Source organism: Williamsia sp. z34, from assembly GCF_059553395.1.
This window is the reverse complement of the sequence record NZ_JCANWW010000002.1, coordinates 173015-634387: the sequence shown is the minus strand read 5'-3', so window position 1 is coordinate 634387 and position 461373 is coordinate 173015. Positions and strand designations below refer to the sequence as shown.

419 protein-coding genes, 7 tRNA genes, 8 pseudogenes and 2 riboswitches (1 of these 436 running past the window's edge) are annotated in these 461373 nt (G+C 65.5%); of the genes and pseudogenes, 155 read left to right on the top strand and 279 right to left on the bottom strand.

All coding sequences use genetic code 11. The annotated features are described in order from the left end of the window. Nucleotides 1–24: 24 nt before the first annotated feature. A complete protein-coding gene (locus AC51GT_RS07290) occupies nt 25–465 on the top strand; it encodes a VOC family protein (RefSeq protein ID WP_496328319.1) in 441 nt (146 codons plus the stop codon). A gap of 183 nt (nt 466–648) precedes the next feature. After that, nucleotides 649–2252: pseudogene (fadD5, locus tag AC51GT_RS07285) on the top strand (fatty-acid--CoA ligase FadD5). A 17-nt stretch (nt 2253–2269) separates the two neighbouring features. On the opposite strand, the gene AC51GT_RS07280 reads toward fadD5, so the two are convergent. Continuing rightward, nucleotides 2270–2869, bottom strand: a complete 600-nt coding sequence (locus AC51GT_RS07280; protein ID WP_496328318.1) for a TetR/AcrR family transcriptional regulator — start codon at nt 2867–2869, stop codon at nt 2270–2272. Nucleotides 2870–2919: 50 nt separating this feature from the next. Between AC51GT_RS07280 and AC51GT_RS07275 the strand changes: the two genes are divergently transcribed. From AC51GT_RS07275 to AC51GT_RS07265, 3 genes are read left to right on the top strand one after another with little or no spacing between them, the layout of a single operon-like run. Next, nucleotides 2920–4035, top strand: a complete 1116-nt coding sequence (locus tag AC51GT_RS07275) for an Rv3169 family protein (RefSeq protein ID WP_496328317.1) — start codon at nt 2920–2922, stop codon at nt 4033–4035. A gap of 10 nt (nt 4036–4045) precedes the next feature. Further along, nucleotides 4046–5050: a TIGR03617 family F420-dependent LLM class oxidoreductase gene (locus AC51GT_RS07270; protein ID WP_496325607.1), complete on the top strand. Its 1005-nt coding sequence runs from the start codon at nt 4046–4048 to the stop codon at nt 5048–5050. Then, nucleotides 5041–7419, top strand: a complete 2379-nt coding sequence (locus AC51GT_RS07265) for a PEP/pyruvate-binding domain-containing protein (protein ID WP_496328316.1) — start codon at nt 5041–5043, stop codon at nt 7417–7419. The genes AC51GT_RS07270 and AC51GT_RS07265 overlap by 10 nt, the downstream gene beginning before the upstream one ends. A gap of 82 nt (nt 7420–7501) precedes the next feature. On the opposite strand, the gene AC51GT_RS07260 is transcribed toward AC51GT_RS07265, so the two are convergent. Next, nucleotides 7502–8365, bottom strand: a complete 864-nt coding sequence (locus AC51GT_RS07260; RefSeq protein WP_496325605.1) for an alpha/beta fold hydrolase — start codon at nt 8363–8365, stop codon at nt 7502–7504. Between the two features lie 101 nt (nt 8366–8466). Continuing rightward, complete coding sequence (locus tag AC51GT_RS07255; RefSeq protein WP_496328315.1) at nt 8467–8757, bottom strand: DUF1330 domain-containing protein; 291 nt, start codon at nt 8755–8757, stop codon at nt 8467–8469. An 84-nt stretch (nt 8758–8841) separates the two neighbouring features. Here AC51GT_RS07255 and AC51GT_RS07250 point away from each other — a divergent pair, with 84 nt between their 5' ends. The 4 genes from AC51GT_RS07250 (at nt 8842) to AC51GT_RS07235 (ending at nt 11764) form a co-directional block, all read left to right on the top strand. Further along, on the top strand, nt 8842–9003 hold the full coding sequence (locus AC51GT_RS07250) for a hypothetical protein (protein WP_496325603.1): 162 nt from the start codon (nt 8842–8844) through the stop codon (nt 9001–9003). A 140-nt stretch (nt 9004–9143) separates the two neighbouring features. Then, nucleotides 9144–10031, top strand: a complete 888-nt coding sequence (locus AC51GT_RS07245) for a DUF5996 family protein (protein ID WP_496328314.1) — start codon at nt 9144–9146, stop codon at nt 10029–10031. Nucleotides 10032–10383: 352 nt separating this feature from the next. After that, nucleotides 10384–10842: a phosphatase PAP2 family protein gene (locus AC51GT_RS07240; RefSeq protein WP_496328313.1), complete on the top strand. Its 459-nt coding sequence runs from the start codon at nt 10384–10386 to the stop codon at nt 10840–10842. Between the two features lie 463 nt (nt 10843–11305). Beyond that, nucleotides 11306–11764 carry a cupin domain-containing protein gene (locus AC51GT_RS07235; RefSeq protein WP_496328312.1) on the top strand — a complete coding sequence of 153 codons (459 nt, stop codon included), beginning with the start codon at nt 11306–11308 and terminating at the stop codon, nt 11762–11764. Between the two features lie 514 nt (nt 11765–12278). Here AC51GT_RS07235 and AC51GT_RS07230 read toward each other — a convergent pair. Beyond that, on the bottom strand, nt 12279–13073 hold the full coding sequence (locus AC51GT_RS07230; RefSeq protein ID WP_496328311.1) for an NRDE family protein: 795 nt from the start codon (nt 13071–13073) through the stop codon (nt 12279–12281). A gap of 310 nt (nt 13074–13383) precedes the next feature. On the opposite strand from AC51GT_RS07230, the gene AC51GT_RS07225 reads away from it, so the two are divergent. Together AC51GT_RS07225 and AC51GT_RS07220 are read left to right on the top strand one after the other, a co-directional pair. Then, the gene (locus tag AC51GT_RS07225; RefSeq protein ID WP_496328310.1) at nt 13384–14796 is read left to right on the top strand and encodes a 3' terminal RNA ribose 2'-O-methyltransferase Hen1; all 1413 of its coding nucleotides are present in this window, start codon (nt 13384–13386) and stop codon (nt 14794–14796) included. Beyond that, on the top strand, nt 14793–17288 hold the full coding sequence (locus AC51GT_RS07220; protein WP_496328309.1) for a polynucleotide kinase-phosphatase: 2496 nt from the start codon (nt 14793–14795) through the stop codon (nt 17286–17288). Before AC51GT_RS07225 ends, AC51GT_RS07220 begins: the two co-directional genes overlap by 4 nt. A gap of 133 nt (nt 17289–17421) precedes the next feature. Here AC51GT_RS07220 and AC51GT_RS07215 read toward each other — a convergent pair whose 3' ends face one another. Both AC51GT_RS07215 and AC51GT_RS07210 read right to left on the bottom strand, forming a co-directional pair. Then, the gene (locus AC51GT_RS07215; protein ID WP_496325598.1) at nt 17422–18213 is read right to left on the bottom strand and encodes a TolB family protein; all 792 of its coding nucleotides are present in this window, start codon (nt 18211–18213) and stop codon (nt 17422–17424) included. 536 nt (nt 18214–18749) lie between these two features. Continuing rightward, nucleotides 18750–19073 (bottom strand): VapC50 family PIN domain-containing toxin, encoded by a 324-nt coding sequence (locus tag AC51GT_RS07210; RefSeq protein WP_496325881.1) that lies wholly within the window; start codon nt 19071–19073, stop codon nt 18750–18752. Between the two features lie 469 nt (nt 19074–19542). Here AC51GT_RS07210 and AC51GT_RS07205 point away from each other — a divergent pair, with 469 nt between their 5' ends. Next, on the top strand, nt 19543–20085 hold the full coding sequence (locus AC51GT_RS07205) for a hypothetical protein (RefSeq protein WP_496328308.1): 543 nt from the start codon (nt 19543–19545) through the stop codon (nt 20083–20085). A gap of 862 nt (nt 20086–20947) precedes the next feature. After that, on the top strand, nt 20948–22006 hold the full coding sequence (locus tag AC51GT_RS07200) for a tyrosine-type recombinase/integrase (RefSeq protein ID WP_496328307.1): 1059 nt from the start codon (nt 20948–20950) through the stop codon (nt 22004–22006). A 760-nt stretch (nt 22007–22766) separates the two neighbouring features. Here the strand turns inward: AC51GT_RS07200 and AC51GT_RS07195 are convergent. The 3 genes and pseudogenes from AC51GT_RS07195 to AC51GT_RS07185 form a co-directional block, all read right to left on the bottom strand. Then, nucleotides 22767–23474 carry a DUF6319 family protein gene (locus AC51GT_RS07195; protein ID WP_496328306.1) on the bottom strand — a complete coding sequence of 236 codons (708 nt, stop codon included), beginning with the start codon at nt 23472–23474 and terminating at the stop codon, nt 22767–22769. Nucleotides 23475–23517: 43 nt separating this feature from the next. Continuing rightward, nucleotides 23518–23634: pseudogene (locus AC51GT_RS07190) on the bottom strand (TetR/AcrR family transcriptional regulator); the annotation flags it as partial. A 51-nt stretch (nt 23635–23685) separates the two neighbouring features. Next, nucleotides 23686–25260 (bottom strand): FMN-binding glutamate synthase family protein, encoded by a 1575-nt coding sequence (locus tag AC51GT_RS07185; protein ID WP_496328305.1) that lies wholly within the window; start codon nt 25258–25260, stop codon nt 23686–23688. A gap of 153 nt (nt 25261–25413) precedes the next feature. Here AC51GT_RS07185 and AC51GT_RS07180 point away from each other — a divergent pair, with 153 nt between their 5' ends. The 6 genes and pseudogenes from AC51GT_RS07180 to AC51GT_RS07155 all read left to right on the top strand — a co-directional run bounded on the left by AC51GT_RS07180 (nt 25414) and on the right by AC51GT_RS07155 (nt 29061). Further along, on the top strand, nt 25414–25758 hold the full coding sequence (locus tag AC51GT_RS07180; protein WP_496328304.1) for a hypothetical protein: 345 nt from the start codon (nt 25414–25416) through the stop codon (nt 25756–25758). 169 nt (nt 25759–25927) lie between these two features. Beyond that, nucleotides 25928–26617: pseudogene (locus tag AC51GT_RS07175) on the top strand (energy-coupling factor ABC transporter permease); the annotation flags it as partial. 27 nt (nt 26618–26644) lie between these two features. Then, nucleotides 26645–27022 (top strand): PDGLE domain-containing protein, encoded by a 378-nt coding sequence (locus tag AC51GT_RS07170; RefSeq protein WP_496328487.1) that lies wholly within the window; start codon nt 26645–26647, stop codon nt 27020–27022. Nucleotides 27023–27024: 2 nt separating this feature from the next. Next, the gene (cbiQ, locus tag AC51GT_RS07165) at nt 27025–27783 is read left to right on the top strand and encodes a cobalt ECF transporter T component CbiQ (RefSeq protein WP_496328303.1); all 759 of its coding nucleotides are present in this window, start codon (nt 27025–27027) and stop codon (nt 27781–27783) included. Then, on the top strand, nt 27780–28508 hold the full coding sequence (locus tag AC51GT_RS07160; protein WP_496328302.1) for an energy-coupling factor ABC transporter ATP-binding protein: 729 nt from the start codon (nt 27780–27782) through the stop codon (nt 28506–28508). Before cbiQ ends, AC51GT_RS07160 begins: the two co-directional genes overlap by 4 nt. A gap of 91 nt (nt 28509–28599) precedes the next feature. Then, nucleotides 28600–29061: a Fur family transcriptional regulator gene (locus tag AC51GT_RS07155; RefSeq protein WP_496325590.1), complete on the top strand. Its 462-nt coding sequence runs from the start codon at nt 28600–28602 to the stop codon at nt 29059–29061. Between the two features lie 52 nt (nt 29062–29113). Here the strand turns inward: AC51GT_RS07155 and AC51GT_RS07150 are convergent, their stop codons facing one another. Continuing rightward, nucleotides 29114–30457 carry an ABC transporter substrate-binding protein gene (locus AC51GT_RS07150; RefSeq protein ID WP_496325879.1) on the bottom strand — a complete coding sequence of 448 codons (1344 nt, stop codon included), beginning with the start codon at nt 30455–30457 and terminating at the stop codon, nt 29114–29116. Nucleotides 30458–30698: 241 nt separating this feature from the next. Beyond that, nucleotides 30699–31238 carry a hypothetical protein gene (locus tag AC51GT_RS07145; protein ID WP_496325589.1) on the bottom strand — a complete coding sequence of 180 codons (540 nt, stop codon included), beginning with the start codon at nt 31236–31238 and terminating at the stop codon, nt 30699–30701. A gap of 113 nt (nt 31239–31351) precedes the next feature. Here AC51GT_RS07145 and AC51GT_RS07140 point away from each other — a divergent pair, with 113 nt between their 5' ends. Continuing rightward, nucleotides 31352–31954: a TetR/AcrR family transcriptional regulator gene (locus tag AC51GT_RS07140; protein ID WP_496328301.1), complete on the top strand. Its 603-nt coding sequence runs from the start codon at nt 31352–31354 to the stop codon at nt 31952–31954. A 34-nt stretch (nt 31955–31988) separates the two neighbouring features. Here AC51GT_RS07140 and AC51GT_RS07135 read toward each other — a convergent pair whose 3' ends face one another. Beyond that, entirely contained in the window at nt 31989–32996 is a 1008-nt protein-coding gene (locus AC51GT_RS07135; RefSeq protein ID WP_496328300.1) for a LacI family DNA-binding transcriptional regulator, read from the bottom strand. 132 nt (nt 32997–33128) lie between these two features. Between AC51GT_RS07135 and AC51GT_RS07130 the strand changes: the two genes are divergently transcribed. Together AC51GT_RS07130 and AC51GT_RS07125 are read left to right on the top strand one after the other, a co-directional pair. Then, nucleotides 33129–34505, top strand: a complete 1377-nt coding sequence (locus tag AC51GT_RS07130; protein ID WP_496328299.1) for a uracil-xanthine permease family protein — start codon at nt 33129–33131, stop codon at nt 34503–34505. 37 nt (nt 34506–34542) lie between these two features. Next, a complete protein-coding gene (locus AC51GT_RS07125; protein WP_496328298.1) occupies nt 34543–35130 on the top strand; it encodes a phosphoribosyltransferase family protein in 588 nt (195 codons plus the stop codon). Nucleotides 35131–35181: 51 nt separating this feature from the next. On the opposite strand, the pseudogene AC51GT_RS07120 reads toward AC51GT_RS07125, so the two are convergent. Then, nucleotides 35182–36329, bottom strand: a pseudogene (locus tag AC51GT_RS07120) (RNA polymerase sigma factor). Continuing rightward, nucleotides 36326–36733, bottom strand: coding sequence for a YciI family protein (locus tag AC51GT_RS07115; RefSeq protein WP_496325583.1), 408 nt, complete (start codon nt 36731–36733; stop codon nt 36326–36328). Before AC51GT_RS07115 ends, AC51GT_RS07120 begins: the two are co-directional and overlap by 4 nt. A gap of 258 nt (nt 36734–36991) precedes the next feature. Between AC51GT_RS07115 and AC51GT_RS07110 the strand changes: the two genes are divergently transcribed. From AC51GT_RS07110 to AC51GT_RS07090, 5 genes are all read left to right on the top strand, one after another. Beyond that, entirely contained in the window at nt 36992–37777 is a 786-nt protein-coding gene (locus AC51GT_RS07110; protein ID WP_496328486.1) for an SDR family NAD(P)-dependent oxidoreductase, read from the top strand. Nucleotides 37778–37802: 25 nt separating this feature from the next. Continuing rightward, entirely contained in the window at nt 37803–38606 is an 804-nt protein-coding gene (locus tag AC51GT_RS07105) for an alpha/beta hydrolase (RefSeq protein WP_496328297.1), read from the top strand. 165 nt (nt 38607–38771) lie between these two features. Continuing rightward, nucleotides 38772–39734: a helix-turn-helix domain-containing protein gene (locus AC51GT_RS07100; RefSeq protein ID WP_496328296.1), complete on the top strand. Its 963-nt coding sequence runs from the start codon at nt 38772–38774 to the stop codon at nt 39732–39734. Further along, nucleotides 39731–40723, top strand: coding sequence for a helix-turn-helix transcriptional regulator (locus AC51GT_RS07095; protein ID WP_496328295.1), 993 nt, complete (start codon nt 39731–39733; stop codon nt 40721–40723). Before AC51GT_RS07100 ends, AC51GT_RS07095 begins: the two co-directional genes overlap by 4 nt. A gap of 22 nt (nt 40724–40745) precedes the next feature. Continuing rightward, nucleotides 40746–41774 (top strand): oxygenase MpaB family protein, encoded by a 1029-nt coding sequence (locus AC51GT_RS07090; protein WP_496328294.1) that lies wholly within the window; start codon nt 40746–40748, stop codon nt 41772–41774. Between the two features lie 34 nt (nt 41775–41808). Here AC51GT_RS07090 and AC51GT_RS07085 read toward each other — a convergent pair whose 3' ends face one another. The 3 genes from AC51GT_RS07085 to AC51GT_RS07075 form a co-directional block, all read right to left on the bottom strand. Next, nucleotides 41809–43017, bottom strand: a complete 1209-nt coding sequence (locus tag AC51GT_RS07085; protein WP_496328293.1) for an alpha/beta hydrolase family protein — start codon at nt 43015–43017, stop codon at nt 41809–41811. Next, nucleotides 43014–44105, bottom strand: a complete 1092-nt coding sequence (locus AC51GT_RS07080; protein WP_496328292.1) for a homogentisate 1,2-dioxygenase — start codon at nt 44103–44105, stop codon at nt 43014–43016. The genes AC51GT_RS07085 and AC51GT_RS07080 overlap by 4 nt, the downstream gene beginning before the upstream one ends. 63 nt (nt 44106–44168) lie before the next feature. Next, nucleotides 44169–45521: a hydroxysqualene dehydroxylase gene (locus AC51GT_RS07075; RefSeq protein ID WP_496328291.1), complete on the bottom strand. Its 1353-nt coding sequence runs from the start codon at nt 45519–45521 to the stop codon at nt 44169–44171. 183 nt (nt 45522–45704) lie between these two features. Here AC51GT_RS07075 and AC51GT_RS07070 point away from each other — a divergent pair, with 183 nt between their 5' ends. The 4 genes from AC51GT_RS07070 (at nt 45705) to AC51GT_RS07055 (ending at nt 49053) form a co-directional block, all read left to right on the top strand. Then, the gene (locus tag AC51GT_RS07070) at nt 45705–46196 is read left to right on the top strand and encodes a hypothetical protein (protein ID WP_496328290.1); all 492 of its coding nucleotides are present in this window, start codon (nt 45705–45707) and stop codon (nt 46194–46196) included. A gap of 185 nt (nt 46197–46381) precedes the next feature. Next, nucleotides 46382–46990 carry a DUF6611 family protein gene (locus tag AC51GT_RS07065; RefSeq protein WP_496328289.1) on the top strand — a complete coding sequence of 203 codons (609 nt, stop codon included), beginning with the start codon at nt 46382–46384 and terminating at the stop codon, nt 46988–46990. A 41-nt stretch (nt 46991–47031) separates the two neighbouring features. Next, entirely contained in the window at nt 47032–48048 is a 1017-nt protein-coding gene (locus tag AC51GT_RS07060) for a magnesium and cobalt transport protein CorA (protein WP_496328288.1), read from the top strand. A gap of 168 nt (nt 48049–48216) precedes the next feature. Further along, a complete protein-coding gene (locus tag AC51GT_RS07055; protein WP_496328287.1) occupies nt 48217–49053 on the top strand; it encodes an alpha/beta hydrolase in 837 nt (278 codons plus the stop codon). Nucleotides 49054–49061: 8 nt separating this feature from the next. On the opposite strand, the gene malQ is transcribed toward AC51GT_RS07055, so the two are convergent. From malQ to AC51GT_RS07020, 7 genes are all read right to left on the bottom strand, one after another. Beyond that, entirely contained in the window at nt 49062–51188 is a 2127-nt protein-coding gene (gene malQ / locus AC51GT_RS07050) for a 4-alpha-glucanotransferase (RefSeq protein WP_496328485.1), read from the bottom strand. Between the two features lie 46 nt (nt 51189–51234). Beyond that, nucleotides 51235–51630 (bottom strand): VOC family protein, encoded by a 396-nt coding sequence (locus AC51GT_RS07045; protein WP_496325571.1) that lies wholly within the window; start codon nt 51628–51630, stop codon nt 51235–51237. A 367-nt stretch (nt 51631–51997) separates the two neighbouring features. After that, the gene (locus AC51GT_RS07040; protein WP_496328286.1) at nt 51998–54115 is read right to left on the bottom strand and encodes a xanthine dehydrogenase family protein molybdopterin-binding subunit; all 2118 of its coding nucleotides are present in this window, start codon (nt 54113–54115) and stop codon (nt 51998–52000) included. Next, the gene (locus AC51GT_RS07035; protein ID WP_496328285.1) at nt 54112–55110 is read right to left on the bottom strand and encodes an FAD binding domain-containing protein; all 999 of its coding nucleotides are present in this window, start codon (nt 55108–55110) and stop codon (nt 54112–54114) included. The genes AC51GT_RS07040 and AC51GT_RS07035 overlap by 4 nt, the downstream gene beginning before the upstream one ends. Then, nucleotides 55107–55682, bottom strand: coding sequence for a (2Fe-2S)-binding protein (locus AC51GT_RS07030; RefSeq protein WP_496328284.1), 576 nt, complete (start codon nt 55680–55682; stop codon nt 55107–55109). Before AC51GT_RS07030 ends, AC51GT_RS07035 begins: the two co-directional genes overlap by 4 nt. A 76-nt stretch (nt 55683–55758) precedes the next feature. Further along, entirely contained in the window at nt 55759–57141 is a 1383-nt protein-coding gene (locus AC51GT_RS07025; protein WP_496328283.1) for a bifunctional phosphatase PAP2/diacylglycerol kinase family protein, read from the bottom strand. Nucleotides 57142–57190: 49 nt separating this feature from the next. Next, nucleotides 57191–57610, bottom strand: coding sequence for a PaaI family thioesterase (locus AC51GT_RS07020; RefSeq protein WP_496325876.1), 420 nt, complete (start codon nt 57608–57610; stop codon nt 57191–57193). 181 nt (nt 57611–57791) lie between these two features. Between AC51GT_RS07020 and AC51GT_RS07015 the strand changes: the two genes are divergently transcribed. Continuing rightward, a complete protein-coding gene (locus AC51GT_RS07015; RefSeq protein WP_496328282.1) occupies nt 57792–58418 on the top strand; it encodes a TetR/AcrR family transcriptional regulator in 627 nt (208 codons plus the stop codon). Here AC51GT_RS07015 and AC51GT_RS07010 read toward each other — a convergent pair. From AC51GT_RS07010 to AC51GT_RS06990, 5 genes are all read right to left on the bottom strand, one after another. Continuing rightward, a complete protein-coding gene (locus tag AC51GT_RS07010; RefSeq protein WP_496325875.1) occupies nt 58391–59200 on the bottom strand; it encodes an adenylate/guanylate cyclase domain-containing protein in 810 nt (269 codons plus the stop codon). The genes AC51GT_RS07015 and AC51GT_RS07010 overlap by 28 nt on opposite strands. A gap of 1 nt (nt 59201) precedes the next feature. Beyond that, on the bottom strand, nt 59202–60440 hold the full coding sequence (locus AC51GT_RS07005; protein ID WP_496328281.1) for a fatty acid desaturase family protein: 1239 nt from the start codon (nt 60438–60440) through the stop codon (nt 59202–59204). Between the two features lie 45 nt (nt 60441–60485). Further along, a complete protein-coding gene (locus AC51GT_RS07000; RefSeq protein WP_496328280.1) occupies nt 60486–61595 on the bottom strand; it encodes a ferredoxin reductase in 1110 nt (369 codons plus the stop codon). Between the two features lie 134 nt (nt 61596–61729). After that, on the bottom strand, nt 61730–62848 hold the full coding sequence (locus AC51GT_RS06995) for a DUF475 domain-containing protein (RefSeq protein ID WP_496325563.1): 1119 nt from the start codon (nt 62846–62848) through the stop codon (nt 61730–61732). A 114-nt stretch (nt 62849–62962) separates the two neighbouring features. Then, nucleotides 62963–63538: a TerD family protein gene (locus tag AC51GT_RS06990; RefSeq protein WP_496325562.1), complete on the bottom strand. Its 576-nt coding sequence runs from the start codon at nt 63536–63538 to the stop codon at nt 62963–62965. Between the two features lie 241 nt (nt 63539–63779). On the opposite strand from AC51GT_RS06990, the gene AC51GT_RS06985 reads away from it, so the two are divergent. The 7 genes from AC51GT_RS06985 to AC51GT_RS06955 are packed head-to-tail and all read left to right on the top strand — an operon-like array spanning nt 63780 to nt 72567. Next, complete coding sequence (locus AC51GT_RS06985) at nt 63780–64985, top strand: hypothetical protein (protein WP_496328279.1); 1206 nt, start codon at nt 63780–63782, stop codon at nt 64983–64985. After that, complete coding sequence (locus AC51GT_RS06980) at nt 64985–66244, top strand: HpcH/HpaI aldolase/citrate lyase family protein (protein ID WP_496325560.1); 1260 nt, start codon at nt 64985–64987, stop codon at nt 66242–66244. Before AC51GT_RS06985 ends, AC51GT_RS06980 begins: the two co-directional genes overlap by 1 nt. Next, nucleotides 66241–67536, top strand: a complete 1296-nt coding sequence (locus AC51GT_RS06975) for a phosphoribosyltransferase family protein (protein ID WP_496328278.1) — start codon at nt 66241–66243, stop codon at nt 67534–67536. The genes AC51GT_RS06980 and AC51GT_RS06975 overlap by 4 nt, the downstream gene beginning before the upstream one ends. Beyond that, nucleotides 67533–68666, top strand: coding sequence for a cysteine protease StiP family protein (locus tag AC51GT_RS06970; RefSeq protein ID WP_496328277.1), 1134 nt, complete (start codon nt 67533–67535; stop codon nt 68664–68666). The genes AC51GT_RS06975 and AC51GT_RS06970 overlap by 4 nt, the downstream gene beginning before the upstream one ends. A gap of 17 nt (nt 68667–68683) precedes the next feature. Next, the gene (locus AC51GT_RS06965; RefSeq protein ID WP_496328276.1) at nt 68684–69613 is read left to right on the top strand and encodes an HAD family hydrolase; all 930 of its coding nucleotides are present in this window, start codon (nt 68684–68686) and stop codon (nt 69611–69613) included. Beyond that, entirely contained in the window at nt 69613–70890 is a 1278-nt protein-coding gene (locus AC51GT_RS06960; RefSeq protein WP_496328275.1) for a TerD family protein, read from the top strand. The genes AC51GT_RS06965 and AC51GT_RS06960 overlap by 1 nt, the downstream gene beginning before the upstream one ends. Nucleotides 70891–70929: 39 nt before the next feature. Continuing rightward, the gene (locus AC51GT_RS06955) at nt 70930–72567 is read left to right on the top strand and encodes a TerD family protein (protein ID WP_496328274.1); all 1638 of its coding nucleotides are present in this window, start codon (nt 70930–70932) and stop codon (nt 72565–72567) included. A gap of 11 nt (nt 72568–72578) precedes the next feature. Here AC51GT_RS06955 and AC51GT_RS06950 read toward each other — a convergent pair whose 3' ends face one another. After that, complete coding sequence (locus AC51GT_RS06950) at nt 72579–72929, bottom strand: hypothetical protein (RefSeq protein WP_496325554.1); 351 nt, start codon at nt 72927–72929, stop codon at nt 72579–72581. Nucleotides 72930–73075: 146 nt separating this feature from the next. Between AC51GT_RS06950 and AC51GT_RS06945 the strand changes: the two genes are divergently transcribed. After that, complete coding sequence (locus tag AC51GT_RS06945) at nt 73076–73420, top strand: RNA polymerase-binding protein RbpA (RefSeq protein WP_496325553.1); 345 nt, start codon at nt 73076–73078, stop codon at nt 73418–73420. A 109-nt stretch (nt 73421–73529) separates the two neighbouring features. On the opposite strand, the gene AC51GT_RS06940 is transcribed toward AC51GT_RS06945, so the two are convergent. The 5 genes from AC51GT_RS06940 to cobN all read right to left on the bottom strand — a co-directional run bounded on the left by AC51GT_RS06940 (nt 73530) and on the right by cobN (nt 81855). Beyond that, on the bottom strand, nt 73530–74321 hold the full coding sequence (locus tag AC51GT_RS06940) for a polyprenol monophosphomannose synthase (protein ID WP_496325552.1): 792 nt from the start codon (nt 74319–74321) through the stop codon (nt 73530–73532). Then, the gene (lnt, locus tag AC51GT_RS06935) at nt 74305–75942 is read right to left on the bottom strand and encodes an apolipoprotein N-acyltransferase (RefSeq protein WP_496328273.1); all 1638 of its coding nucleotides are present in this window, start codon (nt 75940–75942) and stop codon (nt 74305–74307) included. The genes AC51GT_RS06940 and lnt overlap by 17 nt, the downstream gene beginning before the upstream one ends. Further along, nucleotides 75939–77546: an amidohydrolase gene (locus tag AC51GT_RS06930; RefSeq protein ID WP_496328272.1), complete on the bottom strand. Its 1608-nt coding sequence runs from the start codon at nt 77544–77546 to the stop codon at nt 75939–75941. Before AC51GT_RS06930 ends, lnt begins: the two co-directional genes overlap by 4 nt. A gap of 68 nt (nt 77547–77614) precedes the next feature. Then, nucleotides 77615–78136: an FxsA family protein gene (locus AC51GT_RS06925; protein WP_496325549.1), complete on the bottom strand. Its 522-nt coding sequence runs from the start codon at nt 78134–78136 to the stop codon at nt 77615–77617. A 119-nt stretch (nt 78137–78255) separates the two neighbouring features. Further along, a complete protein-coding gene (gene cobN / locus AC51GT_RS06920; RefSeq protein ID WP_496328271.1) occupies nt 78256–81855 on the bottom strand; it encodes a cobaltochelatase subunit CobN in 3600 nt (1199 codons plus the stop codon). A 52-nt stretch (nt 81856–81907) separates the two neighbouring features. Next, a riboswitch (adenosylcobalamin (AdoCbl) riboswitch) is annotated at nt 81908–81983 on the bottom strand. An 80-nt stretch (nt 81984–82063) separates the two neighbouring features. Here cobN and AC51GT_RS06915 point away from each other — a divergent pair. From AC51GT_RS06915 to AC51GT_RS06900, 4 genes are all read left to right on the top strand, one after another. Further along, entirely contained in the window at nt 82064–82396 is a 333-nt protein-coding gene (locus AC51GT_RS06915) for an ArsR/SmtB family transcription factor (RefSeq protein WP_496325547.1), read from the top strand. A gap of 82 nt (nt 82397–82478) precedes the next feature. Then, a complete protein-coding gene (gene cobG / locus AC51GT_RS06910; protein WP_496328270.1) occupies nt 82479–83606 on the top strand; it encodes a precorrin-3B synthase in 1128 nt (375 codons plus the stop codon). 24 nt (nt 83607–83630) lie between these two features. Continuing rightward, a complete protein-coding gene (locus AC51GT_RS06905) occupies nt 83631–84254 on the top strand; it encodes a precorrin-8X methylmutase (RefSeq protein ID WP_496328484.1) in 624 nt (207 codons plus the stop codon). Beyond that, on the top strand, nt 84251–85759 hold the full coding sequence (locus AC51GT_RS06900) for a precorrin-2 C(20)-methyltransferase (protein WP_496328269.1): 1509 nt from the start codon (nt 84251–84253) through the stop codon (nt 85757–85759). The genes AC51GT_RS06905 and AC51GT_RS06900 overlap by 4 nt, the downstream gene beginning before the upstream one ends. Here the strand turns inward: AC51GT_RS06900 and AC51GT_RS06895 are convergent. From AC51GT_RS06895 to dprE2, 4 genes are read right to left on the bottom strand one after another with little or no spacing between them, the layout of a single operon-like run. After that, a complete protein-coding gene (locus tag AC51GT_RS06895; protein ID WP_496328268.1) occupies nt 85744–86502 on the bottom strand; it encodes a cobalt-precorrin-6A reductase in 759 nt (252 codons plus the stop codon). The two genes, AC51GT_RS06900 and AC51GT_RS06895, sit on opposite strands and share 16 nt — an antisense overlap. Then, nucleotides 86499–87266: a precorrin-4 C(11)-methyltransferase gene (cobM, locus tag AC51GT_RS06890; RefSeq protein WP_496328267.1), complete on the bottom strand. Its 768-nt coding sequence runs from the start codon at nt 87264–87266 to the stop codon at nt 86499–86501. Before cobM ends, AC51GT_RS06895 begins: the two co-directional genes overlap by 4 nt. Beyond that, nucleotides 87263–88474, bottom strand: a complete 1212-nt coding sequence (cbiE, locus tag AC51GT_RS06885) for a precorrin-6y C5,15-methyltransferase (decarboxylating) subunit CbiE (RefSeq protein WP_496328266.1) — start codon at nt 88472–88474, stop codon at nt 87263–87265. Before cbiE ends, cobM begins: the two co-directional genes overlap by 4 nt. Further along, nucleotides 88471–89229 (bottom strand): decaprenylphospho-beta-D-erythro-pentofuranosid-2-ulose 2-reductase, encoded by a 759-nt coding sequence (gene dprE2 / locus AC51GT_RS06880; RefSeq protein WP_496328265.1) that lies wholly within the window; start codon nt 89227–89229, stop codon nt 88471–88473. The genes cbiE and dprE2 overlap by 4 nt, the downstream gene beginning before the upstream one ends. A 60-nt stretch (nt 89230–89289) precedes the next feature. On the opposite strand from dprE2, the gene AC51GT_RS06875 reads away from it, so the two are divergent. Then, nucleotides 89290–89697 (top strand): PPOX class F420-dependent oxidoreductase, encoded by a 408-nt coding sequence (locus AC51GT_RS06875; RefSeq protein ID WP_496328264.1) that lies wholly within the window; start codon nt 89290–89292, stop codon nt 89695–89697. Between the two features lie 8 nt (nt 89698–89705). Here AC51GT_RS06875 and AC51GT_RS06870 read toward each other — a convergent pair whose 3' ends face one another. After that, nucleotides 89706–91277, bottom strand: coding sequence for an HNH endonuclease signature motif containing protein (locus tag AC51GT_RS06870; RefSeq protein WP_496328263.1), 1572 nt, complete (start codon nt 91275–91277; stop codon nt 89706–89708). Nucleotides 91278–91380: 103 nt separating this feature from the next. Beyond that, entirely contained in the window at nt 91381–92499 is a 1119-nt protein-coding gene (locus AC51GT_RS06865; RefSeq protein WP_496325537.1) for a M24 family metallopeptidase, read from the bottom strand. A gap of 193 nt (nt 92500–92692) precedes the next feature. On the opposite strand from AC51GT_RS06865, the gene AC51GT_RS06860 reads away from it, so the two are divergent. Then, complete coding sequence (locus AC51GT_RS06860) at nt 92693–93718, top strand: alpha/beta fold hydrolase (RefSeq protein ID WP_496325536.1); 1026 nt, start codon at nt 92693–92695, stop codon at nt 93716–93718. 59 nt (nt 93719–93777) lie between these two features. After that, nucleotides 93778–94710 carry a 5'-3' exonuclease gene (locus AC51GT_RS06855; RefSeq protein ID WP_496325873.1) on the top strand — a complete coding sequence of 311 codons (933 nt, stop codon included), beginning with the start codon at nt 93778–93780 and terminating at the stop codon, nt 94708–94710. Between the two features lie 25 nt (nt 94711–94735). Here AC51GT_RS06855 and AC51GT_RS06850 read toward each other — a convergent pair whose 3' ends face one another. From AC51GT_RS06850 to dop, 11 genes are all read right to left on the bottom strand, one after another. Next, nucleotides 94736–95512 carry a DUF4333 domain-containing protein gene (locus AC51GT_RS06850; RefSeq protein WP_496325535.1) on the bottom strand — a complete coding sequence of 259 codons (777 nt, stop codon included), beginning with the start codon at nt 95510–95512 and terminating at the stop codon, nt 94736–94738. Nucleotides 95513–95628: 116 nt separating this feature from the next. Continuing rightward, on the bottom strand, nt 95629–98421 hold the full coding sequence (locus AC51GT_RS06845; RefSeq protein WP_496325534.1) for a DEAD/DEAH box helicase: 2793 nt from the start codon (nt 98419–98421) through the stop codon (nt 95629–95631). Further along, nucleotides 98408–99379: a twin-arginine translocase subunit TatC gene (gene tatC / locus AC51GT_RS06840; protein WP_496325533.1), complete on the bottom strand. Its 972-nt coding sequence runs from the start codon at nt 99377–99379 to the stop codon at nt 98408–98410. The genes AC51GT_RS06845 and tatC overlap by 14 nt, the downstream gene beginning before the upstream one ends. Before the next feature lie 81 nt (nt 99380–99460). Continuing rightward, a complete protein-coding gene (gene tatA / locus AC51GT_RS06835) occupies nt 99461–99721 on the bottom strand; it encodes a Sec-independent protein translocase subunit TatA (protein ID WP_496325532.1) in 261 nt (86 codons plus the stop codon). 113 nt (nt 99722–99834) lie between these two features. Next, entirely contained in the window at nt 99835–100806 is a 972-nt protein-coding gene (locus tag AC51GT_RS06830; protein ID WP_496325531.1) for a helix-turn-helix transcriptional regulator, read from the bottom strand. After that, entirely contained in the window at nt 100803–101798 is a 996-nt protein-coding gene (locus AC51GT_RS06825; RefSeq protein ID WP_496325530.1) for a helix-turn-helix transcriptional regulator, read from the bottom strand. The genes AC51GT_RS06830 and AC51GT_RS06825 overlap by 4 nt, the downstream gene beginning before the upstream one ends. A gap of 24 nt (nt 101799–101822) precedes the next feature. After that, nucleotides 101823–103181 (bottom strand): Pup--protein ligase, encoded by a 1359-nt coding sequence (gene pafA / locus AC51GT_RS06820; protein ID WP_496325529.1) that lies wholly within the window; start codon nt 103179–103181, stop codon nt 101823–101825. 40 nt (nt 103182–103221) lie between these two features. Beyond that, nucleotides 103222–103974 (bottom strand): proteasome subunit alpha, encoded by a 753-nt coding sequence (gene prcA, locus AC51GT_RS06815; RefSeq protein ID WP_496325528.1) that lies wholly within the window; start codon nt 103972–103974, stop codon nt 103222–103224. Beyond that, a complete protein-coding gene (gene prcB, locus AC51GT_RS06810; protein ID WP_496325527.1) occupies nt 103971–104831 on the bottom strand; it encodes a proteasome subunit beta in 861 nt (286 codons plus the stop codon). Before prcB ends, prcA begins: the two co-directional genes overlap by 4 nt. Beyond that, nucleotides 104828–105019: a ubiquitin-like protein Pup gene (locus AC51GT_RS06805; RefSeq protein WP_331885465.1), complete on the bottom strand. Its 192-nt coding sequence runs from the start codon at nt 105017–105019 to the stop codon at nt 104828–104830. The genes prcB and AC51GT_RS06805 overlap by 4 nt, the downstream gene beginning before the upstream one ends. A gap of 124 nt (nt 105020–105143) precedes the next feature. Beyond that, on the bottom strand, nt 105144–106643 hold the full coding sequence (gene dop, locus AC51GT_RS06800) for a depupylase/deamidase Dop (RefSeq protein ID WP_496328262.1): 1500 nt from the start codon (nt 106641–106643) through the stop codon (nt 105144–105146). A 68-nt stretch (nt 106644–106711) separates the two neighbouring features. On the opposite strand from dop, the gene glgP reads away from it, so the two are divergent. Next, nucleotides 106712–109297 (top strand): alpha-glucan family phosphorylase, encoded by a 2586-nt coding sequence (glgP, locus tag AC51GT_RS06795; protein WP_496328261.1) that lies wholly within the window; start codon nt 106712–106714, stop codon nt 109295–109297. A gap of 75 nt (nt 109298–109372) precedes the next feature. Here the strand turns inward: glgP and arc are convergent, their stop codons facing one another. After that, nucleotides 109373–111154, bottom strand: a complete 1782-nt coding sequence (gene arc / locus AC51GT_RS06790; RefSeq protein WP_496328260.1) for a proteasome ATPase — start codon at nt 111152–111154, stop codon at nt 109373–109375. Between the two features lie 166 nt (nt 111155–111320). Further along, nucleotides 111321–112175 (bottom strand): tRNA (adenine-N1)-methyltransferase, encoded by an 855-nt coding sequence (locus tag AC51GT_RS06785; RefSeq protein WP_496328259.1) that lies wholly within the window; start codon nt 112173–112175, stop codon nt 111321–111323. Nucleotides 112176–112323: 148 nt separating this feature from the next. Here AC51GT_RS06785 and AC51GT_RS06780 point away from each other — a divergent pair, with 148 nt between their 5' ends. Further along, nucleotides 112324–113232: a RecB family exonuclease gene (locus AC51GT_RS06780; RefSeq protein WP_496325522.1), complete on the top strand. Its 909-nt coding sequence runs from the start codon at nt 112324–112326 to the stop codon at nt 113230–113232. Between the two features lie 104 nt (nt 113233–113336). Further along, nucleotides 113337–114110 carry a thioesterase family protein gene (locus tag AC51GT_RS06775; protein ID WP_496328258.1) on the top strand — a complete coding sequence of 258 codons (774 nt, stop codon included), beginning with the start codon at nt 113337–113339 and terminating at the stop codon, nt 114108–114110. 39 nt (nt 114111–114149) lie between these two features. On the opposite strand, the gene hisG is transcribed toward AC51GT_RS06775, so the two are convergent. From hisG to AC51GT_RS06760, 3 genes are all read right to left on the bottom strand, one after another. After that, nucleotides 114150–114995, bottom strand: coding sequence for an ATP phosphoribosyltransferase (hisG, locus tag AC51GT_RS06770; protein WP_496325520.1), 846 nt, complete (start codon nt 114993–114995; stop codon nt 114150–114152). Between the two features lie 68 nt (nt 114996–115063). Further along, entirely contained in the window at nt 115064–115345 is a 282-nt protein-coding gene (locus AC51GT_RS06765; protein WP_196809605.1) for a phosphoribosyl-ATP diphosphatase, read from the bottom strand. Further along, nucleotides 115311–116057 (bottom strand): HAD family hydrolase, encoded by a 747-nt coding sequence (locus tag AC51GT_RS06760; protein WP_496328257.1) that lies wholly within the window; start codon nt 116055–116057, stop codon nt 115311–115313. The genes AC51GT_RS06765 and AC51GT_RS06760 overlap by 35 nt, the downstream gene beginning before the upstream one ends. Nucleotides 116058–116176: 119 nt before the next feature. On the opposite strand from AC51GT_RS06760, the pseudogene AC51GT_RS06755 reads away from it, so the two are divergent. Then, nucleotides 116177–116695 (top strand): annotated as a pseudogene (locus tag AC51GT_RS06755) (AAA family ATPase); the annotation flags it as partial. A 42-nt stretch (nt 116696–116737) separates the two neighbouring features. Here AC51GT_RS06755 and AC51GT_RS06750 read toward each other — a convergent pair. The 3 genes and pseudogenes from AC51GT_RS06750 to metH all read right to left on the bottom strand — a co-directional run bounded on the left by AC51GT_RS06750 (nt 116738) and on the right by metH (nt 123473). Further along, entirely contained in the window at nt 116738–118573 is a 1836-nt protein-coding gene (locus tag AC51GT_RS06750; protein ID WP_496328256.1) for an HNH endonuclease signature motif containing protein, read from the bottom strand. A 46-nt stretch (nt 118574–118619) separates the two neighbouring features. Next, nucleotides 118620–119827 (bottom strand): annotated as a pseudogene (locus AC51GT_RS06745) (acyl-CoA dehydrogenase family protein). A gap of 67 nt (nt 119828–119894) precedes the next feature. Next, complete coding sequence (metH, locus tag AC51GT_RS06740) at nt 119895–123473, bottom strand: methionine synthase (RefSeq protein WP_496325516.1); 3579 nt, start codon at nt 123471–123473, stop codon at nt 119895–119897. A gap of 51 nt (nt 123474–123524) precedes the next feature. On the opposite strand from metH, the gene AC51GT_RS06735 reads away from it, so the two are divergent. The 4 genes from AC51GT_RS06735 (at nt 123525) to AC51GT_RS06720 (ending at nt 127682) form a co-directional block, all read left to right on the top strand. Next, nucleotides 123525–124406, top strand: a complete 882-nt coding sequence (locus AC51GT_RS06735; RefSeq protein ID WP_496328255.1) for a PAC2 family protein — start codon at nt 123525–123527, stop codon at nt 124404–124406. A 116-nt stretch (nt 124407–124522) separates the two neighbouring features. Next, nucleotides 124523–124870 (top strand): molybdopterin oxidoreductase, encoded by a 348-nt coding sequence (locus tag AC51GT_RS06730; protein ID WP_496325514.1) that lies wholly within the window; start codon nt 124523–124525, stop codon nt 124868–124870. Continuing rightward, complete coding sequence (gene nirB, locus AC51GT_RS06725) at nt 124870–127362, top strand: nitrite reductase large subunit NirB (RefSeq protein WP_496328254.1); 2493 nt, start codon at nt 124870–124872, stop codon at nt 127360–127362. Before AC51GT_RS06730 ends, nirB begins: the two co-directional genes overlap by 1 nt. Beyond that, a complete protein-coding gene (locus AC51GT_RS06720; protein ID WP_496328253.1) occupies nt 127359–127682 on the top strand; it encodes a Rieske (2Fe-2S) protein in 324 nt (107 codons plus the stop codon). The genes nirB and AC51GT_RS06720 overlap by 4 nt, the downstream gene beginning before the upstream one ends. 34 nt (nt 127683–127716) lie before the next feature. Here AC51GT_RS06720 and AC51GT_RS06715 read toward each other — a convergent pair whose 3' ends face one another. The 6 genes from AC51GT_RS06715 to AC51GT_RS06690 all read right to left on the bottom strand — a co-directional run bounded on the left by AC51GT_RS06715 (nt 127717) and on the right by AC51GT_RS06690 (nt 132582). Next, nucleotides 127717–128025, bottom strand: coding sequence for a hypothetical protein (locus AC51GT_RS06715; protein ID WP_496325511.1), 309 nt, complete (start codon nt 128023–128025; stop codon nt 127717–127719). 11 nt (nt 128026–128036) lie between these two features. Then, nucleotides 128037–129287 (bottom strand): cysteine--1-D-myo-inosityl 2-amino-2-deoxy-alpha-D-glucopyranoside ligase, encoded by a 1251-nt coding sequence (mshC, locus tag AC51GT_RS06710; RefSeq protein WP_496325510.1) that lies wholly within the window; start codon nt 129285–129287, stop codon nt 128037–128039. 57 nt (nt 129288–129344) lie between these two features. Next, complete coding sequence (locus AC51GT_RS06705) at nt 129345–130184, bottom strand: SCO1664 family protein (protein ID WP_496325509.1); 840 nt, start codon at nt 130182–130184, stop codon at nt 129345–129347. Then, a complete protein-coding gene (locus AC51GT_RS06700; RefSeq protein ID WP_496325508.1) occupies nt 130181–130855 on the bottom strand; it encodes a DUF3090 domain-containing protein in 675 nt (224 codons plus the stop codon). The genes AC51GT_RS06705 and AC51GT_RS06700 overlap by 4 nt, the downstream gene beginning before the upstream one ends. Nucleotides 130856–130951: 96 nt before the next feature. Beyond that, a complete protein-coding gene (locus AC51GT_RS06695) occupies nt 130952–131659 on the bottom strand; it encodes a histidine phosphatase family protein (RefSeq protein WP_496328252.1) in 708 nt (235 codons plus the stop codon). Nucleotides 131660–131739: 80 nt separating this feature from the next. Further along, a complete protein-coding gene (locus AC51GT_RS06690; protein WP_496328251.1) occupies nt 131740–132582 on the bottom strand; it encodes an undecaprenyl-diphosphate phosphatase in 843 nt (280 codons plus the stop codon). Nucleotides 132583–132680: 98 nt separating this feature from the next. Here AC51GT_RS06690 and AC51GT_RS06685 point away from each other — a divergent pair, with 98 nt between their 5' ends. Genes AC51GT_RS06685 through AC51GT_RS06675 form a run of 3 tightly spaced genes read left to right on the top strand, consistent with a single transcriptional unit; the run spans nt 132681 to nt 135078 of the window. Beyond that, complete coding sequence (locus tag AC51GT_RS06685; RefSeq protein ID WP_496325505.1) at nt 132681–133703, top strand: YncE family protein; 1023 nt, start codon at nt 132681–132683, stop codon at nt 133701–133703. A gap of 56 nt (nt 133704–133759) precedes the next feature. After that, nucleotides 133760–133975 (top strand): DUF5703 family protein, encoded by a 216-nt coding sequence (locus AC51GT_RS06680; RefSeq protein WP_496325872.1) that lies wholly within the window; start codon nt 133760–133762, stop codon nt 133973–133975. Between the two features lie 20 nt (nt 133976–133995). Beyond that, nucleotides 133996–135078 (top strand): quinone-dependent dihydroorotate dehydrogenase, encoded by a 1083-nt coding sequence (locus AC51GT_RS06675; protein WP_496325871.1) that lies wholly within the window; start codon nt 133996–133998, stop codon nt 135076–135078. A gap of 27 nt (nt 135079–135105) precedes the next feature. Here the strand turns inward: AC51GT_RS06675 and AC51GT_RS06670 are convergent, their stop codons facing one another. From AC51GT_RS06670 to AC51GT_RS06660, 3 genes are all read right to left on the bottom strand, one after another. After that, nucleotides 135106–135636, bottom strand: coding sequence for a YbhB/YbcL family Raf kinase inhibitor-like protein (locus tag AC51GT_RS06670; protein WP_496328250.1), 531 nt, complete (start codon nt 135634–135636; stop codon nt 135106–135108). A gap of 107 nt (nt 135637–135743) precedes the next feature. Beyond that, a complete protein-coding gene (locus tag AC51GT_RS06665) occupies nt 135744–137081 on the bottom strand; it encodes a M20/M25/M40 family metallo-hydrolase (RefSeq protein WP_496325503.1) in 1338 nt (445 codons plus the stop codon). A gap of 90 nt (nt 137082–137171) precedes the next feature. Beyond that, nucleotides 137172–137996 (bottom strand): MBL fold metallo-hydrolase, encoded by an 825-nt coding sequence (locus AC51GT_RS06660; protein ID WP_496328249.1) that lies wholly within the window; start codon nt 137994–137996, stop codon nt 137172–137174. A 120-nt stretch (nt 137997–138116) separates the two neighbouring features. Here AC51GT_RS06660 and AC51GT_RS06655 point away from each other — a divergent pair. The 3 genes from AC51GT_RS06655 to AC51GT_RS06645 all read left to right on the top strand — a co-directional run bounded on the left by AC51GT_RS06655 (nt 138117) and on the right by AC51GT_RS06645 (nt 140236). Beyond that, nucleotides 138117–138202, top strand: a tRNA-Leu gene (locus AC51GT_RS06655). Nucleotides 138203–138285: 83 nt separating this feature from the next. Further along, the gene (locus tag AC51GT_RS06650; RefSeq protein ID WP_496328248.1) at nt 138286–139749 is read left to right on the top strand and encodes an SDR family NAD(P)-dependent oxidoreductase; all 1464 of its coding nucleotides are present in this window, start codon (nt 138286–138288) and stop codon (nt 139747–139749) included. A gap of 10 nt (nt 139750–139759) precedes the next feature. After that, nucleotides 139760–140236 (top strand): DinB family protein, encoded by a 477-nt coding sequence (locus AC51GT_RS06645; RefSeq protein ID WP_496325870.1) that lies wholly within the window; start codon nt 139760–139762, stop codon nt 140234–140236. Here AC51GT_RS06645 and AC51GT_RS06640 read toward each other — a convergent pair. Continuing rightward, nucleotides 140227–141213 carry an oxygenase MpaB family protein gene (locus AC51GT_RS06640; RefSeq protein ID WP_496328247.1) on the bottom strand — a complete coding sequence of 329 codons (987 nt, stop codon included), beginning with the start codon at nt 141211–141213 and terminating at the stop codon, nt 140227–140229. The genes AC51GT_RS06645 and AC51GT_RS06640 overlap by 10 nt on opposite strands. Before the next feature lie 155 nt (nt 141214–141368). Here AC51GT_RS06640 and AC51GT_RS06635 point away from each other — a divergent pair, with 155 nt between their 5' ends. Both AC51GT_RS06635 and AC51GT_RS06630 read left to right on the top strand, forming a co-directional pair. Continuing rightward, nucleotides 141369–142409 (top strand): nucleoside hydrolase, encoded by a 1041-nt coding sequence (locus tag AC51GT_RS06635; protein ID WP_496328483.1) that lies wholly within the window; start codon nt 141369–141371, stop codon nt 142407–142409. Between the two features lie 9 nt (nt 142410–142418). After that, entirely contained in the window at nt 142419–142847 is a 429-nt protein-coding gene (locus AC51GT_RS06630; RefSeq protein WP_496325499.1) for a hypothetical protein, read from the top strand. On the opposite strand, the gene meaB is transcribed toward AC51GT_RS06630, so the two are convergent. The 3 genes from meaB to AC51GT_RS06615 are packed head-to-tail and all read right to left on the bottom strand — an operon-like array spanning nt 142844 to nt 147969. Then, complete coding sequence (gene meaB, locus AC51GT_RS06625; RefSeq protein ID WP_496328246.1) at nt 142844–143830, bottom strand: methylmalonyl Co-A mutase-associated GTPase MeaB; 987 nt, start codon at nt 143828–143830, stop codon at nt 142844–142846. The genes AC51GT_RS06630 and meaB overlap by 4 nt on opposite strands. 15 nt (nt 143831–143845) lie before the next feature. Continuing rightward, the gene (gene scpA, locus AC51GT_RS06620) at nt 143846–146086 is read right to left on the bottom strand and encodes a methylmalonyl-CoA mutase (protein ID WP_496328245.1); all 2241 of its coding nucleotides are present in this window, start codon (nt 146084–146086) and stop codon (nt 143846–143848) included. Then, nucleotides 146083–147969 carry a methylmalonyl-CoA mutase family protein gene (locus tag AC51GT_RS06615; RefSeq protein WP_496325496.1) on the bottom strand — a complete coding sequence of 629 codons (1887 nt, stop codon included), beginning with the start codon at nt 147967–147969 and terminating at the stop codon, nt 146083–146085. Before AC51GT_RS06615 ends, scpA begins: the two co-directional genes overlap by 4 nt. Nucleotides 147970–148135: 166 nt before the next feature. Here AC51GT_RS06615 and AC51GT_RS06610 point away from each other — a divergent pair, with 166 nt between their 5' ends. From AC51GT_RS06610 to AC51GT_RS06600, 3 genes are all read left to right on the top strand, one after another. After that, a complete protein-coding gene (locus AC51GT_RS06610) occupies nt 148136–148885 on the top strand; it encodes a TVP38/TMEM64 family protein (RefSeq protein WP_496328244.1) in 750 nt (249 codons plus the stop codon). A gap of 97 nt (nt 148886–148982) precedes the next feature. Then, nucleotides 148983–149564 carry a hypothetical protein gene (locus AC51GT_RS06605; protein ID WP_496328243.1) on the top strand — a complete coding sequence of 194 codons (582 nt, stop codon included), beginning with the start codon at nt 148983–148985 and terminating at the stop codon, nt 149562–149564. After that, nucleotides 149561–150121, top strand: a complete 561-nt coding sequence (locus AC51GT_RS06600; RefSeq protein ID WP_496325493.1) for a hypothetical protein — start codon at nt 149561–149563, stop codon at nt 150119–150121. The genes AC51GT_RS06605 and AC51GT_RS06600 overlap by 4 nt, the downstream gene beginning before the upstream one ends. Nucleotides 150122–150154: 33 nt before the next feature. On the opposite strand, the gene AC51GT_RS06595 is transcribed toward AC51GT_RS06600, so the two are convergent. The 3 genes from AC51GT_RS06595 to AC51GT_RS06585 are packed head-to-tail and all read right to left on the bottom strand — an operon-like array spanning nt 150155 to nt 152668. Continuing rightward, the gene (locus tag AC51GT_RS06595) at nt 150155–151363 is read right to left on the bottom strand and encodes an SPFH domain-containing protein (protein ID WP_496325492.1); all 1209 of its coding nucleotides are present in this window, start codon (nt 151361–151363) and stop codon (nt 150155–150157) included. Continuing rightward, a complete protein-coding gene (locus tag AC51GT_RS06590) occupies nt 151360–151788 on the bottom strand; it encodes an NfeD family protein (protein WP_496328242.1) in 429 nt (142 codons plus the stop codon). Before AC51GT_RS06590 ends, AC51GT_RS06595 begins: the two co-directional genes overlap by 4 nt. Nucleotides 151789–151828: 40 nt before the next feature. Continuing rightward, complete coding sequence (locus AC51GT_RS06585) at nt 151829–152668, bottom strand: DUF3097 domain-containing protein (protein ID WP_496328241.1); 840 nt, start codon at nt 152666–152668, stop codon at nt 151829–151831. Nucleotides 152669–152767: 99 nt separating this feature from the next. On the opposite strand from AC51GT_RS06585, the gene AC51GT_RS06580 reads away from it, so the two are divergent. Beyond that, nucleotides 152768–153595, top strand: coding sequence for an Rv1486c family protein (locus tag AC51GT_RS06580; protein WP_496328240.1), 828 nt, complete (start codon nt 152768–152770; stop codon nt 153593–153595). Between the two features lie 33 nt (nt 153596–153628). Here the strand turns inward: AC51GT_RS06580 and AC51GT_RS06575 are convergent, their stop codons facing one another. From AC51GT_RS06575 to AC51GT_RS06540, 8 genes are all read right to left on the bottom strand, one after another. Next, nucleotides 153629–154675 (bottom strand): ferrochelatase, encoded by a 1047-nt coding sequence (locus tag AC51GT_RS06575; protein ID WP_496328239.1) that lies wholly within the window; start codon nt 154673–154675, stop codon nt 153629–153631. Then, nucleotides 154675–155505 carry an NADH-dependent enoyl-ACP reductase InhA gene (gene inhA, locus AC51GT_RS06570; protein WP_496325487.1) on the bottom strand — a complete coding sequence of 277 codons (831 nt, stop codon included), beginning with the start codon at nt 155503–155505 and terminating at the stop codon, nt 154675–154677. Before inhA ends, AC51GT_RS06575 begins: the two co-directional genes overlap by 1 nt. Before the next feature lie 76 nt (nt 155506–155581). Further along, nucleotides 155582–156307, bottom strand: coding sequence for a 3-oxoacyl-ACP reductase FabG1 (fabG1, locus tag AC51GT_RS06565; RefSeq protein WP_496325486.1), 726 nt, complete (start codon nt 156305–156307; stop codon nt 155582–155584). Between the two features lie 48 nt (nt 156308–156355). After that, nucleotides 156356–157336 (bottom strand): VWA domain-containing protein, encoded by a 981-nt coding sequence (locus tag AC51GT_RS06560; RefSeq protein ID WP_496325485.1) that lies wholly within the window; start codon nt 157334–157336, stop codon nt 156356–156358. Then, complete coding sequence (locus tag AC51GT_RS06555) at nt 157333–158274, bottom strand: DUF58 domain-containing protein (RefSeq protein ID WP_496325484.1); 942 nt, start codon at nt 158272–158274, stop codon at nt 157333–157335. The genes AC51GT_RS06560 and AC51GT_RS06555 overlap by 4 nt, the downstream gene beginning before the upstream one ends. Further along, on the bottom strand, nt 158264–159406 hold the full coding sequence (locus AC51GT_RS06550) for an AAA family ATPase (RefSeq protein WP_496328482.1): 1143 nt from the start codon (nt 159404–159406) through the stop codon (nt 158264–158266). Before AC51GT_RS06550 ends, AC51GT_RS06555 begins: the two co-directional genes overlap by 11 nt. 164 nt (nt 159407–159570) lie before the next feature. After that, nucleotides 159571–160947 carry an NlpC/P60 family protein gene (locus tag AC51GT_RS06545; RefSeq protein ID WP_496328238.1) on the bottom strand — a complete coding sequence of 459 codons (1377 nt, stop codon included), beginning with the start codon at nt 160945–160947 and terminating at the stop codon, nt 159571–159573. Nucleotides 160948–161306: 359 nt separating this feature from the next. Continuing rightward, complete coding sequence (locus AC51GT_RS06540) at nt 161307–161864, bottom strand: Rv1476 family membrane protein (protein WP_496328237.1); 558 nt, start codon at nt 161862–161864, stop codon at nt 161307–161309. A 308-nt stretch (nt 161865–162172) separates the two neighbouring features. Here AC51GT_RS06540 and AC51GT_RS06535 point away from each other — a divergent pair, with 308 nt between their 5' ends. The 5 genes and pseudogenes from AC51GT_RS06535 (at nt 162173) to AC51GT_RS06515 (ending at nt 170230) form a co-directional block, all read left to right on the top strand. After that, nucleotides 162173–164971, top strand: coding sequence for an aconitate hydratase (locus AC51GT_RS06535; RefSeq protein ID WP_496328236.1), 2799 nt, complete (start codon nt 162173–162175; stop codon nt 164969–164971). A 15-nt stretch (nt 164972–164986) separates the two neighbouring features. Then, nucleotides 164987–165553: a TetR/AcrR family transcriptional regulator gene (locus tag AC51GT_RS06530; RefSeq protein WP_496328235.1), complete on the top strand. Its 567-nt coding sequence runs from the start codon at nt 164987–164989 to the stop codon at nt 165551–165553. A gap of 118 nt (nt 165554–165671) precedes the next feature. Next, complete coding sequence (locus AC51GT_RS06525) at nt 165672–167198, top strand: AMP-binding protein (RefSeq protein ID WP_496328234.1); 1527 nt, start codon at nt 165672–165674, stop codon at nt 167196–167198. Continuing rightward, nucleotides 167199–168482: pseudogene (locus tag AC51GT_RS06520) on the top strand (GMC oxidoreductase); the annotation flags it as partial. Between the two features lie 107 nt (nt 168483–168589). Continuing rightward, on the top strand, nt 168590–170230 hold the full coding sequence (locus tag AC51GT_RS06515; RefSeq protein WP_496325478.1) for a GMC oxidoreductase: 1641 nt from the start codon (nt 168590–168592) through the stop codon (nt 170228–170230). A 75-nt stretch (nt 170231–170305) separates the two neighbouring features. On the opposite strand, the gene AC51GT_RS06510 is transcribed toward AC51GT_RS06515, so the two are convergent. After that, the gene (locus tag AC51GT_RS06510; protein ID WP_496325073.1) at nt 170306–171937 is read right to left on the bottom strand and encodes an ABC-F family ATP-binding cassette domain-containing protein; all 1632 of its coding nucleotides are present in this window, start codon (nt 171935–171937) and stop codon (nt 170306–170308) included. Nucleotides 171938–171974: 37 nt separating this feature from the next. Here AC51GT_RS06510 and AC51GT_RS06505 point away from each other — a divergent pair, with 37 nt between their 5' ends. Beyond that, complete coding sequence (locus AC51GT_RS06505; RefSeq protein ID WP_496328233.1) at nt 171975–173117, top strand: lycopene cyclase family protein; 1143 nt, start codon at nt 171975–171977, stop codon at nt 173115–173117. Here the strand turns inward: AC51GT_RS06505 and AC51GT_RS06500 are convergent. From AC51GT_RS06500 to AC51GT_RS06480, 5 genes are read right to left on the bottom strand one after another with little or no spacing between them, the layout of a single operon-like run. After that, a complete protein-coding gene (locus AC51GT_RS06500) occupies nt 173111–173671 on the bottom strand; it encodes a hypothetical protein (protein WP_496328232.1) in 561 nt (186 codons plus the stop codon). The genes AC51GT_RS06505 and AC51GT_RS06500 overlap by 7 nt on opposite strands. Next, nucleotides 173668–174681, bottom strand: coding sequence for an Asp23/Gls24 family envelope stress response protein (locus AC51GT_RS06495; protein ID WP_496328231.1), 1014 nt, complete (start codon nt 174679–174681; stop codon nt 173668–173670). Before AC51GT_RS06495 ends, AC51GT_RS06500 begins: the two co-directional genes overlap by 4 nt. After that, nucleotides 174674–174853, bottom strand: coding sequence for a DUF2273 domain-containing protein (locus AC51GT_RS06490; RefSeq protein ID WP_496325077.1), 180 nt, complete (start codon nt 174851–174853; stop codon nt 174674–174676). Before AC51GT_RS06490 ends, AC51GT_RS06495 begins: the two co-directional genes overlap by 8 nt. Continuing rightward, a complete protein-coding gene (locus AC51GT_RS06485; RefSeq protein ID WP_496328230.1) occupies nt 174850–175257 on the bottom strand; it encodes a hypothetical protein in 408 nt (135 codons plus the stop codon). The genes AC51GT_RS06490 and AC51GT_RS06485 overlap by 4 nt, the downstream gene beginning before the upstream one ends. Next, nucleotides 175254–175715, bottom strand: coding sequence for an Asp23/Gls24 family envelope stress response protein (locus AC51GT_RS06480; RefSeq protein WP_496325079.1), 462 nt, complete (start codon nt 175713–175715; stop codon nt 175254–175256). The genes AC51GT_RS06485 and AC51GT_RS06480 overlap by 4 nt, the downstream gene beginning before the upstream one ends. Before the next feature lie 111 nt (nt 175716–175826). Between AC51GT_RS06480 and AC51GT_RS06475 the strand changes: the two genes are divergently transcribed. Both AC51GT_RS06475 and AC51GT_RS06470 read left to right on the top strand, forming a co-directional pair. Beyond that, nucleotides 175827–176441 (top strand): RNA polymerase sigma factor, encoded by a 615-nt coding sequence (locus AC51GT_RS06475; RefSeq protein ID WP_496328229.1) that lies wholly within the window; start codon nt 175827–175829, stop codon nt 176439–176441. Beyond that, entirely contained in the window at nt 176438–176893 is a 456-nt protein-coding gene (locus AC51GT_RS06470) for a hypothetical protein (protein ID WP_496328228.1), read from the top strand. Before AC51GT_RS06475 ends, AC51GT_RS06470 begins: the two co-directional genes overlap by 4 nt. Here AC51GT_RS06470 and AC51GT_RS06465 read toward each other — a convergent pair. Genes AC51GT_RS06465 through AC51GT_RS06435 form a run of 7 tightly spaced genes read right to left on the bottom strand, consistent with a single transcriptional unit; the run spans nt 176883 to nt 183323 of the window. Continuing rightward, a complete protein-coding gene (locus AC51GT_RS06465; protein WP_496325082.1) occupies nt 176883–177278 on the bottom strand; it encodes a metal-sulfur cluster assembly factor in 396 nt (131 codons plus the stop codon). The genes AC51GT_RS06470 and AC51GT_RS06465 overlap by 11 nt on opposite strands. Next, nucleotides 177275–177745 (bottom strand): Fe-S cluster assembly sulfur transfer protein SufU, encoded by a 471-nt coding sequence (gene sufU, locus AC51GT_RS06460; protein ID WP_496325083.1) that lies wholly within the window; start codon nt 177743–177745, stop codon nt 177275–177277. Before sufU ends, AC51GT_RS06465 begins: the two co-directional genes overlap by 4 nt. After that, on the bottom strand, nt 177745–179067 hold the full coding sequence (locus AC51GT_RS06455; protein WP_496328227.1) for a SufS family cysteine desulfurase: 1323 nt from the start codon (nt 179065–179067) through the stop codon (nt 177745–177747). The genes sufU and AC51GT_RS06455 overlap by 1 nt, the downstream gene beginning before the upstream one ends. Before the next feature lie 45 nt (nt 179068–179112). Further along, nucleotides 179113–179883 (bottom strand): Fe-S cluster assembly ATPase SufC, encoded by a 771-nt coding sequence (sufC, locus tag AC51GT_RS06450; protein WP_496325085.1) that lies wholly within the window; start codon nt 179881–179883, stop codon nt 179113–179115. 52 nt (nt 179884–179935) lie between these two features. Continuing rightward, nucleotides 179936–181126: a Fe-S cluster assembly protein SufD gene (gene sufD / locus AC51GT_RS06445; RefSeq protein ID WP_496325086.1), complete on the bottom strand. Its 1191-nt coding sequence runs from the start codon at nt 181124–181126 to the stop codon at nt 179936–179938. Beyond that, nucleotides 181123–182571: a Fe-S cluster assembly protein SufB gene (gene sufB, locus AC51GT_RS06440; protein WP_496325087.1), complete on the bottom strand. Its 1449-nt coding sequence runs from the start codon at nt 182569–182571 to the stop codon at nt 181123–181125. The genes sufD and sufB overlap by 4 nt, the downstream gene beginning before the upstream one ends. Further along, nucleotides 182568–183323, bottom strand: a complete 756-nt coding sequence (locus AC51GT_RS06435) for a helix-turn-helix transcriptional regulator (protein WP_496325088.1) — start codon at nt 183321–183323, stop codon at nt 182568–182570. Before AC51GT_RS06435 ends, sufB begins: the two co-directional genes overlap by 4 nt. A gap of 186 nt (nt 183324–183509) precedes the next feature. Between AC51GT_RS06435 and mptB the strand changes: the two genes are divergently transcribed. The 4 genes from mptB to AC51GT_RS06415 all read left to right on the top strand — a co-directional run bounded on the left by mptB (nt 183510) and on the right by AC51GT_RS06415 (nt 188250). Further along, entirely contained in the window at nt 183510–185396 is a 1887-nt protein-coding gene (gene mptB / locus AC51GT_RS06430) for a polyprenol phosphomannose-dependent alpha 1,6 mannosyltransferase MptB (RefSeq protein ID WP_496328226.1), read from the top strand. A gap of 69 nt (nt 185397–185465) precedes the next feature. After that, nucleotides 185466–186431, top strand: coding sequence for an ABC transporter ATP-binding protein (locus AC51GT_RS06425; RefSeq protein ID WP_496328225.1), 966 nt, complete (start codon nt 185466–185468; stop codon nt 186429–186431). After that, nucleotides 186428–187222, top strand: a complete 795-nt coding sequence (locus AC51GT_RS06420; RefSeq protein WP_496325090.1) for an ABC transporter permease — start codon at nt 186428–186430, stop codon at nt 187220–187222. Before AC51GT_RS06425 ends, AC51GT_RS06420 begins: the two co-directional genes overlap by 4 nt. A gap of 32 nt (nt 187223–187254) precedes the next feature. Beyond that, entirely contained in the window at nt 187255–188250 is a 996-nt protein-coding gene (locus tag AC51GT_RS06415) for a COX15/CtaA family protein (protein WP_496325453.1), read from the top strand. On the opposite strand, the gene AC51GT_RS06410 is transcribed toward AC51GT_RS06415, so the two are convergent. Further along, entirely contained in the window at nt 188247–188540 is a 294-nt protein-coding gene (locus AC51GT_RS06410) for a hypothetical protein (RefSeq protein WP_496325091.1), read from the bottom strand. The genes AC51GT_RS06415 and AC51GT_RS06410 overlap by 4 nt on opposite strands. 86 nt (nt 188541–188626) lie before the next feature. Between AC51GT_RS06410 and AC51GT_RS06405 the strand changes: the two genes are divergently transcribed. Further along, nucleotides 188627–189643, top strand: coding sequence for a quinone oxidoreductase family protein (locus AC51GT_RS06405; protein WP_496328481.1), 1017 nt, complete (start codon nt 188627–188629; stop codon nt 189641–189643). Here the strand turns inward: AC51GT_RS06405 and AC51GT_RS06400 are convergent. Together AC51GT_RS06400 and AC51GT_RS06395 are read right to left on the bottom strand one after the other, a co-directional pair. Beyond that, on the bottom strand, nt 189592–190785 hold the full coding sequence (locus AC51GT_RS06400) for an Rv0361 family membrane protein (RefSeq protein WP_496328224.1): 1194 nt from the start codon (nt 190783–190785) through the stop codon (nt 189592–189594). The two genes, AC51GT_RS06405 and AC51GT_RS06400, sit on opposite strands and share 52 nt — an antisense overlap. A 122-nt stretch (nt 190786–190907) precedes the next feature. Beyond that, nucleotides 190908–191885: a heme o synthase gene (locus AC51GT_RS06395; RefSeq protein WP_496325094.1), complete on the bottom strand. Its 978-nt coding sequence runs from the start codon at nt 191883–191885 to the stop codon at nt 190908–190910. A gap of 273 nt (nt 191886–192158) precedes the next feature. On the opposite strand from AC51GT_RS06395, the gene tkt reads away from it, so the two are divergent. Genes tkt through pgl form a run of 5 tightly spaced genes read left to right on the top strand, consistent with a single transcriptional unit; the run spans nt 192159 to nt 198681 of the window. After that, nucleotides 192159–194246: a transketolase gene (gene tkt, locus AC51GT_RS06390; protein WP_496325095.1), complete on the top strand. Its 2088-nt coding sequence runs from the start codon at nt 192159–192161 to the stop codon at nt 194244–194246. 30 nt (nt 194247–194276) lie between these two features. Next, nucleotides 194277–195401: a transaldolase gene (gene tal, locus AC51GT_RS06385; RefSeq protein WP_496328223.1), complete on the top strand. Its 1125-nt coding sequence runs from the start codon at nt 194277–194279 to the stop codon at nt 195399–195401. A 6-nt stretch (nt 195402–195407) separates the two neighbouring features. Then, nucleotides 195408–196949 (top strand): glucose-6-phosphate dehydrogenase, encoded by a 1542-nt coding sequence (zwf, locus tag AC51GT_RS06380; protein ID WP_496328222.1) that lies wholly within the window; start codon nt 195408–195410, stop codon nt 196947–196949. Between the two features lie 27 nt (nt 196950–196976). Next, nucleotides 196977–197900 carry a glucose-6-phosphate dehydrogenase assembly protein OpcA gene (locus AC51GT_RS06375; RefSeq protein WP_496325098.1) on the top strand — a complete coding sequence of 308 codons (924 nt, stop codon included), beginning with the start codon at nt 196977–196979 and terminating at the stop codon, nt 197898–197900. Between the two features lie 34 nt (nt 197901–197934). Then, entirely contained in the window at nt 197935–198681 is a 747-nt protein-coding gene (gene pgl / locus AC51GT_RS06370; protein WP_496328221.1) for a 6-phosphogluconolactonase, read from the top strand. Between the two features lie 8 nt (nt 198682–198689). Here the strand turns inward: pgl and AC51GT_RS06365 are convergent, their stop codons facing one another. Further along, nucleotides 198690–201170, bottom strand: a complete 2481-nt coding sequence (locus tag AC51GT_RS06365; RefSeq protein WP_496328220.1) for a LuxR C-terminal-related transcriptional regulator — start codon at nt 201168–201170, stop codon at nt 198690–198692. 334 nt (nt 201171–201504) lie between these two features. Here AC51GT_RS06365 and AC51GT_RS06360 point away from each other — a divergent pair, with 334 nt between their 5' ends. Then, a complete protein-coding gene (locus AC51GT_RS06360; protein WP_496325101.1) occupies nt 201505–201936 on the top strand; it encodes a DUF7144 family membrane protein in 432 nt (143 codons plus the stop codon). Nucleotides 201937–201943: 7 nt separating this feature from the next. On the opposite strand, the gene ppc is transcribed toward AC51GT_RS06360, so the two are convergent. The 23 genes from ppc to mihF form a co-directional block, all read right to left on the bottom strand. Next, on the bottom strand, nt 201944–204748 hold the full coding sequence (ppc, locus tag AC51GT_RS06355; RefSeq protein ID WP_496328219.1) for a phosphoenolpyruvate carboxylase: 2805 nt from the start codon (nt 204746–204748) through the stop codon (nt 201944–201946). A gap of 64 nt (nt 204749–204812) precedes the next feature. Continuing rightward, nucleotides 204813–205046 carry a preprotein translocase subunit SecG gene (gene secG, locus AC51GT_RS06350; RefSeq protein ID WP_482139353.1) on the bottom strand — a complete coding sequence of 78 codons (234 nt, stop codon included), beginning with the start codon at nt 205044–205046 and terminating at the stop codon, nt 204813–204815. Between the two features lie 138 nt (nt 205047–205184). Next, nucleotides 205185–205973 carry a triose-phosphate isomerase gene (gene tpiA, locus AC51GT_RS06345; RefSeq protein ID WP_496325103.1) on the bottom strand — a complete coding sequence of 263 codons (789 nt, stop codon included), beginning with the start codon at nt 205971–205973 and terminating at the stop codon, nt 205185–205187. 1 nt (nt 205974) lies between these two features. After that, nucleotides 205975–207186 carry a phosphoglycerate kinase gene (locus AC51GT_RS06340; RefSeq protein ID WP_496328480.1) on the bottom strand — a complete coding sequence of 404 codons (1212 nt, stop codon included), beginning with the start codon at nt 207184–207186 and terminating at the stop codon, nt 205975–205977. A gap of 99 nt (nt 207187–207285) precedes the next feature. After that, nucleotides 207286–208305: a type I glyceraldehyde-3-phosphate dehydrogenase gene (gene gap, locus AC51GT_RS06335; RefSeq protein ID WP_496325104.1), complete on the bottom strand. Its 1020-nt coding sequence runs from the start codon at nt 208303–208305 to the stop codon at nt 207286–207288. A 167-nt stretch (nt 208306–208472) separates the two neighbouring features. Next, complete coding sequence (whiA, locus tag AC51GT_RS06330) at nt 208473–209450, bottom strand: DNA-binding protein WhiA (protein WP_495516913.1); 978 nt, start codon at nt 209448–209450, stop codon at nt 208473–208475. Beyond that, nucleotides 209447–210487 carry a gluconeogenesis factor YvcK family protein gene (locus tag AC51GT_RS06325; RefSeq protein WP_496325105.1) on the bottom strand — a complete coding sequence of 347 codons (1041 nt, stop codon included), beginning with the start codon at nt 210485–210487 and terminating at the stop codon, nt 209447–209449. The genes whiA and AC51GT_RS06325 overlap by 4 nt, the downstream gene beginning before the upstream one ends. Continuing rightward, entirely contained in the window at nt 210484–211401 is a 918-nt protein-coding gene (rapZ, locus tag AC51GT_RS06320; RefSeq protein WP_496328218.1) for an RNase adapter RapZ, read from the bottom strand. Before rapZ ends, AC51GT_RS06325 begins: the two co-directional genes overlap by 4 nt. Next, nucleotides 211398–213443 (bottom strand): excinuclease ABC subunit UvrC, encoded by a 2046-nt coding sequence (gene uvrC / locus AC51GT_RS06315; protein WP_496328217.1) that lies wholly within the window; start codon nt 213441–213443, stop codon nt 211398–211400. The genes rapZ and uvrC overlap by 4 nt, the downstream gene beginning before the upstream one ends. Before the next feature lie 73 nt (nt 213444–213516). Further along, the gene (locus AC51GT_RS06310; protein WP_496325108.1) at nt 213517–214005 is read right to left on the bottom strand and encodes a PH domain-containing protein; all 489 of its coding nucleotides are present in this window, start codon (nt 214003–214005) and stop codon (nt 213517–213519) included. Beyond that, nucleotides 214005–214499 (bottom strand): 6,7-dimethyl-8-ribityllumazine synthase, encoded by a 495-nt coding sequence (gene ribH / locus AC51GT_RS06305; RefSeq protein WP_496328216.1) that lies wholly within the window; start codon nt 214497–214499, stop codon nt 214005–214007. The genes AC51GT_RS06310 and ribH overlap by 1 nt, the downstream gene beginning before the upstream one ends. Beyond that, entirely contained in the window at nt 214496–215803 is a 1308-nt protein-coding gene (locus AC51GT_RS06300; protein ID WP_496328215.1) for a bifunctional 3,4-dihydroxy-2-butanone-4-phosphate synthase/GTP cyclohydrolase II, read from the bottom strand. The genes ribH and AC51GT_RS06300 overlap by 4 nt, the downstream gene beginning before the upstream one ends. Beyond that, on the bottom strand, nt 215800–216402 hold the full coding sequence (locus AC51GT_RS06295) for a riboflavin synthase (protein ID WP_496325111.1): 603 nt from the start codon (nt 216400–216402) through the stop codon (nt 215800–215802). Before AC51GT_RS06295 ends, AC51GT_RS06300 begins: the two co-directional genes overlap by 4 nt. Nucleotides 216403–216471: 69 nt before the next feature. After that, a riboswitch (FMN riboswitch) is annotated at nt 216472–216631 on the bottom strand. 75 nt (nt 216632–216706) lie between these two features. Then, entirely contained in the window at nt 216707–217714 is a 1008-nt protein-coding gene (gene ribD, locus AC51GT_RS06290; RefSeq protein ID WP_496328214.1) for a bifunctional diaminohydroxyphosphoribosylaminopyrimidine deaminase/5-amino-6-(5-phosphoribosylamino)uracil reductase RibD, read from the bottom strand. Then, nucleotides 217711–218370, bottom strand: coding sequence for a ribulose-phosphate 3-epimerase (gene rpe / locus AC51GT_RS06285; protein ID WP_496328479.1), 660 nt, complete (start codon nt 218368–218370; stop codon nt 217711–217713). The genes ribD and rpe overlap by 4 nt, the downstream gene beginning before the upstream one ends. Nucleotides 218371–218480: 110 nt before the next feature. Then, nucleotides 218481–219878, bottom strand: a complete 1398-nt coding sequence (locus tag AC51GT_RS06280; protein WP_496328213.1) for an RsmB/NOP family class I SAM-dependent RNA methyltransferase — start codon at nt 219876–219878, stop codon at nt 218481–218483. Beyond that, nucleotides 219875–220807, bottom strand: a complete 933-nt coding sequence (fmt, locus tag AC51GT_RS06275; protein WP_496328212.1) for a methionyl-tRNA formyltransferase — start codon at nt 220805–220807, stop codon at nt 219875–219877. The genes AC51GT_RS06280 and fmt overlap by 4 nt, the downstream gene beginning before the upstream one ends. 76 nt (nt 220808–220883) lie before the next feature. Then, nucleotides 220884–222911, bottom strand: coding sequence for a primosomal protein N' (locus AC51GT_RS06270; RefSeq protein WP_496328478.1), 2028 nt, complete (start codon nt 222909–222911; stop codon nt 220884–220886). A 26-nt stretch (nt 222912–222937) separates the two neighbouring features. Beyond that, nucleotides 222938–224146, bottom strand: coding sequence for a methionine adenosyltransferase (metK, locus tag AC51GT_RS06265; protein WP_496328211.1), 1209 nt, complete (start codon nt 224144–224146; stop codon nt 222938–222940). A 72-nt stretch (nt 224147–224218) separates the two neighbouring features. Then, nucleotides 224219–225511: a bifunctional phosphopantothenoylcysteine decarboxylase/phosphopantothenate--cysteine ligase CoaBC gene (gene coaBC, locus AC51GT_RS06260; RefSeq protein WP_496325116.1), complete on the bottom strand. Its 1293-nt coding sequence runs from the start codon at nt 225509–225511 to the stop codon at nt 224219–224221. A gap of 104 nt (nt 225512–225615) precedes the next feature. Then, entirely contained in the window at nt 225616–225918 is a 303-nt protein-coding gene (gene rpoZ / locus AC51GT_RS06255) for a DNA-directed RNA polymerase subunit omega (RefSeq protein WP_020108885.1), read from the bottom strand. 7 nt (nt 225919–225925) lie between these two features. Next, nucleotides 225926–226483, bottom strand: coding sequence for a guanylate kinase (gmk, locus tag AC51GT_RS06250; RefSeq protein WP_496325457.1), 558 nt, complete (start codon nt 226481–226483; stop codon nt 225926–225928). Between the two features lie 45 nt (nt 226484–226528). Next, nucleotides 226529–226846: an integration host factor, actinobacterial type gene (gene mihF, locus AC51GT_RS06245; protein WP_023959453.1), complete on the bottom strand. Its 318-nt coding sequence runs from the start codon at nt 226844–226846 to the stop codon at nt 226529–226531. 412 nt (nt 226847–227258) lie between these two features. On the opposite strand from mihF, the gene AC51GT_RS06240 reads away from it, so the two are divergent. Then, on the top strand, nt 227259–228434 hold the full coding sequence (locus tag AC51GT_RS06240; RefSeq protein ID WP_496328210.1) for an alpha/beta hydrolase: 1176 nt from the start codon (nt 227259–227261) through the stop codon (nt 228432–228434). Here the strand turns inward: AC51GT_RS06240 and pyrF are convergent. The 10 genes from pyrF to AC51GT_RS06190 form a co-directional block, all read right to left on the bottom strand. After that, nucleotides 228359–229180, bottom strand: coding sequence for an orotidine-5'-phosphate decarboxylase (gene pyrF, locus AC51GT_RS06235; RefSeq protein ID WP_496328209.1), 822 nt, complete (start codon nt 229178–229180; stop codon nt 228359–228361). The two genes, AC51GT_RS06240 and pyrF, sit on opposite strands and share 76 nt — an antisense overlap. Continuing rightward, complete coding sequence (gene carB / locus AC51GT_RS06230) at nt 229181–232519, bottom strand: carbamoyl-phosphate synthase large subunit (RefSeq protein WP_496328208.1); 3339 nt, start codon at nt 232517–232519, stop codon at nt 229181–229183. Then, nucleotides 232519–233688 carry a glutamine-hydrolyzing carbamoyl-phosphate synthase small subunit gene (gene carA, locus AC51GT_RS06225; RefSeq protein ID WP_496325120.1) on the bottom strand — a complete coding sequence of 390 codons (1170 nt, stop codon included), beginning with the start codon at nt 233686–233688 and terminating at the stop codon, nt 232519–232521. Before carA ends, carB begins: the two co-directional genes overlap by 1 nt. Continuing rightward, nucleotides 233685–234185 (bottom strand): PH-like domain-containing protein, encoded by a 501-nt coding sequence (locus AC51GT_RS06220; RefSeq protein ID WP_496325121.1) that lies wholly within the window; start codon nt 234183–234185, stop codon nt 233685–233687. Before AC51GT_RS06220 ends, carA begins: the two co-directional genes overlap by 4 nt. Further along, complete coding sequence (locus AC51GT_RS06215; protein ID WP_496328207.1) at nt 234182–235483, bottom strand: dihydroorotase; 1302 nt, start codon at nt 235481–235483, stop codon at nt 234182–234184. Before AC51GT_RS06215 ends, AC51GT_RS06220 begins: the two co-directional genes overlap by 4 nt. Continuing rightward, the gene (locus AC51GT_RS06210) at nt 235480–236424 is read right to left on the bottom strand and encodes an aspartate carbamoyltransferase catalytic subunit (RefSeq protein WP_496325123.1); all 945 of its coding nucleotides are present in this window, start codon (nt 236422–236424) and stop codon (nt 235480–235482) included. Before AC51GT_RS06210 ends, AC51GT_RS06215 begins: the two co-directional genes overlap by 4 nt. After that, a complete protein-coding gene (pyrR, locus tag AC51GT_RS06205; RefSeq protein WP_496325124.1) occupies nt 236421–237002 on the bottom strand; it encodes a bifunctional pyr operon transcriptional regulator/uracil phosphoribosyltransferase PyrR in 582 nt (193 codons plus the stop codon). Before pyrR ends, AC51GT_RS06210 begins: the two co-directional genes overlap by 4 nt. Nucleotides 237003–237130: 128 nt before the next feature. Next, entirely contained in the window at nt 237131–237601 is a 471-nt protein-coding gene (nusB, locus tag AC51GT_RS06200; RefSeq protein WP_496325125.1) for a transcription antitermination factor NusB, read from the bottom strand. A 5-nt stretch (nt 237602–237606) separates the two neighbouring features. Continuing rightward, complete coding sequence (gene efp / locus AC51GT_RS06195; RefSeq protein ID WP_496325126.1) at nt 237607–238170, bottom strand: elongation factor P; 564 nt, start codon at nt 238168–238170, stop codon at nt 237607–237609. A 72-nt stretch (nt 238171–238242) separates the two neighbouring features. Continuing rightward, nucleotides 238243–239358, bottom strand: coding sequence for a M24 family metallopeptidase (locus AC51GT_RS06190; protein ID WP_496328206.1), 1116 nt, complete (start codon nt 239356–239358; stop codon nt 238243–238245). Between the two features lie 116 nt (nt 239359–239474). On the opposite strand from AC51GT_RS06190, the gene AC51GT_RS06185 reads away from it, so the two are divergent. After that, nucleotides 239475–239942 (top strand): B-4DMT family transporter, encoded by a 468-nt coding sequence (locus AC51GT_RS06185; protein WP_496328205.1) that lies wholly within the window; start codon nt 239475–239477, stop codon nt 239940–239942. A gap of 114 nt (nt 239943–240056) precedes the next feature. Here the strand turns inward: AC51GT_RS06185 and aroB are convergent, their stop codons facing one another. From aroB to AC51GT_RS06115, 14 genes are all read right to left on the bottom strand, one after another. Then, a complete protein-coding gene (aroB, locus tag AC51GT_RS06180; protein ID WP_496325129.1) occupies nt 240057–241172 on the bottom strand; it encodes a 3-dehydroquinate synthase in 1116 nt (371 codons plus the stop codon). Then, nucleotides 241169–241693, bottom strand: a complete 525-nt coding sequence (locus tag AC51GT_RS06175; RefSeq protein WP_496325130.1) for a shikimate kinase — start codon at nt 241691–241693, stop codon at nt 241169–241171. The genes aroB and AC51GT_RS06175 overlap by 4 nt, the downstream gene beginning before the upstream one ends. Continuing rightward, complete coding sequence (gene aroC, locus AC51GT_RS06170; protein WP_496328204.1) at nt 241690–242898, bottom strand: chorismate synthase; 1209 nt, start codon at nt 242896–242898, stop codon at nt 241690–241692. Before aroC ends, AC51GT_RS06175 begins: the two co-directional genes overlap by 4 nt. Nucleotides 242899–242935: 37 nt before the next feature. Then, a complete protein-coding gene (locus AC51GT_RS06165; RefSeq protein ID WP_496328203.1) occupies nt 242936–243337 on the bottom strand; it encodes a prepilin peptidase in 402 nt (133 codons plus the stop codon). Between the two features lie 80 nt (nt 243338–243417). Next, nucleotides 243418–244239 carry a shikimate dehydrogenase gene (locus tag AC51GT_RS06160; RefSeq protein ID WP_496328202.1) on the bottom strand — a complete coding sequence of 274 codons (822 nt, stop codon included), beginning with the start codon at nt 244237–244239 and terminating at the stop codon, nt 243418–243420. Beyond that, nucleotides 244239–246008, bottom strand: a complete 1770-nt coding sequence (gene mltG / locus AC51GT_RS06155; protein WP_496328201.1) for an endolytic transglycosylase MltG — start codon at nt 246006–246008, stop codon at nt 244239–244241. The genes AC51GT_RS06160 and mltG overlap by 1 nt, the downstream gene beginning before the upstream one ends. Then, nucleotides 246005–246457 carry a Holliday junction resolvase RuvX gene (gene ruvX / locus AC51GT_RS06150; RefSeq protein ID WP_496325135.1) on the bottom strand — a complete coding sequence of 151 codons (453 nt, stop codon included), beginning with the start codon at nt 246455–246457 and terminating at the stop codon, nt 246005–246007. The genes mltG and ruvX overlap by 4 nt, the downstream gene beginning before the upstream one ends. Beyond that, complete coding sequence (alaS, locus tag AC51GT_RS06145; protein ID WP_496328200.1) at nt 246454–249117, bottom strand: alanine--tRNA ligase; 2664 nt, start codon at nt 249115–249117, stop codon at nt 246454–246456. Before alaS ends, ruvX begins: the two co-directional genes overlap by 4 nt. Nucleotides 249118–249286: 169 nt before the next feature. Further along, a complete protein-coding gene (locus tag AC51GT_RS06140) occupies nt 249287–250678 on the bottom strand; it encodes a replication-associated recombination protein A (protein WP_496325137.1) in 1392 nt (463 codons plus the stop codon). Between the two features lie 12 nt (nt 250679–250690). Next, nucleotides 250691–251839 carry a phosphotransferase family protein gene (locus AC51GT_RS06135; RefSeq protein ID WP_496328199.1) on the bottom strand — a complete coding sequence of 383 codons (1149 nt, stop codon included), beginning with the start codon at nt 251837–251839 and terminating at the stop codon, nt 250691–250693. 55 nt (nt 251840–251894) lie between these two features. Beyond that, nucleotides 251895–252824 carry a transglutaminase family protein gene (locus tag AC51GT_RS06130; protein WP_496328198.1) on the bottom strand — a complete coding sequence of 310 codons (930 nt, stop codon included), beginning with the start codon at nt 252822–252824 and terminating at the stop codon, nt 251895–251897. Then, nucleotides 252825–255542 (bottom strand): circularly permuted type 2 ATP-grasp protein, encoded by a 2718-nt coding sequence (locus tag AC51GT_RS06125; protein WP_496328197.1) that lies wholly within the window; start codon nt 255540–255542, stop codon nt 252825–252827. It lies immediately after the preceding gene. Further along, the gene (locus AC51GT_RS06120) at nt 255539–259180 is read right to left on the bottom strand and encodes a transglutaminase family protein (protein WP_496328196.1); all 3642 of its coding nucleotides are present in this window, start codon (nt 259178–259180) and stop codon (nt 255539–255541) included. Before AC51GT_RS06120 ends, AC51GT_RS06125 begins: the two co-directional genes overlap by 4 nt. 45 nt (nt 259181–259225) lie before the next feature. Continuing rightward, entirely contained in the window at nt 259226–259396 is a 171-nt protein-coding gene (locus AC51GT_RS06115; protein ID WP_496328195.1) for a hypothetical protein, read from the bottom strand. A 200-nt stretch (nt 259397–259596) separates the two neighbouring features. Here AC51GT_RS06115 and AC51GT_RS06110 point away from each other — a divergent pair, with 200 nt between their 5' ends. After that, nucleotides 259597–260790: an HNH endonuclease signature motif containing protein gene (locus AC51GT_RS06110; protein WP_496328194.1), complete on the top strand. Its 1194-nt coding sequence runs from the start codon at nt 259597–259599 to the stop codon at nt 260788–260790. A 154-nt stretch (nt 260791–260944) separates the two neighbouring features. On the opposite strand, the gene aspS is transcribed toward AC51GT_RS06110, so the two are convergent. Beyond that, a complete protein-coding gene (gene aspS / locus AC51GT_RS06105) occupies nt 260945–262750 on the bottom strand; it encodes an aspartate--tRNA ligase (protein WP_496325143.1) in 1806 nt (601 codons plus the stop codon). A gap of 95 nt (nt 262751–262845) precedes the next feature. Here aspS and ypfJ point away from each other — a divergent pair, with 95 nt between their 5' ends. Further along, a complete protein-coding gene (gene ypfJ, locus AC51GT_RS06100; protein ID WP_496325144.1) occupies nt 262846–263709 on the top strand; it encodes a KPN_02809 family neutral zinc metallopeptidase in 864 nt (287 codons plus the stop codon). Beyond that, nucleotides 263706–265337, top strand: coding sequence for a DUF885 domain-containing protein (locus AC51GT_RS06095; RefSeq protein ID WP_496328193.1), 1632 nt, complete (start codon nt 263706–263708; stop codon nt 265335–265337). The genes ypfJ and AC51GT_RS06095 overlap by 4 nt, the downstream gene beginning before the upstream one ends. A 109-nt stretch (nt 265338–265446) precedes the next feature. Here AC51GT_RS06095 and AC51GT_RS06090 read toward each other — a convergent pair whose 3' ends face one another. From AC51GT_RS06090 to AC51GT_RS06080, 3 genes are read right to left on the bottom strand one after another with little or no spacing between them, the layout of a single operon-like run. Further along, complete coding sequence (locus AC51GT_RS06090) at nt 265447–265596, bottom strand: hypothetical protein (protein ID WP_496328192.1); 150 nt, start codon at nt 265594–265596, stop codon at nt 265447–265449. A 31-nt stretch (nt 265597–265627) separates the two neighbouring features. After that, complete coding sequence (gene hisS, locus AC51GT_RS06085; protein WP_496328191.1) at nt 265628–266899, bottom strand: histidine--tRNA ligase; 1272 nt, start codon at nt 266897–266899, stop codon at nt 265628–265630. Then, complete coding sequence (locus tag AC51GT_RS06080) at nt 266896–267612, bottom strand: MBL fold metallo-hydrolase (RefSeq protein WP_496328190.1); 717 nt, start codon at nt 267610–267612, stop codon at nt 266896–266898. The genes hisS and AC51GT_RS06080 overlap by 4 nt, the downstream gene beginning before the upstream one ends. Before the next feature lie 202 nt (nt 267613–267814). Here AC51GT_RS06080 and AC51GT_RS06075 point away from each other — a divergent pair, with 202 nt between their 5' ends. Next, entirely contained in the window at nt 267815–268717 is a 903-nt protein-coding gene (locus AC51GT_RS06075; RefSeq protein ID WP_496328189.1) for a peptidylprolyl isomerase, read from the top strand. 84 nt (nt 268718–268801) lie between these two features. Here AC51GT_RS06075 and AC51GT_RS06070 read toward each other — a convergent pair whose 3' ends face one another. From AC51GT_RS06070 to AC51GT_RS05950, 25 genes and pseudogenes are all read right to left on the bottom strand, one after another. Further along, nucleotides 268802–271144, bottom strand: coding sequence for a RelA/SpoT family protein (locus AC51GT_RS06070; protein ID WP_496328188.1), 2343 nt, complete (start codon nt 271142–271144; stop codon nt 268802–268804). Between the two features lie 36 nt (nt 271145–271180). Further along, the gene (locus tag AC51GT_RS06065; protein WP_496325151.1) at nt 271181–271741 is read right to left on the bottom strand and encodes an adenine phosphoribosyltransferase; all 561 of its coding nucleotides are present in this window, start codon (nt 271739–271741) and stop codon (nt 271181–271183) included. Between the two features lie 26 nt (nt 271742–271767). Continuing rightward, nucleotides 271768–273471 carry an ABC transporter substrate-binding protein gene (locus tag AC51GT_RS06060; protein ID WP_496328187.1) on the bottom strand — a complete coding sequence of 568 codons (1704 nt, stop codon included), beginning with the start codon at nt 273469–273471 and terminating at the stop codon, nt 271768–271770. Between the two features lie 11 nt (nt 273472–273482). Beyond that, complete coding sequence (gene secF / locus AC51GT_RS06055; protein ID WP_496325153.1) at nt 273483–274685, bottom strand: protein translocase subunit SecF; 1203 nt, start codon at nt 274683–274685, stop codon at nt 273483–273485. Beyond that, nucleotides 274678–276270: a protein translocase subunit SecD gene (gene secD / locus AC51GT_RS06050; RefSeq protein WP_496328477.1), complete on the bottom strand. Its 1593-nt coding sequence runs from the start codon at nt 276268–276270 to the stop codon at nt 274678–274680. The genes secF and secD overlap by 8 nt, the downstream gene beginning before the upstream one ends. Before the next feature lie 99 nt (nt 276271–276369). Beyond that, entirely contained in the window at nt 276370–276783 is a 414-nt protein-coding gene (gene yajC / locus AC51GT_RS06045) for a preprotein translocase subunit YajC (RefSeq protein ID WP_496325154.1), read from the bottom strand. Between the two features lie 113 nt (nt 276784–276896). Beyond that, nucleotides 276897–278072, bottom strand: coding sequence for a Holliday junction branch migration DNA helicase RuvB (gene ruvB, locus AC51GT_RS06040; RefSeq protein WP_496328186.1), 1176 nt, complete (start codon nt 278070–278072; stop codon nt 276897–276899). Between the two features lie 13 nt (nt 278073–278085). Beyond that, nucleotides 278086–278682, bottom strand: coding sequence for a Holliday junction branch migration protein RuvA (gene ruvA / locus AC51GT_RS06035; RefSeq protein WP_496325156.1), 597 nt, complete (start codon nt 278680–278682; stop codon nt 278086–278088). Further along, the gene (ruvC, locus tag AC51GT_RS06030; RefSeq protein ID WP_482139297.1) at nt 278679–279248 is read right to left on the bottom strand and encodes a crossover junction endodeoxyribonuclease RuvC; all 570 of its coding nucleotides are present in this window, start codon (nt 279246–279248) and stop codon (nt 278679–278681) included. The genes ruvA and ruvC overlap by 4 nt, the downstream gene beginning before the upstream one ends. A 93-nt stretch (nt 279249–279341) precedes the next feature. Next, nucleotides 279342–280100 (bottom strand): YebC/PmpR family DNA-binding transcriptional regulator, encoded by a 759-nt coding sequence (locus tag AC51GT_RS06025; protein ID WP_496325157.1) that lies wholly within the window; start codon nt 280098–280100, stop codon nt 279342–279344. Nucleotides 280101–280169: 69 nt separating this feature from the next. Next, on the bottom strand, nt 280170–280778 hold the full coding sequence (gene pdxT, locus AC51GT_RS06020) for a pyridoxal 5'-phosphate synthase glutaminase subunit PdxT (RefSeq protein WP_496325158.1): 609 nt from the start codon (nt 280776–280778) through the stop codon (nt 280170–280172). Next, nucleotides 280775–281626, bottom strand: a complete 852-nt coding sequence (locus AC51GT_RS06015) for an acyl-CoA thioesterase (protein ID WP_496325159.1) — start codon at nt 281624–281626, stop codon at nt 280775–280777. Before AC51GT_RS06015 ends, pdxT begins: the two co-directional genes overlap by 4 nt. A gap of 78 nt (nt 281627–281704) precedes the next feature. Further along, nucleotides 281705–282160 carry a response regulator transcription factor gene (locus tag AC51GT_RS06010; protein WP_496328185.1) on the bottom strand — a complete coding sequence of 152 codons (456 nt, stop codon included), beginning with the start codon at nt 282158–282160 and terminating at the stop codon, nt 281705–281707. 184 nt (nt 282161–282344) lie between these two features. Next, nucleotides 282345–283073 (bottom strand): FHA domain-containing protein, encoded by a 729-nt coding sequence (locus AC51GT_RS06005; protein WP_496328184.1) that lies wholly within the window; start codon nt 283071–283073, stop codon nt 282345–282347. Between the two features lie 8 nt (nt 283074–283081). Beyond that, nucleotides 283082–283891, bottom strand: a complete 810-nt coding sequence (locus tag AC51GT_RS06000; RefSeq protein ID WP_496328183.1) for a PP2C family protein-serine/threonine phosphatase — start codon at nt 283889–283891, stop codon at nt 283082–283084. Nucleotides 283892–284127: 236 nt separating this feature from the next. Continuing rightward, nucleotides 284128–285054 carry a pyridoxal 5'-phosphate synthase lyase subunit PdxS gene (gene pdxS, locus AC51GT_RS05995; RefSeq protein ID WP_496325163.1) on the bottom strand — a complete coding sequence of 309 codons (927 nt, stop codon included), beginning with the start codon at nt 285052–285054 and terminating at the stop codon, nt 284128–284130. A gap of 139 nt (nt 285055–285193) precedes the next feature. After that, nucleotides 285194–285688: pseudogene (locus tag AC51GT_RS05990) on the bottom strand (LemA family protein); the annotation flags it as partial. Then, nucleotides 285685–286809, bottom strand: coding sequence for a glycosyltransferase family 4 protein (locus AC51GT_RS05985; protein ID WP_496328182.1), 1125 nt, complete (start codon nt 286807–286809; stop codon nt 285685–285687). The pseudogene AC51GT_RS05990 and the gene AC51GT_RS05985, both read right to left, overlap by 4 nt. After that, nucleotides 286806–287726, bottom strand: coding sequence for a phosphatidylinositol mannoside acyltransferase (locus tag AC51GT_RS05980; protein ID WP_496328181.1), 921 nt, complete (start codon nt 287724–287726; stop codon nt 286806–286808). Before AC51GT_RS05980 ends, AC51GT_RS05985 begins: the two co-directional genes overlap by 4 nt. Continuing rightward, a complete protein-coding gene (pgsA, locus tag AC51GT_RS05975) occupies nt 287723–288385 on the bottom strand; it encodes a phosphatidylinositol phosphate synthase (protein ID WP_496328180.1) in 663 nt (220 codons plus the stop codon). The genes AC51GT_RS05980 and pgsA (AC51GT_RS05975) overlap by 4 nt, the downstream gene beginning before the upstream one ends. A gap of 49 nt (nt 288386–288434) precedes the next feature. Then, nucleotides 288435–288998: an ATP adenylyltransferase gene (locus AC51GT_RS05970; RefSeq protein ID WP_496325167.1), complete on the bottom strand. Its 564-nt coding sequence runs from the start codon at nt 288996–288998 to the stop codon at nt 288435–288437. Further along, complete coding sequence (thrS, locus tag AC51GT_RS05965) at nt 288995–291046, bottom strand: threonine--tRNA ligase (protein WP_496325168.1); 2052 nt, start codon at nt 291044–291046, stop codon at nt 288995–288997. Before thrS ends, AC51GT_RS05970 begins: the two co-directional genes overlap by 4 nt. 122 nt (nt 291047–291168) lie before the next feature. Continuing rightward, complete coding sequence (locus AC51GT_RS05960) at nt 291169–291609, bottom strand: TIGR02611 family protein (RefSeq protein WP_496328179.1); 441 nt, start codon at nt 291607–291609, stop codon at nt 291169–291171. Between the two features lie 36 nt (nt 291610–291645). Further along, nucleotides 291646–292932, bottom strand: a complete 1287-nt coding sequence (locus AC51GT_RS05955) for an acyl-CoA dehydrogenase family protein (RefSeq protein WP_496325170.1) — start codon at nt 292930–292932, stop codon at nt 291646–291648. Then, on the bottom strand, nt 292929–294068 hold the full coding sequence (locus tag AC51GT_RS05950; RefSeq protein ID WP_496328178.1) for an acyl-CoA dehydrogenase family protein: 1140 nt from the start codon (nt 294066–294068) through the stop codon (nt 292929–292931). The genes AC51GT_RS05955 and AC51GT_RS05950 overlap by 4 nt, the downstream gene beginning before the upstream one ends. A 154-nt stretch (nt 294069–294222) precedes the next feature. On the opposite strand from AC51GT_RS05950, the gene AC51GT_RS05945 reads away from it, so the two are divergent. Continuing rightward, on the top strand, nt 294223–294849 hold the full coding sequence (locus AC51GT_RS05945; protein WP_496325172.1) for a DUF2461 domain-containing protein: 627 nt from the start codon (nt 294223–294225) through the stop codon (nt 294847–294849). 95 nt (nt 294850–294944) lie between these two features. Here the strand turns inward: AC51GT_RS05945 and AC51GT_RS05940 are convergent. Further along, nucleotides 294945–295016, bottom strand: a tRNA-Val gene (locus AC51GT_RS05940). A 238-nt stretch (nt 295017–295254) separates the two neighbouring features. Between AC51GT_RS05940 and AC51GT_RS05935 the strand changes: the two genes are divergently transcribed. The 7 genes from AC51GT_RS05935 to AC51GT_RS05905 all read left to right on the top strand — a co-directional run bounded on the left by AC51GT_RS05935 (nt 295255) and on the right by AC51GT_RS05905 (nt 297870). Continuing rightward, nucleotides 295255–295327: transfer RNA gene (locus AC51GT_RS05935), tRNA-Gly, on the top strand. A gap of 20 nt (nt 295328–295347) precedes the next feature. Then, nucleotides 295348–295421: transfer RNA gene (locus AC51GT_RS05930), tRNA-Cys, on the top strand. Between the two features lie 34 nt (nt 295422–295455). After that, nucleotides 295456–295530: transfer RNA gene (locus AC51GT_RS05925), tRNA-Val, on the top strand. Nucleotides 295531–295574: 44 nt separating this feature from the next. Beyond that, nucleotides 295575–295650: transfer RNA gene (locus AC51GT_RS05920), tRNA-Gly, on the top strand. 24 nt (nt 295651–295674) lie between these two features. Further along, nucleotides 295675–295749 (top strand) — tRNA-Val (locus AC51GT_RS05915). 241 nt (nt 295750–295990) lie between these two features. Next, nucleotides 295991–296578 carry a TetR/AcrR family transcriptional regulator gene (locus AC51GT_RS05910; protein WP_496328177.1) on the top strand — a complete coding sequence of 196 codons (588 nt, stop codon included), beginning with the start codon at nt 295991–295993 and terminating at the stop codon, nt 296576–296578. Beyond that, entirely contained in the window at nt 296575–297870 is a 1296-nt protein-coding gene (locus AC51GT_RS05905) for a glycosyltransferase (protein WP_496328176.1), read from the top strand. The genes AC51GT_RS05910 and AC51GT_RS05905 overlap by 4 nt, the downstream gene beginning before the upstream one ends. On the opposite strand, the gene AC51GT_RS05900 is transcribed toward AC51GT_RS05905, so the two are convergent. Further along, nucleotides 297862–298644: a helix-turn-helix transcriptional regulator gene (locus tag AC51GT_RS05900; RefSeq protein ID WP_496328175.1), complete on the bottom strand. Its 783-nt coding sequence runs from the start codon at nt 298642–298644 to the stop codon at nt 297862–297864. The genes AC51GT_RS05905 and AC51GT_RS05900 overlap by 9 nt on opposite strands. A 96-nt stretch (nt 298645–298740) precedes the next feature. Here AC51GT_RS05900 and AC51GT_RS05895 point away from each other — a divergent pair, with 96 nt between their 5' ends. Then, nucleotides 298741–299556 carry an SDR family oxidoreductase gene (locus tag AC51GT_RS05895; RefSeq protein ID WP_496328174.1) on the top strand — a complete coding sequence of 272 codons (816 nt, stop codon included), beginning with the start codon at nt 298741–298743 and terminating at the stop codon, nt 299554–299556. A 160-nt stretch (nt 299557–299716) separates the two neighbouring features. Continuing rightward, complete coding sequence (locus AC51GT_RS05890) at nt 299717–300280, top strand: GNAT family N-acetyltransferase (protein WP_496325177.1); 564 nt, start codon at nt 299717–299719, stop codon at nt 300278–300280. Between the two features lie 11 nt (nt 300281–300291). Here the strand turns inward: AC51GT_RS05890 and AC51GT_RS05885 are convergent, their stop codons facing one another. Together AC51GT_RS05885 and zapE are read right to left on the bottom strand one after the other, a co-directional pair. Further along, the gene (locus AC51GT_RS05885; RefSeq protein WP_496328173.1) at nt 300292–300861 is read right to left on the bottom strand and encodes a YdeI/OmpD-associated family protein; all 570 of its coding nucleotides are present in this window, start codon (nt 300859–300861) and stop codon (nt 300292–300294) included. Nucleotides 300862–300916: 55 nt separating this feature from the next. Next, nucleotides 300917–301930 (bottom strand): cell division protein ZapE, encoded by a 1014-nt coding sequence (gene zapE / locus AC51GT_RS05880; RefSeq protein WP_496325179.1) that lies wholly within the window; start codon nt 301928–301930, stop codon nt 300917–300919. Nucleotides 301931–301964: 34 nt separating this feature from the next. Between zapE and AC51GT_RS05875 the strand changes: the two genes are divergently transcribed. Genes AC51GT_RS05875 through AC51GT_RS05865 form a run of 3 tightly spaced genes read left to right on the top strand, consistent with a single transcriptional unit; the run spans nt 301965 to nt 305657 of the window. Then, entirely contained in the window at nt 301965–302750 is a 786-nt protein-coding gene (locus tag AC51GT_RS05875; RefSeq protein WP_496328172.1) for a dihydrofolate reductase family protein, read from the top strand. Between the two features lie 26 nt (nt 302751–302776). Further along, entirely contained in the window at nt 302777–304354 is a 1578-nt protein-coding gene (locus tag AC51GT_RS05870) for an alpha/beta hydrolase (protein WP_496328171.1), read from the top strand. A 55-nt stretch (nt 304355–304409) separates the two neighbouring features. After that, the gene (locus AC51GT_RS05865) at nt 304410–305657 is read left to right on the top strand and encodes a glycosyltransferase family 87 protein (RefSeq protein WP_496328476.1); all 1248 of its coding nucleotides are present in this window, start codon (nt 304410–304412) and stop codon (nt 305655–305657) included. 98 nt (nt 305658–305755) lie between these two features. On the opposite strand, the gene hemQ is transcribed toward AC51GT_RS05865, so the two are convergent. The 3 genes from hemQ to hemE all read right to left on the bottom strand — a co-directional run bounded on the left by hemQ (nt 305756) and on the right by hemE (nt 308921). After that, nucleotides 305756–306451, bottom strand: coding sequence for a hydrogen peroxide-dependent heme synthase (hemQ, locus tag AC51GT_RS05860; RefSeq protein ID WP_496325182.1), 696 nt, complete (start codon nt 306449–306451; stop codon nt 305756–305758). A 62-nt stretch (nt 306452–306513) separates the two neighbouring features. Further along, nucleotides 306514–307875 (bottom strand): FAD-dependent oxidoreductase, encoded by a 1362-nt coding sequence (locus AC51GT_RS05855; protein ID WP_496328170.1) that lies wholly within the window; start codon nt 307873–307875, stop codon nt 306514–306516. Beyond that, nucleotides 307872–308921, bottom strand: coding sequence for a uroporphyrinogen decarboxylase (gene hemE / locus AC51GT_RS05850; RefSeq protein WP_496328169.1), 1050 nt, complete (start codon nt 308919–308921; stop codon nt 307872–307874). The genes AC51GT_RS05855 and hemE overlap by 4 nt, the downstream gene beginning before the upstream one ends. 74 nt (nt 308922–308995) lie before the next feature. Here hemE and AC51GT_RS05845 point away from each other — a divergent pair, with 74 nt between their 5' ends. Both AC51GT_RS05845 and AC51GT_RS05840 read left to right on the top strand, forming a co-directional pair. Beyond that, complete coding sequence (locus tag AC51GT_RS05845; protein ID WP_496325185.1) at nt 308996–309586, top strand: DUF3000 domain-containing protein; 591 nt, start codon at nt 308996–308998, stop codon at nt 309584–309586. Then, nucleotides 309583–310836, top strand: a complete 1254-nt coding sequence (locus tag AC51GT_RS05840) for an HRDC domain-containing protein (RefSeq protein ID WP_496325186.1) — start codon at nt 309583–309585, stop codon at nt 310834–310836. Before AC51GT_RS05845 ends, AC51GT_RS05840 begins: the two co-directional genes overlap by 4 nt. A 15-nt stretch (nt 310837–310851) precedes the next feature. Here the strand turns inward: AC51GT_RS05840 and dxs are convergent, their stop codons facing one another. The 3 genes from dxs to AC51GT_RS05825 form a co-directional block, all read right to left on the bottom strand. Next, a complete protein-coding gene (dxs, locus tag AC51GT_RS05835) occupies nt 310852–312777 on the bottom strand; it encodes a 1-deoxy-D-xylulose-5-phosphate synthase (protein WP_496328168.1) in 1926 nt (641 codons plus the stop codon). A 126-nt stretch (nt 312778–312903) separates the two neighbouring features. Then, nucleotides 312904–314268 (bottom strand): class I SAM-dependent RNA methyltransferase, encoded by a 1365-nt coding sequence (locus AC51GT_RS05830; RefSeq protein ID WP_496328167.1) that lies wholly within the window; start codon nt 314266–314268, stop codon nt 312904–312906. A gap of 11 nt (nt 314269–314279) precedes the next feature. Then, nucleotides 314280–316313: an APC family permease gene (locus tag AC51GT_RS05825; protein ID WP_496328166.1), complete on the bottom strand. Its 2034-nt coding sequence runs from the start codon at nt 316311–316313 to the stop codon at nt 314280–314282. 95 nt (nt 316314–316408) lie between these two features. On the opposite strand from AC51GT_RS05825, the gene AC51GT_RS05820 reads away from it, so the two are divergent. Beyond that, nucleotides 316409–317077: a potassium channel family protein gene (locus AC51GT_RS05820; RefSeq protein WP_496328165.1), complete on the top strand. Its 669-nt coding sequence runs from the start codon at nt 316409–316411 to the stop codon at nt 317075–317077. Between the two features lie 31 nt (nt 317078–317108). Then, nucleotides 317109–317783 carry a potassium channel family protein gene (locus AC51GT_RS05815; RefSeq protein ID WP_496325191.1) on the top strand — a complete coding sequence of 225 codons (675 nt, stop codon included), beginning with the start codon at nt 317109–317111 and terminating at the stop codon, nt 317781–317783. Here AC51GT_RS05815 and AC51GT_RS05810 read toward each other — a convergent pair. Both AC51GT_RS05810 and AC51GT_RS05805 read right to left on the bottom strand, forming a co-directional pair. After that, nucleotides 317755–318474 (bottom strand): DUF3159 domain-containing protein, encoded by a 720-nt coding sequence (locus AC51GT_RS05810; protein ID WP_496325192.1) that lies wholly within the window; start codon nt 318472–318474, stop codon nt 317755–317757. The two genes, AC51GT_RS05815 and AC51GT_RS05810, sit on opposite strands and share 29 nt — an antisense overlap. Next, nucleotides 318464–318835, bottom strand: coding sequence for an OB-fold nucleic acid binding domain-containing protein (locus AC51GT_RS05805; RefSeq protein WP_496325193.1), 372 nt, complete (start codon nt 318833–318835; stop codon nt 318464–318466). Before AC51GT_RS05805 ends, AC51GT_RS05810 begins: the two co-directional genes overlap by 11 nt. Nucleotides 318836–318966: 131 nt before the next feature. Between AC51GT_RS05805 and AC51GT_RS05800 the strand changes: the two genes are divergently transcribed. Beyond that, the gene (locus AC51GT_RS05800; RefSeq protein ID WP_496328164.1) at nt 318967–319686 is read left to right on the top strand and encodes an alpha/beta fold hydrolase; all 720 of its coding nucleotides are present in this window, start codon (nt 318967–318969) and stop codon (nt 319684–319686) included. 12 nt (nt 319687–319698) lie between these two features. On the opposite strand, the gene AC51GT_RS05795 is transcribed toward AC51GT_RS05800, so the two are convergent. Further along, complete coding sequence (locus tag AC51GT_RS05795) at nt 319699–320541, bottom strand: DUF3710 domain-containing protein (RefSeq protein ID WP_496325195.1); 843 nt, start codon at nt 320539–320541, stop codon at nt 319699–319701. 3 nt (nt 320542–320544) lie between these two features. Continuing rightward, entirely contained in the window at nt 320545–321000 is a 456-nt protein-coding gene (dut, locus tag AC51GT_RS05790) for a dUTP diphosphatase (RefSeq protein ID WP_496325460.1), read from the bottom strand. Between the two features lie 49 nt (nt 321001–321049). Here dut and AC51GT_RS05785 point away from each other — a divergent pair, with 49 nt between their 5' ends. Next, on the top strand, nt 321050–321637 hold the full coding sequence (locus tag AC51GT_RS05785; RefSeq protein ID WP_496328163.1) for a DUF3093 domain-containing protein: 588 nt from the start codon (nt 321050–321052) through the stop codon (nt 321635–321637). A gap of 132 nt (nt 321638–321769) precedes the next feature. On the opposite strand, the gene AC51GT_RS05780 is transcribed toward AC51GT_RS05785, so the two are convergent. After that, a complete protein-coding gene (locus AC51GT_RS05780) occupies nt 321770–322069 on the bottom strand; it encodes a DUF4193 domain-containing protein (protein ID WP_482139258.1) in 300 nt (99 codons plus the stop codon). A 368-nt stretch (nt 322070–322437) separates the two neighbouring features. On the opposite strand from AC51GT_RS05780, the gene cei reads away from it, so the two are divergent. After that, nucleotides 322438–323118, top strand: a complete 681-nt coding sequence (gene cei / locus AC51GT_RS05775) for an envelope integrity protein Cei (protein ID WP_496325197.1) — start codon at nt 322438–322440, stop codon at nt 323116–323118. Here the strand turns inward: cei and AC51GT_RS05770 are convergent. After that, a complete protein-coding gene (locus AC51GT_RS05770; RefSeq protein WP_496325198.1) occupies nt 323100–323975 on the bottom strand; it encodes an inositol monophosphatase family protein in 876 nt (291 codons plus the stop codon). The two genes, cei and AC51GT_RS05770, sit on opposite strands and share 19 nt — an antisense overlap. A gap of 171 nt (nt 323976–324146) precedes the next feature. On the opposite strand from AC51GT_RS05770, the gene ppgK reads away from it, so the two are divergent. Both ppgK and AC51GT_RS05760 read left to right on the top strand, forming a co-directional pair. Continuing rightward, on the top strand, nt 324147–324941 hold the full coding sequence (ppgK, locus tag AC51GT_RS05765) for a polyphosphate--glucose phosphotransferase (RefSeq protein WP_496325199.1): 795 nt from the start codon (nt 324147–324149) through the stop codon (nt 324939–324941). 141 nt (nt 324942–325082) lie between these two features. Beyond that, on the top strand, nt 325083–326462 hold the full coding sequence (locus AC51GT_RS05760) for an RNA polymerase sigma factor (protein WP_496325200.1): 1380 nt from the start codon (nt 325083–325085) through the stop codon (nt 326460–326462). Between the two features lie 54 nt (nt 326463–326516). Here AC51GT_RS05760 and AC51GT_RS05755 read toward each other — a convergent pair whose 3' ends face one another. The 3 genes from AC51GT_RS05755 to AC51GT_RS05745 all read right to left on the bottom strand — a co-directional run bounded on the left by AC51GT_RS05755 (nt 326517) and on the right by AC51GT_RS05745 (nt 329167). Then, nucleotides 326517–327392: an alpha/beta hydrolase gene (locus AC51GT_RS05755; RefSeq protein ID WP_496325201.1), complete on the bottom strand. Its 876-nt coding sequence runs from the start codon at nt 327390–327392 to the stop codon at nt 326517–326519. 351 nt (nt 327393–327743) lie between these two features. Continuing rightward, complete coding sequence (locus tag AC51GT_RS05750; protein WP_496328162.1) at nt 327744–328097, bottom strand: DUF952 domain-containing protein; 354 nt, start codon at nt 328095–328097, stop codon at nt 327744–327746. 17 nt (nt 328098–328114) lie between these two features. Further along, complete coding sequence (locus AC51GT_RS05745) at nt 328115–329167, bottom strand: EamA family transporter (RefSeq protein ID WP_496328161.1); 1053 nt, start codon at nt 329165–329167, stop codon at nt 328115–328117. 227 nt (nt 329168–329394) lie between these two features. On the opposite strand from AC51GT_RS05745, the gene AC51GT_RS05740 reads away from it, so the two are divergent. Then, nucleotides 329395–329598 (top strand): DUF7455 domain-containing protein, encoded by a 204-nt coding sequence (locus tag AC51GT_RS05740; RefSeq protein ID WP_482139250.1) that lies wholly within the window; start codon nt 329395–329397, stop codon nt 329596–329598. Nucleotides 329599–329700: 102 nt separating this feature from the next. On the opposite strand, the gene AC51GT_RS05735 is transcribed toward AC51GT_RS05740, so the two are convergent. Beyond that, nucleotides 329701–331443, bottom strand: a complete 1743-nt coding sequence (locus AC51GT_RS05735; protein WP_496328160.1) for a DEAD/DEAH box helicase — start codon at nt 331441–331443, stop codon at nt 329701–329703. Between the two features lie 314 nt (nt 331444–331757). Here AC51GT_RS05735 and AC51GT_RS05730 point away from each other — a divergent pair, with 314 nt between their 5' ends. Further along, nucleotides 331758–332774 (top strand): YihY/virulence factor BrkB family protein, encoded by a 1017-nt coding sequence (locus tag AC51GT_RS05730; RefSeq protein ID WP_496325205.1) that lies wholly within the window; start codon nt 331758–331760, stop codon nt 332772–332774. A 22-nt stretch (nt 332775–332796) separates the two neighbouring features. Here AC51GT_RS05730 and AC51GT_RS05725 read toward each other — a convergent pair whose 3' ends face one another. After that, complete coding sequence (locus AC51GT_RS05725; protein ID WP_496325206.1) at nt 332797–333033, bottom strand: DUF3039 domain-containing protein; 237 nt, start codon at nt 333031–333033, stop codon at nt 332797–332799. An 86-nt stretch (nt 333034–333119) separates the two neighbouring features. Here AC51GT_RS05725 and AC51GT_RS05720 point away from each other — a divergent pair, with 86 nt between their 5' ends. The 3 genes from AC51GT_RS05720 to AC51GT_RS05710 all read left to right on the top strand — a co-directional run bounded on the left by AC51GT_RS05720 (nt 333120) and on the right by AC51GT_RS05710 (nt 336094). Then, the gene (locus tag AC51GT_RS05720) at nt 333120–333464 is read left to right on the top strand and encodes a DUF3099 domain-containing protein (protein ID WP_496328159.1); all 345 of its coding nucleotides are present in this window, start codon (nt 333120–333122) and stop codon (nt 333462–333464) included. Beyond that, nucleotides 333461–334999 (top strand): DUF7782 domain-containing protein, encoded by a 1539-nt coding sequence (locus AC51GT_RS05715; RefSeq protein WP_496328158.1) that lies wholly within the window; start codon nt 333461–333463, stop codon nt 334997–334999. The genes AC51GT_RS05720 and AC51GT_RS05715 overlap by 4 nt, the downstream gene beginning before the upstream one ends. Before the next feature lie 123 nt (nt 335000–335122). Continuing rightward, nucleotides 335123–336094, top strand: a complete 972-nt coding sequence (locus tag AC51GT_RS05710) for a sigma-70 family RNA polymerase sigma factor (RefSeq protein ID WP_496325209.1) — start codon at nt 335123–335125, stop codon at nt 336092–336094. Nucleotides 336095–336203: 109 nt separating this feature from the next. On the opposite strand, the gene AC51GT_RS05705 is transcribed toward AC51GT_RS05710, so the two are convergent. Together AC51GT_RS05705 and AC51GT_RS05700 are read right to left on the bottom strand one after the other, a co-directional pair. Next, the gene (locus tag AC51GT_RS05705; protein ID WP_496325210.1) at nt 336204–338912 is read right to left on the bottom strand and encodes a bifunctional acetate--CoA ligase family protein/GNAT family N-acetyltransferase; all 2709 of its coding nucleotides are present in this window, start codon (nt 338910–338912) and stop codon (nt 336204–336206) included. Next, nucleotides 338905–340185: an acetoin utilization protein AcuC gene (locus tag AC51GT_RS05700; RefSeq protein WP_496325211.1), complete on the bottom strand. Its 1281-nt coding sequence runs from the start codon at nt 340183–340185 to the stop codon at nt 338905–338907. Before AC51GT_RS05700 ends, AC51GT_RS05705 begins: the two co-directional genes overlap by 8 nt. 120 nt (nt 340186–340305) lie before the next feature. Between AC51GT_RS05700 and AC51GT_RS05695 the strand changes: the two genes are divergently transcribed. After that, nucleotides 340306–340989 carry an iron-dependent transcriptional repressor DtxR gene (locus tag AC51GT_RS05695; RefSeq protein ID WP_496325212.1) on the top strand — a complete coding sequence of 228 codons (684 nt, stop codon included), beginning with the start codon at nt 340306–340308 and terminating at the stop codon, nt 340987–340989. A gap of 12 nt (nt 340990–341001) precedes the next feature. Then, a complete protein-coding gene (gene galE / locus AC51GT_RS05690) occupies nt 341002–341982 on the top strand; it encodes a UDP-glucose 4-epimerase GalE (protein WP_496325213.1) in 981 nt (326 codons plus the stop codon). Here the strand turns inward: galE and AC51GT_RS05685 are convergent, their stop codons facing one another. Then, on the bottom strand, nt 341983–343239 hold the full coding sequence (locus AC51GT_RS05685) for a DUF4192 domain-containing protein (RefSeq protein WP_496328157.1): 1257 nt from the start codon (nt 343237–343239) through the stop codon (nt 341983–341985). A gap of 112 nt (nt 343240–343351) precedes the next feature. Continuing rightward, the gene (locus AC51GT_RS05680) at nt 343352–344080 is read right to left on the bottom strand and encodes a DUF5642 family protein (protein WP_496328156.1); all 729 of its coding nucleotides are present in this window, start codon (nt 344078–344080) and stop codon (nt 343352–343354) included. Between the two features lie 92 nt (nt 344081–344172). Here AC51GT_RS05680 and AC51GT_RS05675 point away from each other — a divergent pair, with 92 nt between their 5' ends. From AC51GT_RS05675 to AC51GT_RS05665, 3 genes are read left to right on the top strand one after another with little or no spacing between them, the layout of a single operon-like run. Continuing rightward, on the top strand, nt 344173–345315 hold the full coding sequence (locus AC51GT_RS05675) for an SPFH domain-containing protein (protein WP_496328155.1): 1143 nt from the start codon (nt 344173–344175) through the stop codon (nt 345313–345315). A 4-nt stretch (nt 345316–345319) separates the two neighbouring features. Further along, nucleotides 345320–346546 (top strand): TFIIB-type zinc ribbon-containing protein, encoded by a 1227-nt coding sequence (locus AC51GT_RS05670; protein WP_496328154.1) that lies wholly within the window; start codon nt 345320–345322, stop codon nt 346544–346546. Next, a complete protein-coding gene (locus AC51GT_RS05665) occupies nt 346543–347019 on the top strand; it encodes a hypothetical protein (protein ID WP_496328153.1) in 477 nt (158 codons plus the stop codon). Before AC51GT_RS05670 ends, AC51GT_RS05665 begins: the two co-directional genes overlap by 4 nt. Before the next feature lie 8 nt (nt 347020–347027). Here AC51GT_RS05665 and AC51GT_RS05660 read toward each other — a convergent pair whose 3' ends face one another. Together AC51GT_RS05660 and AC51GT_RS05655 are read right to left on the bottom strand one after the other, a co-directional pair. Beyond that, nucleotides 347028–347657: an MBL fold metallo-hydrolase gene (locus tag AC51GT_RS05660; protein WP_496328152.1), complete on the bottom strand. Its 630-nt coding sequence runs from the start codon at nt 347655–347657 to the stop codon at nt 347028–347030. Beyond that, entirely contained in the window at nt 347654–348742 is a 1089-nt protein-coding gene (locus AC51GT_RS05655) for an S-(hydroxymethyl)mycothiol dehydrogenase (protein ID WP_496325220.1), read from the bottom strand. The genes AC51GT_RS05660 and AC51GT_RS05655 overlap by 4 nt, the downstream gene beginning before the upstream one ends. 358 nt (nt 348743–349100) lie before the next feature. On the opposite strand from AC51GT_RS05655, the gene AC51GT_RS05650 reads away from it, so the two are divergent. Next, nucleotides 349101–350081, top strand: a complete 981-nt coding sequence (locus tag AC51GT_RS05650) for a proteasome assembly chaperone family protein (RefSeq protein WP_496325221.1) — start codon at nt 349101–349103, stop codon at nt 350079–350081. Next, nucleotides 350078–352570: a DEAD/DEAH box helicase gene (locus AC51GT_RS05645; RefSeq protein WP_496328151.1), complete on the top strand. Its 2493-nt coding sequence runs from the start codon at nt 350078–350080 to the stop codon at nt 352568–352570. Before AC51GT_RS05650 ends, AC51GT_RS05645 begins: the two co-directional genes overlap by 4 nt. 133 nt (nt 352571–352703) lie before the next feature. Here the strand turns inward: AC51GT_RS05645 and AC51GT_RS05640 are convergent, their stop codons facing one another. Then, nucleotides 352704–353072, bottom strand: a complete 369-nt coding sequence (locus AC51GT_RS05640; protein WP_496328475.1) for a DUF2510 domain-containing protein — start codon at nt 353070–353072, stop codon at nt 352704–352706. A 232-nt stretch (nt 353073–353304) separates the two neighbouring features. On the opposite strand from AC51GT_RS05640, the gene AC51GT_RS05635 reads away from it, so the two are divergent. Both AC51GT_RS05635 and AC51GT_RS05630 read left to right on the top strand, forming a co-directional pair. Continuing rightward, nucleotides 353305–353949, top strand: a complete 645-nt coding sequence (locus AC51GT_RS05635; protein ID WP_496328150.1) for a DJ-1/PfpI family protein — start codon at nt 353305–353307, stop codon at nt 353947–353949. Beyond that, nucleotides 353946–354395, top strand: a complete 450-nt coding sequence (locus AC51GT_RS05630; protein WP_496328149.1) for a MarR family winged helix-turn-helix transcriptional regulator — start codon at nt 353946–353948, stop codon at nt 354393–354395. The genes AC51GT_RS05635 and AC51GT_RS05630 overlap by 4 nt, the downstream gene beginning before the upstream one ends. Nucleotides 354396–354402: 7 nt before the next feature. Here AC51GT_RS05630 and AC51GT_RS05625 read toward each other — a convergent pair whose 3' ends face one another. Continuing rightward, nucleotides 354403–355341, bottom strand: coding sequence for a hydrogen peroxide-inducible genes activator (locus AC51GT_RS05625; RefSeq protein ID WP_496325224.1), 939 nt, complete (start codon nt 355339–355341; stop codon nt 354403–354405). A gap of 96 nt (nt 355342–355437) precedes the next feature. On the opposite strand from AC51GT_RS05625, the gene AC51GT_RS05620 reads away from it, so the two are divergent. Then, a complete protein-coding gene (locus AC51GT_RS05620; protein WP_496325225.1) occupies nt 355438–356025 on the top strand; it encodes a peroxiredoxin in 588 nt (195 codons plus the stop codon). 57 nt (nt 356026–356082) lie between these two features. Beyond that, nucleotides 356083–356613: an alkyl hydroperoxide reductase gene (locus AC51GT_RS05615; RefSeq protein ID WP_496325226.1), complete on the top strand. Its 531-nt coding sequence runs from the start codon at nt 356083–356085 to the stop codon at nt 356611–356613. Nucleotides 356614–356700: 87 nt separating this feature from the next. Here the strand turns inward: AC51GT_RS05615 and AC51GT_RS05610 are convergent, their stop codons facing one another. Then, on the bottom strand, nt 356701–357939 hold the full coding sequence (locus AC51GT_RS05610; RefSeq protein ID WP_496328148.1) for an aminotransferase family protein: 1239 nt from the start codon (nt 357937–357939) through the stop codon (nt 356701–356703). A gap of 68 nt (nt 357940–358007) precedes the next feature. Here AC51GT_RS05610 and hrpA point away from each other — a divergent pair, with 68 nt between their 5' ends. Then, a complete protein-coding gene (gene hrpA / locus AC51GT_RS05605) occupies nt 358008–361892 on the top strand; it encodes an ATP-dependent RNA helicase HrpA (protein WP_496328147.1) in 3885 nt (1294 codons plus the stop codon). Between the two features lie 14 nt (nt 361893–361906). On the opposite strand, the gene nrdR is transcribed toward hrpA, so the two are convergent. Next, the gene (nrdR, locus tag AC51GT_RS05600; protein WP_496325229.1) at nt 361907–362356 is read right to left on the bottom strand and encodes a transcriptional regulator NrdR; all 450 of its coding nucleotides are present in this window, start codon (nt 362354–362356) and stop codon (nt 361907–361909) included. Between the two features lie 90 nt (nt 362357–362446). After that, nucleotides 362447–362953 carry a LysM peptidoglycan-binding domain-containing protein gene (locus tag AC51GT_RS05595; RefSeq protein ID WP_496325230.1) on the bottom strand — a complete coding sequence of 169 codons (507 nt, stop codon included), beginning with the start codon at nt 362951–362953 and terminating at the stop codon, nt 362447–362449. Between the two features lie 188 nt (nt 362954–363141). On the opposite strand from AC51GT_RS05595, the gene lexA reads away from it, so the two are divergent. After that, a complete protein-coding gene (gene lexA, locus AC51GT_RS05590; RefSeq protein ID WP_496325231.1) occupies nt 363142–363861 on the top strand; it encodes a transcriptional repressor LexA in 720 nt (239 codons plus the stop codon). A 113-nt stretch (nt 363862–363974) separates the two neighbouring features. Here lexA and AC51GT_RS05585 read toward each other — a convergent pair whose 3' ends face one another. The 5 genes from AC51GT_RS05585 to AC51GT_RS05565 all read right to left on the bottom strand — a co-directional run bounded on the left by AC51GT_RS05585 (nt 363975) and on the right by AC51GT_RS05565 (nt 369398). Further along, on the bottom strand, nt 363975–365117 hold the full coding sequence (locus AC51GT_RS05585) for an acyl-CoA dehydrogenase family protein (RefSeq protein WP_496328146.1): 1143 nt from the start codon (nt 365115–365117) through the stop codon (nt 363975–363977). Nucleotides 365118–365225: 108 nt separating this feature from the next. Next, nucleotides 365226–366782: a GTPase HflX gene (hflX, locus tag AC51GT_RS05580; RefSeq protein WP_496328145.1), complete on the bottom strand. Its 1557-nt coding sequence runs from the start codon at nt 366780–366782 to the stop codon at nt 365226–365228. A gap of 45 nt (nt 366783–366827) precedes the next feature. Further along, entirely contained in the window at nt 366828–367718 is an 891-nt protein-coding gene (gene dapF / locus AC51GT_RS05575; RefSeq protein WP_496325234.1) for a diaminopimelate epimerase, read from the bottom strand. A gap of 37 nt (nt 367719–367755) precedes the next feature. Next, a complete protein-coding gene (miaA, locus tag AC51GT_RS05570) occupies nt 367756–368658 on the bottom strand; it encodes a tRNA (adenosine(37)-N6)-dimethylallyltransferase MiaA (protein WP_496328144.1) in 903 nt (300 codons plus the stop codon). After that, nucleotides 368652–369398 carry a class III extradiol ring-cleavage dioxygenase family protein gene (locus AC51GT_RS05565; RefSeq protein WP_496328143.1) on the bottom strand — a complete coding sequence of 249 codons (747 nt, stop codon included), beginning with the start codon at nt 369396–369398 and terminating at the stop codon, nt 368652–368654. Before AC51GT_RS05565 ends, miaA begins: the two co-directional genes overlap by 7 nt. Before the next feature lie 195 nt (nt 369399–369593). Between AC51GT_RS05565 and AC51GT_RS05560 the strand changes: the two genes are divergently transcribed. Beyond that, nucleotides 369594–370967, top strand: coding sequence for a DUF349 domain-containing protein (locus AC51GT_RS05560; RefSeq protein ID WP_496328142.1), 1374 nt, complete (start codon nt 369594–369596; stop codon nt 370965–370967). A 74-nt stretch (nt 370968–371041) separates the two neighbouring features. On the opposite strand, the gene AC51GT_RS05555 is transcribed toward AC51GT_RS05560, so the two are convergent. Together AC51GT_RS05555 and miaB are read right to left on the bottom strand one after the other, a co-directional pair. After that, complete coding sequence (locus AC51GT_RS05555) at nt 371042–371650, bottom strand: Rv2732c family membrane protein (RefSeq protein ID WP_496325238.1); 609 nt, start codon at nt 371648–371650, stop codon at nt 371042–371044. Next, a complete protein-coding gene (gene miaB / locus AC51GT_RS05550; protein ID WP_496325239.1) occupies nt 371650–373218 on the bottom strand; it encodes a tRNA (N6-isopentenyl adenosine(37)-C2)-methylthiotransferase MiaB in 1569 nt (522 codons plus the stop codon). Before miaB ends, AC51GT_RS05555 begins: the two co-directional genes overlap by 1 nt. A gap of 206 nt (nt 373219–373424) precedes the next feature. Here miaB and AC51GT_RS05545 point away from each other — a divergent pair, with 206 nt between their 5' ends. Genes AC51GT_RS05545 through AC51GT_RS05530 form a run of 4 tightly spaced genes read left to right on the top strand, consistent with a single transcriptional unit; the run spans nt 373425 to nt 376745 of the window. Next, nucleotides 373425–374153 (top strand): amino acid ABC transporter ATP-binding protein, encoded by a 729-nt coding sequence (locus tag AC51GT_RS05545; RefSeq protein WP_496325462.1) that lies wholly within the window; start codon nt 373425–373427, stop codon nt 374151–374153. Further along, complete coding sequence (locus AC51GT_RS05540) at nt 374153–375196, top strand: glutamate ABC transporter substrate-binding protein (RefSeq protein WP_496328141.1); 1044 nt, start codon at nt 374153–374155, stop codon at nt 375194–375196. The genes AC51GT_RS05545 and AC51GT_RS05540 overlap by 1 nt, the downstream gene beginning before the upstream one ends. Continuing rightward, the gene (locus AC51GT_RS05535; protein WP_496325241.1) at nt 375193–375876 is read left to right on the top strand and encodes an amino acid ABC transporter permease; all 684 of its coding nucleotides are present in this window, start codon (nt 375193–375195) and stop codon (nt 375874–375876) included. Before AC51GT_RS05540 ends, AC51GT_RS05535 begins: the two co-directional genes overlap by 4 nt. Further along, the gene (locus AC51GT_RS05530) at nt 375873–376745 is read left to right on the top strand and encodes an amino acid ABC transporter permease (RefSeq protein ID WP_496325242.1); all 873 of its coding nucleotides are present in this window, start codon (nt 375873–375875) and stop codon (nt 376743–376745) included. The genes AC51GT_RS05535 and AC51GT_RS05530 overlap by 4 nt, the downstream gene beginning before the upstream one ends. Here AC51GT_RS05530 and AC51GT_RS05525 read toward each other — a convergent pair. The 9 genes from AC51GT_RS05525 to pgsA (AC51GT_RS05485) form a co-directional block, all read right to left on the bottom strand. Continuing rightward, nucleotides 376729–377304 (bottom strand): regulatory protein RecX, encoded by a 576-nt coding sequence (locus AC51GT_RS05525; RefSeq protein ID WP_496325463.1) that lies wholly within the window; start codon nt 377302–377304, stop codon nt 376729–376731. The two genes, AC51GT_RS05530 and AC51GT_RS05525, sit on opposite strands and share 17 nt — an antisense overlap. 101 nt (nt 377305–377405) lie before the next feature. After that, nucleotides 377406–378449, bottom strand: a complete 1044-nt coding sequence (recA, locus tag AC51GT_RS05520; protein ID WP_496325243.1) for a recombinase RecA — start codon at nt 378447–378449, stop codon at nt 377406–377408. Nucleotides 378450–378705: 256 nt separating this feature from the next. Further along, nucleotides 378706–378900: a DUF3046 domain-containing protein gene (locus tag AC51GT_RS05515; protein ID WP_496325244.1), complete on the bottom strand. Its 195-nt coding sequence runs from the start codon at nt 378898–378900 to the stop codon at nt 378706–378708. A 10-nt stretch (nt 378901–378910) separates the two neighbouring features. Next, nucleotides 378911–380086, bottom strand: coding sequence for a glycosyltransferase (locus AC51GT_RS05510; RefSeq protein ID WP_496328140.1), 1176 nt, complete (start codon nt 380084–380086; stop codon nt 378911–378913). 29 nt (nt 380087–380115) lie between these two features. Further along, a complete protein-coding gene (locus AC51GT_RS05505; protein ID WP_496325246.1) occupies nt 380116–380289 on the bottom strand; it encodes a hypothetical protein in 174 nt (57 codons plus the stop codon). Between the two features lie 114 nt (nt 380290–380403). Continuing rightward, complete coding sequence (locus AC51GT_RS05500; protein ID WP_496325247.1) at nt 380404–381213, bottom strand: PspA/IM30 family protein; 810 nt, start codon at nt 381211–381213, stop codon at nt 380404–380406. Nucleotides 381214–381297: 84 nt separating this feature from the next. Further along, a complete protein-coding gene (locus AC51GT_RS05495; protein WP_496325248.1) occupies nt 381298–381627 on the bottom strand; it encodes a helix-turn-helix domain-containing protein in 330 nt (109 codons plus the stop codon). Nucleotides 381628–381809: 182 nt separating this feature from the next. After that, nucleotides 381810–382277: a CinA family protein gene (locus AC51GT_RS05490; protein WP_496328139.1), complete on the bottom strand. Its 468-nt coding sequence runs from the start codon at nt 382275–382277 to the stop codon at nt 381810–381812. Further along, nucleotides 382274–382957: a CDP-diacylglycerol--glycerol-3-phosphate 3-phosphatidyltransferase gene (gene pgsA / locus AC51GT_RS05485; RefSeq protein ID WP_496328138.1), complete on the bottom strand. Its 684-nt coding sequence runs from the start codon at nt 382955–382957 to the stop codon at nt 382274–382276. Before pgsA (AC51GT_RS05485) ends, AC51GT_RS05490 begins: the two co-directional genes overlap by 4 nt. A gap of 110 nt (nt 382958–383067) precedes the next feature. Here pgsA (AC51GT_RS05485) and AC51GT_RS05480 point away from each other — a divergent pair, with 110 nt between their 5' ends. Then, nucleotides 383068–383616, top strand: a complete 549-nt coding sequence (locus tag AC51GT_RS05480; RefSeq protein ID WP_496325251.1) for an amino-acid N-acetyltransferase — start codon at nt 383068–383070, stop codon at nt 383614–383616. Nucleotides 383617–383660: 44 nt separating this feature from the next. Further along, on the top strand, nt 383661–383945 hold the full coding sequence (locus AC51GT_RS05475; RefSeq protein WP_496325252.1) for a YciI family protein: 285 nt from the start codon (nt 383661–383663) through the stop codon (nt 383943–383945). Here AC51GT_RS05475 and AC51GT_RS05470 read toward each other — a convergent pair. From AC51GT_RS05470 to AC51GT_RS05405, 14 genes are all read right to left on the bottom strand, one after another. Then, nucleotides 383942–384955 carry a TerC family protein gene (locus tag AC51GT_RS05470; protein WP_496325253.1) on the bottom strand — a complete coding sequence of 338 codons (1014 nt, stop codon included), beginning with the start codon at nt 384953–384955 and terminating at the stop codon, nt 383942–383944. The two genes, AC51GT_RS05475 and AC51GT_RS05470, sit on opposite strands and share 4 nt — an antisense overlap. A 99-nt stretch (nt 384956–385054) precedes the next feature. After that, on the bottom strand, nt 385055–387871 hold the full coding sequence (locus AC51GT_RS05465; RefSeq protein ID WP_496328137.1) for an FtsK/SpoIIIE family DNA translocase: 2817 nt from the start codon (nt 387869–387871) through the stop codon (nt 385055–385057). Nucleotides 387872–387955: 84 nt separating this feature from the next. Continuing rightward, the gene (locus AC51GT_RS05460) at nt 387956–388576 is read right to left on the bottom strand and encodes a TIGR03085 family metal-binding protein (protein ID WP_496328136.1); all 621 of its coding nucleotides are present in this window, start codon (nt 388574–388576) and stop codon (nt 387956–387958) included. A gap of 44 nt (nt 388577–388620) precedes the next feature. Further along, nucleotides 388621–390558 (bottom strand): ribonuclease J, encoded by a 1938-nt coding sequence (locus tag AC51GT_RS05455; RefSeq protein WP_496325256.1) that lies wholly within the window; start codon nt 390556–390558, stop codon nt 388621–388623. Continuing rightward, on the bottom strand, nt 390555–391460 hold the full coding sequence (dapA, locus tag AC51GT_RS05450; RefSeq protein WP_496325257.1) for a 4-hydroxy-tetrahydrodipicolinate synthase: 906 nt from the start codon (nt 391458–391460) through the stop codon (nt 390555–390557). Before dapA ends, AC51GT_RS05455 begins: the two co-directional genes overlap by 4 nt. Before the next feature lie 68 nt (nt 391461–391528). Next, nucleotides 391529–392281: an FAD-dependent thymidylate synthase gene (thyX, locus tag AC51GT_RS05445; RefSeq protein ID WP_496328135.1), complete on the bottom strand. Its 753-nt coding sequence runs from the start codon at nt 392279–392281 to the stop codon at nt 391529–391531. A 122-nt stretch (nt 392282–392403) separates the two neighbouring features. Further along, entirely contained in the window at nt 392404–393639 is a 1236-nt protein-coding gene (locus AC51GT_RS05440) for a winged helix-turn-helix domain-containing protein (protein WP_496328134.1), read from the bottom strand. Beyond that, entirely contained in the window at nt 393639–394139 is a 501-nt protein-coding gene (locus tag AC51GT_RS05435; RefSeq protein WP_496328133.1) for a dihydrofolate reductase, read from the bottom strand. Before AC51GT_RS05435 ends, AC51GT_RS05440 begins: the two co-directional genes overlap by 1 nt. Nucleotides 394140–394143: 4 nt before the next feature. Then, the gene (locus AC51GT_RS05430; RefSeq protein WP_496328474.1) at nt 394144–394944 is read right to left on the bottom strand and encodes a thymidylate synthase; all 801 of its coding nucleotides are present in this window, start codon (nt 394942–394944) and stop codon (nt 394144–394146) included. Nucleotides 394945–395149: 205 nt separating this feature from the next. Continuing rightward, complete coding sequence (locus AC51GT_RS05425) at nt 395150–396430, bottom strand: HNH endonuclease signature motif containing protein (RefSeq protein ID WP_496328132.1); 1281 nt, start codon at nt 396428–396430, stop codon at nt 395150–395152. Between the two features lie 145 nt (nt 396431–396575). Further along, nucleotides 396576–397028, bottom strand: coding sequence for a flavodoxin family protein (locus tag AC51GT_RS05420; RefSeq protein ID WP_496328131.1), 453 nt, complete (start codon nt 397026–397028; stop codon nt 396576–396578). A gap of 18 nt (nt 397029–397046) precedes the next feature. Then, nucleotides 397047–397520 (bottom strand): hypothetical protein, encoded by a 474-nt coding sequence (locus tag AC51GT_RS05415; protein ID WP_496328130.1) that lies wholly within the window; start codon nt 397518–397520, stop codon nt 397047–397049. Between the two features lie 14 nt (nt 397521–397534). Beyond that, nucleotides 397535–398287 carry a 4-hydroxy-tetrahydrodipicolinate reductase gene (gene dapB, locus AC51GT_RS05410; protein WP_496328129.1) on the bottom strand — a complete coding sequence of 251 codons (753 nt, stop codon included), beginning with the start codon at nt 398285–398287 and terminating at the stop codon, nt 397535–397537. A gap of 58 nt (nt 398288–398345) precedes the next feature. Continuing rightward, on the bottom strand, nt 398346–398834 hold the full coding sequence (locus AC51GT_RS05405) for an Lrp/AsnC family transcriptional regulator (RefSeq protein ID WP_496325267.1): 489 nt from the start codon (nt 398832–398834) through the stop codon (nt 398346–398348). Nucleotides 398835–398968: 134 nt separating this feature from the next. Between AC51GT_RS05405 and ald the strand changes: the two genes are divergently transcribed. Next, entirely contained in the window at nt 398969–400081 is a 1113-nt protein-coding gene (ald, locus tag AC51GT_RS05400; protein WP_496328128.1) for an alanine dehydrogenase, read from the top strand. Here the strand turns inward: ald and AC51GT_RS05395 are convergent. The 5 genes from AC51GT_RS05395 to AC51GT_RS05375 form a co-directional block, all read right to left on the bottom strand. Beyond that, nucleotides 400064–401935 (bottom strand): putative nucleotidyltransferase substrate binding domain-containing protein, encoded by a 1872-nt coding sequence (locus AC51GT_RS05395; protein WP_496325269.1) that lies wholly within the window; start codon nt 401933–401935, stop codon nt 400064–400066. The genes ald and AC51GT_RS05395 overlap by 18 nt on opposite strands. Before the next feature lie 43 nt (nt 401936–401978). Beyond that, nucleotides 401979–403277, bottom strand: coding sequence for a M16 family metallopeptidase (locus tag AC51GT_RS05390; RefSeq protein WP_496328127.1), 1299 nt, complete (start codon nt 403275–403277; stop codon nt 401979–401981). A 35-nt stretch (nt 403278–403312) separates the two neighbouring features. Further along, the gene (locus AC51GT_RS05385; protein WP_496325271.1) at nt 403313–405586 is read right to left on the bottom strand and encodes a polyribonucleotide nucleotidyltransferase; all 2274 of its coding nucleotides are present in this window, start codon (nt 405584–405586) and stop codon (nt 403313–403315) included. A 353-nt stretch (nt 405587–405939) separates the two neighbouring features. Further along, complete coding sequence (rpsO, locus tag AC51GT_RS05380; protein ID WP_496325272.1) at nt 405940–406209, bottom strand: 30S ribosomal protein S15; 270 nt, start codon at nt 406207–406209, stop codon at nt 405940–405942. A 151-nt stretch (nt 406210–406360) separates the two neighbouring features. Then, nucleotides 406361–407317: a bifunctional riboflavin kinase/FAD synthetase gene (locus tag AC51GT_RS05375; RefSeq protein WP_496328126.1), complete on the bottom strand. Its 957-nt coding sequence runs from the start codon at nt 407315–407317 to the stop codon at nt 406361–406363. Nucleotides 407318–407481: 164 nt separating this feature from the next. Here AC51GT_RS05375 and AC51GT_RS05370 point away from each other — a divergent pair, with 164 nt between their 5' ends. Continuing rightward, nucleotides 407482–408180, top strand: a complete 699-nt coding sequence (locus tag AC51GT_RS05370; protein WP_496325464.1) for a metal-dependent transcriptional regulator — start codon at nt 407482–407484, stop codon at nt 408178–408180. Here AC51GT_RS05370 and AC51GT_RS05365 read toward each other — a convergent pair. The 14 genes from AC51GT_RS05365 to rimP form a co-directional block, all read right to left on the bottom strand. Continuing rightward, nucleotides 408177–408716, bottom strand: a complete 540-nt coding sequence (locus AC51GT_RS05365; RefSeq protein WP_496328125.1) for a P-loop NTPase family protein — start codon at nt 408714–408716, stop codon at nt 408177–408179. The two genes, AC51GT_RS05370 and AC51GT_RS05365, sit on opposite strands and share 4 nt — an antisense overlap. A 29-nt stretch (nt 408717–408745) precedes the next feature. Continuing rightward, the gene (truB, locus tag AC51GT_RS05360; RefSeq protein WP_496328124.1) at nt 408746–409684 is read right to left on the bottom strand and encodes a tRNA pseudouridine(55) synthase TruB; all 939 of its coding nucleotides are present in this window, start codon (nt 409682–409684) and stop codon (nt 408746–408748) included. Continuing rightward, nucleotides 409681–410337: a 4'-phosphopantetheinyl transferase family protein gene (locus tag AC51GT_RS05355; RefSeq protein WP_496325276.1), complete on the bottom strand. Its 657-nt coding sequence runs from the start codon at nt 410335–410337 to the stop codon at nt 409681–409683. The genes truB and AC51GT_RS05355 overlap by 4 nt, the downstream gene beginning before the upstream one ends. Next, entirely contained in the window at nt 410334–411326 is a 993-nt protein-coding gene (locus tag AC51GT_RS05350; RefSeq protein WP_496328123.1) for a metallophosphoesterase family protein, read from the bottom strand. Before AC51GT_RS05350 ends, AC51GT_RS05355 begins: the two co-directional genes overlap by 4 nt. A 59-nt stretch (nt 411327–411385) precedes the next feature. Beyond that, entirely contained in the window at nt 411386–412555 is a 1170-nt protein-coding gene (locus AC51GT_RS05345; protein ID WP_496325278.1) for a T6SS phospholipase effector Tle1-like catalytic domain-containing protein, read from the bottom strand. Nucleotides 412556–412581: 26 nt separating this feature from the next. Further along, on the bottom strand, nt 412582–415179 hold the full coding sequence (locus AC51GT_RS05340) for a LuxR C-terminal-related transcriptional regulator (RefSeq protein ID WP_496328122.1): 2598 nt from the start codon (nt 415177–415179) through the stop codon (nt 412582–412584). A 36-nt stretch (nt 415180–415215) separates the two neighbouring features. Continuing rightward, complete coding sequence (locus tag AC51GT_RS05335) at nt 415216–416598, bottom strand: MATE family efflux transporter (RefSeq protein WP_496328121.1); 1383 nt, start codon at nt 416596–416598, stop codon at nt 415216–415218. Then, the gene (locus tag AC51GT_RS05330) at nt 416595–417569 is read right to left on the bottom strand and encodes a DHH family phosphoesterase (protein ID WP_496325280.1); all 975 of its coding nucleotides are present in this window, start codon (nt 417567–417569) and stop codon (nt 416595–416597) included. The genes AC51GT_RS05335 and AC51GT_RS05330 overlap by 4 nt, the downstream gene beginning before the upstream one ends. Further along, nucleotides 417566–418051: a 30S ribosome-binding factor RbfA gene (rbfA, locus tag AC51GT_RS05325; RefSeq protein ID WP_496325281.1), complete on the bottom strand. Its 486-nt coding sequence runs from the start codon at nt 418049–418051 to the stop codon at nt 417566–417568. Before rbfA ends, AC51GT_RS05330 begins: the two co-directional genes overlap by 4 nt. A gap of 168 nt (nt 418052–418219) precedes the next feature. Next, complete coding sequence (locus AC51GT_RS05320) at nt 418220–418510, bottom strand: DUF503 domain-containing protein (RefSeq protein ID WP_496328120.1); 291 nt, start codon at nt 418508–418510, stop codon at nt 418220–418222. Nucleotides 418511–418528: 18 nt separating this feature from the next. Beyond that, a complete protein-coding gene (infB, locus tag AC51GT_RS05315; RefSeq protein WP_496328119.1) occupies nt 418529–421516 on the bottom strand; it encodes a translation initiation factor IF-2 in 2988 nt (995 codons plus the stop codon). Nucleotides 421517–421596: 80 nt separating this feature from the next. Beyond that, nucleotides 421597–421917 (bottom strand): YlxR family protein, encoded by a 321-nt coding sequence (locus AC51GT_RS05310; protein ID WP_496328118.1) that lies wholly within the window; start codon nt 421915–421917, stop codon nt 421597–421599. Between the two features lie 104 nt (nt 421918–422021). Continuing rightward, entirely contained in the window at nt 422022–423047 is a 1026-nt protein-coding gene (gene nusA, locus AC51GT_RS05305; RefSeq protein WP_496325285.1) for a transcription termination factor NusA, read from the bottom strand. Then, nucleotides 423044–423628: a ribosome maturation factor RimP gene (gene rimP, locus AC51GT_RS05300; protein WP_496325286.1), complete on the bottom strand. Its 585-nt coding sequence runs from the start codon at nt 423626–423628 to the stop codon at nt 423044–423046. The genes nusA and rimP overlap by 4 nt, the downstream gene beginning before the upstream one ends. 179 nt (nt 423629–423807) lie before the next feature. Here rimP and AC51GT_RS05295 point away from each other — a divergent pair, with 179 nt between their 5' ends. Both AC51GT_RS05295 and AC51GT_RS05290 read left to right on the top strand, forming a co-directional pair. Next, nucleotides 423808–424335 carry a hypothetical protein gene (locus tag AC51GT_RS05295; RefSeq protein ID WP_496328117.1) on the top strand — a complete coding sequence of 176 codons (528 nt, stop codon included), beginning with the start codon at nt 423808–423810 and terminating at the stop codon, nt 424333–424335. Continuing rightward, entirely contained in the window at nt 424332–424769 is a 438-nt protein-coding gene (locus AC51GT_RS05290) for a ferritin-like domain-containing protein (protein ID WP_496328116.1), read from the top strand. Before AC51GT_RS05295 ends, AC51GT_RS05290 begins: the two co-directional genes overlap by 4 nt. A 46-nt stretch (nt 424770–424815) precedes the next feature. Here AC51GT_RS05290 and AC51GT_RS05285 read toward each other — a convergent pair whose 3' ends face one another. Next, entirely contained in the window at nt 424816–426555 is a 1740-nt protein-coding gene (locus AC51GT_RS05285) for a proline--tRNA ligase (RefSeq protein WP_496328115.1), read from the bottom strand. Between the two features lie 96 nt (nt 426556–426651). Here AC51GT_RS05285 and yaaA point away from each other — a divergent pair, with 96 nt between their 5' ends. Continuing rightward, on the top strand, nt 426652–427395 hold the full coding sequence (gene yaaA / locus AC51GT_RS05280; RefSeq protein WP_496328114.1) for a peroxide stress protein YaaA: 744 nt from the start codon (nt 426652–426654) through the stop codon (nt 427393–427395). Between the two features lie 17 nt (nt 427396–427412). Here the strand turns inward: yaaA and AC51GT_RS05275 are convergent, their stop codons facing one another. From AC51GT_RS05275 to AC51GT_RS05260, 4 genes are all read right to left on the bottom strand, one after another. Further along, the gene (locus AC51GT_RS05275) at nt 427413–428918 is read right to left on the bottom strand and encodes an MFS transporter (protein ID WP_496328113.1); all 1506 of its coding nucleotides are present in this window, start codon (nt 428916–428918) and stop codon (nt 427413–427415) included. Between the two features lie 75 nt (nt 428919–428993). Next, nucleotides 428994–430232, bottom strand: coding sequence for a uroporphyrinogen-III C-methyltransferase (gene cobA / locus AC51GT_RS05270; protein ID WP_496328112.1), 1239 nt, complete (start codon nt 430230–430232; stop codon nt 428994–428996). 57 nt (nt 430233–430289) lie between these two features. Beyond that, nucleotides 430290–430538: a hypothetical protein gene (locus AC51GT_RS05265; RefSeq protein ID WP_496328111.1), complete on the bottom strand. Its 249-nt coding sequence runs from the start codon at nt 430536–430538 to the stop codon at nt 430290–430292. Next, nucleotides 430535–431494: an acyl-ACP desaturase gene (locus AC51GT_RS05260; protein WP_496328110.1), complete on the bottom strand. Its 960-nt coding sequence runs from the start codon at nt 431492–431494 to the stop codon at nt 430535–430537. Before AC51GT_RS05260 ends, AC51GT_RS05265 begins: the two co-directional genes overlap by 4 nt. A gap of 99 nt (nt 431495–431593) precedes the next feature. Here AC51GT_RS05260 and AC51GT_RS05255 point away from each other — a divergent pair, with 99 nt between their 5' ends. Continuing rightward, on the top strand, nt 431594–432256 hold the full coding sequence (locus tag AC51GT_RS05255; RefSeq protein ID WP_496325295.1) for a response regulator transcription factor: 663 nt from the start codon (nt 431594–431596) through the stop codon (nt 432254–432256). 5 nt (nt 432257–432261) lie between these two features. Here AC51GT_RS05255 and AC51GT_RS05250 read toward each other — a convergent pair whose 3' ends face one another. From AC51GT_RS05250 to mqo, 6 genes are all read right to left on the bottom strand, one after another. Beyond that, on the bottom strand, nt 432262–433824 hold the full coding sequence (locus tag AC51GT_RS05250) for a GAF domain-containing sensor histidine kinase (protein ID WP_496325466.1): 1563 nt from the start codon (nt 433822–433824) through the stop codon (nt 432262–432264). 71 nt (nt 433825–433895) lie between these two features. Beyond that, a complete protein-coding gene (locus AC51GT_RS05245; RefSeq protein WP_496328109.1) occupies nt 433896–435320 on the bottom strand; it encodes a cobyrinic acid a,c-diamide synthase CobB in 1425 nt (474 codons plus the stop codon). Beyond that, the gene (gene cobO / locus AC51GT_RS05240) at nt 435314–435928 is read right to left on the bottom strand and encodes a cob(I)yrinic acid a,c-diamide adenosyltransferase (RefSeq protein WP_496328108.1); all 615 of its coding nucleotides are present in this window, start codon (nt 435926–435928) and stop codon (nt 435314–435316) included. Before cobO ends, AC51GT_RS05245 begins: the two co-directional genes overlap by 7 nt. A 50-nt stretch (nt 435929–435978) precedes the next feature. Continuing rightward, nucleotides 435979–437877: a VWA domain-containing protein gene (locus tag AC51GT_RS05235; RefSeq protein WP_496328107.1), complete on the bottom strand. Its 1899-nt coding sequence runs from the start codon at nt 437875–437877 to the stop codon at nt 435979–435981. Between the two features lie 4 nt (nt 437878–437881). Beyond that, nucleotides 437882–438337: a GNAT family N-acetyltransferase gene (locus tag AC51GT_RS05230; protein ID WP_496325299.1), complete on the bottom strand. Its 456-nt coding sequence runs from the start codon at nt 438335–438337 to the stop codon at nt 437882–437884. A 12-nt stretch (nt 438338–438349) separates the two neighbouring features. Continuing rightward, the gene (gene mqo, locus AC51GT_RS05225) at nt 438350–439834 is read right to left on the bottom strand and encodes a malate dehydrogenase (quinone) (protein ID WP_496325300.1); all 1485 of its coding nucleotides are present in this window, start codon (nt 439832–439834) and stop codon (nt 438350–438352) included. A 207-nt stretch (nt 439835–440041) separates the two neighbouring features. Between mqo and AC51GT_RS05220 the strand changes: the two genes are divergently transcribed. From AC51GT_RS05220 to AC51GT_RS05205, 4 genes are all read left to right on the top strand, one after another. Further along, nucleotides 440042–441058, top strand: a complete 1017-nt coding sequence (locus AC51GT_RS05220; protein ID WP_496328106.1) for an alpha/beta hydrolase — start codon at nt 440042–440044, stop codon at nt 441056–441058. Then, nucleotides 441051–442445, top strand: a complete 1395-nt coding sequence (locus AC51GT_RS05215; protein ID WP_496328105.1) for a mycothione reductase — start codon at nt 441051–441053, stop codon at nt 442443–442445. The genes AC51GT_RS05220 and AC51GT_RS05215 overlap by 8 nt, the downstream gene beginning before the upstream one ends. 73 nt (nt 442446–442518) lie before the next feature. Further along, entirely contained in the window at nt 442519–442662 is a 144-nt protein-coding gene (locus AC51GT_RS05210; RefSeq protein WP_496325303.1) for a hypothetical protein, read from the top strand. A gap of 240 nt (nt 442663–442902) precedes the next feature. Then, on the top strand, nt 442903–444708 hold the full coding sequence (locus tag AC51GT_RS05205; RefSeq protein ID WP_496328104.1) for an HNH endonuclease signature motif containing protein: 1806 nt from the start codon (nt 442903–442905) through the stop codon (nt 444706–444708). 4 nt (nt 444709–444712) lie between these two features. On the opposite strand, the gene AC51GT_RS05200 is transcribed toward AC51GT_RS05205, so the two are convergent. From AC51GT_RS05200 to map, 3 genes are all read right to left on the bottom strand, one after another. Next, nucleotides 444713–445534, bottom strand: a complete 822-nt coding sequence (locus AC51GT_RS05200) for an alpha/beta fold hydrolase (protein ID WP_496325305.1) — start codon at nt 445532–445534, stop codon at nt 444713–444715. 78 nt (nt 445535–445612) lie between these two features. Then, complete coding sequence (locus AC51GT_RS05195; RefSeq protein WP_496328473.1) at nt 445613–447130, bottom strand: cobyric acid synthase; 1518 nt, start codon at nt 447128–447130, stop codon at nt 445613–445615. A 21-nt stretch (nt 447131–447151) separates the two neighbouring features. Continuing rightward, nucleotides 447152–448015, bottom strand: a complete 864-nt coding sequence (map, locus tag AC51GT_RS05190) for a type I methionyl aminopeptidase (protein ID WP_496325306.1) — start codon at nt 448013–448015, stop codon at nt 447152–447154. 95 nt (nt 448016–448110) lie between these two features. Here map and AC51GT_RS05185 point away from each other — a divergent pair, with 95 nt between their 5' ends. From AC51GT_RS05185 to AC51GT_RS05175, 3 genes are all read left to right on the top strand, one after another. Beyond that, on the top strand, nt 448111–449163 hold the full coding sequence (locus AC51GT_RS05185; RefSeq protein WP_496328103.1) for a heme/hemin ABC transporter substrate-binding protein: 1053 nt from the start codon (nt 448111–448113) through the stop codon (nt 449161–449163). A gap of 80 nt (nt 449164–449243) precedes the next feature. Continuing rightward, nucleotides 449244–450242, top strand: a complete 999-nt coding sequence (locus AC51GT_RS05180; protein WP_496328472.1) for a FecCD family ABC transporter permease — start codon at nt 449244–449246, stop codon at nt 450240–450242. Continuing rightward, entirely contained in the window at nt 450239–451057 is an 819-nt protein-coding gene (locus tag AC51GT_RS05175; protein WP_496328102.1) for a heme ABC transporter ATP-binding protein, read from the top strand. Before AC51GT_RS05180 ends, AC51GT_RS05175 begins: the two co-directional genes overlap by 4 nt. 131 nt (nt 451058–451188) lie before the next feature. Here AC51GT_RS05175 and AC51GT_RS05170 read toward each other — a convergent pair whose 3' ends face one another. The 6 genes from AC51GT_RS05170 to AC51GT_RS05145 all read right to left on the bottom strand — a co-directional run bounded on the left by AC51GT_RS05170 (nt 451189) and on the right by AC51GT_RS05145 (nt 458499). Continuing rightward, on the bottom strand, nt 451189–453006 hold the full coding sequence (locus tag AC51GT_RS05170; protein WP_496328101.1) for a penicillin-binding transpeptidase domain-containing protein: 1818 nt from the start codon (nt 453004–453006) through the stop codon (nt 451189–451191). A 61-nt stretch (nt 453007–453067) separates the two neighbouring features. Continuing rightward, a complete protein-coding gene (locus AC51GT_RS05165; protein WP_496325310.1) occupies nt 453068–453904 on the bottom strand; it encodes a GNAT family N-acetyltransferase in 837 nt (278 codons plus the stop codon). 70 nt (nt 453905–453974) lie between these two features. Then, nucleotides 453975–455138, bottom strand: coding sequence for a flavodoxin-dependent (E)-4-hydroxy-3-methylbut-2-enyl-diphosphate synthase (gene ispG, locus AC51GT_RS05160; protein WP_496328100.1), 1164 nt, complete (start codon nt 455136–455138; stop codon nt 453975–453977). Nucleotides 455139–455196: 58 nt separating this feature from the next. Beyond that, nucleotides 455197–456402 carry a M50 family metallopeptidase gene (locus AC51GT_RS05155; RefSeq protein WP_496325312.1) on the bottom strand — a complete coding sequence of 402 codons (1206 nt, stop codon included), beginning with the start codon at nt 456400–456402 and terminating at the stop codon, nt 455197–455199. Nucleotides 456403–456428: 26 nt separating this feature from the next. Beyond that, nucleotides 456429–457595 (bottom strand): 1-deoxy-D-xylulose-5-phosphate reductoisomerase, encoded by a 1167-nt coding sequence (gene dxr, locus AC51GT_RS05150; RefSeq protein ID WP_496325313.1) that lies wholly within the window; start codon nt 457593–457595, stop codon nt 456429–456431. Nucleotides 457596–457629: 34 nt separating this feature from the next. After that, a complete protein-coding gene (locus tag AC51GT_RS05145; protein ID WP_496328099.1) occupies nt 457630–458499 on the bottom strand; it encodes a sigma-70 family RNA polymerase sigma factor in 870 nt (289 codons plus the stop codon). A gap of 132 nt (nt 458500–458631) precedes the next feature. Between AC51GT_RS05145 and AC51GT_RS05140 the strand changes: the two genes are divergently transcribed. Next, a complete protein-coding gene (locus AC51GT_RS05140; protein ID WP_496328098.1) occupies nt 458632–458991 on the top strand; it encodes a DoxX family protein in 360 nt (119 codons plus the stop codon). A 21-nt stretch (nt 458992–459012) separates the two neighbouring features. On the opposite strand, the gene puuE is transcribed toward AC51GT_RS05140, so the two are convergent. Next, nucleotides 459013–459954 carry an allantoinase PuuE gene (gene puuE / locus AC51GT_RS05135; RefSeq protein ID WP_496328097.1) on the bottom strand — a complete coding sequence of 314 codons (942 nt, stop codon included), beginning with the start codon at nt 459952–459954 and terminating at the stop codon, nt 459013–459015. A 152-nt stretch (nt 459955–460106) separates the two neighbouring features. Here puuE and AC51GT_RS05130 point away from each other — a divergent pair, with 152 nt between their 5' ends. Continuing rightward, on the top strand, nt 460107–460361 hold the full coding sequence (locus tag AC51GT_RS05130) for a DUF2631 domain-containing protein (protein WP_496325317.1): 255 nt from the start codon (nt 460107–460109) through the stop codon (nt 460359–460361). A gap of 45 nt (nt 460362–460406) precedes the next feature. Then, on the top strand, nt 460407–461373 hold the start of the coding sequence (locus AC51GT_RS05125; RefSeq protein ID WP_496328096.1) for an AfsR/SARP family transcriptional regulator. 1946 nt of this gene lie beyond the right edge of the window; the window shows 967 of its 2913 coding nt (coding positions 1–967); its start codon is at nt 460407–460409; its stop codon lies beyond the right edge, outside the window.

Below are 461373 nucleotides of genomic sequence, written 5' to 3'. Positions count from 1 at the left end.
CGGGCAACTGATGGAGGATGACCCATGGCGCATGTACTACGTTTCGACCACATCGGCGTCACCGTCGCAGACCTCGCCTCAGCCACGGCGTTCTTCGTCAAACTAGGTCTCGAGGTCGAGGGCACGGCGACGGTAGCGGGGGAGTTCGTGGAGACCGTGTGCGGTATCCCGGGCGCACACTGCGAGATCGCAATGCTGCGGCCACCCGATGGCGGGTCGCGGATCGAGCTTGCGGAGTTTGTGAGTCCCGACCCCGCACCCGGATTGCCCACGGCGATGGCCAACGAGCTCGGCCTGCGCAACGTGTCATTCGAGGTCGGTGACCTCGAGGCGGTCGTCGAGGAGCTGGCCAGGGACGGATACGGCCTCGTCGGTGGGATCGGCGAGTACAAGGAAAGCGTGCGCATGGCGTACGTGCGGGGCCCGGACGGGATCATCGTGTCCCTGTGCGAACAGATTGGCTGACGCGAAGATTGCGTAGGCCGACGGGAGTTTGCCACATACCGAGACACAGAGCCACCGAACGCAATTCACGGTCCGATTGAGATTTCTCGATGCATAATCGTCTCAGCCTCTAGAGTGTGACGCGGAGCACAGTGGTGCGCGGGAGGGCCGCACACCGCGCCCGACGACACCAGGGGAGTCGCCATGACAGACGCCGCAGCCTCGACCAGCGAGCTTCTCGGTGAACCGATGCGTTCCGGTCGCAATACCTGGAACAACCAGGTACGACGGCATGCGCTGATGACACCAGATCAGATTGCTGTGAAGTATCTCGACACCGCAACCACCTGGCATGAGCTCGACGACCGGTCGCGCCGATTTGCCGCGGCGCTGCAACGTCGCGGCGTCCAATTCGGTGATCGCATCCTGATCGCACTCCTCAATCGCACCGAATACGTCGAGGCCGTGCTCGGAGCGAATCTGCTTGGGGCGATCCCGGTTCCGGTCAACATTCGCATGAGTCCGGCCGAGGTCGGTTACCTGGTCCAGGACAGTGGCGCCACGATAGTTCTCACCGAAAGGCTGCTCGCGCCGGTGGCAGACGCGGTGCGAGCGTCCACCGGCGCCATCGACACCATCATCGTCGTCGACGCCGGCGACAGCGGCGATCACCTCGACTACGAAACGCTCCTCGCGCAAGATCCTGCGGATTTGGCAGAGGTCGACATCCCCGAAGACACCGTCGCCCTCATCATGTACACCTCGGGCACCACAGGTAAACCCAAGGGCGCCATGCTGACCCATGCGAACTTGCAATCCCAGGCGATGACCACGATCAATGCCTCCGACGGCCAGCCGGGCGACATCGGCTCCGTGGTTCCGCCGATCTTCCATATCGCCGGTATCGCGGCTTTCGCCCCGGTCTTCTATCGCGGCATCCAGGCGGTCATTCATCCGCTCGGCGCGTTTGATCCCGACGCCATGCTCGACACCTTGGAGCGTGAAGGCACGACGTCGGTCTTCATGGTGCCGGCCCAGTGGCAGGCGGTGTGCGCGGCGCAACGAGCCAAACCTCGCCACCTCAAACTGCGGACGATCAGTTGGGGAGCGGCCCCCGCCCCCGATACCGTGCTCCGCGCCATGAACGAGTTGTTCCCGGACGCCCTCAACATGACCGCGTTCGGGCAGACCGAGATGTCGCCGGTCACCTGCGTACTCCAAGGCCAAGACGCCATCCGGAAGATCGGGTCGATCGGCAAAGTGGTGCCGGCGGTGACTGCGCGCATCGTCGACCCGCTGATGGAGGACGTCAAACCCGGGGAAGTAGGTGAAATCGTCTATCGCGGGCCCAATTTGATGAAAGGCTACTGGCAGAACCCGGAGGCGACCGCAGAAGCTTTCCGCGGTGGGTGGTTCCACTCCGGGGATCTGGTCCGGCAAGACGACGAGGGCTTTCTCTACGTTGTCGACCGCGCCAAAGACATGATCATTTCCGGTGGCGAAAACATCTACTGCGCCGAGGTCGAGAACGTGCTCTACAGTCATCCCGCCATCGCCGAGGCTGCGATCATCGGTCGGGCAGACCCGAAGTGGGGTGAGGTGCCGGTCGCAGTTGTGGTCGTGATCGACGGTGCTGACTCGCTCACCCTCGACGATCTCGGACCTCATCTCGACGAGAACTTGGCACGCTTCAAACACCCCAAGATCTGATAGTGGTCGATGAACTACCACGCAATCCCGGTGGCAAGGTCGTCAAACCCAAACTCCGCGCAGCGTACGGCAGTAAGGATGCGGGATTGATTCACTGATACGGCGAGCAGTGCTGTCACGAGGAGGGCCAGCGGCCAGTGATCATCTCGGTCATCTCGTTCACCCAGGTGTCGTCGAGGGCGGCGTCCTGGCGAATGAGGATGCGGAAAATCGCGGTCCCCGCGACCACCTCGACGAGCATGGGCAATTGGTCATCGTCGCGGCGCTCCTGACCGAAGCGAGACTCGAAAGCGGTCAGATTCCCAGCCAATCGGGCGATCATCATCTTGTGCAATTCCGGATCGGCAACAGTGTCTGCGATCAGACCCGGCAACGCCGATCGCACCTCAGGCCGGTCGAAGATGACGCGGATCGTCTCGACCAGAACCCTGATTTCATTGCGGATATCTCCCGAATGGTCCGGCGTGGGAATCGTTTCGGCAGAAAGCACTGCCTCGTGGACAAGTTGCGCCTTGCCCGACCATCGCCGGTAGATGGCAGCCGTGGTGGTCCCGGCGCGAACGGCGATCGCCGACAATGACAACGCGGAATAGCCCGTCTCGAGAATCAATTCGCGGGTGGCGGCAATGATCGAGGCATCAATCCTGCTGTCGCGCGGCCGTCCCGGCGCCGACTGCGCAGACCTCTTGCCATCCTTCGGGCTTTCTGCTGTCATGACCTCATCATAATTCCAATACGGACTGCATCGTATTTGAGGGAGTGCTTGTGAACTTGAGCCCGCTCGACGAGTATCCGATTCATCAGGCGCCTGTGCCGTTGACGTGGCCGACCACGTCTGATCGAAACTTCTACGATCGGTCGTACTTCAACGTGCTCGATCGGGACGGCCGCTTCATGGCGCTCACCGGAGTCGGCTACTACCCGCGCCTCGGCGTGAAAGACGCCTACTTCGTCGTCCGCCGCGGGGACATGCAGACCGCGCTACACCTCAGCGACGCCATCGACGACGACCGCCTACACCAGAACGTCAACGGCTACTGTCTCGAAGTCATCGAGCCACTGCAGGAGTTGCACCTGACACTGGCTCAGACCGAGGGCATTTCCGCAGACCTCACCTGGCGTGGGCTGTTCCCTGCTGCTCTGGAGAAGCCGCACGAGATGCTCACCGAGCGGCGAGTGACGTTGCAGGCGTGCCGTTTCGCCCAGGTCGGATCCTGGGACGGGTGGATCGATGTCGACGGCGAACGGCTCGAAGTCAGTCATGACACCAGCGTGGCGAGCCGCGACCGATCGTGGGGGATCAGACCTGTCGGTGAGGCCGAGCCGGCCGGTCGGCCAGACGCTTCGTTTCGCGGAATGTGGTGGCTCTACCTACCCCTGGCCTTCGACGACTACCAACTGTTCTTGATCCTGCAAGAGGATTCCGATGGCCACCGCAGTCTCTACGACTGCACTCGCCGCTGGCGAGACGGCCGCGTCGAACAACTCGACGGAGTGCGTGCCACCATCGACTACAAGACCGGAACCAGGATTCCCCGGGGTGTCCATGTCGAGTTCATGAACCGGGCAGGGGACCGCATACAACTAGATGTCGAATCGAAACTGTTCGCTCCCATTGCTTTCGGGTCGGGCTACGGAGGCGACTCCTCGTGGGCACACGGCAGCTGGAAGGGCGGTCCCTTCGCCGAACGCGTCAGCTTTGACCTCACGGACCCGGAGGTGATGGCCCGAGCGCCCTTCAGCCTCATCGACCACGTCGGCAAAGCTGTGTGCACTGAGGCCGACGGGACGATCCGCGAGGGTGCGGGCCTGTTCGAGCACGGCGTGATCGGCCCGCACCACCCGTCGGGCTTCTCCGACTGGACAGACGTAGCGGACTAGGCGCCATTCAATGAAAATCGTGACAGCGCTGTTCGGGCCCACTGATGCGGTCGAACGCGCACAAGTGCTAAAGGAGGCCGGTGCGTCCGGCGTATTCACCTTCGAAGGACCGTTCGACGTGTTCACGCCTCTGGTGCTGGCATCGTCGGTCAAGGGTCTCGATGTGATGTCGAACGTCGCGATTGCGTTCCCCCGCAATCCGATTCAACTTGCCCACCAGGCCAACGATCTGCAACTGCTCAGCGAGGGGCGCTTCATCCTGGGTCTGGGGACACAGGTGAGGGCGCAGATCGAGAAGCGCTACGGCACGCAGTTCGATCATCCGGTCGCGCGGATGAAGGAAATGGTAGGGGCGTTGCGAGCGATCTTCACGACGTGGAATGAGGGTGAGCCGCTGGACTTCCGCGGTGAGTACTACCGCCACACCTTGATGACACCGACCTTCGTGCCCGGACCGAACCCGTTCGGTCCGCCGCCGATCTATCTCGGAGCGCTCGGGCCTCGGCTGACCAAGGCCACCGCAGAAGTGGCCGACGGTCTGTTGGTGATGCCTTTCGGGTCGAAGCGGTTCCTTCACGAGACGACGCTGCCGGCCGTTCGCGACGGACTGGCTGCAGCCGGCCGCAACGAGGACGACTTCGAGGTGGTGACTGAGATCATCGTGTCGGTAGGCACCGGACGAGACGACGACCATGCCTCGACTCGGATGCTGCTGGCGTTCTACGGTTCCACCCCGGCATACCGGCCGGTGCTGGACGCCCACGGCTGGGGCGATCTGCAACCCGAACTCAACGCGATGTCCAAGCAGGGCCGCTGGCAGGAGATGGCCTCATTGATCGACGACGACATGCTGCACACCATCGCCGCGTGCGGTACCCCGGCCGAGGTGGCCGCGCACATCAGTGATCGCGTCGACGGTGTGTCGGACCGGATCTGCCTGTATCAGCCGGGTCCCATCGAGGTCGAGGCGCTCGCCGAAATCGTCGACGCATTGGGAGGATCCTCATGCCCCTGACGGCGGTCGAATTCGACCAGGTCACCGACGACCGTTACGGCGGCAAAGCGGCCGGACTCGCGCAGTTGCGCCGCCTCGGACTTTCGGTACCCGTGGGATTCGTCCTTGCTGATGCTGCCGAGCGGGTCACCGTCGATGATGTGGGGGAATGGTTCTCCCGCATGGCCGCAGTCGGCGCGATCCCGGTGGCCGTCAGGTCCTCGGCAGTCGGGGAAGACGGCGACGACCAGTCATTCGCCGGGCAATACGACACCGTGCTGGGTGTGGACTCCGTCGATGGCTTCGCCGCGGCCGTGCAAACGTGCGCCGCCTCAGTGCATTCACGACGAGCCTCGGCTTACAGCGGGCAACCCACGGCGACCATGCATCTGGTGGTGCAGCACATGGTGGACGCGCGCGCCGCCGGCGTTGTGTTCACCGCGGATCCGGCAACCGGCCGACGCGATCTCACAGTGATCGACGCCATCGCCGGGCTCGGCGAAGCGCTGGTCGACGGTACGGCGTCCTCGGACCACATCGTCCTGGATTCTCACGGCAACCCCGCCATTCGCGACGTCGGGGAGGTGCCGGTCTTGTCGCCGGAGGAGGTCTCGGATATCAGGTCCGACGCCCTGCGCGCTGCGCAGCATTGGGGCAGACCAATGGATCTGGAGTGGGCGATCGACCAATCCGGCAAACTGTGGTGGCTGCAGGCCCGACCGATCACCACCTTGCCCGGTGATCTGGCCGAGATGGATACGCCTCTCGCGGGCGCAGACCACGTCTACACGCGTTGCAACATCGGCGAGATGATGCCAGGAGCATTCTGCCCGCTGACCGCATCGGTCTCCGGCTTTGCCATCGACTACGCGATGCAGATGACACAGGTGGTCGCGCGGGCACAGCAGAGCTACGAGAAGCCGTGGCTACAAGTCGGCTACTTCCAGGGCCATATGTTCTTGAACCTGACCGAGGGGACAGGTCTGAGCTCTGGACTCCTGGGCAATTCGCTGGAGCAGTTCTCCACCTCGATCTGCGGTCGGGTGGTCGACGAACTGAAGCCAAAACCACCAAAACCATTTGTTAGCAAGCTGATCAACACGGTTCGGCTCACCACGTACGCGTTGTCCGCCGGCCCCGCGATCAGGCGTCTGGAAGGCCAGATCACCGAGTTCCAGATCCCGACCAGCGACGACCCACGACTCGTGTTGCGCCAGTTGGACTCTGGTGTGCAGCAGTACTGCGAGATCACGCTGACACATGTTCGGTCATCATCGCGCGCGGCGGTTGCGGCCAACATTCTCGAAAGTGTCCTGATGAGACGAGCCGTCAAAAACGGACGTAGTGAGGACGAGGGTCGTGCCGAAGCAACCCGGCTCATGGCCGGTGCCACCGATGTCGAGAGCGCGCTCATGCTCGAGGAGCTCGACACGGTGGTACGCGCGATCGCTGCTGATGACGCGGCGGCCGAACCGTTCTTGGCGGGGGAGCCGGACGCCGCGGTCAACGAGCTGCGGGCCACGCGTAGCGCCGGCGGTACGGCGTTGAAGGAGTTCTTGACGCGTCACGGTCATCGTGGATACCGCGAGCTGTGCATGCGTGACCCCTCCTGGGCGGAGGATCCGGAAGGGCTGGGCGCGATGATGCAGGTGATGGTGCGCTCGGCGCTCGATCCGACTGGTCGGGGGCCGGCAAGCGCCCGCGTTGAAGTGCCCAGCTCTTCCACCATCAGATTTCTTGCCCGGTTGGCGCAGGGCGGCGCACGTGGGCGCGAGGAGACGAAATCAAAGATGGCGCTGATGGCGCACGCGCTCAAGCTGGGCTATCGCCACCTCGGTGAGGTGCTGGTCAAAATCGGTCGACTGCCTGACTCAGATCTGGTGTTCTTCTTCGACCGTGCGGAATTGAACCACGTCGTGGGTTCGGAAGACGTCACCGGTCTCGTGCAGAGCGCGGTGAAGCGTCGAGAAGCGCTGGCGTTCCAGAACTCCCTCGAGTTCGAGGACGTGTCTGTCGGCCGACCGACCCCGCTCATCGCCCGGCCTGCGCCAGGTGTCACCGGCGATGAGATCATCGGCCGACCCGCAAGTCGTGGAATCGTGGAAGGCGTTGTGCGCGTCGCGAAATCGATCGTCGATGCGCGTGAGCTGCAGCGGGGAGAAATCTTGGTGACGCCGGTCACCGATGTAGGGTGGACGCCGTACTTCACCGTCATCGCTGCGCTCGTCACCGATATTGGCAGCTCGGTTTCCCACGGCGCTGTGGTGGCGCGCGAATACGGTTTGCCCTGTGTCGTCAACACCTTGGTGGCCACCCAGGCGCTCAAGACCGGTGATCGAGTGCGCGTCGATGGAGATCGAGGCGTGGTCACCCGTCTCGACCAGTCCTGACTCCTACGCTGAGCGAGGACTGCCTGGAGAACGCCAATCGAACAGGACATGCGGCGTCACGAATGTTGTTGCATCGGGGCGGTCATAGGGTGAGCATGGCGGCGGCGACCTGGTCTGCCGCTGCGTGCGGCAGGGCGGTACCCATGTCGTCGAGGACGAGCAGTCGCGCCGTGGGGATCTCGGCGGCGAGCACCTCGCCGTTGCCGACCGGGAAGAACGGGTCGGCACGACCGTGCACCACGAGCGTGGACACGTCGAGCTCACCGAGCCGCTCCCGCCATCGTGGGGAGCAGTCGATCCGGGAGAACACCATCCCGAGTTGGTTCGCCTGGTGCACCGCGGGATTACTCGACGGCGTCCGGTCCCAGATTCGGGCCGACTTCGCCCGCGCCTCCTCCGGATCGTCACCCATCAGCTCGGCACTCTCGGCGGCGAACGCTGCGACAGCGTCCCGGTCGGTCCAGTCCGGCTGCGGGCGGGAGAACAGTGCACCCATGACCGCAGGGTCGTGGTCCGGCAGGTCCTCGTCGACCGGGCCCGGCGCCACCGGCCGGGTGCCGACGAGGGTCAGTGCGGAGAACACGTCCGGGCGGTCCAGCGCGGCGACTTGAGCAACCATCCCACCGACGCCGACCCCACCGAGATGGGCCGTTCCTGTGCCGAGCACCCCGGCCAGCGCGGCCGCGTCGGCAGCGAGGTCCCGCAGGTCGTACGCCGGATTCTCCGGGTCGAGGGTTGTCGATGCGCCGGAGTCACGAAGGTCGTAGCGGACGACGTGCCGCCCGCCCGACGCGAGCCGCTCGCACAGCGCGTCGGGCCAGGACAACATCGTTGTGCCGCCGACCAGCAGGACCATCGGATCGTGGTCGCGGCCAAACGCTTCGATGCCGAGGTCAACATCGTTCGCCCGTACCGAGGTCACGCCAGATCGAATCGGTCTCGTCATGGCTGAACTCTTTCTGTTGGTATACGCAGAGATTGACCACGGATTCACCCGGAAGTCATCGTCGGTGATGTCCCGACCCTGGTCGCGGATCGAGGCGAACTCTAGGGTGCGGCGGGCACGATCCGGATGTCGCGCTCGGCGCCATCGCCGAGCACGGCAAGAGCGCGCTGATACCGCTCGGACTCATAGGCTGCAACAGCCGCGGCGACGCTGGGGAATTCGATAATCGTCGTGCGTTCAACGATGCCGTGTTCGAATGCAGCGGCGGGCATTCCGCGAGCGAGGAACGTGCCTCCTCCCGCCAACATTGCCGGGCCCGCGAGCGCTGCGTAGCGTTCGAGGGCCTCGGCGTCGGAGACAGAGCGGAATGTGTTTACCCAGTACGCGGTCATCTCACGATCCTTCGCCGCCGTCTCCGCGGGCGCAAGCACGCGTCCGGGCGGGTTGAACACGGCCGTTTCGGGTACAGGGCTTTCATGACTGACAAGAAGCCTGACCCACACACCGAAGACGCCGGCACCGGACCGGAGGGCGCGAACTCCGACGTGCAGTCCGATCCAGCCGAAGGCGAGACGTCCGGCGACTGGTCCGGAGAAGGCGGCGCAACCCAGGACGGTCCCGCCACAGACACCGACTGACCGAGAGCACGCAAACCACGCTGGGTCCTGGTCAACGAATTGTGTGGTCATGACGGCGTCGCCGAGCCACCAAGCGCTGTCTCTGTGGACATTTGATCTTTAGTGCCCGCCGTCGTGTGGACGTGGGGGACCATGGGCTCATGGAAGCGCAACACAACGCCTGGCCTGCACTGCCGTTGGATTCGTGGATCGACACCAGGGACACGCTTCAGCTATGGACTCAGATCGTCGGCAAGACGCGCATGGCTCTTGGGCCGGAGATCAACCACTGGTGGGGAGTTCCGCTGTACGTGGACGCACGGGGACTCACCACCTCCCTGATGGTCGCCGGAAACCGCGGCCTTGAGATTCGCTTCGACTTTTTGGCGCACGATCTACTTTTCCTCGTCACCGACGGCAGCACTCGTCAAATGAAGCTTGAACCGCGGACCGTCGCCGACTTCTACGCCGAGTACACCGGCCACCTAACCGATCTCGGATTCGATATCGCGATGGTCGGAACCCCGGTCGAACTGCCCATTGCGACTCCGTTTGCCGAAGACACCGCCCATTCCTCGTACGACGCGGACGCCGTAAGTCGGTTCTGGAGGTCGCTCGTCTCTGCGCATGGTGTCTTTTCGAAGTTCCGTGGTGAGTTTCGAGGAAAATCCTCACCTGTTCATTTCTTTTGGGGCGCATTCGATTTGGCCGTCACGCGCTTCTCGGGACGGTCTGCACCCCGGCATCCCGGTGGTGTTCCGAACTGCCCCGACTGGGTCATGCATGAGGCTTACAGCGACGAGGTTTCGAGCGCAGGTTACTGGCCCGGTGGCGCCGAGGAAGGCGTCTTCTATGCGTATGCCTATCCTCAGCCGGACGGGTACGACACTCATCCGGCGGTCGAAGCCCCCGCTCATTGGGACACTGCGCTGGGGGAGTATGTGCTGCCGTACCACCTCGTACGGCAAGCATCCGATCCGGTCGCCATGCTTCTGAAGTTCCTCGAACAGACCCATCGCGCAGCGGTGGAGACGGCGGGCTGGGGCTAGCCCGTACGCGTTCAGGCGCTCAGCGCTCCTGCGGCGAAGTCAGCCGAGCCGAGTGACCCAATGCCGCAAGGAGCTCTAGCATGTACGACTTGGGTCGTAGACGAGTGGGGCCTCCGGGCGGATGTGCACGCATTCACCAGCTCATAGCGTTGCCAGACATGACTTCAGAACCTTCTCTGTCGACTTCACTGATACGGCGGCTGTTGATGGCGGCCGCCGCGCTCGCTTTGTTTGCTCTCGCTGCTGTTGCGGTGCGTGAGGGTCGTACCTCGCCATCGCCGTACCATCGGCGGACTCGAGCGCGCTTGGGGAATTGGCCGCCGCTGTTGGGTCTCGGGGATTGCTGCTCCTCGTGGCCCTTGCCGTCACGGTGGCGGTGTGGTCCTGGCTGCGGGATCGGGCCGCGTTCTGGCGGCTCGCCGCTGCAGGAATCGGAGTAGTGGGAGCCTACCTGCTTAGCGAAGTGATCAAGCTGATGGGGACCGAGGAGCGACCGTGCCGCGCCCTGGTCGTCGACACGGTCTTGGCATGCCCCGAAGCCGGCGACTGGTCCTGGCCATCCAACCATTCGGTCATCGCGGCCGCGTTCGCGACCGCCTGCATTATCGCGCTGCCGCCCACGGGCTGGTTCGCCGCCCCGGTGGCTATGCTCATCGCGTTCGCTCGGGTGGCTGCCGGCGTTCACTACGTCCACGATGTCGCCAGCGGACTCGCCTTGGGAACCGCGGTCGTGGCTCTGGCCACGGTCGCCCTCCAACCAGCCGTACGTCGGCTGCCTGCAGCGTTGGCGACGAGGTGTCCGCCTGAATGACAACCGATCTGCGAGTATCGCGTAAGTTTTGGCGGTGCCGGCCGCCTAGGAGTCCTCTGGCAACATCCCGACAGCCGCTCGGCGCAGTTGGTGTTCACATAGCGTCCTGACCCGCCGGAACACCATCCGCGCCGGTGCCGGCCGAATTCCTGTGACCGGTGAGCATGTCCCGCAGCCCAACATTTACGCCAACACTCCCGCCGCTGACACGGTTACGTCAACCCGTTAACGATCACTCGGGGTGACGCAATTATCGTGCACGCCTGCGTAGCAACTAACGACAGAATTGTGTGGCGGTCGCTGTGGAGCGGCACGAATCCTTAACGGTGTCGAGCGGCATCCACGCTGCAATGTGACGATTCTGCAACTATCGGGCCGTTCCTCGGAGGGCTCGCGGCGATCGGTCGACGATTTTGGTGGGTAGTTCGATCCGTTCGAATCGTCCGGCAGATTGGGGTCAATCATGCGGAGCCGACGTTTCGCCCGCGTGGCGATGTGCACTGTGGCCTGCGCGCTGGCCGGATCGGCGCTCGTGGCGCCAGCTCAGGCCACACCGCCACAAGGCGGGATAGTTCGCCAGGAAGTCGTGCGGTTCGATATCCCGTGGGGGATCACGCCTGGCTACGACGGTCCGAGCACGGTGATCGTGCAGCAACTCGTCATCCCTCCGGGAGCGAGTACCGGTTGGCACACACATCCGGGCCCGGAGTACTCCATCACCTCGGGCGGCAACTTGGTGCTGCGGACCTCCCGGAATTGCCAGGGCATCCCCTTTGCACTGGGTGGATTCATGACCCTTCCTTCGGACCTCGTCCACGAGGTGGTGAATATGTCGCCGGCGTTCGCGTGGGCGACCGTTACCTACACCGTTCGGCCCGGGGCTCCGGACCTGCTGGATGCGGCGAATCCTTGCGGAGGGTGACCTGGCTGTAACCGTGCGCGCCGTTGAGATTTCGCGCTGCGCAGTGGTCCTTACCTCAGAGAGGGTGTATCCGAATGCCTCGGTGAGGAACTGAAGGAAGCGCCGTCGCCCGTCTGCCAGCGTGCGCAGGTAGGCGTGGCCGCTGCGCCAGGCGTCTTTGGGCAGGTTCGTTTCGTGCTCGGCGCAGGTGAATTGCCGGGCGGTCATCTGGGACCACTCGGCCGGTGCTGGCTCCGTCGAGGGCTTGCCACGGGTCTGCTGCGAGCAGGTCAGCGGCGATGGTGCGGGGGTCGTAGTCCATCCTCGATCGGGTGTACAGGTCCGACTTACTCCACATGGTGCGGGCCAGGACTGCTGCGACCAGCCCAGCTTTGCCCTTGGGTAGCGTCTTTCGGCGACACTGGCAGGGAACCGTGCATCCGATGCAATGATGCCGGTTCTACGACGCCGAGATGTGACCAATTCTTGGCGTATGAGGCGCCTGGATGGGGACGGGAATAATAGCCCGGCTGTATCAGGTGGCGTCGCTCGGGAAGCGGACGATGCTCTCGCCGATGAGCCTTGAGCGCCAGTTGAAACGGCGTTCAACAAGTTCGGTGCCGGCGGGCGAGATCCGAAGCAGCGTGCTGCACCGGGTTCCGTAGACACCCAGCCGGACGAAGGTGCTGGACAGGCGCTTTTCCAAGCGTCGGCCAACACCGGTCTCTGGCAAGTCGGCCTGGTCTGCGCACTTTGTATCCGAGAGGAGCGAAAAGTACGGCTCGGCCGGATTCCCAGCTGTATCTTCCGCGAGTGCCGATAGGAAACGGTCATGTCCTCGAACCACTTTCGGCCATGGTTCGTCGATCCTCCCATTCGACAAGCCATGCGTAGTTGTGGACTCGAGGGTCACTGAACTGGGCGTGGGCCAGTTGGTGATGTAGAGACACTGGCTGCTGTCTCCGAGAATAAGATTGAACGCTCGATACTGAGCTGCGGTCGCCAGAGCAACCGAAGCGCGTTCCACAGCACTGTTGGTCGAAGTCAGATAGTCGGTGATGAGTAAGCCGCGGGAACGTTCGTTTCCGTCTGCGGCCTTCGCCCGGCGCGATAATCCCGTCCTCACATTGGTGACCAGGGCATAGCGGCCGGACTCGTCGACAGCAAGCCAACTGCCGCCGCCGGCCTGATCCCTTCCTCCAGCAAGGCGAGGCGCTGTCGGCCAGACCTGGGCGGGAAGTGAACGCCGCCAAAAAAACTCGTCTCGGTTCGAGACCAGTACAACACTATGAAAGGGATGCGTCTGTATAGCGAGAAAAGCTAGGCACACAGAAGAAGCCCCCCTTCACACCATCACTCATGCGCACACCGTACTGCGAGGTCGTCTCGCTGAGCCAGTCGCCAATCCGCCGACCATGCTGCCGTAGTCGAGCCTCGCCGATCTGAGGAACGCGCGGTGGCGGCTTCAGTGGGCGTGCAGCAGCAGGACAGGCTCACGCGATCCAGCCCGGTCCATAGATTTCACTAAAGCCCCTTGCGCCTTGCACCACGCAGCAAACAACGAGGTGCAGAAGTGCCTGGAACCCTACAGGTCGAAGTAATTGACTGGACGCAAACCGGATGTACGTCAGACTGTCCTGATGTTGTTGACCATCTCCGCCGAACGTTCACCGACTCTTGAGGTCCCGAGCGATTTCGGCTACCTGTTGCACAAGCATCCGGAGAGGGTTCAGCCGTTCGACGTGTACGGCGGGACGGCGCACGTCTTTTACCCTGAGGTCAGCGATGACCGTTGCACGGTCGCGATGGTGCTCGAGGTCGATCCGGTTGCGTTGGTGCGGGGACGATCTGGTGCGAATGACGGGTTCGCGCTGGGCCAGTACGTGAATGACCGGCCGTACGTCGCGTCGTCATTGCTGTCGGTGGCGATGGGGAAAGTGTTCCGGTCGGCACTGAACGGGCGATGCGCGAATAGGGGAGACCTGGTGGGTTCGGCGTTGGATCTGACGATCACTCTCCCTGCGGTCCCGGGCGATCCCGCGCTGGTGAGGGGTCTGTTCGAGCCGATGGGATGGGACGTCACCGCGTCGCCGATCGTGTTGGATACCACCAGGCCTGAGTGGGGTAATGCACTGCTGGTGTCCCTGACCCTCAAGGGGTCGATGCGCTTGACCGATGCACTGAGTCACCTGTACGTCCTGCTGCCGGTGCTCGACGACGCCAAGCACTATTGGGTCGGCGACGACGAGGTGGAGAAGCTGGTCAGGGCCGGATCGGGATGGTTGGCGACTCATCCGGACCGGGAGCTGATCACTCACCGCTACCTGGCCCACCGGCGTGGTTTGAAAGACGCTGCTACCCAACGGCTCATCGAGCTGGATGACCGCCCGATCGAGGACGCTGCGGACGATGCCGAACCCGATGCATCGCGCCCGCTGGTCCGGTTGCGCCACGACGCGGTGCTGGACGTCGTACGAGGGCTCCGGCCGGCATCGATCGTCGACCTCGGATGTGGGCCCGGCGCCCTGCTCGGGTCGTTGCTCGAACTGCAGGGTGTGGCAAGGGTTGTCGGCACGGAAGTTTCCGACTCGTCGCTGTCCAAAGCTGCCAAGCGGCTGCACGTCGACCGGATGACCGAGCGTCAATCCGAACGCCTGACGTTGCTGCTGTCGTCGTTGCAGTACGAGGACGATCGGCTCCAAGGTCTCGATCTCGCAATCCTCATGGAGGTCATCGAACACATCGACCCAGCACGACTACCGGCGGTCGTGGCCAATGTGTTCGGGACCATGCGGCCCCGCCACGTCGTGGTCACCACACCCAACAGCGAGTACAACGTCAGGTACCCGTCGCTGCCCGCCGGCCGGTTCCGTCACCCCGACCACCGTTTCGAGTGGTCGCGTGGGGAGTTCGCGAACTGGGCCGGCTCGGTGGGCCAGACCTACGGCTACGACGTCGAGCTGGAGTCGGTGGGCGATCGTGACGACGAGGTCGGGTCGCCGACGCAAATGGCAGTGTTCGTCCAGCGGACAACGAGAGGGGAAAGCGCATGAGCGAGCTGAGCATTCCCGAACTGTCTTTGGTCATCCTTGTCGGGACAAGCTGTTCCGGAAAGTCGACCTTCGCCGCGACCCACTTCCTTCCGACCGAGGTCGTATCCAGCGATGACTGCCGGGCCATGATCTCCGATGACCCGAACGATCAGGCTGCGACGACGGACGCCTTCGCCCTGCTGGAGTACATCGCCGGCAAGCGACTCGATCGTGGTCGGCTGACGGTGATCGACGCGACCAACGTGCAGGCGTCGTCGCGCAAGTCGCTGCTCGCCCTGGCCAAGGACCACGATGTGCTCCCGGTGGCGATTGTCCTGGATCTTCCGGTCGCACTGGCGTTGGAGCGCAATGCTTCTCGGCCGGACCGGGACTTCGGCGCCCATGTGGTCAAACGCCAACACGACCAGTTGCACCGTTCGCTGCGCAGTCTCAAACGCGAGGGTTTCCGCACGATCCATGTCTTGGACTCGGTGGAGGCCATCACCGAGGCGTCGATCGTGCGGACCCGCCTGTTCAACGACCGCCGGCACGAGCACGGTCCATTCGACGTGATCGGCGACGTGCACGGTTGCCGCGAGGAGCTCGAGATGTTGCTCGAACGCCTGGGATATGTGATCAGCCGGGACGATGCAGGGCGTTGCGTAGATGCCGCGCATCCGGATGACCGCCAGGCTGTGTTCGTCGGCGACCTGGTTGATCGTGGTCCGGACTCCCCAGGGGTGCTCCGCCTGGTCATGGGGATGGTTGCGAGCGGCAATGCACTGTGTGTGTCGGGCAACCACGAGGCGAAACTTGTTCGTGCGCTGGGCCGTAAGGATGTCAAACCCTCCCACGGTCTGCAGGAGACACTGGATCAGCTGGCAGCCGAGGACGATTCGTTCGTCGCCGAGGTGCGTCAGTTCTGCGACGGCCTTGTCGCCCACTACGTACTCGACGAAGGCAACCTCGTTGTCGCGCACGCAGGCTTGAAGGAGAAGTACCAGGGGCGGGCATCAGGCCGGGTCCGGGCGTTCGCTCTGTACGGGGACACCAGCGGCGAGACCGACGAGTTCGGGCTGCCGGTCCGGTACCCGTGGGCCGATGACTATCGGGGCTCAGCAACAGTTTTGTACGGGCACACCCCGGTGCCGGAGACCGAGTGGGTCAACAACACCATGTGCCTGGACACCGGGTGCGTCTTCGGCGGCAGCCTGACCGCGCTTCGGTACCCCGAGCGCGAGGTGGTGTCGGTGCCGGCACGGGCGACGTACTACGAACCCGTCCGGCCGTTGGCCCCGCCGCCGCGCGACCCCGAGGTGTTGACGCTGACCGACGTCCTCGGGCACCGCGTCATCGACACCGAACACATGGGACGGGTTTCGTTGCGGGAGGAGAACGCAGCCGGTGCGCTGGAAGTGATGAGCAGATTCGCCATCCCGCCGGCCGAGCTGCTCTACCTGCCACCGACCATGTCACCCGTCGACAGCTCGTCGCGTGAGGGCCTGCTCGAGCACCCCGATGAGGCGTTCGCTCATTATGCGAGACGATCCATCGATCGGGTGATCTGCGAAGAGAAGCACATGGGATCCCGCGCAATCGTGCGCGTGACGCGCGACGGATCCGGCGTCATCTACTCCCGCACCGGACGCGCGTTCTTCTCCGAAGACCAGCAGGCGGCCGTTCTGTCGCGAATCGCCGACGCCATCGCCACGGCAGGCGTCTGGGCAGACCTCGACGCGACCTGGCTACTCCTGGATACGGAGATACTGCCGTGGACCGCGAAGGCCGAGTCAATGGTGCGCAGTCAATACGCCAAGGTGGGCGCCGCCGCGACGACCGCGCTGCCGGCGACGATCGACGTGCTGTCGGCCGCCGCAGCGCGAGGGGCTGACGTCGCCGATCTACTCGGCAGGACGCGAACGCGAGCCGCCAACGCCGAGCTCTTCGTCGATTCGTACCGCCACTATGTGCAACCGATTGACAACCAGTTGGGGATCCAGGTGGCGCCCTTTCAGATCCTCGCGGGGGACACAGCCATGTACGAGACCCGTGATCACCACTGGCATCTCGAGATCGCTGACCGCCTGGTCACCGCCGAGCCGGAACTGTTCCGACCCACCCGCCGCCTTGTCGTCGAGACCACCGACAAATCGTCGTGTACCGCAGGCGCGGCGTGGTGGGAGGACCTCACTTCGGGCGGCGGCGAAGGCATGGTCGTCAAGCCGTTCGACAATCTCGTCCGAGGCCCGAAGGGCTTGGCGCAACCGGGTCTGAAGGTTCGAGGGCGCGAGTACCTGCGAATCATTTACGGAGCCGACTACACCAACCCGTCGGCACTGACCCGGCTCAAGCAGCGCAATCTCGGACAGAAGCGGTCGATGGCGTTGCGGGAGTACGCACTCGGGCTCGAGGCCGTCCGCCGAGCCGTTGCAGGCGAGCCGGTGTGGCGCATCCACCAGTGCGTGTTCGGTGTCCTCGCGATGGAGTCGGAGCCCGTGGACCCGCGACTGTGAATTGCACCGATGCAGCCAGGTGGCGGTGACGTCCGTGCCGCCACCGACCATCTGATGATCGCGGTGGTGTCCGTGGCCCGCACTGGATGCCTATCTGCGCGGATCGTCGGCAATACCAGACCTCAGGTCTCTTTCACTGTCCGCCCGCGACACTTGGCCGCTGAGCCGTGATGGATTGCGGCGTCAGCCGCTTCTGATCGGACCCGTCGGGGTTCATCGAAGCGAGCTCGGCGCGGCTCGAAGTGGCGGTGTCGGTGACAAGCTCACCGGATTCCGTGGTTGCCCTGGTGTAGACGATGCGCGATCCGTCAGGCGTGAATGCGGGATGTACTGCGTATGTGTCAGTGAGCCGGGTGATCTCACCACCTGCGGCAGGCATCGAATAGGTCTCCGATCCATTGTTCCCGCCGCGGTTGCTGGAGAAGACGAGGGTCGATCCGTCGGGGGAGTAGGCGGGATCTGCGTTCCAGAACTGGTCACGCAAGAGGACCTTCGATTCTCCGCCTGCGGTGGGTGCCTCGACGAGGTACCCGGAGACATTGAAGATCACGCGGGAGCCGTCCGGAGAAAACGTCGGTTCGGAGGCCGCTTGGTTCTGCGCGATGACACGCACATCGGAACCGTCGCTGTTCATGATGAGAATGGAGCCGTTGCTCACGAAAGCGATGATGGAACCGTCCGGCGAGAAGACCGGCTGATAGCCGCCGTCGCGAATCGTCTTCGACTCGCCTGACTCGAGGTCGACCAGTTCGATGAGCGTGCCGCCCCGGGTGTACGCGAGTTGTTCGCCGGAGGGAGACAGCGCGGGGAAGTTCGCATATCTCATGTCGGACGTGTCATCGCTCAGGGTCGGGGTGACCTGGCGCAGGCCACCGCCGTCCGCACCGACCACAAAGACCTGACCCCACCCGTCGTCGAAGGCCACGAGAATCGGCGTCGGGGCTGGCCGAGCGTCATCTGAGCATGCTGTCAGGACCACGAGAGCGGCGACGACAACGGACACTATCCGGGTGAACAGCATCGAGTGATGATGGCAGACGCAGAGCACCCGCGCGGGGCGAAGTCAAGACGTCGTTGATCTTGTCTGGTCGGGGATAGGCACTGCGGTACCGGCACGGCGAAGCGGTAGCGCCGCCGGAAGTTCGGCGAGTTATTGGTTGCAGACGGCCGGCCGGGCCAACGACGGCCTGTACGGTGACCGGATGGGAGACGTGTTGGCAGAGTCTGGCCTGTCAGAGTGCACCCACGCAGGTATTTGCGGAGGTCCTTCAGCAGCCTCCGTGGCATTCATTCTTGTTGGTTTTCTGGCACTTTCGGCTTCGGTTGCAGCCTCAATGGTAGCTACATACAGCATCCTCAACGCGCCGGATCCCGCATCACGACCGCGGTTGACTTGGATACTCGTCGTGTGGGTGGTTCCGCTGATTGGGGCCGGCCTGTTGTGGCTCCACACATGGTCCGTTAAGCGGACTTGAATGAACGTCCACTATCGACGCAATCGAATCGTAATCGCATGTACTGCAGTCTATTCCGTAAAGTTTCTGAAACATCTCCGAGCTTTCGTTCGAAGATCGTGCAGCGTGGATGTTCATAATCTGGCGGCTGTAGACGAGGAGTCCAGCCAGCGCCGCTGCATCGATCCCTCGGCTGAGGTCCGTATCGCCGTTTCAGTGCTTCGAGTATGTGCTCGAAAGTTTCCGGAGGATTGGTGCGTCGGCCGACCATTGTCCGCAGCGCGCGAACCGCAGCATCGGGCGACACCGCAACCGTGTCAGCAACAAACACAGCAGGTTTGATCACCTGGATCTGAGCGGTGCATCCGATGCAAGGATACTGATCCCACTGGATAAGGCTGTTATCACGCTTTGATTTATTCACCACTTAGTGCGAGCCCAGTCGGCGGCTGTTTTGTTTGTGTGGGCTTGCAAGGTGATCCATTGCCGAACGCGAGCGATTGCGTTCGGCAAACGCCGTTGATTCGGCAGCCCGTGCACAGCTAAGAGGTGCACTTTGATTGGGTAGAGCTAGTTGGCGGATCGGTGCGCGAAATTACTCGCGCGTTGGGGATCGAATCGGGCGATCCAGGATCGGCTGCGAGTGGGTCTGTACTCCACCTCATCTCGAACGAGCTCCAGCCTGGAGCACCCACGACTGATCCGCTGGGCGTGTCGCCACTCGGGTGTAGGTTTTTGCAATGGCTGGAGCAACCTGGGATGGACTGAGAGCGCGTAACGCCGCTGCTACAGAACTTAATATGTCGGGGTCGATGCGGGCGGCTGGTCCGACGGACACAGGCCGCGTCGACGATGTGTTCTTGTTTTGGCACGGCCGCGGTGGCAAGTGGTGGATCGAGCGTCCCGGCGAGGTCGTATTCGCTTCATCGACACCCGATGAAGAGGTGCCCGTCGCACGGATGGTCGGTGGTCAGATGGTGTACCAACGGACAACCGGCTCAATAGTAATCGGCCGCGTTTTCGGTCCGCGGAGCTTGTTTGGTCCGCGATCGGTGCTGGTGGAACGCGGTCGGGGACTGCGGGCGATCAAGTGTCCGCAGGAAGTCAATGTTGGCGGCCGCCTTTCGTGGTCGGTTATGACCGCCACTCCAGTTGGGACAGTGACCGAGCTGGTGTTCGACGACCGTACAGGCATTGTCGTGCGCGTCGCGAGCGATGACCACGACATGTCCCTGGAAGTGAGTGACCTCGTCGAGCACGATGAGCTGCCCGCATCTCGGTTTCAGTTCGTCGGCCCCGTCGTTGAACCCCACGAACGGATATCTTTCTCGATGAGTTGGTAGCCAGTCCGTCATCTCGTGAGCGACTAACGCATCTGTACCGCCGTCTATTGGATCAATCCCGGTAGCGGTAGCGGGTCTGACGGTTGCCTGGTCAAGTCACGGAAATGGTTTGCACCAGTGTTCGGTTGGTCGTCGCGGTTCGGCGGTCGGCGCCTTCATAGACGTCGATTGCAAATGGGTTACGTCGCAATTCGAGCAGGCCACCTGCGATCGCATCTGCCGGTAGCCAGAACGAGATGTGCGCCGTGGCAGCGGATGCTTGTGTCCCGCCGCCGATCTCGTTTACACGGTGTCGAGTTATTCGCGCGTCACGCGAATAACCAACCTACTACTTGACATAATGTTTCTTATCGGCGCGTCGATATAGCGAGTTCAAGAGGGGCATCGGCGGCGAAACCGGTCTGCGTCTGTTTGATCCAAAACGGATTCAGGGTATGCCCAAGAACGCGTGAGCGTTGTCCGACGTCGCGCAGATTCCACGTCGACAAGCGTACGAGCAATTCGGCTATCAGCCTTTTCTGCCACCAGAGCTCTCACTCATGTCCGATCGGTCGCTCGGGTTCCTGGGTGCGCCGGCGCGATGTCTACACATAATTGAAGGCGTCCGAATTATCAGAGGCCGTTTGTCATGCATCGGCGCCCTTATTTCGATGATGAACGAAGGTGTCGGGCGTAGCTTTAACTGCTCAAAACGTCACTGTGACAATACTTCTGCGTGCGGCTGGCTGTCGGTGAAATCTCTCAAATGGCCGCGGCAATACCTCGCATGCGCGGCTGGTTGCGGTATGTATACTGGTCAGATTGCTGCGTCCTAGCATTTGATGGATAACCAACATTATCCATCAAATGCTAAGATTTCTCTATGGCCTTTGGTGCGATTGATGACGACCGTTCCTCCGCGGATCACCATTCGGCCTATCCAATCTGGTTCTTGGAGTTCATAGATGACCGGCAAACCCTCAAGCTATCGCCGCATACGATTAAGGCCTACCGTCAAGACTTTCTGGCGATCGCATCGCGCCTGGTGCCGGTTCCATCTGAGATGTTGGTCAGCGACATAGAGAAATCGGGAATGCGTGTGGCGTTCGCAACTTACGCTGTTGATCACGAGGCTGCGTCGATCCGGCGATGTTGGTCCACTTGGAACGTGCTGTGTACGTTTCTGTTTACTTCAGAGCTGATCAATGCGAATCCTATGCCGCTGATAGGTCGACCGAAACTCGCGAAATCGTTACCGAAGGCGCTTCCGCCGTCGAGTGTTGAGGCGTTGGTAAAAAACGTTGGAAATCAGAAGGTTTCGCCTCGAAAGACTGATTGGAACGAACGAGACACGGCAATAATCTTGACGGCGGTACTTGCTGGTCTTCGCTCCGAGGAATTAAGGCTGCTGGACGTGAAGGATATTCGGACAATCTCAGATGGGAGCGCCGTGCTACACGTCCAAGGAAAAGGAAACATGGAACGGGCAGTACCAATTGAGGCGGGTCTGCTCGAAGTCATCAGGAAATATCTGGAAAGCCGGCGCGTGCGATTTCCGGATTCGGCCAGATCAGTCGCGCGCAAGGCGGCGGCGGACCCGCTTGCCGGTTGGAAGCGATCACTCCCCCTGTTCGTTGGTCACGATGGAGAACGAATCACCAGAGGCACTTTGCAGTCGCGACTGCGGCGCGCCTTCAACTTGGCCGGCCCTGACGCGCAACGGGTTCCAGGAGCTTTGCTGCACAGCCTTCGCCACACGTATGCGACGGAGCTCGCGAAATCTGATGTAAGCGTTTACACCTTGATGAAGCTCCTCGGTCACGAGTCGATGGCCACATCGCAACGGTACGTTACGGCAGCAGGAACGGAGACCCGAGAAGCCGCAGCGCAGAACCCGCTGTATCACCTGGCGGATGTGGAGGGCGAAACGAAACCATTATGAGTCCGATCACGAGCAAAGAATGTCGTATCGCCTACAGGTATCGGATCCATGCGCCCGTCACGAGGCCGATCCCAATGTAGCTCCCCTGACCGCAATCGACGGACGTAAAGCCTGTCTGGTCGGCCGGCCTACTGGTGCGGTGGTAAAAGATTCGCACACCCGCGGACTCGCCGGTATTGAGCCCGAGGCCAAAACAGTCGAGCTCCACGACGTAACGACCCCCGGATGAACAGTTGGCAGACACCCCATGGCGGTAGTCGTAGATTGAGCAACCCGCGGGCGCGGCATTTGCTTGTCCCGCAGTAACTGCACCCGCTCCTGCCATGAGCGCAAGCGCGAACGCTCCAGTCGCGATCCTTCTGCTGTTTTTCATCGCGCACCTATCGTTGAGGTTGTCATGTGATCTGCCAATCGGCGATTGGTCATCGCTTGTTACCGCGCTCCCCTTGAAACACTTACCCACTCATTAGCGTCACCATGACGATAATGCGGAGGGGCCGGTTCTTGGACTCCGTTGTGGCACGGGCGAGAACCGCGGCGGTCTAAGTCGAAAGGTTCAGCGCGACGGCGCCTTTGGTTGGCTCCGTGACTCCCCCACTGGCGATATCTATTCCTTCACCGGTGCAGCGACGACACTGCGATCGAAGAGACTGTCGCCGCGATGGCCGACTTGCACCGACGTCGTCGCCGCCCAACTTGCGATCGATGGCATCGACATGGAGCTGCTTGAAACCTTCTAGAACACGGCCTGGATTCGCTGTTAGCTGTCTGTGCCCTGCACGTCGAGGTGGGCCAGCACTGCTCGCGCCGCTTCGAGTTCATGGCTGAGCTCGTCGATTCTCTTCTGGGCCGCCGCGCGCGCCGATTCGATCATCGTGTCGACTGCCGTGATCGCGGCATCGTCGCCGAGCATGTGCATCGCTCGCGCCACCCGGTCCGAGGTCACCTCGGTGGGCTTGCCTTTCTTGGTGCCGTGCGACACCAACACCGTCCACGTGCTCTCGCCCACCGACGTGAGGGTGACGCTGACCGCGGTGGCAGGCTTGGCGCGTCGGGGCGCTTTCGGCGGGGCGGATTTCTGTTCCACTGGTCTGGCCTTCACGGGTTCGGGTTGCGTCTTGGGTTCCGGTGCAACGGTTCTGGGTGGTTTCGGGGGGCTTGCGGGTGCGGGCGTCGACGCCTTGACCGGCCGCTGACGCACCGGGGTCGTGGAAGTTGCGGGCGTACGGGTCTTCTGCAGTTCGTCGGCCTCGAACGGCAACTGATCGTTGACGCCCTTCGGGCTGACCATCACCGTTGACCCGGCGACGGAGATCACTCGCGCCGATGCTCCGGCGGCGAGGTCGAGCGACGGCATCGGATCACGGAGGTAGACGGTGACCCGCTTACCTGCGGCGAGTGCCGTGGACATCGTTTCCAGGTCGTCGGTGGTCAATCCGCTGTTTCTGCGCGCGTTCACGCCAACCATATTCGCACATGCGTGCGAAAGAAGTGTGATCGGTTGACTGGTGTTCGAGCAAGACTGTCTCGCGCGACTCGAAATACCGTAGGACGTTCGACTTGGCCAGGCCCACCCGCCGACTGAGCCCGTTGAGGCTCACCTCGGCCACGGGCATCTCGTCGAGCATCGCCGCCGCGCCGCCGCCACCGATCGGCAACCTGTTACGACGACCTGGTGTTCAACCCGTGGCGGACGGCGATGGCGGCGCCGAACCGCCCTGAGAGGACGACGTCATCAACCGGATGATCTCCTCGCGGTCCGCGAGGGAAGGAACACCCATATTCGGCGTGTACCCGTAGACCTTGTCCAAAGGTGTTGAACCGGTACGGCCCTCGATGATGTCGACGGAGGTCGTGTCGATGAGCCCGGGATGCTCGACGCCACACGCCTCGGCGACTTTGACCAAATCGCGGCGTAGCGTTTTGATGTAGTTCGCTGCCCGTTCGGCTTTGACCTCCGGCACCAAGCCGCGGGCCAACCAGCTGTTCTGGGTGGCCACACCGGTGGGACAGGTGTCGGTGTGGCACTTTTGGGCCTGGATGCATCCGATCGCGAGCATCGCTTCGCGGGCAATGTTGACCATGTCGCATCCGAGCGCGAACCCGACGATCGCGTTGTCGGGCAGACCGAGCTTGCCGCCGCCGATGAACGTCACGTCCTCATGGAGTCCATGTTCGGCGAAAATGCGGTACACCTGGGCGAAGCCGAGCTGGAACGGGAGCGACACACTGTCGGTGAAGATCAACGGTGCAGCTCCCGTTCCGCCCTCCCCGCCATCGATGGTCACGAAGTCCACTCCCCTCCCTGTCTGATTCATCAAGTCGGCGAGTTGATACCAGAAATCGAGATCACCGACTGCCGCCTTGATGCCCACCGGCAGTCCGGTTTCGGTGGCGAGCAGTTCGACCCAGTCGAGCAGGCTGTCGGTGTCGGAGAACTCCGCGTGCCGGGAAGGACTGATGCAGTCACGCCCCTGCGTAACGCCGCGCGCGGCCGCGATCTCGGCCGTCACCTTGGGGGCCGGGAGTACGCCACCCAGACTGGGTTTGGCACCCTGGCTGAGCTTGATTTCCAACGCACGTACCGGCGCGCCGCTGACCACGTCCTTCAATTTGTCCAGATCGAAGCGGCCGTCGTCGTCGCGGCAGCCGAAATAGGCGGTGCCGATCTGAAAGATCAGATCACCGCCATGGCGGTGATAACGGGAGATGCCGCCTTCCCCGGTGTTCTGCAGGCAGCCGGCCAGTGCAGCACCCCGGTTCAGGGACTCCACTGCGTTGCCGGAGAGCGACCCGAAGCTCATCGCCGAGATATTGACAACCGACGCGGGGCGAAATGCGGCACGTCGGTGTCGTGCCGCACCGATCACCTTTGCGCAGGGCACCTCGATCTCGTGCGCTGCAGCCGGTGCCGACGGCGGGACGGCGCGACCGAAGGTGCGGTGCTTGATCACCGGATAGCCGGCGGTGTACTCCATATCGTTGTCGGTGCCGAAGCCGAAATAATTGTTCTCCTTTTTCGACGAGGCGTACACCCATCGACGCTGGTCGCGGGTGAATGGACGCTCCTCGTTGTTCGCCGCGACGAGGTACTGCCGCATCTCCGGCCCGATGGCTTCGATGAGGTATCGGGCGTGTCCGACGAGGGGAAAGCTGCGCAACAGGGCGTGCTTTCGTTGGAAGAGATCGCGCACGACCACAGCGGCTGCCGCCGAAGCAGCAGCTGCTGTCACGACAGAAGAAGCCCGCTTCATGACGTCAGCGTAAACCGATCTCATCGCCAGATGTCCCCGTGTCGTCATCTTGATACCCGATCGACCCTGGGGCAACTCGTCTCGCAGGGTTCTCGATTGGAAGTCGCCGACGCGGATGGATGGGCGACCATATACTTCCGCTAGGCTCTCGGCGTGAAGCGGAAACCCGGAAAGACAACGACACCGCCCGCCGCGAATTTCCTTGGGGCCCTGTCTGCGTTCACCCTCGCAGGGTCCTTCTGGGCGCTCGTGCAGGCGGTGGACTGGTCGGGAAATGTGACGAGCCACCGCACTCCCGGGACCGCGCCGTACAAGGGGTACGAGAGCAAACACTGGGGAATGGGTGATCGACTGGTGGTGTTCTTCGGGTTCGATTCCGATTCAACAGCGGTCGTGTCTGACGCCCTGCTCTGGACGTCTCGCGTCGGCTTTGCGGTCACCGCGATACTCATCGTGCTGATTGCACGAATCATGATGGCGGCGAAGTCGACTGGATGATCTCGGTCCAGGAACTCATGGACGATCTTGCGTGTGAGTTCACAAGGGCGACAAGCACTCTCCCGTATGGTCGCCAAAACGGTCACCGAAAGGGACGAATCGGTCGTAGGAATGGAAAGCGGCCCGGACGGTCTTGCCAGTGACTTGCATCACGCGTAGCGTCCGGTGAATGAGCAGTACCACCACTGCGATGCATATGAGCGACGGCATAGTCGATGCGCCGACGTCGCTGCTCTTTGCCGGGATTGCAGTGTGTGGTCTTGTATTCGCGGTCTGGCGGGCGCGATCAGAGCTCGACGAGCGAACCGCGCCGATGGCGGGGCTGGTCGCCGCCTTCATCTTCGCGGTTCAGATGGTCAACTTTCCCATCCTGCCGGGCGTGAGCGGCCACCTCCTCGGTGGCGCGTTGGCCGCGATCCTGGTCGGGCCGTACGTCGGGGCGCTGTGTGTGGCAATCGTGCTCGTGGTGCAGGCATTGCTTTTCGCTGACGGTGGTCTCACCGCACTGGGTACCAACATCACGAATATGGCGCTGATCGGTGTAGCTGTCGGTTATGTCCTTGCGCGACTGCTCGCTCCCCCATTGGTTTCCCGTGGTGATGCGGGAATGGCCGGCATCGGATTCGTTGCGGCCTTGGTCGGTACCGTCGCTGCGGCGATGGGTTTCGTGCTCGAATACGCGATCGGCGGAGCGTCGGGGTCCACCGTCGGTGAGGTGTTCGGCTACATGTTGGCTACCCATCTCCTGATCGGGGTCGGCGAGGGCATCATCACCGCGATCACCGTTGTGGCGGTGGCCAAAGCGCGGCCGGATCTGGTGTATCTGTTGCGCGCCGTGCGCCGAACAGACAGCGCGCGAGGTACTTCGGCCCATACCGGCCGAAAGATGACCAGATTCTTGCTGGTTTTCGCCGCGGCAGCATTTCTGGTCGCCGGCCTCTTGTCTTACGTCGCCAGTTCACAGCCCGACGGTCTCGACGCAACGACGCAGCGGGGGTGCACCGTGGTCGAGGTCGACGGCACCGAACAACTCGACGGTCACTGCATTGCACAGAGCGCCGGTGAACACCATCGCTCCGAATCTTTTCTCGCCGACTACACCATCAACGGCAGCGAGACACTCACCGGCGCAGCGGGAATCGTGGGCGTGATTGCGGTCTTCGCGCTTCTGGTCGCGGTTGTCCGGCTGATCCGGCTGGGTAGACCACACCCGGCATTCGTTGCGCCCGCGAACACCTCCGACACTCGCAGCCAGGCACCATAACAGTGAGCGCGGGTAACTCGCTCTACCTCCCGGGCAACTCACCGGCGCACCGCGCCGCCGCCGAGGTGAAGATCGTTGCCGCGGTCATCGCGGTGTTCGCCGTCGTCGCCACGCCGCGAGAGTTGTTCTGGCCGTTCGGATGTTACGCCGCGATTCTCCTCGGAGTCTGGTGGTGGGCGCATATCCCGTTGCGCTGGATCCTGCCTCGGATGGTGATCGAACTGCCTTTCGTGATCCTTGCCGTGCTACTCCCCTTCGCTGACGGCGGACCACAGACCGAGGTTCTCGGTGTGTCACTGTCGACGCAGGGGCTCTATGCAGCATGGGGCATCGTGGCCAAAGGGACGCTCGGTGTCGGGGTTTCGCTGACCCTGGCTGCCACCACCAACGTCCGCGATCTGCCTGCCGGGCTGACCCGGCTACGGGTACCCGGAATCATCGTCACCATTGTCGTGCTGATGCTGCGGTACGTGGATCTGCTTGTCGCAGAGGCCATGCGGATGCGGATGGCTCGGATCTCGCGGGGCGACGATCCGCGCACCCTGCGCCAGGCCGGGGCCACCGCGCGTGGCGCCGGGGCCTTGTTCCTACGCTCCTATGAACGCGGAGAGCGCGTCCACCTCGCCATGCTCTCGCGGGGATTCAGCGGAACGGTCCCCCACTACGGGGCGATCCCGGCGACCGCGTCGACCTGGGTGGTGGCCCTGATCCCGACCACGGCTGCGGTGGCTGTCAGCGTCTGCGCCTGGTGGTGGCAATGACAGCGTTGTCGGCGGTCGCGGCGGGGACCGTGCGGGTGGTGAACCTCAGTTTCGCCTATCCGGACGGAACCGGCGCGCTGCATGATGTGAGCATCCACCTGCCCGCGGGTGAGCGGGTCGCTGTCCTCGGTCCCAACGGCGCCGGGAAGTCAACCCTCATGTTGCAGCTGAACGGCGTGTTGACCGCGGATTCCGGTGAGGTCCACATTGGTGACATCCGGCTGGGGCCGGACACCGTGCGCGAGGTCCGGCGACGTGTCGGTCTGGTTTTCCAGGATCCCGACGATCAGCTGTTCATGCCGACCGTCGCCCAGGATGTCGCCTTCGGACCCGCCAACTTCGGGGTCGCCGGTTCTGACCTCGACGACCGGGTCGCCGAGGCGCTCGCCGCGGTGGGTATGTCCGACCGCGCCGACCGGTCGCCCGCGCATCTGTCGGTCGGCGAGCGCCGACGCGCCGCCCTGGCCACCACGCTGGCCTGTCACCCTGATGTCCTGGTACTCGACGAGCCGGCGGCCAACCTTGATCCCGTCGCCCGCAGAGAGCTGGCCGAGGTTCTGACCCGTCTGCCGACCACGATTGTGATGGTCACCCATGACCTGCCGTACGCACAGCGGATCTGCACACGAGCCCTGATCCTCGACGGCGGTCGGATTGTCGCCGATGGCGACATTGCCGATATCCTCGGCGACCCGGACCTTCTCGAACGGCACCGCCTTGCCTGAACTGTTCCCGCACCATCTGGTGAGCACCCGCCGGTCGGTTGCCTGGACATGGATGGTTGGCAATGCGGGTATTCGGCGCGACACTGGACGTATGCCCGGTGCCGATATGACCAGCGACGTCGCGGTCGCCCAGGCGCGTGCGATCCTGCAACACCACAGATTGCGGTGTACTGCTCCCCGCGTGGCCGTGATGAGAATACTTGCGGCCGAACCCGCGGTCGGGCATCTGAGCGCACAGCAGATCGTTGAGCGCCTCACCGACCAAGGCGACCTCGTCGACCTGACGACGGTCTACCGCACGCTCACCACCATGGTCGAGGTCGGGATCCTGCACGCCCTCACCGTCGGCGACCGCGTCACCACCTACGGACTGGCCGAACAACCCCACCACCACGCGGTCTGTACCCGATGCGACGCCGTGATCGAAGTGCCCGCCGAGAACCTCTCCGAGGCCCTTGCCCGTGCCAGCGACGGCAGCCAATTCGTACTGCCGGCCACCGCGGGGCTGACCCTGCACGGACTGTGCCCGACCTGCCAGGACAAAGCGAAATAGGTATTCGGTGTCGACGAGTTGGCATCGACACCGAATATCCGTCTTGGGGAGCCTATTTCACGTCGGCCATGGTCTTCCCGACGTCGGCAAGGGTCATCGGCACCCCATAGTCCTGCGTGTACTTGTAAGGCGGAGTATCGCATCGGTATTGACCGTTGTCAGGCTGGAAGTCGGGGGTCTCCCAACCCGACGATGTCGCCTTTTGTGCGTTGAAACACGGGGACGGCGGCGTGGGTTCGGCAAGATTCTGCGGCGCCGTCAATCCGCCGCCCGTCCAGGCAGTCTCGGACTTACCGGCGTTGTAGAGACACGTCCGGGTCAGCTCGTCACCGCAACTCGCCGCCGACTTGGCGAACAGCAACCAGGACGATATCGCCCGGATTGCCGGCAGCGTGAGCTCCGCATCGGGAGCGTATTTGGCGTAGAGCGCGAGCAGTTCCTTCATCGCCGGCTCCGTGCTGTTGAACGGGCTCACCCCGCTGAGGTCGACGTAGTTGTTCTGGTAATCGGCCGACGAACCCAGCAGTTCGATGAACTGCTGTCCGTACGCGTTGTTGTTGGCATCGATCCAGTCGAGCTTGTACTCCATGGCGGTCAAGACACTCTCGAGCTTGGCCAACTGCGTGAACTGACCGTAGAAGATCAGACCCTTGACGCCCTTGTTCTTCATGGCCTGGGCGTAAGGGGTCCAGTCCGAAATGCCCATCGCCGGATACAGGTCGTTGTAGACAAACGTTCCGCCCGCGGCCTCGGTGGACTCGACAGCCTGTTGCCCGATCGACTTCGTCAGCGGCGAATCGCCGTTGATGATCCCCACCGCATTCACCGACTCCGGATATGCCTCGTTCATCAGCCAGCTACGGAAAGCGAAGAACGGATCGTAGCCGGCAGTTGTGGCCGGCGAAGCAGCGATCTGCAGGTCAGAGCCGGTCGCCGCCGGTTGCACCGACTGCGCTACGAAGTCTGGCAAGGTGCAACCGAGGCGTTCCTTGACACCCAGGCCGTCCAACCCACTGCCGCCACCGACCAGGGCGAAGTCCTCACGGCAGGCCGCGATCATCTGCTGACGGGATTCCATCAGCTTGGCGTCGCGGGTGTTGGCGACAATCTTGCGACCATTGATACCGCCGAGGTCATTGCACCACGAGGTGAAGACCTTCGCCGCATTCACAAACTCTTCATTCTTGGTGAAACCCACATCCGAGAACACCCCTACCCGGATTTCGGTGTCGGTAACACCCTGCGTAGGTGAACCTTTCGCAGATCCCGACTGGCAGACATCGGTCAGGTCGCCGAAAGAACTCGAGGCAGATTCCGACGATGCCGAGCCCGCCTCGTCTCCCCCATCCTCACCATCACCTCCTCGGGAACCACAGCCGGCAAGCAGCACCACCATCGCTATCAGAGCGACGAGCAAACGATGTAGCTTCACAATTCTCTTCCTTCTTTCAAGGACATCGGCAGCCCGAGGCGTGCGATGCGTCCAGTCTTTTCGGCATCCGAAATAGGCCTGTCGTGCAGGGATGGTCGGACCTGGATCACAACTGGTGTCCCACAACAGAAACGGGGTTGTCGAGGATTCGCCGGCCGGTCGCCACAGTGGGGCATGGCGACCGGCCGACGCCGTTGGCCACTACTCAGATGGTGACGTTTGCCTTGTCGAGGCAGCGATGCAGGGCATCGAGGTAGTCCGAGGTGCCCTGGAATGGACCGCTCACGCCGATCGCGACCTGGAGGAATGGACTGTATTCATCGTTGACGTGGGTCTCCCATCGCGTGACCTCACCATCGGCATTGGTGTTCACGAAACTGTATGAATAGAAGCCCATTCCGGTGCCGTCGGCGGTATGACCCTGCCACCTGGTCTTCATCACGAACCCGTCGGATGCCGGCCAGTACTTGAAGCTCGCCGGCTTCCAATCGGCGAAGGTCAACGAATACGCCTTGGCCTCCATGGTCGCGGCTTGTGCTGTGTCCGAGGGAAAGTCGCTCATCAGGAACTCTTGATCCCCGGTGAAATACGGTGAGGTGTACACCGCTTCGGGTGCGAATTTCCAGGCCTCGTGACCCTCGTCGTCGGTGTACTCTTCGCCTTCCTGCACGCCCTGACGAAGGTAGGCGTTGCTGTAGCTCTCCGCCATCCGGCCGTGATGAGCAATTCGTTCTTCGAGATTCATTCGGGTGTGCTCCGTTCATTCTCAGATGACAACCAATGTGCCGAGAGCCTCCGCAGTGACGGGGGTCACCTTCCGGCTGAAAGTGAAAGTAGCCGATCGGCTATCCTGGCGTGATGGTTTCAAAGAAACACGCATCCGAGGTGCACCTCGGATCGATCCCGCGCAGTGCGGCGCAGACGCGGATCATCACCGCTGCACTGGCGTTGTTCGCCGAACAGGGCGTCGGCGGAACGTCATTGCAGATGATCGCCGATTCCATCGGTGTGACCAAGGCGGCCGTCTATCACCAGTTCAAGTCCAGGGACGACATCGTCCGCGCGGTCGCCGAGACCGGCCTGGCTCGGCTCGAAGTCGGACTCGAGGCCGCGCAGGGTCAGGAGAGTCGCGAACTCGCGCGCACGTATCTGATCAACGATCTGATCGATATCGTTGTCGAGCGCCGAGCCATGATGGCCATCCTCCAGCACGACCCCGTGATGGCCCGATTCGTCTCAGAACATGAACCGTTTCGGCACCTGATAGAGGGCTTGTACGGGCTATTGGTCGATGACGATGCCGAGACAAATGCCGAGTCGCGGGTTCGCGTGGCGATGTTGTCGGCGGCCATCGGCGGCGCCCTCGCTCACCCGCTGGTCAAGGATCTTGATGACGAGATACTCAGATCCGAGCTTCGGCACCTCACCGGGCGACTTTTCGTTCGCCCCGAGTCGCCCTAGGCAACGCACGTATTCGGCAAATCTCTCGGCGTCTTCATCGGGTGGAGGCTCGCTCGACGAGTTGTGCAGGCACAATGCGTGTTACGGCCTCGTCGGGCTGTTGATCGGCGACCAGCATCTTCACCAATTCGTGGCCCAGTCGTTCGGGACCGAGGTCGAACGTTGTCAGCGGAATCGGACCGGTGCGTGAGACATTGCTGTCGCTGGAGGTGACCACCTGGATGTCTGCCGGGATCGACAGACCTGCGTCGTTGATCGCCTGCAACGCAGGTTGCACCAGCGCTTCGACGAGGATGTACAGCGCATCAATCCGATCGGGTCCCTCGCAGGCCTGCCGCACCAGTCGATGACACTCGTCCCAGGTGGTCGACGGATGCAATTCCAGGACCTGTCCGGCACCGGCTGTCAGGGCCCGGAACGCCTGTGCATTGTCATGCATGTAGGACTGACCGGTGTTGGCGGACAACAACATCGGACGATACGACCGCGTTCGCGTGAACAACTCGACGACCTGGCGGCACTGCTCGGTCTTGTCGTTGTCGGCCCATCGTCCGCGATCGGGGTGCGCAAGATCGCGTCCCATGGTGACCGCGGCGATCCCGCCGTCGTCGAGACGTGCGAGCAGCGGATCGGACGGAAGGGGGTCGATGAGTACCGCACCGTCGAAAGGCATTCCATCCACACGTAATTCGATCGAGTCGCTCGGTAGCAGGACGGGATACCGGTTGTGCTCCCAGGCTGCACTGCAGACCGAATGGACGAGTCGGACGACGAACTCGAGGTCGTCCCACCGCCAGGTGCTCTGCGGCGGGACGCGATCGATCACGGCGATCAGCCCGGTCTTTCCCGATCGTAGGTTGGCTGCGCCCGGATCCGGCCGGTAGCCGAGTTCGTCGGCGGCCTGCTTCACGCGAGTCCGCGTCGCTTCGCTGATGCGTCCGGTGCCGTTGAGTGCCAGGGACACCGTGCTCGCCGATACGCCCACATGCACCGCGACCTCACGGATGCCGACTCGTTTGGGTGATCGCCGAACGCTCGTCATTCACACCCCCTGCAGTCCGGAAGGCCACTTTACGGCACCCGTCGAGGCGCGAAACAAGGCCGTAACAGAACCGCTCTAACCTCCCCTTTCGTATTGGTAAATCGTTTGATCAACGTCCCGTTGGAGGGTTCGATGGAGCAGGTGCCGTTCAAGGCTGGTTTCGACGACCGTGTGCCGTGGCACCGTGCGTTCTTCTACGGCGGGCAGCACCTGTTGGCGCTCACCGGGCTGTGGGTGTTCCCGGCTTCACTGGGTGCCGCGCTCGCGCTGGAGCAACGGGACGTGGCGTATGTGATCCAGGGTTGCTTCTTGCTGGCCGGACTCGTCACGGCCCTGTCGTCGTCGCGGATCCTGAAGCTCCCGATCGTTCAAGGACCCACCGCCGCGATCTTGGTCGCGCTCATCTCGATCGGTGCGACAGACGGACTGGACGCCGCATTCGGCTCGATGTTTGTCGCCGGCCTGCTCTCATTGTTGTTGGCCATTCCCTTCAAGAGGCTCGGGATCTACGGGCACATAGCCAAATTCGTGGCAAATCCGATTGTGTTCGGAACCATGTTCCTCGTACTCGGCGCACAACTGGCCGGGATCGGGGTGGGCGGCTGGTTCGGTCAACAGGGTACGTCGAGCTACGGCTGGCCGAGCGTGTTCGTCGCGCTGGCCGGCCTCGTCACGGTCATTCTCTGTATGGCGCTCGGCGGTGGGACGATCATCAAACGCGGCGCCGTCGTTTGGGGTATCGCCGTCGGTACGGTCGTCGCCTGGATCACCGGTGTGTCCGATGTGCCCGACGTGTCCGGGTCGTCGATCATCGGAGCCCCTGAGCTCCTGCCCTTCGGGTTTTCTGTCTCGTGGGCCGGGGTGTTCCTGATGATGATCGGGTTCTTGCAGGCAGCGTCCGAATCCATGGGTGTCTACGGACTTCTCGGGCGATGGAGTGGCAAGCCCATCGACGTCGACCGCGCAAATCGTGGCCTCAGCGCCGAGTTCATCGGTTCGGCCGTCGGTGGCCTGTTCGGTGGTATCGGCACCACGTCGTATCCGGAGAACGCCGGAGTCCTGCGGATCACCGGCCTCGCGTCCCGAATGGTGACCGCCGCAGCCGGCGTCCTGTGCATCGTCCTAGCGTGTATCCCGAAGTTCGCGATGTTCCTCGCCGGCCTTCCCGGCCCCGCACTGTCCGCCGCGGCCACCATCCTGTTCGGTGTGATCGCGTTCTCGGGAGTCCAGCAACTCGCCTCGGTCGAGTGGGACGATCTGAACATCCTTGTCGGAGCGGTGTGTTTCATCGTTCCGCTCGGATTGCAGTTCATGCCCGAAGATCTCGTCGCCGAATTGCCGGACGCGGCCTCGAGTGTCCTCACCAGCCCGATGATGGTCAGCACGATCTTGCTTCTGACCGTCCATCCCCTTCTCAACGTCGGACTCCGGCGCTTCCTCGAACGCCGACGGGCGCCGATCGAGCACACAACGGACCTCGACCCGCAGAACGTCGGGGCGAACCGGTGACGACAACCATCGATCAGACAGAAATGGGTCATCCAGCATGAGCGCAACGTCCTACACCGCCCAGATCGGTAGTCAATCAGTCGATCTGCCGCTCATCGAGATCAACGACGAGCTGACCATCGCCCTGCTCATGACGATCGATCACGGTGTCGCCTTCAATGAGGTGGCCGGCCGTGAACTGGCAGATCTGCTTCGCGAGGCCAAGGTCGATCTGGTTGCATCCGCTGCGACACTGGGGATTCCGGTCGCGATCGAGGTCACCCGTGCCCTCGGGTTGGACGACTACCTCATCCTCCAGAAATCGAACAAGGTCCACCTGAGGGAAGCGCTCAGCGAACCGTTGAAGTCGATCACCAGTGACGGCCGCCAGCGCCTGCTTCTCGACCCCGCGCGGCTCGGTCAGCTCAACGGTGCCCGGGTGGCATTCGTCGACGACGTCATCTCGTCCGGCGCCTCGGTCCACGCAGCAATCACCTTGCTGGAGAGGGCCGGTGCCGAGGTGGCTGCGATCGGCGCACTGCTGACCGAGGGCGACCAATGGCGGGAGGTTCTGGGCCCGCGGGCAACCATGGTGCGGGCACTCGGCACGATTCCGACGTTTTCCGGCCCGGCCAACCCCACCTGAGCGCAGGTCATCGGACGTCGGCCGCTTCTCGTCTGGCGGTGTCCGAACTGATCAGGCTCGCAACAACTGTCGAACACGCGCGGCCTCGCGGGTCAGGTGGTCGCGTTCCGGCGCGCTTGTCGCGTGACGAGATGCCGCGGCATACAACTCCGCGGCAACCTCGAGGTCGCCTGCGCGTTCGTGCAGGTACGCCGATACCGCAGTGTGGCGAGGTAGTCCTGGATCGACCTCGGCGAGTGCAGCAAACCCGGCCTGGGGGCCATCGGACTCCCCCACCGCCACGGCCCGGTTGAGCCGGACCACCGGATTGTCGTTGATGTGCAGCAGTTCGTCATACCATTCGACGATCTGTACCCAGTCCGTCTCGGCGGTGCTTCGAGCATCGGCATGCAACGCGGTGATCGCGGCCTGGGCCTGGTATTCCCCGAGTCGGTCGCGTGAGAGAGCGTCTTCTGCAGTATCCAGACACCCTCGGTGATCATGGTTGTGTCCCAAAGATTTCGGTCCTGGTCAGTCAGAGGCACCAGACGGCCGCCGGGTCCGGTCCGGGATACGCGGCGAGCATGGTGGAGCAGCATGAGTGCAAGGAGCCCGGTGACCTCGGGTTCGTCGGTCAGGGCAACAACCTGTCGGGTGAGGCGAATGGCTTCGGTCGCAAGGTCGACGTCGCCGCTGTAGCCCTCGTTGAACACGAGGTAGAGCACCCGTAAGACGGTCCCGAGATCGCCGTGCTGGTCAAGCCGAAGACCGGTGATCCGCTTCTTGGCCCTGCTGATCCGTTGGGCCATGGTCGTTTCGGGCACCAGGTATGCCGACGCGATCTGGCGTGTGGTGAGGCCACCGACCGCTCGCAGCGTCAGGGCGACGGCCGCAGCCGCCGACAGCGAGGGGTGCGCACACAGGAAGTACAGCTGCAGCGTCTCGTCCGTTTCGGGTGCCGGACCGGGATCCGGCTCGATCTCGATGGCGAGTTCCCGGCCCCGCCGCGAACTCTCGGCGCGAGCAGCATCGAGAAACCTGCGCCACGCCACGGCCACCAGCCATGCCTTGGGGTCGCGCGGCGGGTCGTCCGGCCAGGATTCCAGAGCCCGGATCAATGCTTCCTGCACGGCATCCTCGGCCGACGCGAAGTCCGCCCCGCGTCGGACGAGGACACCGATCACCGCGGGCACCAGATCCCGCAGCAGGGATTCGTTCACTCGGTCACCGTGGGCGGGTGGCTCAGAAACGGCCGGACCTCGAGCCACTCGTGGATCGGTTTGCCACCGGCCCCGGGCGCCGCGGACAGTTCCCCGGCCAGTTCCACGGCGCGATCCCAGGAGGGAACATCGATGATCATCCAGCCGGCGATGAGGTCTTTGGTCTCGGCGAACGGACCATCGGTCACCGGTGGACGCCCCTCGCCGTCGGATCGCACGAACGCACCATCGGGCGCGAGTGCCTGTCCGTCCACATACTCACCAGATCCTTCCAGGCGGTCTGCGAAATCCTGCATGAACTTGATATGCGCGTCGACCTCATCCGGCGTCCACTGGTCCATCGGTACCGGGTCACCGACGGGAGTCGGGCCGCCTCGGTAGTGCTTCAGCAGCAGATATTTCATGGTGCTTCTCCTTCGTCGTCGCGGCACCTCCTGGCCGCTCGTATACCTGGGACGGTGCCACCACTCCATTCTCGACATCCGTCCGCCACGAAATGATCTGTTTCCATCAAGGGCTGCTCGTGCACGTCATCGGGTCTACCATTCGACGTGGATGTGGTCGTGCCGATATGGGTCGGGGTGCCCGGTCGATCGCCTGACGCCTCACCGCTGACGGTCCAGCGGGTTGCCTGCGGTGTCTGCGCCAACGATCGGATGCGGATGGATCTGGGTCTCTCAGGAAAGTTGGCGGTCGTCACCGGCGCCAGCAAAGGTATCGGGTTGGCGGTGACCACCGCGCTGACGGAGGAAGGCGCCCACGTAGTCGCTGGTTCACGGAGTCGGGGTCCCGATCTCGCCGGTCTGGAAGATGCGGGCCGCGTGACGTTCGTTCCGGTGGATCTGTCGACACCCGAAGGTCCGGTCGCGTTGATCGAGCAGGCCAAAGCACTTGGCGGTGTGGACATTCTCGTCAACAATGCCGGGGCGGTCACCCCGAGGCCGGCCGGGTTCGTGAGCGTGACCGACGACCAGTGGTACGAGTCCTGGGCGCTGGGACTCATGGCAACCGTCCGGACCACGAGAGCTGCGATTCCTGAACTGCTCCGACGTGGCGGAGGAACGATCGTGACTGTCAGCTCGGTCAACGCCTTTCTCCCCGATCCCGGAGTGGTGGACTACAGCGCGGTCAAGGCGGCCCTGACCAATGTGTGTAAATCACTCTCGAAAGAACTCGGTCCGCGGGGAATACGCGTCAACACGGTCAGCCCCGGACCGGTGTCCACCGGCCTGTGGCTCGGCGAGGGTGGCGTTGCGGAGACGATCGCCGCGGCCGGCGGCGGACAAGCCGATGAGGTGGCCAAAAGTGCAGCGGCGCAGTCGGTCACCGGGCGGTTCACCACACCCGACGAGGTAGCCCACCTGGTGGTCTTCCTGGCCGGAACGGCATCTGGCAATGTGACCGGATCCGATTTCACCATCGACGGCGGCCTGATCCAGACGCTGTGAACACCCTCGACCGAACGGAACCGCAATGGCTGCACCGCAGAACAATCCCGTCGTGTTCATCCATGGTTTGTGGATTCATTCGAGCGCGTGGACACCGTGGATGACCCTGTTCGCCGAACGCGGCTACACCACCAGTGCGCCGGGCTGGCCGGGTGACGGCGCCACCGTGCAGGAAACCCGCACGATGCCCGAGAAGATGAACAACGTTGGCATACAGGACATCTACGAGAACTACGTGGACGTGATCGCCGCGCTAGACACCAAACCGATCGTCATCGGACACTCTTTCGGCGGGCTGATCGCTCAAGAACTCCTCGCGACCGACGTCGCCGCCGCTGCCGTCGCGATCGATCCGGCGCCGATCAAAGGGGTCAAGGCACTCCCCTTCTCGCAGCTGCGGTCCGGATTCCCGGTCCTGTCGAACCCGGCGAACAAGAAGAAGACGGTGGCGTTGACGCCGAAACAGTTCAAGTACAGTTTCGGCAACACATTGACGCAAGAGGCTTCCGATGATCTGTTCGAGAAGTGGACGATTCCCGGGCCCGGCCGGCCACTGTTCGAAGATGCGACCGCCAACTTTCGACGGCACTCCCCGGCAGCAGTGGACACCCACAAAGCAGTGCGGGGGCCCTTGCTCTTGATCTCGGGCACCGAGGACCACACCGTCCCGGCGAAGGTGACCCGGGAAGTGCTCGCGCTGTACGCCGGTGGCGATTCGATCACCGAGTATCACGAGTTCGAAGGTCGCGGGCACTGCCTGACCATGGACGATGGCTGGGAAGAAGTCGCAGGCACGACACTGGCCTGGTTGAACGACAAAGGTTTCTGAGGCCCGGGTCGTCCGGTGATTCTCGGTCACGGATGGCCACTGAGCTCGGACAGCTGGGACCTCACAGCGCGGGAGGATCACAATCGGCGTACGGTGATTTCCAATCGTCGGTTCTGCGAGGTGATGCCCGTGGTCCCCGACTGTGTCGACCGAACGAGGTGAGGCATGCCGGTCATGTTTCGCTCATCCGAGCTTCCTGTGCACGAGCGAGCCGACGCCCTGAAGTCGATCTTTCTGGATCAGAGTTGGCCCCAGGATCTCGTGATCGGCGATCCGGCCGCTGCCGATGCCGTACTCGAGATGGCCGAGATCGGACAGACCAGTGTCTTCCAGGCGCACATCACCGGAATCACCCTGAGCCGCAAGCCAAAACAGATCCGGTCCGGACCCTCGGAGGTGCTGGCGCTGGCTCGACAGCGGCGGAGCGTTGGTCGACACGACCAGTTCGGTGTTCAGCGGGACGTGTATCCGGGTGAGTTGATGCTCATGGATATGAACGCGCCCTACTCATTCGGGTGGGACGGACCCGGTGCATCCCAGGCGCTGTACGTTCCGGTGGACCAACTCGGACTTCCGTACGAGGTGACCTCGGTGGCGGCCTCCCGCCTACCCGCCAGCCCGCTGTATGCACTGGTCGGCTCCCACATCTCCGAACTCGCCGCAGTTGGTGACGCACTGGCGGCCACTGCGGCGGCACCTGATGTCGACGAGTCCACCATCGAACTGACCCGCGCGATGCTGGCATCGGCCTACAACGCCGATTACGCGCGCGGCATGATGGCCGAGGTGCTGCTGCCGCGAATCCGCGGGTACATACGTCGACACCTCTCCGACTCGTCGCTCTGCCCGGACAAGATCGCGCGGGCCCACGACATCTCCACCCGAAAACTGTTCCGGCTCTGCGAAGACGCCGACTTCAGCCTCGAGCAGTGGATCATCACCAGCCGTCTCGAGGGCAGCCATGACGAACTGGCGCGTCCGGAAACCCGCAACGTCCCTGTTGCAACCATGGCCCGACGCTGGGGATTCACCAACCCGTCCTATTTCACCCGACGCTTCCGGGAAAAGTACGGCCTCACCCCACGCGCGTGGCGGGACATCGCCGCCTGTGACGACAAGAGCCGATGACACCCCCGCCGCATACGGTCACCGCGGACGGTTGTGGTGCCGCGCCACACCTCGTCGTGACCCGGACTCATCACGGTCGTGGCGACACCTCTGTGCAGAGTTGGGTCCTGGGCGACGGGGTCTGGTTGATGAACCTCCGCTTTTCCGGGCTTTCGGTGTCCTGTCCCCGTCGGCACCGCGCAGATCCACTGAGCCGAGTGCTCACCTTGGCCGTCCTCGAACCCGGTGGGTGGACCCTGTCCAGAGACCAGGCCGGTTCCGAGCAGCGATCCGGTCGACCCACACTGGTGGGTCTCGACCAGTCGAGCGCATTCGACTTCCGCGGACAAGGACCGGGGGCGGCGATCGCGGTTCACATCAACCATGCACGGTTGGCCCTCTCGATCGAGACCGTCCGACGCGGTCTCGACAACCTCCATTCCGGAGTCCCGCTGTATTCGCTCGTGTCGGACCACATCCGGCAACTCGGAGCCGTTGCGGCCAGTGATCCGCATCTGCTCGGCACACTGAACAACTCCACCGTCGGTATCGTCCGGTCCCTGCTGATCAGCGCAGCAGACCTCGTCCGAGCCAACTGTGCTGACGACGACCTGATCACCAGAATCGAGCGTCATATCGACGAACACCTCGACCACCGGGATCTCTGCGCCGACGCCATCGCCGCCGCTCACAACATCTCTGTGCGTCAGCTCTACAAGAACTGGCCGCAGACGCACGGCACCCTGGCCGGATACATCGCCTCACGCCGCCTGGAGCAAGCTCGGGCGTCGCTGCTGAGCCACCGGCATCTGACCATCACCGCGATCGCACGGAAGCACGGATTCACCCACGCCACGCACTTCGCCCAACTGTTCAGAGCGGCGTACGGAGTCACGCCGTCCGGATGGCGACGCGCCAACCGGCCACTGTCCGGGGCAACTCTGATCCCCCCCACTCGGGCTGCCGACGAGGATCAGTATCGGCGCGGGCGATCCTTGACTCTCGATTGAGACAAATCTACACTTTCGTCTCATGACAGACCTGCCGAACGCCCCTTCGGACGAGGCTGATGATTCAACCAGCGTCGACGCGACGGTTCTCCGTGCCGACGACTACGAGCCGCTCGGCCCGGACTCGCTCACCTGGCAGATCTGGGGCACATGGACGGGCATGTTCACCGGACTGTGGGCCGGTTCGATGCAGAACATGCACCCCAAGTTGGGCGCGGCGGTCTGGGAACACTCCGACTTCTTCGGCGAACGCTGGCAGCGCTTGATGCGCTCGCTCTACCCGATCAGCGGAGTGGTGTTCGACGGCGGAACGCAGACCGGACGCGAAGTTCGCGACTATCACCGAGACATCAAGGGCCGCATGGATGATGGCGGTCGCTATCACGCACTCGATCCCGATGTCTTCTACTGGGCGCACGCCACCTTCTGGTACGGCAACATCCGTTTGTGCGAGCGCTTCGGGCCGTGGCTGACAGAAGACCAGAAGCGGCAGCTCTTTGAAGAATCCAAGGCCTGGTACGCGATGTACGGCGTCTCGATGCGCCCCGTCCCCGATACGTACGAAGACTTTCTCGAGTATTGGGATCACATGTGCCGCAATGAACTCCGTGATCATCCGGCAGTAAGGACGGTGCTCGACATCGGACAGCTGCCGCCACCCCCCTTTCTCCGGTTCATCCCGGTCGCCTTCTGGGAGCGGTTCATCGCCCCGGGCAATCAGCGATTCTTCATGTGGATGACCACCGGCTTCTACGACGAGCCGATCCGCGAGATGCTCGGCCTGACATGGTCTGAGCGAGACGAGAAGCTCTTCACTCTCTTCGGCAAAGGGGTGAATCTGGTGATGCACCGATTGCTTCCCCAGCGACCCAGGCGTCATCCGCGTCCACGCGACGCCTGGGATCGGGTCAACGGCCGAGTCGCGAAGGACGCACCGCTGGTGGAGACACCCGAACGCAACTTGCCGTCTGCCTCAGAACGCGACAACCCCATGCACTACTGCCCGGTTCACGCCGCACGACGCGCGACCTATCCCCTACGCGTGAACTGATCGGCCGGACCGGGGTACGCCCGGGTCGGCGTCATCACGCAGGTCCGGACCGTGCTGTGCCGGTGGTTACCTCGGAAAGGTGGTCTGCCCATCCGTGCTCGGTCAGCCAGGTGGTGATCCGTCCGACGGCGTCGGCCAGGTGCGCCTTCATGTGCGGTCCCGAGTAGTAGTGCGTAGCCCCTTTCACCTCATAGATTTCGGCATCGGTGTTGACGAATGCTTCGTGGATGCGCCGGGTGTGACTCGGGGTGCAGGCATCATCGGCGGTGTTCCCGATGACCAGAACCGGCACGGTCACCGCGGGCGCGGAGGTGACCGCGTCGGCATGGGCGTCGTCCAGGCTCCACTGCGAGAGCCAGCTCCGTAAAGTACAGAACCGGGCCAGGCCAACAGGACTCATGTTCACCACCTGGGGATCGCCCAGGTAGCAGACCCCCGGTTCGCGATCATTCGGGTCGACCGTCGGGTCGAGCCAGCGGGGGTCGGCCATCGTGCCGTGGACAACGAACGAGAACTCGTCGACGTCGCGGCCGGCTTCGCGCAATTGATAGAGCTTGGCCTTGACCCAATGGGTGATTCGGCGATTCCTGGCCTCCTGTGCCGCGCGGTAACGAGACAGGAACTCCGAACTGTACGGCGGCTGATTCGGATTCGACGGGTTGTAGAGGTCGAGTTCGGGATCTCGGACCGACGGATCGTGCTCATCGAGGATGGACGCGTCGATCCACTCGGTCAGCGTCTGGTGACGGGACACGTGGGCGGCGAGCAGCATCAGGCCATCGGCCGGCGGCATCGTCAGTGACGTGAGATCGGGTCCATCCCCTGAGGGGGAGGTGGTCACCGTGGGATGTTCGGCCTGGGCCTGGTAGAACGTCGACAGCGATCCGCCCCCGCTCCACCCGGCCAGGACGACATTCCGATAACCCAGAACGTCTTTCGAGTGCCGTACACACGCGGCCAGATCTTCGGTGACCTTCTCCATCAGCAACGCCGTGTCGTTTCCCCGGTACCGGCTGTTGCAGTAGATGACATGGTGACCGGCGCGGGCCAGAGCGTTGATCATCGGCAGATACGCGCCACCACCGATCGGGTGCATGAACACCAGGACGGTGTCGGCGTCGGTGTCGTCGCGGAGCAGGTGGCTTTCCAGTGCGACGTTCTCGCCGGTCCCCCCGTAGATGTCCCGCGTGAGAGACGTTTCGGGAAACACGACCAGAAACGGGGTGCGGCTGTACGAGCTCATCGTTGCTCCTCGCCGACTGTCCGGATATCGGCGTTGACGGTGAGCGGCCGGTGGACGTCGATGGACATGATCGACCAGTTGACCCGGTCGTAGTCGTCCGACTTTCGGCGCGCCCGTGCCCGGGCGACCTCGGGTGGGCCATGGTGGATGCCCTGGGGCGCATGCGAAATGAGGCCGGTCGGCATGGGGATTCCGAACAGGTCGCCACTGTGGAAGAGGGCCACCTCGTCATAGTCGGCATTGCGGTGATACCACGGGAGACGTTCGGTTCCGGGACGCGATTCGGCCGGACGTGGCAGGAAGTTCAGAACCGCCACCCCCTCTGACTCGAGGAAGATCTGCGCGGTCGCCGGTAGATGCACGCTCTCGGACAAGATCGGGTTGTAGTGGCGGATGTTGAACTTGAACGGGAAGTAGTCGCCCTTCCAACCCTCCACGTCGCAAGGATTGTGGTCGTATTCGAGTTCTCCGGTGGCGTCCCGGCGGATCAGCCGGACGCGCCAGGTGGGTCCGCCGTCGGTCAGGACCTCGGGTTCGGGCACAAAGGCCATCGTCGGATCGAACGGGTGATGCCGTCCCAGGACCCCGGGAGCCGGGACCCGGAACTCCTCCACCGATTCGACGATGAGGATCGCGTGTTCACCGGCGGCGGGCACCTGCCGGTACGTCACCGCTTTGGGTAACAGCACCCAGTCCCCGGGCTCGTAGGGAATCTCACCGAACTCGGTCTGGAACACACCGGTACCCCGATGGACGAACATCAGCTCGTCACCACCGACGTTGCGGGTGAAGAAAGGCATCGGGGTGGTGCGCCGGCTCAGGAGGAAGCGGACATCCGGGTTCGAGAACAGGAGCAGCGGTGCGCCTTCGGCGTCGCGGAGATCAGTCGGTTCGAGATCGTCGACCATGACATCTGTGGGCGCGATGGTCCCCGTCGCCCGGTACTGGGTGGGGTCGTTGCGGCGATACAGCTGGGCCTGCCGGCCCACGAAACCATATCGACCGAGTTCGTCGTCTTTGAGGCCGTTGAGGTCGCGATGTACATGATCGGGTGTGGTTCCCTTGCGGAACTGGACAAACGACTCCATCTGCCGAACTCCTTTGCAGTTGCGCGTAGACGCCGCGGTCGGATGACGGCGCGATGGGCGTGATCAGGCCGGGTGGTTCGCGTAGTCCAGAATGACCTCGACCGCGCGCGCCGCACTCTGGCAGGCGCCCTCCATCGTGGTCGTCCAGTCGGTGCGGGTCCAGTCACCGGCCAGGGCCAATCCGCGCACCGCGGTCCGTTGATCCGGCCGGACGCCAGAGGTACCGGGCCGCTGCGCGAACGTGGATTTCGGCATCCGCACGACGTGGCTGTGAATCACCTCCGCATCGGCGGCGGCCGGGTAGTACCGCCGCAGCATCTCCATCTGGATCTCGGTGATCTCGGAATTGGACCTGTGCCTCAGCTCGTATGCCGCCGAGACGGTCGTGGAATAGAAGTGGTTGCGCGACGGATCCCGGCCGTGCATCCGCTGGCGATCCCAGACCTGTTCGAGAACTCCTTCTCCGCCATAGAGGATTTCGCCCCAGTCGGTCATTCCGATCGAACGATCGAGGTACAGATTGACGCTCACGATCGGGACCGGGGTCAAGTGCTCGGTGGCGGCGTAGATCTGCTCGTGACCAGGCACCCGGTCGAGGAGCCCCTTCACATTCCACACCGGGACCGCACAGATCACGGCGTCGGCGGCAATTCGCTCACCGTCGTTGAGGATGACGCCGGTAACGGTGTCGTCGACGACATCGACGGACGCGACGACGGCCCGGTTCCGCACCTGGACCCCGTTGTTGGCGAAGACCTTGTGAGCACCATCGATGAACAGGGTGCCGAGGTCGACGGTCGGGTACCCGATCGAGATGGGTGTCCTGGTCTGACGTGCCTGCCGGATCCCGGTGACGAGCAGATCGGCGGGTACCTTCGCCGACGAGATGTCGGGCTTGTCGCCGGTCAGTCCGATCACGATCCCGTCCCACAGGGCAGCGCGTGCCGACTGTGGCATTCCGATCCGCCGGAACCATTCGTCGGCGGTGATGTCGTCGAGCCATGCGGGCTGTCGTAGCGCCTGCCGGATCAAGGTGACCTGCGCACGTGCGGTCCGCAGCCGGTCCACACCGGTGACACCCGGCAGGTCGCCGAGCGCGGTCCGCAATCCGGCGATGCCACCGAACGCCGACCGACGACTGTCACCGCCGGGCATCCGGACGGTCATATGCCCTGGGAAGCAGACTTTCTCGCGGGTACCGACGCTGTCGAGGTACCGCATCAGATACACGTATCCGCTGGCGAAGACATGCTGCCCGTTGTCGGGTACGTCGTCGACGACCGGCAACGGCATCGGTGTTGTTCGACCACCGACCGACCCCCGGCGTTCCAACAGGGTGACCCGATGACCCGCCTCGGAAAGCCATATCGCCGATGCCAATCCGGCCAATCCCCCACCTATGACCACGCAGTGCATGGGGAGAGCGTAACCGTCACCGTTGACCGAAAAGGTGCGTTCAGATGTTCCGGCTCCGCGTGACCGAAATCGGGAGTGCGGCAGGCGAGATCGCATATCGGTTCCGCTGCGCGCACGTTTGGAATTCGTCAATTTTCGCTGCAGTACGGTGACGGGCCCGAGGCTGCGGCGTAATCGTTGACCATGATCACTTCTCGTCAGGTGAGTTCCGGACCGATTGCGTATTTCGGTCGCGACGACAGCCTCAAGCGTGCTTCGCAACGCTTCATGTCGACATCGCAGACACGGGCCGGTTCAACCCGGCCTGACCACGGCTTACCCGGTGTGGTGGTCGTCGACGTGGACCTGGTTGCATCGTCGAGAGTTGTCTTCGGCGTCGACTGGCCGCGCCGCGGCTCGGGGTCGATCGAGCGCGCGGTGGTCAACACCGTCATGCGATGGACCATCGAGCTCGGTGTGGAACGCGTCCTCGTGGCCAGCCTCAAGCGCGACACCATCACCCCCGATCGTCCGTTTCATCAGTGGGTCAGTTCCCTGTCCAAGGGGATCTGGTACGACCACGCGCTCAATGACCTGCCTGCGCCCTCCATTGCCTCGATACTTCTCCCGGCCACCGTCACACCCAGCAGCGCTGCGGAGATGATCAACGACTGGAGGGGTGACTCTGCGGGCTGAACACCTTCGATGATGACCGGGACAGGACCCGAATCGTTCGAAACCCTTGGGCGATAACCAAATTCGGCTGGTGACCGAGCGGTCCGGGCGCTTCCGTGCGGAACACGTCAAGATCTACCGTTTGATCGTCAAAGTTACGTCAGGATCGCAGCTCGGCAGCCTGCAGCAGGAGTACAGATGTGGTTATGAATGAAGATTCACGGGGTTCCGACGCACACGACCGATCCGGCGTCGGCCATCCCTCGCCGCTGGACGTTCTGGGACTGGCGCAGGGTTCCGGTCCGGACTGGTGGGCTCGATTGTGGGAGGGTTCCCACCTGTGGGGTGCGTGCGAGAACAGTTACCTCCGCCACGGGATATGGCGGGTGCGGATCACCGTGTATCCGCCCGGCGCATCAGCTGCGGATCGCCGGCGTATCCGGGTCTGGCGCGGCGCGGCGATGTGGAGCGCCGCGGCGTGGCTGCTGGGCTCGGTCGTGCTGCAGGCATCCGGGGTCTCGGCTGTTGTGGCGCTCGTGGTACCCATCGTTGCCGCGGTGGCGGCCGCGCTCGTGTGCAGGCGGTATGTGGGGTCACTACGTCATCGGATCAAGACTGTCGTGGTGCTGACGATGGCGGGATGCACACCAAAAACCGTCCTGAACCGGCGGGACGAACTCGTCGCCATGGCCACGACTATGATCGACGCAGATCGCGCGATGAAGGGCGGCGTCATCGACGCCGTTGAGCACGAACTTGTTTGGCAGCGCATATACGACGAGATCGGCTCGATGCAATGCGCCTTGGCGAAGTGACTGCCCGGTGATCCGGGCAGACGAACGAAATGGGTTTGGGTGTGGCGATCATTGACAATGCCGTCTACGTCGACGGAAAAAGAACCACCAACCCCGAAAGCCTCGATATCACCTATGACGTGACGCAGGCCCGTCACGGGATGTCATGGATCGGCTTGTATCGTCCGGACCGTGCCGAAATCGACTCGGTGGCAACAGAATTCGATTTACATCACCTGGCGGTGGACGATGCCATCGCGGCACATCAGCGTCCAAAACTCGAAGGTTACGGCGATCAACTGTTCGTGGTGCTCCGGCCGGCGCGATACGTCGGCCGCGCGGAGCGGGTCGAATTCGGTGAAGTCCACGTCTTCATCGGCCCGGACTTCGTGGTGACCGTCCGCCATGCCGAGTCGCCGGATCTCGCCCGCGTGCGGTTGCGGCTGGAATCGACGCCGGAGCTGTTGTGCCTGGGTACTGCGGCGGTGCTCTACGCAATCATCGATCAGGTTGTCGATGAATACCAGCCGGTTGTCGCCGAACTGCAGGCCGACATCGACGAGATCGAAGATCAGCTGTTCACCGGCCAACCCGAGGTCGCCCGCCGGATCTATGACCTGTCACGGGAAGTCATGGAATTCCAGCGGGCCACCGTTCCGCTGGTGACGATGATCGAGGCACTTCGCGAAGGCACGGAGGAAACCGGCGTCGACATCGAACTGCGCCGCAGGCTTCGTGATGTTCTGGACCACATACTGCGCATCACGGACCGTGCGGAAGCCTTTCGCGCGACCCTGCAGAACGCGCTCTCGGTCCACGGGAGCCTTGTGACACAGCAACAGAACGAAGAGATCCGCGCCATGACGCAGGTCAGCATCGAGCAGAACGAACAGGTCAAGCGCATCTCGTCATGGGGCGCGATCTTGTTCGCGCCGACACTGATCGCCGGGATCTACGGCATGAACTTCGAAGTCATGCCCGAATTGGCCTGGGCAGGAGGTTATCCCCTGGCAGTGGTGCTGATGGTGGCTGCATCAGTGGCGCTGTACGTGGTCTTCCGGCGTCAGAAGTGGCTGTGAAAGCCGAGCGGTTTTTCGTTGCAGAAACGATGAATTATGCGCTCTGGGAACAAAACCGTGCACGATCGGCCGGTTGACGTCTTCAACCGGACCGTACCTTTCTGGCAGGTCGGGCACAACGGCCGACTCGGCGCCGCGTGTGTCGACTTCGCGAGAAAGGACCCACCCATGATCGGCCCTGCCGCAACCCCGGACACCATCGTGTTGATCCATGGCCTCTGGATGACCCCACGTAGCTGGGAAGGCTGGGTCGCTCACTATCAGGCCCAGGGCTACAAGGTTCTGACGCCCGCCTACCCGGGGTTCGAGATCGAGGTCGAGGCGCTCCGGGAAAACCCCGATGTGATCGCCGGGCTGACCGTGCCGGAGACTGTGGATCACCTTGCCGCGGTGATCGAGTCGGTCGAAACGCCGCCGATACTCATCGGCCATTCGTTCGGCGGAACGCTCACTCAGCTACTGGTGGCCCGCGGCCTGGGAGCCGCGGCGGTGGTGGTGGACTCCGCACCCACAGAGGGGGTCCGGGTGAACCCGCCGTCCCAGATCAAATCCCTGTTCCCCATCCTGAAGAACCCGGCGAATCGGCACCGGGCGGCCGGCTTCACCCCGAAGCAGTTCCACTATGCCTTCACCAACACCCTGTCGGTGGCGGAGTCACAGGCGGTCTACGACCGCTATCACATTGCCGCACCGGGCAATTGGGTATGGGCGTACGGCCTCACCGCCAACTTCAAGCCGGGACACCAGGAAACCTGGGTCGACTACGGCAAGGATGATCGCGCGCCGCTGCTGTTCATCGCCGGTGGGGCCGACCACATCATGCCCGCCTCGGTGAACAAATCGAATGCCAAGCACTACCACAGGTCGTCGGCCGTGACGGACTTCTACGAGTTCGAAGGCCGCTCACACTGGACATGTGCCGAGCCCGGCTGGAAAGCGGTCGCCGACCATGCCCTCACCTGGGCACTGGAGAAGGCGACTGCTCCCCCGGTGGTGGCCGAATAGCAACCGGATCACCGGCCGAGCGCACGCACCAACCGGACGACGTGCGGGTTGTCGGCCAGGTCCTCGACCAGGACCGGTTTCCCATCCCCGTCGGCCAGGGGTATCGACCAGTTGGGGTATTGGGTTTCGTCTGTACCGGGCTGATTCTGGATGCGGACCTCTCCCACGGCATCGACAAGCGCGACGCCGAGGAGCATGGACGGGCTGCGGGCGATCAGGGCGTAAAGGCCGTCCACCACCGCCTCGGTGTCGGCGTCGTCGGCGATCAGTCCCCTGGCCCGGGCCATTTCGATGATGGCGTCCCGGTCGCGGGCATCGAGCGCGCGTTCGGTCGCCTCGTCCTGTTCGAGGAGTCCGAGCTCCGCGCGCAATCGGATATGTTCTCCGGCAAGGTATCCCGCGGTCGGTGGCAAGTCGTGGGTATTGACCGAGGTCAGGCACAACCGACGGTATGACTCTGGCGGTATCGGTGCGTGTTCGCCGTGTTCGAACCACAGGATCGACGTCCCCAGGATTCCACGTTCGCTGAGGTAATCCTGCACAAAAGGTTCGAAGACGCCGAGGTCTTCACCGATGACCACCGCCCCCGCGCGTTGTGCCTCGAGAACCAGGATCCCGATCAAGGCCTCGTGATCGAACCGCACATAGGTGCCGGCCGCAGGCGATGCGCCTGACGGGATCCACCAGAGCCGGAACAACCCCAGGATGTGATCGATCCGCAGCCCTCCGGCCCGCCTCAGGACCGTCCGGAGCATGTCCCGATAGGGCCGGTAACCCTGGTCGGCAAGACGCCAGGGGTGCCACGGTGGCTGATTCCACAGTTGTCCCTGTTGATTGAAGGCATCAGGCGGAGCGCCCACCGATACGCCGGCGGCGAGCGCATCACCGAGGACCCACGCGTCTGCACCACCCTGCTGCACACCGACTGCGAGATCGTGGATGATGCCGATCTCCATACCGGCGTCGAGAGCGACCTGTTGGGCAGTGGCCAACTGCTCGTCGCAAATCCACTGCAGCCAGCTGTAGAAGGCGATCCGGTCGGCGAACTTGATGCGGAGGTGTGCCACGCCTTCGGGATCACGAAGCGACTTGCGCCATTTCGGGCCGGCCGCACCGTATTTCTCCACCAGGGCACACCATGTCGCGAACTCGAGGAGGCCCCGACCCTCCTCGGCGAGATACTTGTCGAATTGCCCGCGGCGACGGGGGCTCAGTGGTACCCGGAACACGGATTCGAGGATCCGCAACTTGGCCCGGTAGACGGAATTCCGACGGATCCGGTGAGGGTCCGTGTTCAGCTTCGCGAACTTCGCGGCAAAGGACCGCATCTCGTGATGGGCGTCATCCGGCAACTGCGAGGCTTCCGGGATGTCCTCGACACGAATGTAGATGGGGTTGACGAAGCGTCTGGTGGTCGGAAGGTACGGAGACCTCTCCAACGGCGGCTGCGGCTCGGCGGCATGCAGTGGATTGACGAGAACGTAGTCGGCGCCGTGGACCGATCCGGCGATATGGGCGATGTCGGCGAGGTCGGAGAGATCACCGATCCCCCACGATCGGCGCGAGCGTACCGAATAGAGTTGCGTCGCCAGACCCCACAGCTGGTCATCTGAGAACCGGTCGGTGGTGGTCAGTCGCCGCGGTGTCACAGCGAGCGTGCACTGCGCGTTCGCCGATTCACGCGGGCCGTGATCGGCACCGACCGCAGCATGCAGCGTGTGCCATCCGGTCGGCAGTCCGGATGGGATGGCGAACGTGGCCCGGCCGACGAGTTGTCCGTCGACGTCTCTCGGATCGACCCAGATGTCGAGTTGAGCGACATCGACCCGATCGCCGTCCTCGGTCTGCACCCACACCCGCACCGGGTCACCATGCGGTACATGGACGCCGACGGTGGCGTCGGAACCTTCGGTCACCACCATCGCCGGTGGCAGCGTCCGCCGCCAGGGACCGAGTTCGAGGTCCGTCAGCGAGCGCTCGACCTCGTCCACCGACCCCGCCCGGACACCGAGCGCATCGAGGATGTGCTGCAAGGTCTCGGTGGAGACCTCACGGCGGGTCTTGTCCCACCCCTCATACGATGTGGCGACGCCGCACCGTTCGGCCAGATCTCTCAGTTGCTCGACATAGCCCACATTCATGATGCTGCCAGGTTCGGGAAGGTCGCGCTGATCGAGCAACCTACGGTTGACCCGATGTTCGCAGATCCTTACGCAAAGGATGGTCCGCAGGCACCTGGACCACGATGATCGTCGTACCGTCCGGGTCGGCGATGTGCATTTCGATCAGGCCCCATGGTTCGGTCCGCGCCTCGCGCCTGATCTGAACCCCGCGCTCTTCCAATTCGGCCTGCGTTGCGGCGAGATCACGCACCTGAAGCCACAGCACGGTGGTGCTCGGCACCGCGCCGCCCTCGGACAGATGGGCGGCGACCTCGATCAACGTGCCACCTGCGAAGAACACGGTGCCACCCGGATACTCACGAGAGATGGCGAGTCCCAGCTGATCCCGATAGAACGCCAGCGTGGTCTCGGGGTCGGCCGGGCGCAGGATGATTCGGCCACTGAGTACGTCCATACGTCTTGTCTACCGGACGACACGATCCCCGCCGAGCGGGCATCCTCGTCGACCGGGCGAGCAGATGGTAGTTGTGGAGATGTGGTTCCTGTGATGCAGGAACTCGTCACCGGGGATCCGATGGACGCCGAACGGCGCACAACGCGCCGACTTTGTTAGGAGTTCGACTGTGGGACAACCGATACCGGCACCAGAACCACCCCGGCCCGAACCGGGCACCGAGCCTCCGACACCGCCGCTGCCCGAACCCGAGCGGCCGGTACCGTCACCGGATCCGGTACCCAGCCCGCCCGGGCCCGACCCGGCAACCCCGGTCCCGGGACCGAAAGTGATCTGACGGTCTCACCCGGTTGCCGGTGCACCGGCATCACCTGCGCAATGACGGGTCGATGAGCTGTTGCAGTTTGTCGGCCCGCACCGGAAGGTCTCTGATGCGGACGCCGGTCGCATGGAAGACGGCGTTGACGATGGCGGCCGACGAGCCGACATTGCCGATCTCGCCGATCCCCTTACTGCCCATGGGGTTGAGGTTGTCGTCGTCCTCTTCGATCCACATCGCCTTGATGTCGCGGACATCGGCGTGCGATGGCACGTGGTAATCCGCCATGCTGTCGTTCAGGAATCCGCCGTAGCGGGCATCGGGTACGCCTTCCTCCATCAGTGCCATGCCCAGGCCGAAGGTCATGGCTCCGATGAATTGGGAACGGGCCAGCTGTGGATTCAGTACGCGGCCGACCGCGAACACCCCGAGCATCTCGTCCACCGCAACTTCACCGGTGTCCACGTCGACCGACACGCGTGCGAACTGAGCGCCGAACGCCTCCCGCGGCATCTTCTCACGGGCCTCGACGTCGTCGCTGGTGTCGGCCATGACCTCCAGCGACTCGCGCGGGGAGCCCACCTGGTGCAGGCGGTAGCGCAGCTCGGTGCACGCCTTGTGGACCGCAGATCCCCACGATGACGTGCCCGATGAACCACCTGCGCCGGGCGCGGTCGGAAGTGCGCTGTCGCCGAGGTGCAGACGCACCCGGGCGTAGGGCACTTCCAGGGCGTCGGCAGCGATCTGTGTGAGGACCGTACGGGCGCCTGTTCCGATGTCGGAGGCGGCCACCGAGACGTCGAAGGACCCGTCCGGTCGGGCACAGGCACGAGCGCTACTCGGCGTGGTCAGTGCGGGATAGGAGGCAAGCGCGACGCCGCTGCCGACGAGTTTGCGTCCCACCGATGTGGCCGCCGGCACCGGATTCCGTCGATCCCATCCGAACCGGTCGGCGCCGACTCTCAGCGCCCGCACGACACTGCGCGAGCTGAACGGGACGCCGGTTGCCGGGTCGGACTCGGGTTCGTTTCTGATCCTCAGCTCGATCGGGTCGACGCCGAGTTCGTACGCGAGCTCATCCATCGCACATTCCAGGGCGTGTACACCGGGGCACTCCCCCGGTGCCCGCATCCATCGCGGGGTCGAGACATCCAACGGGGCGACCCGGTGACTGGTGCGACTGTGTTCGGATCCGTACATGTGCCGGGTCGCCTCGGCTGTCTGTTCGACGAACTCGACAATTCGTGACGTCTGCTGAACTGTGTCGTGACAGACCGCTGAGAGTCGACCGTCGGCCTCAGCGGCCAACGCCACCCGGGAGAACGTCGGGGTCCGGTATCCGACAAACCGGTAGGTCGCCGAGCGGGGCAACACCACCCGTACCGTTCGCTGCACATGCAACGCGGCCATCGCGGCCAGCACCGCGTTCGGCCGGGTGCTTCCCTTGCCCCCGAAGCCGCCGCCGACATGCTCGGCGATCACGCGGACGTTGTCGGGATCGGTTCCGAAGAGCGTCGCCAGATCGTCGGCCACGCCCGACGGTGCCTGGGTCGAGTCCCAGATCGTCAGTGTTGCCTTGTCTCCGGTCTGTTGCCATCGAGCGATGCTGGCATGCGGTTCCATGGGATTGTTGTGCATCGCCGGTGTCGAGTACCAGTGATCCACCACATGTGCGGCGGCGGAGAGCGCGGTCTCTGGGTCGCCGCGGGTCGCTTCCGCGGGAAACCCTCCGTTGGCCTCCTCCGGGACATAGAGGTCGGGGTGTTCGGCGTGCAGGATGTTGTCGAAGTCGCCGGCCTCGTCGTACTCGATCACCAGCGCTTCGGCGGCGGCGTTGGCCGACTCGGCCGACGTGGCGATCACGGCGGCAACGATCTGGCCACGATAATGGACATCGGCGGACTGCAGGACATGCAGTTCGGCGTCCTCGATACTGCCCAGCCTCGGTGCGTTCTGGTGCCACAGTACGTCGATCACGCCGGGATGCCGCAGTGCGCTGCCGGAGTCCACGTTGATCACCCGTCCCCGGCCGATTGTCGCGCCGACGTGGCAACAATGCGCAATCGCGGTGTCATCCGGGCTGATTCGGTCCGCGGTGTACAGCGCGGCACCACGCACCTTGTCGGCGCCGTCTACCCGGTGGTGTCCCACTCCCAACGCGGTCATTGCGACACCTGGTCGGTGGGAGTCAGTTCGACGAGTGTCTGGGTGGCCACTGCAGTGATCATCGATACCTTGAATGCGTTGTCTGTCAGGGGTTCTGATGCCGCAAGCTCGGTTTCCATCGCCGCTGCGTATTCTGAGCGCACTGCCGGCCGTCCGATCAGCGCCCGCTCGGCGCTGTGAGCACGCCACGGCTTGTGGGCAACACCGCCGAGTGCGATACGCGCGGCGGTGACGTGACCATCTGCGACTTCGAGGACGGCGGCCACGGAGACCAGCGCGAAGGCAAAGGAGGCGCGGTCACGGACTTTTCGGTAGGTCGAGTTACGCGCTGCGGGTAACGGGGGTATCCGCACCGCGACCACGACGTCGTCGCGGTCCAACGTGTTGTCCCTCTCGGGGTGCTCGCCGGGTAGTCGATAGAAGTCTCCGAACGCGACCGAACGGGGTCCGCCGGGACCGACCACATCGAGGTGGGGGTCGAGCACGGCCATCGCGACCGCCATGTCGGAAGGATGTGTCGCCACACATTTGTCGGACGCACCGAGGATGGCCATCTCTCGGCCCTCTCCCTGCAGTGCCGAACACCCCGATCCGGGTTCGCGTTTGTTGCAGGCCTTATGCGCATCCATGAAGTAGGGACATCGCGTGCGCTGGAACAGGTTTCCGCCGGTGGTCGCCATATTCCGGAGCTGACCCGACGCGCCGGCGAGCAGTGCCCTGGACAACACCGGATAGCGCTCGCGAACAACCGGATGGGCGGCGAGTTCACTGTTCCGGGATGTGGCACCGATCCGTAAGAAGCCGGAATCGTCGAGTTCCACACCGTCGAGCGGTAACGCTGTCACGTCGATGAGCGTCGCCGGCGTGCTCACCCCGAGCTTCATCAGATCGACCAGATTGGTGCCACCGGCCAGCAGGCGCGCATCGGGATCGGCGCCGAGTTGTTCTACCGCCGAAGCCACGCTGTCGGGCACCACATACTCGAACGTCCTCATGACGCCGTTCCCGGCTCGCGGACCCCGTCGGCAACACTGCGTACCGCGGCCAGGATGTTCACATAGGCGCCGCAGCGACAGATGTTGCCACTGAGCCGTTCTCGTATGTCGTTGTCCTCGAGTTCGAGATCCTTGGCGGTGAGATCGTCGGTCGCCGCACTGGGCCAGCCCTTTTTGACCTCGTCCAACATACCCACTGCCGAGCAGATCTGGCCCGGCGTGCAGTATCCGCACTGGAGGGCATCGCAATCGACGAACGCCTTCTGCAGTTCACCGCCGACAGAGGAATCGGACATGCCCTCGATCGTGGTGACCCGGTGGCCCTGCGCCGCGACGGCGAAGACCAGGCAACTGACCACCCGACGATCATCGAGCAAAACGGTGCACGCACCGCACTGCCCGCGGTCGCAACCCTTCTTCGTGCCGGGTGACCCGACACGATCGCGCAACGCATCCAGCAGCGTCGTCCGCGGGTCACACTCGATCGAGGTTTCCGCTCCGTTGATCGTCAGGGTGATGCTCACACCAGGCGGGTCGGAGGAGACGAGATTCGATGGGGGCTGCTCGGCCATGTGTCCGGCATACCCGCGCCCGGACCGGCGCAAACCCCGGCTGCCGGCACCCGCACATCCAGATGGAGCCGATATCTCAGTGGTAGACGGTGAGCGCGCGGGGTTCGACGTCCATCCTGATGTCGTCCACAGGATCCTCGACCTCCCCGTCATGGGCAATGAGGATGGGGCCTGACCGCGATCGGATCTCGATCCGGTCCGACTGCACCGATCCCAACACCCGACTCCGCTCGACGGTGCCGAAGAGAGATGCGATCACGGCGGTGGTTCGGCCCCAGCGCTTGTCGGCGCGGAGGTACTGCAGATCGAGAATCCCGTCGGCGAGATCGGAACGCGTCCCCGGATTCAGTCCCCGAGGCCAGTAGGTGCCGTTGCCTACGAACACGGCCCAGACCGGATGTTCTGCACCGTTGATCTCGAGAACGATCGGTTTTGTGCCCTTCAGTGCGCGGAACAGCGAATAGGCCGCGGCCGGCCACTTTCCGATCTTGTGCTCCAGGCGCTCCCTGAGCCGGACCATGCCGGGGTAGCCGCCAAGACCGGCGGTGTTGAGGAAGATCGCCCCGTTGACCCGTCCGACATCGACTGTTCCGGCAGATCCGGAGGCGACAGCCGCCGCAGTCTCGGCGTAGGTTTCCAGGTCCAGTGTGCGAGCAAAGTGGTTGAGCGTCCCGGCCGGGAAGACGGCCAATGGCAGGCCACGGTCGAGGGCGAGCTGCGCAACCGCCGCGGCCGTGCCGTCACCCCCGGCCACCCCCAGTGCCCGGGCGTCTGCCGGGACCTGTTCGGACAACGGGCTGTCGGGATCCCAGTGGACGATGTGAGCCGATGGGAGTACGCCGAGGATGCGGTTCTCGGCACCATCGGAACTGCCGGCTCTGGAGTTGATCACCACGGTCAGGCCTTCTCCACCGGGTAGGGCCGGTGCCGTACCCGGAGCGGTCCGGGCCGGACCTGCCGGTGCCGCCGGCCACAGGCGATGCCCGGCCAGGGCCACGCCCGCCCCGACCGCGGCCCCCGCGAAAACGTCACTGCGGTAATGGACACCGAGATAGACCCGCGAGTACGCAACAGCGGTGGCCAGGGGCGCCAAGACGATCAACGTCCGTGGACGCTCCAGTGCGGCACCCACGGCGAAGGCGGCCGCGGAGGCGCTGTGTCCACTCGGGAACGAAGAGGTCCAGGGCATTTTGCGAAGCGCAGGCGGTAGCAGTGGATCAACTGGTGGTCGGCCTCGGCTGAACAGCGGCTTGAGCACCGCGTTGGAGAGCAGGCTCGCTCCGGCCAACGACCCGATCCCTCGCAAACCCGCACGCCGATAACGCTTTCCGCTACAGGACAGAACGCCCGCGACGCCGAACCACAGCTTGCCGTGATTGGCCGACAACGTCAGATGTCGCATGGCCGGTTCGACCAGGCCGGCGTCGAACCGGGCGGTGGATCTGCTGCTTCTGCTCACCCGTGCAGTCTAGGGACAGCGGTCGGGCCGGGGCGGCAACACGCCCCGATCAGCTGTGGATGATGCAGGTGGTTGTGCCGTGGGCGATCAGCTTGCCCGCTTCGTCGAAGATCTGTCCCTCCGCGGTGGCGGTGCGACGCCCGGCGTGGATCACCTTGCCATGACCGATGATTCGGCGTCCGTCGGTGGGAACCGATCGGATGTAGTTGACCTTGAGTTCCAGGGTTCCGTATCCGATGCCCGGTGCGAGTGTGGTGTGGACCGCGCACGCCATCACGGAGTCGAGGAGGGTGGCACAAATACCTCCGTGCAGCGATCCGATCGGGTTGGTCATATCCGGGCGGGCCCGCAGGCTGAACTGCACAACACCCTCTTCGAGGCTGTCGATCTCCATGCCCACCAGTTGCGAGATGTTCGGTGGCTGGTCCGGGAGTGAGGTCAGGAAGCGAAGGACCTCGAGCCCGTTCATCTCCTCGATGCGCGGCGCCGCCGGCTCCGAAGAAGCAGGGACTGACGACGGGTTGTCTGTCTGGGCGGTCATGGGCGATCCTCCTGTAGATTGTGGACCAGTCGGTCCACGTGGGTGTGAGCCTAACACCGTAGTGGACCGATCGGTCCATCGACTCTGACAGGAAAGTACGAGGCAACCCGTGAGCGGCGATCCGATGCAGCACTTCGACGACACGGCCGGGCCACGGGAGCGACTGGTCAATACCGCGATCGATCTCGTTCGCCGCCGAGGCGTCTTCGCGACGAGTGTCGCCGACCTACTCAAGCGCAGCGGTTCCGCCCGCAACTCCATCTATCAGCACTTCCCTGAAGGAAAGTCGGAGCTCATCGCCAACGCCACCGCCGCGGCCGGCGAGGAGATGACATCGTTCATCGCACATCTGGCCGCCACCCGGACCCCGACCGACGCCGTCGACGGTTTGATCAAGTGGTGGAAGCGGGAATTGGTCCGATCAGAGTTCGCACTGGGATGTCCGGTGTTGGCCGCGGCCATGTCTGCACCCGACGAGCCGCAGGTCGCAGCCACGGCCAACGTGGCGTTCGACAGGTGGCGAGATCTGGTGGCACAGGCGGCGATCGCCGACGGCGTGGACGCGAATGCTGCCCGGGACTATGGACTCTTTGTGGTGAACGCGATCGAGGGATCGATTGTGCAATGCCGCAGCCAGCGCGATGTCAGGTCACTCAATATCGCGGCCGACCAGTTGAAGGTGCTCTACCGCTCACTACCCAAAACTGATCAACGACCCTCCGCGACGTCGTCGTAGCGCGGTACGACGGCATACACGACGAGATCTCTGGGAGTACCCTTCGCGCGAAAGCGTCTGCGCCGCTTGAGGTATTTGGTCTGGTCGGTGGCGGCCAGGGTCGCTTCGGTTGCCAAGACCTCACCGGCTGACGCGGCGTCGGCCACGCGGGCGGCGATGTTGACATCGACACCGAGGAAGTCGTCACCGACGGGGCGTGGTCGGCCGGTGTGCAGACCCGCGCGCAGCGCCGGCCGGTAGCCGTCGAGTGTGATGGCGCTGACCGCGACCCCGGCTTCATGAGCGGCCTCGATGGCGTCGGTGCCATCGGGGAACACTGCCATCAATCCATCACCGAGGTACTTGGTCACCGTGCCGCCGCGCCTGCTGATGATCTCCTCACTGGCGCGATTGACCTCGCCGAGCAATTTCAGGACGGCGTCATCGCCCGCACCGAGGGCCCAGGTGGAAAACCCCACCAGGTCCGTGAACAGGATCGTGACCGGGCCGCCGTCGTCGGGCCCGGACCGGCCGCGACGCGACACGAATGCCTGCCACGATTCGACAGCGGCCAGACCGAGTTCTCGCACGGCACTGGGGTTTTCGCCCCGCGCCTGCGCGATCAGACCGGCGATCCGGTCTGATCCGCGCATCCGGTCCGCGGTCACCTCGGCGCCGGCGCCCGGGGTTCTGACCCGAACGGCACGCGCGATCCGCACCGCGGTCGCATTGCTGTCAGACCTGGACAGGAACTCTCCCGCCTGGCGGGCCCCGTGGCGTGTCCGGGCGAGGCGACCGGCGATGTCAGGCCACCTTCACTTTCGACTCGCGGAGTTCACGCAAGGCGGTGCGCAGCCCCCGGCGACGGCCGGTATCCGGGTCCGGGCCGAAGGTCGTCTGCATGCCCTGACGAACGTTGAAACGGAGCTCTGAAGCGGTCTCCGGTGCATCGTCGGCGGTTGCCGAGAGCAGGGCATTGGGCAACGCCAGCTTCGCGATGGTGCGGAAGGTCTGCAAGTACTGATGTGCCAACGACCCCGTGGTGTACGGCAGATCGTATTTGTCGCACAGTTCGCGGACACGTACCCCGATCTCCTCGTAGCGGTTGCTCGGCAGATCCGGAAAGAGATGATGCTCGATCTGGTGACTGAGATTGCCGGTCATGAATCGCATCAACCGTCCGGCCCGAATATTGGCCGACCCCAACATCTGTCGCAGGTACCAGCGGGCCTGGTCTTCGTTTTCGTACTCGGCCTTGGTGAACTTCTCGGCGCCGTCGGGAAAGTGTCCGCAGAAGATCACCGCGTACGTCCAGTAATTCCGGATGAAGTTCGCCGTGAGGTTCGCGGTCAGCGTGTGCTTGAAGTTGGGACCGGACAGCGCCGGGAAGATCAGATAGTCCTTGGCGGCCTGCTTGCCGACCTTACGGCCGATGATCTTGAGATCCTTGGCCACGTCGCGCATGCTCTTCTCGCCCTTGCGGACCTTCTCGGTCTCGACATGATGCAGCGCCACGCCGTATTCGAAGAAGGTGCCGAGCAGGAAGTTGTAGACCGGATTGCCCAGGTTCCACCACTCCCAGCGCTGGTCACGCGTGACCCGCAGGATCCCGTAACCCACGTCATCGTCGAGGCCGACGATGTTGGTGTACTTGTGATGGATGAAATTGTGGGAGTGCTTCCACTGAATGCTCGGGCACGTGGTGTCCCATTCCCAGGACGAGGAATGGATTTCGGGATCATTCATCCAGTCCCATTGCCCGTGCATCACGTTGTGCCCGAGTTCCATGTTCTCGATGATCTTGGCGACGCCGAGCATTGCCGCGCCGGCGACCCAGGCCGGCTTCTTGTTGCTCGCGAACAGCACCGCCCGTCCGCCGGCGGCCAGACCGCGTTGCAGCGCAATGGTTCTGCGGATGTAGCGGGCGTCGGAAGCGCCGCGGGATTCTTCGATGTCGCGGCGTATCGCGTCGAACTCTCGGCCGAGAGCCTCCACGTCCGCCTCGGACAGGTGTGCGTATCGATCGATGTCGGTGATGGCCATTGCAACTACCCCCTGTTTGTCTTGTCGGTTCGCACGTGTGCCGGCTCAGAGGTCCAGCGTGCATTCACCAGACGCGGTGCTGATACATGTCTGGATCCGGTCCCCTTCCCTGCGCTCGTCCCCCGAGCGCAGATCACGTACGTATCCGCCGTCCAGTGGGACCACGCACGATTGACAGATGCCCATTCGGCAGCCGAACGGCATCTGGATACCGAGTTCTTCGCCGGCCTCCAAAAGTGTTGTGGCCCCATCGATATGTGCTTCTTTACCGGACTTGGCAAAGGTGACCGTGCCACCCTCTCCGCCCTTGTCTGTCCGGGCGATGGCAAACCGTTCGATGTGGAGCCGTTCGCGGAGCCCATGGCGTTCCCACACCTCCTCGGCCACATCGAGCATCTGCACCGGGCCGCAGGCCCAACATTCGCGTTCCTGCCAATCGGGTACGACGGACGACAGGTCGTTGAGGTCGACTTTGCCATCCTGACGGGTCAGATGCATGTTCAACGCGTACCCGTCGCGACGGTCCTGCAATTCGACGAGTTCGTCGTGGAAGATGACACTGTCGCGATCGGGTGCCGAGTGAATGTGCACCACATCAGGCATCGGCCCCCGGCCGTCCAATGCGCGGAGCATTGCCATCACCGGCGTGATGCCCGATCCCGCAGTGATGAAGAGGATTTTCGCCGGCGGCGGATTCGGCAGAGAGAAATCGCCCTTGGGTGCAGCGAGTCGGATGACGGTGCCCGGCTCGGCGCCATCGACGAGGTGGCTGGACAGGAACCCGTCAGGATTGGCCTTGACCGTCACCGAGATGATTTTTCCGTCGCCTGCGATGGATGTCAGAGAATATGAGCGCCAGTGCCAGCGACCTTCGATCTGAAGACCGATTCCCACATATTGTCCGGGCCGGTACTCGTGGTCGAATCCCCATCCCGTCTTGATGTCGACGGTGGCGGTGTCACGGGTCTCTTTGCGGACCTCGACGATCTTGCCCCGCAACTCACGCGCCGACCACAGTGGGTTGAGCAGATGCAGGTAGTCGTCGGGCAACAAGGGTGTTGTCGCTCTGGCCACCAGTCCCCGTGCGACATTGACCTGCGGCCGCGTGGCCTGTACCTGCTCGGCCGGACGCTTGCTCCATTTCAGGAAGCCCACTACCCCCCCACTCCCTCGCTCATCGCCGCGGATGGAATCCGATGGCGGGTGTGTGCCGCCATCACCTGTAGGAGTTCGAGTGTACATGTGTACACCGGATGGGCGGGCCGATCAGCGTCCGGCCGACTCTGGAACTAGCTGGTTGTGGCCACATCCTTCTCGGGGCTGTCCGAGTCGGCACCGTTCGCGTCGTCGCGGCGGTTGGCGTAGATACTCGACAACGCCGCCGCCCCGATGAAGGCCACGCCTACCAGGCCGGTGATGATCTCGTTGATGTGCCACTTGATCGAGAAGAACAGGATCGCAGCGAGCGCGCCAATGGCCCAGTGAGCGCCGTGTTCGAGGTAGCGGTACTCCGAGAGCGTGCCGGCACGGACCAGGTACACCGTGATGGAACGGACGAACATCGCTCCGATGAAGCCCAGACCCAGGGCGATGATGATCGGGTCGGCAGTGATCGCGAACGCGCCGATGACACCGTCGAACGAGAACGACGCGTCGAGGACCTCGAGGTAGAGAAAGAGGAAGAAGCCGGCTTTACCGGTCGCCTTCGCCAGGTCGGTGGGACCGCCGGACTTCTCGGCCTGTTCGTGTTCGGCCGTGAGTTCATCGGTGTGGAACAACTCGCCGAGACTGTTGACCGCGATGTAGGTGATGATGCCCAGGACACCGGCGACCATCACCGTTGCCCGCTGGTCGTCGGGGGCGAGGAACTCCGCGATCAGTACCAGGCTGCCACCGGAGATGACGACGGCGAGCTGATCGAGCCTGCCGATTGTGGCCAGTGGCTTCTCGAGCCAGGTCAGCCACTTGATCTCGTTGTCCTCGAGGATGAAGTTGAGGAAGAGCATGAACAGGAACATGCCGCCGAACGCCGCGATCTGCGGATGCGCAGCGGTGAGGATCTCTTCATACGATTCCTTACCGGAGCCCTCCTCCGGCACGTTCATGGCCAGATCAAAGGCTTCAACCGGATTCAGACCGGCCGTGACCCAGACGATCAGCAGCGGGAACAGCAGGCGCATGCCGAAAACGGCGATGAGGATGCCGATGGTGAGGAAGATCTTCTGCCAGAACTCACTCATCTTCTCGAGCACGGTCGCATTGATGACCGCATTGTCGAATGACAGCGACACCTCGAGGATTCCGAGGATCAGGCAGAGGGCCAGTGCGGTCCAACCCCCGTAGAGGAATGCAACGCCCAACGAGACGATCGTGACGAGGATCGAAATCCCGAATGTGCGGATGACCACACCTGCTCCTTAATTCTTGCTCTTACGTGTCAACAGCACTATCGCGGAACCCCGGAAGGTTCCGCGATAGTGCTGAATCATACGACTTCAGTTATCTACTCGCCGGTCGGTCGATCAGACGTTGACGCCGTAGTCGCGAGCGATGCCCGCGAGTCCGGAGGCGTAGCCCTGGCCGATGGCGCGGAACTTCCACTCCGCACCGTTGCGGTACAGCTCGCCGAACACCATGGCGGTTTCGGTGGACGCGTCCTCGGACAAGTCGTAGCGGGCGAGTTCGGTGCCGTTGGAGCGGTCGGTCACGCGAATGTAAGCGTTGCGGACCTGCCCGAACGACTGCGAGCGCGAATCGGCGTCGTAGATCGAGACGGGGAAGACCACTGATTCGATGTTCGGCGGGACCGCCGACAGGTCGACGTTGATGACCTCGTCGTCGCCTTCGCCCTCACCGGTGGTGTTGTCACCGGTGTGCTCGATCGATCCATCCGGCGACCGCAGGTTGTTGAAGAAGATGAAGTGCTGATCGGAGATGACCTTCTTGTCGGCTCCGGCGGCGATGGCGCTGGCATCAAGGTCGAAGTCTGCGCCGGTGGTGGAACGGATGTCCCAGCCGAGTCCGACCGCCACTGCGGTCAGATTCGGTGCCTCTTTTGTCAAAGAGACGTTGCCGCCCTTGCTCAAGCTGACGCCCATGTCAGTACCTTCCTGAGGTTGATTCATAAGTTGAGTAGAGCCGGCTCCATGCCAAATGCTGGCGCGGAGCACGAGCCTTGTGGTCAACCGTACGTGAATGTGGACATGGTTGGGACAGTCCGCTCCCTTACCTGCACATTTTTGCGTGATCTATGCGCGAATCGAATGACAGCGGGCGCATTGACCGCCGAAGTCGACCGCAACAGGCGGCGATTGTCGCCGCTCCCAGTAGGATGCGCGTGTGGCCGGGCGCTGGTTTCGACGAGATAGCCGTGACGTCGGTGGCGGGTCCACCGACGTTCTGACCCGTGCCCGCAATGACATGGTTGCCGGGTTCCTGGAACTCGATCAGCGGCTGTCCATCTTGGCCGACGGTGTCGACGCCGCAGCCGCCCTGGGCCTGTCCCCCGAGCTGATCCGATCCTTCGCCCCGATCCGGGATGACTGCTACGAGACCATCAATCAGTATCTGGCGCTCAGCGATCCCGATGCCACTGCTTCGCTGGCCGACTACCAGCAGACGTCCGAGCGGATCACCAAATCCATCCAGCGGTTGGACCGCTTCTATGAGCAGAACTCGACCCAGGTCGAACACGCCAGGACGGCATACGCGGCCATTCCGGACGAGGCCATCCGGGTTCGCCGGGAGTCCGACCGTCTCGTGGACCAACTCGGTAACCTGACGGCCAACCAGCTGGGTTACGGTTCCGTCAAAACTGCTGTGGCACAGTTCGATCAAGCACAGGACCGGCTCGAGGCCGCGCAGCTCCAGGTGTCCCAGGGTGGTGATCGTGCCGAGTTGCAGGCGAGCACCGCCGCGATGACGGCGGCGATCGAGAAGTTGCAGCAGGCGATCGCCGAGGCGCCGGGCAAGGAGGGCCAGGCGCGCGCGGCGCTGGCATCGGTGCGGACGCGGCTGGCGGCGGTCCGCAATCGCAGCGCCCGTATGCCAGAGGCGTACTCGGCTCTCCTGAGGGAGTTCAGTGCGGCATGTTCGGCGGATCTGATCGGCGACGACCAGCGGAGCGCCGCGGATCTTCAGCGGGCCGAAGCTGAAATAGATACCGCGGCAATCGAACTCGCATCCGATCCGGAAGCGTCGCTGGCTGCGATCACGCGGGCCCGTGCGGTGCTCGCCGACGCCGAGCAACTGGTCGACGGGGTCACCGACCGATTGAATGAACTTCGGGTGGTCCAGCAGGACCCTTCGGCGGCCGCAGGTAGAGTTCGTTTTCAGATACGTGATGCACAACTGCTTGCAGTGAACCTGGGATTGGTCAAACAATGGGGTTCGGTGCTCGACGCGCAAGTGCTGCGCGTGGATCGCGCTGTTGCCGCATTGACCGGGCGGCACCCCGACTACTGGGGCTATCTGGTCGACCTGCGAGCCATCTCTGACTTCGTGACCGGAGTCGTGAACAAAATGAAGGATGAGGCACGGCGCTGATGATCGAACAGGCCATCTCCGGCGGCGACGGGGGCCGCACCGGGAAAGTGGATGAACAGAAGACGGACTCTGGTGGAACAGTGCACGGCGCCAATCGAATCCAGCACTTCGCCGCCCTGGATGACGTCGAACGCGAAAGACTGTTCCATTTGTTCCCCGAGACGATCGACGCGGACGCCGGGCCGGAATTGCTCAGCGTCGCGATCGGAGCGACCCTATACATTCCGGCGATTCGGGACCGGCTGGCCGAGCTGATCCTGCGACAGGGCCGTGACGGCTCGACGTCGATGGTCATAGACCTCGAAGACGCGGTCGCGGACCATCGGGTTCATGCCGCCATGACAAATCTGGTGGAGGCACTCGATCATCTCGCCGACCACGCGGCGAATGCGCCGTTGCTCTTCGTTCGGGTTCGCAACGCCGAACAGATCGATGAGCTGGTCAGCCGGCTCGGACGCGGAATCGATGCGCTCGCCGGATTCGTGTTGCCGAAGTTCACCGCCGTCACCGGGGCCGACTACCTGAGTCGGATCGACGGCGCGGCGGCCCAGGCGGGCCGGATGTTGTACGCGATGCCGATCATCGAGTCGACGTCGGTGCTGCACCTGGAAACCAGGATGTATGCGCTGAGCAGTATTCGGGACCTGCTGGCCAGGCACCGGGACAAGGTCCTCGCCGTCCGGATCGGTGGCACCGATATGTGTGGCGCGCTCGGGATCCGGCGCGATCCCGACCTGACCATCTATGATGTGCAACCGGTCGCCGAGGTGATCGGGGCAATCGTCAACGTCTTGGGACGGGCCGATGGCACCGGCTACACGATCACCGGACCGGTGTGGGAGTACTACAACACCCATGAGCGGATGTTCCGGCCGTTGTTGCGACACACCCCATTCGAGCAGATCGACGCCGTGAGGTTCCGCACCCATCTGGTCAGTCGAGACCTCGACGGACTGCTGCGGGAGCTGGTGCTCGACCATGCGAACGGCCTGCAGGGCAAGACCGTCATCCATCCGTCCCACGTCAACGTCGTGCATGCGATGAGTGCGGTCTCGCACGAGGAATACGTCGACGCGGTGGCGGTACTCGGTGTCGATGACTCCGGCGGAGTGGAACCCTCGATCTATCGGAACAAGATGAATGAGCGTCGCCCCCATCGTGCGTGGGCAGCGAAAACGCTTGTCCGGGCCCAGGCATTCGGCGTCCTGCAGCCGGAGATCGGCGTTGTGGACCTGTTGGCCTCGGTGGTGGAGCCGTGAGCGACACCGACAACCGGGCGGTCGTCACCCCCACCGTGCCGTACGCGACATCTGAGTTCGGTCTGCGTGCCGAACATGTCAGCGGCCATCGTGGCCGGCGGGTCGAGGATCTCGTCCGACCGGGCCTGCGCCGCAATCCCAAACGTGCTCATCTCTGGGTGTCGACGGTGCTGGGCAAACACATCCCGGTCTCACCGGAGGTGATCTTCGCCGCCGCCGGGGAACTCGGTGAGCTGGCGACCTCGGCGTTGCACGCGCGTGGTGCCGACGATGCGCTGGTATTCGGATTTGCCGAGACGGCAACCGGTTTGGGGCATGCGGTCGCTCACCGGATGCGTGCCGGACATTATCTGCAGTCCACGCGGCGCAGCGAATCACATGTGCCGGTCGTCGCCCGTTTCGAAGAAGGCCACTCACACGCGACCGACCATCTGGTCGTCCCGACCGATTCTCAGAGCCTGCTCACCGACCTTCCGGTGGTGCTCGTCGACGACGAGATCTCCACCGGGGCCACGGCGCTCGACGCCATCAGGTCGATGCAGGAAATCCATCATCGGTCGCTGTACGTCGTGGCGTCGCTGGTCGACATGCGCACCGATGGCGATGTGGCTCGGTGCCGGGAACGGGCCGAAGAGCTGGGCATCGACATCGACTTCATCAGTCTGGCGCAGGGTGTCACGAGCATTCCCGAGGACCTGCCCGCGCAGGTTGTGGCGCTCCCGCCCGGGCCGCTGCATCAGGCCGGGCGTCCGGGCCGGTTCGTGCGGCTGGACGTGTCGTGGCCGCAGCACATTCCCGATGGTGGGCGATATGGCTTCGACCACAGCGATTGGGTCGAGTTCGATCAGGCCGTGACCGTGCTGACCACACAGGTGGCCGCGGCGCTGGACGCGGCGCGCCCGGTGATCGTCATCGGGCATGAGGAATTGATGTATCTGCCTCAGCGGATCGCCGGTGAGCTGTCCTCGATACTGGACGGCCCCGTCCTGAGTCAGACCACCACCCGCTCCCCCGCACACGTCATCGATCACGGCGGCTATCCGTTGCGTCGTGGCTATCGCTTCGATGCACCCGAGTCCGATGTGGCAACGGATCGCTTCCTGTACAACGCAACCCGGGAGCACCCCGGGTCCCAGCTTGTCGTCGTGCTCGATTCCCCAGCGGACACACCCACACTGACCGCGGCGGGCGGGCTGGTCGAAACACTGCGTGCCGGTGGCGACGACGTCTTCGCGGTGATCGTTCCCGGCACCGATTACCGGGCTCTGCAGGCCAGGCGAGGGCAGCGATGAGCGTGCAACCAGAAGCCGGATTCGGTGTCCCACTGGTGGGGCCGGACTTCGGCAGCTACGCCCCCGACGAGGTGCGGTGGCTCCTCAAGGATCTGTCTCAGGTGGCTCTCGAAGCCGACGTCGCCTCCCGCGAACAGCGGATCCAGGCCGGGCTCGCGCACTACGCCGAAACGCTGCCGGTCGAGTTCCAGCCCGACGCGGCCTACCAGGAACTCTTCCATCGAGTTCTCGACGAGAGTGCGCATCGCCTGGCGGTCGCGGTGGGAGCGGTCACCGATCTGGTGCTCGCCGAGCGCGGAAACGACGTGGTGCTGGCCTCACTCGCCCGCGCCGGTACGCCGGTCGGTGTCCTGATGCGCCGATGGGCTCGCCATCATCACGGCGTGGAACTGCCGCACTATGCGGTCTCGATTGTCCGCGACCGTGGAATCGACGCCAACGCGATGAGATATCTGGCGGCACATCACGATCCGCAGAAGGTGGTCTTCGTCGACGGCTGGACCGGCAAAGGTGCGATCACCCGAGAGCTCGCCGCCGCGCTGGACGAACTCGCCCAGGCCGGCGGCCCCCGTTTCAACCCCGATCTGGCGGTGCTTGCCGATCCGGGTGCGTGCGTTCGTACATACGGGACCCGCGACGACTTCCTCATCGCCTCCGCCTGCCTGAATTCGACTGTGTCGGGCCTGGTTTCGCGAACTGTGTTGAACGATGAACTCATCGGACCCGATGATTTCCATGGGGCGAAATTCTACTCGGAACTGATCGGGCAGGACGTGTCGGCCGTGTTGCTGGATGCGGTCACTGCCCATTTCGACTCAGCTGCAACCGAAGCCGCGGCACGGCTCGCGGACATCGTGTCGTCGGACCGATCCCCGACCTGGTCGGGATGGCGCTCCGTCGAGGCCATTCGCGAGCAGTACGGGATCTCGTCGGTGAACTTCGTGAAACCCGGCGTCGGTGAGACCACCCGGGTTCTCCTGCGCCGGGTGCCATGGCGGGTCCTGGTCCAGGACGCCGATGATCCCGCGCACGAACACATCCGAGCACTCGCCGAGGCTCGATCGGTGCCCGTGGAGGTGGTCCCGGAGCTGGCGTACAGCGCCGTGGGCCTGGTGAAAGAGGTCATGTGAGCGGTTGTCTCCCGGCGGTGCCCACCTCACCGGCATTGGTGGCGTTGGACATGGATCGGACGCTGATCTATTCCGCGAACGCGATCACGCAGGGCGCCGCGGACCCCTCGCGCGCAGGGCAGCTGCTGGCTGCGGCGCGTTGTGTGGAGCTGTACCAGGGAAAGCCGCAGTCATACATGTCGGAGGCGTCGATCGCCTTGCTACTCGAACTGGACCGCATCGCGCAGGTGGTACCGACGACAACCAGGACCATCGAGCAGTTCCGGCGCATCGAACTACCCATGGGTACAACCGAGTTCGCGATCACGAGTAACGGTGGGAACATCCTGGTCGACGGGCGGCCCGACGCGGCCTGGGCTGCGCACGTCGCCGGGTTGCTGGGTCAGCTGGGTGCCGGGGTCGAGGATGTCCATGCGCGATTGAACGTCGATGCACACGGCTCCCCCTGGCTACGCACGCTCCGGATCGCCGATGGACTGTTTTGTTACGCGGTCGTCGAACTCGACCTGCTGCCACCGGATGTCGTGCCGGCGTGGGCGAGTTGGGCGGCCGAAGTGGGCTGGAATGTCTCACGGCAGGGCCGAAAGGTGTATGTCATGCCCAACCCGGTCACCAAGCACCTGGCTGTTCAGGAGGTGCGCAGACGGATGGCGGTGTGGCCTCACATCAGCTTGGCGGCCGGGGACGGCGTGTTGGATCAGCCGATCCTGGTCGGGGCCGACGCCGCGATCCGGCCTCGGCACGGTGAGCTGGAGGAACTCGGCTGGCAGCACCCGAATGTCGCGATCACCAGCGGACGGGGTCTGGCCGCTTCGGAGGAGATGCTGGACTGGCTGGTGGGGCGGGCAGGCACAATGGTGGGAGCCGTTAAACCGGACATGCCGTCCAACGCGCCGACAGGCGTGGACGGGGCCATCGAATCAATACCCAACGAAGGGCACAGGTGATGACAACAACACTGGTCAAGGGGCAGAACGGTCCGCTCAACGCATCGACGGTGGACATCGCCGTCGATCTTGCGGCGGCAGGTGACCTCTCGGCGTTGCTCGTCACCGACAGCGGCAAGGTCCGGACAGACGCCGATTTCGTGTTCTTCAACCAGCCCTCGGGTCCAGGTGTGACCCTGCAGACGGGTTCCGGTATCGGCACCCTGTCGATCGCGTTGGGTTCGATTCCGGCCGACATCGCCCAGGTCCGAGCGGTGATCACCCTCGAGAACGGGACGTTCGGTGCGATCGCTCCCCCCGTCGCGCGGGTGCTGTCCGGTGGGCAGCCGCTGTACGAATACCGCATCGAGGGTCTGGCCAGTGAGTCGATCGTGATCGCGCTCGAGGTCTATCGCCGCGGCGGCGACTGGAAGGTCCGCGCTGTCGGTCAGGGCTACGCCGGTGGTTTCGCGGCGTTGGTCACCGACCACGGTGTGTCCGTGGACGATGCGCCGGCACCGCCTGCCCCACCCGCTGCCGCTCCGGCACCCCCGGCCCCGGCCGCACCGGCGCCCAGCTACTCGCGGCCGCAGGCCGCCCCGGCGCCGAGTTATCCGTCCCAGCCATCGGCTCCGGCCGCGCCCTCCGCACCTCCTGCGCAGCCGGCAGCACCGGCCGGCCGGCCGGAGGTCAGCCTGAGGAAAGGCCACCCGGTCAGTTTGACCAAGGGCCAACGGGTTTCGCTGAACAAGGACGGCGGGGTTGCGCTCACCAACATCCAGATGGGCCTCGGTTGGGATCCCGTTGTGGTGAAGAAGCGGTTCGGTAACCGCAGCGCAGACATCGATCTGGACGCGTCGGTCGTCATGTTCGCCGATACGCAGGCTGCCGACGTTGTCTACTACGGTCAGCTGACGTCGAAAGACGGTTCGATCCGCCACCTCGGTGACAACCTCACCGGAGCAGGCGAAGGTGACGACGAAGTGGTCACCGTTGATCTGACCCGCGTACCGGTGCACGTGAATGCGCTCATCTTCATCGTCACGTCCTACCAGGGCCAGACGTTCGAGCAGGTCGACAACGCGTTCTGCCGTCTGCTGGACCAGACGACCAACTCCGAGTTGGCCCGGTACACGCTTGCCGGTGGAATGCCGTTCACGGGTGTGGTGATGGCCAAGGTGTTCCGTGAAGGCGGAACCTGGAAGCTTCAGGCCATCGGCGAGGGAATCACCGCGCGTCACGCCGGTGAGGCCTTGCCGCAGCTGCAGCGATTCCTGTCGAACGACTTCATGAAGTAGACCCACTCCGGGTGCGGGTCCGAGAGGAACTTTCGTCAGATGAACGAGCTGGTCGCCGGTCAGAACGCTCCGGCCGGTGGACACGCGCTGAGGTTTTCGGTAGCGGCGACGGGGTTCGAGGTCGATGTCGTCGGCCTCGTCGTCGACGACCGTCTCCAGGTGCTCGGCTCGGACGATGTCGTCTTCTACAACCAGCCGGCAACCCGCGGTGTCACGCTGGCGGACGGCCGGTTGGCGATCGACCTCGACGCACTGCGTCCGGGTGCCCGCGTGCTGTGCGCTGTCGGCTTCGATGACGTCCCCGCCGAGCTCGCGGGCACCGGGCTGCGCGCGGAACTGACCGCTGCTGGGCCGGGTCCGGGGTTCGGGTTCAACCTGCGACCGACCTATGGCGAAAACGCGATGCTTTGCTTTGAGTTGTATCTGCGAGCCGGTCAGTGGAAGGTTCGCGCGCTGGGCCAGGGGTACCAGGGTGGTCTTGCCGAATTGCTGTCCAGTCACGGCGTCGAGGTCGACGACGCCGCCCCGTCGGCATCAAAAACCACTGCAGTCCAGCCTGTTTCAGCGTTCGAATCGGACGATGTGCCGCCCGAGATGGTGCGGCTCGGAACCGACTACGGGGCCGCCATCGCCCGCGCCCACGCCATCTTCGAGGATGCTGCCCGCTCGGCTGCGGGCTTTGTCCAGTCTGAAGGATTTGCGCACGACCGTCTCGATCGCGAACTCGCCGAGACGTTGGCCGATCCGGCGCAGCGGAACTCGCCGGCGACGGCCCGCCTACGTGAAGCCGCACAGAAACGGTGCGATGACCTGGTGGCCGCAGCGCAGGAGCGGTTCGATTCCGATTCCCGGCTCCTGATGGCCGAACTCGCTGCCCTGGACCCCCAGCTTCCGCCGGCGATGGCGACGTGGCGGTCGAGTGCATGGTCACGAACCGATGCGCACACCGGCAGCGGGTTACGACTGGGTGAGCTCTCCGCGCCGGAGCGGGGCGAGCTGCGACTTCCCTTCTGTGTACCGACGCCGATCCCGAGCCCGCTGTGGGTGCTCGAGAACGGTCAATCGGTGGTGCCGGTGGTGACCTCCCTGACCTTGCGCCTGGTGACCGCCGCGCGCGCCTTCACCTCGGTGTCCCACGACGATGTGACCGTCGACATCGTCGACCTGACGGGCAAGCTGGTCGCGTTGACCGAGCTGCTCGCGCCGGTGATGCTCGCTCCGGCCGTCACCACACCCGACGCGGTCGGTGCGCGTCTGGACGTGCTCGAATCGGCCGTAGATCTGAATTTGATGTCGTTGCAGGCCGGGACCGATGCGCAGGGCGGCCACGACGACTTCGGTGTCCGGGTGGTGGTCATCGCGGACCTGCCGTTCGGTTGGGAACCGACCGACCTCGCCCGCCTCCTGCGCATTGTCGATCGCGGTACCCGTCTCGGATGGTCGTTCGTCTTTGCCGGATCACTCGACGAACACGACAGCGATCCACTGGTTGCCGCGATCGCCGACACCACCCTCGTGCTACCGGTGACCGAAGATGCGCGGGCGCACGACCCCTGGGTCGGCCTGGAGTGGACGCTCACGGCCGAACTGCTCGATCCGCAATCGGCGACAGCCCAACAGGTCGTGGAGAGCCTGCGCAGCGCCCAGTCACGGTCGATCACCGGACCGCCGAGCTGACCGGCCGGCAGCTACCGCCAGCGCTCGGCTTCCTTGGCCAGCGCCACCAGTTCAGCACCCAGTTCCGCCAACTCGCTGCGATCGGCATCTTCATCGACAGCGGTGGCGATGTCCTCGGCGGCGCACCGTAGCCGGAAGAGGCGTTCGATCAGATCCTCGGCCTCGCCGGCACTGAGAACCACCGAATCTGCGGGGATGGAACTTCCGGCGACCAAATTGCGTTGTTCATATGCGCGCTGACGACAGGATTGCTTGCAGTACTTGCGGCGGCGGCCGACCTCGGACTCGACGATCTCGCGTCCACACCACGCGCAATTGTTGCGTGCGGTCCCGCGACGAGACGCTGTGGCCTGGGGTTCCATAACCAGTGAGGTTACTCCGCACCGACGACCACACCGGGGGGCACCACCCACCAGATCTCCGTCTGCGGCACGACGGCGGGGAACTTAGCAGGACATCCGCACACACGCGTAAGATGGATAGGTAATCCAACGAAGGGATAGTAGTTATGGCAGATCGAGTTCTACGCGGCAGCCGCCTCGGAGCGGTGAGCTACGAGACCGATCGCGATCATGACCTCGCGCCGCGGCGCATGGTGAAGTACCGCACCGACAACGGCGAGATCTTCGATATTCCGTTTTCCGACGAAGCCGAGATCCCGTCGACATGGCCGTGCAAGAACGGTATGGAAGGCACAATTCTCGAAGGTACGGTCACCGAAGAGAAGAAGGTCAAGCCGCCGCGCACGCACTGGGACATGCTTCTCGAGCGTCGTAGCGAAGAAGAGCTCGAGGTGCTCCTGACCGAGCGTCTCGACCTCCTCAAGGCTCGCCGTCGCGGCACCAGCAGCTAGAGGTCTGACAGATCGGCTCAAACGCAAACGAGCCACATATACGAAGACGAGCCACAAATATGTGGCTCGTCTTCGTATATGTGGCTCGTTTGTTGTTGGGCGGGTGGGGTTACTTCTTCCGCAGCTTGTCGAGGCGATGGGTCAGGCCCCAGCGCGGCACCTTGAACGCGGCCTCCCGGACGATGCTTCCGCTCATCTTCGACTCCCCCAGCTCACGTTCGGTGAACGTGATGGGCACCTCGGCCACATCGAACCCGGCGCGGATCGTGCGCCAGCCCAGATCCACCTGGAAGCAGTAGCCGTGCGATTCGATGGCACCGAGATCGAGCGTCTCGAGGACGTGACGGCGATAGGCGCGGTAGCCGCCGGTGATGTCCTTGATCGACACACCGAGCGCGAGCCGTGAATAGATGTTGCCCCCGCGGGACAGGATCTCCCGGCGCCGGGGCCAGTTCACGACGGTGCCGCCCGGTACATAGCGCGAGCCGATGACCAGATCAGCGCCCTCGTTGACCCGGTCGAGCAGCCGGTGCAGCTGCTCCGGAGCGTGACTGCCGTCGGCGTCCATCTCGACCAGGACCGCGTAGTCGCGGGCCAGACCCCATTTGAAGCCCTCGATGTAGGCGGCGCCCAGACCGTTCTTCACAGTGCGGTGCAGGACGTGGATTCGTCCGTCACCGTCTGCGGCTGCCAGTTCGTCGGCGAGTTCACCGGTGCCGTCCGGGCTGCTGTCGTCCACGATGAGGACGTGCGCCGCGGGCTGAACCGCCTGGAGCCGCTTCACGATCAGCGGCAGATTCTCGATCTCGTTGAAGGTCGGAATGATCACCAGGGTTCCCGCACCGTCCACCCCCACGACCGGATCGGTAGTGCGTGAGTTGTCCTCAGGCCCCGTCACCATGCTCCTCCTTTGACCATCCCCGTAACCTAATGCCTTGTACCACCAGGACCAAAAATCCGCAGACCGTCAAGAGTACGGCCAGCCGCTCCGGCCACGGTCCGACCGTGGTGGCCACCGTCTCGTCGGTATGAAGCGGAATCGTCTCCACCAACATCGCCGGCTCGAAGAACCCGCTGCGTGCGGTGGTGTGGCCGTCCGGCGCGACGATGGCGCTGACACCGCTCGTCGCCGCGACAACCACCGCCCGCCCGTGCTCGATCGCCCGCAACTGTGACATTGCCAGCTGCTGGTAGGTCATCTGCGTGCGTCCGAAAGTGGCGTTGTTGGTCGGTACCGACAGGAACTCCGCACCCGAGAGGACCGCCTTACGTGCCGACCGGTCGAAGGCGATCTCCCAGCACGTCGACACACCGACCCGCACGGTTTTGCCGCTGTTGGTCTCGACGTCCACCACACCCGGTCCGGTGCCCGGCTTGAAGTTGCCGGCCGACTCCGCGTACGACGAGAAATGCGTGAAAAAGCTTCGCCAGGGCAGATATTCGCCGAAGGGCTGGATGATCTGCTTGTCGTAGCGACCCTGGATCTGGGTTCCGTCCGACGCCTCGCGCCCATCCCATACCAACACGGTGTTCGTGGGGCGGCCATCGGGATTTCGGATGAGCGTTCCGACGAGGATGGGGGCATCGACGGCGATGGACGCCATCGTGATCTGCTCGGCGGCGTCCTCATTGGTCGTGGGATCGATGTCGGAGGCGTTCTCGGGCCAGATCACGATGTCCGGCTGCGGTTGTTCACCCGCCTGGACCGCGGCGGCCAGTGCCATGGTCTCGCGCACGTGGTTGTCGAGGACGGCGCGTCGCTGGTCGTTGAAATCCAGACCGAGGCGCGGAACGTTGCCCTGGATGGCGGCCACGGTGATCTGATTGTCGGAACTGTTGCGCGCATCGACGGAAGGCCACAGGAACGCGGCCACGATCGGGGTGAGCAGAGTCATGATCAGTGCCGGAACCAGCCGATTCCACTGCCGCGGCGCGGTGGCGGCCCACAGCAGCACCGCCGCCAGGCCGGCACCGGTCAACGCCACGGAGAACGACACCAACGGCGCCCCGCCGAGCGAGGCCAGCGACACCATCGGACCACCGAGCTGACCGAAAGCAGCGCGGCCCCACGGGAAACCGCCGAAGGGGAACGACGACCGCGCCCATTCGACGGTGACCCACGCCAGCGCGAACCACAGCGGCCAGGCCGGCAGTGCGAGCAGACGGATGGCCAGGACCCCGAACACGCCGGTGTACAGCGACATCACCACGGCCAGGGCCACCCAGGGCAGCGGGCCGACGTAGACGCCGACCCACGGCAGCAACGGGAGGAAGAACCCCAGCCCATACGCGAACCCGTGCAAGAAGCCGTCGCGGTACCGGGTGACGTCCTTCAGCGACAGCGCCAACACCATCAGAGAGGCGATGCCCAGAAACCAGAGATCGCGCGGCGGGAACGCCGCCCACATCAACAGGCCACCGATTGCGGCGGCAACGGTCCGTAGGACCAGTGGCGTACGGACGAGAGCACCGACGCGGGCCGAGACTGCCGATCCGCGTGATTCAACCGTGCCAGAGGTCACCGGGTGGCCCGATCGTAGATCGTTCGTCCGCCGCGGACGGTCCGGACACAATCCGGGAGTTTGCGTCCGGGGCGCAGATCCGGCAGCGCCGGGACCCGCGATCGCGGATCGGTCGACCACCGGGCCACCTTGGGATCGGCCGAGCCCACGACCACCAGATCCTCGACCTCCCACACCGCGTAGTCGGCAGGCGCACCGGGAACCAGCGTCCCGGCAACACCGTCGCGGTGACCGCCGGCCCGCCAGGCACCGCGGGTGGAGGCGGCGAAGGCTGCACGTACCGAGATCGCGCTGGTGGGATTGTTGTGATCGGCGGCCGCAGCGATGGCGGCCCACGGGCGCATCGACGTCACCGGGGCATCCGAACTGAAGGACAGGCCCACGCCGGCTTTGGCGAGTTGCGCGAAGTTGTTGAGCGAACGACCACGTTCGGCACCCAGGCGCTGTTCGTAGAGCTGACCCGGGCCACCCCAGAGAGCGTCGAACATCGGTTGCATGCTGGCGATCATCCCGCCCGCGGCCAGCGTGGCGGCCTGCGCGGCGGTGACCATCTCGGCATGTTCGATGCGGTGGCCCAGCCGCGCCAGGGCCGGTCCCCCGACCTCGGCGGCCACATCGGCAACGGCCTGCGCGAGCACGTCCATCGCCCCATCTCCGATGACATGGAAGCCGGCTTGGATGCCGGCCTCGGTGCATGCGCGCAGATGGGTGGTCACGGTCTCGGCATCGAGATAGCCGACACCGCAGGTGTCGACATCGACGTACGGCTCGCGAAGCAACGCGGTGTGCGACCCGATCGCGCCATCGATGAACAGATCGCCGCCGAGCGCGTGGGCACCGGTGGCCTCCAGCAATGCCCTGGCCTCGTCGGAGCTCGTGACCGCAGCACCCCAGTAGCGGCGGATCTCGACATCGTGGGTCAGGTCGGCCAGGGCGAGGAAGTCGTCGAGTCCGCTGATGTCGGGTCCACCGTTTTCGTGGACGGCGACGATCCCGTTCGCGGCGGCATCGTCGAGTGCTGCCTGCTGGGCGCGACCACGTCCGGCGGTACTGAGCAGCGCCCGCGCCGCGCCGCGCACCCGATGGTGGGCGTCGGCGGTCACCGGGCCCTGCGGGTCGTATCCGAAGGCATCGGTCAGCGCGTCGGCGCGGACCCGCAAGGCGGTTGATGCGACAGCGGAATGTTCGTCGATCCGCGCCAGATAGACCGGCCGGTCGCCGACGACGGCATCGATGTCGGCCGTCGAGGGGTGGCCGTCGGGCCAGGTCGACTCGTCCCAGCCCAACCCCCAGATGAGGTCGGTATCGGTGTGTTCCGCGTGGTAGCGGCGCAGCCTCGCGAGGCAGTCGTCCCGGCTGACCGCGTCGCTGAGGTCGAGTCCGCGCAACGCGAGCCCCGTCGACGTGAGGTGGACGTGAGAATCGACGAACGCGGGTGCAACCAGCGCCCCGTCGAGTTCTATGACCTCTGCCTTGGGATGCAGCGCACGACCGACCGGATCAGAACCGACCCAGACGACCACACCATCTTCGATTGCAATAGCAGTTGCATCGGGGGCCACCGGCGAATAGATGTGCCCGCCGATCAGCAGTTGACTCTCCACGACCGTCCAGTCTGCCTGCCGAACGGTGGCGGGCTGTTGTCAGGGCTACCGACGGGGATGCCCGGGGTTCAGAAGTCGGGGTGCGACTTGGGCAGTTGGCGGCGGGTCGGGTCGTGGTCGCCCGGACGGTAGGTGGTGTCGACCACCTGTCCGTCGACAACCGTGACCCCGGCCATCCCGCGACCGTATCGGGCGTAACCCTCCATCGCGCCGACGACCTTACGGGTACCGACGGCGATCACCAATGGGCGCAGGATCAATCGAACCGGCTTGAGCAGCAACAGGATACCGATGACGGTGGTGACCAGGCCGGGCACGACCATGGCGATGGTCGCACCGGCCAGCAACGCGGTATCGGCGACCGGTGCTGCCGAACCGGCGGGGCCGGCCGGCGCTCCGGCGGCCGCGTTCTGTCCGGCGGCCCGGAGGTTGGCGAGAACTTTGCCACCCTGGCGGCGCAGCAACCAGAAGCCCAGGACCACCGTGGCGATCATCAGCAACACCGTCCACGCGAAACCGATCGCGAAACAGAGCCCCACGAAGGCGGCTATTTCGATCGCCACGTAGGTGAGAAAGAGTGCGAGCTTCATGAGTCCATCCCGATCATCGGCAGTGCGTACACAGGGTCAACGATCAGGACGCGCAGTTTTCTCCCGATCTCACGAAATTCAATCGCACCAGGCCGGATGGCGTCGAACGCGGGGGCGTTTCAGGCTCCCTCGATATCGCCCTCGGTCTCGAGGAAGACCCGCCGGAGCTCATCGAGCATCTGTGGTGGAGGTGCCGACCACATTTCCCGCTGCGCCGCCTCCAGCAGACGTTCGGCGATGCCGTGCAGGGCCCAGGGGTTCGATTTGTTCATGAACTCCTGGTTGGCCTCGTCGAGGACGTAGGACTCGGTGAGTTGCTCGTACATCCAGTCGGCCATCACGTTGGTGGTGGCGTCATAGCCGAAGAGGTAGTCGACTGTTGCGGCCATCTCGAACGCGCCCTTGTAGCCGTGGCGCTGCATCGCGGCGATCCAGCGCGGGTTGACCACCCGGGCCCGGAAGACGCGGGTGGTCTCCTCCGAGAGTGTGCGGGTGCGCACGTTGTCCGGACTGGTGCTGTCGCCGATATAGGCCTCTGGATCTTTGCCGGTCAACGCCCGGACGGTGGCAACCATGCCACCGTGGTACTGGAAGTAGTCGTCGGAATCAGCGATGTCGTGTTCGCGGGTGTCGGTGTTCTTCGCGGCGACGGCAATTCGTCGATACGCCGAACGCATGTCGTCGACCGCGGCGACACCTTCGCGTCCGCGGCCGTACGCGTAACCACCCCACGCCGTGTACACCTCGGCCAGATCGGCGTCGCTGCGCCAGTCCTTGGAGTCGATCAGCTGGAGTAGTCCGGCGCCGTAGGTTCCGGGTTTCGACCCGAAGATGCGACTGGTGGCGCGGTCGGTGTCGCCGTGCTCGGCGAGGTCGGTACGGGCGTGGGCGGCAACGTAGTTCGACTCATCGGGTTCGTCGAGCGCGGCGACCATCCGGACGGCGTCATCGAGGATCGTGATCACGTGGGGGAACGCGTCCCGGAAGAATCCGGAGATGCGTACCGTGACATCGATTCGGGGACGGCCGAGTTCGGCGAGGCCGATCAGGTCGAGTTCCGTCACCCGGCGAGATGCCTCATCCCAGATCGGCGTCACTCCGAGCAGTGCGAGAACCTCGGCGATGTCGTCACCGGATGTCCGCATTGCGCTGGTCCCCCACACCGACAAGCCGACGGACCTCGGATACTCGCCGTGGTCCGAGAGATACCGCGCCAGAAGCGAATCCGCCATCGCGCGGCCGGTCTCCCAGGCGAGTTTCGACGGCACGGCCTTGGGATCGACCGAATAGAAGTTGCGGCCGGTCGGCAAGACGTTGATCAGTCCACGTAGTGGTGATCCGCTCGGTCCGGCCGGGATGAACCCGCCGTCCAGCGCATGGAGGATCCGTGGGACCTCCTGGTCGGTCTGGCGGAGCCGAGGCACGATCTCGTTGCCGGCGAAGTCGAGGATCTCGCGGACGTCGGCCGGATGGCCTTCGGTGACGGCCGCGATGGTGGCGGGGTCCCAATCACCCTTGGCGCAATCCACCACCAGCTCCCGCGCGACGGCTTCGATGCTGTCGGTGGCGGTACGGCCGGCCGTGCCGTCTTCGGTAATTCCCAATGCTTCTCGCAGCCCCGGCAGGCTCTGCGTGCCGCCCCAGAGCTGCCGCGCCCGGAGCATCGCCAGCACCAGGTCGACCTCGACGTCACCGGCCGGTGGTTGTCCGAGGATGTGCAGGCCGTCGCGGATCTGCACGTCTTTGATCTCACACAGCCACCCGTCGACGTGCAGAAGCATGTCATCGAAGACGTCTTCTTCGGGACGCTCGGACAACCCGAGGTCGTGGTCCATCTTGGCCGCCTGCAGCAGGGTCCAGATCTGCTGGCGGATCGCCGGGAGTTTGTTCGGGTCGAGCGCGGAGATGTTGGCATGCTCGTCGAGCAGCTGCTCCAAACGTGAGATGTCGCCGTAACTTTCGGCCCGCGCCATCGGCGGGATCAGGTGATCGACCAGCGTGGCGTGCGCCCGCCGCTTCGCCTGTGTCCCTTCGCCGGGATCGTTGACCAGGAACGGATAGATCATCGGCAGGTCACCGATGGCGGCGTCGGTGCCGCACGAGGCCGACATACCCAGGGTCTTGCCCGGGAGCCACTCGAGGTTGCCGTGTTTACCGACGTGGACGACCGCGTCGGCGGCGAAGTGCTGCTGCGACGACAGCCAGCGATAACAGGCCAGGTAGTGGTGACTCGGCGGCAGATCGGGGTCGTGATAGATCGCCACCGGGTTCTCGCCGAAACCACGCGGCGGTTGGACCATCAACACGATGTTGCCGAATTGCATTGCCGCGATGACGATGTCGCCGTCCGAATTGGCCGAGTGGTCGACGAACAGCCGGCCGGGTGCCGGACCCCAATGCTCGATCATCGACGCGCGGAGGTCCTGCGGCAACGTGTCGAACCACTGCCGGTAGTCCGCGGCGGACAGCCGGATCGGGTTGGCGGCCAGGGCTTCTTCGGTCAGCCAGTCGGGGTCCTGTCCGCCGGCCGCGATCAGCGTGTGGATCAGCTTGTCCGAATCATCCTCGGCCAGGCCGGGAACCGAGCCGTCGCCCGACTCCGGCCCGATGTCGTATCCGGCGTCCCGCATGGCTTCGAGCAGCCGGAGCAGGCTCTGCGGGGTGTCGAGTCCCACCGCGTTCCCGATCCGCGCGTGTTTGGTCGGGTAGGCCGACAGCATCACGGCGATCCGGCGATCCGCCGGAGCGATATGCCGAAGTCGGCTGTGGCGCACGGCGATTCCGGCGACCCGGGCGCACCGTTCGGCATCGGGACGGTACCAGGGCAAACCGTCCTCACCGATCTCCTTGAACGAGAACGGAACCGTGATGATCCGTCCGTCGAATTCGGGGACCGCGACCTGTGTGGCGACATCCAGCGGCGACATGCCGTCGTCATTCGCGGCCCATCCGGCGCGGGAGGACGTCAGGCACAGGCCCTGCAGGATCGGGATGTCCAGCCGGGCGAGTTGTTCGATGTTCCAGTTCTCGTCATCGCCGCCGGCCGACGCGGTGGCCGGCGTCGTTCCACCGGCGGCAAGTACCGTGACGACGAGTGCGTCTGCCACCGCAAGCTGTTCGAGCAGGTCATCAGGTGCAGCCCGCAGCGACGCGCAGAAGATCGGCAGCGACCGGCCGCCCTTGTCCTCGATCGCGTCGCAGAGGGCGTGGATGTAGGCGGTGTTGCCTGCCAGATGCTGGGCTCGGTAGTAGAGCACCGCGATCGTCGGTCCGGTGGCCTCGACCTGGGATTTTCGATCCAGGATCCCCCACTGCGCGGTTGTTGCCGGAGCGCTGAAGCCGTGACCGGTGAGCAGCACGGTGTCGGACAAGAATGCGTGCAGGTTCGCGAGATTGTCGGGTCCGCCCTGGGCCAGGTAGTTGTGAGCATCGGCGGCCACACCGGGAGCCACCGTCGACATCGACATCAGGTCGGGATCGGGAAGCTGTTCACCGGAGAGCACCACAGTTGGCAACCCGTCGGCGATCACCGCGTCGAGACCCTGTTCCCACATCCGCCGGCCACCCAGAATTCGAACAACGACCAGGTCGGCGCCGTCCAGGAGTCCGGGCAGGTCTTCGTCGACGAGCAGGCGGGACGGGTTCGCAAGACGAAAGTCGGCGCCGCTGGCCTTGGCGGTCAGCAGATCTGTGTCCGAAGTGGACAGCAGCAAGATCACGAGGACCTCCTTGCCGGGAATGCGCGCCCGGCGGTTGGGGTGTAGCAGCGGAGCAACAAGGGTCTGACTTGGGGTTTACCCCATACAGTGGCGCGACCGTGCCGGACTCTCACCGGCTTCCTCGTTGCGGAATGGCATCAGCATATAAGAACGCATTTCTGCCTTGTATTCCTTGACCGATATATACCCAGGAGAGAAAATACTCGTTGTGAACGAACTGATCTGGCCGGCTCTGGCGGAACCGAATCGTCGACGAATGCTCGATGTCCTGCGGGTGCAGCCCTGCGCCGTGGGCGAGCTGGCCAGACGCGTCGGACTGGCGCAACCGCAGACGTCCAAACACCTGGGCGTTCTTCGTGCGGCCGGCCTCGTGACCGTTCACGCAGATGCACAACGTCGCGTCTACCAGGCCCAACCGTCTGCGCTGGCCGAGATCGACAGCTGGCTCGCGCCCTATCGCCCGATGTGGAACACCGGCCCGGATGCCCTGGGAACACACCTGGACAAGAACCCCCTGGCACCAGAAGAGGACCAGAAATGAGCAGCTCTGCCACAGATCTCGAACTCCACAAGTTCTCAACGGGGTCCCGGCCGGGCAATTGACCGCCAGTACCGTGGACCCCATGAGTCGACCGTCCGATCGTTGCCCTGGTGTGTTCTCGGCGCACCCGGCGGCAGATGGCCACCTCGCACGGATCCGGCTACCCGGCGGACTGATCACACCAAGCCAGATGAAATCCCTGGTAGGAGTGTCGGACGACTACGGAGACGGTCATCTCGAACTGACCTCGCGCGGCAACATCCAGCTGCGTGGGATCGGTGACGTGGACGGTGCCGGTCAGCGCATCCTCGAGGCCGGCCTGATCCCGTCCCCCAGTCACGAACGCGTCCGCAACCTGCAGCTCTCGGCATTGACCGGGCGGCGAGGAGGCCTGGTCGACGCGCGACCGATCCTGAAAGAATTCGACGCCGCATTGCAGTCCGATCCCACACTCGCGGAGCTTCCGGCCAGGATCCTGTTCGGCTTCGACGACGGTCGTGGCGACATCCTGACCCAGGGTCCCGACATCGGCGTTTTGGCGTTGGATGAGCGGGCGTTCGACGTGCTCATCGGCGGAATGCCCACCGGACGGCGGGTGTCGGCCGACGGCGCCGCGGACCTGATGATCGATCTGGCCCATGCGTTTCTCGCCGACCGGACCGACGAGTGGCGCGTCCAGGATGTCGCCGACCGCCCCGCGATCGACGAAGTGTTGGCGACCCTGCCGGAAACCGGCGAATATTCGAGGTCGAAGCCCACGTCGACACCGCAGGTGGGCTGGCTCGCGCAGGACACCGATGACCTCGTGGCACTCGGCTCGGTGGTCGCGCACGGCCGGATCCCGGCACGCGTCGGAGAGTTCCTGGCTGCCATCGAACGCGACATCTACCTGACACCACGGAAAGAGATCTTGATCGTCGACCTGTCAGAAGGCATGGCCGACACCGTACTTCGGGTGCTGGCGCCGATGGGCCTGATCTTCGACGAGAACTCACCGTGGACCAAGGTCACCGACTGCACCGGCTCGCCGGGCTGCGACAAGTCGCACGCCGATGTCCGCGGCGACCTCGAACTGCACCTGACCTCTGGTGGCGCTGCCGTCGACGACCGTCAGCACTGGGTCGGTTGTGAACGCGGGTGTGGTTCGCCGCCAGGGAACCATCTTCGGGTCGAGGCAACACCGTCGGGGTACAAGCGTCGCCGACTCTGATCGGCATCTATGGTGACGAGCACTATGTACACCTACATTCGAGACGGCGCCGAGATCTACCGGCAGTCATTCGCGACGATTCGTGCCGAATCCGACCTCTCCATGTTCGACGATGACCTCTCGCAGGTCGTAGTCCGGATGATCCACGCCTGCGGACAGGTCGATCTGACCACCGACGTCCGGGCCAGTGCAGGTCTGGTGACCGCAGCACGTACGGCACTCGAGGACGGTGCGCCGATCCTCTGTGATGCGAACATGGTCGCTTCCGGCGTCACCCGCAAGCGGCTGCCTGCGGGCAACGAGGTGCTCTGCCTGCTGGGTGACAATCGGCTCCCCGACCTGGCTGCCGAGCTGGAGACCACAAGAACCGCTGCGGCGGTGGAACTCTGGCGTCCCATGCTCGAGGGATCGGTGGTGGCGATCGGGAACGCACCGACCGCACTGTTCGCACTCCTCGAGCTGATCGATGCCGGCGGACCCCGGCCGGCCGCGGTCATCGGTGCGCCGGTCGGCTTCATCGGTGCCGCGGAATCGTGTGCAGCGCTTGCCGATCGGAACGACCTGGAGTACTTGACCGTACTCGGCCGTCGCGGCGGATCGGCGATCACTGCCGCCGCCCTCAACGCACTTGCCTCGAAGGTGGAATGACGATGACCAGCAGCGGAAAATTGTGGGGCGTGGGGTTGGGACCCGGGGACAGCGAGCTGGTCACCGTGAAGGCCGCGCGGGTCATCGGTGAGGTCGATGTGATCGCGTATCACTGTGCACGCCACGGCCGTTCGATCGCCCGGTCGGTTGCCGAACCCTATCTTCGGGATGGTCAGCTGGAGGAACGGCTGATGTATCCGGTGACCACCGAGACGACCGATCATCCCGGCGGCTATCGCGGAGCGCTCGACGACTTCTATGCCGCCTCCGCGGAGGTTCTTGCCGAACATCTGCGGGCAGGTCGCTCGGTGGCGTTGCTGGCCGAGGGTGATCCGCTCTTCTACAGCTCGTATATGCACATGCACAAGCGACTGACCGACCGGTTCGACACCGAGATCATCCCGGGCGTCACATCGGTCAGTGCTTCGGCAGCCGCCACCGGACTGCCGTTGGTCGAAGCCGACGAGACCCTGACCGTGTTGCCTGGCACGCTTCCGAAGGCCGAACTGGTTCGCCGACTGCGGGACAGTGATGCGGTGGCGATCATGAAACTGGGCCGCACCTTCCCGGAAGTGGTTGCAGCGTTGAGTGAGTCGGGTGTCCTCAGCCGGGCGTGGTATGTCGAACGAGCTTCGACGGGCGCACAGAAGGTGATGCCCGTCGTCGATGTCGACGCATCGACGGTGCCGTACTTCTCGATGGTCGTGATCCCGGGCGAGCTCAACAGTGCGCAACCACCGGCAGCGGATTCCGGTGCCATCGGCGAGGTCGTTGTCGTGGGCTTGGGACCAGGCGCCGACCGGTGGACGACTCCGGAAGTGCGCGCGGAGCTGGCCCAGGCCACCGACCTCGTGGGCTACAAGACCTATCTCGATCGGGTGACCCCCCGCCCCGGACAACGTATGCACGCCAGCGACAATCGGGTCGAGTCCGAACGGGCTTGCATGGCGCTGGATCTGGCGAAGAACGGCGCCCGGGTCGTTGTGGTGTCGTCCGGCGATCCCGGGGTCTTCGCGATGGCGGCTGCGGTGGTGGAAGAAGCGGCCGACCCGCAGTGGCGCAACGTCCCGGTGCGGGTCGTGCCCGGGGTGACCGCGGCGAACGCCGTTGCCAGTCTGGCGGGCGCGCCGCTTGGACACGACTATGCGGTGATCTCGTTGTCCGACCGGCTCAAGAGCTGGGACGTGATCACTGCGCGGGTGCGCGCCGCGCTGGCCGCGGATCTGGTGCTCGCGATTTATAACCCGGGATCGGTCAGCCGGAATTGGCAGGTCGCCGAACTCAAGGACCTCGTCCTGGGATCCAAGGACCCGTCGACACCGATCATCCTCGGGCGCGACGTCGGTGGCCCCGAGCAGTCGGTGGTGATCACCACCGTCGGGGAGTTCGATCCGGCCGTGGTCGACATGCGGACACTGTTGATCATCGGTTCGTCGACCACCACGGTCGTGGACCGCATCGGTGGTCCGGTGGCGTTCACCAACCGCCGCTACGAGAGCAACTGACGGACCCGGTCCGCGGCGGCCGAAGCCGTTTCGACGGTTTCGCCGCCGGGTGGGGACGGTCGCCGAACCATGACGACCGGTAGCGAAAGGTGCCGCGCTGCTTCAAGTTTCGCTTGAACCAGTGGACCTCCACTGTTCTTCGTGACGACCACGTCTATGCGGTGTTCGCGCATCAGGGCCAGTTCACCTTCGACGGTGTACGGGCCGCGGCTGCGGAGGATCTGATGCCGGGACGGCACCGACCGCTCGGGCGGGTCCACGAGACGGATCAGGAACCAGGCGTCGTCGATGTCGGCGAAAGCATCGACGTCTTGGCGACCGGTGGTGAGGAAGACTCGGATATCGCCCTTTTCATGGGCCGATTCCGCGACGCTTCTGGCTGCACCGGCGATGTCTGGGACATCGATCCAGTGGTCCCCCTGTTGCGCCGACCATTCGGGTCGTCGCAGTGTCAGCATCGGCACATCGAGACTCGCAGTTGCGGCTCCGGCATTGGCGGAGATCTGACGGGCGAACGGATGCGTCGCATCGACCACTGCCGTGCAGGTGTTGTCACGCAGCCACGTTCGCAGACCGTCGATGCCGCCGAACCCGCCGATCCGGACATCACCGACCGGTAGCGCCGGATTCTTGACCCGTCCGGCGAGTGAGGTGACAACCTGCACTCCGTCCCCGACGAGCTGCGCTGCCAGAGCGCGGGCTTCGGCGGTACCGCCCAGGATGAGGACCGTCCCCTCGCTCATGACAGATGGGGGTCGGTGCGCAGCTTGGTCATCCTGGCAGATGAATAGAGATAACTGTCCGGGAACTCTGCGGCGGCCAGGACGCGTCCGACGAAAATGACCGCCGTGCGCTGGATACCGTGTCGTTCCAGCTGGTTCGGGAGTTCGGTCAACGTGCACCGAACGATCTGCTGGTTGTCGCGGCCGGCGAAGGCGACCACCGCCGTCGGGCAGTCGCTGCCGTAATGCGGCGTCAATGCATCCACGATTTGTTGGGCCCGATGGGCTGCCAGGTGGATCGCCATCGTGACACCCGTGCGGGCGAGCTCTTCGAGTTGCTCCCCCTCGGGCATGTCGGTCGAGAGCGTGGACACTCGCGTAATCAGCAGCGACTGACCGACTCCCGGCACGGTGAGTTCCTGTCCCAATGCCGCAGCCGCCGCGGTGAAGGCCGGAACACCCGGGACGATCTCGTACGAGATTCCTTGCGGCTGCAGCAATCTGATCTGTTCGGCCACCGCCGAATACAGTCCGGGGTCGCCGGAATGCAAGCGCGCCACGTCATGGCCGGCACGGGTCGCGGTCACGATGTGCTCGATGATCTGCGGTAACGGCATCTTCGCGGTGTTGATCAATGTGGCGCCGGGGGGACAATGCTCGAGCATCTCAGCCGGGACCAGCGACCCGGCATAAAGGCAGGTGTTGCACCGCGAGAGCAGCTTTGCGCCCCGAAGGGTGATCAGGTCGGCGGCGCCGGGTCCGGCCCCGATGAAGTACACCGTCATGAGTTTGTCCTCGGCTTGTCGACGATCCACTGTGTCACCGGGAGCGCGGGGCGCCAGGTTGTCATCGATCCGAGTGGCTCGGCGTGGTCGATCTGGAATCGACGAAGCGTACCGCCCAGGGCAGCATGCCATTTCACCAAAACAGCCTCGGATTCGAGGGTGACGGCGTTCGCCACGATCCGTCCACCGTCGAGCAGGGCATCCCAGCACTCCTCCACGACCCCCGGGATTGTCACCCCTCCCCCGATGAAGATCGCGTCGGGATCGGGTGCATGACCCAGCTGATCGGGTGCCGCCCCGAGGACGGTCAATCCTGCGCTCACACCGAGCTGGGCCGCGTTGTGCGCAATGCGTCCCCGGCGTACGTCGTTCGATTCGAATGCGATTGCGGAGCAGGTCCGGTCGGTGCGCAGCCACTCGATGGCGACGCTACCCGCGCCCGCACCGACATCCCACAGCAGTTGGCGTGCGGCAGGCCGGAGGGCGGTGACGGTCAGCGCCCGCACCGCCTGTTTGGTCAGTTGCCCGTCGTGGCTGAAGTCGGTGTCCGGTAGACCTGCCTGGCTGCTGACGGCCGGACCAAGACAGTCAACGGCAACAATGTTGAGCTGGTCGCCGGCAGGTCCCGTCCAGGTTCGCGCGATACCGGTGACCTGGCGTTCCCGATCGGAACCGAGCTGTTCGAGAACTGTCATCTGCGACCAGCCGAACCCATGAGCGGTGAGCAGGTCGGCGACGGCTGCCGGAGTGGTGTTGTCGCGACTCAGGATCAGCAGGCGAACGCTATCGGAGACATCGGAGAGAATCGAGTCGATCGGTCGATCGACAACACTGCTGATACGGGTCGTGGCCAGGTCCCAGCCGAGGCGGGCCGAGGCCAGGCTGACACTCGAGACGGCCGGCAGGATGCGAACATGTTGGGCGCCGACCTGTTTGACGATCGAGGCCCCGACGCCGTGGAACATCGGATCGCCCGAGGCAAGGATGTGAACGGTCTGCGGGTGTGGCTCGGCCAATAGTCGCCGCAAGTGTTCGGACATCGGGCTGTCCCACCGGTGGCGTGCGGCTTCCAGAGGTGCAAGCAGATCCAGCTGGCGCGCGGAACCGTAAATATCGGTGGCAGAGCGCAATTCGTCCTGCGATTTCCCGGATAGGCCGTCCCAGCCGTCGGCGCCGATACCGACGACCACAAACCTCGGTTCACTCATCGCGGCATCCGCCGCCAGATGGCCTGGGGCAGGAGTTTCATCACGAAGAAGACCGGGCGCAGTTTTCCGGGCACCCACACCACACGCTTACCTTGGTGCAACGCTTTCACCACTGCGTCGGCAACCTGTGGTGCGGTGCTCGACATCGGGGCAGGTTTGGTACCGGAGGCCATCAAATCTCTTGTCATGCTGCCGATGACAAAACCGGAGCGCACCAGCAGGAGGTGTACCCCGCTGCCGTGCAAGGCATCTGACAATCCGCTGGCGAAGCCGTCCAGTCCGGCTTTGGTGGAGCCGTAGACGTAGTTGGCGCGGCGGACCCGGACGCCGGCCACAGAGGAGAAGACGATGATGTTGCCGCGCTTCGCGGCGCGCATCGCGACGGCCAACGGGGTCAGGACGCTGATCTGGGCGAGATAGTCGGTGTGTGCGATCTGCAGGGCGTGGGCACTGTCGACCTCTGCCCGCGCCTGATCGCCCAGGATGCCGAAGGCCACGATCGCATCGTCGATGGGTCCGTGCTCGGCAACGATCTGCTGGATGAGGCCCTCATGCGCCGAGGTGTCGTTCGCATCGAACTCGATTGTGTGGACTGCCGCCGCATTCTCGGATTGCAGCCGTTCACGCTGATCAGCGAGGTCCTCTGATCGGCGAGCCGCCAAGATCACCGTCGCCCCGGCAGCGATCCGGGCCGCCACCTCCAGCCCGATCTCACTGCGACCACCGAACAGCACAACCACTCGCCCATTACTCACCGGGCCAGTATCCCAAACGACTTCAGGAGGGGTGAAGGTTGCGTTGGCTAAAGTCGACTTGTGCCCAAAACAGCAGACGACCTCACCCCCGCAGCAATGGCCTTTCTCACCGAACGCCACCTCGGGAGTCTGACCACCGTCCGTGCGTCGGGGACCCCCCATGTTGTCGCTGTGGGATTCACCTACGACGCCGAGGCGAAGATCGCGCGAGTGATCACCTTCGAAGGCAGCCAGAAGGTAAAGAACGTCGACCGCTCCGGATACGCGGCGGTATTTCAGGTGAACGGTCCACAGTGGTTGACGTTGGAAGGCGAAGCATCAGTCCACCGTGACCCAGAGGCTGTCGCCGAAGGTGTTCGCCGCTACGCGGCTCGCTACAAAGAGCCCAAAGTGAACCCACGCCGCGTGGTCATCCAGATCAACGTAGAGCGTGTATTGGGCTCGCAGTCGCTGATGGTCACCGCCTGAGCAATAAGCTAGGCATCTTGGTGCGGGCTATCCGGTTCGGGATCGGGTTGGACCTCAGGTTCGCGGTCCGTCAGTTCCGCCAACTTTTCGGCCAACACCGCCCGGCGATCGGCCAGTACCTTCTCCCAGGCTGCTGCGAGGGTTTCGTTGACATGCTGGGCCCGGTTGACCCGCGGTTTTCGTTCCGGATCCACCGACGCCGGCGGTATCCACCCGACCCGACCCGTGTCGGGGCCTTCGGTGATCATGATCGTCTGCCACTGATGCGGTCCGTCACCGATGAGTTTGTGGTGCGGCGGGCACGCCGATCCCATCATGTCGATGTCGGTCAGACCACCATTGATCCAGGCAAGTAAGTGATGGGCCTCGACCCAGGTCGCCGGATTGGTACAACCAGGGTGTGAGCAGCCTCGATCCCGGACGAACAACGCCAACCGTTGACCTTTTTGGGCGGTCCGTTTGGTCCGGCCGAGATACAACACCTCAGCGGAGTGGTCAGCGAACACGGCCAGATATTTGTCCGACCGGGCCGCCAGATTCAGGGCCTCGTTGACCGGAATATCCACCCCCGACGCCGTTCGGGCGATCCCCGCACACTCGTCGAGCTGCTGCTTGGTCATCGTGACGATCAACTGCGCCGGCAAACCCCGATGAGACTTCCCCAGCAGGTTGCACTCCAAAATCGTTTTCAGGATCGCCTTGAGCGCGTCGTGACATTGTTGGCCTTTCGAGCGGGTATCCCGCTCAGCAGCAGCTCTGATCAGCTCTTTGTCTTGTTTCGGATCATCGGACGCACCGGTCGGCGAGTTGGGGTCGGCTGGATTGTTCATCCCCGGCGCCGCCCACACATCCATCACCGTCCTCAACAGGGCCAACGTTTCCGGGTCCAGGGTGCCGGTGATCTTGGCCATCAAATCCACCCCCTGATCCCCGATACCCATCGACCGTTTACGAGCCCGATCCGAATCATCGGTCAACCGGCCATCAGGGTCGACCCGGGCCAAGACCGCGCGACCGGCTGCGGTCAACTGGGTGGGATCTTGGCCGACGGCCTCTTCGGTCATCCAATGATCCACCACGTCATACACTGCCGGATCAGAGGCCGACGGGATCTGTTTGCGCACATCCAACATGACATCCATATGCGCCGCCCCGATCAAACCTTTCGACCACGCCTGCTCGGCCGCAGGGCATTTCGGCGCCAACACCTCACCCTGCAACGTATGAAACCGGCCCACCGCCTCCAGGGCCCGGATCCGGGACATGGTTTGCCCTTTGGTCAACCGCAACTCGCTACGGGTGAAACCGAACAGTGACGAATACCCGGCTTCGGTAAACGATGACCGATCCGAGACCCGCAACAGGTGACGCAACCCGGTGAACTCGACCTTACGGGCGATCCGTTCATGCACCCGCACAAGCTCATTGACTTCCGCGCCAGACATATCGGAATCAGCGCAGTCCGCGATATCGGCAACGAGCAACTCCAACTCGAGGTACTTGCGCACCAATACCGGAACCGGCGAGGAATCAACCGAAGAGTCAACCGAAGATTCAACAGGCGGATCGTCAGTCATCATGCCCCCCAGCACATCTGATCAGAACGCTTTCAATCAGTGTACCCTGGAGGGCTCAATAAGTCGAACATTTATCCGAACTGATCGAGCCGATCTGAGGCCTGGATCAGACCGACTTCAGCTCGTGTGGTCGGGAATTGAACGCTTCGCAGCCATCTTCGGTGACGACCACGATGTCTTCGATGCGTGCGCCCCAACTGTCGGGGAAATAGATGCCCGGCTCGATGCTGAATGCCATGCCCGGACGCAGCGGAATGTTGTTGCCCGCAACGATATACGGCTCTTCATGAACCGAGAGGCCGATGCCGTGACCGGTGCGGTGAACGAACTTGTCGGCGAGTCCGGCGGCTGCCAATACGTCCCGGGCCGCGGCGTCGACCTCCTCGGCGGTGACGCCGGGGCGCACTGTGGCCACAGCGGCCCGCTGGGCTTGTTGCAGCCACTCATACTGACGCGCGATGACATCGGAAGGTGTACCGACACAGTAGGTTCGGGTGCAATCGGAGTTGTATCCCGGCGCGACCGGTCCGCCGATATCCACGACAACCATGTCGCCGTCCTCGATCACCCGGTCCGACACCTCGTGATGGGGGTCGGCACCGTTGGGGCCGGATCCCACGATGATGAACTCGGCTCGGGTGTGCCCTTCGGCGAGAATGGCGGCGTCGATGTCCGCAGCGACCTCACGTTCGGTGCGACCGGCTTTGAGCCACTCCCCGACCCGCGCATGTACTCGGTCGATCGCGGCGCCGGCCCGGCGTAACGCGTCGATCTCGGCGTCGTCCTTGATCATCCGCAATTCACGCAGGACAGCAGTGGCGAGTTCTGGTGCGCCGCCCCATCGGCCTGCCAGTGGGACCGTGTGCAGCGCAGGCGTCGCGTCGGAGACGGCGTATCGGTCGCCTGCTCCTCCGGCAGCAACAACTGCGAGTGCATAGGCATCCTGGCCGTCAACCCAATCGTGGACGGTCAAGCCGAGTTCGCCGACGGCCGACTCGCGCAGCGCCGCCAACTCCAGCCGTGGCACAACTACTTCGGGAGCCCGGCCCGGACTGATCACCAGGGCGGTGAGCCGTTCGAATGTGCTGGCCCGAGAGCCCGTCAGATACCGCAGGTCGGGTCCGGGAGTGATGAACAGCGCTGACAGGCCCGCTTGCGCCGTGAGCTCCTGCGCCCGATCCAGACGTGACTTGTACACCGCTGCCGAGAATCGTTGATCTGCCATGGATTCAAGGCTATCGGTCGCACCGCTCGTGATGTGGCCGGCCGCCGGACGCGTGTCACAACGCGGCGGAGGTGTGTTCCAGTCGAATCACAACATGCAATGAGCGATCTCTAACCGGGCGAAAACACCGTTTTACGCGGAGAATGCAGGCAACGGAAGATATCAGTTCTGAACATACCCCCAGGAGGTCACCGTGGACCGCGAAGGCGTCCGACGTCGACTACGGGCTGTTCCTACCGATGATTCTCAGGTCCAGTTCGCAAACCTGCATGGATACAAGCGTGCCTATCGGATGGCCGGCTCGGGTCCGGCGTTGCTGTTGTTGCACGGAATCGGCGACAACTCCCTGGCCTGGGAACCTGTGTTCACGCAGCTCAGCGAGAAATACACGGTGATCGCACCCGACTTTCTCGGACACGGTTTCTCGGACCGTCCACGTGCCGACTACTCGGTACCCGCTTTTGCCAACGGAATGCGCGATCTGTTGACGTACCTCGACATCGAAAGGGTGACGATCGTCGGTCATTCACTCGGCGGTGGTGTGGCCGGGCAGTTCGCGTATCAGTTCCCCGAGATGGTCGAACGGTTGGTGCTGGTGGGCACCGGCGGTGTCACCAAGGATGTCAATCCGGTCCTGCGAGCGTTGTCACTGCCTTTCTCCGAGTACGCCCTGGGGGTGGTCTCGGTCCCGGGAGTGTTCTCCGCATTTGCAACGGCTTCGCGCACGTTGCGCGATCGTCTGCCGTTTGCACTGTTCCGTGACAACAACGAGATCGTCCGGGTGCTCGAACGGATGCCGGAAAAGGGATCGGCCGAGGTCTTCGCCCGGACCTTGCGATCAGCTGTCGACTGGCGCGGTCAGGTGGTCACCATGCTCGACCGCTGTTACCTGAGCGCCGGTATCCCGACCCTGATCGTGTGGGGCTCGGACGATCAGGTGATCCCGGTGCAGCACGCCCATATGCTCCACAGCGCGATGCCCGGCTCTCAGATGGTCATCTTCGACAAGGCCGGTCATTTTCCGTTCCGGGATGACCCGAACCGCTTCATCGACCTGCTCTTGTCCTTCGTGGCCTCGACGGCCCCGGCGAACATCAGTCGGGCCGACGTGAAAATCGCGTTGCGACAGGGTCCTTCGAGTCAGCCGCTCACCGGCGATGCCGAGTCGCAACTGGCCGTGCTCGATGTCCTGGGTTCGGACGAACGCAGCGCCACCTGACCGCAGTGCTCCGATGATCGGCGCCGATCTGGCATGGTTTAGGCATGACTGCCCCAGTGATGTTGCTCGATGGTGCCAGCCTCTGGTTTCGGGCCTTTCATGCCCTGCCCGAGAAGATGACGGCACCCGACGGGCGTCCGGTCAACGCAGTCCGCGGATTCGTCGACATGATCGCTTCTCTGGTCACCCGGGAGCATCCGCAACGACTGATCGTGTGCCTGGACCTCGACTGGCGGCCGGCCTTCCGCACCGATCTCATCCCGTCGTACAAGGCGCATCGCGTGGCCGCAGGTGCGAGCGACGGGTCTGAAGAGGTCCCGGACACCCTGACACCTCAGGTCGACATGATCATGAAAGTTCTGGCCGCTGCCGGGATCGCCACGGCGGGAGCGGAGGGCTGCGAAGCCGACGACGTGATCGGAACCCTCGCCGACTCCGAAGCCAAAGATCCGGTGGTGGTGGTCAGCGGTGATCGCGACCTGCTGCAGGTGGTTTCCGACGACCCGGTTCCGGTGCGCGTGCTGTACGTGGGACGCGGCCTGGCCAAGGCCGAGATGTTCGGGCCGGAGGAACTCGCCGAGAAGTACGACGTACCAACAGCGAATCCGGGTTCGGCCTACGCCGAGATGGCGATCCTGCGCGGAGATCCGTCGGACGGGTTGCCAGGGGTGACGGGCATCGGTGAGAAGACCGCGTCGAAGCTGCTTCACGAGTTCGGAAACCTGGACGAACTCGAACGCGCGGCATCGACAACGAGCGACAAGCGGATCTCACCGCGTCAACGCAAGTCGCTCGCCGAGGGCGCGGACTACCTGCGCGGGGCCCGCACCGTTGTGTTCGTCAAGACCGACGCGGAGATCATCGGCGACACCGAAGGTCGCCTCCCCGCCGCACCCGCCGACCCCGCAGCGCTTGCCGACCTGATCGAAGAACTCGGTATCGGCTCATCGATCGGCCGACTGGGCAAGGCACTCGGCTGGCAGATGGGCTGACGCGTCCACCGGCCGTCCGAACTGCCTACTGGGTGGTCGGCTGACCGACCTCGTACTTGCCCTCATCGTCGAGGAACGTGATCTTGACCTGCTGGTTCGCGCCGGCAACGGTCGCGGTGCAGGTGAAGCTGCTGCCCTTCTTGATCTCCTGATCGGCGGGGCACCGGACGTTCTCGACGTCTTTGGCCTGGTAGTCGTTCTCCAGAACCGACGCCACACCTTTCTGGGCCGCGTCTTGGCTGAGAACCTTCGTCACGGCGAATCCCGGAAGCCAGAATGCGGTGACCGCCAGGACGACGGCGGCGACACCGACCACTGCGGCACCGATGATCAGCGGCAGCCTCTTCGACTTCTTCGGTGGTGTCATACCCGCGAACTGGTCGCCACCGGGCTGCCCGAACTGCCCCGGCTGGCCGTACTGCCCGAACTGATCCGGCTGGCCGGGTTGGCCGTACTGGCCCGGTTGACCCTGGGGCGCACCGTATTGCGGCTGCTGGCCGTATTGCGGTGCACCTGGTTGTCCGTACTGAGGAGGCTGTCCCGGCTGGCCGTATTGACCGGGCTGACCGTACTGCTCCGGCTGACCGTATGGACCGGGCTGTTGCGGAGGCTGCTGGCCCCAACCATGCTGGGCGGGTTGACCTTGCGGCGGCTGGCCGCCGGCCGGGTAGCCGTAGGTCTGCTGGTTCCACGGGTCAGAACCCTGACCCGGTTGCCCTTGCCCTGGCTGCCCTTGTCCTGGTTGCCACTGCCCGGGTGCGGAACCGCCACCCTGGTTGTTCGGGTCGTTGGGCCCGCTCATGTATTTCCCTCCACCTGTTCGCGTCGCGCGATCGCAAGTCCAGGACTTCCGAACCCCGAACATACCGCACAACCTATTGCCGTTCGGGCAGGCGCTCAGCGAAAACTCGCGGGCGCTCAGCCGAGTTCGACAGCCACAACGCCGCGCCGAATCGCCGTGATCGCCGCTGCCGCCGAACGGGCCAGCTTCGAGCGATCCGATCCGCCGAGCCCGGCTGCGACCCGCATCTGCTCGAGGAGGTCGATGACCTGACGGCTCCAGCGAACGAAATCTCCGGCAGGCAGAGAGGTGCCCTGCTCGCCCGCTGCCGCGAGTACCTCGGTCAGGCCGCGACCGGTCGCCCACAGGTGAATGGCCGTGGCGAAACCGGCATCCGGCTCGCGGGTCGGTTCCACCATGTGACTCATCTCGACACGCGCCAGGTCTTTCCATGCTGCATGCGTGCGACTCAACGCTTCTCGCACACTGGAGACACCGGTCACCAGATCAGCGCCACCGTACGAGTCTCGGCGTGACTGGTACACCACCGCCGAGGCGACGGCCGCGAGTTCGGCTGCGCCGAGGTGGTCCCAGAGCCCGGTGCGGATGCACTCGCAGATGAGCAGATCGCTCTCGCTGTAGACCCGACTCAGGACTTCGCCGGCGGGCGTCACGGTCATGTCGCCGTTCGACTTGTGTTCGACCTGTTCGAGATAACCCAACTCGGTGAGAACCGCGACGACCCGATTGAAGTTGACGGCCAGTGTGGACGTGCGGGCCGACACCGATTCTTCGAGTGCCGCGATCTCCCGCGACACCCGGTTACGGCGTTCGGCGAGCCGGAACAACTCGTCGTGAGCGGGGATCTGATGCGCCGGGTGCTCACGCAACTCTGTGCGAAGACGGTTCAGGCCAGGGTCATCGGCGGCCCGGGTGCGCCTGGTCTGCTTGCCGCGGGGCATCTCGATGCCCGTGGAACGCAGCGCCGAGGCGAGGTCACGACGACCCCGGCCGGTACGGCGATCGACCTGCTTCGCCAGCCGCATGTGGCCGAGTACCTGTGGTGGGTTGAGGAAATCCCGCGGGCCGACCCGACCGGCCCAGCCGTCCTCACAGAGCACCAACGGTTTTGGGTCGCGCAAGTCGGTTGCGGGCTCCAACACCACCGCCAGCCCACGATGCCGACCACCGGCCAGGCCGATGACCTGACCACGCTTGAGCGCGGCGAGGTCTTCAACCGTGCTCTGCTGCACAGCCATTCGGTTCTCGAACTTCAGCGAACGTTCACGGGCCCGGATCTCTTCACGAAGACGGGTGTACCCGAGAAAGCCGTCGATGCCGGCGTCGAGGCCGCGGCCTTCGGCCCGCGCCTCCAGTTCCACCTCGATCTTGCGGAGTTGGCGGCGTGCGGTGTCGATCTGCCGGGCCTGTCCGACCACGGACCGGTCGGCCTGGAACTGTGCGAACGAGCGGTCGAGCAGGTTACGGGAACCGGCCAGTCCCAGACGGCCGATCAGGTTGACGGCCATGTTGTATTCCGGCGCAAAGGAACTGCGCAACGGGAACGTACGAGCACCGGCGAGTCCGGCGACCCGGGTGGGGTCGAGGTCCTCGGTCCAGACGACCACGGCATGGCCTTCGACGTCGATCCCACGCCGCCCGGCCCGGCCGGTCAGCTGGGTGTACTCCCCCGGCGTCAGGTCGTTGTGTGACTCGCCGTTGTACTTGATCAATCGCTCCAGCACCACGGAACGGGCGGGCATGTTGATGCCCAAAGCCAGTGTCTCGGTGGCGAATACAACCTTGACCAAACCTTTGACGAACAGCTCTTCAACCGCGTGCCGGAAGGCGGGCAGCAGTCCGGCATGGTGCGCGGCGAAACCGCGTGTCAATCCCTCCCGCCAGCTGTGAACACCGAGCACGTCCTGGTCCGAGGGGGTCAGCTCGGCGACATACTTGTCGACGATCAGATTCACCTGCTCGACCTGGTCCTGTTCGAGCAGCCGCAAACCCGAACGCAGGCACTGACTCAGCGCGCCCTCACAGCCGGCCCGCGAGAAGATGAAGCTGATGGCCGGAAGCAGGCCATCGCGATCCAGACGTGCGATGAGCTCGGGCCGCGACACCGGACGGACGCCGCTGCGACGGTGATCGCTTCGCTGACCACGTCCCCGTGGACCGCGGATGGAGAAGTCGTCATCGCGCCGCGCTGCCAGTTCCCGTTGGCGGATGTAGCGGGTCAGCTCCGGATTGACCGCCGGCTTCTTGTTCGGGTCCTTGGGGTCGCGATGATCGAACAGATCGAACAACCGGTTGCCGACCAGCATGTGCTGAGTGAGCGGGATGGGCCGGTGCTCGTCGACGATGACGGTCGTGTCGCCGCGAACGGTCTGGATCCAGGACCCGAATTCCTCGGCGTTGCTGACCGTGGCCGACAGACTCACCACCCGTACCGAGGGTTCGAGATGCAGGATGACCTCTTCCCAGACGGCTCCGCGGAACCGGTCGGCAAGAAAGTGGACCTCATCCATCACCACATGCGACAGGTTCTGCAGCGCGGGTGAGTTCGCGTAGATCATGTTGCGCAGCACTTCGGTGGTCATCACAACGACCGGGGCGTGGGAGTTGATCGACGAATCACCGGTCAGCAAACCGATGTTTTCGGCACCGTGCGCGCGAACCAGATCGGCGAACTTCTGGTTGCTCAGCGCCTTGATGGGTGTGGTGTAGAAGCATTTCGACCCACCGGCGAGCGCCAGGTGTACCGCGAACTCACCGACAATCGTCTTGCCGGCGCCGGTCGGCGCGCAGACGAGGACACCATGACCGTCTTCCAGCGCTATGCAGGCATCACGTTGGAATGGATCAAGGGCAAACGCCTGTCGCCCGGCGAACTTCTCGAGTTCGGTGCGTGTTTCAGAGAGTGTCATCGTAGAGATCGGCTCCACTGCCTCGGGACGTCGCCGACACCGGTTCTGGTGGTTGCACCGGATCAGGAACATGCCCGACCGGGCCTGCCGGATCGATCGGAGCGGCTTCGTCGTCGCTCACGTTGCCCCATTCCTGGGCCTCACGCTTCGCTTTACGGTAATCGTGCAGGTGAGCGACCTGGATGGCGATCTCGAGCAAGATCGAGAGCGCGCCGGCCAGTGCCAGCATGGTGAATGGATCCGAGCCCGGGGTGAAGAAGGCCGCGAAGACGAACATGCCGAAGATGAGGCCACGTCGCCACGCCTTCAATCGCGCATACGTCAGGACGCCAACCATGTTCAGCGCGACGATCAGCAACGGCAGTTCGAAACTGACACCGAAGATGATCAGCAGGTGGATGAGGAAGCTGAAGTACTGATCACCGGCCAGTGCCGTGATCTGCACGTTGTCGCCGATCGTCAACAAGACCTCGAACGCCTTCGCCATCACCAGGTAGGCCAGCGCCGTTCCGGCGAGGAACAGGGCTGCGGCGAAGGAGACGAACGTGACCGCGTACTTGCGTTCCTTCTCGACCATGCCGGGGGTGATGAACTGCCACAGTTGGTAGAACCAGATCGGGCAGGCCATGACGATGCCCGCGGTCAGAGCGACTTTGAGGCGCAGCATGAACTGGTCGAACGGGCCCGTCGCCAGGAGGCGACACGTGTCGTCGCCGGTGAGATTGGCACGGGACGACGCCGGCAGATCACAGTAGGGCTGGCGCAGCAGGTCGCCGAGGGACGAGAGGCCGAAAAACCCGTGCGAATACCAGACGAATCCGAGGATTGTGGTCAGGGCGATCGCCAGGACAGAGATCAACAGTCGGTTACGCAGCTCGCGAAGGTGGTCGACCAACGACATGGTGCCGTCAGGATTCACCTTGCGCTTACGGCGCCGAGGGTCAAAAGGTATGCGCACGTGGTCGACTACTCAGGGGTCGGTTGTAGGCGGGTCACCTGGACACAAGTGACCCACCCACCAGAACGGCGAGGACGAGGATCAGGCGGAACGACGTTCGGATTCGGGGGTATTCGTCGGTGTTCCGTCAAGACCCGAAGTGATCTGTGGCCGCGACTCGGGAGTCTGCGCCGATGCGGGCTTGTCCGAATTGTTCTCGTTCTGCATCTCCTTGACCTCACTCTTGAAGATGCGCATCGAACGTCCCAGACCGCGCGCGGCGTCCGGCAGCTTCTTCGATCCGAAAAGGATCAAGAACACGACCACCACAAGAATGATGTGCCATGGCTGTAATGCATTCATTGTGCAGTTACCTCTCCCGTTGAGTTCCTCCGCAATGCTACCGGACTCGGGCCAACCCTAACGGGTCGAACAACGGCCTCACAGCGAGCGGTCAGCGGATGGACAAGTCAGGTTCAGCGGTACATGGACAGCGCGGCAGTGGCCCGTGCCCGGACCTCGTCGGCCATCTCCGGATCACGGACCCTGATCTTGCCACCGAAGCCGAGGATGAATCGGATGAGCCAGTCGGCCGACCCGTACCTCATGGTGGCGACAACCGGCCCCTGCGAACCGGCCAGACCGTCCGGGTCCAAAGGCTCGATCAGGTAATAGTCGAGAACCCAGACCACGTCCTGATCGATCTCGACCACCGCTTCGGGCAGGTCGGAGTCACTGTCGAACAGGGCCAAGGCGCTGCCATCGGTCGTCGGCGGCGGCGAACTGGTCTCGTCGAGCACCGTTGCCGCTTCGATCCGGTCGAAGCGGAACAGCCGGATGCCCTCGCTGCTCCGGCACCAACCCTCGAGATACCCGCGACCCTGGATCGCCTGGATGCGGATCGGATCGACCACCCGCTCTCCGACGACGTCTCGGGTGGCCGAGTAATACCGCAACCGCACCGCCCGGTGGCCGCGGACCGCCTCACGAACCGCGGTCACCGCTTCGGAGTCACCGGTCTTGGACAGGTCGGCCGGTGTCTCGGTGACCGCCTCACCGAGACTCGATCCCATCGCGTTCTCGATCTTTGCGATGGCTCGCCTGGCCGCGGCGGGATCGACGACCCCGGACGCATCGATCAACGAACGTAGGGCCACGAGCAGCGGAGCGGCCTCGGACCCGGTCAGTTTCAACGGCCGGTCGATGCCGGCCGAGAAGGTCACCGCGACACCGTCCTCGACGCTGTCGGGGGTGAAGGACAAGTCGATCAGGTCGCCCGGCGTGTATCCGGGAAGGCCACACATCCACAGCTGCTGCAGGTCCTCGAGAACCTGCTTGGGTGTGGTGCCCAGGTCGACGGCCGCTTTGGCGGCATTGACGCCGGGATGGGCCAAGAAGTACGGGACCATGGCCAGCATGCGGTTGAGTCGATCGGTTCCCGCACTCATCGGGCCGCCTCGCTGAGTATGTCGAGTTCCTCGATGACGTTCTCACGCAGTTCCGGCGGATCGAGGACGAACGCGTCGGTGCCTGCGCCGAGCACCTGACGGGTCAGACCATCGGTCGACCTCATCGCGATGCTCAGGATGCTGCCGGCCCGCCCCTCGTGTTTCCCGGGCTGCGACGACGTCGCGATGCGGCGCAAACCGGCGGCCCGGTTCTCGGCCACCCAGACATGGGCCGTGACGGCCGGTCCGGATCGATCGACGGCTTCGGCGACGATCTGACGAAGATCGACATTGCTGGGCCGGGTCAGTTCGCCTGCCCTGCCGAATGGGGTCACCGACAGGATGCGGGTGAGCCGATAGGTACGGGTCTGTCCGCGGTCCCGGTCATGTCCGACGAGATACCAGCGCCCGAGATGGGTGACCACACCCCACGGTTCGACGGTCCGGGTCACATGGGGCGACGTCGGCCCCGGCCGGTGCTCGAAACGGACCGGGCGGTTCTCGTCGAGCGCGGCGAGCAATGCACCGAGCACCGCAGGCGACCCGATACCTTGCGGGGCACTCGAATGAATCGCCGTGGAGTTCTCGTCGAACGCCGATCCCGGATCCATCTGGACGCCGGCCGCACGCAACTTCATCAAGGCGCTGTGACTGGAGGCCGCGAGCTCCGGCGATTCCCACAGTGCCGCGGCAAGTGCCACCGCGGCAGCCTCGTCGGGGTCGAGCGAGATATCGGGCAGTTCGTACTCGGCCCGGTTGATCCGGTAGCCGTCGACTGACGAGAATCCCGACGAACGGCCGGTTTCCACCGGGATACCGAGGTCGCGCAGCTCGTTCTTGTCGCGCTCGAACATCCGGTTGAAGGCCTCATCGGACTTCGAATCCTGATATCCGATCACACTGTTGCGGATTTGATCGGCGGAAAGATACTGACTGGTGGACAGCAAGCAGATCACCAGGTTCATCAGCCGTTCAACCTTGTTGGTCGCCACGGGATCAGCCTAGGACACAGACCTTCACATAGATGCGATCAGGCGTTCGACGCGCTCATCGACGTTGCGGAACGGGTCTTTGCAGAGCACGGTGCGCTGGGCCTGGTCGTTCAGCTTGAGGTGCACCCAATCGACGGTGAAGTCACGACCAGCCTTCTGCGCGGCCGCGATGAAGTCTCCACGGAGCTTGGCCCTGGTGGTCTGCGGCGGCGTGTCCACCGCAGCCGCGATCGCCTCATCGGTGGTGACCCGCGCGGCCAGACCCTTGCGCTGCAACAGATCGAACACGCCGCGCCCGCGTTTGATGTCGTGGTAGGCCAGATCGAGCTGCGAGATCTTGGGATCGGACAGCTCCATCGAGTACCGGTCCTGGTAGCGCTGGAACAATTTGCGCTTGATCACCCAGTCGACCTCCGTGTCGACCTTCGCGAAATCCTGGGTCTCGACCGCGTCGAGCATCCGGCCCCACAGGTCGACCACCTGGGTCATCTGCTGATTCGGCTCACGCGTCTTGAGATGTTCGACCGCGCGTGAGTGGTATTCGCGCTGGATGTCGAGCGCGGTGGCCTGACGTCCGCCGGCGAGCCGGACCGGACGGCTGCCGGTGAGATCATGCGAGACCTCGCGGATGGCTCGGATCGGGTTGTCCAGAGCCAGATCGCGGAACGCGACCCCGGCCTCGATCATCTCCAGCACCAGCGCCGCCGACCCGACCTTGAGCATCGTGCTGGTCTCGGCCATGTTCGAATCCCCCACGATCACGTGCAGGCGCCGGTATTTCTCGGCGTCGGCATGGGGTTCGTCGCGGGTGTTGATGATCGGACGGCTACGGGTGGTCGCCGACGAGACACCTTCCCAGATGTGTTCGGCCCGCTGCGACAGGCAGAATGTCGCGGCCTTGGGCGTCTGCAGAACCTTGCCCGCACCACAGATCAACTGCCGCGTGACCAGGAACGGCAACAGGACGTCGGAGATCCGCGAGAACTCCCCGGCCCGGACCACCAGATAATTCTCGTGGCAGCCGTACGAATTGCCCGCGGAGTCGGTGTTGTTCTTGAACAGATAGATGTCGCCGCCGATGCCTTCGTCGGCCAGCCGTCGCTCGGCATCGATCAGCAGGTCTTCCAGGACCAACTCGCCCGCCCGGTCGTGCTCGATCAACTGTTGCAGGTTGTCGCATTCGGCGGTCGCGTACTCGGGGTGCGAGCCCACGTCGAGATAGAGGCGCGCCCCGTTCTGCAAGAACACATTGGACGACCGGCCCCACGACACCACGCGGCGGAACAGATACCGCGCCACCTCGTCGGGACTGAGCCGCCGATGTCCGTGAAAAGTGCACGTGACACCGAACTCGGTTTCGATACCCATGATTCGTCGCTGCACGTTTACAACCCTACTGCCGTGTGACCAGAGAAGAACTTCTTCAGTTGTTGGTTTCGCGGGCCGGAAGGAGGTCGACCAGGGTCGATCCCGTCAGACGCCGGAACGCGCGGCGCGGGCGACCGTGGTCGAGGATGGCCACTTCGAGGTCACCCGGCTGCAGTGTGCGAGGTTCGGGCGTCGACGAACTGCTCGACGAAGACGACGAACCATTGCCGGCCGGTGGTGTTTCCAAAGCCGTGACCGCCGATGCCAACGCAGCCCTCAGGTCTGCCTCCGGATCGTAAGAATCCTTCATCGAGGCCGTGATCGACTCGGTGGAACCGCCCATCACCAGGAAGCGGGTCTCGTCGACGATCGAGCCGTCGTAGGTGATCCGGTACAGCTGGGACGGACCGGGTTTGCCGGGACGGCTGACCTCGGCCACGCACAACTCGACCTCATAGGGCTTCGGTTGTTCGGTGAACACCGCCCCGAGCGTGCTGGCGTAGGCATTGGCCAGTGACAGTCCGCTGACGTCGGCGCGGTCGTAGTTGTATCCGCGCATGTCGGCATGCTGGATCCCGGCCTTGCGCAGGCTTTCGAACTCGTTGTATTTGCCGACCGCGGCGAATCCGATGCGGTCATAGATCTCGCTGACCTTGCGCAACGTGTTCGACGGGTTCTCCGCCACGAACAGGACCCCGTCGGCGTAGGTCAGTGCGACGACGCTGCGACCGCGGGCAATGCCCTTGCGGGCCAGCTCCGAACGATCGCGCATGATCTGTTCGGCACTGGCGTAATACGGGAAGGTCATGCGTCACCGCCCTTCTGGAAATCGCGGTTGGCGGTGTCGTCGTCGGTGCCGTGGTAATCCGCCGATCGCCTGCTGATGACACCGCGTGCCGACTGCTCGATCGTGGCGGCGGAGACCTCTGCGGCACCATCCGCGGTGACGGTCACGGCAGTGGGATACAGACCGCGCACCATGTCGGGGCCGCCGGTTGCCGAATCGTCATCGGCCGCGTCGTACAGCGACTCGATGGCGACTGCCAAGGCTTCGTCCGCGGTCAGATCGCTGCGGTAGAGCTTCTTGATGGCCGACTTGGCGAACACCGATCCGGAGCCGATGGCCTGATAGCCGCCGTGCTCCTCGTGGCGGTCGCCGGCGACGTCGAAGGAGAAGATCCGTCCCGGACGCGCCGGATCGACACCGTCGGGGTCGTACCCGACGAGCAGTGGGATCGCGGCCAGCCCGGCCATTGCGGCCTGCAGGTTCGACCGGACCATCGACGCGAGCCGGTTCACCTTGCCGTCGAGGGTGAGGGAAACGCCCTCGATCTTCTCGTAGTGCTCGAGTTCGACGGCGAACAGGCGGATCATCTCGATGGCCACACCTGCGGTACCGGCGATACCGGCAGCCGAGTACTCGTCGGTGATGAAGACCTTGCGCATGTCGCGGCTGGCGATCAGGTTGCCGGAGGTGGCGCGCCGGTCACCGGCCAGGACCACACCACCGGGATAGGCCACGGCGACGATGGTGGTGCCGTGCGGGATGTTTGCAGCCATATCCGGCGAAACCCTGTTCCTGGGCAACAGATCTGGTGCGTTGTTACGCAAATAGTCGGAGAAAGATGAGATGTCCTGGCCGAGGGACCGGATCCGATCGGTCACTGGCCGCCCTTCTGTACATAGGCGCGGACGAAGTCCTCTGCGTTCTCCTCCAACACGTCGTCGATCTCGTCCAGCAGGTCGTCGGTGTCGTCGGCCAGCTTCTCGCGGCGTTCCTGACCTGCACCCGAATCTGCACCGGCGCCGTCGTCGTCGTTACCGCCCGTGCGCTTGGTTTGTTCCTGCGCCATCGCTGCCTCCTTCAGACCACGGTCCCGCTGGGACCGTACGTTCTATCACCCTACCGGTCGAATGTGATCTGGCCACGGATATGCACGTGCGGAGGCGGCGATTTCGCTGCCCCCGTGCTCGGTTCTAGGTGGTGAGTTGGTTGACCAGATCGGCTGCGGAGTCGACCGAATCGAGCAACTCGCCCACGTGCGCGCGGCTCCCACGTAGTGGTTCGAGCGTCGGAATCCGCACCAGCGACTCCCCGCCTAGGTCGAAGATGACCGAATCCCAACTCGCGGCCGCGATGTCGGCACCGAAGCGGCGCAGGCACTCCCCCCGGAAGTACGCGCGGGTGTTCTCCGGCGGGCTGCCGATCGCATCCATCACCTGTTGCTCGGTGGTCAGCCGCTTCATCGATCCGCGGGCGACCAACCGGTTGTAGAGTCCCTTGTCCAGTCGGACGTCCGAGTACTGCAGGTCGACGAGGTGCAGTCGCGGCGCCGACCAGGCCAGGTTCTCGCGCTGCCGGAAACCCTCGAGCAGCCGGAGCTTCGCGGGCCAATCCAGGAGGTTTGCGCATTCCATCGGGTCGCGTTCGAGTTTGTCCAGCACGTCGGCCCAGGTGTCGATGACATCCTTGGCGCGCGCGTCGTCGCTGTGATTGGCATCGTGGAACGCACTGACGCGTTCGAGGTAAATCCGTTGGAGCGCAAGGGCGGTCATCTCGCGTCCGTCGGCGAGCGCAACCGTCGCCTGCAGGGTCGGGTCGTGGCTGATGACGTGCACGGCGTGAACCGGTCGGGCCAGTTCGAGATCCCGCAGTTCGATGCCCGCCTCGATCAGGTCGAGGACGAGCGAGGTGGTGCCGACCTTCAGGTAGGTGGCGGTCTCGGCGAGGTTGGCGTCACCGATGATCACGTGCAGCCGGCGGTACCGCTCGGGGTCCGCATGCGGCTCGTCGCGCGTGTTGATGATCCCGCGCTTGAGCGTGGTCTCCAGACCGACCTCGACCTCGATGTAGTCGGCGCGCTGGCTCAGCTGGAAGCCCGATTCGTCGCCGGACTGACCGATGCCGACCCGGCCTGAACCGGTGAAGACCTGCCGGGAGGCGAAGAACGGTGTGAGACCGGTGATCACCGCGTTGAACGGGGTCGACCGGGCCATCAGGTAGTTCTCATGCGTCCCGTACGACGCACCCTTGCCGTCGATGTTGTTCTTGTACAACTGCAGTTTCGGGGCTCCTGGAACGCTGGCCACGTGCCGGGCCGCGGCCTCCATGACCCGTTCGCCCGCCTTGTCCCAGATGACCGCGTCGAGCGGGTCGGTCACCTCCGGCGCCGAATACTCGGGGTGGGCGTGATCGACGTAGAGCCGGGCGCCGTTGGTCAGGATCATGTTGGCGGCACCGACCTCGTCCGCGTCGATGATCGGAGCCGGTCCGGACCCGCGCCCGAGGTCGAAACCGCGAGCGTCACGCAGGGGCGATTCGGGCTCGTAATCCCACCGCGTGCGCTTTGCACGAGGGACTCCGGCCGCGGCCGCGTACGCGAGCACGGCCTGCGTCGAGGTCATGATCGGGTTGGCACCTGGATCGTTCGGAGCCGAGATTCCGTATTCGACTTCGGTTCCGATTATGCGCTGCATGGGGTTGAGCGTAGCGGGGCATCATCTTCCGGTCGCGGACGAGCGTACGGATGGGTAGGGTTTGCGCGGTGAAAGCACTGCGCCGCTTCACCGTCCGCGCCCACCTGCCCTCGTCCCTCCAGCCCCTGGCAAAACTGTCGACCAACCTCCGTTGGTCGTGGCATCCGGCCACCCAGGAACTCTTCTCGTCCATGGATCCCGCCCTGTGGTCCACGCTCAAAGATCCCCTGCGACTTCTGGGCGACATCGGACCCGACCGGCTGGCCGAACTGGCCGCCGACAGCGACTTCCTCGCCCGTCTGGGCGCACTCTCTGCCGACCTCGACGAGTACCTGGCCGAGCCCCGGTGGTTCCAGGGACAGGTGGCCGCGGGCAACCGGTTCCCGACCGGCATCGCGTACTTCTCGATGGAGTTCGGCGTCTCGGAGGTCTTGCCGATCTACTCCGGCGGTCTGGGCATCCTGGCCGGCGACCACCTCAAGGCGGCGTCGGATCTCGGGCTGCCGCTGATCGGCGTCGGCCTGCTCTACCGGTGTGGCTACTTCCGGCAGTCGCTGACCGCCGACGGCTGGCAGACCGAGCGGTACCCCAACCTCGACCCGCAAGGGCTGCCGGTCCGAACGGTCAACGATGCCGGCGGCAACCCGGTGACGATCCGCGTGCCGATGCCCGACAACCGCGTCCTGCGGGCCCGACTGTGGATTGCCGAGGTCGGCCGAATCCCGTTGTTGCTGCTGGACTCGGACATACCCGACAACGACACCGACCTGCGCGGGGTGACCGACCGGCTCTACGGCGGCGACCAGGAACACCGGATCAAGCAGGAGATCCTGGCCGGCGTGGGTGGCGTGCGCGCGGTGCGCGAATACACGCGGATCCAGGGTCTTGCCGATCCCGAGGTCTTCCACATGAACGAGGGTCACGCCGGATTCATGGGCGCCGAACGTATTCGGGAGCTGGTCTCGCTCGACGGGGCCGCACTCGACTTCGATTCCGCCCTCTCCGCCGTCCGCGCGTCGACGGTCTTCACCACCCATACCCCGGTCCCCGCCGGTATCGACCGCTTCCCCGTCGACATGGTGCGGCGGTACTTCGGTGACGACCACGGGCAGTCGACTCTCCTGCCGGGTCTCGAGCTGTCCCAGATCCTGGCACTGGGCAGTGAAAGCGACCCCGGCGTGTTCAACATGGCCCACATGGGACTGCGTCTGGGACAACGGACCAACGGTGTCTCCAAACTCCACGGCGCGGTCAGCCGGGAGATGTTCGGCGCGTTGTGGCCCGGTTTCGACGCCTCACAGGTTCCGATCGGATCGGTCACCAACGGCGTTCACGCGCCGACCTGGTGCTCACCGCGCTGGACGGAACTCGCGGCAAACGGCGGCGACGATGTGCCCGACGAGTCCGCTACACTCGCCGCGATGAAAGACGTGCCGTCGACCGAACTCTGGGCGACGCGCAACACGCTGCGTACCGAACTGATCGCCGAAGTTCGGCGCCGACTCCGGCGATCCGGACTCGAACGTGGATTCTCCGCCGCCGAATTGGGTTGGACCGCAGGTGTTTTCTCGTCGCGCGTCCTGACCATCGGGTTCGCCCGGCGGGCGGCGACCTACAAGCGGTTGACACTGATGCTGCGTGACACCGACCGGCTCAAGGCGCTCCTGCTCGACAAGGATCGTCCGGTCCAGCTCGTGGTCGCGGGCAAGGCCCACCCAGCCGACGACGGCGGCAAGGCCCTCATCCAGCAGATCGTCCGGTTCGCCGACGCCAACGATGTCCGGCACCGGATCGTGTTCCTGCCCGACTACGACATGGCGATGGCGCGGTACCTGTACGGCGGATGCGATGTGTGGCTGAACAATCCGCTGCGCCCGATGGAAGCGTGTGGGACCTCGGGCATGAAGTCCGCACTCAACGGCGGCCTCAACCTGTCGATCATGGACGGCTGGTGGGACGAGATGTCCGACCACGCCAACGGTTGGGCGATACCCACTGCGGACGGCGTGACCGACGACGAGCGCCGCGACGACCTCGAGGCGGCCGCACTGTACGAGCTGCTCGAGAACGTGGTGGTCCCGAAGTTCTACGACTCCGGTTCCGATGGTGTCCCGGCTCGCTGGGTCGAGATGGTGCGGCACACCCTGCACACGCTCGGTCCGCAGGTGCTGGCCTCGCGCATGGTCCGCGATTACACCCAGAAATACTATGCGCCCGCCGCGATCTCGGGACAGGCCACGACGGAGAACCACTTCGAGGGCGCAAAAGACCTCGCCCACTTCCGCGCCCAGATCGACCGGTCGTGGCCGTCGGTCAAGATCCTCGACGTGGACAGCGCAGGTCTCGACGACACACCGTTGCTCGGTTCGACGATGACATTGACCGCCCACGTGGATCTGGCCGGTCTGCGCGCCGATCAGGTGGTCGTACAGGCCGTCATCGGGCGCGTCGACGAGGCCGAGAACCTGACGCACGTCGCCACGCCGGCGATGTCCCTGGTCACCGAACATGCAGAGCCGGGTGGAGAGGCGATCTTCGAGGTGTCGATTCCGCTGCCGATGACCGGTCCCGTCGGCTACACGGTGCGGGTGATGCCCTATCACCGATTGCTCACCAGCACAGCTGAACTCGGGGTCGTCAAGGTCGCCGGCTGACCGTCGGCCGAACAGAGCAACGCTCCGCATCATCAGATGCGGAGCGTTGTTCGGTGTTCGAACCTCGGGTACCGACTACAGGTACTGGCCGGTGTTGGTCTCGGTGTCGATGGCCCGGCTGGCGCCCGAGCTCTTTCCGGTGACCAGCGTGCGGATGTAGACGATCCGCTCACCCTTCTTGCCGGAGATACGAGCCCAGTCGTCGGGATTCGTGGTGTTCGGCAGGTCTTCGTTCTCGGCGAACTCGTCGAGGATGGAATCGAAGAGATGCTGGATGCGAAGACCCGACTGACCGGTCTCCAGCTGCGACTTGATCGCGTACTTCTTGGAGCGGTCCACCACGTTCTGGATCATCGCGCCGGAGTTGAAGTCCTTGAAGTACATGATCTCTTTGTCGCCGTTGGCGTAGGTGACCTCGAGGAAACGGTTGTCGTCGCTCTCGTCGTACATCCGCTCGACCACCCGCTCGATCATCGCCTTGACGCAGGCATTGCGGTCGCCGCCGAACTCGTTGATGTCGTCCGGGTGCACCGGCAGCGTCGGAACGAGGTACTTGGAGAAGATGTCCATCGCCGACTCGGCGTCGGGACGCTCGATCTTGATCTTCACGTCGAGACGGCCGGGTCGCAGGATCGCGGGATCGATCATGTCCTCACGGTTGGAGGCGCCGATCACGATCACGTTCTCGAGGCCTTCGACACCGTCGATCTCGCTGAGCAGCTGCGGCACCACGGTGGTCTCCACATCGGAGGACACACCCGAACCACGGGTCCGGAAGATCGAGTCCATCTCGTCGAAGAACACGATCACCGGGGTACCTTCGGACGCCTTCTCCCGGGCCCGCTGGAAGATCAGCCGGATGTGACGCTCGGTCTCACCGACGAACTTGTTGAGGAGCTCGGGACCCTTGATGTTGAGGAAGTACGACTTCGCCTCACGGGCGTCGTCGCCGCGGACCTCGGCGATCTTCTTGGCCAGCGAGTTGGCGACGGCCTTGGCGATCAGCGTCTTACCGCAACCGGGAGGACCGTAGAGCAGAACGCCCTTCGGGGGCCGGAGATCGTATTCGCGGAACAGGTCTTTGTGCAGGAACGGCAACTCGACGGCATCGCGGATCTGTTCGATCTGCCTGCCGAGACCACCGATGTCCTCATAACCGACATCGGGCACCTCTTCGAGGACCAGGTCCTCGACCTCGGCCTTGGGGACGCGCTCGAAGGCGAAGCCCGCCTTCGTGTCGATCAACAGCGAGTCTCCGGGCCGGAGCTTGCGGTTGCCCTCTTCTTCGGCCAGCACGGCAGCACTGAGCGGCTCGGCCAGCCAGACCACCCGCTCCTCGTCTGCGTGGCCGACCACCAGCGCACGGTTCCCGTCGTCGAGGACCTCGCGAAGCGTGCTGATCTCACCGATGGAGTCGAACTCGCCGGCCTCGACGATCGTCAGGGCCTCGTTGAGGCGGACGGACTGGCCGCGTTTGAGGGTTTCGACATCGATGTTCGGCGAGCAGGTCAGGCGCATCTTGCGTCCGGAGGTGAACACGTCCACCGTCGAATCCTCGAACACACCCAGCAGCACGCCGTATCCGCTCGGCGGCTGTCCGAGACGGTCGACTTCTTCACGTAGGGCGATCAGTTGCTGACGCGCTTCTTTGAGGGTGTCGAGCAACTTGGCGTTGCGGGTGGTCAGCGTTTCGATGCGGGCCTGCAGGTCGGTGTCGCTCGCGGCCCGTCCGAACGGGGGATCCGAGCGGGGCACGCTCGGCGGCCGGTGTGAGGGCGAACCCCACTCTCCTTCGGGCGTGACGTCCGCGTTCAGACCGTCGCCCCCCACGGGCTCGTTGCTGCCTGATTCCGTCATTTCTGACTCCTCTCCGGCGAGTCGACTCGGCGTCACCATCACCAGGCGAACGTACGGTCGATCCTGTAACCCGAGGCTACCGGCGAAACGTCCGCCGTGCCCCATGCCTCGCGGACCGTGATGTTGTCGATGTGTTAATTGTCTGTCGCCGCAAGGTTTTCCGACTTTACTCGGATTGCTCCGGGATCGGCTGGTTCTTACTCGGACGCCGGTGCGGGCGTGGTGCGACGGTCCCTTCGGCCAGGCGGCGAGCGGTCACCAGAAATGCGGTGTGACCTTGCATTTTGTGGCTCGGCCGAACGGCAAGGCCGACAACGTGCCAATCACGGACCAGCGATTCCCAGGCTCGGGGTTCGGTCCAGCAGGTCTGCTCGCGAAGGGCTTCGACGACCCGGGAGAGCTGGGTGGTGGTTGCCACATAAACGGCCAAGACCCCGCCTGGCTTCAATGCGCGTTTGACGGTTTCGAGTGTTTCCCAGGGCGCGAGCATGTCGAGGACGACCCGGTCGACGTCCGCGGTGCCCGGGTAGTCCGAGAGGTCCGCGATGGTCAGATCCCAGTTGGGCGGCGGTCCGCCGAAGAACTCTTCGACGTTGCGGACGGCGTGTTCGGCATGGTCGTCGCGGACCTCGTAGGAACGGACGGTCCCGTGCTCGCCGACGGCGCGGAGCAGTGAACAGGTCAGGGCGCCGGAGCCGGCCCCGGCCTCGAGCACGGTGCACCCGGGATGGATGTCCGCCTCCATGACGATCTGCGCCGCGTCCTTGGGATAGATGACCTGGGCGCCACGCGGCATCGACAGGACGTAGTCGACGAGCAGGGGCCGCAGGGCGAGGTACGGCGTGTTGGAGGTCGAGGTGACCACGATGCCCTCGTCGGCACCGATGAGGTCGTCATGGGCGATGCCGCCCTTATGGGTGTGGAAGCTCTTGCCGGCCTCGAGGCGCACGGTGAACTTGCGGCCTTTGGCATCGGTCAACTGGACACGATCCCCGATGGCAAACGGGCCTGTGGTGGACATTACGGGAGCGTGCCTTCCTGGCGAACAGCGGAAAACTTCCCTCACACGCAGCGCGAATACCGGGGATGTCAGAGCGTGATGACATCGCCTGCGGCTGGTCCGGCGCAAATGATGAGGGTTGTCGTTGGTCAGGCATACCCTGCCAGGTGTGAGCGTGAGTACCGAATCCCACCCCGAGAGTGAGTCGGAGACCACCCCGGGTGCGCACCCGATACGGGTCCCGGCGTTGTCTCCGAGCCGGGCCGGAGACTTCAAACAGTGCCCGCTGCTCTATCGATATCGAGCCATCGACAGGCTCCCCGAAACCCCGACGCAGGCCCAGGTGCGCGGCACGGTTGTGCATGCCGCCTTGGAGAACCTGTTCGACATGCCGGCCGGGCTGCGGGTGCCGGAATCCGCCGAACTGCTCGTCGACGGCGCGTGGGGCGCTCTCTGCGAGCAGTCGCCCGAATTGCATGACCTGGTCCCCGACGATCAGGTCGACAAGTTCTTGTCCGACGCGCACAAGCTGATCACCACCTACTACACACTCGAGAACCCCACCGCGTTCACGCCGGAGTCGTGCGAATTGCGGGTCGAGGTCGACCTGGCCGGTGACGGCGACGAGGACGGTGTCCTCCTGCGTGGGTTCGTCGACCGGATCGATGTGGCGCCCGACGGCCGGGTGCGGGTCGTCGATTACAAGACGGGCCGCTCGCCGGGTGAGAGTTTCGAATCGCGTGCGCTGTTCCAGATGAAGTTCTATGCGCTGGCCATCTTCCGCCTCCGCGGCATCGTGCCCGCACGGCTCCAGTTGCTCTATCTCGCCGACGGCCAGTCGCTGGTCTACACACCCGACGAAGCTGAGCTGGAACGCTTTGCCAAAACCTTGAAGGCGATCTGGAAGGCGATTCTGACCGCAGGCGAGACCGGGGATTTCCAGCCCAAGAAGAGCCGGATGTGCCAATGGTGCGACCACAAAGCGCACTGTCCCGAGTTCGGGGGCACCGTTCTCCCCTATCCCGGATGGCCGACGGTCCCGGGCGCGACCGGTATCGAACCCATCGCCGGCGGTTAGCCACTCCGGAGCGGTGAACCACTCGGATGGCAGGATCGACAACTGTGTCCGAACAAGCCGCTTACTATCTTCCGCTCGGTCGCAACGGCGATCACGAACATTTCATGCCCACCGAACACACGGTCAGTGTGTGGGGCGATGAACTGCAGCATGGCGGGCCGCCCATCGGGCTGCTGGCGCGATCACTACTGCGGCACCAGCCCGATCCTGCGCAGGAGTTCACCCGGATCACGGTCGACATCCTCGGTGCGATCGGGATGACGGAGAACCGGATTCAGACGACGGTACTGCGGCCCGGCAAGCAGATCAGCCTCCTGCAATCCGAGCTGTCCGTCCGTCAGACCGACGGCACGTACCGGATCGCCGCCCGCGCTCAGGGCTGGCGGATCGCGACAGCGCAGACGTCAGAGGTCGCACACATGCCGGTGCCACTGATCACTCCCGCGCCGGACGAGATCGAAGCAGTACCCGGAATGACCGGTATCGGGCCGCTGGTCGGCGAATGGGCGACCCGAGGATTTGTCGGAACCCTCGATTGTCGGCTGGCCTCGGGCGATGCGGACGCCGGACGCGAGGTGTGGGTGCGGCCGAAACTACCGCTGGTGGCCGGTGAGCAGACCACCGACATCGAGAAGTTCTTCACCGTGCTCGACATCGCCAACGGCGTCGGCTCGCGGCTCGCCTTCGGTGAGTGGACGTTCATGAACACTGACACCACCGTGCATCTCTACCGGCAGCCGCTCGGTGAATGGACCGGAATCAAAGCCCGGATGACCGTGGGCCCGCAGGGATATGGGTTGACCGGGGCCGAACTGTTCGACAGTTCGGGTGCGGTCGGACGATCAGCTCAAACCCTGCTCATCCGAGCGGTGGGATGAGCAGGGTTCACTGAAGCTGTGCCGGGTGAGAAGTAGGCCTCAGAAGCGGCAGGACCGGATGTCGGAGGCCAGGATGGCCTTCGCGCCGAGTTCGGACAGCTCGTCCATCAGGTTCTGGTGCTGCTTGCGTGGGACCAGCGACCGGACGGCCACCCAGTTGTCGTCGGCCATCGGTGCGATCGTCGGCGATTCGAGGCCCGGCGTCAGCGCCATGGCCTGGTCGAGGATGGCTCGGGGGCAGTCGTAGTCGAGCATCACGTACCGCTGTCCGTAGACGACGCCCTGCACCCGGGCGATGAAACGCTCGGCGGCCTTGCTGCGTTCGGCACCCTTGCGTTGCAACAGCACGCCTTCGGAATCGCACAGGGACTCGCCGAATGCGGTCAGCTGGTGCTGGCGCAACGTCCGACCGGATCCGACCACGTCGGCGATCGCGTCGGCCACACCGAGCTGGATCGAGATCTCGACAGCGCCGTCGAGACGGATGATCGTCGCCTCGATACCGCGGGCGGCCAGATCGGAACGCACCAGGTTCGGATAAGACGTGGCGATCCGTTTGCCGGCCAGGTCGGCGATCGTCCAGTTCGAATCGCTCGGTGCGGCGTAGCGGAATGTGGATGCGCCGAATCCGAGTCCCAGACACTCTTCGACGTCGGCGCCCGAGTCGAGCGCGAGGTCGCGACCGGTCAGCCCGAGGTCGAGTTCACCCGACCCCACGTAGATCGCGATGTCCGTCGGGCGAAGGAAGTAGAACTCCACCTCGTTGGCGGGATCGAGCACCGTGAGGTCTTTGGAGTCGGAGCGGCGACGGTAGCCCGCCTCGCTGAGGATTTCGGCGGCGGACTCGGACAGCGCCCCCTTGTTGGGAACGGCAACGCGCAGCATGTGAGTGGGGTCCTATCGGAAATGTGGTCGGGCAGGAGTTCGGCCGGTGTTCGCGGGATGGATCGAGCTCACAGATGCTTGTAGACGTCGTCGAGCGTCAGTCCACGATTGATCATCATCACCTGCAGCCAGTAGAGCAACTGAGATATTTCCTCGGACAGCGCCTCGGGAGACTCGTGCTCGGCCGCCAGCCAGACTTCGCCGGCCTCTTCGATGATCTTTTTCCCGAGGGTATGGACACCCTTGTCGAGTGCTGCGACGGTGCCGCTGCCCTCCGGCCGGGTGGTGGCCTTGTCGGTCAGTTCGGCAAACAGCTCATCGAAGGTCTTCACGGTGCTCAATTGTCCCATTGAATGCCTCCGCCACATCGTCGAGGGTCAGTCCGATCAGGTTCTGGCGTTGCGTCCGCCCCTCGCCGGCCGGGATCGGAGTGGCCGAGGGCACCACGAGGACCGGACAACCGGCCGCACGGGCCGCCTGCGTTCCGGTGGGTGAATCCTCCACGGCCAGGCAGTCGGCGGGGTCGATTCCGAGCAGTTGCGCTGCCCGCAGATAGGGGTCGGGCGCGGGCTTGCCGAACTCCACCTCATCACCACAGACGGTGACGGTGAAGCGGTCCCGGCCGAGGGTGCCGAGTGCTTCGTCGGCGAGTTCGCGCTCGGTGTTGGTCACCAACGCCATCGCAATGCCTTGCGCTGCAATCAGATCCAGCGTCTCCCGAGCGCCGGGCATCCACGGGATGCCGTCCTTGAACAGAGCGCTGACACGGGCTCGCAGCCAGGCGGAGCGGCCGGCGTAGTCGCGCTGCGCGACCGGTAGTCCGGCGGCGTCGAACACCTTGGTCAACGCGTTGGTCATCGAATTGCCCAGAGTCGACTCGCGAACCTCATGGGTCAGCTCGAAGCCCAGGTCGGTCGCCAGATCGGCGATGGCGATATCCCACAGCTTTTCGGAGTCGAGAAGGGTGCCGTCCATGTCCCACAGAATTGCTTTCGGAAGATCGCTCACCGGCCCATCATGGCGGACCTCAACAGGTGAATCGAAATCGCCAGATGTACACATGGCGCGGATCACTCCCTACCCCTTTCAAGATATAGCGCACCCCAGGGCTTGCGGCCAGGCCCGGGTGATGCCGCAGACTCGCTGAATCAACTCTTGTAACGGCACAAGGAGTCCTCACTATTTCCACCGCCGACAGCGTGTTCAACCTTCCCGACCGTCTCTTCCACAAGACCGATCCGGCCCTGATTGCACGCGACGAACAGCACCTCGCCGCCATTGCCGAGAACCTCACGCAAACGATTGCCGACCTGTCGCCCCGACGCCGCGCCGAACAGACGACCTACAGCAGTACCGGCCGCGATGCGATGGACCGGGACATGGAGATCCACCGTCTCGGTGCGCGTCTGCGATCGCTGAGTCGCTTCGGGCCGGACCTGTGCCTGGGGTACATGGCTTTCGCCGCCACACTTGCGAATCCGATGGGTTTGGCGAGCCGACGCAGATACCGCTGGTCGCGCGGGAAGATCACCGACTATTGGGATGAGGTGTTCGGTGCCGAGGGACTGGGCTCGGCTGCCGCACTCGATGACCAGTCGGTGTTCATCGCCGGTCTGGGAACTCATCGATCAGCAAGGATGCGAGATGTGCTCGGCGCCATCGCATCCGACCAGGACGCGATCATCCGCGGCGGCTCCCGACCCAGCGTTTGGTGATCCTCACGTATCCAGGCGACTGAACTGTCAGTAGGTCGGTGGCGGGCTGTTCCTTCCAACTTCTTCGCGGAGTTCGAGTGCGAGTTTCTCCTCTAGCGCACGTTGTCGGCGATTGGCCAGTCGTTCCTGTTGGCGGCGTGCGTGTTTGGCAGCGGTGCGCGGCTGCGTTCTTGGTGATGCGGTCGGTGGTGGTCGGCTGCGTGTGCCGCGTTGGTTGTCGAAGACGATCAACCTCAACGTCGGGAACAGATCGTCGCCGGTCCAACCCGGGCCGTGGTAGTTGCGGCGCTCGGGTGTGGTGAAGATCAGCCGGGTCCGCCCCGTCCGAGGGTCGGGGTACTGGTCATCGAGCCAGTCGCTGTACGTCTTGAGCAGGTGGTGAAAACGGCACAGCGTCTTCATCTCTGAGGGATGGGTGCATCCACCGGCCTCGGGATCGTTGTGGTTGTACTCGCAGGTGTGGTCCAGATCGGCATCCCAGGCCTTGTGCTCGCACCCGGGCCACATGCAATAGACATCCCGGATCCGGAGGTAGGTGTCCAGGACGACCGAGGGCCGGTACTGGTCACCGGGTTGGGTTGCCGGCAGCGGAATCACCTGCGGGAACGGTGCCGCGACGATCGCATTGTCGTCGCCGTCATCGGGGAGGTCTCCGGCTGGCGGGTTCTGCGGTCCGCGCATGTATATCTTCGGCCGCTTCGGATTCGGTGAATCATCCTGGGGCGCTCGTTCTGGCTGCACAGATTCTGGCTGCTCGGCTGCTGGTCGCGCCGGGTCTGTCTCCGGCTGCGGCTGTCCGGGCTCGGGCTGAGGCTCGGGCGGTGTGGATTCCTGTTGTGCAGATGCAGGAGCAGGCTCTGGCTGCGCGGGTGCAGGTTTGTTGCCCATCGGCCGCTGCACTGTCTCGGGGCGGGCAGCGATATCACGGACGTGATCGCCGGAGATGACACCGTGTCCGTCCATGAAGCCCGGATTCTCGGCGCGACCATCGACGGTGGCCTGATCAGCGATCACATGCAGCACGATCTTCACATCCACACCCGAAACCACCTGTCCGGCAGGAACGGTGACGATCTCGGCGGTGCACGGATGCTTCGGGTCATTCGGGCACTGGCAATAGAACTCGCGGGCCATCACCGTGGCGAACAACGCATCGGCCATCCGATCAGCCTTTTTCCGCGGGTCAGCCTTGCACGTGGCCATGGCCAGTTTTTCCAACCGCGCCATGATCAACGTCAATTCCTCAGCGGTGGAATGCGCATCCAAAACCGCCATGCCGTGGTCGGTGTTGTTGGCCCACACCCCACGATTGTTCTTCGCATCCTCCCGGTTCTTCCGGACCAGATCCGGGTCCCGGCGGAAGATGATCGCATCGACCATGTCTCGCATCCGACCCTTCGACCACGCCCCCGGACGGTTCAATCGTTCAGCGATCGCCGCATCGATATCGGCCATATGGGCTGAGCCTTCGATCAACTCGGTCCGCGCGATGATGTCAGGAATATGATGCGCGGCGATGCGCCCGGCTTTCAACAATTCATTGACCGCAGGCAGCCGATCGCGCAACGCCACCCCACGATTGATCTGCAACTCCGCAGTCCGCTGCGTCAAACCCTGTGCGGCAGACAATCTCGCCGCACACTGCGCGAACGGATCCAGCGCCCGCATCTCCGCCTCAGACCCGGCGGTCGGCTCGACCAGATGTCGGTGCAGCATCGCCGCAGCGGCATAGCGTTCCCACTCCATCCGCGACTGCTGGGCCATCGCGAGCTCGGTGTTGCGCAGCAACTCATTGACACCCGCTGATTCGACAGGACCGATTTCATCGTCCCCACCTGCATCTTCGATCTCCCCCTCGAACATACATTTGATTCTAGACCGGGGGTACGACAATCCATTTGGATGATCGCTAGCGGTTGCCGGCACTCCAGGCGTATGGGAGTTCGGTGCCGTTGAGGACGTGGTCGCCGATGGCGCGGGTCTTGAAGATCGTCGGATTGTGGAGCGCGATGGTACGGGCGTTTCGCCAATATCGGTCGAGCCGTAGCCGTTCCGAGGTGATCGACGCACCACCGACCTCGAAGAGCTCGTTGGTTGCCCGGAGCACGATGTCGACGGAGGTGACCTGCGCCTGCGACGCCGCGAGTTCGGCGCGATCGAGTTGCTCCGGGGTGACGGCGCTACCGGCAGCCAAGACCTCATCGAGGATGTCAGCCACGGCCAGAGCCGACGTCCGAGCGGTGAACGCGGCCGCGGACAGCTTGCCGATCACCTGCTGAACCAGTGGGTCCTCGCGGGGGAGGTCCGCTGCCGCATGGGTGTACGAGCGAGTGCGATTTCGGACCCATTCGGCAGTGCCGGACGTGGCGCGCTGGGCGATACCGGCGAGTCCGGCCAAGTGCACCAACTGTAGGTAGGAAGTCCCGTAGGTCTTGCCGGCGCCGCCGTAGCCCGGCCCCAGGATTCGTTCCGGGGCGACGACGACGTTGTCGAATTCTGTTGTTCCACTTGCGGTCAGACGCTGTCCGAAACCGTCCCAGTCGTCGTGCTGTGTGACACCCTCGGCGTTGGCGTCCACCAGGACCGATACCCGCTCGCCGTCATCGTCGGCCGCGACGAGGATGTAGTTCGAATACAGCGATCCGGTGCTGTAGTACTTGGTGCCGTTCAGGAGCCACGTGCCGTCCTGCTGGGTCAGTCGGGTCTGGTATCGGTCCACCGCACCGACCCCGGGTTCGGTGATGGCGTTGCCGACGAGGATGCCGCCGGCGACCGCGCGTAGCCAGGTGTCGCGCTCGGTGCTCGGCGGGCTCAGCAGCTGATCCTCGACAAAGCTGAAGTGCACCCGAAGGGCCTGCGGCAGATTCGATTCGCGGCGGCCAGGTCGATCAGCAGCCGGAATTGCTGCCGCACAGTGGCACCGAGTCCGCCGAACTCGACCGGAACCCGTAACGCGCCCAGCCCCGCCTCACGTAGTAGATGGACCTCATCGTGTGCCAGGCGCCGGTCGACCTCACGTGCCGTGGCCCCGGCCGCGATCGTCTCGAAAACCGGACCGAAACGCGCGTCGAGTTCGGCATCGGTGATGGCACCCGGGGCGGAAATTGTCGAAGTCATGCCCCGAGTGTCGAATACTTCGGATCCGAAGACACCGGTTGCACTCAGCCTGAGTGCAACCGGGTACTCACGTGTTGAAGTACTTCGCTTCCGGGTGATGTAGGACGAACGCGTCGGTCGACTGTTCCGGATGCAGCTGCAACTCCTCGGAGAGTTCCACGCCGATCCGCTCGGGTTCGAGCAGGTCGATCATCTTGACGCGATCCTCCAGCGACGGGCAGGCCCCGTACCCGAACGAGAAGCGGGCACCCCGATACTTGAGGTCGAAGAAGTCCTGGGTGTCTTCCGGATCTTCGGAGGCCACACTGGTGTCACCGAAACGCAGTTCCTCACGGATCCGCCGGTGCCAGAACTCGGCCAGTGCCTCGGTGAGCTGGACGCCGATGCCGTGGACTTCGAGGTAGTCGCGATAGGCGTCCTTCGCGAACAGTTCGTTCGCGAAGTCCGCGATCGGCTGACCCATCGTCACCAACTGGAACGGCAACACGTCGACCTGACCGGTCTCGATGGCCTCTTCCCGCGAACGGATGAAGTCGGCGATGCACAGGAACCGGCTGCGTTGCTGCCGCGGGAACTCGAAGCTGTGTCGGATGGGCGCGTCGGGACGCGGCTCGGTGAGCACGTGCACCACGTCGCCCTCGCTGACCGCCGGGAAGTACCCGTAGACCACCGCGGCATGCTGCAGGATGTTCTCCGTCGCCAACCGGTCGATCCAATAACGCAGGCGCGGTTTGCCATCGGATTCGACGAGGTCCTCGTAGCTCGGTCCCTCCCCGGCGCGTGCGCCGCGAAGTCCCCACTGTCCCAGGAACAATGCGCGTTCGTCGAGCAACGTCAGGTAATCGGCGACCGCAACACCCTTGACGATGCGGGTACCCCAGAACGGCGGTGTCGGGACCGGAAGTCCGGCCGCAACATCGGAACGTTCCGGGACGACGACCGGTTCGGCCTCGGCCTTTCGCTTTTCGGCGATGCGCTTGGAACGCTCGTGGCGCGCCTTGCGCTCCGCGGTCTTCTCCGCAGCCGCGATGGCCTCGGGGCTCTCCGGGTCGAGCCCGCCACCACGCTTGACCAGCATGATGTCGTCCATCAACCGCAGCCCCTCGAAAGCGTCCCGCGCATAGTGCACATCGCCGTCGTAGGTCTCGCTCAGATCGTTCTCCACGTAGGAACGGGTCAGCGCCGCACCACCGAGGAGCACCGGGTACTTCTCGGCGAGACCGCGGCTGTTGAGCTCCTTGAGGTTGTCCTTCATGACCACGGTCGACTTCACCAGCAGCCCGGACATCCCGATGACGTCGGCATTTTTGTCCTGGGCGACTTCAACGATGGTGGAGATCGGCTGCTTGATACCGATGTTGACCACTTCGTAGCCGTTGTTGGACAGGATGATGTCGACGAGGTTCTTGCCGATGTCGTGGACATCGCCCTTGACGGTCGCGAGGACAATCCGGCCCTTGCCGTCTTCCCCGGTCGCCTCCATGTGCGGTTCGAGGTGTGCCACGGCGGTTTTCATGACCTCGGCGGACTGAAGCACGAACGGCAGCTGCATCTGGCCGGATCCGAACAGCTCACCGACGGTTTTCATGCCCGACAGCAGCGTCACGTTGATGATCTCGAGCGGTGGCTTCTCGGTCATCGCCTCGTCGAGGTCGTCTTCGAGCCCGGCACGCTCACCGTCGACGATGCGACGCTCGAGTCGTTCGAACAGCGGCAGTCTGCCGAGTTCTTGCGCACGGCTCTCACGGGCCGACGCCGCCGAGACCCCTTCGAACAGGGCCATCAGCTTCTGCAGCGGGTCGTAACCCTCACGGCGACGGTCGTAGATCAGATCGAGCGCGACCTCGCGCTGCTCGTCGGGGATCTTCGACATCGGCAGGATCTTCGACGCGTGCACGATCGCGGTGTCCAGGCCCGCCTGCACACACTCGTGCAGGAACACCGAGTTGAGGACCTGGCGGGCAGCGGGGTTCAGGCCGAACGAGATGTTGGAGATACCGAGGGTGAAATGCACCTCCGGGTGGTTTTCCTTGAGGATCCGGATGGCCTCGATCGTCTCGATGCCGTCCTTGCGGACCTCTTCCTGGCCCGTGGAGATCGGGAAGGTGAGGGCATCGATGATGATGTCCTCCTCCTTGAGGCCCCAGTTCTCGGTGATGTCGGTGATCAGCCGTTCGGCGATGCGGACCTTCCACTCGGCGGTGCGGGCCTGTCCCTCTTCGTCGATGGTCAGGGCCACCACGGCAGCGCCGTGGGTCTTGACCAGCTTCATGATCTTGGTGAAGCGCGAATCGGGGCCGTCGCCGTCCTCGTAGTTGACCGAGTTGACCGCACACCGGCCGCCGAGGTGCTCGAGGCCGGCCTCGATGACCTCGGGTTCGGTCGAGTCGAGCATGATCGGCAGCGTCGACGACGTGGCGAGCCGGCTCGCGAGAGCCGACATGTCGGCGGTGCCGTCACGGCCCACGTAGTCGACGTTCAGGTCGAGCATGTGTGCGCCGTCGCGGGTCTGGTCCTTCGCGATGTCGAGGCACTTCTGGTAGTCCGCGGCCAGCATGGCGTCGCGGAAGGCCTTCGATCCGTTCGAGTTCGTGCGCTCACCGATCATCAGGATCGACGCGTCCTGCGAGAACGGGACGGCGCTGTAGAGCGACGAGACCTCGGCCTCGTGCTCGGGCTTGCGCTCCGCCTTCTGCACGCCGGCAACAGCGTCGGCCACCTGCCGGATGTGTTCGGGTGTGGTGCCGCAGCAACCACCGACGAAGGACAGTCCGAACTCCTTGACGAAACCACTGAGCGCGTCGGCGAGCTCTTCGGGTGTGAGCGGGTACTCCGCGCCATTCGGGCCGAGTTGGGGCAGCCCGGCGTTGGGCATGACCGAGATGGGTACCTGCGCGTGCTTGCTCAGGTACCGCAGATGCTCGCTCATCTCCGCGGGGCCGGTCGCGCAGTTGAGACCGATCATGTCGATGCCGAGCGGTTCGAGCGCGGCCAGCGCAGCACCGATCTCCGAACCGAGCAGCATCGTCCCGGTCGTCTCCACGGTGACGTGGGCGATGATCGGGATCCGTCGCTCGAGGTCGGCCATGGCCTGTTGTGATCCGAGGACCGCGGCCTTGACCTGGAGCAGGTCCTGCGAGGTCTCGATCAGGATGGCGTCTGCGCCGCCGTCGAGCATGCCTGCGGCACATTCGTAGTAGGCGTCGCGGATCGAGGCGAACGTGGTGTGGCCGAGGGTGGGCAGCTTGGTGCCCGGACCGATGGAACCCAGGACGAACCGGGGTGTGCCGTCGGCGCTGGGACCCACTTCGTCGGCGACCTCACGGGCCAGCTTCGTTCCCTTGAACGCGAGCTCCCGGATGCGGTCGCCGATGTCGTAGTCCCCCAGGTTCGACATGTTGCAGCCGAACGTGTTGGTCTCGACCGCATCGGCGCCGGCTTCGAAATAGGCACGGTGGATCTCGCGGAGCACGTCGGGCCGGGTGTCGTTGAGGATCTCATTACAGCCCTCGAGACCGAGGAAATCATCCAACGTCAGATCTGCGGCCTGCAACATGGTTCCCATGGCACCGTCACCGATCAAGACGCGTTTACCCATTGCGGTGAGCAATTCCGTATCAAAGGACGGCGATGTGGCACTGGACATGGTTATCAGGGTAGTTCGCTCTCAATTGGGGTTCGGTCGTAGGCTGGTTCGGTGAACGCCGAGCAGAGCGCAAGCCTCCCACAGTTGCGCCGCCCCACGCTGGTTGCTGCCTTTGAGGGTTGGAATGACGCCGGCGATGCGGCCAGTGGAGCCGTGGAGCACCTGGAACTGGTCTGGGACGCAGTACCGCTCGCCGAAATCGATTCAGACGACTACTACGACTTTCAGGTGAACAGACCCACGATCAAGCAGATCGACGGAGTCACCCGAAGGATCGATTGGCCGACCACCTCGATCTCGTACTGTACGCCGCCCGGTTCGGACAGAGATATCGTCCTGCTGCGCGGCATCGAGCCGAACATGCGATGGCGCGGTTTCTGTGTCGAAATCCTCGACATCGCGCGAGAACTCGAGGTCGAGACGGTGGTGATCCTGGCCGCACTTCTGGCCGACACGCCACATACCCGGCCGGTCCCGGTGACCGGCGCCGCGTACAGCGCCGAATCGGCCAAGCAGTTCAAGCTCGAGGAGAGCCGCTACGAGGGTCCGACCGGGATCACCGGTGTCCTGCAGGACGCCTGTGTCGCGGCGGGTATCCCGGCCATCTCGTTCTGGGCCGCGGTACCCCACTACGTCTCGACGCCACCCAACCCGAAGGCATCGGCGGCGTTGCTCAGCCAACTCGAAGAGGTCCTCGACGTGGAGGTCCCGCTCGGCGAGTTGCCGGAACAGGCCGAGGAGTGGGAGCGGGCGGTCACCGAGATGACCGAAGACGACGACGAGATCTCCGATTACGTGCGCGGACTCGAAGAACGCGGCGACGCCGAGGTCAGTGTCGACGAAACACTCTCGAAGATCGACGGCGACGCGCTGGCCGCAGAATTCGAGCGCTACCTGCGCAGACGTGGTCCCGGCGGGAGCTTCGGTGCATGACGGTTCGTTCCGCGAAGGCGTGATCACCGACCTGCTGTGAACGCGGTGAGATCCTGACAATGGACTCGTAACCCCGTCGAAAGTGCTGGTTCATCGAGTTCACGTTTAGTGACGGCATGTCCAGTACACCGAAGTTCCTGCAGGGTGTCTTTTCTTTCACCGGTAGCGGTCTGACCAAGACAGCCCCCTTGGATCCGTCACTGACCTACCAGGTTCCGGCCGGCATGACCGTCCAGCCGCTGTATTTCCGCGGCGGCAACAGCAGTGACGAACTCGTCTACGTGACACTGCTGCGTGATCAGCAACCCATGCGGTGGTTCCCGATGGGCGCCAAGGCGTCGGTGAACGTGCCGCTGCGCGTGGTCGAGGACGTCGACCCGGACAGTGTCCTGGAGTTGGTGTTCGCCGCGCCCGAAGGATGCACCGGGGAAATCGTCGTCGACTTCGGGTTCGTGCAGTTCTGATGTCGGCGACACAGCAGCGCCGTCGTCTGGTGGTGGTCGGCAACGGCATGGCCGGAGCCCGCACCGTCGAGGAAATCTTGCAGCGCGGCGGTGGGTCGCAGTTCGAGATCACCATGATCGGCGACGAACCGTACGGCAACTACAACCGGATCATGCTCTCGCACGTGCTGGCCGGGGAGAGTTCGATCGACGACGACGACCTGATGCTCAACCCGATGGCCTGGTACCGCGAGAACGACGTCCGGCTCTACGCCGGCGACCGTGCCGTCGCCGTCGACCGGTTCGCCAAGATCGTCACCTGCGAGAGCGGCCGCACCATCGGTTACGACGTGCTGGTGATCGCCACCGGCTCCAACACCTTCTTCCCGAACATGGACGGCCTGCGAGAGGCCGACGGCAGGCTGGCGCGCGGGGTGTTCGGGTTCCGCACCATCGAGGACACCAACGGCATGTTGCAGATGGCGCTGTCCCGCGACGGGATCCGCGCCGTCGTCATCGGCGGTGGCCTGCTCGGACTCGAGGCCGCGTACGGGTTGCGGACCCAGGGCATCGACGTCGATGTGGTGCACTCCCCCGGTCATCTGATGAACCAGCAACTCGACGAGCGCGGCGGGCGCGTTCTACGGAACAAGATCGAAGAACTCGGGGTGGGTGTTTACACCTCGAAGCGGACCACCGCGGTACTCCGTGCCGAAGACGGCGCGGTCGCCGGGGTCGGCTTCAACGATGGCACCAGTCTGCCCGGCGACATGATCATCGTGACCGCCGGAATCCGGCCCAACGTCGAGCTCGCCCGGGCCGCGGGTCTGGTCATCGAACGTGGAATCGTCGTCGACGACCAGATGCGGTGTGAAGACGAGGGTGCCATCTACGCGGTCGGCGAATGCTGCCAGCACCGGGGCGAGGTCTACGGCCTGGTGGCCCCGCTGTGGGAGCAGGCCGGTGTCCTGGCAGATGTCCTGACGGGGTCGAACCCGGATGCGGCGTACCACGGGTCGCGATTGACGACGAAGCTCAAGGTCGCCGGAGTCGACGTCGCGGCGATGGGCGTCAAGGGACCCGAGCGTGACACCGACGAGTTCGTCCAGTTCTACGAACCGCGCAGTGGCACCTACAAGTCGGTGGTCGTCCGCGACAACAAGCTGATCGGGGCGATGCTGCTCGGCGACATCAGCAAGGTCAACTTCCTGACGCAGGCCTTCGACGAGAAGGTGGCGCTCCCCGACGAGCGCATCAGCATGCTCTTCGACATGGGTACGCCCAGTGCGCAAACCGGTGCCGCCGAACTCGCCGACGATGTTCAGGTCTGCAACTGCAACGGAGTCACCAAGGGCGACATCGTCGCCTGTGTCCACGCCGGGGCCACGACCGTCGGAGAGGTCGTGGCGAAAACCAGGGCCGGCAAGGGCTGCGGTTCCTGCAAGGGATTGGTCGGCGACATCGTGGCCTGCGCTGCGGGCGGCGAACTCGCCTTGGACCCGTCCGCGGACTGGTACGTGCCGTCGATCCCGCTGGCCAAACCCGAACTGATCGCGCGGATTCGGGAGCTGAACCTGCGGTCGGTGTCGGCGGTGATCGGTGCGCTGTCTCCCGACGGTGACGAGGTGACCGCCAAGATGCCGCTGGCGTCGCTGCTCCGGATCATCTGGGACGCCGACTGGGAGGACGAACGCGGCGCACTGTTCATCAACGACCGCGTCCACGCCAATATCCAGCGCGACGGCACCTTCTCGGTGGTCCCCCAGATGAAGGGCGGCGTCACCAATCCCGCGCAATTGCGCCGGATCGCCGATGTGGCAGACAAATACAACATCCCGATGGTGAAGGTCACCGGGGGGCAACGGATCGATCTGCTCGGCATCCGCAAAGAAGATCTACCCAAGGTCTGGACAGATCTCGACATGCCGTCCGGGTACGCGTACGGCAAGAGTTTCCGGACGGTCAAAACCTGTGTGGGCCTCGACTTCTGTCGCTTCGGCCTGGACGACTCGACCGCCCTGGGCATCGCGATCGAGGAGAAATACCAGGGCCTGGAAACCCCGGCGAAACTGAAACTCGCGGTCACCGGATGTCCCCGGAACTGCGCCGAGGCACTGTGCAAGGACTTCGGGGTGGTCGCGGTCGGTGACGGCCGGTGGGAGATCTACGTCGGCGGTGCGGCCGGCGCCCACATCCGCAAGGGAGACCTGCTCACCACGGCGGTGGGCGTCGACGAGGTCCTCCGCATCTGCGGGGTGTTCATCCAGTACTACCGCGAACAGGCCAAGTGGCTCGAACGCACCTACGCCTGGGTGCCGCGCGTCGGCATCGAGGAGCTACGGGCCATTCTCATCGACGACCGGGATGGCTTGGTGGACGGATTGTTCGAACGCATCTGCGCCTCGGCGGCGGCCTACACCGATCCGTGGAAGGAACGGCTCGAACCGAAGTCGCCCGCACAATTCACGCCCTCGTTGCCGCTGATCGAGCTCCCCCTGGTGCCGGTCCGATGACGGAGACGAAGCCGGAGGCGACGCAGGTTGGTTCGATCACCGATCTGACGGTCGGTGAGGGGCGAACCTATGTGGTTGACGGACAACAGGTTGCGGTGTTCCTGATGTCCGACGGTTCCGTCCGCGCCCTGGGCGCCCGTTGCCCACACCGGGGTGGCCCGATCGCCGACGGTCAGACCGACGCCACCAAGGTGATGTGCCCGCTGCACCAGTACACGTTCTCTTTCGAGGACGGCAGTTGCACCAACGGCACCGACATCGATGCCCTACCGGTCTATCAAGCCGAGGTCCGCGACGGCGGGATCCATATCTGGACGTGACCAGGCCACGTGAATCCGGGCGGGGTCAGGGCGGTCAGGAGATCCGTTCGATCGACACGACAGGTGTTGTGATGCGCCAGGTTCGAACGTCGGGGTCCTCGGCGGCCCGGACCCAGAACTGCGCGGACTCGCCGACCCGGCATGCCTTCACGCCGAGCAAGGGGATGTCCTCGGAATCCCGGCGGAGCTGACTCACCGCCCAGGCCTCGTCACCGTCGCTGCCCACGCCCGGTGCGCGAAGCAGGGTCATCTCACCGAAATCGAGTAGGTAGGTCGACGTCCGCGTGGTCACTGCCCACACACCCACAGCTGTACCGGGATCGATCTCTTGAGCTTTGGCCACGATGTGGAACCTTACCCAAGCGGAGCGATGCGTACACCGAGGAGCGCGTCAACGGCATCGGCCACGTCGGCGGGCGCAGAAGGCACCTTGCCGAGTCCGCCCAATGTGTCGTGGGCCCAGGCGTCAATCGCGACAAGTGCTTTGGGGGTGTCGAGGTCGTCGGTCAGATGCTGACGCAGTCGCTCGATGGTCGGCTGGGCATCGGGGCCGGACTCGCAGGCGGCGGCGTTGCGCCAGAGTTCCAGCCGGGCCACCGCCTCGGCCAGTACCTCATCGGTCCAGGGCCGGTCGGTGCGGTAGTGCTCGGCGAACAGACCGAGGCGGATGGCACCGGGGTCGACATCGGCGGCCCGCAGCTTGGAGACGAAGACCAGGTTGCCCTTCGACTTCGACATCTTCTCGCCGTCGAGACCGATCATGCCGGTGTGGACGTAATGCTTGGCGAACCGGCGGGCTCCGGTCAGCGCCTCGCCGTGGGCAGCGGAGAACTCGTGGTGCGGAAAGATCAGATCGCTGCCGCCGCCCTGGACATCGAATCCGGCGCCGATCCGGTTCAAAGCGATTGCCGTGCACTCGATGTGCCAGCCGGGCCGACCGGGTCCGTGCGGCGAGTCCCACGACGGCTCACCTTCGCGCGCGGCCCGCCAGAGCAACGCGTCGAGCGGGTTGCGCTTGCCGGGCCGATCCGGGTCGCCGCCACGTTCGGCGAAGAACCGCTGCATGGTCGGCAGGTCGTAACCCGACTCGTATCCGAACTGCTCGGTGGCGTCGACGCGGAAGTAGACGTCGGGGTATTGCTCGTCGTCGACGATGTAGGCGGCGCCGGAGGCCAGGAGCTTGCCGACGACCTCGACCACCTCGTCGATCGATTCCACGGCACCGATGTAGTCGCGCGGTGGCAACACCCGCAGCGCCGCCATGTCCTCGCGGAACAGATCGGTCTCGCGCGATCCCAGGTCGACCCAGTCGATACCGTCGCGCTGCGCCCGTTCGAACAGCGGGTCGTCGACGTCGGTGATGTTCTGGACGTAGTGCACATCGTGTCCGAGATCGCGCCAGAGGCGATTGACCAGATCGAAGGTCAGGTAGGTGGCAGCGTGCCCGAGATGCGTTGCGTCGTAAGGCGTGATGCCACAGACATACATCGTCGCAGTCTTACCGGGCACCACCGGGCGGATCTGCCGGTCAGAGGTGTCAAAGAGCCTCAATGCCGGTCCTTGACCGGGAACAACGGGAACAACGGTTTCAGACCACGACTGCATGAGGTCCACCTTATGGGCGCAGCACGGGGCCGCGCTCTCGGGGCCGAGAAGAACGGGTCAGAAAGCGGGCCACGGGATGGGCCGCGACCGATCGGCCTGGGGCATCACGGGTCGTTCGACCATCTCGGCGGTGCGGTTGATGAGCGCTGCCACCTCGGCGGGTGTGATCAATTCGGCGAGCTGGTCGCGCAACGGCGAGTCCTCGCTGCGCAGCGTCTCGAGCAGGCCGACGACGTCCTCGAGCAGATGCGCCGGGATGGATTCGGCGGCCCATCCCCACAGGACGGTCCGGAGTTTGTCCTGGGTGTGCATGCAGATGCCGTGGTCGACGCCGTATACCTGGCCGTCGAGGCCCTCGAGGACGTGTCCGCCCTTGCGGTCGGCGTTGTTGATGAGGATGTCCAGGACCGCCATCCGCTGCAATCGCGGATCGTCGGCGTGGACCAGCACCACCTCTTCCCCGCGGGAGTCCACGGCGGACAGGATCAGCTTCCAGCCCTCGGGCACCAGGTCCGGTGAGCACAGGTCCACCAGATCGAGGCGGGTCGGCAACCCGTCGGCGGGTTCGGGCGTATCGATCCACCGCTGCACCATCCCCGGACCGAACGGTCCGTCGCGCAGCAGCGTCGTCGGGACCACCGACCAGCCGAGCGCGTCGGACACCAGATACGAGGCCACCTCGCGTCCGGCCAGGGTGCCGTCCGGGAAGTCCCAGAGCGGCTGTTCCCCACGGACCGGCTTGTACACACACCGGACCTGCTCGTCACCCAGGACGGCATCGCAGACAAGTGTGGCGTTGCTGGCGTTGCGGATCTGCCCGATCAGTTCGAGTTCACCGGTGGCCAGGATGTGCGCCACATCAACAGGCCGGTCACCGGTCGGCGTGCTTGCTGTCACCGGCCGGACTCGTCACCGGCATCCGGACCGGAGGGGTCATCGGGATCGTCCTCGTCGAGCAGGGTCGGATCGTTGAACAGATCGGGGTCGACGAACTCGAGCGACGGGCCGAACGTGGCCTCGCGGTGGTATCCGTTGGTCCGGACGCAGATGTGCCCGGTCGAATCGAGCGGATCGCCGCACAGCGGACACGGCTCACGACCGGCCGAGATGACGCGGCTGGAACGGGCGGCGAACTCCCGGGCCGCACCGGTGCTGAGGAACACCCGGACCGCGTCAGGTCCCTCTTCGGTGTCGTCGAGCACAACACTCTCGTCGAACTCACCCTCGGTGATGGCGAGCAACTCGACCACGACCGCCTCCGATTCGGAGTCCCAACCCAGGCCCATGGTGCCCACCCGGAACTCGGCGTCGACGGGCATCAGCAGCGGGCTGAGGTCTTCGACCCGGGCCAGCTCGGCAGGCAATGGTGTCCCGAACCGGCGGTGCACCTCTTCGAGCAGGGCACCGATTCGATCGGCGAGGATCTGGACCTGCTGCTTTTCGAGCATGACGCTGATGACCCGCGTCTCGTGGATGGCTTGCAGATAGAAGGTCCGGTCACCGGGCTGGCCGACCGTTCCGGCTATGAAACGGTCCGGGCTGCGGAAGACGTGTATCGCTCTGGCCATGGCACCTCCGTTCTCCTGAAATTGATTATCCCCAATCGGGGCGGGTTCGCCCAAGGCGTTGCCGGTTGGTGTCGCGACGGTGGCGACATCGCGCGCTCAGGTCCCGGTGGAACCGCCGACGACGGCATCGTCGGGGTGACTGTGCCCGGACTTCTCGGACTTCTCGGACTGCTTCGGCTGCGCCGGGATCGACGGGAGGGTCGAGGTGCAGTTGACCGCATGCACGTACGGTCGCGCCACGCTGTACCGGACCACGCTGGCGGACGCCGGTTCGACGACGATCCGCTGGAACGAGTCGAGGTGCATGCCCATCGCGTCGGCGAGGATCGCCTTGATGACATCACCGTGCGTGCACGCAATCCAGATGCCGGATCCGTCTTCACCGGAGAAGCGTGCGTCGAGTTCCCGGATCGCGGACACGGCCCTGGCCTGGACCTGAGCCAGCCCCTCCCCGTCGGGGAAGATGGCCGCGGACGGCTGCTGCTGCACCACCCGCCAGAGCGGTTCCGAGAGCAGTTCCTTGATCGATCGTCCGGTCCACTGGCCGTAGTCGACCTCTACCAGCCGCTCGTCGACGATCTCGGGGCAATCGAAATGGTCCACCAGCGGCGCCACGGTCTGCTCACAGCGCAGCAGCGGTGAGCGGACGACCGCCACCGGGCTCTGCAGGCCGCCGAACCGTTCGATCAGACCGGCGGATTGGGAGCGACCGTGATCATCGAGTCCCACCGATGCCGAGCGGCCGGCCAGCACACCCGAGGTGTTCGCCGTTGATCGTCCGTGTCGAAGCAATATGACCGTCACGTGTCATACCTTATGCGCCGGAGCGGTTACCCGACTCGGCGCGAGCGCGTCGTCGCACGTCACAGCCCTGCGCCGAAAAATCATGTTGCGCTGATCACGCCGCCGGCGAGCAACCCGAACACGAGCAGGCCCAGGATCACGCGGTAGCCGACGAACCAGTACAGCGAATGGTTCGCCACGAACTTCAGCAACCAGGCGATGGCGGCATAACCGACCACGAATGCGACCAGGGTGGCGACCAGCAGTTGCATGCCGGACGACTCCATGCCGTCGCCGGTGGGATTGAATGCGTCGGGCAGGCTGAACAGTCCCGATGCGGTCACCGCAGGAATTGCCAACAGGAATGAGAAACGCACCGCAGCTTCACGTTTGAGACCGAGGAACAGGCCCGCGCTGGCGGTGGCGCCGGAACGCGAGACTCCGGGGATCAGTGCCAGACACTGGGCCAGGCCCATGACGATCCCGTCACGGGTGGTGAGTTTTTCGATGGGACGTTCTTTCCGGCCCAACTTCTCCGCTGCGGCGATCACCACGGAGAAGATGATCAGCATGCTCGCCACCAGCCAGAGATTGCGGGCACCGGTACGGATCTCGTCTTTGAACAGCACGCCGAGGACACCGATCGGGATCGTGGCGATGATCACATACCAGCCCATCCGGTAGTCGAGGTCGCGGGCGTCCTTGTTGAACATCCCCCGGAACCACGCCGCGATGATGCGCACGATGTCCTTCGCGAAGAACACCAGCACGGCGGCTTCGGTACCCAGCTGCGTCACCGCGGTGAACGACGCACCGGCGTCTTCGCCGAACCAGATCTCGGAAACAATGCGCAGGTGACCGGAGGAAGAAATCGGCAGGAACTCGGTCAATCCCTGTACGGCCCCAAGGACTATCGATTGGGCCCATGTCATGGTGTCACTCACGGGGGCAGATGCTACGGGAAACCTCCGTCGCCTCCTCGAGTTGCGACACCGCCGCCCCCGTGGCATGGCGCGCCGGGCGAACAAGCAAGATGGGTGGCATGAATGTGCGCGGTAAATCTCTGTTCGTAGCGATGGCGGCCGCCGCGCTGGTGTTGTCGGGATGCTCAGATTCGGGTGACACCCCCGATGTTCCGACCATCGCTCCCCAGACCCCGATCGCCGCACCCGCAGCCGATCCGGCCACCCCGCCGGCGGGCACTGTGGTGCCGGTGCCGAACGCCGGTACCGCGATGGCCCTGTGCCCCGGGACCGACCAATTGGCGCTACTCGCCGACGACGGCCGCTCGGTCCTGTTCTACCCCACCGGTGGCCTGACTCCCGGAGCGCAGCCCTCACGCACAGTTGGGTTGAGCGACAAGGCAACCGGCTTCGGAACCTTCCAGGACGGCAAGCTCCAGGTGCTGATCCCGGGTGCTCTTCTGACCGTCGATTCGGCGACCGGTGACACGGTCCGCACAGACGTCCCCGGCAATCCGGTGTCCGCGATCGTGACCTCGGACGGCCAGACCCTCGTCGGTACCGACAAGGGCAGCCTGATGGTCGTCGATGCCGACGGCAAGGTAGTCGACACGATCACCGGATTCGTCCGGGTCGACGCGATCGCCGAACACGACGGGCAGGTCGTCGTCCTCGACCGCGCGCAGTCGTCGGTGACCGAGGTCGACGTCGACGACCGCGATCTGGGCGTGTCACTGCGCTCGGGCGACGGTGCGACGAACCTCACTGTCGACCACTACGGCCGGTTCCTGACCACCGACACCAAGGGTGGCGAGGTCCTCGGGTTCTACGGCGACCCGCTCGTGAACAAGTTCCGGCATCCCGTGGCTTTCGGGCCCTACGCCGTAGACTACGACGACACCCGCAACCTGGCGTGGGTGGCGACCACCGGAAACAACAAGGTCACGGCGTTCGAGCTCGCCACCGGAACCCCGGTCGAGGTCAAGCAGTTCGAGACCGTACCGCAGGCCAACTCGATGGTGGTCGACCCCGAGACCGGCACGGTGTATCTGCTGTCGGCCGATGGTGGTGGACTGCAGATCATCAACCCCGATCAGCAGTGAGGTGAGCTGAGACCTTGGCAGGCACGCGCAGCCGTGGATTTCCACGCGAATGGGATATGTCGACCGACGACTACGAATACGTCCCGTTGCGCCTCCCGCCAGATGTGACCCGGGTAACCGCCTCCATGCGCTTGTCGATCCAAGCCGAGTTCGGCGGTTGGGAACTGTCCCGGGTCCGGCTCTACCCCGATGGCAGCCGCAAGGTGCTGCTGCGCCGTCGCCGTCCGCGACCGGCAACCCCCGATGAACCCGATACTGGAATGAGCGCGTGATCGCTACTGTCTACCGCCGGCTGTACCGGTGGCTTCTGACCCTGATGTTCCTGATTCCGCCCGAGCGGATCCACACGATCGCGGCGAAGGCCATCTCGTGGACCGGCCGGTTCAAGCCGCTGCGCATCATCGCCCGGCGGATGCTCGTGACGGACGACCCGGTGCTGCGGTCGCAGGTCTTCGGGCTCGAGTTCCCCGCGCCGCTCGGACTCGCGGCCGGATTCGACAAGAATGCCGAGGCGATCGACGCCTGGGGCGCGCTGGGATTCGGGTTTGCCGAGATCGGCACCGTCACCGGGCAGGCCCAACCCGGCAACCCGGCTCCGCGGTTGTTCCGCCTGCCCGCCGACCGGGCGCTGATCAACCGGATGGGCTTCAACAACCATGGTGCCGGTGCCGCCGCCAACCAGTTGCGCCATCGCAAGGCGACGTCATCGCTGGTCCCGATCGGCGCCAACATCGGCAAGACCAAGGTGGTCGAACCGCAGGACGCGATCGAGGACTACCTGATCAGTGCCCGTCTGCTCGGTCCCCTGGCCGACTTCCTCGTGGTGAATGTGAGTTCGCCCAACACCCCCGGACTCCGCGATCTGCAGGCGGTCTCGTCGCTGCGCCCGTTGTTGTCCGCGGTGACCGAGGCCGTCGAGATTCCGGTCCTGGTGAAGATCGCCCCCGATCTGGCCGACGACGACATCGATCAGATCGCCGATCTCGCTGTCGAATTGGGGCTCGCCGGCATCGTCTGCACCAATACCACGATCAGCCGCGAAGGTCTGACCACGCCGGCATCCGAGATCGAGAGCATCGGTGCCGGCGGACTTTCCGGAGCACCGCTGGCCGATCGCTCCCTCGAGGTGCTGCGGCGCCTCTACGGTCGCGTCGGCGGACAGATCACCCTGATCAGCGTCGGCGGTATCGAAACCGTCGACCAGGCCTGGGAACGGATCTGCGCGGGCGCCTCGCTGATCCAGGCATACACGGGCTTCATCTACGGTGGCCCGTTGTGGGTCAAGCTGATTCATCAGGGACTGGCCCAGCGGGTGCGTGCCGCCGGTTATCACTCCATCGCCGAAGCGGTGGGCAGCGCCGCCCCCGGGCGCTGACCCGGGAACGGCGCGGCGGGTGCGCCGCTAGCGCTCGTAGGTGTTCGTGATGATCGCGCGTGCGATCGCGTGGCTGAACAGGTTGAACCCGAGGTACGCCGGGGTTGCGCCGTCGGGCAGTTCCAGGCTCTCCACGTCCACCGCGTGCACCACGGTGTAGTAGTAATGCGTGCCGTGCCCGGGAGGCGGTGCGGCACCGATGAATCGCGGCACGGACGCATCGTTGTTGAGGGCAACGGCCCCGGACGGCAACGAGCCCTCGGCACCATCGCCCACGCCGGCGGCGAGTGAGGTGACCGAGACCGGGATGTCGGCGACGGCCCAATGCCAGAAGCCCGATGCGGTGGGCGCCTCGGGATCGTAGACGGTGACGGCAAAGCTCTTGGTCTCCGGCGGGAAATCGGACCAGGTCAGCTGAGGTGAGATGTCCTCACCACCGGCTCCCATGATTCCCGACACCTGGGGATTCTCCAGGGCGGCTCCGTCGGTGATGCTCTCGGAGGTCAGGGTGAAGCCGGGAAGCTTCGGCAGTGCGTCGTACGGGTTGTACCTCGACATCGTTGTTCGCGTCCTTTCCGTAGGTGGCCCCACCATCATGCTCGAGGTGGACCGGGGATGTGGCCGGGACGTTCATCGTCGGCGCGCCGAAACCGCGCGCCGCGGTCTCAGCTGTGCATCAGGAAGTGCTCGAGCACCTCGGTCCCGAACAGCAACGACTCCACCGGTACCCGTTCGTCGATGCCGTGAAACAGTGCGGCGAAATCGAGTTCGGTCGGCAACTTCAGGGGCGCAAAGCCGAAGCAACGAATCCCCAAGCGGGCAAAGGCTTTTGCGTCGGTGCCGCCGGAGAGCATGTATGGGACGGTCCGGCCCTGTGGGTCGTGCGCGAGAATCGCATCGTTCATCGCATCGACGAGATGGCCGTCGAACGTCGTCTCGTACGAGTCGAGTTTGGTGATCCATTCACGGGTGACGTTGGGTCCGATCAATTCGTCCACCTCGGCCTCGAACGCGGCCTGGCGTCCGGGCAACACCCGGCAATCGACCACCGCGGTGGCGGTCTGCGGGATGACGTTCGCCTTGTAACCGGCCGAGAGCATGGTCGGGTTGGCGGTGTCGCGCAGCGTTGCCCCGATGATCCGGGCGATGGTGCCGATCTTGAACAGCGCGGTCTCCAGATCCGGCGTGTCCGGGTTCAGCGACAGTCCGCTCTCCTCGGAGACCGCTGCCAGGAACTGCGAGACCGACTCGGTCATCACCAGCGGGAACTGATGTCTGCCGAGTCTGGCCACGGCTTCGGCGAGGATCGTCACGGCATTGTCGTCATTGAGGAACGAGCCGTGCCCGGCGGTGGCCGTCGCCGTCAATCGCATCCACCCCAGCCCCTTCTCCGCGGTTTCCACCAGGTAGAGACGCTTCTGGCTGCCGTCCGGGCGATCGACGGTCAACGAGAATCCGCCCACCTCGCCGACGGCCTCGGTGACACCCTCGAACAGGTCGGGCCGGTGGTCGACGAGCCAGTGCGAACCCCACTTACCGCCGGCCTCCTCATCGGCGAGGAAAGCGAAGACGATGTCGCGCGGCGGCGTGGTGCCGGCCCGCTTGAACTGACGCGCCAGCGCCAGCGCCATGCCGACCATGTCCTTCATGTCGATCGCGCCGCGGCCCCAGACGTATCCGTCCTCGATGGCTCCGGAGAACGGGTGCACACTCCAGTCCTCGGCTTGGGCGGGCACGACGTCGAGATGCGAATGCAGGAGCAGCTTGCCCCGGCTGCGATCGGCCCCGGGCAATGTCGCGAACACGTTGCCACGGCCGGGTTGTCCGGACTCGACATACTCGGTCTCGTAGCCGGCCTCTTCCAGCTTCTGCTGCACCCACCGGGCGCACTCGGCCTCGCCCTTGGTGGTGGCCAGTTCACCGGTGTTGCTGGTGTCGAACTGGATGAGCCGGCTGACGAGGTCGACCACTTCTTCGGTGGCGGCAGGCGCGTTGGGGTTCACCTGCACATTCCTATCACCACCAGTGCCTGCCCCGATGTCCGGGCGAGACGGCCCGGCCCGCCGGGTCCGACCCGGTTTTCCGGGTCCGGTTCAGGTCAGATGGTCGAAATCGCCTCTCACCCAGCCGATGTGGCGGTCCGCCGACGACCGGACGATCGCCCGGGCGTCACTGTCGAGGTAGTCGGCGAAGTTTCCGTACAGCCGATCGAAATCGAACCGGCACAGCGAGGTGGTGATGCGCTCGACCACCGCGGCGGACAGTGGGATGCGGTTGGGGTAGCTGCGCATGAAGCCGACGCTGCGGCGATCGGGATTGGGCAGCACGGTGTCCCCGCTGAGCATCACTCCCCGACCACCGGCGCCGGCTTCCCAGTGAGCGACAGCGCTGCCCGGGAAATGACCGCCGGGCTGACTCAGGGTGACCCCGGGAAGGACCGTGAGGTCCCCGCTCCACGGTTCGATGACCGGATCGGGGCGGGTGACCCACTCGAGGTCGGATCGGGCCACCAGGACCGGTACGCCGCCCAGCGCCCGCGACCATTCCACCTGTACCCCGAACATGTGTGGATGACTGGCCGCGATGGCCGCCGGCGTTCCCGCGGCCCGGACCGCTTCGAGCGCCGCGTCGTCGATGAAGCCGATCGGATCCCAGAGCAGGGTGCCGGCATCGGTGCACACGAGTTTGCTGTGTTGACCGATGCCGACCCCGGGCGAGGTGGACAGCCCCAGCAAGCCGGGTTCCAGTTCGGTGACCACCACGCGTTGTCCTTCGGAGGCCAACTCGCCGATCGTGGTCCACTGCTGTCCGTGCGGCGGAACATATTGGCGTTCGTCCGCACAGATGCGGCAGATCTCGGGTAATTGCGCGGACTGTTCCACCGCACAGGTCCGGCATACGATGGTGGTGACATCCATGGATCCATTCGTAGCAAATCTGCGAACAAAACGGCTCTGTACAGGCGATTTGGGTTGCGGGCTCAGAGTCGGTTAATGTTGTCCAGCGCTGACAGAGAGGTTTCTGACAGAGCGAAACGAGTCCGAGTGGCGGAATGGCAGACGCGCTAGCTTGAGGTGCTAGTGTCCTATTAACGGACGTGGGGGTTCAAGTCCCCCCTCGGACACTCATAAGAAATCCCCGACCTTCTGGTCGGGGATTTTTTGTTGCTCGACGGACATGGGTGGTCGGTTGATGGTCCGAGGCACTATGACGCGGCCACTACACTGGCTAACCGTGCACGACGTACCCACCGAATCCATTGACGCCGCCGACATGGCGGTCTTCCGCCGCGTCCTCGATCAGGTCACCGAGCTCGATGCGCAGCATCCGGACTCGGTCGCGGTGCAGCGTGCGGTGGCGCAGATGTTCAAGCACGCCAAACGCAACCGTCGCCGGGAGCGGAATCAGATCCGTTCGGATGCGGACCGAAAAGTGTTGGCGGCCACGGCAACCGGATCGCCGGACCGGATCGACGACGAAACCGCGGGTCTGCCGCTGACCGGCGCTCCCGGAACGAGCGCCGGAACTCTGATCCGCCCGCAGAACTGTTACATCTGCAAAGTCGAATACACCCGGGTCGACGCCTTCCACCACCAGCTCTGCCCCGAATGTGCGACGTCGAATCGGCACAAGCGTGAGCAGCACGCCGACCTCACCGGTCGTCGGGCACTGCTCACCGGTGGACGCGCCAAGATCGGCATGTACATCGCCCTGATGTTGCTGCGTGACGGCGCAGAACTGACCATCACGACCCGTTTCCCCCGCGATGCCGCGCGACGGTTCGCCCGCCAACCCGACTCCGATCAGTGGCTGCACCGCCTCAACGTCGTCGGGATCGATCTGCGTGACCCGGCGCAGGTCGTTTCCCTGGCCGACTCGGTTGCCGCCGAGGGACCACTCGACATCCTGATCAACAACGCCGCGCAGACCGTCCGCCGCTCCCCTGGCGCGTACAGCTCCCTGGCCGACGCCGAGCTCGCCCCACTGACCGGTTCGGCTGCGACGGTGCCGCTGCTGACGATGGGCGACAGCAGCGAACTGCATCCACATGCGCTGGCCTCGGGCGGCGACAGTGACGCCGCCGCCCAGGCGCTCGCCGCACTGGCCATGACCGCAGGTTCTTCGGCTCCCGCGCGAATCGCGGACGGTACGGCGATCGACGCCGGCGGGCTGCTCCCCGACCTGGTCGACAGCAACAGTTGGGTCGAGACCGTCGACCAGGTGGACCCGCTGGAGTTGCTCGAGGTACAGCTCTGCAACAGTGTCGCGCCGTTCATCCTGCTGTCCCGGCTGACCCCGGCGCTGAAGGCGTCGCCGTTCCGGCGCAAATATGTGGTGAACGTGTCGGCGATGGAGGGCATCTTCTCCCGCGGATACAAGGGTCCGGGGCATCCCCACACCAACATGGCCAAGGCAGCCCTGAACATGCTGACCCGCACCAGTGCCGGCGAGCTCTATCAGGACGGCATCCTGGTGACCGCGGTCGACACCGGCTGGATCACCGACGAACGCCCGCACACGAGCAAGATGCGACTGGCCGAAGAAGGCTTCCGCGCGCCATTGGATCTGGTCGACGGCGCCGCCCGCGTCTACGACCCCATCGTGCAGGGCGAAGCCGGTGTGGATCTGTACGGCTGCTTCCTGAAGGACTTCGAACCGTATCCGTGGTAATTGGTTGACGGTGAAAACACCGGAGATCAATCCGCTCGGCGCGGCGATGTTGTCCGTCTGCGGCGAGACGCTGGAATCGATGGTGTCGATCCTGAAAGCGCTCGGTGACGATCGCGCCAACACCAGACCGGCGTTGCCGGGCGCGAACAGTCCATACGCCATCGTCTTTCACTGTGTCGGCGTCATCGAGTACTGGGCGGGTTCGGTCATCGCGGGTCTGAGGATCCCGCGCGATCGCGACGCCGAGTTCCTCGCCACCGGAGCGGTCGAAGAGTTGATCGAGCGGGTCGACGCAGTGCGTGCCCGGCTACCGGGATGGGTTGCGATCGCGATCGACGAAGGCATCCGCGATCGGTCTGCGGCGGGATCCACCCGCACCGAGGCCGCGACCGCATCCCCCGAGTGGGTTCTGCTGCATCTGCAACGCGAGTTGGCCCAACACCTGGGCCAACTCGAATTGACGAGGGATCTACTGAATCAGGACTGACGTGCGCGCACCTGGTAGGCCGCCCCGGCGTTTTCCCGCCTCTTCATGGCCTGGATCGAGGCATGGTGGCGGCGGGCGTGGTAGGCCAGCGGGAAGTAGGTCAGCCGTTCCGGGAGTACCTGGTAGGACCCCCGGATCACCTTGTGTATCCGCTCGAGGTCGCGTTGTTCCTTGTTACTCCAGGTCAGGCCGAGGATCTCCCGAACCCTGGGGTCCATCACACCAACGGTCGTCAGGTAGTTCAGGTCTTGCAGGGGCTTGCCGGCGAACTTCGCCAGTGCCCGGGTGGCCGGCCGCAGGCTTTTCGGTACAGAGTCCGGAAGGGGCGGCGCTTCGCGCATCTGCTTGATCAGTGTCAGTGCCACCTCGTGGGCGACGAGTTTGTTGTTGACGAAGTCGTCGAAGTATTCGTTGAACTCCCCGATCGTCTCGGGGTAGCCCCTCATCGGGACCTGCACGATCTTGGCGATCCGCCGGTTGTCCCGCAGGATCTCGAACTTCTCGTCCTCGGTGAAATCACGGCCGATCAGCAGAGGTCCGGCGGCGAGTGTTGTCGGGAACGCGGTGGCGATCACCCACTGGTAGGCCTCCGGGTTCAGCGCGCTGATGTGCTTGCCCTGGGCGTTTTTCATCCGCAGCGGCTGATGCATCTTGCGGAGGCGGTGACCCTCGGCGATCGCCTCTTCACCGCCGTAGACCCAGCGCAGAACCGAATCGATGGAACGGATCGCACGGCCTGCCGGATCGGTCCGGAACACCGAGTACTTGCCGACGACGTCCCCGATGACCGGGTGCATCACCTGCATCACAAAGGCGGCCCCGTTGATCGGGAGAAAGGTGAAGTGGCCGGTCTGCTCGGCGGTGATCGAGTCCGGCGGAACCAGTTCGATGTCGCTGTCGGCGTTGTTGATCAGCGAGTCTTCGCCCTCACCGGGCGGGACTGCGCGCACCTGGGGGCCGGATTCTGCGATGGTCATCGAACATCCTCTCGACGAGCAACAGGGACCCAAAGGGGAAACGTCCGTGATCAGATTAACAGTCTCGATGGGTCCTGAACAGGGCCGCGCCGGCGGGTTCCCGGTACCGCGGTCGGCTCGGCGTTCTCCCCAGCTAGGGTCGAACGGTGATTTCAGTGCCCCTCATCTTCGACTGCGACACCGGAATCGACGATTCCCTGGCCCTGCTCTATCTCCTTGCGCACCCGTCGGCAGATGTCCGGGCCGTGTTGTCCACCGGGGGCAATGTCCCGACCGATGTGGTCTGCGCCAACAATCTGGCCTGGCTGCAGCTCTGCGGCCGCGACGACATCGAGGTATGCGTGGGCGCCGACGGGCCACTCGAGGCGCCGTTGATGACCACCGAGGACACCCATGGCCCCATGGGCATCGGATACGCCGAACTGCCGGTCGCGACGTCCACGCAGTCCCACCGGGATGCCGCTGACGCCTGGATCGAACTGACGGCCCAGAGTCCCGGCGACTACGTGGGTCTGGTGACCGGCCCGCTGACCAATCTGGCCCTGGCCATCCGGCGGGATCCGTTGCTGCCGAGCAGGCTTCGACGCCTGGTCATCATGGGAGGGGTGTTCCACCAGAGCGGAAACACCACCCCGACCACCGAGTGGAACATCGCCGTGGACCCCGAAGCCGCCAAAGAGGTTTTCGCCGCCTTCGGTCAGGACGGGGCCCCGCGTCCGATCATCTGTCCTCTCGACCTGACCGAGACCATCCGGATGACACCCGACCATCTCGGACGATTGGCTGCGCTGGCCGAATCCAGCCCGGTCGAGCAGCCGGGGCCCGACGACGAACCCGGCACCCGATCCGTGGCCGACAACGTGATCGTCCGCCATCTCGTGGATGCGGTCAGGTTCTATTTCGAGTTCCATGAGGCGCAATCCGAGGGCTACATCGCGCACATGCACGATCCGTTCGCCGCAGCGGTCGCGCTTGATCCGTCGGTCACCGGTACCCGCCTGGCCTGTGTCGACGTCGAGATCGACGGAACACTGACCCGCGGCACCACGGTCGCCGACGAACGTGGCTTCTGGAATCGTCCGGTCAACGCCGAGATCGCGACAACCACCGATCCGGACCTGTTCTTCGACGATTTGATCGAACGGATTGCGGCCTTTGCGGTCGCCGTGCAGCATGGGACGGGTACCCGACGATAGGTGCGCCCAATGCCATCTGTGACAGATATTTCGAAAGAACTGTTGGCCATCGGGACAGGTGCGGCTCTGGCCACCAGCGTGAACCTGGCCATCGGCGATCGCCTCTCACCCCGAGCCCGCACCGTTGTCATCGGCGCAGGTTTACCGGTGGTCGCGGCCGTCTATCCGCTCACACGTTCGTGGCGTGGTGCGGATCCGGGCGCCGTGCGGCGCGAGGTCATCGCACTGGCCGCTGCCGGTGCGATCGCCACCGGCGCCGCACTGCTTCCGGCGGGCCCGGCCCGCACGGTTGCCGCAGCGGGATGGATCGCCCATGCCGGATTCGACTATCTGCACACCCAAGACCGTTCGTCGAAGCTGCCAGGTTGGTATCCCCCGGTCTGCGCAGGCTATGACGTCGTGGTCGCGGGCCTGGTGGCCTACGAAGCGGACCGTTAGCTGTCGAAGGCCTCGACGATCGCCGCCGCGGCCAGCGCCGGGGTGAGCGTGCCGGAACGCACCTCGTCTTCGACGCGGTGACGGATCGCCCGAACCTCGGGATCGGCGTCGAGCCGGCGCAGGAGCTGATCGGTCACCATCGCCCACATCCACTCGACCTGCTGACGGTTGCGGCGGGCCTCGAATTCTCCTGCCGCACTGAGGACTTCCTTGTGCTTGAGCACGGTCTGCCAGAACTCGGCGACGCCGGTCCCCTCCATGGCGCTCATCGTCAGCACCGGCGGACGCCAGATCGCCTCGTGCGGCGTCAGCAGGCGCAGCGCGCCCTGCAGTTCGCGAGCCGCGTTCTTGGCCTCGTTCAGGTACTTGCCGTCGGCCTTGTTCACGATCACGATGTCGGCCAGCTCCAGGACACCTTTTTTGATGCCCTGCAACGAATCCCCGGTGCGCGCGAGTGTCAGGAAGCAGAACACGTCGACCATGCCCGCGACCGTCACCTCGGACTGTCCGACACCCACGGTCTCGACCAGCACCACATCGAAACCGGCAGCTTCGAGCAGCACGATCGTCTCGCGGGTCGCCTTCGCGACACCGCCGAGCGTGCCCGAGGTCGGCGAGGGCCGGATGTAGGCGTTCGGATGCACCGACAGCTGACCCATCCGGGTCTTGTCACCGAGGATCGAACCCCCGGTGCGGGTCGACGACGGATCGACGGCCAGCACGGCAACCTTGTGGCCCTGCTCGATCAGGTACATGCCGAGCGCTTCGATGGTTGTCGATTTGCCGACGCCGGGCACGCCGGTGATACCGACCCGGTAGGACTTGCCCGAGTCGGTACCCAGGGACAACAGCAATTCCTGTGCCTGGGCGCGGTGATCCGCCCGCGTCGACTCGACCAGGGTGATGGCTCGCGCCAGATCAGGTCGTTTGTCGGCGCGGACGGCATCGGCCAGCGCAGCCAGATCCAATGGGGGTCTAGGCATGTGCTTGTCTCACACTCACGAAGTCAGCTCATGCCCCAACTCGGTGGCCAGCTTCTTGATCAGCTCCACCGCGGAGTCGGCGATGACCGTTCCCGGCGGGAAGATCGCGGCCGCGCCGGCCTCGTACAGCTCATCGAAGTCGCCGGGCGGGATGACCCCGCCGACCACGATCATGATGTCGCTGCGCCCGACCTTCGCGAGGGCATCGCGCAGTGCGGGCACCAGGGTGAGGTGACCTGCTGCCAACGACGACACACCGACGACATGCACGTCGTTGTCCGAGGCCTGCAGCGCCACCTCATCGGGGGTCTGGAACAGCGGACCGACGTCGACGTCGAAGCCGAGGTCGGCAAAGGCGGTCGCGATCACCTTCTGTCCGCGATCGTGGCCGTCCTGGCCCATCTTCGCGACCAGCACACGCGGGCGCCGACCTTCTGCTTCGGCGAACTTGTTGACCAGCTCGATGGCGTCGTCGATGTTCTGCACAGTCCCGGCCTCGTGTCGGTACACACCGCTGATGGTGCGGATTTCTGCCTGATGGCGACCGTAGACCTTCTCCAGTGCCTCGGAGATCTCGCCGACGGTCGCCTGATGGCGGGCCGCCTCGATCGCCAACGCCAGCAGGTTGTTGTCCAAACCGCCTTCATCGGAGGCCGCGGCCCGGGTCAGGTTGGCCAATGCGGCCTCGACCGCAGCCGGATCGCGGTTGGCGCGAAGCCTTTCGAGCTTCTCGATCTGCTCGCCGCGGACCTTCGAGTTCTCGACCTTGAGGACCTCGATCTCCTGGTCCTCGTCGACCTGGTACTTGTTGATGCCGATCACCGGCTGCTGGCCGGAGTCGATCCGGGCCTGCGTACGCGCCGCGGCCTCTTCGATCCGCAGCTTCGGGATGCCCTCGTTGATGGCCTGCGCCATGCCGCCGGCCTCTTCGACCTCGGCGATGTGCGCCCGCGCCTTGTTGGCCAGTTCGTGGGTCAGCCACTCGACGTAGTTGGATCCGGCCCACGGGTCGATCGGCCGGGTGGTGCCCGACTCCTGCTGCAGGAGCAGCTGGGTGTTGCGGGCGATCCGGGCCGAGAAATCGGTGGGCAGTGCCAGCGCCTCGTCGAGGGCGTTGGTGTGCAGCGACTGGGTGTGACCCTGGGTCGCGGCCATCGCCTCGATGCAGGTACGCGCAACGTTGTTGAACGGATCCTGTGCGGTCAGCGACCATCCCGAGGTCTGCGAATGTGTACGCAGCGACAACGATTTCGGGTTCTTGGCGTCGAACTTGGCAACGAGCTCACTCCAGATGAGCCGCGCCGCACGGAGCTTCGCGACCTCCATGAAGAAGTTCATGCCGATGGCCCAGAAGAACGAGAGCCGCGGTGCGAACTTGTCGATGTCCAGACCGACGTCGACGCCGGCCCGCAGGTACTCGATGCCGTCGGCGAGGGTGTACGCCAACTCGAGATCGGCTGTGGCACCGGCCTCTTGGATGTGGTAGCCGGAGATCGAGATCGAGTTGAACTTCGGCATCTTGAGGCTGGTGTACTCGAAGATGTTCGAGATGATCCGCATCGACGGCTTCGGCGGATAGATGTAGGTGTTGCGGACCATGAACTCTTTGAGGATGTCGTTCTGGATGGTCCCGGCGAGCTTCTCCGGAGGCACACCCTGCTCCTCGGCGGCAACCACGTACAGCGCGAGAATCGGCAGCACTGCACCGTTCATCGTCATCGAGACCGACACGTTGCCCAGATCGATACCGTCGAACAGCTGACGCATGTCGAGGATGGAATCGATTGCCACACCGGCCATACCGACGTCACCGGCCACCCGGGGATGGTCGGAGTCGTAGCCGCGGTGGGTGGCCAGGTCGAATGCCACCGACAGACCTTTCTGGCCGGCCGCGAGGTTGCGACGGTAGAAAGCGTTGGACTCGGCCGCGGTGGAGAAGCCGGCGTACTGCCGAATCGTCCACGGCTGGTTGACGTACATCGTCGGGTACGGACCGCGCAGGAACGGGACCGACCCCGGCACGGTGTCGAGCGGGTACGGGTGCTCGCCGTCCTTGGTCACCGCGTCACGGTCGGCGCGGGTGAAGATCGGCTTCACATCGATCTGCTCCGGTGTGCTCCAGGTGACCTGCTCGGTCGAATACCCGTGTGCCTGAGCCAGATCGGAGATCAGCTTCTCGCTGTCGCCGGTCGTCGCTGCCGCATCCGTCAGCGGCACGTCCGCAAAACTCGCGATCTTCTTCTGTGTACTGGTCATTGGTTCTGCGCCTCGATCTTGTCGAACAGTCCGGTCAACGTGGTGATGGCGTCGATACCGATCTGCAGGAATCCATCCGGGGTATCGGCGTCGTCGGCCCAGGCCTTGGGTGGACCGGCCAGCAGCACGGTCTCGACACCGGCGGCACGGGCAGCCGACAGGGCGGCGGCACCATCGGTCGCGTAGCGAGGATTTGCCGCACACAGTACGGCGACTGCGGGGTTGCCCGCCGCCGAGATCGCAGCGGCCACCGAATCACCGTCCAGCGGACCGGGATTGACGGCTTCGATACCCCCGGCGGCCAGCAGGTTGGCAACGAACGTGGTGCGTCCGTTGTGTTCGGCCACCGAGCCCAGCGGCAGCATGATCGCCGTGGGACGACGGCCGTGAGCGGCGAGGTAGGCATCGGATCGATCGCGCAGACGCTCGAACGGCCGCGCGATCCGGATCAGGTTGGGCGCGGAGGCGGGCAGGTCGGCGACATCGGCCGCACCTGCGGTACCGAGCGGCTTCTCCCCCAGGTTCGGGAACTCGTTGATACCGGTGAGCGCGGTGGTGCGGTGTGCCACCGCATTGTCGCGGGCCTCGACCGACTTGGCGATCTGCTCGCCGATCCAGCCGTCGGCCAACGCCTGACGGTAACCGCCCTTGCCCTCGATCTCCTGGAACAGCGCCCAGGCCGCGACGGCCAGGTTGTCGGTCAACGACTCGACGAACCAGGAGCCACCCGCGGGGTCGATGACCTTGGCGACGTTGGACTCTTCGAGCAGCAGCAACTGCGTGTTGCGGGCCATGCGGCGCGAGAAGCTCGGGTTGGTGGTGCGATCGGCGGGCGCCAGCGCCGCGTCGAACGGCAGCACCGTGATCTGGTCGGCGCCACCGACTCCGGCACCGAATGCCGCGGTGGTGACGCGCAGCATGTTCACCCAGGGATCGCGCTGACTCATCATGCCCAATGCGGTGACGCCGTGGGTGAGCGCTGCGCCCGCCGACGGTGCGCCGCTGACCTGCGCCACGCGGCCCCACAGTCGCCGGATCGCCCGGAACTTGGCCATCGTGCCGAACTGATCGTCGGTGGCCGAGAGCGCAAAGCTCAACTGCGCAAGCGCTTTCTCGGTCGACAGGCCGGCGGCGGCGAGCTCGCGCAGGTACTCGACGCCCGCGGCGATCACAAAGGCCAGCTCTTGGACGTCGGTGGCGCCGCCGAGTGCGAAGTCGGTGCCGTCGACACGGATGGCCCGGACACCGGCGCCGGATTCCGTGGCCACCGTGATCGCATCCGCGAGCTCGACGGTCGGCCGGCCGGACAGGGCCGCGGTCAGTGGCGCCAAGCCGTAGGAGGCGACCGTGCTCAGCGACGCGGTGTCGGGCAGCAGCCCCTGAAGAGCGCGGGCCGCGTCGATGCCGTGTGCGCCAGCGTCGACGGTGACGGGGACGAGGTCGAGGAACACCCCGTCCAGGACTGCCGCCAGTTGCTCGGGGGCGATCGCATGCTCGCCGACCGCCAACCACAGACCGCTCACGCCGTTGTCGAGTGCCTCCAGGATCGCGGCATTGAGCGCCTTCGGATCCTGGGGTTCTCCGGTCGGATCTCCGAAGCGTTCGGTGACGCGCCAACCCATGTTCACATCGCGGGTGGCGTCGCTGCCGCGGACGAACGGGTACGAACCCGGAAGGCCTGGCTCGTCGAGCTCGTCGCGTCGTGTGTACAGCGGCTTGATGACCAGTTCGTCCGGCGTGATGGTCGACAGCAACGCTTCGGGTTGCTCGGTCAGGTCCGCGGCGTCAATCCGCTTGGACTTGGCCAGCACCTGCGCGGCAGAGTCGGACCATCGCTGGTAACTGGCCTCCAGGTCTTGGAGGTCGGAATGGGTATCCGGCATTCGGGGTGAGCCCTTCGATCGGCTGGTGACGTCGTGATCTCGGTCGCATCAGAACGTGGAATCGACACTATCCGATCGATCACTCGCGCCAAAAGTCGAGGTGGGTGCTATCGCAGTGGTGTCGCGCACACCGGGGAGCCGGGCCGTCGGCCGTATGGTTGAGCCCGTGAAAACCTATGGTCGCGTCACCCGGCAGACTGCGGTGACCCGAGCTGTGATCGGACTCATAGCGGTGGTTGCGGTGCTGCTTGCCGCCTACCTGGCGCCCATCCCATCGGTTTCCCGACTCCGGGAGTGGGCGGATTCGTTCGGCCCGACCTTCGTCTGGTTCTTTTTCATCGGCTACACGATCATCGTGATCTTCCCGATCCCGCGGTCGGCGTTCACCGTTGCCTCGGGGTTGCTGTTCGGACCGGCTGTCGGCTTCGTCGGCGCGATGGTGGCCACCACCGTGGCGGCGATAGCCGCGTTCTTCCTGGTTCGCAGATTCGGCCGGGCCCGAATCCAGCCGTTTCTCCACCATCCGGTCGCCAGGGCGGTCGAGTTGCGGATGGAACGACGTGGCTGGCTCGCGGTCGGGTCATTACGCCTTATTGCGGCCTGCCCGTTCTCGGTGACCAACTACATCGCCGCGCTGTCATCGATCAAGTTCGTGCCTTTCCTGCTCGCGACCGTGGTCGGGGTCCTGCCCGGAACCGCGGCCGTGGTGCTGCTCGGTGACGCGCTCACCGGCGAGGGTGAGATCTGGTCGCTGGCATTGTCGGCCGGCCTGTTCAGTGCCGGGGTGATCGGGCTGGTCCTCGATGCGCGCCTGGGTGTCGACGCCTCGGCCGAAGACGAGTCCGCACCGCAACCCGCCGCCGACTGTGCCGGTACCTCTGACACCACCACCCCGGCATCAAGCTGGAAAGCTTGATTGCTTTCTATCAAGCCCATTAACTTGATAGTCTCTTATCCAGGTTCAATCCTTGATGAGCAATCGAGGTGTCCGGCCTACGTGCGTGGAGGCAGCGATGTATGTACTGACCGTCGATCAGCGACGCAGCCGGAGCGAACCGGACCGGGTCCCGGCTGCCCTGACCGCACTTGGCAACGTGCCGACCGTCCGGCCCTTCGACCGCACAGCCGGGGATGAATTCCAGGCGGTCCTGGACGATCCCGCGGCGGTCGCCGACGCGGTCACGATCCTGGCGGACGATGGCCACTGGAGCATCGGCGTCGGGATCGGCGCCGTCGAACTACCGCTGCCCGAACAAACCCGGGCCGGACGCGGTCAGGCCTTCGAACGCGCCCGAGATGCCGTGACCTCCGCCAAGAACACGCGGTACCACGTCAGTGTGGTCGGATCCGGGACCGCAGCCGACAGACATGCGCAAACCGCGCTCCGATTGCTCGTTCGGACCGCGGCCGGACGGAGCGCGGCCGGACGGGAAGCAGTGCGGCAGATGCGCCTGGGCCGCAGCCAGTCAGAGGCGGCTGTCACACTCGGGATCTCACCGCAGGCGATGTCCCAACGACTTCAGGCCGCGGATTGGCACATCGAGGAGGACACCCGCGTGCTCGCCACCCATCTACTAGAAGTCGCCCGCGCATGATCGTCGCGGCGATCGTGTTGCTGGCAGCAACCGCGGTCCTGCCCCTGGTCATCAGCCGGCTGCCCCTCGGCCATGGGCGCCGGACGAACATCGCCGCGGCGATGATCGCGCCGGCGGTACTCGGCCTTGTGGCGATCCTCGGGCTGATCGCCGATCCGGCCGCGGGCGCCGGAGAGGTGGTGATCCATTGCCTCACCGTTGCCGCTGCGGTCACCGGCGGCACCCTGATGGTGCGTGCCGGGCTGCTGCTGGGCGGAATCGAACCCTGGCAACTCGACACCCCCATTCGGCCCCCGAACCCGGGCGCCGATCCGGCGCCGATACCGACCCCGCTCCGTGGTGGCCGCGTCATCGGGTATCTCGAACGCATCGTGGTGGTCGCGGCGCTGGGTCTGCAATGGCCCGAGGCCATCGCCATCGTGCTGGCGGTCAAGGGGCTCGGTCGTTATCCCGAACTACGCGAACCAGGTGCGGCCGAACAGTTCATCATCGGGACGCTGGCCTCGGTCCTCTGGGCCGCGGCGACCGCCGGTGCGGCCTACCTGCTGGTGCACTGAGCGCGCCTGCATACTTCCGCCACCGCGGATGTCTCAGCCTTGTCCAGGTTTGTCCGGCCCGGACGCGCTGCCGGCCGGGGCCTGGTACTGAGCGGGGGCCGGGAGTGTGGGTTCCACCGGGCGGGCCGAGAGCGGAGGCTGATCGGCTATCGGTGTCCTGGCAACTGCTTCGGCCGCGGCCACCGCCTGCGCGACCACGGGATCGGTGGCCTTCTCGAACCAGTCCGCGATGTCGGAGTCGTCGACCGGCGCCGGACTGTCGTCGGCCGGGGCCTCGTAGCGGAAGACACCGTCATCGGACCGGATCCCGAACGATTTGGCAAAACCCTGCAGTGCCGAACCGAAGTCGGTCGGGACCACCCATACCTTGCTGGCTTCGCCCTTGGCCATCTCCGGGAGTTGCTGCAGATACTGGTAGGCCAGAAGTTCGGGCGTGGGCTTGGCGGCCTTGATCGCGGCAAAGACCTTTTCGATCGACTTGGCCTCACCCTGGGCGCGCAGGTATTGCGCAGCGCGGTCACCCTGCGCCTGAAGGATGAGCGATTGCCGGTCACCTTCGGCAGTGAGGATCGCCGCCTGCTTGGCGCCCTCCGCGTAGAGGATCTGGCTCTGCTTGTTGCCCTCGGCGGTCTTGATCGCCGATTCGCGCTGGCCCTCGGCGGCGAGGATCGTCGCGCGCTTCTCGCGGTCGGCCTTCATCTGCTTTTCCATCGATTCCTGGATGGAGGGCGGCGGCAGGATCGATTTCAGCTCCACTCGGGCCACCCGCAGACCCCAGCGACCGGTGGCCTCGTCCAGCACACCGCGCAGCTGCGCGTTGATGTATTCACGCGAGGTCAGGGTCTCTTCGAGGGTCATCCCGCCGACCACGTTGCGCAGCGTGGTCGTGGCCAGCTGTTCGACTCCCACGATGTAGTCGTTGATCTCGTAGACCGCGGCCTGCGGGGTGGTGACCTGGAAGTAGACGACGGTGTCGATGTTGACAGTGAGGTTGTCCTCGGTGATGACCGGCTGCGGTGCGAATGAGACCACCCGCTCCCGCAAATCGATGCGGGCGCGGATGCGGTCGACAAACGGAATCAGGAGTGTGAGCTGACCGGAGGTGGTTTTGATGTACCGGCCCAGTCTCTCGATCACCGCCGCCTCGGCCTGCGGGATCAACGCGACCGACTTCACCAGGATCACCGCCACAACCAAGACCAGAACCACGATCACCACCAGTCCGACCAGCATGGTGCTCATCCTTTCCACACCACGGCGGTGGCGCCTTCGATGTCGAGAACCGTCACCGATTCGCCTTCGGCAAACCGGTCAGCTGGATGCGCGGCCCGGGCCGACCACACGCTTCCGTCGAACTTCACCTGCCCGGAATCGCCGTCGATGGCGGCAACGACCACGCCGTGACGGCCGATCAGGCCTTCGGTGTTGGTGGCTAGTCGGGGCCGGTTGTACATGTGCCGTTTGGCAACCGGACGGACAGCGAACAGCAAGAGCAACGACGTCAGGGCGAAAACGGTGCCGTCGACCCATAGTGGGGTGTCGAAGACGGCGCTGACCCCGGCCGCGGTCAGGGCACCGCCGGCGAGCATGAGCAGGATCAGGTCGCCGCTGAGTACCTCAGCGCCGACCAGTATCAGTCCGGCCACGAGCCAGATGACTGCGCTCACACATCCACTGTGCCACGCAAAGCGGGCCCGGGTTGTCTCGTTATTCGACTGCGGTCACAAAATCGATCAGTTCCTCGACGGCCCGGATCAGCGGGACCTCGATGTCACGGAAACTCGACACGGACGAATTCACCTTCCGCCAGCCGTCTTGCGGTGTTCCCCAGTTCAACTCCTGGCAGATACCGGTCTTCCAGTCGGTGCCCCGTGGGATCTTCGGCCAGGCCTTGATCCCCACCGCGGCGGGCTTCACCGCTTCCCAGACGTCGATGTAGGGATGTCCGGTGACCAGGACGTGTTCGCCGACCCGTTCGGTGAGCCGGGATTCCTTCGATCCGGCCACCAGATGGTCCACCAGGACGCCGGCCCGGCGGGTGGGTCCGGGCTCGAACTCGGCAAGCGCCTCGTCGAGATTGTCGAGCCCGTCGAGACTGGAGACCACGATGCCCTCGACACGCAGATCGTCGCCCCAGATCCGCTCCATCAACGCCGCATCGTGAACGCCTTCGACGAACAGCCGACTCGCGCGGGCGACCCGGGCACGCTGCCGGGCCACCGTCCGCGACCCGGACGCGGTCCGCGCCGGTGCCGAGGGCGCCTTCACAATCGGCTTGGTCAAGGTCACCGGTTTGCCGTCGATCAGGAACGCGGCGGGCCGCATCGCGAAGATCCGGGTCAGTCCGCGACGGTCCTCCAACCGCACGAACTCGCCGTCGTAGCTGCGTTCGAAGCCGACCACGGCACCACAGAACCCGCTGGCCGCGTCCTCGACGACGAGGTCACGCTCGGCAGCGACCTCGGGAACGACCGGCCGGTTGCTCTTCCGCGGTCCCGACAGGACGTCTCGACCATAGCGATCAGAACCATTGCTGTTCACCGACACCACGTTAGGGCCCGGCGCAGGGCCACGGTGCTTGCCACGCCGGGCCGCGGCACCGGCAGTAAGATCGGTCCAGACGCAGGCGAGAAGTGAAGGGCAGTGATGACCGACAATGTTCTTGAGTACCCGAACGACACCGCGGGCATCGCAGGTGCCCTCGGTGCGTGGGGTGCGGCGTGGCAGTCAGGCCGCTGCTCCCCCGATGACCTGCTCGACGTGCTCGCCGGATGGAGTTCGCGCCACCGGGTGATCGCCGCGGATAATTCTGCCGCCCAAGAACTTTCGTTGAATCCGGAAGGCGAGGAGAGCGACGCGCTCCTGCGCCTGATCCGCGAGGGGTCCACTCACGGCCTGGCACTGCTGCTGGTCGCGCCCGGCGACATGCTCGGTCTGCCGCCGCGCGGTCCGGTCACCACCGCTGCGCTCGACGCCGGTGAACTCCTGGTGGTACCCGGACGTTTCGCGCTCATCCCCCGCCGGCTGGACCGCTACACCGTCGGCTGGGGTGTACACACCCTGATCGGCGCCCCCGCAATCCCCATCACTCATTCCCTCGGTGAGGTCGAATACGAACTCAGAGAAGGCATTCGGTCGGCGACGCAGATCCTGGCCGAGCTCCGGATGCCACGGACGGCCTCCGCGGAAGGACGTCCGGATCCGCGCGACGTCGTTGCGCGGATGACCCGGCTCGCCGCCCAGCAGCTGCCACCCGGGGTCAATCCACGAGCCGAGCGGATCCTCGAACAGGCCGCCCACGTGGCCGCCATCCTGTCGGTGGCCCGCGCTGCGGCGCCGGACTTCGGGGTCGTCGCGGACCAGCAGCACAGCGGTGACACCGCCCTGCGGGAGCTCGGTCGCACGGTCCGGATCGCCAGGATGAGTGCCACCAACGCCGTCATCGACGAATTGGTGTCCAGCAACCACGTCTGAGGCCGGCCGCGCCGGACGGCTTATGTGGGAGGGCTAAGTGGGACGCCGGACCGGTTCGCAGCACCCACGGGCGCAGGGTGCCCCGTTGTCCGTCATGCCGAGCCTGAACTCGACGTCGCCAGTGCGTTGTTCGGCGATCAGTTCGGTGATCATCGCGATGAATCGCGGATCGGTCCCCACCGTCGCCGCCCGGGCGTAGCCCAGGCCCAGTTCCTGCGCCTTGTCCAGCCCCTCGTTGTCGAGATCCCAGACGACTTCGAGATGGTCGGAGACGAAACCGATCGGGCACACGATGACCGCGCGGACGCCGCGGGCGGCGACGCTCTCGAGGTGATCGCAGATATCCGGTTCGAGCCATGGGATGCGAGCCGGCCCCGACCGCGATTGCCACACCTGATCGAACTCGGCGAAGCCCGCGGCCTCCGCGGCCAGCCGGGACGCCGCGGCCACCTGGCGGCTGTACAGGTGCCCACCGTCGGCGGGTGGGCCGGCCGCCCGGTCGGCCGAGAGCGGTATCGAATGGGCCGTGAACACCAGCCGGGCGTCGTCGCGAAGCTCTTCTGGCAGTTGGGCTTTGGCGGCCGCAATCGAATCAGCCCACGACGCCGTCATCGCCGGGTGCTGCCAGTATTGCGGCAGCTTGCGAACGAACATGTCCGCAGCGTCGGATCCGAGTGACCCCAGCGCCCGGGCGATGTCCTCGTCATACTGGCGACAACCCGAGTACCCGCCCCACGCAGAGGTCGGGAAGACCAGGACCCGCCGGTGCCCGTCGGCATGGATCTGCGCCAGCGTGTCCTCGACCATCGGGTGCCAGTTACGGTTTCCGAAATAAACCGGCAGGTCGATGCCGGCCCGGGCGAGCTCGGTTTCGACAGCGCCGATCATCGCCTTGTTCAGTGCGTTGATGGGCGACACCCCACCGAAGTGGTAATAGTGCTCGGCGACCTCATCGAGGCGTTCCGGCGGCACACCACGGCCCCGGGTGACGTTCTCGAGGAAGGGCCGGACGTCGTCCGGCTTGTCCGGTCCTCCGAAGGACAAGACCAGGACGGCGTCGAAACCGGTTGTCGCGCTCACTACGTCGCAAAGCCTTCGGGGAGCCAGGTGTTGTGGCTCGCGCCACCGTCGACGTAGACGATCGAGCCGGTGGTGCCGGGCAGCCAGTCCGAGAGCAGTGCGCAGACCGACTTGGCGACCACCGAGGGATCGTCGACGTTCCAGCCGATCGGCGAGGCGCCATCCCAATATTCGTTGAGCTGGTTGAGTTTTTGCGCGTCACCCGTTGCGGTGCCGGCAATAGCCTTGGCGGCAAGGGTTTTGATCGGTCCGGCAGCCACCAGGTTCGACCGGATCCTCTTGGCCTCGCCGACTTCCCGGGCCACGTAACGGTTCACCGATTCCAGCGCGGCCTTCGCCACGCCCATCCAGTTGTAGTACGGCATCGACGTCCGCGGATCGAAGTCCATGCCGACGATCGAGCCGCCCTCGTTCATCGCGGGCAGCACGGCGCGGGCCAGCGCCGCGTAACTCCACGCCGACACCTGGAACGACTGCGCCGCATCCGGACCCGGTCCCTCGAGGAACGGCAGCGCCTCCGGACCCATCAGGGTGCGGGGTGCGAACGCGATGGAATGCAGCACACCGTCGATGCCCTCGGGCGCGATCTCCTTCAGGCGATCGGCGAGGGTTCCGAGATGCTCCTCGTTGGTGATGTCCAGCTCGAGTGCCGGCGGTACTTCCTTCGGCAGACGCTGAGCGATCCGGTCGATCAACCGCAGGCGGTCGAATCCGGTGATGATCACGCGTGCGCCCTGTTCCTGCGCCATCGCGGCGGCGTGGAACGCGATCGAGGAATCAGTGATGATTCCGGTGATCAGTACTGTCTTGCCATCGAGTATTCCGCTCAATGTCTGCTCCCTCGAGGTGGTTTCGTGTGTCGGTGGTGGGTGGATGTTGATGAAACGCCGGGTGCGAACCCGCGCCTCAGTGACCCATTCCGAGGCCACCGTCGACGGGGATGACCGCGCCGGAGACGTAAGAGGAGTCGTCGGAGGCGAGCCAGCTGACAACTGCGGCGACCTCTTCGGGCTGCCCGATACGTGCCGCCGGGATCAGCTTGACGGCCTGCTCCTTGTACTCGGCGGGCAACTCGTCGGTCATGTCGGTCTCGATGAGTCCGGGTGCGACGACGTTGGCGGTGATCGAGCGCGACCCGAGTTCACGGGTCAGCGATCGCGCCATGCCGATCACGCCGGCCTTGGACGAGGCGTAGTTGATCTGGCCGGGCGTTCCCATCATCGCGACGGCGGAACCGAGGAAGATGAACCGGCCCCAGCGCTTGCGCAGCATCGACCGGCAGGCTGCCTTGGAGACCCGGAACGAGCCGGTGAGGTTGGCGTCGATGACCTTTTCGAACTGCTCCTCCGTCATCCGCATGAGCAGGGTGTCGTCGGTGATACCGGCGTTGGACACCAGGACCTCGACCGGTCCCTGATGCTCTTCGACCGCCTTGAACGCCGCGGTGATCGAGTCGTTGTCGGTGACGTCGCACTGGACCCCGAACAGTCCTTCCGGGGCTCCTGAGCCACGATGCGTGACGGCCACCTTGTGGCCATCCGCGGCGAGCCGTTGCGCGATCGCCAAACCGATTCCACGGTTGCCGCCGGTGACGAGAACCGAGCGGGATACCTTCGTTTTGCTGTCAGCCATGACGGTCAACCTATCGCTTTGCGGACTGTCGAGGTGTAACAGGCCCCGTCACGGGAGCCGCCGATTGATTGCTACCGCGCTCACCGCAGCCGCCAGCACCAGCAAGGTGCCGACGATCAGCCACGGCCGGGACGCATCGCCGCGCTGGGTCTCGTAACCGATCTGGTTCTGCAGATTCTCGTACACCTGGTTGAGCTCATCGAGACTCGACGCGGTGAAGAACTTGCCGCCGGACAACTGCGCGATCCGCTGGAGGGATTCGTCGTCCACCGGCACCGGGATCCGGTCGCCTTCGAGGTCGACGGTTCCGGTGGAGGTACCGAACGAGATGGTGTTGACCGGGATTCGCTCCTCTTTGGCCTTCCGGGCCGCGGTGAATGCGCCCCGGGGGTCATCGGGGTCGCTGGGGACGGTCTCCTTGCCGTCCGACAGCAACACGATCTGGGCGGGCGGTGCGCCCTCCTCGCCACCGAGGACGGCGTTGAGGGTCTTGATCTGTGTCATCGCGGCGAGGATGCCCTCGCCGGTCGCGGTCTTGTCGTCGAGCGTGAGCTTGTCGATGGCGTCTTTGGTGGCCTGGCGGTTCGGGGTCGGTGAGACCAAGGTGGTCGCCGTGCCCGCGTAGGAGATCAGGCCGAGGTTGATGCCCTCGGTGAGTTCGTCGGCGAACTTCTTGCCCGCCTCCTGGGCCGCCTCGAGTCGGGATGGCGAGACGTCGGTGGCATCCATCGACCGGGAGACGTCGATGACCAGGATCACCGTCGCCTTGTTCCGCGGCACCTTGCGGTCCGCCTGTGGCCCGGCCATCGCCACCACCAGCACCGCCAGCGCCAGGACCATCAGCACGATCGGGATGTGCTGGGCCCGGTTCTGCGTCTTGGGTGCCACGCGGTTGAGCAGATCCAGATTGGCGAACTTCAGGGCCCGGCTCTGGCGCCTGCGCTGCATGTAGATGTAACCGGCGATCAGGCCGGCGACGGCGAGCAGGACCAGCAACCACCACGGTGACGCGAGATCGAACCAGCTCATCGGGTCGACCCCGCGTTCATCCCCCGGCGCCGCTGCGCGATGAACCGGACCACATCGGCGATCCAGTCACGGTCGGTGCGCAATGCCAGTGTCGGTGCGCCACAACGCCTGAGCGTCCGCTGCACCTGCTGTCGATGGTCTTCGGCGGCGCGGGCGAAATCGGCGCGGACCTTGTCGGTGATGGTGATCTCGCGGATCTGACCCGATTCGGCGTCGCGCAGGACGACCTCACCGACGTCGGGCAGTTCCAGGTCGCGGGGATCGAGCACCTCCACTCCCAGGACATCGTGATGACCGGAGATCGCACGCAACGGCCGATCCCAGTCGATCGGGCCCAGGAAGTCGCTGACCACCACGGCCAGCCCCCGACGACGTTCGGGCCGGCGTAGGGCGTCGATTCCGGCGTGCAGGTCGCCGCGCACGCCCTCACTCGAACGCGTGGTGGTGGCGATGGTCTTGAGGGTGTCGAGGGCATGGGCACGACCGCTGCGGGCCGGGATCCGGACCACCTGGTCGCCGGTACAGACCACGGCGCCCATCCGGTTGCCGCCACCGAGTGTCAGATGCGCGATGGCGGCGCAGGCGGCCACCGCCAGATCACGCTTGGTGGTGTTGACGGTGCCGAAGTCCAGACTGGCGGACATGTCGACCACCAGCCACGTCTCCAGCTCGCGGTCGGCGACCATCTGCCGCACGTGTGGCTGCGTGGTGCGCGCGGTGACCGACCAGTCCATCCGCCGGACATCGTCGCCCGGCTGATACGGGCGGGCCTCCCCCGGTTCGGTGCCGGGTCCCGGGATCAATCCGAGGTGATCACCCTGGAGTACGCCATCGAGCTTGCGGCGGACAACGATCTCCAGCGTCTTCAGTGCTGCCGTCAATTTGGGATCTTCCAGCGTGCCCGCGCCAAATGACGGAAGTGCGCTGTTATCCGCCATAGTGCGACTGGTTGCCCTGTCCCGGGACACCCTGCGCTGCGGCCGGCTTGCTCAGCGGGTTGGGCTGCTGCCGATAGGCACCCTGCTGCTGCGGGTAGCCGGGTTGCCGGCCCACCGGCTGCTGCGGGGGCTGGTGGGGCTGATTGTTCGGGTGCTGCGGCCCCGCCTGCGTGGGCGCGGACGGCACGGTGTTCAACGGCTGTGCGCTGACCTGGGGTAGCCCGATCGTCTGGAGAACGCGGGTGATGACCATGTCGGCGTCCACCTCGTCGGCGAGCGCGTCATAGCTGAGGACCAGACGATGCCGCAACACGTCCGGGATGACCTCGACGACGTCCTGCGGGATGACATAGTCACGTCCGCGCACCAGCGCCAGGGCACGGGCCGCGGCGATGATGCCCAGGGTGGCGCGGGGCGACGCACCGTACGACAACCATCCGGCGACGTCCTTCAGACCCAGCTCGGACGGGAACCGCGTTGCGTGGATGACCCGCACGACATAGTCGATGAGCGCATGGTGGACGAAGACGTTGGCCGCCACGTTCTGCAGGCGGACCATGGTCTGCGGATCGAGGACCGGCGCGGCCTTGGGTGGCTTGTTGCCCATGCGGTAGACGATCTCGCGCTCTTCTTCGATCGCCGGATAGTCGACCAGGACCTTGAACAGGAACCGATCTCGCTGGGCCTCGGGCAGCGGGTAGACGCCCTCGTTCTCGATCGGGTTCTGCGTGGCCATCACCAGGAACGGATCGGGCATCGGGTACGTGGTGCCACCGATCGACACGTGCCGTTCGGCCATCACCTCGAGTAGCGCAGACTGCACCTTGGCGGGCGCCCGGTTGATCTCATCGGCCAGCAGGAAGTTGGCCACCACGGGTCCGAGCTCGGTGTCGAACTCTTCGCGACCCTGGCGGTAGATCCGGGTGCCGATGAGGTCGGTGGGAACGAGGTCAGGGGTGAACTGCACCCGCGAGAACGATCCACCGACCACCGTTGCGTAGGTCTCGACGGCCAGCGTCTTGGCCACGCCCGGAACACCTTCGAGGAGGATGTGCCCCCGCGCGAGCAGGCCGACGAGGATCCGCTCGACCAGCCGATCCTGCCCGACGATGACCCGCTTGACCTCGAACATGGCCTTTTCGAGCAAGGCGACGTCGGCCTGCGTGAGCTTGAATTCCTCCACTGAAACCTTGCTCTCGTCCTGCGCTGAGGTCACCGAAACCCTCCGGGGTTCTGATCGATCGTTGTCCTGACTGAACCGAGGGTACTGGAGGCACCCGGACGACCCCGCCGGTGTCAGGTCAGACGCACGACATAGGGCATCGCACCGCTGGTGCGCAGTGGCGAGATCTTCACGACGTCACCGGACTGCGGGGCCTCGACCATCTGGTTGCCGCCCAGATACAGCGCCACGTGCTGGCTGGCGTTCGGGCCGTAGAAGATCATGTCGCCGCGCTGCATCTGCGAGAGCGGGAACTGCGGGCCGGACGTGTACTGGTAACCGGTGTAGTGCGGCAAGGAGATTCCGATGCCGGCGAAGGCGTAGATCATCAGGCCCGAGCAGTCGAATCCGACCTTGTTGTAGTCGCCATATGAATCGGCCACGCCGCCGTCCCGGATACCGAGTGTCGGGCCGTTCGCATTTCCGCCGCCCCATGAGTAGGAGACACCGAGTTGCGAGAGCGCGCGGTTCACGACGATCTCGACCGCCGCCGGTCCGGAGGCGCCCGGCACGACCGGTGTCGTGGGGGTGGTCGGGACCGTCGGTGTGGGTACCTGCGGCACAGACGGGGTGGGCACGCTCGGCGCCGGGGTCCCGATGTCGGTGTGCGGCGGTGTCATCGAGCCGATGATGGCGGCGAGGACCTGCTGGGAGGTGTCCAGCGCCAGCCTGGCACTGGCCTCACCGGCGGCCCGGAGGGCGTCTTCGTGTGCCTTCTGCTCGATGGCGGCCTGCTGGTCCGGGAGGATCGCGGTCGGCGTGCCGGGATACGGGGCTGCGGGCTGGCCGCGGAGCTTGTCCAGTTCGACCTGTGCGGCGGCGCGGTCCTGCTCGAGCTTCGCGCGCCGCGCATATTCGGCCTTGACCGCTTCGGTGGCCGCGGCGATCGCGGTTTGTGCGTCCGCCTGCCGGGTCTCGGCCGAGGCCGTTGCGAATTTGGCCTGTTGCTCGGTGGCCTTGGCGGTGGCCGCGCGGTTCGCCTCTTCGTTGCGGGCCTGCTGCAGCCGGGCGATGGTGGCCTGCTGATCGCGACTGATCTGGTCGACGACCGATGCGCGGTCGAGCAGCGCGCCGGGGTCACCCGAGAGGTAGCCGAGCAGCGAACCCTGGCTGTTGCCCATGGCGTACAGGTCGCGAATGAACGCATCGAAGTCGTTCTGCGCGAAGGCGATGGCGCCGGAGGACTCTTTCAGGGCCTCCTGGGCACCGCGGACGGCGACGCCGGCGAGCCGCTCGGACTCCCGGGCATTCTGCAGATCGACCAGTGCCCTGTTCACGGCTTCCCGCTTGACCGCGACCTCGCCGTCGAGATCGACCATCGTCTGGTTCGTCTCGGCGATCGAATTGATCAGTGTGGCGATCTGCTCCGCACTGCTCGGCGGAGCGGCGACCGCGGTTCCCGTGGCCAACTGTGCACAGGTGACCGTCACTACTGCCAGTAATGCGGTCACCGAGGACACTCGAATGCCACGTTTTCGCGGCAGTAACGCCTTCCCTCGACTCACTAATTGACTCCCTCGCAGATCTGACAAGTGCGCCGATATCGCTGCGGAAGCAGCGGAACACACCCGGCCATCGCCACGATGGTGATCAACTTCCCCATTAACCCCATCGGTGACATACGAACCGTACGTCACAAAAACAACCAAGGAAACATGAGTCACAAATTACATCGCAGTCATTACCTGCAGAAACCCTGTGATCACCACGGATGTGCAAGGTAACAAATTGGACATGCGCGAATTACATTTGTGTAGTTCAGTCGCGTGAATCAGAATTTATCGCTGGAAACGCGATCAGAGCCGGTTGATCAGAGTCTGTGTGCGTCCGCGTCGGCGGTTGCCGAGGTGTCCGCGTCCGCGGGAGCACCGGCCGTCGACAGCGGGTCAGTTCCCTTGCGCAACTGCAACTTGCGGGCGATGACCGCGCCGACCGCGACGATGGCGACGAGAATCATCGTCACGACGGTCCAGGGCACATCGGTCTGATCGGTCATCCGGTCGACCATCTGTTGCGCGGCCTGCGGCGGATTCGCGATCGCCAGATTGTCGGTGGCATTCTCGAGTTCGACGCGGCTGAACTCGTCGCTGGAACTGCCCACATAATTGCCGCCCAGCACAATGACGGTCCCGCCGGTCTCGGATTGCAACTCCGTGGCGATGTCCCGGTAATAGGTGATGCGCGGATAGATCTTGTCGGTGACGACAAAATGGATGTCGTAGCCCTTGTCGCGGGCCTGACCCACGGCCGCCAGGATCGCCGGGGCCATCTCGGGCGGAGCGACGACACCCTCGTCGGCCAGCCCGGCCGAGAGCTCGGCGATGTCGACGTCGCTCGGGACGATCGTCAAGTTGGGCGTCGGTGCCATCTACCTACAGTCTCCGTTCGGGGCCACGGCGAATCCCCGTCGTTTCCGGGGACTTCAGCTTGTGTCCAACCTACGGCAGCACAGTACGACACAATTGACGGCGTACGGCATTCCCCTGGCGTGTCGTCACCACTCAGATACGCCAGGTCCCCCCCGCCGGTTTACCAGTACGCTCGTACTGCTAGAATCGGAGGGAGCACGGATCGGCGCAGCCCGTCGATTCGTTCCTGCCGGTGAAGACGCCGACATGGGAAATGATCCGGCGTTGCCCAGCCGGTGAGACAACAAGACTGGAGCTGACGTAAGCGATGAGTATCGATACATTTGGCGCCCGCGGCACGTTGACCGTCGGTGAGAACTCCTACGAGATCTTCCGCCTCAACGCGGTCGAGGGAACAGAAAAACTCCCCTACTCCCTCAAGGTGCTCGCAGAGAACCTGCTCCGCACCGAAGACGGGGCGAACATCACCAAAGATCACATCAACGCGATCGCGAACTGGGATCCCAACGCCGAGCCCGACACGGAGATCCAGTTCACCCCGGCCCGCGTCATCATGCAGGACTTCACCGGCGTCCCCTGCATCGTCGACCTCGCAACCATGCGTGAAGCCGTCACCGCCCTCGGTGGCGACGCCACCAAGGTCAACCCGCTCTCGCCTGCCGACATGGTCATCGACCACTCGGTGATCCTGGACGTGTTCGGTCGCGCCGACGCCCTCGAGCGCAACGTCGACCTCGAATACCAGCGCAACGGCGAGCGCTACCAGTTCCTGCGTTGGGGCCAGGGCGCGTTCGACGACTTCAAGGTCGTCCCCCCGGGCATGGGCATCGTCCACCAGGTCAACATCGAGTACCTGGCACCGACTGTCATGACCCGCAACGGCCAGGCCTACCCCGACACCTGCGTCGGCACTGACTCGCACACCACCATGGTCAACGGCCTCGGCGTGCTCGGCTGGGGCGTGGGTGGCATCGAGGCAGAGGCCGCGATGCTCGGCCAGCCGGTCTCGATGCTCATCCCGCGTGTTGTCGGCTTCAAGCTGACCGGTGAGATCCAGCCCGGCGTCACCGCGACCGACGTCGTGCTCACCGCCACCGAGATGCTCCGCAAGCACGGAGTCGTCGGCAAATTTGTCGAGTTCTACGGCGCCGGCGTCGCCGAGGTCCCGCTCGCGAACCGCGCAACCCTGGGCAACATGAGCCCGGAATTCGGTTCCACCGCCGCGATCTTCCCGATCGACGAAGAGACCGTCAACTACCTGCGCCTGACCGGCCGCAGCGACGAGCAGCTCGCACTGGTCGAGGCCTATGCCAAAGAACAGGGCATGTGGCACGATCCCGAGCGCGAGCCGGTGTTCTCCGAGTACATCGAACTCGACCTGAGCACGGTCGTTCCCTCGATCGCCGGCCCGAAGCGCCCGCAGGACCGCATCCTGCTGTCCGAGTCGAAGGACGCCTTCCGCAAGGACATCCACACGTATGTGGAGAAGAACAACGACGCCGAGCACACCCAGCTCGACGAGGCCGTCGAGGAGTCGTTCCCGGCGAGCGACCCGGCAACGCTGTGTTTTGCCGACGACGGCGCCAACGAAGGCCGATCTGCAGCCAACGGCAGCAAGGGCCGCCCCTCCAAGCCGATCAAGATCAGCGACCCCGAGCTCGGCGAGTTCGTCATCGACCACGGCGCCGTGGTGGTTGCGGGTATCACCTCGTGCACCAACACCTCCAACCCGTCGGTCATGCTCGGCGCAGCGCTGCTCGCCCGTAACGCGGTCGAGAAGGGCCTGTCGACCAAGCCGTGGGTCAAGACCAACATGGCTCCCGGATCGCAGGTCGTCACCGACTACTACGAGAAGGCCGGCCTGTGGCCGTACCTCGAGAAGCTCGGCTACTACCTCGGTGGCTACGGATGCACCACGTGCATCGGTAACACCGGTCCGCTGCCCGAGTCGATCTCCAAGGCGATCAACGACAACGACCTGTCGGTCACCGCGGTGCTCTCGGGTAACCGCAACTTCGAGGGACGCATCTCCCCCGACGTGAAGATGAACTACCTGGCCTCCCCGCCGCTCGTGATCGCCTACGGTCTCGCCGGAACCATGGACTTCGACTTCGAGACCGACGCGCTCGGCAAGGACACCGAGGGCAACCCCGTCTTCCTGAAGGACATCTGGCCGTCCACCCAGGAGATCGAGGAGACGATCCAGTCGGCGATCAGCCAGGACATGTTCCGCAAGTCCTACGCGACGATCTTCGCGGGCGATCACCGCTGGCAGAACCTCTCGACTCCCGAAGGTGCCACCTTCGAGTGGGACGAGAACTCGACCTACGTCCGCAAGGCCCCGTACTTCGACGGCATGGCGGTCGAACCGTCACCGGTCACCGAGATCAAGGGCGCTCGCGTGCTCGCACTGCTCGGCGACTCGGTCACCACCGACCACATCAGCCCGGCCGGTCCGATCAAGCCCGGCACCCCGGCGGCGCAGTACCTCGACGCCCACGGTGTGGAGCGCAAGGACTACAACTCGCTCGGTTCGCGTCGTGGCAACCACGAGGTGATGATCCGCGGCACGTTCGCGAACATCCGCCTGCAGAACCAGCTCCTCGACGGCGTCTCGGGTGGCTACACCCGCGACTTCACCCTCGAGGGTGCCCCGCAGTCGTTCATCTACGACGCCTCGCAGAACTACCAGAAGGCCGGCATCCCGCTGGTCGTGCTGGGCGGCAAGGAGTACGGTTCCGGCAGCTCGCGTGACTGGGCCGCCAAGGGCACCAGCCTGCTCGGTGTCCGCGCGGTCATCACCGAGTCCTTCGAGCGCATCCACCGCTCGAACCTGATCGGCATGGGTGTCATCCCGCTGCAGTTCCCGGAGGGTGAGTCGGCCACGTCGCTGGGCCTGGACGGCACCGAGGTCTTCGACTTCACCGGTATCACCGAGCTGAACGAGGGCCGGACGCCGAAGACGATCAAGGTCACGGCCACCAAGGAAGACGGCTCGGTCATCGAGTTCGACGCCAAGGTGCGCATCGACACGCCGGGTGAAGCGGATTACTACCGTAACGGCGGCATCCTGCAGTACGTGCTGCGCAACATGCTCAAGAGCTAGAGCGGACGCAGTCGGTTGCCCAAGGTCAGTCAAGACCATCTGGAAGCGCGGCGACGACAGATCCTCGACGGTGCGCGCCGTTGTTTTGCCGAGTTCGGCTACGACGGCGCCACCGTGCGTCGGCTCGAGGAGGCAACCGACCTGTCGCGGGGTGCGATTTTCCACCACTTCCGGGACAAGGAGGCACTGTTCCTGGCCCTGGCCCACGAAGATGCCGAACGCATGGCAGATGTCGCGGCCAATGAGGGCCTGGTTCAGGTCATGCGGGACATGCTCAACCGTCCCGAGGAGTTCGACTGGCTCGGTACGCGGCTGGAGATAGCCCGAAAGCTGCGTACCGACCCGGGGTTCCGCACCGAATGGAAAGCTCGTTCGGCGGAACTGGAGTCGGCCACGCTGGCGCGTCTGGAGCGCCAGCGTACGGCCGGCCGCCTGCGCGATGATCTGCCCACGAGTGTTCTGGTCGCCTACCTCGACCTCATCCTCGACGGTCTCACGACCCGTCTGGCATCAGGTGCGGCCACCGATGATCTGCACGCGGTGCTCGACCTCGTCGAAGAATCGGTACGCCGGTCCCAGTAATGGATGCCGGTCGACCTCGGCTGACTCCGAAATGCCCGCGTAACCGGACGTTCCTGTGATAGTCCTGGCTAACATATCGCGGCCGGCCGGGCCGTGATCGCCAGCGCGGAGGTCGCCGATGTTCCCGGGAAATTTTGTCGACAGTACGCCGGGCAAGCTTGCCATCGTGCGCCCCGCGACCGGCGAATCGATCACCTATGCCGAGCTCGATCGGCTTTCGACGAAGCTGGCCCATTACCTCCGGGACGCCGGCCTGGGCCGCGGTGACAACGTGGCCATGGTGTCGAACAACGACATCCGCATGCTCGTGATCTATTGGGCCGCACTGCGTTCGGGCATGTATGTCACCGCCATCAACAATCATCTGACCGCCGAGGAAACCAACTACATCCTCGGTGACTGCGCTGCGGTAGCGCTGTTCGCTTCTCCTGAGGTCGCCGATGCGGTGAGCCGATCAGCCGAGGTCGCCACCCTGACCCACCGAATCGCCTGGGGCGGTGAACTTTCCGGATTCGATTCGTACGACACGATCGTGGCCCAGGCTTCCGATGCGCCGCTCGACGATCAGCCGCGCGGCCAGGACATGCTCTACTCATCCGGCACCACCGGCCGTCCAAAGGGCATCAAGGTCCCGCTGCAGGACGGACAGGTCGACGAGATCCTCGATCCTTACACGCCGGTCTTCTCCGCCATCTACGGTTTCGACCAGGACTCGGTGTACCTGTGCCCGGCACCGCTGTATCACGCTGCCCCCCTGCGCTATTGCGGCATGGTGAACTCACTGGGCGGGACCGTCGTACTGATGGATCGGTTCGATGCCGAAACCGCATTGCAGCTGATCGCCGAATACCGGGTGACGCACAGTCAATGGGTCCCGACGATGTTCATCCGGATGTTGAAACTGCCCCAAGACGTTCGGTCGAAGTACGACGTCAGCAGCATGAAGGCGGCCATCCACGCCGCGGCGCCCTGTCCCCCGGAGGTCAAACGAGCGATGATCGAGTGGTGGGGGCCGGTCATCAACGAGTACTACGCGTCCACCGAGGGTGCCGGCGCCACATTCATCGACAGCGCCGGTTCGCTGGCGCATCCGGGATCGGTGGGCAAACCGCTGCTCGGGATCGTCCGGATCTGCGGTGACGACGGTGCCGAACTGCCCACCGGTGAGATCGGGACCGTGTACTTCGAACGCGACGAGCTCCCGTTCCAGTATCACAACGATCCCGAAAAGACCCGACAGGCACAGCATCCCGAACATCCCGCCTGGACCACCAGCGGTGACGTCGGATATGTCGACGCCGACGGTTACCTCTACCTCACCGACCGCAAGTCCTTCATGATCATCTCCGGTGGCGTCAACATCTATCCGCAGGAAGCCGAGAACATCCTCATCGGACACCCCGATGTCTATGACGTCGGCATCATCGGCGTCCCGGACCCGGATCTCGGTGAGGTGGCGAAGGCCTGTGTCCAGGTCGAACCCGGCGTCGTCGGGAGCCAGGAGCTCGCCGATGAACTGATCGCGTTGGTCCGCTCCCGGCTCGCCCACTACAAGGCGCCGAAAACCGTCGACTTCGTCGACTCGCTGCCCCGCACACCCACCGGCAAGCTCGTCAAACGCGAGCTGCAGAAGCGTTATGTCTGACCGGGTCCCGGCGCGCGACAGCGCGACCGACCGATCCACGGAAACGGAATCGACTCCGTGTACGGCGCCGGGGTCGGTGGCGGCTCCCTGGCGTTCGGTGCGTTCACCCCCACCCCGCGAAAAGTCGACTTCGAGATGGTGTTCCCCGCGGTCGCGAGCTATGACGAATTGATCCGGGACCACTACCCGACCGCGCGCATGATGCTCGGCGTTGGTCCCATGCCCGACGACATCCTGGCTCACCCGCAATATCGCGGTGCGCGGGTGTGGACGAAGACCCTGAAGGACTACGGCGTCGAACCAGTCCCCCAGGACTTCGCAGTCGACTGGGACATCGTCCGCGACGAATTGGCCGGCAGGGCAAAGGCGTCCCTGTCCGTCGGCGGCGGACCGTACGGTGTGAACTCCGGTGCCAAGAACTCCATCGACCACAACTACCTCCCGGCCGCCGAGGCCACCGGCAACGTCACCATCAGACCGATGCACGAGGTCTTCGAGATCCGCCCGCGGGAACGCGCGAAGGGGTTCGTGGTCAAGGCCCGGCTCATCGATGACCAACACCGCACGGTCAGCATCGCGACATTCGAGGCCGATTACCTGTTCATGGCCGCGGGGTCGTTCCACACGACCTCGCTGCTCGTGACCGCGCGGGCAAACGGGACCCTGCCGAACCTGTCCACCCACGTCGGGGACGGATTCGGTTCCAACGGCGACTTCCTGATCATCCGGACCCTGCTGCGGGACGACGTCGGATACGCCCAGGGCGGCCCGGGTCTGTCCCGCATGTACGAGGACCGGCTTCCGGGCGGTCCGGTGTCGATGATCTATCAGGCGACGCCGTTCCCGCAGGTGGCCGGCGGGTTCACCACCACCCACATGGTGCAGACCCACACCCCCGACCGCGGCACCATCACGTTCGACCGTGCGGCCGGCAAGACGGTTCTCGACTACCCGTTCCCCGGCGGCCGGTCCACCGGCGACCGGCGCGCGATGGCGTTTGCCGGGCACTTTCACGAGCGCACCGAAACCCGTTTCGGGCGTCCGGCCAACGGCATCCCGGTGTATCCGCGGGAGGCGGACTTCGGTTCGGCCGCCACGTTCCACGGTCTCGGCGGGGTGGTCATGGGCAAGGCCGCCGACGAGAACGGCAAGATCCACGGCTACGAGAATCTCTACGTCACCGACGGTTCGTTCATGCCCGGCGCCGTCGGACTGGTCAACCCGTCTCTGACCATCACCGCGATCGCCGAGCGCACGATGGACCGGTTCGTGGCGACACTGTGAGTTCACCGGCGCATCGTCGACCAGCGGATCTGTGTGGATGCTGAAAGCGATTAGGCAGAAAGCTTCGTCGGGGCTATAAGTTTTCCAACCCTTCGGGAAGGCGAACCATGAGCGCCGGCCAGACGATCTCGTCCGGACAGTCCGTTCCCAGACGCGCCGTTCTCAAAGCGACGGCGGCCGGCGTGGCGGTGGCCGCCACCGCCAGGGTGTCGGCGCGCGCCCGCGGGGTTCCCGGCGACGGATCGGCGCCGACCGCGATCGTCATCGGCAGCGGTTTCGGTGGTGCGGTGGCCGCGCTGCGGCTCGGCCAGGCCGGTGTGTCGACGACTGTTCTGGAGCGGGGCAGGCGATGGCCGATCCGACCCGACGGCAACACCTTTGCGAGCGTGAACCAGCCGGATGGGCGGGCCGCCTGGTTCAGCACGCGAACCCACATCAACGGGTTGCTCTCGCCGCCCATCAACCCGTATCCCGGCCTCATAGACCGCATCTTCGGCAACGGCGTCGATGCGATCTACGGGGCCGGCGTCGGCGGTGGATCACTGGCATTCGGCATGTTCACCTCGGTGCCGCGCCGGGTCGATTTCGACATGATCTTCCCGGCGTCGGCGAACTACGACGAACTCGTCGCTACCTACTATCCACGGGCCAAACAGGTCTTGGGCACCTCACCGCTGCCCGCCGACATCCTGGCGCATCCGCAGTACCGCGGTGCGCGCGCATTTTTGAATACGTTGCGCGACTACGGAACCGAGCCGGTTCCCACCGATTTCGCCGTCGACTGGGACATCGTCCGCGAGGAGCTGCGGGGCCTTCGAAAAGCGTCGGTCAGCGTCGGCGAAGGACCGTACGGCATCAACTCCGGTGCCAAGAACTCCGTCGACCACAACTATCTGCCGGCAGCCGAGGCCACCGGCAACGTCACGATCAAACCGATGCATGAAGTGTTCGACATCCGGCCACGCGAGCGGGGCAAGGGGTTCGTCGTCACGGCCCGTGAGATCGACGAGAACCACAACACGGTCCGTGTCTCGACATACGACGCCGACCACCTCTTCATGGCCGCCGGATCCTTCTACACCACATCACTTCTGGTCTCGGCGAGGGCGCGGGGCGCACTTCCGGCACTGTCGACGAACATCGGTCGGGGCTGGGGCACCAACGGCGATTTCCTCATCCTGCGGACTCCGCTCCGTCAGGACAACGGGGCCGCCCAGGGCGGACCGGGCAACGTCAAGATGTACGAGGACCGATTGCCCGGTGGTCCGGTCGCGATGAACTATCAGGCCACACCGTTCCCGGAGTATGCCGGTGGGTTCTCCACCACGAACCTGATCCAGACCCACACCGATGAACGCGGGACGATCGACTACGACCGCGCCACGGGACGGACGGTTCTCAATTTCCCGTACCCCCGCGAGAACACGCTCGTCGACCAACGCGCATCGCAGTTCGCCTGGCACTTCCACGAACAGACCGAGACCCGATACGGATTCCCTGCCAACGGGATCCCGATCTACCCGCAGGCTGCCGACTTCGGTGCGGCCTGTACCTATCACGGTCTCGGTGGTGTGGTGATGGGTCAGGGCGCGGACGAGAACGGCCGCGTCGGCGGTTACGACAACCTCTATGTCGTCGACGGTTCGTTCCTGCCCGGTGCCGCCGGGCTGGTGAACCCGTCCCTGACCATCACCGCGATCGCCGAGCGCACGATGGACCGGTTCGTCGCCACCCTCCACCCCCGATGATGTGCCCTTTTGGCGGGGCCGACCTGGGGAAATGCTCGCCAAAAGGCCACATCATCGGGGTGCGGGAGCGGGGGGTCAGGCGAGTTCGATGATCTCCTGGTACTCGGCCGACCAGTGGTCCTCGGTGCCATCGGGAAGCAGGATCACCCGTTGCGGATCAAGGGCCGCTGCCGCACCCGGGTCGTGGGTCACCAGAACCACCGCACCCTTGTAACTGCGCAGCGCATCGAGCACCTGCTCACGCGAGATCGGGTCGAGGTTGTTGGTGGGCTCATCGAGCAGCAGCACGTTCGCCGCCGACGACACCAGTCCGGCCAGGGCCAGACGGGTCTTCTCACCACCGGACAGTGTCCCGGCCGGCTGATCGAGCTGCGGGCCGGTGAACATGAACGCACCGAGCAACCCGCGCAGGTCCTGCTCCCCCGCGTCGGGGGCGGCGTGACGGATGTTGTCCCAGACGCTCGCGTTGTCGTCGAGCGTGTCGTGTTCCTGTGCGAAGTAACCGATCTTCAAGCCGTGGCCGGGTACCAACGTGCCGCGTTCGGCCTTCTCGGTTCCGGCCAGCAGACGCAGCAGTGTGGTCTTGCCCGCACCGTTGAGTCCGAGCACCACCACGCGACTGCCGCGGTCGATGGCCAGGTCGACGCCGGCGAAGATCTCCAATGACCCGTACATCTTGGTCAGACCCGATGCCATCAGCGGGGTCTTGCCACAGGCGGCAGGCTCCGGGAACCGGATCTTCGCGGTCCGGTCGGACACCCGCTCTTCGTCGAGATTATCGAGCATGCGTTCGGCACGCTTGAGCATGTTTTGTGCGGCAACGGCTTTGGTCGCCTTGGCACCCATCTTTGCGGCCTGGACCCGCAAGGCGCCGGCCTTCTTCTCGGCGTTGGCGCGTTCCCGCTTGCGGCGCTGCTCGTCGGTGGCGCGGGCGTCGAGATACTTCTTCCAGCCCATGTTGTAGATGTCGGGCTCGCCGCGAACCGCGTCGAGGAACCAGACCCGGTTGACGACGTCCTCGAGCAACTCGACGTCGTGACTGATCACGATCAGTCCGCCCTCGTGGTTCTGCAGGAATCCACGGAGCCAACCGATCGAGTCCGCGTCGAGGTGGTTGGTCGGCTCGTCCAGCAGAAGCGTGGTACCCGACTTGCCGCCGCTGCCATCGGAGGCCGCAAACAGGATGCGCGCGAGTTCGATTCGGCGGCGCTGACCACCGGAGAGGGTACTCAGCGGCTGAGCCAGTACGCGGTCGGGCAGGCCGAGGCTGTTACAGATGCGGGCGGCCTCCGATTCGGCGACATAGCCACCGAGGGTCGAGAAGCGATCTTCGAGCTGTCCGTACCGTTGGACGGCCTTGTCGAGGTCCTTCTCGTCGACGGCTTCTGCCATCAACGCCTGCTGCTTCTCCAGATCGCGCAGCAAGGTGTCCAGGCCGCGGGCCGAGAGCACCCGATCCTTTGCGATGACCGCCAAGTCGCCCTCGCGGGGGTCCTGGGGCAGGTAGCCGAGCTCACCGCTGTTGACGACCGAACCCGCGTAGGGCTCGCCTTCACCGGCGAGAATGCGCATCGTGGTGGTCTTGCCGGCACCGTTACGGCCCACCAACCCGATGCGATCGCCGGGTTGCACCCGTAGCGCCGGACCAGGGGCGCTCAATAGGGTGCGTACGCCCGCGCGTACCTCGAGGTCAGTTGCCGTAATCACGACTTACCAGTCTACGGCAAGGCGTTACGGTGCTTGTATGACAAGTCGTATCGCGGACCTGGCAGTGGTCGGAGCCGGGCCGGCAGGACGTGCGCTGGCGCACCGTGCGGCGTGGGCCGGACTGCGCGTGGCCGTCGTCGATCCGCAGGTCGAGAGTCTTTGGCAGGCAACATATGCGGCGTGGGCCGACGATCTCCCGAGCTGGCTCGACGACTCGGTGATCGCGGCCAGGTGTGACGGTGTGGCAGTGTTCACGCCCGCGCACCGCCGCCTGCAGCGGCGATACGTGACATTGGACACCGCAGCACTGCAGCGTTCGCTGACACTCGACGAAGGCGTCGCGATCCATGCACAACGGACCTCGGAGGTGCACTCCCACTCGGTGCGTCTGGACGACGGAACGGTGATCGAGGCCCGGGCGGTGGTCGATGCGCGGGGACTCCGGGACCCCCAGGCGCCGGCGCAGAGCGCCTATGGCATCGTCGTGGATCGCGCTCACGCGGCACCGATCCTGGACGCCGACGACGCGATACTGATGGATTGGCGCGGCGCGAGCGCCCATCGAACCCCTACGTTTCTCTACGCGATCCCGTTGGACGACAGTCGGGTTCTGCTCGAAGAGACATGTCTGGCCGCCTCACCGGCCATGCCCATCGCCGCGCTCCGCGAACGGCTCGGCAAGCGGCTGGCAGGGTTCGACATCGATCCGGGATCCCTCGAGCCGTCACGGACGGAGACCGTACGTTTCGCGTTGTCGGACAGTTCTGGGTTGCCCTGGGCATCTGCGGGTCCGCTGCGGTTCGGGGCCGCCGGTGGAATGGTCCATCCGGCAACCGGTTACAGCGTGGCCGAGTCACTGTCGTCGGTCGATCAACTCGTCAGCGCCTACGCGCGTGGGCGCAATCCGGTCAAGGCGCTGTGGCCGCGGCAGGCCCGGGCTGTGTACCGGCTCCGGCTACGCGGACTCGGGGTGCTGCTCAGCCTGTCCTCGGCCGACCTGACCGCCTTCTTCGAGGCATTCTTCGCAGCGCCGGCGAGACTGCAGAACGCGTACCTCAGCGATCGTCTCCATCTCGGCGGCACACTCGGGGCCATGGTCTGCACCATCTCTCACGCCGATATGCGGCTGTCCGGCGCCATCGTCCGTTCGGCGATCAGCGCCGGCGGCCCCGGTCACTGATTGGGTGCCCGGTGCAGCAGCACCTGGACCGAGACATCGGCCCCGGCGAACGAACGTTGCAGTTGGTGACGGACCGCGCGCAGTAGCTCGACCAGGTCCCGGCCTTCGGCAGCGGGATCGGCGGTCACCGTCAATTCGAGCGTCGGCGTTGTGCCGTCCACGAAGGACCGCGTCTGTGTCGAGGTGATTCGGGGGTGCCGCTCCAGCGATTTCGCGGCCGCTTTCCCGACGTCGGACATCGACACCGCGCGCTGCCCACCCACCACGCCTGCCGCTGATCCCACCACCACGGATCGAAATCGGTTGGGACGCAGGTTTGCCAGCACCAACCACAGTCCTGCCACCGCCAGGACGACGGTGGCCACCAGCATGGCCCACGGCCACCACGACTCATCCGGTGCGGTGTAGATCTCGTAGTCATTGATCTGCTCGATCTCGTCGACGACCACCGACACCCCTTGCCACCACAGCAAGGCGACCACACCCCCGCCGAGAAGGATGAGGCCGACCAGACCGACCACGAGCCGGTCAGTGATGTTCAGGATGCGCCTCATCCCTGCTCCCCCTCATCCGCGGAGGCCTTCGCCGGATCGGTCGCGGGTGCCGCCCGGTAGTCGAGCACCACGCGCGGCGCCGTTTCCAACCGGGCCAACGCGACATCCAGACGCTCACGGAGCGGGGCACTGTCACTGCCTTCGCGGCCCTGCACCTCAATCTTGGCGCGGCCCCTGGCAACAGTGGTGGTCGCCGACACGGTGTTCTCGTCATCGAGTGCGATGGCGCTGATCCGTCGGGCGATGTCGACGTCGCGGGTCCACAGACCCGGCACCGCCAGAGCTCGGTGGGTGCGATTGCGGGGCCTGATGGCCAGGTACAACAGCCACAAGCCCACCACGACAGCGGCGATGGCGACCGCGACCATCCAGGTCTGCCAGGCGGTGCTCGCGATCGTCTGTGTCGCTTCGCCGATCCAGGCATCGGCGTCGTAATAGCCCTGTGCGACGGCGAACTCGCGGCCGGCGAGTATCGCTGCGACGACCAACAGCACGCCGATCAGTGGCGCGACCCGCCCGGCGCCCGGGTATGCCCGCGGGGGCCGTCCTCCACGTTTGTCGACCTCGTCGCCTGAATGCTGTTGCACTGCGACGATATTCGCAATCTCTTCGGACAGGAGCAGCCCTTCCGACGGGGCCACCGACACCACATCGACGTCGACCCGCGACGGACGCCGCCCGGTGAACCGGATCAAGGCATCGGCGACATGCTCCTGCACCTGCGCGGAGATCTCCGCGGCCGACGCGGGCCAGCTCACGGCGATCTCGATGGTTATCGCCGGATGCCGGGTGCTCGAATCCGACAGCGCACGAGGGAGATTGCGGCCCGTCAACGAACCCAGTGTCACCGAGTACGGCACCACACCGGGCACTTCCACAGCCGCCTGCCGCGCAATCTTCACGTTGACCTTCGGCTCGATGTGCAATGTGCCACGGACTGCCGGCCGAACCGGGCCGCTCAGCTGCAGATCAGGCGCCTGAGGCGGCTGCGCGACGGTCGCCTCAGCCACGGCCCTTGCTCCGCAACAGCACGCTGAGATCGATTCGTCCGTCCCGATGGGCTCCGACGGCGAGCCCGACAGCGGCAAACACCAGCGCGATCATCAGGCCCGTGAACCCGCCGGTGGTGATCGCCAGGGCAAGCAGCAGACCGACGAACAAGCCCACGACTGTATTGCTCATGATTCTCTCGATTCTGGTGCATTCACTTCACGTCCCCCGACCACCGCCGGGCCGACTGCGTCTCCGACCGCAGGGTCGACTGTGTCTCCGGCCGCAGGGTCGACGGCATCTCCGGCGGCAGGAGCGAGCACATCTTCGACCACCACCGTGCACGGCAGCGGACGTTCCAGCTGCGCCACCGCCGCGGCCCGCACCGCGTGGGCCACTTTTTGGATATCGGCGTCGAGGTAGACGACGATGTGAACCTCGACACCGGCTTTGCCGGTCCGGACACCGGATATGCGGCGCCCCGGCAGATAGGTGGCCACGTCACCGAATGTCCCGGCGTGGAGTCCGGCCACACCCTCGACCGCCAGGACTGCGTCGCGCACCCGCTCGGCGACCGCCGCGGACGACCCGATCACTGGACTCGTGGGGTGGTCTGACCGTCGAGCCCGGTTGGCGGGTCGTCGGTGTCCAGGTGGACGTCATAGACCGAGACATTGACCTCGGTCACCTCGAGACCGGTCATCTTCTCGATCGCGTCGATCACATTGGCCCGGACCGATTCCGCCAGTTCATGAATCGCGACGCCGTAGTTCGCGACCATTCCCACATCGACCGCCGCCTGACGTTCGCCGACTTCGACCGATACGCCCTGGGTGATGTCCGGCGACGCCCCCGGGATGTTCTCGCGCAGTTTGCCGACGGCGCGCGCGGCGCCCCCACCGAGGTCGTAGACCCCGTCGATCTCTCTGGTGGCGATCGCGGCGATCTTGGACACCACCACGTCGGCAATGGTCGTCGTTCCGCCCGACGCCCCGGAATCATCACCGGTCTCCGGGTCTTTACCGATGCCGGCGGGATTTGTTTCTGCGGTCATCTCGGCTCCTCCACTTCGTCATTTCCGGTTCACTGGTATGACGAGATGGCGGAGCATAATTGCACGCACGGTTGTGATCCACGCCATATCCAGAACTGGCATGCTGAACCCGTGGACACGGAAAGCGAAGCATCGTTGATTCGCTACGCAGCGCTGGGTGACCGCTCCGCCTTCGAGGATCTGGTTCGACGTCACCTCAGGCCCCTGCTGCGTTATGCCAATCGGCTGACCGGCTCACCGTCCACAGCAGAGGACATCACCCAGGAAACGTTTCTCGCCGCCTGGCGCGGTTTGCCGGGATTCGGCTTCGAATCCTCTTTCCGGACCTGGCTGTTCACCATCGCCTCACGCAAGACCATCGACCTACGGCGACGACGGACCGCAATCCTGGTCGCCGATGAAATGCTCGAACGTCCCGATCCACACGCATCCGGTCCCGACGATCAGGCGGTGGGCCGGTCGCTGCTCGACGCGCTGCAGTACGAACTGGGCCGGCTGAGCCCACAAGCGAGGGCATGCTGGTGGCTTCGTGAGGTCGAGGGGATGTCACATGAGGACATCGCCACCGCGTTGGCGATCACCCGGGGATCGGTGCGCGGTCATCTCCAGCGGACGCGGGCGCACCTGGCGGTTCGGCTTGCCCCATGGAAGCCGGCGGCCGGGGAGAATCCGGACAGGGTGAACGCCTACAAAGGGCATCAAGACCTACGGAAGGATCTGAGATGACAGAACCGGTCACCGACCCCGATCTGTGGTGGATCAACGACGCGGCCTCGGCGCTAGACGATCAGATCCCCGAGGCCGCCGTCTTCGAGGGCATCCGGGCACGTCTGCACCAGTCGAACCGCCGGGGTGTACCGGTCTCCACCGACAGTCCCGGGATCCTCATCAACACCCGGGCGCTTCGCCTACTACTGGCACGCGCCCTCTGGGAGATCGGTGGCAAAGGTGTCGCGGCCGTCGAATTCGACACCGAATCGACAACTCTGACCGCCGTCGACATCGATGTGATCGGCCGATACGGCGATGATCTCGTGGCCGACGGCGACCGAGTTCACAACGCGGTCGCCGAATGCCTACGAAAAATACTCGGACCGGTCACGGCGTCTGCGGTCAGCCGGCGCCTGCACTGGTCCGATCTCGAAGAACTGCCCGCCTCAGAAGAGGTCAGACAGTGAAACCGAGCGCCCGCAACTGCTCGCGGCCGTCATCGGTGATCTTGTCCGGGCCCCAGGGCGGCAGCCAGACCCAGTTCAGCTCCATGTCGGTGCACAATCCGGAGGTGACCAGGGCATTGCGCGCCTGGTCCTCGATCACATCGGTGAGCGGGCAGGCGGCCGACGTCAGCGTCATATCGATCTTCGCAACGGCGTCGTTGTCCACATCCAGGCCGTAGACCAGGCCCAGGTCGACGACGTTGATACCGAGTTCCGGGTCGACCACGTCGCGCATGGCCTCTTCGATGTCGTCGATGGACGGCAACGATGTCTGCACCTCCGCCGGAGTCGCCGCCGGCGTTGCTGCGACCTCGGTCGAGCCCTCAGGTCCTGATGTTGTGGTCATACCGACTCCCTAGCCGAATTCTCTGTGCCGGCAACGGTCTGTGCCAGCGCGTCCTTGAATGCCATCCATCCCAGCAGCGCGCACTTGACGCGAGCCGGATACTTGCTGACCCCGACAAAGGCGACGCCATCGCCGATCACGTCTTCGTCACCTTCGTCGGTGCCGCGTGAGGTCATCATCGTGTTGAACGAACCGACCGTTGTCAGTGCTTCTTTCACGCTCAGACCGACCAATTGCTCGAACATCACCGAGGTCGAGGCCTGCGAGATGGAGCAGCCCTGTCCGTCGTAGGAGACGTCGGCGACGGTCTCGCCGTCCTCGGACAAGCGGACCCGCAAGGTGACCTCGTCGCCGCACGTCGGATTGACGTGATGGACTTCGGCACCGAACGGATCACGCAGCCCGCGTCCCTGGGGGTGTTTGTAGTGATCGAGGATCACTTCCTGGTACATCTGTTCCATACGCATCAGGCGATCACCTCCGAGGCGGCGGTGTCGGCCGGTGCCGTGCGCACACCGAAGAACTCCTGCGCCTTGACGATTGCCCTGGCGAGCGCGTCGACCTCATCGAGTGTGTTGTACGCAGCAAACGATGCCCGCGCGGTGGCGGCAACCCCGAAACGCTTGTGCAGCGGCCAGGCACAATGATGTCCGACGCGGATGGCGACACCTTCGTCGTCGAGGATCTGACCGAGATCGTGGGCGTGGATGCCGTCGACCACAAACGAGATCGCTCCCCCGCGCTGCTGCGAGGTGGCCGGACCGATGATCCGGACACCGTCGATGGCGTGCAGGGCAGACAACGTGGCCTCGACGAGCGAATGCTCATGTGCGGCAATCGCATCCATGCCCAGGTCTTGCAGGTAGCGCACCGCCGCGCCCAGACCGATCACCTGCGAGGTCATCGGTACACCGGCCTCGAAGCGCTGCGGTGCGGGTGCGTAGGTCGAGACCTCCATCGAGACGGTTTCGATCATCGAACCGCCCGAGATGAACGGCGGCAGCGCGGCAAGCAGTTCGCGCTTGCCGTACAGCACACCGACACCGGAGGGGCCGAACATCTTGTGGCCCGAGAACGCCGCGAAATCGACATCGAGTTCGTGGAAGTCCACGCTCATGTGCGGCACCGACTGGCAGGCATCGAGTACCACCAGGGCCCCGACGGCACGCGCGCGGCGGACCATCTCCGGCACGTCGGCGATCGCACCGGTCACGTTCGACTGATGCGTGAACGCCACCACCTTGACGGTGTCGTCGAGTTCGAGTGAATCGAGGTCGATCCGGCCCTCGCCGGTCACCCCGTACCACTTCAGCGTCGCGCCCGTCCGACGGCACAGTTCTTGCCACGGAACCAGATTCGCGTGATGCTCGAGCTCGGTGACCACCACGGTGTCGCGGGGTCCGAGGGCATTGCCCCCCAGTACGGCGGCACTGCGGTCGTCGCCGAGGGTGTAGGTCACCAGGTTCAGCGCCTCGGTGGCGTTCTTGGTGAATGCCAACTCGTCGACATCGGCGCCGACGAACCCGGCAACCAATGCCCGCGCGTCCTCGTAGGCATCGGTCGCCTCTTCGGCCAACTGATGCGCACCGCGGTGAACCGCCGCATTACAGGTGACCAAAAAATCGCGTTCGGCATCGAGAACCTGCACCGGACGTTGGCTGGTGGCACCGGAATCGAGGTACACCAGCGGCTTGTTGTCCCGCACCGTACGACCCAGGATCGGGAAATCAGCGCGGACAGCAGTCACGTCCAGCGCATTCGAAGCGATCGTCTCATCGATGCTCGTCATGTCTGGCCTCCTGAAAGATGTTCGGGCGAAAGGTGTATCCGGTCTCTACGCGGTTGCGGTCTGCGTGAACCGGATGTAGCCGTTCTCCTCGAGCTCGTCGGCCAGCTCCGGGCCACCCGACTCGACGATGCGGCCGTCGACGAACACGTGGACGAAGTCCGGCTTGATGTAGCGCAGGATCCGGGTGTAGTGGGTGATCAGGAGAACCCCACCGTTTTCCCGCTCCTTGTAACGGTTGACGCCCTCGGAGACGACGCGCAGGGCGTCGACATCCAGACCCGAGTCGGTTTCGTCGAGGATCGCGATCTTCGGCTTGAGCAGACCGAGCTGCAGGATCTCGTGGCGCTTCTTCTCGCCACCGGAGAATCCCTCGTTCACGCTGCGCTCGCCGAACGACGGGTTGATCTCCAGCTCGTTCATCGCTTCTTTGGTCTCTTTGACCCACAGGCGCAGCTTCGGCGCCTCGCCGCGGACCGCGGTGGCCGCGGTGCGCAGGAAGTTCGACATCGACACGCCCGGGACCTCGACGGGGTACTGCATCGCCAGGAAGAGTCCGGCGCGCGCCCGCTCGTCCACCGACATCTCGAGGACGTTCTCGCCGTCGAGGGTGATGGTGCCCTGGGTCACCTCGTACTTGGGGTGCCCGGCGATGGCGTACGACAGTGTCGACTTGCCGGAGCCGTTGGGGCCCATGATCGCATGGGTCTGACCCGACTCGATGGTCAGGTCGACACCCTTGAGGATGTTGATGGGTTCGGCATCGGCGTCGGTCTGCTTGACGTTGACATGCAGATCACGGATTTCCAAAATAGCCACGGTATTTGAGTTCCTTGCTGATATCTGGGGAAGAGTTTGTGCTTGCCGGCGATCAGGCGCCGGCGGCCTCGAGCTCGGCTTCGATCGCGGCCGACAGACGGTCCCGCAACTCCGGCAGCGCGATCCGAGCGATCACCTCGCCGAAGAATCCGCGGACCACCAGGCGGCGGGCCTCGTCTTCGGAGATGCCACGCGACTGCAGGTAGAACAGATGCTCGTCATCGAAACGGCCGGTGGCGCTGGCATGTCCGGCGCCGACGATCTCGCCGGTCTCGATCTCGAGGTTCGGCACCGAGTCCGCGCGGGCGCCGTCGGTCAGGATCAGGTTGCGGTTGAGTTCGAAGGTGTCGGTGCCCTCGGCCTCGGCGCGGATGAGCACGTCGCCCACCCATACCGTCCTGGCCTCACGGGCACGGTCGCCTTCGACACCCTGCAACGCACCCTTGTAGACCACGTTCGACCGGCAATGGGGCTGCGAATGATCCACGAGCAGATGCTGTTCGAGGTGCTGGCCGGCGTCGGCGAAGTACAGACCCCACAGTTCGGCGTCGCCACCGGGTGCGTCGTAGTGCACCACCTGGCTGAGCCGGACCAGCTCGCCACCAAGGCTGATCGCGAAGTGACGCAACACCGCGTCGCGGCCGAGCCGGTTGTGGTGGGCGGGCACGTGGACCATGTCGTCGGCCCAGTCGTGCACGTTGAGGACCGTCAGGTGCGCACTGTCGCCGACGATGAACTCGATGTTCTCGGCGTAGGTGCCACTGCCCTTCTGATCGATCACGACGGTTGCCTTGGCAAACGCCTCGAGCCGGATCTGCAGGTGACCGAACGCCGTCTGCCCGACACCCGGACCCTCGACGGTCACGGTGATCGGTTCGGCGAGTTCGACCTCTTTGCCCACGGTGACCACGGTCGCCGAGGTGAACGACGAATAGGCCTGCGCCGCGATCCGATCGAACGGCACGCCGCCCTGGCCGAGTCGTTTGTCGTCGCGACCGACCGTCTCGACTCTCACGCCCTCAGTAGCGCCGGAGACCTCAACGGTCGCCTCGGCGCTGCGCTCGGCGCCGCCGTCGTGCAGGCCGCGCAGCTTACGGAAGGGCGTGAACTTCCACGCCTCGTCCTTGGAACGGGGTACCTCGAAGGCGTTCACGTCGAACGACGTGAACATCTCACCCTTGTTGACCGCCGGCCGGGAGTTCTCACCCTGCACCGCACCGACAACACCTGTAGCAGAACTCATCCGACGGAGCCTTCCATCTGCAGTTCGATCAGCCGGTTCAATTCCAGCGCGTATTCCATCGGCAATTCCTTGGCGATCGGCTCGACGAATCCACGCACGACCATCGCCATTGCCTCGTCCTCGGACAGACCGCGGCTCATCAGGTAGAAGATCTGGTCGTCGCTGACCTTGGAGACCGTGGCCTCATGGCCCATCGTGACGTCGTCCTCGCGGATGTCGACGTAGGGATACGTGTCGCTGCGACTGATCTGATCGACCAGCAGCGCGTCACATTTCACCGTCGAGCGGCTGCCGTGAGCACCCTTGTTGATCTGGACCAGACCGCGGTACGAGGCCCGCCCGCCGCCACGCGCCACCGACTTGCTGACGATGTTCGACGAGGTGTTGGGGGCCAGATGCACCATCTTCGATCCGGTGTCCTGGTGCTGTCCGGGTCCGGCGAATGCGACCGAGAGGACCTCGCCCTTGGCACCTTCACCGGTCATCCACACAGCCGGGTACTTCATGGTGACCTTGGAACCGATGTTGCCGTCGACCCACTCCATGGTGGCGCCGGCCTCGGCCTTGGCCCGCTTGGTGACCAGGTTGTAGACGTTGTTCGACCAGTTCTGAATCGTGGTGTACCGGCAGCGGCCACCCTTCTTCACGATGATCTCGACCACAGCCGAGTGCAGCGAGTCGGTCTTGTAGATCGGCGCGGTGCAACCCTCGACGTAGTGCACGTAGGCACCCTCGTCGACGATGATCAGGGTGCGCTCGAACTGACCCATGTTCTCGGTGTTGATCCGGAAGTAGGCCTGCAGCGGGATGTCGACGTGGACACCCGGCGGGACGTAGATGAACGATCCACCCGACCAGACCGCGGTGTTCAGTGCGGAGAACTTGTTGTCACCGGCCGGGATGACCGTGCCGAAGTACTGCCGGAACAGTTCGGGCTGCTCCTTCAACGCGGTGTCGGTGTCGAGGAACAGCACACCCTGCGCCTCGAGGTCCTCACGGATCGAGTGGTAGACGACCTCGGACTCGTACTGCGCCGCCACACCGGAGACCAGCCGCTGCTTCTCCGCTTCCGGGATGCCCAGTCGATCGTAGGTGTTCTTGATGTCTTCGGGCAGATCGTCCCAGGTGGCTGCCTGCTTCTCGCTGGAGCGCACGAAGTACTTGATGTTGTCGAAGTCGATGCCGTCGAGGTCGCTGCCCCAGTTCGGCATGGGCTTGCGGTCGAAGATCGACAGCGCCTTGAGGCGCGCCGCGAGCATCCACTCGGGCTCGCTCTTCTTGGACGAGATGTCCGCGACAACCGCTTCGGAGAGGCCGCGCTGGGCACTGGCGCCTGCGACATCGGAATCGGACCAGCCGTATCCGTATGAACCGAAAGAGTCGATCGTCTCTTCCTGCGTCAGAACGCCCGCCGTTGCCGCGGGGGTCGGGTCTGTGACCGTCATATGTGGCTCCTTCCGGAGGCTACCGATGCCGACGCGGACTGAGCGTCGACCTGATTCGCCCCCTGCATTTTTGCAAGTGGCACGTGGGTGGTGCAGGCACAGTCGCCGTTGGCGATCGTCGCCAGGCGCTGCACGTGGGTACCGAGTTTCGCGGTGAACACCGCGGTTTCTGCCTCACACAATTCCGGGAACTCGGCGGCCACGTGCGCCACCGGGCAATGGTGCTGGCAGATCTGCACACCATTACCAACGCGACGAGTGGTCGCAGAAAATCCCGCACTGGTCAACGCTTCGGCAATTTGTTCGGCGGTGCTCTCGAGCTCCTCTGCCGAACTGCCCGATACCGGCACGTCAGCGACGATTTCCTGGGCACGTTCCATGGCGAAGTCGGCAACCGCCTCTTCGCCACCGATCTTGCGCAGGCGACGCATCACAGCGCCGGCGAGGTCGTCGTAGGCGTGCTTGAGGCGACCACGACCGCTCGGTGTGAGCTGGAAATGCTTGGCCGGGCGTCCGCGTCCGCGGTGTGCGTATCGCGGCGCTGCTGTCGCGATCACATCACCCGAGGCGATCATCGCGTCGAGATGACGACGTACCGCGGTGGGCGTGATGCCGAGCTCGTCGCTGATGTGTACCGCCGTGACCGGTCCCTGTTCGAGTATCAGGGTGACCACCGCGGCCCGGGTCTGGCCGTCGTGACTGACCGGGACCGGAGAATCAGCGCCCAGATGTGTGCCCGGAGCAGCAGACATCGATGCCCCTTCCGGGGCATGCGAGGTACCGGCAACCGTTTTCACAACACAAGTGTTACCGAAATAGATTCCGATTGCTAGCAAGGGTCACCTTGCTTGATCAACGCCACACTTTCAGACGCTCCCGGCGCATCGGCCCCGCAGGGCCGGCCGGGCGGAAACCGTCGGCCGATTACAGTCTCACCTGTGCCGGATACAGCAGCCCCCGAAGTCGACCCTCCCGTCGACCCCAAGAAGGCTGCCTCGACGCCGGACGACGAGCCGGCGTCTCGGGGCCCGGCCCGCGGACAGTTCCGCAAAGCGCTCGAATACCTCGGCCTACGGCGGGTGGGCGAACCCGAACCGGACAAGGACGCGACCGGCGACTACGGCGTGGCGGTCGCCCGGCTCCACGACGACGAGTCCGAAGCCGGACCGCTCACACCCGCCGAGAACAAGCGTTTGTTGCGCATCCGGGTGTTCGGGACCCTGGGTTCGATCCTCGTCCTCGTCGGGTCGCTGGGAACCGGCGCACTCCCGGTTCTGCAGAATCCGCTTGCCGGCATGCGGGTGTTGTCGCTGCCGTCCCGAATGTGGCCCACTGCGCTGACGTTCTCCCTCACCGGGGTCGTGATCCTGGTTCTGGCGTGGCTGCTACTCGGAAAGTTCGCAGTCGGGCGCCTCGGGGTCGACGTGCTGAAAGATCGGTCACCGCAGAGGCGGATGACCCGCAGCCAGGCCGATCGCACGCTGCTGGTCTGGATCCTGCCGTTTGTGCTGGCCCCACCGATGCTCAGCAAAGACGTCTACTCCTACCTCGCGCAGAGCGAGATCGCCGCGCGCGGCCTCGATCCGTATTCGATCAGCCCGGCGGCGGGCCTCGGCATCGACCACGTCTTCACCCGGTCGGTGCCGAACATCTGGCGCGAGACCCCGGCCCCCTACGGACCCCTGTTCCTCTGGCTCGGCGACCAGATCACCCATCTGACCGGCGAGAACATCCCGGCGGCCCTGGCCGCGCACCGGGTGCTCGCACTGCTCGGCGTGGCGATGATCGTCTGGGCGCTGCCCCGCCTGGCCCGTCGTTGCGGCGTGTCCCCGGTCGCGGCTCTCTGGCTCGGCGCGATGAATCCGCTGCTCATCCTGCATCTGGTCGGTGGCATCCACAATGAAGCGCTGATGCTCGGCATGATGCTCGCCGGCCTCGAACTGTGCTTCCGCGGCATCGACTCACCCGAGCGGTTACGAAAGCCCGGTTCCTGGCTTCCCACTCCACCGGGATGGGTACTGATCGCCGGCGTGGTGGTCATCGCGGGTTCCTGCATGATCAAGGTCTCGTCGATCCTGGCGCTCGGATTCGTCGGCGTGGCACTGGCCCGCCGCTGGGGCGCCACCCTGCCCGCGCTGCGGCACGCACCGGTCCGCGAATACTGGCAACGGTCCAGACGCAGTGTGTGGGCGCTCCTGGGTGCTGCGGGCCTGCTGACCGTGATCCTGGCGGTGGTGATCGTCGTCATCTGTGTCGGCACCGGACTGGGCTTCGGCTGGACGAAGACGTTGTCGACCGGCGGGGTGGTCCGTTCGTGGATGTCGATGCCGACGTTCATGTCCGTGACCACCGGACGGGTCGGTGTCCTGCTCGGACTGGGCGATCAGACCCAGGCGATGCTCGACGTCGCCCGCCCGATCGGGCAGGTCATCGCGGGCATCCTGGTGGTCCGCTGGCTGCTCGCCGCCCTGGCCGGCCGAATCCATCCCGTGGGTGCGCTCGGGTTGGCGATGGGCAGCTTCGTGCTGTTCTTCCCCTTCGTCCAGCCCTGGTATCTGCTGTGGTTCATCATCCCGCTGGCAGCCTGGGCCACCGGTCGATGGTTCCGGATCATTGCGATCACCCTCTCGGCGATCATCTCCGTCGTCGTACTGCCCACCGGGGCCGGCACCCGCGGCTTCCAGCTGGCCGAGGCGATCGTCGCGGCGGTTCTGCTTGTGGCGATACTCACAGCGCTGTTCTTCGAAGAGATGCCGTGGCAACGGCGTCGGCGCATGAACGCCGAGGACGCCGAGGACGCCGACAAGGCAACCGCCCGGAATTGACCACGAACCGGGCACTTCAAGGTCACCCGTGTTCGGTTCCTGAGCGCGGGCCGCTTACTCTTGGACGTTGTGAACAGCCCGTCGTACGCTCCCGGGGTCACCGGTGCCGCGGCGACCGGTCCGGCCCTGTCGGTCAAAGGCCTCGTGAAGAGATTCGGCGAGACAACCGCGGTCGGCGGTCTCGACTTCGAGCTCCAGACCGGCGAGATCCTGGCGATCCTGGGACCCAACGGGGCCGGCAAGACCACCACCGTCGAGATCTGCGAAGGCTTCGCCGCGGCGGATTCCGGTGAGGTCACCCTGCTGGGCCTCGATCCCATCGCCGACAACGAAGCCGTTCGCAGTCGGATCGGTGTGATGCTCCAGGGCGGCGGCGCTTATCCGGGTGCCCGCGCAGGTGAGATGTTGCGGTTGTGTGCCGCGTACTCCGCCGATCCCCTCGACCCGGACTGGTTGCTGCGCAACCTCGGTCTCGTCGACGCCCAGCGCACGCCGTACCGGCGCCTGTCCGGTGGACAACAGCAGCGCCTGGCGCTCGGCTGTGCGCTGGTGGGCCGGCCCGAGGTGGTCTTCCTCGACGAACCCACCGCCGGAATGGACGCGCACGCCCGAATCATGGTGTGGGAGTTGATCGATCGATTGCGGGCCGACGGCGTCTCGGTGTTGCTCACCACCCATCTGATGGACGAGGCCGAAGCGCTCGCGGATCAGGTACTCATCATCGATCGCGGGGTCGAGGTCGCCAAGGGCTCCCCCGCCGAGCTGACCAGCCGAGGAGCCGAGAACGAGTTGCGGTTCCACGCACCCCGCGGACTCGACATGGCCGCACTGGGGTCGGCTCTGCCAGAGGGTTATTCGTGCACCGAGTTCTCGCCCGGCGGATACCTGGTCACCGGCCACGTCACCCCGAAGGTGCTGGCCATGGTGACCGCTTGGTGCGCCCAGATCGATGTATTGGCAACCGACCTGCAGGTCGAGACACGGAGCCTGGAAGACGTCTTCTTGGATCTGACCGGCCGGGGGATGCGCGAATGACCACTGCACGACCGAACAGTGACAACCGTTTCGCCGCGGGCACCTTCACCCCGCGGCCACGCCCGGCACCGATCCGGAAGATGCTCACCGCGCAGTCCCGGATCGAACTGCTCCTGCTGCTGCGCAACGGTGAGCAGCAACTGCTGACCATGTTCATCCCGATCACCATGCTGATCGGGTTGTGCCTGTTGCCCATCGGTGACTTCGACGAGTCCCGCGCCGACATGTTCGTGCCCGCGATCATGACCGTCGCGGTGATGTCGACCGCATTCACCGGTCAGGCGATCGCCGTCGGATTCGATCGCCGGTACGGAGCACTCAAGAGACTCGGTGCCACACCCCTACCGCGGTGGGGTGTGATCGCCGGCAAGTCCATCGCTGTGGCCATCGTGGTCAGCATGCAGGCGGTGATCCTCGGCGCCATCGGACTGATTCTGGGCTGGGAGCCGTCACCGGCCGGACTCCTGCTCGGAATTCTGGTGATCGCCATCGGCACGCTGATGTTCTCGGCGATGGGCCTTCTGCTCGGCGGCACCCTCAAGGCCGAGGTCGTGCTGGCCCTGGCGAACCTGCTCTGGTTCGCATTCCTGGGCATCGCCTCGATCGTCGTGATCGGCGACAGCGTCCCGACCGCGGTCGAGTGGTTCGCCAGGTGCACCCCGTCCGGCGCCCTGAGCGAGGCCCTGCATCAGGCGACGTCGGGTTCGCTGGATCTGGTCGGTATCGCGGTGCTCTCTGCCTGGGGTATCGCTGCAGGCACGGCGGCCGTACGTTACTTCAAGTTCACCTGAGCCGCGACCATCAAACCGGGCAACCTACGATCATTACCGTGTACCGCTTGTTTGTCCGGCTAGTCGACCGGCTCCCGCTCCCCTCCCGCCGCTTCCAGATCCTTTCCGCTCTGGCGGTGGTACTGACGCAGGCGGGCATCGCGGTCACCGGATCAATCGTCCGGGTGACCTCGTCCGGGCTCGGGTGCCCGACCTGGCCCCAGTGCTTCCCCGGCAGCTTCACCCCGGTCAAGCACGAGGAGATCTCCGCGATCCACACCGCGGTCGAGTTCGGCAACCGGCTGCTGACCTTCCTGGTCACCCTCACCGCCGCGATCATCGTGATCGCCGTGACGCGGGCCCGACGCAGGTATGAAGTCCGTCTCTACGCCTGGCTGATGCCGGCCTCGACGATCGTCCAGGCCGTGATGGGTGGCATCACCGTGCTGACCGGTCTGCTGTGGTGGACGGTCGCGATCCACCTGATCCTGTCGATGGGCATGGTGTGGCTGGCGGTCCTCCTGCTGGAGAAGGTGCGCGAACCCGACGACGTCGACGCCGTCGCCGTCGTGCCCGCCCCCATCAGGTGGCTGACGGTGTTGTCGGCAGTCCTGATGACCGGCGTGCTGATCGCCGGGACGATGGTGACCGGCGCCGGACCGCATGCCGGTGACAAGAGCATCGACAAGCCCGTTCCACGGTTGAAGATCGAGATCACCACGCTCGTGCATCTGCACGCCGACCTGTTGATCGCCTACCTGTCGGTATTGGTCGCCATCGGCTTTGCACTGTTTGCCGTGAAAGCACCCCAGCGGCTCAAGCGTCGCCTCTACGTGGTGGTCGGGGTGGTCGCCGCGCAGTCCCTGGTGGGCGTCACCCAGTACCTCACCGACGTCCCGGAAGTCCTCGTGGTGATCCACGTCGCGGGCGCCGGCGCCAGTGTGGCCGCCACGGCCGCGCTGTGGGTCGCCATGCGGCCCAGAATTGCCCCGACCGGCCTCGGGACCCAGCCGTCGTCCCGGCCGGCCGAGGCCGCCACCGCGTCTTAGGTGTTGGCGACCCAGCCCGCCATCTTGCGGTAGTGCGACGGCTTCACCGTCGCCGTGGAGGTCAGTTCCCGGTCCCACTCACCGACCTCGAGGCCCTCGACCTGTTCGACGATCGCCTTGGCGGTCTCCAGATCAGGCACCACCTGGTCGCCCAGGATGCCGCGCTGGCCGCCGACCAGGGTGATCCGTACCCCGGCTGCGCCGATGGGCTGCAAAACCGCTGTTGCCGATCCGCCCTCGCGCGCCACGTATTTGCTGATCGCTGCGATGACCGCCTTGTGTTCGCTCATGCGCCACAGCTTAGTTGGCGCGTACCTGCTCCCGGATGGGACACCCCGTCTGCGTACCCCCCGCGCGGATGGGTACAACTACAGGCATGCACGCAATCCAGGTGAGTCGTCACGGCGGGCCCGAAGTTCTCGAATACGTCGAACTGGAAGACCCCCGGCCGGGACCGGGCGAGATCATGGTGCGTACCCACGCCATCGGGGTCAACTTCATCGACACCTATCAGCGCGCCGGGATCTACGCGATGCAGTTGCCGTACATCCCCGGCAGCGAGGGTGCCGGGGTTGTCGCTGCGGTCGGTGACGGTGTGGACTCGCCCTCGGTGGGTCAACGGGTCGCCTGGTGCGACGCCCCGGGCAGCTACGCCGAATTGATCACCATGCCCGCCCGCGTCGCGGTCCCCGTGCCCGACGACGTCGGCGATGAGGTGGCCGCCTCGGCGCTGCTACAGGGCTGTACCGCCCACTACCTGCTGGACGGATCGGCACATCCGAAGGCTGGCGACACCGTGCTGGTCCATGCGGGTGCCGGTGGGGTCGGTCTGGTCCTGACACAGATGGCGAAAGCCAAGGGCATCCGGGTGATCACCACCGTGTCGAACGACGCCAAGGAAGCGCTGTCGCGGGGTGCGGGCGCCGACGAGGTCCTGCGGTACGGCGACGATCTCGCCGAGCGCGTCCGCGCCCTGACCGGCGGCAAGGGTGTGTCGGTCGTCTATGACGGCGTCGGTGCCGACACCATCGATCAGAGCATTGCCGCCACCGCGGTCCGCGGCACCGTCGTCCTGTTCGGCGCCGCCAGCGGACCCGTCCCGCCGTTCGATCTCCAGCGGCTCAACGCGGCCGGTTCGCTGTCCATCACCCGGCCGAAGCTGGGAGATTTCATCGCAGACCCGGCCGAACGCGCGTGGCGGGCCGGCGACGTCATGGGTGGTATCAGCAGTGGGACGGTCGACGTACACGTCGGGCACCGCTACGAGTTGCCTGACGCCGCCCGTGCCCACGCCGACCTCCAGGCGCGCGCAACCAGCGGGTCCGTGGTCCTGCTTCCGCGTCAGTTCGGAGTGAACACCGGGTTGTCGGCCGACAGGTCGACGTCCCCGTAGAGATATTGGGTGTCGGTCTCGGTCTTCGTCTCGGCCGGTCGTGATCCCGACGCCTTGGTGCGGAACGTCACCGACCAGATCAGCTCGCCGTCGACCGACACCGCGTGCGGATCGTCGTACCCGAGCCGGGTTTCCAGAGCGTCGATCTCCGGTGCGGTCCAGACCGCCGAACCCGGTTCCGGATCATAGGCGTAGACATCCTGTTCGCAACCGGGCTTGTCGGCGCTCGCATCGGGCTCTTTCGACAACGCACAGTTGTCGACGTAGGCCTGCACCGCGGTCCGCACTGCCCTGGTCCCGGTCGCGCTCAGTGCCACCGTCGGTGCGCTCGTCGATCCGTAGCTGCTCCCCGACATCGCGAACTCCGACTTCTTCTCGTCGATGACGGTGAAGTTCTTGTCCGCGGTCCCCCACTCGATCGGACCTGGGAAGACGTAGATCTTCGCCTCGTTGTCGACCGGCACCCCGAACACCGTCAGGCCAGGGATCTGGTTCTTGAAGTACGAGATGTCGATGCCGACGGCTCCGTCGTCGAGACGCCAGTTCCCCCCGGCCTTGCCGAGTCTGAAGGTCTCGTCGGCCTTCCGGTCACCGAACATGTAGGTGACCTGCACCGACGCCGCATCGCCGGACTCAGAGGTGTCGATGATCTTCACATCGGTGATCGGGGCGATCTTCTGCTGTTCGGTCAGGACCTCGTCGGTGAGCAGTAGCTCGGAGGCCTGGGCCTTCATCAGACCGCGTGCTTTGGCGGAATCGCCGTCCGCCAGCGCTTGCAGGTAAGACTTGACCGTCGCGTCGGGTTCGCTCGATGAACCGCCGCCACCGAGAACGACGAACGTCGCGACCAGGGCTACGACGACGACCGCCACGACCGCAGCGAGGGCGATGAACAGGGGCTTCTTCGATGGGGCGGGAGCCATCGGGCCACCGCCGCCGGGTGGCCAGGGCCCCGGCTGGGCATACGGCTGATAGGCGCCGTAACCGGGATCACGCTCGGGAGCGTGGCCGGGCGGCATCTGGCCGGCCGGGTGCTGTGGTGGGTACTGGCCGAACTGCGGTTGACCAGCCTGGGTCGGTTCCGGATACGGCTGCCAGCCGGCACCTTCCGGACCCGGACCCGGACCATACGGATGTGACACATTCCCCCCGATTCGTGTGACACCGGCCCATCACCCCATCGGCCGATTCGAAGACATTGACTGGATGTGGGCCACACCTCTGCACGAGCAGGCGTCCGGTGACCGGACGGGCGCGGCCCCGATCAGAACAGGCTGGACAGAGTCGGCAAACCGATGACTGAATCGATCGCCAGGCCGCAGAACACCACGGCCAGATACTCGTTGGACTGCAGGAAGACCTTCAGCGGGACAACCTCTTCTCCGCGCAAGGTACCGCGGTAGAGCTTGTGCACGACGTAGATGAACCAACCGCCCGCGATGACCGCGACCACGGTGTAGATCCAGCTCGTCGCCCAGCACAGGATCAGCGTGCTCAGCACGGTCGCCCAGGTGTAGGCGAGCATCTGTCGGGTGACCTGCACCTCGGTGGCGATCACCGGGAGCATCGGGACGCCCGCAGCGCGGTAGTCCTCCTTGTAGCGCATGGCCAGCGCCCAGGTGTGCGGCGGAGTCCAGAAGAAGATGACCGCGAACAACACCAGGGGTTCCCAGCTCAGGCTTCCGGTGACGGCGGTCCAGCCGACCAGGACCGGCATGCATCCGGCGGCCCCACCCCAGACCACGTTCTGCCAGGTCCGGCGCTTCAGGACCATCGTGTAGACGAAGACGTAGAACGCGATCGTCGCCATCACCAGCAGCGCGCTGAGGAGGTTGGTTGTTGTGAACAGCACCACGAACGACGCTGCTCCCAGGACCAGGCCGAAGATCAGGGCGTTCCGTGTCGACACCGCGTGGCGAGCCAATGGCCGCCGTTCGGTGCGCTTCATCTTCTGATCGATGTCTGCGTCGACCACCATGTTCAAGGTGTTCGCGCTGGCCGCGCCGAGCCAGCCGCCGAGCAGCGTCCAAGCCATCAAGACCGGGTCCACATGCCCACGATCGGCCATCAACATCACCGGAATCGTCGCCACGAGCAACAATTCGATGACGCGAGGCTTGGTCAACGCGAGATACGCGAGCGCCAATCCCGAAATCCGCCCACGAGCGTTGGTGGTCGGCTCCACGGGAGCAACCTCACCACCATCTGACGCTGGGGAGGAGGCGAAACCGTGTCCGCTCACACGTTCCCCAATCCGCACTAGATCTCCTGACTCATGCTCATCTACTACAGGGAATGGTAGACGGAGGTCCGTCGCAAACAGCAATCGAGGTCCGATCGGTCGCTCAACTGTGGCGTCGGTTACCACGAGCCCTCGACCACCGGTTCGCGTGCCGTGGTCCGCGGCGACGGCTCGAGGCGACTACCCTTGGTGGCGGACTGTGCATCGCCCAGGCCCCAGTGACAAATGTCGAGCCCCGGAATCAGTAGTTGAGCTTGAGGAGTTCAGAAGATCGTGTCAGCACCAGATGAGATTCGCACGTTAACTCAGGCTTCATACCCCGCCGACTGGACCGCGGTGGACACCAAAGCAGTTGACACGGTTCGTGTTCTGGCCGCCGATGCGGTGCAGAAGTGCGGTAGTGGACACCCTGGCACAGCCATGAGCCTGGCACCGCTGGCGTACACACTCTTCCAGCGGATCATGCAACACGACCCGACCGACACCGATTGGATGGGCCGCGACCGGTTCATCCTCTCCTGTGGGCATTCGAGCCTGACGCTGTACATCCAGCTGTATCTGGGTGGCTTCGGTCTCGAACTCGAGGACATCGAGGCGCTGCGCACCTGGGATTCCAAGACCCCGGGCCACCCCGAGTACCGCCACACCCGCGGCGTGGAGATGACCACCGGCCCGCTGGGCCAGGGCCTGGCCTCCGCGGTGGGCATGGCGATGGCCGCCCGCTACGAGCGCGGACTGTTCGACCCGGATGCCCCGGTCGGCGGTAGCGCATTCGACCACTACATCTACGTGATCGCCTCCGACGGCGACATCGAAGAGGGCGTCACGTCCGAGGCGAGCTCCCTGGCGGGCACCCAGCAGCTGGGCAACCTCATCGTCTTCTACGACAAGAACCACATCTCGATCGAGGACGACACCGACATCGCCTTGTCCGAGGACGTGGCCGCGCGTTACGCCGCGTACGGCTGGCACGTGCAGCACGTCGACGGCGGCGAGAACGTCGCCGCGATCGAAGAGGCCGTCGAGAACGCCAAGGCCGTCATCGACAAGCCGTCGATCATCGTGCTGCGGACGATCATCGGTTACCCGGCCCCGAACAAGATGAACACCGGCGGGATCCACGGGTCGGCACTCGGTGCCGACGAGGTGGCCGCCACCAAGAAGGTCCTCGGTTTCGACCCTGACAAGACCTTCGAGGTCTCCGACGAGGTCATCAGCCACACCCGCGCACTGGTCGATCGGGGCGCCGAGCTCCGCAAGGCCTGGGAGAAGTCCTTCGACGAGTGGGCGCAGGCCTATCCCGATCGCAAGGCGCTGCTCGACCGCCTCGTGGTCAACGGCCTGCCCGACGGCTGGACGGATGCGCTACCGAAGTGGGAGGTCGGCGACAAGGACGTCGCAACGCGCTCGGCCTCGGGCAAGGTGCTTTCCGCCCTCGGCCCGATCCTGCCCGAATTGTGGGGTGGCTCAGCCGACCTCGCCGGCAGCAACAACACGACGATCGACGGTGCCGCCTCGTTCGGCCCCACAAACATCAGCACGAAGCAGTGGAGCGCCAACCCGTACGGCCGGACGCTGCACTTCGGTATCCGCGAACACGCGATGGGCGCGATCCTCTCCGGCATCGTGCGACACGGCCCCACCCGGGCCTACGGCGGCACCTTCCTGCAGTTCGCCGACTACATGCGTCCCGCGGTGCGTCTGGCCGCCCTGATGAAGACCGATCCGATCTACGTCTGGACCCACGACTCGATCGGTCTCGGCGAGGACGGACCCACGCACCAGCCGATCGAACACCTCGCATCCCTACGCGCGATCCCCAACCTCGACGTGGTCCGTCCCGGGGATGCCAACGAAACGGCATACGCCTGGCAAGCCATCATGACCCGGCGGCACAATCCGGTCGGACTGGCCCTGACCCGTCAGAACCTGCCGATCCTTGCCGGCACCTCGGCCGACGGCGTGGCCATGGGTGGATACATCCTGTCGGAGCCCGAGAGCGAGCCCCAGGTGATCCTGATCGGAACCGGATCCGAGGTGTACCTGGCCGTCGAGGCGCAAAGCGCATTGAAGGACAAGGGTATTGCCGCCCGCGTGGTGTCGATGCCGTGTGTCGAGTGGTTCGACGAGCAGGATGCGTCGTACCGCAACTCGGTGCTGCCGCCTGCCCTGAAGGCCCGCGTGGTCGTCGAGGCCGGCATTGCGATGCCGTGGTATCGGCTCGTCGGCGACGGCGGCGAGATCGTCTCGATCGAGCACTACGGCGCATCGGCCGACTACAAGGTCCTGTACGAGAAGTTCGGGATCACCGCGGAGGCTGTGGCCGCCGCAGCCGAGCGCGCCATCGCAAAGCAGTCCTGAACTCCCCCACCACCTGTATTGGAGCGCGACATGAGCGAACAGAACGCCAATCTTGCTGCACTGGCCGAGGCCGGCGTCTCGGTCTGGCTCGACGACCTCTCCCGGACCCGGATCGAGTCCGGCAACCTCGCAGAACTCATCGCCACGAAGTCGGTTGTCGGTGTCACCACCAACCCGTCGATCTTCCAGGCCGCCCTGTCGAAGGGCGACGCCTACGACGCACAGGTCAACGAACTCGCCGCCCGCGGTGCCGACGTCGACGCAACCATCCGAACAGTCACCACCGACGACGTCCGCAATGCATGTGACGTGCTGGTTCCGCAGTTCGAAAGCTCCAGGGGCGTTGACGGCCGGGTCTCGATCGAGGTCGATCCGCGGCTCGCGCACGATGCGGACAAGACGGTGGCCCAGGCGATCGAATTGTGGAAGATCGTCGACCGGCCCAACCTGCTGATCAAGATCCCCGCCACGGAGGGCGGGATCCCGGCGATCACCAAGGTGATCGCCGAGGGCATCAGCGTCAACGTGACGCTGATCTTCTCGGTCGAGCGGTACCGGGCCGTCATGTCGGCCTACATCGAGGGTTTGCAGCAGGCGTCGACCGCCGGCCACGATCTGTCGAAGATCCACTCGGTCGCGTCATTTTTCGTCTCGCGCGTCGACACCGAGATCGACAAGCGTCTCGATGCGATCGGCAGCGACGAGGCCAAGGCACTCAAGGGCAAAGCCGCTCTGGCCAACGCCCGTCTCGCCTACGCGGCGTATCAGGAAGTGTTCGAACAGGGTGACGGGTTCACCGCACTGGCCGCCGCCGGCGCCAACGCACAGCGTCCCCTCTGGGCATCGACCGGCGTCAAGGACCCGGCCTACCCCGACACGCTCTACGTCGGTGAACTGGTCGCACCGAACACCGTCAACACCATGCCGGAGAAGACGATGGACGCATTCGCCGATCACGGTGCGGTGAACACCGAATCGGTCGTGGGTCAGGGGCCGGCATCCCAGCAGGTCTTCGATTCGCTCGAAGCCGTCGGTATCGATGTGACCGACGTGTTCCTGGTGCTGGAATCAGAAGGTGTCGAGAAGTTCGAGTCGGCGTGGCAGGAATTGCTCGACGCCACCGCCGAGCAGCTCGCCGCCGGCGCGAAGAGCTGATCGACCTTGCCCAACCGTCCCGCCGACCAGTGGGTCAACCCACTGCGCGATGAACGCGACAAACGGCTCCCCCGGATCGCGGGACCGTGCAGCCTGGTCATCTTCGGTGTCACCGGTGACCTCGCCCGCCGCAAGCTCATGCCCGCGGTGTACGACCTGGCGAACCGGGGGCTGTTGCCACCCGGTTTCGCCCTTGTCGGCTTCGCACGTCGGGACTGGGATCATGAGGACTTCGCACAGGTCGTGCACGACGCCGTGCGCGAACATGCCCGCACCCCCTTCCGGGAAGACGTCTGGGAACGCCTGAGCGAGGGGTTCCGGTTCGTCCGAGGCGCTTTCGATGACGGTGACGCCTTCGATCGCTTGCGGGACACCCTGTCCGAACTCGACGAGAAGCGCGGCACCGGCGGCAATCACGCGTTCTACCTCTCTATCCCGCCGGCCGCGTTCCCCGTTGTCTGCGAACAGCTTTCCCGTTCAGGGCTGGCCGAACAATCGGAGGACACCTGGCGCCGGGTGGTCATCGAGAAGCCCTTCGGACACGACCTCGGCAGCGCCAAAGAGCTCAATGCGGTGGTGAACAACGTCTTTCCGGAGAACTCCGTCTTCCGGATCGACCACTACCTCGGCAAAGAGACGGTCCAGAACATCTTGGCGTTGCGGTTCGCCAATCAGCTGTTCGATCCGGTGTGGAGTTCGCACTACGTCGACCATGTCCAGATCACGATGGCCGAGGACATCGGTCTGGGCGGCCGGGCCGGCTACTACGACGGCATCGGTGCGGCCCGCGACGTCATCCAGAACCACCTGATCCAGTTGATGGCACTGGTGGCGATGGAAGAGCCCATCTCCTTCGAACCGCACGAACTCCAGACCGAGAAGATCAAGGTCCTCTCGGCCACCAAGAACATCCTGCCCCTCGACGAGAACACCGCGCGTGGACAGTATGAGGCGGGTTGGCAAGGCAGCGAAAAGGTTCCGGGGCTGCTCGACGAGAGCGGCTTCGCCCACGACTCGACCACCGAGACCTTCGCGGCGATCGCCGTGGAGGTCGACAGTCGACGATGGGCCGGCGTGCCGTTCTATCTGCGCACCGGAAAACGGCTGGGCCGCCGCGTCACCGAGATCGCGCTCGTCTTCAAGCGGGCACCCCACCTGCCGTTCGACCAGACGATGACCGAGGAACTGAGCCAGAACGCCCTGGTCATCCGGGTGCAGCCCGATGAGGGCATCACACTGCGCTTCGGCTCCAAGGTTCCGGGTTCGTCGATGGAGGTGCGCGATGTCAACATGGACTTCTCGTACGGTCAGGCCTTCACCGAGTCCTCCCCCGAGGCGTACGAACGCCTGATCCTCGACGTGCTGCTCGGGGTGCCGTCCCTGTTCCCGGTCAACGCCGAGGTCGAGTTGTCCTGGCAGATCCTCGATCCGGTGCTCGAACACTGGGCGGCCAGCGGTAAGCCGGACGGTTACGAGGCCGGGACCTGGGGCCCGCAATCCGCAGAAGACATGATGGCGCGTCACGGCAGGGCCTGGCGCCGTCCCTGACCGCTCTCGCCTCGAAGGAGCGCACCAATGATCGTCGAACTGCCCGATACCAACACGACCGCCATCAGCAAGGAACTCATCAAGATCCGCGACATCGGCGGAGCTTTCACCTCCGGTCGTGTGCTGACGTTGCTCGTCAGTACCAACGAGGGTGAGCCGGCCGAGGCGGCCATCGAGGCGGCCAACGAGGCCAGCCGGGAACATCCCTGTCGCGTCATCGTGGTCTCCCGCGCCGACCGGGGTGGTCCACCGAGGCTCGACGCCCAGATCCGGGTCGGCGGAGACGCCGGGGCCTCCGAGGTCGTTGTCCTGAATCTGTTCGGCGACCTGGTCAATCACGGCAAGAGCGTGGTGATCCCGTTCATGTTGGCCGACACCCCGGTGGTGACCTGGTGGCCCGGACACAGTCCGGAGAATCCGGCGGCCGATCCGATCGGTCAGCTCGGCAAGCGGCGGATCACCGACTCCACCAAGGCAACTGATGTCCCGGCAACCCTGGCGCAGCGCCTGGCCACCTACGCCCCTGGCGATTCCGACATCGCGTGGTCGCGGATCACCGTGTGGCGGGCACTGCTCACCTCGGCCCTCGATCAGCCACCGCACAGCCCGGTGACCGCGGTCGAGGTGCAGGGTCCGGCAGACACCGCCGCCGTCGAATTGCTTGCCGGCTGGCTCCATTCGGCACTCGGAGTACCGGTGACCCGGTCGGTGGGCGCCTTCCAGGTGACGGTCACCAGGGAAGCCGGACCACTGGTCCTCTATGTCGGAATGGGCAACCAGGCGATCATCTCCATGGCCGGTAAACCCGACGGCAAGGTGGCGTTGCCCGACCGGGAACTTCGCAGCTGCCTGTCCGAGGAACTCCGCCGGCTCGATCCCGACGTGATCTATCACCGGGCCCTGCAAGGGGTTTCGGGATTGATTCGCGCCGAAGACAAGATTCACGCTTGACACACGCACGTCGATCAGGAGGTCCGACTCAACGATGAGTGTTCACCCAGAAGTTGTCCGAGCCGACGACAAGGACACCCTTGTCGCCGCGGTCACCGAACGGTTCATCACGACCGTCACCGCGGCGCAGATCGCCCGCGGGTTTGCCTCCGTGGTCCTGACCGGCGGCAGCAACGGCATCGCCCTGCTCGAGGCGCTGGCCAAGGATTCCGGCGACATCGACTGGTCGGCGGTCGACATCTACTTCGGCGACGACCGTTTCGTCCCGGCCGACGACCCGGACCGCAACTCCGGGCAGGCCCGTACCGCCCTTCTCGATCATGTTGCCCTCACGCCCGATCGGGTCTTCGAGATGGCACCGTCGGGTGGTGAGTTCGGTGACGACATCGACGCCGCCGCAGCGGATTACGCGCGCCGGCTCGCAGAGCGTGCCGACGAGGGTCAGAGCGTTCCGCATTTCGATCTGCATCTTCTCGGCATGGGTGGTGAGGGACATATCAATTCGCTGTTCCCGCATTCCGAGGCCACCAGCGAGTCTCAGGCGTCGGTGGTCGCGGTGCGGAACTCACCGAAGCCCCCGCCGGGGCGGATCACGTTGACCCTGCCCGCGATCTGCCGGGCACGCCAGGTCTGGTTCCTCGTCTCCGGCGCCGAGAAGGCCGAGGCTGTCGCGGCCGGCATCGGCGGTGCCGACCCGATGGACTGGCCGTGCGCCGGGGCCCATGGGACCGACGAGACGGTCTGGTTCGTCGACCGGTCTGCGGCAGGCAACCTATCCTGAGGTGATCGTCAGAGCAGGCCGAGGCGTTGACCCACAGACACCGCGTCACGGCGATGCCGCACGTCGAACTTCCGGTAAATGCCTCGCAGATGGGTTTTGACCGTGTTCACCGACAGGTGCATCAGCCCGGCGATCTCCTCGGTCGTGCGGTCCGTCGCCAAGAACCGCAGGACGTGGATTTCGGCGCGGGTCAGCGGCGGGTAGTCGGGTACCCCGTGGCTGGAGAGGACCGAGAGCACGGCGTCGGCGTAGCCGTTGACCGCGCCGAAACTGCCCCGATACGTCGTGATGATTCCCGCGACGATCGGCCCGCATTCCACGAGTGGCCGCATCACCCCGTGCTCTGCCGCCGCCTCCAGTGCTCGGGTGATCGCCGCGTAGGACTGCGCGGACAGACCCGCCTGCTCGCAGGCATGAGCTTCGAGCGTCCAGGCCGACACCTCCACCTGCGGACCGGACCCGGCGCCTTTGAGCAAGGGTGCCAAAAGCTTGCGCGCCGCTTGCGGCCGGGACTCCCCGACATCGATGGCCACATCGACGAGCGTGGCCTCGTCGGAGTATCCGAATGCGCGGTCCGCCTTGCGGGCCAGGTCCCGAGCCCAGTCGAATCGCTTGACCGCCAGGCACATGTAGGCAACGCGTGGAAGCAGGAACAGGATCGGGAACGGTGAGGCCGCGCTGACGAGCAATGCGGACGTGGCACTGTACGCGGTCGCGGTCAGGATCAGCCGGTTCGGCGAGCTGTCGAACGCCAGGATGTTCAGTGCGATGGGCACATGACGGCCCAGCGCGTCGAACACCTCGCCGGCTTCGGAAACGTCTTGTACCGGTTGGGGTTCGAACTCGCCGATCGGTTTGCCCTGCATGAATCGGGCATACGCCAGCACGGTGTCCAGGCGAGCCACCTGCGGCGACCCGGTCACCATGGGGTCGACGGCCGAGACGTCCCGGATGGACGCCAGTGCGTAGCGGGCACGTTCTTCCATCAGTTCCGGCAGACCCCGCACACCTGCCACCGATGCCCGGTTCGCCATGGCGCGCACGGCCAACCGGTTCAACCCGGCAGACTTTGCCAGCGCGATGGCCCGCACCGACGACTGTTCACCCTCGGTCGGCAGATTCAATCGGGTGTAGGCAGACCCGAGGACGGTGTGGGCGTACGCATCCACCGCCCACCCGCGCTCCCCCACGGTGGACGCGACGGTCTTCGCCAGGTCGACCAGATCGAGATCGTCGCGAACGAGCGCAACGTCGAGGCACAGGGCCCGGTAGAGCAGTCCGCCACCATCGACGGTGAGGTCGTCCTCGGCCAGGCTCACACATTCCAGATACGAGGCCGCATAACGGTCGTCGCCGTGTTCCATCGCGGCCAGCGCACGAAGGAGAACCGCCACCGGGTCCTCTCCCAGCGAGGTGTCATGCCCGTCGAGGACCGGCAGCAGCAGGTCACGCCGACCCTGCAGGACCAGTTCGACACCGCTGTGAAAAATGGTCTCGCGCAACATCTCAGCGTCGCCGAGATGGGCAGCGTGGTCGATCGCCTCCGCGGGCCGCCGGTGCGCCGACGCCCATCGGATCGCCCTGGTCTGCAACCTTCGCCCGAGCTCGGGCGCGGACCGTTGCAGCTCGGCGCGCAGGTAGGTCGCGACCAACGGCAGGAATTGATAGCGGATCGCGTCGGGCTCTCCGGCGGGAACAGCCGCCGCGATCCCCAGCCCGATGATCTCGGGGATGTAGGCATCGGCGTCCGCGCCGTCCATCGCCCGGGCCAGGTCGGCATCGAACTCGGCCACCGTCGAGAGCCGGGTGACCAATCTGCGGACCCGCGGTGTCATCGGGTCCAGCAACTCGCGTCGCAGGTAGTCGGATATCAGGCGCGGACATGCGGCCAACTCGAGCAACGCCAGTTCGAGATCCTCACGCCCGGCCAGGAATATGGCCGCCATCCGAACGAGGATCACCCACCCGCCGGTCAGCTCCCTGACCCGGGACAACTGGGTGGCCGTCGGCAGCAGGCCGTGCTGACGCAGTGTCCGGTCGACCTCTGCATCGGTGAGCACCAGATCCTCCCGCCCGATCCGGGCTCCGACACCGTCCCCGATCAGGTGTTGCCAGATCAGTGGCGGGTCGTGGCGGGCGGCCACGACGACATTGAGGTGCGGCGGCCGATGGCGCAGGAACCGGTGAAAGGCGTCGAGGACCAGTGGGTCGGTCGCGGTGTGGGCATCGTCCACAACCACTGTCAGTGGACCGGATTCGGCATCGGCGACGAACGTTTGACCCGTTGCCGTTTCACCGAGAACGAGATCGTCACCGTCAAAGGCATCCACCCCGAGCCACACGACGCGGCCGACGACATCTGATTCCGTGCGGCGGATCAGCCACTGCTCGAGGAACGTGGTCTTGCCGTACCCACCTGGTGCGCTCACCAGCACGAGAACGCCGCATTGATCGTCGAACAATTCGTCGAGAGTGCGTTCAGGGCGCATTCGCGCAAAAGCACGGATCGATTCGGGTCCGGCTCGAGATACCGCCGTCGAGCGCCTCAGAGCTTTCGACATGGCCACCCTTTTCTAGCCTCTCGTTGCTCAGAGGCTAACAACAATTACGACTGACAAAGCCTGATTACGGTTCATCAAGGAAGGTCACAGACACATGCGTTTATTGGCCCAACCCGGCGCGCGGTCAAGACATCACCCGAAACAGGTGATGTCTTACCGCTCAGAACACGCCGATCATGGCAAGACCACGTTGGCAATACGTGCTGCCTGATCCGATCGTCGGCCCAGGGGTTCTTGATCGTCCGAACCGAGGAGCATCGTCATGAACAGCCCGACAGACCGTCAACCGGTCCAGCCCGACCGTCACCCAGTCCGGCAAGGCTTTGCCGGCGGAACCGTGTTCGCCGCCGCAATTCTTTTGTTCGTCGTCGGCGCACTCGGCATCCTCCAAGGCATTTCCGCTCTGGTCGAAGACGAGGTTTTTGTCGTCGGGCCGGAATACACCTACGAGCTCGATCTCACCGCATGGGGATGGATCCATCTCATTGTCGGAATCATCGCAGTCCTGATCGCCATCGGCTTGTTCACCGGTGCCACCTGGGCACGGATCGCGGCGGTCATCATCGCGGCCCTGTCGATCATCGCAAACTTCCTGTGGCTGCCGTACTTCCCGCTGTGGGCGATCCTGATCATCGCTGTCGACCTCGTCGTGATCTGGGCCGTGACCACCTGGGACACCAGCGACCGGCTCTAGTGAGGCACTAGCCGCTGTTCCGCAACGCGGTGGCGAGTCCGTTCATGGTGAGCTGGATACCCCGGCGAACCAGGTCGGAATCATCGCCACCGCGGTAGCGGCGCAACAACTCGACCTGCAGATGATTGAGCGGCTCGAGATACGGGAATCGATTGAAGACCGAACGCTTGAGGGCGGCGTTGTCGGCCAGCAGATCGTCCGTCTTGGTTATCTTGAAATACATCTCGGTGGTCCGCGCGTGTTCGGCGGTGATCATCCCGAACACTTTCGTCCGCAGTGCCTCATCGGGCACCAATCGTGAATAGTGTTCGGCCAGTCCCATATCCGACTTCGCCATCACCTGAGCCATGTTCGACATCACGGTCCGGAAGAACGGCCACCGCCGGTAATAGTCGGCCAGGGTTTCCAGACGGCTCTCATCGCCGGCGATCCACTGTTCGAACGCCGCGCCGGTGCCGTACCAGCCGGGCAACATCACTCGCGACTGCGACCACGACAACACCCACGGGATCGCCCGCAGATCGGAGATCTTCTCCGTCTGCTTCCGGGACGCCGGACGGCTCCCGATGTTGAGCGATCCGATCTCCGACAACGGGGTCGAGTTCACGAAGTATTCGACGAACCCCGGTGTTTCGTGGACCAATTCGCTGTATGCCTTACGCGCCAGGGTCGCCAGTTCGTCCAGAACCGCATACGCCGCCTCTGCGTCGGCGCCGAGTCCTTCGGTGTCGAGGAGCGACGATTCGATGGTGGCGGCCAACAGCGTCTCCAGGTTCCGGCGGGCGACGACCGGTTCTGCATACTTCGCCGCGATCACCTCACCCTGCTCGGTGATCCGCAGCGAACCCTGCACCGCACCCGGTGGTTGCGCCAGGATGGCCTCATAGCTCGGACCGCCACCGCGGCCGACGGTGCCACCGCGGCCATGGAAGAGCCGCAACCTGATTCCCGCCTTCCGCGCTGCCTCCACGAGATCGAGTTCTGCGCGGTAGAGCGCCCAGTTTGCGGCGAGGTAACCACCGTCCTTGTTGGAGTCGGAGTAACCCAACATGATCTCGGCCATGCCGTCCTGTTGATCGACCAGCGCCCGGAACAGCGGTACGTCAAGGGCCGCAAGCAGTGTCGCCGCACCCTGCTGGAGATCTTCGATCGTCTCGAACAGCGGGACCACCCGGACCGACGAGCGCGGTGGGGCGTCCGGCGAGCCGGGATCGAAAAGGCCCGCCTCCTTGAGCATCACCAGCGCCTCGAACAGGTCGCTCACCGAGGTGCACATGCTGATGATGTAGTTGGGGACCGCTTCGGGGCCGTATGCGGCCACCGCGGACGCCGCCGCCCGCACGATCCCGAGCTCTTTGCTCGCCAGCTCCGAGAGCTGGGCACCCGGACCCGTCAACGGCCGGCGGTTGCTCAGTTCCGCGGTCAGGATCTCGACCCGTTCCGCCTCGGACAGTGAGAGGTAGTCGGGATGGACCCCGGCCCACGCGAGCAGTTCGGCGATCACCTCCTCGTGGGTGTCGGAGTTCTGCCGCATGTCGAGGCCGGACAGATGAAAACCGAACGCCCGCACCGATTCCCGAAGTGTCAGCAGACGATCGTCGGCCAGCTCGTCGTCGCTGTTGGCACGCAGGGACGCATCGATCACGTCGAGGTCGGCGAGTAGATCTGCGGCGTCGGCATAACTGTCGGCGCCATCGGCCGGGAAGCCACCGTCGTTGACGGCGACAAACCGTTCGCCGAACAGTCTCGACGCCGTCGCCGCCAGGCGGGCCCGGATGGCCCGCAATGCCGACCGGTAGGGCTCATCGGCGGCGGTGGTTCCCCGCTCCACTCCCCCGAGTTCGAGCACCGCGTCACTGACCACGGTCAGGCGCGAGGACAGGCTCAGTTCCTGCGCCAGCAGTATCAGTTCCGAAAGATGATGGGACACAGCGGTTTCTGCCGCACGCCGGGTGGCCATGGAGACGATCTCGCCGGTCACAAAGGGGTTGCCGTCACGGTCCCCGCCGATCCAGGAACCCATCCGCAACAACGGATCGTCGGTGATGCCCGCGGTCGGATAGTGCTTCTGCAACCACGCCCGTAGCTCGGCGTTGACCCGCGGGATGACCTCGAAGAACCCGGCGTCGTAGTAACGCAACCCCACCTCGATCTCGTCCTGGATCTGCAACCGTTCCAGGCGGATCAGCGCGGTTTCCCACAGCGTCAGGATCTGCCGGTTCAGGGCGACATGGACCTCGTCCCGCTCGGCAGGGGTCAGCTCGGTCCGCCCGGCGAAGCGCATAAGCTCGGTGATCCGATGCTGAACCTCGAACACCGTTCGCCTGCGGGTCTCCGTGGGATGCGCGGTGATGACCGGGACGACGGTGGCATCGGCCAGCGCCTTGCCGACCTGCTCATCGGTCAGACCGGCGGCGTCGAGTTTTCGGTAGGTCGCGGCCAGGGACGAATCCTGTGGGGGATCGCCGGCCCGCACGTGGATGGCCCGACGACGTTCGCGGTGGATGTCCTCGGCGAGGTTGGCCAGCAGGGCGAAGTGGCTGAATGCGCGAATCACCGAGATGGCATCGGCGACGTCGATGTCGCGGAACAGCTCTTCGAGTTCGGTGCGGTCGATCTCGGAGCGTCGTACCCGGAAGGACTCCACTCGGGCTTTTTCGACGAGGTCAAACGTGGCTTCGCCGGCATGCTTGCGCACGATCTGTCCGAGGATTCCACCGAGGAGACGGATGTCCTCGCGCAACGGTTCGGTGAGCTCGCGATCGGTACTACCGGGTTCCGGACGGGGCACAGCGGGGCGCGTATCAGTCACCCGTCCAGTATCTCCGGATCACGGGCGGTTGCGCACGCCGACCGCCCGTAACGACGCAGAGGGTTTACGAGAGCTTGATGTCCAGGCCGATGCCCAGGATGAAGATCGTCCAGATGATTCCGACGAAAACCGTCAACCGGTCGAGGTTGCGCTCCACGACGGACGAACCCGACAGACTCGACTGGACGCCACCACCGAACAGCGACGACAGGCCGCCGCCTTTTCCACGATGGAGCAAGACCAGAACGATCAGCAGAACGCTGGTGATCACAAGTCCAATGTCCAGGGCAAGCTTCACGTGTTGATTCCAATCAGATCTGAAGTTCGAGCGGCCGATCTACGACTGTACCCGGCCATACCGCAAAACCCGGAAATGGGGCGTTCGGGCGGACGCCATCTGCGTTTTTGCGTTGCCCGAACGCCCCCATTCACCAGATCAGGGCAGTGGACCACCAGCGGCGATGGCCGACAGGGTGGCGAACTCGTCCGACTTGAGCGACGCTCCGCCGACCAGTGCACCGTCGACGTCGGTCTGTCCGACGATCTCCCCCACGTTCTTGGCGTTCACCGAACCGCCGTACAGGATGCGAACCGAGTCGGCGACCTTCGCATCGGCCAATTCGGCCAGTGTGGCCCGCAGTGCGGCACACACTTCCTGTGCGTCCGCGGCGCTCGCAACCCGTCCGGTCCCGATGGCCCAGACCGGTTCGTACGCGATGACGACCTTCGAGATCTGCGCGGCACTCAGTCCGGCAAGTGAACCCTTGAGCTGCTCGATGTTGTATTCGACGTGCTCACCGGCCTCGCGGATCTCCAGGCCCTCACCGACGCAGACGATCGGGGTCAGGTCGTACTTCAGCGCGGCCTTGGTCTTGGCCAGCACCACCGAATCCGTCTCGCCGTGCATGGTGCGACGCTCGGAGTGTCCGACGATCACAAAGGAGCAACCGAGCTTGGCCAGGAACGACCCGCTGATCTCACCGGTGTAGGCACCGGAATCGTGCGCCGAGAGGTCCTGCGCACCGTAGGTGAGCAGGAGCTTGTCGCCGTCGACCACGGTCTGCACGCTGCGGATGTCGGTGAACGGCGGGATCACCGTCACGTCGACCTTGTCGAAGTACTTGGACGGCAATGCGAAAGCGATCTTCTGAACCAGCGCGATGGCCTCGAGGTGGTTCAGATTCATCTTCCAGTTGCCCGCGATGAGCGGTTTACGCGATGCCATCTCAGTTCTCCAATACGGTCAGGCCGGGCAGTTCTTTGCCCTCGAGGAACTCGAGCGAGGCCCCACCACCGGTCGAGATGTGGGAGAAGCCGTCTTCGGGCAGGCCGAGCAGCCGGACCGCGGCGGCACTGTCGCCACCGCCGACAACGGAGAACGCGCCACCGCTGGTGGCACCGATGATCGCCTCGGCCAGCCCCTTGGTGCCTGCCGAGAACTTCTCGAACTCGAACACACCGGCCGGACCGTTCCAGAACAAGGTCTTGGCCTCGCCGAGTACCGCGGCGAACCGGTTGACCGACTCGGGTCCGATGTCCAGACCCATCCAGCCGTCCGGGATCTCTTCTGCAGAGACCACCTTCGACTGCGCATCCGCGGCGAACTTGTCGGCGACGACAACGTCGACCGGCAGGTGGATGACGTCGCCGAAACGCTCGAGCAGGGAGCGGCAGACCTCGATCTGGTCTTCCTGCAGCAGTGAGTTGCCCACCGGCAGCCCGCGTGCGGCCAGGAACGTGAACGCCATCCCGCCACCGATCACCAGGGTGTCGACCTTGGGGGCCAACGCCTCGATGACACCGAGCTTGTCGGAGACCTTCGAACCACCGAGCACCACCGCATACGGGCGGGCGGTGTCGGTGGTCAGCTTCACCAGAACCTCGACCTCGGCAGCGACCAGGCCACCGGCATAGTGCGGCAACAGCTTTGCCACGTCATATACCGATGCCTGCTCGCGATGCACGACACCGAAGCCATCCGAGACGAATGCACCGTTGTCACCGGTCAGTTCCACCAACGCCTCGGCGAGCCTGCCCCGCTCGGCGGCATCCTTGGAGGTCTCGCGCGGATCGAACCGCACGTTCTCCAGCATCATCACGTCCCCGTCGGTGAGTCCCTCCGATCGTGCGAGGGCGTCACCGCCGACGACATCGGTGGCGAGCTGGACATTGCGTCCGAGCTCGGCGCCGAGTCGTTCGGCCACCGGAGCCAGCGAAAACGCCGGATCCGGTGCACCTTTCGGGCGACCGAGGTGCGCGGCCACGATGACCTTTGCACCAGCGTCGGACAGGGACTTGATGGTGGGCACCGACGCCAGGATGCGACCTGGATCGGTGATTCTGCCATTGTCGAGCGGAACGTTGAGGTCGGATCGGACCAGGACGGTCCGGCCTTCCACTCCGGTCTCGAGCAGGTCGGCGAGGGTGGGTACCGAGATGGTCATCAGATGCGTTGTCTCTTTGCGATCGGTGATACGGGGTACAGGCGTGATGCGTGGCGGCGGTGATTCCGCCGAAAACCAAAGGGCGAGAACCCCTTAGAGGGACTTGGCAACCAGTCCGATGAGATCGACGAGGCGGTTGGAGTAGCCCCACTCGTTGTCGTACCAGGACACGATCTTGACCTGCTCGTCGATGACCTTGGTCAGCGGCGCATCGAAGATCGACGAATGCGCGTCGGTGACGATGTCCGACGACACGATCGGGGCGGTGCTGTACTTCAGGATGCCCTTGAGCGGTCCCTCGGCGGCGGCCTGCATCGCAGCATTGATCTCGTCGACGGTGGCCTTCTTCTTGAGGATGGCCGTCAGGTCGGTGACCGAACCGGTCGGGATCGGCACCCGCAGCGCGTAGCCGTCGAGCTTGCCGAGCAGCTGCGGGAGAACCAGACCGATGGCCTTGGCTGCACCGGTACCCGTGGGAACGACGTTGAGCGCGGCGGCGCGGGCACGACGCAGGTCGCTGTGCGGGCCGTCCTGCAGGTTCTGGTCCTGGGTGTATGCGTGGACCGTGGTCATCAGACCCGAGACGATGCCGAACTCGTCGTCGAGGACCTTGGCGACCGGGCCGAGGCAGTTGGTGGTGCACGAGGCGTTCGAGATGATGTTTTGGCTGCCGTCGTACTTGTCGTCGTTGACGCCCATCACGATGGTGATGTCCTCACCCTTGGCGGGCGCGGAGATGATGACCTTCTTGGCACCGGCCTCGAGGTGGCCCTTGGCCTTGGCGGCATCGGTGAAGATACCGGTCGACTCGACGACGACATCGACACCCAGGTCGCCCCAGGGCAATTCGCTGAGCGGTCCGCGGTGCGCGAGTGCCTTGATCTTCTTGTCGCCCACGACGATGGTGTCGTCGCCTTCGAGCGAGACATCCTGCGGCAGACGGCCGAGGATGGAGTCGTACTTGAGGAGGTGTGCCAGGCTCGCATTGTCGGTGAGATCGTTGACTGCGACAATCTCGACATCCGTGGTGCCCAGCGCCTTCTGCGCCTCTATCGCGCGGAAAAAGTTGCGGCCGATCCGGCCGAATCCGTTGACGCCTACCCGAACGGTCACTATGAGCTCCTTAGCTTTGCGGTGTGCTGGGCCATCGTGTGGCCCCGCCTCTGCGGCAATGCTCAGCCTAGTCGGCGCCCGCGGACCTGGCACCCCCGGTCCGCCTGCGCCGATGCACGCGACATGCACGTGACGTGCATAAGGCCGGCGAACCGGGCGTGCGCCCGCTATTCGTCGTCGAGGAGGTCTGCGGTGACGGCCGACTCGGTGTCCGGAATGCCGTCGGTCCTGGCCTTCTTGTCAGCCATCGACAACAATCGCCGAATACGTCCTGCCACAGCATCTTTCGTCATCGGCGGATCGGCCAGCTGGCCGAGTTCCTCGAGCGAGGCCTGCCGGTGGGTGATACGCAGCTGACCGGCGGAGATCAGGTGATCGGGCACCTGATCGCCGAGGATCTCCAGAGCACGTTCGACCCTGGCGGCCGCAGCCACCGCGGCGCGGGCAGATCGGCGCAGGTTGGCATCGTCGAAGTTCGCCAGACGGTTGGCCGTCGCGCGGACCTCGCGCCGCATCCGGCGCTCTTCCCAGGTCAGCCTGGTGTCCTGGGCACCCATGCGGGTCAGCAGTGCACCGATCGCCTCACCGTCGCGGATGACGACCCGGTCGGCGCCGCGGACCTCACGGGCCTTCGCGGTGACACCGAGCCGGCGCGCGGCGCCCACCAGCGCCAGTGCGGCCTCGGGTCCGGGGCAACTGACCTCCAGGGCCGACGAACGGCCCGGCTCGGTCAAGGAACCGTGGGCCAGGAACGCACCTCGCCAGGCGGCCTCGGCATCTCCGACACTGCCGCCGACCACCTGTGCCGGCAGGCCCCGCACCGGGCGCCCGCGCATGTCGAGCAGACCGGTCTGGCGCGCCAACGCCTCACCGTCCTTGGTGACCCGGACGATGTACCGGGCACTCTTCCGGATGCCGCCGGCGCTCAGGACGTGCGCCTCGGAGTTGTAGCCATAGAGCTCGAAGATCTCGCGCTTGAGTCGGCGCGCGACGTTGCCGAGGTCGACCTCGGCTTCCACCACCACCCGGCCGGCCACAATGTGGAGTCCGCCCGCGAATCGCAACAGCGCTGAAACCTCTGCCTTTCGGCAACTCACCTGCGTCACCGCCAGCCGACTCAGTTCGTCTTTGACCGCGGATGTCATCGCCACCGGACGCGTTCTCCCTCTGTGGATGTCGTTTCAACTATCGGTCGGTAGCCTGCCGATTCACTATCGCACAAGCCACCTATGAGAGCGGCAACCCTGCCTGGGTCATGGGTGTGGGTACCCGCAACCGCGAGTTCACCATCGTGCAGCGTAGCCCCAAATTTGGCCGCCGCCCGCTCAACGTGTTCACGCTCGGATCCCACGGGCACCGAACCCGAGTCGACGAGCACATGATCGACCCGGAAGTCGTCCGCATGGGCCAGGAGCACGTGCAGATGCCGCTCCACCGAAAAACCGGTCGTCTCACCGGGTTCCGGGGCCAGATTGACGATCAGCACCTTCTTCGCGGACGTCCGCTTCAATGCGGCTAGCTGACCGGGCACCAGCACGTGCGGGATCACACTGGAGAACCAGGAGCCCGGACCCAGCACCACCAGGTCGGCGGCCTCGATGGCCTCGATCGCTTCCGGGCAGGCCGGCGGGGGGTTCGGCGAGAGGCGTACCCGGCGCACGATGCCCGGGGTGGTGGCGACCGCGACCTGGCCGCGGATCGCCCGGCTGATCCGGGGATCGTCCTCCAGGCCGGAGACATCGGCCTCGATCTGGAGTCCGGTGGTCGACATCGGGAGGACCCGGCCGCGGACCCCGAACAGCTCGGTCATCATCTCGAGCGCGACCACCGCATCACCGGTGGCCTCGGTCAGCCCGGCCAGCAACAGATTGCCGACCGGATGTCCGGCCAGTGCGCCGCGACCACCGAAGCGGTGCTGCAGCAACGAGGCCCACTCCTGCGGAGGATGTGCACCCCGTCCGGTGCCGTCGCCATCACCCGGAGGTTCGGTGGCCGCGAGCAGTGCGGCGATCGCCATCCGGAGGTCACCGGGCGGCAGGATGCCGAGTTCGGATCGCAGCCGGCCCGAGGATCCACCGTCGTCGGCAACGGTCACGATCGCGGTCACGTCGTCGCTCAGCAGGCGCATCGCCGTCAGGGTTGCGTACAGTCCGTGCCCCCCGCCGAGAGCCACGATCTTCATTCGCGCCCCAGATCGCGGTGGGCCACCCGGACCGAGAAGGAACCGTCATCGTCGGTGGCCTTGGACAGGGCCGCGGCCAGTGCTTCGCTGATCGCGACGCTGCGATGCTTGCCACCGGTGCATCCGATGGCAACGGTCATGTAGCGCTTGCCCTCACGCCGGTAACCGTCGCCGACGAGCCGAAGGATCTGCTCGTACTTCTCGAGGAACTCCGGTGCACCCTCCTGGCCGAGGACGTAGTCGCGGACCGGTTGCTCCAGACCGTTGTGGTCTTTGAGTTCGGGCACCCAGTACGGGTTGGGAAGGAAACGGACGTCGGCGACCATGTCGGCATCGATCGGGAGGCCGTATTTGAACCCGAATGACTCGACCACCACACTCACGTCGGCGACCGACGCCTCGGCGTACGCGCCCTCGATGATCACCCGGAGTCGCTGCACCGACAGACCCGACGTATCGACAACGAGATCGGCCCGTTCCTTGACCCCGGCCAGCATCTCGCGTTCGGCCACGATCGCCGAGATCAGAGTCCCGTTGCCCTGCAGCGGATGCCGCCGCCGGACCTGCTCGAAACGCTGGACCAGGACCTGGTCGGACGCCTCGATGAAGATCACCCGCGGCTCGATACCGACCCGATCGAGGTCGGCGCGCAACGTCTCCAGTGCGGAGGCGTACGAATCGTCCTGGATCCGCATCACGATCGCCAGCCGGGAGATCGCCGAATCGGCACCCCGGGCCAGTTCGACCATCGATCCGATCAACGTGTGGGGCACGTTGTCGGCGACGTACCAGCCGGCATCCTCGAGGAGGTTGCCCACGGTGCTGCTGCCGGCGCCGGACAAGCCGGTGACCAGTAAGACGTCGGGCGTCTGTGCGGGCGGTTGCGGCGCGACCGCGTTCTCGACTTCACTCACGGTGTGGGTCCTGTCTGCTCACTCGACTGATTATGTTCGACAAGTGCCGCCTGCACCGCACGTGCAGTCATCTGCCCGATACCCGGCACCTGGGCGATCTCCTCGACCGTGGCCTTGCGCAGGTTCGCGACCGACCCGAAATGGGACACCAGCGCCGCGCGCCTGGTACTACCGAGGCCGGGTACCCCGTCGAGCGCGGAGGCCGTCATCCGCTTGCTGCGCTTGCTCCGGTGGAAGCTGATGGCGAAGCGGTGTGCCTCGTCGCGGATGCGCTGGAGCAGGAACAGCGCCTCACTGGTGCGCGGGAAGATCACCGGATCGTCGTCGCCGGGCACCCACACCTCCTCGAGGCGCTTGGCCAGGCCCACCACGGCCACATCGGTGATGTTGAGCTCGTCGAGCACGGCCGCGGCCGCATGCACCTGCGGGGCACCGCCGTCGACGACGAACAGGTTGGGCGGGTAGGCGAACCGTCGGGGACGCCCGGTTTTCGGATCGATCGCCGCCTCCGGGGCGACGTCTCCCCCATCACCGCCCTCGGCGACCTCGATGCCCGCGGTGACCTCGGTTGGGGCCGTGGGCTGACCGTCGGCGACGTCGACCCGATGTCGCAGGAACCGGCGCCGGGTGACCTCCGCGATCGACGCCACGTCGTCCGAATGACCGTCTCCGGCAGCTTCTCTGATCGCATAGTGCCGGTAGTCGGACTTGCGCGGCAGGCCGTCCTCGAACACCACCAGCGACGCCACGACATCGGTGCCCTGCACATGCGAGATGTCGATGCATTCGATCCGCAACGGCGCCGAATCGAGTCCGAGGGTGTCCTGGATCTCGGTCAGCGCCGCCGACCGGGTCGTCAGATCCCCGGCCCGCTTGAGTTTGTGGTGTGCCAGCGCGTCCGCGGCATTGCGGTGCACGGTTTCCATCAGGGCCTTCTTGTCGCCGCGCTGCGGGATCCGGAGGTCGACGTGGCTGCCACGCAGCCCCGACAACCAGTCCCGGACCTCGTCGACATCGGGCGGGAGAGCCGGCACGAGCACCTCCCTGGGCACCGGGTCGGTTTTCGCGTGGCCGTCATCGACCGACACCGACTCGGCCTGATCGGCCTGTTCGCCGTAGAACTGGGTGAGGAACTGGCCCACCTGATCCGCCAGGTTGTCGTCGCCGGACTTCTCGACGATCCAGCCGCGCTGCCCGCGGACGCGTCCGCCACGGACGTGGAAGACCTGGACCGAGACCTCGAGCTGATCGCCTTCCATCGCAACGAGGTCGGCATCGGTGCCGTCCCCGAGGACCACCGACTGGCGTTCGAGGGCGCGACGCAGTGCGGCGATGTCATCGCGCAGCCGCGCGGCCCGCTCGAAATCCAGTTCGGCGGAGGCCTTTTCCATCTGGCCCTGCAGGTTGTTGATCATCCGGTCGGTGCGGCCGGCCAGGAAGTCACAGAAGTCCTCGACGATCGCCCGATGCTCGGCAGCGCTGACCCGGCCGACGCACGGCGCCGAGCACTTGTCGATATAGCCGAGCAGGCAGGGCCGGTCGATCTGATGGTGCCGCTTGAAGACCCCTGACGAACACGTGCGGGCGGGAAAGACCCGGGTCAGCAGATCAAGCGTCTCGCGGATGGCCCAGGCATGCGAGTACGGACCGAAATACCGCACCCCTTTGCGCCGGGGACCGCGGTAGACGAACAGCCGCGGGTACTCCTCGTTCATCGTCACCGCCAGCATCGGATAACTCTTGTCATCGCGATAGCGGACGTTGAACCGCGGATCGAACTCCTTGATCCAGTTGTATTCGAGCTGGAGGGCCTCGACCTCGGTGGCGACCACCGTCCATTCCACGGAGGCGGCGGTGGTCACCATCTGGCGGGTGCGCGGATGCAGCGTCGTCAGGTCGGCGAAGTAGGACGTCAGGCGAGAGCGGAGGTTTTTCGCCTTGCCCACATAGATCACTCGCTGATGCGCGTCCCGGAATTTGTAGACGCCGGGGTCGGTGGGAATACTCCCCGGGACCGGTCGGTACGTCGTCGGGTCAGCCACGAAATCCAGGCTAGTACCCCGCAGTGACACATCGTGAATCCCCCACGTGAGGGGCTGCCGGGAATCAGCGGTGTCAGGCCGCTCGGGCGAAACGTTCGTGCAGGGCCCGCACCTCGGCCATGGCCGCCACGGCCCGGTCACCGTCGTTGGCCTGGATGGCCAGGATCGGCACGTGCTCATCCTCGGGCAGTTCCAGGCGCGCCCAGCTGCCACTGTGCGGGTACCGGATGCCCTCGATGATCGACCAGTCAAAGATCCGCTCGTTGAACAGATTTCGGACCGCGATGCCCTCGGCGCCGACCCGGATCCGGGCCCGGGCGAGCAGGAGGAACGAACCACCGATGATCATGCCGAGCCCGACCATCGCAATCTGATCGGCAAGTTTGAAGACGATGCCGGAGTCACCCACCTGGAGCAGCAACGCCACGATCACATGCACGATGACGACCGCCACGGCGGCGATCAACGCGTAGAGCGGTGACTTGCGCGGCCGGTAGACCATCAGCCATCGGGGTTCGTCCGTCACCACAGCGACTGTATCCGTCTTTGCCTGAGAGCTCATCAGATCTCGGGGTGGTATTCGCCGCGGGAGAGCGCCCGCAAGGTCAACGCCGAGGCGATCGCCGCAGTTGCGGCCTGAGCGCCCTTGTCTTCCTTCGAATCCGGCAGACCCGCGCGGTCCAGGGCCTGCTGCTCGTTGTTCGTCGTGAGCACACCGTTGCCGACCGGGGTCGACTCGTCGAGCGAGACCCGGGTCAGGCCGGCGGTCACCGCATCACACACGTAGTCGAAGTGCGGGGTGTCGCCACGGATCACCACACCCAGCGCGACCACGGCGTCGTGATTGCGGGCCAGCGCCTGCACGATCACCGGGAGTTCGATCGCACCGGCGACGCGCACGATCGTCGGCTCGGTGATCCCGACGTCGCCGGCGGCCTTTTTCGCACCGTCGAGCAGCGACTCACAGATCGTCGAATGCCATTGCGAGGCAACGATGGCCAGTCGCAGGCGGCTGGCGTCACCCAGGTTCAGTGTTGGTTCCCCGGCGCCGCTCATGCTGGACTGCCTCCGCTCAGTTCGGTGTCCTCGTGGTCGTCGAGCCCGACGAGGTCGTGGCCCATCCGGTCCCGTTTGGTACGCAGGTACCGCAAGTTCTCCGCATTGGGCCGAACCGGCATCGGCACCCGCTCGGTGATCTGCAGGCCATAGCCGTCCAGTCCGACGCGCTTGGCGGGATTGTTGGTCAGCAGTCGCATCGACGAGACACCGAGATCGACGAGGATCTGGGCACCCAGACCGTAGTCGCGGGAGTCCGCGGGCAGACCGAGTTCGAGGTTCGCGTCGACGGTGTCGGAGCCGGCGTCCTGCAGCTGGTAGGCCTGCAACTTGTGCAGCAGCCCGATGCCGCGGCCTTCGTGGCCACGCATGTAGAGCACGATGCCGCGGCCTTCGGCGGCGACCATCTCCATCGCGGCGTCGAGCTGCGGGCCGCAATCGCAGCGCAGCGAACCGAAGACGTCTCCGGTCAGGCACTCCGAATGCACCCGGACCAGGACGTCGTTGCCCTCACCGTCTGGGCCGGCCACATCGCCGAGGACCAGGGCCACGTGCTCGACCTCGTCGTAGATGCTGGTGTAACCGACGGCCCGGAATGCACCGTGGCGGGTGGGGATCCGGGCATCGGCAACCCGGACCACATGCTTTTCGTGACGACGGCGCCACGCGATCAGATCGGCGATCGAGATCAGCGCCAGGTCGTGTTCGTCGGCGAAGACCCTCAGTTCGGGGGTCTGCGCCATCGCACCCTCGTCCTTCTGGCTGACGATCTCGCAGATCACGCCGGCGGGCGCCAGATCGGCCATCCGGGCCAGATCCACCGCGGCCTCTGTGTGACCGGGGCGGCGCAGGACGCCACCCTCCTTGGCGCGCAGCGGGACCACGTGGCCCGGGCGGGTGAAGTCGCCTGCGGTGGTGGTCGGATCGGCGAGCAGTCGCATCGTCGCGGCGCGGTCGGAGGCACTGATACCGGTGCCGATCCCCTCGCGGGCATCAACGGTCACGGTGTAGGCGGTGCCGTGCTTGTCCTGGTTCACCGAGTACATCGGCGGCAGACCGAGGCGATCACAATCGTCGCCGTCGAGCGGCACACACAGGTATCCGGAGGTGTACCGGACCATGAACGCGACCAATTCGGGAGTGGCCTTCTCGGCCGCGAAGATCAGGTCGCCTTCGTTCTCGCGATCCTCGTCGTCGACGACGACGACTGCCTTACCTGCCGCGATATCGGCGAGCGCACGCTCGATCGTGTCGAACTTGGTGCCCTGATGTAGGCCTGTGGTGGTGCCCACCTGGTTACTCATTTCTCCACTCCGATCGCGGATAGCCGTTCGACGTATTTGGCTATCACGTCGACCTCTAGGTTAACGACTGCACCGGCGGCCGCTTCCCCCAAGGTGGTCAACGCGAGAGTCGTTGGGATGAGGGATATCTCAAACCAGTCCGGGCCGATCGACGAAACGGTCAACGAAACGCCATCGACGGTGATAGAACCTTTTTCGACGATGTAGCGGGCGATGGATCCGGTGGTCCCGATCCGCACGACGGTCCAGTTCTCTCCGGGTGTGACCGATTCCACGGTCCCGATGCCGTCGACATGGCCCTGGACGATGTGGCCGCCGAACCGGCCGCCTGCGGGCATGGCGCGTTCCAGGTTGACCGGGCTGCCGGGCGCGAGGTCGGCCAGCGAACTGCGCCGTAGCGTCTCGCCCATCACATCGACGGTGAAGGCGCCGTCGTCGACCAGGTCCACCACGGTCAGACAGACCCCGTTGACGGCGATCGAATCCCCGTGTCCGGCATCACTGGTCACCAACGGACCCCGAACGGTGAATCGTGCCGCATCGGTCAAGTCTTCACGCGCAACAATGCTGCCGCGCTCCTCGACGATTCCCGTGAACATCGCCTACTCCTTCAATCGCTTCGCGATCTCAGGGCGGCACATGGCCGGGTCGTCAGAAGACCCGCCAAGTGGAGTTCTCTCACGTCCGGACTATGACCGTCGGCTCCGGGATCTCACCGGAATCTGCTCGACCCCTCACCGGGTGAGGGCGCTCGCGGGCTCAGTGTCCAACAGGTGTCGATCCACTTTTACCGCCGGTGGGGAATTACACCCCGCCCCGAGAACTTCCACCTTAGAAACTATCACATCGGACGTATATCGTGATCTGCGCTAACGACATGTTGGCGCCGGTCAGGACGGTGAATCAGTTTGCATTCAGCGTGAGCAGAACGTCATCGCCGAGGGTTTCGACGCCCGCGGTGGTGAACCGGCGTGCCTGCGACAACGTCAGCACCGAATCGTCGACCACCGCCGCGGCTCCCCCGCCGATCACCAGGGGCGCCAGATACGCCTGGACCCGGTCGACGAGTCCGGCCGCGAAGAACGCCCCCAGCAACCGTGCGCCGCCCTCGATCTGGACGTTGGTGAGCTCTCCCAGTTGCTCGATCACCCGCGCCGGGTCGTGTTCGGCGATCTGCAGCGTGGCCGCGCTCGAATCGAAGATCTTCGCCTCGGCCGGGATCTCCCGGCGGCCGACGATCACCCGCAGCGGCTGATGTTCGCGCAGTGAGCCGTCGGGGTATCGGGCCGTCAGCGACGGATCGTCCGCGAGGACGGTCCCGGTGCCGACCACGATGGCGTCGATCTGCCCGCGTTCGAGATGGACTCGCTCGCGCGCCGCACTGCCGGTGATCCACTGACTCGTTCCGTCCGGCGCGGCGATCCGGCCGTCGACGGACGCCGCGAACTTGGCGGTCACCATCGGCCGGCCGCGCTCTTGCCGGAACAGCCATTCCCGCAGCGGGCCGTCACGTACCTCGTCGATGCCGACCCCGGCCTGTACCGCGATGCCGGCTTCTTCCAGTCGGGCGTGACCTCCGCGCGCCAAAGGATTGGGATCCGACACCGCGTAGACCACTGCCTGCACCCCGGCCGCGATCAGGGCTTCGGTACAGGGGCCGGTGCGACCGGTGTGGTTGCAGGGTTCGAGGGTGACGACCGCGGTACCGCCGGCGGCCCGCAATCCGGCCTGCTCGAGAGCGACGACCTCGGCGTGCGCGCCACCGGGCGGCCGGGTGTGCCCGACGCCGGCCACCGAACCGTCGACGTCGAGGATCACCGCGCCGACCGGCGGGTTGGGGGTGCTCTGGCCGCGAGCACCATACGACTCGGTGATCGCCCGGCGCATCGCCTCCCCGATCAGCCCCGTCATGTCAGCGCGCGGCCGGCAGCCGCCTGCGCGCGCAGCGATTTGACGGCCTCGGCCGGATCGCTCGCACCGTAGACCGCGGAACCGGCGACAAAGCAGTCCACGCCGGCTTCGGCGGCCTGTTCGATGGTGTCGGCATTGATCCCGCCGTCGATCTCCACCAGGATCCGCAGTTCGCCCGAATCGACCAGCGACCGCACCCGGCGCACCTTGTCGAGCACGGAGGCGATGAAGGACTGTCCACCGAAGCCCGGTTCGACGCTCATCACCAGCAGGGTGTCGAAGCTCTGGAGGATCTCCAGGTACGGATCGAGTTCGGTGCCCGGCTTGATGCTCAGGCCCGCCTTGGCGCCGGCAGCGCGGATGTCCTTGGCGACCGCGATCGGATCGTCGGTGGCCTCGGCGTGGAAGGTGACGTTGTGGGACCCGGCCTCGGCGTATCCGGGCGCCCAGCGGGCCGGGTCCTCGATCATCAGGTGGCAATCGATCGGGATGTCGGTGGCCTTGAGCAGGCTCTCGACCACCGGCAGTCCCAACGTCAGGTTGGGCACGAAGTGTCCGTCCATCACGTCGACGTGCAACCAGTCGGCGCCCTTGACCGCATCGGCCTCGGCCCCGAGTTTGGCGAAATCGGCGGACAGGATGGACGGCGCGATCATGGGTGGCATCTGCATGCCAACAATCCTATGTGCCCCCGCAAAACGAGCCGGGAATGCAAAGACGAGCCACATACTTGTGGCTCGTCTTCGTATTTCCGGCTCGTCTGCGGTCAGTCCTTGCGGAGTGCGGCGAAGAACATCGCATCGGTGCCGTAGAGATGCGGCCACAGCTGCACGTACGGTCCGGGACCGACACCCTCGATCGGCACCAATTCGCGGGTGTCGATGGCGGTGATGGGCAGTTCGGCGACGGCCCGGTCGACAGCCTGCGTCGTCTCGGCGGGGTGCGGCGAACAGGTGGCGTAGACGACAACCCCGCCCGGACGCAACAACTTCACCGCCGATTCGAGCAACTCCCGTTGCAGCACAACGAGTTCGGCAACATCATCGGGTGTACGCCGCCAGCGGGCCTCGGGACGGCGTCGCAGCGCACCCAGGCCGGTGCACGGTGCGTCGACGAGAATCCGGTCATATCCGGGCTCCAGGCCGGGGTCGCGGCCATCGGCGACCTTGACGTCGACCGGCAAGTCGCGCGTCGACTTACGGACCAATTCGGCTCGGTGCGGTGCCTTTTCGATCGCGTCGACGCGGGCACCCTCGATTTCGGCCAGAGCACCGAGCAGTGCCGCCTTGCCACCGGGCCCGGCGCAGAGGTCGAGCCAGCGGCCGTTGTCGTCGCCGACCAGCGGCGCCTGCGCCAGTGACCGCGCGACCAGCTGGCTGCCTTCGTCCTGCACGCCGGCCAAGCCCTCTCGGATCGGGTCGAGGTCACCGGGATCCCCACCGTCGAGGTAGACGCAGTACGGCGAGTACCGCCCGACCTCGCCGCCGGTGATCAACGCGAGTTCTTCGGCGGTGAGCAGTCCGGGGCGGGCCACCAGATGTGTCAGCGGCCGTTCGTCATCGGCGGCCAGCGCCGCCTGCAGTGCCCCGGCCGAACCGCCGAGGGCCTCGTCGAAGACCTCGGCGATCCACTTGGGGTGGGCGTACTGGAATGCCAGGTGACCGATCAGGTCCTCGGTGATCGGCGGCGCGAGTTCCTGTACCCAGAGGTCCTCGTCGCGCTGGGAGACCTTGCGCAGGATCGCATTGACGAAGCCGACCGGTCCGTGCCCGACCCGCGAACGCACCAGATCCACTGACGTCGACACCGCTGCGTGCGCACCGATCCGGGTCCGCAGAAGCTGATAGGTACCCAGGCGCAGGACGTCGAGAACGGGCCCGTCGATGTCCTTGACCGGCCGCTTGGCGACATACGTGATGATCGCATCGAGCATGCCCGCGGCCCGGCACGTGCCGTAGGTGAGCTCGGTCGCCAGTGCCGCGTCGCGGCCGGTGATCTTCCGCTCGCGCAACATCTTCGGCAGGATCAGGTTGGCGTAGGCGTCGCGTTCGCGGACCGCGGCCAGCACGTCTACCGCAGCGATGCGGGCCGGGTCGATCGGTGTGGACTCGCGTGGGGTCCCGGCCTGGTTGTCGGCGGTGGGCTTCCCGGTGGGTTGGTTCATGACAGTGCCTGTCCGTTGGTCAGTCTGGCCCCGCGTGCCCAGTCGGCACCGGCCATGGCCTTTTTGCCTTGTGGTTGAACCACATCGAGGCGGATGGGATCGGTTTGGGTTCCGACCATGAGTGCTTTTTTGGTGACGAGCAATTCACCGGGTGCCGGTCGTTCGTCGACATCGCTCACGATCGAGCACTTCGCGATCTTGACCCGCAGGTCACCCAGGTTCGTCCAGGGACCGGGCGCCGGTGTCATCGCCCGGATGTGACGATCGACGAGATGGGCGGGCAGGTCCCAGCGGATGCGGGCGTCGTCGATGGTGATCTTGGGTGCGGTGCTGATCCCGTCGGCGGGCTGCGGCACCGCGATCAGCGTGCCGTCCTCGAGTCCGTCGAGGGTCGAGACCAGCAATCCGGCTCCGGTCTCCGACAACCGGCCGAGCAGGTCGCCCGCGGTGTCGGTGGGCCGGATCCGTTCGGTGACGACACCGAACACCGGGCCGGTGTCCAGGCCCGCCTCGATCCGGAACGTGGTCGCACCGGTCACCTCGTCGCCGGCGGCGATCGCGGCCTGCACCGGTGCGGCACCGCGCCAGGACGGCAGGAGCGAGAAGTGCAGGTTGACCCACCCGTGAGTCGGCAGATCGAGCAGTTCGGCCGGCACCAGTCCGCCGTAGGCGACCACCGGGATGCACTCCGGCGCCCAGGCGCGCAATTGCTCGACCGCCTCGGGATCGGCGAGCCGGCGGGGCGTGATGACCGGGACGTTGTTGTCGTCGGCCAGTTGCGCAACGGGTGAACGCGCGACCTTGCGTCCGCGCCCGGCCGCCGCATCGGGGCGACTGATCACACCGACCACCTCATGGCGATCGGAATCGAGCAGTGCCTGCAACGATCCGACGGCGGGCTCAGGTGTGCCCGCAAACACCACCCGCATGTACTACCTCCATTGTCGACATGGCCGCCGAAGATCGCCGCCGGCCATCCGAACAAGCTTAGAGGGCGGCCGGGACTCAGCCGATGGTCGGTGGATCCATCTGCACACGGATCGGGGACGTCTCGTGATGGGCGATGCGCCCGATCAGAGCGGCCCGCAACGCCGCCGCCAGCACGCGTCCGTCCGAACGTTTGCAGCGCAACAGTATTCGCTGCGGATCGGGTACCTCGGCCCGGTCCAGGCCCGATGGCAACCGGACACCGGCAGGCAGTTCGACGGGTCCGAGCACTTCCCCACCCTCGGGCAGCTCGACCGTTTCGGCGAAGGCGATCACCGCCGGACCGGCGCCGTCGATCGAGGCCATCGTCACCGCGGGCGGGAAGGCGAGTTCGGTGCGCTGGTCGAGTTCGGTCTGGGCGTGGCCGACCGGATCCCAGCGGATCACCGCCTGCACCGGTGCCAGCCCGGCGTCGGCGACCACCACCACCGTGCCGCCCTGACCGTGCGGCCGCACCAACATGGCCGCCGACAGCCATCGCCGCACCGCTTCCTCACCGGCCCGCAGTTCGGTGCGATCGAGCTGGGCCCAGGTGTCGAGCAGGATCACCGCCCCATAGCCACCCGCCGCCACCGGTTCGGCACCCGGCGTCGAGACCACCACCCGGGCACCGGGCTCGACGTGTTCGACGAGCTTGTCACCGCCGGAGGTCAGGATCGGCACCCCGGGGAACGCCCGTCCCAACTCCTCGGCGGTCCGGCTCGCCCCCGTGGTCAGCGCCCGAACCTTGGTGAAACCGCATTCGGCGCAACGGAAGTCGGCCTCGGGATGTCCACACCACCGACAGCTGAGCATGCCCAGCCGGGAACTGTTCGCCTCGGCCGGACCGTCCGCCTGCATCGGTCCATGACAGCGACGGCAGCGCACGTGGGAACGACAGCGTTCGCAGGCCAACGACGGCAGGTAACCGCGACGGGGCACGCTGAACAGCACCGGGGTGTCGGCCGCGACCGCGGCACGGGCGGCGTCGAAGGCGAGCGCCGGGATACGGGCCGAGCGCGCCAGCGGATCGCGCGCCACCCGGTTGTCCTCTTCGGAGAGCGCCTTGATCCGTGGGGTCCGTTCCCGGATGACGGCGCGGGGTGCGGTGAGGTCGTGGGCCCAGCCGGCCACGACCAGTGCCTGTGTCTCGGTGGTCCGGGCGGCGCCCGCCAGGATCAGCGCACAGGTTTCCGAATGCGAGCGCAGGACCGCGACCTCCCGGGTGTGCGGATAGGGCGCGCGCGGTTCGCACAGGCTCTCGTCGCCGTCGTCCCAGACCACGATCAACCCCAGGTTCGGGATGGGCGTGAATGCCGCACTGCGGGTACCGATGACCACCGACGCCTGGCCGCGTAGTGCGCGGAGCCAGCGTCGGTACCGTGCCGACGGGCCCAGACCGGCGGACAGGGAGACGACCCGATCACCGATCAGGTCGCCGCACGCCGCCTCGAGTCGATTCAGGTCGCGTTGGTCGGGCACCACGATGATGGTGCTGCGCCCGCTGATCATGGTGTGGCAGGCGACCTCGGCGAGCCGGGCCGGCCAGTCCTCACCGGGCAGTGCCTGCCAGGCCGCCCGCGCGGCCTTGCCGTCGGCGACCGCCCCGAGGAACGAGTCGGCGTGCCGATAGGGTTCCCAACCCGTCAGATCGACCGTCGGCGGCACCGGGGTTCCGGGTGGCGCGGCGTCGGCCTGCTCGGTCCGGGCATGTCGCGGTGGGATGGCCAGCCGCAGGACATCGGTCATCGTCCCGGCGTAGCGGTCCGCGACCGCCCGCGCCAGCGTCGCCAGCTCGGGGGTCAGGACCTGTTCGGGTGAGGTCACCCGTTCGAGCCAGCCCAGCCGCCCCGGATGATCGCTGGACTCGATGCGGTCGAGCAGGTAGCCGTCGACCAGACGCCCGGAAAAACGCACCCGCACCCGGACACCGGGCCGGGCCTGCTCATCCTGGGCGGCGGTGACCTGATAGTCGAACGGCCGGTCCAGATGTGCCAGACCCAGCAACGGCAGAACACGCGCGATCGGGAGCCGCGGGGCAAGCTCGCGATCGTTCTTGGGGGCGATGGGCCTGGCTCGGACTGGATGGGCCTCTAGATACCTGCCGCCGCGCGGAGCTTGTCGGCGCGGTCGGTGTGCTCCCACGGCAGATCGATGTCGGTGCGGCCGAAGTGTCCGTAGGCCGCGGTCGGCGCGTAGATCGGACGCAGCAGGTCGAGGTCGCGGATGATGGCACCCGGACGCAGGTCGAAGACCTCGGTGATCGCCGACTGGATCTTGGCCGGATCGACGTTCTCGGTGCCGAAGGTCTCGACGAACAAGCCCACCGGGGCAGCCTTGCCGATCGCGTAGGCCACCTGCACCTCGATACGTCCGGCCAGGCCGGCGGCGATCGCGTTCTTGGCCACCCAGCGCATCGCGTACGCGGCACTGCGGTCGACCTTCGACGGATCCTTGCCGGAGAAGGCGCCACCACCGTGACGGGCCATGCCGCCATAGGTGTCGACGATGATTTTGCGGCCGGTCAGTCCGGCGTCGCCCATCGGTCCACCGAGGACGAACTTGCCGGTCGGGTTGACCAGCAGGCGCACATCACTGGTGTCGAGGAACGCCAGGTTGAGCTCTTCGAAGACCGAATCGAGGACCTGGTTGCGGATGTCCGGGGTCAGCAGGTTCTCGAGGTCGATGTCGGCGGCGTGCTGGGTGGAGATGACCACGGTGTCGAGACGGACCGGCTTGTCACCGACGTATTCGATGGTGACCTGGGTCTTGCCGTCGGGACGCAGGTACGGCAGCACGCCGGTCTTGCGGACCTCGGTCAGCCGCCGCGCGAGGCGATGCGCCAACGCGATCGGGACGGGCATGTATTCGGGGGTCTCGTCGGTGGCGTAGCCGAACATCAGACCCTGATCGCCGGCACCCTGGCGGGCGATCTCGTCTTCGGTGATGCCTTCGACGCGGGACTCGTATGCGTTGTCCACACCCTGGGCGATCTCGGGCGACTGCGCACCGATCGCGACGTTGACGCCACAGGAGTTGCCGTCGAAGCCCTTGGCGGAGGAGTCGTAGCCGATCTCCAGGACCTTCTCGCGGACGATCTTCGGGATGTCGGCGTAGGCGGTGGTGTTGACCTCGCCGGCGACATGGACCTGTCCGGTGGTGACCAGGGTTTCCACGGCCACCCGGGCGCGCGGGTCGTCGGTCAGCAGGGCATCCAGGATCGAGTCGCTGATCGCGTCACAGATCTTGTCCGGATGACCTTCGGTGACGGACTCGCTTGTGAACAAACGGGAATCGGTCATGGATTTCCTCTCGGCAGCGGTGGTCCTGGAGCGGACCGGTCGTGGGTTGCGCGAAAACCCGCGGACCTCAAATTACACAGGCTCGGTTCTATCGGTTGCATCGACCATCGATGCCCCACCATCAGGGCGCATCGCGATCACGGCGTCAAGTATTCGGCTCGCCATGAGTGTTTTGGTTCCCAGCGGCAGCGCGGTCTCCTGGCCGTCCGCGGCGAGCACCCACCCGGTGTTGTGATCCATGCCGAAAGCCTTACCGTCACCGACCGCGTTCACGACGAGCAGATCGCAACCCTTCCGGGCCAGCTTGGCGCGTCCGTGGTCCAGGACTCCATGATGCTCGTCGCCGGTCTCGGCCGCAAAGCCGACGATCGACACATCCGCCGGGATCTCACCGGCGCGGCGCGCGGCGACCAGACCGGCCAAGATGTCGGGATTGGTGGTCAGCTCGATCGGAGCCGGGCCGTCGCCGGTCTTCTTGATCTTCGACTGCGCCACCGCCAGCGGACGGAAATCGGCGACCGCGGCGGCCATGATCACCACATCGGTTTCGGGCGCGCGTTTCGCCATCTCCTCGGACAATTGCTCCGCGGACTTGATCCGGACGAGTTCGACGCCGGCCGGGGTCGCGAGATCGTCGGTGGCGCCTGCCACCAGGGTGACCACGGCGCCACGTTGCGCCGCAGCCCGGGCCAGGGCATAACCCTGCTTCCCCGAACTGCGGTTGCCGAGGTAGCGAACCGGGTCGAGTGGTTCGCGGGTGCCGCCGGCACTGATGAGGAACCTGACGCCGCCCAGGTCGTACGGCAGGGCGTCGGGACGTTCGAGCAGGAGTTCGCCGAGAAGGGCGATCTCCTGTGGGTCGGGCAGTCGTCCGGCTCCGGAGTCGACACCGGTCAACCGGCCGGAGGCGGGGGTGATCACGGTGGCGCCGTGCGCGCGGAGCGTACGGACGTTGGTCTGGGTTGCCGGGTGCTCCCACATCTCTGTGTGCATCGCCGGGACGAACATCACCGGGCATCGCGCGGTGAGCAGGGTCGAGGTCAACAGGTCGTCGGCTCGGCCGGACGCGGCCCGCGCCATCAGGTCGGCAGTGGCCGGCGCGATGATGACCAGGTCGGCTTCTTGCCCGAGGCGCACGTGGGCCACCTGGGGTACATCGTCGAACACCTCGGTGCTCACCGGATTACCGCTGAGCGCCTCGAAGGTGGCCGCACCGACGAACTTGAGTGCCGATTCGGTGGGGATGACCCGCACACCGTGACCGGCTTCGGTGAAGTGGCGGATGACGGAGCCGACCTTGTACGCCGCGATGCCACCGCCGACGCCCACAACAATGTTCTTGCGTGCACTAACCGCTTCGGTCACGAAACCTCATCCTCGCTGTAGGCGCCGCGAGTGATCTCCCGCCACCGCATCCGAAATACACGTGGTCCCACGGTTCCGGAAGCCCGGAACCGTGGGATTCGTGCTCACTCGCCTTCGGTGTGCTCGAGCAGGTCTGCGTGGATCTCGCGCATCGCGATCGACAGCGGCTTCTCCTGAAGACCCGGCTCGACCAGAGGGCCGACGTATTCGAGGATTCCGTCGCCGAGCTGGTTGTAGTAATCGTTGATCTGACGCGCACGCTTGGCCGCGTAGATCACCAGTGCGTACTTCGAAGAAGCCCGTTCGAGCAGCTCATCGATCGGCGGGTTCGTGATACCAAGCGGGGTGTCGTACGCCGTCGCGTCGACCTCGCCGATGAACTCGTCCTGGGTGGTCAAGCTGCTCACAGTTCTCCTACGAATTATTCAAATGGGTTTCAACCAGCAAGGATAGCAACTGTCTGGCCGCCGCGTCGACTTCGTCGTTCACGATGACGTGATCGAACTCGCCGGCACTGTCCAATTCGGCCCGCGCCGTCTGCAGACGACGCTCGATCACCTCTTCGGATTCGGTGCCCCGACCACGCAATCGCGCGACCAGAACATCCCAGCTGGGTGGGGCCAAAAACACGGTGACAGCCTCTGGCACGGCGGCACGGATACTGCGCGCTCCGGCCAGGTCGACCTCCACCAGAGTGGGTCTCCCCTGCTCCATGGCCTCGTACACGGGTTTGGCGGGCGTTCCCGAGCGTTGCAGCCCGCCATGGATCTCAGCCCATTCGAGGAGTTGGTTCTCCTCGATCAGCCGATCGAACTCGTCGCGACTGACGAAGTGATAGTCGCGACCGTCCACCTCACCGACCCGCGGTTCGCGGGTGGTGGCCGACACGCTGAACATCAGCTCCGGGAGCAATTCCCGGAGCCGACGGACAACGCTCGACTTGCCGACAGCAGAAGGGCCGGCCAAAACCAGCAGCCGGCCCTTCTGTTGCAGATCTTGGCTCACGCGCAGAAACGATCAGGCAAAGTCGAACTTGGCGAGCAGAGCCTTCTTCTGCCGATCGCCCAGGCCGCGCAGGCGGCGGGTGGGGGCGATCTCGAGCTCGGTCATGATCTCCTGAGCCTTGACCTTGCCAACCTTCGGCAGGGCCTCGAGGAGCGCCGACACCTTCATCTTGCCGAGGATCTCATCGTTCTCAGCATCCTTGAGTACCTGCTGCAGATCGGTGCCGCCACGCTTGAGGCGTTCCTTCAGCTCTGCTCGGGCCCGGCGAGCGGCAGCTGCCTTCTCCAAGGCAGCCGCGCGCTGCTCATCTGTCAACTGGGGAAGGGCCACGGTTCCTCCGATTTCGTCTGTGTGTTCTCTGCCCCGGCACCGGTGATGTCGGGGCGGCTGCCTTGTGAGGGCAGCGAAAGCGACCGTACCCACGTGAGCTGGGATTTGCGACCCCGACCCCCGCATTCCCCCACGAAAACCGGTGTTGTAAGCCAGCCAAACTAGACCGGCCCGCGAAGGCCCCGCTGATCGCCAAACCCCGGGTTCCGATTCTTCGACGCGACCAATCCTGTTGCACCACAGGTTATTTCGCATTGCAAAGATGGTTTTTTCGCCAACATGACGTACGTCACACTTGTGGTGCACCTGTGACAGGAGTTCCTCCGTGGAATTTTTCTGAGATTCTTGCGCCTTGCGCGTGTCGGAGATGGGTTTGACCTGCGATGAGTAGCACGCGGGCAGCTCGTGTTAGATGTCGTTTGTGATCGATCGACTGCCGACTCCGGCACAGAACCTCCTGCGATTGACGGTCGGTGGCGGTATCCGCCCACCGGTGCAGACCCCGCACACCACGCTGCACACACAGCGACATCAGGTATTGCGGCGTTACGGTGACCTCACGGACCTCGCCCGGGCCCGCGACACAGGCGGTGTCCCGGTGCTACTGCTGCCCCCGCTGGCCGCGCCCGCGGCCTGCTATGACCTCGACCCCGACCACTCGTATGTGGCCCACCTGCTGGGACAGGGACGCATCCCCTACGTCGTCGACTACGGCGAGATGGATCGATCCGACCGAGGCCTGGGGTTCGAAGGTTTCACCGACGACATCGTCCCGAACGCCATCGCCCGGGTCCTCGCGGACTTCGACGGGTCCACCGGACGTCTCGACCTCGTGGCCTGGAGTCTGGGCGGCACCGTCGCGCTGCTCACGCTCGCCGCCGACCCCGGCTTACCCGTCCGTTCGATCACTGCGATCGGTACTCCGCTGAACTACGGCCTGGTGCCGCCCTATCCGCTGGTCCGGCGGCTGACCGGTAGGACCGGTCCGCGGCCTGTCACAGCGACACTGAGCGCCCTACGCGGGATTCCCGCCCCGCTGGTGCAGATCGCTTATCGCGGCACGGCGTGGCAGCGGGAGCTCAAGAAACCCTGGTTCATCATGAACAACCTCGCCGATACCGAGACGCTCGCCCGGATGGAGGTCGTGAACCGATTCCAGCGTCGGTTCCCGGGCTACCCGGGCCGGTTGTCCGAGCAGATGTGGGAGCAGTTCATCTACCACGATGAGCTGGCCGGTGGCGTGGTGAACTTCGGTGATCGCCAGATCGACCTGACCACCATCAAGGTCCCGGTACAACTGTTCGGCAGTCACCGGGACGTCATCGTCCCGTGGGCGGCCGCCCGCCACGGGGTCGAGCTCCTCGCCGAGTCACCGCAGGTGCACTTCACCACGGTCGAGACCAGCCATCTCGGTCTGATCGCGGGTCCGGAGGCCAAGGCGCAGACCTGGCCGCGCATCGACGCGTTCCACGCCGCGCTCGAGGATGCTCCGATCGCGAACGACCAGGTCGATCAGGACAGCGCGGACTCGATCTCCGACGCCGTCCGCAGTGCCGCATCCCGCAGCGCGGGCACGTCCGGGCCCTGACGCAGGACCGCCCGTGAGCTCGACGGCAGCAGCCAGTCGAGGTCGCTGCCGGCGAAGACGCCGCGCAGGTCCTCGGCGGTGGCGCCCTGGGCACCGAGCCCCGGAGCCAGCACCGGCGCGCGCAGGTCCGTCAGGTCCAGACCGTGGTCGCGGGTGGCCCCGACGACGACGCCGACCGTTCCCGAACCGTCGGCGTTGGCCGTGGCCGAGGCGTCGACGATCCCCTGGGCCACGGTGACACCCTCACGCTCGGCGAGCTGGAGTGACGCGCCTTCCGGATTCGACGTCCGGGCCAGCACGAACACACCGCGCCCGTGCGCCCGGGCCAGGTCGATCACCGATGACAGCGAACCGAAGCCCAGATAGGGCGAGACGGTCACCGCGTCGGCACACAACGGCGAGGCGTCCTCGAGCCAGGCTCTGGCATACGCGTCCATCGTCGATCCGATGTCGCCGCGTTTGGCATCGGCGATCACCAGCGCTCCCCCCGACCGGCACCCGGCGATCACTGTTTCCAGGGCGGCAAACCCTTCGGCACCGAACGCTTCGAAGAAGGCCACCTGCGGTTTGATCACCGCCGCGGTGCCGGCCAGGGCCTCGACGCAGATTTCGCCGAAAGCCCTGACCCCGGCACCACTGACCGGCAGCCCCCACTGGCGCAGGAGTTCGGGATGCGGGTCGATGCCCGCACACAGGCGCCCGCGTTGCGCGACCACCTCCCGATACCGGGCACCGAAGGTGCTCACTCAGGCACCCAGCATCGAACGGTGCCAGGACTGCAGCGACAGCACATTCATTGCGCCCCCGAGGGCTGCCTCGATGCCCTGGATCGCAGCGCTGGCGCCCTGGACCGTGGTGATGCACGGAATGTTCACCGACACGGCAGCACTACGGATCTCGTAGCCGTCGACCCGCGGTCCCGAATTGCCGTACGGGGTGTTGATGACCATGGCGATTTCACCCGCGCGGATGCGATCGACAACCGTCATCTCCCCGTCGGGCCGGTCGGTGTCGGAGTGCTTGTAGACCTGCGTGCAGCTGATCCCGTTGCGTCGCAAGACATGTGCGGTCCCCTCGGTGGCGAGGATCTCGAACCCGAGATCGGCCAGCCGCTTGACCGGGAAGACCAACGCGCGCTTGTCCTTGTTGGCCACGGAGACGAAGATCTTCCCGTCGAGCGGCAACGACCCGTAGGCGGCGGTCTGCGACTTGGCGAAGGCCCGACCGAAATCGGCATCGATACCCATCACCTCACCGGTCGACTTCATCTCCGGGCTCAGCAGCGAATCGACGCCGCTGCCGTCGCTACGGCGGAACCGGTTGAACGGCAGCACCGCCTCTTTGACCGCGATCGGTGCGGTGTCGGGCAGCTCGGATCCGTCGCCCGAGGCGGGCAACATCCCGTCCGTGCGCATCTCGGCGATGGTGGCGCCCAGCATGAGCCGGGCACACGCCTTGGCCAACTGCACCGCTGTGGCCTTGGATACGAACGGCACCGTCCGGCTCGCCCGCGGGTTGGCCTCGAGCACGTACAGGATGTCGTCCTTCAAGGCGTACTGGACGTTGAGCAGTCCGCGCACGCCGATGCCCTTGGCCAGCGCCTCGGTGGACCGGCGGACGTTCTCCAGATCGGATTTGCCCAGCGTGATCGGCGGCAGCGCACACGCCGAGTCGCCGGAGTGGATACCGGCCTCCTCGATGTGCTCCATGACGCCGCCGATGTAGCAGTCGGTGCCGTCGTAGAGGGCGTCGACGTCGATCTCGATGGCGTCTTCGAGGAACCGGTCGACCAGCACCGGATGCTCGGGGTTGATCTCGGTGGCACGGGAGATGTAGCCCTCGAGGGACTCCTCGTCGTAGACGATCTCCATGCCGCGGCCACCGAGCACGTATGACGGGCGCACGAGCACCGGGTAACCGATGTCGCCGGCGATCTCCTTGGCCTCGTCGAAGGTGGTCGCCATGCCGTACTTGGCAGCGGGCAGACCGGCAGCTTCGAGCACCTTGCCGAACTCGCCGCGATCCTCGGCGAGGTCGATCGCCTCGGGGCTGGTGCCCACGATCGGCACACCCGCGGCCTGCAGCCGATGCGCCAGCCCGAGCGGTGTCTGACCGCCGAGTTGGACGATGACACCGGCGACGGTGCCCGACTCCGATTCGGCGTTGTACACCTCGAGCACGTCTTCGAACGTCAGCGGCTCGAAGTAGAGGCGGTCGGCGGTGTCGTAGTCCGTCGAGACCGTCTCCGGGTTGCAGTTGACCATGACGGTCTCGTAGCCGACCTCGGACAGTGTCAGTGCGGCATGGACACAGGAGTAGTCGAACTCGATGCCCTGTCCGATGCGGTTGGGACCCGATCCCAGGATCAGGACCTTGGGCCGCTCGGTCTGCGGGGCGACCTCCGACTTCGCGGCGGGATCGAGTTCGTACGTCGAGTAGTGGTACGGCGTCGCGGCCTCGAACTCGGCGGCACAGGTGTCGACGGTCTTGTATACCGGGCGCACGTTCAGCGAGTGCCGCAGGTCGCGGACAGCGGCCTCGTCGGCGAGGTCATCCCGCAGCGCCGCGAGCTGACGGTCCGACAGACCGTTGCTCTTCGCCAGCCGCAACAGCGGCTCGTCGAGAACCTCTGCCGACCGGATGTCTTGTCCCAGTTGATAAACGGCCTCGATCTCGGCCAGGAACCACGGATCGATCTTCGTCGAATCGAAGAGCTGCTCCACGGTGGCACCGAGCATGAACGCCTGCATGATGCCGTAGAGGCGACCGTCCTTGGGCACGCTGAGTCGCTCCAGCAGTTCCGGGAGCGCCTCGGCCGGTGCACCCTCGACAACCGGTTCGGTCCAGAATCCGGCGGCCTTGGTCTCCAGCGAACGCATGACCTTGCCGAGCGCCTCGGCGAACGAACGACCCAGCGACATCGCCTCACCCACCGACTTCATGGTCGTGGTCAGCGTGTCATCGGCACCGGGGAACTTCTCGAAGGCGAACCGCGGGGCCTTGACCACGACATAGTCGAGGGTCGGCTCGAAGCAGGCCGGGGTCTTCTTGGTGATGTCGTTGACGATCTCGTCGAGCCGGTAGCCCACGGCCAGCTTCGCCGCGATCTTGGCGATCGGGAAGCCGGTGGCCTTCGAGGCCAGCGCCGACGACCGCGACACCCGCGGGTTCATCTCGATGACGACCAGGCGGCCGTCCGCGGGATCCATCGCGAACTGGATGTTGCAGCCACCGGTGTCGACACCGACCTCACGGATGATCGCGATCGACAGGTCACGCATGTCCTGGTACTCGCGGTCGGTCAGCGTCATCGCCGGGGCGACGGTCATCGAGTCACCGGTGTGCACACCGACCGGATCGACGTTCTCGATCGAGCAGACGACCACGACGTTGTCGGCGCCGTCACGCATCAATTCGAGCTCGTACTCTTTCCAGCCGAGGATCGACTCCTCGATGAGCACGTTGGCGGTCGGGGATGCCGAGAGTCCGCCGCCGGCGATCCGGTTGAGGTCGTCCTCGTTGTAGGCCATCCCCGATCCGAGGCCACCCATCGTGAAGGACGGGCGGACGACAACCGGATAACCTAGTTCGGCGACGGTCTCGTGGACTTCTTCCATCGTGTAGCAGACTGCCGAACGGGCGCTCTCGCCACCGACTTTGGCGACGATGTCCTTGAACTTCTGACGATCCTCACCGCGCTGGATCGCGTCGAAGTCGGCACCGATGAGCTCGATGTCGTACTTCTCCAGGATGCCCTCGTCATGCAGTGCGACGGCGGCATTGAGGGCGGTCTGGCCGCCGAGGGTCGCGAGCACGGCATCGATCGGGTATCCGGCGTCGCGCTCGGCGATGATCACCTTCTCGATGTACTCGGCGGTGATCGGCTCGATGTATGTGGCGTCGGCGAACTCGGGGTCGGTCATGATCGTCGCCGGGTTCGAGTTCACCAGGCTCACGCGCAGACCCTCGGCGCGCAGCACCCGGCACGCCTGGGTACCGGAATAGTCGAACTCACTGGCCTGACCGATGACGATCGGACCGGAGCCGATGACCAGGACGTGCGATAGGTCGGAACGGCGGGGCATCAGGCACTGGCTCCTTGCAGCAGGGATACGAACTTGTCGAACAGGTAGGCGGCGTCGTGTGGGCCGGCCGCCGCTTCCGGGTGGTACTGCACCGAGAACGCCTTGCCGTTGATCAACTCGACGCCTTCGACGGCACCGTCGTTGGCACAGGTGTGGCTGATCCGGGCCCGGCCGAAGTCGGAGTCGAACTCCTCGCCGGCCTCACCCTCGAGCGCGAACCCGTGATTCTGCGCGGTGATCGACACCGCACCGGTCGCATGATCGATGACCGGGATGTTGATGCCGCGGTGACCGAACTTCATCTTGTAGGTGTCCCGGCCCAGGGCTCGGCCCAGGATCTGGTTGCCGAAGCAGATCCCGAACAGCGGGATCCCTTCGCCGAGGACGTGGCGGGTCAGATCGACGGCGTGGTCGGCGGTCGCTGGGTCGCCCGGGCCGTTCGAGAGGAACACACCGTCGGGGTTGATCGCGGCGATGGCGTCGGGGCTCGTCCCGGCGGGCAGCACATGCACCCGGACGCCGCGCTGGGCGAACATCCGCGGGGTGTTGGTCTTGATGCCGAGGTCGATGGCAGCGACGGTGAACTGCGGCTCGCCGTCGGGTTCGACGACGTAGCCCTCGGTGGTCGAGACCTCGCCCGCCAGGTTCGCGCCCTTCATCTGAGGGGCGTCGACAACACGCCGGAGCAGTTCGTCCACCCCGGCGAGTGCGTCACCGGAGAAGATCCCGGCCCGCATCGATCCGTGATCGCGCAGGGTCCGCACGACGGTGCGGGTGTCGATGCCGGCGATGCCGACGATCCCCTGCTCGACGAGTTCGTCTTCGAGCGTGGACGTCGCGCGCCAACTCGACACCCGGCGGGTGGGGTTGCGCACGGCGTAGCCGCTGACCCAGATCTTGCCGGAGTCATCGCCGCTCTGGCCGGTCCGGCCGATGCGGCTCTCGCCGTCTTGTCTGTTCCAGCCGGTGTTGCCGATCTGTGGCGCGGTCGCCACCACGATCTGCCGGTGGTAGCTGGGATCGGTGAGCGTCTCCTGGTACCCGGTCATCGCGGTACAGAAGACGGCTTCACCAAGGGTTTGTCCCAGCGCGCCGTATCCGGTTCCGGTGTAATGCTCACCGTTCTCGAGAACCAGCACCGCTGGCGTTGCCCGGTTTGGCTGTGTCACTGCTTTGTTCCGTCCTGCTCGAAAGGGTTGACCCATTGCGGGTAGATGGATTTGTCGTCCGCGCGGATGCCGGAGTCGATCTCGGTTCCCGACGGCAGCAGCCATCGGATCACCAGCACACCGTCCGCGGTCATCACTTTTCCGGCCAGTCCGCGCTCTGTTCTGATCGCGGTGATCTGGTCGGCGGGGATCCAGATCGGGTTGGCGCCGCGGCGTTCGATCAGGATCCCGCTGTCGTAGCGGCTGATCTCGGCGGCGGCGCGGTCACCGTAGTCGCCGACTGCCACGCGGTCCTGCCAACTCGGCGCGATCGTCGATCCGACGTACAGCCCCGTGTGCGGGCCGAGCCGGCAGGGGCCGAGATCGGCGGGCACCTCGGGGAATGCGCCGAGTATCTGCTCCTGGCGGCGACCACGGCCTCGCCAGCCCAGGATCATCAGGCCGACGATCCCGCCCCAGGCCAGGACGACGACCAGGACAACCACGACGCCGGTCATAGCACTGCCCGGACCTTGCCACCATTGTTCGTGATCTCGCCCCGCAGCACCGTGGCGATCACCGTGCCGGGCAGGGTGAGTCCGTCGAACGGCGAGTTCGCCGACAGGCTGGCCAGGGCGTCTGACTGCACCGTCCACTCGGTCTCCGGGTCGACCAGGGCCAGGTTCGCCGGTTCACCGACGGCGATCGGGCGGCCCTGATCGGGTAGCCCGGTGATCTGCGCCGGACGTTCACTCATGACCGCGGCCACGCCGCGCCAGTCCAGCAGACCCGGGTTGACCATGGTCTCGATCACGATGGACAGGGCGGTTTGCAGTCCGAGCATGCCGGGGCGGGCATTGGCGAACTCACAGCATTTCTCCTGCGCCGCGTGAGGTGCGTGGTCGGTGGCGACGCAATCGATGATCCCGTCGGCCAGCGCCTGCCGCAACGCGGTCTTGTCGCGGCCCTCGCGCAGCGGCGGATTCACCTTGTTGACCGCGTCGTAGGTCTCCAGACGAGAGTCGTCGAGCAGCAGATGGTGCGGCGTGACCTCGGCGGTGATCGAGATGCCCTGTCCGCGCGCCCACTTCAGCAGCTCGACGGTGCCCTCGGTGGACGCGTGGCAGATATGGACCCGGGTTCCGGCGTCGCGGGCCAGGAGCGCGTCGCGGGCCACGATCGATTCTTCGGCCGCGCGCGGCCAGCCGCTGAGTCCCAGCCGCGCCGCGGTGGCACCCTCGTGCGCGATCGCACCCTTGGTGAGCCGAGGCTCTTCGGCGTGCTGGGCGATCAGGACATCAAGGCCCTTGGCGTATTCGAGCGCCCGGCGCATCAGCAGCGGATCGTCGACACATTTGCCGTCATCGCTGAACATCCGCACGCCGGCCACACCGGCGGCCATCGCGCCCATCTCGGCGAGCTGTTTGCCCTCCAGGCCCACCGTGATCGCACCCACCGGATGCACGTCGACGAGTCCGACCTCCTGGCCACGTCGCCAGACGTAGTCGGTGATGACCGGGCTGTCCGCGACCGGATCGGTGTTGGCCATCGCGAAGACCGCGGTGTAACCACCGAGCGCGGCTGCCGCCGAACCGGTTTCGATCGTCTCGGTGTCTTCCCGGCCGGGCTCGCGCAGGTGCGTGTGCATGTCGACGAATCCGGGCAGCAGTATTGCGCCCGCGCCGTCGAGCACATCGACCTCGGCGCCTGCGCTCAGATCGGTCCCGACCTCGGCGATGTCGCCACCGGTGACGAGAACGTCGACGAGCTCACCCCCGTATGGCCTCACGTTGCGGATCAGCAGGTCGCCGCTCACGCCACACCCTCACTCTCGGTTCCGACCAGCAGTGTGAAAAGCACTGCCATTCGCATATGTACTCCGTTGGAAACCTGTTGCAGCACAGTCGACTTCGACGAGTCCGCCACAGAGAATCCGATCTCCATGCCACGCAACATCGGACCGGGATGCAGCACCACCGCATGATCGGCCAGCAGCGCCGCCCGACGATCGGAGAGCCCGTACCGAATCGAGTACTCGCGCGACGAGGGGAAGAATCCGCCGTTCATCCGTTCGGCCTGGACCCGCAGCAACATCACCGCGTCCACTGCGGCGAGTTCGGCATCGAGGCTGTGGGAGATCTCCACCGGCCACGACTCGACACCCACCGGGAGCAGGGTCGGCGGCGCGACCAGAACCACCTGGGCACCGAGGGTGGCCAGCAGATGGGCATTGGAGCGGGCCACCCGTGAGTGCAGGATGTCGCCGACGATCGCGATCCGGCGGCCTTCGAGCGATCCGAGCCGCTGCCGCAGGGTCAGTGCGTCGAGCAGTGCCTGCGTCGGGTGCTCGTGGGTGCCGTCGCCGGCGTTGATCACCGATGGGCCGGGACCCTCCTCGGCGGTCCACTGGGCGATCTGATGCGCCGCACCGGAGGCCGGATGGCGGACGATCAGCGCATCGGCTCCGGCCGCACGTAGCGTCTTGGCCGTGTCACGCAAGGACTCGCCCTTGTTCACCGATGAACTCGAGGCACTGACGTTGATCACGTCAGCACTCATCCACTTGCCGGCGACCTCGAAGGAAACCCTTGTGCGCGTGGAGTTCTCATAGAAAACCGTCATGATGGTGCGACCCCGCAGCGTCGGCAGCTTGCGGATCTCACGACCCACCAGCGCCTGCTCGAAGCGTTCGGCCTCATCGAGCATCTCGGTGGCGACGTCTTTGCTCAGGTCATTGACGGACAGCAGGTGCTTCATGCACTCTCCCCCGCCCGCAGCACGACCCGGTCGACACCGTCGTGTTCCCGCATGTGCACCTCGACGTCTTCGCTCCGGGAAGTCGGGATGTTCTTGCCGACGTAATCGGCCCGCAGCGGCAGTTCGCGGTGACCACGATCCACCAGTACGGCGAGCTGGACAGCGGCCGGCCGACCCAGGTCGCGGAGGGCGTCGAGCGCGGCCCGCACGGTGCGCCCGGAATACAGGACGTCGTCGACGAGCACCACGAGTGCACCGTCCACACCCCCGGCGGGCACCGCGGTGGGTTCGAGGGCACGGTGCGGCTTGGCCCGCAGATCGTCGCGGTACAGGGTGATGTCGAGGTAACCGACGGGGACCTGCACGCCCGAGAACTCCGCGATGTTCGCGGCCAGGCGCCGTGCGAGGAAGATGCCCCGGGTGGGGATCCCGATGATCACAACCCGTGGTGAGTCCGGGCTGTCGAGAGCTGTTTTTTCGATGATCTGATGCGCTATCCGCGCAATGGTCCTACCGACATCGGCGTCGTCGAGTAATTCACGACCCGCATCGGTACCGTCGCTTTTTTGAGGCGGCACGGTTATCGGGACCTCCTTCTCCGCCTCTCCGGACGGATCGTTAAAGGATGTCGGCCACTGCGATGATGACCGACATCGTTAGCATCGGCCACCATCACAATTTCACCGCAAACACTATCAGGTGAGGCTCACGCCTCCGGCGTGCGCGGTTCCGGCGACTCCAGGGACGCTCGCACCTGAGGCGCGAGCAGGACAATCCGGCCCAGCACACCGTTGACGAACCCGGGCGAGTCATCCGTGGACAACTCCTTGGCGAGCTCGACCGCCTCGTCCACGACGACCATCGTCGGGACGTCGTTGGTGTTGAACAGTTCCCAGGTGGCCAGCCGCAGGATGGCGCGGTCGACCGCGGGCAGCCGCGGCAGTGTCCACTCGTTGAGGTGAGACGAGATCACCGCGTCGATCTGTGCGGTGTCCCCGGCAATGCCTTCGATGATCTGGGCGGTGTAGTCGTTGATCTTGCCGACGCTGTCATCGGTGGCCGCCAGCTCACGACGCTGGGCGATCAGCTCGACGGGTGAGCAGTTCTTTGCTTCTGCCTCGAACAGCAGATCGACGGCACGCTTGCGTGCCTTGTGTCGGGTACCGGGCTTTTTCACCAGCGTCAGGAGTTGACGCGGCCGAGGTAGCTGCCGTCGCGCGAGTCGACCTTCAGCTTGTCCCCGGTGTTGATGAACAGCGGAACCTGGATCTCGGCGCCGGTCTCGAGCGTTGCCGGCTTGGTGCCGCCGGTGCTGCGGTCACCCTGGACACCGGGGTCGGTCTGCGCGACGAGGAGCTCGACCGTGACCGGGAGCTCCACGTAGAGCGGCACGCCCTCGTGGGTGGCGACCTGGACGCGCATGTTCTCGAGCATGAACTTGGCGGCGTCACCGATGGTCTCGGGGCTGACACTGATCTGTTCGAAGGTGTCGCCGTCCATGAAGACGAAGTCTTGGCCGTCGTTGTAGAGGTAGGTCATGTCGCGGCGGTCGACCGTTGCGGTCTCGACCTTCACACCGGCGTTGAACGTCTTGTCGACGGTCTTACCCGACAGCACGTTCTTGATCTTGGTTCGGACAAACGCCGGGCCCTTGCCGGGCTTGACGTGCTGGAACTCCAGGATCTGCCACAGCTGACCCTCCATGTTCAGCACGAGGCCGTTTTTGAAATCCGAGGTGTTTGCCACGTTCTTGTTCTTCCTCTCGAGCCGCGGGCGGTGTGTCCCACCCGCTGCTGCTGTGCTGTGCGCCGGAGCGCGTCAGATGACGGTGAATGTCTTGTCGGTGGTGGTGAGCAGTTCGGGATCGCCGTCGCGGACCACGAGGGTGTCTTCGATCCTGACGCCACCTCGGCCCGGCAGGTAGATCCCGGGCTCCACGGTCACCGCTGCACCGCATGGCAGTGTACCCGTGCTCAATGCACCGATTGACGGCGCTTCATGTATCTGGAGTCCGACGCCGTGACCGAGGCCATGCACGTAATAGTCACCGAAGCCTGCTTCGTCGATGATCACCCGGGCTGCGGCGTCTACGCCCACCGCCTCGACACCGGGTTCGAGGGCCTCCCGGCCGGCCTGCTGCGCTGCCACCACGATGTCGTAGATGTCACGTTGCCAGGGCTCGGTCGATTCGAGCACATAGGTGCGCGTCATGTCGGAGTGATAGCCGCCGATCACGGCACCGAAGTCGATCTTCAACAGGTCGCCGGAGCTCAGTTCGGCATCGGTCGGGCGGTGGTGCGGGACCGCCGAGTTCGCGCCGGTGGCCACGATCGTCTCGAACGAGACCGCCTCCGCGCCCCGCTCGAACATCGCCCATTCCAATGCGCGCGCCACTTTGCGCTCGGTGTTGCCCGGCACGAGGACCCCGGCGGCGATGATGTCGGCCAGCGCCAGATCCGCGGTCTGGCAGGCGGTCCGGATCTGCTCGATCTCGAACTCGTCCTTGACCATCCGCAGCTCTTCGACGAGGGGCGCCACCGGCACCAGGGTCTCGGAACTGCCGAGCAGCGGCAGCAGACGTTGATGGGTCGCCACCGTCACCACATGCTTCTCGAAACCGATCCGGGCACCGGAACCCACCAGATGCTCGATCAGGGCACCCGGGCAGTCCCGGTTGATGATCGCGGTCAGGTCCGGGGCCTGTTCGGCCACCTGCGTGATGTAGCGGCCGTCGGTGGCGATCCGGTCGTCGCCGGCAGCGGTGATCACCACGCCGCCGTTCGATCCGGTGAATCCGGTGAGATACCGCACATTGACCAGATCGGTGATCAGGAGGGCGTCGATTCCCGCGCCGCTGAGCAGCGAGCGCAGCCGGTCACGCCGCGCCGATTCCGCAGTTGGGCCGAGGTCGGTGACCACTCGTTCAACAGTCATGGTTTCAAGGCTAGTGGAGTCGGCCATCCGAGCGCGGTCCCACGATCAACTCGGACACCATGTTCGTTTTGTGGCCCCTGACACATGAACACGTTCCACATCGGTACGCTGCTCACATGATTGCGTGGCTGTTGCGGGGTTTGGTGATGTCGGCGGTGCACATCGGTGCCCGGGTCCTGTTGGGTCTGGCCATCGTGGCCTGGCCGTTGGACTCCAACTATTGGAAGACGATCGCGATCGCCAGCGTGGTGCTGGTGGCGCTGATCTGGGGTGGCATCGACGGTCTGGTCGACGGCCGCGCCCATCCCGATCCCGACGACTACGACGACCTGACCATGCGCTGGCTCAAGGCCGGACTCCTGACCGGGCTCATCAGTGCGGTCGTGTGCTGGGTCCTGGGCAACTGGGTGATGTCCGGGATCGGTGAGAACTCCCTGGCCATCGAGATCTTCGCCGGCGGTTCGTTCACCACCCTGCTGGTCTTCGTCTCCGCCCTCATCGGCGCTGCCGTCGGCCGATTCCTGACCCGCCGCCAGCACCGCAAGAACGAGGCCAAGGCCCAGGACCAGAACGCCTACGCCTGACCCCAACCGAGCGACAAGCGCAAACGAGCCGGAAACACGAAGACGAGCCACAAATATGTGGCTCGTCTTCGTATTTCCGGCTCGTTTGCGTAGTGGTTCCGGCGCCGTGAAGGGCTAGAGCAGGATCGAACCGTTGGTCGGCTCGTCCTTGGCGACGGTGGAGTACGCCGCGGCGAGCAGCGAGGGATCGGGGGCCTCCAGGCGTCCGGGCTTGGCCAGGCCGTCGAGGACGACGAACCGCAGCATGCCCGAACGGTTCTTCTTGTCCCCCGCCATGCCCTTGAGGAGATCGGGCAATGCGTCGGCGTCGTAGCCGACCGGCAGTCCGACACTCTCGAGCACGCTGCGGTGGCGATCCGCGGTGGCGTCGTCGAGACGTCCGGCCAGCCTGCCGAGTTCGGCGGCATAGACCAGGCCCACGGACACCGCCGCGCCGTGACGCCAGCGGTACTTCTCACGGCGCTCGATGGCGTGGCCGAGGGTATGGCCGTAGTTGAGGATCTCGCGCAGCGAGGACTCCCGCAGATCTGCCGCGACCACCTGGGCCTTGACGCGCACGGACCGTTCGATCAGTTCGGGCAGGACCGGACCGGTCGGGTCGAGGGCCGCCTGCGGGTCCGCCTCGATCAGGTCCAGGATCTCCGGGTCGGCGATGAAACCGGTCTTGATGACCTCCGCCATGCCGGCGATGATCTCGTTGCGTGGCACCGTCTCCAGCGTCGCGATGTCGATCAGCACTGCGCGCGGCTCGTGGAAGGATCCGACCAGGTTCTTGCCGGCGTCGGTGTTGATGCCGGTCTTGCCGCCGACCGCGGCGTCGACCATGGCCAGCAGTGTGGTCGGCACGTGGACGACCGGGATCCCCCGCATCCAGGTGGCCGCGACGAACCCGGACAGGTCGGTTGCCGCGCCCCCGCCGAGCGAGACCACCACGTCGTTGCGCTTCATCCCGATCCGGCCGAAGACCTCCCAGCAGAACGAGGCAACCGAGAGTTCCTTGCCCGCCTCGGCATCCGGGATCTCGATCCGATGTGCGTTGAAGTTGTTCTCGTCCAATGTCTTTCGGATGAGTTCCGCGGTCTCGGCAAGGGAGGGCTGATAGAGGATCGCCACCGAATCGGCGCCGGCGACCGCCTCGACCAGATCGGTCAGCAGGCCGCGGCCGATGATGACCTCGTAGGGGCTCTCACTGTTCACCGGTACGCGGATGGGTGCGGCTTGCTCGGTCACTTGGTGGCCTCCTGCTCGGTCAGTTGGGTGATGATCTCGTCGGCGACCACACGCTGGTGCGGATGCGCATCCACCACGATGGTGGCCGCGCCCTGGTAGATCGAATCTCGTTGTGCCAGCAGGTCGCGATACGCCTGCTTGGGGTTGTCCACCTTCAGCAGCGGACGGCTGGAGTTCGCGACCCGGGCAAACCCTTGTTCGGCATCCACTCTGAGGTACACGACCGGATGCCCGGCGAGTAGCTCGCGGGTGGCCGCCGTCAGGACGGCGCCACCACCCAGCGACAGCACACCGGTGTGGGTCCGCAGCAGGTCGGCCACGATCTCGCGTTCGTAGGCACGAAACGCGTCTTCACCGTCGGTGAAGATCTCGGGGATGGTCCGGCCGCTCCGTCGCTCGATCTCGACGTCGCTGTCTTTCCACTCGCACCCCAGAACGCGGGCCAGTTGTTGTCCGACCGTGGTCTTGCCCGAGCCCATGAAGCCGATGAGCACGACCCGCGGGCCGGTCGACCCGGTCACGACGAGGGCAGGTGTGCGGCCACCCGCTTGAGGTAGCCGGCAAGGTTGTCCGCGGTCTCGACGGCAGAGTCGCCACCGAACTTCTCCAGGGCCGCCTGCGCCAACACCAGGGCCACCATCGACTCGGCGACAACACCCGCGGCCGGTACGGCACAGACGTCGGACCGCTGGTGAATGGCCGTGGCCTGTTCTCCGGTGGTCATGTCCATCGTCGAAAGCGCTTTCGGCACTGTGGAAATCGGCTTCATGGCAGCACGGACCCGGATGGACTCACCGTTGGTCATCCCGCCTTCGAGGCCGCCTGCGCGGTTCGTCGAACGGACTGCACCACCCGGGCCGGGGATCATCTCGTCGTGTGCGGCACTGCCGCGACGACGGGCGGTCTCGAAACCGTCGCCGACCTCGACACCCTTGATGGCCTGGATGCCCATCAGCGCACCGGCCAGACGGGAATCGAGACGACGATCGCCGCTGACGTGCGAGCCCAGACCCACGGGCACACCGGTGGCGACGACCTCGACAACACCACCGAGCGTGTCACCGTCGCGTTTCGCGGCTTCGATCTCGGCGATCATCGAGGCCTCGGCCTCGGTCGAATACGCCCGCACCGGGCTGGCGTCGATCTGCTCGAGGTCCGAGTACACCGGCGCGGCACCGACATAGGGATCGGAGGCGCCGATGGAGATCACGTGCGAGAGCACCTCGATACCGAGGACCTGACGCAGGAAGTTGCGGGCGACGGTGCCGATCGCGACGCGGGCTGCGGTCTCGCGGGCACTGGCCCGTTCCAGGACCGGACGGGCATCGTCGAAGCCGTACTTGAGCATGCCGGAGTAGTCGGCGTGGCCGGGCCGGGGCCGGGTCAACGGCGCGTTCCGGGCGATGCCCTCGAGCTCTTCGACGGGGACCGGGTCGGCCGACATCACGGTCTCCCACTTGGGCCATTCGGTGTTGCCGATCTCGATGGCGACCGGGCCGCCCATCGTCAATCCGTGGCGGACACCGCCGACCAGGGTGACCTGGTCGGCCTCGAACTTCATCCGCGCACCCCGTCCGTAACCGAGACGGCGGCGGGCCAATTGGTCAGCAACCTGCGACGAGGTCACCTCGACACCGGCCACCATCCCTTCCAGGACGGCTACCAGTGCGGGACCATGGGATTCTCCGGCAGTACTCCAGCGCAACACAGTTCCCAATTGTTCCACGCCCATCAACGTGGGCTGTCGGCAGATCCCCCCGCGGTCACCAGATCCCGCAGCTGAGTGCGGCCGATGCGCACAGTGCCGGGCCGTGCGGGGCATAGTGCGGCCGGACGCCGCCCGCACGGCCGATCAGGACCTGTCCGAGGGTGAGCACCTGCGCGAGCAACACCGCGGCTGCTGCGGTGGTGGGTGAACCGGCCATCGCACCGACGACCACGGCCAGTTTCACATCTCCGCCGCCACAGCCCCCGAACCAGAACGCGACCAGGTAGATGCCGCCGGCCACCAGCAGGCCGCCGCCGGCGGAAGGGCTGGACATCGTCCCGGCAACCGCGCCGAGCACACCGGGCAGGACGATGCTGTTCGGCAACCGGCGCGTCCGCACGTCGGCACCGGCCAGCGCCACGAACCAGAACCCCACGATCCCGACGACAAGGTGCACTCACCCACCTTCGCGCAGCCGCACCCGGCGTCCGGTCCGCCGACGGCCGATTGTGGACGGGCATCGGGTCTGTGGACAGATCAGTCGAGCGCGGCGGCCATCACGTCCAGCGGCGCCTTCATGCCGGTGAATTGCTCGACCTGTCCCAGCGCCTGGTTCAGGAGCATCACCAGTCCACCGACCACGGCGCCACCGGAGCCGCTCACCGCGGCGGCCAGCGGGGTCGGCCAGGGACTGTAGATGACGTCGAACAGACGCGCCGCCGGAGCCAGGGCCCCGGCCAGCGGCTCGGCAGCAGTCGCGGGAACGGTGTTGACCACCACGGCAGCCGTTGCCGCCCGGTCCGATAGTTGCGACGTCGGTTCGAAGGGCAGGACGTCGGTGGCCAGGCCCAGCGCATCGGCGACCGCCAGCACCTCGGCGGCCCGCGCCCGGCTGCGCGCGACGATGCTCACCTCACCGATCCCGGCACCGGCCAGGGCCGCCAGAACCGGGGCGGCCGTTCCACCCGCCCCGACAACGACGGCGTGGTGTGCCGGGGCCTGATCGATCTCGAGTTCGGCCAGGGCTGCCGCCGCACCGTCGATGTCGGTGCAGTCCGCCCGCCAACCACCCGGCACGCGGACGAGTGTGTTGGCCGACCCCACCGCGACCGCACGGTCGGTGCGGTGATCGGCGAACTCGAGCGCGGCGCGCTTGCCGGGCATCGTCACCGAGAACCCGATGTACTTCTCGTCCATCCCGGAGACCAGGGATGGGAGTTGCTCCGCCGTGCACTCGATACGCTCGTAGGTCCAGTCGACAAGACCCAGCGCCCGATACGCCGCCAGGTGCAGCGCAGGCGACTTCGAGTGTGCCACCGGCGATCCCAGGATCGCGGCGGCTCTGCCCTGCCCGGTCATCAGCAGTTGGTCTGGAGAATCGAGTTGTCGCAGGCCTGTTGGCGGTTGCGCATGTGCTGCTCGTAGTCCTCGGTGAACAGAGTGGTCCCCTGCTGATCGATCGTGACGAAGTACAACCAGTTACCGGCCGGCGGTTCGAGCGCGGCCAGCAATGCGGGCTGACCGACCGCACCGATCGGGGTGCGCGGTAAACCCTTCTGCTGGTAGGTGTTCCATTCGGTGGGGGCGATGAAATCGTCACCGGCCACATCGATGTTCTGAATCGCCGAGGTGTAGTTGACCGTCGAATCCATCTGCAGCGCCTGGTCGACACCGAGCCGATTGGCGATGACCCGGGCCACCTTCGGATAGTCCTCGGCGGTGTTGACCTCACGCTCGACGATCGATGCCGACACCAGGGTCTCGTACGGGTTCAGCCCCGTCGACGAGGTGCCGGACTCGGGTAGCCCCCACTGCGCGAACAGGGCTGCACTGCGCGAGATCAGGTAGTTCAGCATCTCCACCGGGGTCAGCCCCGGATCGATCATCTCCCACGACGTCGGGGCGATCAGGCCCTCGATACGGCGATGATCTCCATCGAGCGACGACACCGCGTCCACGGCCCACTCGGGCACACCGAGCTCCTCCGGTGTGGCGGTCGCCGCGGCCTGGGCCAGGTCCTCGACCGTGGAGCCCTCCTTCACGCCGTTGAGATCGACGGTGGTGGCCTGCGCAACCCGGGCGAAGATGCCCAAGGTGGTCTTGCCGTCGATGCCTTCCTTGGAGTCGAGCTGCAGGCCTTCGGGGATGACCACCCGGCCGACGCGGTTGTCCATGTTCGTCAGCATCGATACGGCGGTACTGGCCGGGATCTCGGTGCGGAGTTTGTAGAAGCCCGCCGAGATCGGCTGGTCGTCGGCCGCGAGCGTGAAGGCGTTGACGCTGCCCACCACGTCGTTCTCTTCGAGGATCTCGCCGAACTGCGTCAACGTCGCGTCCTGCGGGATCGACACCAGGACGTCCGAGGTGCCGGCGACATTGGTGAAGTCCTTGTCCTCGGATCCGAAGAAACCGACAACGCGCAGTCCGGCGTAACCGATGCCCGCGGCCAGCGCCAGCATGAAGACGACCGCGGCCGAGATGACGACCAATTTCCGCTTCTTGCGGCGCGCTGCCGCCGCGGCGGTGCGCTTGGGTGAACGGGCTCGGGCCGTTTCGTCTCGGCGGGTGTACTCGGCACGACCCGGATCGACGTAGGGTTCCCGCTCGTCATGCCTCGGATCGGGGTCGTAGGCGTGGGGATGCGCGGGCTCGACAGACCGAGGACCCGGCCGCTGGCGCGGGAACGGCTGCGAGGGCGGTTGCTGTCGCGGGAACGGCTGCGAGGGCGGTTGCTGTCGCGGGAACGGCTGCGAGGGCGGTTGCTGTCGCGGGAACGGCTGCGACGGCGGTTGCTGCTGCGGGAACGGCTGCGACGGCGGTTGCTGCTGCGGGAACGGCTGCGACGGCGGCGGGCCGCTCCCGGGCTCGGGCTCCCACCGGGGGTCGGCAGGCGGTGGCGGTGTCGCCCGCCGCGGAGGAGTCGTCCGGGGCGGAGGCGGCGGTGTGCGACGACTCGCGGCCGGATCCCGCGGCGGGATCACCTCGGGTCCGCGTCTGCGGCTCGGCGCCCCGCCGTTTCCCTGGGTGAAGTACTTCAGACGATCGGGGTCATAGGGGGTGTCCGCGCGCCGGCGACGGCGTCCCGGCTCTGCCTCGGCTCGACGATTGTCGGATCGGTCGTCACTCACCCGCGGCCTTCCTGACTTGCCTGCAGATCCAGCCAGTTCTGGAGGATCGCGGTGGCAGCTGCCTGATCGATCACAGATTTCTGGGACTTCGCCCGAACACCGGACGAACGTAGAGCTTGTTGTGCGGTCACCGTGGTCAAACGTTCATCGGAATACATCACCGGCACCGGCGAGATGCGCTGCGCCAGCGCGTCACCGAACTCGGTGGCGAGGGCAGCCGCATGACCGTGCTCGTCGCGCAACGTTTTCGGCAATCCGACGATAACGCCAACCGCGTCGTATTCGGCGATGATTTCGGCGAGTCGCCGTAAATCGGCGTCACTTTTGGGGGTGCGGGCGACGGTCTCGACCGGAGTGGCCAGGATCCCGTCGGGATCGCACGAGGCCACTCCGATCCGCACACTGCCGACGTCGATGGCGATCCGGCGCCCTCGCGGCGTCAACGTCATCGAGCCGAGCCGACCAGTTCACGCAGCCGGACCAGCGCCGAATCGATACCCGCGGCGTCGGTTCCGGAACCCTGTGCCAGGTCCGGCTTTCCGCCGCCCCTGCCCGAGACCAGCGGCGCGAGTTCGCGAACCAGGTCACCGGCCTTGATTCCCGCGTCGCGGGCGGCAGAGGTGGTCGCGACGGCGAACGGGACCTTGTCACCCGACGCCGAGAACAGCACCACCACAGCGTTGTCCGCGCCCACGCGTCCGCGCAGGTCCGCGGCCAGGGTTCGCAGGTCTCCGGCATCCATGCCGTCGAGCTTGCCTGCGACCACGAGCACGTCGCCGACCCGCGTCGCGTCATCGATCAGCGAACCGACCGCGGCCTTCGCCGCATCGGCCCGCATCTTCTCGATCTGCTTTTCGGCTTCCTTGAGCTTGGTGACGAGCGACTCGACGCGGCCGGGCACCTGATCACTCGGGACCTTCAGCGACGTGGCCAGACCGGCGAGCAACGCGCGTTCCTTGGCCAGGTAGCGGTAGGAGTCGAGCCCGACGTATGCCTCGACCCGTCGCACGCCGGAACCGACCGACGACTCGCCGAGCAGCGTGACCGGGCCGACCTGCGCCGACGAACCGACGTGGGTTCCACCGCACAGCTCCATCGAGAACGGTCCACCCATCTCGACCACTCTGACGACGTCGCCGTAGTTCTCACCGAAGAGCGCGAGCGCACCCATCGCCTTGGCATCGTCGATTCCGGTCTCGAACGTGTTGACCGGGTAGTTCGCCTCGACTGCAGCGTTGGTGATCTCTTCGATCTCGCCGCGCTGCGCCTCGGTCAGCGCGCCCTGCGATGCGAAGTCGAACCGCAGGTAGCCGGGCCGGTTCAGTGAACCCGCCTGTGTTGCCGTCGGTCCGAGCACCTGACGCAATGCGGCTCCCACGAGGTGGGTGCCGGAGTGGCCCTGGGTGGCGCCATGACGCCAGGCGGCGTCGACCTGGGTGAGGACTTCGTCACCTTCGGCGATCTCGCCCTCTTCGATGACGGCGCGGTGCAACCAGACCGACTTGCCGACCTTCTGAACGTCTTTGACCGTCAGGCGCAGGCCCGACGACGTGGTGATGGTCCCGATGTCGGCGATCTGGCCGCCGGCCTCGGCGTAGAGCGGGCTGCGGTCCAGGATCACCTCGATCTCCTGACCGGCGAACGCGCTGCGCACGCGCTGTCCGTCAGCGACCAGACCCAAAACCTTTGACTCCGAATTGAGTTCGTCGAATCCGGTGAACACGGTCGGTCCCCGATCGAGGAACTCACGGTAGACACTGAGGTCCGCGTGACCGGCTTTGCGGGCGGTCGCATCTGCCTTCGCGCGCTGCCGCTGCTCGGTCATCAGCTCCTTGAAGCCGGACTCGTCCACCGACAGCCCGGCCTCGGCGGCCATCTCCAGGGTGAGGTCGATCGGGAAACCGTAGGTGTCGTGCAGGGCGAACGCGTCTTTGCCGCTGATCCGGGTGGCACCGGAGGCCCTGGTGGTCGCCGCGGCGTCGTCGAACAGTCGCGAACCCGCGGTCAGGGTCTTGAGGAAGGCATCTTCCTCACCGACCGCGGTGGCCACGATCCGGGCCCGCTGATCGGCGAGTTCGGGGTACGACGCGGTCATCGTGTCGATGACGGCGTCGGTGAACGCCTTCATCGTGGCGCCGGTGGCACCGAGCAGCCGGGCCGAGCGCACGATCCGCCGCAGCAGGCGTCGCAGCACGTAGCCGCGACCGTCGTTGCCGGGGGTGATCCCGTCGGCGATCAACATCACCGCGGTGCGGGCGTGGTCGGCGATGACGCGGAACCGGACCGATTCTGCCGGGTCGGCGCCGTAGGTGCGGCCGGTCAGGCGTTCGGCGACGCCGATGACCGGGGCCAAAAGATCTGTTTCGTAAACGTTCTCGACGCCCTGGAGGATGCACGCGACGCGTTCGATGCCCATGCCGGTGTCGATGTTCTTCTTGGGCAGCGGTCCGAGGATCTCGTAGCCGTCCTTGCCACCACCGGGACCCCGCTGGTTCTGCATGAAGACCAGGTTCCAGATCTCGATGTAGCGGTCCTCGTCGGCTTCGGGGCCTCCCTCGACGCCGTAGTCGGGGCCGCGGTCGTAGAAGATCTCCGAGCTCGGTCCACAGGGTCCCGGGACACCCATCGACCAGTAGTTGTCTTTCATGCCGCGGCGCTGGATCCGCTCGGCGGGCACACCGATCTCGTCCCGCCAGATCGCGGCGGCCTCGTCGTCGTCGAGGTACACGGTCGGCCACAGGCGCGTCGGGTCGATGCCGTATCCGCCGTCGTCGACAGAGTTGGTCAGCAGGGTCCAGGCGAAATGGATCGCTTCGCGCTTGAAGTAATCGCCGAACGAGAAGTTGCCGGCCATCTGGAAGAACGTGTTGTGACGTGTGGTGATGCCCACTTCCTCGATGTCGAGGGTACGAACACACTTCTGGATGCTGGTGGCCCGCACGTACGGCGGGGTCTGCTCGCCGAGGAAGTACGGCTTGAACGGCACCATGCCCGCGTTGACGAAGAGAAGGTTCGGGTCCTCGAGGATCAGCGACGCGCTCGGCACCTCGACATGTCCGGCCTTGATGAAGTGATCCAGGAACCGCTTCCTGATCTCATGCGTCTGCACTGACTGTCCTCACTCTGTGACTCCACCTGGTTGTCCAGGCCCCATACTCTGTGACTCCACCTGGTTCCAGGCGAATCGGCATCCGTTTATTAGAACGTGACTAACCCACACTACTGGCAAGGCCACGCCGGAGTCGCACCCTCCAGACCCGACAAACCCGTCTCCGGCGTCACCGACGCCCGCGGATGATGTTGCGCAGGCGGCCCAGGCGCGCCCCGATGTCACGTTCCCGGCCTCGTTCGGTGGGCTCGTAGTAGTCGACGCCGACCAACTCGTCCGGCGGGTACTGCTGCGGCAACACACCGTCCGGGGCGTCGTGCGGGAACCGGTAACCCACGGCGTTGCCCAGCTTTGCGGCGCCCGCATAGTGTCCATCGCGCAGATGCGGCGGGACCGCACCGGCCTTTCCGCCCTCGACGTCGGCGATGGCGGCGCCGATCGCGTTGATCACCGCGGCCGACTTGGGGGCCGTCGCGAGGTGAATCGTGGCCTGGGCCAGGGCGAGCCGGGCCTCGGGCATTCCGATCAGCTGGACGGCCTGCGCGGCGGCCGTGGCCGTCTGCAGCGCCGTCGGGTCGGCCATGCCGATGTCTTCGCTGGCGTGCACGACCAGTCGGCGGGCGATGAATCGCGGGTCCTCCCCCGCGCTGATCATCCGGGCCAGATAGTGCAGGGCGGCATCCACATCGGAGCCCCGGATGGACTTGATGAAGGCGCTGGTGACGTCGTAATGCTGATCCCCCCCACGGTCGTACCGTACGGCCGCCCGATCAACCGCGGATTCGACGTAGGCCAACGTGACCACGGCCACGTCACCGGGACCGGTGCCCGCGTCGGTGGAGGTGTCGGCCAGGACTGCGCCGGCGGCGGCCTCGAGCGCGGTCAGTCCGCGCCGCGCGTCTCCGCCGGAGATCTTCTCCAGATGATCGAGGGCGTCGTCGTCGATCGTGACCGCGCCGTCGAGTCCACGGGGGTCGGCGGCGGCCCGCACCAGCAGCTTGCGGATGTCGGCGTTGCTCAGGGACCGCAGTTGCAGGACGAGCGATCGGGACAACAGCGGTGCCACCACCGAGAACGACGGATTCTCGGTGGTCGCGGCGACGAGCAGCACGATCCGGTTCTCCACCGCGTCGAGCAGCGCATCCTGCTGGGTTTTGGAGAACCGGTGGACCTCGTCGATGAACAGCACGGTCTGCGTACCGGCAATGAGGCGTCGGCGCGCGGCATCGATCACCGCGCGCACTTCTTTCACACCCGACGACAACGCCGAGAGTGCCTCGAAGCGGCCGCCGGCGGCAGTCGAGATCAGCGCCGCCATGGTCGTCTTGCCCGTGCCCGGCGGGCCGAACAACAGCACCGACGCCGCGCCGGAACCGTCGATCAGCCGCCGCAGCGGGGATCCCGGCTCGAGCAAGTGCTCCTGTCCGACGATCTCTTCGAGGGTCTGTGGCCGCATCCGGACAGCGAGCGGCGCACTCATGGCCGGCCGCTGCAGTCCGCTGGTGATCAGCTCGGGCGGGGCCGAGGGGGCATCGAAAAGGCCGCCCTGTTCAGTGGTCATGACTGTGCGGCGTCAGTGCAGCCAGGACGAATCCAGCGCCTGACCGACCGACTCCGCGAAATCGGCCAGAGCGGGCTCGGCGGCCCGACGGGCGGCAGCGGCCAGCCCGGACCAGCGGTCCACGATCACGCGGGGATCGGAAGTGCTCAACGCCAGACCGTGGGCTTCGTCGGCACGACCCACGTCGGCGTCGTCGACCGGCAGCATCCACATCGTCGACAGCCACACCCACGCCAACCGGGCGAGTACGGCTTTTCGCGCCAGTTCGCGGTCGGAGCCCAGGCTCGGCCAGATCGCCTGCACCTCGGAGCGCCAGGCATCGAGCATCAGGGTCTCGAGGTCAACGCGGTCGGCGGACGAACTCGGTGTCAACCACGGCGCAAACGTCACCAGCGCGTATGCGATGTCGAGCGTGGCGTCGCGGAAACCACCCCACTCGTAGTCGAGGAACCGCACGCCGTCGCCGTTGATCAGGATGTTCTCTGGGCCGACGTCCGACGGGCTGAAGGCCCGGTGCTCACCTTCGCCGAACAGGTCGCGGGCGGCCTCGAACAATTGGAGGACGGCCGGGTCGAGGTCCGAACCGAGCATGTCGCGGACGACCTTGGGTGCCGAGGTCACCGCGGCTGCGAACTGGCTGTGCAGCGCGTCGGTGGCGACACCATCGCTGCCCTGCCGGAGCAAGGCCGCGAAATCGTTCTCACCGCCGACGGTGGCCGCATGCATGCGGCCCAGTGCCTGGCCCCAGGCGCTCAGTGAGCTGCCGACGGCAGCGGTGTCGTTGCTGCTGAGCAGTTCGGTCATCGAACGGCCGTCACCGAGGTCGGTCAGGACCAGGACCCGGGAGGCCAGGTCGAAGGCGATCAGGGCCGGACCCGGGCGGGATGCCGTCGGGAGTGTGTTGGCGTACTTGTACGACGCCACCTCGCGATAGAAGGAGTCCCCGGATCCGGTCTCCCCGGCGCCGAGAACCTTGATCACCAGCGTGCGGTCCGCCGAGAACGGGTTCTGGGCGACTCGAACACGCAAGACCTGGGTACGACCGCTGCCACCGAGGTCATAGGGTTCGGCTAAGGACACCGGGGCGCCTGCGCGAGCGGCGAGAAGCCGCTCTGCCGCCTGCACCGCGCCGGTTTTCTGGCTATCGGCAAGAACAGTCATCCCCTACAACTTACCCAAAAGGTAGGACGTGTTTCACTGCCACGGGAAATGAGCCTCAATTTTCCGGGGAAACGTCGACCGAAACATCGATCCGGCTCTTCCTGGATTCGGTGTAGATGACGCCCCGCAACGGCGGCACATCGTCGTAATCGCGACCCCAGGCGACCGTGACATGGCGTTCGTCGACGAGTTTGTCGTTGGTGGGGTCGAAGGCGATCCAGCGGTCGCCCGGCAGCCACACCGCCGCCCACGCATGCGAGGCGTCGGCCCCGAAGATCCGCTCACGTCCCGGCGGCGGATCGGTGGCCAGATAACCGGAGACGTAGCGGGCGGCGAGCCCGCGGGACCGCAGACACGCAATGGCCACCCGCGCAAAATCCTGGCAGACACCCTCCCGACGTTCCATGACCGTGTCGACCTTCGTGCTGATGGCCGTGGACCCCGAGCGGTAGGTGAAATCACGGAAGATACGGCCGGTCAGTTGCACCACGACGTCGAGCAACGGCGCGCCGGGCGTGAAGATCGTCGACGCGTAGTCGATGACCGCGGCGCTGATCTCCGGCGGGTAGAGGTCGAGGCGGAACTCGACCGCACGGGCGCCCTGCGGCCCGGATGGGCGGGCCGCTTCCCACGGTCCACGGGCCGCGGCCGAGTTGAGCAGATCCTGATCGAGCGGGTCGACGTCCACGGTGGACACACCGGTGACCTCGAGGCGCCGATGCGGGGTACGGACGTGGAAGTAGCTGTCGTAGTTGCCGTAGATGTCGACGCCTGTCGAACGGTCCGACGGCTCGGGGTCGATGGTGATCGCGCTGTCGATCACCCGTTGACCGGGCAGGTCACGGGGTTGGAGATGGCAGCGGCCATAACTGCTGCTGACCACGTCGTCGTAGTCGTAGCGGGTTCGGTGGGTGACCTTGTACCGTCGTGTCGCGCCTTCGACCAGACCTGCGGCGGACCGTGGCTGTTGCTCTGCAGTGTTCACTTACGTCCCCTCCGATCCGGCACCCCAGAGTGGCTGCATGTCGACCGGATAGGCAAATCTGGTGCGCCCGAGCACGTCCGAGAGCTCCCGGAGGCCCTTGTCGAGCGTGCGCATCAACTCGGCCAACTCCACCCGCTCGCCGCCGGCACCGATCGCGGCCAGGTCCGCCGGGTCGACCCGGCGCAGTTCAGCCACCAGATCCTCGACGATGCGCTCGGCGGCAGCGGAGCGGACGATCGACGGCAGCGCGCTCAGGTCGTGGCGCAGCGTCTGAAGTTGGTAGATCATCGCCCGCGGATTGCCCTCGTCGAACAGCATCAGGTCGGCCACCGAGCCGAGCCGGACGATGCCGCGGTTGCGGCGGCGGTAGATGATCACCGACTCGCTCGCCGACAGATATGCCTCCAGCAGGCCCTGTTCGGTGTCCGAGTCGTGCTGGGGCACCAGAATGGCCGACGTCAGGCCGGCCAGCACCTGCGCGCGCTCCACCCGGCGCCCGATGTCCATGAACAGCCAGCCCGGGTCGTGCACCATCGACTCGGCCTGCAATCCGGCCAGGGCCAGCAGTCCGTGCAGGATGTCGTCGTGTGCCCGGCCGAGTTCGGAACCGTCACGCTCGGTGTCCTCGCCCGCACCGGCCGCCGGTCCGGTACCCAGTTCGGCCAGTGCGCGGTCGACGGAGCCGAGCACCATCCACGTGCTCGTCGACAACTGGTCGCGGATCGCACGGGCCAGTTGTTGCAGACGGTCCACCGCGAAGGCGACCGAACCGGGCGTCCGCCGGGCGCTGGTCATCATGTGCAAGCGGGTGGTCGCAGCCAGGACCTCGTCGGGATCCGGCGGTTTGCTGCTGTCGAAGTCGAGTAATCCCCTGGTGTCCTGCAGCACGGCCCGATTGCCGGACGCCGACGCAATTGCGCTCAGGAACAACGGGATCGACGCCGTGCCCGTCATCCATGGACGGTAGCGATAGTCCTCGTAACGCTCGCGCGCGACCTTGACCATCCGGGTGGTCAATTCGGCGCGTTCACCGTAGCGACCGAACCAGAACAGGTCGGACAACACGCGAGGCGAACTGACGACCGGGTCGGAACTCGAACGGATCGCGCTCGGACCCGTGCCGGAGACGATGATCGGCCGGCTGCGTTCGGGCGTACCGCCCGATTCCTCCACCCGGGTCTGGCCTGCGGCCGGCTCCACGGTGGTCACCCAGACATCTTTTCCGGCAACGGCATTCATCGCCGACCCGGCAGCTCCCTCGGCGAGTACCTGACCGAGGCCACCGGGCAGGACCGCGTACCCCGACCCCTGCGCGACGCTGAACGAACGGATGCCGACCGGTGCCGCGCGCAGTGGTGAACCGGTACCCCCGCTGGACCGGTTGGGGCCGGGTGTGGACGACGGCGCAACCGAAAATCGTTCCAGGACACGGCCGACCCACTGCCACGGTTCGGCGGCGATCCGGGCGCGCAACGTCTCGATCGCAGCCGAACTCAGTGCCGGTCCGGTGAACTCTTCGCCGGTCCGGAAGTTGGTGATGCCCAGCAGCGGCAGATCGGTCGACAACTTGCCGCGTTCGAGATCGTTTCCGGCCCAATATGTCTGCACCGAGTCGAGCAAGAGGTCCTCACCGAGGAAGTGCTTGCTCAGTGCGGGCAGGACGGTGTGCAACGCCGGGTTCTCGAGCACGCCGCTGCCGAGTGTGTTCAGGACGGTGACCGAACCGCGCGATACCGCCTCCACCAGACCGGTGACACCGAGCCGGGAATCGGCACGTAGGTCCAGCGGATCGGAATAGTCGGAGTCGACCCGCCTGATGATCACGTCGAGCCTCTTGAACGTTCCCAGCGAACGCATGTAGACCGCACCGTCGCGGACCACCAGGTCGGCGGCCTCGACCAATGGGAAGCCGAGGATCGAGGCCAGGTAAGCCTGGTCGAACGCGGTCTCCGACAACGAGCCCGGTGTCAGCACCGCAACCGTCGGTTCTTCGATGCCCTGCGGGGCGTACTCGAACGTCGCGATCCGGACCGTGGCCGCGAACGCCGACATCGGTCGCGGCACGCATCGCTGCAGCAGCCGTGGGAACGCCCGCGACATGAGGTGCCGGTCGGCCAAGGCGTAGCCGGCACCGGACGGCGCCTGCGTCCGGTCGGAGTAGGCCAGGTACTCACCGCTCGGCAGTCGGCCGATGTCACAGGCATGCATGAACAGCATGTGCGACCACACCTGCGGGAAACGCGCGGCCTTGCGGACGAAGCCGGGATGCCCGTAGATCAGTTCCGGCGGCACCACACCCGAGGTGATCGCTCTCTGGTCGGCATAGACATCCGACAGCAGCGCGTCGAGCACCCGGGCGCGTTGCTCGATGCCCTTCTCCAGGGCCTGCCATTCGGCGCCGTCGATCAACAGCGGCACACAGTCCAGTTCCCAGCGGCTCTGCCGCGTGGTGGTCCCGGTCGGCACGTTGTAGGTGATGCCGTCGTCGTCGATGAGGGTGCGCACCCGCCGGTCGGCCTGGCGGAGGCCGGCATCGCCCATCCGCTCGAGACCATCGATCAGACCGGACCACTGCGTGCGGACGGCACCGGTGCTGTCGAAGAGTTCGTCGAAGGGTCCGCTCGGGGATCCCGGCAGGGCCGACAGATCGAACAATCCGTACCGGTCAGACCGGTATCGGTCCAGAATTCCGGCGGGTTCGATCCTTGGCGTTGTCACCGAAGGACTGTACGTGCTCGCCGTAGATCCAAGATCATCGGCACACCGGAATCGGTCGCCAGCCTGGCCTGATATTCCCGGAGTTCGGCCGTGTCGACGGTGCCGACCTGATGTCCGGACGCCTCGAAACGACCGTTGCGACGCGACTCGGCCTCCACCGCGTTCACCGGTGGGCGTTCGTACGCCCGACCACCGGGATGGATCACGTGATAGGTCGCGCCGCCCACCGACCGCCCGTTGTGGGTGTCGATGAGATCGAAGACCAGCGGACTGTCGATGGTGATGGTCGGGTGCAGGGCGCTCGGTGGCTGCCATGCCCGGAACCGGATGCCCGCGACCGTCTCCCCGGCGCGGCCGGTGGACGCCAGCGGGACCGGGACACCGTTGCAGGTCAGGACGAATCGATTCATGTCACCGCCGAGCACCCGCAGCTGCACCCGTTCGATCGACGAGTCGACGTAGCGGGCGGTGCCACCGAACGCGGACTCCTCCCCCAGGACGTTCCAGGGTTCGATCGCGCCGCGCAGTTCGATCTCGACATCGCGGATGTGCACCGTGCCCAGACGCGGGAAGCGGAACTCGGTGAAGGGGGCCAGCCAGGCGGTGTCGAAGTCGTAGCCCGCCTCGCGGAGATCTTCGGCGACGTTGGAGATGTCCTCGATCACGTAGTACGGCAGCAGATGCCGGCCATGAAGGTCGGCGCCGTGGCGTTGCAGCCGAGCCCGGTAGGGCTTGTCCCAGAACCAAGAGACCAGGCTGCGCACGAGCAACGACTGCACCATCGCCATCTGATGATGCGGTGGCATCTCGAAGCCCCGGAGTTCGAGGAGGCCGAGCCGGCCGCGGGTCGAGTCGGGGCTGTAGAGCTTGTCGATGCAGAACTCGGCGCGGTGGGTGTTGCCGGTGATGTCGGTGAGCAGGTGGCGCAGCGCCCGATCAGTGACCCATGGCAGGTGATGGGAGCTGTTGCCGGACGCGGTCTCGTCGCTGATGCGATCGATCTCGGCAAAGGCGACCTCGAGTTCGTAGAGCGAACTCTCGCGCCCCTCGTCGACGCGCGGCGCCTGCGAGGTGGTGCCGATGAATCGTCCCGAGAACAGATATGACAGCGACGGATGCAGCTGCCAGTAGGTCAGCATCGAGACGAGGAGATCCGGCCGACGCAACATCGGGGAATCGGCCGGGCGGATGCCGCCGAGCGTGATGTGGTTGCCGCCGCCGGTTCCGCCGTGGCTGCCGTCGAGGTCGAACGACTCGGTCCCCAGCCGGACCCGGCGAGCCTGGTCGTACAGGGTTTCGAGGAGTTCGGACTGCTCGACGAATGACGACGTGGGCTGGATGTTGACCTCGATGACACCGGGGTCGGGGGTGATCGTCAAGGATGTCAGTCGCGGATCCGCCGGCGGGCCATAACCCTCGATGACCACCGGCTTGCCCACCTCCTCGGCGCTGCGCTCGACCAGGCTGACCAGCTCGGCGAAGTCGTCGCCGCTCTCGGTCGGTGGCAGGAACACGTACAGCACACCGCCCCGCTCTTCGGCCACCAACGCGGTGACCGCTCGACCGGAGGGTTCGACGACGTCGAGGTCGGTCTGTTCTGCAGCGGTCTGCGCCGCCGCTTCCGCTTCCGCGGCCTTCGCCACTTCGGCAGCGGCCCGGGCCTTCTGCATCTCCGGCGTGATCCACAGCGGCTCACCGCCGCCGGGAACACCGGTGTTCCCCACCGACGTACCGGGTCGGGCACCGGGTAACGGTTCTCCGGCCATTCCGGTCCGCGGCATCTGTGGTGCGGCGGCGGCCGGCGGTTCCGCAACGGCAGGTGCCGGCGGCTCATCCGACCCGGTGAGCTCGTCGAGTGGATCGATGTCGAATGCGGTCGGGTCGGCCGGGAAGAACTGCATGTTCGGTTCCCAGAAAAGAGCGTCGAGCGGCAGCCGCAAACCTGCGGGAGAGTTACCCGGACTGAGCACCAAACGACCACGTCGCGTTTTCCACAAGGCACTCTGCCAACCCACGCCGTCCGGGGCCCGATTGATCGGCATCACGTAGGCGGTGGGGCTGCTGACCGACGAATCAAGCTCGGCCAGCAGGCGTTGACGCACCTCGGCCGAATCCTTGTCGGGTGTCAGGTCGTCCTCGGTGGCCTCGGATGCCTTCGCTTCCGCCTCAGGGGGTGCACCCACCGGCAGTCGCACCAACTCGGCGAGTCTGAGCAGCGGGTCCTCGTAGGCGGGCATCACCTGTGAATCCGGGAGTCGCAGACGACGGGCCAGTGCCGAGACGAAGGCCTTGGGCGCCTTGGCCGTTGCCGGATCGGTCGGCCCGAGTCCACCGGGCGCCTGCCAGTCCATGGTGGCCTGCGCGGCTTCTTTGGTGGGCCACGGGTCGTCCAGCAGGTCGGGGTTGTTCCAGAGCGCCTTTCCGTCGGCACGCCAGATCAGGTCGATCTGCCACCGTGGCAACGGCTCCCCGGGGTACCACTTGCCCTGGCCGCGCTGCACCAGGCCGCTCGGCGCGTAGATCTTCTTGACGCGATCGGCCAGATCGGAGGCCAGCGAACGCTTGTGGGGTCCGTCGGCATCGGTCAGCCACTCCGGGTCCACCTGATTGTCGAGGGAGACGAAGGTCGGCTCACCGCCCATCGTCAGGCGGACATCGGCCTTGCGCATCCGGTCGTCGAGATCGGTGCCGAGATTGACGATCCGCTTCCACTGATCACCCGAGTACGGCAGGGTCACCCGCGGATCCTCGTGGAAGCGGGAGACCTCGTTCGAGAAGTCCATCACCGCATGGCATTTGCCGGTGGCACCGGTGATCGGCGCGGCCGCACCCGGATGCGGTGTCGCGGCGAGCGGGATGTGGCCCTCGCCGGCGAACAGGCCCGAGGTGGGGTCCATGCCCACCCAGCCCGCGCCGGGCAGGTACACCTCGGTCCAGGCATGCAGGTCGGTGAAGTCGGCGTCAGGACCGGACGGACCGTCGATCGACTTGATGTCGGACGTCAACTGGACGAGATAACCGGAGACGAAACGGGCCGCCAGGCCGAGGCGCCGCAGAATCGCAACGAGCAACCACGCGGAGTCCCGGCACGAACCGACGCCGCTGTCGAGGGTGAACTCCGGCGTCTGCACACCTGCCTCGAGCCGCACCGTGTACCGAACATCGTCCCGGACGGCTGAATTCAGCTGGACCAGGTAATCGATGACGCGCATCTTCCCGGACGCGCGGTGGTCGTCGACCCACTTGGCCACCAACGGATCCGGGCCGGTCTCGTCGACGGGTCGCAGATAGACCTCGAGATCACGACGAAGCTCTTCCGGGTACTCGAAGCCGACGTGTTCGGCCCACTCCTCGATGAAGAAGTCGAACGGGTTGATCGCGGTGAGGTCGGCGACCAGACCCACCGTGAAGCTCAGGACCGTTGTCGGTTCCGGAAACACCAGGCGCGCCAGGTAGTTGCTGAAGGCGTCCTGCTGCCAGTTGATGAAATGGTCGCCGGGTTCGACCTTGAGCGAGTAAGCCTCGATCGGGGTTCGTGAGTGTGGCGCCGGCCGCAGCCGAAGGACATGTGGGTAGACCTTCGTCAACCTGTCGAAGTTGTACGTGGTCCGGTGCTCGAGTGCCACCTTGATGGTCAACTGGCGTTACCTCCATGGGTCCCAAAATGTCAGGCTGCAAGTTGATCACAATCTCGGCGCCTCCGCCGGGGACAGGACCTGGGCCACCTGTAGCCAGGGCCGAACACCTCGATGCATCCCGCCCGCCGGGACACCGGCCTCGAGCAACGGGTGGGGCATTTGCTCGACGGCACCGGGCGAGACCTCGGCGAGCCACATCGCATACCTGACGATCACGCGGTGGTTACATCTGGTGACCCATCGAATCGGCTGACGCTACGGTCCGAACGCAATCGGAAAGCGGTATTCGAAAGTGTCCGACCCGTTCGATAGACTGCCCGATCTTCTCGGCTTTTTTGTCGAAATATGTTGCGGTGCAAGGAATGTAAGTCCTTCGAAAGCTTGTGCGAACCGGTTTTGGGCCGTAAACTTGTCCCATGGACTTCGGGGGAATGTTCGCCAGGTTGTCAGATCTGGCCGGGGATGATGCTGAGATTTCAGCTCGCACGGTGACGGTTATCCGACTCAATCATGTTGTGGAACAGATACTTTTCCGCCTGGTCGGTGAAGTCGATCGGCGCGGGTTGGCTCAGAAGTCGGGTGAGCGTTCCACCGCCGGACTGCTCCAGAAGGAGGGGATGGCGCCGGTGGCGGCCCATCGCTACGTACGGGTAGGCAAGATGCTCGGTGACATTCCATCAGTGGCGGCCTACGGTGTCGACGGAGCACTGTCGGGTGAGCATGTGGACTCGATCATCAAGGGCCTCAATCACATTGAGCGTCGGAATCCGGACTTACCCGATACTGATCGAGACGATTGTGTCCGAGGTTTGCTGACCGAGGCCTTGATGGCGAGTCCGGCGGCGGTGTCGGCGCGGGCACGCCACATGGCGATCGTGCTGTCGCCGCCGGACAAGCCGATCCCTGATGCCGAGAACCACGACCTCAACGAGTTCACCCTCGGCAACGGTGACGACGGACGCAGCCACGGCACCCTGGACCTGGACAACCTGCTGGGCGAGAAACTGCGGGTCGCGCTCGATCCGTTGTCGAAGCCGGTCCCCGAACCCGATGGGTCACTGGATCGTCGATCGAATGCCCAGATCCGCGCCGACGCTCTGGAGCAACTTCTCGATTCGTATCTCGATCAAGAGGATCGTCCGACGCGTGGCGGCGCCAAGGCGCCCACGTTGGCACCGGCCTTCGAGTGGACCGGACCCGCATCAGCATCAACCGCGCAGCTGGTGGCCTGTGATTCGGTGATCACCAAGATTCTGCTCGACAACAATTCGGTACCCCTCGATGTCGGCCGCGATCAACGAACCGTGACGCCGGCCATCCGCAAAGCGTTGATCGCCCGCGACCGAGGCTGCGCCTTCCCCGGATGTGATTGCCCGCCCGGCCGAACCGACGCCCACCACATCGACTTCTGGCGTAACGGTGGCGTCACCAGCCTGACCAACATGGTCCTGCTGTGCCGGCGACATCACCGCTACATCCACCACCGCGGCTGGGAAGTCTCCATCGGTTCCGATGGGCATCCGTGGTTCATCGCACCGGACGACACCAGTAGGACTCCAATCAAATCCAACGCCCGCCGCACCCTGACCACCGAACTCACCGCGGCCTGAGGTCGACGAGGCCACGACCGCCAGACCCGCCGGCTGACAGAGACTCTGCGCAGCAGGACCATTGACAACTTCACAGTGTGAGCCCCACAAAAGACAGATCGCCGGCGGCACGGGGCCGCCGGCGATCTGCCGATCCAGATTCTGCGTCTGGGAGCTACTTCTTCTCAGCAACCTCAGCAGGTGCCTGCTGTTGCTTCGGAGCCGGCGGCTTGGCGTCGATACCCGACTCCTTGCGCTGCTCCGGGGTGATGGGCGCCGGTGCATCGGTGAGCGGATCGATGCCGCCGCCCGACTTCGGGAACGCGATCACGTCGCGGATCGACGGCTGTCCCGCCAACAGCGCAGTGATCCGGTCCCAGCCGAAGGCGATTCCACCGTGCGGCGGTGCACCGTACGCGAATGCGTCGAGCAGGAAGCCGAACTTCTCCTGCGCTTCCTCATGCGAGATACCCATGATCTTGAAGACCAGTTCCTGGACCTCGCGCTTGTGGATACGGATCGAACCGCCACCGATCTCGTTGCCGTTGCAGACGATGTCGTAGGCGTAGGCCAGAGCGGCACCCGGATCGGTTTCGAGGACCTCGAGCGATTCCGGCTTGGGCGAGGTGAAGGCGTGGTGCACGGCGGTCCATGCGCCCGAACCGACGGCGACGTCACCGCTCGCGGTGGCTTCATCGGCAGGCTCGAACAGCGGCGCGTCGACAACCCAGGTGAAGGCCCAGTCGCCGTCCTTGATCAGTCCGAGCTTCTGTGCGATCTCGCCGCGGGCAGCACCGAGCAACGCGCGCTGAGCCTTGACCGGGCCGGCCGCGAAGAAGACGCAGTCGCCGGGGTTGGCACCGACATGGGCGACGAGTCCGTCGCGCTCGGCCTCCGACAGGTTCTTGGCCACCGGCCCACCGAGCGTGCCGTCTTCCTGCACCAGCACGTAGGCCAGCCCCTTGGCGCCGCGCTGCTTCGCCCATTCCTGCCATGCATCGAGCTGACGCCGTGGCTGGCTCGCTCCACCGGGCATCACGACCGCGCCCACGTACGGCGCCTGGAACACCCGGAACGGGGTGTCCTTGAAATAGTCGGTGCACTCGACGAGCTCGATACCGAAACGCAGATCGGGCTTGTCGCTGCCGAACCGGCGCATCGCGTCGGCATAGGTGATCCGCGGGATCGGGGTCTGCACGTCGTAGCCGATCAGCTTCCAGAGCGCGACCAGAATCTGCTCACCGAGTGCAATGATGTCGTCCTGCTCGACGAAGCTCATCTCGATGTCGAGCTGAGTGAACTCCGGCTGGCGGTCGGCGCGGAAATCCTCGTCGCGGTAGCAACGGGCGATCTGGAAGTAACGCTCCATGCCGGCCACCATCAGCAGCTGCTTGAACAGCTGCGGGCTCTGCGGCAGGGCGTAGAACGTGCCGGGCTGCAGGCGTGCCGGGACCAGGAAGTCGCGCGCACCCTCAGGTGTGGAACGGGTCAGCGTCGGGGTCTCGATCTCGACGAAGTCCTGCTCCAACAGCACATTTCGGGCGGCCTGGTTGACCTTCGAACGCAACCGCAGTGCCGAACCGGGACCCTCGCGACGGAGGTCGAGGTAGCGGTACTTGAGCCGGGCCTCTTCACCCGGGTTCTCGTCGAGCTGGAACGGCAGCGGCGCCGACTCGTTGAGAACGACCAGTTCGGTGGCGTTGATCTCGATCTCGCCGGACTTCAGGTTGGGGTTCTCGCTACCCGCCGGACGCTGCTCGACAACGCCGGTCACCTGAACGCAGTATTCGGCGCGCAGTCGGTGCGCGGGGGTGGCGACAGCCTCGTCCCGGAACACGACCTGCACGAGGCCGGAGCTGTCCCGCAGATCGATGAAGATCACGCCGCCGTGGTCGCGTCGGCGCGCCACCCAGCCGGTCAACGTCACGGTCTGCCCGGCGTTCGCGGCTCGCAGTGATCCGGCAAATTGGGTGCGCAGCACAATAGTCCTCTCAAAGCTGACGATTTCGTATCGTGCAACATCCTACGGCTGTCCTGATCGGCCAAGGACGGCACTGCTCGTGCAATGCTGACCGCATGACTTTTCGAGGCAACGGACCCTTGGATACCGGCAACGTTTCGGGCGGCGGCGGAGGCCGTGGCAAGTTCGCCATCGGCGGCGGAGCGGGCCTGATCATCGTGATCGCGGCCGCGCTGTTCGGATTCGATCCGGGCATTCTGGGATTGGGCAGTGACGGATCGACCTCGACGTACTCGTCGCAGGACCAGTCCGCCCTCGACGAGCAGATCAACAACTGCACCATCGAGAAAGCCAACACCGACACCGTGTGCCGGATCGTGGCCACCACCAACAGCCTCGACGACGCGTGGTCAGAGCTCATGCCGGGATACGAACCGCCGAGGACGGTCATCTTCGAGGGCAGCGTCGACACCGCGTGCGGACCGGCCACCTCAGATGTCGGTCCCTTCTACTGCCCCGGCGACCAGACCGCGTACTTCGACCCGTCGTTCTTCGACGTCCTGAGCGATCAGCTCGGCGGTGGAGACGGACCGCTGGCCCAGGAATATGTCGTCGCCCACGAGTACGGCCACCACATCGAATACCTGACCGGAGCCCTGCAGAAAGGTCAGCGCATGGGCGCTGCCGGCCCCACCTCGGGATCGGTACGGATCGAACTGCAGGCCGACTGCCTGGCCGGGGTGTGGGCGTATCACGCCGACAAGGGACCTGACGCGATGCTCGAGCCGCTGACGCAGCAACAGATCAACGACGTCATCAAGACCGCCAAGGCGATCGGCGACGACGCCATCGGCGGTGACGCATCCAACCCGGAGGGCTGGACCCACGGCTCATCCGAGCAGCGGGTCCGCTGGTTCAATGTCGGCTACAGCGCCGGTGACCCGAACTCCTGCAACACCTTCGATGCGGCGAGCCTGTGAGCCGGTCCAGCGCGATCGACCGGATCGCCGACAACCACCTCGAACGCTCCTGTGCACTCAACCCGATCGAGGCCACGCACCTCGGGGTCTCCGGGTTCGACGATCAGCTGCCCGACTTCTCGCCGGAGGGCGAGGCGGATCGCGTGTCCGAACGGCGGGCGGCGCTGAACTCTCTGGCGGCGGCAACGATCGCCGACGACGTCGACCGCGTCACGGTGGCCACGATGTCCGACCAGTTGGGACGCGCCCTGGCGGTCGACGATGCGGGTTTGCGGATCGGTGAGGTCAACGTCATCGAATCGCCGCTACAGGGCGTCCGCGACGTCTTCGATCTGATGTCCACGACCACCACCGGCGAACAGGAGGTGTTCCTGGCCCGGTTGTCGCAAGTACCGTCCTGCGTGGAATCGATCGTCGCCGGCATCCGTCATCGCCTGCAGACCGGTCCCCCGCTGGTGAGCAGGCAGGTGAGCCTCTGCGCGGCTCAGGCCGACGCCGCAACGGGGTCGATCTTCAGCAACGCCACCGCGATCGAAACCACCGACAGAGTCGACCTGCTCGACGATCTGCGTGGCCGGGTGGGCGCTGCGATGACCGAACTCGCAGCGGTCCTGCGTGAGGAGGTCCTGCCCCGGACCATCGACGTCGATGCCGTCGGCCGCGACCGCTACCTACTCCATTCCGCCGAGTTCGTCGGTGCCGACATCGACGTCGACGACGCCTACGCCTGGGGTCTCGATCTCCTCGAATCGATTGTCGCCGAACAGGAGGCGCTGGCCGCCCAGATCGCGCCCGGCGCCGGCGTGGGCGGCGCACTGGAGGCGTTGAACAACGATCCGCGCTACCAGATGACCGACCGCGGCGACTTCGTCGCGTGGATGCAGGACCTGTCCGACCGCGCGACCGAGGAGGTCGGCCGGCTGCACTTCGAGATCCCGCCGCAGCTGACCGCACTGGAATGCCGACTGGCCCCGGCGGCCACCGGGATCATCTACTACACGATGCCCAGCGAAGACCTGAGCCGTCCGGGACGGATGTGGTGGTCGGTGCCGCCGGAGCAACGGGTGTTCCACACCTGGCAGGAAACAACCACGGTGTTCCACGAAGGTGTCCCGGGCCATCACCTGCAACTGGGGTCGGCCATGGTGAGTCCGGAACTGAACCGCTGGCGCAAGCTCGCCTCGTTCACGTCCGGCCACGGTGAGGGGTGGGCGCTCTACGCCGAGCGGCTGATGGGTGAACTGGGCTGGCTCGACGATCCGGGCGACCGGATGGGCATGCTCGACTCCCAGCGACTGCGAGCGGCCCGTGTGGTCGTCGACATCGGCGTGCACTGCGGACTGACGGCACCCGCGGCGGTCGGGGGTGGCACCTGGGATGCCGACAAGGCCTGGCAATTCCTGAGCTCGGCGGTCGCGATGGACAAGACGGTGCTGCGCTTCGAGCTCAACCGCTACCTGGGCTGGCCCGGTCAGGCTCCGTCCTACGCACTGGGACAACGGGTCTGGCAGCAGGCCCGCGACAACTATCTGCGCGCCCACCCCGACGATTCGCTCAAGGACTTCCATCGCAAGGCGCTCGCGCTCGGCGGTGTCAGTCTCGACGTGCTGCAAACCGAACTGCGCTGACCGCCCCTCCAGCCAACAAACGAGCCGGAAATACGAAGACGAGCCACATATTTGTGGCTCGTCTTCGCAAAGGTGGCTCGTTTGGGCTGGGTCGTCGGAGGGGTGGGCGCTACCCGGGTGCGTTCTCGGCGGTCGGGAACTCCGGGGTGTGGGCCTGACTCCCCCACGTGCGGCCCGTATACGGGGCCGGCGCCGGATCACCGTCGACGGTGAAGGTGCAGGCGGTAACACTGGCCACCATCAGAACCCCCATCGCCATCGCTGCCCACCGGCGCCGCGCCCCCACCGCACTACCCCGCGGCCAGTGCCGAGTTGATGTGCGCCACGACGCCTTCGAGTGAGACGCGCTGCTGCTCACCGTTGGACAGGTCCTTGAGTTCGACCTGACCGTCGGCGAGTTCGTTCTCGCCGAGCACCAGCGCAAAACGTGCGCCCGAGCGGTCGGCGGCCTTCATTGCACCCTTGAGACCGCGCCCGCCGTAGGCGATGTCGGCGCGAACACCCGCGGCTCGCAGGCGACCGGTGATCGCGACGAGCTCGTCCTTGGCGGCCTCACCCATCGGGACACCGAACACCTCACAGCGCGCATCACCGACGGCGGCGATGCCTTCGGCCTCCAGGGCGAGCACGGTCCGGTCGACGCCGAGGCCGTAGCCGATGCCCGACAACTCCTGCTTGCCGCCGAGCTGCTTCATCAGGCCGTCGTAGCGCCCACCGCCACCGATGCCGGATTGCGCACCGAGACCGTCGTGCACGAACTCGAAGGTGGTCTTCGTGTAGTAGTCGAGGCCACGCACCAGGCGCGGATTCTTCTCGTACGGAACGCCGAGCCGGTCGAGGTGACCGATCACCGCGTCGTAGTGCTCGCGCGCCGAGTCCGACAGATAGTCGATCATCAGCGGCGCCGAGGCGGTGGCCTCACGGATGTGTGGACGCTTGTCGTCGAGGACGCGCAGCGGGTTGATCTCGGCGCGACGACGGGTTTCCTCGTCCAAGTCGAGACCGAAGAGGAATTGCTGCAACACTCTCCGGTACTGCGGGCGGCAGGTGTCGTCACCGAGCGAGGTGATCTCGAGCCGGAATCCGGTCAGTCCCAGACGCCGAAAACCCTCGTCGGCGATGGCGATGACCTCGGCGTCGAGCGCCGGATCATCGATACCGATCGCCTCGACACCCACTTGCTGCAGCTGCCGGTACCGACCGGTCTGCGGCTTCTCGTAGCGAAAGAACGGTCCGGCGTAGGACAGTTTGACCGGCAGCTGTCCCCGATCGAGGCCGTGCTGGATCACCGCACGCATCACACCGGCGGTGCCCTCGGGGCGCAGTGTCACCGAGCGGTCGCCGCGGTCGGCGAAGGTGTACATCTCCTTGGAGACGACGTCGGTCGACTCTCCGACGCCGCGAGCGAACAGCGCGGTGTCCTCGAAGATGGGGAGCTCGATGTGCGAGTACCCGGCAAGTCTTGCTGCGCGCGTCAGGGTGTCGCGTACCGCCACGAACTGCGCCGACTGCGGTGGCACATAGTCCGGTACACCTCGTGGAGCCTGAAATCCGGCATTCACAGCCCGTGACGTCCCTTCTTGGGTTGATCGGCCGAACCAGACGCGGTCAGGTCGGCGAGAAATGGATTGGTGGCGCGTTCGCGGCCGATGTTGGTCTGCTCGCCGTGGCCCGGCAGGACCACGGTGTCGTCGTCGAGCGGCAGCAGCCGATCGGCGATCGAGTCGAGGAGTTGCTGATGGCTACCGCCGGGAAGGTCGGTCCGCCCGATGGAACCGGCGAACAGAACGTCACCGGAAAAGCACACCGGCACAGTGCCCTCGGGGGTCACGACGTCGATACCGAACAGCACCGAGCCCTGGGTGTGGCCGGGCGCGAGGTCGACACGGAAGGAGATCCCACCGACGTCGATCGTTTCCCGGTCGGTCAGTTCGATGACCTTCTCGGGCTCACGGAACACCGTGTCACCGATGATCTGGGACATCGCCCGCCCGATGCCGACGCCGGGATCGGCGAGCATCGGCCGGTCGGCGGGATGGATGTAGGCCGGGATGGTGAACTCGTCGCACAGCTCCGCGGCATTCCAGGTGTGATCGAGATGCCCGTGGGTCAACAGGACCGCCACCGGATTCAGCCGATGTTCGGAAAGTATCTCCCGGACACCCGGGGCCGCATCCTGACCTGGGTCGATGATGATCGCATCACTGCCGGCACCGTTCGCCACCACATAACAATTGGTGGCGAACACACCGGCGGGGAAACCCGTGATCAGCATGGTCTGTTCTCCTGGGTCGTAAGGACGTGTTCCACCATCATCCCAGCACCGGTGAATCCTGTGTGCCACGGCCATCGGTTCCGGTCCGGCGCGCCGGGGCCATGCCCATATAACGTGCTCTCAGCAAGTGCTGGCAGACTCGCATCGGTGTCCCGCACCCGGGGCGCGGTCAGACGTACGACTTTGACGGAGGTTCTCTGCAGTGTCGAGCAGCAACAACGAGCAACGCCGGCTAGCGGCCAAACGCAAGCTGGAGAAGCGGTTGGAGCGGCAGCAGCAGGCCGCGCGCAAACGAAAATTGATCATCATCGGCAGCTCGGTCGCCGTGGTGCTCATCGTCGCCGCAGGTGTGACCGCCTTCACCGTCAAGAAGGTGTCCGACGACAACGAGAAGGCCCGCTGGGCTGCCTGCGCGTTCACCCCGAATGACGTAGACCCGCTGGCGTCGCTTCCGCCGATCGAAGAGGTACCGGCCGAGCAGCAGGCGGAATACCTGAAGTACAAGGACGAGCTGACCGCGGGGATGGCCAACAAGCGCACCACCCCGATGCCCGGTGACAAGCAACTCAAGAGCGGCGTCGTCGACGCCTTGTTCACCACCAACCAGGGTGAACTGCCCATGACACTCGATCGCGAGGACGCGCCCTGCAACGTCGGCGCCTTCGAGACGATGATCAAGGCCGGCTACTACAACGACACCACCTGCCATCGTCTGACCACCGAGGGGATCAAGGTGCTGCAGTGCGGCGACCCGACGGCCACTGGTGCCGGCGGACCCGGTTGGCAGAGTCCCGACGAGGCGCCCACCACCCTGGCGCCGGCCGAGGGCGACACCACCGGTCAGTCGGTCGTCTACCCGCGCGGCACCATCGCCGTGGCGAACAGCGGGCAGGAGAACACCGGCGCCAGCCAGTTCTTCATGGTGATCGAGGACAGCACGCTGGCACCGAGCTACTCGGTGATCGGCACGGTCGATCCGGCCGGACTCGAGGTCCTCGACAAGGTCCTGGGCGCCGGGGTCGCACCCGGTGCCGACGGTGCAGCGTCCACCGATGGCAAGCCGGTACTGCCGGTGGAGATCCTCACCGCGACCGTCACCAGCTGAACATCGGCACCGAAAGACAAAGAAACCCGGCCGCCCCCGAAGGGACGGCCGGGTTTCTTGTTCGGTTGACGCCGGATTCCGGCTCTAGGCGGCCGAGGTGACCCGATAGACGTCGTAGACGCCTTCGACGTTGCGCACCACATTGAGTACGTGCCCAAGGTGTTTGGGATCGCCCATCTCGAACGTGAACTTGCTGATCGCCACCCGATCGCGACTGGTCGTCACCGAGGCGGACAGGATGTTGACCCGCTCATCCGCGAGGACCCGGGTCACGTCCGAGAGCAACCGCGACCGGTCGAGCGCCTCGACCTGGATCGCGACCAGGAAGACCGACGACGGTGACGGCGCCCATTTGACGTCGATGATCCGTTCGGATTGCTCGCGCAGCGATCCCGCGTTGGTGCAGTCGGTGCGGTGCACGCTGACCCCGCCGCCGCGGGTGACGAAGCCCATGATCTCGTCGCCCGGGACCGGGGTGCAGCATTTGGCCAGTTTGGCGAGCACGCCGTCGGCACCGGGGACGACCACGCCGGCGTCACCGGTCTGACGGACCGGCGACGGCATGGTCGAGGGCGTCGACCGTTCGGCCAGCGCCTCCTGCGCGTCCTCGAGTCCACCGAGTTGCGCGACCAGACGGCTGACCACATGTCGTGCCGACACATGGCCCTCGCCGACGGCGGCATACAGCGCCGAGACATCGGCGAACCGCAGTTCGCTCGCGATCGCACTCATCGAGTCACTGTTGAGCAGTCGCTGGATCGGAAGCCCGCCGCGGCGAACCTCTTTGGCGATCGCGTCCTTGCCGGACTCGAGTGCCTCCTCACGACGCTCCTTGGCGAACCATTGCCGGATCTTGGCCGTGGCCCGAGGGCTGACGACAAAGCTCTGCCAGTCCCGCGACGGACCGGCCGTTGCCGCCTTGGAGGTGAAAACCTCGACCACTTCACCGTTCTCGAGCTTGCGTTCGAGTGCGACGAGCCGACCGTTGACCCTCGCGCCGATGCAGCGGTGACCGACCTCGGTGTGCACCGCGTAGGCGAAGTCGACCGGGGTCGACCCCATCGGGAGGGTGATCACATCACCCTTCGGGGTGAAGACAAAGATCTCCTTGACCGCCAGGTCGTACCGCAGCGATTCGAGGAACTCGCCGGGATCGGCTGCCTCCCTTTGCCAATCGAGCAACTGGCGCATCCACGCCATGTCGTCGATCTCCGCGGCCTCCGACCCGGCCTTGGCACCGTTCTTGCCCCGGGTCTCCTTGTACCGCCAGTGCGCCGCGATGCCGAACTCGGCGGTGCGGTGCATGTCGCGGGTCCGGATCTGGACTTCCAGCGGCTTGCCCTCGGGACCGATCACCGTGGTGTGCAGCGACTGGTAGACCCCGTATCGGGGCTGCGCGATGTAGTCCTTGAACCGTCCGGCCATCGGCTGCCAGAGCGAATGCACCACGCCCACAGCGGCATAACAGTCCCGGAGGTCGTCGCACAGGATGCGCATCCCGACCAGGTCGTGGATGTCGTCGAACTCGCGACCCTTGACGATCATCTTCTGGTAGATCGACCAGTAATGCTTGGGCCGGCCCTCCACGGTTGCCGTGATGCGCGAACCCTCGAGCGATTTGATGATGTCGGCCCGCACCCGGGCCAGATAGGTGTCCCGCGACGGTGCCCGGTCGGCGACGAGCCGGACGATCTCCTCGTATCGCTTCGGGTGCAGGATCGCGAAGGCCAGGTCCTCGAGCTCCCACTTGACCGTCGCCATGCCCAGGCGATGTGCCAGCGGGGCGATGACCTCGAGGGTCTCGCGCGCCTTGCGGGCCTGCTTCTCGGGCGGCAGGAAGCGCATCGTCCGCATGTTGTGCAGCCGGTCGGCCACCTTGATCACCAACACCCGCGGGTCGCGGGCCATCGCGATGATCATCTTGCGGATGGTCTCGGCCTCCGCGGCATTGCCCAAGGCGACCTTGTCGAGTTTGGTCACACCGTCGACGAGATGCGCCACCTCCTGCCCGAAGTCGTCGGAGAGCTCCTCGAGCGAGTACCCGGTGTCCTCGACGGTGTCGTGCAGCAACGCCGCCACCAAGGTGGTGGTGTCCATCCCGAGGTCGGCGAGGATCGTCGCCACCGCAAGCGGGTGCGTGATGTACGGGTCACCGGACTTTCGGAACTGACCGCTGTGGCGCGCCTCTGCGGTGTCGTAGGCCCGCTGCAGCACATGAACGTCGGCTTTGGGGTAAACATCGCGATGGAGGGCGACCAGGGGCTCCAGAACGGGCCTGATCGAACTCTTGGTCGCCGTCATCCGACGGGCCAGGCGGGCACGCACCCGCCGCGACGCCGACGTCGATACCGCGGCACCTCCGGTCTTCGCCTCGGACTCTTTCTCACCGGTGGTCACCGATGCAGCCCGGGGAGCTTCGTCAGCCATCTGTCACCTCCGTTTGTCGAATCAAGCCTAGTCGTCTCAGCCCGGAGCCAGCGCCGAGAGGGCGACTCCGGCGCAGGCACCGGTGACGGCCTCCCGGCCGCCGAGTCCTTCGAGTTCCATCACCACCGCGATCGCCACCGGGATCGCACCTGCCTGCTGCAGCAGTTTCACCGCGGCGATCACGGTCCCACCGGTGGCCAGGACGTCGTCGATGACGAGCACGCGACGCCCGGACAGGTCGAGTCCGTCGGCCGGGATCTCCAGGCTGGCGGATCCATACTCGAGTGAGTAGCTCTCGGTCAGCACGGGCGGGGGCAGTTTGCCTGCCTTACGCATCGCCAGCACGCCGGTACCGAGGTGAAGTGCAACACCTGATCCCAACAAAAATCCGCGGGCATCGATTCCCGCCACCAGGTCGACGCCGTCGGCGCCACCGGCGGCCAGCCCGGTGATCACCGCACGCAGTCCCTCGGGGTCGGCCAGCACCGGCGAGAGGTCCTTGAATTGGATTCCCGGAGACGGGAAGTCGGCCACCCTGCGGGTGAGTCGCTCGATCGCCGCGAGAGCGTCGTGGCCGATCGGGGCCTTGCTGTCCATCTGGTGCTTCCTCAATCTCGTTTTGATCAGCTGTCGGTCAACAGCCAGCGGTCGATGTTCCAGCCCGAGCCCGTTCTGGACATCCCCATCACCACATTGTTCACATTGTCCCCCGCGAGCCGGGTACGTGCCTCCACGAACAGCGGCAGCACCGGCATGTCCCGCCACAGCAGTGTCTCGATCTCCCGCAGCAGCGGCAGTCGGCCGCCGGGCGGAACGGTTACCGCGAGCTGGCCGATCAGTGCCGATACCCGACTGTTGTCGTATCGCCCGACGTTGATCGGTTCGCCGCGCACGAACGCGTAACTGTCGCGGGTCGGGTCGGCTGCCCCGGTGGCCGCGAATCCGTTGCCGGAGGCGGTGATCAGCACATCGACGTCGCCCCCCAGACTCCCCGGACCCACATCGGGACCCGCCGTGTCGGTGACGGTCACGTCGGCACGTCCACAGCTCGCGGCGATGGCGGCGACCATCTGGGCCCGCCGACCATCCGGCGCGACATAGCCGATCCGTACGGCCAACGGCGGCATCCCGGGGCGGGCGGAGGCCAGTTCCGCGCGGGTCCGATCGGGCTCGGCCCGCAGGTACCGTCCGCCGAACTGTGCGTTCACCGCCTCGGACAACAGATCGTCCGGACCTAGGATGTGATTGTTGACCACCGGTGTTCCCCGACCGAACTCGCGAGCCATGCTGTCGCGCGGAACACACGCGGCAAAAGCCCGCCGGACAGCGGGGTCGGCGAACACACCGTCGCCGGAGAAGACAAGACGTTCGACACCGAGTGACGAGGCGGGTACCACCGAACCGGGAACGATCGGTTCGGGCTTCCCCGGTCGGCGCGGGGCGGGGTCGACCCCGTAGGTCCCGGCCGCGATGTCGAGCACATCGATCGAACCGCCATCGCCGCCGGCGATCTTCTCCGTCATCTCGGTCCGCCGTGGCCAGACGGTGGCCCGGGGTGTCGCCGGCTCGTCACCCCACCAACGCTCGTTCGCCACCAGGACCAATCCGCCCTCGGGGGTGTACTCCTCGACACGCAGCGGCCCCAGCGCCGGATATCGGTCGGCCTCGACCTCACCCGGCACCAACGGCCACGCCGCGTTCCATACCCTTGCGAGTTCGGCCCTGGCCTGCGGATCGGAGCCGTTGATGACGTCGACGACGGACGGCACACCCATCTGCTGGGTGATCACCTGCGGCGGCAGCAGGGTGCCGGCGCCGAAGAGCGACTTCCAGTCCTTGTATGCGCGACCGTGTTTGAAGGTGACCATCGCCGTCCGGGCTCCCGGTCGGCAGTCGATGTTCTCGATGTCGCGATACCCGGCGGTGCTGGCCACGTCGAAGTCCCCGACCGCGCCGTTGTGCGCCGCCCAGGCCAACATCAACGCGTCACAGGTCAACGGGACCCCGTCGCTGTAGACCGCCTGCGGGTTGATCTGGTATCGGACGACCAGACCTCCGTCGTCGCTGTCGGCGACGACGGAGGTACCGATGTCGGTGTCCGCGAGCGCACTGCCGTCGGGGCCCAGATAGCTGAAACCGGGAAGCACTCGCGACAGCGCCATCAGGGCGCCCTCGGTGGACCCACCCAGCGAACTCGGGTTATAGGTCGTCACCGCACCATCGATGACGTAGTTCACGGTCTCCGCAGGCGGATCGGAGCAGGCGCTGACCGATCCCAGTACACACATCCCGGCGATTGCCATTGCCAGGAGCCCGCGGATTCTCATCAACCGTGAGGTTAGTGCTTGCGCCTGCGCTTACCGGACGGACGCGCCCCTGGCTCCGGAGTGCTTCCGGGACGGGCCGCACGCCTGGTGGCCGGAGTGGACTTGGTCAGGGTGGTCGCCGATCCCGTCGTTGCCGACCCGGCGACAGCGGTGTCCGCGTCGGCGACGACACCGGCTCGCTCCTCACGCTCGGCGCGTCGGGCCAGCACCTTGCGGGTGTGTGCCCCGATGTCCTTGCGACGTTCCTTCAACGTCGCCAGCAACGGAGTGGCGAAGAAGAGCGACGAGTACGTTCCGGTGATCACACCGACCATCTGGACCAGCGCAAGATCCTTCAGTGTTCCGACACCGAGCAACCAGACCGCGACGATCATCAGCGCGAGCACCGGCAACACCGAGATGACTGTGGTGTTGATGGACCGCATCAGGGTCTGGTTCACCGCGAGGTTCGCCTGCTCGGCGTACGTTCGGCGGGTCGTGTGCGTGACCCCTCGGACGTTCTCCTCGACCTTGTCGAAGACCACCACCGTGTCGTAGAGCGAGAAGCCCAGAATCGCGAGGAAGCCGATCACGGTCGCCGGGGTCACCTCGAATCCGACCAGCGAATAGATCCCGGCGGTGGTGATGATGTCGAAGATCAGGGCGGCCATCGCCGCCAGGGCCATCTCCCGGTCGAAACGGATGGCGATGTACACCGTCACGATCACCAGGAAGACGATCAGGGCGATGATCGCCTTCTCGGTGATCTCACCACCCCAGGTGGAACTGACCTCCGACGAGCTCACATCGTTCGGCGCCAGATCGAACGCCTCGGCCAGCGCGGTGTTGACCTTGACCACTTCTTGCGCGTCGAGGGTCTCGGTGCGGATCTGCACCGTCTTGCTCGAACCCGAACCGGCGGTCTGCACCGATTCGGGGGCGCTGCCCATGGCGTCGGTGTAGACATCCTCGACGTCTTCGGTGCTCACCTCACTCGACATCGGGAGCGAGATCTGAGTGCCGCCCTCGAAGTCGATCCCGAGCGTGAAACCGCGGATACCGAGACTGGCCAGCGAGATGATCACCAGCACCAGCGTGACCAGGTACCACATCTTGCGCCGTCCGACGATCTCGAAGGCGCCGGTACCGGTGTAGAGACGGGAGAGCGCAGAACGGTTGGTGGCCGCGACGAAGTTCGCGTCACTCGTGGGTGCCAGGCGATCGACCTCAGCCATTGCGCACTCCTCCTGAGGTCGAAGTCGGACGATCCGCCGCGGCAGCGTTGCGGCGCTCGCGCGCCACCTCGGAGACCGCGCCCAGACCATTGACAGAGGGCTTGGACAAGAACTTCGAACGTGATGCGTAGACCACCAGCGGATACGTCACCATGAACACCACCGCGACATCGAGGATGGTCGTGAGGCCGAGTGTGAACGCGAACCCGCGGACGTCACCGATCGCCAGGAAGTACAGCACCGCGGCCGAGATCAGGGACACCGCGTTACCGGACCAGATCGTCCGCTTCGCGCGGGCCCAGCCACGGGGCACGGCGGACCGGAAACTCCGGCCCTCGCGCATCTCGTCCTTTATTCGCTCGAAGTAGACGACAAACGAGTCGGCGGTCATACCGATACCGATCACCAGACCGGCGATACCCGCGAGGTCGAGCGAGAAGTTTATGTACCGGCCGAGCAGGACCATGATGCCGTAGACCATGACGCCCGACAGGACGAGCGAGACAACGGTCAGGATCCCGAGCATGCGGTAGTACAGCAACGCGTAGATGAAGACGGCCACGAGCCCGACCAGACCGGCGATCAGGCCGGCCTTGAGCGAAGACCAGCCCAGGGTTGCCGACACCGTCTCGGCATCGGAGGCCTCGAACGACAACGGCAACGATCCGTATTTGAGGACGTTGGCGAGATCTTTCGCCTCGGTCTGGGTGAAGTCGCCGCTGACCTCGGTGGTGCCGCTGATGGCACCGTTGATCTGCGGGGCGCTGACGACCTTCGAGTCGAGCGTGAATGCCGTCGCCTTGCCGATGTTCTGGGCCGTGTAGCTCGCCCACCGATCACTGGCGCCGCCCTTGTAGTCCAGGCGGACGATCCAGGCGCCGGCACCCTGGGTGGTGCCTGCCTCGGCCTTGTCGATGTCACTGCCCCTGAGGATCTGCGGTTCGAGCAGGAAGACCTGCGTCCCGTCCTCAGAGCAGGTGACCAGGTACTGATCGGGATCATCGTTGCCCTGCAACGGATCCGGAACCGCAGGGTCACAGTTCATCTGCGCCATGTACTGGGTCAGAGCCGTGGTGTCGGCGTCGGCGGGAGCCTGCCGCAACCTCTTCGCCTCGGCGATCGCCTCTTCCGGCGTCTGGTTTTCGGGGGTGGTCGCCGCCGGCTGGGGCGTTGCTGCCTGGACACTGGCGACCGGGCGCACGTACAGCAGGGCGGTCTGCCCCAGGGTGCGCGCCTGCTGCCCGTCGTCGCCGGGCACCGTGATGACCAGGTTGTCACCGGTGATGACGACCTCGGAACCCGAGACACCGAGCCCGTTGACGCGCTGCTCGATGATCTGCTTTGCCTTCTCGAGCTGATCTTTGCTCGGCGCGCTGCCATCGGGAGTACGAGCGGTCAGTGTGACCCGGGTACCGCCTTGTAGGTCGATACCCAGTTTGGGTGTCGGATCTTGGTTGCCGGTGAAGAACACCAGCCCGTACACCACGATCATCAATAAGAAAAAGACGATCAAAGACCGTATAGGCGGTGCCTCACGGTTCGACGACGATGCCACGCTGCCTACGTCTCCTCGGTTGTCCCAGATACCCCATGCACACCGCAGGGGCGCCCGCCACGGTACGTGCCGCGACCACAGTTGTGTCGCGACACCTCCGGCGGAGGCGCCCCGGTGCGGGCTTCGTACTTACGCTTTGTCTTGGTCTTCGTGCGGCTTCTCCAGGCTGACGTTCTTGTCGCCGCCGTCGGAGTTGCTCAGGTCGTCGTCATCGTGGATGCCGTTGTACTCGATCTCGGCATCGTTGCTGCCGATCAGACCGACACCCGGGTAGCTGTCGGCGAGGTCATCGGAGTGGACGACCTCGCGGATGGCCAGACGGTTCCAACGAGACACGCAACCATCGGCGATCTCGAGATCGACGGTGCCTTCGGCCAGCCCGGCCACGGTGCCGTAGACACCGGACGTGGTCTGGACGCGGACGCCGACCTGCAGGGATTCCTGCATGGTTTTGGCTTCTGCCACAGCCTTCTTCTGGCGGCGGACAGACAGGAACATCATGCCGACCAAGAAGACCAGCAGTAGGGGGAATAGCAATTCCATGAGGTGTGTTCAGTCCTTGTTCGTGATTCGTGGTCGCGAGAAGTGCTCGCAATCACTCACCAGTGTGCCATCATCCCCGCTCCACGCCAGATGCGGCGTCGACCAACTGCTCTTCAGAGCCCGTTCTCGTCGGATGGGTCGAAGAGCGAAACCACATCGGGGCCGTCGTCCCTGGCCCGGACACCGAAGCCCGCATTCAGCGCGCCTGCCGGTGGGTTCAGCCCGAGGTGATGCCACGCGGCGGCGGTCGCAACCCGGCCGCGAGGGGTCCGGGCGATCATCCCGGCCCGCACCAGGAACGGTTCGCACACTTCCTCGACGGTCGCGGGCTCTTCTCCGACGGCCACCGCAAGCGTCGACACACCGACCGGTCCGCCGCCGAAACCCCTGATCAGGGCGGCGAGCACAGCGCGGTCGAGGCGGTCGAAGCCGAGTTCGTCGACGTCATAGACAGACAGCGCCGCCCGCGCGACGGCCAGGTCGATCACGCCATCGGCCCGCACCTCCGCGTAGTCGCGGACGCGTCGCAGCAACCGGTTGGCGATGCGGGGCGTGCCCCGGGACCGTGAGGCGATCTCGGCACCGGCGTCGGGCTGCATCGGGATGTCGAGAATTCCCGCGGCGCGGTTCAGGACGCGCTCGAGTTCCCCGGTGTCGTAGAACTCCATGTGCGCGGTGAACCCGAATCGGTCACGCAGGGGCCCGGTCAGGGCTCCTGACCGGGTTGTCGCGCCGACCAACGTGAACGGTGCGACATCGAGCGGGATCGACGTGGCGCCGGGACCCTTGCCGACGATCACGTCGACCCGGAAGTCTTCCATCGCCAGGTACAGCATCTCTTCGGCGGGCCGGGCGATCCGGTGGATCTCGTCGATGAAGAGCACATCGCCTTCGACGAGGTTGGAGAGCATCGCGGCGAGATCACCGGCACGTTCGAGTGCCGGGCCCGACGTCACCCGCAGCGCCGCACCCATCTCGGAGGCAATGATCATCGCCAGTGAGGTCTTGCCGAGCCCGGGTGGCCCCGAGAGCAGGATGTGGTCCGGTGTCCCGCCGCGTCCGCGAGCGGCCTGCAACACGAGTTCGAGTTGCTCGCAGACCCGGGGTTGCCCGATGAAGTCGCCCAGGCTGCGCGGCCGGAGGCTGTTGTCGAGGTCGCCGTCGCCCGCGATGCGTCCGGCGTTCACGGTACGACTGCCGGAGTCGTCCGGCGCCGAACCGAAACCGTCGGTCCCGAGGTCGTCGGCCGGGTCGTCGTCCCCGAAGTTGCTGTCGTCCGGGCCGATCATGTCGGGCCACCCATCACTTGGTCTTACCCAATGACGCCAACGCGGCCCGCAGCACGGTGGCCGAGTTCGCATCGGGCTGGTCGGCGAGTACCGCGATGACGGCCTTCTCCGCCTGCGGCGCGGCGAACCCGAGGCCGACCAGGGCCTCGGACACCTGATCGCGAATCGTGAAGCCCGACATCGGGGATGCACCGGCGGAAGCGGCATGTGGTCGCTCGACCTTGTCGCGCAGTTCGACCACAAGTCGCTCGGCGACCCGCTTGCCGATGCCCGGCACAGTGCTCAACGCCTTGGTGTCGCCGTCGGCCAGCGCCTGACGCAGGGCCTCCGGTTCGAGGACCGCGAGGGTGGCCATCGCCAACCGCGGGCCGACCCCGGTCACCGTCTGCAGCAACGTGAACAACGACCTGGCATCGGGTTCGGTGAAGCCGTACAACGTCATCGAGTCCTCGCGGACGATCATCGTCGTGAGCAGGGTGGCCTCGACGCCCCGGCGCACCGATCCGGCGGTGGTCGGGGTGACCAGGACCTGGTATCCGACGCCGGCACAATCGATGACCACATGGTCGAGTGCCACGTCGACCACCGGACCACGAACCGAAGCGATCATCTCGCCGCCGCCTTCTTCGCCTGGGCGACTCGCTCGCGATACGCCTTTTGTTGAGCCAATGCCTTGGCCTGTGCCGCCTCCATGCGTTCGGCGATGGGCCCCCGCCAGCAATGACAGATCGCCAACGCCAGCGCATCGGCGGCATCGGCCGGTTTGGGCGCCTGCTGCATCCCCAGGATGCGGGTCACCATGGCGGTGACCTGGGCTTTGTCGGCGCGTCCACTACCGGTGACGGCGGCCTTCACCTCACTCGGCGTGTGGAACCGCACCGGGACGCCCCGCTTGGCCGCGGCCAGCGCGATCACTCCCCCGGCCTGCGCGGTACCCATCGCGGTGCTGACCTGGTGCTGCGCGAAGACCCGCTCGATCGCCACCACGTCCGGACTGTGCACATCGAGCCAGTGCTCGGCGGCCGTGTGGATCGCGAGCAACCGGTTCTCCAACGGCATGTCCGGGGGCGTGCGGATCACGTCGACATCGAGTGCGGTCACCGCGCGACCGGAGCCGGACTGAACCAGCGCGATCCCGCACCGGGTCAATCCTGGGTCCACACCCATCACACGCATGCATCTCCACCTTCGACAACGACCGCCAGAAACGAACAACTGTTCGATATCCTAGCGGCCGCGTCGAACAGGGCGGAGCACCAACACGCCGGGTCAGGCGTCTTGTTCGAGTTCTGCGAGCACGTCGTCGCTGATGTCGATGTTGGTGTAGACGTCCTGGACGTCGTCTGAATCCTCGAGCGCGTCGATCAGCCGGAACACCTTGCGTGCACCCTCGGCGTCGACCGGCACCTCGACCGAGGCGCGGAAGCTGGCCTCGGCTGATTCGTAATCGATGTCCGCCTCCTGCAATGCGGTGCGAACGGCAACCAGATCCGTTGGCTCACTGACGATCTCGAATTGGGTTCCCAGATCGGTGACCTCTTCGGCACCGGCTTCGAGAACAGCCATCAACACATCGTCCTCGGACAGACCGTTCTTTTCCAGGGTCACCACACCCTTGCGCGCGAACAGGTACGACACCGAACCCGGATCGGCCATGTTGCCGCCGTTGCGGCTCATCGCGGTGCGCACCTCGGTGGCGGCCCGGTTGCGGTTGTCGGTGAGACATTCGATCAGGATCGCAACACCGTTGGGGCCGTAACCCTCATAAGTGATGTTCTGCCAGTCGGCCCCACCGGCCTCTTCGCCGCCGCCACGTTTGCGGGCGCGCTCGATGTTGTCGTTGGGCACCGACGATTTCTTCGCCTTTTGGATGGCGTCGTACAGCGTGGGGTTACCGCTCGGGTCGCCGCCACCGGTGCGGGCCGCAACCTCGATGTTCTTGACGAGCTTGGCAAACATCTTGCCGCGCTTGGCATCGACCACCGCCTTCTTGTGCTTGGTGGTGGCCCATTTGGAGTGGCCGCTCATTGGCGCAGGCCCCTTTCGTACGGCTGTGGTCTTCTGGCGTGGAGGTGCGGATCGATCCTACTCGCAGTGTCAGCGGGTATTTCTGACCATCTCGGCAAAGTACTCGTGGACCCGCAGATCGCCGGTCACCTCCGGATGGAATGAGGTCGCCAGGACATTGCCCTGACGCACCGCCACCACGCGGCCGGCGGCCGGGCCGTCGGGGACGGTACCCAGGACCTGCACGCCCTGGCCCGTCGACTCGACCCACGGGGCCCGGATGAACACCGCCCGCATCGGACCACCGGGGATGCCGTCGAGTTCGAGGTCGGTCTCGAAAGAGGCGACCTGCCGCCCGAAAGCGTTGCGTCGCACGGTGATGTCGAGGGCATCGAGGTGCTGGGCATCGGGTCGGGTGTCGAGGATGTTGCTGGCGAGCATGATCATCCCGGCGCAGGACCCGTAGGCGGGCAGGCCACCGGCCAGAGCCTTGCGCAGGGGCTCGAGCAGCTCGAGGATCACCAGCAGTTTGCTCATCGTGGTCGATTCGCCGCCGGGGATGACGAGTCCGTCGATCTCGTCGAGTTCAGCGGGCCGGCGGATCGAACAGGCCTGCGCCCCCGCCTTGGTCAGCGCGTCGTGGTGTTCGCGGACATCACCTTGCAGGGCGAGGATGCCGATCCGGGGTGCGCTGCTCAACTCGGCCGCTTCGCGTGCTGGTCGGCCGGGACCGGACGTCCGGTCCGGGTCAGTCCCTCCTGCGTCACCGCGGCCACCATCACGCCCCGGTGGTCGTAGATCCGGCCCTGGGTCAACGAACGACCACCACCGGCCGACGGCGACGTCTGGTCGTAGAGCAGCCACTCGTCGGCGCGGAACGGGCGCAGGAACCACATCGCGTGGTCGAGGGAGGCGAATTGCGCGTCTTCATCGGGATGCGGGACCTTCGCCGAACCGAGCAACGTCATGTCGCTCATGTACGCGAGGGTGCAGACATGGAAGACCTGGTCGTCGGGCAGCGGGGTGCGGTAGCGGAACCACACCTGCTGCTGCGCCGCGAGGTCCCGGCTACCGATCAGGTCTTCGCGCGGAACGATCCGGACGTCGAAGTTCTCCCATTCGCGGTAGGGCGCCTTGAGTTCCGGGTCGTCGACCGTCAGCAGGTCGACGAGTTCTTCGGGCCGCTTGACCCGCGGCATCGTGTCCTGGTGTTCGTAACCCTGGTCTTCGACATGGAACGAGGCCGACATCGTGAAGATCGCCAGGCCGTCCTGGATGGCGGTGACCCGGCGCGTGCAGAACGACCGGCCGTCGCGGATCCGATCGACGAGGTACACCGTCGGTTCGAGCGGATTGCCCCCGCGAAGGAAGTAGCCGTGCAGCGAGTGCACGTTGAACCGGTTCTCGACACTGCGGGTGGCCGACACCAGCGCCTGTCCGGCGACCTGCCCGCCGAAGGTGCGTTCGAGGAAACTCTCGTGAACGCGCCCCCGGTAGATGTCCTTCTCGATCTCCTCGAGTTGGAGGATCTCTTCGATCATCGCCATGTGGTTGACCCCTTTCTGACCACGATTATTGCCCACGTGGCGTCAGAGGCCGACCACCCGCACCCGCGGGGGGCTACTTCACAGATCGTCGATGGAGACGATCCCGTCCTGGATCGCCCGAGCGACCAGAGCCGCCTTGGTCGATGCCCCGCGGCCGACCTCGTTGTACTTCACCCGGATTCGGGCCAGGTGTGTGTTGACGGTGCCGAGCGAGATGAAGAGTGATTCGGCCACAGCCGATTTCGAGTCCAGGTTCAGCCAGGCCCGGAGAACCTCGACTTCGCGCTGCGACAACTTGGGCCTCGGGTACGCCGTGGGCGACGCCGCATCGGCCGAGCCCGCCGCGGCCGCGCGCGCCGGTGAGGTCGGGGCCCCCGGGGTGGTGCAGGTGCCGGCCGGCCGGCCGGGAAGTGGCATCGTGCGCTGCGCCAGGCGGGCCAACGCCTCTTCACGGGTCATCCGGGCCGGGGTCGCCGGACGATAGCCGACGCGTGGACGGGTCGGCGCGTGAAAAGTGTTGTGCAGTAAGGTCATCGCGATCTCCTGATAGGTGGTGGGCCATCTCGCTGCTGCGGCGCGGCTGTGGAATGTCACAACACTAAAACCGCTGCCGGAGAAGGTCGATGGGGAGAACTACCCACCCCATCGATGCAGGTAAGACCACCTTTTCACGGCGAACACCCCGATTGCGTGCCCGATCGGGCACACTTGCGGGCGATCAGCTCCCCGTCACACCGCTTCGTCGGGCCTCGGCCTCGATCATCGGCAGGTCGGCGCGGGTCACCACCCGGGAGGCAACCGCGTATTCGACGAGCTTGACCCGGCGATTGCTGGCCAGATGACCCGATCCACCGCGCATCCCCGAGACACCGATCTGATCGAACTTGTCGCAGACGTTGTCGAGTTTGCGATTGAACTTGGTGAGTGACCAGCCGAGGCGTTCGGCGGCCCGCGCCGACGACGGGATGGAGCTCGCCCCGGTGCCGTTGCGACGCAGCACCTCTTCGGCGAGGACCACGATGAGCAGCTTCTGACTCTCCGTCAGCGAGACGACGCCGATGGTCGCCTCACCGCTGCCCGTCGGTTCGGCCGGCGGATCCAGCGTGACCAGAGGAGTTGTGCCCGAATGGATGTCGAGTTCATAGGTGGTCGGGCCTGCGGAGAACACCACCGCGGTCACCCCGGATATCAGCGGCACACTTGCACCGGGCGCCAGAGTGGCCGAGAACCCCGCCTCCCCGGCGACCACACCCGCCGACAGATGCGAGCCGACGTTGGACAACCACCACAGACCCTTTTCGAAATGGATCGTCAGGAACTTGCGGTGCAGATAGGGGTTGTCATCGATGTCCAGGTCGGCTTCACGGCCGATGTGCAACGGTACGTCCGGGTCGAGCGGGTACCGCTCGCCGCAGTAGTCGACGAACGACTCCGTCGGCGCGCTCATCGGCACGTTCACCGAATGGGTTCGACAAGTTCCGGGACCGCCATGACATCGGCGATCGCCACGGTCACGTTGTCGCGTCCGCCGGACTCCAATGCCGCCTCGACAAGTGTTGTCGCGGCCTGGGTGGGATCGGTGTGATCAGCCAGGATCTGCGCGATCACGCTGTCGGCGAGTTCTCCGGTCAGACCATCGGTGCAGACCAGGATCCGGTCACCGACCGCGACCTGGAAGGTGAAGAAGTCCGCCTCTTGTTCCATCCCGGCTCCGAGGGCACGGGTGATCACGTTGCGCCGCGGGTCGACCCGGGCCTGTTCGACGGTCAGGTAACCCGCGTCGACCAACTCTTGGACCTGCGAGTGGTCCACGGTGACCTGTTCGAGACGGCCCGCGGAGAACCGGTAGGTCCGCGAATCCCCGATGTTCAGGACGAGCCAGTGCGGCACACCGTCGTTGTCGGCCAGCAACGCACCGGTGATGGTGGTGCCCGCGTGACGGGCCGACTCGGTGTCGATCCGCTCGATCTGCCGCTGTGCCTCGGAGAGCATCTCGACCACCGAGTCGCGCGTGCGATTGATCCCGCTGATGGCGGTGGCCGACAGCGCCGTCAGCGCCGCCTCACTGGCCAGCTCGCCACGGTCGTGCCCACCCATGCCGTCGGCTACCAGAAACATCCCGGGCGCCACCAGAACCGCGTCCTCGTTGGCCTCGCGCAGCAGACCGACGTCGCTGACAACGGCCCACGCGATCGAGACCTGGCCGAACTCACCTGTACCGCTACGGGTTACATCGCGAACCGCCCCGGTTGTCTCCATGCTCATCGAGCTCCGCCTTCAGGTCTTTTGGTCGAGCGCGCCAACACGTATCAATCTGCCACGTCAAAGCTTCTTCTGCCCGGCGCAGCAACCTTGCCCGGTCTGATCATCCACAATCGACCCGCCGGGCGCAGTGAATTGACCATGCGTGTCGGCAGAAACAGCCCGGTCACCTGCGGTCCGGCCGGTTTTCCGGCCGGCCGGGCAGCCCAGGCAGCGCTCGTTCGATCAGATGACGCCGGTCACCAACCGCGCTCTGCGAGGCGGTGCGGCTCCGGGATCTCGTCGACATTGATACCGACCATTGCCTCGCCCAGTCCGCGGGAGACCTTGGCCAGCACATCGGGGTCGTCGAAGAAGGTGGTGGCCTGCACGATGGCGGCTGCGCGCTGAGCCGGATTACCGGACTTGAAGATGCCCGATCCGACGAACACGCCCTCGGCGCCGAGCTGCATCATCATCGCGGCATCGGCCGGGGTGGCGATACCACCGGCGGTGAACAGGGTGACCGGCAGTTTGCCGGCCTCGGCGATCTCCACAACCAGGTCGTACGGCGCCTGCAGTTCCTTGGCGGCCACGAACAGCTCGTCCTTGGGCAACGAGGTCAGCCACCGGATCTGGTCACGCATCTTGCGCATGTGGGTGGTGGCGTTGGAGACATCACCGGTTCCGGCCTCACCCTTGGACCGGATCATCCCGGCACCTTCAGTGATCCGGCGCAGCGCCTCACCGAGATTGGTGGCACCACAGACGAAGGGAACGGTGAACTGCCACTTGTCGATGTGGTTGGCGTAGTCGGCCGGGGTCAGCACCTCGGACTCGTCGATGTAGTCGACGCCGAGGCTCTGCAGGATCTGGGCCTCGACGAAGTGGCCGATCCTGGCCTTGGCCATCACCGGGATCGAGACCGTGGAGATGATCGAATCGATCATGTCCGGGTCACTCATCCGGGAGACTCCGCCCTGGGCCCGGATGTCGGCGGGAACGCGTTCGAGAGCCATGACGGCAACAGCACCGGCATCCTCGGCGATCTTGGCCTGCTCGGCGTTGACCACGTCCATGATCACGCCGCCCTTGAGCATCTCGGCCATTCCACGCTTGACCCGCGCAGTGCCGGTGCCGGAAGCTTCCGGGCTCACCGAAGAACCAAGGTCTGAAGCACTGCTCACGTCTATTACTCCTACACAACTAGTGGATACACAGTCCGTAAAGTCCTGGACGTTCAGTGTATGCCCTGGGCATTTCGGTACGTGCCGGTCCCGGGGGGGGACGTCAGCCCATCCAGCGCCGGGGGGTCGCAGTTCAGGCCGCCGCGCGCTCGACGATCTCGAAATACGTCGGGAGCGGGGCGGTACCGCCCAGATGTAGCCACCGCACCGGGCGCCGGTTTCGCAACGCGAGCGTGTCGCGGACAGCGTCGTTGTAGAACCGCCGGGCGATCATCACCCTGGTCTCGGCGTCGGCGAGTTCGGTGACCAGTTGGGAGCGCAGCGAGGCGCTGTCGACCTGCGCCAGCGCGGCGGAGACCACGTTCTCGGCGTCTTCACGTTCGCCGACGGGTGCACCTTCGGCCCGGTCGGCCGCGGCGATCAGCGCTTTGCCGTCACCACCGAGACCGGCACCGATCGACCGCGCCACCACGGCGCGGCGGGCCAGTGCCGCGTCGAGGGCCTGCCAGGACAGATCGACCCGCACATGCAGGCGGTCGAGCCGGTTCGCGGTCTTGTAGGACCAGCCGAGCCCGGCCAGCACCACCACCGCGACGATTCCCAGGATCAGAATCGTCAGAGCTGAAATCGTCATTCTTCGACTACCACCTTGCCGGCCCCGATCGTGACCGTGTCATAAACCCGCAGGATCTGATCAGCGACCTGCGACCAGTCGTACCGTGCGGCGCGCTGCTCTGCGCGCCCGACCATGGCGGAGCGACTGGCGTCGTCGCCGAGGGCCGAAATGATGCCGAAGGCGAGTTCTTCCGAGTCGCCCACCTCGACCAGCACTCCACAGCGTCCGTCGTCGAGGACCCTGCGGAATGCGTCGAGCTTGCTCGCCACGACAGCTGCGCCGGCGGCCATCGCCTCGACCAGCACGATGCCGAAACTCTCGCCGCCCAGGTTGGGCGCGCAGTACACGTCGGCCGACCGCAGGGCGCGGGCCTTGGTCTCGTCGTCGACCTGACCGAGCAGGACCAGTCGGTCCGCGTACTCCCCGGCCTTGCCGCGCAGCGTGCGTTCGTGACCGCCGCCGACCACCAGGACCCGCACGTCCGGGTACCGGGCGACCACCGCGGGAAGCGCCCCGAGCAGAACGTCCATCCCCTTGCGGGGTTCGTCGTAGCGACCGAGGAACAGGATCGTCTTGCCCCGGCGGGGATAGCCTTCGAACGGCTCGGCATCGGAGAAAGACCGCACGTGGACCCCGTTCGGGATCTCGACCGCATCGGATCCGAGGGATTCCATCTGCCACCGGCGGGCCAGTTCGGAGACAGCGATCTTACCGGCGATGCGTTCGTGATAGGGCCGCAGAATCCCCTGGAAAAGACTGAGCCACAACGACTTCGTGGTCGCCGCGTGGAAGGTGGTGACGATCGGACCCTGCGCGACCATCAGCGAGAGCATCGAGATGCTTGGCGAGTTGGGCTCGTGGACGTGGAGTACGTCGAACTCCTGTTCCCGCAGCCACTTGCGCAGGCGCCCATACGCTTTCGGACTGAAGTTCAGTCGGGCCACCGAGCCGTTGTACGGGATCGCCAGTGCCTCGCCGACCGACACCACGTAGTCCGGCAACTCGGTGCCCCGGCCCGCCGGGGCCAGCACACTGACAATGTGTCCACGGTTGATGAACACCTGCGCGAGTTCCATCACGTGGGCCTGGACCCCGCCCGGGATGTCGAACGAGTACGGGCAGATCATGCCGATCTTCATTCGGTGCTCCCCTCCTCGATCATGCGACGCCGGTTCTGCGACCAGTCAGCCTCCCACAGGGGTTGCAGCATGTGCCAATCTTCGGGATGCGCAGCGATATTGGTCTCGAATATCGCCGCCAACGCCTGCGTGGTCGCCTGCAGCCCACCGGACGTGTCGATGACCTCACTACAGGAGACCTGGGAGCTGTCGGATCCGGTGAACCAGTGGTGGGCCGCGATCAACGCGGCCCCGGTTTCGATCGCCAATTTGGCGGGGCCGGCCGGCATCCGGGTCTGTTCCCCGAAGAACGTCACCGGGACGCCGCGCTTGGCGAGATCGCGCTCACCGAGCAAGCAGACAACACCCCCGGACCGAAGCCGGGCCGCGAGCTGTTGATAGGGCGGGGCCTGCCCGCCGCTGAGCGGGAAGATCTCGAAGCCCAGGCTCTCCCGGTACCGGACGAACCGCTCGAACAACGACTCGGGCTTGAGCCGCTCGGCGACGGTGGAGAACTCGCCGACCGAGTGGACGAGCCAGACCCCGGCCATGTCCCAGTTGCCGGTGTGCGGCAGCGCGAAGACCAGGCCCTTGCCCTTGTCCAGGGCCGTCATGAACCGGTCGCGATCGGCGTCGGGCATGTGCACCCGGGCCGCCGCGTCGGCCGTATCCATGGACGGAAGGCGGAACGACTCCCGCCAATAACGCGCATACGACCGCATCGCGGCCTTCATCATGTCGTCGGGGACCTGCTCGGGTGTACAGCCCAACACCCGCGCCAGGTTCTTGCGAAGCTGATCGGGTCCACCTCGACGGCTGCCGGCGACTGTGCCCACCCCGTCGAAAATGCTGCGGGCCAGGCCTTCCGGCAGATGTCTGACCAGGGACCATCCGGCCGCGTAACCGAGGTCCGCGAGCCGTTCGGCAACCGCCGTCACTCCGTCGGCCCGCCGGGTTCCGGTGCCTTCGAAGGGGCCGCGATGGGGACCGGATCGGTGGCTCCCGGCGACTTGTACACCGACCACATCCGCTGAAAAACGGTGATCACGCTGCCCGCGGCCAGTGCCCACATCGCGATGTGGATGGCCCAGGGCAATCCGAGGCCGGTCAGGCCGGTGCCGGCCAACACGATGACCAGGCGGTCCGGCCGTTCGATCAGCCCGCCATCGCCGTTGAGACCGCTGGCCTCTGCACGCGCCTTGGCGTAGGAGATCACCTGCGAGGTGACCAGGCAGATCATCGTTGCGATGAATAGCGGCTTGCTCGGTTCCTCCACCAGGGTCCACCAGCCGAGTCCGGCGAAGATGGCACCGTCGGCGAGCCGGTCGCAGGTGGAATCGAGCACGGCACCGAACTTGGTGCCGCCGCCGCGGGCCCGGGCCATCGCACCGTCGAGCATGTCGAACATCACGAAGAGCCAGATCACCAGCGTCCCGACGAACAAGTAGCCCATCGGCAGCAGCGTCACCGCGGCCGCGATCGTGGCCACGGTGCCGATGATCGTCATCGCATCAGGTGTCAGACCGGTCTTGATCAGCGCTTTCCCCAGCGGCAGGGTGATCTTGGACACCGACGCCCGACCCAGCACACTCAACATAGATTCAGCACGCTCTCCATTGGAAACATCGTCATCAGCTACTGCGCCGTCAATCCTGCAGCTTCAGCCAGGCTTCTGCCAACAGAGCCCGGGTGTCGCGCAGCAACTGCGGCATCACCTTCGTCTCACCGATCACCGTGATGAAGTTGGCATCACCGCCCCATCGGGGCACAACGTGCTGATGCAGGTGTTCGGCGAGTGAACCGCCCGCCGCGGTCCCGAGGTTGAGACCGACGTTGAACGCATCGGGATTGGAGACCGACTTGATGGCCCGGATCATCTTCTGGGTGAAGACCATCAGCTCACCGCTTTCGGCCTCGGTGAGATCTTCGAGGTCGGCGACCTGGCGGTAGGGCACGATCATCGCGTGCCCGGGGTTGTACGGATACAGGTTCAGGACCGCATAGACCGTCTCGCCGCGGGCGACCATGAGACCCGCCTCGTCGGACATCCGGGGGATGTCGATGAACGGATGTACCGACTTCGCCGACGACTCGGAGTCGTCACCATTGCCGGAGGCGGTGCGTGGGGCGGCGGTGATGTACGACATGCGGTGTGGGCTCCACAGCCGCTGAAGTCGATCGGGTTGCCCCGGCCCCACGTCCCGGATCACGCCGGCGCCTCGATCAGCCCGGCGGTGGGCGATTCGTTGCGGCGGGCCCGGACCCACTCGGTGATGATGCGGACCGCATCTGCGACCGGCACACCGTTGACCTGGGTACCGTCGCGGAACCGGAAGCTCACCGCGCCCGCCTCCACGTCGCGTTCGCCGGCCAGCAACATGAACGGCACCTTGCCGGTCGTGTGATTGCGGATCTTTTTCTGCATCCGGTCGTCGGACTGGTCGACCTCGGCCCGGATACCGTTCGACTTGAGCTGTGCCACCACGTCGTCCAGGTGCGGGACGAACGTGTCGGCGACGGGGATACCCACCACCTGCACCGGCGACAACCAGGCCGGGAACGCGCCCGCGTAGTGCTCGGTCAGAACACCGAAGAACCGTTCGATGGATCCGAACAGCGCCCGGTGGATCATCACCGGACGGTGCTTGGAGCCGTCGGGGCCGGTGTACTCCAACTCGAACCGCTCGGGCAGGTTGAAGTCGAGCTGGATGGTCGACATCTGCCAGTTGCGGCCGAGCGCGTCCTTGACCTGCACGGAGATCTTGGGGCCGTAGAACGCGGCACCGCCCGGATCGGGTACCAGCCGCAGGCCGGAGGCCTCACCGACCTCGGCGAGGGTGGCCGTCGCCTCGTCCCAGATCTCGTCCGATCCGACGGACTTGTCCGGGTTGCGGGTGGACAGTTCGAGGTAGTAGTCGTCGAGGCCGTAGTCCTTGAGCAGACCCAGCACGAAGTTCAGCGCGCCCGTCAGCTCGGCCCGCATCTGCTCTCTGGTGCAGTAGATGTGGGCGTCGTCCTGCGTCATGCCGCGCACGCGGGTCAATCCGTGGATCACGCCGGACTTCTCGTACCGGTAGACCGATCCGAACTCGAACATCCGCAGCGGCAGCTCCCGATACGAGCGTCCCCTGGCGTTGAAGATCAGGTTGTGCATCGGGCAGTTCATCGGCTTGAGGTAGTAGTCCTGGCCGGGCTTGCGCACCTCGCCGTTCTCGTCGAGCTCGGCGTCGAGGTGCATCGCCGGGTACATCCCGTCGCGGTACCAGTCGAGGTGGCCGGAGATCTCGTAGAGGTTGCTCTTGGTGATGTGCGGGGTGTTGACGAACTCGTAGCCCTCATCGGTGTGACGCTGCCGGGAGTAGTCCTCGAGTTCCTTGCGGATGATGCCACCCTTGGGGTGGAACACCGGCAGGCCGGAACCCAGCGCGTCCGGGAAGCTGAACAGGTCGAGCTCGGCACCGAGCTTGCGGTGGTCGCGCTTCTCGGCCTCGGCGAGCAGTTCGAGGTAGGCGTCCTGCGCCTCTGCGGACTCCCAGGCGGTGCCGTAGACACGCTGCAGGTCGGCGTTGTCCTGGTTGCCCCGCCAGTAGGCCGCCGAGCTGCGGGTCAGCTTGAACGCGGAGATGTATTTGGTGGTCGGCACGTGCGGCCCGCGGCACAGATCGCCCCAGATCTTTTCGCCGGTGCGCGGATTGAGGTTGTCGTAGGCGGTGAGTTCTCCCCCACCGACCTCCATGACCTCGGGGTCGTCGGCCGAACCCTTGTCTTCGACGAGTTCGAGCTTGTACGGCTCGCCGGCCAGTTCGGCCTTGGCCTCGTCGACCGATTCGTAGACGCGTCGGGAGAAGCGCTGACCCGACTTGATGATCTGCTTCATCTTCTTCTCGAGCGCCGTCAGGTTCTCCGGCGTGAACGGCTCTTCGACGTCGAAGTCGTAGTAGAAACCGTTCTCGATGGGCGGTCCGATGCCCAGCTTGGCCTTCGGGTTCAGGTCCTGGACGGCCTGGGCCAGCACGTGGGCGGCCGAATGCCGGATGACGCTGCGGCCGTCTTCGGTGTTGGCGGCGACGGGTTCGACGACGGTGTCGGAGTCGGGGGCCCAGGACAGGTCACGCAGGGTGCCGTCGGCGTCGCGGACCACAACAATCGCCTCGGGACCCTTGTTGGGATGCCCGCTCTCGCGCAGCGCCGCACCCGCGGTGGTCCCGGCCGCCACCGCGATCGTGGCTGATGGACCGGGAACGGGATTTTCTGGCACCTGGGCACTCCTTGTCGAATGAAACCACCCGACCGAGGGCGGCCGGGTTCCATGTCAATCCATGATCGTAATGCCGACCACCCGGCAGGCCCACGTCCGGTTGCCGGGACGCGCGCGATGGCTCACAGAACGGGGCTTGCCAGCCACGTCCATTCGATGCCGACCCAGCCCGCGCCCATCTCCAATGCGCCCAGAAGCCACAACGTCCCCACGACAACGGCACAGGTCAACAACCAGAATATGGCTTGAACAGACCAGTGCTGCGCCGAGATCCAGTCCATCCAGTTGTCGTACTTGCCCTTGGCGAACTTCAGCACGTGATGGGCCCAGACGAACTCCGTCGCCAGGATGCCCAGGCCGGTGAAGACGATCAGCCAGCCCGGACCCGGATACGGGATCGTGACGATGCCCACTGCCAGCACCGCGGTACCGATGAACCCGACGGCGCAGCGATAGACCAGGTTGAGAGTGCGCCGATTCCGAATGTCATTGCGCTTGTTCGATATCGCCTGCAGGAAGCCGTTACCGTCTTGCCGCTCCACGGCGTCCCCACTTCGATCCATGGTCACAGCTTACGTAACCGGGGGGCCGGCACCGGTTCAGCTGCCGGATCGCCCTCTCGGAACGTCACGGAACGCCAGGTTCACGTCGTGAGTCTGCTCACGCGGCATCCCGAGCAGCCGCTCGCTGATCGCGTTGCGGGCCATCTCGGTGGTGCCGCCGGCGATCGTCGAGACCTGCCGCATGAGATTGTCCACGCCGCGCTCGGCGACTGCGCCGTCGTCGCTGTCCCACGCCGCACCGGAGGCATCGGTGAGCTCGTATCCGATCGCCGTCGAGCGCACAGCGGCCACACCGGTCATCAGCCGGGCGATGCTGGCCGCCTGATCCGACACGGTCTTCTTGGCGATGCCTCGCGAAATACGCTGCTGCAGAGCATCTTTTACCACATCGAACATTCGCGCCTCGCCGATCAGGTCGCGACTGATCGGATCGTCGGCCCGGCCGGAATCCTGCAACACCTCGATCAGTTCGGGCACGCGCGAACCACCACGGGCCGAACCGGCCGGCATCGTCGTGTACGGCGAGTGATGGGCCATCCGCTCGTGGAACATCCAGCCGGTGCCGACCTTCCAGCCGTTGTCGACCTCCCCGACCCGATCGCTGTCCGGGACCCTGACGTCGGTCAGGTACTCCTGGCAGAACTCCCGCGACCCGTTGAGCAGTTCGATGCGGTGCACCTCGATGCCCGGCTGACGCAGCGGCAGCATGAAGACCGTCAGGCCGCGATGCTTGGGGACGTCCCAGTTGGTCCGGGCCAGGCAGAGTGCCCAGTCCGACCACCAGGCACCGGTGGTCCAGATCTTCGATCCGTTGAGCACCCATTCGTCACCGTCGCGCACCGCGGTGGTCAGCGCACCTGCCACGTCCGATCCGCCGCTGGGCTCGGAGAGGAACTGCATCCAGATCTCCTCGCCCTTCAGGATGGCGGGGATGTGCTGCTTTTTCTGCTCTTCGGTGCCGTAGTCGAGGATGACGCCCACGCAAGGCGCAAACGTCGGCGACTGCAGACGGGCCGGGTACTCGTAACCGCCGAGTGCGTCGTCGAAAGCCTTCAGGTGTGCCCGGGTCAGACCGCGACCGCCGTACTCGCGCGGTATGCAGATCCCGGCGAACCCTTCGTCGTAGAACATGCGCTGGATTTCACGCTCGCGGGCCACGAGGGCCACTTCTTCCTCGTCGCTGCCCTCGTTGCGCATCACCCCGATGTGGGCGGCCGGGTCGGATCGCTTGAGATTGTCCTGAATCCAGGCGCGGGCCCGGGCGGAAAAGTCCTCGACGGATTCCATCTCGGTGTCGGCGGTGTCGGTCTTGGGGGCGGTCATACCGTGGCCTCCTGGCGCAGAACGATGTCGGCGATGCGTTGCCGGTGATCGGCGGGAACGCCGAAAGTGGATCGATTGGCGCTCGCGCGCCGGCTGTACAGGTGCAGGTCGTGTTCGAAGGTGACACCGATCCCGCCGTGGATCTGCACGCAGTCCTGCATCAGTTCCTCGCCGTACTGACCGATGTACGCCTTGGCCGCACTGACGACCTCCGCGGCGTTCGGGGCCTGCGCGGCAACCGCCGCAGCGGCGGCGTCAGCGACGGCGTGACCGGCCTCGAGCCACATCTTCATGTCGGCAAAACGATGCTTGATCTCCTGGTATGAGGCCAGGGCCCGACCGAACGAGTAGCGGTCGAAGGCCCATTCCAGGGTCATGTCGAACACCGACTGCATCGCGCCGACCGACTCGGCGCAGTTGATCACGATCGCCACCTGGCAACCCCGGGTGACGGCCTCGCGGGCCTGCCCCGGCTCACCGACCAGCGCCGAGAGTGGCACGCGCACCTCGTCGAAGTCGACGGCGGCGTACCGCCGGGTCAGGTCGATCGATTGCAGAGGTTTGACCGTGACACCGGTGGCAGTCCGTGGAACGAGCACCTGCGACAGGCCTTCCCCGGTCCGCCCGACGACGAGCAGGTGGTCGGCCGCAGCGGCCCCCTCGACCGGGCGCTTGGCACCCTGGACAACCACCTCGTCACCTTCGATGGTGATCAAGGTGTCCCGGACCGCAACCAGAGATTTCGCGTTCGGCCGGGCGAGCGCCCAGGCCGCGGTCGCGGTGCCGGCCAGCAGTTCCTCGAGTACGGCGCCATGCTCTTCGGACCCGTAGGTGTTCAGCAGCGAGGCGACGACATTCGTGGGCAGCAAGGGGCCCGGCGCGGCATGGCGTCCGAACTCATGGGCAACCAGCGTGAGATCGGCGAGCCCGGAACCGCTGATGGATCCACCACCGCGTTGCTCGTCGACCAGCAGGCTGGTCCAGCCCAGTTCGGCACCTTTGCGCCAGTAGTCCGACGGATACCCGACGGGATCGTCCCGGAGGCGACGGAGTTCGGCCACCGGCACCTTCGCCGACAGGAACCTGTCCGTGGTGTCCCGGAAGAACTCTTGATCGTCGGTCAGCTCCAACAACATGGGCGTGCACGTCCTCACCTCGGTCGCACCTGCGAATACATAGATCTCTCTGAGCGAGAACGTAATTCTCATCCAGAATTCAATTAGTAGCCGCTCGGTGCCCACCGAGGCAAGTGGAAACGGGTCGACATCGGTGCCGACGTACCATTTGGCGATGACTTTCCAGGGATTCCCAGAGGCCGCGCTGGATTTCTACGACGACTTGGAGCAGGACAACTCGAAGGCGTTCTGGGAAGCGCACAAGCAGACGTATCAGCGCGCCGTCGCCGGACCGATGAACCAACTCGCCGAGGCGTTGAGCGACGAGTTCGGACAGGCCAAGGTCTTTCGCCCGTATCGCGATGTCCGCTTCGCCAAGGACAAGACGCCGTTCAAGACCCATCAGGGAGCGTTTGTCGCCGTCGGACCGGCCACCGGCTACTACGTGCAGATCGGTGCACCGGGCGTGAAGATCGCCGCCGGATTCTACGATTCGACGCCCGAACGGCTCGCGAACCTGCGCGCCGCCATCGACAACGACCTGTTCGGTCCCGAGCTCGAGAAGATCATCGAGACCTTGCGCGCCGGCGGATGGGAGATCGGCGGCGCGACGCTGAAGACCGCGCCGCGTGGATGGGACAAAGACCATCCACGGATTGCCCTACTGCGGCACAAAACCCTCACCGTGAGCCAGGACTTCGGATTCGACGACTTCATCCACACACCCGAACTCATCGAGCGCATCCGGGCGGGCTGGCGCGAAGGCACACCACTGGTCGAATGGGCGATGCAACACGGCTGAGCGGGGGTCAGAACGACGGAACCGGGAACGGTGTCCGAAACACTGCCGGGGAGGGCAACGAAAAGGACGCCGCTTGGGCGACGTCCTCTTCTATGTGGTCCCGGCTGGGATCGAACCAGCGACCTTCCCGGTGTGAACGGGACGCTCTTCCACTGAGCCACGGGACCAGTTTGTCGTGACCAGATCCTTCGGTCTCGACCGGAAGACATTAACACGATGACCCTGCGTGCAACCAAATCGCAAGGTCGATCCCACCGACCCCACCAACACCACCCGAAACTCGATCAACATCGGCGCCGCTTCACCCGAAATCCGCCTGATCAGGCGATTTGTGACTTTGCGGGTCGGTCCGATAATGTTTGTCCTCGTTGCCAGGACAGCACGACCAAGACCCTGGTTCCGAATGCGGATGTAGCGCAGCTGGTAGCGCATCACCTTGCCAAGGTGAGGGTCGCGGGTTCGAATCCCGTCATCCGCTCGAAGATCGAGATTCACCGTGGCGGTGTGGCCGAGTGGTGAGGCAACGGCCTGCAAAGCCGTGCACACGGGTTCGATTCCCGTCGCCGCCTCCATTGTTTGAATAGGCTTACAACTGAACAAGATCTAGCGCGATTAGCTCAGCGGGAGAGCGCTTCCCTGACACGGAAGAGGTCACAGGTTCAATCCCTGTATCGCGCACCATCGTCGAAGAAGCCCCGGCTTGTACCGGGGCTTCTTCAACGAATGCGGATGTAGCGCAGCTGGTAGCGCATCACCTTGCCAAGGTGAGGGTCGCGGGTTCGAATCCCGTCATCCGCTCCAAACAGATCGAATCCCCATGAACAGGCGCGATTAGCTCAGCGGGAGAGCGCTTCCCTGACACGGAAGAGGTCACAGGTTCAATCCCTGTATCGCGCACCATGGTTCGAAAAGAGAAACCCGGCCCCCAGGCCGGGTTTTTCTCGTGTCCGGATATGTCGATACGCAGCGCGAACGGGCACTGCATGCCGCGGCACAGCGCATCTGCGCCACGTTCGTCTGAGTCCAGAACATCCCCCGCACTCCCCCGGTCGGGCCGCCACGGCGGCCCGGCTTTTTTGTTCGGTGAATGAATTCGCTTGACCGGCACTCAAGTCGGTGCTTGAGTGGCAGTCAAATGAAAATGACACGCACCTACACCCAGACCGGTCGCGCCGAGAGCAAAGTCGCCACCCGCGAGCGGATTCTCGCCGCCGCGAAAGACCTCTTCATGGAGAGGTCCTTCGAGGACGTGACCCTGGCCTCGATCGCCAAGGCATCGGGTGTCTCGCACCAGACGGTGCTCAATCATTTCGAATCCAAGGCCGGGGTGGTTCGCGGATTGGCGGAGTCGTTGGCGGAGCAGACCAACGCCGCCCGTCACGCCGCGCGACCCGGCGACGTCCGCGGTGCCATCAACGCACTGGTCGGTGAGTACGAGCTGATGGGTGATGCGAACGTCCGATGGGCGATGTCGGCGGACCGATTTCCCGACCTGGCAACCGCCCTCGACAAGGCGCGGACCCTTCACCAGCAGTGGCTGGTCGCGATGTTCGGCGACCGACTGCCCACGGAACCGGCAGCCCGTGTCCACGCCCTCCATACGTTGCATGCGGCGACCGACGTCTATGTCTGGAAACTGCTCCGGCGCGATCTCGGTCTGAGCCGGGCGGCCACCGAACAATCCATGGCCGACCTGGTCGTCGGCGTCCTGAGAGGAACCAGAACATGAAGGCGCACACATACCTCTTCGCCCTGGTCGACGGCGGCGGCACCGTACCTCCTGAACTCGGCGCGGCGAGACGACTCGTCGAACGGGGCCACCGCGTCACCGTCCTCGCCGAGGATTCGATGACCTCGGACGTCGAATCCATCGGTGCGAGATTTGTGCCGTGGACCGCCGCACCCAACCGGGCGTCCCGCAGCGCCGCGGACGACCCGCTCGAGGATTGGGAATGCTCGAACCCGATCACGTTGTTCGCCCGCTTGCGCAACCGCCAATTCGTCGGCCCCGCACCCGCCTACGCCCGTGACATGGCGGACGTCATCGACTCCGTTCATCCGGATCTGGCGGTCTGCTCGTTCTTCGCGGTCGGTGCGATGGTTGCCGCGCAGGCCCGCGGGGTCCCGTTCGACGTGCCGTTCGCCAACACCTATCTCCTGCCCACCACAGGCATGCCGCCGGTTGGTCTCGGCTTGCAGCCGGCCCACGGCCGGGTGACCCGGCTCCGCGATCGCACCGTCAGGGCATTGACACTGAGCCAGTGGAACAAGGGCACCGAGGCTCTGAACAGACTGCGGGTGTCCTACGGTCTTGCGCCGGTGGCCGAGTTCTTCGACCAGATGCACGCGGCACGCAGACATCTGGTCCTGACCTCCGCCGGGTTCGACTTCCCCGCCCAGATGCCTGCGCACGTCCGGTATGTCGGCGCCGTCCTCGACGATCCCGCCTGGACCGGTGCCGACCGGTGGACCCCGCCCGCCGGTGACGCACCGCTGGTCCTGGTGGCCCTGTCCTCGACGTTTCAGGACCAGGCGGCCTGCCTGCAGCGAATCGTCGATGCGCTCGCGCAGATGCCGGTTCGTGGCTATGTGACCACCGGACCGGCGATCGACCCGACCACCCTGCACGCGCACGCCAACGTCACCGTCGTCGCGGCGGCACCTCACTCCGCGGTTCTCGAACATGCCCGTGCCGTCATCACCCATGCCGGGCACGGCACGGTGGTCCGCGCGCTGGCCGCAGGCGTGCCGATCGTGGCGTTGCCCCATGGCCGGGACCAGGCCGACAACGCAGTCCGGGTCAGCGCCCGAGGTGCCGGGATCACGCTCTCGCGCAAGGCGACGCCGGACAAGATCGCAGCGGCCACGCAGCGCGTCCTGGACACTCCGTCGTACGCGGCGGCCGCGGCCGAACTCGGCGTGATCATCAGGCGCGACGCAGCGGCGGGCACCCTGGTCGCCGAGCTCGAGGACCTCGATGTCTCCGGAGCCGTGAACCGGCAGCCATCGGCGTCAGGGTGATGATCGACCCTTGAGTTGCTCCCGATAGACCAGCAACTGGTGCCCGGGTGCGCTCGAGACACCGAAGGCGTGGAAGTCGATGGTCAGCAGACCTCGTTCGTGATGCCGAAGCTCCTTTGTTTCGTGTGTCTTCGGCGCAACGTCGTGCATCGCCCACAGCGCCGGAAACTCCGCACTGTTCCGTCGCAGCTCGGCGATGAGCTCACGAAACCGGGCCGGGGTCTCACCGAAATCGGCGCTGGCCCGCAAGTTGGCGACAGTGGCCCGGGCCGAGGCCTCCCAGTCGACGAAGAACGAGCGCCCGTGTGGGTCGAGGAGCACCATCTCCAACAGATTCCTCCGGGCGGCGAATCCACTGAACAACTCCTCCGCCTGCGCGTTGAGTGCGATGACGTCGAGGACCGGATCGAGGACAATCGCCCCTGCCTCCTGCCAGGTGTCGAGCAGCGTCAGAAGCTCGGCGGGCACCGGGCGATTCACTGCCTGCCCATCGAGCTTCCATGCGACACCGGCCAGCGCGTAGAGGTGCCGTTGCTCATCGGGCGTGAGCCGTAGGGTCCGCGCCAGGGACGCCAGGATCTGTTCAGAAGGGTGCCGCTCGCGCCCCTGCTCCATCCGCCGGTAGTAGTCCACGCTGATGTCCGCGTCGGTCGCCACCTCGTCGCGACGAAGGCCCGGAACGCGCCGGTGGCCCACGATAGGTATTCCGAGCAGCTCGGGCTGAACCCGGGCGCGTCGGGTCTGGAGGAACTCTCCTAGATCTGCCTGCGTCATGGTCGAAGCCTACTGTCGGACGGCAATCCGAACCCCTTGTGAGAGTGGCCCTGTCGCGGCCTCCCTCACCGTCGCTCGGACACGGACGCTGGTGAGGTGAACACAACACAGAACACCACCACTGCCCAGATCCCCGGACCTCAGATCATCGCCGGAACCCCCCTCGCCGGGAGAGTCGCCGTCGTCACCGGCGCCTCCAGCGGGATCGGCGCCGCCACCGCGGAGCGCTTCGCCGAACTCGGCGCCTCGGTCGCGCTCCTGGCCCGCCGCGGCGACCGGATCGACACACTCGAAGACCGCATCCGCGCCAAGGGCGGCATCGCTCTGGCCCTACCGACCGACCTCACCGACCGCGACGCCGTCCGGTCGACCGCGGATCGGATCGCCGACGAACTCGGCACGGTCGACCTGCTCTTCGCCAACGCCGGCGTTCAACTCATCTCCGGGATCAGCGACCTCGCAGTTGCCGATTGGGACGCGCAGATCGATCTCAACATCAAGGGCACGATGAACACGATCGGGGCATTCGTCGGCCCGTTGGAAGCGGCCGCCGCGGCAGGGCGACCGGCCGACCTCGTCGTCACATCCTCCACCGCCGCCGTCCGGTATCTCGAAGGTTTCCAGGTGTACTCGGCCACCAAGGCCTATCTCACCCAACTCACCCGGCTGCTCCGCATGGAACTCGGCCGGAAGAAGATCCGCGTCTGCGCCATCGAACCGGGCATGGTCGACACAGAACTCCCCGACCACGTGACCGACCCCTCCGCGAGCAAGCTGATGGCGGACCTCATCGAACAGATCGACGTACTGCAATCGGTGGACATCGCCGAGACCGTCGCCTTCCTCGCCTCCCTTCCCGGGCACGTGAATCTCACCGAAATCCACATCCTCCCCACCGAGCAGATCATCTGACCTGTCGTCGGCTCCGGAATCCGGGGGGCCGGAACCGTCGACGTCAGCGCGGGAAGGGTGGTGAACTGAAAGGGTGCGTGCCCGAGACAACGTGGCCGACGTCTTGATCAAACAATGAGATTCTCCGCCGACCCGCCGACCGACAAGGATGACCAGCCGCATGACCCAGAACGACAGGGCTCAGATCCTCATCGCCGTACCCGAGGACGCGGTTGAGATCGCGGCCGTTGCCGCCGTGACCTTCCCTCTCGCCTGTCCGCCGGAACTGACCATCACCGACATCGAACACTTCGTGGCCCACAACCTCACGGCCGAACATTTCCTGGCGTTCATGGCGGATCCAACCCACCATGTCTTCAAGGCAGTCGACCCGGCCACCTCGAAGATCGCCGGGTACGCGCTCGTCGTCGACGAAGAACCCACCGACCGCGACGTACTGTCGACCATCACCGCGCGACCGGTCACCATGCTGTCGAAAATGTACGTGCTACCAGGCCATCACGGCCGCGACGCCTCGGCCGGGCTGATGGCCGCGGCTCTGAACCACGCGGCTGCGGCAGGCAGTGAACTGATCTGGCTCGGCGTCAACCAGAAGAACATCCGGGCGCAGCGCTTCTACCAGAAGATGGGTTTCGACATCGTGGGCCACAAGACCTTTCAGGTCAACGGCGCCATCTGCAACGACTTCATCTTCGCGCGCAGCCCTCAGGGAAGCCCCGCCTGATCCTTTGCGGGTCAGGGTCGTTCACCTCGGGCTGCCTTCTCGACGATCGCGACGATGCGCTTACGCTTCGTCTCCGGCCGCTTGGCCATGGCGATCTGCGTCAACGCGAATTTCCTTGCGCTGGGCGGGAATCGGTCCCAATGACCGCGCGCCGCCGGGTCGTCGTCGAGCGCAGATGCCAGTTCCGCCGGTTCGATGAGCGCCTCGGCGTCCTCGAGGAGATTCCACAAACCGGAGGCCTTGGCATCATCGATCACCGCTTGTCCCGGCGGCCGCATGCGACCTTCGGCGATCAGGTCGGCAACACGTGCCCGGTTCGATGCGGCCCACGCGCTGCTGCGACCCCGGCGGGTGAACCACATGCCACGGCGATCGGCATCGACGGCTCGCGTGTGGCCGTCGATCCAGCCCCAGCACAGCGCCTCTCGCACGGCACCGTCGTAATCGAGCGGCACCCTGCCGGACTCCCTGCGCCAGAAAACCAGCCAGACACCTGGCGAGGTGTCGTGGTTGGCCTCGAGCCACCGGCTCCACTCAGCCAGATCTGCGGGGTGCAGGTGTGGCGCCGCGGGATCAGCCATGTGACCAGCCTACGGCGGATCGATCAGACCCCGGTCCGGATCGAACGCCGGCCGGCTACCTGGATTCGGCGAACCGCGACAGCGCCAGCAGCCTGGAGGTCGCCCGCAGGTACTTCTTGCGGTAACCGCCATTGAGCATCTCTTCGGTGAAGATCTCGTCGAGCTTCGACCCCGAGACCATCAGCGGGATACCGGCGTCGTACAGCCGGTCGGCGAGGACCACGATCCGCAATGCCACCGTCTGATCTGCCGCCGGGTGCACCCCGGAGACGCAGGCGACGCTGACGCCTTCGACCAAGGCCTTGTACTTCGACGGATGCAGTTTGGCCAGATGCGCGCACAGCTCGTCGAAGTCGTCGAGCGTGGCGTTCGGGGTCTTCTCGGCCAGTTCCCGCAATTCGGCCTCGGTGGCCGGATCGGGCGCGGGCGGCAGATCACGGTGGCGGTAGTCGGGACCGTCGACGCGAATCGCCTCGAAAACCGCCGACAGCTTCTTGATCTCCCGCAGGAAATCCTGGGCTGCGAAGCGGCCCTCACCGAGCTGTCCGGGCAATGTGTTCGACGTGGCGACGATCGAGACACCCTTCGCCGAGAGTTCGGTCAGCAACCGCGACACCAGCATGGTGTCACCGGGATCGTCGAGTTCGAACTCGTCGATGCACAGCACCGAGTGCTCCGAGAGCCGCTCGAGGGCGTTGACGAAGCCGAGGGCACCCACCACGTGGGTCACCTCGACGAATGTCGCGAACGCCTTGGGCTCGGGCATCGCGTGATAGATCGACGCCAGCAGATGTGTCTTACCGACACCGAACCCGCCGTCGAGGTACAGACCGAGTCCGGCCTGCGGTGCGGACTTGCGGCCGAACAGGCCTTTCTTGCCGCCCTTGACCTTCTTGGCGCGTTCGACGAAGGCGCGGGCCGCGGCAACCGCCTGGGCCTGACTGGGCTCGTTGGGATCGGGTATGTAGGAGTCGAAACTGACCTCGTCGAACATCGACGGCGGGACCATCTCACCGATGAGGGCCTCGGGTGCGACCTGCGGCGTGCGGTCGCTCAGACGTGCTGGCATGTCGCGAGCCTAGTCAAGTGGTCAGAATGGTTCCGTGCACCCATTGACGAAAGCGACCCAGCTCACAGGAACCCGGGGCGTCGACCGCGCGGGAACCACGGTTGCGGAGCTGTGTCCCGAGGCTCTCGCCGACCTCTACGCCTATCCCCCGGCCCCGGCGGGCGCTGTCGTGATGCGCGCCAACATGATCGGTTCAATCGACGGTGGCGCGGCGGTGGACGGTCTCTCCGGCGGCCTCGGTGGCGACGGGGACCGTCGGCTGTTCATGGTGCTGCGCGGACTGGCCGACGTGGTGGTCGTCGGGGCAGGGACCGCGGTCGCGGAGGGTTACGGGCCGGTGCAGCCCAACCCCGACATGGCCGGACGTCGCGCCGGCTTGGGTCAAACGCCCGTGGCGACACTGGCATTGGTGAGCAACGCGCTCACCATCGCGCCCGACAATCCACTGATCACCGACCCCGGAACCGAGATCCTCACCTGCCGCGACGCCCCCGCGAACGCCCGGGCACGTCTCGTCGAGGCCGGTGCCACGCTCGTCGACTGTGGCACCGACAGGGTCGACATGACCGCGGTCGCGGCCCATCTGGCCGGCAGTGGCCGGTGGCGGGTCCTCTGCGAAGGGGGTCCGTCGCTGCTCGGCACACTGATCGAGAAGGACCTGCTCGACGAGTTGTGCGTCACCGTCGCACCGGTGCTCACCGCCGGCGACGCCAGGCACCTCACCGCGGGCGGCACCGCGGCCCGGCAGATGCGGCGGGCTCACGTCCTGGCCGACGACGAGGACTACCTGTACGTGCGCTGGGTGCGCGATCAGCGATGACCGGCCGCGCCAGTACCCTCGCCATCATGCGACGCCCCACCGTGATCCGCCGCCGGCTCCGACTGTGCGCGATTGCCACGGCAGTGACCATCGGTGCGTTCACCGGATGCTCCGCCGGTCCGGACCCCGGTCCCGATCTGGTGATCGAGCAGGACGGTGACGGCGGGCAGACGCCCTCGACCGCCGAGGCACCGCCGGAACTGGCGGCCCCGGCGTCGGACCTGAATTGGACCGAGTGCACCGACGCGACGGTCGAACGCCTCGGCGTCGCCGCGCTACCCGACGGCATCACCCTCGACTGCGCCAATTACACGAACTCGGTCACCCCCGGTGTCCAGAGCATCGATACCGTTCTGGTGTCCGCGGTGCGGGCCCGATCATCGGCGACCCCCGCCGAGGCACCTCCGTTGGTCCTGACCTCGGGCACCGACCTCGCGTCGGCCCGAACGCTGGTCTCGCTGGCCGCAGGCGGCGGCAGCGCCCTGCTCGCCGGTAACCCGGTGGTGGCCGTCGACCGCAGAGGCACCGGCGAGTCGACCCCGCTCGACTGCATGACCAACCTCGAACGGAACACCCTGCTCAGCAACGGCTTCAGCGAGTCGGCCGATGCGAACGCGGACCGCGAACGCCGCCTGGCCGCGGCGGGAACCTCCGCATCCGACGGCTGCACCGAGACGCTGAGCCCTCACCAGGTGCAGTTCACCACCAACAATGCGGCCGCCGACCTCGAGGAACTGCGTGTCCTGTGGGACGTCGAGCACATCGGGATCATCGGAGTCGGCAACGGCGCCGCGGTGGCACTGGCGTACGCCGGTCTGTACACCGACCATGTCGCCCGACTGATCCTGGACACCCCGGCCCCGTACGGCGCCAACGCCCAGAACTCGGCCCAGCAGATCGCCGAGGGAACCAACGCCGCGCTGCGGACCTTCGCCGAACAGTGCCGGGCACTGAGTTGTTCTCTCGGCGCCGATCCCGCGGCCACCATCGCCGGACTCCTCGAACGGGCCCGGGCCGGGAACGTCGGCGGATTCTCCGACACCGACATCCTCCTCGCGGCGACCACCACGATCGCCGTGACACCCGGTGACCGGCCCGCGGTCATCGCCGCCACCTCCGACCTGCTGAGCAAGGCCGACGACGGCACCCTGGGCCCGCTGCGAACCGCGATCGAACAGTCCCGTGAACTGCGCGGCGGTGACGGCCAACTGCTCTCACGCTGCAACGACACCACCGAACCGGTCGGCCAGAACCAGGTCGCGGATCTGATCGCCGAATGGAGTCAGCAATATCCGCTGACCGGCAGCAATGCCGCACTCGGTCTCCTGCGCTGCAACGGGTTCCCTTCCGGCGACGCACCGCCGTCGCTGCGCGAGCTACCGGTGCCGGTTCTGGTCCTCCGTGGCGCCGGTGACCCGATCAACGGGCCGGTCGCCACCGACGGTGTCAACGGTGGCCTGGTGGGCGCCGGTGCCGACTTCTCGATGCTGACGTGGGAAGGGCTCGGGTACTCGGTGACCGCGCATTCGGACTGTGCCGGCCAGGCCGTGATGGCGTATGCGCACTCCGGAACACCCCCGACGACGGGCGCTTGTCCGGCCTGAGTCCCGTGTCGGGCGCCGCGGCCACCGGTGGCCGTAGTACGGTGCGGCAGTGCCGATGAATGACACCCGCGACGACCAACACCTGACGACCAGCCCTGCAACGATCCGTGATCGATTGCTGTTTCCGCAGGTCGACACCGGTCGGATCGTGTCGATGGTGTTGTGGCCGGTCGCGATCCTGATGGTGATCCAGCGGTCGCTGATCCTGGGTGTCAACGGCGACCGGACCGACGATTTCGCACCGGTGTACCGCGCCGCGCTGGCGTTCCTGCGCAACGAACCGGTCTACAACGGCAACTACAACACCGTCGATCCGCACTACCTCTACCCTCCGTCCGGCACCATGCTGATGGCACCACTGGGTTACCTCGATCCGGAGAAGTCGCGGTGGCTGTTCATCTTCGCCTCCGCGGTCGTGCTGGTGTTCTGCGCCTACCTCATCACCCGGATGTTCGGGTACTCCTGGCGTTCGCCGGTCATGCCGGTGGTGTTGTTCGTGTTCTTCCTGTCCGAGAGTGTCTCGCACACCCTCATTTTCGTGAACTTCAATTCCTTTGTGCTGTTGGGTGAATTGCTGTTCATGACCTGGGCACTGCAGCGCAAGGATCTGTGGGCCGGTGTCCCGTTGGGTATCACGATCGCGGTCAAACCGGTCCTGGCCGTGCTGCTCCTGCTGCCGCTGCTCAACCGGCAGTGGAAGGTGTTCGTCGGCGCCATCGGGATGCCGATCCTGCTGACCGCGATGGCCTGGCCGCTCTCGGCCGACCCGATGGACTTCTTCACCCGCACCGCTCCGTACCTGTTCGAGGCGCGGGACTACTACAACAGCTCGATCGTCGGCACCGGCGCCTACTTCGGCGTCGACACCTGGCTGGTCTGGCTGTTGCGGCTGGCCTTCGTCGGTATGGCCGCGTTCAGCCTCTGGTTCCTGTACCGCTACTACCGCCAGAGCGATGAACTGCTCTGGATGGCGACCTCGTCGGGCGTTCTGCTGTGCACCTCGTGGCTGGTGGGTTCACTCGGCCAGGGTTACTACTCGATGCTGCTGTTCCCGCTGCTGATGACCGTCCTTCTGCGGGGTTCGGCCGTCCGGAACTGGCCCGCCTGGCTGGGCGTCTACGGATGTCTGTCGTTCGATGCGTTCTACTCGATCAGGTGGGAAGCCTTCGGCCGGGCCATCGAATACAACAAGGTCACCTGGGGCTGGTCGCTGCTGATGATCGCGGTGTTCTGCTCGCTGCTGTTCCGCTACCTCGATCTGCGCAAGCGCGACCAACCGATCAAGGCCGAACTGCCGGCCTGACCCCCCACAGCTCCACAAACGAGCCGGTTATACGAAGACGAGCCACATATTTGTGGCTCGTCTTCGTATAACCGGCTCGTTTGTGAGGGCCCGATCGATCAGGGCAGAGAGGCGATCAGCTTGTCGACCTCGACCCGCGGCCCGGTGTAGAACGGTGTCTCCTCCCGCACGTGCATGCGGGCCTCGGTGGCCCGCAGATCACGCATGAGGTCGACGATCCGGTGCAGTTCGGGGGCCTCGAAGGCCAGCAGCCACTCATAGTCGCCCAGCGCGAACGACGAGACCGTGTTGGCCCGCACGTCCTTGTAGCTGCGAGCTTCCTTGCCGTGGTCGGCGAGCATCTTGCGGCGCTCGTCGTCGGGCAGCAGGTACCACTCGTACGACCGCACGAACGGGTAGACGCAGATGTACTTGCCCGCTTCCTCACCGGCGAGGAAAGCCGGGATGTGGCTCTTGTTGAACTCGGCCGGACGATGCAACGCGACGTTGCTCCACACCGAGTTGCTGGCCTTGCCCAGGATCGTGGTGCGACGGAAGTCGGCGTACGCAGCCTGGATCTGCTCGACCTCTTCCGAATGCCACCAGATCATGAAGTCGGCATCAGCCCGCAGGCCGGCGACGTCATAGAGGCCACGGACCACGACGCCGCGCTCTTCCAGCGAATCGAAGAACTTGGTGGCGTCGGCAATCGCCTCGGCCCGATCGTCACCGAGTTCACCGGGGCGAACCGAGAAAACCGAGAACATCAGATAGCGGACGGTGGCATTGATTTCGGCATAATCCAGGCGGGTCATGGATTTCATACTGCCACCCACCGGCTGTGTCTCGGCAGCCCAGGGGGCCGATGTGCGAGGGGTCAGGCGATCAGGTCGGCCACGAGTTGGCGCGCTGCCCGGTCGGCCCGGCCGATACACGCCGGGACCCCCACCCCGTTGTAGGCCGCACCGGCCAGGACGAGTCCACGCGGACGGCTCTGGTCGAGCTCGGCGACCAGTTCGGCATGCCCGGTCCCATATCGCGGCAGTCCGGAAGGCCACCGCTGCACCACCGCGTCCACCGGTCGCAGGGGCTCGCCGCGGCCGCCTGAGATGTCGATGACGGTGGACAGGTCTCCGGTGGCCCAGTCGATCAACTGTTCGTCGTCGATGCCGGTGACCGGCGCACCGAACCGGCCGTAGGACGCGCGGACGAGCGCGCCGTCACCGGCCAGATGCGGCCACTTCTGGCTGCTGAAGGTGAATGCTTTGGCGCGCACCACGGTCTCGTCGCTGGCCACCAGCACGCCGGACAACTCCGGCAGGATCACCTCCGGGCCCAATGCCAGTGCCACCACGGCCGATCCGGAGACGTCGATGCGCGACAGTGGTGCGGCCAGGGCGGGTTCGGACCCCAGCACGCGGGCCGCAGCCGGCGCCGCGAGCGCACAGACGACCCCGTCGTAGGCGTCTCCGTCGACCAGCCAGCCGTCCTCGCCGCGGCGAACATCGTCGACGGCATGGGTACGCAGCGTGACCGCGGACCGCTCGATCAGCACGTCGAGGAGCTCGGAATAGCCATCGGTCAACGCGCCGAAGATCGGTCCCTGACCCGGAGTGGCGCCGAGCAGTTCGGTGACAGCCGCGGTCAGACTCGGGGCGCCGGCGTCCAACGTTGCGGCCAGCGCGGGCAATACCGCCCGCAGACCCAGGTCGTCGGCGCGGGCGGAGTAGACACCGGAGAGCATCGGGTCGACGCTGCGGTCGACCACCGAACGACCGAAACGCTGCGCGACCAGTCCGCCGATGGACACATCCTGACCGGACGTCCACCGGAACGGCCGGGTGGGTTCGTCGGTCATCAACGCCAGATCGGCGGGTTCGGCGAGATGCGCGACCACGGCCGGATCGGCGGGAATCCCCATGAGCGTGGGCCGCGCCATCGGCTCGAGCGCCGACCGGGCCAGGATCCGGGGACCGAGCGTGCCCGGGTGCACCATCCGCCCCGAGATACCGAGTTCGTCCAGCAGCGCGGGGACTTCGGGGCGCCGGACCAGGAACGCCTCGGCGCCGACATCAAGCCGTCGACCGGCCAGCTCGACGCCCTTGAGGGTGCCACCGAGCCGATCGGTGGCCTCGAAGATCTCGATGTCGACGGCCGGTCCGAGCAGTGTCCGTAGACGGTAGGCGGCCATCAGACCCGAGATACCGCCGCCGATCACTGCCAGCCGCGAGGGATTCACAGCGAATGCACCAGCTCCACCACCCGCGTCAGCATGCTCGGGTCCGTGGTCGGCAACACGCCGTGACCGAGGTTGAAGATGTGGCCCGCCGAACCGGCGGCCACGGCGGCGTCGGCTTCGGCAGCGATCCGGCGGACGTGGGACTGCACGACCTCCCACGGCGCGAACAGCAACGCCGGGTCGAGGTTGCCCTGCAACGCCTTGCCGGGACCGACACGGCGACCGGCCTCGTCGAGCGGTATCCGCCAGTCGACACCGACCACGTCGGCGCCTGCGGTGCCCATATCGTGCAGCAGCTCACCGGTTCCGACGCCGAAGTGGATACGCGGCACGTCGTAGGACGCGAGTTCGGCGAACACGCGCGCCGAATGTGGCCGGGCGAAGGTGCGGTAATCGGCAACCGAGAGTGCCCCGGCCCACGAATCGAACAGCTGGATGGCGTCGACGCCGGCTTCGAGCTGCACCTTGAGGAAAGCGATGGTGATGTCGGCGAGTTTGCCCACGAGTTCGTGCCACACCTGCGGCTCGGAGTACATGAGCGCCTTGGTGTTCTCATAGTTGCGGCTCGGTCCGCCCTCGATCAGATACGACGCCAGGGTGAACGGCGCGCCTGCGAACCCGATCAGTGCGGTGCCGCCAAGTTCGGCCTTGAGCAACTTGACGGCCGACGAGACCGCGCCCACGGCCTCCGGCCGCAGGATCGGCAGGGCCTGCACATCGGCGTGTGTACGCACCGGATTTGCGATCACCGGACCGACACCGGAAACGATGTCGAGGTCGATGCCGGCGGCCTTGAGGGGAACCACGATGTCGGAGAACAGGATCGCCCCGTCCACACCGTGGCGGCGGACCGGCTGCATGGTGATCTCGCAGACCAGTTCCGGATCAAAACAGGCCTCGAGCATCCCGCGACCAGCACGGATCTCCCGGTACTCTGGTAGCGAGCGCCCAGCTTGGCGCATGAACCAGACCGGACGGTGGCTGGGAACCTGCCCGCGGGCAGCCGCGACCAGCGGAGAGACAGTGCGAGCATCATGTTCAGACATCACCTCCACATGCTGCCATGTGCCGCTCGGCGCGCCTCCGCTGCGTCCGACCTGATCGGCCCTACGGTCGAGCAGTGACCACATCCGGAGCCTCGACCGAGCCTGCGGTCTTCCGCAGCGCAATCGAATCGATGCATGCGGCCAAGGTCCGGTCGGAGATCGAACTCGGCAGCATTCGTCCACCACAACGACTTGCGCCCTACAGCTACGCCGTCGGCGCAGAGGTGACCCAGCCTGACGACGACATCGCAACAGATTCCGACGGGACCGCATTCGGCCGGTTGATCCTGCTCTACGACCCCGACGGCCATGAGGCCTGGAACGGCACGATGCGCCTGGTGGCGTTCATCCAGGCCGAGATGGAGGCCGATCTGGCCACCGACCCTCTCCTGCCCGAGGTGGCCTGGAGCTGGCTCACCGAAGCGCTCGAGAAGTCGGACCGCGTGGACGTGACGGCGCTGGGTGGCACCGTGACGTCGACGACCTCGGTTCGCTACGGCGACATCGCCGGGCCGCCGCGGGCGCATCAGCTCGAATTGCGTGCGTCGTGGACGGCGACCAACGATGACCTCAGCGGCCATGTCGAAGCGTTCTGCAATGTGCTCGCACTCGCCGCCGGTCTTCCGCCGACCGGTGTGACACGCCTCGGGTTCGCCGAAGCGTGACCGATCCCGCCACACCGGAACCGGCCGCAGAACCCGACCGGCCACCGGCCATACCGCTCACGACACCGGCCGACGGTGTCCCGCCGGTCCTGACCACGCCCCAAGAATTCGCCGACGCCGCGCGGCGACTGGCCGAGGGTTCGGGACCCGTTGCGCTCGACACCGAACGCGCCTCGGGTTTTCGTTATTCGGGCCGTGCCTACCTGATCCAGATCCGGCGCAACGGCAGCGGCACGATGTTGATCGATCCGATCGAGCACCCCGAGGCACTCGGTCCGGTGGCCGACGTCCTCGACGGTCCGGAGTGGATCCTGCACGCCGCCGACCAGGATCTACCGTGCCTGCGCGAGTTGAACTTCCGGTGCGCCGCGCTGTACGACACCGAACTGGCCGGCCGGCTCGCGGGTATCCCCCGGGTCAATCTGGCCGCCATGGTCGAACACTTCCTCGGCCTCGGACTGGTCAAGGGTCACGGCGCCGCCGATTGGTCCCGTCGCCCGTTGCCCGACGAGTGGCTGAATTACGCGGCCCTCGACGTCGAGGTCCTGATCGAGTTGCGCGACGCGGTGCAGGCAGCACTCGTCGAAGCAGGCAAAGATGGTTGGGCTGCACAGGAATTCGAGGCGATCCTGGCCCGGCCCGATCCCATCCCCCGCCCTGATCGCTGGCGACGGGTCTCGAAGATCCACACCATCAAGTCACCCCGAACCCTGGCCGCGGTACAGCAGTTGTGGAACACCCGGGAAGATCTGGCCCGTCGACGCGACACCGCCCCCGGTCGTATCCTTCCGGATTCGGCGATCGTGGCCGCCGCGGTCGCGGACCCGAAAACCCTGGACGAACTCTACAAACTGCCGGTCTTCGGTGGTCCCCGGCAACGGCGACTGGCCGGCCGCTGGATGGCCGCGCTCGAGACCGCGCGGACCCTGCCCGACAGCGAACTCCCCTCACGCCGTCCGCCGACCACCGGCCTGCCGCCGGTCAATCGTTGGGAGGGCAAGGATCCGGCGGCCGCGGCCCGCTACACCGCCGTCCGCGCCGGGTTGAGCGAACTCTCCGAACGCGTCGACGTACCGGTCGAGAACCTGTTGCTTCCCGACCTCGTCCGCCAATTGTGTTGGGAGGGCCTGAATTCGGTGTCCACCGAGGCCGTGGCCGAACGATTGACCGCCGGTGGAGCTCGACCCTGGCAGGTCGAACTGACCGCACCCGTGATCGCCGAAGCGCTGGCTCCGCCACCCACCGAATAGCAATTCGCGGGTGGGCTAGCTGATGTCGTTGAGATCTTCCTCGTCGGCGCTCGACAGCGGCGCCTGCATACTCGAGACCATGGCGGTGATCGCGCGGGCCACATCCTGCGCGGTCAGGCCGAGTTCGTCGAGCAATTGACCACGTGACGCGTGGCTCAAGAATCGCTGCTCGATGCCGACGTCGCGCACCGGCGTCGAAATGTTCTCTGCCCGAAGCTTTTCCGACACCGACGATCCGACACCGCCGTGCACGCCACCATCCTCGACCGTCACCACCAGTCGATGCGCCTGTGCCAGACCGACAATCGACTCGGGCACCGGGAGCACCCAGCGCGGATCGACCACGGTGGTACCGATCCCCTGCTGGGAGAGCCGGGCCGCGGTGTCCAGCGCCAGTGACGCAAACGGTCCGACCGCCACGATCAACACGTCTGCGTCCTCGCCGCGCTCGGGCCGGTGCAGCACATCCGTACCGTCGGAAAGTCGTTCCACAGCCCGGATATCCTCCGGGACCGCCCCTTTCGGGAAGCGCAATGCGGTGGGTCCGTCGTCGGTCTCGAGCGCCTCGGCCAACTCTTCGCGCAGACGTGCCGAGTCGCGGGGCGCGGCCACGCGCATGCCCGGCACGATGGACATCAGTGACAGATCCCACATGCCGTTGTGACTCGGGCCGTCGGGGCCGGTGACCCCGGCCCGATCGAGCACCAACGTCACCGGCTGCTTCAACAGGGCGACGTCCATGAGCAGCTGATCGAAGGCCCGGTTCAGGAACGTCGAGTAGATCGCCACCACGGGATGCATACCGCCCAGGGCCAGGCCCGCGGCCGAGGTCAGCGCATGTTGCTCGGCGATACCGACGTCGAACATCCGATCCGGGAAGCGCTCGCCGAAGGCCGAGAGTCCGGTCGGTCCGGGCATCGCCGCGGTGATCGCCACGACGTCCTCACGATTGCTGCCCGCCTCGATCAGCGCCGCGGAGAAGACCGAGGTCCAGTCCGGCGCCGAGACACTGGTGGACTTGCCGGTTTCGGGATTGATGATGCCGGTCGCGTGCATCCGGTCGGCGACATGGTTCTCGGCGTGGTGATATCCCATGCCCTTACTGGTGACGGTGTGCACGATCACCGAACCGCCGAACGACTTGGCTTGTCGGAGCGCATTTTCCAGCGCTTCCTGATCGTGGCCGTCCACCGGCCCGACGTACTTGATGCCGAGGTCGGTGAACATCGCCTGCGGTGCCAGTGCATCTTTGATGCCGGTCTTGAGGCCATGGAGCGCGGCGTAGGCGATCTGGCCCAACAACGGCAGTTTCAGTACGGCGCGCCGGCTCTCGTCGAGAACACGTTCGTAACCGGGCTGCAGGCGCAGGCCGGACAGGTGCCGGGCGAATCCCCCGATGGTCGGCGCGTAGGACCGGCCGTTGTCGTTGACGACGATGACGACCGGACGATCACCGGCCGCGATGTTGTTGAGCGCTTCCCAGCACATGCCGCCGGTCAGGGCACCGTCGCCGACCACGGCCACCACGTGCCGGTCCTGCTTCGACAGTTCGAAGGCCTTGGCGAGTCCGTCCGCGTAGGACAGCGCCGCCGACGCGTGCGACGACTCGACCCAGTCGTGCTCGCTCTCGGCACGTTCCTGGTAACCGGTCAGTCCGCCGCGCTGGCGCAGGGTGTCGAAACGGTCTTTGCGGCCGGTGACGATCTTGTGGACATAACTCTGGTGGCCGGTGTCGAAGAGCACAGCATCGTTCGGCGAATCGAAGACCCGATGGATGGCCAGGGTCGTCTCCACGACACCGAGATTCGGGCCGAGATGGCCACCGGTGGCCGAGACCTTCGCGATCAGGAACTCACGAATATCGGCGGCCAGCGCCTGCGTCTGCGCGACGGTCAGTTCGCGCAGGTCGGTGGGCGAATCAACCGAATCCAGCACGCTCATCCCAACATCCTTTCAATGGCCAATCTCCAGACGGGGAAAAACTCCGCCGACTCGTACCACCGGGCTGCGATGACACGTGAGTTACCAGTCTACGGATTCTTCGAGACCGTGAGCCGCAGGGATTGGTTACGACGCGGCCGGCTTCGCGGGACGCAACAGCGCCACCGCCTCCATGTGGTGGGTCAGCGGGAACGCGTCGAAACCGAGCAACGTGTCGACCTCGTATCCGCCACGGCGGTAGTCGCCGAGGTCGCGGGCGAAGGTCGCCGGGTCGCAGCCGACCGCGATGACAGCCGAGGGTCCGGCGGCCGTGATCCGATCGACGACCTCGCGGCCGGCACCGGACCGCGGCGGGTCCACGATCACCACGTCGGGCGACGGCAGATCGGCCATCGACGGCAGGACACTGCCCCGGTGCACCGAGACGCGATGGTCGTCGGCGAAGGTGCGGTCGGCGGCTGCGGTGGCACCGCGGTCGGCCTCGACGATGTGAACGCGGGCGGTACCCCACGACTCGTCGTTCTCGTCCAGGACAGCACCCGCCAGGACACCGGCCCCGCCGTACAGATCCCACGCCACCACCGAACGCGGCAGCTCGGCCGACCTCATCAGGCTTCGGACCGTGGCACTGTATCCGGATGCCGCCAGCCGGTGGGCCTGCCAGAACCCGGTCACGGGCAGCTCCCAGGTGCGGCCGCCGACGGTGCGGCACACGGTCGGCGCCCCGGCCAGCAGTACCTCACGTCGCGCGGTCGAGCGCTGCGCCCGTTGCTGCTGTGTCCGTCGCCGTCCCGACTGTGGCCGTTTGCCGCGTCCCCCGCGATGCGGTTCGGTCGCGGCGGCGATGTGGACCACATGGCGGACACCGTCATCGCCGACGGTCAGCATCAGTTCGGAACCGGGCTCGAGGTCGCCGAACTCGTCGAGGCCATCAACCATCCCGGCAACCGGCTGAGCACAATCCAGGCGCGGGATGACCGAGTGCGATTGGTAGGCCCGCACGCCGGGACGCCCTTGCCCGTCGATGAAGAGGCGTTCCCGCACCCGCCACCCGGTTTCCGGGGCGACCGTGGCCTCGGGGTCGAGGGAGACCACCTCGCCGTCCCACTCGATGCCTGCCATCCGGCCCAGCAGCTCGGAGAGGACCTGCGATTTCAACTCGCGGGCATAGGCGCCCGTTGTATGCGAAAGGTCACAGCAACCCGCTCCGGCACCACCGGCGGACACCGGGGCGCCCACCTGGCAGACCGCTTCGATGCGATGGGGCGATTCCTGGACGATCTCGCGGATCTCCGCACGGCAGAAACCTTTGCCCCGATCCTCGGTGACCACCACCCTCAGCGTTTCGCCCGGCAGGGCGTGGCGGATGAACACCACCCGGCCATCGCGGCGGCCGACTCCGATTCCACCGTGGCCGAAGCGGTCGACGGTGATCTCGAATTCGGTTCCCAACCATCCGTTGCCGGCTTCCTGGGATTCTTGCTGTGGCATTGAGCCGGTCACTACAAACCTGTTTTCTCTGTTGGTGTCGGACCGGCAGGGGGCGAGCCGACACCGCGACGGGTGTCGCCCGGTGCGATGTACGTGCGGTCACGCTTTCGCCGATCCGAGGAACTGAGCTGCCATGGTACCGACGTGACCATCACGCCCGGTTCGAACAGCAGCCGGCCCTTGAGCCGCAGCGCGGACTGGTTGTGCAGGATCTGCTCCCACCAGTGACCGACGACATACTCGGGGATGAAGACGGTCACCACGTCCCGGGGTGATTCCCGCCGCAACCGCCGGACGTACTCGATGACCGGACGGGTCACCTCCCGATACGGCGAGGCGATCACCTTGAGCGGAACGGTGATGTCACTGTCCTCCCACTGCGCCACCAGTTTTCGGGTGTCCCGCTCGTCGACGTTGACCGTGATGGCCTCGAGGGTGTCCGGGCGCGTGGCGCGGGCGAACGCCAGCGCCCGCCGGGTCGGCAGGTGCAGCGTCGAGACCAGGACGATCGAATGGGTCCGGCTCGGCAGCACGGCCTCGTAATCGGAATTGTCCAGTTCGGACTGCACGGACGCGTAGTGCCGGTGGATGAGTTTCATCAGACCGAAGATCGCGACCATTGCCAGGATCGCGATCCAGGCCCCGGCAAGGAACTTCGTGATGAACACGATGATCAGCACCGACCCGGTCATCACCAGTCCGATGCTGTTGATGACCCGCGACCGGATCATCCGGGACCGGGCTCGCGGATCACCTTCGGTCTTGAGGTGCCGGGTCCAGTGCCGCACCATCCCGATCTGACTGAGGGTGAAGGAGACGAAGACGCCGACGATGTAGAGCTGGATGAGTGCGGTCACCTCGGCACCGAAGGCGACGACGAAGGCGATGGCCGCAACGGCCAGGAACAGGATGCCGTTCGAGAAGGCCAACCGATCGCCGCGGGTGTGCAGCTGCCGTGGGAGGTAACGATCCTGTGCGAGCACCGATCCGAGAACCGGGAACCCGTTGAAGGCGGTGTTCGCGGCGAGCACCAGGATCAGTGCGGTGACCACGGTCACGAAGTAGAAACCGGGGCTGAATCCGCCGAACACCGCATGTGCCAGCTGTGCGATGAGTGATTTCTGCTCGTAGTCGGCCGGTGCACCGAGCAGATCCTTGGCCGGATCGGAGACGTACTTCACGCCGATCTCCTTGGCCAGCAGGATGATCCCCATCAGCAAGACGATCGAGATGGTTCCGAGCAGCAGCAGCGTGGTCGCCGCGTTGCGCGACTTGGGCTTCTCGAAGGCCGGCACGCCGTTGGAGATGGCCTCCACCCCGGTCAGCGCCGCACACCCGGACGAAAAGGCGCGTGCGACAAGGAAGACGAAGGCGATCCCGACGAGGTGGTTCTCCTCGGCGACGATCTGGTAATCCGCGGTTTCGGACTCGATGTTGTCCCCGAACACGAAAACGCGCAGGAACCCCCAGATCAGCATCACCACCATGCCGACGATGAAGGCATAAGTGGGAATCGAGAACGCGGTACCCGATTCTCGCAGCCCGCGCAGGTTGATCGACGTCAACAGGATGATCGCGACCACGCAGAACCAGACCTTGTGTTCCTGCACGAAAGGTACCGCCGAGCCGATGTTCTCCGCGGCCGAGGCGATCGAGACCGCAACGGTCAGCACATAATCGACAAGCAGTGCGCTACCGACGGTCAGTCCCGCGGTGGGTCCGAGGTTGGTGGTGGCCACCTCATAGTCGCCACCGCCCGACGGATAGGCGTGCACGTTCTGCCGATAACTCGCCACGACCACCGCCATCACCAGTGCGACCGCGAGTCCGATCCACGGGGTGTAGGTGTACGCCGACAGGCCGGCCACCGAGAGCACCAGGAAGATCTCCTGCGGCGCATAGGCAACCGACGACATCGCGTCGGACGCGAACACCGGGAGCGCGATCCGTTTGGGCAGCAGGGTGTGCCCGAGTTTGTCGCTGCGGAATGGACGCCCGAGCAACAACCGCTTCGCCGCCGTTGAGGCCTTGGACACCGTGGACACCAGGCAACAATAGGGCCTGCGATGACGTAAGGCCACGCCGGTCGCGGTACCGTTCCGGAGAGCATCTGCTCGGGTGAGACCAGCGAGGAGTCGGCATGCGTGTTGTGGTGATGGGATGCGGTCGCGTCGGGGCGTCCCTTGCCGGCCAGTTGCAGGATGCCGGGCACGCGGTCGCGATCATCGACCGAGATCAGACGGCATTTCGCCGCCTGCCCGCAGATTTTGGGGGCACCACCGTCAAGGGTGTCGGCTTCGACCAGGAAGTGCTCCGGCGAGCCGGGATCGAAGGCGCGGACGCGTTCGCCGCGGTGTCGTCGGGAGACAATTCCAACATCATCGCCGCGCGCGTCGCACGCGAGACGTTCAGCGTGCCCAAAGTGGTCGCCCGGATCTATGACGCCAAACGCGCCGCCGTCTACGAACGCCTCGGGATCCCGACCGTCGCCACCGTGCCCTGGACCACCGATCGGTTCATGTCGGCGCTCGGCGGGGCGGACAGCGGCGACGTTGCCTGGACCGAGCCCTCCGGCCAGGTTGCGCTCGTGCAGCTCAGCATCCACGAGTCGTGGGTCGGTACCTCGTTCACGCTGTTCCAGGAACAGACCGGTTCGCGGATCAGCTTCGTCAACCGACTCGGCAAACCACTTCTGCCCGGACCGAAATCCGTTCTCCAGCAAAATGATCAGGTCTTCGTTGCCGCGTTGATCGACAATCTCGACAAGGTCCGTGCCGTGGCGGGAACCCTCGCCCCCGAAGCTGACTGACAAAGATCCCCGCAGACCGAAGGAAGAAATCATGAAGGTCGCGATAGCCGGCGCCGGTGCTGTCGGGCGATCGATCGCCCGTGAGCTGCTCGCCAATTCCCACGAGGTGCTGCTCCTCGAGCGCAACCCCGATCACATCGACGAAGAAGCCGTCGTCGGTGCCCGCTGGATCGGCGGTGATGCCTGCGAACTCGACAACCTCGAACGGGTCGAACTGCACAAGTTCGACGTCGTCATCGCCGCGACGGGCGACGACAAGGCGAATCTGGTGGTGAGTCTCCTCGCGAAAACCGAGTTCGCGGTCCAGCGGGTGGTCGCCCGGGTGAACGATCCCCGCAATGAGTGGCTCTTCGGTGAGGACTGGGGTGTCGACGTGGCGGTGTCCACCCCGCGGATGCTGGCGTCACTGGTCGAAGAGGCGGTCTCGGTCGGAGATCTCGTGCGGTTGATGACGTTCCGGCAGGGTCAGGCCAATCTGGTGGAGATGACCCTGCCCGACAACACTTCACTGGCCGGCAAGCCGGTCCGCAAACTCAACCTGCCGCGCGATGCCGCACTGGTGACCATCCTGCGCGGCGGCCGGGTGATCGTTCCGCAACCCGACGATGCCGTCGAAGGCGGCGACGAACTCGTCTTCATCGTGCCGGCCGAAGCAGAAAGCGAACTGCGGGCCGCCATCATCGAGCCGGCGGCGCCTGCTCGCTAGTCTCGCCGGGGCCGTCGACGTCGGGCGCTGCCGCCGTCGCCTCTTCGTCGACCTCGTTCTTCTGTGCCCAGCGAACCAGGAGCACCGTGGCCAGGGCGGCGGCCGCGGTCAACGGCCAGCCCATCGCGATACGCGCCACGGCCAGGCCACCGGTCTCGTCGTTGTCGTAGAGGAATGACTGCACCAGGTAGCGGATGCCGAACAGGGCCGCCCAGACCGCTGTTGCGATGTCGTAGGCCAGCAGGGTCCGGCGATGGCTGCGCCACTGCGTCCCATTGCCGTTCACGCCGTTCCAGATCACGCCGACCAGGGGCCAGCGGACGAGGATCGAGGCCGCGAACACCCCGGCGTACAACAGCGTCGTCCAGATCCCGAACAGGAAGAACCCCTTGGCGTCACCGGTTCGGTGGGCGATGAACGCACACACCGCAACACCGATGACACCGGAGATGGCTGGTTGGATCGGCTCGCGCCGGGCCAAGCGCAGCACGAAGATCACGAAGGCCACGGCCAGTGCCGCGTAGATCGCGACCGTCAGATTCCACAGCGAATTGGCCGGAACGAACGCGATGATCGGAAGCGACGAATAGATGAGTCCGGAGACGCCACCCATCTGTTCGAGAACGGTCTGGGCCGGCGGTTCGTCGACGTGCGCCGCGTCCTCCCGATGCCCGCCGGGTTCAGCTCTCACCGAGCAACTCGTAGTCGGGGTTGAACATCACCTTGCGGCCGTCGTGTTCGCCCATCCGGCCGCGGACGATCATGGTGCGCCCGGGCTCGATCCCCGGGATGCGATTGCGCCCGATGAACTTGAGCGTGACCACGTCGGTGCCGTCGAAGAACTCCGCTGCCACACCTGATTTCATGGTCTTCGCACAGGTCTGTACCGATCGGAGTTCGCCCTGCATGGTGACCTCGTCACCGGCCGAACAATCACAGGCGCGCTGGGCGCCGGTCTGCTTGGACTGCTCGGAGATCGTCTCGGCGTCGAGCTGCTCGAGGTCTTCGGTGAGTCTGCGGGTGAGGCGCTTGAGATATCCGCCTGCGGTCATGGCGCTACGCACCCTTTCGCCAGTTCAATCGTGCCGCCACATCGCTACTGCATGTGGTCGGCGGGGCTGTTGCTCTCGCCAGGGTAGACCCCGGCACTGCCTAGTTCCACTCGCCGCGGCAAGATCATCACATGCCGCTTTCGACCGTGTCGCAGACCACTGGGTCAAACCCTGATCTGGTGATCGTGGCGTTGCCCGGAACCGGCTCCGACGGGGATTTTGCCGGCCGGGCTTTTGCCTGCCGAACCATCCCGGTGATTGCCGTCGACCCTACGAGCGATGGCCTCATCAGCGGTTATCTCCGCGCCCTCGACAACGCTGCCGCGGCCGGCCACCGAGTGCTGGCGGCCGGGGTGTCGATAGGTGCCTGCGTTGCGGTCCGGTGGGCGCTGCAGAACCCGGACCGATGTGCGGGCGTCTTGGCCGCACTGCCACCCTGGCTCGGAGATCCGGCGACCGCTCCGGCTGCACACAGCGCCCTGCTGACCCGTGATCACCTCGCCCGGACCGGTCTCGATGCCACCATCGAACAGATGACGGTGGGCACTCCCGGCTGGCTGGCCACCGAGCTCGCCCGGTCGTGGCGGGCCACCGCCCCGGTGCTCGATGCGATGCTCGCCGAGGCGGCCGGCCATCACGCGCCGAGCGCCGCGGACATCGCCGGACTGTCGGTGCCGCTGTCGATCACCGCGACCATCGACGACCCGGTCCATCCGTACGAGGTGGCACAGATCTGGCGGGACGCCGCACCGCGAGCGTTGCTGCAGAGCATCACCCTCGACGAGCTCGGCGCCGATCCCGGCGTACTGGGCAGGCGATGCCTGGACGGCTGGCATCAGCTCATCGGGTGAGCGGGCGCACCCTCATCGCTTGGGGCGGTTACCCAGCTGCTGCATTGCCGATCCACGCGAACCGGTGCCCGGGGGCGGGGTCTGTACCTCTTTGTCGGTCGCCTCGGCCGCGGCCGGCTGCGGCTGACCCTGAATCCGGACCGTCGCCTGCGCGGACTGGGCCTGTGCGTTGCTTGCTTGCGGCGCGGGCGCGGCGCCGGCGTCCATCGTCCCTGACTTCACCATCTCCTGTTGCGCGGCGGCCACCTGCTCGGCGAGGACCGGCGGCAGGACGATCGGCAGCGGGGTGCGGGGCGGGTGCGGGTCGTCACCACGACGGACCACGGTCTCGCTGACCACCGCGCGAGCCACTTTCGCCAGGCTCTCGGCACCCGCGCTCGGCGCGCTCGCCACACAACGGATCATCCAGCGCGGGCCGTCGACACCGATGAAGCGGTGCACTCCCCCGGGAACGGTCGCCACGACCTCCCGGCCCCAGAAACCCGTTTCGATGGCCGTCGAAGCGCCCTCGGCCTGCAGTGATTCGGTGAGTTCGCTCACCACATCGCGCCACTGCCCACTCGATTTGGGAGCCGCGAACGCGGCGACGGTGATTCGCCCGTGCGGTGTCACCAGGAACACCGACTGCGGCTGATGGTCCACCGACATCTCGACGGTCACCTGACCACCCTCGACCACCGGGACGAGGACGGAACCGAGATCGAGATGCGAGTTGTCGAATGTCGAGCCGGGGGCCAGGTCATCGATGTCGTACGGCCCCTGGCCGCTGCCGATCACCTTGGGCTCGGCGTTCGTGTCGTGTTCGGGGTTGGGGCGTCCTCGACGGATACCCCGGGATCGTCTTTCGCGTGCCATTTCTCAGCTGCTTTCTGACGCGTTCGCGTTCAACCTCGCGTGACCGCCACTCGAACCGTAACCGCCTGCACCGCGGCTGGTTTCGTCCAACTCGTCGACTTCGACGAAGTCCACGAGTTCGACCCGTTGAACCAGCAACTGCGCGATGCGGTCACCTCGCGCGATGACGATCGGTTCGTGGGGGTCCAGGTTGATGAGGCAGACCTTGATCTCGCCGCGGTAACCCGCATCGACGGTGCCCGGCGTGTTGACGATCGACAGACCGGCGCGCGCGGCGAGTCCCGACCGCGGATGGATCAGACCCACCGTCCCGATCGGCAGGGCGATGGAGATCCCGGTCGGCACCAGTGCCCGCTGCCCGGGCGCGAGCTCGATGTCGATCGCGCTCGACAGGTCGACGCCGGCATCCCCGGGATGCGCCCGCCGGGGCAGTTCGATGCCCGGATCAAGACGCCTGATGGCGACCTGTCCGACGGACTGGACGGCGAGAAATGGTGCGTCGGCAGGGGTGCTGCCAGGATCGGTTGCCACACCGGAAGACTACGCTGGCGCCGTGCCTCCATTTCCATCACCCGACACAGCCGGAGACCCCTCCCAGACCCACGACGGCGGCGGCGGTGAGCGCCGGGGCATCGTCTACGACGAACGCCTGCAAGTACCGCTGTGGTGGTGGCTGGTCGCGGCGATCGTCATCGGGCTGCTCGGCTACGAGATCCAGCTCGCCCTGCATGACACCGCCCTGAGCCCCATTGCCTACATCGTTCTCGTTCCGCTGGCCGGATGGCTGCTCTGGTCGATGGGCCGCACGCGCGTGCGCGTCGCCGACGGCGAATTGTGGGCGGGCAACGCCCATCTCCCGATCAACCTGATCGACCGGGCCGCAGTCATCCCGGCCAGCGCGAAAAGCGCAGCACTCGGACGACAGCTCGATCCGGCCGCATTCCTCGCCCACAAGTTCTGGGTCAAGACCATGGTTCTGCTGGTTCTCGACGACCCCGACGACCCGACGCCGTACTGGCTCGTCAGCACCCGCCACCCGGCCGAGCTGATCGCCGCACTCGGGATGACCGACGCGGCGTCGGATTCGTCCGACTGACCCGAGGTTCAGCGGCGCGGCGATGTGAATGCATTGCCCCGAAAAACACAATCGCGTCGATGATGTCCCCAGGGCCACGGCCCCTGGTGACACCATCGACGCGATGAGTGTCTATCAGTCTGCTGCAGGTGATTACGCGCAGTCGACGCAGATGCGCGAGTTGCCGTTTTCTGTTGCCAACCGACTGCGGTGATACACGAGGAAGCAGCTGGTGCAGGTGAACTCGTCGGCCTGCTTCGGGATGACCCGAACAGACAGCTCCTCGCCTGACAGGTCAGCGCCCGGGAGTTCAAAAGACTCAGCGATGTCGCCTTCGTCCACGTCGACCGAGGCCGCCTGCGCTTCACTGCGACGAGCTTTCAATTCTTCGAGTGAGTCCTCGGACACCTCGTCGGATTCAGTACGCCGGGGCGCATCGTAATCAGTTGCCATATTTCCGCCTTAGGTAGAAGCACCTGCGACCCGAGGTACCCGATGTGAGCAGGTCCCGCGTGTCCCAACAAGCCGCGCACGTCCTCGTCTGCAAAGTCCGCGACAGTGCCCTTTGATCAACAACTCCTCTGTGGGGATTCGTCGCTCAACAGGGCAAGTATATTGTGATGTTCGCCACAGTTCATCGGATGTCCGAGTTTCGGGTTATCCAATCTGAGGCGGCTGAATCCTAGCCCAGCCGCTTCATAGAGTCAACAACACTCCCGAGGCAAAAACATTCCCGGTCGGTCGCTGCCGAGCGGACCGATGGCGACCGTTTAGAGTTTGACTCGCTCGTCCCCATCTGAAGCGGAAGGCACCAGCAGCCCATGGTTTCGCAGATCACCTATGGCTATCCCACCGACGACCATGGTCGCCCGTTCCGTCGGCGGCGATATGCCCCCGCGATCATCCTCGCGGTCGTGTTGGCGCTGATCGCCGTGGTCGTCTGGGTGGGTGCGCTGTCGTCGAGCGGAACCGAGGCCGCACCGGTCGACTGCCCGGCACCGCCGACGCCGTCCGCGACACCCGATACCCCCGCACCGGTCGTCGGCACCCCCGCCGACCGGGAAGAGATGCTCCGGATCTCCCCCGCCGCATTATCCGGGTTCCAGATCAGGGTCCTCAACGCCACCGACGAGCAGGGCAAGGCGCAGACCGTTCTCGATGACCTGACCTCCCTGGGCTTCCAGGGCACCCCCGAAGGCGCCTACGGCGACGATCCGCTCTACCCGGATCGCAATCTGGACTGCTTCGGACAGATCCGTTTCGGGGACGCGGGCAAGGCCGCCGCCGCCGCACTGTGGATCGCCGCGCCCTGTACCCAGCTGATCAACGACGGCCGCCCCGACACCGTCGTCGATCTGGCCATCGGCGAATCCTTCAGCGACAGCAGCCAGAGCCAGGACGCCCTCGCGGTCCTCGACACCCTGCGCAGCGCCAACCCACAGGATCCCAACACCGGTTCCGACCCGACCCTGGTCTCAGCGGTTCACGAAGCATCCTGCTGAACCGGGATCGGCTCCAACGCGCCGATTCCGGCCAGCAACGCCCGCAACTCGGCGGCGATGCCCGGTGCCATCGCCAACGTCACGTCCCCGTCGCTTCCGCGGGATGTGGGGTCGGGGATCTGAACGATCGCACCGGCCTCTTCGGCGATCAATGACCCGGCCGCCCAGTCCCACGGGCTCAGTCCGTGCTCGTAGTGCGCATCGACGGCCCCGGTGGCCACCATGCACAGATCCAGGGCCGCCGAACCGATCCGCCGGATGTCCCGGATCTGCGGCAGGAGCCGGGCGATCAGGGCACCCTGCACTTCGCGACGGGACGCGGCATAACCGAATCCGGTCGCCACCAGAGCCAGGCCCACGTCATCGACGTCGTTGCAGCGCAACCTGACCGGGCCCGACCCCTCGTCGGAAAAGGCACCTTCGCCGCGGGTCGCCGAATAAGTAACACCGCGGGCGACGTCGACCACCGCACCGGCCACGGTCTTGCCGTCGACCTGGGCACCGATCGACACCGAGTAGGCCGGGACGCCGTACAGGAAGTTCACCGTCCCGTCGATCGGATCGACCACCCAGCGCACGCCGTCCGGGACCGCGACCGACCCGCCTTCCTCCTCACCGAGAACGGAGTCGCCCGGACGCCGGACGGCCAGCAACTCCCGGATCAGCGACTCCGATTCGGTGTCGACGATCGTCACCGGGTCGGTATCAGTGCTCTTGGTCGACACGGCTTGCGGCACAGATTCATTCGCGACGCCGATCCCGAAGACCTCGGGTCGCCGGGCGCGGACGTGCCGGGCGGCCTCTTCGGCCACCGCAACGGCAACAACGGTCAGTTCATGTGGATCGAGTTGGGGCACACCTACATGTGAGCACACCGGGCCAAGTCGCCACCGGCCCGGCCCGCGACCACCGCAGATACACAGTTCACTGCCACAACACGCAGAACCCGCGCGGGCTGACTAGCCTGAACAACGGCGGGCCGGCGCAGACCCCGGTCCCGCACCAGTCGACCGAAGGAGCCACATCCCGTGTCCAGTGAATCCGCAGACGGTAGTCCCACTCCCGCGTCCGGCCCGGATCAGGCTCTCGGCGTCGATGTCGGTGGTTCGGGGATCAAGGGCGGCATCGTCGATCTCGAGTCCGGACAGCTCGTCGGCGAGCGATTCAAGGTCCTCACTCCCCAACCGGCCACGCCACAATCCGTCGCCGCCGGGATCCGTCAGGTCGTCGAACACTTCGAATGGACCGGTCCGGTCGGTGTGGCCATCCCCGCCGTGGTGACGGGCGGGACCGCCCGGACCGCCGCGAACATCGACAAGGCCTGGATCGGTACGGACGTCTACAAACTCCTCACCGCCGAACTCGGTGACCGTCCGCTGTCGGTGCTCAACGACGCCGACGCGGCAGGGATGGCCGAGGACCACTACGGCGCGGGCAAGGACTACAAGGGCGTTGTCATGTTGCTGACGTTCGGTACCGGTATCGGTTCGGCGATCATGTACAACGGCGTCCTGATCCCCAACACCGAGCTCGGTCACATGCACGTGGGCAAGAAGGAAGCCGAGCATCAGGCGTCCTCGAAGGTCAAGGAAGACAAAGACCTCTCGTACCCGCAGTGGGCCGAAGAAGTGTCGAAGGTGCTCAGTGCCTACGAGGCACTGTTTTGGCCCGAGGTGTTCATCGCGGGCGGTGGGATCAGCCGCAAAGCGCACAAATGGATTCCACTTCTGACCAATCGGACACCCGTTGTACCGGCGACTTTGCAGAATACGGCGGGAATTGTCGGCGCCGCGATGGCAGTGGTGTCGGGGTTGCGACCCTGAGTGCCGTTACAATGGCACACAGGCTGGCTTCGAGCCGGTTCCCCCAAGCCCCAGCTTCGCCGAGTTCACTCGGCCTGACACTGCCGTCGCGACGCAATTCCCCGCGGCACAGTGTCATGTAGATAGCCCGAAAGGTAGTACGTGGCAGCCACGAAGACCCGCCAAACTGAACCAGATGCCGAGCAGTCGGAATCGGAGTCGGTGACCGCACCGCGGGCACGCAAGGCGCCCGCAAAGAAAGCAGCCGCCAAAAAGGCCCCGGCCAAGAAGGCTGCCAAAAAAGCACCTGCGAAAAAAGCCGGCGCGAAGCGGGGTCCCAAGGACGACGTTGACGGCATCGACGGCGACGGCATCGAGAACGAGGCCTCGATCGACGACATAGACGTCAACGAGGACGAACTCGAAGAGGTCACCGTCGACGATGACGACGATGACGACGACACCACCGTGGTCGCCGTGGTGGCTCCCGGCAAGGCTGCCGCCAAGACCAAGAAGGCCGACGACGAACCGTCCGAGTCCGACAAGGCCTCCGGCGACTTCGTGTGGGACGAGGACGAGTCCGAGGCCCTGCGCCAGGCCCGCAAGGATGCCGAGCTCACCGCCTCAGCCGACTCCGTCCGCGCATACCTCAAGCAGATCGGCAAGGTCGCTCTCCTCAACGCCGAAGAAGAGGTCGAGCTCGCCAAACGCATCGAGGCCGGACTCTTCGCCACCGAGCGGATGCGCCGGCTCGCCGAGGCGGGCGAGAAGCTCACCGTCGCGCAGCGTCGCGACTTGTCATGGGTTTCCCGTGACGGCGGCCGCGCCAAGAACCACCTCCTCGAGGCGAACCTTCGACTCGTCGTCTCGTTGGCCAAGCGCTACACCGGCCGCGGCATGGCCTTCCTCGACCTCATCCAGGAAGGCAACCTCGGTCTGATCCGTGCGGTCGAGAAGTTCGACTACACCAAGGGCTACAAGTTCTCGACGTACGCCACCTGGTGGATCCGTCAGGCGATCACCCGCGCGATGGCCGACCAGGCCCGCACCATCCGTATCCCGGTGCACATGGTCGAGGTCATCAACAAGCTCGGCCGTATCCAGCGTGAGCTGCTCCAGGATCTGGGCCGTGAGCCCACCCCGGAAGAGCTGGCCAAGGAAATGGACATCACGCCGGAGAAGGTGCTGGAAATCCAGCAGTACGCGCGTGAGCCGATCTCGCTCGATCAGACGATCGGTGATGAGGGCGACAGCCAGCTCGGTGACTTCATCGAGGATTCCGAAGCTGTGGTGGCCGTTGACGCGGTCTCGTTCACGCTCCTTCAGGATCAGCTGCAGTCCGTCCTCGAGACGCTGTCCGAGCGTGAGGCCGGCGTTGTCCGGTTACGCTTCGGACTCACCGACGGACAGCCGCGCACCCTCGATGAGATCGGTCAGGTCTACGGCGTGACGCGTGAGCGGATCCGTCAGATCGAATCGAAGACCATGTCGAAGCTGCGGCACCCGTCGCGTTCGCAGGTCCTGCGCGACTACCTCGACTAGTCACGCCCGCACCACGCGCAATGGCCGGATCCCCATGGGGATCCGGCCATTTGTTCATTCGCCCTGTTCGACGACCTCGGCCAGCCAGTCGAGGATCTCACCACGCACCTGCGCCCGGTTGGTCTCGTTGAGAACCTCGTGACGGGCACCGGCGAAAACCCGGACGCTGACGTCCTCGAGACCGCCGTTCCGGTAGTGGGCCGCGAGTAGATCGACCAGTGCTCCCCCACCGTTCACCGGATCCTGGTCGCCCACCGCGATGAGGATCGGCAGATCCGGCCGGATCGCGGCCACCGCAGGTCGTTCCGCGATGCGCCGGGCGCCGACGAACATCGCCCGAGTGGAGTCCACGTCGATGCCGAACCCGCACAGCGGGTCCTTCACGTAGTCGTCGACAACGGTGTTGTCGCGGGAGAGCCAGTCGAAATCCGTTCTGGCGGGGGCGAACGGCGCGTTGAACGCTGTCAGGTCGAGTTCGGCATCGAGATCGAGCGCCGGTTCGAGTCCGTCTAGCGCGGCGGTGCCGGTCAGCACCACGGCGTCGACCTGGTTGCTGTCGTCGAGTAGGTATTGCTGCACCGCAAACGAACCCATGCTGTGCGCGAGGACTACCAACGGCAGATCGGGTTGCTCGGTGTGCACCATCGAGATCACCCGTCCGATGTCCGCGACCAGCTGGCGCCATCCGTCCGGACCGAGGTCACCGAGCTCGCGGTCGGCCAGTCGGGAACGTCCGTGGCCGCGATGGTCATAGCCGTACACGACATACCCGTCGTCGGCCAGCGCCTCGGCGGTCTCGGTGTATCGCCGGATGTGCTCACCCATCCCGTGGATCAGGAGCACCGCCGCCACCGGTTCATCGGTGGGGTCCCAGCGAATACCCGAGAGCTTTGTGCCGCGACTCGAATCGACCGTGAACTCAGAAGGCATGTATCCCTTTCAGCTGCGATATGCCGGCGATCAGCTGCCGGAATATCCGATGATTGCATCTGGATTCGTATTCTGAGCCATCAATCGGGGTACACCGCGTTTACACCCGACCTGAGTGCGCGTGTCGTGGAGACAGATGACCGCGCCACCGGTCGGTTCATTGCCGGGCCCTGCCGGGAACGTCGTCTACTGCCAGTGCTGTCGCTGCTGCGACTTCTGGTCGGGCCCGCGCAGGTCGAACAACGCCGAGATCGCTCCGTTCAGAAGCCAGATCACCACGCCAGAGGGGGCGCGGTTCCGGCTCCCGAGGGCACCCGCCGGGTGATTCACCAGCGAGAACGGCCTCACCTACTAGTGCAGTTGCGGGTAGCGCCCGGACTCGTCGACGTCATAACGCTCCACCGCGGTCACCGCGCCGGCCGGTAACCCGCCGTACAGGTGGGGGAACTGCAACCCCGCGGGATCCGGTGGATCGCCGTTCTCCCACACGATTTCGGCACCGACACGGAGCGGATCGATGGTCAGCAACACCAGATCGGACTGATCCGAATACAGGAGATTCGCCGGGATATGAACCTGCCGACGTTCAGACAGGTGCACAAAACCCTGTTCGGCCAGAGACGGGGGCTCGATCGATCCGGTCGTCCTGGCCTCGAGCCAGTCGGAGATCGAACAGAGATGGACCAGGTTCGTTCCTGCACTCACCCCACCAGCCTGCCGCATCAGCCCGGCAGCGCGCCAGGGGCAATTTCATTGCGGGCGTCAGAGGCAATTTCATTGCGGGCGCCAGGGGCGATTTCGCCACCGCTGCCGGCACGATTTCCATGCCCCGCATCGCGCCCGCGTTCGTCGCGCCCGCTCTCGTCGCGCGCGGTGAAGACGATGGCCGCGATGACCAGTGCGATGCCGCACAGTTCGGCGGGCGACGGTATCTGCGACAGCATCACGGCGCCGACCACCGCCGCGGTCACCGGGAGCAGCGCCAGCAGCAGCGCGAATCGGGCCCGGGTCAGGCGAACCAGCACGATCTGGTCGAGCAGATACGGGATCGCACTCGAGAGCACCCCGACACCCACGCCGAGCGCCAAGAGCCGCCAATCCCATAAGGCCCCGGGATCGGTGGCGGTGCTCACCCCGATGACCAGCGGCGCGCAGATCACCCCGGCCATGGACAGTCCGATCGCCAGATCGTCGATGCCGTCCCGCCAGGACTGCCCCGTCATTCCGCCACCGGAGACCGACTTCCCGATCAGGATGTAACCGGCCCACAGGGCAGCGGCCATCAGCGCGAACAGCACCCCGATGGGTGACCCCGACAGGCTTGCACCGCTCAAGAGCACCACCCCGACGAGGACCACGAGCACCGCGATGCCGTCTGCGAGCCGCCGCGAACCGGCCGCCGCGACGACGATCGGCCCGAGGAACTCGATCGCAACCGCCACCCCGAGGTCGATGTGATCGATCGCCAGATAGAACGACATGTTCATGCCCAGCGTCACCAGCCCGAACGCCGCGGCGATCAGTAACCGTCTGTGGCCGAAAGACCCCGCCACGCGCGGCCGGCGCCGGCCGGCGAGCGGCCACCAGATCGCCAGCAGCGCGGCTCCGGCGCCCATCGTGCGCAGCCAGGCCACCGCCGCGGGGTTCAGGTCGTCGAACAACGGGACCGCGATCGAGGCACCGACGTACTGACAGATCGCCCCGATCACGAACAGCGCGGGCAGCAGCGCGAGGCGTCCATCCGGGCGCGGGCCGGTGTCGGCGGACGGGTGCATCGATCAACTGTAAATGCCGGGGGCCGACGGGACTTGCCTCACACCACTCCGGTTACATATGTTGCAGAGCGCAGGTCGCCTGTTACGGGTGAGTGACGACACACCCGGAGGACCCGGGGAACAAAGACGATCGGCAATTCGTCTGAGAGAGTGAGACCTGGATACACCGCCCCGGTGTATTAGCTCGCGAAGGGAACCGCGCCACGCAGGCCCGGGACGGAGGAAAAATGTCAGACACCATCACCACGCCCCCGATCGCCATGCAATTGACCACTGCTGACCGCTGTGATCGTTGCGGTGCCGCAGCACGAGTGCGCGCCACGCTCTCCACCGGTGGAGAGCTGCTGTTCTGCCGTCACCACTTCAACGAGCACGAAGCACGGCTTGTCGACATGGGTGCGACAGTGACATCCGAGGACGAGCTCGTCTAAGACAACAAAACAACAGCACTGCCGCGGATCACTCGAGTGATCCGCGGCAGTGCTGTTTTGCGGGGGGTCACCGCAGTGACGGCCGAGAGCCGGAGACCGCGCTCAGCGCCACTTGCGCAGCGCGTCGATCCGCTCCTGCAGTTGTTCGGCCGTGGCCATCGCGGTGGGTGGACCACCGAGTCGTTCCCGCAACTCGTTGTGCACCTGGCCGTGGGGCTTGCCGGTGCGGTGGTGATGCATGGCCACCAGGCTGTTGAGTTCTTTGCGCATGGCGGTGAGTTGCTTGCCCACCGACGGTGACCGCTCGACCGGCGGTGCCGGAGCCGGATCGGCGGTTCGGTTCTCGACCTGATTGGGTTGCCGTTTACGGAGCAGGTCACGCACCTGGTCGGCGTCCAGGAGACCGGGCAGGCCCAGGTAGTCGGCCTCTTCGTCGCTGCCGGCGAACGTCGCGGTGCCGAAGGACGACCCATCGAAGATCACCTGATCCAGTTCGGCGTCGGCATGCAGGGACTCGAACCCCTTCTCGTCCTCGCCCGCTTCATCCTTCTGCTTGTTCGCGTCGTTGAGCAGCGCATCTTCGAGACCGTCGGATTCCCGGTGCGGCTTGCCCAGCACGTGATCGCGCTGCGCCTCGAGCTGGCTGGCCAACTGCAGCAGGACCGGCACCGACGGCAGGAACACGCTGGCGTTCTCCCCCGGCCGCCGCGACCGCACGAACCGGCCGATGGCCTGGGCGAAATACAGCGGGGTCGACGCGCTGGTGGCATAGACACCGACCGCCAGACGCGGGACGTCGACGCCTTCGGACACCATCCGGACAGCAACCATCCACTCGTCCTTGGATTCGCTGAACGACGCGATCCGCCCGGACGCCTTCGGATCATCCGAGAGCACCAGCGTGGGCATCTTCCCGGTGATCGCCTGCAGCAGTTCCGCGTAGTCGCGCGCGACGGTCTGATCGGTGGCGATCACCAGGCCGCCGGCATCGGGCATGCCGGTGCTGCGCAGTTGCCTCAGACGCGTGTGAGCGGCCTGAAGGACGGCCGGGATCCAGTCGCCGTGCGGGTCGAGGGCGGTGCGCCAGGCGCGTGCGGTGTGTTCGGCGGACAGCGGTTCGCCCAGTCGGGCGGTGAACTCCTCGCCTGCACTGTTGCGCCAGCTCGCCTCACCCGAGTACGCCAGGAACACCACGGGGCGCACGACGCCGTCGGCCAGCGCGTCGGAGTAGCCGTAGGTGTAGTCGGCGACCGAACGGGCGCCGCCGCCCGGTTCGGGTTCGTACGTGATGAACGGGATGGGACTGTCGTCGGACCGGAAGGGCGTTCCGGTCAAGGACAACCGCCGGGTGGCGTCGGAGAAGGCCTCGCGGATCGCATCACCCCAGCTTTTCGCGTCACCGCCGTGGTGGATCTCGTCCAGGATCACCAGGGTCCGGCGGTTCTCGGTTCGGACACGATGTCGCGACGGGTGGGCCGCGACCTGGGCATAGGTCAGGACCACGCCGTTGAAGTCGGAGCTGGTCTGGCCCGCGGAGTTGCTGAAATTCGAATCCAGGGCGATGCCCGCCCGGGCGGCCGCGCCGGCCCACTGATGTTTCAGGTGTTCGGTGGGTGCGACCACCGTGATCTGGTCCACGGTACGGTCGGCCAGCAGTTCGGCGGCGATCCGCAGACCGAAGGTGGTCTTACCGGCACCCGGGGTGGCCACCGCCAGGAAATCCTTCGGCGCGGCCGACAGGTACTTGGTCAGCGCCCGTCGCTGCCAGGTCCGTAGCGACGACGCTGCCGGCGCCGGGGCCGGGGTGGTTGTCGATGGCTCGGAAACGGCTGTGGGTCGGGTCACGGCAGAGCACAACTCCTTGACGCAGTTGAGGTTTGAACAGTGGTGCACCGTTCGACGAAGTCGGACGAGTGCGCCTGGCGGTCGGTGTCGGCGACGAAGCGCTCGGCGAGCCCAGGCATCGGGGAATGCTACCGCGGATCGGCGGACGATCGGGTGCAGGGCGGTGGCGGCGCGGCAACACGCATCGAATCCCAACTTCGGCAATGCTTGAGACCATCAGTGCATCAGCCGGGCCCGCCCCCGATTCCGTCCCCGAACCCACGCCGTCGACCCAGACCCGTGGTGATGACGCAGATAGACCCACGATTGCGGGGGTGACCAAGCGCCTGCCCTGGATGCTCTGGCGGACCATCACGAAGTCCTGGGATGACTCGATCTTTGCGATGGCAGCCCAGGCGGCGTTCTGGCAGACACTCTCGCTACCCCCGCTTCTCCTGGGATTACTGGGCACTGTGGGGTATATCGCAAATTGGTTCGGGCCCAACACCGAAGAGATCATCTCCGACCGGATCATCAGTTTTTCGGACCGGACCTTCAGCGCGAACGTCGTCGACGAGCTCATCCGGCCCACCGTCGACAACGTGTTGGTCAGCGGCCGCGCCGAGGTGATCTCGCTGGGCTTCCTGCTGTCCCTGTGGGCAGGGTCGTCGGCCATGGCGAGTTTTGTCGACTCGATCGTGATCGCACACGGCCAGCACAACGTGCGTCATCCGGTCACCCAACGGCTGTTCGCCCTGTGGCTGTACGTGTGTTTCCTGGTACTCGCCGTGCTGACCCTGCCGCTGGTCGCTCTCGGACCCACCTATGTGCGCGAGGTGATCCCGGACTCGTGGCACCCGGCGAGCACTGTGGCGATCGAGTACGGCTATTTCCCGGCCGTGGCGCTGTTGTTGATCGCGGGTCTGACCACGCTCTACCGCGTCGCACTCGCCAAACCACTGCCCTGGCATCGCCTGGTCTGCGGCGCGCTGCTGGCAGGGTTGGTGTTCTGGTGCGCCAGCGCGGTCCTGCGCTGGTATCTGACGGCCATCACCGCAACCGGGTACAGCTACGGTGCGCTGGCCACACCGATCGCGTTCCTGCTGTTCACGTTCTTCCTCGGTTTCGCGATCGTGGTGGGCGCCGAGTTCAACTCGGTCGTGCAGCAGCTGTGGCCCGCGAATCCCACCAAGATCGACCAGATGCGCGACTGGGTCTCACAGCAGACCAGCGACATCACCGATCAGTTCCGCAGCACTCCGCAATGGCTGCCGACGGGCCCGATCCAGAAGAAGCCCGACCCGGTCCGAAAGACCCGGGCCGACGATCAGGGCCCGCCGCCGCAGGTGTGAACGCGCCTCGCGCAGGTGGGACTCAGTCGCCCTTTTTCATCTTCGAGTAGATCTTCTTGCACTTCGGGCAGACCGGCGAACCCGGCTTGGCCGAACGCGTGACCGGGAACGTCTCACCGCAGAGCGCCACCACGATGTTGCCCATGACCGCACTTTCGACGATCTTGTCCTTCTTGACGTAGTGGAAGAACTTCGGTGTGTCGTCTTCCGTGGTTTCGTCGGTGGTGACGTCCGGCTTGTCGAGTGTCTGGGTATCCATGCCGTCAATTCTGCAACGACCTGGCCCGTCGGGCCAATATCGACCCGATGTGGCCGTCGGCGGGAACAAAGAGGATAGTAGAAATCGTGGGTTCGAAAGATCACGCGCCCGAAACGTTTCTCATCACCGAGGCACAGACCTCCCTGGAAGAACAACATCGCGCTCGCGTACGCAGATACCTGACGTTGATGGCTTTTCGCATTCCGGCACTGGTCATCGCGGGAATCGTCTATGCGACCACACAGAACGGGTTCCTGGCGCTCGGCGTGATCGTGCTGTCCATCCCCATTCCCTGGATCGCGGTACTGATGGCCAACGACCGGCCACCCCGATCCAAAGACGAAGTGCTCCATTACAAGTACAGCGGTCCGTATTCACGACAACTGACCGACGGCAACGATTTCCACGGAATCGATCGACGCAAAGAGTGACCATCACAGAACAAACGGCCGACCTGTACACCCAGGCCGACGGCCTACGCGAGGCTTTTCTGCGCGCCGACTACACCACCGATGGTGTGTTGCGCCTGCTCGGAGAACAGGCACATGCGGCCCTCGGTCGCGGCGAACCCGTCCCGGCCCGCCGAATCTGCGCCGACGGCGGTGAACTCGGCGTCCTGGTCCGCCTCCTCCTCCTCGGCGACACCTGTACAGAAGCGCAGGTCAGCGCCGCACTGCGGCCGGTGACGGTCGACGATGCGCTCCGGCACGGCATCGTCCGCCGTGACGATCGCGGGCTCTACGCAGCCATCGACCTGCGGCCCTTCGACTTCGGCGCGGGCAACCGGTGGCTGTTCTCCGACCTCGACGGCACGCTGCGCCGTCACAGCATCACCGAGGACCATGTCCTCGGTGTCGGCCACGCGTCGCTGTCATTGCTCCGGGCCACCCCCACCGAGCCGGTCGGCCGGCTTCTCGACGTCGGCACGGGATGCGGTGTGCAGGCCGTGCATGCCGCGGATTTCGCCGCACATCTCACCGCAACCGACATCACGGACCGATCGCTGGCCCTGACCCGCGCGGGCATGGCCATCAACGGCATCGCACCTTCGCGGTACTCGCTGCTCAAAGGGCCATGGTTCGGCCCGGTCGGTGGCCAGAAGTTCGATCAGATCGTCGCGAATCCTCCTTTTGTCGTCGGACCGCCGAAGGTGACACACACCTACCGCGACTCCGGTCTCGACCTCGACGGTGCCAGCGAGTTGATGTGCCGGACCGCACCGAACTTCCTGACCGAGGGGGGAACCGCCTCGATGCTCGCCTCCTGGGTCATCACCGGCGACGATTGGCGTGAGCGGATCGCGCAGTGGATCCCCGACCAGGGTGTCGATGCCTGGGTGGTGCAACGTGACGTCGCCGACCCGGCCCTGTACGTCGGCACCTGGCTGCGTGATGCCGGCCGCGATCCGCGTGATCCGGCATCGGCCGAGATGGCCGATGCGTGGCTGACCCACCTGCAGAAGGCCGGAGTCCGCGGTATCGGATTCGGCTTCGTGTTCCTGCGCCGCACCGATGAGCCCACCGACCTGCTCGCCGAAGAGCTCAGTCACTCCTTCGACGATCCCCTGGGCGCCGAGGCCACCGACTACCTGCGTCGCGTTGCCTGGCTACGCAGTCACGACGTGGGTGACGAGCGATTCTCGGTCGCCGACGGCGTCGCTCTGGAACAGGTGTCGACGCTGGCGGCCGAAGGCGGATGGGAGCGCATCGTCACCCGCATCCACCGGCCGGACGGTCCGCGGTGGAGCCACGAGATCGACCCGTTGGGGCAATCGCTGCTGGCCGGTCTCAACCCCGACGGATTGTCCCTGGACGAGGTGACCGAACTGCTCGCGGTGGCAACCGGCGAGGAGAACATCGATGCCGCGGCCGTGCACGAATTCGTCGAGGGTCTGATCCGCCACGGCATCGTCCTACCGGCCCGCTGGGACCGCCTGCGCCGGGAAACTTCAGTACACTCTCAGTAACTTCTCAGCCCGGTTCTCGAAAGACGCAGGTCACGGGGTTCACCTCGTGATCTCGATGAGGAACTATCTGCACCGGCCCCTCCGTTGAACAGTGTGAAAGCAACCGCACTTGAGGAGGCCGACATGTCCAGCCCCACCACCACCATCCGTCCGGCGATGACCGAACAGGACCTGGATGCGCAGAGCCCGGCCTCGGATTTGGTCCGTGTCTATCTGAACGGGATCGGCCGCACCGCGCTGCTCACCGCTGAACAAGAAGTCGAACTCGCCAAGCAGATCGAGGTCGGCCTCTACGCCAAGCATGTACTCGCCACGCGCAAGCGTCTGTCCGCGGTGAAGAAGAAGGATCTGGCCCAGCTGGTCCGCGAGGGTGAGTCGGCACGTGCCCACCTCCTCGAGGCCAACCTGCGCCTGGTTGTCTCCCTGGCCAAGCGCTACACCGGGCGCGGCATGCCGCTGCTCGACCTCATCCAGGAGGGCAACCTCGGGCTGATCCGCGCGATGGAGAAGTTCGACTACGCCAAGGGCTTCAAGTTCTCGACCTACGCCACCTGGTGGATCCGTCAGGCGATCACCCGCGGCATGGCTGATCAGAGCCGCACGATCCGGCTGCCCGTCCATCTCGTGGAGCAGGTCAACAAGCTGGCCCGCATCAAGCGTGAACTGCATCAGCAGCTCGGACGTGAGGCCACCGACGACGAGTTGTCGTCAGAATCAGGCATCCCGGCGGAGAAGATCGCCGACCTCCTCGATCACAGCCGCGACCCGGTGAGCCTGGACATGCCCGTCGGTAGCGACGAAGAGGCACCCCTGGGCGACTTCATCGAGGACGCCGAGGCGACCTCGGCCGAGAACGCCGTCATCGCCGGACTCCTGCACAGCGATGTGCGGTCGGTCCTGTCCACCCTCGACGAGCGGGAACAGCAGGTCATCCGCCTGCGCTTCGGCCTCGACGACGGTCAGCCGCGCACCCTCGACCAGATCGGCCGCATGTTCGGCCTGTCCCGCGAGCGGGTCCGCCAGATCGAGCGCGAGGTCATGTCGAAGCTCCGTCAGGGTGAGCGGGCCGAGCGTCTGCGCGCCTACGCCAGCTGAGACACACATACGTTCATCGCGTAGATCAGCCGCCACCAGACATCGTCGGTGGCGGCTGATCGCTGTTCGGACCCGGCCAGGGACCGGAACCGAGACCAGTCCCGTCCCGTCAGAGCCGGCGCGGTCCGGAATCGTGTTTGGCCGGTACCGGCCCGACGGTCATCCGGGCGGACAGCACGGCAACGCCGCCGGGGGTGGCGTGGATCGGATCGCACACCACTTCACGCGTTTCGGGTATGTCGTCGACCAGCGCCGAGATCCTGGTCACCAGATCGATCAGGGCCTCCTTGTCGACCGGTTCGGATCCGCCGTACCCCGACAACAGCGGCGCCGACCGCGGCGCCTCGATGAGATCGGCGGCGTCGGCTTCGGTCAACGGCAGCGCCCGGTAGGCCCGGTCCCCCAGCAGATCACTGGTCACGCCCGCGAGTCCGAACGACATCAGTGAACCGAAGGATGGATCGTCGCGGACCCGGATGACGGTGCTGATGCCCTTGGGCGCCATCTTCTGCACGTGCAGCCGGGACTCCCCGGTGACCTCCCGCAGTTCGACCATCGCGAGTTCGACGGCATGTTGATCCGGCAGGTCCAGCCGGGCGCCCTCGCGGTCGGCGCGCCCCCGCCACACCGAGGAGAACGCCTTGACCGCCACCGGATAGCCGAGTTCATTTGCCGCCGCGACACCTTCGTCGACCGTACTGACCTCCCGGAACGGCACGATCTCGATTCCGTAGCAGCGCAACACCTCCGCGGTCAGCTGATCGTCGAGATCGATGACCGCGCCGCCGGCCCTCTCCACCGCTTCGCGAACCAGTCGCCGGGCCAGGTCGGGATCGACGTCGACCGGGCGCCGGACCTGTGATGCCGGCCGCGAACGCCACTGCGCGTACCGCCAGGCGTGACCCAGCGCTTCGGCGGCCCGCTCCGGACTCGGGTAGGACGGGATCGAGCCACGCGCCGGGGTGCCGTACGGCCCCAGGACCGTCAGATGCTGCGGAATGCCTTCCACCGCAAGGAATGTGGTGACCACCGGTTTGTCGGAACCGGACATCCCGGTCATCAGTGCTTGCGCGTACCGGTCGACGCTGATCGCGACCGGCGGCACGAACACCGCGATGAGTGCATCGACATCCTCGTCGGCGGCCGCGGTGCGGACCGCTTCCTCGAAGGTCTCCGGAGAGGCTCCCGGCCCGAGATCGACGCGCTGCACGACCTGCAGCCCGAAGTGACTACCCGCCTCCTGCGCCAGCACACCGAGGGCCGTCGAGTTGCCGACGATGCTCACCCGCGGCCCCCGCGGCAGCGGCTGATAGGCGAAGACCGTTGCGCAGTCGAAGAGTTGACCGATGGTGCTGACCTGGATGACACCGGCCTGGGCCAGCAGGGCCCGGGTACTGGCGTCGTCGAGCGAATGATCGGCGGCCGCCATCGCCGGCGGCACCGCCCCGCGGCCGGACTTCACCGCCACCACCGGCTTGCCGCTGGCGACCCGGCGCGCGAGTCTGGTGAACTTGCGCGGGTTACCGAAACTCTCGAGGTACAGCAGCACCACCTCGGTCTCGGGATCGGTGTCCCAGTACTGCAGCAGGTCGTTACCCGACACGTCGGCGCGGTTGCCGGCCGAGACGAACGTCGACAGGCCCAGCTGCCGGCGGGCCGCGGTGTCGAGGATCGCGATGCCCAGAGCGCCTGACTGACAGAAGAATCCGACCGCACCGCGACCGGGCACGTGGGGGGCGAGCGTGGCGTTGAGGGAGATGGCCGGATCGGTGTTGACCACGCCCAGCGCGTTGGGGCCGACCAGTCGCATCCCGTGTTCCCGGACCGATTCGACCAGCCGGCGTTCCGAGGCGAGCCCGGAATCGCTGGTGTCACCGAACCCGGCGGAGAGCACCAGCATCGTCTTGACGCCCTTGTGCAGACAATCGTCGAGCACCTCTTCGACGGCGTCGGCCGGGACCGCCACGATCGCCAGATCCACCGGGTCGGGGATGTCCCGCACCGTGGAGTAGGCCCGGATGCCGCGGACCGCACGGTGTTCGGAGTTGACCGGGAATACCGGACCGGTGAATCCCCCGGCGATCACATTGGCCAGCACCGCATTTCCCACCTTGAGCCGGTCCACCGAGGCACCGATCACCGCGACCGATCCCGGACGCAGCAGATTGGCGACACTGCGTGCCTCGGACGCCCGTTCCCGGGCGTTGCGCACCGACAACAGCGCTTCGGTGGGGTCGATGGTGAACTCGACGTGGATGGTGCTGCCGTCGAAGCTGCGGCGCAGCTGATATCCGGCGTCGCGGAACACCGCGACCATGTTCGGGTTCTCCGCGAGGACCTCCGCCTCGAACTTCTCGAATCCGCATTCGGCGGCCGCACCCGCGAGATGTTCGAGCAGCACCGGACCGAGGCCACGGCCCTGATGCTCGTCGGCGACGACGAACGCGACCTCGGCCGTGGTGGGCTTGCCGCTCGCCGCCAGACCTTCATAGATCCCGATGGCGATGATCTCGCCGCCGAGGACACCGACGAACGCCACCCGTGAGTAGTGGTCCACGGTGGTCATCCGGGCGAGTTCACGGGCCGGGATGTGCGGAAAAGGGCCGAAATACCGTAGGTAGCGGGTCCGCTCGGACAACCCCGAGTGGAACCGGACCAGGGCGTCCGCGTCCTCCGGGACGATCGGCCGCAGATGGACCACCCCGCCGTCGCTGGCCAGGACATCGGCGATCCAGTGGCGGGGGAAGTCGTGGGGCCCACGCTGATCCGGCCGGATGTTCTCGGTCGCCGGTTCGCTGATCTGCAAATTGTCAGTCACGGGGATCCTCCGGGTCGAGACCGCACATCGGGTACACAGCTCGACGCGTTGCCATGATGGTGGCGTCGAGGCGGGTCTGCGCCGCCTCGGTGACGCCCTCCATCAAGGGGCCGCCGCCGTCACCGTTCCAGGGTAGGTAGTCCAGGTCGCCACCGTCGGTCATGGTGGGTGCCGGATCACCGCGGAGTGACTCGTCGAGCAACTGCGATTCGACTTTGGCTGCCTCGCGCCAACTTTCATCGATGATCGTATCGGGTGCGATGTCGTTGCCGGTGACCGCCGCGATCAGATGGGTCCAGCTGCGCGGCACCACATCGACGATGCCGTAACCGCCACCACCGACCGCGAGCCAGCGGCCCTCACAGTATTTGTCGGCAAGATCACGCATCGCCAGGATCGCCGCGCGCTGGCCGTCGACCGTGAGCGAGAGGTCCGTCAGCGGGTCGCGCACGTGGCTGTCGGCGCCACACTGACTGACGATGATCTGTGGACGGAACTGGTCGATCATGGCCGGCACGATCGCATTGAAGGACCGCAGCCAGAGTTTGTCGTTGGTTTCCGGCATCAGGGCGATGTTCACCGCGGTCCCCCGCGCGTCCTTCTCACCCACCTCTTCGGGCCATCCGGTGGCGGGCCAGAGGGTGGCCGGGTGCTGGTGCAGCGACACGGTCAGGACCCGCGGATCGGCGGCGAACACCTTCTGCACCCCGTCACCGTGGTGGGCGTCGATGTCGATGTAGGCGATCCGGTCGTAGCCCTGGTCCAGGAGCCAGCGGATCGCGACCGCACAGTCGTTGTAGATGCAGAAGCCTGCCGCGTGTCCGGGCATCGCATGATGCATGCCACCGCCGATGTTGACCGCGCGCGTGACCGAGCCGGACGCGATCGCCGCCGCGGCCGCCATCGTTCCGCCGACCAGCACTCCGGCGGCCTCATGCATCCCCTCGAAGGCCGGGTTGTCGGCACTGCCGAGGCCGAACAACCGTTCCAGCAGGTGCGCGGCGCCCTTGGTGTGGTCATCGATGTTCGATGCGGCCCGGACCGCATCGAGGTAGGACGAGGTGTGGACGGTCTGCAGCAGCCGGTCGTCGACCGGCATCGGCGCACTGGTCTCGACACCGTCGAGCACCCCCAGCGACCGCGACAGTGACATGGTCAGCGCCAGCCGGACCGGGTTCATCGGGTGCGCGGGGGTCCACCGGTAGCGCAGGAAATCGTCGCTCCAGATCACTGCCGCAGACCCGGGATTCGACGTATGTGACCGAGTGCTCATGGATTGAGCCTAGTGTCCTGGTCGACACCGCATGCGTATGTGACCCACGACCCCCCGCGGGAGTACGGACTTGACCCTTCCGGGCGGGTAACCTGGGTCAAGACGAAAGGGATGGAGATCGTGAACGAACTGATCGATACGACTGAGATGTATCTCCGGACGATCTACGACCTCGAAGAAGAAGGCATTGTTCCCCTTCGGGCGCGGATCGCCGAACGGCTAGAGCAGAGCGGACCGACCGTGTCACAAACCGTAGCGCGGATGGAGCGCGACGGCCTGGTACTCGTGGCCGGCGACCGACACCTCGAACTCACCGACAAGGGCCGCAACCTGGCCACGTCCGTGATGCGCAAACACCGCCTGGCCGAACGGCTCCTGGTCGATGTCATCGGGATGCCATGGGAAGACGTGCATGCCGAGGCCTGCCGCTGGGAGCACGTGATGAGCGAGAACGTCGAGCGCAGGCTGCTCGAGGTCCTCGACCACCCGACCACCTCACCGTACGGAAACCCGATTCCGGGACTGGAATTGCTGGGTTACTCCCCCAACAACGCACCTACCGCGATGACCCGGATCTCCGAATTGCCGCAGGGCGAACCGGTTGCGGTGATCGTGCGCAGGCTGTCCGAGCACGCCCAGGCCGACCCCGAATTGATCAGTGCCCTCCAGGAAGCGGGCGTCGTTCCGAGCGCTCGCGTCAACGTCACGGTGCTGCCGGACTCCATCGTGGTGAGCACCCCGGGTCATTCCGGGCTCGAACTCTCCGAAGAGATGGCACATTCCGTCCAGGTCGAGAAAGTCTGATACCAGACCTCAATGAAACTCCTTGTCACCGGCGGAGCCGGGTATGTGGGTAGCGTCTGCGCGCGTGTCCTGATCGAGCACGGTCACGACGTGACCATCATCGACAATCTGTCCACCGGCAATGCCGATGCCCTCCCCGCGGACGCCGCCTTCGTCGAGGGCAACGTCCGCGATGTCGCCGCCGGCGTCCTGACCGGACAGTCCTTCGACGGTGTCCTGCACTTCGCCGCCCAGTCACTGGTCGGCGAATCCGTCGAACAGCCCGAGAAGTACTGGTACGGCAACGTTGTCGAGTCGCTCGCCCTGCTCGAGGCGATCCGGATATCGGGTACACCGCGGCTGGTCTTCTCCTCCACCGCCGCCACGTACGGCGAGCCGGAGTCGGTCCCGATCCTGGAATCGGCGCCGACCCGTCCCACCAATCCCTACGGTGCCACCAAGTTGGCCATCGACCATGCGATCACGTCCTACGCGCACGCCCACGGCCTCGCCGCGACGAGTCTGCGGTACTTCAACGTCGCCGGAGCCTACGGTGGCGCCGGCGAGAACCGGGTCATCGAAACGCATCTGATCCCACTGATCCTGCAGGTGGCGCTCGGTCACCGTGAGCACATCAAGATGTTCGGCACCGATTACCCGACCGACGACGGCACAGCCGTCCGCGACTACATCCACGTCCAAGACCTCGCAGCTGCCCACGTGCTGGCCCTCGAATCGGCTGTCGCCGGCCGCCACGAGATCTTCAACCTCGGCAGCGGCACGGGTTTCTCTGTGCGACAGGTCATCTCGGCGGTCGAAGAGGTCACCGGCCGAAAGATCGATGTGGTGGATGCGCCGCGGCGGGCCGGAGATCCGGCGGTGCTGATCGCCTCGAGCGACAAGGCCATCGCCGAACTCGGCTGGTACCCGGAGAAAACCGATCTCTCGGTGATCGTGGCCGACGCCTGGGACTACACCCGATCGCTCGGCGCGCGCGCCCACTCGACGGTCTGATCAGGCCGCCGGGCGCATCACCGGTCCGGGCAGCTCCACACCCAGCGACCGGGCAACAAGATAACCCGTCTGGGCACAGTCACCGATCACATGCGGCGGTATTCCCTGATTCAGCGCGTCGCTGTACAACGACGCCATCGAATACCCCGGACTCGCCTCGAGCGCATGGTCGAACGCGACCCCTGCCATAGCGCCGTTGCCGTGCACGTAATGCACGAATCCGAGAAGGGTCGCCGCGGCCGCCTGCCCGCGGCCGCGCAGCCGGCGGCAGAGTGTGGCCCACATCTGCTCGGCTTCGATCCACTTATCGGTGACCGCCAGGGCCATCAGCGCGTCGCGGACACAGAGTTCACGTAGCGCCTTGTCGAGGATCTTCAATTCGTCACAGCTCAGAGCACCGGTGTCACCGCGGCGGATCAGTGACAGTGCGAACTCGAGATCTCGTCGTTCCTGCAGGCGACGCATGTGATCGATCACCACATCCAGCGGGGTTCGGTGCTCGCCGAAAGCCTCGACGCATTCCTCCAGTACCCACTGGTCGATGAAGCTCTGGTCCACCGACCCCGTCTCGCCGGCGATCGTCATCCCTCTCCGTCCGGCCCGGTCGGCCGCGAGGTCGCGGTAGGCGAGATCGTCTGCCGCCGACACCATGTGCGCATCACAGGCGTCATCGCCGCAGTGCGGTTGCGGGGCCAGATGTTCGACCATCTCACTGCGGGTCTTCAACACCCGCCGGCCCTTGCTGACCGCACGTGCCACGGCAACGGGACTGATCAGCGGGTCTCCCAGCAGGCCCGACTCCGGTCCCGAATACACCTGCATCCCAGCCCATTCGCCGTGCGACCGGTTGTCCCACACGGTGTGCCATTCCAGGCCGACAGCGATCGCGGCTGTGGCGAAGGCTCCGTGCAGCCCGCCGGTGGCCGACAGGTGACGGTGGATGACCGCGGCCAGCCGCCGGTACTCGTCGGAATCGGCCGGATAGGTGTCGTCGACGATGACCGCCACCACTCGGACCACCTCGTACGACTCGCAGACCGCGGCCAGGTGTTCAATCACGCCGAGCATCGCGGGGGTGGGTAGTCCGGCATCGTCGAACGCCAGATCGTGGCGCATCGTGGTGCCGATCTCGGTTCCGTCACCGTCGAAGGTGATCAGGATCAGTGACCGCTGTGGGATGAAGCCGAGTAGAGCCGGAACCGCTGTGATCAGTGCGCCCGGACCGGAGACCGAAGTTGTGTATTCATCAGATGTCATGTGGTGATGGTCGGACCCGCCGCCGACCGGACATCGGGACCGCCCGGGACTTCAGCCGGGTTGTCCACCTTGTCGAGGACCATCCACAGGCCGGATCATCCACAGGCGTAGGTCAGCCGCGTGAGCGGTCCACCGCGGTGGTGTACAGCTCGTCCAGCGCGACACCGTTCGGTACCGGTCCGGAACCCGGCGCCATGACGGTGACGTAGACCCGGACACCGTCGTTCTGCGCGACCAGTGCGGTCATCGTCTGGGTCATCTGCCCCGACACCGTGACCCGCCGGAAGGCCAGCGACTCCTGCGAGTCGGCCGGCGACGGCGGCAACACTGTGGTGGTCACCGTGGCGGTCACACCCTGATTGGTGGTGGTGTACGTCGGGCAGGCCTCCAGCCGGGCCTCCAGCTCGGACAACGGAGAATCCGTGAGCACCGTGATGGCGCTGAGGATGCCGGCATTGGCGGCAGCGCCGGTGGCGACCAGTGCCACCGCCTCATCGGACGACGCCGGGAGTGGGGTGGGAGCACAACTGGCCGGCGTGACCAGACCGTCGACCGGGAACCCGGCGGTATCCGCCAGCACCGCAGCCAATTTGTCGCCCGACACCTCGGTCGCGTTGTATCCGGGTGGGAAGTCCGCCGCGCTCACCGATCGGTCCCGCACGTCGATCTCCTCCGACGGGAAGGCGCCCGGGCCGGACGCGGACGACGGCGTCGCGGTCTGCGGAGCAGCGATCGGATCACCGTCCACTGCACTTGTGCAGGCACCCAGGGACAGGGCAGCCGCCATCGCCATCAGCACTACCCAGCGCGGCTTGATCCACTTCGAAGACACCCGACTCACCCGCCCACTGTGCCATCACGACCACGCCATTGGCGTGCGCGACACGACTAGACTCGCCGGGAGCAACCGAATCGCTAGGGAGAACACCGCATATGGGGATCATCGGCAAGATCAAAGGTGAGCTCGTCGACATCATCGAATGGATCGACGATTCACGCTCCACGTTGGCGTGGCGCTTTCCCCGCTACAACAACGAGATCAAAAACGGGGCCGAACTCATCGTTCGGGAAGGTCAGCAGGCGGTTTTCGTCTACCGAGGCAAGCTCGCCGACCGATTCGGGCCGGGTCACTACACATTGACGTCCGAGAACCTGCCGCTGCTGAGCACGTTGCAGGGCTGGAAGCACGGATTCAACAGCCCGTTCCGGTCCGAGGTGTACTTCATCAACACCCGCCCGGTCACCGATCTGCGGTGGGGCACCCCCAACCCGGTCACGGTCCGCGACCCCGATTTCACGATGGTCCAGGTCCGTGCCAACGGTTTGTGTGTTGTTCGGGTGGCCGAACCCGAGATCTTCCTGCGCGAGGTCATCGGCACCGACAGTTCCGTGGGTGTCGACGAGATCACCGAGTTGATCCGCCGGGTCATCACCCTGGCGTTCTCGGACATGATCATGGAGACCAGGCTCGGGGTCATCGACCTCCAGGGCCGTCAGGTCGAGTTGTCGCAGAAGCTCCAGGCCTTCGTGAATGAACGGGTCGACGACGAGTTCGGCTTGTCGATCGACGCGATCACCATGAACATCTCACTGCCCGACGAGATCACCACCGCCATGACACGCGGGGTGGCCCGGGGTGTGGAGGAGAGCGGCTTCCTCAACAACGTCGGCGATCTCGGCCGGTATCAGCAGGGCAAGGCCGCCGACGCGATGGTCGCCGCGGCCCAGAACCCGGGCGGCGGAGCGATGGGCGACATGATGTCGGCCGGCATGGGCGTGGCCCTGGGCAGCCAGATGGCCGGCCAGTTCGGTAACCAGGGCGCACCGCCGGCGCAGGCGGCACCGGTACCACCGCCGTTACCGGGGGCTGCGACATTCCACATCGACAACGGCGGTCAACCGGCCGGCCCGTTCACCATCGCCCAACTCCGGGCCGCAGTCGCCTCCGGGCAATTCACCGCGTCGACGCTGGTCTGGAATCAGGGCATGCCGGGCTGGGCGCCGGCCGCAACCGTGCCCGCACTTTCCGGCCTCTTCACCACCCCTCCCCCGCTCCCGACCAATCCCACGGCGTAGGAACATGGCCGACCCACATCTCCCACCACCCCTGCCCGACAACAACTACGGCGCGGATACGGCGCCCCCGCCGTTGCCCCCGATGCCGCCGCCGCCCGAGTCGGGGCCGTCCGATCCGCAGCGCGCGATATTCCAGGTCACCGAACAGACCCGCACGTATCCCTGCGACAGTTGCGGTGCGGCACTGGTTTTCGATCCGGCCACCGGCGCCCTGCTGTGCCGCAGTTGCAGTCGCTCGCATGCGATTGTGCTCGACCCCCGGCGCCGTGTCGTCGAACACGATCTGCAGTCCACGATGACCGCGTTGCGCAGCCTGGTTGCCGAGCAGCCGGCGTCATCGGCGGCGGTGAGCGAACGGGAGATCATCTGCCAGAGCTGCGGCGGCAGAACCACATTCAGCGGTACCCTCACCGCCACGCGCTGCCCGTACTGCGCCACCCCGATCCAGCGCGACGACATCCACGACGCCCCACTCCGGTTACCGGTCGACGGGATCCTGCCGTTCCAGGTCGACGACAAACAGGGCCGTGAGGTCATCGAGAAGTGGATCAACAGTCGTTGGTTCGCGCCGTCGGAGTTCAAGAAGTACCGGGAAGTCGGTTCGTTCACCAGCATCTACGCCGCATATTTCACCTATGACGCCGATACGACCACGTCCTATACCGGCATGCGCGGTGACACCTACACCGTCACCACCGGCAGCGGCGAGAACCGGCGCACCGAGACCAGGACGCGATGGAGCCACCGATCGGGTGTGCTGCGCAACAACTTCGATGACATCGCGGTGCTGGCGAACACCGGTTTCGACACCGACCGGGTTCACGAACTCGAGCCCTGGCCGACCGGACAGGCCACCCCGTACAGTCCGGAGTTCGTTGCCGGACATCTCTGCCGTACCTACGACCTCGATGCCGACCAGTGTTTCCCGGTCGCACAGTCACGGATCAACGCCGGTATCGACGCCGCGATCCGGCGCGACATCGGCGGCGACCATCAGCGCATCAACAACAAGGACACCAGGTACAACGCCCTGACGTTCAAGCATGTGCTGCTGCCGATCTGGCTGCTCACGGTTGTCTATGCCGGCGACCCTTTTCAGGTTTTCATCAACGGTGTCACCGGTGAGGTCCAGGGTCAGCGACCGTGGAGCACGGTCAAGATCGCCTTCGCCGTACTGGCGGCGCTCATCCTCGTCGTCGGCGTCGTCGTGGCCTGGCAGGCGCTCAAATGACCACGGTGATCGTGCTCGTGGTCCTGGCCGCCTGCGTGGCCGCGGCGGCCGGGGTCTTCGTGATGACCCGACGGATCCGGGCCGGCGCCCTGGCGGCCAACGAGATCATTCCCGGACAGCCGACCAATGCCCCGTCGTCCTGGGCGGGTTCACATGATCCCGAGGCTCGGCTGCACCGACGGATCCGAGATGCGCTGGCGCTGTTGCGGTCCGATCCGAAACTGGAGTACGACGGCGCCCGAATCGACGCCCGGGTCCGAATCGAGCTCGCCGCAACGGAACTCGACAATCGCCTGATCGCCGCCGCCGCGTCGCCGAGCAGGATTCGCGAATCGATCGTCGCGCAATCGGATTCAGCCGTGACCGAACTGGAGAACGTGGCGGCGGCACTGTCTGCCGGCGGCGAGATCAACCTCGAACAGGTGCAGACCCTGGTGACCCGGATGAGCTCGCCGCCGGCGATCGAGAGCTAGCGGCGGGACTAGCTGCCGCGCTTGATCCATTCCTCCAGGTGTGGGGCCTCTTCCCCGACCGCGGTGGAATCACCGTGTCCGGTATGGACTTTGGTCTGCGCGGGCAGTGTGAGGATCTTCGTCCTGATGGATTCGATGATTGTGCCGAAGTCCGAGAACGAACGACCGGTCGCGCCGGGCCCACCCGAGAACAGGGTGTCCCCGGAGAACAGGACATCGAGTTCGGGCACATAGACCGCACACGAGCCCGGCGAATGGCCGGGGGTGTTGAGGACCACCAGATCGGTTCCGGCCACGCTGATCTTCTGCCCGTCGGACAGATCACCATCGGGCCTGACGTCGGGGTATGTCTGATCCCAGAGCATGGTGTCGCCGGGGTGCAGCAGCATCGGCGCGTCGGTGGCCTTGGACAATTCCGGCGCGGCGGTGATGTGGTCGTTGTGGCCGTGGGTCAGCACGATCGCCTTGACCTTCCGGCCGCCGACCGCGTCGATGATCGGTGCCGCGGTGTGCGCGGCATCGATGATCACCACCTCGGACTCGTCGCCGATGATCCAGATGTTGTTGTCGACATCCCAGGTTCCGCCGTCGAGGCTGAACTGCCCCGAGGTGACGACGTGCTCGACATCGATGCTCACAGGACCACCACCGAACGCAGCACCTCGCCGGCCTCCATCTTGTGGAAGGCCGATTCGATGTCCGTGAGGCCGATCCGCTCGGACACGAACTTCTCCAACGGCAACCGACCCTGCTGGTACAGATCCACCAGCATCGGGAAGTCACGTTCGGGCAGGCAATCGCCGTACCAGGACGACTTCAACGCGCCACCACGGGAGAAGAAGTCGACCAGTGGGAGTTCCAGGGTCATCTCCGGCGTCGGCACACCGACCAGGACCACCACACCGGCCAGATCGCGGGCATAGAACGCGGTCTTGTACGTCTCCGGACGACCGACGGCGTCGATCACCACATCGGCGCCATTGCCGTCGGTCAACTCCTGGATCGCCGCGACCACGTCCTCGACCTGCGAACCGTCGATCGTGTGGGTGGCACCGAGATCCTTGGCCCATTCCAGTTTTCGGGCATCACGATCGACCGCGATGATCTTGGTCGCCCCGGCCAGACGGGAACCGGCGATCGCGGCGTCACCGACACCACCGCAGCCGATGACCGCGACGCTGTCACCGCGTCCGACATTGCCGGTGTTGATGGCCGCGCCGATACCGGCCATCACTCCGCAGCCGAGCAGTCCGACGACAGCGGGGTCCGCATCGGCCGAAACCTTGGTGCACTGGCCCTCGTGAACCAGCGTCTTGTCGGCGAACGCGCCGATACCCAGCGCCGGGGTCAGTGCGGTGCCGTCGGCCAGCGTCATCGGCTTGCTCGCGTTGTGCGTGTTGAAGCAGTACTGCGGTCGGCCACGCTTGCAGGCCCGGCATTCGCCGCAGACCGCACGCCAGTTCAGGACCACAAAATCGCCGGGCGCCACCAGGGTGACCTCATCACCGGCGGTCTCGACGATGCCGGAGGCCTCGTGGCCGAGCAGGAAGGGGTACTCGTCGTTGATCCCACCCTCGCGGTACGCCAAATCGGTATGGCACACACCGCACGCCAGAATCCGCACCACCACATCTCGTGGCCCCGGATCGGGGATGGTGATGGTCTCGATCGTGGTCGGGGCGCCCTTGCCCGCCGACACCACACCGCGTACCTGCTCTGCCATGACAACCTTTCGCCGCGCTTGTATTTGTCGGTCCGGGTTTGTCCCCACGTCACTTTCGGTTTGGGACCACGGTCCCTCGCCTGTCGTGCGTCTCGAGTCTGTGCCCGCACCGTTTCTCCGGTCCCGATCGGTTATCACCTTATTCGATGCCCAGATCGACATGTATGCATCAGTCGCAACCGTTCGCCGACGGTGAACGGTTGCCGGGAATCGCGACACGCGTGGTTCTGTTGTCCCAATTGAACTGTCTACACAGCGCGAACCGACGGCCTGCCCGGCACAGGGATTGGGACCAAAGGTAAAGATGAGGGACAATAGTTGAATACAACAGCACGACCAGGCAGCAAGGAGGTTCGCCATGGACGACAAGTCCACGCTCTATGAACTCGAGTTCCCGGCACCACAGCTGGCTGGTGACGAGGGCGAGGGTCCGGTACTGATCCACGCACTCGAAGGCTTCGCCGACGCCGGTCACGCCATCAAATTGGCCGCCGATCACCTGCGCCAGAGTCTCGATTCAGAACTGGTGGCCACGTTTTCGACCGACGAGCTGATCGACTACCGCTCGCGGCGTCCGATGATGACGTTCTCCGGTGAGCAGTTCACGTCCGTGGCGATGCATGAGCTGACCCTGCATGCCATCCGCGACAACGGGGGCAAGCCGTTCCTGCTGCTGGCCGGCTCCGAACCCGACATGCGCTGGGAGCGTTTTGTCGCGGCGGTGACCGGTTTGGCCGATCAGTTCGGTGTGTCGACGGTGATCGGGCTCAACGCGATCCCGATGGGCATCCCGCACACCCGCCCGTCGACGATCACCGCGCACGGCAACAACAAGGATCTGATCGACTCGCTGCCCCAGTGGGGTTCGGAGCTCAAGATCCCGGCCAGTGCATCGATGCTGCTCGAACTCCGGCTCGGTGAGCACGGATTGTCGACCGCCGGATTGTCGGTCCACGTGCCGCACTACCTGGCACAGGCCGAATACCCGGCCGCCTCACACAAGCTGATCGAAAGCCTCGGTGAGGTCACCGGACTCGATCTGCCGATGGCGGCCCTGGCCAACGCCGCAGACAAGGTCCGCCGGCAGGTCGACAAGGAGATCTCGGGCAACCACGAGGTCGAGTCGGTGGTGACGGCACTGGAAACCCAGTACGACACCTTCACCCAGGCCCAGCAGGAGAAGGCCTCACTGCTCGCGGCCGAAGGCGATCTGCCCACCGGTGACGAACTCGGTGCCGAACTCGAACGCTTCCTGGCCGATCACCTCAGCGGCGGCAACGGGACCGATGCCGGCGCCGAGACCGATGGCGATAAGCCCGGGGACGACGCCGGTCAGTGACCACCCCACTTGCCTTTCCGGACCACAAAGAACCCGACCTCGACGAGCTGTATGCCGACTTCACCGCGTGGTGGTCCGCGCGGGGCATCGAGCTGTACCCCCACCAAGACGAAGCACTGATCGAACTCGCCGGTGGGTCGAACGTCATCCTGTCGACGCCCACCGGCTCCGGCAAGTCCCTCGTCGCCAGTGGCGCGTTGTACTTTGCTGCCGCGCAGGGCAAACGGGCCTTCTACACCGCCCCGATCAAGGCCTTGGTCAGCGAGAAGTTCTTCGACCTGTGTGCCCAGTTCGGCGCCGAGAACGTCGGCATGCTCACCGGGGATGCCTCGGTCAACCCGACCGCGCCGATCATCTGTGCCACCGCCGAAGTGGTCGCGAACATCGCGCTGCGTGAAGGTCCGGACTCCCCGATCGGCGTCGTGGTCATGGACGAGTTCCATTACTACGCAGAGCCCGATCGCGGATGGGCCTGGCAGGTACCGCTGATCGAGTTGACCGGCAGTCAGTTCGTGCTGATGTCGGCCACCCTGGGCGACGTCAGCTTTTTCGTCGACGACCTGACCCGTCGTACCGGCCGGGAGACCGCCGCGATCACGGGCACCACTCGCCCGGTCCCCCTGGAGTACTCGTATTCGACGCGACCGGTACACGAGACGATCGAGCATCTGATCGCCAAGGACCGGGCGCCGGTGTACGTCGTCCACTTCACCCAGCTCTCGGCGATGGAACGCGCCCAGGCATTGCTCAGTGCCAACATCTGCAGCCGCGCCGAACGTGACGCGATTGCCGAGGAGATCGGTGATTTCCGGTTCAGCACCGGCTTCGGTAAGACATTGTCGAAGACCGTTCGGGCCGGCATCGGGATCCACCACGCCGGTATGTTGCCGCGCTACCGACGTCTCGTCGAACGTCTTGCACAACAGGGACTGTTGCGCGTCGTGTGTGGAACCGACACCCTCGGGGTCGGGATCAACGTCCCCATCAGGACGGTCCTGTTCACCGGCCTGACCAAGTTCGACGGCATCCGGCAACGACACCTGCGGGCCCGCGAGTTCCATCAGATCGCCGGCCGCGCCGGTCGGGCCGGCTTCGACACCCGCGGATTCGTGGTGGCGCAGGCGCCGGACCACGACGTCGAGAACGCCCGGTTGGTGGCCAAGGCCGGTGACGATCCGAAGAAGCTCAAGAAGATCCAGCGCAAGAAGGCCCCGGAAGGCTTTGTCTCATGGGGTGAGGCGACTTTCGAGAAGCTGATCGTCGCGCCGCCGGAGCCGTTGCGGTCACGGTTCCATGTCACCACGTCGATGCTGCTGGAAGTCATTGCCCGGCCGGGTAATTGCTTCACCTCGATGCGCCACCTCCTCGAGGACAACCATGAGACCAGGGCCCGGCAGCGCGGCCACATCCTGCGCGCGCTCAAGCTCTACCGGTCGCTGGTCAACAGCGGTGTGGTGCAGCGACTCGAAGAGCCCGACGCGTACGGCCGCATGGCGGTTCTGGCCGTCGACCTGCCGAACAACTTCGCGCTCAACAACCCGCTGTCCCCCTTTGCCCTTGCCGCCTTCGAATTGCTCGATCCCGATTCGCCGACCTACGCGCTGGACCTGATCTCGATCGTCGAATCGACCCTCGACGATCCGCGCCCGGTGCTCATGGGCCAGCAGAAGGCCGCCCGCGACACGGCCATCGCACAGATGAAGGCAGATGGCATCGAGTACGAGGAGCGCATGGAGTTGCTCTCCGAGGTGACCTGGCCACGTCCGATGCGCGAGTTCATCTTCGAGGCCTTCGACATGTACCGTCGCGGGCACCCCTGGGTCATCGACACACCGCCACGCCCCAAATCGGTACTGCGCCAGATGATCGAAGAGGGCATGGACTGGGGTGATCTGATCTCCCGGTACTCACTGGCCCGCAGCGAAGGTGTGGTCCTGCGGTATCTCACCGACTGCTATCGGACACTGCGGCAGAGCATTCCGAACGCCGCGCGCACCGACGAGATCGACGACGTGGTCGAGTGGATCGGCGACTTGGTCCGCCGAGTCGACTCGAGCCTGCTCGACGAGTGGGAACAGCTCACGCATCCCGACGCCGACAGCACCGGACCCGCCGATCTGGCACCACCGTCGGCCGGCCGGCCGGTCAACCTTCGTGCCACCCGGGTGCATCTGCGCAACACCATGTTCCGCTTTGTGAATCTGTTGTCACGCCGCGACTGGTCGGGGCTGCAGACGAGTTACCCCGATCTCGACTGGGCCGATGAGATGGCCGACTTCGTCGACGAATACGGACCGGTGCAGGCCGGGCCGGAAGCCCGCGGACCGGCTCTGTTCAGCCTGACCGAGGACAACGGCGAGTGGCTCGCCCGACAGGTCCTCGACGACCCGGATGGCGACCACGGCTGGTCACTGCTGGCCCGGTTCTCGATGCCCGACACCGCAGAGGACGAACCCGAACTCCTGGACATGGAGATCATCCCCGGCTGACAACAGGACCGACGCGGCAATCGCACAGGGTGTGTTTCCACCAATCCCGCAGTGCCCTCGACGGCGGCAGTAGCCACGCCGGCGCCGGACTGCGTGTGTGGTGGGGGCGGCGGGATGTTCCGCGGCAGGTTGGTCACAGTGGCGCAGTGTGTTCCGTCCACGCCGTCCCATCCCAATAGCGCTGGATCCCGGGGCGGCTCGTATCCGGGTACCAGGCGGCAGGCGGCGCAGGTGGAGGTGGCGAGGTCTGACTCGGCGCAGGAGCCGGAGGAACAGCAGTCACGGCAGGTGTCATCGCAGCGGCGGGCGGCGACCAGCCCGCCAGCGGATTCGACTGCCCCCCACCACCCGCACTCTGCTGCGTGTGGTTCTCCATGATTTTGGTTTGCTTCCGTGCCTCTTTGCGCACGCCCTTCGTGTACGCCGCGGTCCGCTCCTTATCCGAGCGGAAGTCAACCGCGCCGAGTGTGCCCATGCTCATCGTTTTGCGGATGAGTCCCATATCCACATCTTTCTCCCTGGCGATCAGGGAAGCGTTCCCCGACTGCAGTGGATCTGATGCTAAGGGAATTCAGGTGAACTGGAACGGGATCGATCGTACGAATCAAGGTCATGCGCTATCCACTCCGAGGACGAACCCGAACTCCTGGACATGGAGATCATCCCCGGCTGATCGGAAACCCTCCCCTCGACCACCCATTGACAGCACCCTGTCGTCGTGACAGCATTTTGTCATGTCCGCATCATCAGTCACCCCTCGCACCGTCCACCTCGCTGTCTACGACACCCTCGCCGACTGGGAGACCGGTCATGCGGTGGCACATATCAACAACCCCGAGTACCAGATCCGCCCCGGCGCGTACCAGGTCCGCACCGTGGGCGCGAGCACCGAGCCGGTCCTGACCGCCGGCGGAATACGTATCGTCCCCGACCTCTCGCTCGCCGATCTCGACCCGGCCGACAGTGCGATGCTGATCCTGCCCGGCGCCTCGGCGTACCTCGACGGCGGATTGACCGAGTTCATCGAGACCGCCCGACGATTCCTCGACGCGGGCGTGCCCGTCGCCGGCATCTGCGGAGCGACGGTGGCAATGGCACAGGCCGGCCTTCTCGACGACCGGCAACACACCAGCAACGCCGCCGAAGCACTGGCCCCCACCGGATATGCCGGCGCCGATCATTACGTCGACGCACCGGCGGTGACCGACCGCAGTGGCCCCGGACATCTGATCACCGCTGCCGCAATGCATCCGGTGCCCTTCGCCCGGGAGATCTTCGCCGAACTCGACCTCTACACCCCCCAGACCCTTGCGGCGTGGGTCAAGTTGTTCAGCGGCGACCCGGCCGGCTACCACGACCTGATGGCCGCAACCGCGTGAGCGACCCGCAGTCACTGCTCAGCGACTCCGCCCTCACCGCATTCCGGCTCAACGGTCAGTTCCTGGCGGTTGCCGAAGCCCTCGCCGCGCCGGTCGGACTCACGGCCACCCGATGGCAGGTGCTGGGAGCCGTTCTCCCCGAACCGCTGTCGGTCTCCGACATCGCCCGCGTCATGGGCATCACCCGGCAAAGCGTCCAGCGGACCGCCGATCTACTCGCCGAGGCCGGCCTGGTGGCCTATCGCAACAATCCGGCACACCGCAGAGCCAAGCTCGTCGAGGTGACGCCGGAAGGCCGCGAGGCCGTGCGCGGTATCGACCCGCAGCACGCCGAATTGGCCGGGCGTCTCACAGAAATCCTGGGCACCACGCGCTGGACCGAGATCGTGGCCGGACTCCACGAATTGTCGGCCGCCCTCGAATCCCTGGATACGCAGCTGGATTGACGAGGACTCAGACCGGCCGAGCGGCGCCTGTGCCCGATCCGACGATGGCAGCTGTGATGACTTGCGCCAGTTGGCGATACTCGACCTCACGTCCACTGGTGGCCCGCATGACCAGACCTATCCGCCGCCCGGGTCGCGGCCGGGTGAAGCTGGCGATGGCCAGAGCCCCACGCGCAGTTTCGGTCTGAACCGCGGTCTGCGGGATGAGTGTCACGCCCAGACCGCCCTCGACGCATTGCACCGCGGTGGCCAAAGACGCCGCGCGCGTGGGTCCGACGTCGGGACGGACACCCGCGAGCCGGCACACTTCCAACGCCTGATCGCGCAAACAGTGACCTTCGTCGAGCAATAGCAACGGCAGGTCGGCCAGGGCGGCCGGATCCACCCGACTGCGTCCGGCCAGCGGATGACCGGGAGGCAGCGCCAGAACGAAGTCCTCGTCGTACATCGGTACCTCGATCATGCCACCGGCGTCGGCGGGCAGCGCCAGGATCGCGGCGTCGATCGAATTGCGGCGCAAAGCATCCAGAAGCCGGCTCGTCTGATCCTCAACCACCCGCAAAGCCAGTTCCGGGAGCTCACTGGCCAGATTGCGCAGGATGCCCGGCAACACATACGGTGCCACCGTCGGAATCAGGCCGAGCCGCAACGTACCTGACAACGGTCGTGCGACACCCCCGGCGGCGGCGGTGAACATATCCACCGCTTCGATTGCGGCCGCGGCCCGGGCCAGTAATGCGTCGCCTTCACTAGTCAAGAAGACACGCCGGGTAGAGCGTTCGACCAACCTCAATCCCAAGCCCGATTCCAGTGCCGCCAGGGCCTGCGAGAGTGAAGGTTGACTCACTCCTAAACTCTCTGCGGCAGAACCAAAGTGACGTTTATCAGCGATGGCTGCAAAGGCCTTCAGTCCGGCGATCGTCGGCTGATAAGTTTGATCGGTCATGCCTATCACTATAGTGCTACTCATCACGTATCATTCTCAGTGGATTCAGGGCAGTATTAGTCACGCTGCTTTAACAGACCCCTAAGGAGAGCATTCATGCCATTGCTGACAATTGGTGATCAATTCCCCGCTTACAACCTGACGGCCGTCATCGGCGGTGACCTCTCGAAGGTCGACGCCAAGCAGCCCGACGACTACTTCACCACCGTCACCAGCGACGACTACGCAGGCAAGTGGCGGATTGTCTTCTTCTGGCCCAAGGACTTCACGTTCGTGTGCCCCACCGAGATTGCCGCCTTCGGCAAGCTGAACGACGAGTTCGCTGACCGCGACGCCCAGGTTCTGGGTGCCTCCGTCGACAACGAGTTCGTGCACTTCCAGTGGCGCGCACAGCACGAAGACCTCAAGACCCTTCCGTTCCCGATGCTTTCGGACCTCAAGCGTGAACTCGCCCAGGCCACCGGCGTTCTCAACGCCGATGGTGTTGCCGACCGCGCAACGTTCATCATCGACCCGAACAACGAGATCCAGTTCGTCTCGGTCACCGCGGGTTCGGTCGGCCGCAATGTCGACGAGGTCCTGCGCGTGCTGGACGCACTGCAGTCCGACGAGCTGTGCGCATGCAACTGGAAGAAGGGCGATCCCACCATCGACGCCGGCGAACTGCTGACCGCCAGCGTCTGATCGCTTGCGCGACGAAGTAATCGAACCGATCGCCTGCTCGTAGAAGGAAATAGACAGATGAGCATCGACAATCTCAAAGAATCACTGCCGGAGTACGCGAAGGACCTCAAGCTCAACCTGGGTTCCATCGCACGCACCACCGTCCTCAAGGACGAGCAGCTGTGGGGCACTTTGCTGTCCACCGCGGCAGCGAGCAAGAACGCGACCGTCCTCAAGGAGATCGCTGACGAAGCTGCCGACAACCTGTCGGCAGAGGCGTACAACGCTGCCCTCGGTGCCGCATCGATCATGGGCATGAACAATGTGTTCTACCGTGGCCGCGGATTCCTGGACGGCAAGTACGACGACCTACGTCCCGGACTGCGGATGAACATCATCGGCAATCCCGGGGTCGAGAAGGCCAACTTCGAGTTGTGGTCGTTTGCCGTCTCGTCGATGAACGGTTGCGGCCACTGCGTCGCCGCCCACGAGAACACCTTGCGCGAAGACGGCATCGAGCGGGAGGCGATTCTCGAATCGCTGAAGGTCGCGTCGATCATCGCAGGCGTTGCTGCAGCACTCAGTACTGCCGAGGTACTTGTCGGATAGCGAAAACCTCGCTGCCGCAGGCACTGGAGTACAAAAAAGGAGCAGGGACCCGGCGACCGGGTCCCTGCTCCTTTTTGTTCTATGGAATCACCTCAGCGCGTCGGCGATCCGCTGCGCCATCTCACCGACCTGGGCACTGGTCATCACAAACGCCGGCGAGATCTGCAGGGCGCCTTGCCCGGCCGCCCGTCCGCTCACGCCGTGCCCGCGCAGCGCGCCGATGACCGCCGGGGCGGTCGACGGATCGGCCAGTTGCACAGCGGCAACCGCGCCGAGTCCACTGCGGACCTCGCTGACCGCGGGCAGATCCGCCAACGGTGCCAGCAGGACGTCAAGGTCTGATTCGAGCCGTGCAGCCTCTTCGATCAGTCCCTCGGATTCGATGATGTCGAGGTTGGCCATCGCTGCCGCCGCGGCGCCCGCGTGCCCACCGTAGGTGTATCCGTGGCGCCACCACACACCACCGGAATAGAACGGCTCAGCGATCTTCGGGGCGACGAACAACGCCCCCATCGGAACATAACCCGACGTCAAACCCTTTGCGGTGGTGATCATGTCGGGCTCGAGACCGAACCGGCTCGAGGCGAACCACGATCCGCCGATCCGGCCGAACCCGGTGACGACCTCATCCACGACGAACAGGACGTCGTGGTCGCGGCAGATCTGCCGAACCTCTGCCAGGTAGCCGTCGGGCGGCAGATAGATGCCACCGGCACCGATGATCGGCTCGACGAAAAAGGCGGCGATGTTGTCGGCGCCGATCCGCTCGATCAGGCCGAGCAGGCTCTTGGCATCGTCCCATTCGACGGTTGCCGCGTCGGGCATGAGCTCGCCGTAGTTCTCGCGGTTGAGCGGCAGACCCGACAGCGCGGTGCCTGCGACGTGCATGCCGTGATAGGCCTTCGTCCGGCCGACGACGATCTTCTTCTCCGGCCGACCCATCTCGTGCCAGTACCGTCGCGCGAGTTTGACCGCCGAATCGACTGAGTCGCTACCGCCCGAGGTGAAGAACACCTTGCTGCCCGGGATCGGGGCGAGCGCCGAAAGACGATCGGCCAGTGCCGCGGTCACATCGGAGGTGATGTCGCCGAAGCCGGAGTAGTGGGCCAACGTACTGAGCTGACGGGCAACGGCGTCCGCGATCGCGGTCCGCCCGTGCCCGACATTGGTGAACCACAGGCCGGCCGTGGAATCGATGTACTTGTTTCCGGCGGCGTCCCAGATGTAGGCGCCCTCGCCCTTGGCAACAACAAACGGTCCCGAGGCGCTCACCGCGCCCATGTCGGCGAATCCGTGCCAGAGACCGGCAGAAGTAGAAGCAGTCATGGCCTACATCATGCCTGCCCAGGTGGCGAGAGGATGCAGGCGACTCCGGCGACTACCATTGAGGCGATATGTCGACCGCGCCCGAACAGCCCAGCAGTCCCGCCGCGTCCGGGCAGCCCACCAACCCCGGGCAGCGCCGACGCCGCAGACGCCCATCGTCGGGCACATCTGCCGCCAGAAGCGGATCCCGCGCGTCTGCCGGACCCGGTCCGGAAGAGCTGGAGCGCCGTCGCGCGCTGGTGCCCAAGCTGAACTACCCCCCGGAGTTGCCCGTGTCGGCCGCCCGGGCGGACATCGCCGCCGCGATCGAAGCACATCAGGTTGTTGTCGTGGCCGGCGAGACCGGTTCGGGCAAGACCACCCAGCTGCCGAAGATCTGCCTGGAACTCGGCCGCGGAATCGCCGGGAAGATCGGCCATACCCAGCCACGACGGCTCGCGGCCCGTTCGGTCGCCGAACGTATCGCCGAGGAAACCGGCACCGAACTCGGCGGAGTGATCGGCTACTCGGTCCGTTTCACCGACAAGGCGTCCCGCGACACCCTGGTGAAGGTGATGACCGACGGCATCCTGTTGCGGGAACTCTCCCAGGATCGCCTGCTGCGCGACTACGACACACTGATCATCGACGAGGCCCACGAACGCAGCCTCAACATCGACTTCATCCTGGGATACCTCAAGCAACTGCTCCCCCGGCGGCCCGACCTCAAGGTGATCATCACCTCGGCCACCATCGAGCCCGGTCGCTTCGCCGATCACTTTGCCACCGAGGACCACCCGGTCCCGGTCATCGAGGTCTCCGGGCGCACCTATCCCGTGGAGATCCGGTACCGGCCACTTGTGGTCGAGGACGAGGACGAGGCCGACCTCGACCAGTTACAGGCGATAGGCGCGGCGGTGAACGAACTGTTCGCCGAGGGCACCGGCGACATCCTCGTGTTCTTGCCGACCGAACGCGAGATCACCGATACCGCCGCCTCCCTCAAGCATCTCGAGGCGCGGGGCGTCGAGGTGATCCCGCTGTTCGCGCGGCTGTCCGCCGCCGATCAGCACCGCGTGTTCGCCTCCCACAAGGGCAGGCGAATCGTGCTGTCCACCAACGTCGCCGAGACATCGCTGACCGTGCCGGGTATCCACTATGTGATCGATGCGGGGACCGCTCGCATATCGCGCTATTCGACCCGCACCAAGGTTCAGCGACTGCCCATCGAGCCGATCTCTCAGGCCAGTGCCCGCCAGCGCGCCGGACGTTGTGGCCGTGTGGCCGCGGGCGTCTGCATTCGCCTGTACAGCGAAGACGACTTTCTCAGCAGACCCGAATACACCGAGCCCGAGATCTTGCGCACCAACCTGGCCGCGGTGATCCTGAACATGACCTCGCTCGGTCTCGGCGACGTGGGCAAGTTCCCGTTTGTCCAGCCGCCCGACCCCAAGGCGATCCGCGACGGTCAACAGCTCCTCGACGAACTCGGTGCACTCCTCCCGGCGACACCTGACAACCCGGTACGGCGACTGACCCCGATCGGTCGGTCACTGGCGCGGATCCCGGTGGACCCACGGTTGGCCCGCATGCTGGTCGAGGCCGACAAACAGGGTGTTCTCGGACCGATGCTGGTGCTGACCGCAGCGCTGTCGTTGCCCGATGTCCGGGAACGGCCCGCCGAACACCGGCAGGCCGCAGACGAGTCACACCACAGATTCGCCGCTGACGGATCCGAGTTCCTCACACTGCTCAACCTGTGGACCTATCTCGAGGACACCCGAAAAGAACTGTCATCGAGCCAGTTCCGCAAACGTATGCGCCGTGAATACCTCCACGCACTGCGCATCCGCGAGTGGCGCGATCTGCATTCACAGCTCGTCCGGATCGCCCGCGACCTGGGCTGGACCGTCCCCGGCGACTTCGAGACGCCCGAACCCGATTCGGCCACGGCAGTGGCCGTCCATCAGTCGGTCTTGTCCGGGCTGCTCAGTCAGATCGGTGTCCGTGAGGGCGAATCCAAGGAGTTCCTCGGCGCGCGCGGCACCAAGTTCATGATCTTCCCCGGCTCACACCTGTCGAACAAGCCACCCCGGTTCGTGATGGCAGCCGAAATCGTGGAGACCTCTCGACTGTGGGCCCGGACCGTCGCCCGCATCGAACCCGAATGGGCGGAGCGTCTGGCCGGGGATCTGGTGAAACGCCAGTACAGCGAACCACATTGGTCGAGTAAACACTCTGCGGCGATGGCCTATGAAAGGGTCACGCTCTACGGTGTACCCCTGGTCACCAGGCGCCGGGTGAACTTCGGATCCATCGATCCCGAGGCCGCCCGCGAGTTGTTCATCCGCAGTGCCCTCGTCGAAGGTGACTGGCGCACACAGCATCCGTTCTTCCACCGCAACCGGGCGCTACTCGACGATGCCGAAGAGTCGGTGCACCGGGTCCGGCGCACCGATCTGGTGGTCGACGACGACACGCTGTTCGCCCACTATGACCGCCATGTGGGCGACGAGGTGGTCTCGGGCAGGCACTTCGACACGTGGTGGAAGACCGCGCGCAAGAAGAACCCGAATCTCCTCGATCTCGATCCGGCCGACGTCGTTGCCGGCGATCCGGCCGGTTTCCCGGACGTCTGGCGGCAGGCCGATGCCACCTACGATCTCCGGTATCGCTTCGAGCCCGGCACCGCGGACGACGGCGTCAGCGTGTTGATCCCGCTGCCCCTGCTGATGCGGGCCCGGCCTTCCGGTTTCGACTGGCTGGTCCCCGGCATGCGCACCGAACTCGTCACCGAACTGATCCGCACGCTCCCGAAAACCCTTCGGCGTCAGATCGGTCCGGCTCCGGACCTGGCCTCGCAGATCCTCGACGCGGTGACACCACGTGCGAAACCGCTGACCTCCAGTGTCGCCGCCGAACTCACCCGGATCACCGGGGTGAAGATCGCAGCCGCCGACCTGCGGCCGACCGCACTCCCCGACCACCTGCGGATGACCTTCGTGGCTCTCGGCCCCGACGGTCAGGAGCTCGGCCATTCCAAGTCACTGGCGGAACTGCAGGAGCGCCTCGGCGGCAAGGCCCGCGCGGCACTCGAGAAAGAGGCCGCGACAGCGCCGGCGCCGGTGGCAACGACCTGGACCGACAAGACGTTCGGGACCATCCCTCGTTCGGTGCGCAATATCGTTGCCGGACAGGAGATCACGAGTTATCCGGCACTGGTGCCACGGAAAGGCGGTTTCACCGTCGCACCCATGTCGACCGAGTCCGAGCAGCGCAGCGCGATGTACAACGCCCTGATCGGGCTACTGATCAATGATGTGCCCGGCCTGCGCCCGAATGCGACGTCGGCGCTCGGCACCGCGCAGCGGTTGGCGCTGAGCCAGAGCCCGTACCCGACCGGGGAGGCGCTGCTCGCCGACTGCGTGCGCGCTGCGGTGATCGACCTGGTCCCCCCGCAGCCGCAGGTCTGGAACGCTGCCGACTACGCCGCACTGAAAAGCCATGTCACGGGGCAGGTCACGAGCCGCGCCACGACCAAACTGCGTCAGGCCGCGGCTATCCTGAGCCGGGTGGCCCCGTTGCGCACCGCCATCGCGGCCACAACGGTCTCCGACGCAGCCGACGACGTGCGGGATCAACTCGCGGAGCTTGTTTTCGATGGGTTCATCTCGGCCACCGGTGCCGAACATCTCGCCGAGATCCCGCGCTACCTCGATGCTGCGCTGGCCCGGCTGGAACAGCTACCCGCCTCGGCTGCACGGGATTCCGCGTCGATGGCAGCCATCGACCGCGTGGTGGCCGCGTGGACCGACCACCTGCGGACGATTCCACCGGAACGTCGCGATGCGGTCAGCGAGGCGGCGGGCTGGATAGTGGAGGAATTACGAGTCGGACTGTTCGCTCAACAGCTCCGAACCGCATACCCGATTTCAGAAAAGCGTGCCATCAAGGCGATCCGCGACCTGCGTTAGGCCGCGGGGTGTCGTCAGGACTTGCTCGACCTGAGGTCGTCGATTTCTTTCTGGAAATCGTCCACCGAGTCGAATGACCGGTAGACCGAGGCGAATCGAAGGTAGGCGACCTCGTCGAGTTCCCGGAGCGGGCCGAGGATGGCCAGACCCACCTCGTTGGCGGGGACTTCCGCCGAACCCGATGCCCGCACGGCTTCTTCCACCTGCTGCGCGAGATGCTGCAACTTGTCGTCGTCCACCGAACGGCCCTGGCAGGCGCGGCGGACGCCGCGCATGACCTTCTCGCGGCTGAAGGGTTCGGTGACGCCGGTGCGCTTGACCACCGACAGCACCGCGGTCTCCACCGTGGTGAAGCGGCGTGCACACTGCGAACAGGCACGGCGACGACGGATGGCCTGCCCCTCGTCCGCCACTCGCGAATCGACTACGCGGGTGTCCTCGTTCTTGCAAAACGGGCAATGCATGCACGATCCCTCGACAGTCGACGGCCTGGGCGGATTGACCAGACACTCTGCCTTCGAGGATACCGTCCGTGATCGCGGCCCCTCCACCGTCTACCTCGCGTAGACCGGGGTGACCAATGCCTGACCCACCGACAGTGCCGAGTTGTTCATTGCATTGAGCTCCATGATCTTTGCGACCACGGTCTCGGTCGGCATCTCGGGGGCGATACGTGATGCGATGGCGCCCAACGACTCCCCCGACTGGACGCGGACGACCTCGGTGCCCAGCCGGGCCGGATCGCTCGACTGCTGTATGACTCCGCCGAAGAACGTCATGAAGGCGACCACCAGCATCAGCCCCACGCCGGTGACCGCCGCGCCCGCCCAGGCGCGCCTACGGACGAAAACCATCTCACGTTCGGTCGGTATCCGCTGCTCGGAGTTACGCGATGCGGCACAGGAGACGGCCACGCGGCGCTGCGCGGACAGTCGGCGACCGGCGGGGCGGGTCGTGTCCGAGGGCCGTACCGGGCGCGTGGTGCGCGTGGCGGTATCGCTCTCGGGGTGGTGAACAGGCCGAGCTGTGGCCGGCCGGGTGATGGTGGTGGCTGCAGTCATGGGTTCAGTCCTCGGTCATCGGTTCAATCCCTATTCGATCACTCGTTCGATTGAAAGAGTGTTCGATTTGTATCACGGGCCTCCGACAAAGCGCCACGCCTTCTCGAACAAATGTTTGAGACTTGTGACCATTTGCACTATCTTTGTCCCATGGACCCCGCCCGACACCGCATGAACTGGAGGACCTGATGGCCGATACAACCCAGCCCCCGACACCGGCGGACGGGGCCGCGACCACTGTGGTCGCCACCGAACCACTCGCCGAGGGCTCACTGACCCCTCGCCAGAAAGCAGTTCTCGAGGTCATCCGTACCTCGGTCCGCCAACGCGGCTACCCGCCGAGCATCCGGGAGATCGGCGACGCGGTGGGCCTGACCTCGACGTCTTCGGTCGCCCACCAGCTCCGCACCCTCGAACGCAAGGGTTTCCTGCAGCGCGAGAACAACCGGCCCCGCGCGGTGAACATCCAGGACACCGACCTCAACCCGGCCACCGCGGCCGGTCAGGTCCAGACACCGGACGAATCCATGCCCACGCCGACGTTCGTCCCGGTGCTCGGCCGGATCGCCGCCGGCGGGCCGATCCTGGCCGAAGAAGCCGTCGAAGACGTCTTCCCTCTCCCCAAGGAGCTGGTCGGCGAGGGTTCGCTGTTCCTGCTCAAGGTCGTCGGCGAATCGATGATCGACGCCGCCATCTGCGACGGCGACTGGGTGGTCGTACGCCAGCAGAATGTGGCCGACAACGGCGACATCGTCGCCGCGATGATCGACGGTGACGCCACGATCAAGACGTTCAAACGGACCAAGGACGCGGTGTGGCTGATGCCCCACAACCCGGTGTTCGATCCGATCCCGGGCAACGACGCCGTCATCCTGGGCAAGGTCGTCACCGTGATGCGCCGACTCTGACCTGCCGGTCGTAGGCAGATCATCCCCAGACAGTGCGAAAGGCGGGGTGTACCGGAACTTTCCGGTACACCCCGCCTTTCGCGTTCGAGGCGGTGAGCGATCAGATCCTGGGGTCAGACCCCGAGGCTGCGGCCGATCACTTCCTTCATGATCTCGGTCGTTCCGCCGTAGATGGTCTGCACGCGAGAATCGAGGAACGCCTTGGCGACCGAGTATTCACGCATGTAGCCGTACCCACCGTGCAGCTGCAGGCACCGGTCGACCAGGTGCACCTGGTTCTCGGTCGCGTAGTACTTGGCCATCGCGGCGTCGGGGACGGTCAGTTTCTTCTCGTTGAGCAGACCGATGCAGTGATCGACGAAGACGCGGGTCGTCGTGGTCGAGGTGGACAGCTCGGCCAGCAGGAACCGGGTGTTCTGGAAGGTGCCGATCGAACGACCGAAAGCCTTGCGGTCCTTGGCGTACTGGACGGTGGTCTCCAGCACCTGCTCCATCGCGGCAGCAGCGACCACCGCAATCGACAGCCGTTCGCGTGGCAGGTTCTGCATGAGGTAGATGAAGCCGAGACCCTCTTCACCGAGCAGGTTCTCGGCGGGCACGCGGACGTTGTCGAAGCTCAGCTCGGCGGTGTCCTGTGCCTTCATGCCGACCTTGTCGAGGTTGCGGCCGCGTTCGAAGCCTTCCATACCGCGTTCGACGACCAGCAGGCTGAAGCCTTTCGCGCCGGCCTCCGGGTCGGTACGTGCGACCACGATCACCAGGTCGGCGTTTATGCCGTTGGTGATGAAGGTCTTCGATCCGTTGAGCACCCAGTGGTCGCCGTCTTTCTTGGCGGTGGTCTTGATGCCCTGCAGGTCTGAACCGGTTCCGGGCTCGGTCATCGCGATGGCGGTGATGAGTTCACCGGAGGTGAACCCGGGAAGCCAGCGCGCCTTCTGCTCGTCGGTCGTCAGCTCCAGCAGGTACGGCGCGATGACGTCGTTGTGCAGGGTGAATCCCAGACCGCTGTATCCACCGCGGGCGGATTCCTCGGAGACGATGGCCTGATAGCGGAAGTCGTCGACTCCGCCGCCGCCGAACTCCTCGGGTGCATCCACGGCGAGGAAGCCGTTCTTACCTGCTTCGATCCACACATCGCGATCGACGATGTTCTGCTCTTCCCACCGCGCGTGGTGCGGCGCCACGTGCTGCTCGAGGAAGCTGCGGTACGAATCGCGGTAGAGGAGGTGTTCAGGCTCGAAAAGCGTACGTTCCATCAAGGTCTCCATAACGAGGTGTCAAAACGTGCAGGTTCCAACAACTGTAACTGGATTCTACATTTACCCCAAGAGGCTCGACGGTCCCGATTTCAGGAACAGCCTGATTCAGAACAGATCGGAGGCCGCGAACTCGGTCAGCGCACTGGCCAGCGCCGAGGGAACACTCGCGACGATCTCGGTGCCATCGGGCCCGTGTTCTTCCCTTGAGACATCGCCTTCGGCGTGGATCCGCGAGACCAGGTCACCCCGGGAATAGGGCACGCGGACGGTGACATGGACGTCGTGCCGCGACACCAGCTCGCGCACTCGCTCGAGGAGCTCCGGGATGCCTTCTCCGGTGGCCGCCGAGATGAAGACCGCATCAGGGAACAGACCCCGCAGCTGAGTCAGGACCGTCGGGTCGGCCACGTCGATCTTGTTCACCACGAGAAGCTCCGGCGGTGCGGTCGCCTTCTCGTCCTGGATCACCTGATCGATGACCTTGCGCACCGCACTGATCTGGTCGGTGGGTATCGGGTCCGAACCATCGACGATGTGCAGCAGCAGATCTGCGTCCGTGACCTCCTCCAGCGTCGAGCGAAACGCCTCGACGAGCTGGGTGGGCAGGTGTCGGACGAAGCCGACGGTGTCGGTCACCACGATCTCGCGTCCGTCGTCGAGGGACATCCGCCGGGTTGTCGGGTCGAGGGTGGCGAACAGGGCGTTCTGCACCAGCACACCTGACCCGGTCATCGCGTTGATCAGACTGGACTTGCCCGCGTTTGTGTAGCCGACGATCGTCACCGATGCGACAGCTGACTCTTTCCGCTTGGTGCGCTTGGTGTTTCGCGATGTCTTCATCTCGCGGATCTCGCGGCGCAACTTCGCCATCCGCTCGCGGATACGCCGGCGATCGGTCTCGATCTTCGTCTCACCGGGTCCACGAAGACCCACGCCGCCGTTGCTGCCCGCACGACCACCGGCCTGGCGGGACATCGATTCACCCCAGCCACGCAGACGCGGGAGCATGTACTCCATCTGGGCCAGCGCGACCTGGGCCTTGCCCTCCCGCGACGTGGCGTGCTGGGCGAAGATGTCGAGGATCAGGGCGGTGCGGTCGATGACCTTGACCTTGACCACCTTCTCCAGCGCGGTGAGCTGGGCGGGCGTCAGTTCACCGTCGCAGATGACGGTGTCGGCGCCGGTGGCCAGGACGACGTCCCGCAGTTCATGTGCCTTGCCCGACCCGATGTAGGTCGCCGGATCCGGCTTGTCCCGGCGCTGGATGAGGCCTTCGAGCACCTCGGAGCCGGCGGTCTCGGCCAGTGCCTTGAGTTCGGCCAGACTCGCCTCCGCCTGCGTGGTGGTGCTTCCCTGCAGCCACACACCCACCAGAACAACGCGTTCGAGGCGCAGTTGCCGGTACTCGACCTCGGTGACGTCGGTGAGTTCGGTGGACAGACCCGCCACCCGCCGCAGCGACGCGCGATCGTCGAGTTGCAGGTCGCCGAGCGTGGGTCCTTTGTGGAAGTTCGGTAGCCGGACCTCCGGGGCGCGAGGCCCTCGCGCATTCGAGTCCGGACCCGCTGAGTCGGTGTCAGCCGAATCGTCGGTATCCGGCTCCGCCGGGTTCAGGTCTTCGTTGAAGTCGTCGTCGTTCGAGCTGGATTCGTGTTCAGTCATGAGGTCACCATGGTTACATTCGGACAGGCGCACTGCATAACGGATTTAGCGCCACCCTGCGTTGAGCATTCCGGCGCCGACCAAAACCGATGGCCCACGGAGCTCGTTGTCGTTCTCGCCGACGGTGACGGTCACCGCTCCACCGGGAACGTTCACGACCACCGCACCGGTGCTGCGCCCGACCGACCGCAGCGCGGCATTGGCCGCCGCGACGGTGCCGGTACCGCAGCTGCGGGTCTCCCCCACGCCGCGTTCGTGCACCCGCATCGACACCTCACCGACCAGCGCACCGTCGGCCGGTCCACTCAGTGGCGTCATCAGTTCGATGTTGACGCCTTCGGGAAAGTCGTTGTGGTCAAACGAGATCGGCGCGGTGAGATCGATCGCCTCGAGACGCTCGAGGGTCAGGCCCTCGACGACACAGGCCAGATGGGGATTGCCGACGTTGACCGACAAGCCCGAGTACGTCTGATCGCCGATGGTGGCCTTGCTTTCGCCGCCGGTCCGGGCCCGGCCCATCAGCACACTCACATCGGCCGTGGATTCGGTCAGATGGTGGACGGTCACCTCGCGGCCACCGGCGCGTGAGCCGACGGTGAAGGTCCGCCCGGTGACCAGGTCATGTGCGGCGAGGTAGTGGGCGAACACCCGCACCCCGTTGCCACACATTTCCGCGACCGACCCGTCCCCGTTCCGATAATCCATGAACCAGTCGTTCTCGGCGACACCGGAGGGAAGCGCCGCGAGCACCCCGGCACCGAGAAGGGCCCCTGCGGTGGCCACCCGGAGTACGCCGTCAGCACCGATACCGCGGTGCCGATCGCAGAGCGTGGAGACGAAATCCGGTGTCAGGTCGAGTTGCACGCCGGCATCGGGCAACAGCACGAAGTCGTTCTCCGTACCGTGCCCCTTCACAAAATCAACACGCCCGAACATCTGGTCAAGACTACCCGCACCGGACCCCGTCCGATTCTCACCGGCCGGCGGCACGCAGCGCCTGCCCGAGCAGATCGGGTGTGGCCGCATCGAGCCAGTGCACCCGCGGATCCCGCCGGAACCACGACCGCTGCCTGCGCACGTATCGGCGCGTCCCGATAAATGTCAGTTCCTGCGCCTGGGCGAGGTCGTACTCCCCGTCCAGGGCGGCGATGACCTGCGAGTAGCCGATGGCCCGCGCGGCGGTGACGCCCTCGCGCAGGCCGTGCGAGAGCAGCACCTGCACCTCGTCGACAAATCCCTGCGAGAACATCTGTTCGGTCCGCAGCGCGATGCGCGCGTCGAGTTCTTCGGTATCGCGGTCGAGCGCGATGATGGTTGTGCCCCAGCGTGGTTCACCGATGGTCGGCGCCGAGGCGGCGAACGGTCGACCCGTCAACTCCACCACCTCGAGCGCGCGCACGATGCGCCTGCCGTCGGTGTCGAGGATGTTGCGGGCGGCCTCGGGATCGACCTCACCGAGCCGATCGTGCAGGGCCGGCGAGCCCACGCGTTCGAGCTCGGCCTCGTAGCGCCCGCGGACCTCCGGATCGGTGGCCGGAAACTGCCAGTCATCGAGCAACGCCTGGATGTACATCATCGACCCACCGACCACGACCGGTGTTCGCTCCTGCGCCAGGAGCGCCTCGACGTCGGCGCGCGCGGCGTGCTGGTAGCGGGCCACGGTGGCGGTCTCGCTGACGTCGAGGACGTCGATCTGATGGTGCACGATGCCGCGGCGCTCGTCGGCGGGCACCTTTGCGGTGCCGATGTCCATCCCTCGGTACTGCTGCATCGCGTCGATGTTCACGATGTCGCCACCGAGGGCTTCGGCGATGTCGAGGGCCAGATCGGATTTGCCGCTGGCCGTGGGTCCGATCACGGCGATGGGGTTCACCATGTGAGGTCACCCGGCGTCGGATGCGCCGGCGTCAGATCCCACAGCGCAACGCTGTACCCGACCCCGAACGGTGCTCCGGCATAACGTAATTCGGAGGTGACCTCGTATCCCTGGGTCGCCGCCGCGGCGACCTGCCATGGCCCCCTGCCGTCCACACCGAAGAGTTCGCACTCCGGTTGATCGAGGGCGGCAAGCGCCGCGCGGTCCCCGGAACCGAGTGCGTCGTCGATCGCTGACTGGAATCTCTCGGAGCCCTCGGCGGAGCCGCCGGGAGCCTTGGGACCGAGCGTGCCGGCGCCATCGGCGACCACCAGCAATCCGACCGGATAAGACCGGGTTGCCAGGTATCGGGCCAGCACGTGCCCCTGTTGCGCGCAGGCCGACGGGCCACTGGAGCTGAACACCAATTCGGTGGTCAACCGGATCTCCGGATCGACCTGGCCACGCAGCCATCCACCGATCAACAGCGAGAGTTCCATCTCGGGGTCGGCCTGACCGGACGCCTCCGGGACCAACTCCACCTGGACATCCACGCCGAAGCCGGCAAAGGTCCCGCGCGCCGCGACCGGCCGCGCCGGATCGCCTGCTCCGACGAGCACCCATTCCCGACACCGGGTGGACAGATCGGCGCATACCTGCAGGCTCGCGGCCCGAACAGGCAACAACTCCGGTACCTGTGGCCCGGACAGTTCGGGGACCAGAGCAGGCGCGGAGGGCACAAAGGCGGCGGCGATCAACACCTTCGCAACGCTAGTCGACCGACGGTACTGCGCACCGCCGACACCGTCCCGGTCGCGAATCCACCACTCATTTGTCGGCGACTGTCCCCACCCGTGCCGGTGACCTGCTTCAATGGTTGTGGGCGGTGGGCGTGAACCACCGTCGGCATCAGATGTGACTGGCAGCCGTGTCGCGCGGCAGGGATAAGGAATGACATGACCGACCACACGCCGCAGCCGGCAGCCACCGACAACCCCACCCCGACTCCGGGCCCCAAACCAGGCCCCAAGCCCGGTCCCCGGCCCGGCCCGCGGCCCGGCCATCACCCACCCGCCCATCCTCATCCCGCACCTGTCGAACCCGGTCGGCAGGCTTCCGACCCGTCCGAGTTCGGCCGCGTCGACGAAGACGGTGCGGTGTGGTTGAAGAACTCCGCAGGCGAGCACCAGATCGCGTCCTGGCAGGCCGGAACCGCGGCCGAAGGTCTGGCCCACTTCGGTCGCCGCTTCGACGACCTGGTCGTCGAGGTCGAGTTGCTGGAGGAACGCCTCGACGCGGGCACCGGCGATCCGCGCAAGACCAAGATCGGCGCCGCGGCGCTGCTCGAATCACTTCCGACCGCCGCGGTCATCGGCGATGTCGACGCCGTCGCCCTCCGTCTGCAGGCCATCATCGACTGGGCCGAAGGCGCCGCCGAGAAGGTCAAACACGAGCGCGACGAATCCCGCGCCAAGGCCGTTGCCCGCAAGAACGAGTTGGCCGAAGAGGCCGAGGCCATCGGCGCCGAATCCACACAGTGGAAGGTTGCCGGCGACCGGATGCGCCAGATCCTCGACGAGTGGAAGACCATCAAGGGCGTCGATCGCAAGACCGATGACCTGTTGTGGAAGCGCTACTCGAAGGCACGCGACACCTTCAACCGACGGCGTGGTGCCCACTTCGCGGAGATGGACCGCGAGCGAGCGGGCGCCCGCGCCCGCAAGGAAGAGCTGATCGCGGAGGCCGAGGGCCTGTCGTCCTCCACCGAGTGGGCGGACACCGCGGCCAAGTTCCGCGAACTGCTCGTCCAGTGGAAGGCTGCCGGACGCGCACCCCGCGACCAGGACGACGCACTGTGGAATCGATTCAAAGCCGCCCAGGACGTTTTCTTCGGTGCCCGCAACGCGGCATCTTCCGAACGCGATGCGGAGTTCGAGGAGAACGCCGCAGCGAAGATCGAGCTCCTCACCCGCGCCGAGAAGACGATCGATCCCGAAAGTGACCTCGAGGCGGCTCGTCGCGACTTCCGCACGATCCGGGATCAGTGGGACGAGATCGGGAAGGTTCCCCGAGATCAGATGCACTCACTCGAAGCCCGCATCAAGGCGGTGGAGAAGCGTATCCGCGATGCCGAGTCGGCGCAGTGGGAACGGACCGACCCGGCTGTGAAGGCTCGCGCCCAGCAGTTTGCCGACCGCGTTGCCCAGCTCGAAGATCAGGCGGCAAAGGCAGAGGCGAACGGCAAGGACAGGGATGCCCGCAAGCTCCGGGAACAGGCCGAGCAGTGGCGTGAGTGGGCCCGCGCGGCCGAAGGCGCGATCAACGACTGACGTTCGCGAAGACAAGAAATGACCGGGCCGATGGCCCGGTCATTTTCTGTATCGTCGATGTTCTCGCGCGCCGGTCAGACGTCTTTTCTGGGATGCTTGGTAGCCGACTTGCGCTGCAGTGCAATCGCTTTGAGCTCCTGCGCGGCCGCATCATCGCGACGTTGCGCCTCCAGGGACAACTGCACCGAGGTGCGTACCCACACCACCCGCGACCAGTGGAAGGTCAGGACGAACATCGCAAGCCAGCCCACGACGAGTCCGGCGCCGACACCGCTCGGGGGTTCGAAGCCCGATACGCCCGGGGTGTTGCGCGACCACCAGGCCAGCATCCCCGCCACGCAGCCCACGGCACAGCCGCACAGCGCGATCCAGGCCAAGAACCAGCGCCGGGTGAGCAAAGCCAGCGTCGAGAAACCGATGCCGAAGACCAGCTGGAGCCAGACCGAGATCCGCGAGGTGATGGTGACGTTCTCCGCCGCGGCCTCGGAGTTGAATGTCAGCACTTCGATACCGCTGACCGAACCGGTGTGCGGCAACACCATCGACAGCATCAGGACCAGCACTGCGCCGGCAACCACCAGGGCGCGGGCACCGGGGTCTATCTCCCCGGCGACCTTTCGCTCGGCTTTGCGCAGGTCGCCTTCGAACTGCTCGAAATCATCGTCTCGGTTGTTGCTTGCCATCAGATCTCACATCCCGAACCGCAGCCGGATTCGACCGGCGCTTCCATTGGTTTTCCGATTGTCGGCAGACCCAGACCCACCCCGATCGGCGGGGTCTGCGGTGTTGTTCCCGCGGCATGGGCGTCGCCCGCGCGGGTGCGGCGGTGATTCCGCACACCGGAGTCGGCCAGCAGGTAGTGCGGTGCCGCGCCGGTCACCTCGGTGTCGATCAGGTCACCGGGACGGATCGCGGGGTCGCTGGTCTCGAAGTGCACCAGCCGCCCGTCGCGGGCACGTCCGGTCATCCGACCGGAATCCTTGCGCCCGTCGGCGGTCACCAGGACCTCGACCGGGCTTCCGATCAACTTCTGGTTTTCTTCCAGACAGATCCGGTCCTGCAGGTCCGTCAGACGCATATAACGTTCCGAGACAACCTCTTTCGGAACCTGGTCGATCATGTCGGCGGCAGGTGTGCCGGGCCTCGGTGAGTACTGGAACGTGAAGGCACTGGTGAACCTCGCCTTGGCCACCACGTCGAGGGTTGCCTGGAAATCCTCTTCGGTCTCCCCGGGAAACCCGACGATGATGTCGGTGGTGATCGCCGCGTGCGGCATCGCCTCACGGACCCGTTCGATGATTCCGAGAAACTTGGTACTCCGGTAGCTGCGTCGCATCGCCTTGAGGATGCGATCCGAACCCGACTGCAGTGGCATGTGCAACTGCGGGCACACGTTCGTGGTCTCGGTCATCGCCTCGATCACGTCGTCGGTGAACTCGGCCGGATGCGGAGAGGTGAAACGGACCCGTTCGAGACCTTCGATCTCACCGCAGGCGCGCAGCAGCGATGCGAACGCCCCGCGATCGCGGCCCATCTCCGGGTCGGCGAATGACATCCCGTATGCGTTGACGTTCTGGCCGAGCAACGTCACCTCGAGCACACCTTCATCGACAAGTGCCTGCACCTCGGCGAGGACGTCGCCGGGACGCCGGTCGACCTCTTTCCCCCGCAGCGCGGGAACGATGCAGAACGTGCAGGTGTTGTTGCAGCCCACCGAGATCGACACCCAGCCGGAGTACGCCGACTCCCGCTTGGCGGGCAGCGTCGACGGGAAAGCCTCGAGCGAATCGATGATCTCGACCTGCGCGACCTCGTTGTGACGGGCCCGTTCGAGAAGCACGGGCAGCGAGCCGAGGTTGTGCGTGCCGAAGACGACGTCGACCCACGGTGCCTTCTGGACCACGGCGGCGCGGTCCTTCTGCGCCAGACACCCACCGACGGCGATCTGCATCCCCGGGCGCCGGACCTTGACCGGGGCCAGGTGGGAGAGATTGCCGTACAGCTTGTTGTCGGCGTTCTCACGGACTGCGCAGGTGTTGAAGACAACCAGGTCGGCCTCGCCGTCGGCGTCGGCGCGGACGTAGCCCGCTTCCTCGAGCAATCCGGAGATCCGCTCGGAGTCGTGCACGTTCATCTGACATCCGTAGGTGCGGACCTCATAGGAACGAACTTCGGCGGTCTGGCCGGCGGTACTGTCCGTGGCCTGCGGATCTGTCAACGAGATTGTCACCTGCCCCAGCGTACTTGCCATCGCCGACCTGGCGAAATGGCGCCGGTCAGCTGCTTATTCCACCGCTTGGGATCGGTAACCGCCCAGTACCGGCGCCGAACCGTAGCCGGGGTTGCGCAGTCGAGCGCCACGTCATACCAATAAGGTCGGTATTCATGACAGCATTTTCGGACGGTCCGGACGCCGCGAAGTCGGCCCCGACATCTCAGGCCGGCGCCGCGAACACCATGATCAGCATGAAGAATGTGCAGAAGCATTTCGGTGATCTGCATGTGCTGAAGGACGTCCAGCTCGACGTCCCCGCCGGCCAGGTGGTCGTGGTCCTGGGTCCCTCGGGATCCGGCAAGTCCACTCTGTGTCGCACGATCAACCGCCTCGAGCCGATCGACAGCGGCGAGATCTGGATCGACGGGAGCATCCTGCCGAGCGAAGGCAAGGCACTGGCGGCACTGCGCGCCGATGTCGGCATGGTCTTCCAGTCGTTCAACCTCTTCGCGCACAAGACAATTCTGCAGAACGTCACCCTCGCGCCGATCAAGGTCCGCGGCAAGGGCAAGGCCGAGGCCGAGAAGCGCGGACTCGAACTTCTCGAGCGGGTGGGTATCGCCAGCCAGAAGGACAAGTACCCCGCGCAGCTCTCCGGCGGTCAGCAGCAGCGGGTGGCCATCGCCCGTTCGCTGGCGATGGAACCGAAGGTGATGCTCTTCGACGAGCCCACCTCCGCCCTCGACCCCGAGATGGTCAACGAGGTGCTCGACGTGATGGTCTCCCTGGCCAAAGAAGGCATGACCATGGTCGTGGTCACCCACGAGATGGGTTTTGCCCGCAAGGCCGCCGACCGCGTGATCTTCATGGCCGATGGAGCCATCGTCGAAGACGGCGATCCCGAGACATTCTTCACAGCGCCCAAGTCCGACCGGGCCCGTGACTTCCTCGGCAAGATCCTGGGCCACTGATGAGTCAGACGAGTACCGCACGCCCCACAATCCGAACCCGGCCACGACGACTGACCACGCTGCTCGGCCTCGCGCTCGCCGCGGTGGTGGTCACGACCGGGCTCGCCGCCTGCGGCAACACCAATCCACGCAACCTGCTCGAGTCGATCCAGAACGGTTCGGTGGTCGCCGGCACAAAGTTCGATCAGCCCGGGCTGGGCCTGCGACACCCCGACAAGTCCTTCACCGGATTCGACGTCTCGGTGTCCGAGTACGTGATCAACAACATCGCCGAGACCAACGGCTGGGAAAAGCCGAAGATCAAGTGGCGGGAAACACCGTCGGCGCAGCGCGAGACCCTCATCGCCAACGGTGAGGTCGACATGATCGCGGCCACCTACTCGATCAATGCGGCCCGGTCCAAGAAGGTCGCCTTCGCCGGTCCGTACCTGATCAACTATCAGGGTCTGCTGGTCCGCGAAGACGATGAGGAGATCCAGACCCTCACCGACCTGAACAAGGGCAAGAAGCTGTGTTCGGTGACCGGTTCGACGTCGGCGCAGAACGTGAAGAACCAGCTGCCGAACGTCCAGCTACAGGAGTTCGATTCCTACTCGTCCTGTGTCGAGGCCCTGCGCCGCGGCAAGGTCGATGCGCTGACCACCGATGAGGCGATCCTCGCCGGGTTCTCCAACTTCTATCCCGGCGAGTTCAAGCTCGTCGACATGACCTACCCGAAGGACGCCTGCGCGGGCAGCCCGAAGTCGCTCAAGAAGGCCGGGACCCCGTTCTCCACCGAGCGTTACGGCATCGGTCTGGCCAAGGAGTACCCGCAAGCAGTGGCAGCGGTCAACGAAGCGCTCGTCAACATGATGACGCCGCCTCCCGGCGGTGGACCCTCTGCCTGGGAGCTCGCGCTGCGCGAGGCGATCGGCGATTCCGAGGTCGACACGATGATCGCCCGTGCCGATACGGCCGACTCCAAGTACACGTTCGTCCCGACACCGGCTGATCTGGCGTTCCTCGACTCCACGTCCACGCCATGCCCGGAAGGACTCTCATGAGCGAGCTGTGGTCCGACATCGGACCTGCCCTGTGGCCGGCTTTCTGGGTCACCATCCAGTTGACGTTCTACTCCGCCATCGGCGCATTGATCTGGGGAACGATTCTCGCGGGCATGCGGGTGTCCCCGGTTCCGGTCATGCGTGTGTTCGGCACCTGGTACGTCAACATCGTCCGCAACACCCCGTTGACGCTGATCGTCATCTTCTGTTCGGTGGGCCTGTATCAGAACCTCGGCCTCGCCCTGGCGCCGGAGAACGAGAACTTCGTCGAGAACAACAATTTCTGGCTGGCCGTTCTCGGATTCGTGCTCTACACCTCGACGTTCGTCTGCGAGACCCTGCGGTCGGGTTTCAACACCGTGCCGATCGGCCAGGCCGAGGCCGCGCGCTCGCTGGGATTGCCGTTCTCCAAGGTGTTTTCCATCATCGTGTTGCCCCAGGCCCTGCGATCGGTCATCGGCCCGATGGGCAGTGTCCTGATCGCCCTGACCAAGAACACCACCATCGCCTCGGCGATCGGTGTCGCCGAGGCCTCACTGCTGATGAAGGAGCAGATCGAGAACCACGCTGATCAGGTGGTCTGGATCTTCATCATCATCGCCGCCGGATTCATGGTGATCACACTCACCGAAGGCTTTGTCTTCGGTTACCTGGCAAAGCGATTGGCGGTCAAGCGATGAGCAGCGCAACTGTTCTGTACGACGCACCCGGACCGAAGGCCCGCAGACGTAACCTCTTGATCGCGATCGTGTTCGGCGTGATCCTGCTCGCAGCGTTCGTCTACGTGATGATCGCCCTGGGGGACAACGGTCAGCTCACCGCCGAGAAGTGGGATCCGTTCATCAAGGCCGACACCTGGACCACCTACCTGTTGCCGGGTCTGTGGGGAACGATCAAGGCCGCGGTGCTCTCCATCGTGTTCGCCCTGATCCTCGGAGCCCTGCTGGGCATCGGCCGGCTGTCCGAGCACCGGTGGATCCGGATCCTCAGCGGCGGCACGGTCGAGATCTTCCGCGCCATCCCGGTGCTGATCCTGATGATCTTCGCCTACTACCTGTTTGCCGAGTATGCGGTCTTCCCCGCCGAGCAGCTGGCGTTTGCGGCCGTGGTCACGGGCCTGACGCTGTACAACGGTTCCGTGATCGCGGAGATCCTGCGATCGGGCATCAATTCGTTGCCCGCCGGACAAGCCGAGGCCGCCCATTCGCTCGGCATGCGCAAATCCCAGACCATGCGCATGGTGTTGCTGCCGCAGTCGATCACCGCAATGCTCCCGGCATTGATCTCGCAGATGGTCATCGCGCTCAAGGACAGCGCACTGGGATACGCCATCGGCTACATCGAAGTGGTGCGGTCCGGCATCCAGTCGGCATCGTTCTACGGCAATTACCTGCCGGCGCTGGTGGTTGTCGCCATTGTGATGATCATCCTCAACTTCGGGTTGTCGACACTGGCCACCGTGGTCGAACGTCGGGTCCGGGTGGGCAAGCGCAAGGGCACCGTCGGCAAGGTGACCATCGAGGACGACGCGATCACCGCAGATCGCTGAGTTCGGCCTTCACCAGATCGAACGCCAGCGACGGCGCATAGCCGCGACGAGCAAGCATCGCCACCAGGCGGCGCATGTGCTTGTCGCGGCTTTCGCGTTCTGAGACGTCCTCGGCGCGGAGCCTTGCGGTCTTGCGGCGGAGCAGTTCTGCGGCACGCTCACGCTCGGCGTCGTCGTCGACCTGGCTGACGGCCTGCTCGATCACCGTGTCCATGACGCCCTTCTGGCGTAGTTCATGGCGCAGTGCGGTACGCCCCTTGCCGCTGTGCAGGTGGCGTGAGCGCACCCACTGGTCGGCGAAATCCGCGTCGTCGAGCAGTCCGGCGCGTTCGAGCCGCTGCATCACAGAATCGACTTCGGTCTCCGGAAAATCTTTGTCCTGCAGCCGTCCTCGCAATTCGGCCCGGCTGCGCGCCCGGACACCGAGCAGTCGGAGCGCGGCATCGTATGCCGACGCGCCCGTACCGCCGGCTGCCCGGTTGAACCCCGGGGGCGCTGCGTCCGGCGTCGACACCGACTCGGGTTCGACGACCGGCTCCGCCGCCGGTGGGGGGTCCACAGATACAGGTCGGGAGAGGATCTCCGCGGTCGCCGATCGCAGCTCGGCGATGTTGGCGCGGACATCCTCTCCCCCAGGGTCGTTCACCTGTTGTTGTTCCTTTAGAACTCGACCGGTGCCGGTGCGACGGCGTCATCTGCGGTCAGCACTGCACCGATTCCGAGCTTCTCTTTGATCTTCTTCTCGATCTCATCGCAGGTCTCGGTGTTCTCGAGCAGGAACTTACGTGCGTTCTCCTTGCCCTGGCCGAGCTGTTCACCCTCGTAGGTGAACCACGAGCCGGCCTTACGGATGAATCCGTGCAGCACGCCCATGTCGATGATCGAGCCTTCTTTGCTGATGCCGTGGCCGTACAGGATGTCGAACTCGGCCTGCTTGAACGGCGGCGCGACCTTGTTCTTGACCACCTTGACGCGGGTCCGGTTACCGACCGCGTCGGTGCCGTCCTTGAGGGTCTCGATCCGGCGGACGTCCAGACGTACCGAGGCGTAGAACTTCAGCGCCTTACCACCGGTGGTGGTCTCCGGCGATCCGAACATGACGCCGATCTTCTCGCGCAACTGGTTGATGAAGATCGCAGTGGTGCCCGAATTGCTCATGGCACCGGTCATCTTGCGCAGCGCCTGGCTCATCAGACGCGCTTGCAGGCCGACGTGGCTGTCACCCATCTCACCTTCGATTTCCGCACGCGGAACCAGCGCGGCCACCGAGTCGATCACCAGGATGTCGAGCGCACCGGAACGGATCAGCATGTCGGCGATCTCGAGCGCCTGCTCACCGGTGTCGGGCTGCGACACCAGCAGTGCGTCGGTGTCGACACCCAGCCGCTGGGCGTAATCGGGGTCGAGTGCGTGCTCGGCGTCGATGAACGCCGCGATGCCGCCGGCCTTCTGCGCATTGGCAACAGCGTGCAGGGCCACGGTGGTCTTACCCGAGGATTCCGGGCCGTAGATCTCGACCACGCGGCCACGCGGCAGCCCGCCGATACCCAGCGCGACGTCCAGCGCGATCGAGCCGGTGGGGATGGTGGCGATCGGCTGGCGGGCGTTCTCACCGAGTCGCATCACCGAGCCCTTGCCATAGTTCTTGTCGATCTGGGCCAAGGCCAGGTCGAGTGCCTTCTCGCGGTCTGGTTGGGCTGCCATTTTTTCCCCTAGTGGTTTGGCCGAGTTCTCGGCGGTGGTACCGCCGGTCTGGCGGGAGCGAGCTTTTTTTCGCGTGTTCGGCATCTCTTTGCGCACTGACATCACGCTAGATCAGCCCTCTGACAATCCGGCGAACCCGCGGTCCGCCGGTGCCGACTTTTCCCATCGTTGCTTGCCCACCACTCTAGGCGAACATCTGTTCGAGTCAACCACCGGCGGGTACGACACGCCGGGTGAGAATCCGGGAACGGGCTTTCTACCAGCGATTGCGAGGGACGTCGAAGTCCCGGCACAGGGCCACCCACACGTCGCGGGGATCCACCCCGGACTCGAGAACCTGCGCTGCCGTCTTGCCACCGAACTCGATGAGTGCGTGGTCGACGAGCATCGAATCGGCCGTGGCGGCGCCGAACTCGGTGGTCAAGAGTTCGGTGAATTCGGTGAGTCGCACGCCGTCAAGGCTAGCGAAACAGTTCCCGACCCGCCGCCCGGGTACACAACGCAACCGGATCGAGGACATCACCGTTGCTCTCACCCGCCCGGCGCGCGGCAGCGGCAAATGAATTGTTCTGCAATATTTTTCGGATCGCCGACGACATCGCCCCGACGGTCGGCGGACGGACGACCTCCGCGCAACCCCATCGCCGGGCCCGCTGCGCGAGCTCCCACTGATCCCCGCCACCGGGAACCAGCACCTGCGGTACCCCGGCGAGCATCGATTTCGCGAGCATCCCGTGGCCGCCACCACAGATCACCAGTGCCGCCTCGGCCAGCAACTCGTCCTGCCTGCCGTGCCCGGCGAGGGCCCAGGCGGGCAGTTCATCGACCTGCGGGGCCAAGCCGGAGACCACGGCGCGCACCGGTGTTCCGAGCACCTCCGGGTCCAGCGCCATCAACGCCGATTCGATCAGACCCACCGAGCCGGTGGCCGCGGTGGACGGCGCGATGACGACCAGGGGCGCATCGCCGGGAGGCCGGTCGAAGATCTTGTCGGTGGGCTCCCACAACAGGGGGCCGACCACCTCCGCGCCGACAGGCCAATCCGGGCGGGGAACCTCCAGAGCGGGCAAGGTGGCGATCATCCGGGCGGCGGGTTCGGGAGCCCGCGGCGGCAGTCCCATCCCGGCCCGCGCGGCTTCTCGTTGTCGCTCACCCTGCCGGATCGAACGTGCGGTGGCCGCTCGCATCAATCCGTCCCGCAGCCGCCCTGACAAGCCGGTACCCGGTTCCAGCCCGCTACCGATGGGCGGGAGTCCCGCCGAGGCCCGGTAGAGCGGATGCGGGGAGAGTTCGATCCACGGCACACCCAACGGTTCGGCTGCCCATCCCCCGCACACCGTGATGACGTCACAGATGACCAAGTCGGGACCGAAGTCGGCCAGTTCGGGAATCAGTGCCCCGCACATCCGCGCCGCGCGGGCGCTGAGCTTGGCGCCGGCGTCGCCGTCGTCATCGTCGGTCTGCGCGGCGAGCCCGGGCAACTGCCGAACCTGCAGGCCGCGCAGTGCGGCCGCTTCGGCCCAACCAGAGCCGGTATAGACAACGGGCGAAAAACCGTTGCGCTGCAACAGGTCTGCGAGAGAAAGCATGGGAAATGCATGACCGGCGTCCGAGCCGGCCACCAGGGCTATCCGCAACTACGACTCCTCGCCTGCCGGTGGCACCGTTACCTGCCGGTGTTCGTCGGACTCTTGTCGGTACTCGCCCACTTGATCACCGCGATCACACCGATCACCACGAGGCCGATCACCAGAATTGTGAGCAGGCCCTTCACCAGCGCCATGATCAGCCCGAAAGCCAACCACACCACCAGAACCGCCAGCAATACCTTCCACCACATGTCATCCTCCTCGCCTCGACGTCCGTGCCACCAACGGTGCCAGCACAGCACGCCGTTGTCACCGGAGAACAGGCAAGATGGGGGGAAGTTCAGGGACTACCCCGAGTCCGGCGGTCAGTTCGCCTGGGGCTTCTCGACGTTGACCGACGGCGCCGCCGGTTCGGCGGCAGGTGCGGCCGCGGACTCACCGGCAGCCAACGATTCACCTGCCATGGAGGCCCGGATCTGTTCGAGACGGGAATGCCCGGCCATCTGGACGCTGGCCTGCTGGACCTCCATCATGCGACCCTGCACCGAGTTACGGGAGAGTTCGGCCGACCCGAGTGCGTTGGCGTAGCGACGTTCGATCTTGTCGCGCACCTGCTCGAGGTTGGGGGTGTTGCCGGGCGCGGCCAGCTCGCTCATCTGGTTCAACGACGCCGAGACCTGCTCCTGCATCTTCGCCTGCTCCAGCTGGCTCAGCAGCTTGGTCCGCTCGGCGAGCTTGTGCTGCAACATCATCGAGTTCTGCTCGACCGCATGCTTGGCCTGTTCGGCCGCCTGCAACGACTGATCGTGCAGCGCCTTGAGATCTTCGACGCTCTGCTCACCGGTCACCAGCTGCGCGGCGAAAGCCTCGGCGGCATTGGTGTATTCGTTCGCCTTGGCGGTGTCGCCGGCCGCGGTCGCCTTGTCGGCCAGGGTCAACGCCTGGCGGGTGTTGGCCTGCAGGCGCTCGATGTCCTCGAGTTGCCGATTGAGCTTCATCTCGAGCTGGCGCTGATTGCCGATGACCGCCGCGGCCTGCTGCGACAGCGCCTGATGTTGACGCTGCGCATCTTCGATCGCCTGCTGGATCTGAATCTTCGGGTCGGCGTTCTCATCGATCTTGGCGTTTCCGAACGCCATCAAGTAACGCCATGCCTTCACAAACGGGTTAGCCATTGCCCCTGCCTTGTCTTCAGTCCGATTCCGAGCAGTCCTGCACCCAATCTATCGTCTGAACCCGCGCAGTGACACCGGCGAAGGTCAGGCGGCAGCCAGAGCCGATGCCGGCTGCGGTATGACAACCTTCGTCTCGGTCGCGATCGATGCGCGCCCGGACGGCTGCGCAGCGTGGTCCAGATCGGTCCGGAGGGTGTCGCGGACGTCCAGCAGAACGTCGGCGATCTCTACCTCGAGCGCATCGCAGATCGCGGCGAGCAGTTCGCTCGACGCCTCTTTTTGGCCGCGTTCGACCTCGGACAGGTAGCCCAGGCTGACCCGGGCGCTCGTCGATACTTCACGCAAGGTGCGGCCTTGATCCATCCGAACCCGCCGCAGGCTGCCACCGAGTGCTTCCCGCAGGAGTATTGCCATATGAGTCCTCCTCGACACGTCAGTCTGTCCAACGCAGTACGGCCCGAGAACGTTCCCGGTCCGTGATCGGCGTTCAATCCTGGAGATCGTGGGTCCGCTTCCGTCGCTGCCGCGGGGTGCAGCACTCCCACGAACTCAGTCGAGCCAATCGAGCAATTCACCGATCGACCGTGTGCACGACATTAGACGAATATCCCACCGGTCGCCCCGCAGCGACATGCCCACGACCTTGGTGTCGAATCCGGCGTTCCCGACCGGATGACCGGAGCGCGTCCGGGCAGACCGCAGAACACCGTCCCCGGGGACTTACCGTCCTGAGGATCAGGGCCGGCCACCCCCGTCAGGGAGATCCCATACGTCGCGCCGCACCTTTCGGCCGCACCGATCGCCAGCTCCTCGGCGGTTTGCTCCGCCACCGGACCGAACTTCTCCAGCGTCTCGGCCCGGACACCGGCAAGCCCCGCCTTCAGATCGGTTGCGTAGACGATCAGTCCGCCGCGGAGCACTACACTGGCGCCGGGGATTCCCGCGATCATCGCGGACAGCAGGCCCGCCGTGAGCGACTCACCGGTGGCCACCGTTTCGTCCCGGCGACGCAATTCCGATACCAACCGCGCAGCCGGTTCCCCGGCCAACGGATCGGTGCTCACCGTCCGGAACGATCGCCGGGATGGCCGGACCGCTCGTCCCGGCGCAGCGTCGCCGCATCCCGGCGACGCTGGGCCCGTTTGGCGAAGGCCTGCCACACGTAATCGATCCCGGTGACAACGGTTGCCACCAGCGCGGCACCCATCAGCACGACCGCGACCCAGTGCAGCGGACCCGACAAGGGCAGCACGTAGAGGCCGATCGCAAAGACCTGCAGAAGTGTTTTGATCTTGCCGCCGCGACTGGCCGGGATCACCCCGTGCCGCAGGACCCAGAAGCGCAGGACCGTGATCCCCAGTTCCCGGGCCAGGATCACGCCCGTGACCCACCAGGGCAACTCACCGAGGATCGACAGACCGATCAGCGCCGAACCGATCAGCGCCTTGTCGGCGATGGGATCGGCGAGCTTTCCGAAGTCCGTGATCAAACCGCGCTCTCGCGCGATCCGGCCGTCGTAGTGGTCGGTGATCGCGGCCAGCGCGAAAACGCCCCACGCCAGCGTTCGCCACCACGGGTTGTCGCCACCGTCGATGAACAGGATCGCAACGAAGACCGGCACCAGCACGATCCGGAAGATCGTCAGGATGTTGGCCAGGTTGAGGATGGGGACCTCTTCGCTGACGAGATCCGAAATCGGATCGGGCTCGGCGCCGGTGACCTCGCGGCGCAAACGATCAGCCACGCGATGCACCCTGCAGCGCCGAATCGTTATGCCCAATACCCACGTGCTCAAGGATAGGTTGCCCCGCCTGTGACGAAGGCCCGGGGTACACAGGTATTACTGTTTCACGCATGGCATCTGACAACAGCTCGGCCAACGAGCCTGCTGCTGCAACCGATTCGAAGGTCGAGGCGACCGTGCGCCGGGCACGAACCTCGGACGTGCCGCGCATCAAAGAACTGATCGACCAGTACGCGGGCAAGATCCTCCTCGAAAAGAATTTGGTGACGCTGTACGAGGCGGTCCAGGAGTTCTGGGTCGCCGAGATCGACGGCCGGGTGGTCGGGTGCGGAGCTCTCCACGTCCTGTGGGCAGACCTCGGTGAGATCCGTACCGTCGCCGTCGACCAGTCGATGGCCGGGCACGGCATCGGCCACCAATTGGTGAGCCGGCTGCTCGACATGGCGCGGCAACTCCAGCTGAGCCGGGTGTTCGTGCTCACCTTCGAGACCCGCTTCTTCGGCAAACACGGATTCGTGGAGATCGCCGGCACGCCGGTGACCGCCGAGGTGTACGAGGAGATGTGCCGGTCGTACGACGCCGGCGTCGCCGAGTTCCTCGACCTGAGTTTCGTCAAACCCAACACCCTCGGCAATACCCGGATGTTGGCCACCCTCTGACACCTGCTCGTCCGACCCAAACTCTTCCGACCGAAAGAAGCACCGTGGCAACGTTTCTCGTCGAGTACACCTTCTCCCCCAGCACCGCGGCCATCCGCGACGAGACCCGGCCGGCGCACCGCGCCTGGTTGTCGGGCCTGTGCGACGACGGGATCCTGAAGGCGTCCGGGCCCTTCCCGGACGGCCTCGGCGCTCTGCTGATCTTCCGGGCAGAGGACGAGGCCGCCGTGAAGGCCCTGATCAAAGATGATCCGTACGTTCCGGTCTCGGCAATCGACGCCACGTCGATTCGGGCGTGGAACCCGGTGATCGGACCGATCAGCGACTAGTCGGGCGTGCCCCCGGAGGTCAGGGACTCCGCTTTCCGGTCGTCGGACCGCGTCTTGAGGAGGCTGGCCACCGTGGTGATCACCAGGGTCCCGAGGATCACCGACAGCGACAGCGGGGTCGATATCACCGGCACCGAGACGTGTTCACCACCGTTGATGAACGGCAGGGTGTTCTCGTGCAGCGCGTGCAGCACCAGCTTCACACCGATGAAGCCGAGGATGAATGAGAGTCCGAACGACAGGTACACGAGCTTGTCGAGGAGACCACCGAGCAAGAAGAAGAGCTGACGCAGCCCCATCAACGCGAAGGCGTTGGCGGTGAACACGATGTACGCCTCTTCGGTCAGACCGTAGATCGCCGGGATCGAATCCAGCGCGAAGAGCACGTCGGTGAAGCCGATCACGATCAGCACCATCAGCATCGGAGTGGCCATGCGCTTGCCGTTCTCGATGGTGAACAGCTTGTCGCGGTCGTAGGCGTCCGAGGTACGCAAGAACCTCTTGACGAACTTCTCGACGCCGCCCTCGACCTCCTCCTCGGTCTTGTCCGGGTCGTCGGACTCACGGAGCAGCTTGATGGCGGTCAGGATCAAGAACGCGCCGAACAGGTAGAAGACCCACGAGTAGGCGCTGATCGCCGCCGCACCGACAGCGATGAAGCCGCCACGTAGGACGAGGGCGATGACGATACCGAGCAACAGCACTTTCTGCTGGTACTCCCGCGGTACCGCGAACTTGGCCATGATGATGATGAACACGAACAGGTTGTCCACCGAGAGCGCTTTTTCGGTGACAAAGCCCGCATAGTACTCGGTACCCGAACTCGACCCCCACTTCCACCAGACGAATCCGCCGAAGATCAGCGCGATGGTGATGTAGAAGGCCGACCAGAAGCCGGACTCTTTGAGCGAGGGTGCGTGTGGGACCCGCACATGGGCGAAGAAGTCGAATACGAACAAGCCCAGTATCACCAAACAGGTGACGATCCAGACGGTGGGCGAAACGTGCACGAGTGCAGCCTCCAAGCTGTCGAAGAAAGGTAAAAATCACTTTACCTAATAGTTTCGACAACCCGGTTCGTCGACCACCGGCGCAGAGCTCCGCACCCCTCAGAAATCGTCCGAATCGTCCTCTGTGTCACTGTCGCCGCCACCGGTGATCGAGTAGATGACACCGGCGAGGTCCTCGGGTTTGACGAGCACATCGCGCGCCTTCGACCCCTCTGAGGGACCGACGACTCCGCGACTTTCCATCAGGTCCATCAGGCGCCCGGCCTTGGCAAAACCGACCCTGAGCTTGCGTTGCAGCATCGAGGTGGAGCCGAACTGACTCGACACCACCAGTTCCACCGCTTGCAGCAGGTCGTCCAGGTCGTTGCCGATATCGGCGTCGATGTCCTTCTTGTCCGGAGCCTTCTGCGCGGTCACACCCTCGGTGTAATCGGGCTCACTCTGCTCCTTCGCGAAATCCACCACGGCCTGGATCTCTTCGTCCGTGATGAACGCACCCTGCATACGGATGGGCTTGTTGGCGCCCATCGGCAAGAACAGTCCGTCACCCATACCGATCAGCTTCTCGGCACCGGGCTGGTCGAGGATGACTCGTGAGTCGGTCAGCGACGACGTCGCGAACGCCAGCCGCGAGGGGACGTTGGTCTTGATCAGACCGGTCACCACGTCGACCGACGGGCGCTGCGTTGCCAGGACCAGGTGGATACCGGCGGCACGGGCCTTCTGGGTGATCCGGACGATCGATTCCTCGACCTCACGCGGAGCAGTCATCATCAGGTCGGCGAGCTCGTCGACAATCGCCAGGATGTACGGATACGGCTTGTAGACGCGTTCGGAACCGAGCGGGGTCGTGATCTCCCCGGAGCGGACCTTGCTGTTGAAGTCGTCGATGTGTCGCACCCGGGACGCCTTCATGTCCTGGTAGCGCTGTTCCATCTCCTCCACCAGCCAGGCCAGTGCCGCCGCAGCCTTCTTCGGCTGCGTGATGATGGGTGTGATCAGGTGCGGGATGCCCTCGTACGGCGTGAGCTCCACCATCTTCGGGTCGACCAGGATCATCCTGACCTCCTCCGGCGTCGCGCGGGTCAGCAGCGAGACGAGCATCGAGTTCACGAAGCTCGACTTACCGGAACCGGTGGAACCGGCGACCAGAAGGTGCGGCATCTTCGCCAGGTTCGCGGCCACGAAGTTGCCCTCGATGTCCTTGCCCAGGCCGACCACCAGCGGATGCTTGTCCTTACGGGTCGACGATGCGGTGAGCACGTCGGCCAGGCGGACCATTTCCCGGTCGCTGTTGGGCACCTCGATACCCACGGCGGATTTGCCGGGGATCGGGGCCAGCAGCCGGACGTTGTCGGTCGCCGCGGCGTAGGAGATGTTGCGCTGCAGGGCGGTGATCTTCTCGACCTTCACACCCGGTCCGAGTTCGACCTCGTACCGGGTGACCGTCGGACCGCGAGTGAAGCCGGTGACGGCGGCGTCGATCTTGAACTGCTCCAGGACGGCCGAGATCCGATCGATCATCTCGTCGTTCGCGGCGCTGCCCAGCTTGGGCGGGTCGCCCTCGATCAGCAGGCTGGCCGGCGGCAGCTTGTAATCACCCTCCACGGCACGATCGACCAACATCCCGTTCTGCGGCATGTCGTCGTCTTCGTCGTCGTCGGCCGGAACCGGCGGCGGGGTGGGCTTGGCGACCGGTCGCTTGCGGACCGGCTTCGCGCCGGCCGGAGGAGTCTGCAGGGCTTCGGTCACCGCCGCTGGGGCACCGTCATCGTCGATGATCTCTTCGGTCAATGCCTCCCCCGCGGTCACCGGTACCGGTGCCGGCGGCGGGGTACGCCGACGGGGCCGGCTCGGCGGCTCGGGGCGGGTCGCCAGGGAGGGAAGGTCGGGTGGGTAGTTGTTGTACGGGTCACCGTAGGCCGGGGCGCCGTAGGAGTCGTCGGCGCCGAACTCGTCGTCTTCGTAGTCGCCGTCCTCATCCCATTCACCGGTGACGCCGAGACCGAGGTACGAACTGACGACCGCAAACAGTTCGCGCACTGTCAGCCCGGACAGCAGCAGCAGTCCAAACGCCATGCACAACAGCAGGATCGGTACCGAGATCCAGGCCGTCAACCCGTCGGTCAGCGGTCCGCCGACCGCAAAGCCGATGAATCCACCGGCGTCCTGACGCTCAGACAGTTCGGCCGGACGACCGGCGAAGATGTGCCAGAGACCGGGCAGTGGGAGCCCGATCAGCAGCGCAGAACTGATGTATCGACCGCGACTGCGAGGGTTCGGTGCGTGCCGCATGAGTACGAAGGCGGCCCCGATGAAGACCAATGGCAGCAGCATGGCCACGGTCCCGATGACGGCGCGGGCCGCGGAATCGACAAACGCCCCGACCGGACCACCGGCGTCGAACCAGATCGCCGCGACCACCACGATCGAGAGTGCGAGCAACACCAGCGCGAGTCCGTCGCGGCCCTGTGTGTGAACGTTCTGGTCCGCTCCCCCACCCGACGCATCGTCGAAGGGATCGTTCGACGATCCGGCCGGGCCATCGTCGCCGTACTCGCGTTCGTCGTAGTGCGGGTCCCCGCCGCGCGAGCCGGACCGGGCGACCGCCCCGACACCCTTCGCGACCAGGCCCCATCCCGCACCGACACCGGCGCCCACCGCTTTGAGGGCCGACCGGCGCGGCGGCGCGGACGCCTTGGCCCGCGCCGAGGTCGCTGCCGACCTGCTCGACCCCCGGGCCCCTGCGGTCGACTTCTTGGCTGTCGTCGCCTTCTTCGCAGCAGGCCTCTTGGCGGACGCCGAGGCCTTCTTCGCCGGAGCCTTACGCGGGGCAGCCTTCTTGGCGGCAGGTTTCTTCCCGGCCGCGGAACCGCGAGCGGGCGCGCCAGAGCGAGCGGTGGACTTGGTTGCCATGGGTGCCACCTTAGTCGGCAACAGTCACACAAACCTCATCTACAACACGCGCATCTCGATCGCGTGTCGTATTCGTGATGGTTCCTAAAAACCGCGTTTCGCTGCCTTCACCGCGGCGACCGCGTCGGCGTCGCCCTCGAAATCCAAACGGGTCTGGGCTCGTCCGAACGCGAACAGCAACAGTTCCAGTGGTTCACCGGTGATCCGAACCGTCGGTCCATGGCCTCCGGTGGCGATCTGCTCACCGTCGGGGGTGACCAATTCAACAGTGGCCGGCGACTTGGCAATCGCTCTTTTCGCCATTGCCTTGAGCGGGGTGAGGATCGCCTTGTTCTCGGCGGCCCCGAGGGTCCGGGGCTCCCACCCCGGCGCCGCGCGGCGGACGTCTTCGTGGTGCACGAACATCTCGGTGACGTTCACGAAGCGGTCGAGCGGCTTCAGCGGCGAATACAGCGGCGGACCGGCGGCGAACTTGGCGATCATCGAATCCCAGTCGTCCTTCGCCACCTTGTCCTGCACCGACTTCGTATGTCCGGCCAGCGCCGGGATCAGGATGCCCGGTGAGGCATCCGGGCGGTACTCCCGCACGATCATGTGGGCGGTCAGATCCCGGGCCGTCCATCCCTCACACAGGGTTGGCGCGTCGGGTCCGACCGCACGCAGAGTGGTCACAAGCGCTGCACGTTCATCTCGGGCAATCGTCATGGCACCACCCTATGCGGCACCGACCACCCTTGTGGCGCACAGCACTAGCTGTTGCCGGAGTCGCTCACCGTCAGAACCGTGGGCACGATCATCGGCCGGCGGCGGTACTTGTCGGCGACCCAGCGGCCGACCACCCGGCGGATGGTCTGCGCGATCCGATGTGCGTCCGTGACACCTTCGTTGGCCAGCTGCTCGAGAGAGTGGTCGACGAGGTTCGCCGCTTCTTTGAGCGCCGCCGGATCGTCGGAGAATCCCCGACCGGAGACCTCGGGCGGGCTGACGGCGCGACCGGTGTCGGCGTCGATCACCACAGCGATCGCGATGAAACCACCTTCGCCGAGCACGAGCCGTTCGGACAGCGTCGACTCGCCGACATCTCCGACCGACAGTCCGTCGACGTAGACGAAGCCCACCGGAACCCGGCCGGTGATGGATGCGCGGCCGTCGACGAGGTCGACGATCACGCCGTCTTCGGCGAGGACCACGGACTCGGACGGAACGCCGGTGGCCTCGGCCAGTGCGGCGTTGGCACGCAGGTGGCGCCATTCACCGTGCACCGGCATCACATTCGATGGCCGGACTGCGTTGTACAGGTACAGCAGCTCGCCTGCCGATGCGTGTCCGGAGACGTGCACCTTGGCGCTCTGCTGCGTGACCACGGTCGCACCGCGCCGCGCGAGGCCGTTGACCACGGCAAACACCGAGTTCTCGTTACCCGGGATGAGCGAGGACGCCAGGACGACCAGGTCGTCGGCATGGATGTTGATCTGCCGATGTTCGCCCTTGGCCATCCGGGAGAGCGCCGAGAGCGGCTCGCCCTGCGACCCGGTCGAGACCAGCACGAGCTTGTTGTCGGGGAGTGCGGCAGCGGTGTCCATGTCGACCACGACGCCGTCGGGCACCCGCAGGTAGCCGAGTTCCTGGGCGATCTGCATGTTGCGGACCATCGAGCGTCCGACGAATGTCACCCGGCGCCCGTGGGCGTGGGCCACGTCGACGACCTGCTGGATGCGATGGACGTGGCTGGCGAAGGACGCCACGATCACGCGGTGTTTCGCCTTGCCGATCACCTGATCGAGAACGCCACCGATCTCACGTTCGGGGGTGACGAATCCGGGGACCTCGGCGTTGGTCGAGTCGACCAGGAAGAGGTCCACGCCCTCGTCGCCGAGCCGGCTGAAACCGGCGAGGTCGGTCAGACGACCGTCGAGTGGCAACTGGTCGAGCTTGATGTCGCCGGTGTGCAGGACCACGCCGGCACCGGTGCGGATCGCGACGGCCAGTGCGTCCGGGATCGAGTGGTTGACCGCGAAGTATTCGACCTCGAACGGACCATGCTTGGTGAACTCGCCCTCGAACACCTCGATCAGCTTGGGACGCAGGCGGTGTTCTTTGCACTTGGCCGCGAGCAGGGCCAGCGTGAACTTGGCGCCGATCACCGGGATGTCGGAACGCAGGCGGAGCAGGAACGGGACGGCACCAATGTGGTCTTCGTGCCCGTGCGTCAGGATGATCGCCTCGACGTCGTCCATCCGATCCTCGATGTACCGGAAGTCCGGCAGGATCAGGTCGACACCGGGCTGGGCATCTTCGGGGAACAGGACACCGCAGTCGACGATCAGCAGCTTGCCGTCGTATTCGAACACGGTCATGTTGCGGCCGATCTCACCGATTCCACCGAGCGCAACGATGCGCATACCGTTGGCCGGGAGTTTCGGTGGGACGCCGAGCCTGTTGCTGTTCTCGACAACCCGGGCATCGGTCCGTTTCGCTGCGGACTGGCCCTGACCGCCACGGCGATTCCGTGGAGACCTCTTCTGTGCGACCGACTTTGATGACTTGGGCGCGTTGGATTCGGAGATGTTGTCCGCCTTCGGTTCCGCCGCAGCGGGGATCGTCTGTGGTTTCGGCTCTGCCGGTGGTCCGGCCTTGCGACGGATCACTCTGCCGCGCTTACGCCCGGGCGATTCTGGAGATGTCATGAAAGTACCTTCGCTGCACGCAGATCCGCGATCAACGCTTCGATTTGTGGACCGTTCGCCGGCACCTGCGGTAACCGGGGGTCGCCGACATCCATACCCAGGATGCGCAGCGCTGCCTTGACCATCGTGACGCCTCCGAGACGGCCCATCGCGTTGACGAGCGGGATCATCGACACATTGAGTTCGCGGGCGCGGATGAGATCACCCTTGTTGACGGCGTCGAGCATGTCGCGGAGGCGATCGGGAACCAGATGTCCGATGACGCTGACAAAGCCGGCTGCACCGATGGAGAGCCACGGCAGGTTCAGCGCGTCTTCACCGGAAAGGTACTGGAGGCCGGTGTCGGCCATCAGCGACGCGGCCGAGTTCAGATCACCCTTGGCATCTTTGACACCCTGGATGTTCGGGTGGCGGGAGAGCTCCAACAGGGTGCGGTGCTCGATCGGGATGACCGATCTCGGCGGGATGTCGTAGAGCAGCACCGGCACGTCGGTGGCATCGGCGATGGCGGTGAAGTGGGCCAGCAAACCGGCCTGCGGCGGCCGTGAGTAGTAGGGGGTCACCACCAACAGGCCATGTGCACCGGCCGCAGCCGACTCTTTGGCGAACCAGACACTCTCGCGGGTGTCGTAGCTGCCGGCACCCTGCACGATCCGGGCGCGGTCACCGACCGTGTCCAGGACGACCCGGAGCAGCTCGAGCTTCTCTGCGGGCGTGGTGGTGGGCGACTCGCCTGTGGTGCCGGAGACAACCAGACCATCGCAGCCGCCCGACACAAGCCGGTCGGCAAGTTCGGCGGCTCGAGCGAGGTCCAGCGATCCGTCAGCGGTGAACGGGGTAACCATCGCAACACTGACAGTCCCGAAGGGGAAGCTCTGTGGTTGCGTCGCACCGGTGATCATGGTCGTTAAGGTTACCGGAGCACAGGCCAGTCGCTTAATCCGTGGCGACTAAGGGCCGTGGCGGCGTTTCAGCCTTCGAGAACAAATGGTGAGGTTGCCACTTCGGTGCCGTCCGACAGTGTCCCGATCTCGAAGTCCCCGAAAACCGTTGGCGCGACATCGGTGAGCTGACGCAGGCATTCGATCGCCAGTTGCCGGATCTCGACATCGGCGTGTTCGGTCGCCCGCATCCCGATGAAATGACGCCATGCACGGTAGTTGCCGGTCACCACGATCTTGGTCTCGGTGGCATTCGGCAGGACTGACCGGGCCGCCTGGCGGGCCTGCTTACGTCGCAGGATGTTGTTGGGTACGTCAGAAAATTTCTCCTCCAACGCGGTCAGCAGCTCCGAATACGCCTTCCGGCTCGCGTCGGTGGCCTCGATGAACAGTGCCTCGAGTTCCGCGTCGCCGCGGATGGCCGGTGGTGGCACCACGTTCGAATCGTGCTCGGGCACAAAGCGTTGCGAGAGCTGCGAATAGGAGAAGTGACGGTGCCGGATCAGTTCATGGGTGCACGAACGCGAGATCCCGGCGATGTAGAACGTCACGGTCGCGTGTTCGAGCAGCGACAGATGTCCGACTTCCAGGATGTGACGCAGGTACCCGGCGTTGGTTGCTGTGCGGGGGTTCGGTTTGTCCCAGCTCTGGTAGCAGGCCCGGCCCGCGAACTCGACCAGCGCTTCCCCGCCGTCGACGTCAGTGCTCCACGGCACATCGGCAGGAGCGTCGAACGACGTCTTCGCCACCAGTTGCACCTTCAACGGCACCAATTCCGACACTGCGTTTCCTCTTTCCTGTGGGTTCGAGCCTCACCGATTGTCCACCACCGCGCAGACGGACATGCGATCGACCTCTGGCGGCCCGGACAGCCACGACACCGGGTCCGTTCGACGATCATGTCTCAGGCGAATGCGGCAGACCCGACCGCCCGGGCCAGCTCCGGGGCAAGATCTCCCCGATCACCGACCTCCACCCGACCGACACCGAGCCAGACCGCCATCGCGTGGAGATCGGCTGCCAGCGACTCCGCCACCGCCCTGGGGTCGGCCCCGGGTTCATGGAAGGCCCCGAGGACCAGCAGGCGGTTACCGGGCCGGTCGGTCTTGAGGTCGACACGGGCCACCAAACGGTCTCCCATCAGGTACGGGAGGACGTAGTAGCCGTGGACGCGTTTGGCCTCGGGGACATAGATCTCGATGCGGTAGTGGAAATCGAAAAGCCGCTCGGTGCGTGGCCGGAAGAAGATGAGCGGATCGAAGGGGCTGAGCACTGCGCTCCGACTGACCGTCCGTGGGATCCGCGCCGCCGGGTCCAGATAACCCGGCTTCGACCAACCTTCTACTTCGACCTGCCGGATCTGTCCCGCCGACAGCAGGTCGGCGATCGCGTCCCGCGCAGGTTGGGGTTTGAGCCGGTAATAGTCGCGGATGTCGACCTCGGTTCCCACACCCAACGCGGTGATCGAACCCCGCACCAATTCACGGATCGCGTCGTCGCGGGCGATCTCGACGTTCGAATACTCCCCCACCACGTTCTCGGCCAGGTCGTAATAGCGGTTGAAGCCGTTGCGTCGCGTTGCCGAGAGCTCCCCGGCCGCGAACATCACCTCGCACAGGTATTTGACCTGGCTACGGTCCCACCAGGTACCTTTTTTCGGACGTTTCTCGTGGCCGAGGTGATCCTCGATCAACCCGCTGGTACTGGGTCCGATCTCGGCGATCGTCTCCCGGATGACCGCGCGCATCGCCGCCGCCTTTCGGTCTCCCACCGCCTCGCGATAGCGGCCGTGACGGAAGTCGTCCATCCGCCAGCGGAACAGCGGCCAGTGTTCGATCGGCACCAACGCGGCCTCGTGTGCCCAATATTCGGCGAGCAGGGTCGGCCGACGCGGACCCGGTTCCCAGGCTGCCTGTTCGAGTACCGCGCGATCATAGTTTCCGAGGCGACTGAAGATCGGCATGTAGTGGGCCCGGACCGCGATGCTGACCGAGTCCATCTGCAGCAGTCGGGTACGTTCGAGCACTCGTTGCAGGTGTTTGCGGTTGACCGCGCCGGTTGGCATCCGGTCCGTAAAGCCCTGTGCCGCCAAAGCAATCCGGCGGGCCTGCGCACCCGACAGCTGATCGCGGCCCGCCACTACGCCCTGACCGTGTACTTCAGGAAGCGGTACCTCAGACCGTTCGCGGATTCCAGCCACGGCTCATCGGCGGAGAGTTCCCAACGCCGCGGATCCAACTCCGGCGCCGCGGTGTCACCATCGGGCACCTCGATGTCGATTTCGGTGACGTAGGCGGTATCGGCCAGACCTGTCGCGGCCCGGTAGATTTCACCGCCACCCATCACGAAGACAGTGGGATCGAGTTCGCGCCCGGCAGCGATCGCCGACTCGACATCCGGAAAGCTCCGGGCACCCTCGCCGAGCCAGTCCCGTTGCCGGGTGACCACCAGATTTTCGCGCCCCGGCAACGGCCGAAACCTCGGCGGCAACGAGTCCCAGGTGCGGCGGCCCATCACCACTGGATGTTTACCGGTGATCCGCCGAAAGTACTTCTGATCTTCGGACAGCTGCCACGGCATGTCCCCGTCGCGGCCGATCACGCCGTCGACAGACTGCGCCCAGATGAGTGCGATGGTCACCGGATCAAACCGCCACGGGCGCTTTGATTCCCGGGTGGTACTTGTAGTCGAGCACCTCGATGTCCTCGTATCGGTAGTCGAAGATCGAATCGCGCTGCGCCAAAGCCAACGTCGGGTACGGGTACGGGTCACGCGAGAGTTGTTTGGTGACCTGTTCGACGTGGTTGTCGTAGATGTGACAGTCACCGCCGGTCCAGACGAACTCCCCGACCTCGAGGCCGGCCTGAGCCGCCATCATGTGGGTGAGCAAGGCGTAGGACGCGATGTTGAAGGGCACGCCGAGGAACAGATCGGCGCTGCGCTGGTACAGCTGGCACGACAGTTTGCCGTCCGCCACATAGAACTGGAAAAACGCGTGGCACGGCGGGAGTGCCATCTGCGGGATTTCTCCGACGTTCCACGCCGAGACGATGTTGCGGCGCGAATCCGGGTTGGTCCGCAACAGCTCGAGTGCGGCGCTGATCTGGTCGATGTGCTCACCCGAGGGTGTCGGCCAGCTACGCCATTGCACGCCGTAGATGGGTCCGAGTTCACCGTTGTCATCTGCCCACTCGTCCCAGATGGTGACCCCGTGTTCCTGCAGCCATCGCACGTTCGAATCACCGCGCAGGAACCACAGCAGCTCATAGACGATCGACTTCAGGTGCACGCGCTTGGTCGTGATCAGCGGAAACCCTTCGGCCAGGTCGTAGCGCAACTGGTGACCGAACAGGCTCCGGGTGCCGGTGCCCGTGCGGTCGGCCTTGGGAGTCCCCGTTTCGAGGACCAACCGCAGCAGGTCTTCATAAGGGGTCGGGATGTTCACCGCGTTGCTCACGGGCCAAGTCTAAAGGGCGACGCCGACATCCCTGACATGACAGCCTCAACCGCGCCGAAGCACCCTCGGCCTCACACTGTGGAGTTTTCAATGAACACGCTGCGCAGGGAATTCCTGCACCGCTCGGGAGTACCGGCAAAGGCGTCGCCCGTAGGTTTTGTCGGGCAAACGGACCGGCCGGCCTGGACCGCCGTTATGCGGCGGTGATCTCAGTGTTCAGGGTGCGGCGGGCATGCGAACGGATCGCGGTGGTGCTGTCCGGCGCACGAAACCAGGGATGCCCATCGGAACCGATGAAGACTTCCCAGCCCATGTGATGGATGTACCGGTGATGCCGCCGGCACAGCAGGACCATGTTGGTCAGGCTGGTGACGACACCGTTGCGCCAGAAGTCGATGTGGTGGGCATCGGTCCGGCCAGCGGGGCACCCGCAGCCCGGGAACGCGCACCCTTGGTCCCGCGCGATCAGCGCCTTCCGGATCGCCGGCGTCACCGTGCGTTGATCGCGGCCGACATCAAGGGGTACCGAATTGTTGTCGAGCAGAATCCTGGTGATGACCGAATCGCAGGCCACCATCTGCGCGGTTGATGCTGACGCCGGCCCGGTCCATTGAAATGCGGGTGCCAACGCGGGAGCCTTGGCGCCCGGGATGCCACGTAGTTGCAGCTCCTGCAGGTGTTCCGGGGTCACCGTGACCACCACATGCGGTTTGGCGCCGCCACGCGTCGGACGATCTTCCTGATCGAGATACGAATCCAGCAGGCGTTCCAGAGCATCCGCACGAATCTGGGCATTCGACCGGCGATCCGGTGAACCATCGGGTTCGGGTACCGGCCTCGATAAGGGATCGAGCGCGACACGAAGTTTCTCGCCCAGCAGGTTGTCCAGATCCAGGGTGCCGTGACTGCGTCCGTCGTCCCCATTCCCGAGGGTGAACTCGTTGAGCTCGTGATTCTCGGCATCAGGGATCGGCTTGTCCGGCGGCGACAACACGATCGCCATCTGCCGCGCCCGCGCCGACACCGCCGCCGGACTCGCCATCAAGGCCTCGGTCAGTAAACCGCGCACACAGTCAGCGCGGTCCTCGCCGGCCAGATCCGGGTTCCGACGCTCAATGTGGTTGAGCCCTTTGACGATCGAGTCCACATGCTCACCCGACAACGCTCCGTCCACACCGTAGGCCGGCACTGATGGAATGTCACCGAGCGCCTTGCTCACCCGTACGTAGCGATGGGCCGCCACCGGCGCCACCCCCTCCTTCTGGAGCAGTCCGGCGGTGGACCGCTCACCCGACCTCTGAGCCAACCCACGCCGATCGACTTCACCGACCAGTCGGAAAAGTATCTGTTCCACAACATGATTGAGTCGAATAACCGCCACCGTGCGAGCTGAAATCTCAGCATCATCCCCGGCGACCACAGCCGCATCCCCGGCCAGATCCGACAACCTGGCGAACATTCCCCCGAAGTCCATGGGACAAGTTTACGGCCCAAACCCGATTCGCACAAGCTTTCGAACGAATTAATACTGTTGCATCCCAACATATTTCGCCAAACTAACCGAGAAGATCGGGCAGTCTATCGAACGGGTCGGACACCGATACCCCGCGAGATAATTGTCACCCCATCAACTGCGCAGCAACCGTCGCGCCCAGTTCCCAGCATGATTCGAGATCTTCTTTGCCCGGCTTCCCCGACACCACAACGTATTCGGCGGCTTTGGTCCAGCCCAGGCCCGTGGTGATCGAATCGACGGCCCGCTCGGCCCCCTCGGAGCCTTCGTTGCCATGGAGGTAGAGCCCGAAGGGACGACCGCGGGTGGAGTCGAGAATCTGGTAGTACGCGCCGTCGAACGCATGCTTGAGCGCGCCGCTGATGTAGCCGAGGTTGGCCGGCGTCCCGAGTAGATAGCCGTCGGCTTCGAGCATCTCGGCCGGTGACACCGTCAGCGCGGGCCGCCGCACCACCTCGACGCCCTTGATCTCGGGATCGGATGCGCCGCTGACGACCGCTTCAAACATCGCCTGACAATGCGGCGACGGCGTGTGGTGGATGATCAACAAACGCGACATCAACAATCCCCTGTACTACTACGACCCGGACTCTTTCTCCTGCGCCACAGCACGTTTCATCATCTCGCGAGCGCGGCTGCGGTCGCCGGCGTAGTCGTAGGCCCGCGCGATGCGATACGTGGAGCGCCAATTGCTCGGGTCGGCTTCCCATTCCGCCTTGACCTGCTCGAAAAGCTCATCGGCGGCCTCACGTTCGATGCGGCCCGAAGGACGCCTCGGCAACGTCGACACGTCGAGTTCCCCGCCCTCCTCGCGCATCCGGCGGGCCAGACGCTGATGAGCGATCCCGGACCGCAGTGCACCGACGACCATCCAGACACCGAGCAAGGGCAGGATGATCACACCGATACCCAGACCGATCCCGACCACTTCACCGGTGGCCATCAGATCGATGGCACGAGAACCCAACAAGAAGAAGTAGAAAAAGAGGACCAGGACGAGAACGCCGATCCCGACGACGATCGGCCGTGCGTCTTTCTGCTTTTCGCTCACTACCTCAGGCCCGCTCACAGGTCCATCAAGTCGTCGAGACCGACGGTCAGACCCGGACGACTGCTGATCTCACGGACACCGAGCAACACCCCGGGGACAAACGAGCTGCGGTCGATGGAGTCGTGCCGGATCGTCAAGGTCTCACCCTGCGTCCCGAAGAGCACCTCCTGATGGGCGACCAGTCCGGCGAGCCGGACCGAATGCACCCGCACCCCGTCGACATCGGCACCGCGGGCGCCCTCGAGTTCGGCACTGGTGGCATCAGGGCTGATCGGCACGCCCGCCTCGGCCCGCGCCTGGGCGATCAAACCCGCAGTCCGGTACGCAGTGCCCGACGGCGCATCGGCCTTGTGCGGATGATGAAGTTCGATGACCTCGACCGAATCGAAGAAGCGCGCTGCCTGCTGGGCGAACCGCATGCTCAGCACTGCGCCGATGGCAAAGTTCGGAGCGATCAGGACCCCGACACCGGGCTTGTCGGCAAGCCATCCACGAACTGTGTCCAGCCGGGCCTCGTCAAAGCCGGTTGTCCCGACAACCGCGTGAATCCCGTTCTCTATCAGGAACTTCAGGTTGTCCATCACCACGTCGGGGTGGGTGAAGTCAACCACCACAGCGGTCGAGGTCTCGACAAACCGCGACAACGGGTCACCCTTGTCGACGCCGGCGCTGAAGTCGAGGTCACCCGCGGCTTCGACGCCCGACACAATTGCCTGGCCGACTTTGCCGCCGGAGCCGAGTACACCTACTTTGATCTGGTCAGTCACCCGGCCGAGTCTAGTCAGCCGGGCTCCGCCGCTCCCACCAGGGAGACCTGACGCCCGATCAGAAGATCGGCGCCGAGCCGCGCAGATGCTCGAACACCAGCGACGTGTTGGTGCCGGCGACCTCGGACCGGGCGTTGAGCATCTCGATGAACTTCCGTAGCGCCTCGGTGTCGGCGGTGGCCACGTGCAGTAGATAGTCGTCGGCTCCGGACAGGAAGAAGACGTCGATCACCTCGTCTTTGCGGCCGATCTCGGCGACAAATCGCCTGATCTGCCCACGCGCATCCGATTGCAGACTCACCGCGACCATGGCGCGCAGTGGACGACCCACCGCCGCCGGGTCGATGTCGGCAAAGAACCCCCGGACCACCCCCATGTCGATGAGTCGCCGGATTCGCCCATGACACGTCGACGCCGCGATACCCACCTCCGCGGCCAGCGCACTGTTCGACATCCGCGCATCGACCTGCAGCAGTGCCAACAGTCGCCGATCGATGTCGTCGAGGCCAGGTGCCCGGGCCCGAATATTGTTCGACTCAGGCTCCATCGCGGCCTCCATATCCGAAGATTGTTCATCCAAAGATATCAAGTTGAGAATCTTCATCATGGATCTTGCGTAGTACTCGCTGTTTCTTCACCCTGGGTATCAGGCCGAGCCCACCACTACCGGAGGAGTTGTCCATGCGTGTCGGCGTCCCACGTGAGATCAAGAACAACGAGTTCCGAGTCGCCATCACCCCGGCCGGGGTGGCCGAACTCACCCGGCGCGGCCACGACGTGATCATCGAACACGAAGCGGGCACCGGATCCGCCATCGCCGACACCGACTACAAGGAAGCGGGTGCGCAGATCCTCGGCACCGCCCGCGAAGTGTGGGAACAGGCCGACCTGCTGCTCAAGGTCAAAGAGCCGATCGCCTCCGAGTATGAGCTGATGCGTCAGGGACAGATCCTGTTCACCTACCTGCACCTCGCGGCCAGTCGCGCGTGCACCGAGGCACTCCTGAAGTCCGGGACCACGTCGATCGCGTACGAGACCGTGCAGGAATCCGACGGATCGCTGCCGTTGCTCGCCCCGATGAGTGAGGTCGCCGGGCGGCTCGCCCCACAGGTCGGCGCGTACCACCTGATGCGTTCGGCGGGCGGTCGCGGCGTGCTGATGGGCGGGGTCCCCGGGACTGCACCGGCGGAGGTGGTTGTCATCGGCGGTGGCGTCAGCGGCGTCAACGCGGCCGCGATCGCGGTCGGGATGGGCGCCGAGGTGACGGTCTTCGACCTCGACATCAACAAGCTACGGGCGATCGACGCACGCTGGGGCGGTCGGGTTCACACCCGCTACAGCACCAAGTTCGACCTCGACGAGGCGATCAAGCAGGCCGACCTCGTCATCGGGGCCGTGTTGGTCCCCGGCGCGAAGGCACCGGTCCTGGTCCCCAATTCCCTGGTGGCACAGATGAAACCCGGCTCGGTATTGGTCGACATCGCCATCGACCAGGGTGGCTGCTTCGAGGACTCCCGGCCGACCACCCACGACGATCCGACGTTCATGGTCCACGGTTCGGTGTTCTACTGCGTGGCCAACATGCCCGGGTCGGTGGCCCGCACGTCGACGATGGCGCTGACCGGAGCGACCCTGCCCTACGTCCTGCGCCTTGCCAATCTCGGGTGGATCGAGGCCTTGCGCGCCGATCCGGCGCTGGCCAAGGGCCTGTCCACGCACGAGGGCGAACTCCTGTGCCCGCACGTCTCCGAAGCTCTGGACATCCCGCTGGGCGTCTCACCCCTGCGGATCTGACCCGTCCGGGCCGGCCCATTCCCGGACCGACATGTAGTGGGACATATTGTCCATCCGCCGCTGGACTGCCGACACCTCGCGGACCGCTTGTCCGACGAGGCTGCGGTCCAGCGGCGAAAGGCGTTGCATGGTCAGCACATCCGAAGCCGCCTCGCCACGATCGAGTTGTGCGACCTGGTAGGTCAGCCGGATCTTCTGCAACACCTCGAACACCTCGATGAGCGTGTTCGCGTTGTCCTCACTGAGCATGGCACTGCCGGCTGCGGCCGCGAGTCGGCCGCGGGTGCCGAGCTCGGGGCTCTGCACGCTCAGCGCTGCCCACCGGGCGATGTTGATCACCGGGATGAGCGCATGACCTTTGATGTCGAACGTCCCACCCCGCCGCGACAACACATCACGCATGGACCGCAATTTCGCCTTGTACGACAGTGATTCGGCGAGCAGCAGCCGCATCGTCCCCGGGTGCCGGCGCAACTCGCGGAACACCTCGGAGACCGCGGTGGCCCCCGGATCACCCCAGATCGGACGGCCATCGAGCAACAGCGACGCCAGGATCATGCCCTTGTTGTCGAGCGGCGACTCGAGCCACTGGCCGGCAACTGCCCGCCACTGACTGTGGGTTCTGGAGAACAGCGGCATGTCGGCGGTGGCCCCGTTCTCGTCGACCCCGAAACCGCACTGCCGCAGCACGGAACCCACCTCGGCGAAAGCCGCACGATAGGCCGCGATCTCCTGCGGATCGGTCACCGAGTCGTCGAACGAGACCGCCGAATCCACATCAGAACTCAACACCGATTCCCGACGGGCGTTGCTGCCCAGTGAAAGCCACGTCAACGATGCGGGATCGAGATCGGGTCGGGTGGCCAGCACCATCTCCAATGCCCGCCGGACCACCGCATCGGTCAGCACCGACAGAACCGCGGTCACCTCATGAGAAGGCCGCCCGCGGCGCAGGAGATCGGCTGCCACGTAACGCATCCGCCGACCCCGTTCGGCCAATGTCTCGAAAGAGTTCGCCCGGGCGATCTGCTCACGCAACGACACACCCGCACCGGCCGGGGCGTTGACGAAGTCACCGGGCACCACCACACCGCGCAGCACGCCGTGGGGATCGGTCACCGGAACACAGGTGACGCCCCGGTCCAGGATCTCGACGAGGACATCGGATGCCGGGGTGGTCGTCAGGGCCGTGACCGCCGGGTAGGACATCACCTGGTGCACCGGCTGTTGCAGGTCCGAGCCGGTGGCCACCACCCGGGCGCGGATGTCCCGGTCGGTCAGCACCCCGAACCGCCCGTCCGGGCACGGGATGACGATGTAGCCGCTGTGGTGTTCGGAGATCTGCTGAGCGGCCTGCTGCACGGTCATGTCCGCAGTACCCACCACGGGCGCGGTCCGCAATAGTTCGTCCACCGTGCCGAAATTGCTGACCGCCGGCGAATCCGCGCGTTGGGCGACCGTCAGCTTGCGGGCCAGGAACTCCGCACCGGCCAGCGACGAGAACACCGGGCGCACCGTATGTCCGGGAATCCGGTAGACCCGGACCGGACCGGCGGCCAGGGCCAGTGGACCGATGGTCGATCCGGTCAGCATCGCCGAGAAGCCGAAAACCCCGCCGGGACCGAGGATCTCGTCGGGGCCCTGCGGGTTGCGCTCGGGCGAGTTCCACAACTCGACCTGCCCGGACACCACCACCGCGAGCTCATCGATCGGCTCGACGAATCCGTTCATGATCGCGGCACCGGATTCGTGATCCTCCACCCGCGTGGCGGCTGCGATCTTCGACAATTCTTGATCGCCGAGCGCGTCGAAGGGCGGGTGCCCGGAGAGGAACTCGGCGATCGACGACGTCATGGGACAATCGTGCCAGGTTGCCGACCACAGCGCGCAGCGCCCGTCAGTTCACCAACGCGGTCAGTGACTTCGGGAGCTGGCGATGGCTGCGGTAGGGACCGATCACGGCGGCACCGAATGGTCGTCCGAGCAGCTCCCTGGCCACTCTGCTGGTGTCGGTCGCGCTGACCCGGTCGATCTTTCGCAACGCCTCGTCGACTGTCATCCGCTTGCCGTAGTTGATCTCGCCGCGGCCGTTGCGGTGCATTCGGGACTGCGAATCCTCCAGGCCCAGGACCATCGCCCCACGGAGCGAACCCTTGGCGCGGGCGAGCTCTTCGGCGGTGATGCCGTGTTCGGCGACCTCGGTCAGGATCTTCGTCATGACCGACGTGACCTCGGCGAGATGGTCGGGCGAGCAGCCCGCGTACACCGAGAAAGCACCTATATCGGCGAACGAGTCGATCGACGAATAGACCGAGTAGGCCAGTCCGCGAGACTCCCGGATCTCCTGGAACAACCGGGAACTCAGTCCCCCGCCCAGTGCGGTGTTGAGGACCGACAGGGCCCATCGGTCGCCACTGCCACGGCCCGGCGCCCGCACCCCGAGCAGCAGGTGCGCCTGCTCGGTATCGCGATACGACAGCTCGAGCGTGGGCTTACCGCCGATCGCCTTGGCGCCCGTACGAATCGGCGCCGGTTTGGCTTCCTTGTCGAGATGTCCGGCGAACGTGGCGCGCGCGGCGGCAAGGACTTCGGCATGGTCGACGTTGCCCGCGACCGACAACACCATCTTGTCGGGGGTGTAGCGGCGCTGATGGAACGAACGCACCTGTGCCCGCGTCATCGAGGTGATCGATTCGGCCGAACCGATGACCGGCCTGCCGAGCGGATGGTCGCCGTACATCGACGTCATGAACAGATCGGCGAGCAGGTCCTCGGGATCGTCGTCGCGCATCGCGATCTCTTCGAGGACCACCGCACGTTCGATTCCGACGTCTTCGGTGCGGCACTCGCCGCGCAGGACGACATCGGCGACGATGTCGATGGCCGTTGCCATGTGCTCGTCGAGGACGTGGGCGTAGTAACAGGTCTGCTCTTTACCGGTGAAGGCGTTGAGCTCTCCACCGATGGCGTCGATCTGCTCTGCGGTACTCGCCGCCGAGCGCGTCGGTGTCGACTTGAACAACAGGTGTTCGAGGAAGTGCGCGGCCCCGGCAACCGAGGGCTTTTCGTCTCTTGATCCAACCGCGACCCAGAGTCCCACCGACGCCGACCGTACGCCGGGGAGATACTCGGTGACCACCCGGAGCCCACCGGGCAGTACGGATCTCCGTACTGCCCGGTGGGTAACTGAGGACACAGACTTATGCGTCCCGGTCAAATCTGCTGTGCGGCTCAGGCTTTCGCCTCTGCGCCGGCGTCGGCAGGTGCAGCGGCCTCGTCTTCGACGGGGACCAGGCTGATCTTGCCGCGATCATCGATGTCGGCGATCTCGACGCGGATCTTCTCGCCCACGTTGACCACGTCTTCGACCTTGCTGATCCGCTTGCCCTTGCCCAGCTTGGAGATGTGGACGAGGCCGTCGCGGCCCGGGAGCAGCGAGACGAACGCACCGAAGGTGGTCGTCTTGACGACGGTTCCGAGGAACCGCTCGCCGACCTTGGGCAGCTGCGGGTTGGCGATGGCGTTGATCATGTCGATCGCGGCCTGGGCAGACGGACCATCGGTGGCGCCGACGAACACGGTGCCGTCGTCCTCGATGGAGATGTTCGCACCGGTCTGCTCGGTGATCGAGTTGATCATCTTGCCCTTGGGCCCGATGACCTCGCCGATCTTGTCGATCGGAACCTTGACCGTGGTCACGCGCGGCGCGTACTTGCTCATCTCGTCGGGCTCGTCGATGGCTTCTGCCATGACCTCGAGGATGGTGTTCCGCGCGTCCTTTGCCTGGGCCAGAGCCGAGGCCAACACGCTCGAGGGGATGCCGTCGAGCTTGGTGTCGAGCTGCAGGGCCGTCACGAAGTCCTTCGTGCCCGCGACCTTGAAGTCCATGTCACCGAAGGCATCTTCGGCGCCGAGGATGTCGGTCAGGGCGACATAGCGCGTCTGGCCGTCGACCTCGTCGGTGACCAGACCCATGGCGATACCGGCGACCGGCGCCTTGAGCGGCACACCGGCGTTCAGCAGCGACATCGTCGAGGCGCAGACCGAACCCATGGACGTCGAGCCGTTGGAGCTCAGCGCCTCGGACACCTGGCGGATCGCGTACGGGAACTCCGCGACCGACGGCAGCACCGGCATCAGAGCGCGCTCGGCGAGTGCGCCGTGCCCGATCTCGCGACGCTTCGGCGAACCGACACGGCCGGTCTCACCGGTCGAGTACGGCGGGAAGTTGTAGTGATGCATGTAACGCTTGCTGGTCTCGGGTCCGAGCGAGTCGACCTGCTGGGCCATCTTGACCATGTCGAGGGTGGTGATACCCAGGATCTGGGTCTCGCCGCGCTCGAACAGGGCGCTGCCGTGTGCGCGCGGGATGATCGCGACCTCTGCGGACAGCGAGCGGATGTCGGTGACACCGCGGCCGTCGATGCGGAAGTGGTCGGTCAGGATGCGCTTGCGCACGAGCTTCTTGGTCAGCGACCGGAATGCGGCACCGATCTCCTTCTCGCGGCCTTCGAACTGGCCGGCGAGCTCGGTCAGGATGTCCGACTTGAGCTCATCGGTCTTGTCGTCGCGCTCCTGCTTGCCGGCAATGCTCAGGATCTCTCCGAGACGTGCGGCGCCGGCTGCCTCGACGGCTGCGAAGACGTCGTCACCGTACGGCGGGAACAGCTGGAAGTCACCGGTCGGCTTGGACGCCTCGGCGGCCAGCTTCTGCTGTGCTTCACACAGGCGGGCGATGAACGGCTTGGCTGCCTCGAGGCCCTCGGCGACAATCGCCTCGGTCGGCGCCTGGGCGCCGCCCTCGATCAGCTCGATCACGTTGTCGGTGGCCTCGGCCTCGACCATCATGATCGCGACGTCGGCGCTGTCGCCTTCACCGGAAACGACGCGGCCGGCGACGACCATGTCGAAGACTGCGCCTTCGAGCTGCTCGACGGTGGGGAATGCAACCCACTGGCCGGCCTTGTTCTCATCAGTCGGGATCAGGGCCACGCGCACGCCACCGACCGGTCCGGAGAACGGCAGTCCGGCGATCTGGGTGGACGCCGAGGCCGCGTTGATCGCGACGACGTCGTACAGGTCCTTGGGATCGAGGCTCAGGATGGTGACGACGACCTGGATCTCGTTACGAAGACCGTCGACGAACGACGGGCGCAGCGGCCGGTCGATCAGACGGCAGGTCAGGATCGCGTCGGTGGACGGACGGCCTTCGCGGCGGAAGAACGATCCGGGGATGCGGCCGGCGGCGTACATCCGCTCTTCGACGTCCACGGTCAGCGGGAAGAAGTCGAAATGGTCTTTGGGGTGCTTGCCGGCGCTGGTGGCCGAGAGCAGCATGGTCTCTTCGTCCAGGTAGGCGACGACTGCGCCGGCTGCCTGCTGCGCGAGACGTCCGGTCTCGAAACGGATGGTGCGGGTGCCGAAGGTGCCGTTGTCGATGATGGCGGTCGCTTCGGTGATCTCGTCGTCGTACTCCACAGCGTCTGTGCTGGTGACGTCGGTCATGTGTGGGAATCTCCTACTGTTGGCTTTCAGGTTCGCGACCGACCTGCAAACAGTCGGCCGGCTCGCGGGCAAACACACGCGAGTAGGCCCTGCGCCAGGAGAATGTGCGGCTGTCGCCGTGTGACGGCCGTCGATCGAAGCCGCCGGACAAAATAACTACGTTCCGGGAGCCACTACCGAAGACCGCTCACCAGTGCGGACGCACAGACGAACATTTTCCTGGCACAAAAGCCAAGCCGAGGATATCACTCGACATCCCCGGCTTTGACTATCTTGGGTTTACATCTGGACGGCCAAGCCGGTCAGATGCGCTTTGCCGGGCGACTCGCCGAGGCGTGTCACCGTGGTGGCAACTAGCGGCGCAGACCCAGGCGCTCGATCAGCGTGCGGTAGCGCTGCACGTCGACCTTGGCGACGTACTTGAGCAACCGGCGACGCTTGCCGACGAGGAGCAGCAGGCCACGACGGCTGTGGTGGTCATGCTTGTGCTCTTTGAGATGTGCGGTCAGATCAACGATCCGCTTGGTCAGCATTGCGACCTGAGCCTCAGGAGATCCGGTGTCGGTCTCATGCAAGCCGTACTCGGCGAGAATGGTCTTCTTTTCTTCAACGGTCAGTGCCACTAGAACTCCTGGTTATGACGATCGCGCGTGAGTGTGAGTACACCCGGCGGTCTTGCAACCACCGCATGAACGTGATGTGGCCACCGCGAACCGCAGCACACACCAACCGACAACTCTACCGGCGGGCCGACCGCCCGACCAAATCGTCAGATCACGGCAGCAGCAGGCGGGTCTGGTCCACGTCGGCGGCGATCTGGTCGGTGAGGTTCGAGACGTCGTCGTACTTCGCCTGACCACGGATCCGGGCGACGAAGTCGACTGCGACGTGCTGGCCGTACAGATCCGCCGAGGTGTCCAGGACGTACGCCTCGATGGTCCGGGTGCGGCCGGAGAACGACGGGTTGGTGCCCACCGACACCGCTGCGCGGTAACTCTCCCCCGGTTCGACGTGGCCGACGACCGGTCCGGCACCGAGGACTGTGAACCAGGCGGCGTACACACCGTCGGCCGGGATCGCCGAATACATCGGCGGGGCGATGTTGGCCGTCGGGTAACCGACATCGCGGCCACGGCCGTCACCGCGGACCACAACGCCCTCGACGCGATGCGGTCGTCCGAGCGCTTCGGTGGCGGTCGCGACATCACCGGCGTCGACACACGACCGGATGTACGTGGACGACAGCGTCACCGCGTGTTCTCCCAGGAGCGAGACGGCCTCGACCTCGAAGCCGAACCGCTCGCCGAACTTGCGCAGTGTGTCGACGTTGCCCGCCGCCTTCTTGCCGAATGTGAAGTTGTCACCGACCACCACGACTTGGGCGTGCAACCGCTCGACGAGCACCTCGTGGGCGAAATCCTTGGGACTCTGCGCGGCCAGCACCGGCGTGAACGGCATGACGCAGAAGACGTCGATACCGAGTTCCTCGGCCAATTCGGCGCGTCGGGTCAGGGTCGAGAGCTGTGGCGGATGGGTTCCCGGGCGCACGACTTCGGCGGGATGGGGATCAAACGTCATCAGGACCGCGGGCACGCCTCGTTCTTTGGCAGCCCGGATGGCCCTGGTGATCAGTTGAGCATGCCCCCGGTGGACGCCGTCGAACACGCCGATCGTGACCACACACCTGCCCCAGTCCGCGGGGATATCGTCAAGCCCTCGCCAACGCAACACCGCACAAGCCTACGACCCCGCCCCGCCCGGTGCGACAGCGCACACGCCGTCGACCCGCCGGGGCCGGGAAACGGCGTTCAGTTCGGTGCGGCGGTGACACAGATCCCGGGCGGTCGTCATAAACTCGGTCGGTGCCCCCTTCGAAGACCCCTCCCGAATCCACGGTGGACGCTGCCACCCTGGCTGGGCTCAAGGCGGTCTCCGAGCTCTCGACGGTCACCCAGGACTATCTGAAGGTCATCTGGACCGGGCAGGAATGGAAGCCCGAGAAGATCACCACGAAGATGCTCGCCGAGAAACTCGGTGTGTCGCCGTCCACGGCTTCGGAGGCGATCCGCAAACTGGCCGACCAGGGCCTGGTGGTGCACGAACGCTACGGATCGATCACATTGACCGAGACCGGTCGCACCGCCGCGATCCTGATGGTCCGGCGGCACCGCCTGCTCGAGACCTTCCTGGTCCGGGAACTCGGATACAGCTGGGACGAGGTCCACGACGAGGCAGAGGTTCTCGAACACGCGGTCTCCGAACGGTTCATGGCCCGACTGGACTCCAAACTCGATCATCCGACGCGCGACCCGCACGGCGATCCGATCCCGTCGATCGACGGTTCGGTGCCCACTCCCGACGCCTCGCTGCTGGCAGATCTGGAGGTCGGTGCCGGCGGACGCATCGCGCGGATCGCCGATACCGATCCGGAGATGCTGCGGTACTTCGATTCCGTCGGTATCGCGCTGGACCGCAGAGTGGTCATCCGCGAACTCCGGCCCTTCGCCGGGACCATCGAGATCAGCATCGACGAAGGCGCGCCCATCGACCTGGGAGACATTGCCGCCCGGGCGATCTGGCTCGTCACCGCTTAGCCGCCCCCGCCCGTGCCCGGCGAACCGGGGTCGCGCGGCAGTTCAGCAAGCCAGGTGTCGACCGCGCGTTGTGAGCGCAACCGGACGACAACGAGGTGCGGATACTCCGAGGCGATCCGCGGCACGAGGTCGGTGTACTTGTGCCGGGTGGTGACCGCCCACCGAAGGACGTGCATGCGGTCGGTCAGAATCACTCGGAGCGGCGGTTCGACATTGCCGTTCCAGAGCACTTCGCGGCGCAATCGGCGGCGCACGGTCCGCCGCAGCAGCCGCGGGAATGTGGTGCGCCAGAACGGGAGATCGAGCCAGACCAGGAGTTCGGCGTGCTGCGCGAGGACCCGTCGCGCACTCGCATACTGCCACTCGGTGACCCACGACCCGGTGCCGACGAGCGCGCGTACGTCGTCGCCGAACTCGGTCCGCGGCGTCCAGTTCGGCCCATGGAAGAGGGCATCGATCTCGGTGTGGGGCACGCCGATCACCGTCGAGATCCGTCCGGCCAGAGTGGTCTTGCCCGAGCCCGACACGCCGGCCACAAGAACGCGTCTCGGGCGTTCTCCCGGGTTCACCGGCCGCGTAGGGTCGCCGGTCGCACCACCATGACCGAACTCGCGCGACGGCCCTTCTCCTGTAGTAGCGCAATGGTGTGACCGTCCGGGTCGATGGCGGCGTAGGTCCCGTCCATCCCGATCGGCTCGAGCCACCGGCCCTGACTGATCGATTCTGCCTCTTCGGCGCTGATGTACCGGTGCGGGAAGGCGAACTGCGCGGCCGCATCGATGTCGAGGGAGACACCCGGCTCATCGGCGACCTCTTCGAGGGTGCGGGCGACGCCGAGTCCGAACGGTCCGACCCGGGTGCGCCGCAACGACGTCAGGTGTCCCCCGACCCCCAGCGCGCTTCCGAGATCGCGGGCCAGTGACCGGATGTACGTGCCGGCCGAGCATTCGACCTCGACGTCCACATCGGTGTACGTGACCGCGTCGGGATCGTCGTCGCCGGGCGGCACCACCCGAACCTCCCCCACCTCGAAGCGGGAGACGGTGACCGGCCTGGCCTTCAATTCGAACTCCGTGCCGTCACGCACCAGCGCATGCGCGCGGCGGCCGTCGACCTTGATGGCACTGACCCGGGCCGGGATCTGACTGATGTCGCCGGTCAACACGGCAATCTGCTCGGTGATCTGTTCGACGTCGATGTGCCGGGCGTCGGCCGACGAGATGATCTGGCCCTCGGCGTCATCGGTGTCCGTCGCGGCCCCGAGACGGATGGTGGCCGTGTACGCCTTGGTGGTCAACGACAGCAGGCCGAGCATCTTGGTGGCCCGCTCGACCCCGATCACCAGCACGCCGGTGGCCATCGGATCAAGTGTGCCTGCGTGCCCGACTTTCCTGGTCTTGAGCAGCTTTCGGCACCGGGACACCACGTCGTGACTGGTCAGTCCCTGGGCTTTGTCGACGATCAGCAGGCCGGCACCGTCCAGGCCCGAACTCGGTTGGGTCATAGCGAGATCACCGCGATGATCAGTCCGCCCTCGACAAGCCAGCGGCCGTCGAAACGCAGCAGCGGTTCGCCACCGTCGATGGTGGCCCCATCGACAAGCAACTCGCTGCGAAACGTACCCATGCTCTTCGTCTCCGTCTGTTCGAACGTGATGTGTGCGTCCTCGAAACCCAGCCAGCGCTTCGTCAGCGGGAACCAGGCCTTGTACGTTGCCTCCTTGGCGCAGAACAGGAGTCGATCCCAGTGCACGGAGTCGTCGCGGGTGGCGAGGACCTCACGCTCGGGTTCCAGACTCACCGCGTCGAGCACCCCCTCTGGCAGGGGCGCGTGTGGCTCGGCATCCACACCGAGTGACCGCACCTGCATCGAGTACCCGGCGATGGCGGCGCGGTACCCGTCGCAGTGGGTGAGGCTGCCGACCACCTGGCGCGGCCACAACGGCTCGCCCTTCTCGCCACGCAGGATCGGCACCGGTTCGATGCCCAACTGGCCCAGAGCTTCTCGCGCGCAGTTCCTCGTGGTCACGAACTCTTTGCGGCGCTTCTCCACGGCCCGTGCGATCAGTCCGGCCTCGGCGGCCAGGGGTGCAACATCGGGCATCTCACCAAACGATTCGGCCACCGCAACCCCGGAGGGCAACAGCTTTTCGATCATGGTGTCCCGCCTCGTTCCTGTTCACGCTGCGCTCTGCGCGCCTTGATGTCTTCCCGCTTGCGCGTCAATTGTTCGGCGAACTCGGCGGCTCGCTCCCGATAGTCGGGGGGCAATTCGAACCGGGCCCCGTGTTCGGGCAGGTGCTCGGGCCGCAACCCCTCGTCCGGCGCGATCTTGCGGAGCAGGGGTTCGGGCAGACCCCGCCGATTCCATTCGCGGGGATAGCCGACCGAGACCTCTTCGAAGCGGACGTCGTCGTACCAGGTGGTCCGCGGGATGTGTAGGTGTCCGTACACGCAGCACGACGCGTTGTACCGGGTGTGCCAGTCCGCGGTCAGTTCACTGCCACACCACAGCGCGAACTCCGGATACATGAGCGCGTCGGTCGGTTCGCGCCGCAACGGCCAGTGGTTGATGAGTACTTTCGGCTCGGTCCGGTCGAGTTGATCCAACCGCTTGCGGGTCAGTTCGATCCGGGCGCGTCCCCATGCGTCACGCGTCGGATAGGGCTCGGGCGAGAGCAGGAACTCGTCGGTGGCCACCACGTTGTTCTCCCGGGCCACGGCCAGCGCCTGGAGCTTGTTCGTGGTTCCCGCGGGCCGGAAGGTGTAGTCGTACAACAGGAACATCGGCACCACACGTACCGGGGTCGAACCATCCCCGGCGTCGAAGAGCGGATAGATGTCCTCGGGGGTGAGGACGCCGAGGTCGCGGCACATCTGGACGAGGTAGTCGTATCGCGCCACCCCGAAGATCTGCATCGGATCCTTGGCGGTGGTGTACAGCTCGTGGTTGCCCGGGACCCAGATCACGGTCTGGAACCGGGCCTTGAGGCGGCGCAGCGTGTCGGACAGGTCGTCGGTGCGCTCACTGACGTCGCCGGCGACGATCAGCCAGTCGCCTTCGCTCTGCGGCTGGATCCTGTCGATCACCGATTCGTTGCCGCGATGTGCGACATGTAGGTCACTGATCGCCCACAATGTCGCCATGGATATCCCTTCGCGCGCGCCTTCGGGGCGGGTTTGCCCCAACACGCGAGGGTAGTCGACTACCGGGCGGTGCTGTGTCCGGCCTCGTCGGTGGACGGCGTCACCAGCTGTGCTGCGACGCTGTGGTAGCGGTCGCCACCGACCCCCTCGATCCACCACCGGACACCGGCGGCCGGTAACCGGCCCCCGCTGTCGACAACCCATCGCCGGTAGACGTCATCGGTCAGATCGACGGCCACGTCCGCACCCCAGCCCTTCCCTGCCGACCGTTCGAGCACCCGCCATCCCTGCTGGAATCGCGAACCGACCGCCGGCCTGAAGCGGCCGGCCACCGCGCTCAGCATGTTCAGCAACCGGTAGGGACCTTTGAGGGTCTTGTGCAGCATCACGTCCTGCGGTTCGGTGACGAGGCGACTGTCCGCGAACACCAGTCCGGCCGCGCGCGCCTCGCCGACCATCCACTTCAACGATCTGTTCGCCAGCTCGTACTCTTTGTACCCTCCGCCGACGTCGCTGTGAACACCGTCGAACCAGAGCTGTTTGACGTCGGGTGTCGCGTTGTTCTTGTCGTTTTCCGTCCACAGTGCGGGCGCAAACGACCGTCGACGCTCGTGAATCGCCAAGGCGTGCCTGGCCGTCGCGACCTGGGGCGTCAACGACACATTGTGGAACTGGTACTTCCTTCGGGTCACGCCCGGCACACCCAGCGTGCCGACGGTGTCGAACACGCCGAGGAACCGGACGATGACGTCATTTTCGTCGTAACAGTCCGTCCGGAAGTCGGCCAGATCCCTGGCCCAGCCGGCGGTGGGCTTCTTCCCCTCGGCCGGGCGCCCCCGGTAGAGCGGCATCACATCCGGCAGTTTGCCCTTCGCCAATCCGTCAGGGGTGAGCAGACCGATCGCATCGATCATCCCCACCAGACTCCGCGCGGTGTAGGCACCGCGACTGAATCCGAAGACATAGACCTGGTCTTCTTTTTCGTAATTGAGGGCCAGAAACCGGTAGGCCCCGACGATCGCCGCGTCGAGTCCCAGCCCGAAGGCGCCACCGACCAGCTTCTCGAACTTCGTGGCACCGGTACCGACTCCGGCGGCGTAGTAGACGATCTGAACAGGACGTCCTGTCGGCGTGGTCTCGATGGAGCGGGCGATTCTCTCGATGTTCGAGACGTCCTTGTCATCGGCGTTCTTCCACGTGCCGTCGCAGCACACCACCAGGTTCTTCAATCCCGTTCCCTCCCGGCGAGCAGTTGTCAGTTCTCGTTTTTCAGCAACGTCGCCAGGTCCGCACGGTCGGAGAGATCGAGTTTGGTGCAGGCCCGGTAGATGTGGCCCTCGACAGTGCGCACCGAGACCGTCAGCCGTTCGGCGATCGCCTTGTTCGACAAACCTGCCGCAACAAGCGTGGCGATCTCGCGTTCCCGCGCGGTCAGCGGCAACGGATGAGCGGCCGCGATCATGGCCGGCGTCCTCAGACCGCCGCATTCCGCGGAGAGCCGGGACGCAGTGGACGCCGAGGTCGCCATCGCCGACCGATTGCCGGCGGCGTCGTGAACGGTGGCAGCCTGCGCGGCGGCGTCGGCGGCCGAGACGAGCGACCCGATCTGCGCGAACTCACCGGCACTCCGGTCGAGTGCGGCGCCGTCCCCGGCTGCCACGGCAGCGGCGTGCCGGGCGTACGCATCGACCAGCACACCGTCGATTTCGCCGGCCAGTTCGGTCAGGCGCAGCGCGGCGGTCTCATCACCGAAGCGGGCCGCGGCGTGCAACGCCTCGGCCTCGACGCTGTATTGGCCGGCGTCGGCCGCCTGCTCGGCCGCCGCACGCGCAACCGAGATCGCTTCGCCGGTCACCCCTTGCGCCGCCGCGAGCCACGCGGCGGTGAGCTGGACCTGTGGGCCGAACACCGTCACGTAGCGACCACTGCGCTTCTGGGCATCGGTCAGGACGCGGAGCGCGTCGGCATCGCGTCCCAGCGCTGAATAGCATTGGGACAGCATGATTCTCGCCGGGAACGTCCAGGCCGCCGCGGAGGTGGTCTCCAGCGCGGCCAGCGACTGCTCGAAACGGCCGGCGGCCGATTCGAGTCGACCTCGGGACAGGTCCACCAGACCCATGACGGTGGTGGCTATCGCCCAGCCCAGGAACTGACCCGCGGCGTTGAACTGCAGATTGCGGCCCGCCTCCTCCTCGGCCTTGTCGAACTGCCCGGTGTAGACCAGGCCCAGAACGCCGCCGTATCCCGCCATGAACTTCAGCAAACCGTCGGTTTTCAGTTCCACTTCCCGGCCGCGGGCGGAGATCTCGGCAACCTCGGAACCGCGTCCACTCAGTGCCCGCGCCCAGCCACCGCCGAAACATGCCCATTCCAGTGCCCAGGGAGAGGTCTGCGGCGCCTCGAGTACCCGCTGCGAGCGCTCCAGGGCCTCGTCGAGGCGCCCCTCGAACAGGGCGCAGGCCGATGCAATGCCGTCGACCGCCTGCACCAGCACCGGATGATCGACCCGCTCGGACACCGACGCGAGCACCTCATCGGCGCGGCGGCTCTCGCCCATCGACCACAGCAGGTTGCTGATGCGGGTCAAACCCCAGTGCACCAGCTGCACCGGATCCATGTCGTCCGGGTCGAAGGCGGTCAGAGTCTCCTCGGCGGCCTCGGTGCGCCCCTGCCACAGCAGCGCCCGGGCGAGCAGGTTCGCCGCGATGAGACCTCCACCACCGTCGAGCGCGGCCTGCGCAAAACGTTCGCCCTGTGGCACATTCGCCAACGAGATCGCGTCGTTGGCCGCCTCGCAGAGCAACCCGGCGTCCACCTTTTCGTCACTGTCGAGGGAGAGCTCGGCCAGCCGGATCCGCTCGGCCGGGCCACCGACCTCGCGGCCGGCCAGTGCTTTCACCAGCTGACCACGTAGCCGGCGGGACGAGGCGATACCGAGCCGACGCCGGATCACGTCACCGAACAGTGGATGCGTGTAGTGGACGTTGAACCGCGAACCCTCACGAGCCACCCGGATCAGTCCCCGGGATTCGGCGTCGTCGACCGCCGCGTCGCCGGCGAGTTCACTCAGGACATCCATGTCCAACGGTTCGCAGAACGTCAGGAGTTTGAGCACCTGCAGGGAGGCGTCGTCGAGCTGATCGATCCGGCTCTCGAGCAAGGACGCCAGCTCCGAGGTGACCGCGGCCCGTCCCCGGAGCTGCCACACCCCGCGGACCTGCCGCAACGCGCCGGACTCGAGTGCACCTTCGACGAGGTGATGCAGAAACAGGGCGTTGCCGCCGGAGGCGTCCCAGATGACGTCGGCACTGAGCCCTTCGAGATGGCCACCGAGGACCGATTCGATCAACTCGACACTCTGCTCTTTGGAGAACGGTGAGAGCACCAGCCGCACGAGGTGCCGGTCTTTCCAGAGCGAGGTCACCGCATCGGGTACCACCTCACCGCTGCGGACCGTGGCGATGATCCGGACGGCCCGATCGATGGCGAGCTGGTGCAGCAACGTCGCCGACAGCTCGTCGAGTAGATGCGCGTCGTCGACGCCGATCACCGTGTCGCCCCCGGCCAGCAGGGCCGCACGGGCAGCGGACATGAACGTCACCGGATCGGTGGACGTCGCCGGTCCGACCAGATGTGCAAAGGCGCCGAGCGGGATGCTCCGCGCCGATTCGGTTCCGGCCACCCAGCGCACCTGCCCGGACATCGTCCCGGTGGCATAACGAGCCAGGGTGGTCTTGCCCACGCCGGGTTCACCCGTGAGGACAACACCGAGGTCGGGTGCCTCGGACGCGAGAGCCGACTGGATCGTCTTGAACTCCCGCTCGCGTTCTATCAACGGCCATGTGCGAGCCACGGATAAATACTAGGCCGCAAACATCCAGGTTGGAGGTTAACTTTGGGGCGAATGCACGTTCGCAACCTCGGTCCACCGACCACCACGCACCCGCCACACACCTGTGATCAGTCGAAGTGCCATGAAAACGACCAATCCCGACCAGATCCCGGCCAGGCCCCAATCGAAGATCAACGACAGCCAGATCAGCGGAAAGAATCCGAACAGTGCACACGCCAGGGTCGCATTTCTCAGAAATGCCGCGTCGGCGCTGCCCAGGAGAACGCCGTCGAGTGCGAATACCACACCGGCCACCGGCAGCATCGCGACGAAGAACCACCATGGTGTGCCGACGGCGTCGAGGACGTCGGCATCAGCGGTGAAGATTCTCGGGACCAGCGAACTCCCCAGCGCAAACGCCACAGCCAGGACGATCGAGACCCCCACCGACCACTGGGTCACGCGGCGGGTGACCCGCCAGGCGGCCGGAACCTTGCCGGCCCCGAGCGCCGCGCCGACCAACGCCTGCGCGGCAATGGCGAAGGAATCGAGCAACAGCGCAACGAAGTTCCACAGTTGCAGTACCAGTTGGTGCGAGGCCACCGCCGCCACCCCGAAGCGGCTTGCCACCGCGGCTGCGGAAAGGAAACAGATCTGGAAGGACAGACTCCGCAGGATCAGGTCACGTCCCAGAGACAGCTGCGAGACGATGACCGACCACCGGGGGCCACGACCAGACACATGTTCTCGCTCGCATTCGGCGACCACCCGCACCGCGAACAACATTCCGGCGACACTCTGCCCGACCACGTTCGCCACCGCGCTGCCCTCGAGCCCCATCTCAGGTGCCCCGACCAGGCCATGGACCAACAGTGGACACAGAACGGCCGAGATACCGAGTCCGACAACCACATAAACGATCGGCCGTCGGGTGTCCTGCACACCCCGCATCCATCCGTTCCCGGCCATCGACAGCAGAATCAGAGGCACCCCGCAGACCGCGATCCGAAGCCAGCCGGTCGCCTCCTGCGCCACCGATCCCCCACCGGTCAACACGTCCAGAATCCACGGCGCACCGAGTTGAACCACCGCGACGATGGCGGCGCCCACCCCGAGCGCGATCCAGGTCGCCTGCATACCTTCGAACACCGCACCGGCGCGATCACCGGCGCCGAACTTCTGTGCGGCGCGGGCAGTGGTGCCGTAGGACAGGAATGTCAGCTGGGTGCTGACGACCCCCAACACCAGGACACCGACGCCCAGGGCGGCGAGATCGGTCCCACCGAGGCGCCCCACCACCGCCAGATCGAGCATCAGATACAGCGGTTCGGCGATCAGGACCACCAGGGCCGACATGGACAGCCGCAGGATCCGTCTATTGGTCGGATCGGTTTCCGGCGCCGATTCTGCGTCGCCGGAGATCCCGGATTCGGTGCTCACACCGAGGCGAGGAACTGCCCGACCACCTCGGCGGCGGTCCCGGATGCGCCGAAGCCGGCCGCGAGCCGATGACCTCCGCCACCATGCACCAGGGCTATGGGCACGAGATCAACCTTCGACTTCGCCCGCATCGACACAGTCCACTGGCCGGGGGAAGATTCTTTGAACACCACGGCGACCTCGGCTTCGGCGGTGGTCCGCACGATGTCGACCACGCTTTCACTTTCTTCCCAGCCCAATTGGGCTGTCGAAGCATGGTCCACCACCGCGTACACCAACCCGAGACCGTCAAAGGCGGTCTCCACCAGTACCGCGGACCCCAGCGCCGAGGCGACCATGGACAGCCAGGCAAAGCGGTGGGTATCGAGCAGAGTTCTGGTCCATCTGCGACCGTCGACACCGACCTCGAGCATGCGCGCCGCGATCAGGTGCGAGCTCGGCCGACCCCATTTGAAGGAGCCGGTGTCGGTGACCACGCCGGCGTAGATGCAGGTCGCCATGTCGAGCCCGACATCGACACCGAGCGCGTCGATGATCGACAGGACGAGCTCGGCGGTGCAATCAGCTTGTGGATCAACATAATTGACCGTGCCAAAACCGTCGTTGGACACGTGATGATCGATGACGATCGAATGCGTCGCCGACTCGACCACCGACGACAAGGCCTCGAGACGGTAGATGCTCGCGCAGTCGACGGCCACCACGACGGGGTATCCGACGACATCGGTGGAGTCGATGATCAGATCTGCGCCGGGTAGTTGGGCAAGCGCGGTCGGCAGCTCCGTCGGTCCGGCGAAACTGACCTCGACGACGGCACCGAGTTGCCGCAACGCCTCCGCCATGGCCAGACCGCTGCCGATCGTGTCGGCATCGGGCCGGGTATGGCACAGAACAGTGACCTCCGGAGCCGCCGACAAGATCTCGGCGACAGAGCGCAAGATCTCGTCGGACGGAACCCGAGTGGTACTCACCGCAGGCCTGAGCCCGGGGCTTCGTCCCCGGAATCCTCGTCCTCGTCGTCGGCCCGCGGTTCACGGTAGGGGTCGGCGTCACCGGCCGGAGCGGCGTCACGCGCGAGGCGGGCCACCTCTTCGTCCTGAAGACGGGCACGCTCGAGCAACTCTTCCATCTCCCGCGCGGTGTCGGGGATCCGGTCGAGAACGAAGCTCAGCGTCGGGGTGAACCGAACACCGGTCCCCGCACCAACTTTGGACCGCAGGACTCCGGTGGCCTTGGCCAATCCGGCCGCGGCGGACGCATAGTCGGGCGGTGTATCAAGCGATGGACCCATCACCGTGTAAAAAATCGTCGCCTCATGGAGGTCACCGGTGACCTTGGCATCGGTCACCGTCACATAGGCGAGCCGGGGATCCTTGATCTCACTCGCGATCGCCGAAGCGACGATCGTCGAGATCCGCTTGGCCAGCCGCTGTGCCCGTGCTGGGTCTGCCATGGCAGCTCACTCTCCTGATTTCCGGTGTATCCGGCCGCCGGCCGGACCACCCATTGTCTCTCATCCGCAATCGGTCGTACCGCAACGACATCGCCGGGCGTCGTTGCCGCGAGCACTTTCAATCGTCGCTGCCGCGAACGGTTTCAATCGTCGCTGCCGCGAACGGTTTCAATCGTCGCTGCCGCGAACGGTGCGTCGAACCGACAGTACTTCGATCTCGGGGCGACCCGAGACCAACGCCTCGCAGGCATCGAGCACCTCGCCGACGTGCCGGGAGTCGCCGGCAACTGCGGCGACCCCGATCCGGGCACGGCGGTGAAGGTCGTGATCGTCCACCTCGGCGACCGACACCCGCAGACGCGCCAGTGATGCGACGATTGGTCGCACCACTGAGCGCTTCTGCTTGAGTGAGTGGATGTCGCCGAGAAGTAGGTCGATTTCCAGTGAACCGACGAACATCTCAGCCTGCCGGGACGATCAGTCCCGTGCCTTCTCCCGCAACTCGTAGCTCTCGATCACGTCGTCGACCTTGATGTCGTTGTACGAGATCGTCAGACCACATTCGTAACCGTCGCGAACCTCGGTGACATCATCCTTCTCGCGCTTGAGCGAGGTGATGGTGAGGTTCTCGGCGATGACCTTGTTGTCACGCAGCAGACGCGCCTTGGCGTTGCGCCGCATGATTCCCGAGGTGACCAGACAACCGGCGATGTTACCGACCTTGGACGACCGGAAGATCGCCCGGATGTCGGCCCGACCCAGCTCGACCTCTTCGTAGACCGGCTTGAGCAGACCCTTGAGGGCGCTCTGGATCTCGTCGATGGCCTGGTAGATCACCGAGTAGTACCGGATGTCCACGCCTTCACGGTTCGCCAGCTCCGTCGCCTTGCCCTCGGCCCGGACGTTGAACCCGATGATGATCGCGTTCGACGCCGACGCCAGGTTGACGTTGGTCTCGGTGACGCCACCGACACCGCGGTCGATGACGCGCAACTGCACCTCGTCGTCGATCTCGATGCCCATGAGGGCCTCTTCGAGGGCTTCCACGGTTCCCGAGTTGTCACCCTTGAGGATCAGGTTCAGCTGTGAAGTCTCCTTCAGTGCCGAATCCAGATCTTCCAGGCTGATCCGCTTGCGGCTGCGTGCGGCCAGCGCGTTGCGCTTACGCGCATTGCGGCGATCCGCGATCTGCCGGGCGATCCGGTCCTCGTCGACCACGAGCAGGTTGTCACCTGCGCCGGGGACCGACGTGAAGCCGATGACCTGGACGGGGCGCGACGGGGTGGCCGCGGTGACGTCTTCGCCGTGCTCGTCGACCATCCGACGGACGCGTCCGTAGGCGTCGCCGGCCACGATCGAGTCGCCGACGTGCAGCGTTCCGCGCTGGATGAGCACGGTGGCCACCGGTCCACGGCCGCGGTCGAGGTGCGCCTCGATGGCAACACCCTGGGCGTCCATGTCCGGGTTGGCCCGCAGGTCGAGCGAGGCATCCGCGGTCAGCAGCACTGCTTCGAGCAGTGCGTCGATGTTGGTGCCCTGCTTGGCCGAGATGTCGACGAACATCGTCTCGCCACCGAAGTCTTCGGCAACCAGCCCGTATTCGGTGAGCTGGGCACGAATCTTCTGCGGATCGGCGCCTTCCTTGTCGATCTTGTTGACCGCCACGACGATCGGCACGTCGGCCGCTTGTGCGTGGTTGATCGCCTCGACCGTCTGCGGCATGACGCCATCGTCGGCTGCGACCACGAGGATCGCGATGTCGGTGGCCTTCGCACCACGGGCACGCATGGCGGTGAACGCCTCGTGACCGGGGGTGTCGATGAAGGTAACCAGTCGCTCGTTGCCGTCCAGTTCGGTGAGGACCTGGTAGGCGCCGATGTGCTGGGTGATGCCACCGGCCTCGCCCTCACGGACGTTGGCCTTACGGATCGTGTCGAGCAGTCGGGTCTTACCGTGATCGACGTGACCCATGACGGTCACCACCGGCGGACGCTGCTCGAGATCTTCCTCGCCGCCCGCGTCCTCGCCATAGGTGAGGTCGAAGGAGTCGAGCAGTTCGCGATCCTCGTCTTCCGGGCTGACGACCTGGACGACATAGTTCATCTCGCCGCCGAGCAGCTCCAGCGTCTCGTCGTTGACCGACTCGGTCGCCGTGACCATCTCGCCGAGGTTGAACAAGGCCTGCACAAGTGCTGCCGGGTTCGCGTTGATCTTGTCCGCGAAATCGGAGAGCGAGGCTCCACGGGCAAGGCGAATCGTTTCGCCGTTGCCACGTGGCAACCGGACGCCGCCGACTGCGGGAGCCTGCATGCTCTCGTACTCGGCGCGTTTTGCCCGCTTCGACTTGCGTCCACGACGAACTGCACCACCGGGACGACCGAACGCGCCGGCTGCGCCGCCACGACCACGGCCACCGCCACCGGGACGACCCCGGAATCCACCGGGAGGGCCACCGGTCGGAGCACCGGTCGGAGCTCCGCCGCCGCCGCCTGCGCCACCGCGGTAGCCACCGCCACCACCGGCACCACCGGGACGACCGCCGCCGCCACCGGGTCCACCGCGGCCTCCGCCGGGTCCACCACGTGCGCCGCCGGGTCCTCCGGGACCGCTGGGGCGAGCCGAACGGGCCGGCATCGCACCCGGGTTGGGGCGAGGAGGCATGCTACCGGGGCTGGGACGGGGTCCGCCCTGACCGGGTGCGGGACGGGGACCGCCCTGACCCGGAGCCGGTCGGCCACCGCCGGCACCTGCACCTGCACCTGGGCCGGGACGCTGGCCCCCGCCTGGGCGGGGTCCGCCGGCACCCGGTGCCGGACGCGAAGCGGGGCGTTCGACCGGTGCTGCACTCGAATAAGGGTTGTTGCCGACGCGCGGGGCACGCGGGCCGGGCTTGGGGCCACCGGGACGCGGCGCCTGAGCCGGACGTGCCGGAGGTGTCGCGGCCGGGGCTGCTGCTGCTGCGGCGGCCGGGGCCTCGGGCGCAGCTGGAGCCGGTGTGCTCTTCGGAGCAGCCGGTGCGGGTGCACTCGGCGCCGGTGCGCTCGAGACGGGCTTCGACGGGGCCGGAGCCTGCGCAGCGGGGCGCGGGGCCGGGGTCGGAGCTGCCTTCGGCGCGGGAGTCGGCCGTGCACCGGGCTTGGCGCCGGTGGACGGTGCTGCCGGAGCACCTGCACCTGCACCTGCATTGCTGGTGGATACCGGTCCGGGACGGGCTCCGCCCGGTTTTGCCTGTGATGGTTTACCGGCCGGGGCGTTGCCTCCGGCGGTTGCTGGCTGCCCTCCGGTGTTACCGGTGGGGCCGTCCTGTCCTGGGAAGGACTGGCGAAGTCGCCGGGCCACGGGGGCCTCAACGGTCGACGACGCAGATTTTACGAACTCGCCTTGCTCACTGAGACGTGCAAGCACTTCCTTGCTCGTCACTCCCAGTTCTTTGGCCAATTCATGCACGCGGGCCTTGCCTGCCACTGCTCTCCTCACTTGGAGGTCGAGCGGCATTGCCCGCTACGACCTCGGTTTACGTCCGAAACGTGCTCATCGCAAGAACTTCACGGTGTGCTCATGTCTTCTGCTACCTGTTCCTTAGTGGCCGACTGGTGTCGACCTCTCTGTTTGGCTACCGATTCGATTTCTCGACCCAGTAGATCGGAGTCGACGGTCAACCCGCCGATCCGAAATGCCCTGGCGAAGGCCTTGCGCTGAATCGCGGTTCCCAAGCAATCGGGATCCGGATGCAGCCAGGCGCCGCGCCCTGGCATGGTCTTCCGATGGTCGATCACGACCACCTTGTCACTGTTGTCGCGCCGCACGACCAACCGAACGAGTTCGGCGGCCGGGTGACACTGTCGACATCCGATGCACGTACGCATCGGCAGATTTTCGCGGTGGCGCGAAGGATCACTGTGGACCACCGGTGAGTCTACCGTCCGCAGCGAGTCAGATGCTAATGACACCCGTCTCAGCGCGTGTCCGCTCAGCTCGCACCTGCCGCAGAAGGCTCCGCATCCTCGTCGGTCTGGGCGTCGCTGCGGATGTCGATGCGCCATCCGGTCAGGCGGGCAGCCAGGCGTGCGTTCTGCCCTTCCTTGCCGATGGCCAGCGACAACTGGTAGTCGGGCACCACGACGCGGGCGGCCTTGGCCACCGGATCGACGACTGTGACCGAAACCACCTTCGACGGCGACAACGCGTTGCCGACGAACACCGCCGGGTCGTTGTCGTAGTCGATGATGTCGATCTTCTCGCCCGCGAGTTCGCTCATCACGTTGCGCACCCGCTGCCCCATCGGCCCGATGCAGGCACCCTTGGCGTTCAGACCGGGGACCCCGGTGTGGACGGCGATCTTCGAGCGGTGACCGGCTTCGCGGGCCACCGCCACGATCTCGACAGACCCGTCCTCGATCTCGGGGACCTCGAGGGCGAAGAGTTTGCGGACGAGGTTGGGATGCGTACGTGAAAGCGTGATCTGCAGACCGCGGGATCCGCGGGCGACGCCGACGACGTAGCACTTGATCCGCTCGCCGTGCACGTAGGTTTCACCGGGCACCTGTTCGGCCGGCGGCAGTACACCCTCTTGTCCGGTGGCCTCACTGCCGATGCGCACGACCACCATGCCGCGGGCGTTGGCCCGCGCGTCCTGCTGGACCACACCGCCGACGATCTCGCCCTCATGCGTGGAGAATTCGCCAAAGTTCTTGTCGTGCTCGGCATCCCGTAGACGCTGAAGGATCACCTGGCGGGCGGTGGTGGCGGCGATGCGCCCGAAACCCTCGGGGGTGTCGTCCCATTCGGAGATGACGTTGCCGTCGGCGTCACGCTCTTGGGCCATCACGCGGACCTTGCCGGACTTGCGATCGACGTCGATGTACGCGTGGGGCGCAAACCCGTCGGTGTGCCGGTAGGCCGTCAGCAATGCCGACTGGATGGTTTCGATGACGGCATCGATCGTGATGCCCTTTTCGGCCTCGATCATACGAAGCGCGGCAATGTCGATATTCATTTGTTCCCTTTCCTTCTGGCCTCGATCTGCTCGGGATCAAGACCGCACACCTCGAGTTCGGCAGCGCTGGGCTCACCGAAATCGACCTGTACAAACGCTTTGCGTACTGATGCCAATGCCACCGTCGTGGTGGCGAAACCCTTACTTGTCTTCGTGACCAGCTGCACGGTCGACTGCTCGTCGTCGAGTGCCCCGATCCGGCCGGCGACGCGCTCAGGCGGATCGGCCATGAGATCGACCACCACCTTGCGGCCCGCGGCGCGGCGCCAGTGACGCGGTTCGGTCAACGGGCGGTCAACACCCGGCGAGGTGACTTCGAGTGTGTAAGTCGGCCATGCCGCCAATGCGTCTTCGGACTCCGCACCGGACTCGTCGTCCGTGCCGTCGAGGATCGTCGAGATCGAGCGGCTCAGCTCGGCCAGTTCATCGAGTGAGGCTCCGCCATCGCGATCGACGACCAACTTCACCAGGTTCTCGGGGCCGGTTGCCACCACCGAAAGTTCCTCGACGTCGTATCCCTTGTCGGTGACCACCGGTTCGATCAGTCCACTGATCCGTTCGTGGTCGATTGCCCCGGGCATCGGTGTCTCCTCCATGTGCAGTTGTCAGGTCTTTACTCCCAACAGCTTAACGCCACCGGATGCCTGTCCTTGACCATCGACTGCGCCATCAGGTGACGAATGGGCCACAGTCGGTCACGAACCGCCGAGCGGTGCGCGCCGGTCGGCCCCCGCCCACCCGGGCTGGCACTATGACCGTTGTGACGGTCAGTGAAGTTTCGGCATCAGACGGCATTCGGGGAATCACGCCCTCCCGCCGCACATTCCTGCAATCGGCAGTGGCGCTCGCTGCGGGTGCGACGGCGATCTCCGCGCTCGCGGCCTGCGGTTCGGACTCCGGGACGACCGCGAAGCAACGACTCGCCGACCAACTACTGCCACAGGTCACCGCGGCCAACACCGACGCCGCTGCCGCGTCGGCCGCGATCGCGCTGAACCCGGATCGGGCCGCGGCACTGACGGTCATCGCCGAGCAGCGGACAGCGCATTCGATCGCTCTGACCGACGAGATCACCCGACTCGATTCCGGCCGGGCACAGACCGCGTCGAGTTCTGCCACCCCGGCCCCTGTGGTGACACCACCGACCATCGAAGAACTCCGGACACAGCTCACGGCCTCTGCGAACTCCGCCGGTAGCCTGGCCGTCGAACTCGACGGTTACGTCGCCGGCCTCCTCGGGTCGATCAGTGCCGGAACCACAACTCTTGCGGCGGTGCAGCTTTCATGACCACAACCACCGATGCGCTCACGGTCGCCCTGGCCGCGGAGAACGCTGCGATCTTCACCTACGGCGTTGTCGCGGCCTATGCGGCGCCCGCCCGCGAGCAGGCGATCAGCGAGTACACCGCGCAGCACCGCGCACTGCGGACCGAATTGGAGGCGGCCCTGACCACGGCGAAGGCGCCGGTGCCGCCGGCGGCGGCCGGGTACAACCTGCCCGTCGCGGTCACCGATCCGGTGTCGGCGCTGACGGTCGCACTGGCGGCCGAAGAGGACTGCGCCGTGTCCTATCGCGGCCTGCTCGAGCGGGCCGACGCTGCGGACAACCGCGGGCTCGGCCTTCGCGGACTGACCGACAGCGCCCTGCGGGCGGCGAATTGGCGTGTGGTCCTCCGGATCTCACCGGCAACCATCGCCCTGCCAGGCGGAGACCCAACGTAACGCAACTCGGCCCGGTCACAGACCGGGCCGAGTCGTGGAAGATCTATCAGCGGTTGGCGAGCAGTACCTCGACCGCGGAGTCCGAGGCGACCTCGATCGCCTCGCCGGTGAACCGGTCACGGATCTCGACGGTGCCGTTGGCCCATCCCCGGCCGACCACCACGACAACCGGCATGCCGAGCAGTTCGGCGTCCTTGAACTTCACGCCGGGGCTGGCCTTGCGATCGTCGAGCAGCACGGACATCCCGGCGGCATCGAGTTCGGCGGCGAGACTCTGCGCACCGGCCCAGGCCTGCTCGTCCTTGTTCGCGATCACGAGGTGGATGTCGTACGGCGCCACCGACTTCGGCCAGCGCAGGCCTTTCTCATCGTGCTGCTGCTCGGCGATGACGGCAACCATCCGCGAGACACCCACGCCGTACGAACCCTGGATCAGGCGGACCGGCTTGCCGTTCTCGCCGAGGACGTCGACCTCGAAGGCGTCTGTGTACTTGGTGCCGAGCTGGAAGATGTGACCGATCTCGATGCCGCGGGCGGCCACGAGGGTACCGACGCCGTCGGGTGACGGGTCGCCGTCGCGCACCTCGGCGGCCTCGATGGTGCCGTCGGGGACGAAGTCGCGTCCGGCAACCAGGTCGATCACGTGCTTGCCCTGTTCATCGGCACCGGTGATCCATGCGGTGCCGTCGACGACCCGCGGATCGACGAGGTAGCGGACACCGCCTGCCTGCAGCCCCTTCGGACCGATGTAGCCACGGACCAGGAAGTTGTTGGCCGCGAAGTCGGCATCGCCGATCATCTCGACGCCGGCCGGCTCCACCGCGGCTTCGAGCCGCTTCATGTCGACCTCACGGTCGCCGGGGATCCCGATCGCGAGCAGTTCGGTCTCGCCGTCGGGGTGATGCAACTTCACCACGACGTTCTTGAGCGTGTCGGCGGCGGTGAAGCCCCGGTCCGGGAAGGTCTCCTGTGCCCAGGCGACCAGGGTGTCGATGGTCGGCGTGTTGCCGGTGTCGTACACGGTGGCCGCGGGCAGACCCTCGATCGGCAGCGCCGGGGGCGCCGGGGTGACGACGGCCTCCACGTTGGCCGCGTAGCCCGACTCGGGGCTGCGTACGTAGGTGTCCTCGCCCACCTCGCTCTCGGCCAGGAACTCTTCTGACGCCGATCCGCCCATCGCACCGGACGTGGCGGCGACGATCACGTACTTGACCTGAAGCCGGCGGAAGATCTCCTGGTAGGCCTCGCGGTGCGCGTCGTAGGACGCTTTGGCACCGTCGAGATCCAGATCGAACGAGTACGAGTCCTTCATGATGAACTCGCGTCCGCGGAGGATGCCGGCGCGGGGACGCTCTTCGTCGCGGTACTTGGTCTGGATCTGATAGATCGTCAGCGGCAGGTCTTTGTAGGACGAGTACTCGCCCTTGACCAACTGGGCGAACAGCTCCTCGTGGGTGGGTCCGAGCAGCATGTCGGCGCCCTTGCGGTCCTTGAGGCGGAACAGCGCGTCGCCGTATTCGGTCCACCGTCCGGTGGTCTCGTAGGGCTCGCGCGGCAGCAGGGCCGGCAAGGAGATCTCCTGGCCGCCGATGTTGTCCATCTCCTCGCGGACGACGGCCTCGACCCGGCGCAGCACCTTCAGTCCGAGTGGCAGCCAGCTGTAGACACCGGGGGCGACGCGACGGACATATCCGGCGCGGACCAGCAACCGGTGGCTGGGCACCTCGGCGTCGGCGGGATCGTCGCGCAGAGTGCGCAGGAAAAGGGTCGACATGCGTGTGATCACGTCAGACACCTTATCCTTGTGCCGACTACGCGCCGCATCCCTGTGACCAGACCGGGTTTGGTCGGTGGCCGGGGTGGAGCGATACGGTCTATCACTGTGTTGATCGTGCTGCCCCCCTCCGAGACCAAGGCCGCAGGCGGTCGTGGTGCTCCCCTCGACCTCGACCTGCTGTCGCTGCCCTCACTGACACCGCTGCGTCGCAAGATCGCCGACGCACTGGTGACCCTGGCCGGCGACCCGGCTGCGAGTCAGAAAGCGTTGGGGCTCGGCGTTTCCCAGTTCGACGAGATCGAGCGCAACGCCCAGTTGTGGACCAGTCCCACCCGCCCGGCGATCGAGCGGTACACCGGTGTGTTGTTCGACGCCCTCGACTACAAGTCGCTGACCCGGGCCGCGAAGGGCAAGGCCGCCGACCGGCTCGCGATCGGATCTGCCTTGTTCGGTGTGGTGCGGGCCACCGACCCGATCCCTGCGTACCGGTTGTCGGCCGGATCGAAGCTCCCGGGATTCGGAACCCTCGCCGCCACCTGGAAACCCGCCCTGACCGACGCACTCGTCGGGCTGGGGGAAGACCTGATCGTCGATCTGCGGTCGGGCGGCTATCAGCAACTGGGTCCGATACCCGATGCCATCACCGTGACCGTGCTGACCGAGAACGCCAACGGCACCCGCACGGTGGTCAGCCACTTCAACAAGCATCACAAGGGTGTGCTGACGCGTTCGCTGCTCGGTTCACGCAAGCAGCTGCGGGACGTCAACTCTCTGGCCGCGGTGGCCGTCGCGGGCGGTCAGCGCGCCGAGATCAGCTCGGACCGCGAGCTGATCATCCTCACGGACTGACCGGGCACCCCCTCGGACTAGGCCGTCCACTCGTCGGGTTCGCCCGAGGTATGGGCGACTTCTTGCGCCGCCTGGCCCTCGGCCACGTCCTCCGGGGTGAAGCGCATGAACAGCACGACGATGCCGGCCGCCACGGCGATCAGCGCGCAGCAGACAAACGCCAGTCCGTAGCCGCTGGCCAATGCGTCGAGCTCGCTCGCGTTCATCTGGTCCACCGGTCCGGTGGTGCCGCCCTCGGACAAGGTGCGGCTGGTCACCATCGCGCCGACGGCGACCAGCGCGATCGCTCCGCCGAGGTTCTGGGCCACCTGGGCAAGTGCGGTCAGCGGTCCGATCTCGTTGGGGCCGACACCGGCCACGACGGACAGGGTGAGCGGGATGACGGCCATACCGACACCGGCGCCGATCACCACGACCGGGACAAAGATGTGTGGGAAGTAAGCGGGGGCATCGCGGGCGATACTCGCCGCATACGCGCAGCCGGCCACCACGACCACACCGCCGAACAGGACCAGCCAACGCGGCTGGTATCGGAGTGCGAGTTTGGAGGCGATGGCCGCCGCGGTGCCGAGTCCGAAGGCGAACGGCACCACTGCCATACCGCTCTGGATCGGCGAGTACTGCAGGATTCCCTGCAGGTACAGCGAGATGAACACCGCCATACACATGATGATGGCCCCGGCCAGGAGGATCGCGACGAGCGCCGCCACCCGGCTGCTGTTGGCGAACAGTGAGAACGGCAGGATCGGGTTCTCGGCGCGGCGTTCGACGAATACGAACGCGATCAACGAGGCCAGGCCGACGACGAGCGGGATCACCACCACCGGGCGCAGCCAGCCGCCCGGTCCCTCGTTCACCGCCAGGACGACCAGGGTGCAGCCGAGGGTGGCCAGGACCGCGCCCTTGACATCGAGGGACATCCGCTCGCCCTGCGATTCACGCAGGCACATGGCGGCCCCGAGCACGACCAGCAGGCCGATGGGCACGTTGATCAGGAACACCAGCCGCCAGGAGAGTTCGGTGAGCACACCGCCGGCGATCAAGCCGGCGACCGATCCGATGCCGGTCATCGCCGCATACACCGCAAACGCCTGATTTCGCGGCTTGCCGGGCGCGAAGGTGGTCGCGACCAGCGCCATCGCGGTCGGGGCGGCCACCGCGGCCGACGCACCCTGCAAGGCACGCCCGATGATCAGGCTGATCGGATCCCAGGCCAGGCCACAGAGCAGCGAGGTGACGGTGAACGCGGCCACACCGGCGACGAACATGCGCTTGCGGCCGAAGGTGTCACCGAGCCGCCCACCGAGCAGCATCAGGCCACCGAAGGCCAGTACATAGGCGGTGATGATCCAGGCGCCACCGCTGTCCGACAGGCCCAACGCGTTCTGGATTCTCGGGAGCGCCAGCGCGGCAACCGTGCCGTCGAGCACGACCAGCAACTGCATCCCGCCCAGCACGGCGATCTGCGGGCCCCATACCCGGGTCTGGCCGATGTCAGCGCCCACGGCTGGTGATGAGGTCATGGGGATCGAGGCTACCGGTGACCGACTCCCGCTTCACAATCATGGTTGTAACGATCGCACGATGGATCGCCTCACTCACAGCGCCGCTTCGAAACCGGCGACCGGTCCGATCACGACGATCGCGGGTGGCCGGACCCGTGCGTTCTTTGCATCCACCGCAGCATCTCCGAGCCTGGTGCGAACAACCCGCTGACTGCTCAGCGTGGCATTTTCGATGATGGCGACCGGGATGGATGCGTCACGACCGCCGTCGATCAGCGCGTCGGCGAAGATGTCCAGCCGTTCGACGGCCATCATCAGGACGATGGTCCCCCGCATCTGGGCCAGGGCCGGCCAGTTCACCAGGGAGTCGGGATGGTCGGGCGGTATGTGTCCGGAGACGACCACGACCTCGTGGGTCACGCCGCGGTGGGTCACCGGGATGCCGGCCGCCGACGGTCCGGCGATGGCGCTGGTGATCCCGGGGACCACGGTGACCGGGACGCCGGCGGCAACACAGGCTTCGAGTTCCTCGAACCCGCGACCGTAGACATACGGATCGCCGCCTTTGAACCGGACCACGAACTTTCCGGCCTTGGCGCGGTCGATGAGGACGTCGTTGATGGCCTCCTGCTTCATCGCGCGGCCGTAGGGCACCTTCGCGGCATCGATGATCTCGACGTGGGGCCCGAGTTCGGCGAGCAGTGCCGGCGGCGCGAGCCGGTCGGCGACGACGACATCGGCGGCGGCGAGCAGCCGTCGTCCGCGCACGGTGATCAGATCCGGGTCGCCGGGACCGCCACCGACCAGCGCCACACCGGCGGGTTGCCGTTCCTGGGCCGCCGCTTCGAGTCCGGCCGCACCGAGCTCTCGACCGCCGAGTGCCGAAGCGATCGCGGTGCGCACGGCTGCGGATCGGCGATGATCGCCGGCCGCCAGGACACCGATCGTGAGGTTGTCGTGGCGCAACGAGGCGGGGGTGACAGCGGTGCCGTGGCGGGCGTCGTCGGCTCGGACACAGAAGATCCGGCGCTGCTCCGCCTCGGCGACCACAGCGGCATTGACGTCCGCGTCGTCGGTACAGGCCAGGACGTACCAGGCGTCCTCGAGGTCACCGGGTTCATAGGGACGAGGGTGCAGGGTGATCCCGGGGAAGGACTCCACCGTGGGGGTGGCCTCCGGCGTGATCACGTGGATGTCGGCGCCGCTGTCGGCCAAAGTGCCGAGTCGGCGCTGGACCACCGAACCCCCGCCGATGATCACCACCCGCCTGCCAACAAGATTCAGCCCGACCAGATAATGGTCGTGGCCCATCTCGGCTGTCGATTCGGTCATGCGTAGACCGTACTGTGGGCCCGGATGACCGGCCGATCTGGACATACCCGAGCCGGACTACAGGGGTAGTTCCCCGGTCTGGCGGATCCGCGCCCACACGTCGGCGGTGGGTATCCCCTGCCGATGCGCGGCCGCGGCGATCAGCCGGGCCAGCATGCGCGAGGCGAGGTATTCGGTCTCGGTACTGTCCGCGGCTACGGCACGGATCTGGTTCCACCAGCTGATGTTCCCGCAATGTGCGGCTTCGGCCATCGAGATCACCGCATCGAACGGCACCTGGCGCTGACCGACGTTCTCGACGGTCACGACGCTGCCCGTTCCTCGCGGGCGAGGATGCGTGCCCGCGATCGTTCGAATCGGTCGACTTTGCCGTGCAGGTCGTCGAGGTACGCGGCCAGCTCGTCGCGGGTGCGTTCGCCTTCCGGACCGAAATCGGTGCGCTCGAAGATGTTCCATTTACGCAGGACCGGTTCGACGACCTCGTGTAGGTGCTGTGGAAGGTCGTAGATACCGGCTTTGGCGATCAGCATCGCGTTGCGGCGGAAGCCGGGCATCGAGGCACCGGGCATCTGGAACATCGACAACACCAGGTGGATTGCCTTGATGGTCTGATCGGGCGTCAGGTCGAGGGCCCCGGCGACGATGTTCCGGTAGAACAGCATGTGCAGGTTCTCGTCCGCGGCCACCCGCGCCAGCATCCGATCTGCGATCGGGTCACCGCACGCCTTGCCGGTGTTGCGGTGCGAGACCCGGGTCGCCAGTTCCTGGAAAGTGACGTAGGCCACCGCGAACAGCATGTCGGAGGACCGATCTCGATTCCCGTCATCGGTGGGCATCGGGTTGAAGCCCTGGGTCATGTGGATCATGCGGGCTTCTTCCAGTGCCACCGGATCGATACCGCGGGTGACGACCAGGTAGTCGCGCATCACCACGCTGTGTTTGTTCTCTTCTGCGGTCCACCGCCCCACCCAGTAACCCCAGGCGTCGTCGAGGGTGAAGTTCTGGGCGATCACCCGGTGATAGGACGGCAGGTTGTCCTCGGTCAGCAGGTTGGTGAACATCGCCGCCTTGGCCGTCTCGTCCAACGAGGACTGGCTCGGGTCCCAATCGGTTCCACCGAGTGCGGCGAAGTTCTGTCCCTGATCCCAGGGCACGAGGTCGTGGGGGTGCCAATCCTTGGACATCGCCAGATGCCGGTCGACCTCTTCTTCGCAGACGGGCAACAACTCGCGCAGCAGATCTGACCCGGACATCGTTTTCATACAATCGAGTGTGCTCCCGGACACCCACACTGCGCGTGGGTCGAAAGTCCCTGTTCACCGGGGCCATCGCCTCGTTTGTGGTGCGGTACTTTGGAATCCATGACGGCGAAAATCAGGGCGTTCCTGGTCGATGATCACGAACTGGTACGCCGCGGACTCCGCGACCTCCTCGGGACGGCCGAGGACATCGAGGTGGTCGGTGAGGCCTCAACTGTCAGTGAGGCATTGGTCGCGATCGCTGCCGCAGTACCCGACGTGGCCATCCTCGACGTCCGCCTCCCCGACGGCAACGGCGTCGAATTGTGTCGCGAAATACGCAGTGCCACACCGTCGGTGCAGTGCCTGATGCTCACCTCCTACGCCGACGACGAGGCGTTGCTCGCGGCGGTGATGGCCGGCGCCGCGGGGTTCGTGCTCAAGCAGATCCTCGGGCACAACCTGGTGGCCGCGGTGCGCACGGTCGGCACCGGTGGCTCGCTGCTCGACGCCGGGAGCACCGCGGCGTTGATGGCCAAGCTGCGGGCCGATGGCAACGGCACCGATCCGCTCGCCGAGTTGACCGGCCAGGAGCGGGAGGTGTTCGCACTTGTCGGCGAAGGGATGACCAACCGCCAGATCGCCGAGCAGATGTTCCTCGCCGAGAAGACGATCAAGAACTACGTCTCCCGGATCCTCGCCAAACTCGATCTCGAGCGGCGGACCCAGGTGGCCGTGATGGCCACCAAGTTGAAGGAGAAGACCGAGCGCAGCCGTCAGTCCTAGCGGAGTTACAGCGGTACCGTCCAGGTGATGGTGGTCCCGCCTCCGGGCGTGTCGGAGATGGCGAATGTGCCGTCGTTCTGTTCGGCCCGTCGCGCGAGATTGTTCAATCCGCTGTGGGTCACGGTCGTACCGATCCCCACCCCGTTGTCGGTGATGGAGATGCTCAACACTTCGTCCGCGGAAACCAGGACGTCGATCCGGTCCGCCTTCGAATGCCGCAGTGCGTTCGAAATACCTTCGCGCAGAACAGCTTCGATATGTCCGTCGAGCCGCGAGGGCACCAGCGTGTCGACGGGTCCGGCGAAACGCACCGACGGTGAGATCGGCGCGTGAGCAGACAACTCGGTGACGATGTCCAATGCCCGGCGCCGCAGCGTGGCCGAATCCTGGGCACCCTCCCCCGAGGTGTTGAGATCGAAGATCGCCGTCCGGATCTGCTCGACGGTCCGATCCAGGTCGACGATCGCCTGACTGAGCTGTCCATCTCCCCCGCTCCGGGCCGAGAACGACTGCAACGACATCCCGATCGCGAACAGCCGCTGGATCACATGATCATGCAGGTCCCGGGCGATCCGGTGACGATCGGTGAGCATGTGCATCTGCCGGGTCACCGCCTGCTGCTGATCGTAAGCCAGTGCCATCGAGGCGATGTCGGCCGTGGCGATCAGACCGGACTCCTCCTCCTCGGCCCAGATCGGGCGCTCGGCGTGGGTCAGCATCATCACGCCGAGACGCCCTCCGGAGCGCAGCAGCGGCACCATGCTCACCCACGCCGCGCCGCCGCGCACCAGCGGTGCCGGGATTTCGCTTGCCGGGGCGACCTCGAGGCCGGCGAACTGCCCCAGCTCGAAAGCACCCAGGCGCGGGGGTTCGCCGGTGTGCGCCAGAACAGTCGCACGGTTGTCGTCGGTACCCACCATGAAAACGTCTGTGGCCCCGGCCAGATCCGCGAGATCGTCGGCCAGCGAGGTCAGTGTGTCCTCGAGCGCGGCTCCGACGAGCGGTCCGGCGCCCCGTCGAGCCAGCATCCGCATCCACCGTTCCCGGGTGCGTGCGCTCTCGAACAACCGGGCGTTGTCGATCGCCACACCGGCCGCGGCCGAGAGCACCCGGACGGCCACCTCGTCGGCTTCGTTGAATCCGCCGCCGGTGACCTTCTCGGTGAGATAGATACTGCCGAACACCGACCCGCGCACGATGATGGGCGCCCCGAGGAAGGTCGCCATGGGTGGATGGTTGGCGGGGAATCCGACCGCGCTCGGATGGGCACCCAACTCGTCGATGCGTAACACCTGCGGATGGTTGATCAGCAGGCCCAGCACACCACGACCCACCGGCAGGTGCCCCATCGTCGCCCGCACCTGCGGTTCGATGCCGGTATGGACAAACGCCGAGAGCCGTCCGTCGTCACCGCGCACACCGAGCGCGCCATACCGGGCGTCCAGCGCATCCACGGCCACATTGATGATCCGCTGCAGGGTGGCGTCGAGATCGAGACCGCTGCCCACGGCCAGGACGGCCTCGAGGAGCTCACGCATGACGACCGGACTGTCACGGAGCTCGCTCATGTCGACCCCGGCGAGCAGCCCTGCCGTCAGATCGACCTCCCCTGCACCATCGTCCATCGCCGGGCCCGGGTTCACCGTTGCCCCACAGGGACCCGGCGCGCGGCATTCACCAGCCGCGACACCGCCTCCGGATTGCCGGCCGGATGCGTGTGCAGGTAGGAAGCGTGAACCTGGGCGCCGGGCCGCGCCGACGTCCAGCCTTCCTTCTCGGCGACCCCGTCGCGCCGCCAACCCCAGGCCGATGGCGCCGAATCATCGACTGCGGTAACGGTTGTGCGGTGGAACTCGTGTCCCCGAACCCGCGTGCCGGCGTCGAACAGCATCGAATCGGTGATGGCCACCGCATCGCGATAGCCCAATGTCAGTCTCTTGCCGAAGGTTCCACGTAGCGGCAGCACTCCGGCCATCGCGTGGTTGTCCAGGCTCTGCGACAGATACAACAGGCCGGCGCATTCGGCATGGATCGGGATCCCCGAACCGGCCGCGGCGCGCAGTGCGGTGAGCAGCGGCCTGTTCGACGCCAAGGCGGCGGCGTGTTCTTCGGGGAATCCGCCACCGATCACCACGGCGGCAACACCGTCCGGCAGGAGGTCGACCACCGGGTCAAAGGTCACGACGTCGGCACCGGCCGCCCGGAGCATCTCGCTGTGCTCGGCGTAGCCGAAGGTGAAGGCCGCGCCGGAGGCAACCGCGATCACGGGCCTGCCGGTTCCGCCCGTCGCCGCCTCCGGGGTACCCACCTCGTCAACGGCAGACCAGATCGCGCCTGATCGTCCTGCCGGACCGATGTCGGCGGCGGCGACCAGAGCCGGCACATCCACTGCGCCGCTGATCAATTCGGTCATCGCATCGATGGCCTCGAGCGCTTCGGGACCGCGTTCGGCAGCCGGGATGAGACCGAGGTGACGGGAGGGCACCGCCATCTCCGAATTGCGCGGCACCGCACCGAAGACCTGAAGCCCGGCACGATCACACGCCTGGCGCAGGACATATTCGTGTCGCGGTGAGCCCACCCGGTTGAGGATGACACCACGGATGTCGATGCCCGGGTCGAAGCTGACGAATCCGTGCAGGATCGCCGCCAGGGACTGGCTGTGCCCTGATGCGTCGACCACCAGCACCACCGGCGCACCGAGGAGGTTGGCCACCTGCGCGGTCGAACCCGGAGCGATCGCGGGCATGTGGTCTTCGGTGATCCGACCGTCGAACAGGCCCATCACCCCCTCGATCACCGCGATGTCACATCCGGCCGAACCCGCCCGGTACAGCGGTCCGATCCGTTCCTCGCCGACCAGCACGGGATCGAGATTGCGCCCCGGCCGGCCGGCTGCGATGCCGTGGTAGCCGGGATCGATGTAGTCCGGACCGACCTTGAACGGCGCCACCTGATGGCCCGCACGTGCCAGCGCACCGATCAGACCTGTTGTGATCGTGGTCTTTCCGCTCCCCGACGCCGGGGCGGCGATCACGATGGCCGGCGGCGACGTGGTCACCATTCGATGCCCTTTTGCCCTTTGCGGCCTGCATCCATGGGGTGGCGCACCTTCACCATCTCCGTGACCAGATCGGCGGCCTCGATCAGTGCCGCCGGCGCCCGGCGGCCGGTGATCACCACGTGTTGCTTACCCTCGCGGCTGCCCAGCACCTCGAGAACATCGTCCAGATCGATCCATCCCCAGTTGATCGGATACGTGAACTCGTCGAGAACATAGAACTGATGCCGCTCGGCGATGATGCGGCGGCGGATCTCGGCCCAGCCCTGGGCGGCCTGCTCGGCATGGTCGGCCTCGCCCCCGGCATGGCGGATCCATGACCAGCCCTCACCCATCTTGTGCCACTGCACCGGACCACCTTGCCCGGTGGCTCTGTGCAGTTCACCGAGGGCGGTGAGCCCGGTCTCCTCGCCGACCTTCCACTTCGCACTCTTCACGAACTGGAAGACGCCGATGTCCAGTCCGGCGTTCCAGGCGCGCATGGCCATCCCGAAGGCCGCGGTGGATTTACCTTTGCCGTCCCCGGTGTGCACAGCGAGCACCGGCTGATTGCGCCGTGCACGTGTGGTCAGTCCGTCGTCCGGAATAACGGATGGAACACCCTGGGGCACAACATTTCCCTTCTACACCACCACTGAGTGAGGACTCATGTCCGAGTCGCTCACGCCGCCGATCGGACGACCGCGGCGACGCCACCGGCTGTCAGATCGGCGAGCTGCACACAATCACCGGCCAGCTGACCGGCAAGCACCCGGGCCAGACCCAGTCGAACCATGCCCTGTTCGCAGTCCACCACGATCGCCGACATGCCGTCCCGGCGCAGCCGGTCGGCGGCTGCGGCCGCACGGGTCAGCGCTCCACTGCCCGACGTGGCCCTGCCATCGGTCAGCACCACGATCAACGGTCGTCGGTTCGGTTCTTTGTAGGCATTGCGGCGCACCACGTCTCGCGCCATCAGCAGCCCTTCGGCCAACGGCGTCCGGCCACCGGTCGACACACCCGTGAGCCTGCGGACCGCGGCATCCACCGAACGTGTGGGCGGCACGGTGACCTCGGCCCCGGCGCCACGAAGGGTGACCACCGCGACACGATCGCGGCGCTGATACGAATCGGTCAGCATCGACACGACCGCGCCGGACACCGCGTCGAGCCGTTTGCGGGCCGTCATCGAACCCGACAGGTCGAGGACGAACACCACGAGGTTGCCCTCTTTGCCCCGTCGCTCGGCGTAACGGAGGTCGTGCGGCAGCACGCGCAGGCGGGTGTGCCCGCGTTCGATGTGCTCGTCGGCGGCGGCCAGGATCGTGCTCATCAGGTGCACCCCGTGCCCACCGTCACGAACCCCGCGGACAGCCTGTCCCCGGCTGCTCGATGACGGCGACCGTCGCCCCGGCTCGCCATTGCCGACCCCGGTGGCGCGCAACGCCTTCACCGCGCTCCCCCGGCGGTCCGATGAAAACCCTGGACCCGGGGGTGGTGCACCACCCCCGCCGGGGTTATCCGGATCAGGATCGGGTTCACCGGATTCGGGCGCGACGGAGCCAGGAGCCCCACCATCAGGTGTGGCCGAACCGTCTGGCGCACTGTCATTCTCGGTATCGGGGGCCTCAGACGTCTGCTGATCAGCTTTCTCGACGGCGTCGTCGATCTGCTGCTCGGTCAGGCCGGGCTCGTCGAACGGGTCACGCCGACGCCGGTGTGGCAACGCCAATTCGACGGCGCGCCGAACATCGATGTCTTCGACTTCCGCAGCTCCGCGCCAGGCCGCGTGCGCCCGGGCCGTCCGGGTGACCACGAGGTCGCCGCGCAGACCATCGACTTCAAGTTCCATGCAGATCGCCGCGATCCGGCGCAGCTGCGTCGTCGGTAGGACAACCGATTCCAGGATGGCCCTTGCCTTTTCGATCGCGGTGGCGATCTCGGCATCGGCGTCGGCATACTCTGCGGCAAATCCCGCGGGATCGGACTCGAATGCCATGCGGCGTTCGATCACCGCGACCCGCTGCGACACCTCGCGGGGCGCAGTCACATCCACCGCCAGGCCGAATCGGTCCAGCAGTTGCGGTCGCAGCTCACCCTCTTCCGGGTTCATCGTGCCGACCAGGACAAACCGCGCGGACTGGGTGTGGGACACACCATCTCGCTCGATGACCACCCGCCCGGTCGCGGCCGCGTCGAGCAGCACGTCGACCAGATGATCGGCGAGGAGATTGACCTCGTCGATGTAGAGGACGCCGCCGTCTGCGCGCGCCAGCAGCCCGGGAGTGAAGGCCTTTGCCCCCTCGGCGAGGATCTTCTGCAGATCCAGCGACCCGACCACGCGGTCCTCGGTGGCACCGATCGGCAGTTCGACGACGGCAGCCGCCGAGCCGGCCTGCCGTGGCAGCAACGGTCCCAGCGCACGAACCACCGTCGTCTTGGCGGTGCCCTTCTCGCCGCGGATCAGCACCCCACCGATCGCCGGGGCTATCGCGGAAAGGATCAGAGCAAGCTTGAGCTGCTCTGATCCGACCACCGCGCTGAACGGGAACCGGAGATCCGGTTCCGCCGGAATCGTCACACCGTCAGCGATAACCGCCACGCTTCATCGGGGTATGCGGGACACCGTCGAGCAGGTACTCCTCGCCATCGACGACAAACCCGTGCTTGGCGTACATGTCGAGAAGGTAGGTCTGTGCGTGGATCTTGCACAGATCCGACCCCACATCGGCCAACGCGGTCTGCAGCAGACGGCTGGTATGGCCTTGCCCACGACGCGACCGCTCGGTGCACAGGCGACCGATCCGAAAGGACTTGCCACCGTCGTGCTCTTCGATCAGACGCAGGGTGCTGATGATCTCGCCGTCTTCTTCCAGCCACAGGTGCCGGGTGTCGGGATCGAGGTCACGCCCATCGAGTTCGGCGTACGGACACGCTTGTTCGACGACGAACACCTCCAACCGCAGCTGAAAAATCTTGTACAGCGTCGGCATGTCGATGTCCTGGGCCCAACTGCGGTGCAGGCTGGCGGTTGCTGTCATATGCGATACCTATCACACGGCAGCAGGGGCTGCCAGGTGAGCAGAAATCTCACCGGTGCCCTGCCCGTTGGTGTCGACCAGGTTCAGCACTTTCGATGACCAATCCCACACCTGGGTGAACAGATCCGGGTTGTCGTTGAGCTTGGTGCCGTACGACGGGATCATCTCGATGAGCTGCGGCTCCCAGGACTGGAAATGCTTCGGGAAACAGCGCTGCAGGACGTCCAGCATGGCCGGGACCGCCGTCGAGGCACCCGGTGAGGCACCCAGTAGACCGGCGATGCTGCCGTCCTCGGCAGCGATCACTGCGGTGCCGAACTCGAGCGCGCCGCCACGGCCCTTCTTCCGGATGACCTGGACGCGCTGACCGGCGATGATCATTTCCCAGTCCTCGGCAGCCGCGCGGGGCACGAACTCGGACAGTGTTTCCACCCGGTCGGCAGTACCCGCGGCGAGCTCGCTGATCAGGTACTTGAGCAGACCGAACTCCTTGGGAGCGATCGACAGCATCGGGATCGCGTTGCCCGGCTTGATCGACGCCAGCAGGTCGGTGTTCTTACCTTCTTTGAGGAACTTCGGCGACCAGCCGGCATACGGCCCGAACAGCAGGCCCGGAGTGCCGTTGATGACGCGGGTATCGAGGTGCGGGACCGACATCGGCGGTGCACCGACGGCGGCCTTGCCGTACACCTTCGCGCTGTGCTCGGCGATCAGCTCCTTGTTGGTGCAACGGAAGAAGGCACCGCTGACGGGGAAACCGCCGAAACCCTTGGCCTCCTTGATGCCCGACTTCTGCAGGAGCTGCAGGGCGCCACCACCGGCACCGACGAACACAAAGTTCGCCTTGACCGTGGACTTCTCCTTGGTGCGAAGGTTCTTGACCTTCAGGCGCCAACTACCGTCCGATTCCTTGTTCAGGTTCGTGACGGAGTGGCCGAAGTTGACGGTGGCACCGGACCGGCCGACGAAGCCGAGCAGTTGCTGGGTCAGCGCACCGAAGTCGACGTCCGTACCGCCGGTGAACCAGTTGAGTGCCACCGGATCCGAGAAGTCGCGGCCGGCCGACATCAGCGGCAGGCGCTTGGTGAACTCGGCGGGGTCGGTGATGTACTCCATCCCCTTGAAGAGGGTCTGGCCGGCGAGGTTGTCGTAGCGCTTGCGGAGGTAATCGACATTCGACTGGCCGTGAACGAAGCTCACGTGTGGGATCGGGTTGATGAACTCCTCGGGAGAGGAGAGCACGCCGGTCTCGACGGAATTGGCCCAGAACTGCCGCGACACCTGGAACTGTTCGTTGATCGTCAGCGCCTTGGTGATGTCGACGTCCCCGTCGGCGGTCTGCGGGGTGTAGTTCAACTCACACAACGCGGAGTGTCCCGTACCCGCGTTGTTCCACGGATCGCTGCTCTCGGCAGCGGCCGCATCGAGGCGCTCGAAAATGCTGATCGACCAATCCGGCTGCAGACGATGCAACAGCGTCGCCAATGTGGCGCTCATGATTCCGGCGCCTACCAGCGCAATGTCGGTTGTGATCACTTCACCGTCGCGCGGGGTTGCAGACTCAGACACTCCAGCTCAACTTCCTGTTCCAGCCTATCTACGTGTGGCAACCATTGTCCCTCATCGGTCGCCGTGAACTGCAACTGGTCCGCCCTTGTCGCACCACGAAGCCGACGCCGGTCGCGCTGACTACAGTGAACAACCGTGGCACCTTCTCCCTGGCAGCCCGACGCCCTCGGCCCGGACTTCTCGACACTCACCTTCGACCTCGGATCCGATCCCGACGGCGAAGGCGAGATCGTCGCAACCCTGATCCGGCACGGGCAGCCCGAGGCGGCCACAGCCGCGGTCCTCTATGTCCACGGCTTCACCGACTATTTCTTCCAACGCGAACTGGCCGAGTTCTTCACCACGCGCGGGTACGCATTCTATGCGCTGGACCTGCGCAAATGTGGCCGTTCGCAACGGCCGGGCCAAACTCCACACCAGATCACCGACCTGGCGGCCTACGACACCGAGCTCGACCTGGCGATGGCCCAGATCGACGCGGACACCGCCGCGGCGCCGGTCGTCGTCGTCGCCCACTCGACCGGAGGTCTCATCACCCCGCTCTGGCTCGACCGGCGCCGTGCGCGCGCCGGCACCGCGGTGGGCAGAGCGGTCGGACTGATCCTGAACTCCCCCTGGTTCGATCTGCAGGGTGCGCCGATCCTTCGCAGCGTCGGAACCACGGTGATCAACTCGGTCGCCCGCGTCCGGCCGACGACAGCCATCCCGCGCAAGCTCGAGGGCGCCTACGGCCGAAGCCTGCACAACTCGGTGCACGGCGAATGGGATTACGACCTCAATTACAAACCGCTGGACGGCTATCCGGTGACCTTCGGATTCCTCAGCGCGGTCCGCCACGGCCAGGCGCGCCTTCATCAGGGCCTCGACGTCGCCGTCCCATCACTGGTGCTGCGCTCCGACGCGACCACACTGGCAGGCCGAGGACCAGACGGTGTGGTCCCGGACATCGATTCGGCCGACGGGGTCCTCGACACCCGGCAGATCACCCGTTGGGCGGGTTGCCTCGGTGACCGCATCTGTGTGGTCCCGGTGCCCGGCGCGCGGCACGACGTCTTCTTGTCGAAAACGGGTGTGCGCGAACTCGCGTACGCCGAAATGGATAGTTGGTTGCACAGCAATCAACAACGAATACGAGGTGGACAGAATGCCTGAACCGACTGTGGTTGATCTGGCGATCATCGGATCGGGTACCGGTAATTCCATCCCCGACCAACGGTTCGACGACCAGCAGATCGCGATCTTCGAAGAGAGCATCTACGGCGGCACCTGCCTGAACGTGGGGTGCATCCCCACCAAGATGTTCGTCTACGCCGCCGAGGTCGCCGAGACCATCCGGGAAGGTGCCCGGGTGGGCGTCACCGGCTCGGTCGACAAGGTCGACTGGCCGGGCATCGTGAACCGTGTCTTCGGGCGCATCGACCCGATCTCCGCGGGCGGCAAGCGTTACCGCGTCGAGGACTGCGACAACATCACGGTCTACTCCAGTCATGTCGAGTTCGACGGGGTCGACGACGATGGCCGGTATCGGTTGCGCACTGCCGCAGGCAATCTCGTCCTGGCGACCAAGGTTGTCATCGCGTCGGGTTCGCGGCCGGTGATACCTGATGTCATCGCGGAGAGCGGCGTGAAAGTACACACCAACGACGACATCATGCGGCTGCCGCAGGTGCCCGAACATCTCATCATCGTGGGCAGTGGCTACATCGCGGCCGAGTTCGCCCACGTCTTCGGGGCATTGGGTTCGAAGGTGTCGATCATCGCGCGTAGCGGTGCGCTGCTACGGGCCCAGGACCACGACATCTCGGCGCGATTCACCGAGATCGCCACCGAGGCCTGGGATGTGCACCTCAACGCCAAGCTGACCACCCTGGTGCCCACGGAGCGGGGCCTCCGGATGGAACTCGGTGACGGGTCCGTCCTGGACGCCGATGCATTGCTTGTCGCCGTCGGCCGGACACCGAACTCGGACAAACTCGGACTCGACACCGTCGGCATCAAAGTCGGCGCCGACGGCCGTATCAGACGAGATGCCTACGGCCGCACTGCCGCTCGGAACGTGTGGACCCTTGGGGACGTGAGCTCGCCGTATCAGCTCAAGCACGTCGCGAACCACGAAGGCCGGGTCGTGCAGGCCAATCTGTTGCGCGACTGGGACGGAACCGATCTCGATTCCTTCGACAATCGATTCGTGCCCGGTGCGGTCTTCACGCACCCTCAGATCGCGTCGGTGGGGATGACCGAGAACGAAGCCGTCGCCGCCGGTCTTGCCATCACCGTCAAGGTCCAGGCCTACGGCGACGTCGCCTACGGCTGGGCGATGGAAGACACCACCGGCCTGTGCAAGGTGATCGCGGAAAAGGGCACCGGCCGGATCCTGGGTGGCCACATCATCGGACCGCAGGCACCGACCGTCATCCAGCCGCTGATCCAGGCGATGTCTTTCGGTACCGACGCCCACACCTTGGCCCGCGGCCAGTACTGGATCCACCCGGCCATGCCCGAAGTCCTCGAGAACGCATTGCTCGGCCTGGAGATCTAGTCAGGCCGGCATGAGCCGGTGAAACGCGCCATGACACATGCCCCACGTATTTCACACCAGGGGCGGGTCGGGTGTGCTCGATGAGGATTTCGCCGACGAGGTCGGCAACGATGATGGTGTCGTCGGCGGTAACGATGACATGCCCGAAGGCGCATCGGCCAGCGGCTTTGCTGGCGACTCCGGCGGCGTGAATGTGCTTTGCTGCCCAGTGTTTTGAGGTGGGTTCCGCCGGTTTCGTATTCGGTGGCGCCGAGTTGCCGGCATGCATTCGGCGATGGATAGACATACCGCAGCCACGCAGCCGTGCGCTTCTTCCTGGCTCGAGGCGAGCAAATGCCAGCGGGCCGGTGTCACCACCAACACCAGCAGAAGTGTTACCGATGTCCTGAGACAGAACTGTCACCGATGTCCCGAGACTTCAAATTGTCTGTCGTACCCCTGACCTAGACTCAAATGTATGTTCGAGGGGGAGTTCGAAGATGCAGGTGGGGACGATGAAATCGGTCCTGTCGAGTCGCTGGGTGTCAATGAATTGTTGCGTAACACCGAACTCGCGATGGCCCAGCAGTCGCGGATGGAGTGGGAACGGTACGCCGCTGCGGCGATGCTGCACCGACATCTCGTTGAGCCCACTGCCGGGTCTGAGGCGGAGATGCGGGCGCTTGATCCGTTCGCGCAGTGTGCGGCGAGATTGTCTGCCGCACAGGGCCTGACGCAGCGGACTGCGGAGTTGCAGATCAACCGTGGGGTGGCGTTGCGCGATCGCTTGCCTGCGGTCAATGAATTGTTGAAAGCCGGGCGCATCGCCGCGCATCATATTCCGGACATCATCGCGCGGACTGAGTTGATCGAAGGCTCAGCCCATATGGCCGATATCGATGCGGCGATCGCTGAACGGTTGAACCGTCCGGGGGCGTGGTCGAAGGGTCGGATGCGAGACATGGTCGATGCGATCATCTTCCGCCGGGATCCGGATCTGGTCCGGAAGAACCGGGAGGATGCGAAAAACAATCGTGGGGTGTGGGCCAACAACACCGACCACGGCATGGCAGTACTGGATGCGCATTCCACCGCTGAGGAATTGACGTTGATCATGGCCAGGTTGGAAAAACTGGCGATGGCCACCTGTAAGGCTGATCCGCGGAAAAAGGCTGACCGGCTCGCGGATGCCTTGTTCGCCACGGTGATGGGCCGCGAGTTCATGTGTGAATGCCCGAATGATCCGAAGCATCCGTGCACCGCTGAGATCATCACCGTTCCTGCCGGACAGGTGGTTTCGGGTGTGGATGTGAAGATCGTGCTGCATGTGATCGCTGATCAGGCCACCGTCGATGGTCGCGCCGACAATCCAGGCTTCATCGACGGACACGGCGTGATTTCCGGCGATCACGTTCGAGACATCGCGGCTCGCCCGGAAACGGTGCAGCGGCCGATGGGCAACAAGACTGCCCCCACCCAGCCGGAGCAGCCAGAACCTGCTCCTGCATCTGCACAACAGGAATCCGCACCGCCCGAGCCTCAGCCAGAACCCGGACAGCCGCGGCCGGAGACCGACCCGGCGCAACCAGCAGCCGAGCAGCCGGAATCAGAGCCCGAGCAGGAGACGCCAAAACCGAAGCGTCCGAACGTGAACATGCGCCGACCGCAGAACCCACCAGCCGCGGGCGGCATAGTCACAGCCCCGTTCCCTCAGGTGATTCCGCTGCCGGCGACCCAGCCCGGCGATCAGTACCGGCCGTCGGTCGTCCTCGACAGTTATCTCCGGATCCGGGATGTGTACTGCATGTGGCCCGGCTGTGAACACAAGGCCTGGGGTGCCGACCTGGACCACACCTGCGAGTACAACCACAACGATCCTGAGGCCGGTGGCTGTACCCATCCGTCAGAGATGAAGACCCTCTGCCGTTTTCATCATCTGCTCAAGACCTACTCGGACTGGCTTGATGATCAGTACCCCGACCCTCAGACCGGACGGACGCGGCTTGTCTTCACCACACCCGAACGCCGGCACTATCACGGCCCGGGATGGACCGGCGATGACCTGTTCCCGACGCTGAGGTTGATCGTCTTCGACAACCAACGCGGCTCACCAAAAACATCGCCGCCATCATCACCGCCAAGATCTCAGCCGCGCACTGCTGCCAAACATGCACGCCGGCAACAGGAACGACTCGCCAACCGCCGGCAGCGCGAACTGGCAGACCAACTCAACCGGGAACGCCGCGAAGAGCGAGGAAGGAACGAACCGCCGCCGAGCTACTGAATGCTCACCAGAGCGATGAACGCAGTGCGACCTCGCTGGCCACGGCGGCAGGGGCGTTCTGCGGGATCCAGTGGTCCATGCCCTCGAGCGCGGAGAAGCGGAAGTCGGAGTACACGAACCGGCCACTGGCCTCGGCCTGCTCACGTCCCAGGGCAGCGTCGCCGTCGCCCCACAGCACTGTGGTCGGCGCCTCGATCGGGCCACACGCGAGGTTGCCGCCGATGTCGCCGGTGAAGTTGGCGCGGTACCAGTTCAACGCCGCGGTCAGTGCCGGTCGCTCGGTCAGCGGCAGAACGCTGTCGTCCGGCACGAGATCCCGGAGGATCTTGGCGTTGTCGGCAAGCATCCCGTCCTCGGCTCCGGTCTTCACGAAGTCGAGGATGTACGCCGACCGTTCCCGTTGGTCCGTCGAGGCCAATGAGGCCGCGATGGCCGACGGATGGCCGACGCTGATCGCAACCAGTCCGGTCACCCGCTCCGGATGTTTCGACGCCAGATGCCACGCGACCAGCGAGCCGAGATCGTGGCCGACCACCATCGTGTAGCCGACGCCGAGTGCGTCGAGGATGCCGACCGCGTCGGCAACCAGATGCGCCAACTGGTAGTTCTCGGCGCCCTCAGGCCTGGCGCCGGCGCTGTAACCACGCTGGTCGGGAACGATCGTCCGGAGGCCGGAGTCGTGCAGCCGACCGACAACGAGGTCGAAACAGGCTCCGGTGGTCGGGAATCCGTGCAAGAGGAGTACGGACGGCCCGTTGTCCGGGCCACCGATCCGGACGTTGAATTCCAGGTCGCCCACAGTGATGCTGCGGTGTTCGATGCTCACCTGCGTCAGCCTACGTGCCGTGGCCCTCACCGCGGGTGAACTCGGCGGCGGATCCTCGATGCGTCGGGCCGATGCCGCTCAGGTCAACGCGGTCTTGATCACCGGCAACCCGGAGGGCGCCCCGTTGGCGATGATGTCGATCACGCGATCGACGTCGAGGTGTGTCTCGACCAGATCGGCGATCAGATCCAGTTGCGCCATACGAGCGCCGTCGAACGAGGTCCGGCCGGTCACAAAACCGTTCAGCCCGGCCTGCTTGGCCACCCGCCGCAGGTACTCCCGGCGGAACTCGTCGCACGCGAGCAATCCGTGCCAGTGCGTGCCGACGACGACTCCCGCGATGCTGCCCTCAGGACCGAAATCGTCATCGGTGAGCAGCACGGAATCGCCGCAGCTCACGACCCGACCGTGATGGATCTCATAACCCTGCACCGGCTTTCCGAACGCGGAACCGCTGACCTGGCGAAGGATCTTGTCGGTCTCGAACCGCACCCGCAGATTCAAAAGGCCCAGGCCCGGCACCGATCCCACGCCGCCCTCGATGTCGTCGACGATTTCCTGTCCGAGCATCTGATATCCGCCACAGATGCCGAGCACGGGCTTTCCCCCGCCGACCCGTTCGATCAGCGCCGTGTCGAGTCCGCGGGACCGCAACCAGGCGAGGTCGGAAACCGTGGCCTTGCTGCCCGGGAGCACTACAAGATCTGCCGCCGCCACCGCTGCCGCATCGTCGACCCACCGGACATCGACACCCGGCTCGCACGCCAGCGCCTCGACGTCGGTCGAGTTCGAGATCCGCGGCAATCTGATCGCGGCCACCGACAGCCGATCGGTGCCCAGCGCAGGGGCGGCCCGGCCAACCGGATGACCGACCACCGACGCCAGGGAATCCTCTGCGTCGAGCCACAGGCCCTCGGCAAAAGGCACCACACCCAATGTCGGCCGACCGGTGAGTTGTTCGAGCTGCACCAGTCCCGGCTCGAGCAGGGATACAGATCCGCGGAACTTGTTGATCACGAAGCCGGCGATCCTGGATTGATCGGACGGGCTCAGGCACGCGAGTGTGCCGAAGAGGTGGGCCAGCACTCCCCCGCGGTCGATGTCTCCGACCACCAGCACCGGCAGGTCCGCCGCCTGGGCCAGCCCCATGTTCGCGAGGTCGGAGCGCCGCAGGTTGATCTCGGCGGGAGAACCCGCGCCCTCACAGATCACCACGTCGAAATCATTACGCAGAGAAGCCAATTCATCCGCGACGATCTGCGCCAACGCCGCCCGACGGGTGTGATAGTCAGTCGCGCCGACGGTTCCGTCCACGCGCCCGCGGACCACCACCTGCGACTGATGGTCGCTGCCGGGTTTGAGGAGGATCGGATTGAATCGCACCGATGGCGCCAAACCGCAGGCGGCGGCCTGCATCGCCTGTGCCCGGCCGATCTCACCGCCGTCGAGGGTGACCGCCGAGTTGTTCGACATGTTCTGCGCCTTGAACGGCGCGACCAAGACGCCACGTCGATGCAGCGCCCGGCACAAACCGGCGACGAGCAGACTCTTACCGGCGTCGGAACTCGTTCCGGCGACCAGCAATGCGCCCCGGATCGGCTGCGGGGCCGGCACCGATCAGGCGTCCGGCAGGGTCAAGATCTCGGCGCCGGAGTCCGTGACAACCAGGGTGTGCTCGAACTGAGCGGTCCACTTCTTGTCAGCGGTCACCACGGTCCAGCCGTCGTCCCAGATGGTGTATTCGAGCCCGCCCAGATTGATCATCGGCTCAATGGTGAACACCATGCCCGGTTCGATCACGGTGTCGATGTTCGGCTGGTCATAGTGCAGGATCACCAGGCCATTGTGGAATGTCTCACCGATGCCATGACCGGTGAAGTCGCGGACCACGTTGTAGCCGAACCGATTTGCATAGGATTCGATGACCCGGCCGATCACGTTCAGTTCACGGCCCGGACGCACCGCCTTGATCGCTCGGGCGGTGGCCTCGCGCGTGCGGTCGACCAGGTCGACCACTTCCTGCGCCACATCCCCGGCCAGGAACGTCGCGTTGGTGTCTCCGTGTACCCCGTCGATGTAGGCGGTCACGTCGATGTTGACGATGTCCCCGTCCTCGATCACCGTCGAATCCGGGATCCCGTGGCAGATCACCTCGTTCAGCGAGGTGCAGCACGACTTCGGAAAGCCTTTGTAGCCCAGCGTGGACGGGTACGCCCCGTGGTCGATCATGTACTCGTGCGCGATGCGGTCGAGTGCATCGGTGGTCACACCCGGCGCGACGGCCTTGCCTGCCTCGGCGAGCGCATTGGCCGCGATCTTGGACGCCAGGCGCATCTTCTCGATGGTCTCCGGGGTCTGCACCCAGGGCTCATCGCCTTCTTTGGCGGTGGATTTCCATACATACTCCGGCCGAGCGATGTTGCTGGGAACCGGCAGTGTGGGTGAGATCTTCCCGGGGGCGAGGGCGGCACGAACTGGCATGCGCTCCAGCCTAGCCCGCGAAGGCGACCGCGCTGCCCGAGGCCACCAAACCATAAGTAAGGTTATGCTTACATACCTGCGAGATGGAGTGGCGAATGACACACAACCGGAGGCCCGGACTGCGCGGTCGCACAGCCGTCACCGCACTGCTGGTCGCCCTGACATGTGGATTGGCGGGCTGTTCGACGGCCCCGATCACCGACTCGGCCGTGACTTCGGCGGCACCCGACGAGTACCTGCGTTCGGGCACACAGACAGCGGTCATCGATGGACCCGTCGTCGAACCGGTGGCCGTCGACCCGACACCGGTCCTCCCCGTGACAGTCCCCTCCCTCGGCCACGGCGACGTCACCGTCACCGACGTCAGCCGGATCATCCCGATCGATCGCGGCGGAACGATCGCCAACATCGTCTACTCGCTGGGCCTGGGCCCCAATGTCGTTGCCAAGTCCCGCGCCGCCGGAATCCCCGAAGCCGAGAACCTGCCGGTGATCACCGACACCGGCCATTCGGTCAACATCGAAGCCGTTCTCCAGCAGAATCCGACCGTGGTACTCATCGACGAGTCGACAACACCGCCGGGAACGATCGACCAGTTGATCGCGGCGGGCCAGACCGTCGTGGTCCTGACCAGCGAGCGGACCATCGCCACCACCGGACCGATGATCCGGGATGTCGCCGCTGCGCTCGGGGTTCCCAAAGAGGGTGACCAACTCGCCACCCGCACCGCGGATCAGATCAAGGCCGCACAGGAACAGGTCCCCGACGACGCCCGCGGCGCGACGATGGCCTTCGTGTATCTCCGCGGACCGCGGCTGCAACTACTCGCCGGCCCCGGCTCCGGTGCCGATGACCTGATCTCCGCGCTCGGTGGTGTCGATGCCGGCACCGCCGCGGGCCTGAAGTCGGCATTCACCACCGTCACCACCGAAGCGATGATCAACGCCGACCCGGACGTCATCCTCGTGATGACCCAGGGAGCTGATTCGGTCGGTGGCATCGACGAGGTCGTCACGTTGCCGGGACTGTCCCAGACCGACGCCGGCCGCAACAACCGCGTGGTCCAGATGGATGAAGCCGAAGTCCTCACTTTCGGCCCCAACACCGGCCGGGTCATCGCCGCGCTTGCCGAGGCGATCTACCTGTGACATCCATCAAGGACCGCGTCGCCGCGCCCTCCGGCGGGCGGGCGATTCCCACTGCCCGCAACACGGCAATCATCGTCGCGATGCTGGTGCTGCTGGTCGTCCTGATCGGCTGGTCGGCATCCGTCGGCCAGGTCCGGATCCCACCCGCGGAGGTCTTCGGCTCGGTCATGCACCACCTCGGGCTCGACATCGGCCCGATGCCCAGCTCACCCAACGGTGAAGAAACCCTGTGGGCGGTGCGCTTCCCGCGGATCGTGATGGGTCTGCTCGTCGGCGCGACACTGGCGTGCGGCGGCTGCCTGCTGCAGGGCGTCCTGGCGAACCCACTGGCCGAACCCGGTGTCATCGGGGTGTCCGCGGGCGCGGCCGTCGGGGCCTGCATCGTCATCGTGTCCGGAGGTGTCTGGGCGAGCGTCTGGGGGCTGGCCGGGGCCGCATTCGTCACGGCGCTGATCACCGTGGCGCTGGTCTACACGCTGTCGCTGCGTGATGGCGCCACCTCGCCGGTGATGCTGATCCTCATCGGCATCGCGGTCAACGCCTTCGCCGCGGGCATCATCGCCTTCCTGACCTTCGTCGCCGACACCAACGACCGCGAACAGATCGTCTTCTGGCAATTGGGTTCGTTGCAGGGCGTCGGCTGGAAGCCGGTCTGGGTCGTCCTGCCGATCGCGATCATCGGCATCTCCCTGAGCATGCTGCTGGTCCGACGGCTCGACCTGCTCTCACTCGGTGAAATCCAGGCCGCGGCGCTGGGTGTCCGGGTCGAACCGGTGCGGCGCCTGGCGATCTTCCTGGTTGCGCTGTTGACCGCGGCGGCGGTCGCGTTCACCGGCATCGTGCTGTTCGTGGGACTGGTGGTGCCGCACGTGATGCGGCTGCTCGTCGGTCCACGCCACCTCATCCTGCTGCCCACCAGTGTCATCGGCGGCGCGATCGTGGTCTGTGCGGCCGATCTGGGATCTCGGACCCTGATCGAGGGCGCCGACCTACCCCTCGGTGTCCTCACCTCGCTGGTGGGCGGACCGGTGTTCTTCCTGTTGCTCCGGCGCAGCCGGCATGCGGGGGTCGGCTGGTGACTGTGCCCGCGCTCAGCGCATCCGGTGTCGGGGTGACGATCAATGGCCGACGCATCGTCGAAGGCATCGACCTCGAGTTGCACCACGGCGAGATCATCGCGCTGGTCGGACCCAACGGGTGCGGCAAATCGACGCTGCTGTCCGGGCTCACCGGTCTGCGACCGTTGTCGGCGGGAACCGTGACCCTCGACGGCACCGACCTGAGCAAGATCGGCGCGCTTGAACTGGCCCGCCTGCGGGCGCTGGTCACCCAGTCGGGACGCACCGATATCCCTTTCCTCGTCCATGAGGTGGTCGAGATGGGCCGATTCCCATGGAGTCGGACGCCGGAGGCCGCCGAGTCCGCGGCGATCATCAACGAATCGATGACCGAGTGCGACCTGCTCGAGATCCGGGACCGGCCCTTCAGCCAGCTGTCCGGCGGGCAACAGGCCCGGGTCGCCCTTGCCCGCGCACTGGCCCAGCACTCGAACATCCTGATGCTGGACGAACCGACCGCCGCGTTGGACATCCACCACCAGGAACGTGTGCTGGGTCTGCTCTCGAAACGCCGGTCCGCCGGTGCAGCGATTCTCATGGTCGTCCATGATCTGTCGCTCGCCGCGGCCTATGCCGATCGGGTGCTGCTGATGAAGGCCGGAAAGCTGGTGGCGGCCGGTCCCACCGCGTCGGTGATGACCGCCGAACTCCTGTCGACGATCTACGACCACCCGGTACTGACGTGGAAACATCCCGAAACCGGTCAGCTGGTGGTTCTGCCGGACAGGTCACACACCTCGACACGTCACCCGGGCCGGCGAGACACTCCCCTCTAGTGCCCCGCCGACCCGAGTCATGATCTGACGCCGGTGATCCGTCCACGGTTCCACTGACAGCGGAATCCGCAAATGGCGGCGATCTCGGAGATTATAGGCAGGGCGTCTTTTAGAAAGCCAGTACGTGGCGGTCACTCAGGTAGAACCGCGAGCATTTCGTGGGTTACGGCCACGGCGTTGTCGGAACTGCCACCGAGCACGACCAGCGTCGCAAACGCCAGGTCACCGCGATATCCGGCGAACCAGGCATGCGATCCGCCGGCGACCTCCGCCTCACCGGTCTTGCCGTAGACCACCCCGAGATCCGCCATCCGCAGCGCTGTCCCGGACGCGATCACCTCGCGCATCATCGGACGGATCCCATTGATCGCGTCGGCATCGGCCGTCGGATGGGGACCGGCGATGGTGGTGTCCCGGCCCAGGATGAGCTGCGGAACCGGTGTCGAACCATGGGCCACGGTCGCTGCCATCATCGCCAGACCGAACGGACTGGTGAGCACCTTGCCCTGACCGAAACCGTCCTCGGTCCGCTGCACGAGGTCCGGCGCGATGGGCACCGACCCCGAATCGAGCGGTAGTCCGACCACCGAATACTCCGGTCCGATGCCCATCGATGCGGCGGCCCGGGTCAGGTCGGACGGACCCATCTGACTGGCGAGTTCGGCAAATGTGGTGTTGCAGGACCGGGCGAAAGCAGTCTGCATCGGCACCACCCCGAGTGCGAAGCCGTTGTAGTTGGGCACGCTTCGTTCGCCGATGGTGATCTCGCCCGGGCAACCGACCATGGTCGACGGTGTCGCCAGACCGGTCTCCATCGCCGCGACCGACGTGACCACCTTGAATGTCGACCCCGGCGGGTAGAGGCCGATCGTCGCGATCTGCCCGTCCTTGTCGGCGAGCTCGTTCTGGGCGACCGCCAGGATGCGTCCGGTGGAAGGCTGGATGACGACCATGGCCACCTGGAAGTCGTTGCGGGTGTTGACCGCTCGTTGCGCCGCCTCCTGCACCTGGCGCGACAGGCTGATCTCGACCGACGGCGCCGGGTCCGGAGGTGTCCGGGCCAGGACACCGGCGTCTGCCCCATTGGGATTCACGGAGACGACCTGCCAGCCGGCGTCTCCGTCAAGATCCTTCGAGACCTCTTTCTTCACCTGTGCCAGCAACGCCGGCGCGAAGTCGGGGTTGGGTGCCACCAGATCGGCCTGTTCGATCGCGTCGACCCCGGGCAACCCGGCCAGCCGGTCGCGCACCAGGTCGAAGTCGCGCTCGGTCAGCGTGATCACCGAATACGGGCCATCACGTCCGGTCGCCTGCTCAGCGATGACCTGCGCGGACATGCCCGGTTCGAATCTGCCCAACGCGTCGGCGAGCACGCTTGCCGTGGATGCCACCGCATTCGACTCGGCGGCCACGGCTGCGTCGAACTGGATGATGTGCACCGTTCCGGGGACCAGCACATTGGTCCCGTCGCTCTCGCGCACCGGGGCCCGGTCAGGTGTGAGGGTCCGCAGCGACATCGTCTGGGTGCCGCCGAGCTGTGGGTGGATGGCCGTGGGAACCCAGCGCACGACCCAGCCGGCGTCCGTCCGGGACATCTGCAGGGTCGCCGAGTACTCCCAGCTCTGTTCGCCGGGAAGTTCCCAGGTGTAATCGGCATGGACAGTTGCGGTGTCGCCGGTGATCTTGACCTGCCCGGCGTCGGCCGACATGTCACTCGCACGCAGCCCGTCCCAGGTGGCGCTCACCGCGTTTGCCGCCGGATCGGGACGGTCGGTCGACTGCCCCGCCCGCTCGGGATCGTTGTCGGCAAAGGCGTTCAGGAAGCGCTGTGCGGCCGCACCTGGCCCGTTGTCGTCGGCGGCACAGGCCAGGGCAGTACCCGACAAGGCGACGGTGGTGACAACAACCACAAACATCTGGACCGGCCAACGGCGCGCGAAACCTATCATCACCGGTCATGCTATTTGCGTGGCGCACCCGAACCCGGTTGCCACGCAGGAAAATCCGTGGTCAGTCGACCAAAACCGTCGCGAAAGTGCCGACCTCGTGCATCCCGACCCGCCGATAGGCCTCGCGCGCGGCGATATTGAACGAATTGACATACAGGCTGGCGGTTCTTCCCCCACAGACGATCGCCTCGACCACCGCGGCCGTGCCTGCCGTGCCAAGGCCCAGTCCCCGCTTGTCCGGAGACACCCAGACGCCCTGGATCTGGCCGACACTGCGAGATAGCGCGCCGACCTCGGCCTTGAACACCACTTCGCCGTTCTCGAACCGTGCATACGCCCGGCCGGCATTGATCAATCCGGCGATCCGCCGCCGGTACGAACGCCCGCCGTCGCCGGCGCAGGGGTCGACACCGACCTCCCCGATGAACATCTCCACCGCGGCGGGCAGATAGGCATCGATCTCGTCGAGACGGACGCGACGCACCTGCGGGTCACCGGCGATCGCCGGTTCACTCGCCATCGCCAAAAGTGGCTGACTGGAACGGATTTCCCGGGCCGGACCCCAGTATTCGCTGGTGTACTCCCACAGTGGCATCACCAGATCGGCCGGACCGACGATCGAGGAACACGCCCGCGGGTTGCGGACCGCCCGTTCGGCGAAGACCTGGACATCGTCGGCGGTCCCGAACAACGGCACCAGGTTGGCACCGGAGAAACACAGCGACGACATCGGCTGATCGTTGCTCCACAATTCGCCGCCGAGGGATCGCGGGTGGATACCGTGGTCTTCGACCCGGGCCGCCACCATGCAGGAAGCCACCGGGTCCTGGGCCAGGGCATGGGTCACCGCGTAAAAATCCCGCTCACCGAGCGGACGGTCACCCAACAGCTTCAGCACCGCAGCTCCCAGGGTCGCAACAGACGATTACGCGTACTCACGTCATTCTGCCAGCCCGGTGCGTGCCCGGTCAGCTCACCGTGACAATCGGTGCACCTGATTCGGATTCGCCGGCGGCTTCGGCGATCCGCATCGCCTCTTCGATGAGGGTCTCCACGATCTGCGCCTCGGGGACGGTCTTGATGACCTCACCCTTGACGAAGATCTGACCGCGGCCGTTACCGGAGGCGACACCGAGATCGGCCTCGCGGGCCTCCCCCGGTCCGTTGACCACGCAACCCATCACGGCCACGCGCAACGGGATCTCCATGCCCTCGAGTCCGGCGCTGACCTCTTCGGCCAGTTTGTAGACGTCGACCTGCGCACGACCACACGACGGGCACGAGACGATCTCGAGTTTGCGCGGGCGCAGGTTCAGGGACTGCAGGATCTGGTTTCCGACCTTGATCTCCTCGATCGGCGGGGCCGACAGGGAGACGCGGATGGTGTCGCCGATGCCCTCGGCCAGCAGCGCACCGAACGCCACGGCCGATTTGATCGTGCCCTGGAACGCCGGTCCGGCCTCGGTGACACCCAGGTGCAGCGGGTAGTCGCACGCGGCCGCGAGCTGCCGGTACGCCTCGACCATGATCACCGGGTCGTTGTGCTTGACCGAGATCTTGATGTCGCCGAAACCGTGTTCCTCGAACAGGCTCGCCTCCCAGAGCGCCGACTCGACCAGAGCCTCCGGTGTCGCCTTCCCGTACTTCTTGAGCAGTCGCGGATCGAGTGACCCGGCGTTGACGCCGATCCGGATGGGGATCCCGGCCGCACCGGCCGCCTTGGCGACCTCTTTGACCCGGCCGTCGAACTCCTTGATGTTGCCGGGGTTGACCCGCACCGCCGCGCAACCGGCGTCGATGGCCGCGAAGATGTACTTCGGCTGGAAGTGGATGTCGGCGATGACCGGGATCTGCGACTTCTTGGCGATCGCCGGCAACGCTTCGGCGTCCTCGGGACGGGGACAGGCCACGCGGACGATGTCACAGCCCGAGGCGGTCAGCTCCGCGATCTGCTGCAGCGTCGCATTGATGTCGTGGGTCTTGGTGGTGGTCATCGACTGGACCGACACCGGGTGGTCGCTGCCCACCGGGACCGAGCCGACCTGGAGTTGGCGGGTCTTGCGGCGGGGCGCGAGTACCGGCGGCGGCGCGGACGGCATGCCCAAACCGATAGCGATTCCGTCTGCACTCATCGTTTTGTCACTTCCTGATCTGTATGGGGGCTGAACTGTGAAGCGGGGACGGCTGCGACTAGAACGCCTTGATGGGGTTCACGATGTCGGCGGTCAGTGTCAGGGCCATGTATCCACCCATGATCACCAGCACGACATACGTGATCGGCATCAGTTTCATGTAATCGACGGGCGGTCCGGCGGCCAGGCCACGGGCGCTGCGCAACGCGTTGCGCACCTTCTCGTAGCCCACGATCGCCATGTGCCCACCATCCAAGGGTAGTAGCGGGACCAAATTGAACAGTGCCAGGAAGAAGTTGATGCTGGCCAACAGGAAGATGAAGAACCACCACACGCCGTGATCGGCCGCGTCGCCGCCGATGACGGAGGCACCGACAACGCTGACCGGGGTGTCGGCAGCGCGTTCGCCGCCGGTGACCGACGTCCAGAGGTCGCTGATCTTCGAGGGCAGCGAGATCAACGATTCCCAGGTCCGCACCATCAGGTCGCCGGTGAAGCCGGCCGCAGCCGGTACGGCGCCGAGCGCCGACGGATATTTCCAGCCACTGTCGTAGCCGATCCCGACCATCCCGATTTCCTTGGTCGTCTGCACGCCTTGTTCATCGGTCACGGTCGCGGTCACCGGTTGTGGCGTGACGACGACCTCACGCTCGGAGCCATCGCGCTCGACGGTCAGGGTCACCGGATCCGTACCGGCGCGCAGGACCTCGCTCAGCTCGGTGGTGCTGCTGATCTTCTCGCCGTTCGCGGCCACCACGGTGTCACCGACCTGAAGACCGGCCTGCTCCGCCGGACCCGCGCCCGTGCAGGGAGCCAGTTCGTTGTTCTCGATGGTCGTCCCGACACACGACAGCGAGCCGACCTTCGCCGGCAACGTCTCGTTGAGGCTCGGCAGACCCCAGGCGATCGCCATGATGACGATGAGCACGAAGCCGAGGATCAGGTTCATCGCCGGACCGGCGACGAGTACGACGAGCCGCTTCCACGGCTTCTGCTTGTACATCGCCCGGGACTCGTCTTCCGGGGCGACCTCGTCGTGAGTGGTCATACCGGCGATATCGCAGAATCCGCCCAGCGGCACCGCCTTGACGCCGTACTCGGTCTCGCCCTTGCGGGTCGACCACATCGTCGGTCCGAAGCCCACGAAGTAGCGGCGCACCTTCATCCCCGTGCGCTGCGCGGCCCACATGTGGCCACATTCGTGCCAGGCGATCGAGGCCAGTAGGCCGAACGCAAAGAGCACCACGCCCAAGACGAACATCATCGGTCGTACTTACCCTTCTGGATCATTTAGCGGCGCGCGCCGGCAACGAGCGCGGTAGCGCGTTTCCGTGCCCAGGCATCGGCCGCAAGAACGTCATCCACCGTACCTGGGTCGGCGGACCACTGATCCGCCTCGCCGAGCACCTCACCCACGATCCCGACGATCCGCGGGAACGTGATCTCACCGGCGAAGAAGCCATCGGCAGCGGCCTCGTTGGCGGCGTTGAACACCGCGGTCAGGCACCCACCCCGGGTCCCGGCCTCCCGGGCCAGGTCGATCGCCGGGAACACGGCGTTGTCGACGGGCGCAAAAGTCCAGGTGCTCGCCTGGCTGAAGTCACAGGGCGCGGACGCACCGGCGATCCGGTCCGGCCAGCCCAGCGCCAGCGCGATCGGCAGTTTCATCGAGGGCGGCGACGCCTTGGCGATGGTCGCCCCGTCGATGAAGGTGACCATCGAATGCACGATCGACTGCCGATGGACCGTGACATCGATGCGGTCGTACGGAACACCGAACAACAGGTGCGCCTCGATCACCTCGAGTGCCTTGTTCACCAGCGTCGCCGAATTGAGTGTGATCATCGGGCCCATGGACCAGGTCGGGTGCTTGCCCGCCTGCTCCGGCGTGACATCGGCCAGTTGTGTTGCGTCCCAGCCGTAGAACGGTCCGCCGGAGGCGGTGAGCACCAGCCGGTCGACCTCGTCGGCGGTGCCGCCGCGCAGACATTGCGCGATCGCCGAGTGCTCGGAATCGACTGCGACGATCTGACCCGGCGCCGCCGCGGCCAGCACCAGCGCGCCGCCGGCGACCAGTGATTCCTTGTTGGCCAGAGCCAGCCGCGCACCGGAGGCCAGCGCGGCCAGTGTCGGGCGCAGACCGAGCGAACCGACCACCGCGTTGAGAACGACATCGGCCTCGACGTTCTCGATCACCTCACACATGGCGTCCGGCCCGCTGCGGATACCATCCACACCCGCCAGCGCGGCGACCTTGTCGGCCTTGTTCGGGTCGGCCACGGCCACGGAAGTACCGGGCAGGCCGAGTTCGACGATCTGTTCGGCGAGCAGATCCACGTTTCCCCCACCGGCGCCGAGGCCGACCACCGTGAAGCGGTCCGGGTTGGCGGCTATCACCTCCAGCGCCTGGGTGCCGATCGATCCGGTGCTGCCGAGGATGAGAACGCGTGTGGTCACCCCTCCAGTGTCCTCGATCGATGCAACTGTCACCTCACGTACCCGGCGAAGGGGCCGGCGAAATCCGTGCCGTGGCCAGGGTGCCGGCCAGGACAACTCGGATTTCGTGGATCACACCGCCCTCGATGGCGAACAGCATCGCCGCCGCGAGTCGCCCCCGGGGCGCGATGATCACGGCCGGATGCCCGTCGACCAGCGCGACGTCCGCGACCGCTGCCCGGTCGCGGAAGTACCGGGTCTGATCAGCGACGGCAGCACTGCCCCGGACCACCGCTGCCACATGCGCCGGCAGCAACGCGCTGTCGGCGATTCTCACCACATCGGGGGCCAGCAAGGTCAGAAGTGCGGCGATGTCGCCGCTGCGGGAGGCATCGAGATAGGCCTGCACCAGGGCCGTGTCGGCCACCGGAGCGATGTCCTCGGGCGCCGGCCGGACGCGAGAACGCGCCCGGCTGGCGAGCTTTTTCGCTGCGTCCGGTGATCGCTGCAACACCAGGGCGATGTCCTCGAACGGCACAGCGAACAGGTCGTGCAGCACGAAAGCCACCCGTTGCGCGGGCGAGAGCCGGTCCAAGACAACGAGCAGCGCGCGTCCGACGGACTCGACCCAGAGCGCCTCCGCCTCCGGCTCCGGCCCGCCGGCCGGCCGGTTCTCGAGTCGTTCGATGTCGACCTCGGCCCGCCGTTGCCGGCGTCGGAGGATGTCGAGTGCCTCGCGTGAGGTGACGGTCGTCAACCAGGCTGCCGGACGATCGATCGTCTCGGGTGTGGTGGACCGGGCCTTGATCCACGCCGACTGCAGCGCGTCGTCGGCGTCGTACAGATTCCCGGTGATCCGTTGAGCAACCGCGCGCAGGTGGACGCGGTGCACCTCGAACTGGGTGATCAGCAGGTCCGGATCCACGGAAGGTCACCTTTCGGGCGTCACCGGCGTCGAAGTGGTGCCGCCGGATACCCGGCGGCGACATCGGACGGAGTACCCGACCCGACCTTATGGCAAGTCGATCCGCAGCATCGCAGAGGACGTGAAAGATCCATGCACACAATCTATCTCGCCATTGCCGGCGTCACAGTCGCCATGAATGCGGCCGTGGCCGTCGCCGACTGGTTCCGAGCCCCCTTTGTCCTGGCCAACTCTTCGGAGGTGTCCGTCCCGGCCGCCTGGCTACCGTGGCTGGCAGTCTGTAAGGCGGCCGGAGCCCTCGGTGTCCTGATCGGGCTGGTCACGAACACACCACAGTTCGTCCTGGCCGCCTCTACCGGACTGGTCCTCTTCTTCGTCGGCGCCATGATCTTCCATGCCCGGGCACACGTGTTCCACAACATCGCGTTTCCCGGCTGCTACCTGCTCGCCGCAGGCGCAACACTGTGCTTGGCGATGACAGAGATCGGGTGACGTGATCGTCAGCACTCTGGTCTACCCGGTCGGCGGGTGGGTCGCGATCCAGTGCCGCGCGATGTCGATGCGACGCGTGATCCAGACCTTTTCGTGCGACTGCACGTGATCGAGGAAGCGTTCGAGGGCCGCGGTGCGCGCGGGACGTCCGGCCAGCCGGCAGTGCAGGCCGATCGAGAGCATCTTGGGTGCCCCGGCCTCGCCTTCGGCATAGAGGACGTCGAATGCGTCCCTCAGATGCGCGTAGAACTGGTCCCCCGACGGGAACCCGGCCGGCGATGCGTACTTCATGTCGTTGGTGTCGAGCGTGTAGGGCACCACGAGATGGTCGACCTGCGATTCGCCCACCGGAACCTTCACCCAGTAGGGCAGGTCGTCGGCGTAGCTGTCGGAGTCGTAGAGCAGGCCACCGTGTTCGACCACCAGTCTCCGGGTGTTCGGGGAGTCGCGGCCGGTGTACCAGCCCAGCGGCGCGGCACCGGTGAGTTCGGTCAGGATCTCCATGGCCTCGGCGATGTGTTCACGTTCGACGTCGGGCTCGGTGAGCTGGTAGTTCAGCCAGCGCAAGCCATGTGAGGCGATCTCGTCGCCGCGTTCGAGGAAGGCCGCCACGGCCTCGGGGTTGCGGGCCATCGCCTGTGCGACCGCGAAGATGGTCAACGGAAGCCCTCGGCGTTCGAACACCCGCAGCACCCGCCACAAACCGGCCCGCGACCCGTATTCGTACAGCGACTCCATGCTCATGTGCCGGTTCGGAAATGCGGTGGCTCCGGTCATCTCCGAGAGGAACGTCTCGCTCCCCTGATCACCGTCGAGGACGCTGTTCTCCGACCCCTCTTCGTAGTTCAGGACGAACTGGACCGCGACGTTCGCTCCGCCGGGCCAGCGCGGGTTCGGGGGTGTGGGGCCGTATCCGATCAGATCTCTCGGATAGTCGGCGCGGGCGTGATTCTCGATCGGCACCGGATCATTCTGGCACCGGCCCGGCAACGCCGCCGGTCGAGCGAGGCGCCGCGCCGAACATCCGGCATTGATGGGACCACAGCGGCCGGCCCCCATCCGGTCACGATATGCTCAGCGCAGCAAAAGTCGGATCGAAACCAGCAGGAGTAATCGTGGCCAGCACTGAGGTCGAGTACAAGCCCGAACCCGCGGAAGCGCCTTCAGCTCGGTTCGGCTGGCACGGCGAGGGCATCAAGACGTTCAAGATCGCCGCCTGGGTTTCGGTCGTCGCATTGCTCGCCATGATCATCGGTAACCACGAGGGCCATGTCGAGGATTTCTACCTGATCGGATTCGCCGCGCTGATCATCTTCATCCTCGTTCGCGACGAGATCGTCTCCCGCGGAAAGTGGAAGAAGCGCAAGTAGCACTTTGATCTACCCGACGGGGGTGGCGCGCCTATCCTCGTCGGCATGGACATACGCGTCCTGGGGCCGATTCAGGTATTGAGCTCCACCGGTGTGGATGTGACCCCCACCAGTCCGAGCCAGCGCACGGTCATTGCCGTCCTGGCGGCCGACTTCGGCCTATGTGTCGACGCCGATTCACTGATCGAATCCCTGTGGGGTTCGGCTCCCCCGGAGTCGGCGCACCGAACCCTTCGCAGCTACCTGTCCCGGTTGCGCGCATCGCTCGGTCCGGTGATCACATCCACCGCCGCCGGCTACTCGCTGGACCGGACCCGGATCCGTCTCGATGCCGCCGAGTTCCGCACCGCGACGGAAGTGGCCACAGACCTGCCGGCCGCAACCGCTGCCGAGCAACTACGCGGCGCACTCGCACTGTGGCGCGGCAGGGCATTCGGAGAACTCGCCGGTTCACCCCAGATCGCCGCGACCGCGCACGGACTCGAATTGATGCGGATCAGTGCGCGTGAACACTTCGCCGATGCACTGCTGCGAGCGGGCGATCACGACAGCGCGATCGTCGAGGCCGACGCACTCGTCACCGAGCATCCCCTTCACGACCCCGCCTGGGTGTTACTGGTGCGTTCCTATTCCGCGGCACGACGACAAGCCGAGGCGCTCAACACTTTTCGCCGCGCCCATCGCGCACTGACCGACGCCGGCCTGGAACCGTCGGAGGAGCTGCACCGCGCGCAGCGGGCCGCATACGACACCCCGACGGCCGCCCCCCTGCCCCGTGACCCGCGTTCCGATGCCGGCCTGGTCGGCCGAACCCGCGACCTCGATGCGATCGCGGCCCTGCTGGATCGGTCGAATCTCGTCACCGTCGTAGGGCCCGGTGGAGTGGGAAAGACGGCGGTCGCCCGGGCCGTGGTCGATCGTCACCGCGGCCTGGGCAGCGCCGGCGTGCGCGTGGTCGAACTCGCCGCGATCGCAGATCCGGGGGCGGTCGCGGAAGCCGTGATCACCGGTA

Coding starts and splice junctions, on each gene's coding strand:
- AC51GT_RS05180 (WP_496328472.1), top strand. CDS start 449,244: ATGCTGGTGCTGCTGGTCGTCCTGATCGGCTGGTCGGCATCCGTCGGC.
- AC51GT_RS06470 (WP_496328228.1), top strand. CDS start 176,438: ATGACAGAACCGGTCACCGACCCCGATCTGTGGTGGATCAACGACGCG.
- AC51GT_RS05745 (WP_496328161.1), bottom strand. CDS start 329,167: ATGCACCCGTCCGCCGACACCGGCCCGCGCCCGGATGGACGCCTCGCG.
- AC51GT_RS05455 (WP_496325256.1), bottom strand. CDS start 390,558: ATGACATCTCCAGAATCGCCCGGGCGTAAGCGCGGCAGAGTGATCCGT.
- AC51GT_RS06680 (WP_496325872.1), top strand. CDS start 133,760: ATGTCGACCGACGACTACGAATACGTCCCGTTGCGCCTCCCGCCAGAT.
- AC51GT_RS05310 (WP_496328118.1), bottom strand. CDS start 421,917: ATGCGTACGTGCATCGGATGTCGACAGTGTCACCCGGCCGCCGAACTC.
- rimP (WP_496325286.1), bottom strand. CDS start 423,628: ATGCCCGGGGCAATCGACCACGAACGGATCAGTGGACTGATCGAACCG.
- AC51GT_RS05460 (WP_496328136.1), bottom strand. CDS start 388,576: ATGACGATTGCCCGAGATGAACGTGCAGCGCTTGTGACCACTCTGCGT.
- AC51GT_RS05185 (WP_496328103.1), top strand. CDS start 448,111: ATGACACACAACCGGAGGCCCGGACTGCGCGGTCGCACAGCCGTCACC.
- AC51GT_RS07030 (WP_496328284.1), bottom strand. CDS start 55,682: ATGGCCGAGCAGCCCCCATCGAATCTCGTCTCCTCCGACCCGCCTGGT.
- AC51GT_RS07070 (WP_496328290.1), top strand. CDS start 45,705: ATGATCACTTCTCGTCAGGTGAGTTCCGGACCGATTGCGTATTTCGGT.
- AC51GT_RS07270 (WP_496325607.1), top strand. CDS start 4,046: ATGAAAATCGTGACAGCGCTGTTCGGGCCCACTGATGCGGTCGAACGC.
- AC51GT_RS05870 (WP_496328171.1), top strand. CDS start 302,777: ATGCGACGCCCCACCGTGATCCGCCGCCGGCTCCGACTGTGCGCGATT.
- hflX (WP_496328145.1), bottom strand. CDS start 366,782: ATGACTGAACACGAATCCAGCTCGAACGACGACGACTTCAACGAAGAC.
- AC51GT_RS05395 (WP_496325269.1), bottom strand. CDS start 401,935: ATGACGTCGTCGATCGCCGAGTTCCTCTCCGGGCACCCGCCCTTCGAC.
- AC51GT_RS07035 (WP_496328285.1), bottom strand. CDS start 55,110: ATGAGGACGTTCGAGTATGTGGTGCCCGACAGCGTGGCTTCGGCGGTA.
- AC51GT_RS06525 (WP_496328234.1), top strand. CDS start 165,672: ATGTTCCCGGGAAATTTTGTCGACAGTACGCCGGGCAAGCTTGCCATC.
- AC51GT_RS06905 (WP_496328484.1), top strand. CDS start 83,631: ATGTACACCTACATTCGAGACGGCGCCGAGATCTACCGGCAGTCATTC.
- AC51GT_RS06595 (WP_496325492.1), bottom strand. CDS start 151,363: ATGAGCACCATGCTGGTCGGACTGGTGGTGATCGTGGTTCTGGTCTTG.
- cobM (WP_496328267.1), bottom strand. CDS start 87,266: ATGACGGTGTACTTCATCGGGGCCGGACCCGGCGCCGCCGACCTGATC.
- AC51GT_RS05260 (WP_496328110.1), bottom strand. CDS start 431,494: ATGAAAACGATGTCCGGGTCAGATCTGCTGCGCGAGTTGTTGCCCGTC.
- AC51GT_RS06615 (WP_496325496.1), bottom strand. CDS start 147,969: ATGCCGGATACCCATTCCGACCTCCAAGACCTGGAGGCCAGTTACCAG.
- AC51GT_RS05425 (WP_496328132.1), bottom strand. CDS start 396,430: ATGGACTTCGGGGGAATGTTCGCCAGGTTGTCGGATCTGGCCGGGGAT.
- AC51GT_RS06015 (WP_496325159.1), bottom strand. CDS start 281,626: ATGGCGATGATCGAAGAGATCCTCCAACTCGAGGAGATCGAGAAGGAC.
- mshC (WP_496325510.1), bottom strand. CDS start 129,287: ATGCAGTCGTGGTCTGAAACCGTTGTTCCCGTTGTTCCCGGTCAAGGA.
- dop (WP_496328262.1), bottom strand. CDS start 106,643: ATGCAGCGCATAATCGGAACCGAAGTCGAATACGGAATCTCGGCTCCG.
- AC51GT_RS06300 (WP_496328215.1), bottom strand. CDS start 215,803: ATGAGTAACCAGGTGGGCACCACCACAGGCCTACATCAGGGCACCAAG.
- AC51GT_RS05530 (WP_496325242.1), top strand. CDS start 375,873: ATGAGCAGCGCAACTGTTCTGTACGACGCACCCGGACCGAAGGCCCGC.
- hemQ (WP_496325182.1), bottom strand. CDS start 306,451: ATGACCCGCCTGGATTATGCCGAAATCAATGCCACCGTCCGCTATCTG.
- AC51GT_RS07145 (WP_496325589.1), bottom strand. CDS start 31,238: ATGAATCTCGAAGAACGAATTGCTCATCACGGCCGGATGGCGGAGAGC.
- AC51GT_RS07290 (WP_496328319.1), top strand. CDS start 25: ATGGCGCATGTACTACGTTTCGACCACATCGGCGTCACCGTCGCAGAC.
- AC51GT_RS05755 (WP_496325201.1), bottom strand. CDS start 327,392: ATGCCTTCTGAGTTCACGGTCGATTCGAGTCGCGGCACAAAGCTCTCG.
- rbfA (WP_496325281.1), bottom strand. CDS start 418,051: ATGGCAGACCCAGCACGGGCACAGCGGCTGGCCAAGCGGATCTCGACG.
- AC51GT_RS06630 (WP_496325499.1), top strand. CDS start 142,419: ATGCCATCTGTGACAGATATTTCGAAAGAACTGTTGGCCATCGGGACA.
- AC51GT_RS06535 (WP_496328236.1), top strand. CDS start 162,173: ATGAGTATCGATACATTTGGCGCCCGCGGCACGTTGACCGTCGGTGAG.
- metH (WP_496325516.1), bottom strand. CDS start 123,473: ATGTCCAGTGCCACATCGCCGTCCTTTGATACGGAATTGCTCACCGCA.
- AC51GT_RS05725 (WP_496325206.1), bottom strand. CDS start 333,033: ATGGATACCCAGACACTCGACAAGCCGGACGTCACCACCGACGAAACC.
- AC51GT_RS07185 (WP_496328305.1), bottom strand. CDS start 25,260: ATGAAGCGGGCTTCTTCTGTCGTGACAGCAGCTGCTGCTTCGGCGGCA.
- AC51GT_RS06500 (WP_496328232.1), bottom strand. CDS start 173,671: ATGAGGCGCATCCTGAACATCACTGACCGGCTCGTGGTCGGTCTGGTC.
- AC51GT_RS06490 (WP_496325077.1), bottom strand. CDS start 174,853: ATGAGCAATACAGTCGTGGGCTTGTTCGTCGGTCTGCTGCTTGCCCTG.
- tal (WP_496328223.1), top strand. CDS start 194,277: ATGAGCGAACAGAACGCCAATCTTGCTGCACTGGCCGAGGCCGGCGTC.
- AC51GT_RS07100 (WP_496328296.1), top strand. CDS start 38,772: ATGCCGGTCATGTTTCGCTCATCCGAGCTTCCTGTGCACGAGCGAGCC.
- AC51GT_RS06480 (WP_496325079.1), bottom strand. CDS start 175,715: ATGACCGCAGAAACAAATCCCGCCGGCATCGGTAAAGACCCGGAGACC.
- AC51GT_RS06080 (WP_496328190.1), bottom strand. CDS start 267,612: ATGCTGATCACGGGTTTCCCCGCCGGTGTGTTCGCCACCAATTGTTAT.
- rpe (WP_496328479.1), bottom strand. CDS start 218,370: ATGATCGCGCCGTCCATCCTGTCCGCCGATTTCGCCAAACTCGGGGCC.
- AC51GT_RS05885 (WP_496328173.1), bottom strand. CDS start 300,861: ATGGCTGATCCCGCGGCGCCACACCTGCACCCCGCAGATCTGGCTGAG.
- AC51GT_RS05960 (WP_496328179.1), bottom strand. CDS start 291,609: ATGGATCGAAGTGGGGACGCCGTGGAGCGGCAAGACGGTAACGGCTTC.
- AC51GT_RS07020 (WP_496325876.1), bottom strand. CDS start 57,610: ATGAACGGGCTCGAGGTCCTTCGCTTCCTGACCTCACTCCCGGACCAG.
- AC51GT_RS05650 (WP_496325221.1), top strand. CDS start 349,101: ATGGACGACAAGTCCACGCTCTATGAACTCGAGTTCCCGGCACCACAG.
- cei (WP_496325197.1), top strand. CDS start 322,438: ATGGTTTCGCAGATCACCTATGGCTATCCCACCGACGACCATGGTCGC.
- AC51GT_RS06160 (WP_496328202.1), bottom strand. CDS start 244,239: ATGACCGGGCAGGGCAGAGCCGCCGCGATCCTGGGATCGCCGGTGGCA.
- AC51GT_RS05610 (WP_496328148.1), bottom strand. CDS start 357,939: ATGACTGCTTCTACTTCTGCCGGTCTCTGGCACGGATTCGCCGACATG.
- ruvX (WP_496325135.1), bottom strand. CDS start 246,457: ATGACGTTGACGCCGCGAGGGCGCCGGATCGCCATCGACGTCGGCAGT.
- AC51GT_RS06580 (WP_496328240.1), top strand. CDS start 152,768: ATGACCGACAATGTTCTTGAGTACCCGAACGACACCGCGGGCATCGCA.
- AC51GT_RS06410 (WP_496325091.1), bottom strand. CDS start 188,540: ATGAGCGAACACAAGGCGGTCATCGCAGCGATCAGCAAATACGTGGCG.
- AC51GT_RS06670 (WP_496328250.1), bottom strand. CDS start 135,636: ATGTCGAGGTACAACCCGTACGACGCACTGCCGAAGCTTCCCGGCTTC.
- AC51GT_RS05805 (WP_496325193.1), bottom strand. CDS start 318,835: ATGACCGCAGGCGGATATCTCAAGCGCCTCACCCGCAGACTCACCGAA.
- AC51GT_RS06210 (WP_496325123.1), bottom strand. CDS start 236,424: ATGAAGCACCTGCTGTCCGTCAATGACCTGAGCAAAGACGTCGCCACC.
- truB (WP_496328124.1), bottom strand. CDS start 409,684: ATGACCCAACCGAGTTCGGGCCTGGACGGTGCCGGCCTGCTGATCGTC.
- AC51GT_RS05420 (WP_496328131.1), bottom strand. CDS start 397,028: ATGTCGCGTTTGTTGATCATCCACCACACGCCGTCGCCGCATTGTCAG.
- AC51GT_RS06950 (WP_496325554.1), bottom strand. CDS start 72,929: ATGGAACCCCAGGCCACAGCGTCTCGTCGCGGGACCGCACGCAACAAT.
- AC51GT_RS06940 (WP_496325552.1), bottom strand. CDS start 74,321: ATGGTGACGGGGCCTGAGGACAACTCACGCACTACCGATCCGGTCGTG.
- AC51GT_RS06550 (WP_496328482.1), bottom strand. CDS start 159,406: ATGTTCGAGGTCAAGCGGGTCATCGTCGGGCAGGATCGGCTGGTCGAG.
- dxs (WP_496328168.1), bottom strand. CDS start 312,777: ATGAGCGTGCTGGATTCGGTTGATTCGCCCACCGACCTGCGCGAACTG.
- AC51GT_RS06295 (WP_496325111.1), bottom strand. CDS start 216,402: ATGTTCACGGGAATCGTCGAGGAGCGCGGCAGCATTGTTGCGCGTGAA.
- meaB (WP_496328246.1), bottom strand. CDS start 143,830: ATGCCTAGACCCCCATTGGATCTGGCTGCGCTGGCCGATGCCGTCCGC.
- miaA (WP_496328144.1), bottom strand. CDS start 368,658: ATGGTGAACCCCATCGCCGTGATCGGACCCACGGCCAGCGGCAAATCC.
- AC51GT_RS05655 (WP_496325220.1), bottom strand. CDS start 348,742: ATGGCAGAGCAGGTACGCGGTGTGGTGTCGGCGGGCAAGGGCGCCCCG.
- AC51GT_RS06730 (WP_496325514.1), top strand. CDS start 124,523: ATGTCCAGTACACCGAAGTTCCTGCAGGGTGTCTTTTCTTTCACCGGT.
- AC51GT_RS05350 (WP_496328123.1), bottom strand. CDS start 411,326: ATGGCGACATTGTGGGCGATCAGTGACCTACATGTCGCACATCGCGGC.
- AC51GT_RS06785 (WP_496328259.1), bottom strand. CDS start 112,175: ATGTCCACCACAGGCCCGTTTGCCATCGGGGATCGTGTCCAGTTGACC.
- AC51GT_RS06025 (WP_496325157.1), bottom strand. CDS start 280,100: ATGAGCGGCCACTCCAAATGGGCCACCACCAAGCACAAGAAGGCGGTG.
- AC51GT_RS07065 (WP_496328289.1), top strand. CDS start 46,382: ATGAATGAAGATTCACGGGGTTCCGACGCACACGACCGATCCGGCGTC.
- AC51GT_RS07075 (WP_496328291.1), bottom strand. CDS start 45,521: ATGCACTGCGTGGTCATAGGTGGGGGATTGGCCGGATTGGCATCGGCG.
- AC51GT_RS06420 (WP_496325090.1), top strand. CDS start 186,428: ATGACCACTGCACGACCGAACAGTGACAACCGTTTCGCCGCGGGCACC.
- AC51GT_RS06190 (WP_496328206.1), bottom strand. CDS start 239,358: ATGACTGTTGAACGAGTGGTCACCGACCTCGGCCCAACTGCGGAATCG.
- AC51GT_RS05830 (WP_496328167.1), bottom strand. CDS start 314,268: ATGCCACAGCAAGAATCCCAGGAAGCCGGCAACGGATGGTTGGGAACC.
- AC51GT_RS07205 (WP_496328308.1), top strand. CDS start 19,543: ATGTCGGGGTCGATGCGGGCGGCTGGTCCGACGGACACAGGCCGCGTC.
- tpiA (WP_496325103.1), bottom strand. CDS start 205,973: ATGGCATCGCGTAAACCGCTCATCGCGGGCAACTGGAAGATGAATCTG.
- AC51GT_RS05535 (WP_496325241.1), top strand. CDS start 375,193: ATGAGCGAGCTGTGGTCCGACATCGGACCTGCCCTGTGGCCGGCTTTC.
- sufU (WP_496325083.1), bottom strand. CDS start 177,745: ATGCGTATGGAACAGATGTACCAGGAAGTGATCCTCGATCACTACAAA.
- AC51GT_RS06955 (WP_496328274.1), top strand. CDS start 70,930: ATGAACGAGCTGGTCGCCGGTCAGAACGCTCCGGCCGGTGGACACGCG.
- AC51GT_RS05950 (WP_496328178.1), bottom strand. CDS start 294,068: ATGTTGTTGGAGCTGACCGACGATCAAGAGTTCTTCCGGGACACCACG.
- AC51GT_RS07110 (WP_496328486.1), top strand. CDS start 36,992: ATGGATCTGGGTCTCTCAGGAAAGTTGGCGGTCGTCACCGGCGCCAGC.
- AC51GT_RS05495 (WP_496325248.1), bottom strand. CDS start 381,627: ATGGCAATACTCCTGCGGGAAGCACTCGGTGGCAGCCTGCGGCGGGTT.
- AC51GT_RS07115 (WP_496325583.1), bottom strand. CDS start 36,733: ATGAAATATCTGCTGCTGAAGCACTACCGAGGCGGCCCGACTCCCGTC.
- AC51GT_RS06560 (WP_496325485.1), bottom strand. CDS start 157,336: ATGAGCTGGTTCGATCTCGCGTCACCGTGGTGGTTGCTGGTCCTGCTC.
- prcA (WP_496325528.1), bottom strand. CDS start 103,974: ATGACCTTCCCGTATTACGCCAGTGCCGAACAGATCATGCGCGATCGT.
- tatA (WP_496325532.1), bottom strand. CDS start 99,721: ATGAATGCATTACAGCCATGGCACATCATTCTTGTGGTGGTCGTGTTC.
- AC51GT_RS05505 (WP_496325246.1), bottom strand. CDS start 380,289: ATGTGGTGGAAGGTATTGCTGGCGGTTCTGGTGGTGTGGTTGGCTTTC.
- lexA (WP_496325231.1), top strand. CDS start 363,142: ATGGCCGATACAACCCAGCCCCCGACACCGGCGGACGGGGCCGCGACC.
- AC51GT_RS07220 (WP_496328309.1), top strand. CDS start 14,793: ATGAGCGAGCTGAGCATTCCCGAACTGTCTTTGGTCATCCTTGTCGGG.
- AC51GT_RS05355 (WP_496325276.1), bottom strand. CDS start 410,337: ATGATCGAAAAGCTGTTGCCCTCCGGGGTTGCGGTGGCCGAATCGTTT.
- AC51GT_RS06065 (WP_496325151.1), bottom strand. CDS start 271,741: ATGGACAGCAAGGCCCCGATCGGCCACGACGCTCTCGCGGCGATCGAG.
- AC51GT_RS07130 (WP_496328299.1), top strand. CDS start 33,129: ATGGAGCAGGTGCCGTTCAAGGCTGGTTTCGACGACCGTGTGCCGTGG.
- AC51GT_RS05625 (WP_496325224.1), bottom strand. CDS start 355,341: ATGACCGATCAAACTTATCAGCCGACGATCGCCGGACTGAAGGCCTTT.
- secF (WP_496325153.1), bottom strand. CDS start 274,685: ATGGCTGAGGTCGATCGCCTGGCACCCACGAGTGACGCGAACTTCGTC.
- galE (WP_496325213.1), top strand. CDS start 341,002: ATGAAACTCCTTGTCACCGGCGGAGCCGGGTATGTGGGTAGCGTCTGC.
- AC51GT_RS06970 (WP_496328277.1), top strand. CDS start 67,533: ATGAGCGTGCAACCAGAAGCCGGATTCGGTGTCCCACTGGTGGGGCCG.
- pgsA (WP_496328180.1), bottom strand. CDS start 288,385: ATGTTGAGTGTGCTGGGTCGGGCGTCGGTGTCCAAGATCACCCTGCCG.
- AC51GT_RS05245 (WP_496328109.1), bottom strand. CDS start 435,320: ATGGTGACCACGTCGCCGCCGGCCATCGTGATCGCCGCCCCGGCGTCG.
- AC51GT_RS06700 (WP_496325508.1), bottom strand. CDS start 130,855: ATGGCCAGAGCGATACACGTCTTCCGCAGCCCGGACCGTTTCATAGCC.
- AC51GT_RS05465 (WP_496328137.1), bottom strand. CDS start 387,871: ATGGCAACCAAGTCCACCGCTCGCTCTGGCGCGCCCGCTCGCGGTTCC.
- AC51GT_RS07235 (WP_496328312.1), top strand. CDS start 11,306: ATGCGGAGCCGACGTTTCGCCCGCGTGGCGATGTGCACTGTGGCCTGC.
- sufB (WP_496325087.1), bottom strand. CDS start 182,571: ATGACGGTCACAGACCCGACCCCCGCGGCAACGGCGGGCGTTCTGACG.
- AC51GT_RS05595 (WP_496325230.1), bottom strand. CDS start 362,953: ATGACTGCAGCCACCACCATCACCCGGCCGGCCACAGCTCGGCCTGTT.
- ruvA (WP_496325156.1), bottom strand. CDS start 278,682: ATGATCGCTTCGGTTCGTGGTCCGGTGGTCGACGTGGCACTCGACCAT.
- nusA (WP_496325285.1), bottom strand. CDS start 423,047: ATGAATATCGACATTGCCGCGCTTCGTATGATCGAGGCCGAAAAGGGC.
- AC51GT_RS06960 (WP_496328275.1), top strand. CDS start 69,613: ATGACAACAACACTGGTCAAGGGGCAGAACGGTCCGCTCAACGCATCG.
- ypfJ (WP_496325144.1), top strand. CDS start 262,846: ATGACTTTTCGAGGCAACGGACCCTTGGATACCGGCAACGTTTCGGGC.
- hisG (WP_496325520.1), bottom strand. CDS start 114,995: ATGCTGCGCGTTGCCGTTCCCAACAAGGGGGCGCTGTCCGAGTCCGCC.
- AC51GT_RS06555 (WP_496325484.1), bottom strand. CDS start 158,274: ATGGCGGATAACAGCGCACTTCCGTCATTTGGCGCGGGCACGCTGGAA.
- zapE (WP_496325179.1), bottom strand. CDS start 301,930: ATGCCAGCACGTCTGAGCGACCGCACGCCGCAGGTCGCACCCGAGGCC.
- AC51GT_RS05700 (WP_496325211.1), bottom strand. CDS start 340,185: ATGAGCACTCGGTCACATACGTCGAATCCCGGGTCTGCGGCAGTGATC.
- AC51GT_RS07250 (WP_496325603.1), top strand. CDS start 8,842: ATGACTGACAAGAAGCCTGACCCACACACCGAAGACGCCGGCACCGGA.
- AC51GT_RS05670 (WP_496328154.1), top strand. CDS start 345,320: ATGGCCGACCCACATCTCCCACCACCCCTGCCCGACAACAACTACGGC.
- AC51GT_RS07040 (WP_496328286.1), bottom strand. CDS start 54,115: ATGACCGCGTTGGGAGTGGGACACCACCGGGTAGACGGCGCCGACAAG.
- AC51GT_RS06945 (WP_496325553.1), top strand. CDS start 73,076: ATGGCAGATCGAGTTCTACGCGGCAGCCGCCTCGGAGCGGTGAGCTAC.
- AC51GT_RS05945 (WP_496325172.1), top strand. CDS start 294,223: ATGACTTTCCAGGGATTCCCAGAGGCCGCGCTGGATTTCTACGACGAC.
- AC51GT_RS05900 (WP_496328175.1), bottom strand. CDS start 298,644: ATGACGCAGGCAGATCTAGGAGAGTTCCTCCAGACCCGACGCGCCCGG.
- AC51GT_RS05205 (WP_496328104.1), top strand. CDS start 442,903: ATGTTCGAGGGGGAGTTCGAAGATGCAGGTGGGGACGATGAAATCGGT.
- AC51GT_RS05585 (WP_496328146.1), bottom strand. CDS start 365,117: ATGGAACGTACGCTTTTCGAGCCTGAACACCTCCTCTACCGCGATTCG.
- ispG (WP_496328100.1), bottom strand. CDS start 455,138: ATGAGTGCAGACGGAATCGCTATCGGTTTGGGCATGCCGTCCGCGCCG.
- AC51GT_RS05500 (WP_496325247.1), bottom strand. CDS start 381,213: ATGGCTAACCCGTTTGTGAAGGCATGGCGTTACTTGATGGCGTTCGGA.
- ribD (WP_496328214.1), bottom strand. CDS start 217,714: ATGACGGGGCTGATCGGGGAGGCGATGCGCCGGGCGATCACCGAGTCG.
- AC51GT_RS05275 (WP_496328113.1), bottom strand. CDS start 428,918: ATGACCTCATCACCAGCCGTGGGCGCTGACATCGGCCAGACCCGGGTA.
- scpA (WP_496328245.1), bottom strand. CDS start 146,086: ATGACCAGTACACAGAAGAAGATCGCGAGTTTTGCGGACGTGCCGCTG.
- AC51GT_RS05560 (WP_496328142.1), top strand. CDS start 369,594: ATGACCGACCACACGCCGCAGCCGGCAGCCACCGACAACCCCACCCCG.
- AC51GT_RS06980 (WP_496325560.1), top strand. CDS start 64,985: ATGATCGAACAGGCCATCTCCGGCGGCGACGGGGGCCGCACCGGGAAA.
- miaB (WP_496325239.1), bottom strand. CDS start 373,218: ATGGCAAGTACGCTGGGGCAGGTGACAATCTCGTTGACAGATCCGCAG.
- AC51GT_RS07045 (WP_496325571.1), bottom strand. CDS start 51,630: ATGGACGTACTCAGTGGCCGAATCATCCTGCGCCCGGCCGACCCCGAG.
- AC51GT_RS07195 (WP_496328306.1), bottom strand. CDS start 23,474: ATGGTTGGCGTGAACGCGCGCAGAAACAGCGGATTGACCACCGACGAC.
- AC51GT_RS07090 (WP_496328294.1), top strand. CDS start 40,746: ATGACAGACCTGCCGAACGCCCCTTCGGACGAGGCTGATGATTCAACC.
- whiA (WP_495516913.1), bottom strand. CDS start 209,450: ATGACATCCGCGGTCAAAGACGAACTGAGTCGGCTGGCGGTGACGCAG.
- AC51GT_RS06435 (WP_496325088.1), bottom strand. CDS start 183,323: ATGTCTGCTGCTCCGGGCACACATCTGGGCGCTGATTCTCCGGTCCCG.
- AC51GT_RS06005 (WP_496328184.1), bottom strand. CDS start 283,073: ATGAGCGCGCCGACGGAGTCGTTCGTCGACTACTGCGGCGAGCGGTAC.
- AC51GT_RS05780 (WP_482139258.1), bottom strand. CDS start 322,069: ATGGCAACTGATTACGATGCGCCCCGGCGTACTGAATCCGACGAGGTG.
- AC51GT_RS06990 (WP_496325562.1), bottom strand. CDS start 63,538: ATGGGCGTCAGCTTGAGCAAGGGCGGCAACGTCTCTTTGACAAAAGAG.
- AC51GT_RS07140 (WP_496328301.1), top strand. CDS start 31,352: ATGGTTTCAAAGAAACACGCATCCGAGGTGCACCTCGGATCGATCCCG.
- AC51GT_RS06720 (WP_496328253.1), top strand. CDS start 127,359: ATGACGGAGACGAAGCCGGAGGCGACGCAGGTTGGTTCGATCACCGAT.
- AC51GT_RS06895 (WP_496328268.1), bottom strand. CDS start 86,502: ATGAGCGAGGGGACGGTCCTCATCCTGGGCGGTACCGCCGAAGCCCGC.
- AC51GT_RS07080 (WP_496328292.1), bottom strand. CDS start 44,105: ATGGAGTCGTTTGTCCAGTTCCGCAAGGGAACCACACCCGATCATGTA.
- AC51GT_RS06000 (WP_496328183.1), bottom strand. CDS start 283,891: ATGAGCATGGAGACAACCGGGGCGGTTCGCGATGTAACCCGTAGCGGT.
- hrpA (WP_496328147.1), top strand. CDS start 358,008: ATGTCGACCGCGCCCGAACAGCCCAGCAGTCCCGCCGCGTCCGGGCAG.
- AC51GT_RS05905 (WP_496328176.1), top strand. CDS start 296,575: ATGAAGGCGCACACATACCTCTTCGCCCTGGTCGACGGCGGCGGCACC.
- ald (WP_496328128.1), top strand. CDS start 398,969: ATGCGTGTCGGCGTCCCACGTGAGATCAAGAACAACGAGTTCCGAGTC.
- AC51GT_RS05230 (WP_496325299.1), bottom strand. CDS start 438,337: ATGACAGCAACCGCCAGCCTGCACCGCAGTTGGGCCCAGGACATCGAC.
- nirB (WP_496328254.1), top strand. CDS start 124,870: ATGTCGGCGACACAGCAGCGCCGTCGTCTGGTGGTGGTCGGCAACGGC.
- map (WP_496325306.1), bottom strand. CDS start 448,015: ATGCCAGTTCGTGCCGCCCTCGCCCCCGGGAAGATCTCACCCACACTG.
- AC51GT_RS06090 (WP_496328192.1), bottom strand. CDS start 265,596: ATGGCGATGGGGGTTCTGATGGTGGCCAGTGTTACCGCCTGCACCTTC.
- AC51GT_RS07255 (WP_496328315.1), bottom strand. CDS start 8,757: ATGACCGCGTACTGGGTAAACACATTCCGCTCTGTCTCCGACGCCGAG.
- AC51GT_RS05480 (WP_496325251.1), top strand. CDS start 383,068: ATGGCATCTGACAACAGCTCGGCCAACGAGCCTGCTGCTGCAACCGAT.
- AC51GT_RS07245 (WP_496328314.1), top strand. CDS start 9,144: ATGGAAGCGCAACACAACGCCTGGCCTGCACTGCCGTTGGATTCGTGG.
- AC51GT_RS05140 (WP_496328098.1), top strand. CDS start 458,632: ATGCACACAATCTATCTCGCCATTGCCGGCGTCACAGTCGCCATGAAT.
- AC51GT_RS07200 (WP_496328307.1), top strand. CDS start 20,948: ATGGCCTTTGGTGCGATTGATGACGACCGTTCCTCCGCGGATCACCAT.
- AC51GT_RS05800 (WP_496328164.1), top strand. CDS start 318,967: ATGCCGCTTTCGACCGTGTCGCAGACCACTGGGTCAAACCCTGATCTG.
- AC51GT_RS06280 (WP_496328213.1), bottom strand. CDS start 219,878: ATGAACCAACCCACCGGGAAGCCCACCGCCGACAACCAGGCCGGGACC.
- nrdR (WP_496325229.1), bottom strand. CDS start 362,356: ATGCATTGCCCGTTTTGCAAGAACGAGGACACCCGCGTAGTCGATTCG.
- AC51GT_RS05640 (WP_496328475.1), bottom strand. CDS start 353,072: ATGGGACTCATCCGCAAAACGATGAGCATGGGCACACTCGGCGCGGTT.
- AC51GT_RS05635 (WP_496328150.1), top strand. CDS start 353,305: ATGTCCGCATCATCAGTCACCCCTCGCACCGTCCACCTCGCTGTCTAC.
- AC51GT_RS06060 (WP_496328187.1), bottom strand. CDS start 273,471: ATGAGAATCCGCGGGCTCCTGGCAATGGCAATCGCCGGGATGTGTGTA.
- AC51GT_RS06070 (WP_496328188.1), bottom strand. CDS start 271,144: ATGGCTGACGAAGCTCCCCGGGCTGCATCGGTGACCACCGGTGAGAAA.
- recA (WP_496325243.1), bottom strand. CDS start 378,449: ATGGCAGCCCAACCAGACCGCGAGAAGGCACTCGACCTGGCCTTGGCC.
- AC51GT_RS06140 (WP_496325137.1), bottom strand. CDS start 250,678: ATGACCACTGAACAGGGCGGCCTTTTCGATGCCCCCTCGGCCCCGCCC.
- AC51GT_RS05955 (WP_496325170.1), bottom strand. CDS start 292,932: ATGACCGCCCCCAAGACCGACACCGCCGACACCGAGATGGAATCCGTC.
- yajC (WP_496325154.1), bottom strand. CDS start 276,783: ATGGAATTGCTATTCCCCCTACTGCTGGTCTTCTTGGTCGGCATGATG.
- AC51GT_RS07105 (WP_496328297.1), top strand. CDS start 37,803: ATGGCTGCACCGCAGAACAATCCCGTCGTGTTCATCCATGGTTTGTGG.
- AC51GT_RS06775 (WP_496328258.1), top strand. CDS start 113,337: ATGCCCACCGAACACACGGTCAGTGTGTGGGGCGATGAACTGCAGCAT.
- AC51GT_RS06325 (WP_496325105.1), bottom strand. CDS start 210,487: ATGAAGATCGTGGCTCTCGGCGGGGGGCACGGACTGTACGCAACCCTG.
- AC51GT_RS07135 (WP_496328300.1), bottom strand. CDS start 32,996: ATGACGAGCGTTCGGCGATCACCCAAACGAGTCGGCATCCGTGAGGTC.
- AC51GT_RS06870 (WP_496328263.1), bottom strand. CDS start 91,277: ATGATGACTGACGATCCGCCTGTTGAATCTTCGGTTGACTCTTCGGTT.
- AC51GT_RS05255 (WP_496325295.1), top strand. CDS start 431,594: ATGACGGCGAAAATCAGGGCGTTCCTGGTCGATGATCACGAACTGGTA.
- AC51GT_RS06135 (WP_496328199.1), bottom strand. CDS start 251,839: ATGACTGTTCTTGCCGATAGCCAGAAAACCGGCGCGGTGCAGGCGGCA.
- AC51GT_RS07085 (WP_496328293.1), bottom strand. CDS start 43,017: ATGAGCTCGTACAGCCGCACCCCGTTTCTGGTCGTGTTTCCCGAAACG.
- ruvC (WP_482139297.1), bottom strand. CDS start 279,248: ATGCGTGTGATGGGTGTGGACCCAGGATTGACCCGGTGCGGGATCGCG.
- AC51GT_RS06465 (WP_496325082.1), bottom strand. CDS start 177,278: ATGACCACAACATCAGGACCTGAGGGCTCGACCGAGGTCGCAGCAACG.
- AC51GT_RS06540 (WP_496328237.1), bottom strand. CDS start 161,864: ATGGCACCGACGCCCAACTTGACGATCGTCCCGAGCGACGTCGACATC.
- AC51GT_RS05665 (WP_496328153.1), top strand. CDS start 346,543: ATGACCACGGTGATCGTGCTCGTGGTCCTGGCCGCCTGCGTGGCCGCG.
- AC51GT_RS06650 (WP_496328248.1), top strand. CDS start 138,286: ATGACGCGGCCACTACACTGGCTAACCGTGCACGACGTACCCACCGAA.
- metK (WP_496328211.1), bottom strand. CDS start 224,146: ATGACCGATTCCCGTTTGTTCACAAGCGAGTCCGTCACCGAAGGTCAT.
- AC51GT_RS06850 (WP_496325535.1), bottom strand. CDS start 95,512: ATGAGCGGGCCCAACGACCCGAACAACCAGGGTGGCGGTTCCGCACCC.
- AC51GT_RS05740 (WP_482139250.1), top strand. CDS start 329,395: ATGTCAGACACCATCACCACGCCCCCGATCGCCATGCAATTGACCACT.
- pgl (WP_496328221.1), top strand. CDS start 197,935: ATGAGTGTTCACCCAGAAGTTGTCCGAGCCGACGACAAGGACACCCTT.
- AC51GT_RS06240 (WP_496328210.1), top strand. CDS start 227,259: ATGTCGTTTGTGATCGATCGACTGCCGACTCCGGCACAGAACCTCCTG.
- AC51GT_RS05615 (WP_496325226.1), top strand. CDS start 356,083: ATGAGCATCGACAATCTCAAAGAATCACTGCCGGAGTACGCGAAGGAC.
- AC51GT_RS05620 (WP_496325225.1), top strand. CDS start 355,438: ATGCCATTGCTGACAATTGGTGATCAATTCCCCGCTTACAACCTGACG.
- AC51GT_RS06010 (WP_496328185.1), bottom strand. CDS start 282,160: ATGACCTTACTGCACAACACTTTTCACGCGCCGACCCGTCCACGCGTC.
- mqo (WP_496325300.1), bottom strand. CDS start 439,834: ATGAGCGCCACATTGGCGACGCTGTTGCATCGTCTGCAGCCGGATTGG.
- AC51GT_RS06865 (WP_496325537.1), bottom strand. CDS start 92,499: ATGGCAGATCAACGATTCTCGGCAGCGGTGTACAAGTCACGTCTGGAT.
- AC51GT_RS05890 (WP_496325177.1), top strand. CDS start 299,717: ATGACCCAGAACGACAGGGCTCAGATCCTCATCGCCGTACCCGAGGAC.
- sufD (WP_496325086.1), bottom strand. CDS start 181,126: ATGAGTTCTGCTACAGGTGTTGTCGGTGCGGTGCAGGGTGAGAACTCC.
- AC51GT_RS05540 (WP_496328141.1), top strand. CDS start 374,153: ATGAGTCAGACGAGTACCGCACGCCCCACAATCCGAACCCGGCCACGA.
- AC51GT_RS07170 (WP_496328487.1), top strand. CDS start 26,645: ATGACCAGATTCTTGCTGGTTTTCGCCGCGGCAGCATTTCTGGTCGCC.
- AC51GT_RS06360 (WP_496325101.1), top strand. CDS start 201,505: ATGAACAGCCCGACAGACCGTCAACCGGTCCAGCCCGACCGTCACCCA.
- AC51GT_RS05290 (WP_496328116.1), top strand. CDS start 424,332: ATGACCACAACCACCGATGCGCTCACGGTCGCCCTGGCCGCGGAGAAC.
- AC51GT_RS05170 (WP_496328101.1), bottom strand. CDS start 453,006: ATGATAGGTTTCGCGCGCCGTTGGCCGGTCCAGATGTTTGTGGTTGTT.
- AC51GT_RS06455 (WP_496328227.1), bottom strand. CDS start 179,067: ATGACGAGCATCGATGAGACGATCGCTTCGAATGCGCTGGACGTGACT.
- AC51GT_RS06855 (WP_496325873.1), top strand. CDS start 93,778: ATGTTGCTCGATGGTGCCAGCCTCTGGTTTCGGGCCTTTCATGCCCTG.
- carB (WP_496328208.1), bottom strand. CDS start 232,519: ATGCCCCGCCGTTCCGACCTATCGCACGTCCTGGTCATCGGCTCCGGT.
- AC51GT_RS05815 (WP_496325191.1), top strand. CDS start 317,109: ATGAAGGTCGCGATAGCCGGCGCCGGTGCTGTCGGGCGATCGATCGCC.
- ruvB (WP_496328186.1), bottom strand. CDS start 278,072: ATGATCGGCCCGGACGACAGCAACTTCGGGGACGACGACCCGGCCGAC.
- cobG (WP_496328270.1), top strand. CDS start 82,479: ATGAGTCGACCGTCCGATCGTTGCCCTGGTGTGTTCTCGGCGCACCCG.
- AC51GT_RS05250 (WP_496325466.1), bottom strand. CDS start 433,824: ATGAGCGAGCTCCGTGACAGTCCGGTCGTCATGCGTGAGCTCCTCGAG.
- AC51GT_RS06110 (WP_496328194.1), top strand. CDS start 259,597: ATGGACTTCGGGGGAATGTTCGCCAGGTTGTCAGATCTGGCCGGGGAT.
- ribH (WP_496328216.1), bottom strand. CDS start 214,499: ATGAGCGGCGCCGGGGAACCAACACTGAACCTGGGTGACGCCAGCCGC.
- AC51GT_RS06845 (WP_496325534.1), bottom strand. CDS start 98,421: ATGACACTCTCTGAAACACGCACCGAACTCGAGAAGTTCGCCGGGCGA.
- AC51GT_RS05865 (WP_496328476.1), top strand. CDS start 304,410: ATGAATGACACCCGCGACGACCAACACCTGACGACCAGCCCTGCAACG.
- AC51GT_RS06310 (WP_496325108.1), bottom strand. CDS start 214,005: ATGAGCTCTCAGGCAAAGACGGATACAGTCGCTGTGGTGACGGACGAA.
- AC51GT_RS06760 (WP_496328257.1), bottom strand. CDS start 116,057: ATGTGTACATCTGGCGATTTCGATTCACCTGTTGAGGTCCGCCATGAT.
- AC51GT_RS05910 (WP_496328177.1), top strand. CDS start 295,991: ATGACACGCACCTACACCCAGACCGGTCGCGCCGAGAGCAAAGTCGCC.
- AC51GT_RS07150 (WP_496325879.1), bottom strand. CDS start 30,457: ATGGTGGTGCTGCTTGCCGGCTGTGGTTCCCGAGGAGGTGATGGTGAG.
- AC51GT_RS06515 (WP_496325478.1), top strand. CDS start 168,590: ATGAGCGCCGGCCAGACGATCTCGTCCGGACAGTCCGTTCCCAGACGC.
- AC51GT_RS05405 (WP_496325267.1), bottom strand. CDS start 398,834: ATGGAGCCTGAGTCGAACAATATTCGGGCCCGGGCACCTGGCCTCGAC.
- AC51GT_RS05820 (WP_496328165.1), top strand. CDS start 316,409: ATGCGTGTTGTGGTGATGGGATGCGGTCGCGTCGGGGCGTCCCTTGCC.
- AC51GT_RS06750 (WP_496328256.1), bottom strand. CDS start 118,573: ATGTTCGAGGGGGAGATCGAAGATGCAGGTGGGGACGATGAAATCGGT.
- AC51GT_RS05675 (WP_496328155.1), top strand. CDS start 344,173: ATGGGGATCATCGGCAAGATCAAAGGTGAGCTCGTCGACATCATCGAA.
- AC51GT_RS07280 (WP_496328318.1), bottom strand. CDS start 2,869: ATGACAGCAGAAAGCCCGAAGGATGGCAAGAGGTCTGCGCAGTCGGCG.
- AC51GT_RS07155 (WP_496325590.1), top strand. CDS start 28,600: ATGCCCGGTGCCGATATGACCAGCGACGTCGCGGTCGCCCAGGCGCGT.
- AC51GT_RS05215 (WP_496328105.1), top strand. CDS start 441,051: ATGCCTGAACCGACTGTGGTTGATCTGGCGATCATCGGATCGGGTACC.
- AC51GT_RS06765 (WP_196809605.1), bottom strand. CDS start 115,345: ATGGGACAATTGAGCACCGTGAAGACCTTCGATGAGCTGTTTGCCGAA.
- AC51GT_RS06640 (WP_496328247.1), bottom strand. CDS start 141,213: ATGACCATCGCAGAATCCGGCCCCCAGGTGCGCGCAGTCCCGCCCGGT.
- AC51GT_RS05385 (WP_496325271.1), bottom strand. CDS start 405,586: ATGACCGACGTCACCAGCACAGACGCTGTGGAGTACGACGACGAGATC.
- cbiE (WP_496328266.1), bottom strand. CDS start 88,474: ATGAGTGAACCGAGGTTTGTGGTCGTCGGTATCGGCGCCGACGGCTGG.
- AC51GT_RS06185 (WP_496328205.1), top strand. CDS start 239,475: ATGATTGCGTGGCTGTTGCGGGGTTTGGTGATGTCGGCGGTGCACATC.
- AC51GT_RS07225 (WP_496328310.1), top strand. CDS start 13,384: ATGTTGTTGACCATCTCCGCCGAACGTTCACCGACTCTTGAGGTCCCG.
- AC51GT_RS06660 (WP_496328249.1), bottom strand. CDS start 137,996: ATGGATGTCACCACCATCGTATGCCGGACCTGTGCGGTGGAACAGTCC.
- AC51GT_RS06365 (WP_496328220.1), bottom strand. CDS start 201,170: ATGCGCCCTGAACGCACTCTCGACGAATTGTTCGACGATCAATGCGGC.
- AC51GT_RS06830 (WP_496325531.1), bottom strand. CDS start 100,806: ATGAGTGCGGGAACCGATCGACTCAACCGCATGCTGGCCATGGTCCCG.
- AC51GT_RS06805 (WP_331885465.1), bottom strand. CDS start 105,019: ATGGCGCAGGAACAAACCAAGCGCACGGGCGGTAACGACGACGACGGC.
- AC51GT_RS07125 (WP_496328298.1), top strand. CDS start 34,543: ATGAGCGCAACGTCCTACACCGCCCAGATCGGTAGTCAATCAGTCGAT.
- dapF (WP_496325234.1), bottom strand. CDS start 367,718: ATGTTCGGGCGTGTTGATTTTGTGAAGGGGCACGGTACGGAGAACGAC.
- AC51GT_RS07005 (WP_496328281.1), bottom strand. CDS start 60,440: ATGGCCATCACCGACATCGATCGATACGCACACCTGTCCGAGGCGGAC.
- AC51GT_RS06505 (WP_496328233.1), top strand. CDS start 171,975: ATGACAAGTCGTATCGCGGACCTGGCAGTGGTCGGAGCCGGGCCGGCA.
- AC51GT_RS06605 (WP_496328243.1), top strand. CDS start 148,983: ATGTATGTACTGACCGTCGATCAGCGACGCAGCCGGAGCGAACCGGAC.
- AC51GT_RS06405 (WP_496328481.1), top strand. CDS start 188,627: ATGCACGCAATCCAGGTGAGTCGTCACGGCGGGCCCGAAGTTCTCGAA.
- AC51GT_RS06220 (WP_496325121.1), bottom strand. CDS start 234,185: ATGACCGGCGTCGTGGTTGTCCTGGTCGTCGTCCTGGCCTGGGGCGGG.
- AC51GT_RS05155 (WP_496325312.1), bottom strand. CDS start 456,402: ATGATGTTCGTCTTGGGCGTGGTGCTCTTTGCGTTCGGCCTACTGGCC.
- hemE (WP_496328169.1), bottom strand. CDS start 308,921: ATGTCTGAACATGATGCTCGCACTGTCTCTCCGCTGGTCGCGGCTGCC.
- AC51GT_RS05545 (WP_496325462.1), top strand. CDS start 373,425: ATGATCAGCATGAAGAATGTGCAGAAGCATTTCGGTGATCTGCATGTG.
- AC51GT_RS05985 (WP_496328182.1), bottom strand. CDS start 286,809: ATGAAGATCGGCATGATCTGCCCGTACTCGTTCGACATCCCGGGCGGG.
- AC51GT_RS05555 (WP_496325238.1), bottom strand. CDS start 371,650: ATGGCAAGCAACAACCGAGACGATGATTTCGAGCAGTTCGAAGGCGAC.
- AC51GT_RS07260 (WP_496325605.1), bottom strand. CDS start 8,365: ATGACGAGACCGATTCGATCTGGCGTGACCTCGGTACGGGCGAACGAT.
- cobA (WP_496328112.1), bottom strand. CDS start 430,232: ATGACCGAATCGACAGCCGAGATGGGCCACGACCATTATCTGGTCGGG.
- AC51GT_RS06600 (WP_496325493.1), top strand. CDS start 149,561: ATGATCGTCGCGGCGATCGTGTTGCTGGCAGCAACCGCGGTCCTGCCC.
- arc (WP_496328260.1), bottom strand. CDS start 111,154: ATGACGGAATCAGGCAGCAACGAGCCCGTGGGGGGCGACGGTCTGAAC.
- AC51GT_RS06375 (WP_496325098.1), top strand. CDS start 196,977: ATGATCGTCGAACTGCCCGATACCAACACGACCGCCATCAGCAAGGAA.
- fabG1 (WP_496325486.1), bottom strand. CDS start 156,307: ATGGCTGACAGCAAAACGAAGGTATCCCGCTCGGTTCTCGTCACCGGC.
- AC51GT_RS07055 (WP_496328287.1), top strand. CDS start 48,217: ATGATCGGCCCTGCCGCAACCCCGGACACCATCGTGTTGATCCATGGC.
- AC51GT_RS06900 (WP_496328269.1), top strand. CDS start 84,251: ATGACGATGACCAGCAGCGGAAAATTGTGGGGCGTGGGGTTGGGACCC.
- AC51GT_RS07160 (WP_496328302.1), top strand. CDS start 27,780: ATGACAGCGTTGTCGGCGGTCGCGGCGGGGACCGTGCGGGTGGTGAAC.
- AC51GT_RS06925 (WP_496325549.1), bottom strand. CDS start 78,136: ATGAAGCTCGCACTCTTTCTCACCTACGTGGCGATCGAAATAGCCGCC.
- AC51GT_RS05710 (WP_496325209.1), top strand. CDS start 335,123: ATGTCCAGCCCCACCACCACCATCCGTCCGGCGATGACCGAACAGGAC.
- AC51GT_RS05795 (WP_496325195.1), bottom strand. CDS start 320,541: ATGGCACGCGAAAGACGATCCCGGGGTATCCGTCGAGGACGCCCCAAC.
- dapA (WP_496325257.1), bottom strand. CDS start 391,460: ATGATCACCGGTGCGACGCAACCACAGAGCTTCCCCTTCGGGACTGTC.
- fmt (WP_496328212.1), bottom strand. CDS start 220,807: ATGCGGGTGGTGTTTGCGGGCACACCTGAGCCCGCCGTCGGATCGTTG.
- AC51GT_RS05320 (WP_496328120.1), bottom strand. CDS start 418,510: ATGTTCGTCGGTTCACTGGAAATCGACCTACTTCTCGGCGACATCCAC.
- AC51GT_RS05685 (WP_496328157.1), bottom strand. CDS start 343,239: ATGACATCTGATGAATACACAACTTCGGTCTCCGGTCCGGGCGCACTG.
- AC51GT_RS07095 (WP_496328295.1), top strand. CDS start 39,731: ATGACACCCCCGCCGCATACGGTCACCGCGGACGGTTGTGGTGCCGCG.
- AC51GT_RS06685 (WP_496325505.1), top strand. CDS start 132,681: ATGAATGTGCGCGGTAAATCTCTGTTCGTAGCGATGGCGGCCGCCGCG.
- AC51GT_RS07265 (WP_496328316.1), top strand. CDS start 5,041: ATGCCCCTGACGGCGGTCGAATTCGACCAGGTCACCGACGACCGTTAC.